Origin of the sequence: Chitinophaga dinghuensis (assembly GCF_003259435.1) — a bacterium.
In the GTDB taxonomy this organism is placed as follows: Bacteria; Bacteroidota; Bacteroidia; order Chitinophagales; family Chitinophagaceae; genus Chitinophaga; species Chitinophaga dinghuensis.
Map to the genome: position 1 here is coordinate 1 of NZ_QLMA01000004.1, position 461373 is coordinate 461373.

General features: G+C 45.1%; 335 protein-coding genes, 2 tRNA genes and 1 pseudogene (1 of these 338 only partly in view). 154 read left to right on the plus strand and 184 right to left on the minus strand.

Annotated features, from left to right (window positions below; all coding sequences use genetic code 11):
* Together CLV59_RS29435 and CLV59_RS12300 are read right to left on the minus strand one after the other, a co-directional pair.
* Nucleotides 1-138, minus strand: a 138-nt coding sequence (locus CLV59_RS29435) for a transposase (RefSeq protein WP_146616177.1), incomplete at its 3' end; no start/stop codon positions are given.
* Between the two features lie 83 nt (nucleotides 139-221).
* Nucleotides 222-3503, minus strand: a complete 3282-nt coding sequence (locus CLV59_RS12300; RefSeq protein WP_170137723.1) for a TonB-dependent receptor — start codon at nucleotides 3501-3503, stop codon at nucleotides 222-224.
* 461 nt (nucleotides 3504-3964) lie between these two features.
* Here CLV59_RS12300 and CLV59_RS12305 point away from each other — a divergent pair, with 461 nt between their 5' ends.
* Nucleotides 3965-5167 carry a bifunctional 3,4-dihydroxy-2-butanone-4-phosphate synthase/GTP cyclohydrolase II gene (locus tag CLV59_RS12305; RefSeq protein WP_111592349.1) on the plus strand — a complete coding sequence of 401 codons (1203 nt, stop codon included), beginning with the start codon at nucleotides 3965-3967 and terminating at the stop codon, nucleotides 5165-5167.
* A gap of 59 nt (nucleotides 5168-5226) precedes the next feature.
* Here CLV59_RS12305 and CLV59_RS12310 read toward each other — a convergent pair whose 3' ends face one another.
* Nucleotides 5227-10023: a translocation/assembly module TamB domain-containing protein gene (locus CLV59_RS12310; RefSeq protein ID WP_146616178.1), complete on the minus strand. Its 4797-nt coding sequence runs from the start codon at nucleotides 10021-10023 to the stop codon at nucleotides 5227-5229.
* A gap of 123 nt (nucleotides 10024-10146) precedes the next feature.
* Between CLV59_RS12310 and CLV59_RS12315 the strand changes: the two genes are divergently transcribed.
* The gene (locus tag CLV59_RS12315) at nucleotides 10147-11223 is read left to right on the plus strand and encodes an isoaspartyl peptidase/L-asparaginase family protein (protein ID WP_245950860.1); all 1077 of its coding nucleotides are present in this window, start codon (nucleotides 10147-10149) and stop codon (nucleotides 11221-11223) included.
* Nucleotides 11224-11554: 331 nt separating this feature from the next.
* Here the strand turns inward: CLV59_RS12315 and CLV59_RS29110 are convergent, their stop codons facing one another.
* On the minus strand, nucleotides 11555-11722 hold the full coding sequence (locus CLV59_RS29110) for a hypothetical protein (protein ID WP_211323835.1): 168 nt from the start codon (nucleotides 11720-11722) through the stop codon (nucleotides 11555-11557).
* Nucleotides 11723-11951: 229 nt separating this feature from the next.
* Here CLV59_RS29110 and CLV59_RS12320 point away from each other — a divergent pair, with 229 nt between their 5' ends.
* The 4 genes from CLV59_RS12320 to CLV59_RS12335 are packed head-to-tail and all read left to right on the plus strand — an operon-like array spanning nucleotide 11952 to nucleotide 18317.
* The gene (locus CLV59_RS12320; RefSeq protein WP_111592351.1) at nucleotides 11952-15104 is read left to right on the plus strand and encodes a SusC/RagA family TonB-linked outer membrane protein; all 3153 of its coding nucleotides are present in this window, start codon (nucleotides 11952-11954) and stop codon (nucleotides 15102-15104) included.
* Between the two features lie 18 nt (nucleotides 15105-15122).
* Entirely contained in the window at nucleotides 15123-16616 is a 1494-nt protein-coding gene (locus tag CLV59_RS12325; protein ID WP_111592352.1) for a RagB/SusD family nutrient uptake outer membrane protein, read from the plus strand.
* 24 nt (nucleotides 16617-16640) lie between these two features.
* On the plus strand, nucleotides 16641-17336 hold the full coding sequence (locus tag CLV59_RS12330) for a fasciclin domain-containing protein (RefSeq protein WP_111592353.1): 696 nt from the start codon (nucleotides 16641-16643) through the stop codon (nucleotides 17334-17336).
* A gap of 6 nt (nucleotides 17337-17342) precedes the next feature.
* Complete coding sequence (locus CLV59_RS12335) at nucleotides 17343-18317, plus strand: DUF5007 domain-containing protein (protein WP_111592354.1); 975 nt, start codon at nucleotides 17343-17345, stop codon at nucleotides 18315-18317.
* A 59-nt stretch (nucleotides 18318-18376) separates the two neighbouring features.
* On the opposite strand, the gene CLV59_RS12340 is transcribed toward CLV59_RS12335, so the two are convergent.
* The 5 genes from CLV59_RS12340 to ggt are packed head-to-tail and all read right to left on the minus strand — an operon-like array spanning nucleotide 18377 to nucleotide 23004.
* On the minus strand, nucleotides 18377-19225 hold the full coding sequence (locus tag CLV59_RS12340) for a TraB/GumN family protein (RefSeq protein WP_111592355.1): 849 nt from the start codon (nucleotides 19223-19225) through the stop codon (nucleotides 18377-18379).
* Nucleotides 19226-19228: 3 nt separating this feature from the next.
* Nucleotides 19229-20290, minus strand: coding sequence for an aminotransferase class I/II-fold pyridoxal phosphate-dependent enzyme (locus CLV59_RS12345; RefSeq protein ID WP_111592356.1), 1062 nt, complete (start codon nucleotides 20288-20290; stop codon nucleotides 19229-19231).
* Nucleotides 20291-20311: 21 nt separating this feature from the next.
* Nucleotides 20312-20746 carry a hypothetical protein gene (locus CLV59_RS12350; protein WP_111592357.1) on the minus strand — a complete coding sequence of 145 codons (435 nt, stop codon included), beginning with the start codon at nucleotides 20744-20746 and terminating at the stop codon, nucleotides 20312-20314.
* A 1-nt stretch (nucleotide 20747) separates the two neighbouring features.
* Complete coding sequence (locus tag CLV59_RS12355; protein WP_111592358.1) at nucleotides 20748-21278, minus strand: DUF1572 family protein; 531 nt, start codon at nucleotides 21276-21278, stop codon at nucleotides 20748-20750.
* A 19-nt stretch (nucleotides 21279-21297) separates the two neighbouring features.
* Nucleotides 21298-23004, minus strand: coding sequence for a gamma-glutamyltransferase (gene ggt / locus CLV59_RS12360; RefSeq protein WP_111592359.1), 1707 nt, complete (start codon nucleotides 23002-23004; stop codon nucleotides 21298-21300).
* Nucleotides 23005-23090: 86 nt separating this feature from the next.
* Between ggt and CLV59_RS12365 the strand changes: the two genes are divergently transcribed.
* Nucleotides 23091-25607 carry a M14 family metallopeptidase gene (locus CLV59_RS12365; RefSeq protein ID WP_111592360.1) on the plus strand — a complete coding sequence of 839 codons (2517 nt, stop codon included), beginning with the start codon at nucleotides 23091-23093 and terminating at the stop codon, nucleotides 25605-25607.
* A 74-nt stretch (nucleotides 25608-25681) separates the two neighbouring features.
* Here the strand turns inward: CLV59_RS12365 and CLV59_RS12370 are convergent, their stop codons facing one another.
* From CLV59_RS12370 to CLV59_RS12435, 14 genes are all read right to left on the minus strand, one after another.
* Entirely contained in the window at nucleotides 25682-26290 is a 609-nt protein-coding gene (locus tag CLV59_RS12370) for a redoxin family protein (RefSeq protein WP_111592361.1), read from the minus strand.
* A 179-nt stretch (nucleotides 26291-26469) separates the two neighbouring features.
* Complete coding sequence (locus CLV59_RS12375) at nucleotides 26470-30087, minus strand: M43 family zinc metalloprotease (RefSeq protein WP_170137724.1); 3618 nt, start codon at nucleotides 30085-30087, stop codon at nucleotides 26470-26472.
* Nucleotides 30088-30190: 103 nt separating this feature from the next.
* Entirely contained in the window at nucleotides 30191-31162 is a 972-nt protein-coding gene (locus tag CLV59_RS12380; RefSeq protein ID WP_170137725.1) for a YihY/virulence factor BrkB family protein, read from the minus strand.
* A gap of 27 nt (nucleotides 31163-31189) precedes the next feature.
* Complete coding sequence (gene mltG / locus CLV59_RS12385; RefSeq protein WP_111592364.1) at nucleotides 31190-32239, minus strand: endolytic transglycosylase MltG; 1050 nt, start codon at nucleotides 32237-32239, stop codon at nucleotides 31190-31192.
* Nucleotides 32240-32307: 68 nt separating this feature from the next.
* Nucleotides 32308-32679, minus strand: a complete 372-nt coding sequence (secG, locus tag CLV59_RS12390; protein ID WP_111592365.1) for a preprotein translocase subunit SecG — start codon at nucleotides 32677-32679, stop codon at nucleotides 32308-32310.
* A gap of 18 nt (nucleotides 32680-32697) precedes the next feature.
* On the minus strand, nucleotides 32698-33837 hold the full coding sequence (locus tag CLV59_RS12395; protein ID WP_111592366.1) for a hypothetical protein: 1140 nt from the start codon (nucleotides 33835-33837) through the stop codon (nucleotides 32698-32700).
* A gap of 54 nt (nucleotides 33838-33891) precedes the next feature.
* Nucleotides 33892-34413 (minus strand): LPS assembly lipoprotein LptE, encoded by a 522-nt coding sequence (gene lptE / locus CLV59_RS12400; protein ID WP_111592367.1) that lies wholly within the window; start codon nucleotides 34411-34413, stop codon nucleotides 33892-33894.
* Between the two features lie 16 nt (nucleotides 34414-34429).
* The gene (locus CLV59_RS12405) at nucleotides 34430-35674 is read right to left on the minus strand and encodes a sigma-54 interaction domain-containing protein (protein WP_111592368.1); all 1245 of its coding nucleotides are present in this window, start codon (nucleotides 35672-35674) and stop codon (nucleotides 34430-34432) included.
* A gap of 6 nt (nucleotides 35675-35680) precedes the next feature.
* On the minus strand, nucleotides 35681-36034 hold the full coding sequence (locus CLV59_RS12410; RefSeq protein ID WP_111592369.1) for a HepT-like ribonuclease domain-containing protein: 354 nt from the start codon (nucleotides 36032-36034) through the stop codon (nucleotides 35681-35683).
* Nucleotides 36024-36335 carry a nucleotidyltransferase family protein gene (locus CLV59_RS12415; RefSeq protein WP_111592370.1) on the minus strand — a complete coding sequence of 104 codons (312 nt, stop codon included), beginning with the start codon at nucleotides 36333-36335 and terminating at the stop codon, nucleotides 36024-36026. Before CLV59_RS12415 ends, CLV59_RS12410 begins: the two co-directional genes overlap by 11 nt.
* Nucleotides 36336-36353: 18 nt before the next feature.
* The gene (gene miaB, locus CLV59_RS12420; protein WP_111592371.1) at nucleotides 36354-37766 is read right to left on the minus strand and encodes a tRNA (N6-isopentenyl adenosine(37)-C2)-methylthiotransferase MiaB; all 1413 of its coding nucleotides are present in this window, start codon (nucleotides 37764-37766) and stop codon (nucleotides 36354-36356) included.
* A gap of 141 nt (nucleotides 37767-37907) precedes the next feature.
* Entirely contained in the window at nucleotides 37908-38408 is a 501-nt protein-coding gene (locus tag CLV59_RS12425; protein WP_111592372.1) for a hypothetical protein, read from the minus strand.
* Nucleotides 38409-38432: 24 nt separating this feature from the next.
* Entirely contained in the window at nucleotides 38433-39212 is a 780-nt protein-coding gene (locus CLV59_RS12430; RefSeq protein WP_111592373.1) for a (Fe-S)-binding protein, read from the minus strand.
* Nucleotides 39213-39228: 16 nt separating this feature from the next.
* Nucleotides 39229-40551 carry a (Fe-S)-binding protein gene (locus tag CLV59_RS12435; RefSeq protein WP_111592374.1) on the minus strand — a complete coding sequence of 441 codons (1323 nt, stop codon included), beginning with the start codon at nucleotides 40549-40551 and terminating at the stop codon, nucleotides 39229-39231.
* A 78-nt stretch (nucleotides 40552-40629) separates the two neighbouring features.
* Here CLV59_RS12435 and CLV59_RS12440 point away from each other — a divergent pair, with 78 nt between their 5' ends.
* The gene (locus CLV59_RS12440) at nucleotides 40630-41124 is read left to right on the plus strand and encodes a phosphoribosyltransferase family protein (protein WP_111592375.1); all 495 of its coding nucleotides are present in this window, start codon (nucleotides 40630-40632) and stop codon (nucleotides 41122-41124) included.
* 65 nt (nucleotides 41125-41189) lie between these two features.
* Here the strand turns inward: CLV59_RS12440 and CLV59_RS12445 are convergent, their stop codons facing one another.
* Together CLV59_RS12445 and CLV59_RS12450 are read right to left on the minus strand one after the other, a co-directional pair.
* On the minus strand, nucleotides 41190-42128 hold the full coding sequence (locus tag CLV59_RS12445; RefSeq protein WP_111592376.1) for a DUF2279 domain-containing protein: 939 nt from the start codon (nucleotides 42126-42128) through the stop codon (nucleotides 41190-41192).
* Nucleotides 42129-42182: 54 nt separating this feature from the next.
* Nucleotides 42183-43907 (minus strand): phospho-sugar mutase, encoded by a 1725-nt coding sequence (locus tag CLV59_RS12450; RefSeq protein WP_111592900.1) that lies wholly within the window; start codon nucleotides 43905-43907, stop codon nucleotides 42183-42185.
* Between the two features lie 127 nt (nucleotides 43908-44034).
* Between CLV59_RS12450 and CLV59_RS12455 the strand changes: the two genes are divergently transcribed.
* Entirely contained in the window at nucleotides 44035-44688 is a 654-nt protein-coding gene (locus CLV59_RS12455; RefSeq protein WP_111592377.1) for a protein-L-isoaspartate(D-aspartate) O-methyltransferase, read from the plus strand.
* A gap of 40 nt (nucleotides 44689-44728) precedes the next feature.
* On the opposite strand, the gene CLV59_RS12460 is transcribed toward CLV59_RS12455, so the two are convergent.
* The 5 genes from CLV59_RS12460 to CLV59_RS12480 all read right to left on the minus strand — a co-directional run bounded on the left by CLV59_RS12460 (nucleotide 44729) and on the right by CLV59_RS12480 (nucleotide 51001).
* Nucleotides 44729-47209 (minus strand): outer membrane beta-barrel protein, encoded by a 2481-nt coding sequence (locus CLV59_RS12460; RefSeq protein ID WP_111592378.1) that lies wholly within the window; start codon nucleotides 47207-47209, stop codon nucleotides 44729-44731.
* Between the two features lie 171 nt (nucleotides 47210-47380).
* Nucleotides 47381-49966, minus strand: a complete 2586-nt coding sequence (locus CLV59_RS12465) for an outer membrane beta-barrel family protein (RefSeq protein WP_111592379.1) — start codon at nucleotides 49964-49966, stop codon at nucleotides 47381-47383.
* Nucleotides 49967-50210: 244 nt separating this feature from the next.
* Nucleotides 50211-50762, minus strand: a complete 552-nt coding sequence (locus CLV59_RS12470; RefSeq protein WP_111592380.1) for a DUF445 family protein — start codon at nucleotides 50760-50762, stop codon at nucleotides 50211-50213.
* Nucleotides 50763-50835: 73 nt separating this feature from the next.
* Nucleotides 50836-50912 (minus strand) — tRNA-His (locus CLV59_RS12475).
* A 12-nt stretch (nucleotides 50913-50924) separates the two neighbouring features.
* Nucleotides 50925-51001: transfer RNA gene (locus tag CLV59_RS12480), tRNA-His, on the minus strand.
* A gap of 400 nt (nucleotides 51002-51401) precedes the next feature.
* Between CLV59_RS12480 and CLV59_RS12485 the strand changes: the two genes are divergently transcribed.
* Nucleotides 51402-52607, plus strand: a complete 1206-nt coding sequence (locus CLV59_RS12485; protein ID WP_111592381.1) for a hypothetical protein — start codon at nucleotides 51402-51404, stop codon at nucleotides 52605-52607.
* Between the two features lie 77 nt (nucleotides 52608-52684).
* Nucleotides 52685-53230, plus strand: a complete 546-nt coding sequence (locus CLV59_RS12490; protein WP_111592382.1) for a hypothetical protein — start codon at nucleotides 52685-52687, stop codon at nucleotides 53228-53230.
* On the opposite strand, the gene CLV59_RS12495 is transcribed toward CLV59_RS12490, so the two are convergent.
* The gene (locus tag CLV59_RS12495; RefSeq protein ID WP_170137726.1) at nucleotides 53227-54258 is read right to left on the minus strand and encodes a lipase family protein; all 1032 of its coding nucleotides are present in this window, start codon (nucleotides 54256-54258) and stop codon (nucleotides 53227-53229) included. The genes CLV59_RS12490 and CLV59_RS12495 overlap by 4 nt on opposite strands.
* Nucleotides 54259-54468: 210 nt before the next feature.
* Between CLV59_RS12495 and aspA the strand changes: the two genes are divergently transcribed.
* The 4 genes from aspA to CLV59_RS12515 are packed head-to-tail and all read left to right on the plus strand — an operon-like array spanning nucleotide 54469 to nucleotide 59609.
* A complete protein-coding gene (gene aspA / locus CLV59_RS12500; protein WP_111592384.1) occupies nucleotides 54469-55872 on the plus strand; it encodes an aspartate ammonia-lyase in 1404 nt (467 codons plus the stop codon).
* A 17-nt stretch (nucleotides 55873-55889) separates the two neighbouring features.
* Entirely contained in the window at nucleotides 55890-57032 is a 1143-nt protein-coding gene (locus CLV59_RS12505) for a type II asparaginase (RefSeq protein ID WP_211323837.1), read from the plus strand.
* Between the two features lie 43 nt (nucleotides 57033-57075).
* On the plus strand, nucleotides 57076-58416 hold the full coding sequence (locus CLV59_RS12510) for an anaerobic C4-dicarboxylate transporter family protein (RefSeq protein ID WP_111592385.1): 1341 nt from the start codon (nucleotides 57076-57078) through the stop codon (nucleotides 58414-58416).
* A gap of 32 nt (nucleotides 58417-58448) precedes the next feature.
* Nucleotides 58449-59609 (plus strand): porin, encoded by a 1161-nt coding sequence (locus CLV59_RS12515; protein ID WP_111592386.1) that lies wholly within the window; start codon nucleotides 58449-58451, stop codon nucleotides 59607-59609.
* Between the two features lie 108 nt (nucleotides 59610-59717).
* On the opposite strand, the gene CLV59_RS12520 is transcribed toward CLV59_RS12515, so the two are convergent.
* Entirely contained in the window at nucleotides 59718-62135 is a 2418-nt protein-coding gene (locus CLV59_RS12520; protein ID WP_111592387.1) for an MG2 domain-containing protein, read from the minus strand.
* A 123-nt stretch (nucleotides 62136-62258) separates the two neighbouring features.
* On the opposite strand from CLV59_RS12520, the gene CLV59_RS12525 reads away from it, so the two are divergent.
* Nucleotides 62259-63491, plus strand: a complete 1233-nt coding sequence (locus CLV59_RS12525; RefSeq protein ID WP_111592388.1) for a BaiN/RdsA family NAD(P)/FAD-dependent oxidoreductase — start codon at nucleotides 62259-62261, stop codon at nucleotides 63489-63491.
* A gap of 65 nt (nucleotides 63492-63556) precedes the next feature.
* On the opposite strand, the gene CLV59_RS12530 is transcribed toward CLV59_RS12525, so the two are convergent.
* The 3 genes from CLV59_RS12530 to CLV59_RS12540 form a co-directional block, all read right to left on the minus strand.
* Nucleotides 63557-65077 (minus strand): RagB/SusD family nutrient uptake outer membrane protein, encoded by a 1521-nt coding sequence (locus CLV59_RS12530; RefSeq protein ID WP_111592389.1) that lies wholly within the window; start codon nucleotides 65075-65077, stop codon nucleotides 63557-63559.
* Between the two features lie 15 nt (nucleotides 65078-65092).
* The gene (locus tag CLV59_RS12535) at nucleotides 65093-68467 is read right to left on the minus strand and encodes a SusC/RagA family TonB-linked outer membrane protein (protein ID WP_170137727.1); all 3375 of its coding nucleotides are present in this window, start codon (nucleotides 68465-68467) and stop codon (nucleotides 65093-65095) included.
* 93 nt (nucleotides 68468-68560) lie between these two features.
* On the minus strand, nucleotides 68561-69796 hold the full coding sequence (locus CLV59_RS12540; protein WP_146616179.1) for a FecR family protein: 1236 nt from the start codon (nucleotides 69794-69796) through the stop codon (nucleotides 68561-68563).
* Between the two features lie 171 nt (nucleotides 69797-69967).
* Here CLV59_RS12540 and CLV59_RS12545 point away from each other — a divergent pair, with 171 nt between their 5' ends.
* Complete coding sequence (locus CLV59_RS12545; RefSeq protein WP_111592392.1) at nucleotides 69968-70567, plus strand: RNA polymerase sigma-70 factor; 600 nt, start codon at nucleotides 69968-69970, stop codon at nucleotides 70565-70567.
* 91 nt (nucleotides 70568-70658) lie between these two features.
* On the opposite strand, the gene CLV59_RS12550 is transcribed toward CLV59_RS12545, so the two are convergent.
* From CLV59_RS12550 to folK, 6 genes are all read right to left on the minus strand, one after another.
* Nucleotides 70659-73145, minus strand: coding sequence for a zinc-dependent metalloprotease (locus tag CLV59_RS12550; protein ID WP_111592393.1), 2487 nt, complete (start codon nucleotides 73143-73145; stop codon nucleotides 70659-70661).
* A 76-nt stretch (nucleotides 73146-73221) separates the two neighbouring features.
* Nucleotides 73222-74010 (minus strand): sterol desaturase family protein, encoded by a 789-nt coding sequence (locus tag CLV59_RS12555; RefSeq protein ID WP_211323839.1) that lies wholly within the window; start codon nucleotides 74008-74010, stop codon nucleotides 73222-73224.
* A 23-nt stretch (nucleotides 74011-74033) separates the two neighbouring features.
* Nucleotides 74034-76487 (minus strand): zinc-dependent metalloprotease, encoded by a 2454-nt coding sequence (locus CLV59_RS12560; RefSeq protein ID WP_170137728.1) that lies wholly within the window; start codon nucleotides 76485-76487, stop codon nucleotides 74034-74036.
* Nucleotides 76488-76515: 28 nt separating this feature from the next.
* The gene (locus tag CLV59_RS28905) at nucleotides 76516-77154 is read right to left on the minus strand and encodes a hypothetical protein (protein WP_170137729.1); all 639 of its coding nucleotides are present in this window, start codon (nucleotides 77152-77154) and stop codon (nucleotides 76516-76518) included.
* Between the two features lie 160 nt (nucleotides 77155-77314).
* Nucleotides 77315-77944: a deoxynucleoside kinase gene (locus CLV59_RS12565; RefSeq protein ID WP_111592395.1), complete on the minus strand. Its 630-nt coding sequence runs from the start codon at nucleotides 77942-77944 to the stop codon at nucleotides 77315-77317.
* Nucleotides 77945-77954: 10 nt separating this feature from the next.
* The gene (gene folK / locus CLV59_RS12570) at nucleotides 77955-78434 is read right to left on the minus strand and encodes a 2-amino-4-hydroxy-6-hydroxymethyldihydropteridine diphosphokinase (RefSeq protein WP_111592396.1); all 480 of its coding nucleotides are present in this window, start codon (nucleotides 78432-78434) and stop codon (nucleotides 77955-77957) included.
* A gap of 84 nt (nucleotides 78435-78518) precedes the next feature.
* Between folK and sppA the strand changes: the two genes are divergently transcribed.
* The 5 genes from sppA to CLV59_RS12595 all read left to right on the plus strand — a co-directional run bounded on the left by sppA (nucleotide 78519) and on the right by CLV59_RS12595 (nucleotide 83199).
* Nucleotides 78519-80273, plus strand: a complete 1755-nt coding sequence (gene sppA, locus CLV59_RS12575) for a signal peptide peptidase SppA (protein ID WP_111592397.1) — start codon at nucleotides 78519-78521, stop codon at nucleotides 80271-80273.
* A gap of 105 nt (nucleotides 80274-80378) precedes the next feature.
* A complete protein-coding gene (locus tag CLV59_RS12580; protein WP_111592398.1) occupies nucleotides 80379-81485 on the plus strand; it encodes an ABC transporter permease in 1107 nt (368 codons plus the stop codon).
* A 39-nt stretch (nucleotides 81486-81524) separates the two neighbouring features.
* Nucleotides 81525-82058 carry an SRPBCC family protein gene (locus tag CLV59_RS12585; RefSeq protein WP_111592399.1) on the plus strand — a complete coding sequence of 178 codons (534 nt, stop codon included), beginning with the start codon at nucleotides 81525-81527 and terminating at the stop codon, nucleotides 82056-82058.
* A 6-nt stretch (nucleotides 82059-82064) separates the two neighbouring features.
* Nucleotides 82065-82598: an SRPBCC family protein gene (locus CLV59_RS12590; RefSeq protein ID WP_111592400.1), complete on the plus strand. Its 534-nt coding sequence runs from the start codon at nucleotides 82065-82067 to the stop codon at nucleotides 82596-82598.
* Between the two features lie 106 nt (nucleotides 82599-82704).
* Nucleotides 82705-83199, plus strand: coding sequence for a DUF2911 domain-containing protein (locus CLV59_RS12595; RefSeq protein ID WP_111592401.1), 495 nt, complete (start codon nucleotides 82705-82707; stop codon nucleotides 83197-83199).
* Between the two features lie 76 nt (nucleotides 83200-83275).
* On the opposite strand, the gene CLV59_RS12600 is transcribed toward CLV59_RS12595, so the two are convergent.
* The 11 genes from CLV59_RS12600 to CLV59_RS12650 form a co-directional block, all read right to left on the minus strand.
* Nucleotides 83276-84421 (minus strand): TlpA disulfide reductase family protein, encoded by a 1146-nt coding sequence (locus CLV59_RS12600; protein ID WP_111592402.1) that lies wholly within the window; start codon nucleotides 84419-84421, stop codon nucleotides 83276-83278.
* 21 nt (nucleotides 84422-84442) lie between these two features.
* Nucleotides 84443-85882 (minus strand): RagB/SusD family nutrient uptake outer membrane protein, encoded by a 1440-nt coding sequence (locus CLV59_RS12605; RefSeq protein ID WP_170137730.1) that lies wholly within the window; start codon nucleotides 85880-85882, stop codon nucleotides 84443-84445.
* An 18-nt stretch (nucleotides 85883-85900) separates the two neighbouring features.
* Complete coding sequence (locus tag CLV59_RS12610) at nucleotides 85901-89461, minus strand: SusC/RagA family TonB-linked outer membrane protein (RefSeq protein WP_111592404.1); 3561 nt, start codon at nucleotides 89459-89461, stop codon at nucleotides 85901-85903.
* 25 nt (nucleotides 89462-89486) lie between these two features.
* The gene (locus CLV59_RS12615) at nucleotides 89487-90548 is read right to left on the minus strand and encodes a FecR family protein (protein ID WP_111592405.1); all 1062 of its coding nucleotides are present in this window, start codon (nucleotides 90546-90548) and stop codon (nucleotides 89487-89489) included.
* A 64-nt stretch (nucleotides 90549-90612) separates the two neighbouring features.
* Nucleotides 90613-91236, minus strand: a complete 624-nt coding sequence (locus CLV59_RS12620) for an RNA polymerase sigma factor (protein ID WP_111592406.1) — start codon at nucleotides 91234-91236, stop codon at nucleotides 90613-90615.
* A gap of 233 nt (nucleotides 91237-91469) precedes the next feature.
* A complete protein-coding gene (gene bioA, locus CLV59_RS12625) occupies nucleotides 91470-92747 on the minus strand; it encodes an adenosylmethionine--8-amino-7-oxononanoate transaminase (RefSeq protein WP_111592407.1) in 1278 nt (425 codons plus the stop codon).
* A gap of 62 nt (nucleotides 92748-92809) precedes the next feature.
* Nucleotides 92810-95359: an ATP-binding protein gene (locus CLV59_RS12630; RefSeq protein ID WP_111592408.1), complete on the minus strand. Its 2550-nt coding sequence runs from the start codon at nucleotides 95357-95359 to the stop codon at nucleotides 92810-92812.
* A gap of 284 nt (nucleotides 95360-95643) precedes the next feature.
* Nucleotides 95644-97593: an LTA synthase family protein gene (locus CLV59_RS12635; protein WP_111592409.1), complete on the minus strand. Its 1950-nt coding sequence runs from the start codon at nucleotides 97591-97593 to the stop codon at nucleotides 95644-95646.
* Between the two features lie 58 nt (nucleotides 97594-97651).
* Nucleotides 97652-99616: a TonB-dependent receptor plug domain-containing protein gene (locus CLV59_RS12640; protein ID WP_146616181.1), complete on the minus strand. Its 1965-nt coding sequence runs from the start codon at nucleotides 99614-99616 to the stop codon at nucleotides 97652-97654.
* A gap of 64 nt (nucleotides 99617-99680) precedes the next feature.
* The gene (locus tag CLV59_RS12645) at nucleotides 99681-100949 is read right to left on the minus strand and encodes a sensor histidine kinase (protein ID WP_146616182.1); all 1269 of its coding nucleotides are present in this window, start codon (nucleotides 100947-100949) and stop codon (nucleotides 99681-99683) included.
* Between the two features lie 13 nt (nucleotides 100950-100962).
* Entirely contained in the window at nucleotides 100963-101634 is a 672-nt protein-coding gene (locus CLV59_RS12650; RefSeq protein ID WP_111592412.1) for a response regulator transcription factor, read from the minus strand.
* 187 nt (nucleotides 101635-101821) lie between these two features.
* Here CLV59_RS12650 and CLV59_RS12655 point away from each other — a divergent pair, with 187 nt between their 5' ends.
* Nucleotides 101822-102598, plus strand: a complete 777-nt coding sequence (locus CLV59_RS12655) for a patatin-like phospholipase family protein (protein WP_111592413.1) — start codon at nucleotides 101822-101824, stop codon at nucleotides 102596-102598.
* Between the two features lie 80 nt (nucleotides 102599-102678).
* Here the strand turns inward: CLV59_RS12655 and CLV59_RS12660 are convergent, their stop codons facing one another.
* From CLV59_RS12660 to CLV59_RS28910, 3 genes are all read right to left on the minus strand, one after another.
* Nucleotides 102679-104214, minus strand: coding sequence for a sulfatase family protein (locus CLV59_RS12660; protein ID WP_111592414.1), 1536 nt, complete (start codon nucleotides 104212-104214; stop codon nucleotides 102679-102681).
* Between the two features lie 84 nt (nucleotides 104215-104298).
* Nucleotides 104299-104868, minus strand: coding sequence for an NADAR family protein (locus CLV59_RS12665; RefSeq protein ID WP_111592415.1), 570 nt, complete (start codon nucleotides 104866-104868; stop codon nucleotides 104299-104301).
* A gap of 27 nt (nucleotides 104869-104895) precedes the next feature.
* Entirely contained in the window at nucleotides 104896-105066 is a 171-nt protein-coding gene (locus CLV59_RS28910) for a hypothetical protein (protein WP_170137731.1), read from the minus strand.
* A gap of 233 nt (nucleotides 105067-105299) precedes the next feature.
* Between CLV59_RS28910 and CLV59_RS12670 the strand changes: the two genes are divergently transcribed.
* Together CLV59_RS12670 and CLV59_RS12675 are read left to right on the plus strand one after the other, a co-directional pair.
* Nucleotides 105300-105707, plus strand: coding sequence for a hypothetical protein (locus CLV59_RS12670; protein WP_111592416.1), 408 nt, complete (start codon nucleotides 105300-105302; stop codon nucleotides 105705-105707).
* Between the two features lie 229 nt (nucleotides 105708-105936).
* Nucleotides 105937-106698 (plus strand): response regulator transcription factor, encoded by a 762-nt coding sequence (locus CLV59_RS12675; protein ID WP_170137732.1) that lies wholly within the window; start codon nucleotides 105937-105939, stop codon nucleotides 106696-106698.
* Nucleotides 106699-106751: 53 nt separating this feature from the next.
* On the opposite strand, the gene CLV59_RS12680 is transcribed toward CLV59_RS12675, so the two are convergent.
* From CLV59_RS12680 to CLV59_RS12690, 3 genes are all read right to left on the minus strand, one after another.
* Nucleotides 106752-108395, minus strand: coding sequence for a SusD/RagB family nutrient-binding outer membrane lipoprotein (locus CLV59_RS12680; RefSeq protein WP_111592418.1), 1644 nt, complete (start codon nucleotides 108393-108395; stop codon nucleotides 106752-106754).
* A 12-nt stretch (nucleotides 108396-108407) separates the two neighbouring features.
* On the minus strand, nucleotides 108408-111503 hold the full coding sequence (locus tag CLV59_RS12685) for a SusC/RagA family TonB-linked outer membrane protein (protein ID WP_111592419.1): 3096 nt from the start codon (nucleotides 111501-111503) through the stop codon (nucleotides 108408-108410).
* A 401-nt stretch (nucleotides 111504-111904) separates the two neighbouring features.
* Entirely contained in the window at nucleotides 111905-114343 is a 2439-nt protein-coding gene (locus CLV59_RS12690; protein ID WP_111592420.1) for a bifunctional YncE family protein/alkaline phosphatase family protein, read from the minus strand.
* A 196-nt stretch (nucleotides 114344-114539) separates the two neighbouring features.
* On the opposite strand from CLV59_RS12690, the gene CLV59_RS12695 reads away from it, so the two are divergent.
* Nucleotides 114540-115574: a pectinesterase family protein gene (locus CLV59_RS12695; protein WP_111592421.1), complete on the plus strand. Its 1035-nt coding sequence runs from the start codon at nucleotides 114540-114542 to the stop codon at nucleotides 115572-115574.
* A gap of 246 nt (nucleotides 115575-115820) precedes the next feature.
* Here the strand turns inward: CLV59_RS12695 and CLV59_RS12700 are convergent, their stop codons facing one another.
* Together CLV59_RS12700 and CLV59_RS12705 are read right to left on the minus strand one after the other, a co-directional pair.
* The gene (locus CLV59_RS12700) at nucleotides 115821-116288 is read right to left on the minus strand and encodes an energy transducer TonB (protein ID WP_146616183.1); all 468 of its coding nucleotides are present in this window, start codon (nucleotides 116286-116288) and stop codon (nucleotides 115821-115823) included.
* Nucleotides 116248-116982: a hypothetical protein gene (locus tag CLV59_RS12705; protein ID WP_146616184.1), complete on the minus strand. Its 735-nt coding sequence runs from the start codon at nucleotides 116980-116982 to the stop codon at nucleotides 116248-116250. The genes CLV59_RS12700 and CLV59_RS12705 overlap by 41 nt, the downstream gene beginning before the upstream one ends.
* 132 nt (nucleotides 116983-117114) lie before the next feature.
* Here CLV59_RS12705 and CLV59_RS12710 point away from each other — a divergent pair, with 132 nt between their 5' ends.
* Together CLV59_RS12710 and CLV59_RS12715 are read left to right on the plus strand one after the other, a co-directional pair.
* Nucleotides 117115-119403, plus strand: a complete 2289-nt coding sequence (locus CLV59_RS12710) for a WG repeat-containing protein (protein ID WP_170137733.1) — start codon at nucleotides 117115-117117, stop codon at nucleotides 119401-119403.
* Nucleotides 119396-121675: a WG repeat-containing protein gene (locus CLV59_RS12715; protein ID WP_111592425.1), complete on the plus strand. Its 2280-nt coding sequence runs from the start codon at nucleotides 119396-119398 to the stop codon at nucleotides 121673-121675. Before CLV59_RS12710 ends, CLV59_RS12715 begins: the two co-directional genes overlap by 8 nt.
* 65 nt (nucleotides 121676-121740) lie before the next feature.
* Here CLV59_RS12715 and CLV59_RS12720 read toward each other — a convergent pair whose 3' ends face one another.
* A complete protein-coding gene (locus CLV59_RS12720) occupies nucleotides 121741-123981 on the minus strand; it encodes a glycosyl hydrolase family 95 catalytic domain-containing protein (protein WP_111592426.1) in 2241 nt (746 codons plus the stop codon).
* A gap of 82 nt (nucleotides 123982-124063) precedes the next feature.
* Between CLV59_RS12720 and CLV59_RS12725 the strand changes: the two genes are divergently transcribed.
* The 5 genes from CLV59_RS12725 to CLV59_RS12745 all read left to right on the plus strand — a co-directional run bounded on the left by CLV59_RS12725 (nucleotide 124064) and on the right by CLV59_RS12745 (nucleotide 132164).
* A complete protein-coding gene (locus tag CLV59_RS12725) occupies nucleotides 124064-124651 on the plus strand; it encodes an RNA polymerase sigma factor (protein ID WP_111592427.1) in 588 nt (195 codons plus the stop codon).
* A 97-nt stretch (nucleotides 124652-124748) separates the two neighbouring features.
* Nucleotides 124749-125903: a FecR family protein gene (locus CLV59_RS12730; protein ID WP_111592428.1), complete on the plus strand. Its 1155-nt coding sequence runs from the start codon at nucleotides 124749-124751 to the stop codon at nucleotides 125901-125903.
* A 94-nt stretch (nucleotides 125904-125997) separates the two neighbouring features.
* A complete protein-coding gene (locus CLV59_RS12735) occupies nucleotides 125998-129582 on the plus strand; it encodes a SusC/RagA family TonB-linked outer membrane protein (protein WP_111592429.1) in 3585 nt (1194 codons plus the stop codon).
* Between the two features lie 10 nt (nucleotides 129583-129592).
* The gene (locus CLV59_RS12740; RefSeq protein ID WP_111592430.1) at nucleotides 129593-130942 is read left to right on the plus strand and encodes a RagB/SusD family nutrient uptake outer membrane protein; all 1350 of its coding nucleotides are present in this window, start codon (nucleotides 129593-129595) and stop codon (nucleotides 130940-130942) included.
* 10 nt (nucleotides 130943-130952) lie between these two features.
* Nucleotides 130953-132164, plus strand: coding sequence for a thioredoxin-like domain-containing protein (locus CLV59_RS12745; RefSeq protein WP_111592431.1), 1212 nt, complete (start codon nucleotides 130953-130955; stop codon nucleotides 132162-132164).
* Nucleotides 132165-132288: 124 nt separating this feature from the next.
* Here the strand turns inward: CLV59_RS12745 and CLV59_RS12750 are convergent, their stop codons facing one another.
* The 4 genes from CLV59_RS12750 to CLV59_RS12765 all read right to left on the minus strand — a co-directional run bounded on the left by CLV59_RS12750 (nucleotide 132289) and on the right by CLV59_RS12765 (nucleotide 139048).
* The gene (locus tag CLV59_RS12750; protein ID WP_170137734.1) at nucleotides 132289-133719 is read right to left on the minus strand and encodes a RagB/SusD family nutrient uptake outer membrane protein; all 1431 of its coding nucleotides are present in this window, start codon (nucleotides 133717-133719) and stop codon (nucleotides 132289-132291) included.
* A gap of 11 nt (nucleotides 133720-133730) precedes the next feature.
* Nucleotides 133731-136796: a SusC/RagA family TonB-linked outer membrane protein gene (locus tag CLV59_RS12755; RefSeq protein WP_111592433.1), complete on the minus strand. Its 3066-nt coding sequence runs from the start codon at nucleotides 136794-136796 to the stop codon at nucleotides 133731-133733.
* Nucleotides 136797-137005: 209 nt separating this feature from the next.
* Nucleotides 137006-138355 (minus strand): sensor histidine kinase, encoded by a 1350-nt coding sequence (locus tag CLV59_RS12760; RefSeq protein WP_111592434.1) that lies wholly within the window; start codon nucleotides 138353-138355, stop codon nucleotides 137006-137008.
* Between the two features lie 18 nt (nucleotides 138356-138373).
* Nucleotides 138374-139048, minus strand: coding sequence for a response regulator transcription factor (locus CLV59_RS12765; protein WP_111592435.1), 675 nt, complete (start codon nucleotides 139046-139048; stop codon nucleotides 138374-138376).
* A 387-nt stretch (nucleotides 139049-139435) separates the two neighbouring features.
* Between CLV59_RS12765 and CLV59_RS12770 the strand changes: the two genes are divergently transcribed.
* Both CLV59_RS12770 and CLV59_RS12775 read left to right on the plus strand, forming a co-directional pair.
* Nucleotides 139436-143374 carry a Pls/PosA family non-ribosomal peptide synthetase gene (locus CLV59_RS12770; protein ID WP_111592436.1) on the plus strand — a complete coding sequence of 1313 codons (3939 nt, stop codon included), beginning with the start codon at nucleotides 139436-139438 and terminating at the stop codon, nucleotides 143372-143374.
* Nucleotides 143371-143898: a GNAT family N-acetyltransferase gene (locus CLV59_RS12775; protein WP_111592437.1), complete on the plus strand. Its 528-nt coding sequence runs from the start codon at nucleotides 143371-143373 to the stop codon at nucleotides 143896-143898. Before CLV59_RS12770 ends, CLV59_RS12775 begins: the two co-directional genes overlap by 4 nt.
* A 30-nt stretch (nucleotides 143899-143928) precedes the next feature.
* Here CLV59_RS12775 and CLV59_RS12780 read toward each other — a convergent pair whose 3' ends face one another.
* From CLV59_RS12780 to CLV59_RS12790, 3 genes are all read right to left on the minus strand, one after another.
* Entirely contained in the window at nucleotides 143929-144684 is a 756-nt protein-coding gene (locus tag CLV59_RS12780) for a hypothetical protein (protein ID WP_111592438.1), read from the minus strand.
* 346 nt (nucleotides 144685-145030) lie between these two features.
* Nucleotides 145031-145774, minus strand: coding sequence for a hypothetical protein (locus tag CLV59_RS12785; RefSeq protein ID WP_111592439.1), 744 nt, complete (start codon nucleotides 145772-145774; stop codon nucleotides 145031-145033).
* Between the two features lie 58 nt (nucleotides 145775-145832).
* Nucleotides 145833-146813, minus strand: a complete 981-nt coding sequence (locus tag CLV59_RS12790) for a glycosyltransferase family 61 protein (RefSeq protein WP_111592440.1) — start codon at nucleotides 146811-146813, stop codon at nucleotides 145833-145835.
* 518 nt (nucleotides 146814-147331) lie between these two features.
* Between CLV59_RS12790 and CLV59_RS12795 the strand changes: the two genes are divergently transcribed.
* Genes CLV59_RS12795 through CLV59_RS12820 form a run of 6 tightly spaced genes read left to right on the plus strand, consistent with a single transcriptional unit; the run spans nucleotide 147332 to nucleotide 165784 of the window.
* Nucleotides 147332-150724 (plus strand): DUF6603 domain-containing protein, encoded by a 3393-nt coding sequence (locus tag CLV59_RS12795; RefSeq protein WP_111592441.1) that lies wholly within the window; start codon nucleotides 147332-147334, stop codon nucleotides 150722-150724.
* Nucleotides 150725-150731: 7 nt separating this feature from the next.
* On the plus strand, nucleotides 150732-154046 hold the full coding sequence (locus CLV59_RS12800; RefSeq protein ID WP_111592442.1) for a hypothetical protein: 3315 nt from the start codon (nucleotides 150732-150734) through the stop codon (nucleotides 154044-154046).
* Nucleotides 154047-154078: 32 nt separating this feature from the next.
* A complete protein-coding gene (locus CLV59_RS12805; RefSeq protein ID WP_111592443.1) occupies nucleotides 154079-160558 on the plus strand; it encodes a hypothetical protein in 6480 nt (2159 codons plus the stop codon).
* Between the two features lie 6 nt (nucleotides 160559-160564).
* Nucleotides 160565-162442, plus strand: coding sequence for a hypothetical protein (locus tag CLV59_RS12810; protein WP_111592444.1), 1878 nt, complete (start codon nucleotides 160565-160567; stop codon nucleotides 162440-162442).
* A gap of 21 nt (nucleotides 162443-162463) precedes the next feature.
* Nucleotides 162464-163954, plus strand: a complete 1491-nt coding sequence (locus tag CLV59_RS12815) for a chymotrypsin family serine protease (protein WP_111592445.1) — start codon at nucleotides 162464-162466, stop codon at nucleotides 163952-163954.
* A gap of 15 nt (nucleotides 163955-163969) precedes the next feature.
* Complete coding sequence (locus CLV59_RS12820) at nucleotides 163970-165784, plus strand: PKD domain-containing protein (RefSeq protein WP_111592446.1); 1815 nt, start codon at nucleotides 163970-163972, stop codon at nucleotides 165782-165784.
* A 2-nt stretch (nucleotides 165785-165786) separates the two neighbouring features.
* Here CLV59_RS12820 and CLV59_RS12825 read toward each other — a convergent pair whose 3' ends face one another.
* The 5 genes from CLV59_RS12825 to CLV59_RS12845 form a co-directional block, all read right to left on the minus strand.
* Nucleotides 165787-166485, minus strand: a complete 699-nt coding sequence (locus CLV59_RS12825; RefSeq protein ID WP_111592447.1) for a hypothetical protein — start codon at nucleotides 166483-166485, stop codon at nucleotides 165787-165789.
* A 466-nt stretch (nucleotides 166486-166951) separates the two neighbouring features.
* Entirely contained in the window at nucleotides 166952-167590 is a 639-nt protein-coding gene (locus CLV59_RS12830; RefSeq protein ID WP_111592448.1) for a hypothetical protein, read from the minus strand.
* Nucleotides 167591-167593: 3 nt separating this feature from the next.
* On the minus strand, nucleotides 167594-170371 hold the full coding sequence (locus tag CLV59_RS12835) for a TonB-dependent receptor (RefSeq protein WP_111592449.1): 2778 nt from the start codon (nucleotides 170369-170371) through the stop codon (nucleotides 167594-167596).
* A gap of 92 nt (nucleotides 170372-170463) precedes the next feature.
* Nucleotides 170464-171156 (minus strand): response regulator transcription factor, encoded by a 693-nt coding sequence (locus CLV59_RS12840; protein WP_111592450.1) that lies wholly within the window; start codon nucleotides 171154-171156, stop codon nucleotides 170464-170466.
* Complete coding sequence (locus tag CLV59_RS12845; protein WP_111592451.1) at nucleotides 171153-172586, minus strand: sensor histidine kinase; 1434 nt, start codon at nucleotides 172584-172586, stop codon at nucleotides 171153-171155. Before CLV59_RS12845 ends, CLV59_RS12840 begins: the two co-directional genes overlap by 4 nt.
* A gap of 199 nt (nucleotides 172587-172785) precedes the next feature.
* Here CLV59_RS12845 and CLV59_RS12850 point away from each other — a divergent pair, with 199 nt between their 5' ends.
* Nucleotides 172786-173808, plus strand: a complete 1023-nt coding sequence (locus CLV59_RS12850; protein ID WP_111592452.1) for a phosphotransferase — start codon at nucleotides 172786-172788, stop codon at nucleotides 173806-173808.
* A 234-nt stretch (nucleotides 173809-174042) separates the two neighbouring features.
* Complete coding sequence (locus CLV59_RS12855; RefSeq protein ID WP_111592453.1) at nucleotides 174043-175707, plus strand: ArnT family glycosyltransferase; 1665 nt, start codon at nucleotides 174043-174045, stop codon at nucleotides 175705-175707.
* Between the two features lie 87 nt (nucleotides 175708-175794).
* Here the strand turns inward: CLV59_RS12855 and CLV59_RS12860 are convergent, their stop codons facing one another.
* Nucleotides 175795-176691 (minus strand): 2OG-Fe(II) oxygenase, encoded by an 897-nt coding sequence (locus tag CLV59_RS12860; protein WP_111592454.1) that lies wholly within the window; start codon nucleotides 176689-176691, stop codon nucleotides 175795-175797.
* Between the two features lie 317 nt (nucleotides 176692-177008).
* On the opposite strand from CLV59_RS12860, the gene CLV59_RS12865 reads away from it, so the two are divergent.
* The gene (locus tag CLV59_RS12865) at nucleotides 177009-180029 is read left to right on the plus strand and encodes a DEAD/DEAH box helicase (protein WP_111592455.1); all 3021 of its coding nucleotides are present in this window, start codon (nucleotides 177009-177011) and stop codon (nucleotides 180027-180029) included.
* Between the two features lie 68 nt (nucleotides 180030-180097).
* Here CLV59_RS12865 and CLV59_RS12870 read toward each other — a convergent pair whose 3' ends face one another.
* From CLV59_RS12870 to CLV59_RS12885, 4 genes are all read right to left on the minus strand, one after another.
* Nucleotides 180098-180577 carry a hypothetical protein gene (locus CLV59_RS12870; protein ID WP_111592456.1) on the minus strand — a complete coding sequence of 160 codons (480 nt, stop codon included), beginning with the start codon at nucleotides 180575-180577 and terminating at the stop codon, nucleotides 180098-180100.
* A 10-nt stretch (nucleotides 180578-180587) separates the two neighbouring features.
* On the minus strand, nucleotides 180588-181673 hold the full coding sequence (locus CLV59_RS12875; protein ID WP_111592457.1) for an AI-2E family transporter: 1086 nt from the start codon (nucleotides 181671-181673) through the stop codon (nucleotides 180588-180590).
* A 52-nt stretch (nucleotides 181674-181725) separates the two neighbouring features.
* Nucleotides 181726-182091 carry a DUF2200 domain-containing protein gene (locus tag CLV59_RS12880; RefSeq protein ID WP_111592458.1) on the minus strand — a complete coding sequence of 122 codons (366 nt, stop codon included), beginning with the start codon at nucleotides 182089-182091 and terminating at the stop codon, nucleotides 181726-181728.
* A 70-nt stretch (nucleotides 182092-182161) separates the two neighbouring features.
* On the minus strand, nucleotides 182162-182575 hold the full coding sequence (locus CLV59_RS12885; protein ID WP_111592459.1) for a VOC family protein: 414 nt from the start codon (nucleotides 182573-182575) through the stop codon (nucleotides 182162-182164).
* 133 nt (nucleotides 182576-182708) lie between these two features.
* Between CLV59_RS12885 and CLV59_RS12890 the strand changes: the two genes are divergently transcribed.
* The 3 genes from CLV59_RS12890 (at nucleotide 182709) to fusA (ending at nucleotide 186263) form a co-directional block, all read left to right on the plus strand.
* Complete coding sequence (locus CLV59_RS12890) at nucleotides 182709-183095, plus strand: DUF2750 domain-containing protein (RefSeq protein WP_111592460.1); 387 nt, start codon at nucleotides 182709-182711, stop codon at nucleotides 183093-183095.
* A gap of 31 nt (nucleotides 183096-183126) precedes the next feature.
* Entirely contained in the window at nucleotides 183127-183654 is a 528-nt protein-coding gene (locus CLV59_RS12895) for a hypothetical protein (RefSeq protein WP_146616185.1), read from the plus strand.
* A gap of 572 nt (nucleotides 183655-184226) precedes the next feature.
* Nucleotides 184227-186263: an elongation factor G gene (fusA, locus tag CLV59_RS12900; protein ID WP_111592462.1), complete on the plus strand. Its 2037-nt coding sequence runs from the start codon at nucleotides 184227-184229 to the stop codon at nucleotides 186261-186263.
* On the opposite strand, the gene CLV59_RS28770 is transcribed toward fusA, so the two are convergent.
* The gene (locus CLV59_RS28770; protein ID WP_146616186.1) at nucleotides 186180-186434 is read right to left on the minus strand and encodes a hypothetical protein; all 255 of its coding nucleotides are present in this window, start codon (nucleotides 186432-186434) and stop codon (nucleotides 186180-186182) included. The genes fusA and CLV59_RS28770 overlap by 84 nt on opposite strands.
* Before the next feature lie 14 nt (nucleotides 186435-186448).
* Here CLV59_RS28770 and CLV59_RS12905 point away from each other — a divergent pair, with 14 nt between their 5' ends.
* The 3 genes from CLV59_RS12905 to CLV59_RS12915 all read left to right on the plus strand — a co-directional run bounded on the left by CLV59_RS12905 (nucleotide 186449) and on the right by CLV59_RS12915 (nucleotide 189333).
* Nucleotides 186449-187426, plus strand: coding sequence for a phosphatidylinositol-specific phospholipase C (locus CLV59_RS12905; protein WP_111592463.1), 978 nt, complete (start codon nucleotides 186449-186451; stop codon nucleotides 187424-187426).
* A 111-nt stretch (nucleotides 187427-187537) separates the two neighbouring features.
* Nucleotides 187538-188764 (plus strand): glycoside hydrolase family 27 protein, encoded by a 1227-nt coding sequence (locus tag CLV59_RS12910; RefSeq protein ID WP_211323842.1) that lies wholly within the window; start codon nucleotides 187538-187540, stop codon nucleotides 188762-188764.
* A 146-nt stretch (nucleotides 188765-188910) separates the two neighbouring features.
* A complete protein-coding gene (locus CLV59_RS12915) occupies nucleotides 188911-189333 on the plus strand; it encodes a winged helix-turn-helix transcriptional regulator (protein WP_111592465.1) in 423 nt (140 codons plus the stop codon).
* Here CLV59_RS12915 and CLV59_RS12920 read toward each other — a convergent pair.
* Nucleotides 189330-190424, minus strand: a complete 1095-nt coding sequence (locus CLV59_RS12920; protein WP_111592466.1) for a hypothetical protein — start codon at nucleotides 190422-190424, stop codon at nucleotides 189330-189332. The two genes, CLV59_RS12915 and CLV59_RS12920, sit on opposite strands and share 4 nt — an antisense overlap.
* A gap of 154 nt (nucleotides 190425-190578) precedes the next feature.
* On the opposite strand from CLV59_RS12920, the gene CLV59_RS12925 reads away from it, so the two are divergent.
* Nucleotides 190579-190980 carry a DUF5856 family protein gene (locus CLV59_RS12925; RefSeq protein ID WP_111592467.1) on the plus strand — a complete coding sequence of 134 codons (402 nt, stop codon included), beginning with the start codon at nucleotides 190579-190581 and terminating at the stop codon, nucleotides 190978-190980.
* Nucleotides 190981-191037: 57 nt separating this feature from the next.
* Here CLV59_RS12925 and CLV59_RS12930 read toward each other — a convergent pair whose 3' ends face one another.
* The 11 genes from CLV59_RS12930 to CLV59_RS12980 form a co-directional block, all read right to left on the minus strand.
* Nucleotides 191038-192201 (minus strand): hypothetical protein, encoded by a 1164-nt coding sequence (locus tag CLV59_RS12930; protein ID WP_111592468.1) that lies wholly within the window; start codon nucleotides 192199-192201, stop codon nucleotides 191038-191040.
* 69 nt (nucleotides 192202-192270) lie between these two features.
* Nucleotides 192271-192999: a polysaccharide deacetylase family protein gene (locus CLV59_RS12935; RefSeq protein WP_111592469.1), complete on the minus strand. Its 729-nt coding sequence runs from the start codon at nucleotides 192997-192999 to the stop codon at nucleotides 192271-192273.
* A 12-nt stretch (nucleotides 193000-193011) separates the two neighbouring features.
* Nucleotides 193012-194070 (minus strand): hypothetical protein, encoded by a 1059-nt coding sequence (locus CLV59_RS12940; RefSeq protein WP_111592470.1) that lies wholly within the window; start codon nucleotides 194068-194070, stop codon nucleotides 193012-193014.
* A 238-nt stretch (nucleotides 194071-194308) separates the two neighbouring features.
* Nucleotides 194309-195322 (minus strand): zinc-dependent alcohol dehydrogenase family protein, encoded by a 1014-nt coding sequence (locus CLV59_RS12945; protein ID WP_245950861.1) that lies wholly within the window; start codon nucleotides 195320-195322, stop codon nucleotides 194309-194311.
* 99 nt (nucleotides 195323-195421) lie between these two features.
* Nucleotides 195422-196507, minus strand: coding sequence for a lysylphosphatidylglycerol synthase transmembrane domain-containing protein (locus CLV59_RS12950; protein WP_111592471.1), 1086 nt, complete (start codon nucleotides 196505-196507; stop codon nucleotides 195422-195424).
* 72 nt (nucleotides 196508-196579) lie between these two features.
* Complete coding sequence (locus CLV59_RS12955; RefSeq protein ID WP_111592472.1) at nucleotides 196580-197461, minus strand: YybH family protein; 882 nt, start codon at nucleotides 197459-197461, stop codon at nucleotides 196580-196582.
* Between the two features lie 150 nt (nucleotides 197462-197611).
* Nucleotides 197612-199972 (minus strand): ABC transporter permease, encoded by a 2361-nt coding sequence (locus CLV59_RS12960; protein ID WP_111592473.1) that lies wholly within the window; start codon nucleotides 199970-199972, stop codon nucleotides 197612-197614.
* Nucleotides 199973-200246: 274 nt separating this feature from the next.
* Nucleotides 200247-200684, minus strand: coding sequence for a YqgE/AlgH family protein (locus CLV59_RS12965; protein ID WP_111592474.1), 438 nt, complete (start codon nucleotides 200682-200684; stop codon nucleotides 200247-200249).
* 54 nt (nucleotides 200685-200738) lie between these two features.
* Nucleotides 200739-201713 (minus strand): methylenetetrahydrofolate reductase, encoded by a 975-nt coding sequence (locus CLV59_RS12970; RefSeq protein ID WP_111592475.1) that lies wholly within the window; start codon nucleotides 201711-201713, stop codon nucleotides 200739-200741.
* Between the two features lie 206 nt (nucleotides 201714-201919).
* On the minus strand, nucleotides 201920-202495 hold the full coding sequence (locus CLV59_RS12975) for an SMI1/KNR4 family protein (protein ID WP_111592476.1): 576 nt from the start codon (nucleotides 202493-202495) through the stop codon (nucleotides 201920-201922).
* A gap of 38 nt (nucleotides 202496-202533) precedes the next feature.
* The gene (locus CLV59_RS12980; protein WP_111592477.1) at nucleotides 202534-203007 is read right to left on the minus strand and encodes a DUF4268 domain-containing protein; all 474 of its coding nucleotides are present in this window, start codon (nucleotides 203005-203007) and stop codon (nucleotides 202534-202536) included.
* 127 nt (nucleotides 203008-203134) lie between these two features.
* Here CLV59_RS12980 and CLV59_RS12985 point away from each other — a divergent pair, with 127 nt between their 5' ends.
* Nucleotides 203135-204106, plus strand: coding sequence for a hypothetical protein (locus CLV59_RS12985; RefSeq protein WP_111592478.1), 972 nt, complete (start codon nucleotides 203135-203137; stop codon nucleotides 204104-204106).
* Between the two features lie 71 nt (nucleotides 204107-204177).
* Here CLV59_RS12985 and CLV59_RS12990 read toward each other — a convergent pair whose 3' ends face one another.
* A complete protein-coding gene (locus CLV59_RS12990) occupies nucleotides 204178-204705 on the minus strand; it encodes an SMI1/KNR4 family protein (protein WP_111592479.1) in 528 nt (175 codons plus the stop codon).
* Between the two features lie 54 nt (nucleotides 204706-204759).
* Nucleotides 204760-204957: a hypothetical protein gene (locus CLV59_RS12995; RefSeq protein WP_111592480.1), complete on the minus strand. Its 198-nt coding sequence runs from the start codon at nucleotides 204955-204957 to the stop codon at nucleotides 204760-204762.
* Between the two features lie 100 nt (nucleotides 204958-205057).
* On the opposite strand from CLV59_RS12995, the gene CLV59_RS13000 reads away from it, so the two are divergent.
* The 4 genes from CLV59_RS13000 (at nucleotide 205058) to CLV59_RS13015 (ending at nucleotide 208889) form a co-directional block, all read left to right on the plus strand.
* Nucleotides 205058-205990 (plus strand): GlxA family transcriptional regulator, encoded by a 933-nt coding sequence (locus tag CLV59_RS13000; RefSeq protein WP_111592481.1) that lies wholly within the window; start codon nucleotides 205058-205060, stop codon nucleotides 205988-205990.
* Nucleotides 205991-206055: 65 nt separating this feature from the next.
* Nucleotides 206056-206820 (plus strand): DJ-1/PfpI family protein, encoded by a 765-nt coding sequence (locus tag CLV59_RS13005; RefSeq protein ID WP_111592482.1) that lies wholly within the window; start codon nucleotides 206056-206058, stop codon nucleotides 206818-206820.
* Between the two features lie 75 nt (nucleotides 206821-206895).
* Nucleotides 206896-208086 carry a Wadjet anti-phage system protein JetD domain-containing protein gene (locus CLV59_RS13010; protein WP_111592483.1) on the plus strand — a complete coding sequence of 397 codons (1191 nt, stop codon included), beginning with the start codon at nucleotides 206896-206898 and terminating at the stop codon, nucleotides 208084-208086.
* A 149-nt stretch (nucleotides 208087-208235) separates the two neighbouring features.
* Nucleotides 208236-208889: a hypothetical protein gene (locus CLV59_RS13015; RefSeq protein ID WP_111592484.1), complete on the plus strand. Its 654-nt coding sequence runs from the start codon at nucleotides 208236-208238 to the stop codon at nucleotides 208887-208889.
* An 84-nt stretch (nucleotides 208890-208973) separates the two neighbouring features.
* Here the strand turns inward: CLV59_RS13015 and CLV59_RS13020 are convergent, their stop codons facing one another.
* Nucleotides 208974-209999 (minus strand): DUF7638 domain-containing protein, encoded by a 1026-nt coding sequence (locus CLV59_RS13020; protein ID WP_111592485.1) that lies wholly within the window; start codon nucleotides 209997-209999, stop codon nucleotides 208974-208976.
* Between the two features lie 69 nt (nucleotides 210000-210068).
* On the opposite strand from CLV59_RS13020, the gene CLV59_RS13025 reads away from it, so the two are divergent.
* Nucleotides 210069-211013, plus strand: coding sequence for an alpha/beta hydrolase (locus CLV59_RS13025; protein WP_170137736.1), 945 nt, complete (start codon nucleotides 210069-210071; stop codon nucleotides 211011-211013).
* Here CLV59_RS13025 and CLV59_RS13030 read toward each other — a convergent pair.
* The 4 genes from CLV59_RS13030 to CLV59_RS13045 form a co-directional block, all read right to left on the minus strand.
* On the minus strand, nucleotides 210988-211734 hold the full coding sequence (locus CLV59_RS13030; RefSeq protein ID WP_111592487.1) for a 4'-phosphopantetheinyl transferase family protein: 747 nt from the start codon (nucleotides 211732-211734) through the stop codon (nucleotides 210988-210990). The two genes, CLV59_RS13025 and CLV59_RS13030, sit on opposite strands and share 26 nt — an antisense overlap.
* A 10-nt stretch (nucleotides 211735-211744) precedes the next feature.
* Nucleotides 211745-212155: a DUF1801 domain-containing protein gene (locus CLV59_RS13035; protein ID WP_111592488.1), complete on the minus strand. Its 411-nt coding sequence runs from the start codon at nucleotides 212153-212155 to the stop codon at nucleotides 211745-211747.
* Between the two features lie 48 nt (nucleotides 212156-212203).
* Nucleotides 212204-212668: a hypothetical protein gene (locus tag CLV59_RS13040; protein WP_111592489.1), complete on the minus strand. Its 465-nt coding sequence runs from the start codon at nucleotides 212666-212668 to the stop codon at nucleotides 212204-212206.
* A gap of 83 nt (nucleotides 212669-212751) precedes the next feature.
* Nucleotides 212752-213135 carry a hypothetical protein gene (locus tag CLV59_RS13045; protein ID WP_111592490.1) on the minus strand — a complete coding sequence of 128 codons (384 nt, stop codon included), beginning with the start codon at nucleotides 213133-213135 and terminating at the stop codon, nucleotides 212752-212754.
* Nucleotides 213136-213210: 75 nt separating this feature from the next.
* On the opposite strand from CLV59_RS13045, the gene CLV59_RS13050 reads away from it, so the two are divergent.
* The gene (locus CLV59_RS13050; RefSeq protein ID WP_111592491.1) at nucleotides 213211-214188 is read left to right on the plus strand and encodes a helix-turn-helix transcriptional regulator; all 978 of its coding nucleotides are present in this window, start codon (nucleotides 213211-213213) and stop codon (nucleotides 214186-214188) included.
* 98 nt (nucleotides 214189-214286) lie between these two features.
* Here the strand turns inward: CLV59_RS13050 and CLV59_RS13055 are convergent, their stop codons facing one another.
* From CLV59_RS13055 to CLV59_RS13080, 5 genes are all read right to left on the minus strand, one after another.
* On the minus strand, nucleotides 214287-215192 hold the full coding sequence (locus tag CLV59_RS13055) for an SRPBCC domain-containing protein (RefSeq protein ID WP_111592492.1): 906 nt from the start codon (nucleotides 215190-215192) through the stop codon (nucleotides 214287-214289).
* 143 nt (nucleotides 215193-215335) lie between these two features.
* Entirely contained in the window at nucleotides 215336-216568 is a 1233-nt protein-coding gene (locus tag CLV59_RS13060) for a PepSY-associated TM helix domain-containing protein (RefSeq protein WP_111592493.1), read from the minus strand.
* 110 nt (nucleotides 216569-216678) lie between these two features.
* Nucleotides 216679-219090, minus strand: a complete 2412-nt coding sequence (locus CLV59_RS13065) for a TonB-dependent receptor (RefSeq protein ID WP_245950862.1) — start codon at nucleotides 219088-219090, stop codon at nucleotides 216679-216681.
* A 412-nt stretch (nucleotides 219091-219502) separates the two neighbouring features.
* Nucleotides 219503-219949 (minus strand): GNAT family N-acetyltransferase, encoded by a 447-nt coding sequence (locus tag CLV59_RS13070; RefSeq protein WP_111592495.1) that lies wholly within the window; start codon nucleotides 219947-219949, stop codon nucleotides 219503-219505.
* Between the two features lie 294 nt (nucleotides 219950-220243).
* On the minus strand, nucleotides 220244-221194 hold the full coding sequence (locus tag CLV59_RS13080) for a glycosyltransferase family 2 protein (protein WP_245950863.1): 951 nt from the start codon (nucleotides 221192-221194) through the stop codon (nucleotides 220244-220246).
* Nucleotides 221195-221237: 43 nt separating this feature from the next.
* Here CLV59_RS13080 and CLV59_RS13085 point away from each other — a divergent pair, with 43 nt between their 5' ends.
* Nucleotides 221238-223514, plus strand: a complete 2277-nt coding sequence (locus tag CLV59_RS13085; protein ID WP_170137737.1) for an alpha-L-rhamnosidase — start codon at nucleotides 221238-221240, stop codon at nucleotides 223512-223514.
* Here the strand turns inward: CLV59_RS13085 and CLV59_RS13090 are convergent.
* A complete protein-coding gene (locus CLV59_RS13090) occupies nucleotides 223504-225030 on the minus strand; it encodes a hypothetical protein (protein WP_111592498.1) in 1527 nt (508 codons plus the stop codon). The two genes, CLV59_RS13085 and CLV59_RS13090, sit on opposite strands and share 11 nt — an antisense overlap.
* A 229-nt stretch (nucleotides 225031-225259) precedes the next feature.
* Between CLV59_RS13090 and CLV59_RS13095 the strand changes: the two genes are divergently transcribed.
* Both CLV59_RS13095 and CLV59_RS13100 read left to right on the plus strand, forming a co-directional pair.
* Nucleotides 225260-226420, plus strand: coding sequence for an iron-containing alcohol dehydrogenase (locus tag CLV59_RS13095; RefSeq protein WP_111592499.1), 1161 nt, complete (start codon nucleotides 225260-225262; stop codon nucleotides 226418-226420).
* 104 nt (nucleotides 226421-226524) lie between these two features.
* Complete coding sequence (locus CLV59_RS13100) at nucleotides 226525-227292, plus strand: DUF1269 domain-containing protein (protein ID WP_111592500.1); 768 nt, start codon at nucleotides 226525-226527, stop codon at nucleotides 227290-227292.
* 54 nt (nucleotides 227293-227346) lie between these two features.
* Here the strand turns inward: CLV59_RS13100 and CLV59_RS13105 are convergent, their stop codons facing one another.
* A complete protein-coding gene (locus CLV59_RS13105; protein ID WP_111592501.1) occupies nucleotides 227347-228471 on the minus strand; it encodes a lactonase family protein in 1125 nt (374 codons plus the stop codon).
* 112 nt (nucleotides 228472-228583) lie between these two features.
* Here CLV59_RS13105 and CLV59_RS13110 point away from each other — a divergent pair, with 112 nt between their 5' ends.
* Both CLV59_RS13110 and CLV59_RS13115 read left to right on the plus strand, forming a co-directional pair.
* The gene (locus tag CLV59_RS13110; protein WP_111592502.1) at nucleotides 228584-229054 is read left to right on the plus strand and encodes a peroxiredoxin; all 471 of its coding nucleotides are present in this window, start codon (nucleotides 228584-228586) and stop codon (nucleotides 229052-229054) included.
* Nucleotides 229055-229061: 7 nt separating this feature from the next.
* On the plus strand, nucleotides 229062-229580 hold the full coding sequence (locus tag CLV59_RS13115) for a DsbA family protein (RefSeq protein ID WP_111592503.1): 519 nt from the start codon (nucleotides 229062-229064) through the stop codon (nucleotides 229578-229580).
* Here CLV59_RS13115 and CLV59_RS13120 read toward each other — a convergent pair.
* The 3 genes from CLV59_RS13120 to CLV59_RS13130 are packed head-to-tail and all read right to left on the minus strand — an operon-like array spanning nucleotide 229566 to nucleotide 231740.
* Entirely contained in the window at nucleotides 229566-230630 is a 1065-nt protein-coding gene (locus CLV59_RS13120; protein WP_111592504.1) for a DNA polymerase beta superfamily protein, read from the minus strand. The genes CLV59_RS13115 and CLV59_RS13120 overlap by 15 nt on opposite strands.
* Entirely contained in the window at nucleotides 230627-231382 is a 756-nt protein-coding gene (locus tag CLV59_RS13125) for a nucleotidyltransferase domain-containing protein (protein ID WP_111592505.1), read from the minus strand. The genes CLV59_RS13120 and CLV59_RS13125 overlap by 4 nt, the downstream gene beginning before the upstream one ends.
* Before the next feature lie 7 nt (nucleotides 231383-231389).
* On the minus strand, nucleotides 231390-231740 hold the full coding sequence (locus tag CLV59_RS13130; RefSeq protein WP_111592506.1) for a cupin domain-containing protein: 351 nt from the start codon (nucleotides 231738-231740) through the stop codon (nucleotides 231390-231392).
* Nucleotides 231741-231810: 70 nt separating this feature from the next.
* Between CLV59_RS13130 and CLV59_RS13135 the strand changes: the two genes are divergently transcribed.
* Complete coding sequence (locus CLV59_RS13135) at nucleotides 231811-232782, plus strand: 3-keto-disaccharide hydrolase (protein ID WP_111592905.1); 972 nt, start codon at nucleotides 231811-231813, stop codon at nucleotides 232780-232782.
* A gap of 108 nt (nucleotides 232783-232890) precedes the next feature.
* Here the strand turns inward: CLV59_RS13135 and CLV59_RS13140 are convergent, their stop codons facing one another.
* The 6 genes from CLV59_RS13140 to CLV59_RS13165 all read right to left on the minus strand — a co-directional run bounded on the left by CLV59_RS13140 (nucleotide 232891) and on the right by CLV59_RS13165 (nucleotide 239324).
* The gene (locus CLV59_RS13140) at nucleotides 232891-233409 is read right to left on the minus strand and encodes a GNAT family N-acetyltransferase (protein ID WP_111592507.1); all 519 of its coding nucleotides are present in this window, start codon (nucleotides 233407-233409) and stop codon (nucleotides 232891-232893) included.
* Between the two features lie 958 nt (nucleotides 233410-234367).
* Nucleotides 234368-235015, minus strand: coding sequence for a hypothetical protein (locus tag CLV59_RS13145; RefSeq protein WP_111592508.1), 648 nt, complete (start codon nucleotides 235013-235015; stop codon nucleotides 234368-234370).
* A gap of 6 nt (nucleotides 235016-235021) precedes the next feature.
* The gene (locus CLV59_RS13150; RefSeq protein ID WP_111592509.1) at nucleotides 235022-235528 is read right to left on the minus strand and encodes an RNA polymerase sigma factor; all 507 of its coding nucleotides are present in this window, start codon (nucleotides 235526-235528) and stop codon (nucleotides 235022-235024) included.
* 260 nt (nucleotides 235529-235788) lie between these two features.
* Nucleotides 235789-236769, minus strand: coding sequence for a hypothetical protein (locus CLV59_RS13155; protein WP_111592510.1), 981 nt, complete (start codon nucleotides 236767-236769; stop codon nucleotides 235789-235791).
* Nucleotides 236770-236974: 205 nt separating this feature from the next.
* Nucleotides 236975-237961, minus strand: a complete 987-nt coding sequence (locus tag CLV59_RS13160) for a hypothetical protein (RefSeq protein WP_111592511.1) — start codon at nucleotides 237959-237961, stop codon at nucleotides 236975-236977.
* 166 nt (nucleotides 237962-238127) lie between these two features.
* Nucleotides 238128-239324 (minus strand): serine hydrolase domain-containing protein, encoded by a 1197-nt coding sequence (locus CLV59_RS13165; protein WP_111592906.1) that lies wholly within the window; start codon nucleotides 239322-239324, stop codon nucleotides 238128-238130.
* 210 nt (nucleotides 239325-239534) lie between these two features.
* Between CLV59_RS13165 and CLV59_RS13170 the strand changes: the two genes are divergently transcribed.
* From CLV59_RS13170 to CLV59_RS13195, 6 genes are all read left to right on the plus strand, one after another.
* Nucleotides 239535-239888 carry a hypothetical protein gene (locus tag CLV59_RS13170; RefSeq protein WP_111592512.1) on the plus strand — a complete coding sequence of 118 codons (354 nt, stop codon included), beginning with the start codon at nucleotides 239535-239537 and terminating at the stop codon, nucleotides 239886-239888.
* Nucleotides 239889-239954: 66 nt separating this feature from the next.
* Nucleotides 239955-241052 carry a Gfo/Idh/MocA family protein gene (locus CLV59_RS13175; RefSeq protein WP_111592513.1) on the plus strand — a complete coding sequence of 366 codons (1098 nt, stop codon included), beginning with the start codon at nucleotides 239955-239957 and terminating at the stop codon, nucleotides 241050-241052.
* A 377-nt stretch (nucleotides 241053-241429) separates the two neighbouring features.
* Nucleotides 241430-242317: an MBL fold metallo-hydrolase gene (locus CLV59_RS13180; RefSeq protein WP_111592514.1), complete on the plus strand. Its 888-nt coding sequence runs from the start codon at nucleotides 241430-241432 to the stop codon at nucleotides 242315-242317.
* 123 nt (nucleotides 242318-242440) lie between these two features.
* Entirely contained in the window at nucleotides 242441-244024 is a 1584-nt protein-coding gene (locus CLV59_RS13185; RefSeq protein WP_111592515.1) for a DHA2 family efflux MFS transporter permease subunit, read from the plus strand.
* A 39-nt stretch (nucleotides 244025-244063) separates the two neighbouring features.
* On the plus strand, nucleotides 244064-244513 hold the full coding sequence (locus tag CLV59_RS13190) for a MarR family winged helix-turn-helix transcriptional regulator (RefSeq protein ID WP_111592516.1): 450 nt from the start codon (nucleotides 244064-244066) through the stop codon (nucleotides 244511-244513).
* 11 nt (nucleotides 244514-244524) lie between these two features.
* Nucleotides 244525-245361 carry an adenine nucleotide alpha hydrolase family protein gene (locus CLV59_RS13195; protein WP_111592517.1) on the plus strand — a complete coding sequence of 279 codons (837 nt, stop codon included), beginning with the start codon at nucleotides 244525-244527 and terminating at the stop codon, nucleotides 245359-245361.
* Nucleotides 245362-245896: 535 nt separating this feature from the next.
* Here CLV59_RS13195 and CLV59_RS13200 read toward each other — a convergent pair.
* On the minus strand, nucleotides 245897-246163 hold the full coding sequence (locus CLV59_RS13200; RefSeq protein WP_111592518.1) for a hypothetical protein: 267 nt from the start codon (nucleotides 246161-246163) through the stop codon (nucleotides 245897-245899).
* Nucleotides 246164-246569: 406 nt separating this feature from the next.
* On the opposite strand from CLV59_RS13200, the gene CLV59_RS13205 reads away from it, so the two are divergent.
* Complete coding sequence (locus tag CLV59_RS13205) at nucleotides 246570-247415, plus strand: SDR family oxidoreductase (RefSeq protein ID WP_146616188.1); 846 nt, start codon at nucleotides 246570-246572, stop codon at nucleotides 247413-247415.
* Between the two features lie 57 nt (nucleotides 247416-247472).
* On the opposite strand, the gene def is transcribed toward CLV59_RS13205, so the two are convergent.
* Nucleotides 247473-247964, minus strand: coding sequence for a peptide deformylase (gene def / locus CLV59_RS13210; RefSeq protein ID WP_170137738.1), 492 nt, complete (start codon nucleotides 247962-247964; stop codon nucleotides 247473-247475).
* Between the two features lie 87 nt (nucleotides 247965-248051).
* On the opposite strand from def, the gene CLV59_RS13215 reads away from it, so the two are divergent.
* Together CLV59_RS13215 and CLV59_RS13220 are read left to right on the plus strand one after the other, a co-directional pair.
* On the plus strand, nucleotides 248052-248885 hold the full coding sequence (locus tag CLV59_RS13215) for a helix-turn-helix domain-containing protein (protein WP_111592907.1): 834 nt from the start codon (nucleotides 248052-248054) through the stop codon (nucleotides 248883-248885).
* A 74-nt stretch (nucleotides 248886-248959) separates the two neighbouring features.
* Entirely contained in the window at nucleotides 248960-249910 is a 951-nt protein-coding gene (locus CLV59_RS13220) for a hypothetical protein (RefSeq protein ID WP_111592521.1), read from the plus strand.
* Nucleotides 249911-250005: 95 nt separating this feature from the next.
* Here CLV59_RS13220 and CLV59_RS13225 read toward each other — a convergent pair whose 3' ends face one another.
* Entirely contained in the window at nucleotides 250006-250599 is a 594-nt protein-coding gene (locus CLV59_RS13225) for a porin family protein (protein WP_111592522.1), read from the minus strand.
* 165 nt (nucleotides 250600-250764) lie between these two features.
* Between CLV59_RS13225 and CLV59_RS13230 the strand changes: the two genes are divergently transcribed.
* Nucleotides 250765-251616 (plus strand): NAD(P)-dependent oxidoreductase, encoded by an 852-nt coding sequence (locus CLV59_RS13230; RefSeq protein ID WP_111592908.1) that lies wholly within the window; start codon nucleotides 250765-250767, stop codon nucleotides 251614-251616.
* 41 nt (nucleotides 251617-251657) lie between these two features.
* Entirely contained in the window at nucleotides 251658-253253 is a 1596-nt protein-coding gene (locus CLV59_RS13235) for a Na+/H+ antiporter (RefSeq protein WP_111592523.1), read from the plus strand.
* On the opposite strand, the gene CLV59_RS13240 is transcribed toward CLV59_RS13235, so the two are convergent.
* From CLV59_RS13240 to CLV59_RS13260, 5 genes are all read right to left on the minus strand, one after another.
* Nucleotides 253254-255887 carry an alpha-L-rhamnosidase gene (locus tag CLV59_RS13240; protein ID WP_111592524.1) on the minus strand — a complete coding sequence of 878 codons (2634 nt, stop codon included), beginning with the start codon at nucleotides 255885-255887 and terminating at the stop codon, nucleotides 253254-253256.
* Nucleotides 255888-255956: 69 nt separating this feature from the next.
* Entirely contained in the window at nucleotides 255957-256661 is a 705-nt protein-coding gene (locus tag CLV59_RS13245) for a hypothetical protein (protein ID WP_111592525.1), read from the minus strand.
* A gap of 61 nt (nucleotides 256662-256722) precedes the next feature.
* Nucleotides 256723-257283, minus strand: a complete 561-nt coding sequence (locus CLV59_RS13250; protein WP_170137739.1) for a PAS domain S-box protein — start codon at nucleotides 257281-257283, stop codon at nucleotides 256723-256725.
* A gap of 262 nt (nucleotides 257284-257545) precedes the next feature.
* Complete coding sequence (locus CLV59_RS13255; protein ID WP_111592527.1) at nucleotides 257546-259501, minus strand: alpha/beta hydrolase family protein; 1956 nt, start codon at nucleotides 259499-259501, stop codon at nucleotides 257546-257548.
* Nucleotides 259502-260245: 744 nt separating this feature from the next.
* Nucleotides 260246-262897: an outer membrane beta-barrel protein gene (locus CLV59_RS13260; protein WP_111592528.1), complete on the minus strand. Its 2652-nt coding sequence runs from the start codon at nucleotides 262895-262897 to the stop codon at nucleotides 260246-260248.
* Nucleotides 262898-264843: 1946 nt separating this feature from the next.
* Here CLV59_RS13260 and CLV59_RS29440 point away from each other — a divergent pair.
* On the plus strand, nucleotides 264844-264966 hold the full coding sequence (locus CLV59_RS29440; protein WP_111592532.1) for an integrase core domain-containing protein: 123 nt from the start codon (nucleotides 264844-264846) through the stop codon (nucleotides 264964-264966).
* A gap of 269 nt (nucleotides 264967-265235) precedes the next feature.
* On the opposite strand, the gene CLV59_RS13285 is transcribed toward CLV59_RS29440, so the two are convergent.
* Together CLV59_RS13285 and CLV59_RS13290 are read right to left on the minus strand one after the other, a co-directional pair.
* Nucleotides 265236-265478 (minus strand): hypothetical protein, encoded by a 243-nt coding sequence (locus CLV59_RS13285; protein ID WP_111592533.1) that lies wholly within the window; start codon nucleotides 265476-265478, stop codon nucleotides 265236-265238.
* A 115-nt stretch (nucleotides 265479-265593) separates the two neighbouring features.
* Entirely contained in the window at nucleotides 265594-268260 is a 2667-nt protein-coding gene (locus CLV59_RS13290; RefSeq protein WP_111592534.1) for a protein kinase domain-containing protein, read from the minus strand.
* Nucleotides 268261-268495: 235 nt separating this feature from the next.
* Here CLV59_RS13290 and CLV59_RS29445 point away from each other — a divergent pair.
* Together CLV59_RS29445 and CLV59_RS29450 are read left to right on the plus strand one after the other, a co-directional pair.
* Nucleotides 268496-269576 (plus strand): annotated as a pseudogene (locus CLV59_RS29445) (IS3 family transposase).
* Between the two features lie 114 nt (nucleotides 269577-269690).
* Complete coding sequence (locus CLV59_RS29450; RefSeq protein WP_394336932.1) at nucleotides 269691-269861, plus strand: integrase core domain-containing protein; 171 nt, start codon at nucleotides 269691-269693, stop codon at nucleotides 269859-269861.
* A gap of 425 nt (nucleotides 269862-270286) precedes the next feature.
* Here CLV59_RS29450 and CLV59_RS28780 read toward each other — a convergent pair whose 3' ends face one another.
* Both CLV59_RS28780 and CLV59_RS13305 read right to left on the minus strand, forming a co-directional pair.
* A complete protein-coding gene (locus CLV59_RS28780) occupies nucleotides 270287-270526 on the minus strand; it encodes a hypothetical protein (protein WP_146616189.1) in 240 nt (79 codons plus the stop codon).
* A gap of 11 nt (nucleotides 270527-270537) precedes the next feature.
* The gene (locus tag CLV59_RS13305; protein ID WP_111592536.1) at nucleotides 270538-273252 is read right to left on the minus strand and encodes an alpha/beta hydrolase family protein; all 2715 of its coding nucleotides are present in this window, start codon (nucleotides 273250-273252) and stop codon (nucleotides 270538-270540) included.
* 340 nt (nucleotides 273253-273592) lie between these two features.
* Here CLV59_RS13305 and CLV59_RS13310 point away from each other — a divergent pair, with 340 nt between their 5' ends.
* From CLV59_RS13310 to CLV59_RS13335, 6 genes are all read left to right on the plus strand, one after another.
* Complete coding sequence (locus CLV59_RS13310; RefSeq protein WP_111592537.1) at nucleotides 273593-276694, plus strand: SusC/RagA family TonB-linked outer membrane protein; 3102 nt, start codon at nucleotides 273593-273595, stop codon at nucleotides 276692-276694.
* 10 nt (nucleotides 276695-276704) lie between these two features.
* Complete coding sequence (locus tag CLV59_RS13315) at nucleotides 276705-278153, plus strand: RagB/SusD family nutrient uptake outer membrane protein (protein ID WP_111592538.1); 1449 nt, start codon at nucleotides 276705-276707, stop codon at nucleotides 278151-278153.
* A gap of 192 nt (nucleotides 278154-278345) precedes the next feature.
* Nucleotides 278346-280847 carry a glycoside hydrolase family 2 protein gene (locus CLV59_RS13320; RefSeq protein WP_170137741.1) on the plus strand — a complete coding sequence of 834 codons (2502 nt, stop codon included), beginning with the start codon at nucleotides 278346-278348 and terminating at the stop codon, nucleotides 280845-280847.
* A 972-nt stretch (nucleotides 280848-281819) separates the two neighbouring features.
* Nucleotides 281820-282110, plus strand: a complete 291-nt coding sequence (locus tag CLV59_RS13325) for a hypothetical protein (protein WP_111592540.1) — start codon at nucleotides 281820-281822, stop codon at nucleotides 282108-282110.
* Between the two features lie 1059 nt (nucleotides 282111-283169).
* A complete protein-coding gene (locus CLV59_RS13330) occupies nucleotides 283170-283964 on the plus strand; it encodes a helix-turn-helix domain-containing protein (protein WP_111592541.1) in 795 nt (264 codons plus the stop codon).
* Nucleotides 283965-284216: 252 nt separating this feature from the next.
* Nucleotides 284217-284714 (plus strand): anthrone oxygenase family protein, encoded by a 498-nt coding sequence (locus CLV59_RS13335; RefSeq protein ID WP_211323844.1) that lies wholly within the window; start codon nucleotides 284217-284219, stop codon nucleotides 284712-284714.
* 2 nt (nucleotides 284715-284716) lie between these two features.
* Here the strand turns inward: CLV59_RS13335 and CLV59_RS13340 are convergent, their stop codons facing one another.
* Entirely contained in the window at nucleotides 284717-285703 is a 987-nt protein-coding gene (locus CLV59_RS13340) for a GlxA family transcriptional regulator (protein WP_111592543.1), read from the minus strand.
* A 111-nt stretch (nucleotides 285704-285814) separates the two neighbouring features.
* Here CLV59_RS13340 and CLV59_RS13345 point away from each other — a divergent pair, with 111 nt between their 5' ends.
* The 4 genes from CLV59_RS13345 (at nucleotide 285815) to gap (ending at nucleotide 289626) form a co-directional block, all read left to right on the plus strand.
* Nucleotides 285815-286402: a dihydrofolate reductase family protein gene (locus tag CLV59_RS13345; protein ID WP_170137742.1), complete on the plus strand. Its 588-nt coding sequence runs from the start codon at nucleotides 285815-285817 to the stop codon at nucleotides 286400-286402.
* 58 nt (nucleotides 286403-286460) lie between these two features.
* Entirely contained in the window at nucleotides 286461-287525 is a 1065-nt protein-coding gene (locus CLV59_RS13350; RefSeq protein ID WP_111592545.1) for a serine hydrolase domain-containing protein, read from the plus strand.
* Nucleotides 287526-287616: 91 nt separating this feature from the next.
* Complete coding sequence (locus CLV59_RS13355; RefSeq protein ID WP_111592546.1) at nucleotides 287617-288618, plus strand: GlxA family transcriptional regulator; 1002 nt, start codon at nucleotides 287617-287619, stop codon at nucleotides 288616-288618.
* 27 nt (nucleotides 288619-288645) lie between these two features.
* Nucleotides 288646-289626, plus strand: coding sequence for a type I glyceraldehyde-3-phosphate dehydrogenase (gap, locus tag CLV59_RS13360; RefSeq protein ID WP_111592547.1), 981 nt, complete (start codon nucleotides 288646-288648; stop codon nucleotides 289624-289626).
* Here the strand turns inward: gap and CLV59_RS13365 are convergent.
* Entirely contained in the window at nucleotides 289621-290166 is a 546-nt protein-coding gene (locus CLV59_RS13365; protein ID WP_111592548.1) for a hypothetical protein, read from the minus strand. The genes gap and CLV59_RS13365 overlap by 6 nt on opposite strands.
* Nucleotides 290167-290487: 321 nt before the next feature.
* On the opposite strand from CLV59_RS13365, the gene CLV59_RS13370 reads away from it, so the two are divergent.
* The 5 genes from CLV59_RS13370 (at nucleotide 290488) to CLV59_RS13390 (ending at nucleotide 297587) form a co-directional block, all read left to right on the plus strand.
* Nucleotides 290488-291369 carry a hypothetical protein gene (locus tag CLV59_RS13370; RefSeq protein WP_146616191.1) on the plus strand — a complete coding sequence of 294 codons (882 nt, stop codon included), beginning with the start codon at nucleotides 290488-290490 and terminating at the stop codon, nucleotides 291367-291369.
* Between the two features lie 114 nt (nucleotides 291370-291483).
* Nucleotides 291484-292368 carry a LytTR family DNA-binding domain-containing protein gene (locus tag CLV59_RS13375; protein ID WP_111592550.1) on the plus strand — a complete coding sequence of 295 codons (885 nt, stop codon included), beginning with the start codon at nucleotides 291484-291486 and terminating at the stop codon, nucleotides 292366-292368.
* Nucleotides 292369-292479: 111 nt separating this feature from the next.
* A complete protein-coding gene (locus CLV59_RS13380; RefSeq protein ID WP_111592551.1) occupies nucleotides 292480-295224 on the plus strand; it encodes a TonB-dependent receptor in 2745 nt (914 codons plus the stop codon).
* Between the two features lie 23 nt (nucleotides 295225-295247).
* Nucleotides 295248-296522 (plus strand): parallel beta-helix domain-containing protein, encoded by a 1275-nt coding sequence (locus tag CLV59_RS13385; protein ID WP_111592552.1) that lies wholly within the window; start codon nucleotides 295248-295250, stop codon nucleotides 296520-296522.
* 12 nt (nucleotides 296523-296534) lie between these two features.
* Complete coding sequence (locus CLV59_RS13390; RefSeq protein WP_111592553.1) at nucleotides 296535-297587, plus strand: SO2930 family diheme c-type cytochrome; 1053 nt, start codon at nucleotides 296535-296537, stop codon at nucleotides 297585-297587.
* Nucleotides 297588-298318: 731 nt separating this feature from the next.
* On the opposite strand, the gene CLV59_RS13400 is transcribed toward CLV59_RS13390, so the two are convergent.
* Nucleotides 298319-298933: a hypothetical protein gene (locus tag CLV59_RS13400; protein ID WP_146616192.1), complete on the minus strand. Its 615-nt coding sequence runs from the start codon at nucleotides 298931-298933 to the stop codon at nucleotides 298319-298321.
* Between the two features lie 95 nt (nucleotides 298934-299028).
* On the opposite strand from CLV59_RS13400, the gene CLV59_RS13405 reads away from it, so the two are divergent.
* Together CLV59_RS13405 and CLV59_RS13410 are read left to right on the plus strand one after the other, a co-directional pair.
* Entirely contained in the window at nucleotides 299029-300360 is a 1332-nt protein-coding gene (locus tag CLV59_RS13405; RefSeq protein WP_262511900.1) for a DEAD/DEAH box helicase, read from the plus strand.
* A 120-nt stretch (nucleotides 300361-300480) separates the two neighbouring features.
* On the plus strand, nucleotides 300481-301122 hold the full coding sequence (locus CLV59_RS13410) for a hypothetical protein (RefSeq protein ID WP_111592557.1): 642 nt from the start codon (nucleotides 300481-300483) through the stop codon (nucleotides 301120-301122).
* Nucleotides 301123-301242: 120 nt separating this feature from the next.
* On the opposite strand, the gene pepE is transcribed toward CLV59_RS13410, so the two are convergent.
* Nucleotides 301243-301950, minus strand: coding sequence for a dipeptidase PepE (gene pepE, locus CLV59_RS13415; protein ID WP_111592558.1), 708 nt, complete (start codon nucleotides 301948-301950; stop codon nucleotides 301243-301245).
* 683 nt (nucleotides 301951-302633) lie between these two features.
* Between pepE and CLV59_RS13420 the strand changes: the two genes are divergently transcribed.
* The 13 genes from CLV59_RS13420 to CLV59_RS13480 all read left to right on the plus strand — a co-directional run bounded on the left by CLV59_RS13420 (nucleotide 302634) and on the right by CLV59_RS13480 (nucleotide 323373).
* Complete coding sequence (locus CLV59_RS13420; RefSeq protein WP_111592559.1) at nucleotides 302634-305663, plus strand: SusC/RagA family TonB-linked outer membrane protein; 3030 nt, start codon at nucleotides 302634-302636, stop codon at nucleotides 305661-305663.
* Nucleotides 305664-305684: 21 nt separating this feature from the next.
* On the plus strand, nucleotides 305685-307220 hold the full coding sequence (locus tag CLV59_RS13425) for a RagB/SusD family nutrient uptake outer membrane protein (protein ID WP_211323846.1): 1536 nt from the start codon (nucleotides 305685-305687) through the stop codon (nucleotides 307218-307220).
* 9 nt (nucleotides 307221-307229) lie between these two features.
* Nucleotides 307230-307898, plus strand: coding sequence for a fasciclin domain-containing protein (locus CLV59_RS13430; RefSeq protein WP_111592560.1), 669 nt, complete (start codon nucleotides 307230-307232; stop codon nucleotides 307896-307898).
* Nucleotides 307899-307931: 33 nt separating this feature from the next.
* Entirely contained in the window at nucleotides 307932-308966 is a 1035-nt protein-coding gene (locus tag CLV59_RS13435) for a DUF5007 domain-containing protein (protein WP_111592561.1), read from the plus strand.
* A 51-nt stretch (nucleotides 308967-309017) separates the two neighbouring features.
* Complete coding sequence (locus CLV59_RS13440) at nucleotides 309018-312194, plus strand: SusC/RagA family TonB-linked outer membrane protein (protein WP_111592562.1); 3177 nt, start codon at nucleotides 309018-309020, stop codon at nucleotides 312192-312194.
* A gap of 35 nt (nucleotides 312195-312229) precedes the next feature.
* Nucleotides 312230-313738 carry a RagB/SusD family nutrient uptake outer membrane protein gene (locus CLV59_RS13445; RefSeq protein WP_111592563.1) on the plus strand — a complete coding sequence of 503 codons (1509 nt, stop codon included), beginning with the start codon at nucleotides 312230-312232 and terminating at the stop codon, nucleotides 313736-313738.
* 19 nt (nucleotides 313739-313757) lie between these two features.
* Nucleotides 313758-314468 (plus strand): fasciclin domain-containing protein, encoded by a 711-nt coding sequence (locus tag CLV59_RS13450; RefSeq protein WP_170137743.1) that lies wholly within the window; start codon nucleotides 313758-313760, stop codon nucleotides 314466-314468.
* Nucleotides 314469-314487: 19 nt separating this feature from the next.
* Entirely contained in the window at nucleotides 314488-316128 is a 1641-nt protein-coding gene (locus CLV59_RS13455; RefSeq protein ID WP_111592565.1) for a DUF5008 domain-containing protein, read from the plus strand.
* 28 nt (nucleotides 316129-316156) lie between these two features.
* Nucleotides 316157-317902, plus strand: a complete 1746-nt coding sequence (locus tag CLV59_RS13460) for an alkaline phosphatase family protein (protein ID WP_111592566.1) — start codon at nucleotides 316157-316159, stop codon at nucleotides 317900-317902.
* Between the two features lie 29 nt (nucleotides 317903-317931).
* Complete coding sequence (locus CLV59_RS13465; protein ID WP_111592567.1) at nucleotides 317932-319404, plus strand: M60 family metallopeptidase; 1473 nt, start codon at nucleotides 317932-317934, stop codon at nucleotides 319402-319404.
* A gap of 32 nt (nucleotides 319405-319436) precedes the next feature.
* Nucleotides 319437-321113 (plus strand): LamG-like jellyroll fold domain-containing protein, encoded by a 1677-nt coding sequence (locus CLV59_RS13470; protein WP_170137744.1) that lies wholly within the window; start codon nucleotides 319437-319439, stop codon nucleotides 321111-321113.
* A gap of 30 nt (nucleotides 321114-321143) precedes the next feature.
* Nucleotides 321144-322886, plus strand: coding sequence for a DUF4983 domain-containing protein (locus tag CLV59_RS13475; protein ID WP_111592569.1), 1743 nt, complete (start codon nucleotides 321144-321146; stop codon nucleotides 322884-322886).
* Between the two features lie 112 nt (nucleotides 322887-322998).
* Complete coding sequence (locus tag CLV59_RS13480) at nucleotides 322999-323373, plus strand: hypothetical protein (RefSeq protein WP_146616193.1); 375 nt, start codon at nucleotides 322999-323001, stop codon at nucleotides 323371-323373.
* Nucleotides 323374-323526: 153 nt separating this feature from the next.
* Here the strand turns inward: CLV59_RS13480 and CLV59_RS13485 are convergent, their stop codons facing one another.
* The 7 genes from CLV59_RS13485 to CLV59_RS13515 all read right to left on the minus strand — a co-directional run bounded on the left by CLV59_RS13485 (nucleotide 323527) and on the right by CLV59_RS13515 (nucleotide 331294).
* Nucleotides 323527-323838: a nucleotidyltransferase family protein gene (locus CLV59_RS13485; RefSeq protein ID WP_111592571.1), complete on the minus strand. Its 312-nt coding sequence runs from the start codon at nucleotides 323836-323838 to the stop codon at nucleotides 323527-323529.
* On the minus strand, nucleotides 323835-325826 hold the full coding sequence (locus tag CLV59_RS13490) for a DUF4132 domain-containing protein (RefSeq protein ID WP_111592572.1): 1992 nt from the start codon (nucleotides 325824-325826) through the stop codon (nucleotides 323835-323837). The genes CLV59_RS13485 and CLV59_RS13490 overlap by 4 nt, the downstream gene beginning before the upstream one ends.
* Before the next feature lie 232 nt (nucleotides 325827-326058).
* Nucleotides 326059-326574, minus strand: coding sequence for a DUF4402 domain-containing protein (locus CLV59_RS13495; protein ID WP_111592573.1), 516 nt, complete (start codon nucleotides 326572-326574; stop codon nucleotides 326059-326061).
* A gap of 33 nt (nucleotides 326575-326607) precedes the next feature.
* On the minus strand, nucleotides 326608-329280 hold the full coding sequence (locus CLV59_RS13500; RefSeq protein WP_111592574.1) for a carboxypeptidase-like regulatory domain-containing protein: 2673 nt from the start codon (nucleotides 329278-329280) through the stop codon (nucleotides 326608-326610).
* 35 nt (nucleotides 329281-329315) lie between these two features.
* On the minus strand, nucleotides 329316-329789 hold the full coding sequence (locus CLV59_RS13505; protein ID WP_170137745.1) for a DUF4402 domain-containing protein: 474 nt from the start codon (nucleotides 329787-329789) through the stop codon (nucleotides 329316-329318).
* Nucleotides 329790-329818: 29 nt separating this feature from the next.
* Nucleotides 329819-330616 carry a fimbrial biogenesis chaperone gene (locus tag CLV59_RS13510; protein WP_146616194.1) on the minus strand — a complete coding sequence of 266 codons (798 nt, stop codon included), beginning with the start codon at nucleotides 330614-330616 and terminating at the stop codon, nucleotides 329819-329821.
* Nucleotides 330617-330784: 168 nt separating this feature from the next.
* Nucleotides 330785-331294: a DUF4402 domain-containing protein gene (locus CLV59_RS13515; RefSeq protein WP_111592577.1), complete on the minus strand. Its 510-nt coding sequence runs from the start codon at nucleotides 331292-331294 to the stop codon at nucleotides 330785-330787.
* Nucleotides 331295-332223: 929 nt separating this feature from the next.
* On the opposite strand from CLV59_RS13515, the gene CLV59_RS13520 reads away from it, so the two are divergent.
* Entirely contained in the window at nucleotides 332224-332724 is a 501-nt protein-coding gene (locus CLV59_RS13520) for a hypothetical protein (RefSeq protein ID WP_111592578.1), read from the plus strand.
* Nucleotides 332725-332905: 181 nt separating this feature from the next.
* A complete protein-coding gene (locus tag CLV59_RS13525) occupies nucleotides 332906-334060 on the plus strand; it encodes an aldose epimerase family protein (RefSeq protein WP_111592579.1) in 1155 nt (384 codons plus the stop codon).
* 326 nt (nucleotides 334061-334386) lie between these two features.
* On the opposite strand, the gene CLV59_RS13535 is transcribed toward CLV59_RS13525, so the two are convergent.
* Entirely contained in the window at nucleotides 334387-335007 is a 621-nt protein-coding gene (locus CLV59_RS13535) for a DUF4159 domain-containing protein (RefSeq protein ID WP_111592910.1), read from the minus strand.
* Between the two features lie 206 nt (nucleotides 335008-335213).
* Here CLV59_RS13535 and CLV59_RS13540 point away from each other — a divergent pair, with 206 nt between their 5' ends.
* From CLV59_RS13540 to CLV59_RS13580, 9 genes are all read left to right on the plus strand, one after another.
* The gene (locus tag CLV59_RS13540) at nucleotides 335214-336215 is read left to right on the plus strand and encodes an AAA family ATPase (protein ID WP_111592581.1); all 1002 of its coding nucleotides are present in this window, start codon (nucleotides 335214-335216) and stop codon (nucleotides 336213-336215) included.
* Nucleotides 336216-336219: 4 nt separating this feature from the next.
* Complete coding sequence (locus CLV59_RS13545; protein ID WP_170137746.1) at nucleotides 336220-337107, plus strand: DUF58 domain-containing protein; 888 nt, start codon at nucleotides 336220-336222, stop codon at nucleotides 337105-337107.
* 1 nt (nucleotide 337108) lies between these two features.
* Complete coding sequence (locus CLV59_RS13550; RefSeq protein ID WP_111592583.1) at nucleotides 337109-338437, plus strand: BatA domain-containing protein; 1329 nt, start codon at nucleotides 337109-337111, stop codon at nucleotides 338435-338437.
* Nucleotides 338430-340538 carry a DUF4175 family protein gene (locus tag CLV59_RS13555; protein ID WP_111592584.1) on the plus strand — a complete coding sequence of 703 codons (2109 nt, stop codon included), beginning with the start codon at nucleotides 338430-338432 and terminating at the stop codon, nucleotides 340536-340538. The genes CLV59_RS13550 and CLV59_RS13555 overlap by 8 nt, the downstream gene beginning before the upstream one ends.
* Nucleotides 340535-341923, plus strand: coding sequence for a hypothetical protein (locus tag CLV59_RS13560; protein WP_111592585.1), 1389 nt, complete (start codon nucleotides 340535-340537; stop codon nucleotides 341921-341923). Before CLV59_RS13555 ends, CLV59_RS13560 begins: the two co-directional genes overlap by 4 nt.
* Before the next feature lie 158 nt (nucleotides 341924-342081).
* Nucleotides 342082-343716 (plus strand): TldD/PmbA family protein, encoded by a 1635-nt coding sequence (locus CLV59_RS13565; protein ID WP_211323848.1) that lies wholly within the window; start codon nucleotides 342082-342084, stop codon nucleotides 343714-343716.
* Nucleotides 343717-343725: 9 nt separating this feature from the next.
* Nucleotides 343726-345060 carry a TldD/PmbA family protein gene (locus CLV59_RS13570; protein ID WP_111592586.1) on the plus strand — a complete coding sequence of 445 codons (1335 nt, stop codon included), beginning with the start codon at nucleotides 343726-343728 and terminating at the stop codon, nucleotides 345058-345060.
* 44 nt (nucleotides 345061-345104) lie between these two features.
* On the plus strand, nucleotides 345105-346739 hold the full coding sequence (locus CLV59_RS13575; RefSeq protein ID WP_111592587.1) for a TldD/PmbA family protein: 1635 nt from the start codon (nucleotides 345105-345107) through the stop codon (nucleotides 346737-346739).
* 2 nt (nucleotides 346740-346741) lie between these two features.
* Nucleotides 346742-348079 carry a TldD/PmbA family protein gene (locus CLV59_RS13580; RefSeq protein ID WP_111592588.1) on the plus strand — a complete coding sequence of 446 codons (1338 nt, stop codon included), beginning with the start codon at nucleotides 346742-346744 and terminating at the stop codon, nucleotides 348077-348079.
* 844 nt (nucleotides 348080-348923) lie between these two features.
* On the opposite strand, the gene CLV59_RS13590 is transcribed toward CLV59_RS13580, so the two are convergent.
* A complete protein-coding gene (locus CLV59_RS13590) occupies nucleotides 348924-349343 on the minus strand; it encodes a hypothetical protein (RefSeq protein ID WP_245950864.1) in 420 nt (139 codons plus the stop codon).
* 89 nt (nucleotides 349344-349432) lie between these two features.
* Here CLV59_RS13590 and CLV59_RS13595 point away from each other — a divergent pair, with 89 nt between their 5' ends.
* The gene (locus CLV59_RS13595) at nucleotides 349433-350275 is read left to right on the plus strand and encodes an alpha/beta hydrolase (protein WP_111592590.1); all 843 of its coding nucleotides are present in this window, start codon (nucleotides 349433-349435) and stop codon (nucleotides 350273-350275) included.
* Nucleotides 350276-350315: 40 nt separating this feature from the next.
* Here CLV59_RS13595 and CLV59_RS13600 read toward each other — a convergent pair whose 3' ends face one another.
* Nucleotides 350316-351032 (minus strand): 3-ketoacyl-ACP reductase, encoded by a 717-nt coding sequence (locus CLV59_RS13600; protein ID WP_211323850.1) that lies wholly within the window; start codon nucleotides 351030-351032, stop codon nucleotides 350316-350318.
* 86 nt (nucleotides 351033-351118) lie between these two features.
* Here CLV59_RS13600 and CLV59_RS13605 point away from each other — a divergent pair, with 86 nt between their 5' ends.
* Nucleotides 351119-351988, plus strand: coding sequence for an aldose 1-epimerase family protein (locus tag CLV59_RS13605; RefSeq protein WP_111592592.1), 870 nt, complete (start codon nucleotides 351119-351121; stop codon nucleotides 351986-351988).
* A gap of 153 nt (nucleotides 351989-352141) precedes the next feature.
* Here CLV59_RS13605 and CLV59_RS13610 read toward each other — a convergent pair whose 3' ends face one another.
* From CLV59_RS13610 to CLV59_RS13660, 11 genes are all read right to left on the minus strand, one after another.
* Nucleotides 352142-352657: an outer membrane beta-barrel protein gene (locus tag CLV59_RS13610; RefSeq protein WP_111592593.1), complete on the minus strand. Its 516-nt coding sequence runs from the start codon at nucleotides 352655-352657 to the stop codon at nucleotides 352142-352144.
* Nucleotides 352658-352723: 66 nt separating this feature from the next.
* Nucleotides 352724-355822 (minus strand): efflux RND transporter permease subunit, encoded by a 3099-nt coding sequence (locus CLV59_RS13615; protein ID WP_111592594.1) that lies wholly within the window; start codon nucleotides 355820-355822, stop codon nucleotides 352724-352726.
* Between the two features lie 11 nt (nucleotides 355823-355833).
* Nucleotides 355834-356871, minus strand: a complete 1038-nt coding sequence (locus CLV59_RS13620; RefSeq protein ID WP_111592595.1) for an efflux RND transporter periplasmic adaptor subunit — start codon at nucleotides 356869-356871, stop codon at nucleotides 355834-355836.
* Between the two features lie 14 nt (nucleotides 356872-356885).
* Nucleotides 356886-358250, minus strand: coding sequence for a TolC family protein (locus CLV59_RS13625; protein WP_111592596.1), 1365 nt, complete (start codon nucleotides 358248-358250; stop codon nucleotides 356886-356888).
* A 126-nt stretch (nucleotides 358251-358376) separates the two neighbouring features.
* On the minus strand, nucleotides 358377-358991 hold the full coding sequence (locus CLV59_RS13630) for a TetR/AcrR family transcriptional regulator (protein WP_111592597.1): 615 nt from the start codon (nucleotides 358989-358991) through the stop codon (nucleotides 358377-358379).
* Nucleotides 358992-359180: 189 nt separating this feature from the next.
* Nucleotides 359181-361424: a DUF4838 domain-containing protein gene (locus CLV59_RS13635; protein ID WP_111592598.1), complete on the minus strand. Its 2244-nt coding sequence runs from the start codon at nucleotides 361422-361424 to the stop codon at nucleotides 359181-359183.
* 11 nt (nucleotides 361425-361435) lie between these two features.
* The gene (locus tag CLV59_RS13640; RefSeq protein WP_211323851.1) at nucleotides 361436-364303 is read right to left on the minus strand and encodes a tetratricopeptide repeat protein; all 2868 of its coding nucleotides are present in this window, start codon (nucleotides 364301-364303) and stop codon (nucleotides 361436-361438) included.
* 19 nt (nucleotides 364304-364322) lie between these two features.
* Entirely contained in the window at nucleotides 364323-365807 is a 1485-nt protein-coding gene (locus CLV59_RS13645; RefSeq protein WP_111592600.1) for a glycosyltransferase family 2 protein, read from the minus strand.
* A gap of 17 nt (nucleotides 365808-365824) precedes the next feature.
* Nucleotides 365825-367264 carry a glycosyltransferase family 2 protein gene (locus tag CLV59_RS13650; RefSeq protein ID WP_111592601.1) on the minus strand — a complete coding sequence of 480 codons (1440 nt, stop codon included), beginning with the start codon at nucleotides 367262-367264 and terminating at the stop codon, nucleotides 365825-365827.
* Nucleotides 367264-368415: a HEAT repeat domain-containing protein gene (locus CLV59_RS13655; RefSeq protein ID WP_111592602.1), complete on the minus strand. Its 1152-nt coding sequence runs from the start codon at nucleotides 368413-368415 to the stop codon at nucleotides 367264-367266. Before CLV59_RS13655 ends, CLV59_RS13650 begins: the two co-directional genes overlap by 1 nt.
* Before the next feature lie 10 nt (nucleotides 368416-368425).
* Entirely contained in the window at nucleotides 368426-368800 is a 375-nt protein-coding gene (locus tag CLV59_RS13660; protein WP_111592603.1) for a response regulator, read from the minus strand.
* 356 nt (nucleotides 368801-369156) lie between these two features.
* Here CLV59_RS13660 and CLV59_RS13665 point away from each other — a divergent pair, with 356 nt between their 5' ends.
* Genes CLV59_RS13665 through CLV59_RS13680 form a run of 4 tightly spaced genes read left to right on the plus strand, consistent with a single transcriptional unit; the run spans nucleotide 369157 to nucleotide 375064 of the window.
* Nucleotides 369157-372546 carry a response regulator gene (locus CLV59_RS13665; RefSeq protein ID WP_111592604.1) on the plus strand — a complete coding sequence of 1130 codons (3390 nt, stop codon included), beginning with the start codon at nucleotides 369157-369159 and terminating at the stop codon, nucleotides 372544-372546.
* A 7-nt stretch (nucleotides 372547-372553) separates the two neighbouring features.
* Complete coding sequence (locus CLV59_RS13670; RefSeq protein WP_111592605.1) at nucleotides 372554-373375, plus strand: CheR family methyltransferase; 822 nt, start codon at nucleotides 372554-372556, stop codon at nucleotides 373373-373375.
* A 3-nt stretch (nucleotides 373376-373378) separates the two neighbouring features.
* The gene (locus CLV59_RS13675) at nucleotides 373379-373954 is read left to right on the plus strand and encodes a chemotaxis protein CheB (RefSeq protein WP_111592606.1); all 576 of its coding nucleotides are present in this window, start codon (nucleotides 373379-373381) and stop codon (nucleotides 373952-373954) included.
* Between the two features lie 12 nt (nucleotides 373955-373966).
* A complete protein-coding gene (locus CLV59_RS13680) occupies nucleotides 373967-375064 on the plus strand; it encodes a hybrid sensor histidine kinase/response regulator (RefSeq protein WP_111592607.1) in 1098 nt (365 codons plus the stop codon).
* Here CLV59_RS13680 and CLV59_RS13685 read toward each other — a convergent pair.
* A complete protein-coding gene (locus CLV59_RS13685) occupies nucleotides 375061-375912 on the minus strand; it encodes a hypothetical protein (RefSeq protein ID WP_111592608.1) in 852 nt (283 codons plus the stop codon). The two genes, CLV59_RS13680 and CLV59_RS13685, sit on opposite strands and share 4 nt — an antisense overlap.
* 27 nt (nucleotides 375913-375939) lie before the next feature.
* Entirely contained in the window at nucleotides 375940-376740 is an 801-nt protein-coding gene (locus CLV59_RS13690) for an alpha/beta fold hydrolase (RefSeq protein WP_245950865.1), read from the minus strand.
* A 205-nt stretch (nucleotides 376741-376945) separates the two neighbouring features.
* On the opposite strand from CLV59_RS13690, the gene CLV59_RS13695 reads away from it, so the two are divergent.
* Nucleotides 376946-377590 (plus strand): HAD family hydrolase, encoded by a 645-nt coding sequence (locus tag CLV59_RS13695; RefSeq protein WP_111592913.1) that lies wholly within the window; start codon nucleotides 376946-376948, stop codon nucleotides 377588-377590.
* Between the two features lie 297 nt (nucleotides 377591-377887).
* Here CLV59_RS13695 and CLV59_RS13700 read toward each other — a convergent pair whose 3' ends face one another.
* The 11 genes from CLV59_RS13700 to CLV59_RS13750 form a co-directional block, all read right to left on the minus strand.
* Nucleotides 377888-379732, minus strand: a complete 1845-nt coding sequence (locus CLV59_RS13700) for an alkaline phosphatase (protein WP_111592610.1) — start codon at nucleotides 379730-379732, stop codon at nucleotides 377888-377890.
* A gap of 85 nt (nucleotides 379733-379817) precedes the next feature.
* The gene (locus CLV59_RS13705; protein ID WP_111592611.1) at nucleotides 379818-381332 is read right to left on the minus strand and encodes a RagB/SusD family nutrient uptake outer membrane protein; all 1515 of its coding nucleotides are present in this window, start codon (nucleotides 381330-381332) and stop codon (nucleotides 379818-379820) included.
* A gap of 18 nt (nucleotides 381333-381350) precedes the next feature.
* On the minus strand, nucleotides 381351-384749 hold the full coding sequence (locus CLV59_RS13710) for a TonB-dependent receptor (RefSeq protein ID WP_111592612.1): 3399 nt from the start codon (nucleotides 384747-384749) through the stop codon (nucleotides 381351-381353).
* A gap of 30 nt (nucleotides 384750-384779) precedes the next feature.
* Complete coding sequence (locus tag CLV59_RS13715) at nucleotides 384780-385715, minus strand: FecR family protein (protein ID WP_111592613.1); 936 nt, start codon at nucleotides 385713-385715, stop codon at nucleotides 384780-384782.
* Between the two features lie 193 nt (nucleotides 385716-385908).
* On the minus strand, nucleotides 385909-386460 hold the full coding sequence (locus tag CLV59_RS13720) for an RNA polymerase sigma factor (RefSeq protein WP_111592614.1): 552 nt from the start codon (nucleotides 386458-386460) through the stop codon (nucleotides 385909-385911).
* Nucleotides 386461-386543: 83 nt separating this feature from the next.
* A complete protein-coding gene (locus CLV59_RS13725) occupies nucleotides 386544-387116 on the minus strand; it encodes an RBBP9/YdeN family alpha/beta hydrolase (protein WP_111592615.1) in 573 nt (190 codons plus the stop codon).
* Between the two features lie 170 nt (nucleotides 387117-387286).
* On the minus strand, nucleotides 387287-388045 hold the full coding sequence (locus CLV59_RS13730; RefSeq protein ID WP_111592616.1) for a hypothetical protein: 759 nt from the start codon (nucleotides 388043-388045) through the stop codon (nucleotides 387287-387289).
* Nucleotides 388046-388069: 24 nt separating this feature from the next.
* Nucleotides 388070-389626 (minus strand): RagB/SusD family nutrient uptake outer membrane protein, encoded by a 1557-nt coding sequence (locus tag CLV59_RS13735; protein WP_111592617.1) that lies wholly within the window; start codon nucleotides 389624-389626, stop codon nucleotides 388070-388072.
* An 11-nt stretch (nucleotides 389627-389637) separates the two neighbouring features.
* Nucleotides 389638-392763, minus strand: a complete 3126-nt coding sequence (locus CLV59_RS13740) for a SusC/RagA family TonB-linked outer membrane protein (protein WP_111592618.1) — start codon at nucleotides 392761-392763, stop codon at nucleotides 389638-389640.
* Between the two features lie 62 nt (nucleotides 392764-392825).
* Nucleotides 392826-395669, minus strand: a complete 2844-nt coding sequence (locus tag CLV59_RS13745) for a TIM-barrel domain-containing protein (RefSeq protein ID WP_111592619.1) — start codon at nucleotides 395667-395669, stop codon at nucleotides 392826-392828.
* A 182-nt stretch (nucleotides 395670-395851) separates the two neighbouring features.
* Nucleotides 395852-399925 (minus strand): hybrid sensor histidine kinase/response regulator transcription factor, encoded by a 4074-nt coding sequence (locus tag CLV59_RS13750; RefSeq protein ID WP_111592620.1) that lies wholly within the window; start codon nucleotides 399923-399925, stop codon nucleotides 395852-395854.
* Nucleotides 399926-401214: 1289 nt separating this feature from the next.
* Between CLV59_RS13750 and CLV59_RS13755 the strand changes: the two genes are divergently transcribed.
* A complete protein-coding gene (locus CLV59_RS13755; RefSeq protein WP_146616195.1) occupies nucleotides 401215-402036 on the plus strand; it encodes a DUF4350 domain-containing protein in 822 nt (273 codons plus the stop codon).
* Here CLV59_RS13755 and queG read toward each other — a convergent pair whose 3' ends face one another.
* On the minus strand, nucleotides 402037-402957 hold the full coding sequence (gene queG / locus CLV59_RS13760) for a tRNA epoxyqueuosine(34) reductase QueG (RefSeq protein WP_111592622.1): 921 nt from the start codon (nucleotides 402955-402957) through the stop codon (nucleotides 402037-402039).
* A gap of 102 nt (nucleotides 402958-403059) precedes the next feature.
* Between queG and CLV59_RS13765 the strand changes: the two genes are divergently transcribed.
* The gene (locus tag CLV59_RS13765; protein ID WP_111592623.1) at nucleotides 403060-405084 is read left to right on the plus strand and encodes a DUF3857 domain-containing protein; all 2025 of its coding nucleotides are present in this window, start codon (nucleotides 403060-403062) and stop codon (nucleotides 405082-405084) included.
* A 2-nt stretch (nucleotides 405085-405086) separates the two neighbouring features.
* Complete coding sequence (locus CLV59_RS13770) at nucleotides 405087-406997, plus strand: DUF3857 domain-containing protein (protein WP_111592624.1); 1911 nt, start codon at nucleotides 405087-405089, stop codon at nucleotides 406995-406997.
* A gap of 85 nt (nucleotides 406998-407082) precedes the next feature.
* Here CLV59_RS13770 and CLV59_RS13775 read toward each other — a convergent pair whose 3' ends face one another.
* The gene (locus tag CLV59_RS13775; protein ID WP_111592625.1) at nucleotides 407083-408369 is read right to left on the minus strand and encodes an OmpA family protein; all 1287 of its coding nucleotides are present in this window, start codon (nucleotides 408367-408369) and stop codon (nucleotides 407083-407085) included.
* Nucleotides 408370-408745: 376 nt separating this feature from the next.
* Here CLV59_RS13775 and CLV59_RS13780 point away from each other — a divergent pair, with 376 nt between their 5' ends.
* From CLV59_RS13780 to CLV59_RS13795, 4 genes are read left to right on the plus strand one after another with little or no spacing between them, the layout of a single operon-like run.
* Entirely contained in the window at nucleotides 408746-409957 is a 1212-nt protein-coding gene (locus CLV59_RS13780; RefSeq protein ID WP_211323853.1) for a hypothetical protein, read from the plus strand.
* A gap of 13 nt (nucleotides 409958-409970) precedes the next feature.
* Nucleotides 409971-411170, plus strand: coding sequence for a quaternary amine ABC transporter ATP-binding protein (locus CLV59_RS13785; RefSeq protein WP_245950866.1), 1200 nt, complete (start codon nucleotides 409971-409973; stop codon nucleotides 411168-411170).
* 19 nt (nucleotides 411171-411189) lie between these two features.
* Complete coding sequence (locus CLV59_RS13790) at nucleotides 411190-412023, plus strand: ABC transporter permease (protein ID WP_111592626.1); 834 nt, start codon at nucleotides 411190-411192, stop codon at nucleotides 412021-412023.
* A gap of 33 nt (nucleotides 412024-412056) precedes the next feature.
* Entirely contained in the window at nucleotides 412057-412890 is an 834-nt protein-coding gene (locus tag CLV59_RS13795; protein WP_211323855.1) for a glycine betaine ABC transporter substrate-binding protein, read from the plus strand.
* 70 nt (nucleotides 412891-412960) lie between these two features.
* On the opposite strand, the gene CLV59_RS13800 is transcribed toward CLV59_RS13795, so the two are convergent.
* Nucleotides 412961-415243: a PDZ domain-containing protein gene (locus CLV59_RS13800; protein ID WP_170137747.1), complete on the minus strand. Its 2283-nt coding sequence runs from the start codon at nucleotides 415241-415243 to the stop codon at nucleotides 412961-412963.
* Between the two features lie 200 nt (nucleotides 415244-415443).
* Between CLV59_RS13800 and clpB the strand changes: the two genes are divergently transcribed.
* Complete coding sequence (gene clpB / locus CLV59_RS13805; protein WP_111592629.1) at nucleotides 415444-418044, plus strand: ATP-dependent chaperone ClpB; 2601 nt, start codon at nucleotides 415444-415446, stop codon at nucleotides 418042-418044.
* A 111-nt stretch (nucleotides 418045-418155) separates the two neighbouring features.
* The gene (locus CLV59_RS13810) at nucleotides 418156-418635 is read left to right on the plus strand and encodes a nucleoside deaminase (protein ID WP_111592630.1); all 480 of its coding nucleotides are present in this window, start codon (nucleotides 418156-418158) and stop codon (nucleotides 418633-418635) included.
* A gap of 18 nt (nucleotides 418636-418653) precedes the next feature.
* Here the strand turns inward: CLV59_RS13810 and CLV59_RS13815 are convergent, their stop codons facing one another.
* The 4 genes from CLV59_RS13815 to CLV59_RS13830 form a co-directional block, all read right to left on the minus strand.
* Entirely contained in the window at nucleotides 418654-419013 is a 360-nt protein-coding gene (locus CLV59_RS13815) for an anti-sigma factor family protein (protein ID WP_111592631.1), read from the minus strand.
* Nucleotides 419014-419028: 15 nt separating this feature from the next.
* Nucleotides 419029-419610, minus strand: a complete 582-nt coding sequence (locus CLV59_RS13820; protein WP_111592632.1) for an RNA polymerase sigma factor — start codon at nucleotides 419608-419610, stop codon at nucleotides 419029-419031.
* 184 nt (nucleotides 419611-419794) lie between these two features.
* Complete coding sequence (locus CLV59_RS13825) at nucleotides 419795-420961, minus strand: zf-HC2 domain-containing protein (protein WP_111592633.1); 1167 nt, start codon at nucleotides 420959-420961, stop codon at nucleotides 419795-419797.
* Nucleotides 420951-421526 carry an RNA polymerase sigma factor gene (locus tag CLV59_RS13830; protein WP_111592634.1) on the minus strand — a complete coding sequence of 192 codons (576 nt, stop codon included), beginning with the start codon at nucleotides 421524-421526 and terminating at the stop codon, nucleotides 420951-420953. The genes CLV59_RS13825 and CLV59_RS13830 overlap by 11 nt, the downstream gene beginning before the upstream one ends.
* 95 nt (nucleotides 421527-421621) lie before the next feature.
* Here CLV59_RS13830 and CLV59_RS13835 point away from each other — a divergent pair, with 95 nt between their 5' ends.
* Nucleotides 421622-422392, plus strand: coding sequence for a C40 family peptidase (locus CLV59_RS13835; protein WP_111592635.1), 771 nt, complete (start codon nucleotides 421622-421624; stop codon nucleotides 422390-422392).
* Between the two features lie 84 nt (nucleotides 422393-422476).
* Here CLV59_RS13835 and CLV59_RS13840 read toward each other — a convergent pair whose 3' ends face one another.
* The 4 genes from CLV59_RS13840 to purE form a co-directional block, all read right to left on the minus strand.
* On the minus strand, nucleotides 422477-423016 hold the full coding sequence (locus CLV59_RS13840) for an inorganic diphosphatase (protein ID WP_211323857.1): 540 nt from the start codon (nucleotides 423014-423016) through the stop codon (nucleotides 422477-422479).
* A gap of 165 nt (nucleotides 423017-423181) precedes the next feature.
* On the minus strand, nucleotides 423182-423676 hold the full coding sequence (locus tag CLV59_RS13845) for a nuclear transport factor 2 family protein (RefSeq protein WP_111592637.1): 495 nt from the start codon (nucleotides 423674-423676) through the stop codon (nucleotides 423182-423184).
* A gap of 143 nt (nucleotides 423677-423819) precedes the next feature.
* On the minus strand, nucleotides 423820-424773 hold the full coding sequence (locus CLV59_RS13850) for a PhoH family protein (protein ID WP_111592638.1): 954 nt from the start codon (nucleotides 424771-424773) through the stop codon (nucleotides 423820-423822).
* 95 nt (nucleotides 424774-424868) lie between these two features.
* Nucleotides 424869-425324 (minus strand): 5-(carboxyamino)imidazole ribonucleotide mutase, encoded by a 456-nt coding sequence (gene purE / locus CLV59_RS13855; RefSeq protein WP_111592916.1) that lies wholly within the window; start codon nucleotides 425322-425324, stop codon nucleotides 424869-424871.
* A gap of 263 nt (nucleotides 425325-425587) precedes the next feature.
* On the opposite strand from purE, the gene CLV59_RS13860 reads away from it, so the two are divergent.
* Both CLV59_RS13860 and CLV59_RS13865 read left to right on the plus strand, forming a co-directional pair.
* A complete protein-coding gene (locus CLV59_RS13860) occupies nucleotides 425588-428236 on the plus strand; it encodes a PAS domain-containing sensor histidine kinase (protein ID WP_111592639.1) in 2649 nt (882 codons plus the stop codon).
* A 9-nt stretch (nucleotides 428237-428245) separates the two neighbouring features.
* Complete coding sequence (locus tag CLV59_RS13865; protein WP_111592640.1) at nucleotides 428246-428635, plus strand: response regulator; 390 nt, start codon at nucleotides 428246-428248, stop codon at nucleotides 428633-428635.
* Here CLV59_RS13865 and rpe read toward each other — a convergent pair.
* From rpe to thrA, 5 genes are all read right to left on the minus strand, one after another.
* On the minus strand, nucleotides 428621-429304 hold the full coding sequence (gene rpe / locus CLV59_RS13870; protein ID WP_245950867.1) for a ribulose-phosphate 3-epimerase: 684 nt from the start codon (nucleotides 429302-429304) through the stop codon (nucleotides 428621-428623). The two genes, CLV59_RS13865 and rpe, sit on opposite strands and share 15 nt — an antisense overlap.
* 34 nt (nucleotides 429305-429338) lie before the next feature.
* A complete protein-coding gene (locus tag CLV59_RS13875; protein ID WP_111592642.1) occupies nucleotides 429339-430352 on the minus strand; it encodes a tetratricopeptide repeat protein in 1014 nt (337 codons plus the stop codon).
* An 11-nt stretch (nucleotides 430353-430363) separates the two neighbouring features.
* On the minus strand, nucleotides 430364-431689 hold the full coding sequence (gene thrC, locus CLV59_RS13880; RefSeq protein WP_111592643.1) for a threonine synthase: 1326 nt from the start codon (nucleotides 431687-431689) through the stop codon (nucleotides 430364-430366).
* Nucleotides 431690-431708: 19 nt separating this feature from the next.
* A complete protein-coding gene (locus CLV59_RS13885) occupies nucleotides 431709-432635 on the minus strand; it encodes a homoserine kinase (protein WP_111592917.1) in 927 nt (308 codons plus the stop codon).
* 64 nt (nucleotides 432636-432699) lie between these two features.
* A complete protein-coding gene (gene thrA / locus CLV59_RS13890; protein ID WP_111592644.1) occupies nucleotides 432700-435141 on the minus strand; it encodes a bifunctional aspartate kinase/homoserine dehydrogenase I in 2442 nt (813 codons plus the stop codon).
* A gap of 868 nt (nucleotides 435142-436009) precedes the next feature.
* On the opposite strand from thrA, the gene CLV59_RS13900 reads away from it, so the two are divergent.
* Nucleotides 436010-437167, plus strand: coding sequence for a homogentisate 1,2-dioxygenase (locus tag CLV59_RS13900; RefSeq protein ID WP_111592646.1), 1158 nt, complete (start codon nucleotides 436010-436012; stop codon nucleotides 437165-437167).
* A gap of 94 nt (nucleotides 437168-437261) precedes the next feature.
* On the plus strand, nucleotides 437262-438392 hold the full coding sequence (hppD, locus tag CLV59_RS13905; protein ID WP_111592647.1) for a 4-hydroxyphenylpyruvate dioxygenase: 1131 nt from the start codon (nucleotides 437262-437264) through the stop codon (nucleotides 438390-438392).
* Between the two features lie 126 nt (nucleotides 438393-438518).
* Here the strand turns inward: hppD and CLV59_RS13910 are convergent, their stop codons facing one another.
* The gene (locus tag CLV59_RS13910; RefSeq protein ID WP_111592648.1) at nucleotides 438519-439208 is read right to left on the minus strand and encodes a VIT1/CCC1 transporter family protein; all 690 of its coding nucleotides are present in this window, start codon (nucleotides 439206-439208) and stop codon (nucleotides 438519-438521) included.
* Between the two features lie 355 nt (nucleotides 439209-439563).
* Between CLV59_RS13910 and CLV59_RS13915 the strand changes: the two genes are divergently transcribed.
* The 14 genes from CLV59_RS13915 to CLV59_RS13985 all read left to right on the plus strand — a co-directional run bounded on the left by CLV59_RS13915 (nucleotide 439564) and on the right by CLV59_RS13985 (nucleotide 458172).
* A complete protein-coding gene (locus CLV59_RS13915; RefSeq protein WP_111592649.1) occupies nucleotides 439564-440376 on the plus strand; it encodes a hypothetical protein in 813 nt (270 codons plus the stop codon).
* Nucleotides 440377-440645: 269 nt separating this feature from the next.
* Nucleotides 440646-441395 (plus strand): L,D-transpeptidase family protein, encoded by a 750-nt coding sequence (locus CLV59_RS13925; RefSeq protein ID WP_111592651.1) that lies wholly within the window; start codon nucleotides 440646-440648, stop codon nucleotides 441393-441395.
* 154 nt (nucleotides 441396-441549) lie between these two features.
* The gene (locus tag CLV59_RS13930) at nucleotides 441550-442125 is read left to right on the plus strand and encodes a gluconate 2-dehydrogenase subunit 3 family protein (RefSeq protein WP_111592652.1); all 576 of its coding nucleotides are present in this window, start codon (nucleotides 441550-441552) and stop codon (nucleotides 442123-442125) included.
* 89 nt (nucleotides 442126-442214) lie between these two features.
* Nucleotides 442215-443915 (plus strand): GMC oxidoreductase, encoded by a 1701-nt coding sequence (locus tag CLV59_RS13935; RefSeq protein ID WP_111592653.1) that lies wholly within the window; start codon nucleotides 442215-442217, stop codon nucleotides 443913-443915.
* 11 nt (nucleotides 443916-443926) lie between these two features.
* The gene (locus CLV59_RS13940; protein WP_111592654.1) at nucleotides 443927-445624 is read left to right on the plus strand and encodes a GMC oxidoreductase; all 1698 of its coding nucleotides are present in this window, start codon (nucleotides 443927-443929) and stop codon (nucleotides 445622-445624) included.
* 78 nt (nucleotides 445625-445702) lie between these two features.
* A complete protein-coding gene (locus tag CLV59_RS13945) occupies nucleotides 445703-446284 on the plus strand; it encodes an RNA polymerase sigma factor (protein ID WP_170137748.1) in 582 nt (193 codons plus the stop codon).
* Nucleotides 446285-446430: 146 nt separating this feature from the next.
* Complete coding sequence (locus CLV59_RS13950) at nucleotides 446431-447597, plus strand: FecR family protein (RefSeq protein ID WP_111592656.1); 1167 nt, start codon at nucleotides 446431-446433, stop codon at nucleotides 447595-447597.
* 292 nt (nucleotides 447598-447889) lie between these two features.
* On the plus strand, nucleotides 447890-451213 hold the full coding sequence (locus tag CLV59_RS13955) for a SusC/RagA family TonB-linked outer membrane protein (RefSeq protein ID WP_170137749.1): 3324 nt from the start codon (nucleotides 447890-447892) through the stop codon (nucleotides 451211-451213).
* A 10-nt stretch (nucleotides 451214-451223) separates the two neighbouring features.
* Nucleotides 451224-452798 carry a RagB/SusD family nutrient uptake outer membrane protein gene (locus tag CLV59_RS13960; protein WP_111592658.1) on the plus strand — a complete coding sequence of 525 codons (1575 nt, stop codon included), beginning with the start codon at nucleotides 451224-451226 and terminating at the stop codon, nucleotides 452796-452798.
* Between the two features lie 35 nt (nucleotides 452799-452833).
* Nucleotides 452834-454342, plus strand: a complete 1509-nt coding sequence (locus CLV59_RS13965; RefSeq protein ID WP_111592659.1) for a redoxin domain-containing protein — start codon at nucleotides 452834-452836, stop codon at nucleotides 454340-454342.
* 133 nt (nucleotides 454343-454475) lie between these two features.
* The gene (locus CLV59_RS13970; protein ID WP_111592660.1) at nucleotides 454476-456293 is read left to right on the plus strand and encodes a glycoside hydrolase family 35 protein; all 1818 of its coding nucleotides are present in this window, start codon (nucleotides 454476-454478) and stop codon (nucleotides 456291-456293) included.
* A 141-nt stretch (nucleotides 456294-456434) separates the two neighbouring features.
* Nucleotides 456435-457034, plus strand: coding sequence for a TetR/AcrR family transcriptional regulator (locus CLV59_RS13975; RefSeq protein WP_111592661.1), 600 nt, complete (start codon nucleotides 456435-456437; stop codon nucleotides 457032-457034).
* A gap of 117 nt (nucleotides 457035-457151) precedes the next feature.
* Nucleotides 457152-457637: a DUF2938 domain-containing protein gene (locus CLV59_RS13980; protein WP_111592662.1), complete on the plus strand. Its 486-nt coding sequence runs from the start codon at nucleotides 457152-457154 to the stop codon at nucleotides 457635-457637.
* A 91-nt stretch (nucleotides 457638-457728) separates the two neighbouring features.
* Nucleotides 457729-458172, plus strand: coding sequence for a CBS domain-containing protein (locus CLV59_RS13985; protein WP_111592663.1), 444 nt, complete (start codon nucleotides 457729-457731; stop codon nucleotides 458170-458172).
* Nucleotides 458173-458235: 63 nt separating this feature from the next.
* On the opposite strand, the gene CLV59_RS13990 is transcribed toward CLV59_RS13985, so the two are convergent.
* The 3 genes from CLV59_RS13990 to CLV59_RS14000 all read right to left on the minus strand — a co-directional run.
* Entirely contained in the window at nucleotides 458236-460674 is a 2439-nt protein-coding gene (locus tag CLV59_RS13990; RefSeq protein ID WP_111592664.1) for an outer membrane beta-barrel protein, read from the minus strand.
* 51 nt (nucleotides 460675-460725) lie between these two features.
* Nucleotides 460726-460974 carry a hypothetical protein gene (locus CLV59_RS13995; protein ID WP_146616196.1) on the minus strand — a complete coding sequence of 83 codons (249 nt, stop codon included), beginning with the start codon at nucleotides 460972-460974 and terminating at the stop codon, nucleotides 460726-460728.
* A gap of 79 nt (nucleotides 460975-461053) precedes the next feature.
* Nucleotides 461054-461373 carry the end of an aspartate kinase gene (locus CLV59_RS14000; RefSeq protein WP_111592666.1) on the minus strand. The gene runs 949 nt beyond the window's last position, so the window shows 320 of its 1269 coding nt (coding positions 950-1269); its start codon lies off the right edge, out of view — the gene reads right to left on this strand; its stop codon occupies nucleotides 461054-461056.

A 461373-nucleotide genomic window follows, 5' to 3' on the forward strand; every position in this document is an offset into this window, starting at 1 on the left:
ATAGTAATCCCACCATTTTAATAGTAATGAAGGGCTTATGTCCAGGTCATCCGATGTGGACATAATGCTCTGACCCTTTTCCACTAGTCTGATTGCTTTTACCTTAAAGGCAAAACTGTGTTTCTTTCTTGCACTCATAAAAATGCCCCCAAAAGTGTCTAAACTTTTGGGGGCACTTCAGATTTTGATACAGCCTCTTTTTTATGAGATGTAGATGAATCTTAGAAAGAATATCTCAGACCCAGTTGCATACCCCAAGTGCTCAGGTTGGAAATATTATCCTGGTAAGCATTGTTTACGAGGGTACCACCGATGTTAGCCATTTGGTAGTTAACAGTACCATTTGCGTTTACACCTTTACTAACCAGAGGGTTGTTGAGGGTAGTCTGTTGTCTTACGCCCCAGTTTTTGCTCAGGAGGTTAGGCAGGTTCAGCATATCCACGCTGAATTGCAGGGTATGACGGGTACCGCCTTTGGTAGTCAGGTAGAAGTCCTGCAGGAAGCGGGCATCCAGTCTGTTGTACCAAGGAAGAACAGCGCCATTTCTTGCAGCGTATTCGCCTTTGTGTTTTTTCAGGTATTTGCTGCTGTTGATGAACTGATCGTAAGCAGCCTGTTGGTCAGCAACAGTGAATACTTTTTGATCTGGTTTACCAGCATTGTAAGTGTACTGAGAGAAGTTCACTTCAGCGCCAGTTTTGTAGATGTACATCAGGTCAGCAGAGCTGTTACCGTCGCCGTTGATATCACCATTCACTACGTAGCTGATGGTAGACAGGTTAGAACCTTCGTAGAACAGAGACAGGGTAGAAGCGAAGTGCTTAGCATACTCTTTTCTGTAAGAAACGTTTGCAACTACACGGTGAGGCATAGCGTACTGGGAAGGTCCGAGTTCCAGGGAGTTGGAAGTACCCACGTTAGGGTTAGACTGCCAGATAGAAGCTGCCTGGTTACCTGGGTTACCAGTAACGTCTTTAGCGTTAGTGTAAGTATAAGCTACGGAACCATACAGACCGTTAGAGAAGGTTTTGCTCAATTGACCGGTGAAGGACATAGAGTAACCTTTGCTGGTGTTCTCCATGATCACAACAGTAGTCTGGCCTTTATTCAGGTATTTATCTGACTGGTTAGCCAGGATACCGTACCAAGGACGATCGTCGCCGCCGGCAGCCAGTTCTTTGGTTGGAGCCAGCAGGTTCGGGTTACGCATAATTACCGCGTTGATGTCTTTGGTGAACATCGCTTCGAAAGTAGCAGTGAAACCGCCGCCCAGGGCTTTATCGATACCTACGTTAGATCTCCAAACCTGAGGGAATTTGAATTTAGGATCCACCAGGGTGAAACCTGAAGGAGCAACAGGAGAAGGAGAAGTAGGGAATTTGCTCAGGTAAGCGCTTGCATTTGGATTGAAAGTGATTCCAGCCAGATCAGCAGCTTTGTTCAGTACCACCTGGTTTTGATACATACCGGAGTTGGTAGGCATGTTGGTCAGGTATACGAAAGGAATTTTACCAGTGAAGATACCAGTACCACCACGAACGATCAGGGATTTATCACCCAGTACATCCCATCTGAAACCAACTCTTGGAGACAGCAGCAGTTTGCTGTTAGGCCATTTACCGGTAGAGAAGTGAGTCATGTTACCGTCTTTGTCAGGGAAAGACAGTGCAGTGATAGCTGGGTTTTCCAGCGGCTGTGAAGGGTAGATTGGCAGGTCAGCGCGTAAACCAACTGTCAGTTTGAAGTTTGGTCTAACGTTCCACTCATCCTGTACATAAGCACCCAGCTGACCGATTTTCAGGTTAGCAGAGTAGATGGCAGAATCGCCAGGTACCAGGGTGTAAGTATTTGCGTAGAAAGCAGGAGCAGCATTGTTCATGAAGTCAGCCAGGGTATTATAGATATAATAGCTAGCAGAACCAGGCATGAACATGTTACCTAATTTCTGGTATTCGTAAGAGATACCAGCAGTGAAGGTATGATCGCCTTTATACAGGGTGAAGTTATCCGTAACGTTGAAGATGTTGTTTACAACATCGTTGTTGCGGGTGAAAGGATCGCTACCAAAGCTGATATAGTTTTTACCGGTACCATCCATGATATCTACAGTTGGGAACACATCGCCCATAGAGAAACGGGTATCCTGGTTCTTAGTGTAGGTAATGATGAACTGGTTTGACATTCTGTTAGAGAATGCAGAGTTTAATTCCAAGCTACCGGATTTAACCCAGTGGTTAGTACCGTAGTTAGAATTAGAGAAAGCCATAGACTGGTTGCTGAAACGGTTGTTTGGCAGACGGGAGATACCTGAAGCGCCACCACCAATTACAAATGCGTTACCGGTAGTAGAGTTAGGAATCGAGCTACCATTCAACATGCTGTTGTCAGAACCTTTAAAGTCAGAATATTTCAGCGTCAGTTTGTGGATGCTGTTGATATTCCAGTCAACTTTAGCGAGGATCTTATGGTTTTTGGTTTCGAACGCAGGGAAGTTAGTGTAAGTACCTGGGTTGTAACCGTATTTGCTGATCAGGTAGTCAGACAGTTTCTTCAGAGAATCTGCAGGAGTAGCTGACATGTTTGCCGGACGAGTACCAGTAAAACCAGTAGGAGTAGGCTGCCAGGTAATACCAGGAGCAGAAGATTTCTCATACTCACCGCTTACGAAGAAGAACAATTTATTCTTAATGATGGCGCCGCCGAGGGTACCACCGAAGATTTTGTTTTCGCTCTTAGGCAGGGTCAGGGTATTGTCGTGAACTTTAGTACCGTTGAAGCTCTGGTCACGATAGTAACCATAAACGCTACCATGGAAATCGTTAGTACCGCTTTTAGTAACAGCATTAATACCAGCGCCAGTAAAACCTGATTGTCTTACATCATAAGGAGCGATATTAACAGAGATTTGATCATAAGCATCCAGGGAAATAGGAGATGCACCACCACCTGGAGTAGGGTCACTGTTCAGACCAAAGTTATTGTTCAGGTTAGCACCATCCACTTGCAGGTTGTTCAGACGACCATCGCGGCCACCGAAACCGTTACCATTTGCCTGAGGAGTGAGGCGGGTAAAGTCAGTGATGTTTCTTGTAACGGTAGGGAGTGTTTGTAACTGACGAAGACCTACTACAGTACTAGCGCCGGTTTTGTTTTGGTTGAAGCTTGCAGCTTTGCTACCTACTACGTTAACTGTTTTTAATTCTTTACCAGAAGTCATCGTTTGGTTGATAACAAATGGTTCACCCAGGTTCAGGCTGATGCCTTCGAGGGTAACTGATGTGAAACCGATGAAAGATATTTCTACCTTGTAAGGGCCGCCAATACGCATGCCCGGAATGGTATAGTTACCATCGGTTCTGGTAACTGTACCGTACACTGTTCCAGAAGGAATATGTGTAGCTTTTACAGTGGCGCCGATCAATCCTTCGCCCTTGTCATCCTTAATCCTACCTGTCACACTTGAAGTCGTAACCTGACCAAAGCTGACAAAGGCAAGAAGCATTAAAGAAAATGTTAATAATAATTTTCTTAATCCCATGATTTGAGAATTTTGATTCATGGCGCAAAGATGCGCAACTTTTATGGTTAAATTTTAACTCTGTATTAACAAATTGTTAAGAGCCTTGTTGAAAACTTAAAGGGGGCAAAAAAAATTTGAAGCTTTTTATTAAAAGCTTTAATCCTATTACGTTTACCAAAGAATAATGCTAAAATTTCGCGGCTGTCAAATTTACCTTATTGTTAATAACTGGAACCGCCGTCAGCACTGAACTTTACCCCGGATAAGTTTGTTTACGGTAACTTATTTTAATTCAAAGAAATATATGTTAAATTGATAGTGCGTAATTAACATTGCGACAACAGAATCTTAACATAGCAACCGAGATACGATGGCTCAGTTTTCCATACTTAATTGTCGTAACTTTGCGCCATTCAATTATTACTAGACCGAAGGACTTTTTTATGTTAGATACAATAGAAGCTGCAATAGAAGATATAAAAAACGGAAAGCTGGTAATTGTAGTGGACGATGAGGACCGCGAAAATGAGGGAGATTTCATCACCGCCGCCCGCAACGTAACTCCTGAAATCATCAACTTTATGAGCATCCATGGCCGCGGCCTCATATGCGCTCCCCTTGTGGAAGAACGCTGTGAAGAACTGGGCCTCGACCTGATGGTAAGGGATAATACCGCTCTTCACCAAACACCTTTTACCGTTTCTGTAGATCTGCTCGGACATGGTTGCACCACCGGCATTTCTGCACATGACAGGGCCAAAACCATCCAGGCATTGATCGATCCGGCTACCAAAGCGGAAGATCTCGGTAAACCCGGTCATATCTTCCCCCTCAAAGCCAGATCAGGTGGCGTACTCCGCCGCTCCGGCCACACCGAAGCTGCCATTGACCTGGCACGCCTCGCTGGTATGGAACCCGCTGGCGTTCTCGTGGAAATCATGAACGAAGACGGTACCATGGCCCGCCTTCCGGAACTCCGCGAAATCGCCACCAAATTCGATATGAAACTGATCTCCATAAAAGATCTGATTTCTTATCTCCTCAATAAGGAAACCCTTATTGAAGAAGGCGTTAGCGTACAAATGCCTACCAAATATGGTAACTTCGAACTGATCGCCTTCAAACAGGTGAACACCGGCGAAATCCATATGGCACTGAAAAAAGGAGAATGGGAAAAAGGCGAACCAGTACTGGTACGCGTACACTCTTCCTGTGTAACCGGCGATATCCTGCACTCGCTTCGTTGCGATTGTGGCGAACAACTGGCCGCCGCTATGAAAATGGTGGAAAAAGAAGGCAAAGGCCTCATCCTGTATATGAACCAGGAAGGTCGTGGCATCGGCCTCATGAACAAACTGAAAGCATACAAACTCCAGGAAGAAGGCCGCGATACCGTAGAAGCCAACCTGGAACTCGGCTTCCAAATGGATGAACGCGATTATGGCGTAGGCGCTCAAATCCTCCGTCATCTGAACATCTGCAAACTCCGCCTTATCACCAACAACCCTCGCAAACGCGCTGGCCTCCTTGGTTACGGACTGGAAGTAGTAGAGAACGTTCCGATCGAAATACATCCCAACCCACACAACGAGAATTACCTCCGTACAAAAAGAGATAAACTCGGACATGAAATCCTGAAAGGATAATTGTTCATACCATATTATATAAGGAGGGGCCGTGTCGTTCGACACGGCCCCTCCTTATTTTATTTATCATCGGAAGATTTCTTCGTACTATCCTCATGTTGCGATGGGGGAGGCGCCAGCTGTATCACGCTACTATCCGGAAGATGACGGGAACTATCCGGCCGCTGCCTGTTGCGCACAGTCTTATTACGATTGAATAACTCGAGGAACCGGTCATACTCTCTCACATAGGATATACCCAGACCAGATTTCGTACGGTTGTTCAGGTTATACACGTCATAATCAGACTTACTGAAGGCATTGATACGGAAACGACCATCCGGCGTCAGTAAGTATTCGATGCGGAAGTCGCCCGCAAAACGGTTGGAGCTGGCCGAAGTGGCGGTTTTACCCCAATCGTAATCTCCGCCTGCATATAAGCGGAAACGATTATTAAATAAGGTACTGGTAACGCCGGCACTTACCTGGTTACGATCCACAGAGGAGTTATCCGGTAATCCGCCAACGTTGTACGCGCGATAGTTCACATTGATACCGATGCCGCTTCCTTTAAGCAAAGCGCCGGTAATATTATTAAGGATCGCGGAGGCTTGTGCCGAAATAGCCTGCCCCACACTGTTTTTACCGGTGATACCCACGTTGGCGCCACCGCCGGCATCATCTGGCAGGAACTGGTTGGCAATGAGCAATCCGTATATCTGAAGGAGGGCCTTGTTCTGGTCGTTATTGATTTCTTTCAGTTTAGCCGCAACACCGCTTTCATAAGACATGGTGCCTACCTCCGGTAATTCAATAGAGTAGGTAATATCCGGCTTCATGAGGGCGCCGCGCAGATTAATCAATACATCCACTTTCTCCTGACGGGTAGCGAGTTTATCGTTCGCCGCGAGGGTGGCTGCCTGACCGACCAGGTTGTACAAGCTCACTTTAGGGAGAGAGTACTTGGCGGTGATATTCATCTTGGCCTCCCGTGGGTCGCCATTCCAGCTGATACTACTGTTTTTCTCGATATCGAATTTCCAGCTTGTAACACGTTGGAAGGTGAAATTATAGGAACCATTACTGATTTCATAGTTACCAAACATGTTGAAATCACCGTCAGTATTGGCTATGATCTGGAGATTACCTGTTCCGTTGGCAGAAATGATGTCTCCCGTTGTAGCATCCAGAATCACATCAATCTGTGCATCCGGATTGGCCGCGATATCCAGTTTTACAGTAAGTTTGGTATTGTCTTTCTTCTTCTTGTTTTCTTTTATTTCAGTACCGTAGGTCTTGAAAGTAATGTATTCGTACTTGCCGATATCTTTACTATCGGATATAGGGAGATAGAAATGCGTTCCGCGGATAGGCCTTGCCAGCACATGCAGTTGCAGATCATTCAGCGGGCCGGAGAAATATACCTTTCCATCTGCGATCACATCTCCATAGAAGAGGTCATTATCATGCGCAGTAGTATTTAGGAAAAGGAATTTCCGTCCGGTTACGTCAAAGTCGAAATTGAGTTTATCGAAGTGATCATGACTGATATACCCGTTGGCGGTGCCTTTAGTATTATATTTATCAATTACAGTGAAGCTACCGAATTCAATTAGGTTGTCGTCTACATTCACATTCAGCTTAGGAATACGGTAACGGGTACCCAGATAATCCACGGTTACGCCTACTGTATCCAGCGCCAGTTTTCCCACTACGGAAGGGAGGTCGGTGGTACCGGTGATGTTCAAGCTACCAGAGACGGAACCGGTAAGATCATGTACATAGCCCGCCAGGTATTTATTCATCAGGTTGATGTTAGCGCCCCCCATATTGATAACGGCATCAATTCCTTTATCCGTTTTGGAAGTGCCCACACGGCCCTGGGTCATGAAGTTCATACCAGTATTATCTGATTGCAATGAGAAATTCACTACGCCGGTATGTTGCAGATAGCCGCCTTCCAGGGTTACTAATCCAATGGAGTCATTGTCTATCCGCAAATCGCGGGTACGCAAAGAGGCATTGATATCCAGGTTCTGGGTGGGATCGGATATATTAATAGTACCATCCGTAACGCCTTCTATCCGGGTCGAAACGAGTTGACTAGGGATTACATCTGCGAGGTTCAGGTTTTTCAGGGTGATAATAAACCTGGATTCGTCCGGATTAAATTCGTTTGTTTCTACCGTGATACTTTGATCATTGCGGGTTACGCGCAAATTCTTCACCGTCAGAAAATGCTTGCTCCAATAGATTTCATTTCCTGGCGTAACATTCCACTGGCGTTCATTGACCGTAAATGCACTGTTGAGGAAGTGTATTCTTACCCCTTCTTGTACGGTGATCACGCGGGCATAAAAGCCATCCAGACTGCTCGTGTCTTCCGCCTGCATATCCATCTTGATATAGGAAGTATCATTGGCGGAAGATGCCATTATCAGTGGGTTCTGTAACACCACATTGGTACCATTCAGCAGTTTACTCACGGTGCTGCTGAGATTCACTTTATGGGCGTCTCCTGCTCCCTTGATTTGCAGGTCCTGGATAGAATAACCCAGGAAGCTGGCTTCTGGAACTTGTACATTCAGTGCCAGGTTGCCGGAAGCGGTATTGAGAGAACCTTCTACGATGGAGTTATCGAACCCGGTAACTGCTTTGGTAAAGCCTCTGATGAGTTTCGCGATATTGCCAAATTCGAAATGGAACTGGAAATCTTCCCGGATATTACTATTCACCGGCGCTTTGAAATAGCTGGGATAGTAGCGATATAACAGGAACTGGAAAGCATCCGGGAGTTCAAGAAAACTGTATTTCCCTTTCACATAGCCGTCTACTTCACTACCATTGATGAGAAGGGTTTTCTGATCGTTATCGGTGTGCGCGCTGATGGCGAGGGAATCGAATTCCAGGCGACTCTTATCCTTAAACAGAGATACGTCGTACATTCTGGCTACCCCTTCGAAGTTATCGATGTTACTACCCGCGAAGTTTAAGTCTAGCTTGGCTTGCAGGGTAATAGAATCATTTACGAGATGTAACGCTTTAAGATCACTTTTCCGGATTTCGGAGTTGAATTTAAATACTGGTAATGCCTCGTTGAAGTCGATCGTACCGGAGAAATCCATATCCAGGTTGGGATCATTGGCGGTTAGTGCGCCATTGAAGAATTTCCGGTTCATTTCTCCTTTGGTACGGATGTTCTGGTATTTGTAACCATAGAGGGAAATACTCTGTACATCGGCATCCAGGGAGGCTTTGAGCGTTCTGAAGTTAAAGCCGGCTCCGTTTACGCGGGCATTCAGGGTCGTTTCCTGAAGGTCGCTGATACTGAGAAGGCTACCCAGATCGAAATTATTGGTGGTCAGACTACCGGAATATACCGGCACATCACGGTTGGTTTTGAAGTTCAGATCGGACGTCACTTGTCCGAGATTCGTCTGGAACTGGCCATAGGCCACAAAGTCGTTGATGAATCCAGTATAGCTTCCTTTAAAACGAATATTGGTAAGGCGGTCTATACGTACATTGGAGGCTACATCTTTCACAATGGGCATGATCTGCATGACATCTGCGCCGGTGGTGACAAGATCGTCTGTATGGAAGTCGATATAAGTTTCATTGATATCCGGAAGGCCGCGCATTTCCAGGGAGCCTTTCAATCGCGTAGTATTGCCGGCTTCCAGTTCCACATCTGAGGCTTTCAGGTTGCTGACCGGGCCGCGTGCATTCCCATTGATGGTGATTTCCTTTTTCCAGGAGGAAAGGGGCGGCGCGAAGTAGGCGATATCATCGGAAGATACTTTGCAATTTTTGAAATTGGCCCGCATATATACCAGGTCGATATAATCGCTCATATCGTCAAAGTCGCTGTACTGCATGGTATAGTAGTCTCCGATATGACTACGGTTGGTCTCCAGATCGAGGTGGGAGAACTCCATCTCTACGGGCGACATTTTAAACCTGCTGGTCAGTTTTTTTACTTCAAAGCCGCTACGTTCGCGGGTGGAGAATGTCAGGTCTCCGATGATGCTGTCTTTGAAGATGCTGGTATTGGTGAGTGACAGGTTGATATTACCGAAGCGGATATGATGCGGTGCAAAATAGCCATCTTCTATTTTCGTAGAGTCTTCAGGGTTATCCACCCCGAATAGTCCATTTTTGATAGTGAGTTCTTTTACCAGCAGTTTCCAGTTAGCGCCATTCCAGCGAAGTTGAGTGCTATCGTATGTAACGGGCGTATTCACGCGTGGCCGTCTTTTACGGAGCGGAGAGGAGCTGTAGCTGCTGAGGATAAAGCTGGGTTGGTCCAGGGAAATTTCCTGGATATCGATATTATGTTTTTTGAGGTCCAGGTTTTTGGCATCCAGGTAAATCCGTTTGGCATAACCGCGCATATCTTCGCCCACCCATTGATCGATTTGATTGATGCGGATGTTGCGGAGGTCGATTTTTTTGAGATCCAGGGAGATGCCGCTCTGCTGTTTACGGTTAGTACTGGGAGGTGCAGTACCGAATGCATCTGAGATAAACGCATAGTTCCAAACAGAATCATTGCGGGGACGGAGCAGGTTTACCTGTGCATTTTCCAGTCCTACGAATTTGATCACGGGTTTATCCTGGAAGAAGAACCAGTCTGTAATCCTTAACTGTAGCTTACCAGCATAGAGGAGTGTATCTTTATGCTGATCTTCAATAAGCGCGCCTTCCAAGTCCAGGCTGTTGAAAAGCCGGATATTCACATGTTTGATTTCCACCCTTGTTTTCAATTGTTCGGATAATCTGTTGGTAGCTTCATGTACCAGGAAATTCTGGACAGCAGGAATGTTTACCAATATTCCGATCAATATGATGAGGCCCAACAAACACAGTAGAATCACCGATAATATTTTCCGTATTTTTTTCAGGCGGCTAAGTTTATCCGGCAAAAATAATTAATAGTTGCTATCAGCATGCAGCAAGAAGCAGAAATATCTTCTATTTTTATACCAAAAGTTCATAAAATGTTAAAGCGACTGATATTACCGTTTGCAGCGCTGGTGATGGGTTCCCGGCCATCCAAGGCTGCTGTGGGGATGGACAGGGATTCTGTAGCACAGAAACCACATTATGTGATGGCCATTCATGGTGGTGCGGGAACCATATTGAAATCCCAGATGACGCCTGAAAAGGAAGCGGCTTATAAGGCCGGACTCACCAAAGCATTGGAGGCAGGTTATGCAGTACTGAAATCAGGGGGAAGCAGTTTGGATGCTGTGGAAGCGGCCGTGAAAGTGATGGAAGATAATCCCCTCTTCAATGCGGGCAAAGGCGCTGTATTTACGAATGAAGGCCGGAATGAAATGGATGCGGCCATTATGAATGGTAAAACATTGCAGGCAGGCGCCGTTGCGGGAGTGACGGTGGTGAAGAATCCTATTACTGCCGCCAGGGCGGTGATGGATAAATCCCAGCATGTGCTGATGTTTGGTCCTGGCGCTGAGAAGTTCGCAAAGCAGGCAGGATGTGAAATCGTAGACCCGAGTTATTTTTATACAGAAGACAGATGGAAAGCGTTGCAGAAAGTACGTGCAGCCGATTCTACTAAAATGCAGCTGGACCACGATTCCACGCTGCAGAAAAAATCTTCCTCTCTGCTGGGAATAGAAAATAAGGATCATAAATTCGGTACAGTAGGAGCGGTAGCAGTAGATAAACAAGGCAATCTGGCTGCGGCAACATCTACCGGCGGTATGACCAACAAGAAATTCGGCAGGGTAGGAGACAGTCCTATCATCGGTGCTGGGACTTACGCTAATAATGCCACCTGCGCTATTTCCTGTACAGGATGGGGCGAATATTTCATCCGTTTGGTAGTGGCCAAAACTGTCAGTGATCTGATGGAGTACAAGAATTTGAGCGTAACAGATGCCGCATCGGAGCTGATCATGAAGCAGGTGCCTAAGTTAGGCGGCGATGGAGGACTCATTGCTATTGATAAAGACGGTAACGTGGCGATGCCTTTCAATACCGCAGGTATGTATCGCGGCACCGTTACTGCCGATGGTAAAATTGAAGTGGAAATTTATAAGGATAAATAAATGCATGGGGGCTGACTGAAAGTAGACGTCAGCCTCTTTTTTATTATAATACCTCTGTCATACTTCTGTCACAAACTTGTCAACTGCTATTATACTGCTATTGTTTGTAATATCTTGTTATAGTAAAGAACCAAAATCGCATAAACGTAACAGCACTACCTGAATCGAACCCGCCCTGTTTGTGTGCTCCCGCTGTACCGTTAAGCCAAAAACTAAATACATCGTCGTCAACCAAGATCGCCAACAAGCATTTTATTTTCAGCTCTTGTTTAGTTCATTAGTCGTAGAGATCATCGCCGAATTGTTAGAAATGCTTTGCTAAATCGATTTTTTAAATTAAAACCAGGAGGTACGCATCTTCAAGTTTAATTTTTTTATTGAATAATGAAAAAGCCGTACTGCCATGTACGTAGATCATCATTACATTTATCAACCAGGAAATCCACTCATCATGCATTCCGTTTATTTCTACCGGGGCTGCCATGGCAGCTAGTTTCATGTAATCCGGATGAGGCGCCGGCCATGTAATGCCGTGCTCGCCTGCTGCTATTAAACCGCAGTTATGCTACTGTGGCAGGCACTGTCATGCCCTTACCTGAACGCCGGAAGCCTTGCCTCCATTTACCCTTCTTTCTCAAAAAGAGAAAGTTCAGACCACGGATAACCGCTGGTAATGGGGATTCCATGCCTATAAGGTATCCGCCAATTCTCACCACAAACCAACATCTATGTCAAAGAAAATTTTGTACTTGCTAATCCTGCTATGTTGCTCGTTGAGCATCTATGCACAGCAGGTGAAGGTGACCGGAACCGTCAGGGACGAAAACGGTCAGCCTATTCCAGGGGCTACTATCCTGGAGAAAGGTACCCAGAACGGTACCACCACCACGCCTAACGGAACCTTCTCCCTCACCCTGAAAGGCGCCGGAAATATACTCGTCGTTACTTTCGTAGGCTACGCGCCCAAAGAACTGAAAGTAGGAGATAAAACCAATTTTCAGGTAAGCATGGCGCCAGATGCCAAATCCCTGAAAGATGTGGTAGTCATCGGTTACCAGGAAGTATCCCGCAGAAAAAACACGGCTTCCATCTCCAGTGTGAAAGGGGATGCGATCAAAGACTTACCCGCACCCAGCTTCGACATGCTCCTCCAGGGCCGCGTAACAGGTGTGAACGTTCAGAACTCCTCCGGAGAACCAGGCGTACGTAATACTGTGGTGGTAAGAGGAAACAGCTCTGTGCTCCGCGGCTACGATGAAGCCCGCGCTTTAAGCTCTCCGCTCTACGTAATCGATGGGGTACCCGCATCTACAGACGATATCAGCGTTCTCTCCTACGGTCAGGGTACTGGTACCAATATGCTGGCAGGCCTCAACCCCAACGATATCGAATCCATCGACGTACTGAAAGATGCTTCTGCGGCGGCTATCTATGGCTCCAGAGGTTCCAACGGCGTTATCATCGTTAAAACAAGAAAAGCAAAAATTGGTAAACCCCAGTTCAACTTCAGCACGTACATGGGATATTCCCAGCAACGTAAACTGACCGAACTGGTTACAGGGGCAGAAGAAAGAAGACAAAAACTCTGGGTGCTGGGCCTCTACAATCAATGGGCTGATAATAAATATCTCCCTCAGATGCTGACAGACAGCCTTAATCCGGCCTTTAATAATGCAACCGACTGGCAGTCGCTCTTCTATCAGACAGGTAAGATCAACAACTATGATGTGTCTATGTCTGGTGGTAGCGAAGCGGTGAATTACCGCATCAGTCTGGGTCACTACCGCGAAGAAGGTATCCTGAAAAATACCGGCTTTAAAAGATATAGCGTACTCGCTAATATCAGTTCCCAGATCACTCCCAAACTGACGAACAGCACTATCATCAAAATATATCGTACCGACAGGCCACGTTCTCTGAAAGACCGTACTGGCGGTAACTTTGCCTTCAACAGCTACGAGCTGCCTACTTCTTTCTATAAACTCACAGATGCCGGCAAACAGTTCCTGATCGGCAACGGTCAGAATACAGATAAGAATATCAACAACAGTATGCAGCTGAGTACGATCTTCAATTATAGTATCCGACCTAACCTGAATTTTAATACCACCGTTTCCTACGAGACCTCCAATTCCAGCAGGAACTACTACGTACCTGCGGTGGTGCGCTCTAACGGCTACGGCTACGCGTCTTCCTTTGCTGATAAATCAGAACACTTTACGGTATATAACACCCTCGAATACACGAAGAAGCTAGGACAGCATACCTTCAATATGATTGGCGGGCAGAACCTGGAGTATAATTCCTATCGCAATACCTACGCGGCAGCGGATTTCATCGCAAACGACTATGTGAATGTGGTAACAGTGGCGAATAAAAGCTTCAGCAGCGCCAGCTCCGGATTCCAGGAAAGCGGCCTTCAGAGCCTTTTCGTACGTATGAACTATGATTTTAAAGGCAGATACCTGCTCTCCGGTGTATTCAATGCAGACGCATCTTCGAAATTCGGAGCGCATAATCGCTGGGGTTATTTCCCATCCGTTTCTGCAGGCTGGATACTCAGTGACGAACCTTTTATGAAAGGTACTGCCAACTGGTTAAATATGCTGAAAATCCGCGGTAGCTGGGGTATTACCGGTTCGCAGCCGGAAGAAAACTACCTGGGATACAACACGTACGCAGTGAACAATGCGAATTTCACAGACACCGTGTCTACCTATAACGGCGGTTCGGTGATTACTCCTAACTACCATAACGGTATCGCGCAGCGTAATCTCTCCTGGGAACAAAGTATCCAAAGCAATATCGGATTGGAAGCCTCTCTGCTGAAAGATCGTATCAAAGTGACGATGGACGCTTATTCCCGCGGTACCAGCAGAGGATTTTTTGAATACAAACTGCCGGTATACAGCGGCTATGATCTCGCTAAAACAAATGCGATCGGTATCCGCAACTCCGGTCTGGAACTGATGATCAATACCCGCAACCTCGCGCCTACCAGTAAGGTGCAATGGTTTACAGATTTCAACATCTCCTACAACAAGAACGTAATTACGAGTCTCCCCAATGGCGGACGTAGCCTTATCATACCTTATAACGGTGGCGCATATGGGTTCGATTACCTGCTCACTGTAGGTAAACCGGCCAACCAGATGTTCGTATTCCAATACGGAGGCGTGTATGCATCCGACTCAGACGTACCATTCAACAAACTGACAGGTAAACCACTGCAAAACTTTGTGGGCACGGATTACAAAGGCGGAGATCCTATCCTGATTGACCAGGTGGGCAACTACTACATTAAAGAACCAATGGACCAGATTGTGGGTGGAGATCCCAACCCTAAAGTAACCGGAGGTCTGAATAACGCTATCAGCTATAAAGGCTTTACTGTAGGCTTCTTCTTTACATTCACCGTAGGTCGTCAGATCCTGAATTCGTATATGCTTCGTCGTTATGCCAACCTCTTTGATGCCAGCGGCGACGGCGGAGAATGGAAACTGGCACAAGGCGCCCTCTTTGATCTGACAAAAGTTAACTTCTGGAAAAAACAAGGCGATCACGCAGATATTCCTTCGCTTTCCCTCGTTTCTTCTAACCGCGACTACCACTATACCTGGCTGGATAAAAGCTCTATGTATATTGAAGATGGTAGCTACTGCCGACTGAAAAACCTGAGCCTGAACTACAGCTTTGGCCCTAATGTGCTGAAGAGACTGAAGGTATCACGTTTACGCATATACGGCGTAATGGATAATGTGTTCACTATTCAACGTTCCAACGTACCAGATGTGGAAGCTGTAAATGCTTATGGCGTATATGATGGAGATGGTTATCCTATTCCTCGGAAATTTACGCTGGGTCTTGATTTCGGATTTTAACCATTTAAACAACCAGACATGAAAAGGATCATTCTATATATATTGCTCATCGCCCTTTGCCAGGTTTCCTGCAAACAGGTACTGGAGCTTAGTCCTAAGGAAACGCCGAGTAGCAACGTCTACTGGCAGAGTGAAAACGATGCGCTGGCAGCCACATTGGGCGCCTATGCGTTGCTGCGTGACGCCCTCACGGATAACAACCGCTACTATGTGTACGGCGATGTGCCTTCTAAAGCTTTCCATATCACCTATAACTCCGATTATGCCATTCAGCAGCTGATTGCCGGCTCTTATGACGGGGTATATTACGGCTATATAGATAATTTACAGGACTGGACGAAGTTCTACAAGGTGATTGCACAAACCAATCTTCTGATCAAACGACTGCCCACGATGGATTCGAAAAATTTCAAACTGGCAGATCGTAAGAATTATTTCCTGGGAGAAGCGCTGTACCTGAGAGCGTTTACTTATTTCTATATTTCAAGAGTATGGGGAGACGTACCCCTGGTAACTGCTGCCGTTGAAGACGTAACGGAGGCAAAACAATATGGTAGGGAAGCACAAGCCAAAGTACTGGCACAATGTATCGCAGACCTGGAACAAGCTAAAACGCTGATTCCGTCAGTAACAGAATCTCCTTCTGATAAAGGAATTCGTGCAAGTCTTGCTACAGTGCTCGCATTGGAAGCGCATATCTACGCCTGGATGGGCAACTACCAGAAATGCGAAGAAATGACCAGAGATATCGTCAATAATCCTGGTCAGTTCAACCTGGCCTTTATTACGGATTCTGCTCAGTTCCAACGTATCTCTATCGGTCGTACTTCAGAGAGCATTTTTGAAATCAGTATTAACTACGATCAGAACGAAGGCGCACAACAAGGCATCGGAGAACGTACGCTGTACAGTCCTTTCCTGGCTACGCGCATCGCAAGTGGAGAGAACGTTCCGTGGACTTTGGAAACAGAAACCCTCAATAAAATTTATGATATCTACGGCGATGATACCACTGATCTCCGCTATAAATCATGGTACTATCAGGTGCGCGGAGATCATCCTATGCTGAAGAAATACGCGAATGTGATTTATAAAGATGGCGAGGTAAAGAAGAATCCCCGTTTCTCCAACAATATCATCATCTTCCGTTTATCCGATATCATGTTACTGCGCGCAGAAGCGCTATACAAAACAGGAAATGAAGCAGGCGCACGTATACTGGTGGATAGAATCCGTGCCAGAGCCGGTACTACGCCAAGTGATCCGGATATAACTGGCGATGATTTCCTGGAATTCCTGGTATATGAAGAAATAAGAGAACTCTATGCGGAAGGACATATGTACTATGACCTGATACGCAATGATATGCTGGCAGAATTCAATGATGTATTTGATGGCGCACTGGAGAAAGGAAGCGCTAATTACGGACGTCAGTACTGGCCTATCAACAGGGATCTCTTCAAGGATAACCCTTATATGAAGCAAACACCTTACTGGAGCGGTAGATTATAGTCATCCACCTGAAAAAAATTATGTATGAAAAAGTTGATTCAATATACCTGCCTGCTAGCATTATCTATTATCCTGCTACAGGCTTGCAAGAAAGATAATTACATTGTGGGAGGCAGTCTGCATAACCCAAAATATAACGGCACTACCTACGAATACTTGCATACCAATCGGCTGTTTGATACCCTGTTAATTGTGATCGACAAACTGGGTATGAAAGACGAAATCAATGCGAATAATACGACCTTCTTCGCACCTACGAATTATTGTTTCAATAACTATGTGAAACAGATTGTGCAGGAAAGAAAGCGCATCCAGCAAAATGATGAAAACCTGGTTGTAAACTTCAATGACTTAGATCTGAATTCCCTGCGGGATTCTATCCGGGCCTATATTTTCCCTGGAAGAATTGTGCTGGACTCATTAGATAAGAATGGCAAAATGATCACTGCTATGGATGGGGAACAGCGACTGGTGCGTTCCATTGAAGATCCATCTGTAAATGTTGGAGGTACTAATTTTACAGATCTTCCCAAATACCTGTTCCTGACCAAAATCTATGGCACAAGAGATCCGGATAACCTGGATAGTCTGAAACTGATTCCGGATAGTCAGAAAGATGAGACGTCCATCATTCAAACCTCTGGTATTATCACCAATAATGGGGTATTGCATGTAATGAGTAACTATCACATTCTCACTTTTGCCAAACTTCCTAAATAGTTCACTATGAAAATTTGTAAATATATATCGCTGTTCCTGTTGCTGATAGCCGCATTTTCCGGCTGCACCAAGGTAACGCCAGGTTATATCAGTGATGAAATTCGTTATGTAGACGACACCTTCCGCGTACCTAAAGGAACCTACTATTCTGCCGACTGGCGTTCATTCCAGGCAGATGGTTCCAGTTATCCGCTCAGTGTAAAACTGCTGGAAATAAGGGATCTGGCCACAGGTAAGATCGCCACACAGTTCGCTGATTCGCAGAATATCTGGGTATTCAATGAACTGTTTAATCCGGATACAGATACCACCGTGGAACTGCTGAATAAGAAACGTACGAAGCAAAGAGTATTGCCTATTCAGCTCATGGAAAAATCGGGGCAATTAACCCTCAATGAAGGCACATTGAATATTCCTGACGGGAATTACACTTTTGATATCAGTGTCTCCAATGAAAGAGGTACTAAGACTTTCAAGAACATCTCTACGATTCAATTGTATCTGGAACAGTTCCAGGATCAGGGAAAGGGTTGTGCATGGTTTAAAGACAATACCACCACCAGCGGCGATATGGGATCTCCTACCATGACCTGTTCCAAAGTCTCTGATGATGGTTATCGGGTGATTGTAAGAATTACAGATAAAGCCGGAAACCCTTTTAATCCGAAGGCTGGCGAGTTGATTCAGCGTGGCGACAGGCCGTTGTTTGAGAGTTATGCCCGTTTCCATCCGGTACAATACACGGATACGACGATGATATGTGATTATGAGGTAACGCCATTCCCAATGAAGGAGGTGCCGGGATATGGTTATCTGATGTATTATCGAATCCCTAGTCAGTTTGTAACAATTGATCCGGGAACCGCGCCTACCAATGATCAGGTCTATAGTGTAAATCCGCGGTTTGCATTTCGTTTACTCGTACCCGGTACATATATGGTTAACATCAAGCTACCGAAGGTACTTAGAAAGACAAGGTAAATGGTGAGAATAAATATTTGCAAGGGAGATGACCAGTTCATCTCCCTGCAAATATGTTTTTATTTCACCGGTTCTACAGTGTAGCCTTGTTTACGTAAAAGTTTTATTACGCCTTCTTCTCCACCCAGGTGTCCTGCACCAAATGCAAAGAAGGTACTGCCTTTGGACGCTGCGTCCGCAATTACAGGAATCCAGTTTTTATTACGATTGTATAATAATATCGTTGCATAATCTGCAAAAGAGGACTCGCCGAGTGCATAGTCAAAGATCTTATCCACGTCGCCACTGGCATAGTATTTCTTCGTTTGTTCATCCCTGATACGCGCTGCTTCCGGATCTTTGATATCTTTTATAATGTCAGCCATTTGAATACTGTCTGGGATGATATCAAATATTTTGAGTTGTGTTTCCAGACTTTCCAATCCGGCTACTGGCTTATTCGCGGCCTTCGCCATCTCGATAAATTCCTGTTCTACGCCTGTTGGCGGGCAGGACATATGATGTACCATCAGGAGACTGATGAGCACCAGAGGTTTGAAATGAATCAGCTGTGTTGCATCCATATGGAAGGAGTCGCGGATGTAAGTAGAGAACACCTGGAAGTCGCTGGCAGACATTGCTTTGCGGAGATCGTTTTCTGGTTTGGGCGCCAGCATCTGCTGCATGTTTGCTGCAAACTTAGGATCTGCCATATTCATCTCCAGGTATAGTGTGGAGGCATTGGCAAAGGCTTGTTTGGCTGCAGGAGAAATATTGATTTCATCCTTACAAAGCAAGTGATAGGTGCCATATAACCAGGATGGCTGTTTGAGGCCCTTACCGGATATTTTCCACAAGAGGGAAGATTCCTGTGCCTGGCTGCCCAATGTGGTAAAAAGGACAAGGGTAAAGAGTAAGATTTTTTTCATGGACTAAGAATGACGTTGATAGAATTCAATTAAAAACTGACGTAATATTTGTAAGTCCTTCGGCAAATGCAGTGCCGAAATGATCGCTCTGTGTACTGGCGCATGATGTGGCAGTGGATACGGAAAACTGGAAATAATGAGATCTCTTTCTGCCAGATAATCCGCCAGTGAAGGGCTGTGATCGTATTGTGGGAATATGAATATCGGGAGATCCGGATGCTGCTGACAGGGAACGCCTTCCAACAGGTGTCGGGTGGTTTGCATATTCAATTTCAGGTGCTGTAGTTGCTGTTGGATCAGTGCCCCGGATTGCAGCCATGCGAAGGCATTGGCTGGCATCAGCGGGGTGCTTGCTGTAAAGTAGGGCGTACGCTTCAATGCAGCAATATCCGCAGCAGTACCGGTGATCACGCCGCCTTCCGTACTGTAAGCCTTCGCCAGCGAGCTGGTGACCAGGTAACGTACATAATCAGTGCCTGGCACAGCATGGATACTGCCTTTTCCATCCGGCCCCAATATGCCGAAACCATGCGAATCATCCAAAACAACCAATACCTGCCGGTTCAGTTGTTGCAGCCAGTCGAAGTTGAATACAACGCCTGCAATGGGATGAACCGTGTCTGACACAATTACAAAAGTATGATCCGGGTGACTGTTTACTTTTTCAATGGTTTGTGCTTCCCATTCCCTACGGTCTTCTGTTGGCAATGCAGGGAGATCATGCCATATCGCCGGATGCGTACCTGGCGCATAGAGCAGCTGGCCGCAGTTGGCGGCGTAATGAATGGCTGCCTGGCCAGATAAATAACCGGAAGAAAAAAGTACGGCTGCCTGCTGGTCCATCATGGTGGCCAGGGCATGTTCCATTTCTTCGTATATGCTTAAACGTATGTTGCTAACGCGGGATGCGGGGAATAAAGAGCCATATTGCTGGATACCCTCTGTGAGAGCGGATTTGAAAACAGGGTGCTGATGTAATCCCAGATAGGAGAAGCCGGAAAAAAAGAGGCAGCTTCTCCCATCAATGACTACCGTTCTGCCAGGGGTGAGATCGGTGTGAAGCATAGGAATTATTTATGAAGACGACTAGTCCTTTTTCGTGCAGAGGATAAAATGATAATCGCCTGATACTACTTTCATATCGAAGTGATCATCATCCAACCGGTCTACTGTTACGAGGTTTTCTGCATTGCGATCCCCATTGGAAGCGGTGACAGAAATAACCTTACCGTTGCTGAGCAACTGGTATTTGCCGGAATCCGGTTTGTTATCGATCGTAGCAACGAATACATTGTTATCCAGGAACTGGTAGTATACATTGCTGTAATAGCCATCCTTTAAGTCGCGCGCCTGTGTGATCTGGGTCAGATTGTAAGGATCTCCTTTGGGCACCTTTACATCATACACCCGCCATTTTTTATGCAGGAGGAGTTCGTTTGTCTTTCCGGTATTGCATGCCTGCAAAGCGATGGCAGCGAATATAACTGGAAAGACTACACGTAATAAACTGATTGTTTTCATATTATCGGGAACCGAATTTTGCTTTATTGAAGGCTTCAGACTGACCTTTTGGAATAGAGAGGCTATCCCATTGGTCTTTCAGTATCATCTTACCAAGATAAACTATCTGTCCCACATGGTAGGGAATATGTGCCAGCTGGCGGTTGATAGCGTCCACTACACTGTGTGGTTCGTTGCGGATGAGTACTGTCTTTTCCAGGTCTTCTGGCGTAAGTGAGGCCAGGGTATCCATTAAACATTTCCAACCTTCTTCCCAGAGTGCCTGAATGGCTTCTTTACTCAGGGTATCGTTTTCGAATTCCTCGTCGCGGTGGCGATTGGGTTTCTCTCCGTCAGTGGTGAGGAAGTCTGTCCAGCGGGAGAGCATATTACCACGCAAATGTTTCACGATGTGGGTAATGCTGTTGGGTTCTCCTTCCGGCTGCCAGTGCAGTTGTTCTGCATTCAGGCGGGAAATGGTTTTGCCACCCAGTTCTTTGTAAGTGAGAAAGCGTTGTTGAACGCTGGTCAGATATACAGATGCTAATGACATAATATAATTAGTTTTTAGATTAATAACCTGCGGCGCTGTCGTCGCCACGTTTGTCTGCTGCTGCCTCCAGTTTTTTGGAGCTGAGGTTTTTACGGATCAGTTCTGTTCTGCCGATAGGGCCTCTTTTTACCACTTTGTATCCCATCGCTTCCAGTGCTTGAATGCTGGCTTCATTGAAGCCCGTTTCCACGTATACCACATCCGGGAGCCATTGGTGATGGAATTTTGGTTTATTCACAGCATCTTCCGGAGAAAGGCCGAATTCCAGTGAATTTAACAGCGTTTGAAAAACGGAGGTGATGATCGTGGAGCCGCCTGGAGTTCCCAGGGAATATATCGGCGTATTGTTTTGTAAAACGATCGTAGGCGTCATGCTGGAGAGCATCCTTTTGCCTGGCGCAATGGCATTGGCTTCGGTGCCTACGAGGCCGTACATATTAGGTACGCCTGGTTTTACGCTAAAATCATCCATCTCATTATTCAGGAGGAAACCTGCTTTACCAACTACCGTACGGGAACCGTAGTGGCCGTTGAGGGTAGTGGTAACTGCTACTGCATTTCCTTCTTTATCCATAATGCTCAAATGGGTTGTTTGTTCGCTTTCTTTGATCAGTCCGGCTTTGGTCTGATCGCTGTTGCCTGCTTTCCCTGGTTGATAATCTGCCATTCTTTGTTTCAGATAAGCAGGTTGTAACAGTTTGCTTACCGGTACTTTTACAAAATCCGGATCGCCGAGAAACTCAGCCCTGTCGGCGTACGCGCGTCTCTCTACCTCCACCATCAGTTGCATGGCTTCGGGCGATTGAAAGCCCCATTTTCCGATGGGGTAGTTTTCCACCATCATCATCATTTGTTGTAAACATATACCGCCGGAAGAGGGCAGGGGCATGGTTACAATTGTTTTTCCTTTATACTGAAAAGTGAGCGCAGTTCTTTCTTTAGCGGTATAGTTTTTCAGATCGGCCAGTGTCATGATCCCGTGGCCACGCTGCATTTCCGCTACGATTTTATCTGCTGTTTCACCTTCATAAAAACCTGCCATACCTTTTTCTTGCACGAGGCGAAGGGTGTGCGCCAGTTCTGGCTGTACCAGCGTATCCCCAGCTTTCCAGGGAATATCTTTCACAAATGCAGTGGGGGCAGTATTGAGTTTCAGGAATTCATTCCTGGTATCATTGAGATTTTTCGCTTCCTGTGCAGTGATGACATATCCCTTTTCTGCCAGTTGAATGGCGGGATCTATCAGTTTGCTGAAGGGGAGCTTCCCATATTTATGCGAAGCAAATAAACCAGCAATGGTGCCAGGTACGCCGGCAGCGAGGTGTCCATCCAGGCTAAGCTGTGTAATGGGATTTCCTGCACTGTCCAGGTACATATCGCGGGTCGCTTTTGCGGGAGCGGTTTCACGATAGTCGATGGTAATGTTTTTACCGTTTTTCAGGTGGGCTACCAGGAATCCGCCACCGCCGATATTTCCGGCGCCAGGGTATACTACCGCCAATGCTAACTGTGTGGCGATGGCAGCATCTACGGCATTACCTCCCTGCTGCAATATGAGCACACCAGCCTGACTGGCCAGCGGATGGGCAGAAACAACTGCGCCATTAGGGACAGTAATATTTTTTTCGGTGGTATAGTCGTAAGGGTGAAGTTGATATCCCGGTTGTTGGGCGCATGCACTCAGCAATCCGCCAATGGCTACTCCAAATATTAAAAGAAAACGCATGGAAAAAACTCTTTTAACTAAATTAGTATTACCAGCGAATTTCAGGAAATTTACTCTACTTTGCCGGATAATTTATTCCTTTTTCTATGCGTAAATATATATTGCTGGCACTCACGATAGTTGGCTTTCTGCCTGCCATGGCGCAGGCGCCTACACCGGATGCCTTTCTGGGGTATACGCTCGGAACGCGCTTTACGCCCTCTTACCGCGTAGCGGAGTATTTCCGCGCGGTAGCCGCCAGTGTGAAAAATGTAAAAGTCGAACAGTATGGCACTACCTATGAAGGTCGCCCGCTGATTACCGCAGTGATAGCCTCCCCGGAGAACTTCGCCCGCCTGGAGCAAATCCGTAATAACAGTCTGGATGCTGCATCCGCCAAAGGCAATATGCCGGCAGATCAACCGGTGATTGTCTGGCTCAGTTACAATGTTCATGGTAATGAGGCTGTATCAACAGAAGCAGCCATGAAAACCCTGTACGAACTGACGAATAACGGTAATGCACAAACGCAGGAATGGCTTAAAAATGTGGTCGTTATCATGGACCCTTGTCTCAATCCGGACGGACATGACAGGTATGTGAATTTTTATAATGCTAACAGGAGCCTGAAACCTAATGTGGACCGTTATAGCCGCGAGCATAATGAACCATGGCCTGGCGGCCGACCCAATCACTACTATTTTGACCTGAACCGGGACTGGGCATGGCAGTCGCAGCAAGAATCGCAGCAACGCCTTGCCAGATACAACAAATGGATGCCGCAGGTACACGTAGATTTCCATGAACAGGAAATCGATGCGCCTTATTATTTCGCGCCTGCCGCAGAACCTTTCCATGATGCCATCACACCCTGGCAGCGGGAACTCCAGGTAATGATCGGAAAAAACAACGCTAAATACTTTGACCGCGAAGGTTGGTTATACTTCACCAAAGAAAGATTTGATCTTTTCTATCCCAGTTACGGCGATACCTATCCCATGTATAATGGCGCACTGGGTATGACCTTCGAACAGGGAGGTAGTGGAAGAGCCGGCGTTGCAGTACTGAAGCAGGATGGAGATACGCTCACGCTTACAGACCGTATCGCCCACCACTTTGCAACCGGTTTGTCTACCATTGAAGTAGCAGCCACCAATGCAGCGAAAATAAACCAGGAATACGCGCGTTTCTTCCATGATGCTAAAACAAACCCACAGGGCGTTTACAAAAGCTATGTCGTGAAAGCTGCCGGAAATACAGAAAAGCTGAATAACTTGGCAGACCTGCTCCGCAAGAACAATATCAGCTTCGGTTATGGCGCTACAGTAGGCGCTGCCAGCGGATTTAACTACTTCAACGGCAAAACGGAAAACTTTAGCATCGATAAAGAAGACCTCGTCATTAGTGCCTACCAGCCACATTCTACTATGTTGCGGGTATTGTTTGAACCCGTGTCTCACTTAAGCGATTCTGTAACATACGATATTACCGCATGGGCATTACCGTATGCATATGGGTTACCGTCTTATGCTGTCAGAACAGGGCTTACCGCGGCAGCCGACTCTCCGCAGGTGAAGAATAATAAAGTATTGGCTGCTCAGCAACCCTATGCCTACCTGGCAAAATGGAATAGTATCCGCGATGCCCGTTTCCTCTCCGCATTGCTGCAACGAAATGTAAAAGTGCGTTTCAGCGAAACGCCGTTCACCGCAGCAGGTAAGGATTTCCCAGCAGGTACGCTGATCATAACCCGTAATGGAAATACCGTTAATTTATCCGACTTCGATAATTATGTCACCACACAAGCCAATAAATTCCGCATCTCCCTGGATGCAGTCAGCACCGGCTTCGTAGAAAAAGGAACCGACTTCGGCTCCGATAAAATTCGTTTTATCAAAGCGCCAAAAGTAGTGATGCTTGCAGGAGATAATGTATCCTCTCTGGGCCTGGGCGAAGTATGGCACTTCTTTGAACAGCAACTGGATTATCCAATCAGTATTGTCAATGAAAGAAATGTGAATGAGGTAGATTGGCAGGATGTGGATGTATTGATTTTACCAGATGGCGACTACGCTGCACTGAATGATAAAGCTACTGCTGAAACACTGAAGAACTGGGTGAAAAAAGGTGGTAAACTGATTGCCATGGAAAATGCGGCAGCCCAACTATCGGAGCTCGAATGGGGCGTGCACATGAAGAAAGAAGAAGGTAAACAGGAACCAGGTAAAACAGCTGCCTACAGTGAATTGAAAGCATATGCCAATCGTGAAAGAGAAAGCGTGAAACAGTTTATTCCAGGCGCTATTTATCGTGTGGATATGGACACTACTCATCCGCTGGCATTCGGTTATAGCAGCAAATATTATACGCTGAAACAAGATGCCCGTTTATATGATTTCTTCGAAGATGATGGTTGGAATGTAGGGGTGATGAAACGCGATAATTACCTCAGCGGTTTCGTAGGTACAGCCACCATGCAGCGTTTGAAGGATGGAGTGATATTCGGTGTGAAAGACAGTGGACGCGGTAGTATTGTGATAATGGCAGATAATCCATTGTTCAGATCTTTCTGGGAAAATGGTAAACTGCTCTTTGCTAACGCCGTATTCTTTGTAGGCCAATAAATTTGGCCAGATATACACAGGAAAAAGCCGCGATCTCTAAGAGGTCGCGGCTTTTTTTAAGAAAATTATCTTAGCTACATTTTACGTTTAATATTACATCCCAGCGCGCTGGAAGTAGCCACGGCAACATTTTTTCCTGCCAGCATTTCCGTAATGGCATTGTGCAGTAACTTGTTTTTTACCGCTTCCGCATTCCCCGGACTATCATCAATGGCCCCTTTATACACGAGTTTCCCGGTTTTGTCAAAGAGGAAACATTCCGGTGTGTGATTGGCATCAAATGCATCGGCCATTTCTGCATTGCGATCTACGAGATAGTAGTAAGGCAGTTTACGCTGTGCCGCATATTCCTTCATGGCAGCCAGCGATTCCCCGGCATTACGTCCTGCTTCATTTGAATTAATCATCACTACGCCTACACGGTTATTATGGGCCGTTTCACAGATGCTTTGCAGCCGCTGTTCATTGCGCAGCATGTAAGGACATTGATTGGCAACAAAGATCACCAGCAATCCAGCGTTGCTTTTGGCGGCATTAAGAGAAACTTCCTTACCGGAAATATCGGTGAGACGCGTGTCGGCTTTAGGGATGGTTGCGCCCAATTCGAGGGATGCTTCATTCGCAGGAAGGAATGAAGAAAACAGTAAGGTACAGACAGACAAATATAGTGCGGACTTAATCATAAAAACTATTTTCAGGTCCAACAAAAAGTGGTTAAATGTGACATAAATCATCAGAAAGATAGGTCAAAAAACGATCCCTTTCACATCCTAACACTTAAATCAACTTTACAAGCTGATAACCAATAATTAGCTGTTTCCCGACTTGCGGAAAACAGCCCAATATCTTATCCAGCCAATGACTAGCGTAATAACAAGAAGCTCCCTTTAATCAGCTCTGAAGTACCATCCATATATTCCAATAATGCCATATAAACATAAGTGTCCAGGTTGCCGGTATGGCCGTTTATTTTCCCGTCCCAACCGAAAGATTTATCGTTTGCCGGAATATTGAATCGTTCGAACACCTTGTTACCCATACGATTAAATATGGTGAAGCTTTTTACAACCCGGATATCGCTGGAACCGATGACATAGAAAATATCATTTTTCCCGTCTCCATTTGGCGAGAAAGCGGTAGGCATGATACTGCGGGGCAGGGTGGAGGTGAGTATCGTAGCATCTGCAGAAGCCGTGCAATAGTAGCTGTTCGTAATGGTCACCTGGTATTTCATGCTGGAACGAACGGTGGCTATAGGATTCGGACAATTATTGCAGGAAAGGCCTTCTGAAGGCGTCCAGGTCCAGGAGGTAGCAGCATCTCCTTGTACCTGCGTGCGCAGCGGCACCTGTGCAGGACGTAATAAGTTAGCAGTTACCGGCGATAATTGCAAACTAAATGGAATATATCCAACATTGCCTGTATTATTATCCGCCGCTGTTTCGGGTAGGATGGCCTTGTAATTTCCATTGTCGTCTGTACTGCCATCGCTGTTGATCACTGCAAGAATACCATGCCCTTTTTCAGGGGCAGGAATAGTGTGCGTGTATACGTGACAGTTACCTTCTTGTCTTACCGTAGTATAGAATACGCTGCCCAGTCTTTTGCCGGTTCCATCATCATAAAATGTAACTGGAATCTTCGACATTACGCTGTCATAGCCATTGTGCATGCAGATATTAAATGCTACCACTACTTCGCCTTCTTTGTAACAATGCGCTTCTTTTAATTCGACAGTAAAGTCGGGCGCAAAGATTTTAATATGAGCGGTATCATACAAAGTACAACCGTAATTATTTGTTAGCTGCAACCTGATGTCATCGCTGTTTTTCATCTCTACAATCGGATTATCGCAGGTAGGGCAGGTCATGTTATAGGTTTTCGCAGTAGACCATGTTGACTGGTAAGGCTTTTCCAGTGTGGTATTGAATCGAAGGTCAAACCTGTCTTTACGGTAAACCGTTGTATCAGTCGGCACAACCTGGAGTACTGGCGGCGTATATTCAGTATCGTGTTCATTATTGGTATAATCGCTTTCCAGCAGGCCACTTTGAATGGTATAGGCTATTTTGCCGCCGGTGTTCACGGTTGCGAAAACCTTTCCACTCGCGGGTGTACCGATAAAATGTTCATAGTGTTCGCAGGCGTTGGCGCTATAGGAACTGGTGATAAAATCTGTGCCTAGCTGCATGGCGCCTGGTTGTGCGGGATCAGCATCATAGAAACGTACTATCAGTCCTGGTGGAATATTGCCGGCAATAAAATTGTTGCATAGCTGGAAATCCACGTGCAGCCTGTTGTTGCTGGCACAGATGAGATGTTGAATTTGCACTGTATAATCATCCGCAACAGGAATATGAATGGTGGCCGTGGCACTGTCATAACAGCCGAGTTGTGAGTAGGCCGTGATTTGGCGGGTAGTCACCGTATCCTTGCGGTAAGGAGCCGTATAGGTTGGGGAGACACAGTTACTGCAACTAAGATCGTCTACTGGCGTCCAGGTAGCGGTGGTTATTGTACCATTTTTGCCTGCTGCTGTTAATACTGCTGTGGTAAGCGGTTGTAAGGTCAGGTCAGTAATATCCAGCACCGGCGTAAAGCGGAAGTTGCGTTTAACAGCGATATTATTATTGTAGTTAGACTCCACTACATCGGTATTCGGTAATGCCAGCGGAAGCGTGGTGCCGTTGTCGTTAATTACTGCAAAGATCGAATCCAGGTTGCCCATTTGCACATTGGCCACCGTAGTAAATACAGGTGTGCTGCACTTTCCAGGAAGATCTGCTGGGAGTGGATATAAATCGCCCAGCAGCTTAGCTCCTGGCTGTCGCGGATCTTTATCGTAGAAGGCCACCGTGGTTCCTTTAGGAATGGTTTTATATCCTCTGTTGGCCGCATATAAACTCACCCGCAGTTGATTCTGCTGAAAACATTCTGCTTTGGTTAAGTAAAGAACTGCATCTGGCGTAGGATCGTCTACCGTAACATGCAAGGTTTCTGAAGCATCTGTACAAGCGCCGTCTGTAGCGATCAGGCGGATATTATAAATTCCCGGGTCGAGGAAGGTATAGGTCAGATCTACATCTGTGCTGATCACCTGTTCTGCCATGCCTTGATCATTACTCATCAGCCACTGATAAGAGGTTGCATTTCTGGAGCGATTAGTGAAAACAATTTTATCCAGTTCTATTCCTTGTTTGGACGCTATTTTCCGCTTATCGGGCGTGAATCTGGCTACTACACCGCAGCCTACTTCCACCACATCAGTGCTGATGGAGGTGCAGCCGCCGTTGCTGGCCAGTAAAGTGATTTTATAATTACGTTTATCCGTAACAGTTAGTGTAAGATCGGTTGTTGTAGCTGTAGGCAGGTCGTCTACCAGCCATTGGAAGGTGGCAGTACCAGTAGTGGTATTGGTGAAAGTGATCAGATTGCCTTGCAGCGGGTAATCGATATCACGGGTGAAAGCCGCGATAGCAGTAGGTATACAAGGGGGATTGCAGACAGTACTGTTGATCATCAGGGGCAGACTGCTATTGATAAAATTATGCATGCGGTCTGCCTGACCCTGGGTAAATCCGAGGATACAACCGGTGCCCTGGCCATAGTCCATGAAATTATCCGGGAGATCCGGCACGTCTACACTAAAACCAGAGAGGGTGTCTGTACTGCAGGAATTCTGTGGCGCAGCGCAGGAGTAGCCGCCGGTAATGGTTTTTTCCGGAGGCGTGTCGCACACTTTATCGCCATCTACGGTGCAATCATCATTCTTGCAATCCATATTGCCGAAGGTATGCAGGAGGCTGAGATAATGGCCCATTTCGTGGGCTACGAGATCCACGCCGAGGCCGGCTACAACGATGTCTCCCCCTGCGCTGGCATATCCGCCCATTTTAAGTCGCGTCCATTCTCCGCATTCAAACAACTGCATGAACTCCGATTTAATATCCGTCACTACCCAGATATTGATATAGCGGTTGCCGTCCCAACGTCCGAGGGCGGTGATTTTATCTCCTTCCAGATCGTTGTCGAAGTCTGTCAGATAGGACTTCACGCGGGTAATGCCACTGGAGATACTCCCATCCGGGGCGGTTTGGGCCAGACAGAATTGTATACCTGTATTGGTTCTGCCTCCGGTAAATGCACCGGTGGCGGAATAGGCTTCATTCAGATCTTTGATCGCTTTTATGACGGCGGCATCGGTGATGCTGGCTGGGTTTTCATTGATGATATGCACGACTACCGGTAAGGTAACGGTACCGGTAGCACGAAATCCGGCTCTTTGCCGGGCAAGTATCGCTTTGTCCTGGAATTGCTCCCTGGAAAGAAATTGTGGATTGGTACGCCATTTATCCAGCATTACATTTGTACCGCATGGCCGGATAGCTGCTGTCAGCTGGGCTTTAGCAATAGGAGATATACAGGTGAATAGTATGGCAATAAGTATTACAAACAGGTTTTTCCCTTTACAGATTTGCATTTTCCAGGATTTGGTTGTTGGCATTCCGTGTCACAGACACAGCCCCAAAATTACTGGAAACATCTGTTAAAAAAACAATATTTGATTAGGAGCGGAAAAATTATCATGTAGCAGGGACTGGCTGGGGAGTCCGGCTGGCGTTTTCCTTTCGGAATTCGCTGAGATATCGGATACTCGCGTTCAGTTCAAATCCTACCAGGAGGAAGAAAGAGTTAAAGAACACCCAGAGCATGAGGATCAGGATGGTACCGATAGAGCCATAGATTTTGTTGTAGTTGCCGAAATTATTCACAAAATAGGAGAATCCTATTGTCACGAGCATCATACCACAGGTAGCCACAGTAGCGCCGGCCGTGATGAAATGCCATTTTTTGGCAGTAGCAGGACCAAAGCGATACAATACCGAGTTAACGGAGTACAGCAACATGATGATGATGATCCAGCGGGAAATATCGATGATATTTTTCACGAAGGGACTGGTGATATTCAGCCAGTTAAAGATGGTGCGCAGGGTGGCGCCCTGTGCGATCATCAGACCAACAGTAATCAGGAGAATGATACCGAGAAGGCCGGTCAGTTGTAAGGCAATGAGCCTGTTCTGCCACCATTTGCGTTTATGGAAGCCGGAGCGTTCCATTTTATTAAAGGAACGGAGTATACCCATTACGCCGTTGGAGGAATAGAAAAATCCCATCAGGAAGGCGACAGACAATAATCCGTTGCGGTGCGTATGAAGGAAGTCATGGATCATTTCCCTTACAATCATATAGGTATTGTAGTTAGGGGTGAGATCCTGGGCCAGGTCATACAGGGTAGGTTCGATATTCTTCAGCGGCACAAAGGGTACCAATGTAAACAGGAAGATAAAGAACGGAGGAATGGCCAACAGGAAGTTAAAAGAGATGGCGCGGGCGCGGTCGCCCAGGCCACGGTTTTTAACTTCCTGTCCGAAATATTTCAGCACATCATACAATGGCAGTCCTTCAAACCCTGGTAAGATCAATGTTTTAGTACGTTCTACCAGTTGTCTGTAAGGTTTCGATCTGAATATTAAGTTTTCAGGTTTAAATGCCAAGATGATATATGTTGTAGTCAGTAATGATTAATATCCGCGTTTATTGAGTTCTGCCTGGTATTTTCTGGCATTTTCAAGGTGTTCTGCATAAGTGGCTGCGAATGCATGATACCCGGAAAAATCAGCTCTGGCGCAAAAATACAGATAATCTGTTTCCGGTGTATTCAGTACTGCCGTGATTGATTTTTCAGACGGCGTACAGATAGGGCCGGGAGGCAGACCTTCATAGCGGTAGGTATTATAGGGAGAATCGAATTGGGTATGGCCTTCGCGGATTCTTTTCAGGCCGAAATCCTGTAGTGCAAATTTCACGGTAGGATCGGCCTGGAGGCGCATACCTTTACGGTACCGATTCAGGTAAACACTGGATACCAGTGGTTTTTCGTCGTTTTTATTCGTTTCTTCTTCCACAATAGAGGCCAGGATGGTGACCTGTATTGGTGTCAGGCCGAGCGCTTTGGCTTTAGCCTTGCGTTCATCTGTCCAGAAATTATCCATGGCCTTTTCCAGTTTCCTGAAAGCGGCATCGGCGCTGGTATTCCAGTAAAATTCGTAGGTATTGGGTACGACTGCGCACATCACGGTGTTGGTATCCAGGCCGAACTGACGCAGGTATACCTGATCTTTCAGCATGGCGCGGAGGGTAGTGGAATCAGCTTCCAGGTTAGTGGATACTTTATGTACGAAGTCTTCTTTGGTACGCAGTTTATTGATCACCAGGGTAACAGGGGACTGTTTCCCGGAGCGGAGCATTTTCACGATGTCGAAGTTGCTCATTCCGTGGGTGATTTTATACCTACCGGCTTTCACTTTGGAAGGGTAGCCCAGTTCCTTTGCTAACCAGTTAAAGCTCCCGGCATTGCGGATGATACCTTGTTGCTGGAGGCCATCTACCACATCATTGTAAGTGCTTCCGGTGTGAATATAGAAGTATTTATTATCCCCGAAGGCGCGGGTATTGGGTCCGAATACTCTGTAACTGACATAGACCAGCGCACCTGCTGCGAGGCATCCGATGATGAGCAGACTTCTTTTCAGGAGCGTGGATTTTCCGGCGGATTGCTTCTTTTTTGCCATAGATAGTAATGGTAACAAAAAACCTCGCTTTTAACGGCGAGGTTTACTAATATATTATTCGAATAATATTATTTGGAAGGAGCTGGAGGCGTATTAGGCTGACCTTGTGGAGCTTGCTGAGCAGGAGCTGGAGCAGGCTGGGTCATTGGCTGATTACCAACGCTCTTTTCAATAGCTGTTTTTTCCAGTGTCTGGGAACCAGCTTTAGCGCCAGTACCACCGATAAAGAAAGGAGCTGTAAGGCAGAGAACAGCGATAACTGCTGCCAGTACCCAGGTACCTTTTTCAAGCACATCCGTAGTCTGACGTACGCCAATCACCTGATTACCAATACCTCCAAAAGAACCGGATAAACCGCCACCTTTAGGGTTCTGGATCAGAACGAAAAAGCCCAGTAACACACAGGCCAGGATAATCAGGATACCAAAAACTATCAACATAGAAACGACTGTTTATATTTATTTTTTGTCTGTTAGTGACTTTAAGTCTTTTATCTTTTGCGCAAAATAAGCGTTTTTGTCGGGATTAAGCAAACTTAATTTTTGATATATCTGAATAGCATTCTGGTACTGCTGTTGGCGTACCCAGATTTCTGCCAATGTTTCAGATACGATGTCTGTATCCACCCGAATGGAATCCAACGCCATTTTCTCTACTGTTTCAGATACTTCCGGCTCTTCTTCCTCTTCATATAATCGGTGCAGTTGCTGCTGATACCAGTCTTTACTGGTTTTTCCAACGAAATTGTCCTTCATCTGGCGTAGCCAGGAGGTAAAACTTTTCATTTCGGCTTCTCCCTGCGCACTTAGTTCATCTGCATGTTCCGGATCTTTCAGGCGTTTATATGCAAAATAATCATCGGTGTAAAGTGGTTGAAATACTAATTCTGTTGCTTCTTCTGTCGGAATCTCCAATGGGAATATTTTAATAGGCTCGGGAGACACGGCTGTGGCTTCCGGCGTTGTTGTTGTTTCAAAATTGTTTAGGTCTGCCTGTGGGAGCGCCGCATTTTCCATTGCTGGCTCCTGCACGGTAACAGGCGTTGTTGTTTCCTCTGTGGCGTTATTCTGCGTTGCTTCCAGGTGTACCGTAGGGTCCAGAATGGCCATGTCTGCAGCTACTTCTTCCGCTATCTGATCTGTTACGGCATCCTGCTGTAAATGAACAGTTGGATCCAGGATTTCCAGTTCCTGTGTTTCTTCTTCAGCAGTAGGCATAGCATATGCTGGCGGCGCTGCTGCGACTGGCGGTTCGCTGTTACTAGTAGCTGTTTCTTCGGCGGCGCTTACAGGAACGGCTGTGGCTTCCGGAAGCGTGTCGGCAGGAATAACTGGCGCAATCCGTTCTTCCACCTGCATTAATACTGCTTCGGCAGTAACGAACTGATAGAAATGGTGTGCCTGGTGGCTGTACATACTGCCGGTTTTGACGGCGGGACTATTTAAATCTTCATTACGACTATAATCCTTCTTTGCCAGCAGCACGCGGGCTGTTGCGAAGTATGGATATTCGGTCACCAGCTTGTTTAAAGCGGTTTCGTCTACCTGGTGTAGATGAGGTACATGAAAGATATGCTCAATAATCCTGTTTGGTGTCATACCTGCTAATGTAATAAAAATCCGAAATGTATCAGTCGTTGCTACGGAAATAGATTACCAGTTGGCAAAGGCCCGGTTAAAGATATCGTCCGTGATATTCGGAATGATTTCCCGGTCCAGCAAGCCATTTTCTACGCTACTCGCGAGGGCGGTGGCATCGAAGTCGGCACTACGAGAGAAGGATTGGGTAAATCCTTTTTTATCGCCTACACGTTTGAGAAATATTACGTTCACGGTAACGGTGAGCCTTGATCTGGATGATTTATCCACGTTGGTTACAGCGGCATTCGAATAGGTGTAACCGGTGATGGTAGCTCTGAATTCATAATCTGCTCTCGGTTCTGTTTCGGCTACTTGTACCAGTTTGGTTTGTCCCTGAATCTTATCGCGCAGTTTTTGTGTCAGGCGTTGGCCCAGTGTTGGGTTGTTGATCGGCGCCCTGTTTTCAAAGAAACGCACGTTCACGGTTTTAGCTTCCTGGTCTATACTCGCACCGCTGGCGGAGTATTTAACAGAGCAGCCGCTCAATATGGCGCATACTCCAAGTGCCAGGAGTATTGGGAATAATTTCCTCATGTATTGATGAATTATTTTATTCAGCGATGTTATATTCTTTCAGTTTCCTATAGAGGGTTCTTTCAGAAATCCCCAGATCCAAAGCAGCATCTTTACGTTTGCCCTTGTGTTTTTTCAGGGCTTTTACGATGAGTTCCTTCTCTTTGTCGGCGATAGAAAGCGTTTCCTCTACTTCTTCGTGGTGGTCGATTTTATTATCCTGTATAATGATAGGCTGCGTATTACCGATGGTAGGCGCCTGTGGTGCAATATCTGTTGCAGTGGCAGGGTAGCTGTGTAATACGTGGGTATCGGCAGGATGGAAATCGTGATTATGTGCGATGCTCGGATTTTGCAGAATATCGAAGAACATTTTCTTCAGTTCTGTCACATCTTTCTTCATATCGAAGAAAAGTTTGTACAGGATATCTCTTTCGCTGGCAAAGTCGCCTCCTGTATGTGGCTGTGGCGCTGCCAGCATGGGCAGTCTGTTTACTTCCAGGTGTTCTGGCAGGAAGCGTTTCAGATCATGTCCCGTTACGAGTTTATCTGTAGAGAGTACAGAAATCTGCTCGGCAATATTTTTCAGTTCTCTGACATTACCTCTCCATGGATAGTTGACGAGCGCATTACGAGCTTCATCATCCAACTGGATGGAAGGGGTTTTATATTTTTCGGAGAAGTCGACCGAGAATTTACGGAAGAGTAAAGGAATATCTTCTTTTCTGTCGCGCAGTGCAGGTACGCGGATAGGCACCGTATTGAGCCTGTAGTAGAGGTCTTCTCTGAATTTACCTTGTTGGGTACGTTCCAGGAGGTCTCTGTTGGTAGCGGCAATTACGCGGACATCTGTTTTCTGTACTTTGGAGGAACCTACGCGGATATATTCGCCGGTTTCCAGTACGCGTAAGAGTCGCGCCTGTGTTCCCAGCGGCATTTCCCCGATTTCATCGAGGAAGATGGTACCGCCGTTTACGGTTTCAAAGTAACCTTTACGGTTATCTACTGCACCGGTAAAGGAGCCTTTTTCGTGTCCGAACAGTTCGGAGTCGATGGTGCCTTCCGGAATAGCGCCGCAGTTGACCGCAATAAACGGATTGTGTTTGCGGGCGCTTAACGCGTGGATGATCTGCGAGAATACTTCCTTACCAACGCCGCTCTCTCCGTTTATCAGCACAGTGAGATCGGTATTGGCTACCTGTACAGCCACCTGCAGCGCGTAATTTAGCGCCGGGCTATTGCCGATAATGCCAAACCTGTTTTTAATAGCCTGTATATCCATTTTTCGTTAAGCCGGTTTAGAATTGTTTAATATACTTTCTGCCTCTTTTTTAAGCACCGGAAGATGATTAACTACAATATCCCACAGAATTCTATAGTTAATACCATCATAGTCATGTACGATGATATTCCTGGTCGCTTTAATTCTTTGTGCTTCAGTTATGGGAAGTGTTGAATCCAATTTTAAGGCTTTAGTAACTGCTTCTCCAATAACCTGAAGTTCTCTTTCAACAGCACTAGTCAATAATCTGGATGAAACAAAAGCGTCAAAATCTGTTTCGAATTTGGTGAACTCATGTATGGCATTGATTGAATCAATGATATCATACATGAATTTTGCTACAGATTTATTATCCTTCATACACGAGGATTTTGTCCTTATTTATTGCATCAATAAAATATGGGTTTCTGAGGTAGTCTTTGGCAATCAGATCTATTTTTTTTTGCAGGATTTTCTCCAGTGATGATTTGAAATCGAAGAAATTCTCTGCATATTGATCTGTTGGGATTTCTTTTTCCTTAAAGGAGTACAGAAGGTCAATATCACTGTTGGAGCGCATATTGTCTCTGGCCGCTGATCCAATGAGGAAGAGGTCTCTTACATGATGGCTGTCACAGGTATTCCTGATGGCTGCCAGGTGTGCAATAATGATATTATTCATATACTCAAGTTAAGGGAATTACTTTACCGCTACTCCTCTCAATGTTCCGGAGGTACAGCTTTCCACTTTCACCATAACATAATCTCCTTTCTGATAGTTTTCTTTAGGGAATACTATCACTTTATTTTGATCGTTTCTGCCGAACAGTTCATCTGCAGAGCGTTTGGAGGTACCTTCCACCAGTACTTTAAAGGTGCGGCCCACTTCCCGCTGCATACCTGCCAGGGAATTCTGGCGGTGCAGTTCTACTACTTCGGCTAATCTTCTTTTCTTCACATCTTCTGGAATATCATCCTGGTAACGACGTGCTGCCAGGGTTCCCGGACGTTCGGAATAAAAGTACATATATGCCAGGTCATAGCGAACAAATCGCATCATGTCCATAGTATCCTGATGATCTTCTTCTGTTTCTGTACAGAAACCGGTAATGATATCTGTTGAAAGACCGCAATCAGGCAGTATTTCACGGATACGCTCTACCTTTTTCATATACCACTCACGGGTATACGTACGGTTCATCAACTGAAGAATACGGGTGCTGCCACTTTGTACTGGGAGGTGTATATAGTTACAGATATTTTCGTACTTCGCCATTACGTGGAGTACCTCGTCTGTAATGTCTTTCGGATGAGAGGTGCTGAAACGTACGCGCAGTAAAGGATGGAGTAAGGCTACTTTTTCCAGTAACTGAGCGAATGTAACGGTTTCATCACCGGAATCGCTGGTCCAGTAGTAGGAGTCCACGTTTTGACCGAGCAGGGTTACTTCGCGGTAGCCATTATCAAACAGCTCCTGCGCTTCCCGTACAATGGAATAAGCGTCTCTGCTTCTCTCACGGCCACGGGTAAACGGAACTACGCAGAAGGTACACATATTATTGCACCCCCGCATAATAGATACGAAACTGGTCACACCGTTGTTATCGAGTCTTACCGGACTGATATCTCCATATGTTTCTTCTCTGCTCAATAATACGTTTACTGATTTCTGGCCTCCATTGGCTTCTGCAATGAGAGCAGGTAAACTGCGATAAGCATCCGGACCTACCACCAGGTCAACCAGTTTTTCTTCGTCCAGCAGTTTGCCTTTCAGTCGTTCTGCCATGCAGCCCAGGATACCCACTAACAGCCCGGGATTCGCTTTCTTGGCGCTCTTGAACTCCGTGAGTCTTTTGCGAACGGTTTGTTCCGCTTTTTCACGGATGGAACACGTATTTACAAGGATAAGGCTGGCTTCTTCCAAATTGCGGGTAGCGCCAAATCCTTCGTCATTTAAGATGGATGCCACGATCTCACTATCGTTGAAGTTCATCGCGCAGCCGTAACTTTCTATATAAAATTTCTTGCTATATGTATTGGAATGGTTGGCAGCAGGTGAGAAGGCTTCCCCCTGTCTACTTTCATCATGCACTTTGGTGTTCTGATCCAGCATTTCCTTTCTCAAATTTAGGATGGCAAAAATAAGGAATAAAAGTTAAAAATGCCATTATGTCATTTTGAGCAACGAGCTTAAAATGAAAACCCCTTCCGATAGGCGGAAGGGGTTAAAAATTAGTTGGTATGGCATTGAAAGTTATGCCTTTACGCCCAGTTTAGCGGCCAGCCAGCTTTCTTTCAGCGGAATGAGCCATTTAGTATCCAGGTCGGCTTTATTCAGGACCGTATTATTCAGATACAGGGTATTTTCGTCGATATAGCCTTTTTCCAGGGCGTAAGGGACCTGGGCCAAAGGCAGCAGCTGTACCTTATCTTTTACGATAAAGCCCAGTAGGAGTCGATCGAAAAGGTTGACCTCGTATTGTTTTTCCAGACTTTTGATGATCCTTACGGAGCTATCGGTACTGCAACCGCTCACTACCGTTTCGGTTTCATCTGCAATCAGAATAATTACATGGTTCATCACTACGCCGCCCCATCCTTTAACGGGGTCGCCGTGTGCATTCCATTGCGCCGTAAACTGGTGCAGTTGTTCGTTGATCTCCAGTACTTCCTGTTCGTTGAATGGTCGATTGCTCTGATATATCCAAACCCTGGAAGAAGGAGAAAATCCCTCAGGGAAATTAATCTTGTCCATACTGCAAAATTAGGTAATTCGTGATTATTTCATGCTGTCGGCGATGATTTCGGCCAGGTCCAGTACCTGTACGGAATCTTCTTTGCCGGCTTCTTTTACGCCATCGGTGAGCATGGTCATACAGAAAGGGCAGTTGGAGGCCACCACAGCGGCGCCAGTTTCCACCGCCTCGCGGCCACGCTCAAAATTCACGCGGTCGGCGCCTTTTTCCTCTTCCTTGAACATCTGTGCACCACCGGCGCCACAGCAAAGACCTTTACTGCGACAGCGTTTCATCTCTATTAACTCGGCATCCAGGATTTCCAGGACTTTACGGGGCGCTTCATAAATATTATTCGCCCTGCCCAGATAGCAGGAATCATGATAAGTGATTTTCTTACCCTTGAAGCTGCCGCCTTCTTTCAGGCGGATCTTGCCCTGGTCTATCAGTTGCTGCAAGTAAGTGGTATGATGAATCACTTCATAAGTACCGCCCAGTGCAGGGTATTCATTTTTTATGGTATTGAAGCAATGGGGACAGGTGGTTACTATCTTTTTTACTTCATACATATTCAATACCTGGATATTGCTTTGCGCCATCATCTGGAAGATGAATTCATTCCCAGCGCGGCGGGCCGGATCGCCGGTGCAGCTTTCTTCTCTTCCCAGCACGGCAAATTTTACTCCTACCTTATCCAGTATAGTGGCAAATGCTTTGGTAATCTTCTGGGTACGCTGATCAAAGCTGCTTGCACATCCCACCCAGAATAATACTTCCGGAGTTTCGCCATTCGCGGCATATTCTGCCATTGTCTTTATATGCATCCTGATATTTTTAAAATTAACTATTCATTTCCTGGATCCATTGCTCACGGTCGTCCGGACCGAATTTCCATGGCGCCATATTATTTTCAATATTGCTGAACATGCCCGTCCATTCTGTCGGTGCGCTGGATTCTTCCATCACCAGGTAGCGGCGGAGTTGCAGGATAATATCGAGAGGACTGATACTCACCGGACATTCTTCCACGCAAGCGTTACAGGTGGTGCAGGCGCGCAGTTCTTCCTCTGTGATGTAAGTACGCAGCAGCGTTTTACCATCCTCCTGGAAACTGCCGTTAGCCTTGATATTCAGCCCTACTTCCGTTACGCGGTCGCGGGTATCCATCATGATTTTACGGGGAGACAACAGTTTTCCGGTCTGGTTGGCCGGACAAGCAGCAGAGCAGCGTCCGCACTCGGTACAGCTATACGCATCCAATAAGTTTTTCCAGGTAAGATCCTGTACGTCCTTCGCTCCAAATTTTGGAATCACGTCGGAAGCGGGAGCATCAGCGGCCAGTTCCGGCTGCAACATCAGTTTAACCTCATGCTGGATCGCAGGCATGTTTTCCATTTCTCCCTTTGGCTCCAGGCTGGCATAATAGGCATTGGGAAATGCCAGCATAATATGCAGGTGCTTGGAATAGGGGAGATAGTTGAGGAAAGCCAGTACGCCGAGGATATGCAACCACCAACAACCGCGTTCAATACCGATTACAGTGCCATCAGACATGCCATTGAACAGGGAAACGAAATTACTGCTGATCCAGAAGGAGCCAGTAGCCACATAATGTTCTGCGCCGCGGGCCTGGAGGTTCTGATCCGCCGCATTCATAGTGAGAAACAGGCACATTAATACGATTTCGGTAATAAGGATATAATTGGCGTCGGAACGTGGCCATCCGTCCAGATCATGACTGGCGAATCGTTTCAGTTTGATGATATTCCTGCGGATGAGGAAAATGGCGCAACCCAGGATTACCAGCACCGCCAGTATTTCGAAAAGTCCTATCAGTACAGGGTAAAGACTCCCCAATACGGATACGAATAAACGATGCTGCCCCAGAATACCATCCAGGATGATCTCCAGGATTTCCAGGTTAATGATGACAAAGCCGGCATACACGAAGAAGTGCAATACCGCCACCAAGGGGTTACGGAACATTTTCTTCTGGCCGAAAGCCAGTAACAGCACGTTTTTCCAGCGTTGATCCGGATGATCCGAAAGATCCGTATCCCGCCCCAGCAGGATGTTCTTCCTGATCTGGCGCACCTGTAGGGAGAACAGGTAAACGGCTATCCCAAAGGCAATTACAAATAACAACTCTTGTACAATTCGCATTATTTCAGATTTGACTCCCTAATTTATGTTTTTTTTCGTTCGTAGAACGCAGATGGGTATTTTCACTATTTTTGATGCATGGAAAAGAATGTAATTCTTACACAGGATATCATACAAAAGAAACTGGAGCGCATCGCTTACGAAATATATGAACACAACAGCGATGGCGAAGAAATCATCCTGGCTGGTATCTGGGAACGTGGGCTGAATGTGGCCCGTAAAATTGCAGATATACTGCAGCAGATTTCTCCGTTGAAACCCCGTATTATTGAATTACGCCTGGATAAACAGAATCCGGCAGCGGTAACTGTTTCTGAAGAGGTTGACTTTAACGGCAAGGTGGTAGTGGTGGTAGACGATGTCGCCAATTCCGGACGTACCATGTTGTATGCGCTCAAGCCTTTACTGTCTTATCTTCCGTTGAAAATTCAGACTGCTGTGCTGGTGGACAGAAGACATAAATCTTTTCCGCTGTCAGTGGATTTTGTAGGATTTTCACTGGCGACCACCCTTCAGGAAAATGTAGTGGTGGAAACTGCAGGCAATGAAATCGTGTCTGCCTACTTACAATAATTTTCAAGAAATTACTTCCAATAGATCCGGTTGCGAACAGTGACCGGATTTTTTATTGTACCCAGCTAGAAATAGATGGGATGCAGGAAAAGTCGGCCTTTACTATCGATCTCCAATGTGGGGGCGGGGAATTTCAGCATGTTCAATAGTTGGAACATCACTTTTACTCCTTTTCGTTTCGTACGGATACGGGTGAAATCTACATCCGGGGAAAGATAGAACTGACGAATGCGGCCCATATGCGTATAGTCGTAACGTTTACCGTTATCGTCGTCCCACCAGTTGACCGTACCGCCAAACATATTATCGGCGCCATAACCTACAGAGATGTTCAGCCATCGCGGAAGGTTGCTGTTGGGGGCGAAGGAGCGGAGGTTGACAGATAACCAGTAGGTTTGAGCATTATAATCTTTCAGGATTCGCTCCAGGAAACGGGTTCCAAACAGCTGATTGGTTTTGTCTTTCAATACCGGATCATCATATCTGCCGGGGTGTGCGCTGAATTTAATCTGGATACGTTGTTCATTCCAGGCCAGTTCCTGACTGATCAGCATGGCCGATCCAATCGCATTAGCGCCCATATCGCCCCAGGAGAAGCCCCATTCGCTGGAATAGCCATCCAGCACTTCTATAACTGATTGGTAGGCAAGGCCGCTTAATCCGCCGATCCATATTTGTTTTTTTCGGGGAAGTCCGGACCAACGCCACATTTCCCGGCTATACTTTCCAATAAAATACGCACTGAAGATATGGCCCATTTTATCCATCTGGTTCCATTCATTCATATCATTGAAGAAGTGGAAATTGCTTCTTGGATAGTCTTTATACCAGGCGGCATTGAGAGCGATCAGACTGGTACCATACATGGCTGCGGTAGCGCCGCTGAGAATGGCTACCCTTCTGGGGATGGTCGTATCAGGAATGGTAGTAAAGGGAATTTTTTCCTGAGCGTAGCTGTATTGCAGTACGATGAGAATAGGTAATATACACAGGATTTTCTTCATACTGCAATGAAAAACCGCAGCCCGTGAGGGGCTGCGGTGGAAAAGGTTATTCGGTTATTTCAGTTGCATGTCTGAAATGATGCCGTTTATTTTTGCTTCCAGTTCAGCGGTTACTTTATCGTAATCGTCCACACTTTGCAGGGTGGTGTTTACGCTGAAATAGAATTTAATTTTAGGTTCTGTACCGGAAGGGCGGGCAGAAATTTTACTGCCATCGGCCAGTACGAACTGCAATACGTTGGATTTAGGCAGGTCTATCGGTTTGATTTCGCCTGTTTTGATATCCTTGATTTGTTGCAGTTGATAATCATACAGCATTACTACTGGAGAACCGTTGATGGCAGCAGGAGGATTTTCTCTGTAGCCGCGCATCATTTCCGCGATTTCTTCTGCGCCTCTCATTCCTTTCTTGGTAATGGAGATCAGTGATTCCAGATAGTAACCGTATTTAATATAAATGCTGATCAGTTGCTCGAAGAGGGTTTTACCCTTGCTGCGTGCAACAGCCGCCATTTCACAGATCATTGCTACCGCAGACACGGCATCTTTATCCCGTATTCTGTCGCCGATCATAGTACCATAAGATTCTTCACCGCCACAGATGAATTTTTCTGCAGGTTCTTTGCGGCGGATCAGGTCTGCGATCCATTTGAAGCCGGTGAGTACATTATAGCAGGTTACATTATTCTGTGCAGCGAATACATCGATCAGGTCGGAGGTTACCACTGTTTTGCAGACGAAATCTCCTGGCTGGGCGAGGCCTTTTTCTTTACGGCCTTCGATGATATAGTTGAACAGCAGGGCTGCGGTCTGGTTACCATTCACCAGAATCCATTTGCCATGGAGGTCTTTAACGGCAATGCCTACACGGTCAGCGTCGGGGTCTGTACCGAGGAGGATATCCGCGTCCAGTTCCTGGGCTTTCTTCAGGCCAAGGCTCATTGCCTCTGCCTCTTCCGGGTTAGGATATACCACAGTAGGGAAGTTGCCGTCAGGAGTGGCTTGCTCTTCCACGATGTTTACATTGGTAAAGCCATAGCGTTTAAGAATTTCAGGCACCATGGTGATACCGGTACCGTGAATAGGCGTATAGACGATTTTCAGATCATGCTGTTGTTTGCAGATCTCCGGGTTGATACTCAGGGTCTGGAGTTCCTGCAGGTATGCTTCATCCACGTCTTTGCCGATAATGGTAATATTGGCTTCGCCACCAGTCCATTTCACTTCATCCGGAGAAGTGATTTTCTCTACTTCACGGATTACATTTTTATCATGAGGAGGCACCAGTTGAGCGCCATCGTTCCAGTATGCTTTATAACCGTTGTACTCCCTTGGGTTATGAGACGCAGTACATACCACACCGCCCTGGCATTGCAGGTGACGGATAGTGAAAGACAGCTCCGGGGTAGGGCGGAGGCTTTCAAACAGGTATACTTTGATGCCATTGGCAGCGAAAACGTTGGCAGCTGTTTCCGCAAAGAAACGGGAATTGTTACGGCTATCGTGTGCCAGGGCTACTTTAATCTCTCCTTCAAAGCTCTGCTTCAGGTAGTTGGCAAACCCTTGGGTAGCCATTCCAACAGTATATTTATTCATTCGGTTGGTACCTACGCCCATTACGCCACGGAGGCCACCAGTACCGAATTCCAGGTTACGGTAAAACGCTTCAGTGAGTTCATCAGGGTGCTCAGCCTCCATTTTCTTAATGGCAGCAACGGTTTCCGCATCGTAGTTACCGTTGAGCCATTGGGCTACTTTGTTTTGAATATTAATATCCATGGTCATCAGTTTTTTTATGGACCAGGAGGTCCAAATGGAGTGTAAAGTAAAAATAAAAAAACCAATGTGTGAAATTTCCAATTCGGGATTTCATTGAAAATCCCAGGTATTGGTTAATTTTGTGATTATGAGGCGGTATGAAGATACTTACAAACAAAAAGGACTACGCAGACAATTAGTTGATAGTATCCGTCAGAAGGGAATAACAGATGAAAATGTCCTGGCGGCTATCGGCAATATCCCAAGGCATTTCTTTCTTGATACGGCTTTTGAGAGTATTGCCTATGAAGACCGTGCCTTTCCTATCGGTGAGGGACAAACGATTTCCCAGCCTTATACGGTTGCTTACCAATCACAACTGCTGGAAATCAAACCTTATGAAAAAGTCCTTGAAATAGGTACGGGAAGTGCCTATCAAGCCTGTGTGCTCGCTGAACTCAAAGCGAATGTCTTTACTATCGAACGGCAGAAAAAGCTGTTTGAATTGGTAAAACAGTTTCAGTTCAAGTCAAAATACCCTAATCTTCGCTTTTTCTATGGCGATGGCTATGAAGGCCTGTCTTCCTATGCTCCTTTCGATAAAATCCTCGTCACTGCTGCCGCTCCGCAGATCCCGGAAAAATTACTGCAGCAACTGAAAATCGGAGGAAAAATGGTGATCCCTGTTGGCGGCCAAGACGTGCAACGTATGCTGCGGATTACCAAAGTAAGCGACACTGAATTCGATCAGGAGCTGTTCGACAACTTCACCTTCGTTCCCATGCTCGCGGGCAAAAGATAACTGCCTGCCCACATATTTTACATGCCGGCAGGCAGCGATTTTATAATCTGCCTCTTTCTGCATTAGGCTTGGGTGCCTCTTCCTGCGGTTTTTCCTCTTCGTCGTCCTGACGCTTTTTCTTCTTGAAAAGGTTCGGGTCCATTTTACCAAAGCGGTAACGGACATTCAGGCGAACGAAGCGGGTAGCGCGTTTGCGGTCGTAGTCCTGTATGAAAGTAGGCGTTACATAGTGACTGTTGTATTGCTGCGTGTTCAGCAAATCGGAGACGTTCACCGCCACTACCAGTCGGTTGTTTTTGAGGAACTCCTTGCGTATACCCAGGTCTATTCCATTCATGGCTTTAAAGGTTCCCTGCGGTTGGATGCGCGGCGAACGATAATGCCCACTCAGTTCTACATTAAAACGTTGCGGCAGTCGGAACTGCATATTGCCACTCAGGCCATAGGTGAAGTTCTCGTTCTGAATGGTGGCGCCACTCATCTTATTGTATTCCAGGTTTAGATTGGAATTGAACTTCCACCATTTGAAAATTTTCCAGCTATAGGAGAAATTGGCGCCCATATTCTGACTGGTGGCAATGTTCATCGGGCGGGTGGTAGTCACGCCACTGAGCGTATCCAGCGTACTTATTCTGTCAATATTATCATTCGTCTGCGCATAATAAATACCCGTGCTCAGGTAATTATTTGTTTTCGGATACCAGGCAGAATAGTTCATTTCAAACTTATGCGTCAGCGCAGAACGCAGGTCCGGGTTCCCGGTGCGGATATTCTGCGGATCTGAGTTGTTGATATACGGCAGTAACTGATCAAAGTTCGGCCGGTCTATCCTGGTGGAATAGTTGAACACCAGGTTCTGGTTCTGATTGGCCGGCAGATTATATTTGAGGAATACGCTTGGGAAAATATTAAAGAAAGATCTGTTTACACGGGAATCTTTGGTAAAAGAATAACCACGGAGATACGATTGCTCTGCCCTCGCACCTACCTGGTAGCCCAGGTTGCCTATCGCATTGGCAAAGTTTAAATAGCCAGCATAGACGTCTTCTTCATATTTATACTTATTGCTGAGCGACATACTCTGTATAAAGGCCAGGCTGTCTTTATTATACAACATTGCTATATAATCATTCTCTATACTACGCATCGTCCCTTTCACGCCGGTTTCCAGCTTTCCCTTCTTACCCATCGGGGAAGTATAGTCTGACTGCAGGTTCCAGAACTTGTTATTATTACCGCTGGTATTTTGCTGATTGCCGGTGCGATAAGCCGTGTCTGCATTATGATAAAAATAATTACTCAGATACTGGCTGTTGCTGCTACTACCGTTATCACTGTAGCTGACGTATGCCGTCAGTTCCTGGTTGGGCTTTTTGTAGGTACGTTTGTAACTCAGACTGGTATTGTTATTATTGTTGTTATAGTGGCTGGTATTGGCTCTGATACCACTGGATAATAGTTGGTATTTATCGTCCAGGTTGTTGAGATCAATGTTTTCATTGTTGCCACCAAAGCTGTAATTCAGGCCTTGTGCGATGGTAAAGGTATTCCGATCGTTCAGGTAGTAATCAAATCCGAATCGACCGCCATTATTACCATTGTGGTTATTATTCACACTACGTTGAGTGAAATACTTGGTGCTGCTGGTATCCGCGACCAGATTTTCTCTGTTGCTGAACCCACTTCCGTTGAGGTCTTCGTATCTCCCGTTATAATTACCGAAAAAATTGAATCGTCTCAAACGCAGGCTGGCATTAGCGCTTCCGTTTAATTGTCCTCTGGTAGCGGCGCCTGCATTGAACATTACATTATAACCGATCGCTTTATCTTTCTTTAATACGATGTTGATAATACCGCCCCCGCCTTGCGCTTCAAACTTGGCGGAAGGGTTATTGATCACTTCCACGCGATCGATACTTTCCGCTGGAATCATTTGCAGCGCTGTTTTAGCATCGCCGAAGGGAGAAGGTTTGCCGTCTACATAAATAGTGACGCTTTTACCGCGTAATGTTACGTTATCGTCTATGTCTACATCTACGCTGGGAATATTCTTCAGTATATCCGTGCCCGTGCCTCCTTCTGCGTTGATCATATCGCCGGCATCAAATACCTGGCGGTCTATCTGCATAGAGAAAGAGGGCTTTTCTGCTTTGATTTCCACGGTACTCAATTCCTTGCCGGAGCGGTGCAGGTGCAGCGTTCCAACGAAAGCGCCTTTTCCTTCCACAACTTTAAATGCTTTCTCCAGTTTGTCGTACCCCATAAATGTGACACGCAATACATAGATGCCGGGGTTGATATTATTAAAATTAAAATTCCCGCTGGCATTGGTATACATGCCAGTTATTACGGATGAGTCGGTACTGTTGAGCACTACTACTGAAGCCATTTCCACGGGTTTGGTGGTAGTGATATCTACCACTTTTCCGGTGACTTTCGGCGGGGCAGTTTGCTGCGTTTGTGCATTAGCGTTATACAGCATACATAATGTAGCAATCAACAGGGACAGGTTTTTTCGCATGCAAGGGTACTTATACTAGCTTTTCGAATATTGGTTTGATGGTATAAAACTAATAGGAGTAGTGTTAAATAGTGTTTGTATGTGATGAGCGGCAATCAAAAAATGATAGCCGGCGTCGCGCTATAGAAGCGCTTTGCCGGCTATTGGTTGCATCCATCCTCTTTAATAATATTAGTAACCCTGCATATCCATTTGGTTATCGTTGCTATCAGGGCGTTGTTTCTTTTTCTTGAATAGATTTGAATCGAATTTACCGAAGCGATAACTGAAGTTCAGTTTGAATATTCTGGATTCGCGCTTGCGGATATAATCCTGTGCAAATGCGTAGGTGACTTGATTCAGCTCATACTGGCGTGTGTTGAAGATGTCTGAAACACTGAGCGTAACAGATGCCGCTTTGTTTTTCAGGAAATCTTTTCTCACCGCTACATCCACCATGCTAAAGCCTTTGATGGTACCTTGTGCAGAAGTAGGAATCATCATCATTCCACCTCCTCCGCCGCCACGGCCGCCGCCTCCGCCACCATTGCCACTGTTAGGCAGTGCCACTGTAGGCGCCTGGTAGGTTGCATTCACTTGTAAAGTGAAATTGGCCGGCAGTTTTGTTTCGGAATTAATTTTACCCAGCCAGCTGAAACCGCTGTTGTTAAAGGTATGCTGGCCATCGTTTACCTGGAGATCTGTTTGATACAGGTTAACGTTGGTGGTGATATCCCAGCCACGTACAATCTGATTTTTCATGGTCAGCTCAGCGCCATAGGAATTACTTCTGTTGGCGTTGGTATACTGCGTCAGCAGGGTGTCCTGGCCGATTGGCGTACTGATAGTGGTAATGAGATTATTCGTATTTCTGAAGTAAATGCTTCCTAAGAAATTACTGTTTTTCCAGTTCTTCACGTAGGAGAACTCCAGGCTGTTGGTATATTCCGGCTTCAGGTTTGGATTCCCTTCGCGTTGGTTTTGCGGATCGCTGTAATCGCGGTAAGGTATCAGCTGGAAGAAGTTCGGACGATTTACTCTCCTGGAATAGTTCAGTTGCAGTTCCTGTTCTTTCTTCAGTTTCTGGGAAAGGAATACGCTGGGAAAGAAGCCAGGAGTAGCTTTGGTCGGTTTATAGATGACGCCCTGGTTTTCTCCGCTGTAAATATATTGTTCTACACGCAAGCCTGCCTGGTAGCCGAAATTGCCGATGGTATTGGCGAAGTTGGCATATCCCGCATATATTCTTTCTTTGTAACTGTAGTCGGTAGACAGTGAATCCACATGTGGGAATGTATTCGTTAACGTATCCTGATTGTATACGTCATATCTGCTGCTATAATCTCTGATAGTGGCTTTCACACCGAGTTCCAGTTTACCGTTTTTACCAATTGGATTGGTGTAATCGGATTGCATGGTGATGAAAGTCGTTCTGCCGTCGGTGGTGTTGTTTTGTCTTACAGACTGTCCAAGCGGATCGTTGGCGGCATCCAGCGCTTGTGTAATATAATCGCCATTGCGACTGTTATTACTTCTGTTATAGTTCAGGTCTGCGGTTAATTCCTGATTTTGTTTGGCGAATGTATGTCGATAGTTCAGTGCCGACGTATAGTTACGGAAGCTCATCTTGCTATCGTTCTGGCGATCGTTTTTGCCGGTTACATTCTTTTTCGCATCGGCGAAAGTACTGAGCAGATCTTCATGGGTTTTGAAATCGCCGCCACCAACGCTTTGTGTGAAGGAGATGGTATTTCTGTTATCCAGATAGTAATCTAAACCGGCGCGTCCGAATTGGAAGAGCGGTTTACTGAGACTGTTACTATGTTGGGTCAGGTAGTTGGTATCGCCTTTGGAGCCGCCGAAGTTGGTGCGGTAGGTATTACCATCGCCCCATGTTTGGTTGGCGTTCACATTATAGTTGGCGAAGACGTTTATTTTTCCCTGGCGTACCGCAATGTTGCCGCCGCCATTGTATTTGTTGTTGTTGCCGATACCCGCCTGAATAGCGCCGTTGAAGCCTGCTTTTTTATTCTTCTTAAGTACGATGTTCAGGATACCGGACATGCCTTCCGCATCATATTTTGCAGAGGGGTTGGTAACGAGTTCAATGCTTTCAATGGCATCTGCAGGAATCTGATCCAACGTAAGGGTAGACGGTTTACCGTCCACGAAGATGTTCGGAGAGGCATTACGAACCGTTACATTCCCGTCCAGGTCTACGTTTACAGAAGGTACGCTTTTAAGCACATCTTGTGCGGTACCGCCGACGCTGGTGAGATTGCGGTCTACATTAAATACTTTTTTATCTATACCCATTTGGAAGGCACTTTTCTGGCCGGTGACTTCCACGCTGTTCAGCATTTTTACATTGGGTTCCAGTTTGATATTGCCGAGATCCTGATCTGTTGTCTGACCAGTGATGGTCACTTTTTTCATGAGGGTAACATATCCCATGAAATTAATTCTGATGAGGAACTGACCGAAAGGAAGGTTTTCCAGGTTGAATTCACCATTTGGTTTGGTGAGCATACCGGTAACAACCGAAGAGTCTTTTTGTCTGAGTAAAGCCACAGACGCATATTCGACGGGTTTGTTCGTTTTTGCGTCCAGGAGTTTTCCATAGACATGGCCGATTTGCGGCATATTGGGTCTTTGTCCCTGGGTACGTCCTTGTCCCTGTTGTTGGGGAGCAGGCGATTTAGCGTTATTGGGCGCCTGCGCATATGAATTAACCTGCCACAACATGATACCAGCAACGATTGCATAGCATTTTCTCATCCTAAGCGTATTTAAATCCAGTTTATTTCGGAGTAAGACAAAACTATCCGGATATCGTTATGAATGGCGGGATATTGTGATGAGCGGAATTTTTAGAGGGGAATCGTGGGAAAAGCGGAGTCAGAAGGTCTTAACAGTAGTTAACAATCTTATGGGGTTAACAGCAGTTAACAGTCAGCAAAGATTCGTCCTGTACGGTGTTGGTACCGCAGGTGTATTTCAGGGAGACGCGTAGTCCTCGGAATTAAGCCGCTATCAAAGCGATGATCAGGGAGATGATACCGATGATAAGACCGGAGATCGCGCCTAAAAATTTGAAAGCTTTCAGTTCTTTTCCCAGGAATTGTTGAACAGCATTTGACATTTGTTCGTCGGTGGTGGTACGGATTTTCTCGCTGACAATTTTTTCCAGGTCCAGGTCTTTTTCTACGTTATCGAGATATTGACCGATCATTTTAGGAAAGAGGGAGTCCAGTTCGTTGACGAGGTGTGATTTGATTTGGTTCACGGTGCTGTCGCCGATGAACATGGAAAGTACGGGCATTGCTTTGGGGAGTCTGTCGCGCAGGAAACTGTCCAGGTGTTCTTCCACGACGGGGATGATGTTTTTGATTTTATCCGGGTCGGTGAGTTTCTGGCGGATGAGGGCGAAGGAGAATTGTTTACCGGCGAGGTTTCCCAGCTCAGTGGCTAATTGTTCTCTGCGTTTGGGTAATTGGCGGAGCAGGATTTGGATGGCTACAGTATTGATCAGCCAGCCAGCGATGGCCGCGATGAAGGGTAATGTATATAACATGAAGAGATAATCTGTTTAAGGGTGGTAAAGATATAAAAGAAAAAGGCTTCCAAGAGGAAGCCTTTTAACTTTGTGGGGTGAATGAAGGGTTTCGAACCCTCGACCCTCAGAACCACAATCTGATGCTCTAACCAACTGAGCTACATCCACCGTTTTAATAAGTGGGGTGATTGAAGGGTTTCGAACCCTCGACCCTCAGAACCACAATCTGATGCTCTAACCAACTGAGCTACAACCACCATTTGTCCTTTCCAACGGGGCTTTTCACCTGTGTGAGTAACCTTTTTCCGTTGTTGGGAGTGCAAAGATAAGAGAAAGTATTCTGAAATTCCAAATAGATGTTAAAATTTTTTTTCAGCAACTTATAAATTAGAATAAAATCAGATTTGGATTGTCTTCCAGGAAGATGTTTTCAGCTCGCTAAAATATTGACAAATTAGGACGATTTACTCATCATTTTCCGCTTCAAAAATCGTAATTTTCTGTTTATCTTTGCGGACTTTCCCATTTCATTCCCGTTTATTGTAAACTGTTGATAATCAATTCTTTGATAAAATGACAGGTGTGTAGAATTACCCTGCGTATTCGTTTGTGCGCAGTAGTTAACCAAGGCATTTAATTTTTAATTGTATATATATTATGGATCAGCTTAAACTGAAACTACAGGAGTACTATCAGCGTTATCAGCAGTTGGACCGTAAGGTTAAACCTGGAAACGAGGTGGACAGTAATGACGACGTGCAGGATATGGAAAATGATATTCTGTCTCAGTTCGGATTGCCCACTTCCCGGCGATTTGTGCAGATTCTGCACGACTTCGTACACCACAGCCCGGTGAACGAGCAGCTGCTGGATTATGTTAGTCGTAAGCTGAGATCTGCTGCCAGGAAATATCTTTTGTCGCCGGTTGTGTCCGACATAGATCTGCTGGAGAGCGCTCGTGAACAAAAAAGAAGTCCTTATGATGTTCTCCCGGAATTAGGCTACCCGGCGCATGAATATGCCATCTTCCTTATAGGTGAATTGTTTTATCGCCGCAATATTCCTGCTACAGATATCCTGGATGAACTGAAACAAATGCAGCATTTCGATGGCTGGAACGATCTGAGCCTGCTCAGCAAAATGAATAATTACACCAGCAACGAATTATATGCGCGGATGAAGAAACACGGACTTCGATTTGTGGATGACTATATCCAGCACAGTCGCCGTCAGGAAACCAGCAGGCTGGTGAATAAAAGACCGACGCCGGTAGAAGAGGGGTATAAACCTAATTATCGCACCATTACCAAGGTACAGGTGGAAGATATCATCTTTGATGAGAATACGTCTCCCAGCCTCTTTGGTAAGATCAAAAGCGGCAGAAACTACACCCGTATCACGATTAGTCTGGAATTCTCTGAATTAAATCAGATCCTGATGAGCAGCGATGACTTGGGTGTGGAAATCAGCAACCATATCAAGAAACGACTGGCTAATCCGACTCCGGAGAAACCAATGGTGATCGACATTAAAGCGGAATTCGGTACCGTACTGAAACTGGACAACTGTTACCTGGAAGTCTATAAACCTCAGCACAGAGAAGGCAATAAGTGGGTAGAGGATAAAGATAATTTCTACTTTGTAGATAAAATCCTCACCAAGAAAGAATTTGAAAAACGTGCGAAAGAAGAAGAGGTAAAACATAAGATCCAGGAATGTCTGGAGCTCATTGGCGGTTCCTATGTGTACTATCAGCGTTTACGTCGTTTAGGCATTACCGATGATGAGGCCAAACTCCGTGCAGGATTGCAGGATGAACTGTTGTTCAAACTGTCTTACTTCCTTAATAAGGTAAAAGAATAGCTGCAGTAAAAAACTTTTTCCTGTAAAATCCCGGCATCACGCCGGGATTTTTTTATGTTTGGACAAAAAACTAACTCATGGAAGAACTAACCCTGGGAATCGGCAGCAGAGTACAGCATGCTCACTATGGACCCGGCGTCATCATTGGCCTCAGATACGCCCAATATCAGGTTACCTTCATGGATCATGGCATTAAACTGATAGATAAGACAGATCCCCTGTTTGAAGCGCTGGTAGCTGAAAACGTGACCACAGAAGTAGAAACCTTATCCGAAGTGGAAACATCATTATTGAAAATCCTGCGCCTGTGGGGAGGTACTTCGGAAGTAGTGCCATTGGGCGACAGATGGAAGAATGGCACCATGATTTTACAGCCTGGCGACGGCACGCTGAAAGCCAAGGAGCTGCCTATTGATACCTTCTTTCATAAGATTGTGATGTTACGGGATCGCCTGCGTGTACTGGAGCAAAATATCAACAGTCACAAAGTATTGTCGGATGAAGAGAAAATTAATCTCCAGCAATATATCACCCGTATTTATGGTTCGCTGACAACCTTCAATGTATTGTTTCGTGACAAGGAACATTGGTTTGTAGGCGAGAAAGGCGGCAGCAGCGATTAAGGCTGTGCCGGCGTATCATATATCTGTTGCGTCAGCCACAGATAAGGTTTTAACATATGATGGGTGAATATATTCTTACCATCGAAAGGAAATTTTTCATCGTATCCGTTTACCGGATATAGTATAACCGGGGTACCGGCGGTAGCATAACTGTGGCGCTGTGCAAATGTTGGCGGCTGGTATCCTGGTAAAACTGTGCGAACTTTTTTGGATAACATTTTTCCCAGTACCCGTTGTAATCTGCGGCTGGCGCGTTTGGACGGCCTGTCTAGCCGACCATACAAATAACTCAACGCTACTCTTGCGGCCCATTTCTGTTCTTTTAAAGCGCTCTTGATATCTGTAAATGGGTTGACAGTCGTGAAGTCGCGCGTAGTTTGCACGGAGAAAGGCGTTTCCGGTACCCAGTCTCTCGCATTTACCACTCTTAATCCCCATCCATTTCGGGTAATATAATCGTAGTCGTATACGTAATTCAGATTGCCTGGTTTCGGAGCGCCACTGCTAATAGTTTTGAAGACAATATCTTTTGGAATGTCTTCTCTGTACGCAAGGTAGGAGCGAACCAGAAATGCAATCACGCCACCTTGACTATGTCCCATGATAATGAATTCGTGTATCCCTTTCCGGTAGCAGTCTTTAATTTTGTCTGCAATGTCCGGACCCATTGATGCCAGGCCAATCATCCATCCTGCGTGTACGTAGGCTTGCGGATCGTTGGAGAGTTTATAATCAAAGCGGGTGCTGTCGTTTAATTGAAAGTGGCCAGTGGCGGGTATCATACCGGCATAAAAATTTTCCATCCAGGAAACGGCGGTGCCGTTGGTGCCGCGAATATGGATAATGGCTACATCGTCGTTGCGGAGCCAGAGATCCCATCTGTTCTTCATACCTACTTCCGGAGAACGATATACCATTTGACAGTTTTCCGGATAAGGCGTAACTGCTTTCGTCCATGGCGAGTCCCCGGAGCGGTCAATAATGGCCAGCATCTGCTTATATTCAGCCGCATTAAAATAAGGATGCAAATGTTGGGCTGTTAACTGTTTTACAGCAAAAGTAAAAATCAGAAAACATATAACAGAAATACGGTATAGCATAGAATTCTACTAAAAATATCGGGTTTGTTCGTTGAAGATAAATTAAATAATCGCTGTTTCCTTCAGATCTCTCAAACAATTTCTTACACTGTATTGTTGTAAAACCATTTACCTTCCTGTTTTAAATCTTTAAACGATATGTCAAAGAGAATCGAACATGATTTCCTTGGTGAAATGGAAATCCCACAGGATGTTTACTATGGTATCCAAACCATGAGAGCCCTTGAAAACTTTCATATCACAGGTATTCCATTGAAAGTGGAACCCTTGTTCGTACAGTCGCTGGGGTATGTGAAGAAGGCTGCAGCTATGGCTAACCGCGATCTGGGAGTGCTGGATAAAAATATTGCTGAATATATTATTAAAGCGAGCGATCGTGTTATCAACGGGGAGTTTGATGGTCAGTTCCTGAGCGATCTGATTCAGGGAGGCGCTGGTACATCTGTGAATATGAATGCCAATGAGGTGATTGCTAACGTGGCATTGGAAATGATGGGACATAAGAAAGGAGAGTATCAGTTCTGTCATCCCAACAACCATGTGAACTGTTCACAATCTACCAACGATGCGTATCCTACCGCATTTCGTATTGCGCTGATCAATAAACTGACTGGATATAAAGAAGAGCTGAGCCAGCTGGCAGACGCGTTTGCAGCCAAAGGCGAAGAGTTCCGCGACGTATTGAAGATGGGACGTACCCAGTTGCAGGATGCAGTACCTATGAGTTTGGGCGATGAATTCAAAGCTTTTGCTACTAACCTCGGAGAAGAGTCTCCAAGAGTGGAAGACAGTAAGCGTTTGATTTCAGAGATCAACATGGGAGCAACTGCTATCGGAACTGGTGTGAATGCGCCTAAAGGATATTCTGATCTGGTAACAAAATATCTGCGTGAAGTAACCGGGCTGGATCTCTCTCTGGCAGCGGATCTGATTGAGGCTACCTACGATGCCGGCGCATATGTGCAATTATCAGGTGTGCTGAAACGTACTGCCGTTAAAGTATCCAAAATATGTAATGATTTAAGGTTATTATCTTCTGGTCCTCGTGCTGGATTGAATGAAATCAATCTGCCTCCTATGCAGCCAGGATCTTCTATCATGCCGGGTAAGGTGAATCCGGTGATTCCTGAAGTAGTGAATCAAACTGCTTTCTATGTAATTGGCGCTGACCTTACTGTTACGCTGGCAGCGGAAGCAGGGCAGTTACAATTGAATGTGATGGAACCAGTGTTGTCTTTCGCATTGTTTACTTCTATTTCCTATATGTCTAACGCATGTCGTACCCTGCGTGAAAAATGCGTGAGAGGTATTACTGCTAATGCAGAACATTGCCGTCAGATGGTGATGAACAGTATCGGTATTGTAACGCAGCTGAACCCTGTGATTGGTTACGAAAAGTCCGCTAGTATTGCCCGTGAGGCCCTGGAAACAGGTAAATCCGTTCATGATATTGCAGTGAAAGAGAAACAATATATCACCCAGGAAAAATGGGATGAGATTTTCACGTTCGATAACCTGATCAGACCTCAATTTATCAAATAACAAAACCCCGTTTAAGTATGTTACGTTCTTCTATTTTCGTTTATGGCTTACTGTTAGCCTGCACTGCGGTGCAGTTACATCCGATGGATGCGCAGGCACAAAAGAAAAAGAATCAACGGGCAGAAATAACGCAGGAAGCAGCTACTGCTACAAGATCCGCACGCGATAAGAACTTGCCAAATATTGTAATTTTAGCTACCGGAGGTACTATTGCCGGCGCAGGCACATCCAGTGTCAGCGCCGGTTATACAGCCGGAAAGCTGCCTATTGAAGATCTGCTGAATGCCGTTCCGGAAGCGAAGAAAGTAGCTAATCTGGATGGAGAGCAGGTCGCTTCTGTAGGGAGTCAGGCGATGACGGACAGCGTATGGCTGAAGCTGGCCAAACGTGTCAACCAGTTATTGGAAAGGAGTGATGTAGATGGTATTGTCATCACCCATGGTACTGATACACAAGGTGAAACGGCTTTCTTCCTGGACCTCACAGTTAAATCCAATAAACCGGTCGTATTGGTGGGGGCGATGCGCTCCGCCACCGCTATCTCCGCTGACGGACCCAAAAATTTATATGATGCCATTGTAGTGGCATCCAACAAATCCTCTATAGGCAGAGGCGTACTGGTGGCTATGAACGAAGAAATTTTTTCGGGCAGGGATGTCACCAAAATGAATACGACCAGCACTGCTACATTTCAGGCCCCAAATACCGGACCTTTAGGTTATATTTATGACGGAAAAGTATCCTGGTATCATTCCGTATTGCGTAAACACACGACGCAATCCGTGTTTGATGTGATGCATGTAGATGAATTACCAAAGGTGGATATCCTGTATGGTTACTCCAATCCTGATCCCACGTTGATGGATTGCCTCATGAATAATGGTACCAAAGGTATTATCATTGCAGGCGTAGGAAATGGAAATCTCTATCCTACTGTGGAAAAGAAAGTGAAAGAGGCTACCGCCAAAGGAATAGTAGTGGTGAGAGCTTCCCGTGCTGTCAGCGGCCGCGTTACGTTGAATGGAGAAACAGACGACAAGGCGCTGGGCACTATTGTATCTGATGATCTGAATCCTGAAAAAGCGCGCGTACTGCTGCAACTGGCGCTGTTGAAAACTTCGAATCCCGCGCAGATACAGGAATACTTTTTTGAATACTAGTGTTTCGTTCCGTATCTAATTTTACCGTATATACTTGACAGTTATGATCTGGATTCAGTTTGCTATCCTGTTGGTGGCTATTTTGATTGGTGCGCGCATGAAGGGAATCGGTTTGGGAGTAATGGGAATGGTGGCGCTTTTACTGTTTGTTTTTGTGTTCCGTATGCAACCAGCGGACCCTCCGATTGACGTAATGCTGATCATTTTATCAGTAGTGACTACTGCCGCCACTTTACAGGCTGCTGGCGGGATGGACTTCCTGGTGCGACTGGCAGAGAAAGTATTGCGGAGCAAACCGTCTCTTATCGTGCTGATAGGGCCACTCACCACTTTCGTGTTTTCCGTTTTTGCAGGAACTGCACATATCACTTATTCTTTATTACCCATCATTGCGGAGGTATCTACCAAAAAGCGGATACGCCCGGAGAGAGCGCTGAGTATCTCTGTAATCGCGTCTCACCTGGCGGTAACAGCCAGTCCTATTTCTGCTGCCACAGCCGCATTAGTAGGTATTCTGGGAGGAGCTATTTCCCTGCCTCAGGTCGTGATGGTAAGCATTCCGGCGGCTTTGGTAGGCATTCTTGCAGGAGTAGCCGTTTGCTGGAAAAAAGGGAAAGATCTGGACAAAGACCCCGTTTTCCTGGAAAAAATGAAAGATCCGGAGTTTGCGAAAAGTATAGACACGGATACATCTGGTAGCAGAGCCCCTTTGTTACCTGGCGCCAAAACATCTGTTATTATATTCGGCCTGGCAGTATTGATGATTGTATTGGTGGGAGCCTTCCCCAATCTGTTACCATCCTTCGAACCAGGACATCCTAATCTCGCTATCAATAAACTCGGTAATATCAAGATGGCAGCAATGATTGAGCTGATCATGCTGGGCGCTGCCGCGGGTATTATGTTGATTTGTAAAACCTCTACAGCAGCCGTTGCCAAAGCCAGTCTCTTTACTGCCGGCGCATCTGCGGTGATCTCTATTTTTGGAGTGGTGTGGATGAGCGCTACGTTCATGCAAACCAATCAGGGCGTGATAGAAGCTGCACTTGGCAACATGGTAAGGTCTGCTCCATGGACATTTGCCATTGCTATTTTCCTGTTGAGTATCCTGCTTTTCAGCCAGGCTGCCACTACCCAGGCACTGATGCCATTAGGGCTTTCGCTGGGTATTGTTCCGCCGCATTTGGTGGCTATGTTTCATGGCTCCAATGGCGACTTCGTTCTTCCCGGATATCCTACATTGCTGGCGGCCATCAACTTTGACCGTACAGGCAGTACACATATCGGTAAATTCCTAGTTAATCACAGCTTTATGATACCGGGCCTTGTTGCGGTAGGCGTAGCCGTTGCCGCAGGCTTCTTTTTCGCGGGCATACTGCTGTAGCGCCATATTTATGTAACCATAATCTAACTTCCATGCGTACACGTTACTGGCTAATGTGTGTACTATTGCTGTGCTGTTTCACTGCGAAATCACAGCAGCAGGAACACCCCGACACGATCTACAAACCCTTGATTTCATTGCCCAAATCGTATTTGTTGGATAACATTGACCTAATAGCCAATATGCGTTTTGCAGGACAAAACCGTTTTGTAAATGGTACTTATACAGGGTCCAGTTTCGTAAATGAACAGTTTCGGCTGGAGATCAAAGGAAAAGTAACGGATAAGCTATATTTCAGGTTCCGTGATCGTTATACCAGGAATCCGGAAACGCAATCGGTAGACAATATCAGCAGATCCACAGATCTGGCGTACCTGCGCTTTGACCCCAATGAACATTGGAAGATCTATGCCGGTAAGCTTTGTGCCGATTGGGGCGGTTATGAATTTGATGCAAATCCGATCGATATTTATGAGTATTCTGATATGATTGAGTTTGCAGATAACTTTCTCTCCGGCGCCGGTGTGGGCTATTTACCCAACAAACAGCATGAGTTTACAGTCCAGTTGCTGAATAGTCGTACCAAAACTTTTCATGAATTATATGATACTATTCCCGGTATCAATGAAGCAAAATTTCCATTTGCAGCAGTGGCCAACTGGCGCGGTAGTTTCTGGGAAGGTAAGTTCCAGACGATATGGTCTTATAGTATCTTCAAAGAGGCCACACATCAGTATATGAATTACTTCGCATTTGGTAATCAGTTACAGCTGAAAGGATTTCGTTTGCAATACGATTTTAAACTGAGTCTGGAAAACCTGGACAGGAAGCTGATTGTTTCGGGTATAGTACATAATGGCCCCGCCAAGCAGGGTGTGAGATATGTTACCCATTGGGTGAGCGCAGATGTAAAGGTCAGTAGGATTGTACATTTAGCCTTCCAGGGTATGGTCGATTTTGCATGTTGGGATGGCAATCCTGATCCCAATGCTGATAAAAGATTGCGCGTAGCCTGGGGGTATGTCCCCGGAGTGGAGGTTTACCCGTTAAAATCCGTTAATCTGAAAGTGTATGCTAATATGGTAGGTAGGGTTTACAGGTATACCGATTACGCCAAGGCCGCCTTTGGGCAGACCAATGGCGATAACTTCCGTTTTTCAGTAGGCATTGTGACACCGCTTACGGTATTATAATGCAGGATCAATAAAAGCAGTAAGGGCTGAACAGTATCTGTTCAGCCCTTACTATTTTTAATATACTTTGCGCCTTTGCGGCTTTTTCTTTGCGTCCTTCGCGAGCAACTAGAACTCTTGTTCCAGGTGGCCTACAGTGCCGTCTTCGGCCATACCTTCTACCACTACTCTGAATTTCTTGGTGAAATCGTTGTTATAGAATTCCACTTTTGCAGTATGGGTGAGGGTATCGATGGCTACGTTGGCATTCCAGTAGAGGGTGAGGCGTTTATCAGGCAGTGAATGCACTTCTTTTTTCACGCTGTAATCCGGAGAATAGAACTGTTTCACTACGCTGTAACCTGCTTTTTTATAGAGTTCAAAACCACGAACACTAGGATCGTTCACCGGGGTATTGTCGCCTCCTTTTTTCGTATATACAGCGATGGCGCCGTTAGCGCCGCCCATACCCATAAACGGAGGACGGATTACTTTCACCATAGCGATATCTGTTACTGGCAGGTTGGCCAGCATAGAGATATCAGACTGCATTTCGTTGAGGTATAAACCAGGTGCGCCACCGCGCCAGCTAAGGGTTGGATTATTGATATCTCCGGTGATCTGGAGGCCGGCTACTTTGGACTGCAGATATTGGAAGATGTTCATCGCGATAGGTGTTTCCTTGGTCAGGTCGAAGGTCATGCCATCTCCGCCAGCAAACAATCCGGATACATATCTTTTCTCGGTAGATTCAGCAGGCGCTTGTTTTTTCGCGTTTACGTTTACTTCTTTCAGATAGACCGTTTTATTATTGATCGCTCTGTTCACTTTATTGCTTTCGGCGGCGTTAGCGAGGAATGCTTTCAGGGCGGCATTGTCTACTGCTGGCGGCACGCGCAGTGGGAAAGGAATTTTGATGAGAGAAGGTTTCTCAAAGAAGTGATTGGTAAATTTCACGCTTACATCCTTGCTCTTTTTCACGTTATCATTACCCTGATAGTAGATATAGGCCGTATCCGGGAAGATCATGCCGGAGATATGGAATTCCCCTTTATCATCTACTGGCGCCTGTGCAAACATGCTGGAGCTATCGGCTGGTACTTTGATGATCATGTCTATCCGGCCATTGGTGAGTGGACGGCCGGTACCGGCGGTTGCTTTACCATCCATGGAGAGCCCTTGTTCGTAAGGATATTTTATCTGTGGATAATCATTGCTGAGGATTTTCTCCCAGCTGAAACGCGTCCAGCCGTTGGTGAGCATTACCAGATCCAGGGCCTGTAAGGTGGATGTAGAATCGTTCCGGAAATACCAGGCAGGGTTGTATACAAACCCTTTGATATCGGAGGTCAGCAGCAGGTTGGAAATGATATTGTTGACATTTTTGGTTTCTACCGGTACAGCTTCTGCATCTGTAACCGCTACAGAGATACTGGTGCTGATGGTGTCTGGAAGTCTTAATACCAGGGAGTTCTTAGTACGAGGCTCCGGATGGATATCAGATTCCAGTACGTCCATTTGCAGCAGATCATTTTTATGTACGAATACCAAACGCTGGGAGATAGGCAGACCGCTCTTTGTAAAGAGGGTGAGCTGTAAAATGCCTGAAGGAATACCATTGGTAGGAATAAATCCGCTAATGCGGCCATCGGCTACATCCAGGTTCGCTTTATAGACCATTTGCTGATTCATCTGGGCGAAAATCAGCAGTTCATTCAGACTGGTATCGTTGTTAGGGCCAGCAACTGCCTGATAGAAGATCCTGGAGCCTTTATTATAGACTTTCAGGGTCATGCCTTTGGTTTGTGCGGCAGGGAGGGCAAGGGTTTTTGTTTGTCCTTTTGCGCTTTTAATCACGGCCTGATAGGTTTCTGCGGCATCGGGAGTGAATTCGATGCTACCCATCCCATCATGAATAGATTTAATATTTCCTACCTGGGCGCCTTTGCTGTTTTTGACAGTTCCGGTTACTTCGATAGGGTATCCGTTTTGATCAATCGCTTTGTAGGCTACCACGCCAGGTTGTCCGGCAATGAGGTTACCGCCTTCCGCAAAGAACTGTATGGAGAAGTCTTGTGCAAGGGAATCGGCTTCTAATCCGCCTTTTTTGGCAGGATCAAAGATTTCTATTGTTTTGGTGAAAAAGAAAGCCGGATCGAAGTTGTTCATCCATGCGGTATAGGCCCGAATCTGGTACTGTCCTGGTTTTTGTGTTTCAGGAAGTTCAAATTCGCCGGGAGACATACCGCCGCCACCTGCGAACAATTTCTTCTGTACAATATTATTATTCTTGTCCAGCAGTTCTACGTACAGATTGGTGGCATTTACAGAGGGAAGTCCTTGCAGGGTGATGTAAGCCCTGAACCAGATGGTTTCTCCAGCCGCATAGTAGTCTTTATCCATATGGAGGTAGACTTTCTCCTGCGGGTTGCGTTGACTGAATTGCGCCAGTGCTTTAACGATTCTATCCGACCAGTCGGGCGGTGGCATAAAAGCCACTGCAGATACAATTCCTGTCAGCAGCGCCAGTGGAAGTTTCCATTTCATGGTTGTTATTTTATCTACAAATTACTAATTACTATTAATTGTCCTATAGGGGCCTTAAAAATAGCAATCTTCAAAAGATTAAAGTTAATATTGCGCGAAATACTGAAAAATTAACAAGATTTAATGAGTTCCAAACATAAACGACTGGTAGTAGCCGGTGGCGGAGCGGCCGGATTTTTTTGCGCGGTGAATGCTGCACAGATGAATCCTGACCTGGAAGTATGGCTGCTGGAGAAGACCGGCAAGCTGCTCTCCAAGGTGAAAGTGAGTGGGGGCGGCAGATGCAATGTTACCCATAATGCGCCGGATATAACGTATATGTCTAAACGATATCCGCGGGGAGGGAATTTTGTGAAGAAGGCATTCGGGCATTTTTTTGTACCGGATACCATTAGCTGGTATGGGGACAGAGGCGTGAAACTGAAGGCGGAAGCTGATGGACGAATGTTCCCGGTAACAGATGATTCGCAGACTATTATAGATTGCCTGTTGCGGGAAGCGGACAAGTATCTCGTTAATATCAAAACTAATACGGAAGTTCTTTCCCTGGACCGTCAGGCGGATGGGCGCTGGAAGCTGTTGTTAAATCAGGGAGGTCCTGTAGTGGCGGATTATGTATGTGTGGCTGCCGGCGGTTATGCGCAGGCTGGGAAGTTCCATTGGTTGGAAACTACAGGACATACGATAGTTCCGCCTGCGCCGAGTTTGTTTACGTTTAATATGCCTGGCAATCCGATTACGTCCCTGATGGGCGTGGCTTCGGAGGCGGCAGTGAAAATTGCAGGTACCAAATTACAGCAACAAGGGCCGCTGCTGATTACCCATTGGGGTATGAGTGGGCCGGCTATACTTCGATTGTCTGCCTGGGGAGCCAGAGAGTTGCAGGATATACAGTATACTTTTACTGCGGTGGTAAACTGGCTGCCAAGCTATAATGAGAATAGCCTGCGGGAAGACTGGCAGTCTCTCCGACATGAATTAGGTAAACAAAAAATACATACCCGCAATCCGTTTCAGCTGCCACAAAGATTATGGCAATTCCTGTTACAGCAGGCAGGTATTGGCGAAGATTTAAGATGGGCAGACGTGCCTGCGAAAGACCAGAACCGTCTCATGAAGTTACTGGTGAGTATGGAGTTTCCGGTGAAAGGCAAAACTACTTTTAAAGAGGAGTTTGTGACCTGCGGCGGCATACAGCTCAGTGAAATAGATCCTAACACGATGGAGAGCAGGCTGGCGCCCGGACTGTTTTTTGCAGGAGAAGTGATGGACGTAGATGGAATCACTGGAGGCTTTAACTTCCAGCATGCATGGAGCAGCGGGTTCATTGCTGCTACGACTATTGCGGGCAGATAATAATATTGTATCAAAAGCAAAGGCTGGACGTTGACTACGTCCAGCCTTTGCTTTTATATTTTGTATTACCAGGTATAACCCGGGTTTTGTTTTAGCATCGGATCATTTTGTATTTCCAGTGGAGGGATAAATAACAACAGGTTATTATCCGACCAGGGTTGTTTTTCTTTGATAGCGCTCAACACGGTAGTGGCTTTGTTGGTACGTTTCAGATCGAACCAGCGGTGGCCCCATTCGGCGAACAATTCAATTTGTCTTTCATGTGCGATCGCTGTCAGTAAGGCTTCTTTGGAAGAAGCGGCAGTAGCTGGTAATCCTGCACGGGAACGAATAGCATTCAGATCGGAGGCTGCGCCGGCCACATCGCCGAGTTGAGCCTGGGCTTCTGCGCGGATCAGGTATTGTTCTGCCAGTCGGAATACGGTATAGTATGGGTGGGCGTCTGTGCCGTCCGGATTCGCCTGCACGTATTTACGGGCAAAGCGATATTCGATACCATTCCATGGGGCCACAGCTGGCGCTCTCAGGCTGTCAGTCCATTTATTGAATCGTTGGTCGCCAGGTTCAAAGGCCTGTGTTAAATGGTCAGACAGGATGTAGGTAGGGATGATGAACAACTGCACGGATTCGAAATTTGCAGGGTCCGTGAAGAACTCCTGTGATGCCTCGTCCAGCATGGATATGCTCAGTGCTGGCATTAGATTCATACTTTCCGGTATATGAAAGCTTTGTCCATTTTTCATATCGTACAATAACTGCCAGATAGCTTCCTTACTGTTTGGTTCGAAAGCATTTTCCAGTGTCGTCAGGCTGAATTGTCCGCTACTGATTAGTTTATCTGCTGTTGCGGCGGCCTCCTGCCATTGTTGACGGTAGAGGTAAACCCTTGCCAGCAGCGCGATAGCGGCATATCGGTTAGGACGTACTTTTTCTCCGTTTGTTACAGCATAATTATCTGGCAACAATTCGATGGCTGCTTTCAGATCATCGAGGATGATTTGGTATACTTTATCGATTGGCTGGCGTGGTTGTTTGCCTTCTATGAGTACGTTGGTACTCATAGGTGTGGGAATATCTCCATAAAAGTTCGTCAGATAGAACAAGGCAAAAGCCCTTGCCAGCCTGCTTTCCCCGATGGCCTGTTTTTTAATGCTATCTGTAATTGCCGGGGAGGTGGCGCCAGCGATGCCTTCCAGAATGGCATTAGCCGCATAGATCACTTTATATGGATAACTCCACAGGTCGGGCCCTGGCTTGGGATTGGAGAGCAGGAGTTTGTTAGTATAGAACTGGTAGTCTTCCGGTATGGTGGTTCCCATGGAAGGAACCAGTTCATCTGCCATCATTCCGGCATAGCAGGTGGTGCTGCCGTTGCTGAAAGTGGGTTCTCCGGTATTTTTCATCATGAGAAAATAGAGTCCGGAAACTGCGGCATTTACTTTATCAGGAGAATTAAAAACATTTTTGTTATCGATGGTATCGATTGGAGGATTGATGTCGACCATTTTTTTGCATGCACTGGCCAGACAGCCAATGCTGAGCAGTAGAGCGGGTATTATTTTACTTTTATAATGTGGCAATCGCATGATGAGTACATTTAATTAGAATGAAACATTACAGCCTAATGTAACGGTGCGCAGTGAAGGCGCCATTTCATAAGACTCCGGATCTACGCCGGCTTTATAGTTGGTAATAAGCCAGAGATTATTGGCGGTCAGGTTGAATGCAAATGACTGCATATGCGCCTTTCTGGCCATGCTGGCGGGCATTGTCCAGGATAAGCGCAGATTATTTAACCGGAAAGTGTTGATCATTTTATAGTTGCGATCCGAGCCCCAGAAGTTTGTACTCTCTTGAGAAGGCACCGCCGTCAGAGGTGGGAGGAGTGCATTGGGATTTTCCGGAGTCCAGCGGTTTTCATATTGCCATAAGGTCATATTATTGATGGAAGAGCCATCGTACATATAACCAATTTTCTGGTAGGCGCGTTTAAAGGTGAATGTTGGATTCAGGCTCCAGTTTTTGTATCGGAAAGTAGTGTAAAAACCTCCGCTGAATTTAGGATTCATATCGAGGAAAACCACCCTGTCATCATCCGCCGTACCTGGAGCAACACTGCTGTTGGTATTGATTTTTCCATCTTTATTGGCATCATAGTAAATACCTTTTCCGGTAGCAGGGTCGCTGCCGAGGTAGTGATAGAGCGCCAGATTGTTCAGGGATTCGCCTATACGATAAAGAGATGCATAGGGGGATTCCATCAGGTTGGGATAAGATATGAGTTTGTTACGTTGAAAGTTAATATTGAACCCGATGTTCCAGCTAAAGTCTTTCTTTTGAATAGCAGTAGCATCTACCATAAAGTCCCATCCCGAGTTTTGCACATTGGCAGCCGAATTGGCGGTTACTGTAGTGAAGCCGGTGAAGGAGGCCAGCGGATAGCCCAGTAGCTGGTTATCACAACGGTCTAAGTAACGGTCTGCCGTCAAAGTTATTTTATTCCATAAACCCAGTTCCAGCGCAACTTCTGACTTCTTATTCGTTTGCCAGTGAAACTGATCATTTGCGGCGAGCATTGTCATCAATGGTGCGACATCATTGTATTTCATCGTACTGTTGGTACCGTTCAATGTTTCGATAACGTAACCCCATTGTGAGAGGTATTGATAGTCGCCCACGCCATCGCTGCCAGTGAGACCGTAGCTGCCTCTGAGTTTGAGGAAGGTGAATGCTTTTGGCAACAATTTTTCTGCCCATTTTTCTTCCGAGATAATCCAGCCTGCACCTGCTGACCAGAAGTTGCCAAACCGTTTACCAGGGCCGAATCGGCTACTGCCATCTCTTCTGCCGCTGAGACTGACCATATATTTCTCTGAGAGTGTATAGTCTGCGCTGGCGAATAATCCCACGTATTTGTATTGTCCCATTTTGTTGGAACCACTAACTGTAGGCGCTGCTTCCAGCAGATTTATCAGGTCGTCGTTGGCATAACCGCTACCGGTAATTAATGAGCTTTTGGTGCGATTGGCCTGATAGGTACCGCCGGCAACCATTGTCAACACGCCATTTCCAACAGATTCATTCCATACGAGTTTGGGTTCCACGCTGATGGTCGACATCTGCGTAGTGCCATAAGAGTGAGTACCATAAACCTGGGTAGGCTGGTATATTGATTTAGGCTCCAGGGAAGAGAAAGGGGTTACCCGTTCGCTATTGTTGAGCGACATACTGTATCCTATTTGGGTAGAGAACTCGAGTCCTTTTAGTAAGGTATAACCAGCGTTAAAGGATGCATTGATACGATCGCCTCCACTTGTAACGGGTTGCAGGTATCCGCTGAAAGGAAAGGTGAGGCCCACTTTGCGGTATGCCAGATAGTTCAGTTTACCCAGGCTGTCGAACGGATCGGGAGCCATTGGAGGAATAACAGGATTATTGGCAGTACCATTGATTTGTCCGTTGGAGTTATTCATATAAATGAAGCTGACCCCGGATCTGAAACGGTTGTTGAGCGAGTGGTTATTCAGGTTCACTAAGAAGCTGGTGGATTGGGCTACGCCTGCGTTGAGCGTAATGTCCTGCTGCCGGGTATAGTTGGCGGAGATAACATAGGATATCTGCGAACTTCCTCCGGTCAGTTGTGGATTTACTGTGGTGTATAAACCAGCCTTGCCATACATGAACTTACTCCAGTCTGTATAACGGGTAGAGTCCATTAAGAATAGCTCCGGCGCATATCCTGGCCTGCCGGGAACATTCGTAGGCGTTAGTCCGCTATTGGCATAGGCTTCTCTACGCATGGCGCGGAATTGTTCCGTATTCAGGAAGGTTTGTTTTTTTATCACATTTTTCACGCCCTGAGAAAGGTTCAGTGAAAATTTAGTAATACCTGTTTTTGCTTTTTTAGTAGTGATGAGGATGACGCCGTTTGCACCGCGACTACCATAAATAGCGGTGGCGCCGGCATCTTTCAGTACTTCGATGGATTCAATATCATTAGGACTCAGGCCAAACATAGGATTGAGGCCTACTTCAAGCCCGGACTGATCCAGGCCGTTGGAGATGATATTTGTAGTTCCGTTAAAAGCCCGGAGTCGTATATCATTGGATGACGGAAAGTCCATCACTGTTTGTGGTACGCCATCTATTACAAACAGGGGATCTGAAGATACTCTTTGATTGATGGCATTTCTTCCGCGAATTTCTATTTTCATAGGAGATCCCGGAGAATTATTTGCCATGGTAATTTGAAGGCCAGGTACTCTTCCTTCCAGAGCCAGGAGAGGGTTTTGAATGGGAAGATCCTGTATGTCTTTACCGGAAACAGTAACGATATTGCTGGTGTTGAAACGTTTGCTGGTAACGCCATAGGCTTTAACTACTACTTTGTCCAGCTGGTTTTCTGCCGCTTTCAGGAAGACGTTCATCTCTGTATTCATGATCACTTCCTTGTATTGTTCGTAGCCTACATAGCTGATCTGGAGCTGTTCTCCCAGTAATACTCCTTTTAGTTCATATTCGCCCTTACTATTCGTGAGGGTCGTTTTTTTAGTATAGGAGGTAGACACGGATGCATTTTCCAGGACGCCTGCGTTGGCGCTATATATTCTGCCTTTTACAGTAATACTGACACTGTCTTTAATCGACTTCGGTACTTTTTCCTGGTCTGTTTTTTTGGCGTTGGTATTGACAGAAACCACTTTATCAGTTACCTGGTAATTGAATGGCGTACGATCGAAGATTTGTTGTAAAGCAGTAGTGACAGGTACATCTTTCAGGTCTACACTGATTTGTTGTTCTTTCTCCCGCAGATCTTTAGGATAGACGAAATAGTAGCCGGTTTGTTTTTCCACTTCCTTACACACTTTTTCCAGTGGTAGTCTGTTGGCCGACAAGGTCACCCGCTGTGCGTACAGGGAGCTGGCTGGCAGCAAGGCTGCGAGCAATAAATAGCGCATACGGTTGGTAGTTCGCATAGTGGTTCTTTTCAGCACCCGTTGGTGGGGTGATGTTAAATCATACAATTTTTGCATGTAACTAAACGGAGTTTAGATTGTTGGTTGATCACATCAGGGAGTTACTTTCACTGTTCTTCCAGAAACCGTGAAATGTACCCATCCGGTAGATTCAAGTACTTTTAATACATCTGATAATTTCATGTTGCGGGGAATTCTCCCTACAAACTTCTGTTGAATATGTCCTTCATATATTATATCCACATCATACCAGCGGGATATCTGCCGCATGATATCGTGGATGTCTGCATCCTGCAGGGAGAACAGGCCGTCTTTCCAGGCGGTAACCCCGTTGAGGTCTGCTGGCTGCACCGTAATCGGCGACGAATTTTCGTATAGTAGTGCCTGTTGGCCCGGATGCAATAATGTCTGGTGCGCATCATCGGCTACTCTTACTTTTCCGTTCACCAGCGTAGTGGTGTTGGAAGGTTCATCTTCATAGGCATTGATGTTGAATTCCGTACCCAGTACTTCAATATCCATGGCGCGACTACCGATCACTTTCACGTGGAAGGGTTGGCGGGCAGAGGGAGCAACGTCGAAATAGGCTTCCCCACTGAGTTCTACCGTTCTGTTGTTGCCGCTGAAAGCCGTCGGATATCTTAAAGAAGAAGCGGCATTCAGCCATACTTGGGTACCATCCGGTAAGATGACCTGGAATTGTCCGCCTTTAGGCGTGGTGATTTTATTGAATACAGCTTCGGTAGTTGTATTGGATGCTACAGGATGGTAGGAAACAATACCGTTACTGCCTTTCATGACTACTGCCGCTTGTTGCTGAGCGAGTGTGCCTTTGCCGGCGCTATCCAGTTCTATGATGCTGCCATCTTCCAGTTGAAGGATCGCTTTGTTGCTTCCAGGCTGTGTCTCGCTTTCATAGCGGGCTGCCATGGGGGCAACCGCTTTTTTCTGATGATGCAACCACCAGGTACCAGTGCCAATCAAAAGAACAGCTGCAGCAGCGGCAGCCATCCAGTAGCGCCGAATATCATAAATGGCGGAAGATATTTTTGCTGGCGCGTGCGCGTGGATACGGCCCCAGACATCCTGTAGCGCGGCTGCTTCATCCGTGTGGTACAGGGATTGGAGGGACTGCTCTATAGAAGGCCAGTCTGTCATGGTTGCATAGGCAATGCGACTTTCTTCCGGCTGGTTGGCCAGCCATTGTTCCAGTTCCTGTGCTTCTGCAATAGTAAGGACTCCCTGTAACCGGCGGAAAAACAGGCCGGCTATATGCTGCATAGTATCGATGCTGCGCTGATCTTGATGGGATAGTGGTGGTATTGGCAAGACTATCTTTTTATATGAAACACCTAGCCATGCACTTTGAACTAGTCGGTAAGAAAATATTTTTATTTTTTTCTGTAGAGAGAATATGCTTGCAGTTTTGCAGTTATTTATATAGTTTAGGCCGTTTGTTACGGCGCCTATGGCCACCTGTCAGCCAATTCTAATCGCTTAATGGATAATCAGGATTTTTTGGAGACGATCATTCCGGCATTCCGGCAAGGAGATGCACATGCCTTTGAAGCCTTTTTTAAAGCGCATTATAAGCCGCTTGTATTCTTTGCGGAACAGTTACTGGAAAATGCAGGAGAAGCAGAAGATATTGTAAAGGATAGCTATGTGAAGCTGTGGCATAAGCATGCCGACTTCGATCATCCTAAGAGTATTAAAGGATTTTTATATACTACTACCCGTAATGCCTGTCTGAATCACCTGCGCCATGAGAAGGTAAAAGACCATTACCAGCGGGAGATGATATACCTGGATGATCAGCGGGGAGAAGAGAAGATATTGCAGCAGATGATTCATTCAGAGTTGCTGGCATCTATTTACAGAGAGATAGAGAAATTACCGGAAAAACGCCAGCAGGTATTCCGTATGATTTTTTTTGAAGGGATGAAGAATGATGAAATCGCGGAGCAGTTGGGAATATCTGTATTTACAGTGAAAGAGCACAGGGCGAAGGCGTTGGCACAGTTGCGGCTTCGTTTCACGGATGAGCAGCTGATGTTGTTTTTTCTCATGGGGAGTTCCTGGTTATTACATAAATCCTGATACAATAAAAAAAGCCCCGTGGATATAGATCCACGGGGAGAGCGCTTCATAGGTAGTAATTGAGGTAACTTTTGCTTATGAGAAATTGTTCTTATAAATTTTTGGCCAGCAGTTGAATCTTTTCCTCCATGGCAACGAGATGCGCTTTGGTAATGGCATCTGCCGCATGAGGAATGGCTTGCCTGATCATACTGGCTAATGTTCTGATTTCTGCGCTGGCAATAGAAGAGGCTTCTGATTCGCTGATTTCCACTTTCACTTCCCGGGTAATTTTGTACAAAGCGCCCAGATAAGTTTTCTGCATATTTCGATGGAACGCGTCTACCTTAACCTGACCATTTTTCAGATCAGACCAGATGCCTTTGCGCAGCATATCCATATACTCTTCTACGCCCAGGGTTTTACCCGTGCCAAACCGGCGTTCCAGCATCATTACATAGTTAATGCGTTTTGCATCCAGCAGGCTGTTGAGTGAATTGATCTGCATCAATTCCACTGGTTTGTTGCCCATAGGATTATCTACGAGGTCAGTGATTTTAGTATCCAGTAACCAGGTGGGCGTGTTGAATAATTCATTGTTGAAAAAGTTGATGGCTGCGATCTGTTTTTCTTTTGGAACTACCGTGTATGCGGGCAGATCGTCTCCATCTTTGCGAATGGTGTAATTCACCGCCGCGATGTTTTTTACCACATGTACGATATAACGATAATACTGTTGCATTACGTTTTCATACATGCTCTTTAACGCCTCATAGTGGCCATCTTCTTCATGTGTCCATGTTTTCAGGTTGGCCATTACACGTTTCAGATTTTTGATACCGTAGCTGCTCGCTTTGGCTGCATCATCGCCCAGATCCTCGGTTTGACAGCGAGGGTCGAGGGTGCGTGTCTCCCCATCGCCAAACCACAGGCGATTGTTGGCCGCTAAACGCTCTGTTACCAGCTTACGCATGATTTTACGGTCATCCTCTTCTGTTTTTGCGCCGATCTGTTTGTAGCCAAATTCGATGGCCCATCTATCGTATTCGCCTATACGAGGAAATAGTAATTCCTGTGGAATATGGTCTTCTGGCTGCGCCACATAGTTGAAACGCGCATAGTCCATGATACTGGCGGTATGACCATGTTTGCGGAGATAACTGATATTACGCAGGCTATCTACCGGCGTCTGGCTGCTGCTCCCAAAGTTATGACGAAGGCCTAGCGTATGGCCTACTTCATGGCTGGACACAAAGCGGATCAGTTGCCCCATCAACTCTTCATCGAATTTTGGGAAGCGTGCTTTAGGATCATTCGGTCCTGCCTGCACCATGTACCAGTCGTGTACCAGTTCCATTACATTGTGGTACCATCCGATGTGTGTTTGAATAATTTCACCGCTGCGGGGATCGTGGGTGTTAGGACCATATGCATTGGCTACTTCAGAAGCGAAGTAATTGATGAAAGAATAACGTACGTCTTCCATATTCATACTCGAATCATTCTCTGGCCATTCTTTTGCCACGATGGCATTTTTGAAGCCTGCTTGTTCAAATGCAGCCTGCCAGTCGTTCACGCCTTGAATAAGGTATTTCCGCCACTGCTTTGGCGTTGCAGGATCGATGTATAGTACGATGGGTTTTACAGGTTCCACGAGTTCTCCGCGGTTGTAACGTTCTCTGTCTTCCGGCTTGGGTTCCAGTCTCCATCGGTTGATAAACTCGCGGGGTTCTACTTTTTGTTGTGCATCGCCATAGGCGGTGTAGGAATTTGCGAAGAATCCAACACGGTCATCCACTAATCTGCGCTGCATGGGCGTTTCCGGTAACGCAATAAAAGAGGTATTGGTAACCAATGTCACCGGACGGGCAGGCACGGGCGCCTGGAAGATTTGTGCCACTGGTTTGGTAAGACCATTTTTCGAAATGGCAATTTCGATATTTTCCGGGAATGCCAGTATGGACTGTACATCCAGGTCTTTCATAGTTTTTACTTCCAGCGCTTTTTTCAGGGCCTGGTGGCCTTCTCCTGCATTGACGAAAGTATTCGGATCGCGGAGGAATTTGCTTACATCAATCACATAAGACGCCGAATCTTTGCCATAGGCTTTGATAGGGAAGCTGGCAATGACCGCATTCAGATTCGATTGTGTTACTGCGCGGTAAATAGCATTGGTGGAATCAGCATCGCTGATAACCAGGTTTAAGCGTACCCGGATGGTTTCGTTAGGACCTTTTTCGAAGATAATGGTCGTATTATCGATTTCTTCTCCTGGATAAACGCCAATTCCGCCAGGGGACTGCTTCACACGATTCACTACCAGGATATCTCTTGACAACAGCTTTTCCGGTATCTCAAAGAAGATGCTATCCATTTCTTTGGTGCGGTGTATGGTAAACAGGCCGGCTTGTGTGATCAGATTACTTTTAATCACTGCACTGTAGGGCTGTACGCCATTTTTATTGGGCGCGGCAACAGGCTTTGCTGGCGTGGCCGGCGTAGCAGCGGCAGCGGTTTGTTTTGTCTTTTTGTTTCCACCTTTGAACACGGCACAGGAGGCCATTACAGTTACAAGTGGTATATAAGCATAACGTTTCATCAATGAATACTAAATGATTTTTTAAAATTAAATTCTGGCGCAGATGCGGTATTCTCACTATAACACGCTGTGGCGGTTATTGAACTAGTGATGTGTCAGATTTTCCAAATCTCTTTTCCTGTATCTGATCATATACTTTTACATAGTCAGGATTTTCCGTTTTCATAATACGGTCCCATACCCGGAAATACAGGCTATAATTGCCTTTGAACTTCGCGTGATGCAGATTGTGATAAGTAGATGTATTGATAATTTCGAAGAGATACGATTTTCTCAGGCCCTTGGGCATGATCTCATATCCCAGATGTCCGTATACATTAATGATCAGAGAAGATAAGGAGAAGAGCATGACAGATAGTGGGTGTAATGGCATGATGAATACCAGCACCAGTACTATTGCCCCTTCTGCAGCGGCTTCCAGCACATGAAAGGAGTAGGCTGACCAGGGAGAAGGATTCGTGGATTTATGATGCAGGAGATGTGTCCATTTGAACAAGCGCTCACTGTGCAGTGCCCGGTGCATCCAATAGAAATAGGTATCATGTACCACCAACGACAGGATAATACTCAGTGGTATCCACCAGAGCGGGTATGCATTCAGATCCATGTAGATGAACGTATACGGTTTCACTACAGGGGAGAAGGCCAGGATGGCCATGCCTGCTATCACCAGACTGGAAACAGAGGAATGGAATACTTCCCTGGCGAAGTCCTGGTGTTTTGCGGCTCTATTTTGTATTTTGTTGTTGAATAGTCTTGCTGCCAGTAGCTTATATACCACTATGAAAGCCATACCGGCGATAATATAGTATCGAAGCATTGTAAAGGCAGACTCGTACAAAAAGTATTTCAGTAATTCCTTCATTGTTTGGCGTTTATTCGTCCACGTTATTGATGGGCAGATAGTCGTTCTATTCTTTCGGCCAGGTCGTGCAGATGCATGCTGGTAAGGTTGTCTGCCGCTGCGGGAATTGCTTTGCGGATCATGTCGGTGATGAGAGTGATTTCATCGGCGGCAATGGTGATCGCATCTGTTTCGTTAACACCTCGTTCTTCATCCATCGCGATGGTGAACAGTCCGCCTACATAGGCTTTCTGCATATTGCGGTGATAGGCGTCTATTTTTACAACATTGTTTTGCAGGTCGGCCCAGACAGTTTTCCGGATGGTGGCCAGTACTTCAGGAATTGTTATCGTACGATCTTCTCCAAATTGTTTGGCTGTTCTCAACAACCGCATAAAGAAAGGAGGATTGAAAACGGTATTGACAGATTTTATCTGCATGTCTTCCACATAGTCGATAGTATAGGGTAGCATGCATTTATTGAGGAAGGTGCTATCTACTAACCAGGTGGGAGTAGTAAAGAGTTCTCTGTTGATATATTCCAGGGCTTCGAGTTGTTTTTCTTTGGGCAGTGGTATAAATGCCGGCGCGTCGCTGCCATTGGAAGGGAGCTGATATTGTATGCCGCCAATACTCATGGATACCTGTTGCAGGTAAGCTAAGAACTGACCGAGTAGCCGATCGTATATTCTACGGAGGTTTTCTGCTGTATGTCCTTCTTCGTAAGACCAATTTTCCATTTCCGCCATTACTCTTTTAAGGTTTTTGATCCCAAGGGCATTTGCGCGGGCATTGTTATCTCCGAGGTCTTCTGTCTGGCATCTGGGGTCCATTACGGGGCGGTCTTCCGACTCGCCATCGCCGAACCACAGGCGGTTATTGGCGGCCAGTCGTTGAGTGGCCAGTTTGCTCATTATTTTGCTGTCTGCCACTGGCGTGCGAGCGCCAGTTAGTTTATAGCCCCATTCAATCGCCCATTTATCATAGTCATTTACTCTCGGATAGAGGAGTGCTGCGGGGATGCTATCTTCTGGTTGTGCCACGTAGTTAAAGCGTGCATAGTCCATGATGCTGGCGGTATGTCCGTTTTTTTGGAGGTAGGAGATGCTGCGGAGACTATCTACCGGCGTCTGGCTGCTGCTCCCGAAATTATGACGTAATCCCAGTGTGTGGCCTACTTCGTGACTGGATACAAAACGAATTAACTGCCCCATGAGCGCCTCATCGAAGTGTGCGACGCGGGCACGGGGATCATTGGGCCCTGCTTGTATCAGGTACCAATCGTGCAGGAGGTCCATGATATTATGATACCAGATAATATTCGTTTGAATGATCTCACCGCTGCGAGGGTCGTGGGTATTGGGGCCGTATGCATTGGCTATTTCGGAGGGAGCATATCTCAATACGGAATAGCGGACATCTTCCAGGTTCATAGCGGAATCGCCTTCCGGCCATTCTTTACCTGTGATGGCATTTTTGAATCCTGCCTGTTCGAAGGCTGGCCGCCAGTCATTAATACCTTGTATCAGGTAAGGGCGCCACTGTTTTGGCGTAGCGGGATCGATGTATATCACAATAGGTTTTGCTGGTTCTACCAGCTCGCCTTTTTCGTATCTGGCACGGTCTGCCGGTTTGGGCTCCAGCCTCCAGCGGTTGATAAATTGTCGTTTCTTTACCGCCTGCTGGTCGTCTGCATATTCCATATAACTATCTGCAAAATACCCGACCCTTGGGTCAAAGAAACGTTGCTGCATGGGCACTTCCGGCAATGCAATAAAAGAAGTGTTTGTTTCCAGCGATGCAGGTACCGGCGTTTTGCTGTACAATGTTTTATCGGCAGTACCATTTTTACTGATGGCAATTTCCACGTTGGCAGGATAGGTACGTATATCCGTTACCGTGTGTTCCTTCATGGCAGCTACCGTCAAAAATTTATTGATATCACCTTCTGCCTCATTGACGAAGCTGCCGGGATCTTTCAGGATGGCCGTTACGTCTACTACATAGCTGGCATTGTTTTTACCATAGGCCCGGATGGGCAGTGTGGCAATTATGCCGTTGATATTGGAGGCTTTCACTGCGCGGTAGATAGCGCTGGCGGTATCGGCCAGACTTGTCTGGTAGCGCAGTTTCAGCAGAATGGTTTCATTCGGGCCTTTTTCGAAAGTGATGGTGCGGTTGCATAGTTCCTCGCCGGAGTACATTTTGACGCCGCTGCTTACTTTTCGAATGCGATTGATGGCGAGGATGTCTCTGCCTATCAGGTGTTCATCTATTTCGAAGAGGATGGTATCTTTTTCCGGTGTGCTATGAACGGTAAAAAGTCCCTGTTGGGTAATCATCTCTTTTGTTACCACGCTGGCAAAGGGTTTCACACCGTTTTTGTTGGCGGGTGTTTCCGGAATGGCAGTGGTGGCAGTCTTTTTATTTCCGCTTTTAGAAACGGCGCAGGAGGCCAGTATCATTGCCAGCGGAATATAAGCATATCGATTCTTCACGGAGTTGAGATTGATGGTGGATATTATATTAGCGGAAGCAGTGTTGGACCTGTATATCCTGCAATGTGGATCGTTCTGCGGTCTTGATGGCAGGCAGTTGCACGAAGACGCTATCGTTCGTAAAACGTGCGGTGGCTGTCTGAATGCCTGGTATCTGCTGAAGGATATTCGTGTATTCGTTGAGTCTGGCCGTAGCGGCATCGTCCCAGATAAACACTACCGGAAAAGATTTGCCGGCGGCGTTGACGATGAAATCAGAGGATCGCGTATGCTGGCCGGTGCTGCGTAAGTCGATCAGAACGCCTGTTTGCAAGGATGCCCACTGTTTGATGAAAGAAGTTGCCAAGGGTCGGTATTGTTCTACGAGGGTAATGGCTTTCTCATCGGCGGCAGCATCTCTTAATGCGACGGCCGTGAATTTAACTTTCTGTTCTTCTATTTCCAGCGTGACCGTAGTGGTGGTAAAGGGAAATATGCCGGCTGACAGGTTATCTACAGGAATATCCTCTCCCAGATTGAGGATATGATTATCGGGTAGTTGACTTCTGTCTGGCATATCATGGCCGCCGGGAGCCTTTTTCCGGGATTCGGTACAACTAAACAGGATGGTACTGCAAAGCAGTAGGCAAGCCCATTTTAGCATTTTTTTATTCGTTCTGAACAGCATGATAAATAAATCTAGTGCTGATAGAACACGTCATGAAGGGGAATGAACTAGTGGGGAACGAAAAAAGTTAGCGGGCGTAAATTACACGAATGACGATTGTATTTAATGTGTTGGGAGATAAAAACGGCCTGCTTATTTATGAGAGCAGGCCGTTTTAAGATTATAGTTTCAGGTAATTGATACCTGGTTCATATTCTTCATCCAGTGCTTTGACTAGTTTGTTGAAATCGTCCGGATTGCGGAGGAAATCCATCTTCGTCGTATCTACCATGAGCGTACGTATGGGATGCTGTTTGATGTATTGCATGTACATATCGTGTACATTCAGGAGGTAAGCATCCGGGATGGACTGTTCGTAGGAACGGTTTCTTTTTTTGATATTTTGTTGGAGTTGCGTTACTGGCGCATTGAGGTAGATCAGGAGTTCCGGCTGTACCAGTTGTGGATTGATGATATCGAACAGTTTCTGGTAGAGGGAGTATTCTTCTTCCGGCAGATTGATTTTTGCGAAGAGCAGGCTTTTGATAAACAGGTAATCAGAGATGATCACATCGCTGAAGAGGTCTTGCGACTGTAGCATATCCTTGAGTTGTTTATAGCGTTCGGCCATAAAGAACAGTTCCAGCGGGAATGCGTATTGTTGGGGACTTTTGTAAAACAGTGGCAGGAACGGATTATCGGCAAATTCCTCCAGGATAAGTTTGGAGGAAAAATGTTTGGCCAACATATTGGCCAGAGTGGTTTTGCCTGCTCCGATGTTACCTTCTATCGTAATAAATTTATAGCGCATGAATCTTCTTTTAGAGTTTGTAAGCCGGCAATTTATCCGGGGAAACGGCCAGTAGTTGGCTGATAGTTTGTTGCAGCACTGGATGTATGAACCCGGGAATAATTTCTTCCAGCGGCTTTAGTACAAAGTTACGCAGTTGCATGCGCGGATGTGGAATTTTAAGTTCTGGTAGGGAGATGACATCTGCATTAAAGAATATCATGTCTATATCGATCACCCGGGAACCCCATTTTTCCTGGCGCACCCGACCAATGTTGCGTTCAATCTCCAGCAGACATTGGAGCAGGGCAGGAGCATCCAGTTCGGTTTGGACTTCCAGCCCCTGGTTTAAATAGTCCGGCTGATCTGTGACGCCCCAGGGCGCTGTTTGGTACAGGGCAGATTTTTTCGTGACCTGGCCGGCCTTTTCTCCGATCAGCTGAACGGCTTTTTCCAGGCTTAATCTGGGGTCTCCCAGATTACCACCTATAAGTAATATTGCTGTATTCATGTATATTTCGAGCCCCAAAAGTAGCTATATTCCGTATTTTTGAAAAAATGTATCTTTCCATTCTGTTTCATTTAACTCTTTAACATGCGTTTCTTCAAAGTATTTTTCGCCGCATTTCTGGCGCTGATCGTATTCACCGGGATAGGATTCATCATCCTGTTGGTAATGATCGGCAGAGCCATGACTCCAGAAAAAGTAACCCTGTCCCCGAATAGTGTGCTTGTTCTTGAAACAAGCCAGGCCTATATGGAGCAAGAGCTGGTTAATCCGCTGTCAGCATTCCTGGGAGATAATGCCCCGAATGTTCCGGGTCTTTATCAGACCGTCCGTTTGATCGAAAATGCAGCGGATGATGATAATATTAAAGGTATTTATCTGAAAGTAAATGGTAACAGTAGCGGATTTGCCACCAATGAAGAGCTCCGCACTGCCCTGAAGAAATTCCGCCAGTCGGGTAAATTCGTATATGCATACGGGGAAGTGATGGGCCAGCAGGAATTTTATCTCGCGACAGCGGCAGATAAAGTATACCTCAACCCAAAAGGAGGTATTGACTTCAACGGTTTCTCCAGCCAGATCATGTTCTTGAAAGGTACCTTAGACAGACTGGAAATCAAACCAGAGATCTTCTATTGCGGTAAATTTAAGAGCGCTACAGAGCCACTGCGTGAAACCCAGATGACAGATGCAAACAAAGCCCAGACTACCCAATTCCTGGGAGAACTGTATGGTAACTTCCTCACAGGCATCGCTGCCAGTCGCAAACTGGATACGGCCACTTTGCACCAATATGCCAATGAGGCGATGATCCAGGAACCTGGCGATGCGCTGAAATACAAACTGGTAGATGGTTTGAAATATGATGATGAAGTACAGTCTGAAATCAAAGGCCGCCTGAATATCAAAGGCGATGAAAAAATTAATTATGTAACGCTTTCCAAATATAATTCTGCCACCAACCTCAGTAATGGTAGCAGCGATAATAAAATTGCGCTGGTATATGCACAGGGGGATATTGTAAGCGGAGATTCTGAAAAGGAAAATACCATTGCCAGCGACAATTACATCCGTGATATCCGCAAGGCAAGAGAAGATAAGAATGTAAAAGCCATTGTATTACGTGTGAATTCAGGTGGCGGTAGCGCACTGGCATCTGAAGTGATCTGGAGAGAGTTGTCGCTCGCACGTAAATCTAAGCCTGTCATCGTTTCTATGGGAGATTATGCTGCTTCCGGCGGATATTATATCTCCTGTATGGCCGACAGTATCTTCGCAGAACCTAATACCCTGACTGGTTCTATCGGCGTATTTGGCGTGATGTTCAATATGCAGGATTTCTTCAAAAATAAGCTGGGCGTAACTTTTGACGGTGTGAAAACCGCACAGTATGCCGATTTAGGCACTATGGGACGTCCTATGACAGATGCTGAGAAACGACTGATTCAGAATGGCGTTGACAGCACTTACTCCACCTTTAAAGGGAGAGTGGTAGCTGGCAGAAAACTGAATCCTGTCATCGTGGACAGCATTGCGCAAGGCCACGTATGGAGCGGTATTCAAGCTGTGAAACTGGGACTGGTAGATCGTATTGGCGGTATCGATGATGCCCTGGCATCTGCCGCTAAGATGGCGAAACTTTCCAACTACCGCCTGGCGGAGTATCCGGAAGGAAAGCCTTCTCTCAGCAGAGCGCTGAAAACAGTGAGCAATAACGTAAGAGCGCAAATGGTGAAAAAAGAACTGGGCGATACTTATGATACCTGGGAACAGGTGAAGAAAGTAAAGGAAATGCATGGTCAGATACAAACCCGCATGCCTTTCGAGTATAAAATTTATTGATATTAGCCGACTTCGGTATATGAATTGGGAATTACGCTGATAATAGATGCGTAATTCCCAATTCTTTTTATGTAGTTTTACGCGATTTTTTAAAACGCAGATCAGATGAATGGAGCTAAGTACAGTCAGTGGAGAGCAATGATGGCCATTACCAAGGGTAGTTTAAGGGCTACTTTCAGAAGTCCTTCTTCCGTGGTGTTCAGTCTGGCCTTTCCGCTGGTATTTATCCTCGTATTTGGATTTATCGGGAACAGTACTGTTTCTGTTAAAGTGGGCGTAGATCGCCATACAGACATCAATACCGAGTATTTTAAGATGTTGTCCGCCAATAAAACCCTGAAGCTCATTACAGATGAGAGCGAGGCAGAAATGGCGGAGAACCTGAAGAAAGGGAACCTGGTGGCTATTATGAATATTGATTATCAGCCCAGTGCCGATAGCGCATCTTCCTACAAAATTCATGTCAAAACCTCTACCGCCACGGATGTCAATAAAAGAGGGATACTGATGGCAGCGCTGAAAGGCGTTACCGGTCAACTGGACAATCAGGCATATCCTCGTCCTTCAGTGGCCACTATTGTACCGGAAGTGGTGCCTGGGCGTATCTATAAGACGATCGACTTTATTCTGCCTGGTCAGCTGGGCTTTGCGTTGATGAGTGGCGCCGTATTTACCACTGCCTTCCTGTTCTTCGGATTAAGACAGACATTGGTGTTAAAGCGTTTCTTTGCGACGCCCATTTCCCGCATGAACATCGTGTTGGCTGAATCTTTCAGCAGAACGATCTTTCAGTTGATCAGTTCCGTCGTAATCATTGGACTGGGCCATTTTGCTTTTGGATTTACCCTTGTCAATGGTTTTGTTACCTTCCTGGAAATGCTGGCCTTATCAGCATTTGGCCTGATTGTATTCCTGGGTTTCGGTTTCATTGTCAGCGGTATAGCTAAAAATGAAAGTACTATTCCTTTATTCGCTAATATTATCACCATGCCGCAGTTCCTGCTGGCAGGTACCTTTTTCCCCATTGACTCTTTTCCTGGCTGGTTACAACCGATATGCCGGCTAATGCCACTGACTTACCTGGCAGATGCCTTGCGTGAAGTGGCTTATGAAGGCAAACACCTTTGGAATGTAGGTTTGGACCTGGGCGTACTGGCAATCTGGGGTATTGTCGTATATGTGGTAGCCGTTAAAGTATTCAGGTGGGAGTAAGCCTAGCTTTTATTAGCTTTGCTAAATAAAACCCGTCTAATGCAAGCCTTTTTCATTATCCTGGGCGCACTGATCGTTCTGATCCTTGGGCTGTTTATTTTCAGCCTGGTACTGTCGCCGACAGTAAAGGTGGAGCGTTCCCTGTTGATTCCAGGCACTGCCGGCACTATTTTTCCCTATGTGAACATTTTAAAGAATTGGGAGTTATGGTCTCCATGGAAGGAACTGGATCCAAACATGAGAATCACCTATGGCGAAAAAGATAGTGGCGCTGGCGCTGGTTACAGCTGGGAAAGCAAGAACCGGAATGTTGGTAAGGGCAGTATGGTGATTACCATTTCCCGGGAAGACCAGTACATCGCTACCGAAACAGATTTCATGAATATGGGAATTGCTAAAGGTTACTTCCGCTTTGAGCCTTCTATGGGAGGAACGCTGGTAACCTGGGGTATGGTGACCAATATGGGGCAGCACCCGGTACGTAAGCTGATGGGCCTGATGATGGATAAATGGGTGGGAAATGATTTTGAAAAGGGACTCCGTAACCTCTCCAAATTAGTAGCAAAACAATAGACAGATATGAAATTTATTAAATTAGGAATTATCAGTGTCATCGTATTTGGCACGCTGATATTCCTGGGTTCCCTGTTACTGCCCAGCACAGCAGTGGTGGAGCGTACAGGCGTTATCCATGCTCCTATTGATACCATATATAAGCATATAGGGGATCTGAAGGCATGGGAACCCTGGAATCCCTGGTTTAAGCCCGATTCTACGGCCACAGTTACCTTCTCTCAGACAACAGTGGGTACAGGCGCATGGTATAGCTGGGAAGGCAAAATAAGCAGCGGAAAAGTGACTATTATTGATAGCGATCCTTTGAAAGGGATTCACTATTCCATGGATGTTAAGAATATGCGTCCGGTAGATGCCGGTATTGAGTTGAAACCTACCGCAGATGGGAAAGCTACCGCTATCTTCTGGCATATGCAAACGCATCTGGGCCTGCTGCCTTGGTGGAAATTGCGCGGTTTTATGGCGGATAAGATCTTCGGACCAGCCATGGATCAGGGTTTGACCAAGCTTAGCCGGATCTGTGAAGGGAAGGACTAAGTAACTGGTGGAGTTATTTTGCCATTGGTCCAGATTAACAGTTAGGTGTTCATATTAAGTTCTAAATTGATACATCCTCTTATTCTAACCAATAACTCAATTCAACATGAAACAATTCATTATGGCAACCTTCTTCGTTGCCACAGCTGCAGTAGCATTCGGTCAGCAAAAGGATAGAAAAAGTCCGCATGTTACTGCTGAAGGAAAAGGTATAAAAGTTGTTTACGGCCAGCCTTCTAAAAAAGGCAGAGAAATCTTCGGCAAACTGGAACCATTCGGCAAAGTATGGCGTACAGGTGCTGATGAAGCAACCGAAATTACTTTCGATAAAGATGTCACCTTCGGCGGACAAAAAGTGAAAAAAGGTACTTATACCCTGTTTTCCATTCCTGATGCTAAAACCTGGACCGTTATCCTGAATGCCAAACTGGGACAGTGGGGCGCTTATGATTACGAGAAAGTGAAAGACCAGGACGTAGTATCCGTAAAAGTGCCACGTGAGGAATTGAAAACTCCTGTGGAAAAACTGACGTTCACTTTACCTGGTAATGCAGTAGTGTTTGAGTGGGATGATACGAAAGTATCCGTACCAGTGAAATAAGTAAGCAAATTAATTAGCAGAAAGGCTGTCTCTACTTAGTAAAGACAGCCTTTATACATTATGTGGAACATGGTTACTACTTAATATGTTCCTGTAACTTCTTCAGCAACTCTTCCCCACGTATATTCTTCGCAATGATCACACCTTTAGGGTCCAGCAGCAGGTTCTGTGGCACTGCCGTGACACCATAATCTTTTGCTACTACATTACCCCATCCTTGCAGATCGCTTACATGTATCCATGGTAGCTGATCATCCTTGATGGCTTTTTCCCAGGCATCTTTTTTATTATCCAGGGAGATGGCAATGATTTCAAAATTACTTCCTTTTAAAGCTTCATATGCATGGCGCACATTAGGGTTTTCTGCTCTGCAAGGACCACACCAGCTGGCCCAGAAATCAACCAGTACATATTTGCCACGTAATGAGGAGAGCGCAACCTCTTTACCATTTACATCTGGCAGCTTGAACTCGGGCGCAACTTTTCCAATACCTGTTTTACGGGCAATTTCAATTTTGGCCGTCAGTTCTTTTCCTTTTTCAGAGTTTTTGAATTTGGCGTCCATCTTTTCAAATTGAGGCCCAAAGGTATCAGGATTAATGATGGAGCTCTTTTCCAGCAATAAGGTCCAGGCTACAAACGAGGCAGGGTGTGTGTCCTGGTAGGTTTGTTTTATCTTGCTAACCTGATTGTAGTAAGGCATTAAAATAGATCTCAATGAATCTGATTTGGCTTTATCGTTCTCTATCAATGCATATTTATATGCGGTAAAAGGAGTTGCATATTGCTGTACTATTGGTAAGTACAATGCCCTTAATTCCTCATTGTCTTTTTGTACGGCGCCTCCTTTAATAATAGCAGATTCCATATTATTGGTACCCTTGATAGTGGTAGTTCCTTTTTCCAGGAAGAACTCCTGTTCATCTGCAAAGAGGAGTTTTTTTATGGAGAAGGAGCCGTCATCATCAATAGGTTTTAAGCTGATAGTTGCCTGCACTGGCCCATCTACTTTACCTTTTATTTGAAAAATACCATTGTGCGTAACGGTAGAATCTAAATAGTGTTCTTTTTTGATTTTGTAAGAGACAAATACTTTTTTTTCTGCTGTTAGCTGGGTCAATTTACCATTTATGACATAGGGCTGTTGTTGCGCCATTAGCGGACAGGCAGCCAGCATGGCGGCTGCAAGTATTACCGTGTTTTTAGTAGTAGTTTGTTTCATCTTTTATTATTAAAGTGTTTTTTAAGGATTATCCTGCATGTTAGGGTTCTGATTCAATATTTTGGCGGGTATGCGTAGCACCATTCGCTCTGGTGTTAGCGTGAATGTTTCAGTACCATAGGTATGGGTATAGGTAACATTCTTAAAGAGTGGATCATTTGATAGCCTGCGCATATCAAACCATCTCAGGCCAGTACCCGCATATTCTCTTTTTCTTTCGTCAATAATGAATTTAATCAGCATGTCAGCATCGCTGATATTCACTGCTGCGATGGTCGCAGGCATGCGTGACTGGCGGAATGTCTGTATATCATTAATTGCTCCGGACAGATCTCCGGTCCTCGCTTTGCACTCGGCCAGCATGAGGAACAATCCTGTCATATCGGCGCCATAGTTTACTGAATATGGAGCGGTTCTGGAGAAATATGGAAGTTCGCTGACTCCACTCATAAAAGTTCGGTTATAGAAGAATTTTAATCGTTGATCGGCAGGGTCAAATAATGCCATGGTGGCGGGACTGATACCGCAGGTGTTACTGAATACGTAATCGAGCAGTATTACCTGTTTGAGGTAAATCACCTCATCACTTTGTTGCAGTGTGGGGTAGCTGCTGGCCCCAAAAGCAGGCAATGCCGGGTTATACCACTCGCTCATTTTGGTATTGTAGTTAAACAACTGCAATGTGATACTACTGTTTTTAGTGTAGTCCATTGATTTCACCAGCGCGCCTTTTGCATCTTCATATTTCGCCATGTAGAGGTATACCTGGCCAAGAATATAATAGCCTGCCGCCTTGCCCATTCTGAGCCTGTTCTGGGTTTGGTCAGGAAGGTCATTAACGGATTCGAGTATTTCACGCAGTACGAAATCATAAATTTCCTGCACAGTGGAGCGCCTGAAATTTGTTTGTGTAACATCTGCTACTGTTACGAGCGGAACAGCAGGATCTGTAGCGGATGTGGCAGGGTTATAAGGCTTCCCGAAGTAATTTGCCAGCATAAAATGCATGTATGCCCGGCCAATTCTGGCTTCTGCCAATATCGCCTTCTTTTTGGTGATGGCAGTATCTGGTGTGGCCATCACATTATTAGCAATCAGATTATAGTTGTAAATCTGCGAGTAAAATGCGCCCCACTCAGGCGCATCATCGGAGGGTAAGTATAACTGTGCATCCCATTTATAACCATTGATGGCTTTCATGCCAAGTTGTTCGAGGTACACGGGTGAAGCAATGTAATCATCCCCCATAGCCACGGACGCAGTGACAACACCAGTGGAGGTTTCAGAGCCATCAGCATTTTTTCGTGTGCCACTGAGGTTAATGAGGTTAGTATTGTTCATCAACCCATTATACTGTGCCAGCGTAGAAGGGGTATCTTTCCCTTTGGGAACGATGTCCAGGAATTTATTGCAGGAACTGATGAAACCAGCCACCACAAAGATATATAGCGTCTTTTTCATGAATAACATTTTAAGCGATTACTTTAATCTTACGTTTAGTCCAATAGTATAGAATGGTTTCATAGCTAGTGTACGTGTGCCTTGTACCAGGTTATAATATTCCGGATCGATATCATCTTTATTCATCTTCCAGAGCATTACATTATTCAACTGCACATAAAAGCGACAGCTTTCCATACCTGCCTTTCCTGCAACAGCGGCTGGCAGATGATATCCGATGGTGAAATCGCGGAGTTTGACGTAATCGGCTCTTTCAATGTTATTCAGCGCGTAGCGATAGAAGTTGGTATTGCGGTCGTTTACATTGGTAATAAGCGGAATGTAACCCGGGATATCGGTAAATGCTTCATCACCGGGTTGTTTCCAGCGATTGGCGAAGGATTCCTGTAAATTAGCTGAAAGGCGTCCGGAATAGAACCTGTTAACGTCTTTGCGCATGTAGAAGCCGAAGTTGTAAACTACCAGGCAGGAGAGATCAAATTGACCATAGCGGAAGGTATTGGTCATGCCTCCGTACCATTTTGGTTGCGTGCTTCCTGCGAATGAAATATCTTCTGGCTTGGCATCTGACATTTTAACAACGGTTTTTCCGCCTGCAGTAAGGATTTGCGGATTGCCCTGATTATTCAATCCCACATAATTGAAACCAAAGATGCTGTAGGCAGGATATCCTTCTACAAACCAGCTGTTGGGCTTATCATCAATGGTGAGGGCCTGGAAGCGGCTAAGCTGTACCACCTTATTTATATTTAAGCCCAGGGTAAGTAAAGTATTCCAGGAAAATTTGTCTCCCGAAATATTCTTACTATTTACTTGCAGGTCAAAACCTTTGTTGGTCATTTTACCGAGATTGCCATACACGGCATACCAACCTGTAGTTGCATCTACATTCTGTTGCCCTAATAAATTGGTAGTCGTTTTATTGTATATATCCAATGAGCCGTTGATACGTTGGTTCAGTATCTCGAAATCGATACCGGCATTGAGTGTGTGCGTTGCTTCCCAGGTCAGCATTTTATTGCCTGGCGAAAGAGGCGTGTATTGTGCGCCCATGCCGTTGAACAGAGAGCTGGAAGTTGCCATGATGATATCTCTGGTGCTGCCATCGCCTGGTTTGGGAGCGTTTCCACCCAACCCGTATGTAAGGCGAACATTCAGGCGACTGATCTGCGATACCTGGAAGAAAGGTTCATTGCTCAGTAACCATCCTGCACCAACAGACCATATGGGCTTGTACTGCTGACTTCTTTCCGTACCAAACAGATTGGATTGGTCCATTCTGACGCTACTGTTCAGGTTATACTTTCGATTAAATGTATAGGCGCCATTACCATATAATGAAAAGTAACGGTCTTCCAATTCTGCATATTTATAGGTACTGGAATTAAATGTGCTGGAAGTCGGCGTGCTGGTTCCAATCACTGGTTTCTTAACGCCGTTTAAAGTGAGGGAGTATTCATCATACAATTGGTAAGTGTTTGTCTGGAAATCAAATCCTCTCTTGAAACTGTTTTCGTTCATTTGCTTGTTGGCCCGTACTTCACTACCCACCAGCATATTCAACTGATGTTTTTCATTTCGCCAGTGATTGTCGTACATCAATTGGTTTCTTACTGTCCAGCTGGTATTTTGATTATTGACGGTTTTATAAAAACCGCCACTGGATGGGAGATAGTAAACCGGCATCCCTTGAGGAGTGGTAGCGGCAACGGTGTAATGCGCCAGTTCCGAACGAACCGCATAGGATTGCTGATCGTTGTAGCTGAATCCTTTGGAATTGATCAACTGATATTGTCCGCGGCCTTCATAGGTCAATCCCTTTACTAGTTTGATATTCAGACCACCGTTCAAGCGCACAGAGGATACCGTCACTTTATTGTTGCTATTGTGGGCGGCATCATCCAGCGGGTTGTAATCCAGGTTTAACTTACTTTGTTTCTCTGCATTTTCCCGGAAAGGCTGGTAAAACTTAATGCTGCTATGGGAGAGCGTATTCCCATTCTGATCGCGGAACATCATATATGGCAGGTAGGTATTCAGATCCGGAAGATTACTGATGACGAACTGCCTGGAACTTTCCTGTGAAACGTTGGTGGTGATATCCGCTTTTATGGATTTATTAATTTGGAAATCCTGGCGCAGGTTGATCCCAAAGCGTTGCAGGGAAGATTTATCATTGTTTTGTTGGTTGGTATATGCGAAGGAACCATAATAGGAATGGAAGTTGCCGCCGCCGGTGAAACTTAGGCTATGGTTGCTGAGCATTCCAGGTTGCAATAATTCTTTTTCTATTTGTCCCCGGTTATTTAGGGAGGCCAGGGAGTCCAGACTTTTATTCGCCATTGCCTGGTCGATAATTCCGCGGTTTAAATTATACAGAATGGTCTCATGCGGATATACCACAGGTTCCAGGTTTCCTGCTGCTGGGGTGGTTACTTTATTCCAGGTATGGACAGTGGGATTGAAGGTTTCTTTTGCCGCATCCACAAATTGTCTGCTGTTCATCATGTGCAAATAATTGTAATCGGGCAATCCTTTGAAGGAAAGGAATCCATCATAGCTGACCTTCATACTGCGATTGGTGAACTTTCCCTTTTTTGTGGTAACCACCACTACTCCGTTTGCTGCTCTGGCGCCCCAAATAGACGCAGCGGTGGCATCTTTAAGGAAAGTAATACTTTCCACATCATTGGGATTTACCAGGCTGGTCAAATTTTCCAGCTCCATAGGAACCCCATCTACTACGAAGAGCGGGGCTCTGTTGCCATTTACGCTGGTAGCTCCGCGAATGAGGAACTTATCAGCTTTTGCACTGTTATTGACCGCAAAGCCAGGAACCAATCCTTCCAGCCGGTCCACCACATTCATGCTGCCGGATTTAGATTGCAGCATAGCCCCGTCCACTTTCGTAAAGGAGCCGGCGCTTCTTTCTCTGGAAATCGTCTGATAGCCGGTAACAACCACCTGTTGTAATGCCTGTACATTAGGCTCCAACACCACCGTCAGTGCATCTTTTCCATTGACTACCACCTTTTTTGATTCAAAGCCAATGCTGCTGAAAACAAGCGTAACCAGCTGCTTGTCGGATTCAAGTGTGAACTCTCCTGATTCGTTGGTAATACATCCCTTACTGGTACCCAGGATCATCACGTTTACACCGGGAACAGGACTCCCGTTATTATCCTTTACCTTTCCTCTGATGGTAAAAGCGGGTGTGTTTTGGGAAATAATAACGAGGTTATTATCACTTAATTTAAAATCGAGCCCCGTATGCTCGAAGGCTACTTGTAGTATCTCCTGTAAAGAGCCGCCAGTAATGTTTACAGAGGTAAGCATACCGGAGGGGATGATGTTGCTGCTATATACAAAACGGTAGCTCGACTGCTTCTCAATGGCGGAGAATAATGTAGTTACGGCCACATTATCCAGATGAACAGATAATCTTTGCTGTTGCGTTTTTGCTGACGACAGCAATTGCATCGCAAGAAGAGGAATCAATAAACAGCTCATTTTGAAATTGCTGACAATACTCTTTTTGCCGAAAGACCTGATAGCCTTTCGGGTTGGAAATAGACTCATAAAATGGTTGGTTAATTGTTCATGACTATTGGTTGATATAAATCTTGTTACCGATTATACTGTACTGAAATGCAAGGCTTGACTGCATGGCTTTCAGCGCCTGTTCCAGTGTTTCATGCTCGAAAGAGGCAGTATAGCGGTATGTATTTGCAATGGTTGGATCTACCTCGATCGTGACGCCATACCATCGTTCCATTAATTTAGCGGCATCAGCTAACGTCTGATTGTCGATGTACAGCCGGTTATGCACCCATGACACCTCATTGATTTCATGGTTATTCTGTGTGGTATCCAGTTTTACTATGGTAGTGGTATGTGTTGCAATTGCTGTTAGTGCTGGCTCCGTGGTGGATACAACTAGTTTATCGTTGGGAGACAGCAGTACTTTTTGATGGTTGGTTCCGGGAACCGCCACGAGGATACGGCCGCTGATCAGTGAGGCTGTGGCGTGGTTATCTTCCGGATATGCCTTCAGGTTAAAGCTGGTACCTAATACTTTTACCTCCATAATACCTGCATGAATAATGGCTGGTATGGCGGGATTGGCGACTATGTTAAAAAAGGCTTCTCCGCTGAGTTGCATTTGCCGGTTGGCAGTGCTGAAGCCCTGTTCAAGGGTTAGTCGACTGTCTCCATTTAGAGTGACGGTACTGCCGTCGGGAAGCTGGAAACTTTTTCGTTCGCCGGCTTTACTGATAAAGATTTGCTTTGCAGCCGTAGCTGGATGCCTTTGCCACCAGAAAAAGGCCAGGGTAATAAGCACCAGCATAGAGGCTGCAACTGCTAAATGGCGGGTATAGCGGAATATAGCGTTGGATGTAATAGGAATGGTCTTCTCTTGTAAGTGCGCATCAAAGGATTGGGTGAACTGATGGCGAAAATTCCTGAAGTCTTTCTGGGTAATATTTCCATTCAGCAGGAAGTATATTTCTTTTGCCTGTCGGACATATTTAGCCCTGCCTGGATTTTCACGGGTCCATTGCTCCCAGAAGGTTACAGCTACAGGATCTATCCCTTTGCAATAGTTGCAAAAGGAATCGTTCTGAAGAAAATCTTCTGTTTCATAAGTGAGAAATGATGGCGGCATATCAAGTCGTTTCTATATAGAGAGGCGACTTTCCTGCTTTTACTATAAAAAAGGAAACTTTTTTTTAACTGTATAAAACGGCCAGCAGGGCAATGATAAGCGGGAGGTGATTTGGATTGCCTTCGGTACCTGGCGGATAGAGTTCTTCTCGGAGAATTTTGAGTCCGTCATGTATTATGTTATAGGCGGTTCGTTTAGTGATGCCAGCCTGGATAGCTATTTCTTCATAGCTCAGATCGTCGAAGTATTTCATTTTCAGCAGTTCTTTCTGCCGAGGGGTTAATTTATCAAATGCCGCTTTCAGCTTGGAGATTTGATCTGCGCGCGTTTGGTTTTCAATCAGTAGCTGCTCATAGGAAACTTCGCTGGCATCTTCATTGACGGTATAAGTCAGATGATTGCGTTCCCGCAGTTTGCTGGCTTCTTGCTCTGCCAGTAATTTCCGGCGCACGCAGGTCAGCAGATAGGAGCGCACATTTTCAACTTCCGGTAGGGTATGGCGTTTATCCCACAATTCGATAAGTACCTGGGTAATGCATTCGTGTACCTGTTCTTTGCTGGCGGTAAACTTGCTACCATAGTTCAGTAATCCCAGAAAATGATTGTCGTACAACAATAGCAAAGCCTTTTCATTTCCGGCTTTAAGTTGTAACCAGGCATCATCTGTATGTCTGTTCCCAGATAGCATAAGCGCCAAAAATAGAAAAAACCACTGAGCAACAGAAATAATCTGTACCAGCGTTTATGGAAATCAGGTCATTATAGGGAGACAATAGTCTGCTACGCCAGCAGCTGTTGTTCGATGGCGAAAATCCATGATGGAAATTATTAATATTATTTATGGTGTTCCGGGGCAGTGGATATTACTTTATAGTAGAGGCAGTGAGGAGTATATCATTCCCCTCACTGCAGGACTGTACGTTATAGTTGTTGTAATAGTTCGCGAACAGCATTGTATACTTCTTCCAGTTGCGCATCTGTGATGCAGTAGGGAGGAAGTACGTATAGCGTATTGCCAAGGGGGCGGAGCATGACTCTTCTTTCCCGGAAAAACTGGTGCAGGAAGGCGGCGATATTATTCGTATAGCCATCAGCGTTAGTGGTGATCAGATCAAAAGCGATGATAGTGCCTTGTAATCTAGGATTCTTCACTTTGTCCGACAGCTGGAGTTCTTTCAGAAAAGCCTGGTGTGCCTGATGGATACGTTCTCTGTTTGCGGCGCAGGCAGGATCTGTGAAGATATCCAGGCTGGCAAGGGCCACGGAGCAGGCTAGTGGGTTTGCGGTGAAGGAGTGGCCATGGAACAGCGTTTTTAGTTTGTCGTTGCTGAGAAATGCGTCATAGATCTGGCTGGTGCAGGTGGTGACGCCTAATGCCATGCTACCGCCGGTAAGTCCTTTAGACAGACAGATCATGTCTGGGGTGGTATGGCAGTTTTCCATGGCGAAGTTTTTCCCTGTTCTGCCGAAGCCGGTCATTACTTCATCTGCGATGAGCAGGATTTGGTTTGTTTTGCACCAATGGAGGAGTTGATCCAGTGGTTCGGCCTCGTACATCAGCATGCCGCCGGCGCCTTGTATCAGTGGCTCAAAAATGAAGGCCGCGATAGTGGCGGGGTCCAGTTCATTTATCTGGGAGATGATGTCGTTGGTGTTATCGGTAGTAGGGAGGTCCAGGAAATGTACTTCGAAGAGTAGTTCATCGAAGACGCGGGTGAATACGCTACGTCCGCTGACGCTCATTGCACCGAAGGTATCGCCATGGTAGGCATTTTTAAAGGCGAGGAATTTAGTGCGGCGTTGGCCTTTATTATCCCAGTATTGGAGGGCCATTTTCAGCGCTACTTCTACGGCTGTGGAGCCGTTGTCGGAGTAGAATACGCGGCGTTGTCCTTCCGGCAGGAGGGGGAGTATTCGTTCTGCCAGTTCTACAGCCGGCGGGTGGGTGTAACCCGAGAAAATAATATGTTGTAGCTGGAAGGCTTGCTTGGAGAGCATTTCCGCGATATGCGGATGTGCATGACCGTGAATATTTACCCACCAGCTGCTGGTAGCATCTATGTAGCTGTTGTTTTGATCGTCAAATAGGAGGGCTCCTTCACCGCGTGTGATGGCAATGGGAGCGGGCGCTGTCTGCATCTGTGTATACGGATGCCAGATAACCTGCTGGTCGCGCGCCGATAATGACAATTGTTGCATAACCTTTGCGTTGAATGAGCAGCGAAGGTACAACAACCATCATAATGGTTGGTTTTTGATATTTATTCGTAATATTTCGAGAGTGTTTTGTAGAGATCCAGTGCTGCATATGGTTTTGGCAGTACGTCTTTCACATGGAGAATGGATAGTTTATCTGCTACATCGGGCATGATATCCGCGGTGAGTACAACTATGAAGGCATCTGGCTGAATCATTTTGATGTGAGGGATGGCTTCGTAACCGTTCATTTCCGGCATGTGTAAGTCCAGGATGATACCGTCAAACTTTTGCTCTTTTAATCGTTCCAGGGCTTGTTTGCCGTTGGTGGCGGTGGTTAATTTCGCGCCTGATTTTTTGAGTTGTAGTTCGATGATGCGTACATTGATGACATTATCTTCTACGATGAGCAGGTTCATATCCTGGAGGAAGCCTGCCGGATATTGCTGCGGTTTATTTTGTTGAGGGTGGATAACCGGAATATCGAAGCCGATAGAGAATTTGAAGGCAGAACCTTTTCCTGGCGTACTGTCCACCGATATGTGTCCTCTTTGTATCTCCACCAGTTTGCGGGTGATGGCGAGGCCGAGCCCTGTACCGCCATGGCGGCGGGTGGTGGCTGCTTCTGCCTGCACAAATGTTTCGAATACTTTGTCTTGCATTTCCGGCGCGATACCGATGCCGGTATCTCTTACGGTGAAGCCTATATGTGTTCTGTTGCCATGGTGTTCTTCCTGGTGTACTTCAATACATACAGATCCGGAGGGAGTGAATTTTATGGCGTTATTGATTAGGTTATTGAGGATTTGCCCGAGGCGAACGGGATCTCCCATGATATGATGAGGCAGGTCGTGATCCAGGGCTGTAAACAGTTTGATGCCTTTGGCTTTTGCCAGTGGCTGATAGTTGTTGGCAATACCGCAGATCAGGTTGGGCAATTGAATAGGAATATGTTCCAGCTCAATTTTGCCTGCTTCAATTTTACTGAAGTCGAGGATATCATTGATTAATCCCAGTAGGTGATTGGCAGAGAATTGGAGGCTTTCGATTACTTCGGTATTTTCAGGTAGCTGGTTTTCTTCCAGGATGCCGGAAATACCGATAATAGCGTTGAGGGGCGTACGTATTTCATGACTCATTACAGAGAGAAATTCGCTGCGTGCGGCGGCGGCTTTTTCAGCGTTCTCTTTTGCTTTCACGAGTTCCAGTTCAGATACTTTCTGGTTGGTGATATCCATAATGATACCGCGGAAATGAGAGACCTGGCCGTTGGTAAATACAGGCATACCCACTGTTTTTACCCAGCAGGGAGTGCCTTTGGCAGATATATGTCTTAGCTCCAGGCAGTAAGATTTCTGATGTTCCAGCAGGTTGGTGAATGCTTCCGTGAATATGGGCTTGTCTTCCGGATGATAAAAAGACGCTGCTACTTCCAGGGATACCGGAAAATCGTAAGGTACTTCCCGCAGGTCATAGACTTGTTTTGTCCAGAAGAGTTCAGCGGTATTGGTGTTGAATTCCCAGCCGCCAATGGCGCCCATTTGCTGACTGATATTCAGGAGGTGATTGTTTCTTTCCAGATCGGCTTTCGTCTGCCGGAAACGAATTTCATCTTCTCTGCGTTTGGTAATATTCTTAATCATAATGAGAACGCGCTTCTGACCGGGAATGGTGCTTTTGATGAGCGACATTTTCATATTATACCAGTTATGAATGGCCTGGCGTATATCCCGGTATTCATATTCCTGTGAAGCGCCTGTTTGGAGGAGTTCATCGGCGAATTTTTCAAAAATCGCGGCATGTTCGCCCATGGTTTCTGCGAGATTGCGGCCAATGACCTGATCTTTAGGGCGGAAGAGCAGACTTTCATTATTACACCATACGCGGGTAAAGACTTTCTCCTCATTCATTTCCAGCACTATATCGTCCAGTGTAGCGATGAGGGCATCTATATCGGATCGCATCATTTGATTAGAGAGTTCTTCTTTGATGCGTTCTTTTTCCTGCATACTGGTGTATAACATCAGGCCATAGCTCTGGATCAGCGGCTGCAGCATATCGAAGAGGCCGGGGGAATAACCGCCAGGTTTGTTGCCGAGGCCAATTACCGCAATGAGCCTGCGATCATATAATACAGGTATGCCAATAAAGGATTGCAGCGGCGGTAGTTCGGCAGGATAGCAAACCATGTGCTCATCCGGTAATGGATTATTGCTGATGAGAGGTAATTCGTTTTTGATGATCTGACGGGAGAGTGCATCCATTTGCATAAAGCGGAGACCATTATCCTGTTCGCTGCCGTGACGGCGTTTCATTTCCTGTAACCAATCCGGTCGCGTGACTGCCTGTAACTGCAGGGTAGGTACCTGATTTATACCAGGAACTACTTCGCCAATAAATCCGGTATTACTGCCGGTAATGTCTAACAGATTTTCTAAAAAACTTTCATGCGTATACCTGGAATTTTTGTTGCGGGCCATGGTCTGATGCATATGGCATAACATGCCCATAATCCTGGATAGCTGGTCGAGTTTCTCATGAAGTGAAGGTATATCCGTAATACCTTCTTCTATAGCTGCTTGAGGCAGCAATACAGGTAGAGTTGTGGCCAGCATGTGCGATTAGGTTTTAGTTGTAAAGCGAACAGGTTTTCGTTGGAATTGTCAATTTTTTGGAATCGTCAAGTTTTGCTACGCTATGTCCGGCATGGATTATGACCGTGTAAATGTGTCTCTCTCTGGAAAAGTCAGGGGAATAAATTTACTAAAAATACAATTCCAGCCAAGTTATTTTTTCGCACAGTAAATGTGCAGATCATGTGAAGATCCTGTGCATAAGAAAGGGTGGGGTAACATGTATTTAGCGGGCAGCAGCGCGACTACTGCCCGCGGGTAAAGTATTACTTGCGCATGCCTCCGTTTTTGAAGAGGGTGTATGCGGACTGGTAATTCGCTACTGCTTTTTTCAACAGGCTGCTATCCATTGCAGTGGACTGTAAATCGCCACTACCGGGCTTCACGACAAAAGATTGCGCCTTTTGCTGGGGACTGAGAATAATTAATTTCCCAGGTTCCAGATAACCCAGCAATTGATAAGTACTGATCATCGCTCTGGGTTGATAAGCGGAATCCAGCACATTCTTGCCATACAAGTTGCTGTCGTAGTTCCAGTGAAGGAGTCCTAATAATGTGGGGTAAATGTCCAACTGTGAACACATCGCGGAAATTTCCTGTGGCGCCTGACCTGGTACATTATACACCATGCATGGAATATGGTATTTGTTGACTTCAATTTCATTCTTACCGGCACTGCTGGCGCAATGATCTGCTACAAATACGATTACCGTATTTTTGAACCAGGGCTTGTCCTTTATCTGACGGAGGAATGCGCCGATGGCATAATCCGTATACTTTACAGCGCCATCTCTTCCGGTATGGGAAGGAATATCGATTTTGCCATCAGGATAAGTGAATGGGCGATGGTTGGATACCGTCATCACGAAATCAAAGAAAGGTTTGCCGGCGGCATATTTTTCATCCGCATTCCGGATTACTGCGGAATAGATATCTTCATCACAAACGCCCCAGGCATTTTCAAATTGTACTTCGCTGTCTTTGAAGTTAGTACGTTTGGTAGGGAAATTATCGCCTACCAGTCGGTGACGCAAACGGTCGTGTATATCAAATCCGTTATTTCCGAAGAACTGGTTCATGTTATCGAAGTAACCATCGCCGCCATAGAAGAAGGTACGGTCGTAGCCAGCTTTTTCGAAGATGGTACTGAGACTGAATAGTCCTTCATTGTTTTTCCTTCTCACAATGCTCTGGCCCGGAGTAGGGGGAACGGCCAGCGTTAGCGCTTCCATGCCACGTACGGTGCGGGTGCCGGTAGCATACAGATTGGTGAAGAGAATACTTTCTTTAGCGATACTATCCAGCACCGGTGTGATATTACGTCCGGAGCCAAAACGGGCCATGAAATCGGCGCTGAAGCTTTCAATGGTGACCATGATCACGTTCGGCCGGGAGGTAGTGGCGGTATCTGAAATATGTCTGTAAATACTGCTGCCGTTTTCCAGGAAACTGCTGTTACCTGCTTGCAGCAAGGCACGCATCTCCCGAAACACTGCATTATTATCCTCCATCAGATAATACTTGTCATATGGCAGTTCATTATTTACGAAAGCAGATACGAAACTATAGATACCCGCTTTTGAAAGTTCTTGTTGGTAGCGGTTTTTACCAGTTTCTGCCCAGCTGTTGCTGATCAGGAGGAGATGTGCAGCTATTGCGCCCACCATAAATACTGTCAGCAACAGTCGCTTACCGAAAGGGGTGTACGACTGAAAGCTGGCTTTGAACATCCCTCTGCGGGCTGCCAGCCAGGTTATCCCGCCTGTTGCCAGCAAAACGCCGCCAATCAATAATGGCAGGGGATAAGACTGATTGATATTACTTATTACTTCATATGTATACAGCAGGTAATCTACGGCGATGAAGTCGAACCGGGCGGCATATTCCCCCCAGAAAGTAAATTCAGCAAAAAAAGAGAAAATGGTAATCAGTACTGCGAGGAAAAATCCGAAATAGGTAAAGATCCTGTTGAACAGGGTGTTGTTTAACTTTTGCGGCAGTATCAGCAGGTAAATGGCATAAGCCAGGGTAAAAAATAAGGCAACTCCCAGGTCAAACACGAAGCCTTTCACAAAAAGGCTGATAATACCACCAAAGGTAAGACCGGCATCGGGAAAGGACCAAAGCAAGAGTGCACAGCGGACTAGCGTCGAAAGCGTCAGGTATAAAAGGATATAACCAAATTGAACGCTGTAACGGTTTAATGTTGGCTTCATTAAAATAATGTTAAGCCGCGAAGGTACACTCTTGCTTTATAAAACTGACTTTTTTTTTCTAAAGGTCAAACTTAACGGAGAAATTCACTACTCTGCCGTCTATCGGGCCCCACAAAGGCTGGAAGGTAGGGTTGGAAATGCTACCACTCCACAGCGGCGCATTTTTACCCTGGCGGGCATCGAAGAGGTTTTCTCCGTTCAGTACCAGCGTTACGTGATCGCCTATTTTCCGGGAGATCATGGCTGCCCAGAACCAGTAGTTCGGAGCTTTCTCATTATTATAGAGGTATTGGCTGCCAATCCAGCTGTTTTCTATCCCAAAACGCCATTTGTCCTCGATGGTATATGCCAGGGTGCTGGCAAATTTATCTTGCGGCGCGAACGGAACATTGGTTTTAGCGGCGTCTGTATAACGGGAAATAGTATGGTTGTAACCCAGGTAGAGTTCAACATGGTTCCATTCCATGCGAACGTAAGTATCGGTACCCAGGCTATTCACCGCATACGGTTGATTTTCCAGTCGCACCTTGGTAGGATCTGTCATGTCCTGTACAGGAAGAATTGGATCAGTGATATGGGTGTAGTAGAAAGCCTGGTTCAGTGTCAGTTCCAGTTCTCCGATATTGGTACGGTAGTTACCATCGAAGTTGATACCAGTACTGCGTTCGGATTTCACATTGGCGCCGAGGGGCAGCAGGTAGCGGTATCCGATAGTTTGCGTTTGTGTGGTGAAGATAGCGGGAGATTTATAACCGGTACCGGCGCTGAGTCGGATAGACAAGTCGTCTGTAGGTTTGTACATGAGGGCGAGTCGCGGTAACACATACCATCCGAAAACGTTGTGGTGATCGGCGCGCAGGCCTGCTTCTGCCAGCCATTTATCGGAAATATGGAATCCATCCTGTACGAAAGCGCCAATGGTCTGATAGTTATAATTGCCGATGGTGGAGCTGTCGCCATGACCGCGCTGATAGTTTTCGGTATTATTGTTCAGACCGAAAACCATATCATTACGGCCGGCTTTTTTATTATAGGAGGCTTCTGCGTAGGTGTTTACTTGTCGGCCATCCAGTACGAAAGGTCCTTCAGTGCTGGTCAGGTTATAGAAGCTGCCATTGCCTTTAACGGTGAGCGTACCGCCGCCCAGATTGCGTTGTGTGTATTGGAGGTCTACGCTGTTACGATTACTGTTATTAATTTCCGTATAGGTGTGTACGTTATCTGCGTGGTGATCAAGTACCTGCATGTCGCCGCCCTCTCTTTTTTCGAAAGTGCCGGTGTAACCAGCCTGGATGGTGCTGTTGGGATTCAGGTACCAGAAGAATCTTGGATGAACGATATACTGGCGTACGCGGGGTACGTCGGAGAAGCCGTCATTGTTTACATCCACGGGGTTTTGAGAGGTCAGGCCGCCGAAGAAGGTCATGCCGAATTTGCCCCATTTTTGTGCGTAATAGGCATTGAAGTTCTTCTCTTTCAGCGTGGTACCGTTGGCGAGTAAGGTCAGTTCCGGTTTGTTGGTAGGCGTTTTGGAGATGAAGTTAATCATCCCTGCGATGGCGCCACCGCCATAGAGAGTGGAAACAGATCCTTTGATGATTTCTATCTGCTTCAGGTCCAGCGGCGGAATGGCAAGGACGCCGAAGTTCCCGCTAAGGCCTTCATATAATGGCAGTCCGTCGCGGAGCAGTTGGGTGTACTTACCATCCAGGCCTTGCATACGAATGGCATTGTTGCCACTTACTGCGGAGGTGTTTTGAATATGTATAACGGAGAGGTCGCCCAGAATACTGGCCACATTACCGGGTTTAATACTGGCTTCTTCGATCATTTCCTCTTTGCCCAGTACTTCTACTTTCATGGGCAGATTTTCAATGCGACTATTATTACGTGTAGACGAGATCGTTACACCTTCGAGTTCTTTTACGGAGGAGATGGTGTCTTTTTTGGGAGCAGTGGTGTCCTGCTGTGCTACGGCGGACAAACTGATGCATAAAACAGCAGCTGTGGTCAGAAATTTCATAAACTGATAGATTAATTCCAATACAAAGGAACATATTGATTTTGGAGTAAATCTGTACTCTGCTTTAAGAATTTGTAGTAACCGTAAAAGTATGAAAAGGCGATTGATAATGATAGCTGATGTTCAGGCTGGAAGAATCTGTGATTTTTTTGCAGATAGCCAGTCCTAAACCATTGGAGGCGCCGCCATGGGAGACCTCTTGTTTTTTGAATCGTTGGAAGCGTCCGGCAGGGGGGATTTCCGGATGATCGCTGGTATTGGTGATCATTAAAGTAGTGGCGGTAAGGCTTACCCGAATACTTCCGCCATGGGTATTGTATTTGATGGCATTTCCCAGCAGATTGCTGACAAGTATATCTGCCAGGGCAGGATGTAACTGCCAGCTGGCGGGTTGAATGGTCTGCTCTACAGCGAGCTGTTTTTCTGCCATCAGCTCATCGAAAAGTTGCAGGTATTTTTCAGTAACTGCCGCCATGTCTGTGCGCTCTGTAAAATGAAATTGCTGATTTTCGATTTTGGCGAGCAGTAACAGGTTGTGGTTGAGTCTGGACAAGCGTTGCAGCTCATCGGAGCTTTGGGTGATGGCTTTCAGTTGTTCTTCTGAAAGCGTATCATCTTGCAGTAGTAGTTCCAGTTTACCTTGAACGATGGCGAGAGGCGTTTGCATTTCATGGGCCGCATCTTCCGTGAGTTCTTTCATGGTAGTGTAGTCCTGCGCAATGCGGGTGCTCATGTTATTGAGGGCATCGTTCAGTTGATTGAATTCATGCACATTCGTTTGCTCGAACTGGGGCATATCCAATTTGCTGAGTTGCAGATGGCGGATTTTCTCCAGTGAAATGTGGAAAGGTTTCCAGACATTCCTGCTGATGATGAAGTTAAAAAGAATAGCGAAGAAGAGCAGACCGGCGAAAGCGATCAGCATTACATGAATAATATTTTTAAGGAGGTCGTCTTTTTCGATTTGAGATTTGCGCATAACCAGCAGGTAGTTTTGGCCATGGAAGCTGATTACCTGGGAGAGTTCCCGGAAAGGCGCATAGGAATTTTCCGGTTCCTGGAAGATGCGTACCCCTTTGAGTTTTGGTTTTTTCTGAACAGGAGCGGTGGTGGGAGTGAGGGAAAATTCCGGTGTTTTCAGCAGTAGTACGGCATTGTCGACTTTCGCCGTGTCGAGGTAGCGCATCCACTGGATTTTATCGTTTACCAGTTCTTCGTCGGTTTCGTGTCTGATTTCCTTATCGAATTTTTTGAAAAGGTATCCTGCACCGATGGCAAAGATCGGCAGCATGATAACAAGAAAATAAAGTGTGGACCTGGTAAGAAGCTTCATGATATTATTCCGGTTAACCGAAGCGGTATCCTGCACCGTAAACAGTTTTGATATAATCTTCTCCGCCTGCTTCCAGCATTTTTTTGCGGAGGTTTTTTATGTGTGTGTAGATAAAATCGTAAGATCCTGCCTGATCGTAGGAATCGCCCCAGAGGTGACCTGCGAGGGCTGATTTTGTGATGACGCGATGTTGATTGGCAATTAAATACAGCAATAATTGGTATTCTTTGCCGGTCAGGGTAATGGAACGCTCGTTAATGAAAACGGTTTTGGACGTGGGTTTGATGGTAATTTCATTGAAATTGATACTGGTATTGCCATCAAAGTTTTTCCGTCGGAGGAGCGCATTGATACGGGCGTTGAGTTCGGAAAGGTGGAATGGTTTGGTGAGATAGTCATCTGCCCCTAATTCCAATCCTTGCAATTTATCTTCCAGGGAATCCTTTGCGGATATGATAATGATACCAGCCCGGGAACTCATATGTTTCAGTTCCTTGACTACTTCGAGGCCGCTGCCGAAAGGCAATGTGATATCGGCGACTATACAGTCGTATTCAAATTCGTTTACTTTATGGATCGCTTCCCGGAAATCCGCCGCTACTTCGCAGACATATCCCTGTCGTTCGAGATATTGCTGGATAGCAGTTCTGAGCGCTGGTTCATCTTCAATTATAAGCAGTTTCATGGAGTAAAAGTAGGGATAATTCCTAAAGGAATTCTGTAGCTGGGATGGTTTCTCGCAAAGGCGCGGAGAAAAGGGAAAGGCGCAGAAGATAGGGTTAAATGTGTCTTGCTAAATATTAAATTAATATTTTAAATAATTTATAGGGAGACACGATTCATTTTCTGCCGCTGTTTTATATCTTAGTTCAATGGACGTGCAAAAGAACAGTCAGGCCCAACAAAGAGCCTTTGTATTATCTGGCGGAGGAGCCCGTGGATACGCTCATCTGGGAGTAATGAAAGCCTATGAAGAGTATGGCGTCTCTCCATCGGCGATTTCCGCTACCAGTGCGGGATCTATAGCGGCGGCCTTTATGGCAGACGGATATACTACCGATGAAGTGCGACAATTATTTAAGGAGTTCAAGATAGGTTTGTCTATGCAGTGGAAGAACTGGAAAGCCGGTTTTCTTTCTTTGAAAAAGCTGGAGCAGGTATTGCATCAAACTTTGCGGCATCAGACATTCGAATCGCTGGAGATGCCTTTGTATATCACTGCAACGAATTTCATCACTGGTGAACAAATGATTTTTAGCCAGGGAGATATTATTCCCGCGGTGCTGGCAGCATCTTCTGTGCCTATGTTGTTTCCGCCGGTAGAACTGGGCGGTGTGCAGTATGTGGATGGCGGATTGTCCAGCAATCTGCCTATAGAGCCGTTGGTAGGAAAATATACCGATATTATTGGCGTACATGTGAATCCATTGACGCCTTACAGTAAGGCCAGTGGATTTCTTTTCAACCTGGAGCGCACGTTACATTTGGCTATCCGGGAATCGGTGATGAAAAACCGCTTGTTATGCCAGGAGTTTATTGAGCCGGAGGGATTGGGACAGTTTGGAATGTTTGATTTCGGCAAGTTTGATGATATCTATAAATCGGGACTGGATTATACCCGCGAATTTCTTGCTCGCAAAGACGCTTAAGAAAATGCAAAGGCGCAAAGGAATTTGATTTGAATCTTATTCCTTTGCGCCTGTATGTTTATTTTATTACTGCTTTGGGTCTATTTTCTGGTGGCTTTCTCCGCAATTACTTCCGCCAGTTTATCCGCCATGGCTTTGGTTCTGGCTGGATCTTTCTCTGCCAGGTTTGTTTTCTCGAAAGCGTCATTTTTTACGTTATAGAGTTGAGGCGCTGGATCGTTTCCTAATTCTATATTCACGTCTGTAGCCACTTTCCTACCTTTTGACGGCGTGATGTATTTATAATCTCCTTCCAGGATTGACAGTGGACCGCCTTGGGTAACCAGGTAAGGGCGACTCGCCATGGATTTGCCGAGGAGTTGGTTCAGCATATCGAAGCTGTCTGGCGCATCCTCGTTGGCGATGGTTTGTCCGGTCAGGTGTGCAAAGGAGGCGAAGAAATCGATTTGTCCTATGAGCGCGTTGCTGGTAGTGGCTTTCTTGATTCCTGCAGGCCATTTAACGATGAGTGGTACTCTGGCGCCGGCTTCGAAGGAACTGTATTTACCACCGCGGAGTGGGCCGCCTGGTTTGTGGTTGCCTACGAGTTCTACTGCCTGGTCGAGGTAGCCATCATTCAGTACGGGGCCGTTATCGCTGCTGAATATGATCATGGTATTTTTGGTGAGGCCGAGGCTATCCAATGCATGGGTGATCTGGCCTACGGTCCAGTCGAGTTGCAGGATAGCGTCTCCGCGTAATCCCATACCACTTTTGCCGCGGAACATACTGTTCGGATATCTGGGAACATGGATATCTCCGCTGGCGAAGTAAATAAAGAAGGGCTGTTGTTTGTTGCGGCCTATGAAATCGATCGCTTTCTGGGTGATGATTCCTGCGATATTTTCATCTTTCCATCTGGCGCTGTTGCCGCCAGACATCCAGCCGATTCTGCTGATGCTGTCCACAATTGTTTGATCATGGCCCTGGTGAGGGTCTGTGCGCATGCGGAGTTTTTCCGGATTTTCTTTACCGGTAGGATCGTTTCCTACTTTATGGGAATAGCTAACGGTGATTGGATCGTTTTGGTCCAGGTTAACCACGTTGTGGTTTTCTACGAATACGCATGGAACGCGGTCCAGGGTGGCAGGCATGATGAAGGAGTAGTTGAAACCTACTTCCAGCGGGCCTGGTTTCAGGTCTTTGTTCCAGTCGATCGTCTGGCCGGGAGTGCCGATGCCGAGGTGCCATTTACCGATGACCGCAGTTTGGTAACCTGCGTCCTGGAGCATGGCGGGCATTGTTTTATGATCGGTGGGGATGATGAGTGAAGCGTCGCCGGGGGCGATGCCGGTGTTTTTTTGTCGCCATGGATATCTGCCGGTGAGTAGTCCATAACGGGAAGGCGTACACGTAGCAGAGGTAGCGTAGCCGTTGGTGAAGCGGACCCCTTGTTTGGCGAGTTTATCGATATTCGGCGTTTTGATGCGGTTCATGCCATAGCAGCTCACATCGCCGTAACCCAGGTCATCTGCGTAGATGATGATGATATTGGGTTTTTGCTGTGCTGCCAGGCGCGAATGCGCGGCCAGGAAGGAGCCGCAAAGGGCTGCCATTGCAAAGAGTTTCATTTTCATTGTTCTAAATCTTAACCTGTCTGCAATTTAATAACCCTGGGGGCGAATGTCAAGCCGTTTATGGAATAAATCTACTGCCGGGTGTTAACCGGCAGTGTGGGAGTATCCTTTTTCCATCAGGAGGGAGCGGGCATCCATGAGGGCGAAGCCCAGGAGGTTTTGGCCTTTCCATTTTTCCGGTTGTTCTGCATGGGGATGGGAGGCGTCCATGCCGATTCCCCAGATCGCATCGTTGGGACTGGCTTCTACCAGTACACGGTTGCCTGTATTCAGGAGGAAGTCCAGCAGCGCTGGGTTTTGTCCGAATTTATGGATGTTGCCATCTCTGACGATAGCGGGTGCATGTTGGTTCCAGGTAGCGGGATCGAAGTTGGTTACCTCGCGGCCTAATTGTTTGGCGGCGGCGGGGGATGTGGCTACCAGGATTTTTTGCAAAGTAGTCTGGTCATTGAACAGCCGGGCTTTTCCGGCCATCATCCAATGTTCGGCGGTAGGGTATTGAATACCATCTACTGTAAATAGACTGGGAAACCACTGGCTGAAACAACTTTTATCAGTGGCGGTGTCGGATTTGGGCGTGTGGCCCCAGAAGCTGAGGAATTTGTATTTCTTACCCTGCCGCATGTTTTGGATTAACAATGTTTTTGTGAGCATATAAAAAATTATAGGGGAGCAAAGATCTTAAAAAAACAGGAAAATCAGTATATGGCAGATGTTGCCAGTAATTTTTCCCAGCGCTTTTAAGAAGAGTCTGACAGTCATGAATATGGTTTTGCCTGGAAAAATGGTGAACATGTTACAGTGGTTATGTTGTTGTTGACGGATGACCTGGCCGTATATTGTATGCTTCATGCAACAAATTTCAGCGGGCCTGCTGACAACCTTGTGTCAGTAGGCTTTGGCTGGTTGTAAAAATATTTTCTCCGAGAAAAATCGTTTTAGTCGAAATGGCTGTTGCTGCGGGATTGCGCGGGAAAAAAGGGTGTTTACACGGTTGCGTAACATGGAAAATGATGGGAAATTGTGAGAGGATAAAAATCGAATGGACAACCAGTCTTACAAAACCACACTGAAAATCGCAGAATGTGAATATTCGTATTTTCCTGGCAGCAAATCCGTCTGAGTTCCGGCATCGTTTGGAGCGGGATCTGTCGTGCTGCAGTGGATTTGAGCTGTATTGTTCCGGAACGGGAATATCCGACATCCTACCTGGTATTAGTCGCAAGTATGATATTATTTTGGTGGACAGCCAACTATTCTATGTTATCTCTGGGAGTGTGGTGGGGAATGCCTATGAATTAATTGCCCACGTACGAAGAACTAGTACTATAGTGCCAATTGTTATGTTAGGAGATGGGGCTGTATTGGCGGACAGGATTCGTGCGTTGGCGGAAGGGAGTGATGATTTCCTGGATTGGGAGGTGGCAACGGAGGAGTTGGAGTATAGGATCAATAATTGGGTAAAGCGGGCGCGGAATCAGCAAATAGCATAGCTGTTTAACAGGTGAGTATGGGTTATCGTTGATGCCTATACGTATACATGTATGCATGCATGAAGTGCGGAGTTATACATGCATGCATTCTTTTCTAAGACAGGATTTCTAACTATTTTGATGTAATCATGTTAATCTGCATTAAGAATAAGTGATGTGATTATAATTGTTAGTTTCTTTGGGTCAAATTTTTAAAAGGAATTTTAATCCTATGAACAAAAAACCCAAAATGAAACGCAGCATACTATGGGCAGACGATGATATAATCTGGTCTGGCATGGTGAAGCAGGTCTTTGAGCAGGAGTATGGATATCTGATACATTGGGCATACACTATTAAAGAAGCATTGGAGTTATTTCAGAAACAGGCGGTTGATTTGTGCATACTGGATGTATACATGCCTTCAGGAGGGAGTAACAAGCTGGATAGAACTGGTCTGGATTTGGGGCAGTGGATACGGGTGAAAGATGAGTACATTCCTATTATTCATTTAAGTGGCAGTATAACAGAGGAAGATGTGATGGAAGGATATAAGGGAGGGTGCGATTATTACCTAGGAAAGGGCATGATAGATCTGGAGGAGTTGCATATCCGGATTGGAAGGATATTAAAGCACTGTGACTCGCAGGAGGCAAAGAAATTGGAATATCCGTTAGGTAAGGATACTTACGATATCCGGAAGGGGCAGTTGATATATCAGGATCATCCTCCGCATACGATCACCGGGAAGCAAGGGGCTATATTTCAGTTGCTGGCCCGGTATTTTCAGAAGTATGTGCCTGTTGAAAGAATATTGGAAGAAGTATGGGGTAGTGTGGAAGTGGGCAGGAGGTCATTGCATGTGTTGATCCGGAAATTGCGGATAAAGTTGCGAAAGCGGGGTGTGTTTATGATCCGGGGAGACAGAAAGAAGGGATATGCGTTGTTGTATGATAGTCCGGTGAAACGGGCCCAGGATAAGGGAGGAATCATTATTGGCAGTCAGCGTTGATTCATAAAAAAAGCGGGGTACCTGAATGGGTACCCCGCCGTTGTTTTAGTACATTATGGTTTATCCCACCATACTGGCTCAGTGATGTATTCCAGTTTGGAGGCGTTTGGATCTGCTTTCAGCAATTGCGCTGCGTTGTAATTGATTTCGTAGCTGGCCATAGCGAATCTTCTAGGCCAATCGGTCGCATTTGGATAGCATAATGTATACAAGTGTGCCGGGCGTTTGAAGCCTTTATAAATGCCGGTGATCTCATTGTAGTTACCGCCGTTGTCTGCACAATAGTTATTGCGGCGCATGTCTGCAAAGTTTTCCGGAGAGAAGCTCATCGCGATGTATTTCTGAATCATGATATGACTGAGGGTCAGGGAAGCAGGGTCCTGTACCACAGAAGTACTGTTCAGGTATGCATCCACTTTGGCGGCAGGCACTCTCAGTAGGTTCATATGGGAACGGATACCTGCTTTGTAAGCGGCGAGCGCCTCTACAGCCTTACCTTGACGGAATTGCACTTCTGCTTCAATGAAACGCATTTCTGCATTCGTCAGCAGCAGGCCCTGTCCACCGCGGCGGGTATACCAGGAACCGGTAGATACAATGCGCTGGGCTGGCGTAGGTGAGTAAGGATTTACGAGCAATGGGATATAAATAGAATCCGGATTTTTATTGAAGCTGTTGTTAGCGCTATTGTAAACCGCATTGCCGATCCCTTTTGTAACTGCAGGATTGGTCATATCCATACCGGTGGTACGTCTCCAACCAGTATCTGTTTGCATCCGGGGAACGATGGTATCAATACGAGGGTCCAGCATATTGTTTGCGCCGGTAGGAGCGCCGGTATATGCATTGCTCAGGTAGTCGATATATAATTTAGTGAACCGTCCGACGGAGTTGGTCGCGATGTTAGTATACTGTATCGAAGCTTTGGAATCATCTGTAACAATAGGGCCTTCATCGACATACTGCACAATGGTGCTCTGGTCATCAGAGATAGGCGCCTTCGCTAATAAATCCAGTACCGCTTGCGCATTAAAGCTGGATTTTTTTGTACTGTGAAGGAGGAAACGCGCTTTCAGACCATAGGCCAGGCGTATCCATTTATCGGTAGAACCGTTATTGAGTACATCTGCTTTCGCAAGGGCAGGCGCAGCAGGGCCTTGTTGTTTTTGCAGATTGGCAATACCCTCATCCAGGAGTGCGAGGACTTTTCCCTGAATATATTCTCCATCATCAAACTTGGGTGTGAAGATGGATGGATTACCAAATTCGTCATAGGGCATGATACCATATAGGTCGGAGATGGTACCGAAGCCCCATGCTTTGATAATTTGTCCTACGCCGATATAATGCCAGGCTTCTACTTTTTTAGCCGCAGTAAAATATGCATCCAGGTTGCTGGCGGTATATACATACCAGGATTGCCAGGGCCAGTTGGATGTACTAGCATTGGAATACCAGCGGGTCAGATCATAGTTGTTACCAGCGGACCCGGTTACAGCAATCTGTTGTGTCATCAATGCGGTTCTTGTACCTGCACTTTCGTACGTATCTGCGAATCCTCTGATGATGGCTGGAAGACGTTGGTCTGCCGTAGGCACATCAATAGTTGGATTATTTGGATTTTTATTGACGTCCAGCCATTTCTTACAGGAAGTGAAGGCAACGGACATACCTAATATGATGAATATTTTTTTCATGATTCCGAGGGTTTAGAATTTAACATTTAATCCAATCGCAACTCCTTTAGTGGCAGGAACCCCTGCATAGTCTACACCTACGGAGCCGGAGCCCACTACGCCAGCGCCAGCGGCACTTACTTCAGGGTCCATGCCTCTGTAGTTGGTGAACAGCAGCAGGTTGTTGCCAGATAAGGTAACTGAAGCGCCTTTCAACCATGGCGTACGTGCCAGAGAGGCAGCAGGCAGGGCATAGGAGAGGGACAGGGAACGCAGACGCAGCCAGTTTACGGTCTGGATGAAGTTTTCTGCATTCTTGGTATAGATATTACGGTAATAGTCTTCCGTAGCTACTACTGTTTTGGTTACATTTTCATATTTCCCTGTAGAAGAATTCAACGCAACTCCGCTGAAAGTAATATTGCTACCGCGATTCATGGTAACCTCGCTCAGACCATTTACGGTCATCAGCCATTCAGTTCCATTGTAAACATCGCCACCTACGCGGAAGTCCCAGAGCATAGACAGGTTGAAGTTTTTATAGGAAATACTGTTATTCAGACCACCTAATAATTTAGGTTCCCTGTTACCCACTGGTAAGGTCATGAGTGAAGTTGGCGCTGGATAACCGGTAGTAGGATTCAGGATCAAATTGCCTTTATCATCTGTTTGATATTTGGAACCGCTCAGGCCCATGAAGAGACCCTGATTAAAGGAAGCCGCTTTGGCAGGACCTACCTGTACATCTGTTACATACAGTATAGCGATACCGCCTGGTAATTCTTTTACCTGGCCTCTGTTGTGGGAGAGGTTCAGCGCTACGTCCCAGTTGATCGTTTTGTTTCTTACCGGGTTACCGCTGATGGTGAGCTCGAAACCTTTGTTTTCAATCACACCTGCGTTTACAGAGCGGAGAATATAGCCGGTAGCGTTACTTACCCTTGGAGACAGGATCTGATCCACGCTTTTGTTATTATACCAGGTAAAGTCGAAGCCTATACGATTTCTGAGGAAACGCATTTCAGTACCGAATTCATAAGAATTGGTATGTTCGGGTTTCAGGTTCGGGTTACCGAGGGTATAAGCGTTGCGGAAACCGCCGCCGATGATCTGTAATGGAGGATCTACGTAGGTATTGGTAGCATATGGGTCTGTGTCTTTACCTACGCTGGCCCATGAAGCGCGTACTTTACCAAAGGACAGCAGATTACTCTTCGGCAGTAGCTCTGTAAAGACAAAGCTTCCGCTAAAGGAAGGATAGAAGAAGGAGCGGTACTCAATTGGGAGTGTGGAACTCCAGTCGTTACGGCCCGTAGCGGTCAGGTAGAGGAGATTTTTATAAGCTACTCTTAACTCGCTGTAAACGCCCATCAGTCTTTTCTGGCTCCAGAAATCCTGCATGTACTTATTCTTTACATCGCCATTATTCAGCGATACAAAGTTTGGAACGGTAAAGTTCTCTACTCTTGCAGAGAGGGATTTATTGTAATAATCTTCTGTGTTATGGCCCACGAGGAGGTTCAGATCAAAGTCTTTCACCTGCTTGTGGAAGTTCAGCATCAGGTTGCCGCTCACGAAGTTGAAACGTTTATTTGTTTCGGAGTACATTCCTTTCTGCCATTTTACCGCAACGGAAGAACCCGGACTAATCAAGCTGTTGAAAGTAGTCTGATAGTTATCAACACCCAGTCGGTAGGTTGCATCCAGCCAGTTGGTAATTTTTACATTGGCGTAGATGTTACCGAGGATACGGGTGGTTTTATCTTTCTGTGGATTTTTATTGACAGTCCAGTAAGCGTTATCGATATCGTTTTCAGGATTTACAGCTGGAACGAGGCGGCGTTGGGAACCGTCCGGGTTTTGCCAGTTCTTCATGTTATCGCTGATGGGCCAGGTGAGGATGCTTTCCAGGTAGCCATGACCGCCGGAACCCCAAAGACCGGTACCAGTCAATGTTTTCTGGGTTTCGCTTGCTGCATAGGTAGCATTTACGCCGAAGGTAAAACGACCGATTTGTTGTTCGCCATTGAAGCGTACGGAAGTACGGTTATAGGCGGTGGTTGGAACGATACCTGTTTGATCCAGGTTAGAACCAGAGAGGAGGAATTTGCTGGTTTTAGTACCGCCGCTCACATTGAAGCTGTTATCGAAAGAGCGTGCAGTCTGGAAGAAATCGCGCAGGTTATTATATACTTGTTCGCCTGGTTTAACCTCGTCTCCCCAGGATAAGGCGCTGTTAGGATTGTAGGTACCATTGAGGTAACTGCCTTGTTTGTATTTGTTTTGCACTTTAGGCAGTCTGTTGACCCAGTTGGTGGTATATCTCGGTGTAACCGATGCCGTTACTGTACCTTCCACCCCTTTTTTAGTGGTGATCACGATAGCGCCGGCGGCGGCAGAGAGGCCATACAATGCAGCAGCAGCGGGGCCTTTCAGAACAGAGATGGACTCAATATCTTCCGGGTTAATATCCATTGCGCGGTTGCTATTGGTAGTAGAGATGTTCACAGAACCGTCGAAGGAACTGTTATCTCCCTGACCGGTACTGTTGTTCATAGGTACTCCATCGATGACAAACAGTGGCTGGTTATTACGTTCCAGGGAAGTACCGCCACGGATGATGATAGAGGCAGAAGAACCTGGAGCGCCGCCAGCATTGGTGATATTTACACCGGCTACTTTACCGTTTAAAGAGTTCACCAGGTTGGCATCTTTGTTTTTCATCAGCTCTTCAGATTTGATATCCTGTACAGAATAACCCAGTGCTTTCTTTTCTTTTTTGATACCCATTGCAGTTACCACTACTTCGTTGAGGCCTGTTTGGGTAGATTTCATCACCACATTCAATCTTGGGGTTGTAATATTATCTACCAGAAAGCTTTGGGTGAGATAGCCGATAAAGGAGAACTCGATCGTTTGGCCTGGAGAGGCTTTGATGGTATAATCGCCATGCACATTTGTGCTGGTATTTGTATTATTTTCCCGGATGCGTATGGTTACGCCAGGTAAAAGCTCATTGTCACTTGAAATGACAGTGCCGGAGATTATCTTTTGCTGTGCTTGGGAGAAGCTGGGCAACAAAAGTGCTATTAACGAGAGCATCGTTAATAACCTGAGTTTGTTTCTCATGTTAAACGTTTTAGAAAATGATGATAATCCTTGGTTGACGAGTTAAATATTGATTACTGTTTAGTTATTAAGGAGCATAGTTTTTTTGTCTACATGCACGGTTTAGATCTACATACTGGAATACGACGTGAAATTACAGTTGGCATCAGCACAGCAGATTAGTCTACTAAGATATATGCAAATACAAGAATTTTCAAGTAAGTTTTTAAATTTTTTGTTTTTCTAGGGGCGATTGCAGAGAAATTTTTTTATTTGTTTAAAAAGTAGGTCCTAACGGTGGCATATAAACGAAAAAATCCTCCAGATGTTGGAGGATTTTTAAAATTATGAATAATGTTGATTTGTTAGTGATTGAATGTTAGTTCTTTTGAAAGGCCAGCTTTTAGTAACGCCTATTTTAATCAATCATCTTCATCTTTTTTCTTCTTCTCCAATATCACAAATGCACTTCGTTTAGGCGCTGGCATTACAGATGCTTCTCCTTTAACCGCTTTCCAAATAATTTCATTCAGTTCCAGATCTGGTGCGGCATCTTCTTTGGAAAAGTTGAAGGCTGCAGATTTCTTACTGCTTTCATTGTCTGCCACATTGCGGAGATTCAGATCTATCAGCGCTGGTTTAACAGTGTAAGGCGTGAAATCTGGCGTAGCAGTGAAGCACTCAAACAGTGGGACTGCTGCGGCATCATACTGACTCATAGGAGGTAGTCCGAGGATCAGCTCCATGGTGCGAAGGAATCCGGAAGTAGAGTACATTGTACTTACCACCGCCTTGCGTTTTACGTAAGGGCCGATAACAAAAGCAGGTGAACGGTGTGCATCTATATGATCAGGGCCGTTTTGCGCATCATCTTCCAGGATGAAGACCACCGACTCTTTCCAGATGGGACTATGTGACAGGTGATCCAGTAGTCTGCCTACGGCTAAATCATTATCTGCCACCGCAGAGCGGGGAGCAATCTTTCCTTTACGCTGACCGCTGGTATGATCGTTGGAAATACGGATAGTACTGAATTGTGGCACTGCATTGATGGCCAGCAGGGAATCGAAATCATGTTGCCATGCATCTGTACGAACCTGATCAGGAATATCCATGTCGAACCCAGGAGAGTAGGGAGACATATGTCCCTCCAGCGTTTTCAATTGCGCTTTATTATAAGAGCCGAACTCTCCATAGCTGCGGAAACTTACGCCTGCACGCTTACAGTAATCCCAGATGAATCCATCTTTAGGGTAAGTAGCCGGGCGTCCGCCTTCATAGTTGGTGGTACCGCCACGATTACCATAACTGGTAGGCCAGGTTTTTTCCACAACGTCTGTAGCATAAGCGGCCATGCTCCAGTTATGACCATCCGCGCTTACTTCTGCATCTACATAAAAGTTGTCCAGCAATACATACTCTTCTGCAAATGCGTGGTGGTTCGGCGTTACGCCTCTTCCAAACAAGGTGAGAGAAGAATCGCCATTACCTTGTGGCAGATCGCCCAGTACCTGATCGTAGGTACGGTTTTCTTTGATGATATAGAAAACATGTTTGATAGGAGATACGTCACCCTGTTTGCGAGGGATGGGATTACCAGCTTCCCCATCTGCGAGCAAAGCTTTTTTATCGGAGAATGGCGTATTGGCATACACCATTTTCGTATAGGCTTTCAGTTGAGTTTCTGTTGGCGCATCAATAAACGACAAGGTTCCTTTGAAAAGCCCTGCAATATATTGCAGTCGGTTATTGGCAGTACTTCCTGTATGAATGCCACTGTTGTCCAGGATGCTGATGGGCTGCGGCCCCTGCGGGTTTGGTAAGCTGGTGTTACCTTTTCCGTTTGATACCAGGATTTTGTTGCCCAGTACTTTCACGTTAGTCGGATACCATCCAACCGGAATGAAGCCCATACTCTGGCTCTTACCAGGTTTGGATACATCAAATACGGCGAGGCAGTTATTATCTGCATTGGCGATATACAATACCTTTTCGTTGTTGCTCAGGGCCAGACCATTGGTGGTAGAGCCGCTCAGCTGCGTAGAATAAAGCGTGGTACCGATGGTTTCCAGTACTTTCCCATTGCTGGTATTGATCACGGAAACCGTGTTATCATTGGCATTGGCCACATACAGGGTACGTCCTTTCTTATCCAACAGCAGTTCATTCGGGTGATTGCCCACTTCAATGTATTGTAACACTTCGTAGTTGGAAGTAGATACTATCGCAACCGTGTTACTACCCCAGATGGAGATATACAGCTTGGATTCATCGGGAGAGAGTACGCAACTGTAGGCCATATCCGGCAGTTGGAGCCGGTGCAGGGTTTTAGCGGAAACAGGGTCCAGCACATAGAGGGCGCTGTCTTCTTTCGTCACCGTATATACACGGGTGTTAGCTCTGTTTACTGCTATGCCGGCAGGACTAATTTTCTGTTTAGGCCATGGCTTACCCATAACGATGGTATCTTTCCGGGTAAATTTTCCATCCTTGATATGGAAATCGATAATCCAGTTATCGTTTGCGCCGGAAGCGTACAAATGTTTTTCATCGCGACTAAAAGCGAGGCCGTACCAGGCTTTCCCGACGATGCTGCTGTCGATGATTTGCTCCGTTTTAGGATCGATCAGTTGTACAGATTGCGTGCTTTGGCCGTTGTTAGTAACGGCGAGGTATTTCCCGGAGGAGCTGAGCTGCATATTGAGCGGCAGATCGCCCAATTGAATGGAATGGCCGGCAGGACTTAGTTTCCAGCCGTTTGGCAGCAAGATCTGATTGGTAGACGACTGCGGACCAGGCAGCTGCGCATAGGTAGTCATGCTCAGCAGGGATAATGAAAAAAGTATACTTATTGGTTTCATAATCAGTTGGTGTGTTGTGAACCTGACGGCGAAAGTAGAAATGCCCGTGTAAATGGTGTATTAAATGATTGTTACTAAATCAATGCCCAGCTGTCTGCATCCCTGAAAATAATCATTTTTTCTTCAACTTTTCTTGCCGCTGCAATTCTTTCAGATCTTTTACTATCTTGTTTTTCCAAGCAAATAATGACACGTTATGAATACCAGGCAATTACTGCTGCGAAATCGAATAATTGTAATCTTAACAATTATTATTTTTTCCTGCTGTGCCTTACGGGCACAGACCGCCAATCCTAATCAGTACAAATATGTGTTTACTGTAGCCAAAGACGGATCGGGGGAGTTCAGGTATATACAGGATGCGATTGATGCGATGCGGGTATATCCGCTGATGCCCATTACCTTGTATATCAAAAACGGCGTATACAACGAGAAGATAGAACTACCGGCCACCAATACAGACGTCCGTTTCATAGGAGAGAGTGCAGATAGTACCATCATTACTTTTAATGATTATTCCGGCAGAGGTAAGCTGACTACCTTCACCAGTTATACGGCTAAAATTTCCGGGAACCGTTTTGTGGCGGAGAATATTACGTTCGCGAACAGTGCCGGACCAGTAGGCCAGGCAGTGGCTTTGTTTGTGGACGCCGACAGAGCGGTGTTTCGTAACTGTCGTTTCCTGGGAAATCAGGATACTATTTTTACCGGTGGGGAGACAGCCAGGCAGCTGTTCGTCGGTTGTTACATAGAGGGAACCACCGATTTCATCTTTGGGCCGGCTACTGCCTTGTTTCGGGAGTGCACGATTCACTGTAAGGCAAATTCGTATATCACTGCTGCCAGCACCACAGCAGGGAAAGCATTTGGGTATGTGTTTATGGATTGTAAGATAACAGCCGCCCCGGACGTCAGTGCCGTATATTTGGGAAGGCCCTGGAGATCCTATGCACAAACGGCCTTTCTGCGATGTGAACTACCCGCTTGTATTGTGGCGAAAGGCTGGAATAACTGGGGCAATCCTGCTAATGAACAAACCGTTTTTTATGCAGAGTATAGCAACACCGGCCCTGGCAGCAGTATGGATGGCCGTCCGTCCTGGATTCGCAGACTGACAAACAAACAGGCCGCAGGCTTTACACAACAGCAAATCTTCACTCTGACTAGCGATGATAAATGGTTTGAGACTTCCTCCATTCAGGGGTTTATTTGGCCAGCAAAAAGTAAGTAACATTATGGCCAAATGAATATCCAGAAAACGAAGTGATACAGCATCCATAATATCAATATGGTTACTACGGGAATGGTTATATGTTGAAATGACCGGGCCCGGGCTGATTGGTTTGCGTGTTCATTGTTACGTAACATCCAGTAAATCCAATGAAGTAATATACTGAAGCATATTGCTGGAATCAGTAGTACCGGCAAGAGTATCCAAAAGAGAATATTAAAAATAAATTCCAGCATAGAGTGCATATTATTCCTGAGGACAAATTCTTAATGGCATAAACATTTTTACATTTACCTTTTTGCCATTACATTTGCCCGGAGTCCACGCAGGCATTGCGTTTAACACACGTAATACTTCTTTTTCCATGATGGTATATTCTTCCGGTCGTTTGTTCAAAATACGCGTGTAGCAAACAACTCCGTGTGCATTGATAATATATGCTAACTGGAAACTTCCCTGCCAGTAATCATCTTCCATCTTGTAATGAATGTTTCGCATCAGGTAGATGTTTAATGCCTGTTCTCCTCCAGGGAATACTGGAGGAACTTCCGGCAACGTAGTCACCTTTGCCTTCATGAGGCTGTCATAAGTGTTTTCGCATTGATTGGACCTGGCAGATTTTTGAGCGCTGGCAATTATACTAAACAAGAGTCCGGAGATAATCATGAGTAGTTTAATGTGTTCCTGGCTGCGACTTTCCCTTTCTGTCTTCATAATATTCGTTATATACAGTTTCCGGATGTTCCCCTGCCAGCCCATAAAACTTCTTACGGCCATCTGTGAAAGCTATCCCGATACCAGTAACTTTATAGGGGAGACAAGCCTCTTTGTCGGGAGTGAAATCTGTTTGTGGCCATACTACCAACAGGATTTGCGTGCTATCGGCTATTTCTGCACGTAAATTCATCATGCCGGGACTTACTGCGTAACTACGGTTTTTCCATGAAAACTGCATCAAATGTAAACCCAGACGTGGCAATACTTCTCTTAGAGGAAGACCTAGCAGACTGTCATTGACCTGCCTTCCAGTTATATAATGATCGCTTCTTCTTCGTAATATGAAAGCAGAGTCCATATTCACTTTTACGATAGGTTGGTAGTAATCGTTTGTCCTGACATTAGCATTATATAATTCTGTGAAATAGCCGTCTTTCGTACAGTAAACATTATAACGGATTTGTTGCTTTCGACCACAGACCATAAATTCCCCATTGTTGTTGGAATAGAAAGTATCTTTCTTGCTTACCTGCAAGCTATCATATTTGAAGGGAAACACTAGTATCATGGCACTATCTACTGGCTGGCTTTTTTCATCTATCACGCGGCCGCTGAAATAGAGCGAGGTTGTTTGTCCGTAAGACGAACTAAAAACACAGCTGCAGAGGGTGAAGCACAACAGGTATTTCATAGTAACAAGGGATTTCATTTTTAAATATACATGGAATCTCTATTGAAAACTTGTTCATTCCCGATTTTGATCCCATATTTGTAGTTCACAATCCCATATTTTTACGGTTTAACCATGAAATGCCTAAAGTTTATGACTCCATTGCTGTTCCCGGTTATTGTTGCCCACGGCCAGCAGATTACAGAGGCGGAATACCTCGGAAAATTCGACGGACTCTTTGCTCCGGTAAAAATCAATTCACAACCGCAGTTTCTCCATAAATCCGGATTGGTACTGATAGATAAAATCGAGACCCAGGGCTATTATGGAACGGTAGTAGGTGTTAAACACAATGCCTACGGCGCTATCAATAATGCGGGTAAAGTGATTGCCCCCTTCCAGTTTGATGAAGTGCATATTCAGGAAGAAAATAATGAGAATAATCCAGAGAAAAATTATTGCTTCGTAATTACCAAGTTAAATGGAAAATACGGCGCTGTAGACACGCTGGGTAATGTACTCTGTCCTCAGGAATATGATGAAATAGACCGGCTGAATGGCCACCTGATGAAAGTGCGTAAAGGCGATCATTGGGGTTGGGTAGATATTAAAACAGGTAAGTTACTACAGGAGCCGGTCTATGATGAGGTAGACGACAGTTATGTAACTGCTTATGTCAGCATTAGAAAAGGCGGAAAAGTAGGACTGGCAAAGGATGACGGAACTATTTTTGTTCCCGCAGAGTATAAGTGGTTCGAATATCTCGGTTATGACGACTATAGTTACTTCGGCTACCAGTTGGGGGAAAAAATAGGTATCATGGATGGCCAGGGCAGGAAGATAACCCCAGCAATTTATACGAGGATAAAAAGAGGCCCTGTGCCCGGCACTTTCGCGGTAATGCAAAATGGGAAAGTTGGTTTTACCGATGGCAGCGGAACAACGGTGGTAGCCCCCCAATACACAGAAGCGCATCCTTATGGAGATGTCATGCTCGTCAGAAAAGGGAAAGTTGGGGTGCTGGACAAACAACTTAAAGAGATTATCCCTCCTGTTTATGATGAAATACAGCTATATAATGGCGTTGGTCAGTTCCTGACGGAATCAGTGTCGTTTGAGACTAAATGGGCTATAATGATGACGCCCGCATTCCTGATCGCGCGCAAAGGTACCCTGTACAATATCTTTGATGTTTCCGGTAAGAAGTTGCTGCCGGAAGATTACACGAAAATTACTCCGCTGAACTACAGAGGGCAACAGTTATTAATCGTGCATACCCTGCAGGGTAAACATGCCCTGCTGAGAATGGACGGTACTGTCATCCTGGCTTCAGGGGCCGATGATATCGCGGAAGGGTATGGATCAGAGTATACTTATTCAGATGATGCCGCAGGCCCCGACAAAGATAATTTCGTGGCAGTGGTCAAAGGGAAACGTATCGGCCTTTACAATATCAAATCTGGAAAGGAAATACTGCCAGCACGCTATACTGGTATCTCCTGGCAGAATTCCAATCTGCTCACCCTGCGCAAAGATCCGGACAGCAGTGGCGTTGCCAATGCCCAGGGTAAGATAATTTGCAAGCTGTCACAATATGGATTCTATACCCCAGTAGATACTAACCGAATCGTTGTCATTAATTATCCTGGCAATGGCAGTAGGGAGACAAAACTCATCGATCTTGCCGGGAATACATTATACGTCAATTCCAAATGGGAATTTCGCGAAATGCAATACTCCAAAATGTTAGTGCCGGAGAAGAACAGAAAATATAACATCTCCTATAACAACGGCCTGCTGAAGGTTTGGGGCGAGAACAGAGATAATCTCTTTCTGGATACAAACGGAAAAGAGGTTGTTTTCGATGAGTTCTTGTTCGTGGGCGATTTCTGTAATGGCCTCGCGCTGGCATCCAGAAAAGGTGCAAATGGAAATGAACTGTTAGGTATTATTAACCTGAAAAAAGAAGTGGTCTATCCACTTACTGCAACGGATATGCATACCATGGAAGGCGATCTGATTCAGGTAGACCAGGATTCGCTGCGTGGCGTAATCAGACAGGATGGGAGTGTATTCATTCCCGTTAAGTATACCAGTATAGATAAGTTTTATGATCTGCCTTTCTATAAAGTAGGGATGGGTAATCACTACGGCGTACTCGACTCTCTCGGCCACGAAATCATTCCTACTGTATATAACGATATTACCTATAATAAATCGGCCACCCTGTTTGAAGTACAACGGGATGATAAGTACGGATTACTGGACAGAAATGGTAAAACAATCATTCCCGTCATCTACGATGAAATGGAGACGAATGGCGGATATCAGGAAGATATATTCCCTGTTCTCGTAAAGAAAGATAACAAATATATATACCTGGATGAACAGGGCAAAGCATTGCCTTTCCGCTCCGATAAATTGAAAGGATATAATGACTAAGTATATACGTTTTTTACCAATTTTATTGCTGCTAGGCGCCAGCCTTGTTGCCAGTGCGCAGAAAGCTTCTGTATTTGTGAACGGACTGGCGCGCATGCAGAACGGAACCCAGTATTGGTATATTAATAAGGCAGGACAAAAAGTATTTGACCGCGTTATAGGCAGCTATCATCCGATTGACAGCATTACAGGAACAAGATTGGAAGACGAAGGCTCTTTGATGTTACTTGTGCGTTCCCAGGGGAAATTCGGAATATGGAATGCACAACGCCAATGGGTGATCCCTCCGGTGTATGATTCTATCGAATTAAAATGGAAATCTTATCTCTCGCTGAAACAACATCAAAAAAGAACATTCGCCGATACTTACGGACATCTGCTGTTACCCCTGCAATTTGAAGAGGTAGGCATACTGGATGGCGATTATTTTGATGTGAAGTCCAATGGCAAATGGGGTATTTATAGTAATAAGGCGCAAAAGCTTGTAGTATCAGCTAATTATGAGGGTTTCGATTATTGCGGCGGCTGCGGTTCCGCATCCAACTATGTATTTGCAAAGAAGAATGGTAAATGGGGAATCATCAATTACCGCAACGAAACCTTACTGCCTTTTGAATACAACCACGAACACTACGGCATGCGCAGTGATAACTGGATCAAAAGCCTTTCTAAGAATGATGTTCCCATGGTCATCAATCTGCAACAAAAGAAGGTTTACAGCAGTCCGGAATACACAGACATGGATGTATTGGATAACGGTTTGCTGAAAGTCAAACGCAATGGTTACTATGGCCTGATTGGAGAAGATGGTCAACAAGTGGCGGACTTTATCTACGATAATATCGAATATCCTTATGAAGAGGGGAGTTATGGTCCATATGTGGCTGTCACTAAAAATAAGAAAACAGGAATACTGGATGACCGCGGACGTGTTATCCTGGCGCCAGAATACAGTGGCAGCATCACCTGTTTTGCAGATTGCTTCATTGTACCGGTGAATGGTAACTATCGTTTATTGGATAGTGCCGGGCAGCGCTTATTGGATAAGGATTATAATAAAATCACCGGATTTATAGCCGGCCCGCATAGCAGTACCACAAGCCCTCTTTTTATCCTGAAACAACAGGCATTATACGGCTTTTATAATCCTGTCAGTAAGAAGACCGTAGCCCCGGCATTTTTTGATATTGCTGCCGATGATACCGGCGATTTTTTACTCGTAGAATATCAACAGAGAAAAGGGTTATACAGTACCGACGGAACTGAGCTCATACCAATGGGCTACAAAGAGTACGGACAACTTTCCGGCTCTGTGTATGTAGTCAGTCAGAACAATCTCAAAGGATTATATGATGTAAAACAACAGCGGCAAATATTACCGACGGAGTACACCGCAATACGGGAGCTGGAAGGAGATTCCAACCTGGTATTACTGATTGGGAAAGATAAAATAGGGGAAGATAAGTATGGCCTCTGCAATATGCAGGGAAATCTCCTGTTGCCGCCGGGTTACAATGATATTATCAGTTTGGGAGATGGTATGTGTCTGCTGAAAACAGGACTGGATGATACCGCACATTACAGTTTATTCGATCCCGTTAGAAAGCAATTGACAGCATTACCCTATAGCTTTATCAGTCCAGGCCATATCCCGGATCAATTGATGGCCGCCAGTGGCGACAAAGTTGGCCTCATCAATATGCGGGGAGATACCGTCATTCCTTTTGAATACCGTTTTATGCGTTCCTTGTTATCCGGCGAATACATTGTTATAAAGCAGGAAGGTGAACGTTATAAATACGGTTATGCAGACAGCACCGGGAAGTTAATAGTACCCGCTATTTATGATTATGATGAAATCAGTTTCCGGGAGTTCGGCACTAAGGCATTACTCCTGCAAAAAGCAGATCCAAATACTGGGTATATCCGACTGGGATTAGCCAGTATGAAGGGACTTATAATGCTCCCCGCCAACAATGACCTGGTGATGGAAGGTAAACCCGGACCAGGATTTCTGGCGAAACAAGGCGATAAATTCATTGTACTGAATGAGGAAGGAAGGCCACTAACTGCGGTGAAATATGAAGATGTAATGTTGCAGGAAGTGCCCGGTTATGGCGCTACTACCTTGAAGTACAGCTATCCGGTGATGTGTAAGATAAACAATACCGCCTATCAGTATCTTACATTAGAGGGAAAGATACTCCCCATCAAAGTAACCGGAGTCATTTCATTTTTCCCGGATTACGATACTGAATTTCCTGAATTATAAAGCAACTGTATAAAAGAAGGGCCTGACGTCTCAGACGTCAGGCCCTTCTTTTTGATAACATATTTTTATCCAGGATATATTGTTATTTCATTTTTCCCTGGTTCGAAGGAAAGGAGACCATTTTTCAATTCGTATTTAAGTGGACTTCCTTTAAACTGTACTCCCCGAAAAGGCCATTGGATATAGATTTTACCAGATTGCTGTCCGGAAATTTTCACCTGGTTCAGCAGACCATTTTTCCTTGCTGCGGATATGGTCCATCCGGATTCCGTGCGAAGATGCTCGAAGGAGAGGTTTCTCCAGGAAGCAGGAACTGCCGGAAACAACGTGATAATGTTTTCATTTGTTTGCAGCAGCATTTCATGGATACCTTGTGCAAAAGCAAAGTTTCCTTCCAGCGTAAACGGATTATAGGTGAACCCTGAATACTGTCCTTTCTTTTGATCGCCGTTTAGATGGAAACTGTTCATTCCAACGAAGTTGGAAGCGAATTTCCGTAGCATAACGGCTGCGCTGTCGCCATTCCCTGTTTGTCCATAGAGATTAGCTGCCCAGCTGAAAGAATAACCTACCCATTCCCTGGTTCCTTTTTTCTCCAACCATGCAAGGGATCTGTCTATAATGGATTTGTCTTCCGGATGAGAATAGGATAATACCTTCAGCGGATATATTGCCATAAGATGGCTATGATGGCGATGGGAGTGTACTAAATCCTGTCCTGGCGCTATTGTAAGGCCGGTACTATCTGTATTGAAAGCGGGATATTTTTGTAGTTCTGCCAGGATAGCGGCATTTGACTGCCCACATGCTGCGGTGATGGCTGCATATTTTTCAAAGAAGAATCTTACCAAAGATAAATCGTAGTTCGTGAATTGAGGGAACCAGGCGGAGATATCGTTGTCATTGAATTCAGGAGCGGAGCTGAGTGGGTGTTTATATTTCTTACTAACAGGATCGGTTATACGAATACCACGGAGGTATGTCGCTACGGCATCGAACCAGGGCTTGCAACGGGTGAGCAGGAATTGTTTATCGCCGGTATATTTCCATTGCCAGTAGAAGTGCTGGGACAGCCATGCTGCGGTAGTTGGACTCATAGAATATTGAATCCAGCCACCCATGGGTTTTCCGGAGATGGTATTTACTCCGGGTACGTTGAGTCCTTCTACGCCAAAGTATTGTTTGGTCCAGCGTTTACTTTCAGCTTGCGTATTCCAGAGCCAGTTGGTGAACCCGGCAGTAAGATCTGTATGATTGGCCGTATAGCCGGGCCAGTAGCTCAATTCGGTGTTCAGGTCGTGGTGGAAATCTCCTTTCCATGGCGGAAGCTTGCCATTGTCGGCAGTCCATACCGCCTGAAGAGAGATGGGCGGCGTATTATTCCGGGCCACACAGCCGAATTTGTACATGTCCAGGTAATATTGTTTTTCCAGTAAGGTATCTGGGATATGAATAGCAGAACGATTCCAGAAATTTTTCCACCAACCTGTATGCTCCGACCAGGATTTGTGTAGGAAATTATCCGTTAGCAGGGGAGCAGTGGCGGTTTTAGAATTAGAGATCATCCAAACGCCTATGAGTTTATTGCCGGGCAGATGTTTCCAGGATACCAGTACTTCATAGTATTTCCCGGCGTAGGTGGGTTGGTGATAGACCAGCAGATTGGGCTGAGATTTCAAGGCGCCTTTTGCGTAGCCTAAGCGTTGGAGGCTCTGGCCTTCTACCGAGTTCACCGGGCCGGCATGATCAGGACTTGTATACTCCGGCATTCTGATCGCAGGAACGAAAGCGGAGGGAATATTGTCTCCCGTAAAAATGCCGTACGACTGACTGGCATGTACGTATGTGGTAAAGGTACTTCCATTGGAGAACCTGATCGTATTTGAAGCGGTAGTTATATTCAACTCGTTAGATACAACTTTTCCCAAAGTGGAAATATCGAATTCGATAGCGGCGCCGGGAATTTTGGTAGGCGCGGGATTGGCTTCATATGGCTCGTCGCCGAGGGCTTGCACGGTATCGTATTGACGTAGTTGTACCTGTTTGGTCACCCAGGAAAAGGTAAGTCGATCGATTCCGGGCATAGGGCGATCATCCCATAGATCTGCCCGGTCAAGGGAAAGTCGGAGGTATTGCTTGTTTTGCCAAACAAGCGCGCCCACCATACCATTCCCTAAAGGCATGGCATCGTACCAATTGGTAGCCAGGTGATCAAATTGAAGGTGATGCGTGGGCAGTTGCTGTGCTATAGCGCCTATGGGCAAGCTATAGAGGAGTGCCAGCAGGGCATGCCTTTTTAGTTTCATTGTTCGCGATTTAGAAGGTGGAAGTTGGAACAAAATAGGTAAAAAAAGAGATTTACCTGTAATTTTTACTATTTTTAGCCGAATGCAATCACCATCACATTCCGAAAGAGCACTGTTGCAACTGGTTTCCGAGGGAAACGAGCAGGCCTTTTCTGCGCTGGTGAAACAATATCGAAGTAATATTTTTACCACCGCCTTGCAGTTGCTGCATCAGCGGCAGTTGGCAGAGGAAGTATTACAGGATGTTTTCCTGAAAGTATGGTTACAACGTGCGGAGTTGCGGGAAGTGGAGAATTTTCCTGCATGGTTACATACAGTGGCCAGGAATACCATTTACACGGCTTTCAAGCGTTCGCTGAAAGATAAAATGTTGCCGGTAGGAGATGCGGAAGAACATCTGGATGCGGGTTACAACACGGCAGACCCTTTGCTGGAAAAGGAATATAATACATTATTACATACAGCTATAGAAAGATTGCCGGCCCGGCAGCAGGAAACGTATCGTCTGATGAAGCTACAGGGCTTAAAAAGGAACGAAGTGGCTGCACTACTTGGTGTCTCCCCGGAAACAGTAAAATATAACCTGGACGAAGCCAGCAAAAAGGTGCGGGCATATTGCCTGGCACAACTGCCACTAGGCGCTTTACTACTCCTCCTGAATATCCGCTAAAATTTTTTTTCAATCATCCCCCCCAAAGCATATTGTTTAAGAGACAATATAATTACCGGCATTTAGTGTGCTGATATATTACCATTTTTTAATAGCAATGCGAGCGGATATCTTATTTCAAAAAGTACTGGACAATACTGCTACCGAAGAGGAGCGGAAGGAACTGTATCGTATGATGGAGATGCCGCTGGGCGCCCAGGCAGTACATACGCAAATAGATCTGTTGCTGGCGGCCGACAAAGATCTCCAGGATATCAGCGACGCTGAGATGGAATCCATGTTGCATGCGATTTATGCCGCTGAACCGCCGGTAAAGAAAAAACTTACACCAACCATTCTCCGTATAGGCGCCTGGGCAGCGGCAGCAGCAGCGGTTTTGTTGATGCTAACCTTGTCGCCAATATGGAAAACTGAAAAGTCGGTCTTGCCTGGAATACCGGAGATGCCCGTGCTGCCAGGTGGAAACATGGCGGTATTAACGTTGGCAAATGGTCAGCAGGTGATATTAGACAGCGCGGGTCAGCAACATATCGCGCAACAGCAGACGATGCTGGTACAACAGCGTGGGCAACTTATATACCAACAACAGGGTAATACTGCTGCCAGTGGTTATAATACCTTAACGACTCCTCGTGGCGGACAGTTCAAAGTGGTATTGCCAGATGGTACTACCGTTTGGCTGAATGCCGCTTCCAGTCTGCGCTATCCGCTGGCATTCGGGAAAAAGGAGCGTACGGTGGAAGTAACCGGCGAAGCTTATTTCGAAGTGGCAGGAGCTGCGAATACGCCGTTTAAAGTGAAGACTGCCGGGGATCAAACCATTGAAGTATTAGGAACCGCCTTTAACGTCAACGCCTATACGGATGAAACAACCATACAAACAACGCTTGTCAGTGGCGCCATAGCGGTGAATGACGGAGAAGAACGTCGTCAGTTGCAACCAGGGCAGGCAGCCGTAACACATATAGGTAAACATGGAATTGAACTGATACCACATCCTGAAATAGCACAAGTGACCGCCTGGAAAAATGGCGTATTTGATTTTAATAGAGTGCCGCTGAAAGCCGTTATGCTACAGCTTTCCAGATGGTATAATATAGAAGTAACCTATGCAGATCATGTGCCGGACATCACCTTCTGGGGACGTATGGACCGGAATCTGCCACTAGCCGATGTATTGCTGATATTGGAGAAATCAGAAGTACACTTTAAAATCGAGAGCAATGGAACGAAGTTAATCGTCATGCCTTAATTTTTTAAATGACAGTCATCTAAATAAAGCTGGGATAGTAAGGCCAACTATCCTGGGCCAATTATTTCTGTAAAATCAACCAAACGCCGCTACCATGAAGTTTAAAAAGGTCTTGCTAACACTTACGCTGGCACTGCTGTTTGCAGCGGTCCACGCACAGACCGTCACCATGAAGGTAACGAATACGCCATTGGAGAAAGTATTCACCGACGTAGAGACGCAAACAGGTTTTAATATCGTTGCCAACTACGATATTATCAGATCTGCCAAACCGGTTACCGCTTCGGCCACCAGTATGCCTTTGGAGAAATTCCTGGCGATGGTGTTGAAAGAGCAGCAACTGGATTTTTTTATTCGCAGTAAAACGATTACGATTACACGTAAACCAGTCAGTAACCAGAAAATAAATACAACGCCTGCGGCGGAAATGGCCATGGTTTCCGGCGTGGTGACGGATTCTGCTGGTCGTCCGCTTCCTGGCGCTACAGTAGCTGTTCAGGGGAAAGGCGGAAATGTACCCGCTGATGCAGACGGCCGCTTTCAGGTGAAAGCAGTAACAGGAGATCAGTTACTGATTTCATTTGTAGGCTACAACCCGGTGCAGCTGAAAGTAGCAGATGCTTCTACGCTGATTTATGTTGTACTGCGTCCTGCAGTTTCGCAGCTGAACGAATATGTGGTGGAAGTGAATACAGGGTATCAAAAGCTGAAAAAAACGCAGTTGACAGGAGCTTTCGCAGTACTGGACCGTAAGTCCTATTTGCAGAGTGTACCCGTTACCGGTAATATCGTGGAGAACATGGAAGGACGCATTGCAGGATTGATGCTTAAAACCAATCAAAGCAATAACTACGATCCTTCCAATACCAGTCCCTTTACTATCCGCGGTGTGTCTACCTTTCAGGCGATCAAGAAACCATTGATCGTACTGAACGGATATCCTACAGAGATTAATATTGATGCGCTGAATCCTTATGATATAGAATCGATTACCGTGTTGAAAGATGCCGCTGCTGCCGCAATTTATGGCGTTCGTGCATCCAATGGCGTTATCGTGATCAATACCCGTAAAGGAACGAATTCCAAACCGCAGTTCCATCTGAACGTTGCTTATACCTACCGGCCCAAGCCAGATTTCAACAAGTTAGGCCTGGCTAAAGGAAAATCCTTCGTGGACTTCGAAATGGCATATGCCAGAGATTATTACATCGCCAGTGGAATGGATAAAGATTATTTCGATATGGTAAACGGCACTTATACGCCCGTTTTCAGTATCGCGGACGATCTGTATTATGGTCGTATCACACAGGCGGAGGCCGACAAGCAATTGCAGCCTTATATCGATTACGATAATACAGCGGATTATAAACGCCTGTTTATGCAAAATCAGCAATTCCGTACAGTGGATTTCAGCATGAACGGAGGCGCAGATAAATCCAATTATTTCCTGGGAGTGAACAGAGTGGATAATATGCGCAGTAGTAAATATTCCGATTTTGGAAAGACGACCTTCAACTACAAAGGGGCATATGATTTTATGAAAATATTCACCCTGGATGTGCAGAGTATATACGCACATATGAAGGATGAATCAGTACCTGTACCAGACTATACTTCTTTCCGCCCATATCAGCATTTTCGCGATGCTTCCGGGAATGCACTGCGTACTTATCTGAATCCCTGGAATGATGCATATTTCGGCTTCGATAGCCAATGGGGTACTATAAGTCCTGAACGCAATGCCGCTAACCAGGCTATGGGCTTATATGATGGATACTATTATCCTTACCAGGAAATGTTTGAATCCAAGAACACCATTCAAAGTGATATCTTCCGTTTACAAGGTAATGTGCGTGCTAAGATAACGCCTGCACTGCATTTTGAACTAGGCGGAGTATATGAGAAAGAGTTGGGTACCACTACCAACTACGCTTCTGAAAATGCTTATCAGACAAGGCTGATGTTGAATTATTATGCCGACAGAGACCCACTAACGGATAAGCCTATATTTCGTTTTCCACAAGGAGGCGTAAATAAAACCACTGAACGGCAAACCACTACTTATACTGCCAGGGCGCAGCTTACTTATAATAAAATGTTTGGCGATCTGCATGATGTATCTTTGCTCGCAGGTACAGAAGTGCGCCGACTCACCACCAACTCCAGACTGAACACTACTTTCGGATACGATAATAATACGTTGTCCATGAAGCCCGCTGATCTGAGTCTGATCGGCAACAGAATGATTTTCCCTGCCTATGCGGATGAACTGGCACAGTTCGGAAGTTACCTGGACGACTATACGTCGTTTTCAGATTTCTTTCATGAATCTTATTATGATGATCGTTTCGTATCGTGGTATGCCAATGGCGCGTATACGTATGATAACAGGTATAGTATCACCGGTAGTTTGCGTATAGACCAGTCTAATTTATTCGGATCGGACCCTAAGTTCCGCTATACGCCTTTATGGTCCACCGGTTTCAGCTGGAATGCACAGAATGAGGCGTTTCTGCGGGATGCTACCTGGTTGAATGAATTGAAACTGCGATTATCAGCCGGTTACAATGGAAATATTATCAAACTGAGTGGCCCGTATACCATTCTTGCGCCGAGTCTGAATAACTATATACCGAATGCTACCATCGGTTATGCTGTGAGTACGCTCAGCAACAATCAGCTGCGTTGGGAGAAAACATTGAATTATAATATTGGAGTAGATATGGCGGTTTTAGAGAGACGCGTGTCTGCCAGTATCGATTATTACATCAAACGTGGGCAGGATATTTTTTCCAGCTTGCAAGTAGATCCTACCAAGGGTTTTAACAATGCGTTACTGAATAATGCCACTATAGAAAACAGAGGGTTAGATATCGCTGTAAATACGGTGAATGTAAAATCCGGCAACTTCAAATGGCAAACGCAAATTACCGGTTCCTTCAACAATAGTAAGGTATTACAGGTAGCAAACCAGTACGCAGGATCGAATAATTTTACGAGGGTGACTTATCCTTCGAATGTAGTGGGATATCCCATCAGTGCTGTATTGGCGCATAATTACCTGGGACTGAATGAATATGGACAACCAACTGTAAAGGGAGACGATGGTAAACCATTGGTATTATCCTTTACGCCGCTACAGGATGTGTCTTTCTCTAATCTGCGTTACATGGGAGTAAACGATCCCCGTTATGCGCTGGGGTTGAATAACCAGTTTACGGTGCATGATTTCAGTTTGAATTTTCTGCTCATGTATTATGGCGGTAATATCGCCAGGATAACGCCTCCGTCTATTTATAGCGATCGCCCGCTGAGTGGAATTGAAAACTACTGGAAGCAACCTGGAGATGAACAACATACCGACATTCCTGGATTTTCTGCTCCTTACGGCGATCCTGGCTATTTCACTACCAGAACAGGTTATGAGTATGCCGCTAAGTTTTTCCGCAAAATGGATTTCATCGCGTTGCGAAATGTGACGCTCACCTGGGATGTGAATCCTAAGCTGGCAAAGAAAGTACATCTCATTCAGCCTAAACTGATCTTACAGGTACAGAATCCTTATAAGTATGTTTTCAGCGGTAATGATGTAGATCCGGAAACGCTCGACTATACCTCTGGTCGCCGTGGTTTGCCGGTAGTGCCTTCCTATACCGTTTCATTGAATTTAAACTTCTAAAATCAGCAGTATGAGAAAATATTATGCAGCGTCTCTGATAGCCTTGTCCCTGCTGGGTGTTTCCTGTAACCGTTTCCTGGACGTAAAACCGAAAGGAGTTATTATTGCCAGTAACATCAATGATTTTGACGCATTGCTCAACAGTGCGGATCTGATAAATAATTCCAGCCTGGTGAATCCTATGATGGTGACAGATGATATCGTAGATGTCACCTTTAATCCATCTAATCAACAGTCGGCCTCCGGCAATGTATACTTCTGGCATCCTTATATCAATGCCTCCGCACAGAGTCCGAGTATCTGGATTGATTACTACAATGCCATTGTGAACATGAATGTGATCACGGAAGGCGTGATGCAGGCTACCAGCGGAACGGAGCAGAAGAAAAAGCAACTCTATGCAGAAGCGCTGGTGTCAAAGGCTTTCAGTTACTATCAATTACTGACATTCTTCTCGCCGGGATATGGCAAAGGCACGGCGCATCAGGTATATGGCGTACCATATATGACTTCTACAGATATCAGTCAGCCTACGCCAGCGCGTCCATTGCTGGATGATAATCTGAAACTGATTATTGCAGATTTGAAGCGGGCAGTGACAGATTTAGAGTATGTAACGCCCAACAATACACGTGCAGGGAAATCAGCCGCATATGCCTTACTGTCGCGCTATTACCTGTATATGCAGGAATATCAGCTGGCAATGGATTATGCAGATTCTGTGATGAAGGACGAACGTTTATATCTGTTGGATTATAATAATTATCTCAAGACGCCATTACCTAATACTACTGTGAGTCCGGAGGAAATATATGTGCGTTACACCAATAATCAAACCTACCGATATTCCGCGGATTTATTGCAGCAATATGATACGGCGACGGACCTACGAATCCGGTTGTTTGCGAAGCGTAACACCACTGGAGACACCCGTATTCTGTCATTCAATAATTTCTTGTCGTATAACCCTAACCGTGGTATTACCTATGCAGAAATACTGTTGAATAAAGCAGAATGCCTGGCGAGATTAGGCGATACCGATGCCGCATTGGATATAGTGAATACCATCAGGGAGATGCGTTTCAAACCAAAGGATCTGCAACGCTTATCAGCGAATACAGCAGCCGAGGCGTTGACCCTGGTATTGGTTGAGCGCAGGAGAGAGCTGGCCATGAAAGGAGCGCGTTGGGGCGATATGAAGAGGCTCAACCAGGAAGGACGTATGCCGGCCGTTAATCGTGTAGCCGCCGACGGTATAACGGTACTGGGTACACTGAAACCAGGTAGTCTGCAATATACTTTCCAGATTCCCTTGCAGGTGCAGGCTTTTAACAAAGACATGCCATTAAATCAACAATAATTTCTGAGAGATGATGAAGCAATCTATATTATTTTTATCCGCTGCATTACTTGTCGGTAGTGCCAGCGCACAGAAGACCTATCGTATACAGGGATCTGTTCCCGGTGCAAAAGATGGCTTGAAAGTCTATCTGACAGACGATTTTCAACAAGGGAAAGGCGGCCTTCATGATTCTGCTACCATTAAAAATGAGCAGTTTGAATTGAAAGGAAAGGCCGCCTGGGGTTTTAGCAGACATGTTTCCTTAATGGTGGATAAGAACCCTGGCGTTCCCCGCGACCGAAAGATGGTACGCTTTTTCATGGGAGATGAACAGGTGAAAGTCGAGTGTTGTATGGACAGTTTACCGGGCTATTATTACAATACCGGCGGACGTATGGAGAATGTGATCATCACAGGCTCCAAAGACCAGGAAATCTATCAGCGCTTCCGGGAGCAGGTGAAAGCACTGAGACAGAAGAACAGCGAGCTATACGATGCTTATCTGAAGGAGTATCATATTCCTGCTGCAGATGGAACGTTTAATACGGCGCGTGGAATAGAATTGTCCAGAGAATTAGAAAAGACAAGGCAGGAGCTGCACAGGCAACGGATGGAATTTATGAAAGCGCATAAGTCTTCTGTTGTATCCGCCTATTTAGCGGTAGAAATCCTCGGTAGTACGAATTCGCGGTTTACTGCAGCCGAGATAGATGCGATAGCAGCGATTCCTGCGGCTTCCTTGGCAAATTCCACCATCATGAAAGAGGTAAAGAAAATGGCTGCCACTGCAAAAATCACTGCGAAAGGCAAATCCTATATCGATATTCCTTTGATGGATAAATCCGGTAAAACGGTGCAGCTCTCTAGTTTGATAAAACCCGGACAGTACAATATGCTGGAGTTCTGGGCTTCCTGGTGTGGTCCGTGCAGAGCGGAAATTCCACATTTAAGAGAGCTGTCTAAAACAGTTAGTGACAAGGATTTTAATATCATCAGCATTTCTATTGACGAGCGTAAGGCGGATTGGGAGAAGGCCATGAAAGAAGAACACATGGAATGGACGCAGGCATGTGATCCTAAAGGCTGGGACGGTCCTGTGGCACAGCGTTACAAAGTGCAGGGTGTTCCATTTTCCATCATCCTGGACCCTGCTGGTAAAATAGTGGCCAGTGAAGTGCGGGGAGCAGAGCTGGATCTGGTAATGAAGAATTTGCTGGGAGATAAAATCACGGCATTTTAAGGAGTGATAGTATGAAATGCAACAGGGGCCCCCTTTTTAAGCCCCTGTTGTTTTATTTCAAGTCAGTAGAAACTGTCCTGGTTACCGTTTGTTGTATGTCCTATTTTTCCGTAATCACTCTTTACTACCAACCGTTATTGTTAGGTCTTATGTTCGGATTGCTGAGTATTTCTGCCTGTGGTAAGGGCAGGTAATAATACAGCGTACCTGGGTTTAACGACAGCTGGCCATCCGGGCCCGTGTCTCCCGCTAGCCTGTTTACCGGTAATCCCCAGCGTTTCAGGTCAAAGAACCGATGTCCTTCATAAGGTAACTCCAGGTATCTTTCTGCTTGTATAGCCGTTTTCAGCGATGCCGCATCTGTGAATGTTTCTGGCGTATATCCTTCAATTCGTGTAGCCCTTAACGTATTTAATTGTTCCGCTGCTTCTGCTATCCGACCCAGATTGGCATAGGCTTCTGCGCGGATCAGGTACATTTCTCCCGCACGAAATACTTTGACATCATTTCTGTTGGCGGCGCCATCTTCTCCGGCATACTTCGCGATTACATCTGGTAATTGCCCATCTGCGGCAAGTTCCGGATCATGATCGAAGTAGGCATCATAACGGATATCGTTTTCCTGGTCGTAGGCACGGAGTAACTTTTGTGCAGGAGCAAAGTAAACAATCCCCAGCTCTGCATTCTTCCAGATATCTCCCGGACGTAATGGGCTCTGATTGGTACGTTTCAGTTTAAAGATGACTTCTGCATTGTTTTTATCTGTCCATATGCCCGGGAATTCCTTTCTGTCGGCCAGTTTGGTGTCCGTCATGGCTTTATCTGCATTTTGCAGGGCGGAAGTCCAGTTGTTGGTATATAGGGAGACGCGGGCTTGTAGCGCATACATGGCCCCCTTGGTCATACGGGTGATATCGGTCGACTCCTCGCTGTTTTCCAGCGCTGTTGTCAGGTCCTGTTCCAGTGCGGTGAAGAAGGCCGCTACCTTTGGCCTGGAAGGTTTCGCGTTGATATCGCTGCTGGTTACATAAGGTACTGCATATGCTTCGGGGTTATAGACGCCCGTGCTGCCATACATTCTGTATAACTCGAAATGTTCAAACGCCCTGATGGCCAGCAGTTCGCTTTGCAGGTGAATTTTCTGCTGTTCTTCCTCTTTATTTAGTGTAGGCGTTTGCGGTAGTCCTTCCAGTATTCTGTTTACCCGATTGATCACCTGATAGGCATTCGTCCATGGGGCAATTATCTCCGGATCATACCCGGTAAACGACCAACGGAAGAGATTTTGGGCAGACCCGTTTACACCGGCATTCTTGGTCCCTATCATACATTCGTCCGCAGTTACAGCGCCTATGCGTAAGGTGTATTCAGGTTGCCAGCCGGCGTAAACGCCCAGTACTGCCCGGTTTACAGTGGTCATTGACTTGAAGATATCTTCTCCGTCTACCTGATCGGTAGGTTTAATATCCAGCATTTTATTGCAGGAAGAATGGAAGACAGGTAGAGACGCCAGACATAAGATGAATGACCAGTTTCTTATAGTAGTGTATTTCATTTTTTCCAGTATTAGAAGGTTACATTTATTCCGCCGGTGATAATCCGGGGCATAGGATATTCGTACTGCGCGATGTCGTTCGCATCTTCCGGATCGAAGCCTTTCCATTTCATAATAGAGAAGAGGTTCTGGCCGGAGGCAAATACTTTCAGGTTTCTGATAGCTCCTTTGGTGACGCCATCTACGGGTATGTTATAACCGACAGTGATGTTACGTAACTTGATGTAATCCGCGCTGGTGATGTCTCTGCTGGTGAAGTAGGTAGCATACTGTGCACCTGGATATTGACTGATGTCGCCTGGTTTCTGCCAGATGTTCAGCATATCTTTTGACTGGCTGTATCTTCTGTATGCAGCGCTGCCGGAGTGCGCATAAAGGTCCGGATAATTGAGTCTGGACATACCATGAATGAAGCTCACCAGGGTAGACAGTTCAAATCTTTTCAGTCGCACACTGATGGTAGCTCCGCCGATCAATGGTGGATCGTAGGTGGCTTTCATCGGAACGGCATCATCCGGGTTATAGATATTGGTTTCTTTACCGTCTTTGTCGAGGTATACAGGAGCGCCTGTTTGTGGATCTACCCCTTTCCATCTTACAGCATAGAAGCTGCCCAGCGGTTTGCCCACCATGTTCATGGTGGCTTCGTCTGCGAACACTTGCTCTTCGCCGCCGAGGCTGAGGATTTTATTTTTGTTGTAGGCCAGATTTACACCTAATGTGAGGGTGAAATCTTTTTGTTTGATAGCATCTCCTTCCAGCATGAGTTCCACGCCTCGGTTTCTCACTTTACCGGAGTTGGTGGCAAGCGTGGCAAACCCGGTGGTGAGAGAAAGGTTACGATTCACAAATAATCCCTGTGTAACGCGATTGTAGAAATCAATCTCACCGCGGATTCTGTTATGCAGGAATCCGAATTCCAGACCTGCATCGCTGATGCGGTTCATCTCCCAGTTATAGGCCGGATTACCTGGGGTTATGGGCACAAGTGTTTTGTTACCGTTGTAATCTGCGGAAGCATATAAGGTACGGAAGCCATAGTCGCTGGTAAACCCGCCTGCGTTTCCGGTGAGACCGTAGCTGGCGCGCAAACGGAGCGTACTGAACAATTGTTGTCCTTTCATGAATTTCTCTGCGAGTACATTCCAGTTGCCGCCGAATGCGTAGAACAGTTTGTAACGGTTTTCAGCAGGTACCTGTGAAGAGCCGTCTCTGCGCAGACTGGCAGTAAACGTATAACGGTCGTCGTAGGAATAGCGGAACAGCGCTATCTGTGAGATGAGCAGGCGGTTCGGCGTCGTTTGTCCGAATACGTTAGGGATGAAATTGTTGTCGCCTGTACCGGGAGTGATGCCGGAAGGAGTATTAGGTAATTCTGCTACCAGGCCGTAGCCGGTGAAACCGAAACCGCCGCCGGTGATTTTGTTGATCTCTGCCAGCAAGTTGGCTTCGATTTCATGTTTATGATTCCACTGTTTGTTGTAGCGTAATCCGCCGGTTCCTACCAAACCGAGTCGGGTATTGAGTCCTCGCTGATAGGAGCCCTGGTTGCCATTGCTGACCAGTTTACCATACCAGGAATCGGGATTCAGGTATTCAGTCGTATTATTCTGTTGAAAATCCATACCTACCGTACCTGTTAACTGTAATTCCTTCGTAAGCTCTACTACTTCATTGAAAGAGATAACGCTTTTGATCTGGTTATCTTTTTTCAGACTGTTGGCATAAGCGTCCAGGGCGTTGGCGCCATAGTTGCCTACGCCGGGCTTCCCGAAAGGCGATTCATATGGCAGCGCGTAATACAGGGCAGCAATGGGATTTTTCTCTGTGATACCGCCGCCGCCAACAGCAGCGCCACCTTCTTCCGCCACGCCTTCATCCTGGATGTATTTCACGGTGGCAGTGGAAATGCCAAGATTTAAAGTAGACTTAAACCTGCCGCTACGGTTTTGGATATTGGCGCGCAGACTGTATCTCTCTAAACCTGAATTCAAAGCAATACCTTCCTGGTTGAAATAGGAGCCAGAGAGATAGAATACTGTTTTATCATTACCTCCGGATATATTCAGAGAGTGCGATTGTGTACGACCTTGTCTTAATAATTGTTTTCTCCAGTCTGTGTTGATGGTACGAAGACTATCCAGGTATTGGTTACCGAAGGCATAGTCTTGGTCCGTTTTAGGCATTTCTACCCCATTCACAATTTTATTGGGATTTTTGGAAGAATAAGCCCAGCCTGGAAGGGTAGGGTCCTGCAGGATTTCTTCAAATTGAAGGCGTTGATTGGTATTCATCATATCCCATTTGGAGCTGTTTAATGCAGAGATACCAAACTGATTGCGGTAGTTCACCCGCACTTTACCATCTGCGTAGGCTTTCCCTTTTTTAGTGGTGATAACAATTACGCCGTTAGCCGCTCTGGAACCGTATTGAGCAGTGGCGGCTGCATCTTTTAATACATGTATGGTTTCAAAATCTTCCGGATTGAGTGCTGCGAAGGAATTGTTGGCAACAGGAACGCCGTCCACTACAAACAGCGGATTAACATCGCCGTTGATAGAGCCTAAGCCACGGATAGATACCCTTCCGGCTTCGCCTGGTTGTCCTGTAGGCGTACCTACATAGAGCCCTGGCGCTCTTCCCTGTAACATCACGTCGAAAGAGGCGACGGGCGCTTGTGTGGTGACATTGGCAGGAACGCTGGTAATAGCGCCGGTAGTTCTGGATTTACTTTGTTGGGTATATCCTGTGATCACGACGCCGGAAAGCGCCTGTGATACCGGCGATAAGTTAATATTCAGCTGTTGTGTGCCGGCCTGGATGGCTACCGATTGTTCGCTATAGCCCATGAACGTAAATAATACCTGTTTGGCCACGGCTGGTAGCTGAAGGTTGAATTTTCCATCAGCGTCTGTGACAACGCCAGCGCTGGTTCCTGGAATAGCTACAGATACTCCGGGCAATGGTTGCCCATTGAGAGAGTCGGTCACTGTACCCTGTAATATGCGGTGCTGTGCAGCTACTTTGTCTGATAGCATCAGCAGGGTACTGAGTAAGAGTGTAAAGTAAAATTTCATAAGAAATAATGAGTGTTATGCGTAAGCAGATAGGCTGTTGAATACGGAGGCAAAACTAGTAGGGGGGTATAAAAGCGATATTAAATACGATCCTGTAAACCGTTAGAAAGTCATTAAGAAATTCTAATGCGGCGGTTACTATCCATAAAAAAACTCCCGCAAGAATGCGGGAGTCATAGGTTATTCGGACATTAAAGGACTGTATGTAACTATTGTTGAAATGTCAGATGAAAGGCAGTTCCCTGGCCTACTTCGGAGAATATTTCGATCTTGCCGTTGTGCAGGCGTACGATTTTTTCTGTCAGAGAGAGGCCGATGCCATGACCATCGAAACCTTTTGCATGGGGGCTTCGATAGAAAGGAAGAAATATTTTGTGTAGTTCTTCCGGAGGAATGCCAATCCCTCTGTCAATGATTTTTATGATTAATGCAGATTCTTTTTTCACGAGATCACAGGTGACCATTTTCCCATTGGAGAATTTAATGGCGTTCTTCACCACATTGCTGAGTGCGATGAATAGCAGATGGCGGTGTCCTTGCATCATCACGCTGCCAGGCAGATGGCCGGTATGGAAATTCAGGTTCATCTGATAGCGGCCATGTTGTCCGCATTCTTCGGCCACTTCCCAGAGTAATTCATCCATGGGAATACGTTGCAGATCATTGTAGTCCATATTGGCTTGTGCCAGTTCCAGTAAGCTGCCGATAATACCATTGAGTCGATCGGATTCTTCTATGATATTCCGAAGCGCCCGTTTGTAATCGTTGGTCTGGCGATCGTCCAGCAAGGTTATTTCGGCCTCTCCCAGGATGGAAGTAATGGGAGTACGTAGTTCATGGGATGCATTGGCAATGAACACTCGCTGGGCTTCGAAAGACTGTTCCAGATGTTCCAGTAGTTGGTTAATGGTGGTGGATAGCTGGGAGAGTTCATCTTTTCTGCCGGAGCGAACTTTCAGGCGTTTATCCAGGCTGGAAGCCCGGATGGACTGCACATTAGCAATAATATGATTGATCGGCATCAGGGCAATATGGGCAAAGAGCCGGCCAATGATATAGGTGATGATGAGTGCAGCCAGGTAGGCGAAAGTCATGATCCATGCGAGCCGCTGCATGTTTTCAATGCCCGCAGCATCCACTGCTGACGCCACTACCAGGAAGTTGCCGGAGTTATCTGCATAATAGATACCGCATACTTGTTGATTGCCCTGGCTGAACCGGAGTTTCCTGTTGCGTACAATATCATGGAGCAGGTCTTTGTTCCAGCGCACCGTGTCTTCCTTTATAAATACCGGATCGAATTGGTCATTATAAATGCGGATGACTTCCTGGTTCAGGGAGCGGGGATATTTTTTCAATACATTTTTAAAGCTTTCTTCGGAGAGGTTATCCTCAGCCAGGTAGAATTGCGCTACCGTCATGGCTCTGTCTTCCAGCTTATCATAAAAGCTGATACGCCTGTTTCTTTCCACTAAGGAGTAGATGCCGAACAGCAATAGTAGCAGTAATCCCGCGAAGAGAACTGTAAATTGAAGTGCCAGCCTGGTTTTAACTTTCATCTTTTTCGCTTTAAAATATTATCGGTCTCTCATTACATAGCCTACGCCAATGACTGTATGAATGAGTGGAAATTCGAATCCTTTGTCAATTTTTGAGCGGAGATAGTTAACATAAACATCGATAAAGTTGGTCCCTCTGTTGAAATTAATGCCCCATACGGCTTCTGCCAGGTAGGTTCTGGACAGGACGCGGTTTTTATTGGTCATCAGCACTTCCAGCAGGGCAAACTCTTTTACGGTAAGGGTAATATCTTTGCCGGCACGGGTAACAGCGCGATTGAAGCAGTTCAGCTCCAGGTCGGCCACCTGGTATACGGCACTGGGGCTAACTACATTCCCTCTTCTGTGGAGGGCGTGTACCCGGGCAATCAGTTCATCAAAATGAAAGGGTTTGGGAAGATAGTCGTCTGCACCGCTTTCAAAACCCTGCACTTTTTCCCTGACGGTACCGAGAGCCGTCAGCATGAGAACCGGCAGTCCTTTTTTCATGGTTTTGATCATGCGGCAAACTTCCAGTCCTGACAGGGAGGGGAGTTGCCTGTCCAGTATCACCACGTCGAAGTCCTGCTGCATGGCTGCCTGGTATCCGTTTTGTCCATCATATGCTACTGTAATAATATGGTGGAAAGCTTCCAGTCCTTTCCTGATAAATGCTGCTACTTTAGGTTCGTCCTCTATTAATAGAATGTTCATAGCTCAAATCTGGCCCTAAAAGTAGGACGGAGAGGAGGCTGGAAAATCAGCATTAAAGGATTCTAATTTGAGATGAGAGAGATTTAATTTCCGTATAATCTCATTCTAATTCTGCACATTTGCAGAGAAAAGGACATTTTTTAAGGAGATTATAAGCCCATAGCATATTTCAGGGCAGTATTTTTGCTTCGCAACCTTTATTTCCAAAACCGACATGAACAGAATGTTAAGCAAGCAGGATGCAAGATGCCCTATGGCGCCATGCCTTATTCCAGAAAATGTACTTAAATTAGAAGTAACATATTGTTGTTGGCACCTATCAACATCTGTACAGCATAACCATAACAAATACGCGTTTACTGAATCAATCTTTTCGGGCAGCAAATTATGAATGACCTTAGCATAGTAATAGGACCCCAGCGGCCGGATTTACTTCATCATGAAACACTGGCGGACATGTTTGCGCATGCGGTAAAACAGCATGCACATCATACGGCCCTGATATTCCAACAACAAACCTTTACCTACAAGCAGCTGGATCACTGGAGTGATGCTATTGCGGCCAAATTGCAGGCCCTGGGCATCGGAGCGGGAAGCATTGTAGGGATTTGGTGGCCACGTGGCCCGGAATTACATGCCGCCATTATCGGTATTATTAAGGCAGGTGCAGGATATGTGCCATTGGATAGGGAGATGCCGGCCGAACGGGTGGAAGGCGTACTGACAGAAGTAAAGGCTGCCGCCTGCTTCAGCCAGGAGTCGCTCCAGTTGGATGCCGCCATCCTGAGTGTACCGCCGTTTCCGGATGTCAACGATCATTTCGTCCTGAAACCGGGCCCACAGCCGGAAAATATTGCCTATGTGCTGTATACCTCCGGAAGTACAGGTAAACCGAAGGGCATACCTATCATGCATAAACAGATCTGCCATCTGATCCGTTCAGAGCAGACTGTGCTGAATATTAAAAGTACAGATAAGGTATATCAGGGATTCTCCGTATCGTTCGATATGTGGTGTGAAGAGACCTGGCTCAGTTATTTCGTGGGCGCCACGCTGTGGGTAGCGGATGCTACCACTGCCAAAGCCATCGATGAACTGAGTGATACCCTCCGTAAAGAGAAAATTACTGTATTACATGCCGTCCCTAGTTTACTGGCCATCATGGAAGACAACATTCCTTCCATTCGTCTGGTGAACGCCGGTGGAGAGGCTTGTACGCCGCAGGTACTTGCCCGTTGGGGAATGCCTCCACGGGAATTTTATAACAGTTACGGCCCTACGGAAACGACCGTTAGTGCCACTTTTGCCCATCTCCGCCCAGGAGATGCCATCACGATCGGCCATCCATTACCGAATTATAATATGGCCGTAGTGGATGAAAAACTGAATATTCTTCCCCTGGGAGAACGCGGAGAACTCATCATCACCGGTCCAGGCGTTGGAACAGGATATGTGGACCGCCCGGATCTGACCCAGGAGAAATTCGTGGATAAACCCTCTTCGCTGGATGCCATTCCTGGCGACAGAGTCTATAAAACCGGCGATGCCGCTATCATCCTTCCGGATGGCAGTATCGACTTCCAGGGACGCCTCGATGACCAGATCAAACTACGCGGATACCGTATTGAACTGGGCGAAATAGAAAATAAACTCCATGATATCCCAGGTATTGTGGCTGCCGCAGTAGCGGTAAGAAAAGATGGTAATGACCAGGATCAACTGGTAGGATATGTGGTTAGGGAAGACAATAGCACGGTAACGGAAGCGGATATGCGACAGGAACTATCCCGCACGCTCCCTACGTATATGGTTCCCGGTGTGGTCATGATCCTGGAAGATATGCCCCGCCTGCCAAGCGGAAAGATCAATCGTAAAGCATTACCGGTACCGCCGGCATTCACGCAGGTGGAATCAGCCGCCTCGGTAGATGCCAATGCTCCGGTAGCCGACCGTATGATGGCCGTTTTAACGAAAGTATTTCCGGATAAGCAACTGACCCTCCAGGAAGATTTCTTTACAGACCTCGGCGGTCACTCGCTGCTGGCGGCTGTATTTGTATCCCGTCTTCGTCGTGAGGCAAACATCCCGCAGGCATCGCTGAAAGACATCTACATACATCGCCCTCTTCAGGCACTGGCAGATACCTGGGCTAGCCAGGACTCCAGCGGAAAAGAGAAAACGCATACATTTAATAAAGTACCCTGGTATCGTCATGCGATTTGCTGGATAGCACAGACAGTCACCCTGCTGGCTATCTATGGCCTGTTTGCCATGCAGATTTATTTCCCTTACCTGGGTTATTATTATACAGAACAGGCAACAGGTAAACTCAGCTACGCCATCATGACGGCACTGGGTATGTTCTGTTTGCTGCCAGCCGTATTTACCATCCTGATAATTTCCGTTAAATGGTTGGTGATAGGGAGAATGAAAGAAGGAGATTACCCGCTCTGGGGAACTTACTATTTCCGTTGGTGGCTGGTGAAAACCATACAAAGGCTTATGCCTGCCCAATTCCTGAACGGTACGCCGCTATATGCTAAATACCTGCAGTTCCTTGGCGTGGATATCGCTTCCGATGCCCAGTTAGGTACTATCACGATTGGTGCAGAAGATCTGGTAACCATTGGGAAAGACGCGAGTCTTAGCTCCCAGACAGTGATCAATAATGCCTGGGTAGAAGACGGTATGCTGAAACTGCGCCGCGTGCACCTCGGCGACCATGCTTATGTAGGTAGCAGTGCCGTCATTGCCGGAGATGCCCGTATAGAAGACTGGGGCGAACTGAAGGATCTCAGTTATCTGCCAGCAGGTAAAATAATTGGCGTAGGAGAAGTATGGCAAGGTAGCCCTGCTCAGTTGAAGGAAACAAAATCCATCGACGAGTTGCCGCAACCCTTGCTGGTATCCAGGGCCAAACGCATTAAATACAGCATGATCTTCTCGCTGTTTTTGCTGGTGTTTCCATTTACGGTGTTATTACCGCTGTTGCCGACCATTATCACCCTGAATAATATGGATAATGCCGCTCCGGATTATAACTTTAATTATATGGTCATCACGCCGTTGCTGGCATTGGTATATATCCTGTTATTCACTGCGCAGACCGTAGTGCTTACCCGATTACTGCAATGGGGTATCAAACCGGGAACATATCCTATTTACAGCGGTTTCTACGTGCGTAAATGGTTTGCGGATCAAATGATGGCCTTATCCCTGATTGTAATCCATCCGATATTCGCTACGATCTATGTAAGTAGCTTATTCCGGGCACTGGGCGCTAAAATCGGGAAACGAACAGAAGTGAGTACTGCCAGCAGCGTTACCCATCCATTGCTGGAAATCGGCGATGGCGCATTCGTTGCAGATGCAGTAACCCTGGGAGAATCAGATGTGCGTGCACAACAGTTAACGCTGGAAAAAACAACCATTCATAATAACAGCTTTGTAGGGAATAGCGCCTTGATTCCGCAGGGTTATACCTTGCCGGAAAACATGCTGATTGGCGTTTTATCTACGCCGCCTTCGAAAGTGCAACTGGAAAGTAACGATGCCCGTGATTGGTTTGGATCTCCTGCCATTGCGCTTCCTCGCAGACAGGAAAGTCGTTTCTTTCCGCCGGAACTCACTACCCATCCAGGTTTGTTCAGGAAGATCGCGAGAGGGCTGGTAGAATTCGTTCGTATTCTTATCCCGGAAACAGTAGTAATTTGTTGTTCTATTCTCTTTATTGCATACGCTCATGATCTGGTAACAGAAAAATCTGTAGGACAAATCCTCCTGCAATTCCCTTTCTATTACCTGTTCTTCCTGGGATTGCCGGCATTCCTCTTTACAGTATTCATGAAGTGGATTTTGTGTGGCCGTTATCATGCCCGTCAGGACCCGATGTGGACTTCCAATGTATGGCGGAGCGAAGGGGTGACTTCTACTTACGAAGCTTTGTCTGTCCCATTCCTGTTGGAATACCTGAAAGGGACGCCATGGTTACCGGTATTATTGCGTTTCCTTGGCGTGAAAACCGGATACAGGGTATTCATGTTCACTACCGATATCACAGAATTTGACATGGTGGAAATCGGAACTGATGCTGCTTTGAATGAGGACAGTGGTCCGCAGACACACCTTTTCGAAGACCGTGTGATGAAGGTAGGCGATATTAAAATTGGTAAACGTAGCAGTATTGGCGCACGTACCATTATCTTGTATGATAGCGAGGTAGGAGATGATGTGAATCTCTCCCCATTATCACTGGTAATGAAAGGCGAAAAACTGCAACCGGGTACCAGCTGGACAGGAAGTCCTATTAAACCAGACTACGAATGATAACTTATACGCATATACGAATTGCAACGCATTATGCTGTAATGGCTGAACTGATGCGTGGGCTGCATATCTCGGAGAAGGAGTTCTTCCCTGGTACCGCCAATTGGGATGATATAGCCGCTCATTATATGCAGCATGTAATTGATATGCAGGACGAATGTGATGGCGCTTGTATCCTTGCCCAGAGCGGCGATACGGCGGTTGGATTCATATTCGGTTACCTCGAGTCTCCCGACGACAGTCGTATAGAAGATTATACTGGAGATACCCTTTATGTATCCGATGGTTATGTTATGCCGGCGTATCGCCGGCATGGCATTTACCGGGCCATGAATGAGTTGCTGGAAGCGCATTATGTCAATAAAGGCGTGCGCCGGATAGTGAGGTATACCCTTACAAACAACAATCGTATGCAGACATTCCTGGAATCGAAAGATTATACGGCAGTGCGATTGGTATATGAAAAATGGCTGTCGCCTGATGGCAAACAAATCGTTCCTGTATGGGAAAATAAAAAAGATTAGTATGCTACCAGGAGCCCCAATCTAATAGCATTAATCTCTGTAATTTTTTTTACAAATAATACAAAGTTCGCCAAATACAAAACATAGCCCGCCATAGGTAATCATGTTGTTGATATTGTCGATATATGGTTTATAATACATGATATTATGTTCCGCGATCAGGTAATTGCAGACGGCTACCTCAAAAATCATGTTACGATTAGTACCTAGAATAAATAATTCATCGGCGGATAGTACTGCTTTCTCATCTTCGTCCATTAACTTGTTTGTCAGGTCCCACATCACATCATTCTGGTCATACAATTCATCCACTTCTTTATCTAAGTTATTATACTCTTCCTCTGAAATAGCGTCCAGTAAAGTTTTATAAATAAGTCGAATGCAATCGCCGGTGACAGCGTTTTCTCCACCATGGACTACTTCTTCTGTAGCGCACCACAGATAAATATCTCTTCTGCGTGCAAGATGAAAATTATGTCTTTCGAAGCCGATGTATTGCCTTGCTCCCCATGGATTGGTAAAGGGGAATCTGAAATTCCAGTTGGTAGGTACTGTCTTTACTATTTCTTTCCATGTATGGTAATCTGCTGTTGCCTCTAGGATGCTGTCATATTCCAGAAAGGTAGCCGGTATATTAAAGTTACAGTCGGCATATACATTGGACATCGTTTCCTTAGCCAGTTGAAAATTGTAGGTAGCAGCATCATAGGCTTTGGATTTAGCTTCATTAAAATATTGTAATAGTTTAGGATAGTTGATATCTGCTACAGTTAATTTGAGTTGCATAGTAGGGCTGGTAAATTTTTTCTGAATTGTTTAATTGATGTAAATATATTGTTTTTTGTTAATTTATTTGTTCCAATGTATCGGTTAAACGATTGATATCTACGGTAATATTCACGTGAAAGGTATCGCCGGTATTAGCGAGGTAGTAGTATCGATGACGAAGAGCGGATGCCCCTTACAAACAACAATCGTATGCAGACATTCCTGGAATCGAAAGATTATACGGCAGTGCGATTGGTATATGAAAAATGGCTGTCGCCTGATGGCAAAAAAATCGTTCCGGTATGGGAAAATAAAAAAGGCTAGTATGCTACCAGTAACCCCAATCTGGTAGCATTATTCGTTGTTATTTTTTACAAATAATACAAAGTTCTCCAAATACAAAACATAGTCCGCCATAGGTAATCATGTTGTTGATATTGTCGATATAGGGTTTATAATACATGATATTATGTTCCGCGATCAGGTAATTGCAGACGGCTACCTCAAAAATCATGTTACGATTAGTACCTAGAATGAATAATTCATCGGCAGATACAGCTGCTTGCTCATCCTCGTCCATTAACTTGTCTGCCAAGTCCCACATCACATCATTCTGGTCATACAAATCCCTCACTTCTTTATTAAAGTTATTATACTCTTCCTTTGAAATAGGGTCCAGTAAAGTTTTATAAATAAGTCGAATACAATCGCCGGTGACAGCGTTTTCTCCACCGTGGACTACTTCTTCTGTAGCGTTCCACAGATAAATATCTCTTCTGCGTGCAAGATGAAAATTATCTCTTTCGAAGCCGATGTATTGCCTTGCTCCCCATGGATTGGTAAAGGGGAATCTGAAATTCCAATTGGTAGGTACTGTCTTTACTATTTCTTTCCATGTATGGTAATCTGCTGTTGCCTCCAGGATGCTGTCATATTCCAGAAAAGTAGCGGGTATCTCAAAGTTGCAGTCGGCATATACATTGGACATCGTTTCCTTAGCCAGTTGAAAATTGTAAGTAGCAGCATCGTAGGCTTTGGATTTAGCTTCATTAAGATACTGTAATAGTTTAGGATAGTTGATATCTGCTACAGTTAACTTGAGTTGCATAGTAGGGCTGGTAAATTTTTTCTGAATTGTTTAATCGATGTAAATATATTGTTTTTTGTTAATTTATTTGTTCCAATGTATCGGTTAAACGATCGATATCTACGGTAATATTCACGTGAAAGGTATCGGCGGTATCGCCGGTATTAGCGAGGTAGTAGTATCGATGACGAAGAGCGGATGCGAGCGAGAAGAAACAATTGTTGTGTGTGTCGCCGGCATTGCGGAGTTCCAGTATTTGTGCGCCTGCTGGCATGAACAGCATATTTGTAAGTCCTGCGCCATGTAGTCCGATTAATACCTTGGATTGTTGCATTAAGGCAATTTGATCGGAGAAATGGTAGTCTTCAAAGCAATGAATTTCATAACCATATTTTTGAAGAACGCTGATTACTGCTGTTTCATTGGTGATAGTTCGTCTGTTGGCTTTTTGGCGACTGACATATATTTTTCTTGTAGCTGGTGAATTATTATTCGTAATGAATTTCTCTTGTAGTCGTTGAATGATTGTTTCGTTATAATTTCCGGTGGCGGCGGTATGTGCGGGTATGATTAGTTCTTTTACCAGCAATCGTTTGCGGGGATTGTAATAGTATGCTTTGATATTTAAAACTTGCAGCGAAGCTTGAATGTATGGTATTTGTTGATACCTGGCGGGAAGTAGTACCGGGGAGACATCCGTCTTTTCTTCCACTACTGTTAATCTGGTCAGTGCGTCTGTCAGCCAGTGAAAATATGCTGCGCTCCATTCATCTGTTATCCATATTCCCCGGTCAATTACCTTGGGCGGTTGGAGGAACCAGCTTAATTTTTTCCACTGGGAAAATGCAGAGAAAGGGAGGATATGGGAAAAGGAGTGGAGGAAGGTAAATTTAGCGGTATGGAAGATATGATCTTTCAGGATATTGATGTTGTGAAAGGTATATGCGTGTGGTGCATGGGCCTGATAGGTAAGCGCCTTTTCAAATAGCTGTATATCATTTTGCCGGAGGTTAATAGGTAAATTCCTGGTGATTAACGGAGGGGTAGTACGTTTTATCATAGAAATGGAAATATTTGATAAATATACTTAGGAATTCAAAGTAATCGGCGTACTACTACCTGGAAAACAGGTTGCGGTTTTTACGGTTTTTCTTACTAGATAAGAAGGTATACTGTTGTCGGTTTGCATTTAGATAGATATAGTGATGCCGTTGTAATCTTGTGCAGTATTGTGTTTGGTGCGTTTTTTAACGGAGTGGGTTACCGCTTGTCCGGCAGAATTTTCTTTCGTGTAAAAAGTGGCCCAGGTATTTGTTGGAAATAAAAAATAAAGTAATTTTAGTATTCAGATTCTTACGACTATACCGACAGCAAGTTAATCCCCTGACAATTGACGGTATTTAAAATGTGCGAGCGATAGATTAATACTGAAACGAAACCCGGCTGAGGAGAGATCACAGCATTTATGCAAACAGCACTTGTCCTCCAGTACGCGTAGCTAACCTCAAAGGCCTTCCTATAGTGCTTTTGAAAATTCACAGACAAAATTATTGTAGTTCACCTTAATTCGGATTTGCAATGGGCAACAATACCGGAACGGTGGAGGCATTTGTTGTGCGTATAGCGCAAATACTTCACCCTTTGGTATATGAATGTCGGCCTGATCGTGCGGGAAAATTCCTGCAGGAGATCGGCATTTATATACCTGTCACTCAACTCAACGCCATATTAGATACGATCGGTCCTATAGGTAGCAAGGCGGATCTGTTAATAGAGGCTGCCTGTGCCATCATAGACGATGTCAGGGATGGTCAGTATACAGATGTGCTGGATGATGGCAAGAAGGCCGTATCCCTGGTGGAAGAGCTGATTAAAGCAGTTAATAAGCTGAAGGATACTATAAAGGTGTTGAATGTTATTACACCTGCAGAGGCGGACCAATTATTGCAACGCATTTTTAACCGGTTGATGGTTCGTTATATGGAGCGGATACCGGGTATGGTGGAGATGATGAAGTTGTTGGATGTTATCCGCATATTTCCTCAGAATCAGGATGGATCTAATCCGAACCTCCCTCCATATAGTTTGTATGAAATAAACTTTGGCGTTATTGGGGATTGGATAGGAGATAGTAAAGGACAGTTCAGGAAATTATATAAATGGGGAGATGCGGATTTTGATGCAAAGCGCCTCTTCGCCAGACTGGAAGAATTGTTGCTGGCCTTTGATATGCCGGCCTTCTACGACGACGCGCTGCCGGAAGCTGTTTTAGGTTTGTCTGTTGCCTCTGCTACAGTTGATAAGCGGAATGGAACGCCTGGTATTAAAGTAGATCTCTCCTGGCCAGCGCCGTCTTTCGTGCATGAATGGGGCAGTTCCGCATGGAAGAATCGTTTTGAGCTAGGCATGGCCATGCCAATGTCGGCGGCAGTGAGCATCGTTCCTGGCGGTAAGATTGAAATCATGCCACCGGTGGCTAGTCCTGCAATAAATGGCAGTATAAAATATACGCTTACCGGTAAAAAGGCGGCGCCGTTTGTACTATTTGCGGTACCTGGTGGCTCACGGCTACAGCTAGACGAAATAGAAGTGGTATTGGGCGCTGCGCTGAACTGGAAACCAGAGACAGGCAAGGCGGACGGTCAATTTGCCTTTGAGGCCTCTTTGAAAGGCTGTAAAATTATCATCCATGCGGCCAATGCGGATTCCTTTTTACAATCGCTGCTACCGGCCCTTCACGCGGAAATTGATTTTGACTTAAAGATAGGCTGGTCGGCCCAAACGGGATTCTACATAGCAGGTAGTAGTGCGCTTGAAATAAACCTTCCCGTTAAAAAAACAATAGGACCAGTAGCCATAGAAGGACTGAGTGTTTCGCTCAAACCAAATGATAAAACCCTGCCGCTCCTGGTAGGCGCAAATATTACGGGTCAGTTAGGACCAATTACCATTTCCATACAAGATATAGGCGCATCTGCCACCTTAGACTTTAAAAAAGCAGGGAGCCTTGGTTTTGCTCAAATAGACGTCGGGTTCAAACCTCCTAAGGGCGTGGGTTTACAAATAGATGCCGGTATGATAAAAGGCGGCGGATTCCTGCAGTTGGATGTGGAGAAAGGGGAATACGTGGGTGCAATGGATTTGTCTGTCAACAACACGATACAGGTAGCTGCTATTGGTATTATCAATACGAAGCTTCCAGGAGGGGAAAAGGGCTTCTCGCTGCTTATCATTATCTCTGCTGCATTTCAGCCAGGGATAGCGTTGGGAATGGGCTTCTTTTTAGGCGGATTGGGAGGTATGCTGGGAATTCATCGTACTATTCATGTGCCGGCATTACTGGAAGGAGCAGCCAATAATTCTATCTCCAATATTCTCTTCCCTACCAATATTGTAAAGAATATAAACACGCTTTTACCACAGGTAAAAACATTGTTCCCGGTGCAGAAAGATCAGTTCTTTGTAGGACTGATGGCAAGGATCACCTGGGGCGTACCCACCTTGTTACGGATAGATTTCGGGATTGCCGTTGAATTTCCTAGTCCTGTACGCATGGTGATATTGGGTGTGCTGAAAGTAGCGTTGCCGAGTGAAGATAAAGCGTTATTGAAATTACAGGTGAATTTCGCGGGGGCTATTGATTTCGACAGAAAATACCTGGCTTTCGATGCAGCTTTGGTAAATAGTAAACTATTGTCTTTTGCATTGGAAGGACAGATGGCGCTGCGATTGAGTTGGGGAAATAATAAGGCGTTCCTGTTATCAGCCGGAGGTTTTCATCCGGCTTTCAAACCGCCTGCTGAGCTGAAGGTGCCTTCACTGAAACGTATTACGCTCACTGTTTATCAGAAAAATCCTTACCTGGTACTCAGCTCCTATTTTGCAATTACTTCCAATACCGTTCAGCTAGGCGCTAAAATTGATTTCAAGTATAATATTTCGAAGTTCAGCATCGTCGGGTTCATGTCCTTCGATGTGTTGTTCCAGTTTTCTCCATTCTATTTTGAGTCCCGTATTGCGGCAGGGCTGGCGGTTAAATGTGGAAAGTCAACCATCATGTCGCTCAGCCTGGATTTCTTGTTGTCGGGGCCTGCGCCATGGAATGCACGCGGAACGGCGAAGTTCTCCATCCTGTTCATTTCCGTAAAGGTAAAATTCAATGTGACCTGGGAGGAAGCGAAAAAAGTAATGCCACCAAGTATAGCGGTAATGCCGGCATTAGTGGCAGCTTTGGAACTGCCATCCAACTGGACAGCGGAAGCACCTGCAGCACGCCCGTCTTTGGTAACCATTGGGAAACTCAATACGGCGCCAGGAGAAATTATTCTCCAGCCTTATGGTACGCTGAAAATATCTCAGACTGTACTGCCATTGAATGTAGTCATATCCCAGTTTGGAAATGGTATTCCATCGGATGTAAAACAGGTAAAGATCACAGACCTCTCCATCGGAAATAAATCTATTTCAATGGATACCGTTAATGACCTCTTTGCGCCAGCTAATTTCAGGAAGATGTCGGATGCTGATAAGCTGAAAGCGGCTTCTTTCTCTATGGAAACATCGGGCGTAAAATTCACGGATACCAGCAGTGGGCTGAATGCAAATTATGCCTGTAACCACGATTCCAATTTGAATATTACTGTTTCTGATAACGATGCCCCCGCGTCTCCACAATCCTATGCTATTTCACAGAATACCCATCGGAGTATGACAAAGGGTGGGGCTATAGGAAAATCGCCGTTATCGGCCCTCTATAGTCAGCAGCAATTGGAGAACAGTGTCGCTACTGTTAAAGAGGAAACATTTGTGCTAATGAACAACAATAGCCGGGCTGCCTATACATCCGCTGCATTCCAGGGTGGTAGCAGGATACAGGCGGAAGATGCGCTCGCCACTTTACTGACGGCAAATCCTGGATTAAAAGGTCTGGTGAGCGTAGTGCCTGCCTATACTTTAACACAGTTAAACTAACAACAACATGAGTAATGTTCCTTCATATGGTTTTCTTCCGTGGGCACGCAAAGGGATTGCTGCCCGCCTGGATGAACAGGATACATTAAGTCTTGCTACAGCTCCTTCCGTTGAACGGGCCAATATTTCCGCGAATCTCGAACTGGAAATGAAAGACTTGAAGGATGGTACCTATAAAAAGAATATCAACAAACAGGTGAAAGTAATAGGTCCCGGCGATGTGCTGGGATTTAACCAGCAAGTAGTGCTGCGCACAGCTCCTGTTGTCGGAGATACTTCTTTTGCTTCCAATTACCTGCCGTTTATTGAATTTTATGAAGAGGATTTTCCGTGGAGATACACGCCTGCGAAACACAATACTCCCACTTTGAATAATACGGTGGTGTATCAGAAGACACGTCTTCGGCCATGGCTGACATTAATAGTCCTAGAGGAAAGCGAGTATGCTATATATCCTGCCGCAAATGGCGGACTACCTTATATTTCATTGAGTGCTGCCGTAATTGATAATGGATTTCCGCATCAGAACGATATATGGGCATTTGCACATGTGCAGGTCAATGACCCCATAGCTGCTACCACAGAAACAGATATCAATACCGAATTAAATAAGGATGTAAATAAGGACCCCGATGTAGCATTGAGCCGACTCCTGTCTTCCAGGAAATTACAGGCGGATAAATCTTATTCCGCCTTTGTGATTCCCTCATTTGAAACAGGAAGACTGGCAGGGCTGGGACTTGCCACCACAGGCGTTAATGCGCAGCAGGCAGCATGGAATAAGAAAGGGGCTCCACTATCGACACGACGTCCATATCATTTCCCGGTTTATTATCAATGGCATTTCCGTACCGGAAACGCCGGATCTTTTGCCAGTATCGCCTCGGCTATGCAGCGTGTGATTATAGGAAATGACTTGATGCGTATGCCTATGGATATTAGTGATCCGGGATTTGGGCTGAAGAGAGTCCCGGATGGCTACGAAACAATTGATCTGGACGTAGCATTGGCTCCTGTTGGCCATGAACCAACCGCATGGCCCAGAGTGGATGGAGCACAACCGGGAGGGGTAAATGGGGCAGACTTACAACAGATTACCAAGTTACAGAACCTGTTAAATTATTCCTCCGATCTTTCACAGAATAAGTTCCTGGTACAAACCTATAACAACCCATTTTATAACGGCAATTTAGGAGACGATCCTATTTTGGTTCCACCTATTTATGGGGTATGGCATAGCATGATTCAACGTTTGGATCAAACCAGTCCGGTATGGGTACAACAACTTAACCTGGACTATCGGTATCGTGCCGCTGCGGGGCTGGGGGCGGCCATTGTACAACAGAACCAGGAAGAATTCATGCATCGTGCATGGTTACAGATTAACACCGTGAATGAGGCTAATAAGAAGATGCAGGAAGGTAAACTGGCAGGATCTGTTAATCAATCGCTTGCCAAAAAACATATTGTTACGGCAGGTAATGACATCACGGTAGTGATGACGGGCGCAGTACAACACCTGGTCAAAGATGGTACTGTAACAGTACAGAAGAGTATTACTGACAGCCGGGTACCCAATGCTATCAGGTCCGGGACCTTCAGAAGAATAACAAGACCAGGCAACCGGTTGAATAAATGGATGGAGAAGCAGTCTGCACAAGGGGGAAATCGAGTGGCTGCAGGCGTGGGAACAGTTCTTGACAGAAGAGCTGCGGTAAAGAATTTTAATGCGGATAGTACGGCATCGAATGCACTCAGGGCAGCGGATCTGAAAGCTGCGCCAGCAAGCGCGCTTACGGCATCAAAAGTGGCAGTGTCAATAGCAGATGCCAGTACCTACTTTTACAAGGATTTTAAGAATAGCCAGAAAAAACTACTGATCCTGGGAATCAGAGATACGGTAGCGCAAAATAAACAAGCTTATCCCGATGATATCAGAAGATACATCTATGCCTACCCTGACAGCAGGCTCTCAAAGCAGGACAGAGACGTCATCGAGGGAAATGTGGCCAAATTATATGGATTCCCGTGGAAGGCAGATAGTAATGGAGATATTCTGGTTACCGTAGCGGATGATACCTTCAAAGCCTTATTTGACGATGGTGCAGAAGCCAAAAGGTTTGAAACAGTAGTGCTTAAAAATAGTAAACCGCTGAACCCGGCGCAAATTAAGCCGATTGTACTGGATCTTCAGATGCAGGATATGGCTGATGCGGCTATCGCCTTTACCAATAAGGTTAATAACAGCACAGAATGGGTGAATGAAGCAGGAGGGATGTCTAACGCCGACAGCGTAGGACAGCGCATACTCAATCAGCTGAAGCCCGCAGAAGTAATGGCAAAAAAGCTGGCATCTACCATTACTGTCAATGGAGTGCAGCTGAAGGATTTGCAGGAGATCATGGCCTATCCAACTTTCGAAGAGCCTGTGTATAAATACTTGCTGGAGCTTTCCCGTGATTATATTCTTCCCAACCTGGATAAAATACCTAACAATGCAATTTCTCTGATTGGTACTAATCAGTCGTTCGTAGAGGCCTTCCTGGCAGGTATGAACCATGAAATGGCCAGAGAACTCTTGTGGAGAGAATATCCCACCGATCAGCGCGGCTCCTATTTCAGACAGTTCTGGGGCGTTGCAGATAATATCCAGCTGGCTGGTGAAACGCCACAATCAAAAGAAGCGAAGAAAGATATTATCCCTATGCACCAGTGGAAGAGCTTTTTAGGAAATCATCGTTCTAAGAATGCGGCTGGCTTCCTCGTGTTGGTGATAAGAGGGGAGTTGCTGAGAAAGTATCCCAATACCATGATTTATGCACAACGCGCCAAGTATAATGCCGCTGCTCCCTGGAATGCCCGACAACTGACATCTACCGACACCGTGAATGATACCAGGTTTCCCATTTTTAAAGCCGATATAGGCGATGATGTTACCCTATTAGGGTTTGAGCTGGGGATTGAAGAAGCAAAAGGAATGAAGGTGCCTGTGGGGGTAACCAATACGACTAATTACCAACCTGGTTGGTTCTTCATCCTTAAAGAAAGGCCAGGGCAGGTGCAGTTTGGCATCAATGATATGGATCTCCAAAAACCGCCAGCTGTGCCTGTTGTATTGAGCCAACTGTGTTGGGAGCACCTGGTGAAACTACCCGCAGATCTGAAGAGCTATCATCTCACCTTTATGTCAGATCCGCCGGTTGCTATTCAGCAGTCGCCAGGCCAGCCTCAGTGGAACAGCAATGCAGCAGATCTTGCCGCTATTCTGTTTCGTGATCCGGCATTGTTTGCCCGCCACGCCTCCGAAATGTTACCAGCATAAAATTAATACGACTATCAACAAACTGTTGCAACATGGCAAATGATAATGCCCGTATATTAGATTCCATAAAAACCAGTGTAAGACAAAAGACTACTGGTATCCCCTTTTTCTTAATGCCGGTGCGGATAGAGACCCGTTTCATGGAGAGAACATTTACCACTGCCTCCATGAATACCACCGCCGTGCAAGATGCACTACTCTCGCTCGTAGCGATTGATCGGGAGCTGCAAACAAGTACGCCTGCTCCAGGCATCAACCATCCTAAGACGGTGGATGCACTGGCCGCTGCATGTAGTATTACCTTGAACGACATTCCAGCTGTCACTTCCCAGGAGAAATCCCAGCTGTTGGAAATTTACAAAGCAATAGCACAAAATATAGTGCCGTCAAAAGAAGGGAATAAAAACACGCATCCGGACAGCAAAACAGGCCAGTTAAGACCAATGGACTTGCTGGAACAGACGATCCAGAATATCAAAGTGGAGAATCCTGTTAAAATTGATAATCCGCTGATAGCGGAACAGGAAAAACTGGTAGCTGCATTGGAGAACATCACAAAGGGACCTCGATATATTCCTTACTATAATTTCAAAAATAAGAAAGCGCTATATACTTATGTACGTAAGCTAATCGATAAAACAGGTAGATTCTTTGATGCTGCTCCCGACAAAGTAGTGAAAATGAAACGCATCGAGAAAACACAGGTCTCGCAGCTCAAAGAGCAGCACGGACGAATGAATGATGCACTGGCCAAGCTGCTAAATGCGGTGGCGGATATTCATGAAGATAAGAATTGGAAGGCGTTTTCATCCGACTTCACGGCAACAGCTGTTTCTTCCTTAAAACAGCAATCCAGGAATTTTGAAAAAGAATCAATGGCGGCTATTGAACAACTGCCCAATGATTCCATGATGAAAGCGCATGAAGTCTTCTTCCATGGTATCAAAATTTTGATGAAGGTCAATAAATTCAATGCAGAAAAAAGTACCGGATATGATGCCGTCAAAAAGTACAAGAAATATGTAGGCCCTCTGTTCCAAACATTATCCAAATCTATTGGATCAGAAATAGAGGAATCCAGACCTGGACAATATCAAAAATTACAGGAACTCTTTGCCTTATTGGATAAGGCCTTTGCGCTCTCCCGGCAAAAGGTAGCAACATTCAAAACACAAAATAAAGCACAGGAATTCGGGATACAGACTACTTTAAATTTCCACGACAATATATCTGAAAGTATTATTCAGCCGCTTGTACAGCTGCAGTCATTCGCAATGGCCGCCGCAGCAGCTACCACTGTTGTAAAAAAACAGCTTTGCGTTCGCATTTATCCGGATGATATTTTCCTGCATACACATGAACTGTTATTAACACAGACAGAAGTAGACACTGGAAAATCATTCTGGATGGATTATTATCGTGCAAACGGAGATGTAACTCAGGAGAAAATCGCCTGGAAAACCTTGTGCGTGGCGGCAGGCGCAAACCGGGCCTCCTGGATAGCTCGACAAATGGACCCCAGAGGGATCGCTGCCAATAACGTCTACGTGCAAACGACGATTGAAAACAGAATGCAGGTGGTAAGTGATACTATTGATGCCTGTTATCGTAAAATGTATACGGATTATTATGCTTTCCCGGATTCGGCGGCATCTCTTGATGCAATGAAACAAAATGGGACACTGGACAATCTAATCCTAAACCTCCCTCCTGTGGCGCAATTGATGCGCTATGCCTATAACTCGCTGAGTGGTCGCACAAAGATTATCCTACAGCAGAACCTGGATGGCATGCAGCAGATGATCGGCAGTTTGCAAAGTCGTATTAGTACGTTTACGCCGGCAGAAAGAACCTATTTTGACGTGCATATCACTAAACTGGAACAGGTTCGTGTAAACGTAGTAGCGGTAAGTAACAGGTGGAATGCTATTGCAAACCTGGATGCTTACGCCTTTTACAGAGATGTGGTCCCTAATTTACTGACATTCCCTGCTGTAACTACCAAAACCCAGCAATGGACGCAGGCGCCTACTTCCAAGGTATTGCCGCCGAGGTTTGTAGTGGTAACTTATTCTGGTACACAGGTAACTCATGCTGTTCCCGGAAATATTGTCACACCCAATATACAGTTGGGGCTGGATCCAGGGAAATTTGATAATGCGGAACTGTTTAAACTGGATGAGCAAAAGAACCTGGTAGTAGACCCCGGTATTAAATGGATGACCGATTATGAAACCGCAGAAGCAGCAGGGATGGCTGTCTCCATAGATCTATCAGATGCTGAATGGGAAATGGGAATCGATAAAGTGGTGGTAGTAGGTGTGACGGATGCTGATAGCGTTAATGGAAAAAATCTCCTGGAGGAATTACTGACCAATCATACGTATAGTCAGGATGGCATGGCCTTCCTCAAACCAGGTACTCCCACGAATAATACCACGCAGCGCAAGAGTGCTTTTGCACCTGGGGATCAGGATGATCAGCGCTTTGATATAGAAATTAAACAACAACGCTTCAACGCCGGCCAAGCAGATCAGGCGTTAAAGGCCGATGGCAGCTTTTTTAGCAACTTGCTTGGCATTAACAGTGAGGTGGTGCAACGCATCAATAATGCCACGCAAACAGAAACCGGACCTGCGTTTATAATGAACCGGGCCTTATGGAATGGTACCCTAGGACATTACATGGAAGAAATGTTGGATAACATATTCAACTATGACAACATTCGCAGAGCAGAGGAGTTCTTCACACAACATGTAACCGCCAGGGGAATAATTCCTGCCGTGAGAATAGGGGCACAACCGTATGGTATCATCACCACGACTGCCTTTTCCAAATGGACCCTACTGGATCAGCTGAGTCCATTGAGTCGTACAGACCTCGGCAGTGCGGTGAAACCTTGGGGTGTATCGGATACTGCGCTGAATAACAAATTGCAGAACCGATTTGAATACCGACTACTGGGCTTCCTGAAAATGTTGCACGATATCTTCACAGATATCAGGAATAAGCGGGTGATGCATGCAGGAAATCTTCAGTCCGGCGACCCTCAACAACGTTTTATGAAGATGTTGGGCCTCCACGCCAACTCCCTGGAATATTTTTACCGGTATAGCATAAACGTAGCCAAAGGGCCTATCTCTGGGAATCATTCCTTCGAAATGAATTTTAAAGCAACCGACTTATTCGGTCCGCATAAAATGTTTTCCACCTTTAAAGACCAGATGAAAGGAGGTGTTTATTATCCTTCTTTCTATTTTGAAGACGAAAATCAACCTGGTACTTCGGATCCTTATAAACTGACTGATATACAGTATACCCGGCTAAAACAGCAGTTCGAAGACTCCAGGTTGTTTATGACCAGGCAGGTGAGCAGTTCCTACAACACAAAAGGTGTGCTAGTGGATGCCGCCGCCGCTACGGATACCGCATTGTTATCCATAGCACCAGGACTTAGCACCGATTATATTTCCTGGTTGCTCGCTAATACGCCGGCTACCATATTTGGGAATAATGAATTTGTCAATGCGCCGAAATTGCCTTCCCAAAATTTATGCTTCCTCTTATTACGACAGTCATTGTTACAGGCTACGCAAACAGTTGCCTTGAATATGTTGCAATACAGCGGTTTGATACGGGAAGATTTTCGGAAAAAAGTGGGCAATTCCAAGATTTACTTTAATACTTCCAGTCAGACACCTGTACTCACCAAGTGGAATTACCTCTTTAATACGATCGATAAACTGGCGGATACAGGCGCTCTCTGTGCGCCATACAAGGATACCGCTTTTTATAAGGATCTGCTCCGACTGAAACTGGTAATGGGCGATTATATACAGACGAATATCGGAGCCCATACCGGTTACTGGAATGCAGGCCATCAACCGTTTATCGATAAACTGAATGATGTGAGAAATGCTGTCAGTCGATTGAAGGATATCCCTGTAAGAAAACTGGAGCAACTGATGGCGGAGCATCTCGACTTATGTACCTATCGCCTGGATGCCTGGATGCTGGGATTGGTGAAGAAGAAAATGGAAGAGCGAAGAGTTAAAAATCCATCTGGTATTTATCTGGGAGCATTTGGTTACGTGGAAGGACTGAAAAGAGAAAAAAAGACATTGTTTACCGATAGTACGCGTTTAGCGCCTTTCCAGTTGCAGACAGGAAAGCCGGTGTATCAGGATCTGCTGAATCAAGGCGCTATCCATGCTCCATCTTTGAATCATGCCATTGCAGCAGCAGTGCTTAGAAATGCTTATAAAAGCAATGATGGATCATCAGAGGAGACACGGAACCGGTTGGCCGTAAATCTTTCCTCCGCAAGAATCAGGATGGCGCTGCAACTGGCAGAAGGAATACGCAATGGTCTGTCTATGGGAGCATTGTTAGGCTTCCGCCTGGAGCGCGGCTTTCATGAGGCATACCAGACAGCCGAACTGGATCGTTTAATTCAGCCGCTACGAAAGGCCTATCCACTAGTGCAGCAAGTACAGGTAATAGCAGGAGATAAAGGACCTGCATATGCCAGTCAGGTGATAAACGGAGATGATTTGCTGAAAGATGTATATGCGGCAGTGCAATGGCAGGCAGTCGCCATGAATACTGCCAGTAGCAAGACCTTGGGGCAACTGCTTAAAACCCCCGGCTATACTAATCTTCCGGCAAAAATAAAGACGATCATCAATACCACTATTCCCAATGCACCCAATAGTATATTCGATGCCGTTATAGATGAAATAGATAAAATCGCAGATGCCTTTGATGCCCTGGGAGACCTTGCCATATCAGAAAGCGTCTATCAGATGGTACAAGGCAATCATGTAAGGGCCGCAGCTATGATGGATGCATTGGCCGCTGGAAAGAGTATTCCTGATCCCCAGATAATTGATACACCGAGAACTGGAACTGTAGTCACACAGCGGATGGTACTAAATCTGGAGCCTAAGACCAAAGGTACACAGGCTCCTGGCTGGACAGGATTACAAAGTGTTAAATACCTGGCAGAACCATCGCTGAATTATTGGATGGGAACCATTACCGGCCCCGCGTCTGCCTATAAATATATTATCCAGGCTGTAAACGAGGATAATAGTATTTCCCAGGTTGATTTTTCGTTGGAAACATTAGGATGGCAACCGATCGATCTGTTCACCATGCAAGGCGATGAACATGAGTTATCCAATATACTCCTGACCTATTATCGGTTGGCTAATCCTACACAATCCGGCAATGTTTCTATAGATATCGTTTCCCGGAAGGAGGATTGGAGCGAACAAGTGAACACGGTGGCAGACCTTTTTCTTACCATTGCTCATGTCCGTAAACTATTGGCAAATGCAAAAATGCTGGGAGCCAATGACCTCCAAGTTACCGATAACTCCTTGTCGGATGACAATCCTGGCGCAATCCGCGACATGGAATTACAAGAAAGAGTGCAGGGCGCTTTAGCTGCCTTACAGTTGTTTAATGAGCAGCTAACAGGCATTCCTGCACTTGCCGCTATCCTGAATGGAACCACATCGCTGGAAGAAACGATCATTACCACTCCCGTGTACAATCAGTTGATGGCACTCATGAAAGCAGCGTTGTCGCTGGGCGTTCCTCAGGCAATGGCCTGGAAGTACGATCCCGCCGCACCCGTGGAAACCCAGTACCGTTCTGCTGTGCAATATGTACTGAATCTGTATGGCCAAACCAAGGAAAGAGCCGCGAATGCTACTACCATTTTCAATACAATAGATAGTAAGCTGCCAGTGAAAGATAAAACAGATAAACTGTTGGAAATCGCGAAAGTGGTACTGGGCAATAACTTTATCATTATTCCCACCTTTGATATGTTGGATACCGCCATTTCCACACAGCTTCATCTGCCGGCGGATAAGAAAATTACCAGGAATGGCGACAATATGATGATGGATAACTGGATGCTGCAACTTGGTAAAGTTCGGGGAAAGGTCCATGAACTTTGCCGGTTCATGCAGCATACAGATCTCTTTGATGGCCCAACTACCTCCGTATATCCGGTACAGTTACCCTATAGTGATCAGGATTACTGGTTGGGGGTAGAATATCCTTCCACTTTTGAACCCGCCGGAGATAAGCTTTCCCTCATTCTTTTGCAGGAGAAGCTGCTGTTTACTACCGGCGTTAAGGCAGGACTACTACTGGATGAATGGATAGAGATTATTCCTGGCAGAGAAGAAACTACTGGCGTATCCTTCCATTATAATCAACCCAATGCAATGCCGCCGCAATCCGTGTTGCTGGTACATTCCCCGCAGCTGAGCAACTCATGGGAGTGGGATGATCTGGTGAGCGCTGTGATAGATACAGTGGAACTGGCTAAGAACAGGGCGGTTGAACCAGATGATCTGGAGACTTCCATGCTCAGTCATGTATTGCCAACCATTATTTCTGAAGTAGTGCCGCCACGTGAGAAAGCGGGCAATAAGGCATTTGGTGGTAAACCTACTATGGACTTTTCCGAAAATCAGCCAGTTACAAAATAATTTATCATGGAAAATCAACGACCCAATAGTTTTTCTTGTGAGCCATTCAGATCATGGAACCGGCTGGAATCGCGTCCGCGTGCCGCAGAATTTGATAAGGCATTGGAATTTGGCGTTTATGATGCATTGTGGATGCTGACGCGTCAGTGGCAGTTTGGTGAACTGAAAGGGGAGGATGCAGGATCTGCCATCTACTCTAAAATATGTTTGCAGTCTACCGAAATAAGCCGGTTTAAAACAGCGAATGGCCCCGTACAGCAAATGGTAACAGATATGCCGCTGGAATCTGTTATTGAAGATACCCCAGTGACCTTATTGTGGAAAGACAAGTTGCAGGCGGCATACTATTTTTTGAATTGCCTTGATCGTGCAGCCGCTGCAAATAATGTAGCAGCATATAATCGTAGCGCCTATCGGAAAGCGGCAAAGAATGCCTATAAAATCCCGGCAGTTTCCGGGATTGCGGAAAATGCATCCAGGAACGAAATTATAGCAGGTTCGGCGCAACTGGCAGATGAGGAGCTGGTAGCCGTTATTCAGGCTAATAGTAGTCGCTACTTCGATGGATATGCACTCTACATGGAAGCGGTGAATAATTTGTCTTCCGCCGTCGTAAAAATTGCAAAGGGGAATCCGACAGGAGGGAACAACCAGTTTATTGAACAGGCATTGCAGACTTATGTCAACTGGTTTTCACAGACCTACAAAGGACAATTACAGCCTTCAACCCCATCAGCATGGGCCCCTCGTCAAATGGAGTATCAGTTTGCATGCGCCCTACCTGATAGCAAAGGGAGTAATACGATTCTGACCGCGTCTGAATACAGCTCCGGAGACCTGGAATGGTACAGTATGGATGTGGATCGAACAACGAATATCGCGGGTTTAAGCGGCGCCGCTACTCCAGAGGAAGCGGGTAAAATCAAAACGGTATTACAAACGGTCATCCCGCAGCCGGCCACCTTTGCAGGTGCGCCCAATGCAAGGCTCTGGCAGTTTGAAGATGGAAATATAGACCTTGGAAATATTCAGGCAGATGCGACCGATATCTCCAAGGTCATCTTTACAGAATATGCATTGCTGTATAATACAGACTGGATGGTCGCCCCTATGCCTGTAAAAACGGGCACCTTATCAGAAATAAAAGGGATTGTGGTCACTGATGTTTTTGGAGAACAAACATTCGTACAACCCGCTCTACAGGGAGAAACGGGTAACTGGAGAGCATGGGGCATGTATAATCTCACGGTAGCAGGCCCGAACAATAATTTGCCGGCAGATACCAGGCTATTACTGGCGCCAGCCACCGTTAAAACAATGGAAAGTACGCCGGTAGAGGAAGTGCATTTTGTCCGCGATGAAATGAGTAATCACGTTTGGGCGGTGGAAGTGCAGTTACCCGGACAGCTAGGCAATTCCCTGGACGGACATGCCTATACAAAAAATGTACAGCGCCTGTTAGCCACCTTTGACCCGCCAGCTCCGGTGGAATCGGCTCCGGAAAATGCGTTGTATCAGTATAAGCTGGGCAATACCGTTCCACATAACTGGATACCGTTTGTACCGGTGCACTTGCCTGGTAATATGCGCCAGGTACAGCTGCAACGCGCTTCCATGCCTTTGTTGCTGAAAAATGAATATTCCCATGTGCGTCCACGAACAAAGTTACTGCGATATGGATTGAATGACATGAATGAACAGCAAACCCCTTATTTCATTCATGAGGAGGAAGTGCCTCGCGCCGGCGTAAAATTACAGGCCACCTATCAGCGCACAAGATGGTATAACGGAAAGATCATAAACTGGTACGGTATCAGTAAATCCACTGGTAGAGGAGAAGGTTCCAGCGGTTTGAAATATGATCAGATAACGAGATTAAAATAATTACCCTAAAAATTGTTATTGATGAATACGCAAGTTGGAAATATCATACCCTATTTTGATGAAAGAAAAAGGCCTTTGATGGGAGGTCTAATGGTCAGCTCCGATGACATGATGGGAACCCTGGGGTGCTTTGCCCGTCGAAAGAGCGATGACGCGTTAGTATTGTTGTCGAACTATCATGTGTTACATGCGAAGAGTGGCACAGAAATTTATCAGCCTAAAGAAACCTCCTGTAGTTGTCTGGAGAATAATAAGGTGGCCATTTATGGAGACGGTGGAGATATCTCCACCAATTATAATACGATGGATGCGGCCTATGCCGTCATACAGTTGCCTGCTGATGATGCCAGTGCAGCTAAAATTGAGAATAAGGTACGCGAACTCGGTTATTTTAAATCTGAAAATGGTAAAGATGTATTTGTGCCTGGAATGGGATATATCAAAGGAACTGCAAAAGTGCAGCCTGGCGATAAGGTAAGAAAAGTGGGCATAGTTACCGGCCTTACCCAAGGTACTGTGCGAAAAATTGATGCAGTAATCGGAGTAACAGGAACAGATGGACAGCCCAATCGCCAGTACATACAGATGATTACCATTTACCCTGATCCACCTTACCTCAAATTTAGTGAACATGGAGATTCCGGTGCTGTAATAGTAAATAACAAGAATGAAGTGGTGGGCGTACTAATGTCCAGTAAGAACAAGGGACTTATTAATGGGGATACGCCCCATTCCGCGGCATGTCATATACATACAGTGCTGAATAAACTGGGGTTAAATATATTTAGTGCGCCAGAAGCGAAAATAACAGCAACCACGCCTGTTTCCGGCCCGGCGCCATTGATGATCACCCTTGATAGTAGTTCTTCACAATTGGGAAATGCACCTATTATCGATTACCTGTGGACAGTAACTGTAAAAGGAAATATGGCTGTTACAGACACCTTCAAAACCCCTTCTATCCAATATAGTTTTAATACCGTTGGTAAGCATACTATTGTTTTGGATATACTGGATGCTAACCATCAATCATCCTCCGCGGCGATCGAGGTGGAGGTAACAGTGGCCGGGAGTTCCTCTTCTTTTGCAGTGGAGGTGCGGGAGAACGAACAACTGTTGATGGGAAGCGAGCCACTGAGCGATTTCCTGCAATTGCTGAAAACATCAGAGAAGGGTAAAGATGCAATTGAGTTCATCCACACTTTTCAAACAGAAATATTTCAATTGTTAAGAAAAAACAGGAAAGTACAGCTCGTCTGGTATCGTAAATCAGGACCTAAATTCATGGCTGCAATGGTGAAAGGGCTTTATAATCCAAATGAAAGGCTGGTAAAAGAGATAGACGGTTTGACATTACAAAGCCTCCTCCTGCAAATGGTGGCGGTGTTGGAAGAGGAAGGGAGTACTGGTCTGAAAGAGGCCATCAGTAAGCATCGGTTGACAGTCTATAACCTCTTGCATGATCACAACACAGCGAAATCAATTTTTGAAGCTATGAGCATCTCTCAATAATTTAATTACTCCGTTATGGAAAATAGTATTTCACATGAAATGGAGCTGGTACAAGCGCAATTACCAGCCCTTTGTAAATTGCTGGAGAATAATCCCAACGTATTGTATGTGGGAGTTGATAGTAAACGCGTCAATGGAGAATTCACCACTACTCCGGCATTAGTCGTATATGTAAAGAAGAAAATGCCAATCGATCAATTATCGGTCAGTGAACAAATCCCTGGTTTGATAAATGGTGTTCTTACAGATGTATCTGAACCACATAAATGCAGTGTGATCTCTAACTGGTCAGAACTAAAGCCAGTAAAAGGAGGTATTGGAATTCAAACTAAAATAGTTATTATGGACTCAAAGAATCATAATAATAAGAAGCCAGTTCCCAGGGGGACACTTGGGTGCTTAGTAATCTCCAATAAGACGAAAGAAATAATGGGACTCACGAATCATCATGTAGTAAATTTTGCAGAGGAAGTAAAGGAAAATACAAAGGTGGCTAAACTTGGTGTTGACAGTTGCGAAGATGAAGAGATTGGTTATACTTGGATCTCAAAAGTGGGACCCCGTGACGAAAATGAACCTAGAGGATTAATGGATGCAGCCTTGATAAAGTTGGCTGTACCTAAGAGTGGGAGTAATGTTTTACCAAAGAATACCATACAAGGACTGGGCAACTATGTTTGGGAAAATGGATCTCCTGTCTTTAAACCAGGTGATGAAGAGTTAAAAGGATCTTCACAACCGATTTTTGGTATAGGCTCAGACGGTATATATTATAAAAATATAGAGAGAGGGAAAAAGGTGAGGAAAGTTGGACACAAAACCGGTTTTACAAATGGTACGGTCATGGCAGTTGATATGCTTGCGGACCCACATGAGCCGAATGGTGTTCAACGTTATTATAAGCATATTATGGCCATCCAGGCCGATATGACAACTGGCAAATATTTTTCTGAAGAAGGAGATTCTGGTTCTGTAATCGTTAATGACCAAAATGAGGTGGTAGGATTGCTATTTGCTGCCGAATTAAGTTCTCCGTCGGATCGCAAGCCTTATTCTTATGCCACCCATATTCAGCAGGTACTGCTGGCATTTGATATTTCCATTTACCAGCCTCCCAAAGCTGTTATTAATATGGATGTAGATCATCAAAATTCGAAACGTATTACTTTTGATGCAAGCCCGTCTGAGAATGGTTCCGGCGAAATTATCGCCTATCTCTGGCGTACCGGTGAATTTGATAGCAATGGAGACGAAATTCTGAATACCAGCATGACTTTCGACCATACATATGCAGACGCCGGTACCTATAAGGTTTCATTAAGTGTGGTAAGTGCTGATCATATTAGTAACCTTGCCGCTGCAGCAGTTACTATTACCAAACAGTCCGTCTCTGGAAGAACGCAATATACTACCGCTGTTGAGAAAATCGAACATACAGCTACCGAACCACTAAATGTTTGGATGAATGAACTGAAACAGTCTCCAAAAGGAACGAAAGTGGCCGATTTTATCCAAACCCATCAAAATGAAATTCGAACGCTGATCCATCATAACAGAAGAGTAATGGTGGCTTGGCAACGAAAATTGGGGCCTTACTTTTTAAAAGAATGGTATCGGGCATTGTCCAGCCCCGAGCAACCTCTTATCAAAGAAATCAATGGCGTTTCTATACTAAGCTTACTGGAAACAACGACACTTATACTTGAAGAAACTGGCAGCCCGGCATTACAAAATGATATCAGAAAGTATAGACTGGATCTATTAAACACAGTTGAAACTTTTGAAACGTTACAACAATTAAAAGATAGTTTGCTGAAGAGTGCAGACTGAATTTACAAAAACGCTCGTCTTACATATTCCACAATAGCCGTCGCTATCTCCGGAATATCGCCATGATCAAAGTACAACTCATGTGCATATCCGGGAAGATAATGCAGGGAATGATCGTAATAAGAAAGCAAATTTTCTACGAAAGCCTCCGCCTCTCCGGCCTGCAATAGTTCGTTGAGCAGCATCATTTGTTGGGGAGACACGCGTTTTTCCAGTTGCTGTAATGCCGCTGATAATAGCGGAACAGGTATGTTACCATACGTATCCAGTATATGCTGGATGCGTATGGTTTTAGGTATGTAGATACGTATCGTAAATGCAGTTGCTATCTGTTGGCATAACCAATCAGGAATTTTGCATTTTCCGATGAACGGGGCTTCCTGTTCCAGGAATATTAATGGCGCTTGCAGATGCTTATCCCAACATTGCTGCACTGCGGCCTCAAATTGTTGTTGTGATGGTTGCGTATTGTTGGGAGACGTGCTGCTGGTAGGAGAGTGGTCTGATGATAATGCTTCCTGAGAAGGCTGCGAATCTTTTTGGGAGGCATAAAAATGTAATTGCCCAAATGCAGATCCCCGGTGATTAGCAAGGGTTTCGAGATCTATGGCCGGATAAAAGTGATCGTTGATAAAACGAATAATAGCCGACTTACCACTACCTGTGGAGCCGGCTATTACAATTACTTTTGGAAGGGGCATTAATGGAATAAGTAAAATTTTAACGTTCCTTAGAAAGAATGTATGTTCTGTTATTCACTTTCATTTTCTGCGGTTTGATCCGCTTACTCATTACCGGCTACTTGTAAAAGACTCATTATTCTTCTTTATCTGAACGGGGCATCCTCACTTTAGTTCAAAACTAACATCGTACATACGCTTTGGTCTACTTACGATGTAAAGATACATTCGATATCTGGATCTGCCAATTTTTATTGACTTTTTTTAGATATTTTTTTCGTCATGATAATTTCGTTAAATGTAGTGTGGTAAAGGCTTTTTGCGACATTTCGTAGATGCGTGAACGATGCTAAAAATCAATCATTTTTATTAGCTGATTTTATGCTTTATAAATGCGGTTTATTATGTAGAATCCCCCTCTTTTTTATAAATGAAAAAAGCCTGACAGATAATTCGTGTCAGGCTTTTACTTCATTACTATTTCACTTTACTTCTTAACAATCTGTACATCCGCAGGTTTCGTTACCTCCTGTATATTAACCGGAGTATAATTCACATTGGTAACTACTGCACTCAACTTCTTACTCTCTATGCATAATACCAAACCCTTATCCACAAAGAGTCCCATAGGACCTGCTGTTAATGGTAAGTCATCCGTAACCCATAACGTCAATACACCCATGTTTTTGCTTTTGAATAATACTTCCCGACATTTAAACCCGAAAATCTCTTTTGTCTGCGTACCATTTTCAAAAGAATTCTTTGTTTCCTGGATCACCAATGTCTTTTTACCATCCTGATCCTTCAATGACCAAGCCTGGTTACCCTCCGTGTAAACAGCCACCTGTCCCTCGTTTGCGGCGATCTTTATTTTTGCGCCTTCATCGGATGTTACTTCTTCCTGGTCTTTGCGTACTAAAAGCGATTTATTACCGTTGAAACTAAGTACTTCTTTCGTCACTACTTTCTCTGGTACCAGATCCTTATATTTCAACTGATCAGGCTTCATGGATGCATGTACATTCACCGTTACTTCATAGGTGATAATACCTTGAGATTTATCCTGCCCAATAGCAGTGGTGGCCGAAACGCCGGCGATTGCCAGCAGGAAGATGAGCTTTTTCATATGTTAGTGTTTAGTTTTTGATGATGGAAAATGTCTGAATTTATAAATAGCACTGATCAGGAAATACCTTCCTAATGCATTGTTTTTTCTATCCTCGATATAGCCGTTACCGTTAATGCGATTGATGCTGGTATTTCGGTTAAGCAGATCGCGGGCCTCTGCACGCAGAGAGAAAGATTTACCAATACCTTTGGTAATAGCTGCGTTCAGCAACAGAATAGTATTGTTATATCCTGCTGCCATTCCCAATGAGCTGAAGCCATCTGTACTGGCTTCTAATGTGGTATTTGCAGGTAAGGAGACAATGGATTCAAGACCGTAAAGCAACAACCAGTTTTGTTCCGGTAATAACGGCGATCCCGTGAAACTCCGCTTATTCCAGGATGCGCTGCCTCGGGCGGACAGATTGATATTATCTCCCAGGTAATAGTTCAACTGCATGTCGGGCGTAATAGTTACAGTGCGATTGGTATTTGCCAGACCGTTGGTATAAGTAGTGCGGGTACTGTAAGCGGTGCTAATCCCTGCGGAGAAAGAGGAGCCATTGTTGTTAATACTCATGCTCTTCCCGGCTGAGAGCGCAACATTAAAATTCCCACCGACATTCACTGGTATAATCCGTTGTTTCCCGCTGGATGAAACAATCGCAATACTGTCCGTAATATCTTTGTTGAAATAAGAGAAATCGCCATTCACAAAGAAACCCTGACCATTTAACCGAAAGGAATTATACGAGAGATTTAGCCGCTGCATTTTTTTCTGTTGCAGCAATGGGTTTCCTTGGCGGATATAAAGCGGATCACTGTTATCTTCGAGCGGTTGCAGATCGGTTACTGATGGAGCGGTTGTTTCCATTCTGTAACGCAGACTCAACTTGGCATATTTGTCCGGTTTCCACTCAGCATAAGCCTCCGGTAGTAATGCATTGTAATTGGCATTTACATGGTAACCTTTGAAATCGGAATTCCCTTTGATATAATATTGCTGCCACCCTGTCCCCAACGTATATAAGAACCGTTTGTAATTTCCTGCCAGTAAGAGTTTGCTTGTGTATTGCCAGGAGTTGGCATCATACCGATCGCTTAACAACTGATCCGGCTCATTATAATGATCTGGCATACCGCGATTGAATACTAACCGGTCGTATTTTCCCTGACTCAAGTAAAACTGTTGCCCTGCCTGAAGACTAAGTCCACGAGAGAGCGGTTCTGTATACAATACATTTGTATTCAGACTATACACGGTGGCTTTATCTTCCCGCTTTTGATCTATATTTTCCTGGTATTGACCGCCGGGAAGATTGTAGAAATTACTGGTGGATGTATTATAAGTCTCGCCATTATTTCGATAGTATCCGGGTTTTGCTTCCAGTAAAATAGTGCGTCCTGGCTGTGCAAATCTGTGCCGTAGTAAAAAGTTGGTGTTGAACAATTGTTGCTGACTATTACCGTTACTGAATTGTGTACCCTCATTCAGCAAAGTTTTTCCATCGGCGGTGAACGATTGATAACGACGATCCTGTTGATTGGTGTTGGCGCTGAAATTTATATTCGGCATAATTTTGAGAGACGTGTGTGCACTGAATTTGATATCTCCACTGAGGTCTACCCGATGATTGGTGAAATTGCTGCGGGTATTGCCCGTCTGATTGTAGTTATAGGCTGTATCTGGCAGGCGATATTGCCGGGCGTAATCGTAAGTATTGCTGGAGTGATTGTCGTTGAAGAAGTAGCTGCTCCTTAGTTTGAGATTATTCCAGTCATTGTTGAAATTGAGTCCACCAAATTTAGTATCTGTTAGTCCCACAGGACGGGCAATCTCCGCGATAGCGCCTTGATTCCCTTCAATCCTGACGCCCTTCATACGCGATAACTCTGATAACGCAGCAGGCGGCAGATTTTTGAGCATTTCCTTGTCCTGCATAATTAACTTCAGCAGTTCAGAGGCATTGAAGCCAGATTTGTTGACATTGTTTGCCTTCAGCAATGCCGACAGCTGCATGTCTCCCATAAAGCTATTGACATTGACACCGCCTTCATAACGGTTGTCTGTGCCAACGCCGGCACTGGCATTCCCAAAGGAGCCTCGTTTTCTGTTCTTTTTAGTAACGAGATTGATGGTCTTGGTTTGTTGTCCATCGGCTATACCAGTGAATTCCGCCGTTTCGCTTTGTTTATCGAGTACTTGTATTTTATCGATCATGTCGGCGGGCAGGTTACGGGTAGCGATGGTGGGATCGCTGCCGAAGAATTCCTTTCCATCTACCAGGATCTTTTGCACTTCTTTTCCTTGCGCCTTGATAGTGCCATCGCGATCTACGTTTACGCCGGGCAGTTTGCGCAGTAAGTCCTCTACAACCGCATTGTCTTTTGTTTTGAATTTATTGGCATTATACTCCAGCGTATCGCCTTTCATGCGGACTGCAGGAACATTATCTGTGATGTTAACTTCTTTCAGCATCATTCCCGGAACAAGGGCAATACTGTCTGGCCAGGAACCAGGAATGATCACGGCTAAATGTTTATCCTGGTAACCAAGACTATGAATGTTCAATTCATATTTGCCGTTGGAAAGGCCGGTTAGCGCAACTTTCCCTTCCTGATTGCTGATGCCTGTACGAATGATGGCGGTGTCTCCGGCGCGATGCAGTTGAATGGTGGCGCCATGTAAAGGGTGTTTATTACTGTCATCGTAGATAACAGTTTGCAAGGATTGTTGTGCAATTCCAATGGTCGGAATGAACAGGCATGGAAAGAAAATGGCTGATCTCCACTTTATCATAGCGATTTGCGTTTGTCTGTAGCAAAGCTATGGTGGCTTATTTCGGGAATGGGTTAATGAAACTGGATATAGTCTTAATGAATGTTAAAATTTCATATGATGAGTTTATAGCCTCTTGCCCGAACATTGATGATCTGGATATTTTCGTCCAGTTGCAGGTATTTACGGAGTCTGGTGATGTATACATCGAGGTTACGGGAATTGAAGAAGCTGTCGTCTCCCCATAAATCCAATAAGATATCTTTTCTGGCGGTGATATTGTTTTGGTTATCTGCCAGCATTTTAAGTATCTCGGCTTCCCTTTGAGAGAGGCGTTGGTCGCCGTTATTATGTTGCAAAAGTTGCCGGTCAAAGTCGAATACATAATTCCCAATACGCAGGTGGTTGGCATGGAGCGGCTGTTCTTTGGGCCCCATCGTTCTTTTCAGCAAAGCGTGTATGCGCAGTATCAGTTCTTCCATACTGAATGGCTTCTTGATATAATCGTCTGCGCCGGCATGGAAACCTTTTATCACGTCCTGTATTTCTCCTTTGGCAGTGAGGAACAGTAGCGGGGTTTTACTATCGGTGGCCCTTATTTCCTGTACCAGCGTGATACCATCTTTTTTAGGCATCATGATATCTACCACACAAACATCCGGCTTGTAATTGCGGTATAACGCTAACCCCTGTACGCCGTTGTATGCTTTCATCACTTCAAATCCTTTCATTTCCAGGGTTTCGGCCACGACCCCGGCTAATACTTCCTCATCTTCTATCAGCAATAATCGTATAGGTTGACTCATGATTTTTTCAATTGAATAGTAAATGTCGTGCCTTTTCCGGGAGTACTTTCCGCTTGGATGGAGCCATTTAGCCTTTCTACCAGCTTTCTTACCTGACTGAGGCCTAGTCCATGCCCTTTCACTTCGTGGATATTGCCTTGCGGTACGCGATAGAATTTATCGAAGATATAAGGCAAATGGTGTTTATCTATTCCGATGCCTTTATCAATTATATAAAAAGTATACTGTTGCTGATCTTCTCTAACCTGTAACAGTACTGGTTTTTCGGCGGTCGTCGTGTATTTGATGGCGTTATCCAGCAGATTGGAAAAAATCGTTTTTAGCGTGTCTGGGTATGACTCCAGGCGATCGTTTTGAATTTGTATGTCTAACGTGATTTGTACGCCAGGCAGACCTGTGAACCGGGTGATGAAGGACTGGAGAAATGTGGGTAAGACTATTTCTTCTTTTGTTTCAGCGAATTCCTCCTGGCCATGTTCCAGTTTGGTCATCGACATGATATTCTCTATGAGTCCTTGTAGTTTATGAATTTCATCTTGTCCCAGGCGTAAGTATCTTTCTGTTTTTTCCGCATCGTTCATACCTCCGAAAGAGAGCAATGCCTCATTGGTGGCTCTGAGAATGGCTACGGGCGTTTTCAGTTCATGGGTGATATTACTGATGAAATCATTTTTCATCTCTTCCAGGCGTTTTTGTCGGATGATGATGCGCCAGAGAATCCAGATGCAGCCGATGATCAGCAAAACCAGGAAAAAGGAGAGGAGGATAGGCCAGAGGATCTTTACCAGGAGGAGGTTACTGACGTTTTCAAATTGTGCCGTGAGAAGAATGGTTCTACCCTGTCTGACAACCGGAATCGCCACATAGCCTGCCGGATATTCCATTACAAGGTCGCCCAGAGAGCCGGATATGCGGAAGGGCAGGGTAATTTGCCTGCTTTCCAGTTCTTTTTTATAATTTTTGGCTAGTCTGGCAGTATCTATCTCTATAAGGTCGGACATGGCCAGTACATTGGCCAGGAGCCGGGTATAATCAACATTGCTGCCTTCTGTCTTAATTTCTTTTTCTAGTACGGCATTGCTGTCTTTGTCTATTCCTTTGTTGGAAAAAGAGGAGATAACGCGGATACCTGACTGATGGCCGGTGGCTTTCAGCAGGGAGTCGACCATGCCTTTGTCCTCATTTTTGAATCGTATGCTGCTGCTTAGTTTTATCCTACCGCTGCTGTCTTTTTTCCCGCCGGGATTGATTTGCTTCACAGATTCTACCAATGTGAGGTCATGGGCTTTTTGCAGGGCGTCTGTGGCCACCTGTGCAAAGCTTTTCTCCTGGCTGACATAGGAGGTGCGGAGCCAGTACAATTGGAATGTCAGTACGCACAGTGCCGTGGGTACTACAATCCACCAAATACGCCTGATTAGTTTATCCATGTAACAAATGTAACAGATTCATCAGAGGGTCCAAAGCAATATTAACATTCATTAACACTTTTGCAGGATCGGTTAACAGTTCGCGGGGAAGTAGACAAGTTAATGTTCCTTTTGCATCTCCCTTTGCAAGCTTAACCTAATGATCACCTCTGCCTTCCCTGAATTTTCACTACCTTGAGCTATATTCAACGAACATACCATGCTTTCTACTATTTACGAATATATCCCTGTATCGAAAAAAATACCGTTACAAACCGCCATTCAGCAAACGATCACTGAACCTGTGACTGCCGTGAAACTATTGACCGGCGGACTTTCCGATGCCACTGTATTTCTGATTACAACAGAGAGCCGAGATTATCTGCTAAAGCTAATTCCTGATCATGTCGACAAAAAAGGCCTGACAGAAAAATATCAACTCGCAGTAGGGGCGGGAGTGGCTCCCGGCTCTTACTACATGGATGATGCAATGGGGCTTTATATCACGGATTTTGTACGCAATCAACCGACACATACCGTCTTTTCCCCAACACAAACGGTCACGGAACTTAGTAGCCGTATCCGTGCTTTGCACCAGGCAGGACTCCCTGCCGACGCCAGGAAAACGGATGTAACCAAGATATTTGATCAAACTTTTTCATGGTATGCAGACAACGGTTTTCTGACCGGAACTGTCAAAGAAAATACCTTACTCCAATACGAACATATCAAAGCGGTTTACCCCTGGAATGATAGTGCTGCCGTATTCTGTCACAATGATCTCAACCCGCGTAACGTACTTTGTGATGGACAACGACTTTGGATGGTAGACTGGGATACTTCCGGAGTAAGCGACAGGTTCGTTGATCTCAGCATCGCTGCTATTTTCTTTGCTCCAATTGGGGAGCTGGAAGCATCCTTCCTTCATGCTTATTTCGAAGGCGATCCGTCTGCGGAACAACTGGCAAGGTTTAAAGTCCTGAAACAGTTATGCCGACTCGTATATGCATCCAAATTCCTGCAATTAGCCATGCAACAACAACCTGCAGATACGGAGTATAATCTGGACCCGAATGAAACTGACCTGCCAACAGTAGGGCAGCAGTTAAGAAGCGGCAGTTTGTCGATGGATACGCCTCAGGGACTATGGCTGTACGGAAAGGCTATGCTGAATGAAGCGCTGACCCGCATCAATGAAGATAGCTTCCAGGAATACCTGGATTGTTTGAAACAACAGCATTAATTTACATAAACAACGGCTGCCGCTAGCCTTAGACCAGCGCTTAAAGTATTGGCAATTATTTCCTGTATTGCAACTTTTAGCGCGGGTACAGGTTGGGGCAGCAGTTTTGTGCAGCTAGTTACACGAGTGGAACCAGACATTGTTATGGTAGGTATGCCTAACTGATATATTGATTTGCAAATGAGATGATATGCCCCTATATTTGTTTAATACATCCATTTACATAAGGGCAATATGCGTACAACCAAATTATCGAATATCCTATTGTTGGTAGTGATTGCAGCGCTTTTTTTCATTCCTTTTCTGGGTCGGGTTCATTTGTTTGATTGGGATGAGATCAACTTTGCAGAATGTTCCAGGGAAATGCTGAAACTGGACGATTATACCAGAATTTACGTCAATTTCAAACCCTTTTGGGAAAAACCACCAATGTTCTTCTGGATGCAGAGCGTGTCCATGAAAATATTTGGTATCAATGAATTTGCAGCGCGCCTTCCCAATGCGATCTGCGGTATCGTTACCCTGGTAGTCCTCTTCCTTTGTGGGTCAAAACTGTATGACAAAAAGTTCGGAATCTTGTGGGCGCTGGCTTTCGGTGGCTCCTTGTTCCCTAATATGTATTTCAAATCCGGCATCATCGATCCCTGGTTTAATCTGTTCATCTTTCTGTCTTTGTACTTTTTTATCCTATACCACTGGAAGCGAAATGGACTTCAAACAGAAGGACTACCTAAAAAACCGGTGTACTATGCTGTTTGGTCCGGGGTCTTCATGGGGCTCGCCATTCTCACTAAAGGACAGGTGGCCTTAATGGTATTCCTACTAGTATTAGGTAGCTACTTTGTCTATAACAAGTTCAGGATCTTTTTTGGCTGGGGACATGCCCTGTTGTTTTTAGTAGTCACCGCACTGGTGACGCTATCCTGGTACGGATACGAAACCGCAAAGAACGGCCCCTGGTTTATTACAGAGTTCCTGAAATACCAGTACCGTCTGTTTACCACTCACGATGCAGGCCAGGCGGGATTCTTCGGGTATCATTTCATCGTATTACTCATCGGATGTTTTCCGGCTTCTCTGTTCGCGATCCCCGCTTTCTTTAAAGGACGCTATACCAGTAAAGCTGATAAAGACTTTAAAATCTGGATGCTGCTGTTATTCTGGGTGGTCACTATCTTATTCACTATTGTACAGTCACGCATTATTCACTATTCCTCCATGGCCTGGTTCCCTATTACTTTCCTCGCCGCCTATTCCTTCTATAAATGGGACAGAAAGGAAATGGAGTACAAGAAATATGTAGGCGTATTGACGACAGTACTCGGTGGAATTATTGCCTTGGTAATACTGGCTGTGGCAGTGATAGCCCTTAATATTAAACAATTGATTCCTTATGTACACGATACTTTCGCCCAGGCTAATATGGCTGCTGATGTTAAGTGGAACGGATGGGAAGGAATAGTAGGCATCTTGCTGGTAGTCACTATTGTTGTAGGATTATGGCAGTTAAAAAAACAAGCCTACCTGAAGGCAGCTACTACTTATTTTGTTGGTACTGGCCTCGTAATTTTCCTGGCAGCGGCCATTATCGTTCCCAAAGTGGAAAAATACTCACAAGCAGCCGCCATCGAGTTTTTTGAGCAAAGACAAGGAGAAGATTGCTATGTTACCACATTAGGCTACTGGAGTTATGGCCCATTCTTCTATACGCACAAAGAAAAACCAGAGAATCAGCAATCTTATGATGAAGAATGGCTGCTGACAGGCAATATTGATAAACCCGTTTACTTTGTAACCAAAGTGGATAGGGTAGACAACTATAAAAAATACAACTTATTAAAAGAACTGTATCGTAAAAATGGATTTGTGTTCCTGAAACGAGAACTGTTATCCAAGTAAATACAGTACTGCTGAAAAGTAAAGTATAAAAGGCGTTGGAGTAGATTCCAACGCCTTTTATATTTTCTATTTCCAATGAATATACTGTTACTTTTTTCTGGAGAAGAACCGTAATACTTTACTCACGATTTTATCGTTGGAGCCAAGCATCCCTTTGATCTCCGTGTAAACCGCCACCATAGTATTGTCCAGCTTTACCATGAATTTCTTCCGACCTTCTCCTGGGCGTACCATATAATGCGTAGCTCTGCGGAAAGGCTGACTTTCCTCTGTGTAATAATACAATGCGATGGATCTTCTGTGCTTGTCCTCAGGACAGGTAGTGGGTTCCGGATGTCCATGGTAGGAGTCCGCATCTGTATTGAAAATAACACAGCGATTAAAGATCGGCAATACTTTCTTTTCGCATGCCTGCATTTTGGTATCCCAGAGCTCCAACTTACCACCCCATTCTTCTTCCCAGCCATGGTTGAGATAGACGAGTACGTTTACTCGCCTTTGCCAATGCCGATGGTGAGGATGTACGGTGAAATCTGCATGAATATTCAGATAGCCTCCGCGCTTGGACTGATGAATACCGCCTCCTTCCAGAAGATCGTCTTTCATGAGGCCCTTGATACCTGTTAATGTGCTGAGAAACTCGAGGAATTCTGGTGAATTCAGTTCATTAATGGTGCGCTTTATGGTAGTAGGTAGCCGATCAACGTTGTTTAATCCTGCCTTGTTTTCATTGTAATGAACATAATTGATCCAGCCATCGCCTTCATTCAATTGATCGAATTCCCGGGTGCACTCATGCAAAACAGCAGGATTCAGGAAGTTCTCTAATACAATATGCGGATATGGACTGGCTCCCTGGTAATCGCCGCTAAGCGTGGAGAGCTGAGCATTCCAATGATCATAGTCGAATAACTGATTGTTTTCAACTGTTTCCGTGATAGCTTGCTCTTTTTCAGTGAAAGAGCTTTGGTTTCCAAAAGACATATGATAAAGTATAAGTATTTATCAGTTCGAACACTCTTGGCCTCAGAATTTGCCTGAACTTGAAGTCACTTATCCCCGATGATTTTCTAAGGAGTTTTGAGGTAAGAATAAATATACCAATTTTTATGGTCTCATTTATAGGTTATTATCCGCTTAACAGGTGCTTAACCTTTTTATCATATTCGAGGCCTTAATAAGGATCACATACGATATGTAATATGTTGAATATTTATAATTCGTATTTCTTGATGAACCCCGGCCAACTTTGTATATTTGACGCTGATCTGTATTCTATCAACCCTCATCGCTGAAGAACTATGAAGCTCAATACCTGGCTTGCTTACTGGAAGAAAAGTTTAATGGATGCCCTTTCCATTGATATCGATATCGAGAAATTAAAATATTTTGAACTCGAACATTTCCATATACACTCTACAGAAATCCTACAAACCGACCTTGTAAATAAACTGATTGATGCAGAGGAACAACGGGTTAACAAAAAGAAAGGAGTCTCCATCAGGGACAGTGAGAACTGGACTACCCTGGAAAGTGCAATAGTACTCATCGCACCCTTCAAATTGATGCCATTGCCGGAACGTACGATCTTCCTGAGAGATAAAAAATCAAAATTTCCCTTTTGGTATTATGCCAGACTTAACCGCAATGGCACACTCAGTTTACCGGAAGACTTTTTCCCCCTTTTTCAAAGAAAGTACCTGGAACCATTGGCCGATGAAAAAACGGAATTCATTTTTAGTACGGTAGAAAAAGTAGATGCAGCAGCAGCTACAGGAAAAGAAGCCTACAGGAATTTCACAGACTATATTCAATACATTGAAAACGTATTTAAGCTAGTCGTAGATCAAACGATTGAAAATTACGTAACGGAGGGTTTTGCCACAGTGACCAACGGCTTAATACTCCTGCCTGATGAGGAGATGGCTGCTGCCATCAGTATCATTGAATTGTATGAGAAAATATTAAAGAGAGACAAGATCCCCTCTCTGCTGACAGACTTCATTACGCTTAATAATGATGTCAGTCGCGCACCTGTCTCTGTAGATAAACTCATATCTGCCAATCATCTGCATATGGGACAAATGGGATTCAACTTCCCGCTGTCCATCTCCCAACGGAAAAGTCTTTATACCTTCCTCGGCGCTGAGGATAAAGTATTCGCCGTTAATGGTCCTCCAGGTACCGGAAAAACAACCTTGTTGCAAAGTATAGTGGCCAATATGATGGTGGAAAGCGCTATTAAAGGACAAGACCCTGCCATTATACTCGCATGCTCCACCAATAACCAGGCAGTTACCAATATCATAGAGAGCTTCTCCAAGTCAAATACCCAACCAGGGCCGCTCCAGGGAAGATGGTTGCCGGAAGTAAACGGCTATGCAACATACCTCCCTGCTGCCAGTAAAACACCCACTGAGCTAAAAGATATCAACTATAAGAAATTAAGTGGGGAAGGCATTTTCAGTAAACTGGAACAGCCCGATTATTTATATACGGCAAAAAATTATTTTCTGGAGAAGGGTCACGCCTATTTTTCCTCACCATTGCTGGATATCCAGGCGATCGTCGAAAAATTGCAACAAAGACTATCAACCCTCCAAACATCGCTGCAACAAGCCTCCACAATATGGGAAGCATATCAATCTGTAGCAATAGATTTTAATGCATCCTACTGCCACGCATATACGGAGCAATCAGACTACTATTCTGAAGGAATGTTGACAGAAACTGCCTTTGGAAGAGATCTTACCGCACTTTCTTCCCTGGAAAAGGAAGTAGTATCTTATTTCCGGAATGAATCTGTTTTCCGGAAACTGGGCTGCTTTCTGCATATTCCGGCATCCTGGAGGAAACGCGCATCGGAACTACGTATTGTATTGCGCGATTCTCTGATTCCTACTCCAACCGACTTTTCCTATGTTCAACAGGACATTTTAGAGAAGATTGACCAGAAAATAAACTTCGCCAAACATGCTGTCAAAATAATAAAGGAATGGAATCGCTGGAAAGCCACACATGCCATTAAAGGCAATCCTCCTGCAAACGAAACAGCGTATTGGGAAAAAGAATCGTTCAAAATAATGGGATTAAGAAACAATGACAGGACCGCCTCCAGCCCGAATTGTTTTTATGATGAACTGGATGTTTCGGTGAGACACGAAGCATTCCAACTGGCGCTCCACTATTGGGAAGGGAGATGGCTCCTGAAGTTGGAAGAAGACCTGAACACGGATATTTTTACTGGAAACAATGAAGAAAAAGCAAAGAACAGATGGTTGCGCCAGGCCATGATTACCCCATGCTTTGTTAGTACCTTTTATATGTCGCCCAAGTTTTTCAATTCTTCCCGGTTCCTGCAAAAATCGGATAGAGGAGTCCCCTTATTTGATAACGTTCCGTTGTATGGATTTATAGACTTATTAATTGTAGATGAAGCAGGACAAGTAGCGCCGGAAGTAGGAATCGCTACATTCGCATTGGCCAGACGAGCAGTGGTAGTAGGCGATGTGAAACAAATTGAACCCGTTTGGAATATCACCCCCAAAATGGATGTGGGGAATCTGAAGAAGGGTGGTCTAATTCGCGATTATAATGACCTTGTTTACGAAAAGGTTTTCGATCCGAAGGGCTTTCTGGCCTCCACCGGAAGTATTATGAAAATGGCCCAGAATGCATGCTGTTACCAGGAAGAAGGACTGGCCGAAAAAGGGGTATTGCTGGTGGAGCATCGCCGTTGCTATGATGAAATTATCAACTACTGCAATGAACTGGCATATAATGGCCTGCTAAAGCCGCTAAAAGGGAAAAGTATTCCGGATAACCCTTTCCCGCCCATGTTTTGCATACATGTGGAAGGGAATTCCAACACTTCCAGCAGCAGTAGGTATAATATGCAGGAAGTAACGGCTATCACTGACTGGTTAATCGCCAACCGGCAGAAAATTGAACAGAAGTATGGGCGCCTGGAACAGGCGGTTGGGATCATTACGCCATTTGTTGGACAGAAGAATAATCTGATCTATGCTTTAAAGGAGGCGGGATTTGATACCTCCATCCTGAAATTAGGGACTGTACATGCATTGCAGGGGGCAGAACGCCCTATCATCCTCTTTTCCATGGTATACGGGAAAGGTGATGCCGGCACCATGTTTTTTGACCGGGATAATAAGCCAAATATGCTCAATGTAGCCGTATCCAGAGCACAAGACAGCTTTATCGTATTTGCCAATACGGCTATATTCAACAAACAGCAAAGAACCCCTTCGGGTATTTTATCCAATCATGTAAAATTTATAACGGAGAGACACTTGCCCAACTAATGGAGCAACTGTCTGCAGCCTGCAGGTATGTCATCTGCAGGCTGATTACTGCTACCGGAGCAACCCCGCTAATTTATCTCCAGTTGATTCACCATTCTGATATATTCATACTGCAGGTCATCATGCAGACTATCTATTGCCTTTACTGATTTCTTCAGCAGCTGCATGTATATGTTCTGGATCTGGGTATTCCGGCTGCTCACCATATGGGAGTCCTTCATTTTCTGGCATATGTACAACAGCAGTTCCGCTTCTGTCTCCTTATCGCCTACATAGCGTATATACTTGTTAGTTAGTCGGATAGTTTTTCTCAACCTCTTCTTAGCCAGGTAGGATTTATCCCGGTCTATTTCGTTAAACGCCTCATCAATTTCCTCTTTGACAGCGTTTACATAGGCAGGAAGATCATCCGCTTCGAAGAGGAGATAGGTGAGCAGCTCTTTGTTGTCGGCCTTGAATTTCGCCAGTCGCAAACATAAGGCCATCAAACTGGCCGGTGGTAAGGTTTGTAATTCTTTCTTGATATCGCTGATAGATGCGGATTTCATGCACACTCAATTATTCTCCTGTTTGGGGTTCGCTTTTCCCTGCCAACCAGGAATTAAATACGGTATAAAATACAGCCATGATAATGGCGCCTTTGAAAATTCCTGTAAATCCCCACGCCGCCAAACCTCCTACTACACCCAGGAATAATACAAGAAACGGCAATTTACCACTTTTCGCTATCAATAAAGGTTTTAGAATAGCTTCTCCTATCTGTAAGCCGACGCCATAGATGACGAGGAATAAGGTAGTACCGGGATGCCCTTGCGTAGCCATCCAGATCATTATCGGAATCCATATCACCAGCGGACCTATCTGGATTAACACCACAAAGAAAACCAATGCTGATAATCCCAATGCAAACGGCACCCCACCAATAACAAATCCAATCCACGATACAATTCCTGTAATAAATGCAGTACCCATCACCCCAATAGATACTCCTTTAACAGCCATGATAGTGGCTTCCAATAGTTCCTGTCCATCCTTTTTACCTAGCAAATGCTGAATGGTGGACCGAACCGGCCTCACCGCATTTTCTCCTCCCACCAGAAAGAAGGCAGAGATGATAATCCCGATTATCAACTGCAACGCGGCGCCAATCACTTCAATGCCACTACTGAGTACATATCGGATCACTACGCCGGCTTGCCGCTCGTGCCCTGATATCGCAGTGTGTGGGTTGGGGTTTTCCCGCAGGCTCTGCCAATAGGAGTTAATATCCGGACCTAAATATGGAATATTGATTAGCCAGGGCGGTAAAGTAGGTAGCCCATTTTGGCGGGTATCATTGATCCAGTCAACGATTTCACGCATGTGCGCGCTGATGGCACTGATAATGTAGGTGACGGGAAGGGCAATGACTGCAACAATAATAATCGTATAAAAAACTGCCACCAGTTTGCGCCGTCCTCCCATCTTCACTACCATTCTCTCAAAAAAGGAATGGAAAGACACCGAGAATATCAGTGCAAAAGTGAGTACTCCAAAAAAGATATGCAATACCTTATAAAGCGCTATCAATAAGCCCAATAACAATAGCAATACCAGAACGGTTTCGATGAGATTCCTGGACCCCCGGCGAAAGTACACATTCATACGCGGTATAATTCTGTGGTATGAATTTACGACTTATCTCTGATTGCTAACGTTACACAGTTCTTAATATCTTCTCCATTTTTCTGCCCTTGGCCAGCTCATCTACCAGCTTGTCCAGGTACCGCACCTGCTGCATGAGCGGATTTTCAATCTCCTCCACCCGAACCCCGCAAATAGTACCAGTAATCAGATGGACATTGGGATGTAATGTGGCCTGCTGGAAGAACGTTTGAAAAGTCGCCTTCTCCTGGATAAGCGCATCCAGTTGCTTTTCGTCAAAACCCGTCAGCCACTGAATAACCTGGTCTAACTCCTCCTTGGTTCTACCTTTCTTTTCTACCTTGGCCAGATAAGATGGATATACAGATCCGAAAGTCATTTTCGCAACACGTTCAATTTGTTTTTCATCAGTATTCATACTAACTAAATTAACAATTTATCCTTTTGCAGGGAACAAATTCCCATCAACAAGAGATCCATGATGGACATTACAGGAATGCTCCTTTATTATTTTCATTGGGCTGTAATAAATCCCACCTGTTGCCGTATAAATCTTCAAATACTGCAACTGTGCCATAAACCTCTTCTCTCGGCGGTCTGAGGAAGCTAATATGTTTGTGGAGCATATCGTTATAATCCCGCCAGAAATCATCTGTGAACAAAAAGAGAAATACCCTGCCACCTGCCTGATTGCCAATACTGGCCATCTGCGCTTCATCAGTTGCCTTGGCAAGTAGAAGACAGCATTCGCCTGCTCCTGGCGGAGCTACTAATACCCACCTCTTATCAGCGGTTAATGTTGTATCTTCTACTAGTCGGAAGTTTAGTTTTTCTGTATAAAATTGTATAGCTTCATCATAATCTTTTACAATTAAAGCTATATGCCCGATTCTTTGTTTCATATGCCGCTAGAGGTTAGTGTTAATGAAGATAAAATAATAAATTTATGCTATTGTATCTCTGGTGCATCATATCAAGCCAACATGCAAATAGAATGGTTGTTAGGTAAGATAGGCTTAATGAAATAATACATCTATGAAGAAAATTTCACAGCAAGAACTAGAAAAAGTGATGGCCCTGCCTCCATTCGACAGGTACAAATATACCGTCAAATGGATCGCCGACGGAGAAGTAATATTTATCCTGGAGAATAATGCTGCACTGGCTATGGGACAACTAGATGAACATAAGGTAATACCCATTTGGTCTGCCGCCGAATATGCAGCATTATCTAAAAGTGGAGACTGGTCTGATTTTGAAGTAAAATCAATCTCCCTGGAAGCGTTCGAAAATACGTATATACCTATCATCGCTGAAAATAACTACCTCCTGGATGTATTCCCATTAGGCGATAAATCAGGATTCGTTGTAACGCTGGGCGAGTTTCTGCGCGATTTAGATGATGAACTGAGTAACTACTGATAGCCATACTGTCTTACATTCAATAATGACTATGAATAAACCTGTATTTAAGAACATCCTGCTCATCGCAGCTGCGATCCTTACGTTGGTGTTGGTTAAAGTGGTGGTAAGATTCGCAAACCCAAAAGATAGAGCAATGGCTGCCAATAACCGGGTATCTCAAGCTGCATACAGCTTTCAGGAAACACAGGCTCAATGGAAAGCACTGGAAAAATACATTCAGGAAGCCGAAGAAAAAATGATAAGCATGGGGATTAATCCTGATTCTATCCATACCCCCGATCGGCAAAGCTTTGTAACCCTTAAAGATCATATACAGTTATATCATATCGTCAGTGATACGCTCTGCATTGAACTGTCCGACTATATACAAAAGAAAGACGCCAAAAATATTGGCGTATATATTTCCCGGTTACTTCATAATGATTCAATAGCGGTCATCCGGGTCATGAACAAAGATGCTTCCATACAAGATATGTGGACAGATTCGCACGGATACCCAATTGATGTACAGTTTACCAAACGATATTATGACCTCCATCAAAAAGGGCTCCGTTGAATAATGGACGCAACCTGGCAACCATTATTTTTAATCGTTTCATAGTAGGGATAAATTGACTATTGATCATTCACAAAAAGACTAATTCCTTACACCTCACCAAGTAGAAAAGTTGGAAGGCCGCGTACTACGTGTCTCCCTACAAAATTTGTTTTTGATATATTTTATTTATAAATTTGTATCCTCATTTATACTACTATGTATACAAACATCACATATCGTACAGCGCGTAACGCAAGTACTGTCATCAGGGCAGTAATTGCAAGTACCTGTATCGTCTTAATTTAAGACGGGGAGCAGCCTTGCACCCAGATATGATTGATAAATACTCCCCATTCCTTTTCCTTTCATGGTGAAATTGATGACCTTGCTAACGCATGGAGTATTACTGCTGTATCCCCTTATTATTCAATCCAATTGTTTACATCATTTTATTAATAGCAATATGCGCCTGAACATCAAAACTTTGATCATCGTAATTACCAGAATAGTCCGGTAACAGGATAGCATTTGCTTATAACAAAGGGCCTCCGTTACCAAACGCGAGGCCCTTTTTTTATCAATAACTTCATATGAAACGTTTATCTCTAAATAGGAATATAGGAATAATGGCCCATGTCGATGCCGGTAAAACTACTGTCACTGAAAGAATGCTGTATTACACCGGACTTACACATAAAATGGGAAGTGTAGACGAAGGAAATACCGTAATGGACAGCGATCCGCAAGAAGAGAAACGTGGTATTACCATCTCTTCCGCGGCCATCACTACCTACTGGAAGGACCATCAGATCAATATCATTGATACTCCCGGACACGTGGATTTCACTGCCGAAGTGGAACGCTCTCTGCGCATACTCGACGGCGGTATCGTGGTTTTCTGCGCCAAATCAGGCGTACAGCCACAGTCGGAAACAGTATGGCGGCAAGCAGATAAATACGGCGTTCCAAGAATTATTCTCATTAATAAAATGGATAGACAAGGGGCCGACTTTAACCGCGTGCTGAAAGAGGTACGCGACGTACTGCATACCAATGCAGTGCCTGTTCAGTTACCTATTGGCGCGGAAGATAATTTCAGCGGTATCATAGACCTGATCAACATGCAGGCCGAGGTTTGGAATAGCGAAGATGGTAAACAATATGATATCGTGGAGATACCTGCCCACCTGCTACAGGATGCTCTCCAGGCACGGCAACATTTACTGGAAGAACTATCCCTGCTGGATGAACAGATCTTCGAAAAATATACGGAAGATCCGCTGCAAATAACAGCAGATGATTTGTATCGCGCTATCAGAAAGTCTACTTTAAACAGTACTCTAACGCCGGTACTGGCTGCTGCGGCATACCGGAATAAAGGTGTGCAACCATTGCTGGACGCCGTAGTTGCCTATCTGCCTGCGCCGGAAGATATCAAAACCATCCATGTGATGGAGCCTGAGCAGGAACTGACAGTAGATACCGAAAGTCCGCTGACAGCCCTGGCCTTTAAAATCATGACTGATGAATTCGCAGGTAAATTAACGCTCGTCAGAGTATATACCGGCATACTTCGTACAGGCGATACCGTATGGAACAGCCGAACCGGTAAACGAATGAGAGTAAGTCGCTTGCTACGCATCATGTCCGATAAATTTGAACAGGTGGAAAGCATCGAAGCCGGCGATATAGGCGCAGTGGTAGGTATGAAAGATGTTCGTACCGGCGACACGCTGTCCGAAGGCAACCAGCCTCTACTCTTGGAACAGATTAGCTTCCCGGAACCAATGATCGGTTATGCCATCGAACCGAAATTGACGAAAGATACCAACAAGCTGGGAGAGGTACTTGCCAGACTCCTGGACGAAGATCCTACCTTACAAGTGAGTGTGGATGAGGTATCCGGACAAACAATTCTCAAAGGAATGGGAGAACTGCATCTGGAAGTGGTGATGGAAAAAATGGCGACGCACTATCAACTGGAAGTCAATAAAGGACAACCGCAGATTGCTTATAAAGAGCTGTTTACCACCACGGTTACTCATAAAGAAGTGTACAAAAAACAAAATGGTGGTTCCGGTAATTTTGCAGCCATCGAATTTGAAATCGGTCCCCGTGAAGACGGCCAGTCAGGGCTCGAATTCGTGAACTCGATCAGTGGCGGGGCTATCCCTAAGGAATTCATTCCTGCGGTCCAGAAAGGCTTTGAATCTGCCATGAAAACAGGCATCCTCGCAGGATACCCTATGCAATCTATGCGGGTACGCCTGGTAGATGGAAGTATACATGATAAGGATTCCCATGCATTGGATTTTGAACACGTTGCACTATTAGGTTTCAGACATATTGCACAACAGGCGCATCCCAAACTACTGGAACCCATCATGGATGTGGAAGTTACTTTGCCGGAAGAATATACCGGCGTCATCACCGGCGATCTGAACAGAAGACGCGGTATCATCCGACACATGGAAATGAAAGGAAATACCCAGGTGATTAAAGCAGAAGTGCCTCTGGCTGAACTATTTGGCTATGTGACCACTTTAAGAACGCTCTCCTCCGGAAGAGCCGCTGCCGCAATAACCTTCTCCGGTTACCAGGTAGCGCCGGCAAGCGTAGTCGTTTAATGTATCAACAGGAATACCCGGTGGTTCCTGCTCATTGGAACCACCATACAAGGAAAGGATTGATTGCTCAGCAGTCAGTCCTTTCCTTTTTATACTGCTCCATTTTTTCAGCGGTAATGTTATGTCTGTGTTAAGGGTAGTTACACGAAACTTTTCATGTGACTTATTCATATAAATCCTATTATATGAAAAGAACTCCCTTATTTTTCCCATTGGGATTAGCCCTCGTTGCTATGTCTTTCGCAGGATGTAAGAAAGACGAGGTTTCCTTGCAACCGCTGCCTACAGCCAAAACCGCTGCGATCGCAGGTAATGTTAACCTGGCGGCAGTTAGTCTCACTGGCTGGATGACACAGTTATCCGATAACCTGTCTGTATCGGCTATTTCTATCCCTGGAACGCATGATTCAGGGGCCCGCTTTGAACCTATCGGCGGAACGGCCAAATGTCAGAACCTCACGATTGCAGAGCAGTTAAATGCGGGTGTACGTTTCCTGGATATCAGGTGCCGTCACATCGACAATGCCTTTGCCATTCATCATGGTTCTATCTATCAGAACATGAATTTTGATGACGTATTGAATGCGGTGATCTCTTTCCTGAACAGCAATCCCGGCGAAACTGTCATCATGAGCGTAAAGGAAGAATACGATGCTTCCAATACCTCGCGTTCCTTTGAGGCTACCTTCGATACCTATGTACAGAAAAATCCTTCTAAATGGTACCTCGATGCCACTATTCCTACCCTGGGCCAGGTAAGAGGTAAGATCGTATTATTGAGAAGATTCGGCGCAGCTGCCACCCCTAAAGGTATTGCCGCTACTAACTGGGCAGATAATACCACCTTCTCTATCAGTAACCCAGGCGCAAATCTGCGCGTACAAGATCAGTACCAGGTACCAGACAACAATGTAAAATGGACTAACCTGAACAACCTGTTCACAGAAGCTAAGAACGGCGATCAAAGCGTACTGTATGTAAACTTCGCCAGTGGCTACAAACCATTGATCTTCGGTATTCCAAGCATCACTTCTGTTTCAGATAACATTAATCCTAAACTGGATACCTATTTTGGTACGAGTAGCCATGCCCGTTATGGCGTTATTCCAATGGATTTTGTAACGGCCGACAGAGCGACCAAAATTCTGAACACTAATTTCTAATCTTTTCTACTGCATTCCCTGGTCAATCATGGGCCGGGGAATGCTCCTGATTTCCTGTTATAAATCCTTCCAAACTATTGCTATATTTAATCCCTTAAAAAAACAGGAACAGTGAAATTACTTAAAACCGCTTTGATAGCGTGCTCCACGTTTATTTGTCAGATAGCAGCTGCACAACAATATTCTTCATGGGATTCCCTCGCCCTGACGCCGCCGATGGGCTGGAACAGCTGGAACTTTTTCGAAGGAAAAGTAAGTGAAAAAGTCATTATGGACATGGCTGATGCCATGGTGTCCAACGGTATGAAAGCCGCCGGATATCAATATCTTGTTATTGACGATTACTGGGTAGGTGGCCGCGACAGAGAAAACAAGTTATTCCCGGATACACAACGGTTCCCACATGGTATGAAATACCTGGCGGATTATGTACATAGCAAAGGATTAAAAATTGGTATTTATTCCGACGCGGCTACGCTCACCTGCGGTGGCGTCACCGGGAGCTACAATTTTGAAGATCTCGATGCCAAAACTTTCGCCTCCTGGGGAATAGACTATCTGAAATATGATTACTGCAATGCGCCGGAAGATGTCAACACCGCTTTCTGTCGCTATTACAAAATGGGAGAGGCGTTAAAGCATTCCGGCAGACCTATCGTATACGCTATCTGCGAATGGGGACAGCGCAAACCCTGGCTCTGGGCAAAAGCGGCAGGCGGGCACCTGTGGAGAACCACCTGGGATAGTCGCGATATCTGGGAATCAAAAAATAAAGATCTCACCGGTATCATGGATATATTCAATCAACAGGAAGGTCTGGCTAATTATGCTGGCCCTGGTGGCTGGAACGATCCGGACTTGTTAATGGTTGGACTATATGGCAAAGGTTCCTCTTCTTCCGTAAACGGACGTTTTAAAGGCTGTAATTTCACGGAATACCGTACTCACTTTGCATTATGGTGTATGCTGGATGCGCCGCTGATGTTGAACCTGGATCTCACAAAAATGGAGGCCGATAACCTGAGGTTATTGACAAACAAATACCTCATCGGCATCAACCAGGATGAATTGGGCAAACAAGCCACCACCATACTGCGTAAAGGAGATATACAGGTACTGTCTAAACCGCTTAAAAACGGTGGCATCGCGATTTGTGTATTCAACAGATCAGATAAACCTGCGACCGTAAACTACCAGATCAAAAAAGACCTGAATATATGGCAACCAGTGAATGCCTTTGATGTATGGAAAGAGAAAGAAACCCGCAAGGCAGTTACCCTGGAAAGTAAACTGGAAGGGCACGACTGTGCAGTATATATCTTATCAAAGGCCGACTAGATAATTATCCACTAAAATATATGCAATTAAAAAAATGGCTCCTGAAATAGGGAGCCATTTTTGTTATACCGGGCCATAAAGAATGCAGTAGATAATATTTACCTTCAGTTTATTCTCTTAACTTAGAATTCGTAAACGGATTTAACATGCCCTCAAATGAAATGCTTGCCGGAGGTCCGGTGCAACATGTACTACAGTTTATCGGTGGAAAATGGCAGATGAGCATTCTTTGGCATCTGCGTACCGGAAAGCTGCGATTTAATGCGATAAAGGAGGCGTTGCCGGGCCTAAGTGAGAAAGTCCTGACTGCCAACCTTAAATTCTTCGAGGAGAAAGGTATCATCCAAAAACAGATCTTCGCAACCATGCCTCCCAAAACAGAATACTCGCTCACCCCAGAGGGCCTGACCCTAATGCCCGTCATCGAAAAAATTCTCTTATGGGGGTATACGCATCTACATGAAAAAAATATATCCAGTGATACTTTATTTACGCCGAACACTACATTAGAAGATCTGCCAATAAAATATGACCTGCCCGCCAAAACCGGCGATAACCTGTTTATTTAACCCAGTTGAAATACCTGCACTTCTTTTCCGTTTGTCTTCAACATCAGGCCAGTGGCCACATCATAATGATCAATCTGGATAGATTTATCCTGAAGTAATACATGGCCGGATGTGGAAATGATTACTACGCCCAGTTCTGCCGAGTAGACCACAAATGCGCCCAAATGATTATTGTATCTCATTTCAGCAGCTACAATGTTTATACCGTGCACGCCTATACGCTTACTCAGTTTCGCTTCATTGCCTGCCATTTCAAATAATTGGATTTCGTAATAGTCTTTTTCATATGCGATCTTATCCTCCTCATCCTTCTCTGATTCTTCCGTAAAGCAATGGCAAGTGATGGCAACTGTCTGATCGTCTACCCAACACATTGCCCGATAGCTGTGGTCCATCACTGCTACATGGATCTCCTTTATACGGCTGTTCTGAATGAAATCTTCTATGTCGTATACATTATAACATCCGAAAGAACCCCATACCCAGCCATTGCTAAGAAAATACTTCCCATTCGGAGAAACCGACAATGCCCCAAAGAAGTAATCGTATGGCCTGGGCCATGGCAGCTTGTTATTGTCTTCATGTGTTTTGTAGAATTCCAGGTGCTTTTCTTCTGCATCTTCTGTAATCAGCGATTTAGCGGCAGTTAATAGCTGTCGGGTATCCAGATTCATGATTTGTAGATGATTCCAGGCTTTGCTGTAAATGATATGCGGTATTCCTTCCGGATTCCTAAACAGCGCGATAGGAAAGGAGGTAATATTAGCATGATAATCTTCCCGGTGCAGATGCAACGCAGAATAGTTACCCGGATAATGAATATAACCATGGGTCTTGAAATCGTTTACCACTACGGTAATCTCATCCAATGTATAGACGGCGCTGGTTGCAGCAGGATCAAACCCGCCATCCGTATAACTGAAATAATCTTGAATAGTAAAGGAAGACAGCCAGCGCTCGTTCCTGAAATCATACCTGCAAACCTGGCCAGTCTTTAAGAGGAAAACCAACTCGTTACTGTTGGCGATTCCAGCTGCTGAAATATCTTGTTCACTATGTACGGTTTTATGATAGATGGAATTTATTTTCATAGGGATTCGTCTTATTTTTTTCAAATATAATCAGGTTTTTAATTCTTTGTTTAATCATGTCGGAGGCCGCTATGGTACTGCATAAACGAACAAATATGGCATGATACCTGTTTCAAAAAGAAAGTATTATTCACGCGCAGAAAAACATATTTTTATGAGTACACATACAGTTAAGGAGGTAAAGAAATCCACAGAGGTTTCTGTAGGTGAGTTTCTTGGAATAATGTTCTCATTCAATAGCAGTCTGAAGCTTTTGCATTGGGATGTACAGGGGAAAGGAAGCTATGCCGCGCATATTGCATTGGACCAGGCCATTCATGATATGAGGAAAGTTACAGATCGCCTGGTAGAGACCACCATTGCTGCTCAGGGAGAAATGGAAATCATTATTCCTGAAACCAGACGCCCCAAAGAAGCAATCGCTTATATAGAGGGCTTCTACACTGTGGTGGATGCTAAACGCGACCTCTTCCACGAGCAGTTTAGTCAATCCATTATAGACGATTATCAGGAAGCTATTAAGCAACTGTTATTCCGATTGAAACGCCTGCAATAAAAAATATTTGAACCCCTGAGACTGCCCTGGAATGCAATATTTCAGGGCAATGCCATTTTATGTAAGCCTGGCCTCCCGGATCAGTTGTATCGTTTTCTCTTTTACATTCCTGGTAGCTGTAGCATACTCCAGTAGGGATTGCCCATTTTCATTTCTTAAGCTACCCAGTTTACGTTTATGCGTTTTTAAAAATGGCGCCAGCAGATATACTTCATTTCTCCGTACAAGCTCAAAGATGATATCGGGAATATCCTGTATTATTATGGCAGTTAACCAGTGAGGCCCTTGTGAAAAATAGGTTTTGAATGTTTTCCTGCCGGTAGTTGTACCGGAAAAATTATTGATCATGGCTTTCAATGCGTCCGGAGTGAGGTATTTTTTCCATGAATGTAGAAAAGGTTGCAACAACTCATGTTCATATGGAAAGAACAGCGGAAGCCATGGAGCCTTTTGCTGACCCAAATCCCAGGCTAAGGTACCGATATCCCACCACCAGCGTTCCCGACTCCATTCATTATATGGGATAAAACCTAGGCTCGCCATGGCCATACTCACTTTATCATGGAAAGGAGCAACGGCTGTATAGTCGCCATACCCGTTCCCATACAAACAGGTAAACAAAACATACGGATCAAATTGACTGTATTTTTCGGCTACTGCTGTTGGTGTTTCGATGAGCCAGTAAAAGATCTTGTAGCAAGCCTGATAATGTTCCTGCGTATTAACGCCGTTGCTGCTATCGCTCAATCCCCATGAGAGAAAAACGAGGATCAACTCCAGCGCAGTACATCCGCCATTCCCTACATATGCCTTCTGATGATAGATGGCTGCATCTGCAATAATGGACAAACGAATAATCTCTACAACAAAAGGTAAATCTGCTATGTCTTTCACTGCCGGAATATCCTGGATCAAGTCCGCAAGGTTATAGCCTTCCAGCTCTGGCTGATCCAGCGTGCTGGCAGATGCCCCCTGTAGATATAATTGTTGCAGCTGTCCGAGGATAGCCCGGATATCAGGCTTCTCTACGCTTTGAAAATATTTGAAAAGTGATTCTTCAAAAATATGAACTACCTGCTGGTCCAGTATGGCAGCGGTTTTGGCGTCCAGGGTTTTTCTAATACTTGCCCAGGCGGCCTTTTCTTTTTCGAGGTTTTTCTGTTCTCTTTCCAGTTCCTGTTTGGCCTGGATAAGAGTAGATATGGAAAATGTGACAATCATTGGGTTAATAAAGCTAATTGTATGTTTACATAAATACAAATATAGACGATTTAAACTTTGATTAACCATCTATTCCCCCATAAATACGGCCATCTTACGCTGTAATGCAGGACCCGATAAACGTCCGTCCACCATCATTCTGGGAATGGTGTATAAGCCATTGCGCCGGGGGGCGCCCAGTTGAAAGGCCGCTTTGTAGCCGCTGCTTTTCAGGTGACTGATCATCGTATCATTCCATTCTCCATAAGGATAGGCAAAGTACAGTACCGGTTTTCCAATTATCTTTTCCAGCTGTTGTTTGGGAGCATCCAGTTCTTTTTTCCAATCCATTTTTCCGGAAGGGCGCAGAAAAGGGTGGTCCCAGGTATGTGCGGCAATCACATGGCCGCGGTCGGAGAGTAGTTTCACTTGTGCTGCTGTCAGGTAACCATGTTTTCCTAAGGGGATCGTCATTACAAAGAAAACGCCTCTGAAACCATAATGACGAAGAAGAGAATCGGCTATAGAGAAATGCTCCTCGTGTGAGTCGTCAAAGGTAATCATGAATGTTTTGGGAGACACGTGTCTCCCTGACTGCATATATTTCACCAGATCATCCGGCAGCATCGTGTGATAGCCGCTATCGGCGAGGGATTTTAACTGTGCATTTAACTGATCCCTGGTAATATGCATTATATTACTCTTGACGCCATTCCCCAGATGTATGTTATGATAACAGAGAATGGGTATAAGCGTTTGTGCATGGCTGTTAGTACAAATAGAAAAACAGGCTATCAGTAAAATGAGAACGTTTTTCATTTGCTATAGTTTTTACTGATACTGAATATAGACGGGTTGTGGAAATAATTCCAGCACTTCGGCCGGTTCCATCAGATGGCCGCCATAATCAATATCATTCTTATAAAATAATTTGAATCCTGTGAACTGGACTGGTTGCCCGGCAATCCAGTACTGATAAGAGCCTTTCTTCTTCGCCACGCCGCCGAATCCATCCATATCCATGACCACCTGAACCGTTGGGAGAGGCTTTATATTCTTGTAATTAGTTACCATGCCTTCCGTAAAACGATGTACCACCAATATTTTCGGGCTCAGATGATTTGTTTGCACCAATGTATCCAGCCAATTGATGGCGTAGTTAATGTCTGCTGCATCCATTGTACCGATGGTGGTGCAGGGCGGCCTGCGGTTTTTCATGGAATATTCCGGATCTATTCCCACATGTACATTCGGAAGTAACAGGTACTTTTTTAGTAAGGGCAGTTCTTCCTGTACAGAACTCCATCCTGGCTGAATATCCAGGAAAACCAACGCTTGGGCGCTATCTGCCAGTTGCAGTACCTTTTCTATTTCGCTGCCGGGCATCCGTAACCGGTATTTCCCGTCTTTGCCGGGATTAGACTGAGCGGTAACTGCAATATAGTGCAGGGCGGGTATGACCGGCAGGGTGCTGTCTGCCAACTGCCATTTCTCTACTTCTGCTGTTAATTGTGCCAGCATACTGTCTGCCGGCTTCCTTCCAAGTATACCCATTTGTGGCGTGTACAAATTACCGTAGAAGGCAACAATCCGGTGATAAGGGAGCAGCGCTCCCTGTAGTGGATATTCCGCTTTAACCGGCCACTTATTGTTGGGTTGTTCATGCGCTAAATGCAGTAAAAGCGCATTGTATCTAGCCGTATCCTGTACCATACTGGTGTCTTTACTGACGCCAGCGACAGGGGGAGATGGAGGCGTTTTGGGGTATTGAACCAATTCAGTCGGTGTCTTTTTTGAAGAACGGATAAGAATCGTCTTAACAATAACATAGGTTATTAGCAAGACAGCAGCAACGATGAATATCCTCCAGATGAATTTATTCCTGTTCATTTTGTAGCTTGATTATTTTCCAGCGCGACTTACAATCCCCTCCTGATAAACAGGGTGATGGAATGTCCCCGAAGGCCTAACATTAGATTTTCTTCTTGGGGATCGAACACCTTTCCTCCTAACAGTTGAGCATGTTTATTGGTTTTAGAATTGTCAATCTTACAGTGACAAAAGTGGCGCTGCATGGGCAACAATTCCTGAATATCACCAGGATCGTTTGGTATTATTGGGCGAATAATCACATTACCAGCACCGCGGCTCCGCTGAAAGCGCCATTTCGCAGGGCTGTTAAAGCTTCGTTGGCAGCAGATAAGGGAAAACACTGTACTTTGGTCATAACTGGTATTTGAGGCGCAATCTCAAATAACCGACGACCATCTTCCCTGGTGAGATTGGCCACTGAACGGATACTACGTTCCTGCCAGAGTGCACTGTATTTAAACCCTGGTATATCGCTCATATGAATACCGCCACAAATGACAGCTCCTCCTTTGTCCAGATGAGAAAGCGCTATCGGTACCAAAGATCCGTCTGGCGCAAAAATAATAGCAGCATCCAACAGTATGGGCGGCGCGACAAGAGAACTGCCTGCCCAGACGGCGCCCATCTCCATCGCAAATAATTCTCCTTTCCCATCATGAGGTTTTGTAAATGCATAGATCGATTTATACTGATAATGGGCAATTTGTGTAATAATATGCGCTGCTGCGCCAAATCCATATATTCCAATATTAATGGCATGTTCCGGCAGCATATGCCAGCATCTGTATCCAATCAGTCCTGCGCATAGCATGGGTGCGCCGCCAGGATCGGCATACATAGCAGGAAGATCAATGCAGAAATCTTCCCAGGCCACCAGGTACTCTGCATAGCCGCCGTTTACAGTATATCCCGTGAATAGTGCATGCTCACAGAGGTTTTCCTGCCCTTGTGTGCAATATTTGCAATGCCCACAAGTATGTGCCAGCCAGGGTATGCCCACCATCCGACCCGTAGTCATCTTTTTAACGCCCGGACCAGTCAATACTACTTCGCCTATCACTTCATGCCCAGGTATTAACGGTAACATGGAAGTGGGCAGCTCGCCATCCACGATATGCAAATCTGTTCTGCATATGCCGCAGGCTATTACCTTGATTAATACCTGCCCCGTACCCGGAACCGGTGTAGGCAATGTTTTCAGCGCCAAAGGTTGCCGAAGTTGATCCAGCACCATTGCCTGCATGGTATTGGGAATTGCAATGGAACTCATAGAAAACAGGTTTATGATATAATAACACCAATCTGAAATAAACAGTTTCAAACTAAACATAGGTTCAGTTTGATTGGAGGATATGTTCAGCAATTCATTTTAACTTGAAGCTACCTCCGCTGAGGCATCATTTTCCTCCTCCCTATCAGAATATGCCATTGCATATTTCCTTTGTTCACTCCGGAAAAGTATAAAACCGACTGGCATCGGTAACCAGAAAGAAAGCAGCCTGTATATTAGGGTAACCACTATTGATGTGCCAAGGGGGATGCCGAGACTATGAAGAAAGAACACCATACTGCTTTCATAAAGAATCAGTGCTCCGGGAGATACGGGTAAAATGGAAATAATTCTGGTACATAAAAATGCCAGCAAAACGATGAACCCTTGAATGGAATAACCTAGTCCGCGAAATAGTGCATATACGGTAAAACTATCCGCGAAGATCATCAGTAACTGAAATAATATAGCAGTTATAATGTGCTTTTTCGGCTGTTTTTGAATAACACTTCCATGAATACCAGTTTGCAGGAAACTGCCGGATAATTTTTCACGGATAAATTTTATACGGCTTATCCGGCGGTAGATGCCAGCAAGGAATTTTTTTCTTCCTACCATCAGCATACCTATACTGAGCAGGAGAAAAATTCCTATTCCGGCAGCCAACGTAATAGGAATGATATGTGGCGTTGCACGCACGAAAAGAAAGAAACCAATCAGCGAGCCGATGATCAATATTTCCAAAGCGGCATAATAACAAAGCATTTCAATAATGATCAGTGCAAGTATATCCGTAACAGGAATATTGAATCGCTTAAGAAATCTGAATATAAATGTATTGCCACTAATACCCCCACTGGGTACAGTTTGATTAAAAAACAGGGAGATGACAGTCGCTTTGATTAACTCGCCCAATCTGGGCATTGAATGGGCCGGATATTCCTTTAATAATGCATGGTACACCAATGCGGCGAATAGATAGGTGAGTAATTGGGAGCAGATAGCTATCGCCAGCCAGCGGATTTCCACTTTCTCCAACAACTGCAGATCCTTCTTTATCTCAGGGAAGAAATAAATGATAAGCAGCACCGCGAACACCATGAAAACGCATGTCCATATCCAATAAGAAGACCTGATATGTTTACCAGTAGAGGGCGACTTCGGATGGTGGGGAAGAACAGACATTTTCGTATATGTTTGCCCTCATGAAATTACGAAATACGCATGGAACCAACCTGGATGGGTATGCTTAGGTACTTAATCATGTACAACCATCTGTCGGAATAACTTATAATCGCCATTGGCGGCCTTCTTCCAGATATTGATGCTTTTCCCGTTTACGCTGCCAAATTGCCCATGTACATGGTAGTATCCATTGACAATGACATACATTCCCAGGTCCAGCAGACTGGAAATATTAATAGTAACAGTATCTTTTTTTACTGCCGGATTTTCATGCGCGATATAATAGTCATTGATGGCAATTTTTCCCATCATCATATCCTCATAATAAGGCATGTAAATGGCATCTTCTGTGTATAGATCCGCCATAGCGGCTCCGTTTCCGGAATATACATGCTGCTCAAACAGGTGATTCTTTTCGTATAGCCGGTCCAGTACTTTTCCTTTAGGGGGTGTCGGTATTCCTTTCGGAGAGATATTGAGTTTCGGCAGTACGGCTCTTGAAATATCCGTTACGGAGCCTTGAATCTGCGCAATCAGTAAGGGATGATCCGGCTTCGATATATCCCATACATGCAGGTATTTTGTACGGTATTGATAAGGCTGATTTCTACGATACAACACGGTAGCAGAAGCGTGCCCAATCTCTACCAGGTAACCATTTAATACCTGGATATCTTTAATCTCATGACTGCAGTTACTCAGTGTTACGGAATCGAGCCAGGAGCGGACGTATGTTTCGATATTGGGTTTCCCATAGGCGGCGCCGTTATATTCCGGCATCAATACGGCTTTATTGCTATAATAACGCATGATGCCAGGAATGTCCCGGGTAGCCCAGGCATTATCCAGCTCTTCTTCCACTCTATGAAGCAGGGAACGATATACGGTGTCCTGTTGGGCACAGACAATGGCGGTATGCAATATTAGTCCTATCGTTATGACCAGGTAGCGCATAGGAGGCTTTTTTGCGTTATGGGTCTGACAGCAAATTAAAGTAAAATTCAATGACCCCGAGACGCAGTATGTTAAATATTGGCAAAATATAGGCGTAAGCGCTAGTGAGCCTCCAAAGGTTACTGGGTAATATAAGGAATGCGGTAATGCCTACTCGGTCTTCAAACTCTTTGCAGGGTTGGTCATGGCCGCTTTGATAGCCTGAGAGCTGACGGTCAGCAAGGCTATTAACACCGCCAGGGTACCTGCTGTTATGAATATCCAAATACTCGGATTAATCCGGTAGTAAAAGTCCTGTAACCATCTGTTACTCATCCAGTAGGCCAGGGGAGAAGCAATGAATACGGCAATGATCACCAATTGTATAAAGTCTTTCGACAATAACACGGTAATATTTGCTGCGGAGGCCCCTAATACTTTACGAATCCCGATTTCTTTGAAACGACTTTCTGCCATGAATGCAGCGAGTCCAAATAACCCCAGACAGGAAATGAAAATGGTGAGTCCTGCGAAAAGGCCAGCCAACTTAGCCGTCAGATTTTCGTTGCCAAATTTGGCCGCATATGCATCCTGCGAAAACTTATATTCCAACGGATAGGCAGGGTTATATTTTTTAAATACCTGCTCCATGCCTGTAATGTCTGCTACGAGCGACTTCCCGGCATTCAACTTAATAAGTATAGTGCCCGTTCCGTTCTTAGGCCCTTTGATCACAATAGGATGCACCGGCATATAAGGCGATTCCTGTATGAAATCCTCAATGACGCCTACAATGTGAAACCGATCCGGATCATCGTAAATCTCTTTGCCAATGGGATCTTCAAAACCCATGAGTTTTGCGGCGCTCTCATTGATCAGGCAGGCAGTGGAATCGGTGGGATAGGTCTTCAAATCAATATCTCGCCCACTGATTAACCTCATCCCTGCCGTTTTTACTAAATCGCCTTCTTCCGTAAAGCGATTGATTTGTACTTGCATGCCTGCCGGTTTCCCCGGCCAGCTCAGACTCAGGCCATAAGCCCAGTTTTCAGAGAGGGGCGACAGCACCTTCGCGACGGAAGTAGCATACCCGGAAGCAATCAGTTCCTGCTTGATTAATTGGAAATTTTTATCCATCTCATCATTCAGGTATACATGTACAAGGTTATTCATGTCCAGCCCGGTTTTCCGCGCTTTGCCATATTGTATTTGTCGTGTAACAATGATGGTACAAATAATCAACACGATGGCAAAGGAGAATTGTAACACCACCAACACTCTGCGTGGCGTAATCAGGGTATTTCCAATCTTATTGAGCCCTTTCAGTACGGCCAGTGGCTTGAATGCCGAAAGGTAAAATGCCGGATAGCTACCTGCCAGTAAACCTGTAAGAAGAATAAAACCAGCCGCTGACAGCCAGCTGTTAATATCGGTGTAGGCAATATGTAACTGTTTGCCCGTAAGGGTATTGAAATAAGGTAAGGCGATCACCACGATCAGCCATGCAAACAATCCTGCAATACAGGCCAGCAGCAAGGATTCTGTCAGGAACTGCAAAATGAGTGCCCCCTTCGCTGCGCCTATGGCCTTCCTGACACCTACTTCTTTCGCACGTTTGTTACTGCGTGCAGTAGCCAGGTTCATAAAATTAATGCAGGCAATCAGCAGAATGAATACCGCCACCAGAAAAAAGGTGCGCACCGTGGTAATACGTCCGCCAATAGCTACGCCGTTTTCGAAATGATCATATAAACGGGTACGACTAAACGGATATAGAAATTCTTCTGTCTTGCCATCGACGGAATGTTGCGCTACGATGTGTTTTATTTTATTACTGGTCACCGCGGCATCCATATTGGGCCGCAGTAATACGAAGGTGGAAATAGAAAAATTGGTCCAGTCTTTATCGATGTTTCCGGCCATTACTTCCCGGTCGTAAGAAATCAGGTAATCGATATAGCTGAATTGGGTATTATCCGGAAGATCCTGTAACACTCCTGATACCGTATAACCCTCTTGGCCGATGCTAACTACCTGACCAATGGGATTTTCATTTTTAAAAAGTTTTTTTGCCAGTCTCTCTGCAAGAACAATGGAACTTGGGTCTTTCAATACCGTCTTGCTGTTGCCGGTTAAAAGCGGGAAGGAGAACATGGCGAGGAAATCCTGATCCACCACCGCTCCGTTGGATAGGAGTTTGACCTCCTGATGCGGTAATGCCAGCAGGTTGCGGGTCCATCGTACACGCGTGACTCCCTCCACTTCCGGAAAGTCTGTTTTCAGGGTAGGCGCCATTATTTCCGGCGTCATGGTCATGGAGCGGATCTTACCAGCGATACTGTCGTTGGACCAGACCTGGTACAGCCGGTCTGCATGTTGGTGAAACCGATCGTAACTGGTTTCATGCTGTACCCAAAGCAGGATAAGAATAGCGCTGGCCATACCAATGGCTAGTCCGCCGATATTAATCGACGAAAAACCTTTATTACGGAAAAGGTTGCGTATTGCGATGCTAAAGTAGTTCCTGAACATGCTATTGAATGCCACGAAAAAAGTGCCATCCCTGATGGGTAGTTGACCCTTAGTAGTTTATAGAATTTTAGCGGCGCCAAGTGTCCGTTTTCGGTACATTCGGTTGTACGTTGCCGGACGACTGTACGAAAATCTCTGATGACACTTTTGCGTGTTGTAACGGGGTATGGCGGGTACGACTGCACCTTTCCCTGAACGCACCTGAGAGGAGGCTACCATACGGAGGGACACGCGTCGGAAGATATCCGGATAATGATGAATGAATAGGATAGACTTATCCGAAGATTTCTCCTGTCGTAACAACCCAGCTACCAGCCTGGATTTCATCTTCCAGTTGGTCATCATCCCAGCCACAGTAGCCAATAAAGATGCGTATATCCTTTTCCGTTATTATTCCTGTATTAATCAGTACCATAGCGGTTTTAAAATCGCCTCCGAGATAGATATTACCTTTTACATACTCTCCGTCGGAAATAAGGTCCGGACGTTGATGTAGGAAGAAGAGATGTTCCTGATCTACAGGCCCGCCTTCGTAAATCGGGAAAGGAATACTGGTACTGAATTCGGCCAGCTCGTTGATGTTACGGGAAAACCGCTTGTTGACAATGAAGCCCATGGCGCCCTTTTCATTGTATTCAGTAATGAAAAGGAGTGCATCGTCAAAAATGGAGTTGTCCTGCTCCGTGCTATGCAAAAAAATACCGGCGTTCATACGCCGGTAAAATTAGGATAAACAGCGGAGCTGTTGAAATATTATTATAGCTAACTATGCCGGGATGACCGCACTGTTTGCAGTTTTGCTCGTTTTAGAAACGCCTTTGGTCAGTGCCAGTACATTCGTCAGTAATTCCTGCGCGGCATCGATTTCTTCCTTTTTAATAGAAACGCTTTCGATGTTGAAGCCTACAGGGATTTGTTTTGCCTGTGCATAATTCAGAATTTCTTCTGCGATATGAGTACAGGTATCGAGGGATGACTGTAAGATATCTTTCGCATGTCGGAGGTCATTATATAACCACTTTGGTACTTCAATCCCCAGCCATTCCATGAATTGCAGCGTTTTCAGCGAACCGCAAGGCGCCAGCGTGAAGATGATCGGGGCTACCGTATTCCCAACTTCTTTGGAATGATAGTAGTAATCAGACAGTAAATTCTTAGTGTCATGCAGATTGTAAACACATTGTGATACAAAGAAGCTACAGCCCTGGCTCATTTTATTGAAGATGCGCAGGTGCTCATCGCCTTTTTTCTGATGACGCTCCGGAATGGTAACGCCGCCCAGCATCAGGCGCGGATGTTGTTCCTGACGGAGTTGATAAGCATCAGCGAGACTGAAATTAGTAGCCGCTACCTGCTGATTGGAGGAGGCGCCCACAAAAACCGCATATTCCAGATCTTGGTTCCGTTGCAGCCAGGCGGAGAAATCAGCATGATTCAGGTTGGCGATACTCTTATAGATGATCTTCGGAACAGACAGCTCGTCCAGATAGCTTTTGCCATACTGATCGGGCGCTATGGTAGGAATAAAGGAAAATGTTCTTTCCTTTTCTGTTCTCAGAGATTCATCCTGAATATCATATAAGATAAGACCGTCAATGTCCAGGTTTTTAAGTCGCTCTACCTGATTATAGGCAATTGCCGATACTCGCTCCGGTTCCGTAGTGATTTTAGGAGGAGTAAGGCTGTAAAATACCATCCCAGAGTCTCCTGCCAGTAATCTGGCGCTTAATTTATCGTTCATGCTGGTTTTCGCTTAAAAAGTAGAGTTTTGTACTTTTTTTTGATAAAAGTATAGAATATATTACTGAAATGCAAATTTCCTTGTCATTTCAGTAGAATAATGTAACAAGGAAAGTAGGCCTATGGTTTTTCAGGAAGAGGTAGAAAAGAAAAAGTCCTGCCGCCGGTATGGCCACAGGACTATATTTCAGAATTTTTAGGGAGACGTTATTCCTCTTCCGTGATGAACTCGTAATCTTTTTCGATAAGTTGCTGGAGGTATTCGTCAAAGCTGTTTGCAATCACTTCGTAGTTATCGGGATCATGGAGGTAACGGATTACCTGTCCGGCAATGCCTCCTTCAGCAGGGGAGAAGTCAATATACAGTTTGGAGGTACCGCCATTATTGATACAGTCGGAAAAGCAGAGCCATTCGCTCATTAATAGGTTAGGGTCTATACCTGGGCCTACCAGCTCTTCATCTGTTTCTCCGTATATATCGATGATACTGGAGTCAAATCTGGGTACTTCGATGATTTGTTCTACTGATTTCAGGTAGTATGGATATTCGAATACATCGGAGCCGAGGATGGCCACATTAATTTTGTGGTCGCCATATTGTTGCCAGTAAGTTCCGTTTATCTGGGCGAGGAGTTGGAGCAGGGTATCCGGAGTTTGCGGGTATTTGGCTTTCAGCTGTGCCAGTTGCGCTTCAGACGCGCCGGTAGCATAGGATAAATCCTCGCTGTCTTCTTCCTGGAGCCGCTCTTTGAGTCCTTTTACATATTGTTCTGCAAGCGTCATACAATTAATTTTTTATCGGGTTAAGAAAATGGTAGCTGTTATCTGGCGGCCAGCAGTGCTTCGAAACTGTATTTGGCCATGCTCCAATATTCATCCAGTGCGATGATCCTGGGTTTGAAAAATGAAATAATCATGGGCCAGTCTTCCTGGCGCATCACATTCACGCCAGTGATTTTTTTACTGATTTTACAGACAGTTCTGCCATATTCATCTGTGGCGTCCAGTTCCCATTCCCAGTCTGTTTCTTCCAGCGAGGCTTCGAGAATGCTGCGTTGCTGTTCGAATTGCAGGTAGAAATCTTCCTGCAGCACGATATCTTTATGGAAGAGAACTATGGCTACTATTGCGGTATCATAGTCTGCATCCAGTTTGAAACTGATGCCAGGTATACCTGTTTTGTAGTTAGACCAGCTAATGATATCGCCATCTGCAGAGAGCACTGGTTTCATGTATTTACCGAATGCTGTCCAGAATGCTTGTTTTTGTTTAGATGCTTCCTCTTTTGTATACATACTCCACTTGTTACACGTATCAAAGGTAATCAGGCCAGACTGCTGTGCAAAATTTTCGGTGGCGAGGGTTGGCTGTCTTCCTGAAATTTAATTAGCTTTGGTTGACTTCACCAAATCCTGTATGCTAATGGGTAGATTCTTTCTGTATTTCTGGCTGGTCTTCATTGCTTACTTCGTTTTTGTTCATCCGGCAATCATCTACTATAATACAAATTATGGTGAGGATGTAAGTGGCAGATCAGAAGTATCTGTCATGATTTGTTTGGCTTTGAGTGTGTTGATGTGGGGTGCGGCGTTTCTGGTTTCGTTGTGGTATATCTACAAATACACTTTTCAGGCCAGGAAGAACCTGAATCGGTTAGCGACCAACGGTACTCCATTAAAGGCTAAGATTATGTCCGTTAAACCGCTGAAAGGTCCGAATGAAAAGGAGTTGAAGCTGGCTGTGAAAAATCTGCAGGGGGAAGAGGTGACCTACAAAATGGGAATTAATGATTCCAGACCTTATGAGAACAGATTTGAAACGGGCAAGCATCTGACGTTGCGCATCGATCCTGCTTTCCGCGGGTTTCCATATGTAGTGGTTGAAGGTTCTTTTGGCCACGTAAATTACCGCTTGTATGCCGTCTGGTTGTTATTCTTATCTGGCGTAGCCTATTATTTCTATTTCGCTTATCAAACAGAGAGCAAAGGCGATGGATGGCGTTTTCTTGTTTTCAGTCATCCATTAATTATCTCTGCACTGGTACTGTTATCCTTTGGACTTATTTTTTATTTGGTCGTTGTAAAAATAATATGGAAACTACTTTTCAAAGGTACGGATGGTAAGGATGCGCTGAAACTCAAATTCCTGGGTGCAAAGACCATCGCGAAAATAGTACGCATTGCTCAAACGGGCGTCTACATCAACGAGCAACCAGAAGTGAAATATGACATTTCCTTTCAGGATAAACGAGGAACGACCCATCAGGCTTCCGTCAAGAAAATTATACAATTGATAGATATAGGAGATGCAAAGCCCACTGAAAAAGAAATCTTCTACCTGCCGGAAGACCCTTCCCTCGTGGGATTTTCGGAAGATATTAACGATCATGAATAAACGTAAATGCCTATACCTATGACCACGCAAACGAGGCTGGATTGGGCTGCCAATAAATTAATTTACTGCTCTTACGGATTCGAAGGAAATGGGGTGAGTGACTGGATAAATGTTTCGAAATCTTTTGCTAGCAACGTCTTTTGGAAATTCCATTCCTGATCCATGTACACTACTGCTGGCTCGCCGGCGGGGCCACATGTGGAATAATCTAGCATCACTAAGGCATGACCGCCAAACCCTGTAGTACCAAAGTAAATGCCTGTATCCGGATAACCCCATTCCTGCATCCAGAATTTACTACCATAGTATCCGCCAAGAGAATAACGCATGGTATGTCCAATACTCATTATGCCGGTTATGTCAAGTCCACCAGAAGTTTGATCCTGAGCAGGAATTATGTTTATACTATTGTAGCTTAAAATTCCTCCATTATGAGATTGCATAAGCGCTATATAAGCTGCCGGTAATTTGTATCCCAGTTCTTTTTCAATGGCGGCAATCTCATCAGCAGTAGGGGTTGGCCCAATATAATTGGTAACAGAATGATCGCAATCATCCCAGATAACGCTGGTGTCAAAGTTGCTAAAGTAAGTAGTCATAGGTATTTGAACAGTTATTAAGGTAGTGAAAGTCTGGTTTAGTCATTAACTTTTTTATTCCTTCATTTTCTTCCACCACATACCTACTGCCCATATCACACAAATTCCAAAGAGGATAAACAGCGGCACATAAAAGCGACTGAAAAATTCATGAAAATAAGCGCCTACGATAACGTATATACTGGCGATGCAAAGTTTTAAGGGAATGAACTCTGCATTGGTCCAGGTAGTTTTTCTTTTGAAAAAGTTCATGGTATGCTGTTTTAGGGTATCTACTCAAAGGTACGCTTTTTAAATGTCCAGTGAGACCGCCAGCGCTCTCTGTTTCAGTCGCCTTTAGTATCTTCGTTCTATGGGTACCCGACGCGTCATTTTCCTCTTATTCGACAGTGTACACCTGCTGGATCTGGCAGGGGCAGTCACCGTTTTTTATGAATCCGGTTGCTGCGGCCATCCCTATGAGTTGAAATATGTGTCGCCCTACCGGCAGCCGGTATCCTCGGCGGGACTCATGTTCACCCAGGTAGATCCCCTGGAATCTGTACAGGTGGAACCGGAAGATATCCTCATCGTTGCGGGTATGGACCTTACCAAATGGGACAGAGCCGACGACGGTAAATGGGTACCATGGCTGCAGACGGCGGCCCGTGCAGGCGCTACCATCTGTTCTGTTTGTACGGCGGCATTCGCCCTCGCTGCGGCAGGACTCCTCCATGGCAGAAATTGTACTACCCATTGGGCCTATACGAAAAAATTACAGGCCGATTATCCGGATCTGCAGGTACAGGAGAACCGACTCTTCGTAAAAAGTGACCGTATCTATACGAGTGCCGGTATCTCCACCGGCATTGATCTGGCGCTTTTCCTCGTAGAAGAAGACCATGGACCAGATTTTGCCTGCACCGTGGCGAAAGACATGGTCATCTATATACGCCGGGACGGCGAAGCCTCCCAGCAAAGCGTATATCTTCAGTACCGGCAACATATCAATCATCAGGTACACCAGGTGCAGGACTACATCGCCAAACACCTGCATGAAAAACTGAGTCTGACTGCCCTGGCTACGCTGGTCTATTCCTCACCCCGCAACCTCACCCGCTTATTCAAGGCGGAAACAGGCGTGACCATTGGCCAGTACATTCGTGACCTCCGTGAGGAAAAGGCCCGCCAGTTGCTGAAAGAGGATCATAAGGCCAGCTGGATCGCGAAGACCTGTGGGATCAGCGACATCAGGCTGCTAAGAACCCTCGCCCGAAAAGAAGGCGTGGCGCTGAATATGGCCTGATTATCCTCCTCTTTGGCCGGATTTATACCAGTCGCTCTACTAGCTTTGACACATAAATCACTTATATGAAATATTTGATCATGTGGTTGCTGTTGCTACCCCTACTCGCTACAGCACAGCAATCCGCTCCAGATTATGTTTGTCCGCCCTGTGGAAGCTGCGACTCCATTACTTACCACCAACCCGGCATATGCCCGCATTGCGGCATGCAGTTGATCAGTAAGACTAATGCCCAGCAAACGCCTCCACCAACGATCTGCTTTTTACTCTACGATGGCGTGGAGGTACTGGACTTCGCCGGCCCCATGGAAGTCTTTTCCTATGCGGGTTTCAAAGTCTTTACTGTGGCGAAAACAAAAGCGCCTGTTACCTCTCAGCGTATTTTGAAAATAAATCCGGACTATAGTATTCAGGATGCTCCTCCCGCCGATTATTTTGCCGTCTTTGGTGGCGATGATGAAGTGGCGGGAAAAGATCCTGAAATTATCAAGTGGATAAAGCAACGAGATGCCAGCACAAAAGGATACTTTTCTGTGTGTACCGGCGCTTTTATCCTCGCAAATGCAGGCCTGTTGGATCATCTGACAGTTACCACTTTTCATAAAAGCATTAAGCATTTACAAAACATGTTGCCTAATGCAACCGTATTGGATAACGTACGCTATGTAGACAATGGTCGGATAATCACCACTGCGGGCATCTCAGCAGGTATAGATGGGGCCCTGCACCTGGTTGCGCGAATGTATGGCCAGGAGGCTGCCCTTAAAATTGCAAAGCAAATGGAATACGATAAGTATGTACCGGAACAGGGTTTGGTAATAAAACACTAAATTGTATATGTACTTGAAAAGCAGCCTTGATTTCAAGGCTGCTTTTTTTATGTGTATTCTTACAAACCCGGAAGCATGTTCAAAACATATGAGGAGCTAAGAAAGAAAGTTAAAAATGAATGGAATCCCTTACTACGAAGCTATCTTTCAGGAGAGGAGATGTTCCCGGTAGAAATGAAAACGGGTTCCGCTACAGTGGCGGATTACAAGCATCAGTTGGCCGTGATTGACGAAAACATTACCTCTTTATTGAGTCATTCTAAGAATGTAAAAGGCAAGGGCTATCTGCTTACTCTGACAAAGAGAGATTTTAAAGACCGTATGATAGCGCCAAGAACAGAACCTGTACTCGCCATTTGGGAAACAACAGAAGATCTGATCTATACCCTGGAAAAAGAAAAGGAATGGAAGCGTTTTGTAGGTAATGTGGCGCTGATCCGTGAGGTGCTGCCGGCATTAGAGTCCTGGATGATGGAAAATTGTAAGGAGTTAACGGTAGCTAACCGGCCATGGGCAGGACTTCTGGATGTGTGCAACTATTTCCTCCGCCATCCGCGTCCGAATGTTTTTTCGAGGGAAGTACCTCATCTGCAAGACACGAAGTTTATGGAGAATCATGAATCAATCCTTCGGTCTTTGCTGGACTTCCTGATACCAGAACATATTCGTGACAGTACCGCTTCCAAACTGGAGAAAAGATATTATCTGCGTTACTCGGAAAAAATGGTTCATCTGCGTTCATTGGATAAGTCAGTGAAATCAAAAGATGGGTTTGATGAGAAACAAGTACCCACTGCTTCCTTCATTGAAAATCCATGTTACGAAAACACCGTGTTGATACTCGAAAATCAAAAGTGCCTGGAATCCTTGCCAGAACTGCCTTCTACGTTGGCCGTAAAGAGATATGGCGGGGTTGATGTGAAGTTTTTCAAAGAAGTTCCCTGGTTGAAAGACAAGCGGATTTTTTATTGGGGCGACATTGATGAACATGGCTTTCAAATCTTACATAACCTGCGGACTTATGGCCTGGATGTGACTAGTGTTATGATGGACCTGCAAACATACATGACCTTTAAAGAACATGCGGTATCGGGGGAGAGGGTGGAGGCTACTTCCATGGTCACACTGACAAAAGAGGAAGCAGCTATGCTGGAATACCTGCAATGTCACCGGGAAGAGAACCGCCTTGAACAAGAGAAAATACGCCATAGTTATACGTTAGAAAAGTTTAAAAGTATATACGTTAAAACATCTTTGTTGATATAGGTATTTTGAGGCGATTGATGTTTTGCTGATCAAAAAGACATACCTTGTCAGCCCAATATCTTTACTATTCCTCTATGAAAATGCAGCACGCGCTGTTGCTGTGTATGGCATTAATAATAAATGCCTGTGGCAACGCACCCCAAAAAATAATGACAGGAATTCAGTTTCCTGATAGTCTCCAATTCATCCTTGATAAGTTGGACTATTTGCCGGACAGTTCAGTGTCCACCTCTTACAATATGTATATCCTGGCGAAAGTCCCCTGGGAGAAAGGTCATATTGCTACCTGTCTGGAATCTTCTGATGAACGGTCTTTCTGTTGGATACTCCGTAAATCAACGAATGGCTGGCAGGTACTGGATACTATCAGCGATTGGGATGTGGTGAATCTTAAAAAGGAAGACATCAATGGAGACGGTATGAAAGACCTAATTCTATGCGGTGCGCCCACTATGCACGGCAATATAAGACATCTGCCCATGCTCGCTCATGCCGATGGCAGCCTAAATCTACTCCGTAACGGCAGCGAGGGATTTAATCTCCACTATGATGCTGCCAGCAAGAAACTCCGCTCATTCAGTATTGGCGGCATTTACACGACTATCTTTAAGGAAGAATATGTTTGGGAGGAAGACGCGATGGTACTCGTAAGAGGCGTCCGTTTCACGCCGCCACAAGATATGCTCCATTCCGAAGATCCCACTGTAGAATTCTATCACATGAATGGACATACTACCGTGGTAGATTCCACGATCACCAACAAACATGCGGAGGAAATCTATTATAACGCTTTCTGGAATTAATTGTCAGGTATATTTATGTTCCTACATTTCGGCGTCGTGTATGCTGGATGCGAAACCCCGCACTTTCATGCGGGGGCATTCAATTTATTGCTCGCTCTTAGGCTTGGGAATAGATATGCCAGGTAATTGTTCTCCCCGGTTTTTAGCTACCTGATAATGAGACCAGCCGCGAATTTCGTCTTCTCCATAAATAATCATTCTGACCTCAATATCTTTCACGTCCATATCTCCTACATACATACGTTCATGTTCAGGAATAGCTTCGTATGCCTGTTTCAATGATTCTTTCAGTTGTTCTGTAGGGTTTTTCCGGTAGTCCTCCAGGATTCGCCGACATTTATCCACCAGGTCTTCTGCGCCATTCATGACCATAAATGAGTTGGTAAATTCTTTGAGTTTTTCGGTAGCGGGTTCGCCATCTCCTTCCGTAGCAACGAAAGATCCTAATCCCCATATATGCACACGCACTCCGGGAGGGAGCTCCGTGAGAATTCTTTGTTGCTCCATCAGCTTAGCTAACTCCGGGAAAGTATAACTTCTTGTTTGGGGCAGATGAGTGATAGAGAGATGACCGTCCGGGTAAATGGAAAGCTGTGCCAGGTACAACTGCTCATTATCTTCCCGGAAGAAGATGTTGAAACTATCGCCACTGGCTCTTTTGGGAGAGTAAGCAGATGGTTCGGAAATATAGTAAGGCTTTGGATTAGGAATCGGGAATTTGGCATAATTTACATTTCCTTTTTTTATAGTGGTACTACCATAGCAACTTTTCAGGTTCTCCATGGCAGGATTCAATTGCCGGACAAGCGCATGCACAAATTCATAATAGGTCTGAGGTGTAAATTCCCACTGTCCCTGCTCAATTTTCCATTGCCCCAAACTATGAATATGGATGTATTGGCCATCTGGTATGGAGGTTACGACCCATTGCTTGTCCAGTTTCTGCTGAAACAGTTCCAGGTCAACGGTATCCCAGCAGTAGATTAATCCGTCGCTGTAGACCTGTATATCGGTGAAGTAATAAGAGCCGTTACGGATAATGCCGGGAATAGAGAGGCCATCAATGGTTTCTTTGCGACTAATAGTAGTTAGGTTATCGAAGTTTGTCATGCTGGAAATAGATTTCAAATGGATGCTATAGTGATGTACCTTGCAAAGATAAATCGAATTACTTATTCCATGCGTTTCCTGCTATTGTTGCTCCTGCCTGTCATGAGCTTTGCCCAGTCGTTGCCTAGTCATGCTTACGGCGATAAACGACATCCTCCCGTTATTTTCTTGCATGGTGGTCCGGGTAGTAACTCGATCAATTTCGAAAGTACAACGGCGCAGTTATTAGCGGATCAGGGTTTTTATGTCATCACTTACGACAGAAGAGGAGAGGGCCGTGCGTCCGGAATGGCAGCACAGTATACTTTCCAGCAAAGCTTTGACGACCTTAACGCCATCATGAGGGAATATCATCTCCCTAAAGCCACTGTTATTGGATTTAGTTTCGGTGGTATAGTGGCAACTTTGTTTGCCGACAAATATCCGGAGAAGGTGCAATCATTAGTACTGGTAAGCGCTTTGGTAGATGTGCAGGCAACTTACAGTACTATCATTGAAAGTTGTTCCGATATCTACAGGAAGAGGAAAGATAGTGCCGGCTTACAGGACCTGGCGGCGCTGCAAAAACTGGACAGAGGTTCTCAGGAATTCAGAAGAGGATGTTTCCGACAGGCTTCCAGGAACGGATTCTTCGCGACTCCTCACCGGGATTCCGCTGCAGTTGAAATTTATAAAAGATTAGACACAGATACGCTATACCAGCAGTATGCCGCCAAAAGTAACGATGCTCCAGTAAGTGGTTTCTGGCAAAATGAGCATTATTCGATGATCAATAATATCCCTGTTTTACAACGTCTGAAAAAATCCGGTATGCCGATTTTCGCCATCTATGGCAAGGACGATGGATTGTTTTCCGTTAAACAAATAGCAGAACTGGAACGGATTACAGGAGCGAAAAATGCGAGGTTGGCATACTTTGATCATGCCGCACATTACCTGTATAATGATCAGCAGCAATCCTTTCTGCATGCATTTTCTTTATGGAAGGCTAAGGGTGGTTTGACAGCGAGATAAATTGTTGTTGTAAAATACGGATATCGGTATGTGTGTTTTTAGGTAAGACCAATGTACAGATATCGGTATCCGAAAAGAAAGACCAGGCTTTGTATTGAGAAAAATGTTTGAACGTTGTTTCGGTGAGACCGCCAGTTGTCTGTATGGCGTCTGTCTCCAGGATCTCAAAACCGGCGGTTAATCCTGTCTTTAATACTTTAGAAAGGGCTTCTTTTACGGTCCATAAGAGCGTATATCCGTTTACGGTAGATAAACCTGCTGCTCGCAGCAGGTTTTTTTCTGCCGGCATGATGGCTACATCCAGCGCCTCCATATTGTCCTGGCGAATGGTTTCGAAATCAATGGCCATAGGATGCGCTTCCGGAAAGGCAATGGCCATACCCAGGTTATTACTGTGGGTGATACTTACTTGTACTTGCTGAATCTGCGGATGCGATACAATGGGAAATTCAAAGATGCCCCGGTTAATTTGAATAGCCTGAAGATCAGTAATAGTATGGAGTGCAGCTACTGCATGTTTGGCGGTGAGTCGGCCGAGCAGGTAGCTGATTTTCCTGTTTTCTGAGGGAAATTGCCGATAAATCGCCAATTCGGAGGGGTGTAGAAATCCCAGTTGTTGTTCCAGTGCGGCAAGATCCGCTTTCATCATGCTGTATGCAGCATTGAATTGCTGATGCTGACGATGTAAAGCGAGGGTTCCGGTATAATGAAGCAGATGCAAGTCTATGAATTTATGTTTTAATAACCTGTTTCAGCCAGTTTTTGACGATTTGTTGCAGGTCGGCCTTATGTGCGTCTACCTCTTTTATACTGGCAAATTTGATCATTCTTCTGCCATCGGCATAGGCGCCTTCCAGTAGTCCGCTGGTATCGGTGATGCTGGCTCCGTTGGGGAATACCAACAGGATATATTCTTTCTTATGGACATTAAACACTACCATGTCTCGCTGGTAGGTTTTGGCGTCGAAGGCGGGCATCTCCCCAGTAAAATAAAAACTCAGGGAGTTCCATTTTATTTGTTCTCCGATTTCAGGCGAGGCCTTTAGTAAGATGGTCCTTAAGGCTTCTACCACCTCTTTCAGCGGATGTTCCAGGTGAGCCAGGTAGGTTGAAGGATCAGTAAATTTATGCTTGTCCGTCATACTTACGAATTTAAAAAATAATTGTCTGACGGACTACGAAATTATTTATCAGAAAGGACGTAGGTAGGGTCTGCTGGTGAGCGGCGAAAATGCCCACGGAATGCTGAAGAACATAATCACAAATGCAATCGTGTACCAGATGGCCAGCGTTTTAAACCGTTCTTTGTCTGTAGAACGACGCTTGGATTTATAAGCGCCTATGGTAAGGAGAATAATACCTGTGAGCATCATAGAACTATGTTCCAATCCGAAGAACCGTATCTCCCGTAACTTTACCGCATTTCCAAAATTCTGCAGGAAATAGAGTACGACAGGACTGATAAAATACAGCGCAATGCCTATCATGCCTTGTACATGTGAAACCGCGGTGGTAAGGGTGCGAATCAATTTGTTTTGAGGGGTGAAAGTCCGGCTTTGGAGCCATCCGCGCCAGGTAGTGAAAAGTGAAACAACCATGGCTATTACCACCAGCCAGCGTACCAGGGAATGCAGTGCCAGTAAAAATGCGTACATGAAAACCTTTTTTAGGCTTCAAATGTAAATAAAACTGCACCAAAGATTTCGCCCGTTTTAACCCCTGGTGCAGATTTTATCACTTAATGGCTGGCCTGCTGAATAGCCACCCGTAAGAATTTGTATTGCAAAATCGCCATCATGGCCACCCAGGCGGCTACTGCGCCGGTAGCTACATAGCCGATGGTGGTTAGCCCGAATAATCCTTCTGTAATAATCAGCGCGCTTCCAATAACCCAGGTGACATCTCCGGCAATGATGAGTCGTACCATGGATGTTTGCGGCTTTCTGGCGGTAATGCCTACAAAAGTGGCAAAAACGATGAGAAATGCGCCTACTGCGATATACGGCCAGTTGATAGTTGTACCGAACAGGTTAGATATAAAGCCAGGAAGGATGACCATTAGAATACCAGTTGCTCCTGAGCTGATTGCGTTTACCATTAATACTTTTTTCAGTGTTTCCATATCATTTAATTTTTAACAAAACTAGTTTGTTGGCTACCTTTAAAATTGATATTTTACGACAAAATTGTTTTTGGTATGTCTTCCCTTATTTTAGCTGCCCATATCAAGCCATTTATTGATTTTGCGGCGCTCACCTTTGCAGAGCGGGATCAGTCGGTCGTTACAGCATTGCAGGCGGATTTCAGTCGCCTCCAGGCAGACCAGGACATGGTGCCGGTAGCTTACCTCTACGAGGTGCTGGCCCGCATAGATGCGATTACGCAGGAAGAACTACTCGGTATCAGAGTAGCGGGCTTTATGCAGTTGAGTGCCCTGGGATTGATTTACCAGATATCGCTGCAGGCAGCGACCATAGAGGAAGGTATATTCTACCTGCAACACTTTGTAGCGGCCACTTTACCTTTTATAGAAATGAAGGTGGATAGTCAGGGAACACATCATCGTATATCCCTGCACGTTAATAATAAGGAAGATAGTGGCAACCGTTTTCTGCTGGAAGCCTTGCTGTCTATTGTAGCAAAGGAATTGCAAATGATGAGTGCGGGGCCTTTGCAGTATAGGATTCATTCGCCGGCATGGAACGAATCTTATCCGGAAGATTTCTGCCAGGATAAAATATATGCTATCACGTTCTCGGATATACGCTTACAGGCGGCCATCGGCAAGTATAGCCGACTGCAACTGGATTTCCTGGTGCCGCAGTATCTGAAGATGATCGAAGGATTGAAACAGGAGATGGGTTTTATCAATAAAGTGAAAATTGCCGCGCTGCAAATGGCAACGCCGGCCTTACCGGAACTAAAAACGGTGGCCGACGGATTCAATATGACCACCCGTACTTTCCAGCGTGCGCTGGCAAAAGAACAGGTGACCTTCCGCCAACTGACAGATGATCTGAATAAAGACCTGGCGCTGATGTTACTGCGACATAATCAATATTCCGTGGCGGATGTAGGCTATCTGCTGGGATATGCTGAGCCGGCAGCTTTTCAGCATAGTTTTAAGAAATGGTATGGCAGTACGCCGAATACGATTCGGAAACAGTTAGTATAAGCGGTATTTCTCGCAAAGCGCGCAAAGAATAAATCCAGGAATGATCGGAGATGGATCAGGCCGCAAAGAATGCTTTATCGGCTGCCTCTCCGGGCTAATTATTTTTCATTCAGGCGCTGAATAAGTGCCAGTGTAGTATTCCAGTAAAAATTGAAATGAAGTAAGGATACTTCTGATACAAATCCTGTTTGCCTGAACGTGAGCGGTGTCATATAGGAAGATCCGGTTTGTAGTTGAAACTGGATTACCGAGTAATTTTCCGGCGTATCTGCTACTGCTGTGAGAGAGCTCCACCAGGTATATTCCAATAATGTGGGTGGTTTTATTTGTTGTATACTGCCTTTATTGAGGAATGGGAGTCCGTGTATATGACCTTCCAGCCTGATTTCACTTCCTTTTTCCCAGTTAGAGGTCAATTGGGCATCTATATCGGGCATCCATAAACGAATTAATGCAGGGTTGGTGAGAGAGTCCCAGACTTTAGCGGGGGAGGCGCGAATGGTGATGTGTTTGTGGAGGAAATAGGGCGCAGGGTTTAGTGTAACCGTTGCGGTTATACCAGCGCGTAACAATGCCGCTGTGCAACTGTCTATGCGGTGGCGTCCGCCGGAGGTCAGTATTCCATCGGCTTTCACTTTTATGGCATTTAATTCCGGAAGCGATAATTGCAGGGCCGTCTTAATGCCTTGTAAAGTCCTGGAATGATGGAGTAATGCCGGATCTATTATTAGCTGGTATATTTGAAATTCCTCTTCATAAATCTCCTGCATTTGATCCTGTGAGTATGCAGAATAGGTGGTCCAGACTTCGCCGGTTAGTTTGGAAATAAAGTAAGGAGAATTACCTGCCAGTATGTACATGACATCGCCCGTTTCGAGATATTGGCGGGTGTTGTAGTTAAATACCCAGGCATAGGGTAGCTCGGTGGTACTGGATATAACGATATCCGGGGAGTCTTTTAGCTGCAGTGCTACAATGTTTCTGGCTTGTTCGTAAGAAACCATGGATATTCCCTCCTTTCAGTTGGTTTGGGCCGATAGCAATAATATAAAATTATTTGCAGGCAGTCATGGGAAATGGGATTAAAGGAAAATCCTTTGCAGCCTTTAAAACAAAAAACTCGCAGCCTAGGCTGCGAGTTTTTTGTTTATGCTGTTACACTTTCTTGCAAAGGTGTTTTTGCGGGTGCTTTCTTTTTCTTTTTGCGGGTTCTGTTGATCCACATGAGGGTACCGGTAGTTGGGAAAATGGCTCCCATCAGTGCGATCATCAGCCAGAGTATTTTAGTGGGCGTGCCATAGAGGGCGCCGGTATGTATTGGTTTAATGAGACTTTTAACCTGCTGATTTAACTGACGTTCCGCAAAGGTTTGGGAAGACACGATGTTACCTGCATGTTGGTCTACATAATACGTGGTGGTGGCTACTTCTATGTTGGCGTTCTTAGGCAGTGCATTGACTACGAATGTAGCGGCGCTGTCTTTCGGAGCGGCTACGGTATAGAAGAAGGCAGTAGGATCCGCTTTTTGGACAGCTGTTACGGCTGTTTCAAAGGAGATTACCTGGTTGGCATCTGCAACAACTGGCGCGCTGTTAGGCATAGTAGCCTGTTTGGTACCGCCAATAGGCGCATAGAAAGCATTACTGAACCACTGGAAAGACCATGTCAGTCCGGTGAATGCAATAATGAATAAGAAAATACTGGTATAGAAGCCCAGCACCACGTGCAGGTCATTGTTGACGCGTTTCCAGTTGCCATCCCATTTGATTTTGAGGCGTTGTTGGAGGATATTCTTGGTTTTAGGTATCCAGAGAATAATTCCTGTGATAAGGATGAAGAGGAAAATGAAGGTACTGGAACCGATGATTACTTTACCGGTATCGCCGGAGAGGAGCCAGCGGTGCAGGGAGAATATTTTATAATAGAAAGTGTTCTGATAGCTGTACAGTTCAATAACCTGACCGGTATAAGGGTTTACAAATGCAGTACGTCCTTTTTCTTTCTTTTTAGGCGCTTCTTTTCCTGGTTTGTCCCCTTTGGCTTTCTCTTGTTTCTCTGCTCTTTCGCCTTTTCCTTCCTTTCCTTCTTTCCCTTCTTTTTTCTTTCCTTCTTCAAAGAGTACTTGCACGGTCCTGTTAGGATCTGCGAACACCTGTATGCGGGCGATTTTAGCCTTTGGTACTACTTGTTGCACGCGGGCGGCCAGCGTATCCAGTGGGAGGCGGTTGCCGGCGGGCGTTACGAAGTAGCGGTCATGGTTCAGTGCCTGGGTGATATCTGTTTCAAAGACAAGCATAGCGCCTGTCAGGCAGCTGATGGTAATGATCAAACCTGCGGCCAAACCAAGATACAGATGAATACGTCTGAAGAAAATTTTCATATAGGAATCTGTGATAAAAAAAGCTTTTTTACGAATAATCTTTTAATCAAAAATACATTTGCGGCGAGCTTCGCCGCAAATGTATCATTTTAAGTGTGTGTTAAGAATTTTTAGAATCTGTACGAAACGGTACCTACAAACTGGGTAGGAGGAATCGGATTGATGCTGTAATTCTCATGCACGTAGTAGTTATATGTGTTGGTCAGGTTAGATACTTTGGCCATTACACTGATCTTTTTGATCGTGTATCCGGCAGAAATATCCAGGGTAGAGAAGCCAGGAACAGAGATTAATCTGTTGGCTGCGATCTGACCTTTACTATCTGTAGTGTTGTTCCAGCCTGCATAGCGTTGACCTATGTAGTAGAAGCCTGCGCCGAATTTCAGTCCTTTCAGTTTGGATTCCTGGATGGTGTAGAAAATGCTGGCGTTGGCAGTATGATTTGGGTTACCTACCAGGCGTTCGCCTTTAACAGAACCGTTGTTAGCCGGAGCGTTATCGATGGTCATGTTGTTGTAGCTGTAACCTGCGATTACATCCATTCCTTTAATTGGGTGGCCGGCGATATCCAGTTCCACGCCCTGGCTGAGGGTTCCGCCAATCAGCGCTTTGAAAGCGGAGTTGTTGTTTTGTTTGCCGGTAGAATCGAATGGAGCTGTTTGTGCATAGTTGTTATTCTTAATACGGTAAGCTGTTACGTTAACAGACAGTAAGCCGTCGAAGAAATCGTTTTTCACGCCAGCTTCCACTTGTTCGATGATAGATGCTGGTAATGGGTTACCATAAATATCGTTGCCGGTGTTAGGCGTAAAGGAGCTGGTATAGCTGGCAAAGAGCGCCGTATTGGGTCTTGGTTTGTAGACGATACCCAGTTTAGGAGAGAATGCGTTATCGTATCTGCCTCTGGTAGTCGTTTTAGAACCGTTGATGAAATTATAGGTAACCGGCGATTCTGTTTGCAGATAAGAGAAACGAACGCCTGCCAGTACTTTAACTTTCTCAGAAATGCTGATCAGGTCCTGTACATAGATACCTACTCTGTTGATAGGAGAAACAGTCACCGCTTTGAGGGTATCTGTTGGGATATAAGTGGCTCTTGGGAAAGCATTTGGATTGTATACATTGATTTTGTCATAGTATACGGTGCTGCCGGAAGTTTTATACTGCGTACTGATACCATAGGAATTGTAGTTACCGGAATAGTATCTGTCTGCATCTGCACCAGCAAGGATCGTATGTTCGATACGGCCGGTTTTTACTTTACCCGTAAAATCGACTTGAGCAGAGTAGTAATCTTCGTTGTTGGCATTGCGGCCCAGTGGGCGTTCCCAGGTACTGTCAGCTTTTGCCTGAATTCTTTCAATAGCAAAGTAATCGCGCTGATATTTAGAGTAGGATACCAGTGCGCTCAGGTTCCAGTTGTTGCTGATTTGGTGTCTGAGATTAGCAGAAGCAGTAGTTTGTTGGGTATGTGCATACTGCCATGGTGCGCCATAGAAAGTATTGCGTGGTACTTTGATGATGGCAGTATCTGCGATAGAACCGATACCGAAATCAGGCGTGAAATCATGTTTCAGGTAATCGCCTTGCACCAGGAGTTCTGTGCGTTTGCCTAATTTGAAAAGAAAAGAGGGGTTTACATAATATCTTTTAGAATGTACCTGATCGCGATAGCTGTCGGCTGTTTCGAAGGTACCATTCACACGAAAGGCAACATTTTGAGACAGTGGTCCGTATACGTCAAAAGCTGGTTTGAACAAGCCAAAGCTACCTGCACGGAGGTTTACTTCTCCGCCCCAGTTGAATTTAGGTTGTTTGGTGACCATGTTCATTACCGCGCCCGGAGCCACGTTACCGTAAAGGATAGCAGCGCTACCTTTCAGTACTTCCACGCGTTCGAGGGAACTCATTTCCGGCATAGCGCCTGGATTGATACGAGCGCCGTTTTTAAAGGTATTGGTAGAAGAGAACTGATAACCGCGGGAGTTAAAGCTTTCCTGGGTACCAGCACGGGTAGAAGCCATATAGATACCGTTCACGTTTTTCACTACATCGCTGAGGCGCTGTGCCTGTTGCTCTTCAATTACTTTATGTCCAACTACAGTTACTGCCTGTGGCAAGTCCATATTGGCAATAGGTAATTTACCAATATTTACCTGGCGTTTGTTGATGGTATTACCGCGTTTGCCGTCTACCACTACTTCGTTGAGCTGACTGGCAGAAGCTTCGAGGGAACCATTGAACTCAACGGTTTTCTCTGCTACTACGTCTACTTCTTTATATAATGTCTTAGTGCCGGTATAAGAAATAATCAGGGTGTAATGACCTTGTTTGATATTTTTAAGATGGAAAGTACCATCTTCATTCGTGAGCGTACCCTTTCTGGTATCTTTTAATCCAATAGTCACATATGGAGCCGGTTGACCATCTGAAGAAGTGATGGTTCCTTTAATAGCGCCTGTCTGTCCGAATGCTGTAATACTCAGTAAAATAAAACTCAGAAATAGGTATATCTGTTTCAAACCTGTTAATTTTTTTGCAAAGTAACGACAGGTTAAGAGGCTGATGAAGACGAATCGGGAAAAGTTGATTCGTTCCTAAATGGAGTTTTCCCGATCTCTGCCAGGAAGGAAAATAAGTTAAAAAGTATGAATAATTGCTAATATAAATTGATTTTCAATGAAATATGATGATTGAAAAATAATAATTTATTTAGAAAGACACGTGTCTCCCTAAATTTTCCGTTTACGCAAAGCGGAAAAATTGAACGAATCGGGAAAATTTGCCAGATGGAACTGGGGCCAAACGAAGTAAACTGCTCGACTGATCGTTCCAGCCTCACCAGGCAGGAACGTCAAAAATCGGAAAAGGAAATGAAGCCACAGCCTTCATTTCCTTTTCCGATAAAGTTTCTTATTTATTAATATTATTTAATTACAATTCATAGTCATAATGAATTACACGCAGTGGTTTGCCACCGGTAGCATTGTAGAAACGCATCGCTTCGGTGTCGCCTTCCACCGCCTGCACAAAGAATTCCGTGAATTTTCCTTTTTTGCAATAGTCTTTCAGGCTGTCCAGCAGTAGTCTGCCTATTCCTTGTCTTTGCGCATCAGGACTAACGCCCAGATCATACAAATACAATTCTGCCGTCTCTTCATAATAGGAAGGCAGTACATAAGCGGTGAGGCCACCCAATACTTTTCCGTTTTCGTCGCGGGCAGCCATTACAAGGAAATCTTTGTTGGAAAGCAGTTTGTCCAGGTAAGAGTTGGCAGGCAACTCAAAATCTTCCATCTCAAATACTGCCTCAAAAATATGCAGCAGATCAATCATTGCCGGAATATCGGCAGACGTAAGGCGTGAAATAGATACAGGCATTGTATTAATTATTCTAGCTTATAGAGATACTTCCAGTTTATCGTCAGCAATATTACAACTATGATTGAATGTAATAAAATTATTAAAGGAGTTCCCTATCCGGGAACAAGCTCATATAAAGATTCGGGAAACGGAAAGTCAGGTAACAGGATAATATACCCTGGCACAAATAAGCAGGCAAGTCCGAAGGAATTGAGTAAAATCGGGGGTTTCCATTTATTTTTAATAAATCTACAGGTTGCGGCAATCGGCAACGTAATGTATCAGGGTATGCTTTTGGTACTTGATAATTTTCTACTTTGACGAATGCTCAGAATGCTGTTTGTTCAGTACTTTCAGCTGGGCTTCATGTAACTCATTAACATCCAGCGGCCCCTTATGCTTATTGGCGAATTTATTCGGGGTAATGCCTGCAAACAGTTTGAATTTAGCGATGCCCAGCTTCTGCAGGAAATATTTGAAACTTACCTGTAATACGCCCATGCCGTAAATACTGCTACGACGGAAATTGATAGAGGAGGCTTCGCTGAAATAGCGGGTAGGACAGGTAATTTCAGCGATTTCAAAACCGCTGTAGAAAATCTGTGCTACTAGTTCATTATCGAATACAAAATCTTCCGAATCGTTTTCAAATGGGATCGCTTCCAGGACACTGCGGTGATACGCCCTGTAGCCGGTATGATATTCAGACAGTTTTTGGCGCATGAGTAGATTTTGGGTAACCGTCAGCAGTCGGTTAAAGAAGTATTTATATAAGGGCATACCGCCTTTCAGCGCGCCCATACCGAGGATGCGACTGCCAAACACCACTGGATATACGCCATTAGCAATTAGTGTAGCCATAGGCGTTACCAGTTGTGGCGTATACTGATAATCAGGATGTAACATAATGATAATATCGGCGCCCAGTTCCAGTGCCTTTTGGTAGCAGGATTTCTGATTGCCGCCATAACCACGATTTTTTTCGTGACTTATAATATAATGAATACCAATATTTCTGGCTACAGCAACGGTATTGTCCTTACTGCAGTCGTCCACCAGAATGATATCATCCACCACATTGCGATCAATTTCCTCATAGGTAATTTGCAATGTTTTATCCGCATTATAAGCAGGTAGTACCACTACCACTTTCTGGCCGTTGATCATAGTTACCGGTTTTATATCTAAATTTAATGCAGCCTGCTGCAGCAGCGATTCGGTGGAAAAATTTCCGGGCGTTAACATCGGGTTAAGCTTCTCCATTTTTGAAATAGGTAATATGCAGGTATCAATTCCTTTTCATATTATGAAACTTTTCATTATTTCATGGGTGTTATTGCTAATGGTTGGTATTAGGGAGACACGTGCGCAGTCGCCCGAATGGAGCCGCCAGGCACAGTGGATAGTGCCCGGTTTTGCAGAAGATACCCTGCTGCGTCCCAGCCCTATCTATCGGAAAATATTCACGCTGCATAAACCAGTACAATCTGCTGTTTTGTATATTTCTGCTCATGGCGTTTTTGAAGCGTTTATGGGTAACCGTAAGATCGGCGAGGAATATTTCGCGCCAGGATGGACCAGCTATGATACCCGGCTTCAATATCGGCAGTACGATATCAAACCCTATCTCCAATCCGGAAAAAATGATTTACAGGTAATCGTAGGGGAAGGCTGGTACAGAGGCGCTTTCGGGGGATTGATGCAAAAGAATAATTATGGCAGCGATCCGGGAATTATTGCCATGGCAGACATACGCTTCACCGACGGCAGTAGCATTCGCTTGTATACAGATAGCTCCTGGCAATCCACTACCGGCCCGGTTTTACACGCGGATATATACGGCGGCATGCTGTACAATGCCAACATCCAACCCGGCAACTGGCAACCAGTTACCGTAGCTACCTTCTCAAAAGACATACTGGTACCCACTGTTGGCGATGGCGTGAAAAAACAGGAACGTATTCCTGCTGTCCGGGTATTTACCGCGCCCAACGGGGATCAGCTGGTAGATTTCGGCCAGAACCTGGCCGGGTGGGTGTCTTTCCGCGTGAAAGGAAAAAAGAATGATACCATCCGCATCAGCCATGCAGAAGTATTGGACAAAAACGGCAACTTCTATACCGGCAATCTGCGTGAAGCAACGGCTACGGACACGTATATACTAAAAGGCAACAGCGTGGAATCTTTTGAACCGATGTTCACCTGGCACGGCTTCCGTTACATCAAAGTTGAAGGATGCAAACCGCTGAAAGAAAATTTTACTGCCATCGCGTTATATACTGCTATGCAGCCCACCGGCAGCTTCAGCTGCTCAGATCCCGGAATCAACCAACTCCAGCAAAATATCTCCTGGAGCCTGAAAGGCAACTTCCTGGATATACCTACCGATTGCCCGCAAAGAAGCGAACGACTCGGATGGACCGGCGATGCACAAGTGTTTTTCAGAACGGCCGCATTCAATTTTAATGTGCGCGATTTCTACGCCAAATGGCTGCAAGACCTTCGCGCTGATCAAAGACCTAACGGTTCCGTACCTACGATTATTCCATGGATCTACCGAAACCTGCAACCACCCCGTAAAAACGGCGTGGCCGGATGGAGCGATGCCGCTACCATCGTGCCATGGCAAATGTACCAGGTATATGGCGATACGGCTATCCTAACACAACAATATGCCAGCATGAAAGCCTGGGTAGATCATATTCAGGGCGCCAGTACAGACGGACTCTGGACCGTCAACGGTTATGGCGACTGGCTTGCACCTGGAGACTCCACTTCGCTGCCTTTTATTGATCAGTGCTTCTGGGCATATAGTACCCAACTGTTGATTAACACCGCAGCCATCCTCGGCCATCAGGATGATGTACAACATTATACCTCCATGCTACAACAGGTGAAATCCAGCTTCCTGCAGCATTACATGAAGCCGGAAGGATACACCATGCCCAATACCCAAACCTCTTATGTACTGGCACTGGAACTACAAATGCTGCCAGACAGTATAAAGCCACTGGCAGCCAAACGCCTGGATGAACTAGTGAAAGCGAATAATAATCACCTGGCTACTGGCTTCCTGGGAACGCCATGGTTACTGCATGCACTCAGCAATAACGGGTACGTACACACGGCCTATGACCTGCTAAAACAAGATACCTGGCCTTCCTGGCTCTACCCTGTGAAAATGGGCGCTACTACTATTTGGGAGAAATGGAATGCCATCCTGCCGGATAGTAATGTGCAAGCTACTTCCTATAATCATTATGCTTATGGGGCCGTTGGCGACTGGCTTTACAGGGTAGTAGGCGGCATAGATGCAGCCGCGTCTGCCTACAAAAAAATAAATATTCATCCTATCCCCGGCGGTGGAATAACCTGGGTAAAATGTAGCTATATCAGCCCATACGGAAAGATTGTTTCCAATTGGCAACTAGAGGGAGAACACATTAAAATGCAAGTGGAGATTCCCAATGGCGCTACCGCTACTATCTACGTTCCCGGAAAAGGCGCGATGGAAGTAAAAGCGGGGAAATATAACCTCGAAGGAAATATCTCCCCGCAGGAAAATAAGCTCTCTAAGCGTTAGCTGCTGCGGGTTTGTCTTCCGAAGGCGACAGCTCATTTATATGTAAACAAAATAACACCATAATAATCATCGGTATAAACTGGTAACGCAATACCACTGGCGTAGCAAATACGCTAAAACCGAAATTGATAATGACAAAGAAGATAGCTAACCAAACACCAGCGAAGGATACATAACTTCCGCTGGTTTTTTTTCTGCCGGTAAACAGGAATATGACAGATACTGCAAAGTAGAAGTTCAGCGCGGCAAATAACCATTTATATAAGTTGCCTATCAGATCAAAAACGTAGGTAGGCGGAACCTTATATACAGCAGGACTTTCCAGCTGAAACCATTTTTGCGGCGATGCCCACATTTCTTTCATACCCAGGTTGTAATTAGTGAATTTTTCCAAATGTGGACTGAAATAAGTTTTTGTATTCAGCCACATATAATAGCGCATAAAAGAGAATGGATATTTCTTAATAAGATATTTACCATAGGCATTATATACGGGAGACACGGTTCCCCATGACTTAAACATATCCTTTGCAGTTGGATGTTCTCCCCATTTGTGATTGATAATCAGGTAAGGCTTCAGAATGGCATTAGGCATTTTGATAAAATACGTTCCTGGTAATTCCGCCAGATCCTTATCCGTAGGCGCTATCTTGGTAAAGAATATCTTTGCATAACGATCCAGCTTTCGCATCTCCGGAGGAAGTTGCGTACTATCCACCTGTATATGACCATACATGTAAAGGGCATTGTTGGCAATCTGCCACCCCCCGAACACAGAGAATTCAGCAGTACCCGTGATAGCCTTCGTTTGCTGCTGAGTATAGGAAATAAATGGAAGAATAAATACCCATGGAAGTATGATCCCCATTAATTTCGCCGGTAGTTTATAATGAGCAAATGGTATAGCCAGTAACGCCACCAATGGATAATAAATAGCCGTATAGCGTATGGTAAAAGCTACTCCAATCAATATTCCCTGTATCAGCAAATAAGACAGCTTCGGACGACGGAACATCCAGAGATATTGCATGAATATAATCATACTGATAGATAGGAATAATGTATCACTCAATACGCAGTTAGAGAGGTACAACAGCGCAGGATTCACTATCAGAAAAATAAAGAATATCGTACTGTTAACAGGACGTAACTGCAATAGGTAGGAGGCAGAGAAAAATACATACAGCAATGTTGCCTGCAAAATCAGATATTGTACTGCAATAAGGAAAACATGTGATGGCGACATCCAATGAATAAATGCAATAAAATAGGAATATCCTATCGGCCATAAATTTACTTTCAGATGTTCCAGATTGGAGTCTATATAACTGCTGGAGTCTGAAATAAAATCAGGAAAGGGATACAACATTTTGAACAGAACGAACTGTACTATCGTCAGTATGATGGCTGCAAACAGGAATTTCCTGTTTCGGGGTTGCTGGAATACAAATTGCCGAAAAGGAACGGATTCCCGGTCGAGCAGCGGTTGTTGGCAAAATAAACTGATAAGGTTCATATTTTGATAGTTTGAGTTGTCGGCAGGGGTCTTCTAAATATCTGGCTTATGGGTGCTATAGGAATACAGTGAAGGATAATTGTCTGCCTGCTGTCAGAAATACTGTGGACAAAACAAGCAGGGGCCTATATTTGTGATACAGGTCACATTCCTGCAACTGTAACAGTTGGAACTTTGTTTATTATATAGATATAGAAATCTGCTATTTATTTAATTTAAAGACCTCCTCATGTTAAATTTTGAATTATATAACCCTACCAGCCTGGTCTTTGGCAAGGGTCAGATCGCAAAGCTCACAACGCTGGTACCCGCCGACGCTAAAATTCTGCTGCTCTATGGCGGCGGAAGTATCTTTAAAAATGGCGTGTATGATCAGGTGACAGCCGCATTGGCCGGATTTGATATTACAGAGTTTGGCGGTGTGGAACCCAATCCGCACTACGAAACATTAATGAAAGCAGTCCATATTATCCGGGAAAAAGGACTGAACTTCATCCTGGCTGTAGGCGGAGGTTCCGTTATCGATGGCGCTAAGTTTGTATCTGCTGCGGTGAAATTCGAAGGAAATCCCATTGATATCCTGCAAAAACAAATACGTATAGTGGATAACGTTGTTCCATTTGCATCGGTACTCACGCTTCCTGCTACTGGTAGTGAAATGAACTCCAGTTCTGTTATCACTATCAAAAGCACCCACGAAAAACTCTCCTTCGGCGGACGAGGCTTATTCCCGGTGTTCAGCATTTGTGATCCGGAGGTGATTACCTCTCTTCCTAAGCGACAATTGCAGAATGGAGTGATCGATGCCTACACGCATGTGATGGAACAATATCTTACTTATCCTGCCGGCGCTATGCTACAGGACCGCTTTGCAGAAAGCATCCTGCAAACGTTGGTAGAAGTAGGACCTGGCGTGGTGGATAACCCGAGCGACTATACGCTGGCGGCCAATTTCATGTGGAGCTGTACCATGGCCTTAAACGGCCTTATCCAGAAAGGAGTACCAACAGACTGGGTAACGCATATGATTGGTCATGAACTCACTGCATTGTACGATATTGATCATGCCCGTACCCTCGCTATCATCGGACCAAACCTCTATAAGGTAATGTTCGAGACCAAGAAAGAGAAACTGGCACAATACGGACGCAGAGTATGGAACATCCAGGGAGATGACACCGATGAAGTGGCACATAAAGCCATCGATGCTACCATTGAATTCTTCTCTAAAATGGGCATGAATATGCAACTTTCTTCCTATACAACAGAATATGCGAAAACCGCTGATTTCATTGAAAAGCGTTTCACAGAAAGAGGTTGGATAGCCATGGGAGAAAGAAAGAACATCACGCCAGACAAGGTGCGCCAGATCGTAGAATTAAGTTATTAAGGTAATAGTTATTCAATAAAAAAGCATCCTGCATACATTAGCAGGATGCTTTTTTATTGAAACAAATAGAGGCGTTTCCTTGTTTTTGAAGGAAAACGTATATAATGACAAACCTTATCATCGCTTCCTTCCCTAAAGAGGCACAAGCAATCGCCGCCTTCAAGAAACTGGATGAACTGGAATCTATCGGAGACCTGACCGTCTATGAAAGTGTAATGGTGCAGAAAAACGATAAGGGAGAACCTGTTGTAATACAAACAGATAAAACGACGGAAGGGGTGCGTACACTTTCCGGTATGGCATTGGGTAGTCTGGTCGGCGCTTTTGCTGGTCCGGTAGGTATCCTGGCAGGAATGCTGATAGGTACGGTAAGCGGTGCGGTATGGGAGTCGCACTACTATCACTTTGCGGAAGATTTCAGCGCTAAAGTAGCCGCGTCTCTCCAACCTGGCCATATTGCGCTGATAGCTGAAATTGATGAGGACAATGAAGTGTTCGCAGATTCTTATATTAAAAGTCTGGGTGGTACCCTCATCCGGAAAGATGTGGATTACGAATATGAAAAATTTGCAGATGAACAACTGGAAGCTTTAGATGAGCAGATTGCCGCTGATCGTGCCAAAATGCGTATTGCCAGTGCAACAGAAAAGTCGAAGATTGAACAGGAAATTGCTGCCTTAAAAGAAAAACGCAGACAACATATTGCAACAAGAAAAGAAAGTAGTAAGACAACCACCGGTCGGACAGCAGCTACCCTGAGAGAGTATAAAGTATCCCGGTTAAAAAGTCGCATTGAACTTTACAGGAGAAGAATAGCTTCCCTGGAAGATGAATTGCAAGGACTGGCAACAGAAGCCGCTAAAGCGATGTAGAAAATTATTGCGGGACGGAGTGCGCCACTCCGTCCCGTTTTTTATAGTCAGTTGTTACTTTATCCATTGTATACAAACCGGACTGCCAACTGTAATGCTGTCGCCAGTAGGCGTTAATAAGCCCTTCTTCTTGTTTACCTTGAATACTACCACATTGTTGCTCGCCTGATTAGCTACCAGCAGGAAGTTTCCGCTAGGATCGAAATTGAAGTTCCTTGGCATCACGCCGAGTGTAGACTGAAAACCTACCAGTTTCAATTTACCGTTATGCCTATTGCGTTTGAAGATGGCCAGTGAATTGGCATCTCCGCGATTGGAGGCATACAGGAATTTACCATCCGGAGAAATATGAATATCTGCGGAACCTATAGCGCCTTTATAATTTTTCGGATGTGTGCTGATGGATTGAACCGTATGGAACCAGCCATTTGCAAAATTGTATACGATTACTTCTCCTGTCAGTTCTGTAATCAGATAGGCATAATTGCCGCTGGCATCAAATGTCAGGTGGCGGGGGCCGCTTCCTGGCTTAACAGGCACAAAAGCGGGGTTACCAAGTGATAACGCGCCGGTTTCACTGTTAAATTTATACACCATGATCTTATCTATCCCCAGATCATTAATCATGAGATAGTTTCCATCCGGCGAGAACACCGCTGCATGGGCATGCGCTTTTTCCTGCCTGGCTTTGTTGGGGCCTGTACCTTCGTGGTGTACTTCCTGTACCGGGATATCAATATCTCCGTCCGCAGTGATAGGATATACAACCGCATTGCCTGTTCCATAATTGGCCACTGCTATGAATTTCCCATTCTTGCTAATGGAAACATAACAAGGGTATTCTCCTCCGGAAGGTACCTCCGCGATTAAAGACAGTTCTCCGCTGGTACTGTCAAATTTGAAGGAGGATACATCGCCTGGGCCATCATTTTCATTTACAGCGTACACATGCTGCTGATCAGCAGCCACGGCCAGGTAGGAAGGGTTAGTCGTCTTCACCTGACTAACCGGTTTCATCTTCCCGGTATTGCTGTCAAACGAGTAGACATGAATGCCTTTACTCATACCGTTGTTGGTGTAAGTACCAATCAGTAAATAGGGATGCTGGGCTAAAATAGAGGCTACAGGCAATAATATGAGTGCAGCCAAGGTGAGGGTGCTGCTTATAATTCTTTTCATCAAGCAAAAACTGTTAAATATCCACCAAGTTTAGTGAAAAAAGTCTTAAGAACAAAAGCCAGTATCATCTGTTTTAACAGAATATACAGTGTCACCATTTAAAGTAAAGTGTATGATCCTTCCAACTAACACGCCAGCACCGGATTTTGCGTTATATGCCACCCCGGATAAACAGGTGAAACTTTCTGATTTCCGTGGCAAAAAAGTGATTTTAGCATTTTATCCTGCAGACTGGAGTCCGGTATGCTCGGATCAGCTGGCCGTATATAATGAATCCCTGAAGCTTTTTCAAGCCGCCAACGCACAGCTATTGGGCATTTCCGTGGATAGCAAATGGAGTCATAAAGCCTTCTCTGAAGATCGTCATTTTCAGTTTCCTTTGCTGGCGGATTTTGAGCCCAAGGGCGCAGTCGCAAAATTATATGGCATATATGACGAAAAAGAGGGCCTGGCGCAACGAGCATTATTTGTGCTTGATGAAGATGGCATCGTACAGTGGAGCTATCTCTCCCCCATAGACGTAAACCCAGGTGCAGATGGAATCCTGGATGCACTGGATACTTTAAACAATGTAATCAGCTAATCTATATATGGCGCATCTCAAGAACCCCGTTACCCAAAATGATCATAGCACAGGAAACCCCCAATCCGGCAGAATCCTTGTTGAGTATGGAGATTATCAGTGCAGTCACTGTGGAATAGCCTTCCCGCTTATTCGTAAATTATTACGACAATATGGAGATGACCTGCTCTTTGTATTCCGAAATTTCCCATTGCAGGAATCGCATCCGGCAGCAGTAATAGCTGCGTTGGCGGCGGAGGCTGCGGCGCTTCAAGGTAAGTTCTGGGAGATGCATGATATTCTTTATGAAAACCAGGCGGAATTAAGTGCGGATAATATCCTGGGATTTGCTGCCACTTTACATTTGGATATGTCCAGGTTTTCGCAGGACTGGCGCAGTCAGCAACTGCTGGACAGAGTGGAGCGAGACCTGGAAGGAGGCCTTCGCAGCGGTGTCAATGGAACGCCCACCTTCTTCCTGAACGGTGAGCGTTACAATGATTATGACGAAACGTATCAGTCGCTCGCTATGTTAATGGAGGCGTGACGCGCCGTAGAAATCCGATCTGATACTGACCAATATTTCTTCTGCTTTGGCGACGTCAGGCGCTGGAGGCAGTCCAGACGCGGCATAGAGCGCTTCCATGCCATCCAGTTTTTCCTGCACCATATCCATCAATGCGGCATACTCAAATTCGCCATTGCGAATACGCAGTAATAGTTCTCTGTCTTCCCGATGAACCCGTACTTCATGGTAACGGGCTATTTCTTCTGCCATACTGAGCAATCGGAAAGTGTGCATCATGTTTTTAGCGTCATAGCTTTTCCCATGCGCAAGCGTGCCCTGATAACGGGATTCATTGCGGTTTTCCACCCATTGCCAATATTCCAGGTATTCCCTGCAATAGACAGAATAGGCGTCTTTGTTGAACGTCATCACTGCCAATGGCGTTACTCCTTTCGGAATGGAACTGAGTTGAACATCATTTGCTTGTTCGCCGGATACAATTCCCCGTAGCTGCGGATGATGGTAGATCAGGTAGCCATCGCGGAAGTTAGGCAGGGCGGTGAGGCCGCATGCCTCTTGTGGAAAGCCTTGCTGTTGGAGCCATTGCGACAATGGCAGCGTACCATTGTTATGTACCACGAAGCAAAAATCCGTCACCAGTTTCCTCGTCTCCTCAAATTTTTTATTGATTTTCTTATTCAGTCCGGATGCCTTTTTAATCTGCGCTTTGGCGTATCCGGCGAAGGTTTCCATACATAGCTGCGATAGAAAATCTGCTGGCTTAATACGATCCATCAATGGATGTCGGAATAACACTGCATGGGCAGGTGTATTCAATAATTCCAGGATATTCGGGTTATTCTTGCAGAGTAATTCTATTAATCTTCCGATTTCAAAAAAGACTTCATCATTCGAGCTATTATTTACCTGCGGCGTATAGTGCAGGCCGTAGAATTCCTTTTCCGGCAAGATGAAGACGCCCTTCAGATCCGTATCTGAGGTTGCTATGGCCAGATTATATGCATGGCTGCCGCTGATAGTTTTCAGCAGCAGTTGCCCAGGTGATTGCATTAATGCTTCAAAGGTCATGCGCGTATAAATTTCCGGAATACTTCATCGAGTTGGTCTGCCTCCTGATATGCGGAGGGAATAGCATTGGCCAGTGGCATATACTTTTCAAGTACTTCCGGAATCCATTGTTGAAGGAAAGGAACCGGTGGAATCAGCGTTTTCTCGTCCGCAGTTTTTTTCTGTTCCAGCAGTTGATCTATCGCTTTGTTCCAGGTACTATCGGTAACGAGCGTACGTAATTGATGGAAATCCATCGGCGGAACTGTTTTGCGGTCGATGATCCACATACCAGCGAGGATAGGCCGCAGCGCATAGAAGTACTTTTTCAGTCTGACTTCCGGATCTTGCAGGTTTTGCTGAAAGGTATTGTTGGTCATAGAGAAATAATGATGACAGCCGGCCCGGTGGGAGTAGTAGTCATTCATCATACCGCGCAATGTATTTGCAAAGGCGGTCTCCTCTTTATATATAATGCCCGACTGTAGCCACTCGTACAGGGGACTGTTAGAGCTCATGAACAGGCGCAAGGCTTTACGCAGGTCCCAGCCGTTGATATCGAGGACTTCATTTACAGGGATATCGATGACATCTTTTCTGTCCCGGATGCTGAGGTAATTATTTTCAGGTTGTGCATAGATAAACCGCACATCAAAATCACTGTCCGGTGAAGCGAAGCCCCAGGCTCTGCTGCCTGATTCAATCGCCATCAGTATGCGGACATTCTTTTCCGCCTCAATTGCGGCCAGTTTTTCCAGGATGATTGTTCTCATTGTTGGGTTATTGGGTCAGGAAATCCTCACGGTGAGGACTAAACGTATCTATCAGTACGCCGGCTTCCAGGCAGGTGCAGCCATGCATTACATTGGAAGGCATATAGCAGCCGTCGCCGGCGCGAATAATCCGGGTTTCATTACCGATGGTGAATTCAAAGGCTCCACTTTCCACATAGGTCACTTGTGTATGCGGATGTTGATGCATGGTACCTATGGCGCCCTGTTCGAATTTTACTTTTACGAGCATTACCCTGTCATCGTAGCCATATATTTTACGCTGCAGGCCTGGTGCAGTGGATTCCCAGGGGATATCGGCGCCAGTCTGGAAGATCGGACTTTCTACTTTTGTACTCATTGGACTGATTTCATTTGCCGTAAAAATATAAATAAATAAACATTATATTGTTCGGATCTAAATGGAACTTATGCGCAAAAAATTACTTTTATTCGGACTGGGCTGTTTACTGGTATCAGGCTCCGGCAGGGCATTTGCCGGAACGCCAATGGTAACGGCTACACAACCGGCTGTTGATGCAAAAGAGTTAATCGGCCGTTGGGATATTACAGTGGATGAAGAGGGGAACCAGTTGCCTTCCTGGCTGGAAGTGAAGTTGAGCGGTTTTAAAACACTGGTAGGATATTTCGTTGGTACTTCCGGCAGTGCCCGGCCAGTAGCCAAAGTGAATTTTGATAATGGGAAATTCAGTTTTACTATCCCGCCGCAGTGGGAGAGTGGTAGCCAGGATTTTGTCATAGAAGGAAATGTGGCTGGAGATGCCATCACCGGCACTATTACTACCAGCGAAGGAAAGAAATACAGTTATAAAGGAGTACGTGCTCCTATGTTGCGGAGAGACAAGGCGCCTAAATGGGGTAAACCGGAGAATCTCTTCAATGGTAAAGATTTGAGTGGTTGGAAAGCGACTGGCAAAAACCAATGGGAAGTGATAAATGGGGTACTTACCAGTGCGCATTCGGGTTCAAATCTGGTATCAGAAAAGACTTTCGGCGATTTCAAACTACATGTGGAGTTTCGTTACCAGCAGGGAAGTAACAGCGGTGTCTATCTCAGAGGGCGATATGAAACACAGATTGAAGACAGTCCCAAAGGCGCGCATCCTTCTTCTGTTTTGTTCAGCGGCATTTATGGGTTCTTAACGCCAAGCGATATTGAGGCATTAGGTCCGAATCAATGGCAGTCGTACGATATTACCTTGATTGGAAGAATGGTAACTGTGGTGGTGAATGGTAAGACAGTGATTAATAACCAGGAGATTCCGGGTATTACAGGTGGCGCATTGGATAGTAATGAAGGGGAGCCTGGGCCTATTTATTTCCAGGGGGATCACGGCCCGATTGAGTTCAGGAAGGTAGTGATTACGCCTGCACTTCCTTAGTGGCCAGCGTTTCCCTGTTTTTGGATCAGAATATTATCCATGAAAGCAGGGAATGAAAGATATGATACCGGGAGATATCTGCCTGTCTGGCGGCTATTTCCCGGTTTTTTATTGGGGTATGTTGTCTTCGGGTGCGAGGATGGTCTGGTAAAGGAAAAGCCTTTCTGTGTCGCGGGTGAATTCATGTACGAAGGAGAGGCCTAATTTTTCCAGTAGTTTGATGGAACGGGTATTTTCTGGTAGGGTGGTAGCATAAAGAATTGGGTGTTTACTGGCGATGGTAAGCAGACGGATTACCTCACTGGCGGCTTCGAAGGCGTATCCGCTGCCGCTATGCTGTGGAAGGAAGGCGAATCCAATATCCTGGTGGGGTAGATAAGGGCGCTGAATGAGGCTCACGATGCCCATTGGGTTGTTGTCTGATTTCAGTCGCACTACAAAATACCTTACATCCGGGTTAGAGAGAATGCGGGTGATATAGGTGTCTGCGTCTGTCAGATTTCGGACATAACGTTCACCTATAAACGTTTTCCAGCCTTTTGTATTGAGTAATTCCAGAATGAAGGGAGCATCAGTTGTTTTTAATGCGGTAAGGAGCAAACGGTTTGTTTCAACAGGCAAGTTCATACTGCAGAGATAGATAAAATTATGGTTCTAAGTTAGGAATTCCACGGTGCTATATTGCAAAAGCCGCAGCAGTCATTGTTGTAGCTTGATAAGTAAGGAATACTCAGCAATCAACAGTTTTTAATTTTTTAAAAATACTTAATTACTAGCATACTCCCCCGTTTATTGGGACTTTATTCCTTCTTATGTGTAGCAGAAGCTTTTCCCATTTGCATTTGACTAAACGAAAGCCTATTTTGGCTCATATTTCTATTCTCATAAGCAAAACTGGAAACTAGTGCCTCCCATCCTCTATGGGAGGCTATAATGATAGGGGACTGCAAGACTATACCTACTTATTTACCTACATATTGAAATGGTTATTATATGATAAGCGATTATATTTTATCCTTTCGCGAGATTTCGCGCTTCACATCCCATCCATTTTACTTTCTTAGCTGTAAGGTTATTTTTATATAAGTTAGGGATTTTGTTGGAATTTATTTAATGGGCGGAAATAACTGAGTGGAAGGTCATATGTCTCCCGACCTGCTTCGCCTTATATACACATGGACGCATCTGCTCATTGACTCATCTCTATTTCTCTTGTATAGTTTACGCTGCTATTACTTATCATTATCATGTGCAGTAAAAGGCGATTAAGGAATTTATTCATTCCCAGGACATGACTGAGTGGATGGTGATATATCTTCCATCTCCATCTCCGCATCATCATCAGATCATAATATCATCATCATATCATTACCACATCATTACCACATCAATCCCACATCATCATCCTATCATTAGCGCACCGGCAGTACTTTATCACATCATTACCTTATTGCATCATTACCTCATCATCGGCAACTACCATCCACCATCCACTCCAGTTTCCCGTTTCTATTTCCAATATTCCTGTATTCCAGTATTCCAGTGTTCCAGCATTCCATTATTCCATTATCACATCATTCTCCTCTTACTCTGACTTATAATCCTCAATCTTGTCGATCATATCCATGGCTTTTATCATGGGTGTCCATTCTTTTCCTCTGAACAATAATTTAAACCACTTTTGATCCCTATGGTCTATCCGAATATTTACAAAGAGCCAGATAGCGAGGCCTGTAAAAAGCCCTGTTGCCAGGATTTGGAAGATAATCGCTGGAAGTCCATTTTCTACGAAGAGCTGCCGGGAAAGGAAGAAGGTAGTCCACAGCGGAAGCTGCAACCATGACAGGCGGGCTACCCAAAGGGTGGAAGACAGTAGCCTGGCCAGTCTTTCCTGGGTAGCTAATATGGGATCATCCATATTGACTTGCTGTATTAATACTAGTTGATATAAATAAATGCCGATTGCTATACTGGTAATTGCCGATTGCAGCAGTGCTGATACCAGGAAAAATAAACTGGCATGTGACCAGAGATGTATCAGCAAATAATCAACTCCCAGGCACCATAGTATTCCTATCACCACTGCCAATACCTTCCCTGGTTTCATGGAAGCCAGCAATGATTGCACTTTCAGCCCGGTGATATCCCTGGTAAGTTGTTTGTTCAGCTGTAGGTTGGCCTCCAGCTGCTGGCTATAGTTTTTCCAGAGATCTAATATTTCTGTGTTTTCCATTTTCGTTTACTTGTTGTGGGTGGTAAAATGTAGTTTCATCGACTGTTTAATCCTGCTCAGCTTTGTGGCAACATTGGTAGTGGTCAACGCCATGATATCCGAAATCTCCTGGTAACTATGCCCGTCCAGGTGGAGTAAAAGCAAAGCCCTGTCCAATTCAGACACCTGGGCAATAAATCCATATAACATCGCTACCCGCTCCGATTGCAATTCCTCCCCGGAAGAAACCGCAGGCAGCTCTAATAACTCCTCCGCATATGGCACATCCAATATCCTTCGCCGATACTCCTGCCGATATGCCGATATCGCCACATTCAACGCTATCCGGTATATCCAGGTAGAATAGCGATACTGATGATCATAAGTATCAAACGACCGCCATAGCTGATAAGTGATCTCCTGCGCCAGATCTTTCCGGTCAGAAGGATTCGGACAGTATGCATGTACAATCTTATAGATAATGCCCTTATGCTGCTGGATCACCTCCAGAAATAATTCCGATTTGTCTGCCATATTTGTCTGTATCAAAACAGGATTTAAATGTAAAAAATCAGTCAGGCCTGCTGATATTATATTATTCGCAAAAGGGAGGAAAAAATCACAAGAAGAAGAAAAAAAATATCAGATTGATAATGACAGGATTATATCTCCTGGAAAGTCAATGATAGCTGATGTTCTGCTAATATATAGCAATATCTGCTCTCTCAAATAGAAAAGTCCCCCAGGAAACCCTGAAGGACTCTACTTTATAACCGATTGTCAATTAGTATTCTCTATCTTATAACTACTGTCGTATCCTGCCTCCAGGAATTTTCAGAGATGGAAATACCTAATGGCACGCCACTGTTGGGAGCAGTAATACTAATAGTAGTCAACGTATTGCGCTTTGGACGCAAAGTAATACTTCCTAAGTTCTGAATGGTCCCATTGGTACGCAGCAACCGCAGACTTACCGGTAAATCGCGCCAGAGATTATCGCCATAGGTATAATCGTGGGCCGTGTAAGTAAATGCACGGTTAGCAAGATTACTTACTGGTATCGTCTTAGGAGCTGCCATGTAACCATAATCCACCAAAAGACTGCCATCGCTGAAATTTTCCGGTTTGAATCGAATACCATAGGTGAAACGCTTCAATGGAATGGTCAGCGTGGACTCCGTCAGGTATCCCTGGTATTGTCCATAATAGGTATCCAATTCTGAATAGATACTCTCCTCATAGCCATATGCACTGGTGGCTACCCTAAAAAAGGTTAAGGTGTCCAGGAAGGCGTAAAATACCTGATTAGGCCCGGTGCTGTCGGTATACAGCCTATTGCCAATGGATCTGTTCAAGGGAGTACCCGGAAGAAAACGAGTATTGGTAAGGCTGTCTGTTATTTCAAATAATCCCAGCCCACTACCTTTTTTGATAGCTGCCACCCGGATCGTAAAAAACGGTCCTTTAGGAAGATTCAATGTTAGAGAGTCCAGAGAGGTGAAAATCCCCTGTGCATATGGATTAAAATTACCCCAGCGCACATCCACTGCATAAATAGTGCTGTCCGGATTAATACGCGCATTAACGGCCTGACGACCCAGTGGGGATGCCTCCGCTTGTAAATCGCCACTCAACTTTAATTTGACATTTACCATTTCTCCGGACCATCCAGGATTCGTCTTTCCCGGCGCAGGTGCGGAATCATTTTTCTTACATGCATACAGTACAGATATTAGGATCAGGGAACCTAACACCAAAAATCGAGGTGTTTTCATATTTATTTCGGGTTTAAAAAAGAGAGAATTTGGTTACAAACAAATACGTTGACAAACGGTATAGTTTTACAAAAATAGGGTAGAAGAGCCGAACCCCGAGCTTCCCGGAAATGAATATTTTATGCTAGACAAATTAAAGAAAAAAGTCCTTCCATGTTTCCGGGAAGGACTTTGTATTATAACCAATTGTCAAATTGTTGCTACATTATCGTACTACAATGGTGGTATCAAAATTCCAGTTGTTTTCTGAAATGGAAATACCCAAAGGAATACCATTATTAGGCGCCGTAACGCTCAGTGTAGTCATCGTGTTGCGCGCAGGATAAATCGTTACATTGCCAATGTTTTGAATATTTCCATTGGAACGCTGCCATTTCAGACGTACCGGCAATCCATACTGAAGATTACTGCTAAACGTGAACTCATGGGCGGTATAGGTGAAAAACGTATCCGCCAGATTTTTAATTTCCAATGTTTTACTCGCGGCATAATAGTCGTAATCCACCAATAACTTACCATCCGTGAAGTTCTGTGGTTTGAAACGGATACCATAAGTTAAACGTTTCAAAGGAATAGTAATACTGGTCGCCTGACTGTCTTGCGGGGCTCCCTGATAAGTACCATAGTAAGTATCCAATTCTGAATATTTCTTCATTTCATAACCATAATTTGTTGCTACTACGAAGTTGGAAAGAGTATCCAGGAAACCATACTGTAACGCATAAGGACCTACGCTGTCTGTAGACATACGATCGGTAATATAACGATCCAATCCCGGACCAGACAGAAAACGGCCATAACCCATAGGACCATCTGATTCATATAAGCCCAGACTGCTACCTTTTTTAATAGCTGCTACCCTGATCTTAAAGAACGCGCCTTTGGGAAGATTCAAATTGATAGAATCAATAGAAGTGAATAAGCCCTGTGCATATGGCTTATAATCACTCCAACGTACATCTACGGCATAAATAGTATTCTCAGGTGTAGTACGTGCATTACTCGCCTGTCGGCCCAAAGGAGATGCTTCCACCTGCAAATCTCCGCTGAACTTCAGTTTGACATTCATCGTCTCTCCAGACCATTTGTTGTTAGCATTTTCAGGTACAGGAGCGTTGTCATTTTTTTTACATGCATACAAAACCGACATCAGGACCAATGATCCCAACACCAGTGCTTTAGGTGTTTTCATAATTTATTCGGATTTTAAAAGAAAAGAGAAATTGGTTACAAACAAGACTGATTAACAATACAATTTAACGGGGTCAAAAATAGGAAGGATTATCTGAACGAAGTTGATTTATTTGCAGCTAGACAAAATTAAAACGGCCATATGTATTTTCATATGACCGTTAGCGTTATTTCTCAGGAATTGCTTCCAGTAGTTTACCTATCATCTCCCCAATTGCTTTACTTTCAATCCATCGTACAACGGCCACCAGGTTATGTTCTGGGTCCACATAGATAATGTTGGCGCCATTGCCTATATGAATATATGAAGATACAGGCGCCTTCGCCGCCAGTTTATGATCGGTATTTAAAAACCAGTTCATATAGCCGTAACCGTTATTAGCAGCAGTAGGAGTAAGCGATTGTTTTACCCATTGCTCAGACAGCAACCTGCTTCCATTCCATACGCCCCTGTTCAGCGTTAAAAGGCCGAATCTCCCCATATCATATGTATTGATGTACATCCCGCCACCATAGTGACCGCCGCCACTGACCGACTGCACAGGCTGTCCGTCCAGCACTATCCATGCATTGTGATATCCCATCCAACGCCAGGTAGAGGAGGCGCCGATAGGCTCCATAATATACTGCTGCAATACCTGTGGCAACGGTTTACGCCAAACATTAGTGGCGGCCAAAGCCAGCGCATTTACACGCGTATCATTGTATTTCCATACTGCTCCTGGTGCATGACGTGGCCGCGTTTTCCAGGCATTGAAATTACTGTCCGGCCGATCCGCCCAATCTGGTTTTCCCCACAGCGTTCCTTCCCAGTCGCTCGTCTGACGCAACATCACATCCCAGGTCAACTGACGGTTATGCGCAGATGCAAACGGGGTGATGATTTCTGTAGGCTGTCCCGGATGATAGACCTCCACAGGAGGCATGTATTGCGCTACGGTATCATATACGCTTCGTATCAAACCCTTATCCACGGCCACCCCTACCACTGCTGAAAGGAAACTTTTCGTCACGCTGTTGGTGATATCCACCCGCGATGGCTGCCCCCATTCCGCAATTATATATCCTTTGTAAATGATGATGCCACTAGGATCTGCACGATCTATCAATGCGCCAACAGGCTCGCTGTAAGGCTCTTTACCAAAAGATTGCCACTGTGCCGAATCCATATTCCTGCTCTGCCTGGATTCATTCTTAATAGCAAACTGGATGGCGGCATCCAGCTTGTCCGACCGCAGGCCCAATGCCGCTGGCGTTCGATGCTCCCAGTTGTCCCGGGGAGGGAAATAAGTTTTAGAAGATGTTTGCTGTGCCTGTGTGGCGCCAGTTGCCAGTAATAATGCAGCGATCAGAATTTGTTTCATGAAGATAAAAATAGCAGTTTGCAGGAATGAAAACAAGGGAGATGAATTATCTTTCCCCCAGAATTTTTCTAACGAGCTATGAACCAAATTTACATTACAGAAACTTTTAAGTTGCCCAAGTGGAGACAGATATGTGCTATAATAACATTGTTGTTGTGTGGAGGGGCATGTCTAATTACAATCTGGCAGTCGCTCGAAAATCCCAAGGTTTTGATAGCTACTGCTATATTGCTATTGGTTATTGTATCCATCTATGTTTACATTCGGACCCGATTGGAACTGTCAGATCAGGAGATCATGTATTTTGATGGGATGAAACCCGTGTATGTAAAATGGAGTAATGTTGTAGCAATAGATATGAAAATGAAAGGTAAGTATTCGGAGCTGGAGGTTTTTGTTTATTACGATAACAGAAGATTTACACTGGATGCTACTCATTTTGGGAAGAAACAACTGAAAAGAATATTAGAGTTACTGGAGATGAAAGTCGATCAGTCCCTGTTTTCGCCGTCCTATCAACAACTGCGTGCGGAAAGACTGCCCCGTTCCGTAGCCAGCAAATAATATGACACAGGCATTGTGGTTGTGTTAAATTATTTGTATTTTAATCGCAACCATCAATTCCACCTTATGAACTCACGTCGTCGTTTTCTGCAAAAAATGGCTATCACTGCGGCGGGCCTCCCTTTGCTGCGTTTTCAATCGCTCGCCGGTAACTTCCGCAGAGATGAACCTGTTTTACGCGTTGCCATGATGGGCCTCGGCGGCTACGCCAATCGCGTAGCAGATGCCATGAAAGCCTGTACCAAAGCCAAGATTGTAGGTGCTATCAGCGGAACACCCACAAAGTTATCCGACTGGCAACAACGTTTCGGAATTCCCGTTAAGAACTGTTATAACTACGAAAATTTCGATCAGATAAAGCACAACCCGGATATTGATGTCGTGTATATCACGACGCCCAATGCGTTGCATCATAGCCAGGTGCTGCGTGTAGCCGCTGCCGGTAAACATGTTATCTGTGAAAAGCCTATGGCCCTTAATGCAAAAGAAGGACAGGAAATGGTAGACGCCTGCCGGAAAGCGGGCGTACAGCTGCTTGTAGGCTACCGTATGCACTTCGAGCCGAAAACGCTGGCTATAACGGAAATGCGTAAACGAAATGAATTCGGTAAAATCATGTTCTTTCAGGGGCAATGCGGTTTTCGTATAGGCGATCCTACGCAATGGCGACTGAATAAGGAACTCGCCGGCGGCGGATCTATCATGGACATCGGTATTTATGCGATTAATGGCGCACGGTATATGGTGGGAGAGGAGCCTGTCTGGATCACCGCTCAGGAAATTAAGACAGATCCTGTGAAGTTCAAACCCGGCGTGGATGAGACTATCCAGTTCCAAATGGGATTCCCCAGCGGAGCCATTGCTTCCTGCCTGTCTACCTATAACATGAACTACCTGGATCGTTTCTACCTGAACGGCGAAAAAGGATTTGCAGAACTGCAACCCTCCACCGGTTACGGTCCTATTAAAGGCAGAACTAACCAAGGCGAGCTTACCCAGCCGCATGTAACGCACCAGACCGTACAAATGGAGGAAATGGCAGATATCCTGTTAAGAGGGAAAAAGCCCGCTATCCCTGTGGATGGGGCAGAAGGCGTGCGGGACCTGAAAATTATTGACGCCATTTATGCCGCAGTCCGCAGCGGTAAAAGGGAAATGCTGTAAAAAAACCGGCTATAACGCTGCCGGTGGGCGACTCACTTGCTGGAGCGATTACAAACCAAGGGATGGACTACCGCAAAGGTCATTATGGATATGCCCGTGAAGGTGGCTGCCTCCTGTAGCTGGAAATGCGGGAAAATGGCTACATCTATCCATGACCTTGATCCGCATTAGCTATACGGTAAGATCCTGCTCGCACATGTAAACTGGTTACTTTGAGCATTTACCTATATAACCATTGAAGAGAAGAAATGTTTTGGTTAGTACTGCTGACTTTGTGGCATATACATCAGACCGCTGAAAGATACCAACTACGTATAGCCTTCAGGGTTATCACTGAAAATGGTATCTTTGGCTTCTGAAGATCTAACTGCTACCTCATGAAATGGACTATTTCCGCATACAGCACGGCTTTGTTTGCAACCTGGTATTTTGTAGAAGAACTGGGCGTATTATTCGATGCCGGCGATGGACTTACCTCCGCCTTATTGCAGAAAAGCCGTAAGATCAATCATGTATTTATCTCACATGCCGACAGAGATCACCTCACTGGCCTCTTACAATTAAATCAACTGAACGCCCGGCCTGGCTTTCCTATTATTTATTATCCCCGCGATAGTCGCTCTTTCCCTGCTATGGCGGAGTTTCTCCAGCGCTTTGATCCGCATACCTCCGGTATTCAATGGAAGCCAGTGGCGCCCGGAGATGAAATCTGGCTGAATGAACACCTGGTAGTAGTGCCTGTCAGAAATGAACATGTGGATGCCCCGCCAGACGTTATCCGTAGCCTGAGCTATCAACTGGTAGAAGTAAAACAAAAGATTAAACCCGAACTAATCGCACTTCCTCCGCAAGAGATTAGACGTATAATCCTGGAACAAGGCAAAGAAAATACAACGATGGAGGTGAGACGCACGCTACTCGGCTATTCCGGCGATACGCCCGTCGATGATCCGGAACGCTGGAATCATACGGATATCCTCATCCATGAAGCCACTTTCATTAGCAGCGAAGGAGATATTCCCCATAAAGGATACAAGAATAAACATAGTCGCCTCGAGGAAGTAATGGAGATGGTCAGTAAATTAGATATAAAACAACTCATCCTCGGACATTTCTCCACCCGCTATGACCAGGAGCAGATAGATGGAAGCATACGCTCCTTATGCCGCAAATACGGCATTCGTATACCGGTTTATCGCGTGCTCCCCGGCGCTACCATGTGGGATATCCTGAACAGTGCCCCCGTGAACGCCTCGCTTTTATAGCGACTCGTGTCTCCCGAAATAATATATAAAATATTGATATTTAATTAAATAAGGAATTTATAAATAAATAGTTTGAATTCAAACAGTTTTATTTCTAACTTTGTGTGGTAATCAGAACAAGCTATGCAACAGGAGCTACCCTCGCTAGTAGAGTATGGACCACGGAGAGCAATTATCACTATTACCGCTGTCGTATGTGCCTTACTGGAAATAATTGATACCACCATTGTAAACGTTGCCCTCCCGGATATGAGAGGGAGCCTCGGCGCTACACTCAATGAAGTAAGCTGGGTGATCACCGCTTATTCGCTCGCTAACGTGATCATCGTACCATTGACCAGTTGGTTGTCGCAACAATTTGGCCGCCGTAATTATTTCGCGGCCTCTGTCATCATCTTTACCATATGCTCCTTTCTTTGTGGTAATGCCACCAACATCTGGGAGCTGGTAGTATTCCGATTTATGCAGGGACTCGGTGGCGGCGCATTGCTGGTAACATCCCAAACCATTATCACAGAAAGCTGGCCTACGGAGAAACGCGCTACTGCACAAGCGATTTATACGTTGGGCGTAATTGTGGGACCTACTCTCGGTCCTCCATTGGGCGGTTACATCATCGATAATTTTTCCTGGCCTTATATTTTTTATATCAATATCCCTGTAGGTATTGTGGCCACTTTGCTGACCTTACAGTTTGTTCGCAGTCCGCAGTATGAACAGAAACGCAGCGCCTCACAGGTAGACTGGCTGGGCATCTTCCTGTTGGCAGTGGGTATTGGCTCTTTGCAGTTTGTACTGGAAAAAGGACAGGAAGAAGACTGGTTTAGCAGTGGAATGATAATTATCTTGTCTGTAATCGCAGTTTTTGGTATCTTCTTCTTCATTTGGAGACAATGGGTATATGAATATCCTGTCGTGGAATTAAGGGTGTTACGAAACGGAAATCTTCGTATAGGCGTGATACTTTCTTTTATCATGGGATTCGGCCTCTTTGGATCTACGTTTGTGATACCATTATATACCCAATCCTTACTCGGGTGGACCGCCCAGCAATCAGGGATGTTGCAGTTGCCCAGTACTATATTCGTAGCGGTGATGATGCCCGTGGTAGCCATTCTGATTCAGAAAGGCGTACCACAGAAATACCTGATCGCCATCGGTATGAGCGTGTTCTTTATTTATAGTTATATGTCGTATAAGGTGTTGGGGCCAGACACGTCTTCGGCGGACTTCTTCTGGGTATTAATTATTCGCGGATTCGGACTTGGATTATTATCGGTTCCCGTGAGTACCATGTCGTTGTCCACACTGAAAGGTAAGGAAATCGGGCAGGGAGCGGCCTTCTCCGGAATGATGCGCCAATTAGGCGGCGCTTTCGGGGTGGCATTGATATCTACGTTCGTGACCCGTCAGACGGACTATCACCGCAGTACCCTGGTGGATCACCTGGATGTCAATAATCCGGATGTGATGAACCGGATATCGCAGACGGCCGCCAGTATGCATGCCAAAGGATTTGATATCGGTACTGCCCAGCAGAAAGCCTACGCACTGATGGATGCCAGTGTCATGAAACAAGCCACCATTCTCTCTTACATGGATGTATTTCTCTGGGTAGGGGTGATGTTCCTGGTTTGTGTTCCTTTTGTATTGCTCTTTGTAAAGACTTCCAGGAACAAGGTAAATATGGCGGATGCGGCACATTAAATTACCCGGCATCCTGCCGAATGCAATATCTTTGTTAATATGGAACCTATATTGAATAAAGTAGATCTGGCGCGGGAATTAGGCCGGGAAACAGCAGAGTTAAGGAATGAATTACGACAGTTTCTACAGAAGAAAATTAAAGAAAGCAATTGGGACATCAGTTTTGAACTGCTGGAAATCCTTGGCCTGCTCTATAAAAGAGACGGCATGATTCAGCAGGAAATTGCAGATATCCTGATAAAAGATAAATCCAGTGTCACTTACCTGATCACTAATCTGGTAAAAAGAGACCTGGTGGAAAGAACGGAAGACCAGACCGACCGACGCAATAAACAGATCTTCCTGAAGGCAAAAGGTCGTGAGTTGATACAACAGCTGGGCCCCTGGGTGGAAGAACTGTATACCAAAGCCACACAGGGTATTCCTGTGGAGAATATCGCGTTGGCACTGGCTATAGCCCGAAAAATGAACGAAAATCTGAAGTTATAATATTTGATAAGATGAGAACATTACTGATACCTGTAGACGCCAATACCACCTATCTGACACTGATCGACTATGCTGCAGCATGGGTGAAAAAGTATGAATACCAGCGAGTGGTGCTGTTGCAGTCGCTCTATGAGAATGTTTTCAGTACCATGGCCATGTCGGCCGATTTTGTAGCGGTTCATCCGGATAATATTTCCCAGCACAGGGAAAATGTGATGTGGAAACTGAACGACCTGGCACAAGCTCTCCAGAGAATAGTAGGCGCCTCCGTGGAAGTAACCATGGCCTGGAGCGAATTACCCTTACTCCGCGCCATTATGGATGCTATCCACACAGAAAATCCCCAGTTAGTAATGCTGGAGAACAAAAATTCAGACGACATCATCAGTACTTCGCTGATAGCCATCGCCAAGGCCAGTCCTGTAAGGGTGCTGGTGGTGCCCGCTGGCATGGCTTATCAGCCTGTTGAGAAAGCCATGATACCAGTGGATTTCAAAGCCCTGCAAACACTGGATAAAATCAAACACTTCCAACATACGCCGCTCTGGGTACCTTCAGAACTGGTCATATTGAATGTAGACCCGCAACAACACTACCAACATCCCACCGAAGAGTTTAATACAGCCATGGAAAAGCTGAAATCGTATCTGCATAAATATAATTTCCATGTAGAATTCCGGGATGATGAAGATATCATCAGCGGGATTGTTGACTACGCACACAATGGCAGCATCCAGCTGATTGTGGCTTTACCAGGCAAACACAGTTTCCTGTATACTCTGACACATAAAAGTATTTCTGAAGGAATTTATAAAGCAGCGCAGCTGCCAGTGATGATTTTGAAGTAAGACTGTTTTGGGGGAACAATGGATGAAATTCATCATGTTCCAAAGTCCTCGGTTTTTGAGGGAATTTTCTCGGACGTATTATGTCATCATTATTAATAAAAGAATAGGGATAGTCATAGGCGTATTTCGTAGAGTCATTAGCGTTACACAAATGTAATGGCTTCCAATAGGTTACGGACCCGGAAAAACACCTTTTCACATACGTGAAAAACACCCCTGTCTCTAGATAAGTCATTTGAGAGCTCAAAATATGGACGTCTGCGACGTCCATATTTTGAGCTCGTTTTTTTAGTTGTACCGGCCCGCCGGGCCGGTACAACAGGCCGTTGGGAAGTTTCCATCCTGAGTCGCGCAATTCCATGTTGTATCCCTATTGTCGTGTCCAAACAGGAGGAATCATAGGTTGTCCCTGCCTGCCGGGCCGGTACAACAGGCCGTTGGGAAGTTTCCATCCTGAGTCGCGCAATTCCATGTTGTATCCCTATTGTCCTGTCCAAATAGGAGGAATAATAGGTTATCCCTGCCTGTCGGACCGTTACAACAGGCCGTTGGGAAGTTCCATCCTGAGTCGCGCAATTCCATGTTGTATCCCTGTTGTCGTGTCCAAATAGGAGGAATAATAGGTTATCCCTGCCTGTCGGGCCGTTACAATAGGCCGCTGTACAATTCCATCCTGAGTCGCGCAATTCCATGTTGTATCCCTATTGTCGTGTCCAAACAGGAGGAATAATAGGTTGTCCCTGCCCAGCGGGCCGGTACAATAGGCCGTTGGGAAGTTCCATCCTGAGTTGCGCAATTCCATGTTGTATCGCTGTTGTTGTATCCAAACAGGAGGAATAATAGGTTATCCCTGCCCGCTGGGCCGTTACAACAAGCTGCCGTGCAATTCCATGCTGTATCCTTGTTGTCGTGTCCAAATAGGAGGAATCATAGGTTATCCCTGCCCGCTGGGCCGTTACAACAAGCTGCCGTGCAATTCCATCCTGCTTACTTGCAGTCCTTACCCGAACACCAGGGAGTCACGCAATTCAATCATGTCCCCCTGTTGTCCCTGCCCAACGGGCAGGGACAACAAAAAAACCAAACTCAAAGGAATGAGGTCGAAGACCTCATTCCTTTGAGTTTAAAAAAAATACTCTTTTTTACACCTGTCGGTTTTGTTCTATTTTCCCCCTGTACCCACTATTACCTTTGATAAAAAAAAGAACATGATAGCAATTACAGGCGCTACCGGCAACCTGGGCCGGGCCACCATACAGCATTTACTGAAATCAGTTGCTCCTGAAAATATTACGGCTGTTGTCCGTGATCCTTCCAAACTGGAAGCTGTTCCCGGCATGCAGGTGAAGTTGGCCGACTATGACGATTATAATTCTTTGGTCGAAGCTTTCCGTGGCGCAGATACGCTGTTACAGATTTCCAGCGCTTCCTATGGCGACCATGCTGCTATGCAGGAAGAGCAGGTCGTGAAAGCCGCTGCTGCCGCCGGCATACAACACCTCGTATATACCAGTACTCTGCAACCTGCTGCCATCGCCATTTTCGACGCCGGACGATCCTGCTACAAGACAGAAGTGAACATTCGCAACAGCGGCATGAACTACACTATTTTCCGTAACAGTATGTACCTGGAAACAATCCCATTATTCATCGGCGAAGCCATGGAAACAGGACAGATACGCTATCCTGGCGGAGAAGGCGCCATTAGCTTTGTAGGCAGAGATGATATTGCCGCCGCCCTGGCCAAAGTACTGACTGCTCCAGCACAAGGTGGCCGCAGCTTCAATATTACCGGAGACCGTGCTTATTCATTCGGCGACATCGCCCGCATCCTGGGCGAAGAAAGAGGCCTGGCCGCTTCTTATACCAATATCTCAGATGAAGAATTCAGACAGGAGTTGGAAGCATTTGGTATGCCTCCGGTGGCAGTCGATTTCTACAGCAGCATGGCGGCGAGTATCCGCAACCGTGAATTCAGCATGACAGATATGACCTGGCAACAATTCCTGGACAAACCTACCCTGGACGTACGGGCTTTCCTGGGCGGAAATTGATTCCGGGAATCACCAGTTCCTGTGTGGGCGCACAGGAACTGGTGGTTAGGTTATTCCCTACATTTTATCGATGTAGAGGATGCCATCCAGATGATCCATTTCATGCTGAATCATCCGGGCAGTAAAACCCGCATACGTTTTTTCCTGTTCGCGGAAACGCGCATCCAGATAACGAATGGTGATCTGCCACGGACGTACTACCTGGCCAGATTTACCTGGAATACTCAGACATCCCTCCAGGTCGGTGGCAGTAGTATCCGACTGATAAATAATTTCCGGGTTGATAAATACTTCTCTGATTCCCTTGTTATCCGGAAACTGTTCCAACCTTTCGGCGCCTCGTACCTGTTGCCAGGTGGAGATACTGTCTGCTACAAATAGGCGGATAGGGATGTTCACCTGTGGCGCTGCGAGTCCGCAGCCATGAGCGGCATACATGCTATCCCACATATTATGAATCAGTTTATGTAACTGAGGATAGTTCCTTTGAACGGCTATTGCTGGCTGGCGAAGGATTTCCGCCGGATATTGTACAATGGGAAGGCGCATTTTTTCTGTGAAGATCTGTTGCTGTCTGCTTTTACAATGGGATAAATTAGACAAAAATTGCATGGCCCGGATAAGTACCTTTGTACGATGCCACTGACTTTGTTCCAGATGATTCATGCTGCCGCTTCCCGTCATGGGGGCCGTATGCTGCCTGTATCTGCCGCTGCCGGCCATTTGGTGGCAGGCATGTACCTGGTACCCCTGGCTGCTGGGAAGTCGCTCCCCCTTTGCGCTGACGGATTCCCTGCATTGGCGGTGGCTTTACATCTCCCTACAACTATACTCATCAGACATCAGCAAAAAACATATCCAGTGGACAGTGCCTGGTGTTGCAGTCCACTGTTACAAGCCGCTGAAATGGATGTCTCTGGGGAAGATGGACTGTTATTGGTGATCCGATTTTATCCTTCGGCATTTGCGCAGTTATCCCGAAAGTCTATGCAAGAGATGCGGCAAACGCCTGTATGGCGGCCGGAAGAGATATGGGGAGACGACATAACCGCCGTGCTGCACGCGCTCAGAGAGCTTCCATCAGTGCATGCAAAATGCGAGTGCCTGGAACATTGGGCCATGGCTCAAAAGATCATTCCGCCGAATCCATTGGTAGATGATATGATGTGGCAGGTGATAACGGGAGACGACATTCCGGAAGTCAAGTCCTTTACTGGTACGCTCGGAAGAAGTTACAAATGGCTGGAAAGAAATTTTAACCGCTATACTGGCCTTGCGCCGAAAGAATTTATCTGTCAGCAACGCTTCGTCAAAGCTTGCGTATCCTTGTCATTAGCCGCGCGTCCTGATTACCTCGCTTTGGCGATGGATCATGGTTACTGCGATCAACAGCATCTCTCCCGGGAGTTCCGCCGTTTTGCGGGAATCAGCCCTCGTGTTTTTCACCAAAAAAATAGTAGTAATTTTTAGGAAACTTTAATCTCTTGGTATTGAAAAAAATCACACTTTTGCACCTCGATTGCTAGTGTCTTAATTTTTATTCCATGAGGTTCCTGATACCTTTCCTGACTGGCGTAATGGTGGCCGCCAGTAGCTATGCCCAGACAGATGTAGTGCTGAAGAAGAAAACAGTAGGCGATTCTGTGCTGACGAATAACCGCGAAATAATTTTGCCGGAGCCTTTCAATGGCCAGAAAGCCATGTTGGCACTCTTTCCCGGTCGATATTATAATCTTACCCGAACTTATAAAAATGAGATGGTCAACTGGTCATGTCCTACCTGTAAGGCAAAGCCGTACGAGGATGTGAATGAAGATGGCGGCGGTCCTTTCCCTTATAAACAAGGTGTGGCCACTCGCCTGATGAATATCATGGATTTCAAGGACTTCACTGGTATGCAGTATAAGGTGATCAGCTTTAACCACTCTGAGTTTGATGAAGATGGTATGCAGACTTCCCGCTTCACTGGCGGTTTGCTTGGTCTCGCCAAATTTGTACTCACAGACGGCGGTTGGAAACTGCGTATGTATACCCCTGCCATCAAGGCTTACGGGGCATTCAGTCAGTGTCCTACGCCTAAACCACTGCTGATTGGGCAGGATCAATATGCCTTTATCCTCCGTCATTCCAATGGCCCTGGCGGTGGCCCTTTCTTTACCACCCTTTACCTGATTGCCGGTATGAACGGCAACTACCAGGAAGTAATGGCAGCCTACGGCGTTGAAAAAAGCGGCGGCGATAACGAAGATGGACATTTCAGTACCTGGACCAGCGAGTATAGCGTTCCGGCCAGCGATAAAAAATATTTCCGCGATATCATCATCACCTGGAAAGGCACTTACCACACCGACGACCTTGAGCCATTGCCTGCAGAGGTAACCAAGCTGATTAAAAAAGGTAAGAAAACCGGTAAGTTCACACTGGTGCAAAGATTCGTGTATAAAGGCAGTAAAGGATATGAGCTGCAACCTGCCCCACAGGTAACCGTGAATTAAGGTTCACGCAAAGGTCGCAGAGAAAGCGCAAAGGCGCAAAGGAATAATATTTCCTTTGCGCCTTTGCGCTTTTCCTTTGTGTCCTTGCGAGCAACCTAACGGATATCTACGCCCATACCCACTTGTATTTGCTGCGTTTTCCAGCTGTAACGATCATCTATGCCATTAATATTCGTCAGTCCCTGCACAAACCGGCCATAGAAGTGTACCGGCTTCACATTCACGGTAACTCCGCCTACGACGCTGAGATTATTCCGTTTGAAAGCATCTCTGTTGTACATGAGTAAGCTCTCGTTGCTGTAAAAGAGAAAGCTATATTCTGGTCCGACATTAATCGTAAAGCGACTGTTGATATTGTATTTCAGCAAAAGCGGAATACTGACGTAGTTTAATTTGATATGACTACTTCCGTCTCGGTTATAATCATTGACATATTTTTCGCTGAAATCGTCATCACGGGTGCTGTAGGCCTGGGTGTAGAGTAATTCCGGCTGAAAGCCAAACTTCTTGTTGAAATCCCATCCGCCAAACAGTCCCAGCTGTACGCCAGGCGTATAGCCAGGTTTGATACCTTCGCCAGTAACTTTGTAAAGATTGAGATCCGCTTTGGCGCCAAAGTGAAATGTCTGTCCATGAGCAAAGATCCAGCCGCTCATCAAAAACAGGGACGTGAGTATTTTCTTATACATAAGAAAGTTGTTTTAACGGGTATTAAGGACGCAAGCTTAATAACTGTTCCCCAGTATCCCGAACAGAAATAGACAAGCCGGGTGATTTTGGCCATCATTACAGAAAATCTCTCGTCCGGTTTTTTGTTATCTTTATTTGACAAAAGCGATAATAAACATATAACTATGATAGCATTTTTAGGAATGGGCCTTTTGGGTTCCAATTTTGTAAAGGCATTAAGAAAGCGGAATGAGGCAGTACAGGTATGGAATCGTACCGCTTCTAGAGCGAAAGCCCTCGAAGCGGATGGTGCGGTAGCTTTTGAAAATGTAGCCGATGCGGTGCGTGGCGCAGAAAGGGTACATATCGTGGTGAAAGATGACGCCGCCGTAGATGAAGTACTGGCAGCAGCATTACCAGGACTTCAACCTGGCGCCATCATTATCGATCATACCACTACCTCCAAAGAAGGCGCTATTGCCAGAACAGCCGCCTGGAAAGAAAAAGGCTTTACGTATATGCATGTTCCCGTATTCATGGGGCCTGCCAATGCGTTGGATAGTACCGGTTATATGTTAACTTCCGGAGATCAGGCACTGATTCAGAAAATGCAGCCAGTACTCGCGGCTATGACGGGGAAAGTTCTGAACCTGGGATCGGAAGTAGGCCGTGGCGCTGCATTGAAGCTGATCGGAAATCTCTTCCTCGTGACATTCACCGCCGGATTGGTAGATACCTTTGCACTGGCGAAATCCATGGATGTGCCTGTAGAGGCAATTTCCGACCTGTTTAAAGAATGGAGTCCTGCCAATGCATTACCATTACGTATCCAGCGTATGACTGCGGGAGACTACAGCAAACCATCCTGGGAACTCAACATGGCCAGAAAAGATACCCAGCTGTTTATGAACGAAGCCGATAAGGCAGGCGTTTCACTGAGCATCATCCCGGCTATTGCCGCACTGATGGACCAGTGGATTGAAAAAGGTCATGGTAATGAAGACTGGACGGTAATCGGGAGTGCGAATGTAAAATAAGCATCGACAATACTTACATCCATACTGCAAAGCAGCCCCATATGTTAGCAACCTTTATTCAGCATATACTGCTCGTCATCATTATTCTGTTTTTGAGTATGCTGGCAGGACAGCTGAAAATTGCGTATCCTGTTGTGCTTTGCCTGGCAGGATTAGTGTTAAGTACGGTGCATGTACTTCCGACTATCGCGATCAACCCCGAAATGATCCTTCTGATATTCATGCCGCCTCTCTTATACGAGGCGGCATGGTATACCTCCTGGAAAGATCTATGGCGATGGCGAAGAGTGATCCTCAGCTTTGCCTTTCTCATTGTTATTATGACTGCCGGCGTGGTAGCATTGGTATCTACCGCAATCATCCCCGGTTTCACCCTGGCATTAGGCTTTCTGCTGGGGGGCATCGTGTCTCCCCCTGATGCTGTTTCTGCTACCAGTATCCTCAAATATGTAAAGGTCCCAAAAGCAATTGCGAGTATCCTGGAAGGGGAAAGCCTTATGAACGATGCCAGCAGCTTGATTGTAGTCCGATTCGCCCTGCTGGCGATAACCACTGGCCAGTTTGTGTTTTCCCAGGCGGCGGTGAGTTTTGTGATCGTGATTGTAATGGGCGTATTGATTGGGTTACTGATAGCGCTGGTTTATTACACGGTTCACCGATGGCTGCCCACGACTACGCAGGTGGATATCGTACTTACCCTCACAGCGCCTTATGTGATGTACATTACGGCGGAAACCTTTCATGGTTCCGGTGTGCTGGCGGTAGTGGCCGGAGGACTCTTTCTATCTGCCCGCAGTCACAAGTTTCTTTCTAATCGTAGTCGTATAGCCGGCGCCGATGTATGGGCTACCCTTGGATTTATTTTGAACGGACTCGTATTCATGCTGATAGGACTGGAACTACCGGTCATCATCAAGGAACTGGGTACCAGCAGCGTTTGGGAGGCTATTAAATATGGCCTGATCATCACTTTGGTACTGATTGTAGGCAGAATATTATCGACTTTAGGAACCTCCGTCTTCACCACCTTTATCAGTAGATACATCAGAACTGCTAATAGTCGGCCTGGCTGGAAAGGCCCGCTGATCATCGGCTGGGCGGGTATGAGAGGCGTAGTGTCGCTGGCAGCAGCGTTATCCATTCCGGTGTATATGGATAACAAAGGTCATCTGTTCCCGCAACGTAATCTCATCCTCTTCATTACTTTCACCGTCATCCTGCTGACATTGGTGATACAAGGACTCACACTGCCAACCCTCATCCGATGGATTAACCCGCCGGATGATGATCATGCGCTGCCCAAAGTAGACCAGGAAAGAAAGGTCCGGAAGAAATTATTACATGAAAGCATGCGTTTCCTGGATGAAGAGCATCAGGAAGCGCTGGCCTCCAATAGTGCCGTAAAGAAAATGCGGGAAGAACTGGAAGAATTGCATCTCCTTACCAGCGGCAAAGAAGGTACAAAGGAAGAGAAGGAAGAATATCTCACGATATCCCTCCGACTAATCGATTATCAACGGGAAGTGCTGAATGACTTAAATAAAGACTACGCCACTGATCATGAAGTCATTCGCAAGTTCCATGAACTCCTGGATGTAGAGGAAGAAAAACTCCGCTTGCAATTTGATATCGGCTGATTACCTCGTGGGCATGCGCAGTAAATATGTTACTGGTCCGGGTTCCCTGATCTCAATAGTTTTATACTGGGCGCCTTTTCCCAGGAATTTCCCATCCACATAAACATTTTCTTTATCGTTGGCCTGCGTGACAAAAGTGGCGCTGGTATTGGCTGGTATCGCAATCGTTACTTCCATACCTATACCCACTCTTCTCCATTTCACGGATACATGGCCATAAGGCGTATGGTGACTGGCTTTTACGCTATCCAGTTCAGTCGTGAATCCGGGCTGGATAATCATATGCTTAAAACCAGGCTGACTTTCATCTGGCCGGATACCTGCCAGGTGTTTATACATCCATGCGCCGATTTCTCCAAACATAATATGGTTGCGGGAGAGATCAGATTTCGCCTGGATAGGCCAGTTTTCGTATAGGGTGGTGGCGCCGTTTGTAATCCACCAACCCCAGGAGGGCTCTTTGTGGGCGCTGGCGAGTTGCACCGCCAAATCATGATAGCCGTTTTCACTGAGTGCATTCAGGATGGTTTTGGTCCCCAGTAGGCCTACGTCCAGCTGGTTATGATCCTTTTTTACCCGTTTGGCCAGTGCTGCGGCTATTTTGCCGACCAGCGAGTCTGGGGCCAGTTTCCAATACAGGGCAACAGATTGTTCCGTCTGGTAGCCCTGATCATATATGCCAGTGCGTGAGTCCAGGTATTGCCGGTTAAATGCATCCCGGATAAATTGTGCCAGTTGACTGTACTTTTCATAGTCAGTGGTGTGGCCCAGTAATCTCGCCGCTTTGGCGAGTATACAGACATCTGTATAGTAATAGGCCGTAGAGGTGAAGGGCACCGGCGTTTTGGATTTCACGGGCACCCAATCGCCCAGTCCCCAGGAGCAGAGGCCATCCGGACTTCTGGAGGTGATCTGATCTACATATCGTTTGATGGCGGGATAACAGCGACCCAGCGCAGTGGTGTCTCCATAATACAGATAAAGATTCCAGGGGATAATCGCGATGGTGCTGGTCCAGTCGGGCCCATTGCCCCATTCATATCCCCAGCCGCCGGTGGGCATTATAGATGGAAAAACGCCATTGGCCTGTTGTTCGTCCAGGTGGTCGTTCATCCATTTTTCGTAGACGGTAATGCCATCAAAATTATACAGGCCTGTTTCTGAAGCGATATGCGCATCTCCTGTCCATCCGTTTTTCTCTCGCTGTGGGCAGTCGGTCGGATAGCCGTACAGGTTAGAGAGATACGAATTATTCGTGGCTTCCCAGATGAGATTGAGCAGGGAGTTGGAAGTAGAGAGATGGCCGGCTGTCGGTACCGCACTATGCATACGTATGCCATGCAGACTTCCTTGTGTAAGCTGTAAAGGCTTGCTGCTGGTCACTTCTACGTATTGAAAACCTTTGTAGTTAAAGTGAGGCGTAAAGGTATGCGGCCCTTTCCCATCCAGGATATAGATATCTGTTTGGAAGGGGTCCGAATTATCTTTGGGTCGGTAGTGTACATCGATGTTGGATTGATCCACATGTCCATCTGGGTATAATTGCTCTCCGTGTTTTAGGCGGACAACTGTGCCGGCAGTGCCATCCAGCGTGATGCGGCTCATGCCCGCGATATTTTGTCCCAGGCTGAAAACCCAGTTAGTATCGCTGAAAGTACGTATAGTGGTGGCCGGTAGTATACTATCTGCCGTAATGGGTACCATTGTCTGCGATGTGATGACAGTTGCCGGCGCCATTCTGGTCTGGGCATTGGTCCATTGCTGATCGTTGAATCCGGGGGCATCCCAGCCGTGTTGGGCCAGGCGTAAGTCCTGGTGTTCGCCGGTATAGATGCTGTTGAAAGTAATTTCGCCGGTAGCTGTTTTCCAGTCTGGGCCGGAGGTAATGATGGATTGGGAGCCATCGCTGAAGGTGAGGTGGAGTTCCATGCAGAATGCCGGGCGATTGCGCCAGGGAGCCTTATCGAAATTCCATACAGCGGTGGATTGCAGGTTATACCAGCCATTGCCCAGTATCACTCCGATGACGTTTTCTTTTTCCTGTAAATCTTTGGTGACATCATAGGCGATGTACAGGAGTCGTTTATCGAACCTGGTGAACATGGGGTCCAGGAGGTGATTACCGATTTTATGACCATTGATATGGAGTTCATAGAGTCCGGCTGCGCTGATATAGGCGCGTGCGCTGGAAATTTTTTTAGGGGAGACGAATGATTTTCTGAACAGGGGCGCTGCTTTAAAATCGATGGGATGGTGATCGCTGATCCATTGCCCTTTCCAGTTGCGGGCATCCATCCTACCTGTTTCGAAGCTGCTGTGGGCGGCTGGGGTATTCTGCGAGGCAGATACCTGCCATTGGTATGCCGTGAATGGTTGCAGGGCCGGACCGTTGTATACGATCCGGTTATCTGGCGTACGGATGCTCCATACCAGGCTGTCCTGATAATATAGTTGAACGGTGAAACTATTGCTGGTAGCGCCTTCCCAGGAGAGCCTCGGATGTGGATTATCGATGCCCAGTGGCTGGGAGAGGTATTCGCAACGGAGGTTGGTAACGGCGGGCTGCTGTGCCTGGGCGATCAAAGCCCAACAGCCTGCAGTTAAAGCAGCGAGAAATTTACGAACGTGGAACATGTTCTTAGGTTGATGATCTGTGGTTAAGATAATCAACAAACTTCACTGCCGGAAATAAAATGGATGAGATTACTGGGCGTACCAGCGAAAATCATTTTGTCCGTTGCCGATGAATTGCAGCACCCATACCCCACATTCTTTGGCTTTGCTGATGGCTTCTTTATCCGCATGCATACAAATGTATATGGGTTGGAAGTAGAGGTGCCCGAATTCTGGTGTGGCATGCCGTAGTTGTTCCTCGAATTTCGGAAGCAGGGAGAGGTGATTCATTTCGAAATGATGTACCAGTGTGCCTACGAACAGTTCGGTGGTATTATAGGCGAGCATGTCCAGTTCCAGGGAGATACCTAGTCCGGAAGTGCGATAGAATTTCTGAAAGGAGGTAAAGGCATTGTGTTCTTCTCTCAGATAATCTGTCAGGTATTCTACTGCTTTGAGGGATGCAAATTCTCTCCAGTGGGTGGTGAAAATGCCCAGTGTTTTATTGGTATCTGCCTCATAGTCATGCAGGACGTTGCGGAGTGTGTCTACAGCTTCCTGGAATTCCATTGCATGGGACAGATTGGTGAGCATGGACTCATAGTATTTACTGTTGACAGGCAGTGCGTTCAGTCCTGCGTCCATTTGTACGACGAGGTGGTGGCATTCCGACTGTAGGTAGGTTTGCCACTGGTGCATGACGGTCACATGTTCGCTATGTAGTTGATGGATAGATTCAAGTATCTGGCTAAATCCCTGGAGTTGTGGGATAAATACTTCTGAAACCTTACGCATGGTTATTTTAGTGAAGGGCCCTGCACGAAGACAGGGCCTGGTTAAAAGAAATAAGTGAAAATTAATCCTCTTTCAGTGGCACTATGTTTACAATAGCCTGAAACAAGGTGTTGTTGTTGGGTTGTTCCATCAGACTTATGAAAGCCAGCAGCCTAACGGTTCTGCCATCTTTTGTTTTGATGTCCATGAAAGGTCTGACAATCGGCATGACGTCGTCCAACCAGGAGGTGACTACGTTATGTAGCCATTCTTGCAGGAATTCGGAGCACATGAAAGTCCATGATTTCCCAACCACTTCTTTGAATTTATAGCCGCATATGCGTCGCATTTCACGGTTCATGTAGGAAAACTTCAGGTCTTTGTCTACAAAGAAGACGCCTACTTCCGGAGGGGCATCTTGCTCATCTTCGATGAGGTCTTTGTATTGCGTAATAATTTTTTCCACGCGGGCGCCAGCCCTTTTGTACAAAACATAGATTAAAATTGCATTCAATGAAACCAGGAGTGCGACTATCCAAAGCAGTTCCTGTGATTTAATTACCTGGTACAGGCAAAATACTACAATGGATACGAGCACAGCAATAAGGATAGATTTGCGTACCGAATTTTTTCGTTTTGTCATTGGATATAGTTTTGTGGGTTTAACAAACATTTTAATAATAACAGTATACAGACACATGTCCTAATCTGATTTATCCTAATCTCAGCACGAGGGGGCGGCGTGCGGACCGGATAACATTTGTTGGTAATGGTTGATCTGTACTGTCTGATTATTGAGATACATTTTCTCAACAGAATAAATATCCGAAGGAAATTTGAATTTAGATGTCAATTATTAGTTATGCATTAGTTAATCTCATGTCATTAACATCTGATAAAGGTTTCTACTCCTGTTGTGAAAGCCATGTTGGTGGCTGTTTTCCTTGTAAATAATAGTCGAAAAACTGCATCATTTTAGTGCTAAAATCAAGGGCGGAGGGGCCTGTCAAAGCATGATTGCCATCGTTGTACTGGAGTAGCCAGGCAGGTTTGTGGAGTCGTCTTAAACCCAGAAAAAAAGAGAGGATATTATTGAAGGGGCAGGTGCCATCATTGGTGGTATGCATCAGCAGTAGGGGCGTATTCATGTGATTGGCCGCGTAGATGGGGGAGTTGTGGATATATTGTTCCGGCATCTCCCATGGGGTGGCCTTCATCCGAAATTGCCCATTTTCAAATTCGTCCTGTTTGGTCATACCATTCCAGATGATAGAATTATAGGCCGTCATCCAATCGCCCAACCCGGATGCAGAGCAGGCCGCCGCAAACTTATCCGAATGCGTTACCAGGTAATTGAGTTGCATAGCCCCCCAGCTACAGCCCTGAATACCCATATGCTTGCCATCTACATAAGGTAGCTTTTCCAGATATTCCGCGGCCCCAATTACGGCATCGTAGGCGCCTTGCATAGGATTCCCCGGTTGATAGTAGATATCCGGCGTAAACACCAGGTAACCGTTACGGGTATAGCTCGGAATATTGATATTACAGCCATTGGTCAGCGGTTCCAGCGGCAGATAGCTGTTGAGTCCATCCGACTTACGCTCATAGATATGCACAATAACAGGATATTTCCGGGAGCTGTCGAAGTTCCAGGGTTTATACAGGATACCTTGTCGTACCTGCCCATCAAGAGCGGTAAACTGTTGTAAGGAAGCGGTATAGTTACTATCTGATGGGGTGAAGGTAAGTTGACGGAAGGTTTTGAAGTTAGTGGTGGAGAAGAGGTTGGGAGGGAGGGTAGCTGTTTGTCTCCTTACAATAAAGCTATCCGAGTTCTTATCCTTCCTGGGTGTGTAATTGCTGCCATCAGGAACATATGGATTATTCATGATATCGTATTGTACATCCCCCATCGTGAGTACTTCCGGATCATTTCCCTTTTCGTTTTTGATCAGAAAGAAGCCATTTTGTTTATTGTCGGTATTGAAAGCGTTTAGCACCAATGGAAACGATATCACCCTTTGGGGTGATTCATTCTGAAACTCCTGGACATGGAAGAGTATATGATGCCGGGCGCCGTAGCCATTGGTGAGGTTTTTAGGAGGGATTTTTCCGGTAGGGTCCACGGACCATAGATCATAGGAGTCGTAGAGGTAGACGCGGGTGCTGGAGGCATTCCAGCCGGCGATACCGCGAGGGGAGGAGAATAGATCGTCTCGGTACAACCAATGGAGTTGAGTGTGCATAGCTGTGGAAAGAGCCGTCCTCTTTCCGGTAAGGACTTCATAGCTGTACCAGGTCTTGTTTTCAAAGAAGAGGATATATTGCGCATTGGGGGAGATGCCGCCGGTGGCAGTAGCACCCTTCACTACTGCGGGCAGATCCAGGGTATCCTGTTTAAGTGTTTGCACATCCATCAACACCAGGATTGGTGTAAGGGCAATAGTAGTCCGGTAGATGATTATTGTAGGAGTAGTGAAGAGTAACCTGGCCTGGATATCGCCCACTGGAATTTCAACGCCTGTTCTTAAATCTATCAGGAAGGTATTAGTTGATGGTGCATGCTGTTCCTCATTAGCTACCCAGATTTTCAGGTGCTCCTTTTTGCCGATACTTGGATCACTCTCTGTCATGAAATAAGCGAAAGGGAGGCCTGTTAGCATTCGTACCAGGCGTTTATGTGTCCAGTTGGCTTTCAGTAATTTAGGAACTCCTGCATGCTGCGCCCATAGTTCGTTCCCTTTGGTGAAGACACTCCAGCCACTGATCGTATCCGATCTCAGATCCTGCTGGCTATGAGCTATCAGCTGTGATAGTAGCAACAAAGCAAGGAGTAGGGCGCGGAAGAATGAGGGCATAGATGTGGCAGAATGGTTACATAGACAATATAGGGATTGGGGGTGAAGTGGGAGTGCGGTAGAGGGAGTATAATAACTTGTAGGGAGAAAGCTTCTCCTTACAAGTTATTATACTGATGGTTGAAAAATTGGGAGAATTTGGCTGATTCTGTTTGCTGATTTGTTGACTAAGAGGATGTTATAAGTCTTTGAAAAGGACCGTTATCGTCGTGCAAGGATCGCACTTTATTGTTGTTGCAAGAGTAGCAGTAGCAAATTGTCCATTGTTGAATGTTGTAAGAGAATATACAGTTAAACAACACCTGAATGGAGGATCTGTTATGTCTTGTAAATAAAGGAAATGCATGTGTCTTGCTGCTGATGCCATTGTTACAGCGACTAATGAAATGACAAAGGAAATAGCTAATAACAGTTTTGCATTTTTCATAGTTCTTATTGTTTAAAAGTTCGGAGAATGAGTATAGGATGGAGAATTTAAAAACCCTTTTGAGATGTTTGAATTGTGATAATAGTTCGGGTATTTAAGGTTGTGTAAAAAATGGATTATTTGTTTGACTACTTGGTTCCTCTAAGCAGCATTTGCCATGATGATAAGATGCATCATACATTTAAAAAAAATGTCTTGGTATAAATGCAACAGCCAGGATCAATGAATCTTACAGTTGGTTCTATGATGTAAATATACAACCACCTGCTGAAATTGTAAGTGCAATGGCGTAGATAGAGGTAAGAGAGGAGATAGGGTTATTTAAAATAGTACGAAAAGCTTAGAAGGAAGAACCGCTGCATTGTTAGGTTCCTGGCGTCCTCTATGTAGTTAACCCCTATAGTTCTTGAAATACTGGTGTTTTTATTTAATAAATCGAACCCTTGTAATTTGATGGCAGCTTTTCCTTTCATGATTTGCTTACTGATAAAACTGTTCCATAGGTCAATAGGCTGATTAAATCCTGCACCTAGACCAGCATAGATAATACGACTATAGCGCATTCCAATGGAAAATTTAAGAGGCAAATTTAGCTGATAGTCTAGGCTGAAATTATACATAGTGTTATAAGTCCTGATAGTGCTATCCAATTCATAGGAAGATTCCATGTAGTTGGCGCCGAAACCAGCATTTATTTCCAATAATTTTCCTTTTGTATAGTTTAGTCCAATATTTCCGGCAGTATTATAGGTTTTGTTAATACTGGAGGTAGCATTGATTATGAAAGGAGTGGTAGATACCCCGGAGTTGCCATTTAGGTTAACTTTGAATTTCTTTTTGAAGAAATACTCAGTGACATTAAATCTCCCCATGAAATTATTGGTACCATTCATGTTTATTGGAATAGCTATCTGTCTGCCAAGCGAATCATATTGTACACTATTGATGATTTTATCTTTACTGACAGCATATTCCAGTCCTCCGCTTATTACAAATAAACTTTTAGGATTGAAATGACTGAATGAAAGACTATATCTGTTATTTACAGAATTTTGTAGGTTGGGGTTCCCGCTGATTACCTGAAGCGGATTTTGAATGTTGGGTACGGATATTAATTGGATGGGAAAAACAGGTGTCATGTATGAATTGGTGGAAAAGATAAGTCTTGTACCAGGATTGAAATTGTAGGTTATATCTAGCTGAGGAAAAAAAATACTCTTATTGTTTCTAACTACTGATGTATCATTAAGCCGGATTTTTTGTGATATCATTGACCAGTTGGCGAAACTACGGATATCCCATTTGTTTTGTTTAATTACAAATCCAACCGCCATTGCATTGTTTAGGTTATCTCCACTCCAGCGGTAGCTTAATGTATCTATAGGCAAATAAGTGTTATTTCCATTGATATCTTTTAGTATAGAGTATAAATTGTTGTCCGATTGGGTATTTTGTAAGGTAGTCCCTGATGCACCTATAAATAATACGCTTTTACTAATATTATATTCCAATGCCGTGTAAAGAGATATCATTTTATTCTGTACAGGATTGGGATTCCAGTTATTATTAGATGATAGGGTTTTAATAGAATCGGAGTCCTGTTGGGTATACAGTGATTGGAAATAAGTATTATTCTTCTCTGGAGCATAACCTAAAGTCAAGTCGGTGGAGAAGAATCCTTTTTTTTCTTTTAATAGATGCCTATAAGTGGCATTATAAGACCAGCTCTGGTTTTTATTGTTTGAATGGTTTTCAGATATACCATTCAAAGTCGTATTTGTATCGCTGAATAGAGTGAGGAAAGAAGAATTGCTTTTATTTTTTGTAAGACCATAATTGAAAGATATTTTTTGTATCAAAAAGTTCAACGTATCGAGCTCTTTTTCAAACTTTACATCTGCTTTGAAATTCGTATTTGATTGATTAGAACTGGTTTGTTGATTCATAGAAGTGGGGGACGTCGAATTAATATATTGCCGATCAATGATACTGCTATTTTCGGTTTGCGTTTGTTGAAAATAGGCACTGGCAGTGAGCCTACTTTTACGTATTTTTTTTGTAGAAAAGTTGAATCCAATGTCTGTTGTTGTAGTTATCCCATTGGAGGAGGACCGATTTTCATTGATGTTATTAATATTATTTCTACTACCTATTAGTGACATTTGATCAGAGTTGCCAAATCTATTGAATGTAAATCCGGACGTATATTTACTATCGTTGCCAATGCCTATCGACACTTGTCCGATGATTTTATTTTTTTTATCTGCTTTAATTGTGAGGTTCAATACTTTCTCCTGGGTCCCTTTTGTAAGGTCGTCTCCTTGTTGGGATCCATCTTTATCTCTTCTGACAATTTGAATTTTATCAATCAGATCAGCATTTAAGTTTTTCAGTGCTAGACTGGTGTTGCCACCAAAGTATTCTTGTCCCTCAATCGTGATCCTGGAAATGGCCTCATCATTATATTTTAAGGTGCCGTCCGGCATGACAGTTAACCCAGGTATCTTTGTCAATAGATCTTTCAACATCGCATTGTCTTGTGTTTGGAATCTAGCGGCATTAAATTCTGTTGTGTCTCTGGTTACTTTAGCTTTTATAACCTGTCCACTTACCTGTACTTCATCTAGGTTAATGATGAGCTTAGACATATAAACATTGCCAATATTCCATATTGTATCTTTTTGTGTGTAAGTCGCTTTTAAGCGGGTGTTTCTATAATTGTCCTTAAACAGGAGAATTCCTGCTATGGATTTACTCGCTTTAATAGAAAAAAAACCAAGTTTGTTTGTGGTAGCAATATCAGATGATTGGGTATTACCACCGAGTAGCATCACCTGTACACCAGTCAATGGTTGTCTAGATACGGAGTCGTATACTTGTCCAATAATGGTAAGTTTGACTTCATTTTGAGTGAATGCTGAAGTTGAATAAAATAGTAATGTGGTGGCTAACAGAAAAATAGTTCTCATCTGGCAGGCTTATTTCATAAACAATATATTAATTGTTAGTGCGATGAGAGGGCGGTGGAAAAATTGGGGTTGGGGGATTGGGCTGAAGGAAAAGTTATTTAATTTTATGTATTCATTTTCCATTACAGAGATTCGTATTTCTGTAATGGAAAATGAATACATAAAATTGGAGTATTTATGACCTACTGGTATTTTGTTCTACTAGATAAATTACAAAGCCTTGTAAAGAGTCAACTGCTCTGGGCATGATATCGTTAGTGGTTGCGTTGATGCAAAAGTAACAGTATAAACTGGTCCAACTGGAGCTGTAGTCAGAGAAAATATGGTCAGCTGGCATATGCTTTGAGCGTCGTTAACATAGACACGGCTAGTATGTTTTGCGAAAGAAGCAAGAGCTCCTGCGAATATTGCTATGATGCCGGAAAATAGTAGTAATAATTTTGTTAGTTTCATGATTTTTTGTTTTTACGATTACTATATTATTTGTTAGTGTTTTCTCAATATCTTCAAATTTTGGGGATAGAAGATAACAAGGTTATTGAAAAAGTTCATGATTTATTTTATGTATGCTGTACTGTTTTAGAAAGTGCTCATTACTGGGTATGTAAAACGATATCCTAATTATTTGCACTACAAATTTATTTAGCTATTTACTTCATGTCCTTGCAAAAGTTTCGCATTATTATCTGATTTTTTACCAGTTATAGTATGCTTCTGGTTTTTAAAGGCCCTTATAAAGAGTCAATAAGTTAGGGCATGAAATTAATGTAGCCTGTGTGGATGCGTAAGTAACAGTCACAGACTGTGAATTGGGAGAGGTAGTTAGTGTATGAATAATCAATACACAATGTCTGACTTCATCATTGACATAAATAATTTGAGCGTGCCTCAGTTTAGAAGCTAGTGCACCAGCAGTAGTGGACACAAAACCCAAGCAAATCAGTAATGTTTTGGATGTTTTCATGCTAATTCATGCTTTTTGATTAAAAAGCTAAATTTGAGATTATTTTCCCCTATTTAATTGTAGTAATGGTGGGGGAAAATCACCAGATCTACAAATCCGGTTGGATGTTATTATATTTCTTGATTATTAAAGGATTAAATCTTTAAAGGGTTGTGTCGCATAATTCTGTTAATGTATTGGAGTCGATGATGAAGTAGTATTGTTTATTGGATTCGAATAATTGTGTCGAGATGTACATTTCTGAATGCTACAATTGTATATGAAAATAAATAAAACTACTGCAACAAGAATGGTAGTTTTTATTTTCTAGGCATTTAGGATGTATCAAAGAGTTGGAGGAAGAGAATGCCGGACTTAAAGATATTGTAGCCAATTTGACGCTCGAAAAAGATGCCGTCAGGACTGTAATAGAAAAAGTTCGGCGGCCTGATGACAAATGACAAGAAGTTGCATAATTGGTGCAGGAGAAAGTGAGTGAGCAGTCAGGACTGCAAGATGGTTGGCTTACCTCGTTCTTCATTCCGTTATAAACAGCAATTTAAATATGAGAGTCCTTTGATGGATGCTTTGGATGACCTAGTCAAGAAACATTCTTCTATCGGTTTCTGGAAAGGCTGTCATGTTTAAGGCATAAGGGCCATTTATGGAATCATAAACGGCTCTCCGGGTTTATATACAATTAAAATTGCATATTATAGGTGAGGTCAAGCGAAGATTACCTGAACGGATAAGACAGCCGCTCATTGTTCCCAATTCCATAAATGAGCCCTGGAGCATGGATTTCATGACAGATAGCTTGGTTGATGGAGGACATTTTCGGTTATTGAATGTCATTGATGATTACAATCGGGAGTCGCTGTGGATTGAAATGGATACTTTTTACCAAGCCTTAGAGTTATTAGAGTATTGGATATGATAGTCGAAATGCAGGGAAATCATTAAAAATGAGAGTGGATAATGGCCCCTAGTTTATCAGCCATCATTGCAAAAGTGGTGCAATATCCAGTTACAATTTATACAACCAGGTAAACCAGTTCAAAACGCCTTTATTGAGCGGAATAACTGCTCTTTAAGGAGATTGCTGCTTGATGCCTATGGATTATAGCTGAAGAGTAGAAGCAGTACTATAATAGCTCCAGGATTTACTAGGCACTTGGATTTGTTCCTCCTCTGGAGTTCGGCAAAGAAATTTGATGTCGAAATTATTTAAAACTCTAATCCCTACAGGATCAAAATATAGGTAAGCTTACACGACAAGGGCAGTAAGATTGATATTTTCTCGCTGATAGTAGTAAGGATAAAAAGGAAGCTCTCTTATTAGAGAGCTTCCTTTTGCCTTGACAAAAGATTGTCGGCACCTTACTTTAGCTATGATTACAGACTCTTATAAAAAGTCAGTTGATCAGGGCAAGAAGCATCAATTGGCTGAGTAGAAGCAAAAGTGGTTGTAATTGGTGCACCAACTACTGATGTAGTAACAGAAAAAACTGTGAGTTTACAGTTACGTTGAGCATCATTAATGTAAAGTACATTTGTATGTTTTGCAGTTGATGCTAAAGCACCAGCAACTAATGATACCAGACCGGCACCAACGAGTAAGAATTTTGCTGTTTTCATAATTTTAATTGCTTTTTAGTTAAAAAGCTAAATTTAAGATGATTTCCCCCTATTTATTATCATGCAGTATGGGAAGAGGGAATTGCCCCAGTCTGCATATCCGGATAAGTTGAAATTATTTTGAATCAAAGACGGTATCGAATGTATCAGAAATACTATGAAATCTTTTCAAAAACGATAAAATTCCCATGTTACCAGACATGTAATCTGCGGAAGTGGATCGCGTGATATCATTATGCCAATATGTTATATCTGCTGAGTATTCAATGCGGATTAACATAATATAGAGTAGTATTTCCTCTGCCTTTTTATAATAATGTTCCTTAGCGAAGGATTTAAATGCATCTAAGTATGTATGCCCGGCTCCCGCTAGACCACTCCCGTAAGTAAGGTTATTCTTTAAATATTTAATGAAGGGAGTGTTTAATAAATCTTCTGCGAAATCTTGATATTTTTTATCATGGTAACAGTCATATGCCTTTATGAATGTTTGAGCGATACCGAAAGATCCATATATGAATGAAGCATCTCTAAAGTATACTTTTTTATAGTTCATTAAATGATCTAAACTTTTTTTAATTGAGCTGTCTAGATCCTTGGAATTGTCATTATTCCTGCACCTTATTAAGAAGTAAGTAATACCGGCGGCCCCCATTCCCCAGTTTAAATCATTAATTGTGAAATGGTTGAGGAAACATTTGTTTTTCCTCCATGTACCGTCCCTGCTTTGTGATTTTGTAAGTTCCCTGACAATTTTTTTAAGTTCATCGTCAACATCTTTGAATGATAGAGTATTCTGTAAGAAAAGTAGAAATATTCCCTTTCCTGCAGTTCCTTCCCAAATATTATTCTCATAGTTTGGGGCATGAATCAGTTGTCTAAGTATTGCCTTGTTTTCTTCGGTTAGGGTAATAAATTGGTATTTGATTGCTTGACAAATTGCTATTCCAATACCGTAATACCCATTCATTAGGTTGTTGCCTACTGGTTGTTCATTTGATAGATATGAAATTAAGTACGAAATATTTCTGTTTATTATAGTTTTTATTATGTCCGGTTTAATTGTGACTGATGACATAATTTGAATTAGCATTGTCGTGCTGCCTGATATTCCTGTATGGAATCCTACTAACTTTCGTCTAGAGAAGTTGGCTTGTATTTCCTTGTCTCTTGTGTTAACTGTGGATTCAAGTATTCCTTCATTATTAATAAAGGCACTGCTGGCTATAGAATTAATATTACTCTGAACTATATTTTCAAGGTCAGATTTCTCATAGTGGTAGTATAATTCGCGCTGATGGATATTCAATAGAGATTGGCAATTTCTGTTTACAATTTCTATAATCCTATCAATATGCGGACGATCTGTTTTTTCTTTTGAAAAGCAAAGAGATATTAAATATGCAATTTCTTCATTTGGAATCAAATTTTTCAACTTCTTATAATTAGTTGCTGGATTTCCCGGATCGAAATAGGATGGGTATATTCCAGTGAACAACATAATCATGGATGCGCCTAGCGAAAAAATATCCTCCGAGTATTCTGGAGTATAGTTATTGATGTCGGATACTATTGGTGCAGAATAACCAATTGTTACGCCTGTATATGGATGACGTAATGGACTATCATTACTCAAATCAAAGCTAAGTCCAAAATCGATTAATATTATTTTTTTATCTTTTCTTAGTATGAAATTGGCCAATGATATATCTCTGTGAATGACTCCGCATAAATGTAATGAGCGAATAATATCCAATATTTGTAATGCAATATTTAGTATTAGTTTTCTCTTTTCTAGATTTAGTTTTATCCATCCACCCAGAGGTTGAATATTACCTATGAGATCTGTTATCTTTACTCCATCAATGTATTCCATTACAAAATGAGTTGCCTGTTGGTCTGAAACTAAATCATAGGCTTTAGGGGCAATATTTAATCTTTCTATTTTTTTATGAATATAATATTGGAATGAAATATTGTCTGCGCTGTCATTGTTGTATAAATTGATGAGATCGTTCTTATTGCCAGATTTTATAATGCATTTTTTGGGAATCCACCACTCCTGAAAGTATATACCATTGAAAACATTGCCCTTAATGTCCTTTTTTAATGTATTAGTAATGACGGCACGATTTCCAACTGTTTTATTAAAATTATTACTTGTATTTAAAAGGGATTTGTCAAATGGCCACTGAATACTTTTGTTCAATTTATATGGGCTCTTTACTGGGCAATAGGTCAAACTTCCATCTGTATTTATTCCCCATGTTTTTTCTCTACCATCATCAGAAGGCATTTTTATTACAGAATGGTATTCGTGTTTTATGAATATATTATTTATCAGATGTTGCGCTGTAGGTATTTTGGGATATCGTATAGGTGGATTTATTTGCATAATAATATTAAATATATTTACAGCGTTTTTGTCATTGTTCGGATAGATGTTTATTACTACATTGAATTGCTCTATCCCAAGGTATCCCATTAAGATCTGTGTGAGAGCTTGATGGTTTATTGGAATCTCTACAGCGGCATTAAGTTTAGCGATTAAAGGAATGAATTCTCGCAAGTATTTTGATGCCTCGATAATAGACACACTAAGTGATATAATCCATCCCTTTTGATGTTTTTTTTCTCCAATTAATAGGTAGGGGTGAGCAAAAATGTAATTAATATTTAGATCCTCCAGATAAATATGGAAACTCTCATTGAAATCATTAATGGATAATGTGTCGGTATTAACGTTATTCGTCGTGTTATTATCAGATTTTCCTTTTTCCATTTAGATATCTAATTGTGATAATGGTTTGAGATCTATTAGAATTCAACCAATATGAACTATTGATTTCCTTCTAAGTTAAAATTAGATCTTAGCTCTGCAATGCGCACGCAGTTGGCTAATTTTTTTCTGAAATTGTGTATTGCTAAATTTCAGTTTGATAGACTATGTAAGCTTGTAAGGTTCCCCGAAAATGGTCCGGTGAGATTAGAGAAAAATCTCTAACTTAAATATCATTATGAAAAAAGCACGATTCACTGAGAACCAGATTATCTCCATTCTAAAGAAACAAGCATCAGGTATTTCCATTAAGGATCTTTCCAATAATAAATAGTGTCAGCGAAGCTACTATTTATTATTGGAAAGCAAGGTAGGTAGGAATGGATGTCAATGAGTTGAAACGGATGAAGGAATTGGAGGAAGAGAATACCAGACTTAAACGCATTGTAGTCAATTTGACGCTCGAAAATGATTCCGTCAGGACAGTTCTGAAAAAAAAAAAGTTCGGCGGCCTGACGACAAATGACAAGGAGTAGCGTTATTGGTGCAGGAGAAAGTGAGTATGCGGAAGGCCTGTAGGCTGGTAGGCATACCTCATACTTCATTCCGTGATAACCGACAGTTTAAAGATGATAATTCTTTGATGGATGCTTTGGAAGACCTTGTGAAGAAACATTCTTCTATCGGTTTCTGGAAATGCAATCACCGTTTGAGGCGAAAGGTCCATTTATGGAATCACAAACGACTCTACTGGGTCTATAAGTTATTAAAATTGAATATTAGACGTAAGGTCAAGCGAAGATTACCTGAACGGGTAGAACGGCCGCTGATTTTTCCCAATACCATAAATGAGTCCATGGAGCATGGATTTCATGACAGATAGCCTGGTTAATGGGAGACGTTTTCGGTTATTGAATATCATTGATGATTACAATCGGGAGTCGCTGTGGATTGAAATAGACACTTCATTGCCAAGTCTTAGAGTTATTAGGGTATTGGAAATGATAATTGAAATGCGAGGGAATCCATTAAAAATAGGAGTGGGTAATGGCCCAGAGTTTATCAGCAATCAGTTGCAACAGTGGTGTCACGACAGAAATATCCAGTTACAGTTGATAAAGCCAGGTAAACCAGTGCAAAACGCCTTTATTGAACGGAATAAGGGCTCTTTAAGGAGAGGGATGCTAGACGCTTATCATTTTTTCACGTTAGCAGAAGTACGGATTATGGCTGAAGAGTGGAGGCAGGACTATAATAGCTCCAGACCTCATCAAGCATTTGGATTTGTTCCTCCTCTGAAGTTCGGCAAAGAAATTTGATATCGAAATTATTCAAAACTCTAATCCCTGATGGATCCAAATATAGGTAAGCTTACACCTCCACCACAATAGGAACGAATAATGGACAAGAGCTCACTTCAGTATTTTTTAACAATGGTGTACCGGAAATTGCCTCATACTGCCATACATTCAACCGGCCAACCAATGCAGAATGGCTATATTGAAAGATTTAATCGTCTTTACAGAGAGAAAGTATTAGATGCTTATATATTTGAAGGCCTTCAACAGGTTAGAGAGCTGACCTATCTGTTTCTGGACGAATGAATATCCCCACGAATGTATGAATAGAAAATGAAGCTACAGAAATCCGAAAAACTCCAATTAATCGCTGTTACCCTAAATGGGGTACTTACAAGACAGGCAAACCGACGCGGAATGCTTTTATTGAGTGGACGGATGGAAGGCTGCACAGAGGATTTTTGAATACATCTTTTTAGCAGATTAAATTGATGGTAGGTTATGGTTGAAGAATGGTAACGGGATTATAATATGGAGAGCATTCATAAGTCACTCGGATACCGGTCGCCATTAAGGTAATCCCAAAAACAGCTCGAAGCCAGAATTTATAATCCTTAGTGATCAAGGTTTATGCAAAATTTACAGATCTTGATTGTCCACTTAATCATAATGCCCTCAAAAGTGCTTAGTTCCTTGAGGGCATTAATAAGTTGTTTTTATGATAAATACGGCTAATTATATCCTGTACAATATTCGACACAAGAGTCAGTAGTAACAGATCGAGCTATTTCATATGGTTGGCCTAATTCAAAAACTGTTGTAGTTAGGAATAATAAAGTAGAAATAGTACAAGATCCTCCGTGAATAAGAGGTCGGTAGAACAAAGAGACTCCTTTGGCTTTTGAGGCAATTGCTCCTCCTATTATTGAGATAAAACCTAATGCTAGGAGTAGTATTTTAGCTTTTTTCATTTGTAGTGATTTTACTTAGTGGAAGAATTTTTGGTTTCGTAAGAGTTTTTGGTTATGACGCTCAATGTTTTCTTCGAAATCCAATCTGGTGCCTCTTTATTCATAAGGAAATAATCGAAGAACTGTCGCATTCTATTTGAAAAATCTGTGGCAGCTGTTCCACGTACCCCGTGTGAGTATTCTGTGTATTCGAGCAACCATACTTTTTTCCCCAAAACACGTAGTGCATTATAGAACTCTTTTGCATCTTCAAATCCTAAAGTTGCATCTTTTGTAGTGTGCATTATTAATACGGAGGCGTTGATTTTATCAGCATACATAATTGCTGAGTTTTTTATATAAATTTCTGGGGCCTCCCAGAGTGTTTTTCCCATCCTGATTTGTCCTCTGATAAATGCGCCCAAAAGTGGATATCCCATTGCTGAAGAGTTAAACCCACTTATGAGATTTCCCCTTGCGGATGCGATGCATGCGGCCTTAATTGAAGGGATTTGAGTAATTACAAATTCTGAAGTAATGCCACCCCAACTTGCACCTTGAATCCCTAATTTAGAAGTGTCTATATACTGTCGTTGGGAAAGTTTAGTTATGGCAGATTTAACCGTTTCAGTTGCCCCTACTAATGAGGCACCGACAGGGGTATACATATCTGGGCAAAAGACGAGATATCCGTTACTTGCATATGTTGGAATATCGAGATCACTTCCTCCCTGCAGTTCCTTGGGACGTAATGGTGCATTCAATCCATCCGATGAATTCTCATAACTATAGAATATTAATGGATATTTTTTGGAGGAGTCAAAATTTTCAGGTTTGAATAAAATCCCTTGATTTATTTTTCCATTTGGGAGAGTCCAGTTAATAAGTTCAGAAGTTATCCAGTTATATTTTTTTGTAGGATTGAGAGTGGATACTTGTATTAATTGATTAAAGTCTTTTGTGTAATACAAATTGAAGGGTTCGTTTGTGGAGCCTTTTACAATTAAATATGCCTCTGTATTTTCTGCTTTTACAGGAACTGGAACACTTAGGTGATCGTTCATTATTATAGGTCTTGTTGTAATGTAATCTGAACCACTATACAGTTCCTTTGGTTCTTTTTCTTTTCCTTTGGATAATTCATAGAATCCAGCTTTTTTAGTTATTGTGTTGAATCCAGTTATATATCTCAATTGATTCCATTGTAATATTTTGTATTCGCCTTGAATGAACTTAAATTCTATTTTATTTTTATTTCCATAGCCTCCTGTTATATTAGTTGGATTGAATTTATTGTCAGTATGAATCATCCAAATATCATATTTATCACTAATGTATATGGTGTCGAAATTAGGGCTTTGACCTAATAGTTTGTATTTTAAAATTGGTTGATCTTCTTGAATAGAATCTGTTTTGAATTTACCGTTGGCCGTCGAAAGATCCATTACTGGTTGGTTCGATTTAGAATCTAAGTTATAGACAAATAATTTATTATAGTCATTGGAGAAGTAGGCTATTTTATTTAATGTATTGGATGTTTTTGCAATGTTAATAAACGGTATTTTGGTGTCATATGTTTCTCCTGTAGTTGTGTTGGTAATATAAATATTGTGTGGAGTTCCCTGTATCTCATTTTTTCCCATGTCGCCATTTTCCAGATTTGCACTAAGTATTAACCATTTTGAATTTGACGCGATAATAAAAGATGTATCGCTTTGGAGCCGAGTTAACTTTCCGGTATAAGTATTTAGCACCCACCTGGATGTTGTCGGCTGAAGTGGGGTTTGATGGTTTTTAGGTGTGAGTTTATTATCCTGATAACTCCAGATTATTAATGGAGTAGTTTTGTTGATTGAGTAGGAGAACTGTTGTTGTTCTACAAGGTCTATATTTAAGCAACTGTCATTTTCAGTCAGGTTTAATGTCCATTTTGATAGGTCGGTTCTAATAGGTAAATCTTCAGATGTTAATAGTGTTTTATATATAGTGTCAAAGCTACCAATCTCAGATACTATGCCTCCATTTATTTTTTTGCTAGCTATAGTAAAAATTTTATGGTTTATGGGGGACTGGACTGCTTTTGATATGGAAATTATTGAGTCGCCTAAACTTGTTATTTCCTTTATTTTCATAGTTGATAACTGTAAGCTGGAGATTTTATTTTCAGATAATAGTAGGATTGCATCATTTCCATATTCAATGGGATACATTTGATCAATGTCCTTAAATTCGAATTTTTCTCCAGTAAGTTTGTTTATGAGAATAAGTGATTTGCTTCTAGATGATATAGCTATCCATTTGGGTTTAGAATTCCAAGTATTATGATTGATTAATGAAATAGATTTAATGTTAGGAATAGATTTTGATTCTCGTGATCCCAAGTTTACAATATGAAGACTATCATGTTGTCCAAGTATGTAGCAAATGGATTTTTTTCCAACGCTGGCGAATATCGGTATCCCAGCATCAATAAATGTTCTCTTCCAGCTCGAATCGATGTTTTGTAATACTAGAGTTTTATGGTTCTTGGGGAGATTTTCTATTTTGTATGCTATGAATTTACCATCTTGATTTATATATGCAGGACCAGGACTCAAAAAATACCAATCATCGTAGGTTATTTCATTTATTGCAGGTTTGTCTTGTGCATTACCTTTTATGCAAAGGATTAAGAACAAGAATAATGTTAGGATGGAAGTATTTCTTTTGACGGCAATTGAATATCTTATTATTTTCCGCAGTTGCATTTTATATGATTATTTAAAAGTAATGATGAAAAAATCAACTCAAGTTATTTTATAGTGATATGATTTTTTGTTATGCGGATGTTATTCCACTAAGCCTTGATTATTGCTTCTTCTTCCTTTTGCTTATTTAAGATAGAATAAACTTCTGCAATTGGATCGCACACGACTTACATTTTGATTATTTAATGGAGCAACATTTTCCTGATTGTTTTTTTTAGTTATGCATCTGTTAATTATGTAGTACTGGTTAAGTGGTTTTACGCTTATCCTATTAATAAAGGAAGCTAGTAAAATAATTTCTTAAAGAGGTTTAATAATATGTGTTTTAAAATAAAGCATAATGAATAGAATATCAATCTATTTTGGAGTAATTCTACTGTGTTCAATATTGCTCCCATTCAAAGTGTTTAGTTATACATTGATGGAATTTCCTAACGATACTATCAAAACTGCCAAGTTGAAGGGTCGGATTATGGATGAACATGGCAACTTTTTGCCAGGAGTAACTGTATCTGTAAAAGGAACAAAACTTGGGACCACATCTGATAATCAAGGCAATTTTTATTTTAAATCGATAAATGAATCAGCAATACTAGTTTTTAGTTACATTGGTTATAAAACGGAGCTCCTCTCTGTTCCAACCACTGGGATGATGTTGGTACAAATGGTTCCAGCCCCTAATCAATTGGATGAAACTGTCGTAATGGCTTACGGGACCACTACCAAACGGTTTAGTACTAGTGATATTGGCACCGTAAGAGCCGAGGCAATTTCAAAGCAACCTGTCACAAATCCTCTTTTGGCTTTACAAGGCCGAGTGCCGGGAATGGTAATCACACAATCTACTGGTATGGCTAATAGTGGAGTGAGAGTAACTATTCAAGGAGTAACCAGTATATCTCTTTCCACAAGTAACGATCCACTCTATGTTATAGATGGTATTCCTTATACCTCTCAATTATTACCGAATAAAGGTGGGATTCTTGGAGGGTCTGGTACTATTACTTCTGTAACTAGCCCTGCTGGAAATCCGCTTAGTTTCATTTCGCCAAATGATATTGAAAGAATTGATGTGTTAAAGGATGCAGATGCAACCGCCATTTATGGGTCTCGGGCCGCAAACGGGGCTATATTAATAACGACGAAGAAAGGAAAGGCAGGCAGAATGTCTGTTGATTTGACAGCATCTACAGGATTCTCTAAAGTTACACGGTTTCAACATCTATTAGATACAAAACAGTACTTAGCAATTAGAAATGAAGGATTTAAGAACTTTGGTCTATCCCCAAGTAATGATCCATCTAATACCAATTATGCACCAGATCTAACCTTTTGGGATACTACAAGGTATACCAATTGGCAACGTGAATTGTTAGGTGCAACACCGCAATTTTCAACAGTACAAGGGGCTGTAAGTGGCGGAACAGATAATGTGAAATACCTCATTTCTGGAACTTACAATTATCAGAGCAGTTTCTTTAAGTCTGCTTATGGTAATAATAGTGATAGAAAGGGGAGCGGTCATTTATCATTGTCAGTAGCGTCTCCCAATAATAAATTTCATACTGAGGTGTCAGTCAGTTATATGTATGATGCAAATAAGTTGCCAAATACTGATAGAACTTCTGATATTACAATGCTACCACCCAATGCACCTCCTCTATATGATTCTACTGGCAATTTAAACTATATGATGACAACCGCAGGAATGGTCACCTTTCAAAACCCGCTTAGAAATATGTATACGGGATATTCCTCTGCCACATCAAATTTGCTAACTAACCTTCAAATTGGGTATGAGGTGTTGCCGGGGTTAGTTGTAAAATCTGTTATGGGATACAACAATATGGTTACAAATGAATATACATTTTATACATCTTTAAGCGTAGCTCCGGATAACAGAATTTATGTTAAACCTGCTGCTACTTCTGCTACTTATAGAATTAGTAATTGGAATATTGAGCCACAAGTTACTTATAGAAGCAGTGTATGGATTGGTGTTTTGGATGCAGTATTAGGTACTAGTATTCAGCAGGCTAATAACAGTAATATTCTTCTCAATGGTACTAATTTTAGTTTTGATAATGCGGTATGGGATATTCAGCAAGCAACATCTATGCTGGTTACAGATGGGATGAGTGTTTATAAGTACAATGCAGGATTTTTGCGGTTGAATTATAATATAAAAGATAAGTATTTAATTAATCTCTCAGGAAGGAGAGACGGTAGCTCTAGGTTTGGTAGCAATAATCGATTTCACAATTTTGGATCTATTGGTGTAGGATGGATAATGTCAGAAGAGGAGTGGTTTAAGAAGAATTTGAATTTTATAAACTTTCTTAAGCTTAGAGCTAGCTATGGTACAACGGGAAATGATCAAATTGGGAATTATACATTTTTGAATTTGTATACTAAATATGGAGTTGCGGTACCTTATCAAGGTGTTATTGGATTGGCAACCTCCGGCTTACCAAATCCGTATCTGGAATGGGAAGAAACACGAAAACTGTCTGTTGGTATTGATTTAGCAACTTGGAAAAATAGGTTGCTAGCAAATATATCCTATAACAGAAATAGATCCAGTAATCAGATTGTTTCCTATGATGTTCCTGCTACTACTGGAACATTCAGTTTATCTAGAAATTTTCCTGGATTAATTCAAAATACATCCTTGGAAGTATCAATTACCTCCGTTAATGTTAAACAGAAAAACTGGACGTGGAATTCTAGTTTGAATTTCACATTCCCAGATAATAAGCTTGTAAGATTTGATAATATCCAAAATTCGACTTATGCTAATAAGTATCAGGTAGGGAGCCCTATCACAGTTGCTAAAGTCTTCCGATTTGCGGATGTGAATAAAGAAACTGGCATTAGCGAGTTTTACGCAAAGGATGGAACATTGACATCTTCCCCCAAAACTAACGTTGATGATACTAAGTTTATTAATATAGCGCCCACTTTTTATGGTGGAATTAATAACTCAGTAACATATAAGAATTTTTCGTTGGATTTTTTCATTCAGTATACCAAGCAAGTTGGTCCAGATGGTGCATTAATTGGAGGCGCCCAACAGCTACCGGGTAACCTTGGAAACCTTACCACAGATATTCTCAACAGGTGGCAAAAGAAAGGGGATGCTACAGATATTCAAAAAGTGGCTAGTGCCAGCCAAGTAGCACTTCCTTGGGTTTATACGCTTACATCAGATCTTGTTTATACAGATGCGTCATTTCTTCGACTAAAGAATGTAAGTATTGCCTATAAGTTACCATCAAATATTTTGTCCAAAATACATATGACAAATGCCCGAGTCTTTTGCCAAGGACAGAATATATTCACAATTACAAAGTATAAAGGATTCAATCCAGAGTTTCCAAGTCTAACTGTTACTTTGCCACCATTAACTACAATTATTTTTGGTGCTCAAATGACATTCTAAAAATTAAAGTATGAATATTTTATCTTTGGGATTCCTCCAAGTTGGCTTTAGAAAACTCATATTCTTTAGTCTAGTGTCAATATTGTTGATGTCATGTAAGAAATTAGTAGAAGTGTCAGCACCAAGTACGAGCTTTAATGCAGATAATGTTTATGGTTCGGATGGCACTGCTATTTCTGTTTTAACTGGCGTGTATACCTCGATGAGTAATGGTAGTTTAACAATTCCAGGTGAAATGCGTACGTTGGATTTGTTTGCATCGATTTATATCGATGATGTGATTTTTCAACAAGCATTGAGTACCAATCAAGGGTATATTGATTTTTATATAAATAACTTAAGTAGTGCAGTGAATGGTGGACAATACTGGACTGTTGCTTACAGATATATTTTTACGTGTAATCAAGCATATGAGCAATTAACCGCTTCAAAGACTATTACTCCATCGATCAAGTTGCAATTACTGGGGGAGTCTCGATTTTTTAGAGCGTTTAATTACTATTATCTTGTTAATCTTTATGGAGATATTCCGTGGGTATCAACAACTGATTTTGTGGTGAATTCCAGGATTGCAAAAACGCCTCAACAGACAATTCTAAATAATATTATTTCTGATTTAGTTGAAGCGAAGAATGATTTAAGTACTAAATATTTAGATGGAAGTCTATTGAATGTAGTAAGTACTCGATATCGATTGACTACATATGCAGCATCTGCATTATTGACGAAGGTCTATTTGATGCAAAAATCTTGGGATAAAGCAGAGTCTGAGGCAAGTACTTTGATTGGAAATAGCCAAACATTTTCCTTAGAGAGTTTCGCTAATGTTTTTTTGGCAACAAGTAACGAGGCCATATGGCAATTGCAATCCGTTTCCAGTACGCAATGGACTCCAAATGGGCCATTATTTATTTTACCTACATCTGGCCCTAGTTCTACTAATCCTTTTTTCCTTACATCTTCCTTTCTTAACACATTTGAATCAAATGACTTAAGGAAAAAGAATTGGATTAACTCCGTAACTGCACAAGGAAAATCATATTTTTTCCCTTTTAAGTATAAAGCAAAGTCGGGTACGCCTGCACCTACAGAGTCATACACCTTTTTTAGATTGGCAGATGTTATATTAAATAGGGCGGAAGCTAGAGCGCAGCAGGGTAAACTTGACCTGGCCTTAGCGGATTTAAATTTAGTTAGAGCCCGTGCAGGGTTACCCAATGTTACAGGCGTCAATCAGAACGAATTACTAGATACCATCTTGCATGAAAGACGAGTAGAAATGTTTACAGAGGGCGGTTCTAGGTTCTTTGATCTGAAGAGATTTAATAAAATAGACCAAGTAATGCCGGCAATAAGTGCTGGTAAAGGCGGAACATGGGCCTCTTATAAATCTTTGTTTCCAATTTCCTCTGTCGAAGTGGCTAGAAATACGCTACTTACCCAAAATCCTGGATACTAAGTTTAATCATTATAATAGATTGTCAAAATGTTGAGAAATTCCTTAATAACCATTTTATTGCTATCAACAGGAGTAAGATCCTTTTCCCAGGATAAGTTGACAGACAATAGGATAGCGTCTGCTACTTTAAAAACAAGCTGGGGAGCAAAAGTAACAGCGAACAATTGTTGGCGGGAGTATCCGCGACCAACTATGCAACGTAGCAATTGGTCTAATCTTAACGGATATTGGACGTATAGTATCACAGATAGTGAAGCTACAACCATGGGGGCTTCACAAGGCCAAATTTTGGTGCCATTTCCAATTGAATCGCAATTGTCCGGCGTTCAACGATCTTTAGGACCCAAGGAGGCGCTCTGGTATAAAACCCAGTTTGATGTAAATAAGCTGAAATCCAGTGAACGTTGTCTCCTTAATTTCGGAGCGGTGGATTGGAAAGCAGAAGTATTTGTCAATGGTAAACCTGTTGGGGCGCATGTTGGAGGATATGACAACTTTTTCCTGGATATTACAGATGCTCTTAAACAAGAACAAAGAAATGTGTTGGAGGTAAAAGTTACGGACCCTACGGACCGGGGAATCAATCCTCATGGAAAGCAAGTGCTCAACCCAGGAAACATATTTTATACACCTAGCAGTGGCATCTGGCAAACAGTTTGGCTCGAAAATGTGCCACAGGATAGAATTGAAGGGCTGAAAATTACTCCCGATATAGATAAACAACAAGTGACAGTTGCTGTAAGAGGAATAAATACTTCCGGAAATGATAATGTAGAATTGATTATCAAAAAGGATGGAAAAGAAGTGACCAAAGTAAGCGGACCAATGAATGTGCCATTAATTGCAAAGATGAAGAATGCTGCCTTATGGTCTCCTGAAACGCCCATATTGTATGATGTCGTTGTTAAATTAAAATCGAAAGCGGGTATAACCGACGAAGTAAGTAGTTATTTTGGAATGAGAAAGGTTTCCGTTGGCGAAGATGCAGCAGGTCATAAACGGATTTTCCTCAATAACAAGTATCTGTTTAACCTGGGAGTATTAGATCAAGGCTTCTGGCCTGATGGTTTAATGACGCCCCCCAGTGATGAAGCCATACAGTTTGACCTGCAGGCGATGAAGGCAATGGGCTTTAATACTGTTCGTAAACATATTAAGGTAGAGCCGGAAAGATGGTACTATTATGCAGATAAATTAGGCATGTTGGTGTGGCAGGATTTTGTAAATCCTCCAAATGCTTTGCCAGAAGGTTCAAAACCGGAGTTCGAAAGAGAGGTAAAAGCAACAATGGATCAATTGTATAACCATCCATCTGTAGTAACCTGGGTGTTGTTCAACGAACGCTGGGGGGCTTACGATCAGAAGAGGCTTACCAGTTGGGTAAAACAATATGATCCTACCAGATTGGTAAATGGTCATTCTGGTGAACTATTGTATGTAAATGATAGATTGCGTGCACCTTCTACTGAACCCTGGATTGAAAGTGATATAGCTGATATTCATGCCTATCCTTATCCTCGTAAGATTGATAACGATTTTGGGAAAATTCAGGTGCTAGGAGAGTTTGGAGGTGTAACCGTTAGTACGCCAGGGCATCAGTGGAATGATTTGGATACATGGGGCTATACTACTCAATCGCCGGAAGCATTCATTAAAGTTTACAGAGGAATGCTAGATAGTCTGAAATCCCTGGAGAAAATGGGATTGAGTGCAGCTATCTATACCCAACCGTTTGATGTAGAAACGGAGGAGAATGGTGTGGTTACATATGACAGAGCGGTCATCAAAATGCCATTTGATACGATGAGTAAGATTAATTCTCTGTTGGTCCTTGGCAACCTCAATGGTGAAAAATCAACATTATTAGCTAGTCTGAAAAATATAGACGTGCATGATAATGATAATCGTTATGAAGAGTATTTAACACAATTTAGAAATGGAAATCATGATTCTGCGTTTGTGAGAAGACTCATTTTAATGGCTATGAGGAAGAATGATAAACAGCCTATTAATGATTTGAGTGCCGCTTATTTGAAGAATCTGAAATCACCGGATTCTTACGCGAATCTGATGTTTATACTCAATTTTACTAATAGTTCGGATAATCCGGGATTCGCCTTCCTGACAAGAGATAGTGCTATTGCTAAAGATGTAGTTGGGGCATTTCGTTATAAAGGAATGGTGCGTAAATTTATTTCCGCCGAAATAATTAACCCTGCTTTGAAGAAAGGTGGACAAGTAGATTGGGAAGCTATTCATCAAACGGTAGTGCAGAAGTATGGGGAGGATGGAGGTGAATATGTTTGGGGAAAGGCAATGACTTATTCAATTGATCATAAGTCCTGGTCTAAAATGGGAGAGTATTATAAGAAGTACTATAAAACGGCGTTACCACATAGCGAATACCATATCAATAATGTAAGCTGGATGGTATTTGAAAATGTAGATGATACTTCCATCCTACGATTTGCGCTGACTGCCGTTAAGTATAATATGGAGAATTTCAGCGATGGGGGAGCGGATCTGGATACATACGCCAATATCTACTATCGTTTAGGAGAGAAAGAAGAGGCATTGAAATGGGAAAGAAAGGCATTGGAGAAGAGTCCTCACGATGAGGAGATAAAAGCTGCTCTTCGCAAAATGGAGCAAGGCCTCCCTACTTGGCCTACTCCAGACTCAACAAAAAACTAGTTCTTGAGAATAAAATATTTGGCCATTCCGCGATGTACAAGAGAATGGTCAATGTAGGGAAAGGATTAGGATTCTTCCTGATCCCGTTTTAAAACTTTAATAATAACAATTGACATAGAATGCACCGGGATTCTTCCCGGTGCAGGTTTTAAGAAAGTTGGAATGGTGTGGTGGTTTGTTCTTTGATTTATGGAGTGGTATGGTTAGTCATCCTGATGTGATAATTAAATTATCACGATGATAATTCTGTTATCATGATAGTGTTTTGGTGATACTGTGAATCCTGATCTGATAAGGGTTTTATCAAGTTTTTAAAGTGTGTATTTGTGTTGAAAAAATATTTTTTTAGTGAATTGCTTGTTGGTATTACGTTTGAAAAATTTTATGAAAAAAAACGAAATTTATTTTGTGTGTAATGATCTTTGTATGTAAATCTTTAATTAATTTTGGTGCATAGCGCAGATAAATACTAAAAAGATTACATCTAGATCGTATTATGAAGTGGGAGCCGGAATTCTTTCCGGTTCCATTTTAAAAAGAGATGTCACCGTTATCGGGTGTGAAGTTGGTAGATGGCATTCCACAACTAAATGCAGGGGTGTATTTAGATTTCGGCTCCGTGAGAATAGTCTACCATTTTAAACAATAAAAATTTCCATAGTCTCATTCGAGTGAATGAGGCAAGCATTACTGAATCTGTACGGAACGGGGATTCTTCCCCGTCCCTTTTTTTCAGACAAGTGTGGTGTAGGGTATGGGTTCAGCTGCTGGATTAAATATATTTTATACCCCCAAAAGAGGTGAGTCTTGATGCCCCTCTACAAAGTACTTTAAATGTGGATTATAAGTATTTTGACTTGATCACAGGCGCCAGGATTCTTCCTGGTTCATTATTACGAAAAAGTTCAACCAATATATTTTGATACCCAAAGATTCTAATTAATATCATTTCCATATTAAAAATTATACTTTATGAAGAAGGTAATTTTGTGTGAGCGTAAGCTTATAGATATGTTCCTGGAATGTGAGGCAGGTCGGCCGGCGAGTGAATTGCTTGGTATCCTGGGAATTGATAGTGAGCTGGTGTCACGCATAAAAGATAACCCTAAGACAGCCGAGAATCAACAGATAAAAGCTTTCAGGGAATGGGTAGAGAAGATTTATCATTCAGAAGAATTGTACGACGAAGCGAATATGGAGTTCAATATCAACGAGAATATACTCTGGATTATGATGCCTCCATTTGATGATAGAGTTAATTAGTAGTTTGGTATGTATGATGAAAATAAATATTTCAAAAAAGTAGCGTTTTTTGAAGTACGATTTTAAAGAGACATCGTCTTAGCATTATATAAGGTTCATTGACATATTGGAAACAGTCGATAGTAATACAGTAATTATTGATGAAATAACGGTAACGGCTATATGAAATTAAACAGTCGTTTGTGTGTTAGATCAATAGATCTGTAAGTTTGATTGTCTGAATGGTAATAGCAGGTACATGCCTGCTAAGATGTGAACTGATTTTTTTCCATCGCATATCTCCTTATTGTATGACAATAAGTGCCACCATAGGTGCCTACAAGGTATCAGCCATTTGAGGACACAACTATGATTTTTGAGTCACTGTGTAGTGCGTATACCCTCGTCTAGGTATGTGGCTGCGCAAACTTTCTTCATAGTTGAATATACAGGAGATGTCTATCTTCTGTCCATTTTGTGAAAGTTAAACTATCATAGAAGTTAAAAAAACAGCTAACTATTGTTTGGTTGATTGGCTGAATGCATTTAAATTATTTAAAGCAGTCAGTACAGGGCCCCGAAAGGGGCCTCCCTTTCCAGGGATAGTGATTGTTTATGACTTGTGTTATCTACCTTATTCTGCACCTACGCATTACTGGCAGATTTTAAGTTTTAATGGGTTCACACTTCTTCTTCTGATTCGGGGTTGCAGACAGAGTTCTTCCGATGCATCCTTCAGTAAGATCGTAAACGGTGAGGTTGTCAGTTTACCCCGAGGAGGAAGGACTACCCAGCCAGCATAAAAGGATTCAAGCTGGTTAAGGCCTCCATAGTTGAGGGATAGGAGGTCGATTAACTACTCAAATCAAAAGGCAGGTTTCTTCGGAAGCCTGTCCTTTTTAATAGCTATATGTTGTAACATTATTTTTTCTGCATAATAGTTTCCGTCTCTGATGAAATGTTATCACCCTAAACTTAGTTAAACGTGGGTATGTCCATCGTACCCAATGAAGGGTAGAGGCGGGAAGTCTTTCCTGCCTGAATTTAATTTTTTGTACATTTATCAAAAGAACCCTCATCATGGATTTTCAGCATATTGTTCCACCCGCGTATCTGCAACCTTACGTACGCTACTTCTGGGCACTCAGCAGCAGCACCGTAGCAGATACTCCGAAAACATTTAAAACAATTGCTGACGGTTCGCCAGGCCTCATCTTCCAACACTCAGATAAAGGCCACTTCGAACAATTCGGTAAACAACTCGCCACCGTATTCTTATACGGCCAGGCAACCACCTTTACCGAAATCATCTCTCCGGCATCGTTTCAGACCATAGGCGTCTACTTCCATCCACACGCCCTCAAAAGCGTGTTCGGACTCAACGCCCAGGACCTCACAGACGGCTGCATGGAAATCTCCGGTCAACTACCGGAACAACTACTGAACGCTACCAATACACAGCAACAGATTGATATCTTAGCTGCGTATCTCTATAAAAATATTCTATTACACCAGGGCCTTACTGATGCCGCACTCTATCATGCACTACAACGCATAACCAACAGTGCCGGCAACATCTCCCTAAAAACAATACTGGATGAACTCCAAATGTCGGAACGAAGCTTCGAAAGAAAATTCCTCCAACATATAGGTATGACCCCTAAGCTGTTTGCCCGGATATGCCGATTCCAGGCCTCCTTAAATCAGCTCAGAAATAACCAGTTCACCCGCCTGTCTGATATCGCATTCGAACAAGAATACGCCGATCAGTCACACTTTATCCGCGCTTTCAAAGAATTCGCCGGTACCGCTCCACTGAAGTACCAACGCCAATCCATAGAAATCGTAGAGAACTTTCCAGAACTAATAAAGTAATTCCAACATATGCTGCATCATCGGTCGGGACTATAGCCCCGCACGAATAATGCATCCGCGATCCGCGGAAAAGAAGGGTTAACAAACATGAAACGAAAAGGCGGGATTCCTCCCGCGTTGGTTATTCCGTCTGTACATGGAACAGACATTTTCACGAATGCTGTTCCTGTACAGAATTTTTTTTCTCCCCACTTGTCGGAATTGTTCTATTTCCGATCTTTCCACTACTTTACTTTTGCATAAAACAATCACATGAAAAAAACATCATCCATGATTATCCTTATCATCACCGTTTGTTTCACCGGATTGATGGCCGGCCTGTTCTATAGTTGGTCCGTTTCCGTTATACCCGGCCTGGCCAAACTCAATGACGAACAATTCCTCGCCGCCTTCCAAGCCATGAACCGCGCCATTCTCAACCCACTCTTCCTCTGCGTATTTACCGGCAATATCCTCCTGCTAGCCATCGCTACCTGGCAACAATTTCACCACGAAGGATACCGTTACATGATGCTGACATCCGCATTATATATGATAGGCGTGTTCGGCATCACCGCTTTCGGAAATGTGCCGCTAAATGATACACTCGATAAATTTGATCTGGTAAACGCCAGTAAAGACGCAATAAAAGATATGAGAATGGACTTCGAAGGACTCTGGGTTAAACTACACACGATCCGCACCATCGCTGCCGTGCTGGCATTCATCTGCGGCCTGATAGGCTTATACCAGGCCGCCAATGAAAATTAAATTTATACTGCTACTGCAGCTGATTTGTTGTACTTATTCCGATATTCAATAGGAGACAAACCCGTCACTTTCCGGAAAATAGTTCTGAATGCCTTGATATCCGCATAGCCAACATCATACATCACCTCACTGATATTTTTCCGGCTGCTTTCAAAACTTTTCTTGGCCACCTCCATCTTTACACGCTGTATATACTCGGTAACAGTATTGCTGGTGGCCTTCTTAAACCTCCGCTCCAAACTACGACGACCCAATGCCAGCATATTCGCCAGCTGATCCACCGTTACGCGATCCTGGAAGTTCTGCTCAATAAATTCCTGCGCCTTCTTCACCGGCTCATCTTCATGCGATTTCTGCCCCTGGAACATAATGAAAGGAGATTGACTATCCTTATCAATATCTATCATGAACGTCTTCGCAATGACAATGGCAATATCCCTGTTCGTGTATTTTTCCACCAGATATAATACCAGGTTCAGATAAGAATACGCGCCGCCACTGGTGTAGATGCCGTCTTCCTCTGTCATAATCTTCTCATCCACTACTTCCACATTCGGATACATTTCCTGCAAATCATTCGCCGCCGCCCAATGCGTAGCTGCACGCTTCCCATCCAGCAAACCTGTGCCTGCCAGGAAAAACGCGCCAATACAGAAACTGATAATCTCTGCGCCATTCGCATACTGCTCTTTAATCCAGGGAATAAAATCCGCATTCAAACGTAATGCCTCCCGCGGGTCCTGGTGCATGGCAGGAATAACAATCATATCGGTTTTTTGCACATCCTGCATCAAGAGATCAGGCTGGATAGTAAATAAACCATTACGCTGCGTAGAAGCATTGGAAATACCCACAAGATGTACGTCAAATATAGGTTCGCGACCCATACGCCTTAAGATGGTGTTCACCTCTGTGAGAATATGCCAGGTGCCTTCAATGTTAGAAAGACTGCTGGCGCCAAATGGGATCAGGATGGATACGTGTTTCATAGGCTAAAGTTAGGTAAAAAAATTGTCGGGATCAACCTCCAAAATTGTCGCATTCTCAACCCAATTGCCTGTTGTAACATGTTTACCTTTGTACCGATTAATAGCAGTCGCATGAGAAAAGTTGTAGCGCAGGCGTTTGTAACCCTGGATGGCTTTACCGCTGGTCCCAACGGTGAAACCGACTGGCAGTTGCATGGCTTCAGTGAAGAGATGGGCGAGTATATCTATGAAACCTATGAGGAGGCAGACCTCCTGTTACTAGGAAAATATACCTACCTCCAGTTTGAAGCCTACTGGCAACATCAATCCAATAACCCGGAAGCCGATCGCATGAATAATACCGCAAAGATCGTTTGCTCTACTACCTTGCCATCAGCCAACTGGTCCAATACCATTCTCGTCAAATCCAATGTGGCAGCAGAAATACGGGCATTAAAAAACAAACCCGGTAAGAATATGATGATCGTTGGCAGCGTCGGACTGATGCAAAGTTTAGCCCAACAAGATCTCATCGATGAATACCGCTTTCTCACTTACCCCGTGTTCCTCGGCGCAGGCAGACGTTTGCTGGATAATATCAGGGAGACGCGACAACTGGAATTAATGTATTCCCGCATATTCACCAATGGCGTAATGCTGACCATTTACAGGCCTTCACAACGTATATGCCTATACGAATATTTAGCAGCCGTAAAATAAATTTTTAGGGAGATAACAACATCCCGATTTTTCCGCACCTTTGCGCAACAGCCATTTTATGAAACTTCTGATTGCCTTACTCCTCCTGGTTTCCACGGGAACCTATGCCCAACGCCATAGCAATTTCGCAGACAGTATCCGCCAACATTATAACATTCCTGAACTGGCATATGCCGTAGTTTGCGATACCGGTGTTATGGAGACACAGATCTTCGGTACAAAAAAAATAAACTCCCATCTACCAGCTGCGCCCAGCGATCGGTTTCGCATTGGCAGCAATACCAAAGCCATTACATCCTTACTCATCGCGCAGCAAATACAAGCTGGCCGACTTACCTGGAATACGCCCTTCTTTGCTATTTTTCCGGAGCTGAAAGCGAAAAGCAAACCCTGTTATTACGACATGACTGTCGCGGATCTGCTGAGTTTTCGCAATCCCCTCATGCCTTATTCTTATGGCAACGAAGAACCCCGTAAAAATCAATTCCCTGGGACGCCATCGCAACAGCGAATGCAGTTTGCCGCCTGGTTGCTGCAACAGCCTCCCAATACCTCCACCGGCGAACTGAAATACTCAAACGCAGGATATGTACTGGCAGGCGCCCTCCTGGAGAAAATCTCCGGGCATACCTACGAAGAACTTCTGCAAAACCTCAATACCTCCCTCAGTATCCACCTGCAAACTGGAAGTCCTAACGAAAAAGACTCCACCCAAACCTGGGGACACAACGATCACCTTCAACCAGAGGCCAGCGCTGAAAACTATAAGCTCAACTGGCTGATGGCTGCAGGAAATGTCAATACTAACTTATCCGACTATACGATATTATTATCCCAGCAATTAAAAGCCTTTAAAGGCGCCAGTCCACTCCTGGATAGCGCCACGGTAAACTTCCTCCACTTTGGTCGCCATACCTTTGCCATGGGATGGTTCTGGGAGGTCAACAAACAAGGACATCAAGTGTCCTCCAATACTGGCAATCCCGGTACCTTCATTACCAGGGTGGTGATGATCCCTGCCGTAAACCGTGCCTATGTAGTATTTACCAATTACCAGGAAGATAAAGTATACGAAGGAGTTAATGCCCTGATCACCAGATTACAATCATATTATGGGGAATAGTTATGTCTGATTTGGCAGAAACTGTATAGTTTTTGTCATTGCAGACAAGGGCTGAGTTGTCTACTTTTGAGGTAGCAAACGACCCAAACCCATGACTCATAAAAGCAAACTGGTTGTAATCGCTGTATTGCCTGGCAGCAGGCTGCTTACCCTCGCCGGTCCGGTAGATGTTTTCTCTTTTGCGATCAATGCATTGCGGGATATGCATGGAGAAGACTATACCTCCTATGAAATGCAGATCGTCACTGCCACTCCGGAAACAGCAGTGCAGCTAAACAGTCCGCTGAATGTGGTAGTACATGGCAGTATCTATGATATTCATCAACCGATAGATACGCTGATCGTCGTGGGGTGGGGATTGCCAGCAGGTGAACCCGTGTCTTCCAGATTTTATCAATGGCTGCAACAGCAAGCCAGCAGTATCAGGAGGGTAGCGGCTATTTGTGTAGGCTCTTTTGTCCTGGCAAGGGCAGGACTCCTCCATAACAAGCGGGCCACTACTCATTGGGAGGTCTATGATCGCCTGCGGGAACAGTTTCCTGATGTCATCGTAGACACTACCCCTTTCTTTATCAAAGACGGAAACATATATACCGCCGGAGGCGTCACTTCAGGTATGGATCTCGCACTGGCTATGGTGGAAGAAGACTATGGCCGGGAAGTGGCCCTCAGGGTGGCACGTAAACTGGTTATCCACCTGAAACGCCCGGGGAATCAAAAACAGTTCGGCGGACTACTACCCACCTACGAAGTGAGCAGCCCTTTGTTATTACAGCTTCGGCCCTGGCTACTGGAACACATACACGAAGATTTGTCTGTAGAGAAGCTGGCAGAAAAAGTGCATATGAGCGCCCGCAATTTTGCCCGTGTATTCCTCAAAGAAACAGGCATGACGCCAGCGAAATTTATTGAAAAATTTCGAGTGGAACTGGCCCGCAATTACCTGGAAAACAGTCCGCTCTCTCTGGAGGAAATCGCGCTGAAATGCGGACTTGGAGGACTCGTATCTATGCGCCGGGTATTTCTTCGTCACCTGGAAATATCTCCTGGTACTTATCGGTCTACATTTCGTTCCGCCTTATTACCGGAATAATCTATTCATCAGATAAATCAAAAGATCATGAAAATTGCAATCAATGGCTTCGGACGTATTGGAAGAATGACCATGAGGGCACTCCTGCAGCAACCTGGCGCAGAAGTAGTTGCCATCAACGATCTGACGGATGCCCACACCCTTGCCCACCTTTTTAAATTTGATTCTTCACACGGTAAATTCAACGGTACTGTTAGCGCAGAAGACGGCTACCTGGTCATTAATAATAAACGCATCCGGTTGTTGAATGAGCGGGAGCCGGAACGTCTGCCCTGGAAAGAGCTGGGCGTATATGCTGTTATCGAGTCTACCGGCAGGTTCACTGCAAAAGATAAAGCGGTTGCACATATCGTTGCAGGCGCGAAGAAAGTACTGATTACGGCGCCGGCAACGGGCGGCGTTAAAACCATCGTGGATGGTGTCAACAATCATCTGATTAGTCCGGAAGATGAAATCATTTCTTCTGCCTCCTGTACCACCAACTGTATTGCTCCTGTATTGCATGTACTGGACAAAGCCTATGGTATTGAATCCGGCTATATGACCACCATCCATGCTTTCACCATGGATCAGATGTTGCAGGATGGTCCGCATAAGGATTTGCGTCGGGCGAGGGCTGCCACGCAATCGATCATCCCTACTACCACTGGCGCAGCCAAAGCAATAGGAGATGTACTACCAGGATTGAAAGGTCGCCTCGATGGTTTCTCTTACAGGGTGCCTGTGATAGATGGTTCCATTGCAGAACTGACAGTGAACCTACGTCAGACCGTCACTGCTGAAACTATTAATCAGTTGCTCCGGCAGCATGCTTCAACAGACTTGCAAGGCATTATGGAGTATGGTACGGAGCCGCTGGTTTCTGTTGATATTATTGGGAATACGCATTCAGCGATTGTAGATAGTTTGTTGACTACTGTGATTGGGAATACCGCCAGGGTAGTGGCGTGGTATGATAATGAAGTGGGGATTTCCAATAGGTTGGCGTCTTTGGTGACTACATTATAGTAATGCGGATGATTTGATAGTGATGCGGATATTTTTGGGTCTCCCAATCTGCCAGCTTCGCTGCCAGATTGGGAGACCCTTTTTTCTTCCGGCCAGTCGGCCGGTTGCTGCGCATGGCGTAATGCGAATATTTTTTGGTTTCACAATCCGCCAGCTTCGCTGCCAGATTGTGAAACCCTTTTTTATTCCGGCCTGTCGGCCGGATGCTGCACATGGCATAATGCGGATGTTTTTGGTCTCCCAATCTGCCAGCTTCGCTGCCAAATTGGGAGACCCTTTATTATTCCGGCCTGTCGGCCGGTTGCTGCGCACGGCATAATGCGGATATTTTGGGGTTTCACAATCCGCCAGCTTCGCTGCCAGATTGTGAGACCCTTTTTTATTCCGGCCTGTCGGCCGGTTGCTGCGCATGGCATAATGCGAATATTTTTTGGTTTCACAATCCGCCAGCTTCGCTGCCAGATTGTGAAACCCTTTTTTATTCCGGCCTGTCGGCCGGATGCTGCACATGGCATAATGCGGATATTTTTGGTCTCCCAATCCGCCAGCTTCGCTGTCAGATTTTGATCCCCTTTTTATTCCGGCCTGTCGGCCGGGTGCTGCGCACAATCAACACCTATGGAAATGCAAACCTTATGTACGGTTATAAATCCGCTGCATTTTTCCCGGCCCGTGAAGTTCCGCCCGCCAGGGCGGAACTTCACTATAAAACTCAACTCAACACCGAAGGTGTTGAGTTCACATCCACTCCCAAACAAACACAAACACCCCCAAAACCCATACATATGAAATATGATATATTTTAAAGTTATTACTATATATTTGCATATCACATACGTACCGAAAAACCGTACTAATACCATGAAGATACTTTCCCGATACCTGATAGTAATACTGGCAGTATTTTGCTTTGGCTGTAGCGCAGAAATGGCAAGAGACGGCAGTTTCAACCTGAGCCCTAACCAAAACCAGAATGCCAGCGGCTCGCTGAAAGGAACCAACAACGATTGTTTAGCAACCGCCATCACCGGTACTTTCCAAACCAATACTGCCCAGAATGGCAGTAACTACGTGATTGCGAATGTAAACGTAACCGTACCTGGTATGTACAGCATCAGCACAGATGTGCAGAACGGCGTGAAATTCTCCGCCTCCGGCGTATTTGCCAGCACTGGTATTCAACAAGTGCGACTGGTACCAAGCGGTACTTTCGCCAATGCAGTTGCTACAAATTATACCTTGACATACGGCAGTTCTTCCTGCCCGCTGGCTATCACCGTAACAGAAGGCACAGGAACCGGTACGCCAGGTACAGACCCAGGAACAGGAAATCCTGGTACAGGTAATGGCGCATCAGGTAGCTGGACAATTACAGTGGATGGCAAAACATATACTGGTACAGATGCCACGCTCACAGATCGTCATTTGATGAACCTGGCGGGATTTGCCGGAACAAACAGTCAGGTAATGGTGGTCTTTGTGCTGAAATATGGTAACGGCGGTATTCTCCCTGCTACCTACACTACCAGCGATGATCCAATGTCTCAATTCTCCGTGACTAACCTCACCACTACGAACATGGACTATCTGACTACTAAAACCAGCGTAGGCGCATTAACTAATTTTGCGATCAAGTCGATCACCAATGGTGTGGCTAAAATCACTATCTCCGGTAAAACAATCGACATGGCTACCAATAAAGCAGTAGTCATCAGCGGAGAAATTACAGCGCCACTGGAATAAGACCAATACATCATATTATTATAGCAACCCGGATCAAATACGATCCGGGTTTTCTTTTTCCTGCAATCCGATTACAAGTATTTTGATTATCTTAATTGTAAATCTTCCTATGTTATGAAAACTTTGGGTATATCAGCTAAAAATGGACCCATAGGCGGCTGGCTGTTCCAGCGTTTTACCTTGCTGGATAATCGCAGCAACCGGATCGCCCTGATTCTTTTTTGCGCGGTATTCTCTTTCTTTTTCATGGACATTTTCCTGCCCTTTAATATTAATACCTGGTACGAGGGAATGAATCTCTCCCTGTTTACCATCCTGGGTATTTTCACTCTCTGTGGCACTTTGGCACTCGGCACTTCACAATTCCTGCTCTTCCGCCTGAAATGGAGAAAACAGATTTCCCACATGGGATATTTAGGGTGGATTGCGATGGAAGTAATATTAATCGGAGCCGTGGTAACCATCGTCAATGCGGCGATTAATCCAGGTATTTTCCTGACCTTCTCCGAATTTTGTTCCACCCTGCCATATATCGCTTTGATTATTTCCATTCCTTATTCGCTGTCATTGCTATGGTTTCATACACGCAGCAAAGTGGAGGAGGTCCGCCAGTTGGAACAGCATCTCACTACAACAGATATAAAAGATACCACCGTACATATCCGGGACGAACATGATAAGGCCGTTCTTTCCCTGCTCCCGGAAAAACTCCTCCTGGTAAAAGCAGAAGATAACTATGTACACGTTTTCTACCTGGCGGGAAATACCATGAAAAAAGAATTGATCCGGACCTCCCTGAAAAAGGTGGAATCGGAAATTGCTGCATTTGGATTTAACCGTAGCCACCGATCCTATATCGTGAACTTATCGAGGGTGGTGCTGTTCCGTAAACAAAACAAAGGGCATTTCGTATACCTGGAAGGGTTAGACGATATGGAGGTGCCGGTATCCGGATCTTACCTGGCATTCTTCGCCGAACGATTTTCTCCGGCCTGCTAATAATTCACCCCGCCTGCTGGCAATTTCGCCCCAAACCCACTGCAGTAAGCACTTCGCCTGTTGCTTTTTGATTAATATCGCCCTAGTGCCAAAATCAAAAAACAACTCCCCATGTTTAAAACTGTACAGTGGATTACAATGATGTTGCTCTTCAGCATACCGCTGATGGCGCAACAGGTTATTACCGGTACGGTCCGCAACCGCGATACCAAAGAACCGGTACCTGCCGTCTCGGTGACCATGAAAGATGGACCTAATGGCGACTATACCAACGATCAGGGACATTTCCGTTTTTCTACCCGCAAACAATATCCCATCACCCTTATTTTCACCTGTATCGGTTTTGAATCCCAAACCATGGAATTGAAAAGTCCGGGCGCCATCCAGGTGACCCTGACACCCGCTTCCGTACTCGGTAAGGAAGTCGTGGTTTCCGCCAGCAGGAATATCCAAAAGAAAATTGAATCTCCCGTTACAATCGAACGTATAGGTAACCGCGATATCATCAACTCGCCCCAACCCAGTTATTATAATATGTTGCAAGGCCTCAAAGGCGTTGACATCACCACCAGCAGTCTCACTTTCACGACCGTTACCACCCGCGGATTCAATACCAGCGGTAATACCAATTTCACACAGATTGTAGATGGTATGGACAACCAGGCGCCCGGACTAAACTTCGCTTTAGGCGCTGCTATCGGACTAACGGAGCTGGATGTAGATAACCTGGAACTGTTGTCCGGCGCTTCCTCCGCGCTATACGGTTCCCGTGGCCTCAACGGTACCATGGTCATGACAGGGAAAGATCCTTTTAAATACCAGGGACTTAGTTTACAAGTGACACAAGGCGTAAATCACATTCAAAAAGGAAAATCCAACGATCCACTAGGCCCTTCTCCCTATTATGACTATACCTTACGCTGGGCAAAGAAGATCAACGACCGCTTTGCCTTTAAGGTGAATCTGCAGTATATCCAGGCGAAAGACTGGATTGCTGCGGATACCACCAATACCAATAGTCTGGGCTCCCGCTACACCGATCCGAATTACAACGGCGTAAATTTATATGGTAGCAAGACGTCGGTAGACATCAATCCCTTCCTGGAAGGCGCCCTCGCCATGAATCCGGACCTGGGCCCATTAATTACGCCCTTGCTGGATACCAGCCACTATGTTGCCAGAACAGGGTATCCGGAATATCAATATCTCAGCAGCGACGCTAAGTTGTTCAAAGCAAATGCGGAACTCCGCTATAAAATAAAACCTGGACTGGAAGCCATTGGTAGCGCTACCTATGCAAAAGGTAATGCGGTCTACAGCAATGATACCCGCTATGCGCTCACTGGCTATTACCTCACGCAATATCGCCTGGAACTGAAAGCGCAACATTGGTTCGTAAGGGCATATACCACGCAGGAAAACTCTGGTAGAACGGTGATTGCCAGTCCTACTGCACAGTTGATCAACGAAGCCTGGAAGCCCAGCTACGACGCTAATTCCGGAGATGGCTGGTATCCGCAGTATACCGGCGCACTGCTGGAAGCAATGGCAGGAGGACAGAGTTATGAGTCGGCCAGCTGGACAGCCCGTCAGTTTGCCGATCAGGGCCGCCCTGCTGCCGGCAGCGCCCTGTTTAATCATCTGAAAGACAGTATTGCTGGCATGCCTACTTCCCAGGGCGGTACGCTCTTCCTGGATAAGAGCCGACTTTACAATGCAGAAGCGCAATATAATTTCGGACACCTGTTCAAATTCGCGGAAATCATTGCCGGACTGAATTACCGTTTATATAAACTGGATTCTAAGGGCACACTTTTCCCGGATAACAATGGTCCGATAAATGTAGCGGAATACAGCGCTTATGCGCAGGCCACCAAGAAAGTGATACATAATAAACTTAGTCTGAGTGCGGCTTTCCGTTATGATAAAAATACCCTCTTCGAAAAGCCCCGCGTTACTACCCGTACATCTGGGGTATTGGAACTGGCGAAAGAAAGCTTCCTGCGTTTCTCTTATCAGAATGCCTATAGTTTTCCTTCTAATATCCAGGCGCTGCAATCCACGCCTATTGACTACAACAGCTTTGCTTCCGGCGGATCTACCCGATTGCTGAATGGCGTATATCAATTTGATAAGTTTCAGCCATATACGCTGGAAAGTGTGCAGAAATATCAGCAATCAGGCAATGCGGATTCACTGGTGAAATTCCAGCCTAAAGATATCATGCCTCAGTCCGTAGATGCGTTCGAGTTAGGATGGTCTTCCTTGATTGGAGGGAAGGTGCTGGTGGATGTGCTGGGATATTATTCTACCTGGAAAAACTTTATAGGTTATGTGAACGTGGCGAATACGCCTGGCACCAATGATGTTACTGCCTTCAAAAATCACAACACCTATGTGCAGTATAACATCGCCTATAACGGGGCCGAAACAGTGAATACGTATGGATATGCCGCCAGTATCGGCGTGGATCTCTCGAAAAACTTTATGGCAAAATTCAATTTCTCCTCCGACTTCCTAAAGAATAGAAATAATAGTCAGATCAACAATTTCAATACGCCGAATTATAAATTCAATATCGATTTTGGCAATGACGGTTTTGGGAAGAAGCAACGGTATTCGTTCAATACCACCTTCCGTTACCGCCCTGCTTACTTCTACCAGATTGGTTTTGCCAGCGGAACAGTGAATGCCTCTGCTGTGCTGGATGCACAGATCAGTTATAAATTGCTGCAGGCTCATTCCAAAATTAAACTGGGTGCAACGAATCTAACGAATACCTATTACCGTACTGGTTTTGGAAGTCCTGCCATTGGCGCTATGTACTATGTTTCCTTTGCTTATAATGTTTTTTGATAACCCGATAAAAATCGAACAATATGTATAAATGCAGATTACTTTTCCTGGGACTGGCAGTACTTCTTGTACATGCCTGTAAACAGGCGGCTGTGGACAATCACGGCTATGTCCGCGAATTAAGTTTTGGGCCTGGCGATGAGTCTAAGATTATCGAAGCCATGCTGTCTATGAAAGATAGCACGATGTTGGAACTGAAAGCAGGCACTTACAAATTTGATAATCTCAGTCTGGCCCAGTTGAAACATATTTATATCAAAGGGGCCGGGGCAGAGAAAACGATCCTGGACTTCTCCGCGCAAAGTCAGGGTGGAGAAGGAATGCGTGTCACTGATGTAAAAGGCTTCAAGATAGAAGGCGTCACATTGCAGGACTCCAAAGGAGATCTGATTAAAATTAATAAATGTGAAGATGTAACGGTATCGAATCTACGTGCCATCTGGTCTAAATCGGACAGTACTTCAGGCGGATATGCTATTTATCCCGTGATGTGTAAACGAGTATTGATAGAAAACTGTTATGCACAGGGCGCTTCCGACGCTGGTATTTATGTAGGTCAAACAGACAGCGCCATCGTTCGCTCTTGTAAAGCCTTTAAGAATGTAGCAGGTTGTGAAATTGAGAATACCAGTCATGCGCAGGTATATGATAATGAATTCTGGGGTAATACCGCTGGTTTTCTTGTATTCGACCTGCCTGATCTGAGTAAGCGCGGCGGTTTTGTGGATGCATACAACAACTATATGCACGACAATAACGAAGTTAATTTTGCAAAATCCGGCAGCTTCGGCAACACCTGGGGAGTGGGTAATGCCGCACCTGGCAGCGGGGTGATTGTGTTAGCAGCGTCAGATGTCAACCTGCATCACAACAAAATTATCAATAACAATTCCACTGCGATTGCTGTCGTTTCCGGATTTTTAATTGATGAGAAAGCAGGGGAGAAGATGAATGATCACTATTTCCCTATCCCTCGCAATATTCATATTCACGATAATGAAATGCAGGTGGCCGATAGTTTTCCGCCGGCGGTATACACCCATCATATGGGAAAGGTACTAGTGGCCATAGAACAACAACTGAATGCACAAGATCCGTCCAGAGGAAAGGCGCGACTACCTTACATTACCTGGGATGGGATTACCACCAATATCCTGACAAAAGGAACTGGTGTGAATCCGGATTCTATCTGCGTACAGCAAAAACAGAACAATTTATTTGTAAATGCCGATGGTCTGAGAATAGGAAAACCAGGATGGCATCCAACTACCGATGTAACACCGTTTCAGTGTAAATAATATTGCTTGCTTATGAGGAAAATATGTGTGGCGGCGCTTTTCATGTTAGTGTGCTATTGTTGCAGTCAGTCTGTGAAAGCGCCGGCTCGTGCGCCGTTTGAATTTAAAGATCTGTTGTCCGACTATCAATTCTTTGAAGGTTCGCTGAAACAGCTCCATCCACGCAGCGGGGTAACTGGCTATCAGCTGGCAACCCCGTTGTTTACAGACTATTCCGTAAAGGATCGTTTTATTGTATTGCCGAAAGACAGCTTCCTAACCTATACCAGTGGCGGACTGCCGATTTTCCCGGATTCGACTTTTATTGTGAAGAATTTCGCATATAATAATGTCAATCACGAGAAAATTATGATTGAGACGCGGATACTCTTTAAAGATCCGTATGATCATGGCTGGAAGGTCATGAACTATTTGTGGAATGATGCCCAAACGGATGCCAGTCGCTGGATTGCGGGCAAACGTATTCCCATCACTTTCCTGGACGATCAGGGGCAGCAGCATTCCACGCTGTACCAGATGCCGAATACCAATGACTGCAAACGTTGTCATATCAACAACAGTGTGCTGACGCCTATTGGTCCTAAAATCCGTAATCTGAACTGGACGCCGCCAGGAACCGAGGGTAATCAGTTACAGCGTTGGGCTGCAGCGGGTATCCTTCATCAATTGCCGGACCTGGCGCAAGTAAACAAACTGCCGGTATGGACGGATAGTGTCCATTTCAGTGTGAGTGATCGGGCGCGTGCATACCTGGATGTAAACTGTGCGCATTGTCATATCAAAGGAGGAGATGCCTATAATACGGGGCTTTTCCTGGATTTTGAAAGTACCGCCAGTGCGCCGGGAGTGTATAAATCGCCTGTATCGGCAGGAGGAGGAGCGGGAGGACTGGATTATGATATTGTTCCGGGAGACGCGGGTTCAAGTATCCTTGCTTATCGTATGAATAGCGTGGAGCCGGGAGTCGCGATGCCAGAGCTGGCCAGAACAGTGATTCACAAAGAAGGCGTGGCACTCATCACTAAATGGATCAATGAAATGCCGAAAGCAAAAAAAGATAAATAAGTACTATTTATCCCGAACCACTGATTAAAAAGCAGATAAAGAACACTGCTGCTGGGTATCAGATCCGCCAACAAAATAAATCTCTGTTCCGATCTGCCGGTCCACAAATAAAACAGGATTTATCCCGGGCTTACAGATCCGCCAATGAAACAAAAAATACAGATCAAACATTTGTCTTGATTTGCCGGTCCACCAATAAAACAAGATTTATCCTGGGCTTGCAGATCCGCCAATGAAACAAAAAAATAGATCAAACATTTGTCCTGATCTGTGGATTCACCAACAAAACAGGATTTATCCTGGGCTTGCAGATCCGCCAATGAAACAAAAAAATAGATCAAACATTTGTCCTGATCTGTGGATTCACCAACAAAACAGGATTTATCCTGGGCTTGCAGATCCGCCAATGAAACAAAAAATACAGATCAAACATTTATCCTGATCTGCGGATTCACCAACAAAACAGGATTTATCTGGGGCTTGCAGATCCGCCAATGAAACAAAAAATAGATCAAACATTTGTCCTGATCTGTGGATTCACCAACAAAGCAGGATTTATCCGGGGCTTGCAGATCCGCAAATGGAACAAAAAATTCAGATCCTCCAACAAAACGCCATTTATCCCGGCCCGTTGTTCCTGCCCGTCAGGGCAGGAACAACAAAAAAATAAAACGAAGAAGTCCGGTCGAAACCGCAGGTTTCGACCGGACTTCTTCGTTAAAAAAAATAAATTAATTAAACTTCACTTCCACTTTTTTCTGCGCAAAATCCTCATCATTCACATCCTCCTCCCAACGATAAATCTTCCCATTTTCCTTAAAAACCCTCGCCTGCATAGCAGAATCCGTAATAGGATCGCATGCGGTAGGCACTAGCAAAGGCGAAAACAGTTGTTTCCATTCGTTATTAGGAGCCAGATACCAGGTAGTACAGCTAAAAGTACACCCATGCAGCGGCTCATTAAACACAGTGATATCATCTTTCCCATCGCCGTTCAGGTCGCCCTCATTGACGATGTAGATAGCGCCCCAGAAAGTAGGTAATGCCGGAATACCGGATTGGGAATTAAAGCTAACGGCATATTTATCCTGGGCATCCTCAGGAGCTTCGGTATTGGAGGCCGGTGTTAGGATAGAGATCATGGCGGTATCTTCCTGGCTTTTGCCGGAGAAGTGGCCGCTAATCGTATCATGTGGTGTAGACTCGGAATCAGAAGGGACAATTGACTCTTTAAATACGAGGGAATCGGGTGCTTGTATCAGGCTGTCGGCCGCCTTGTCGGCAGGCGTGGGCGCGGAATGGCAGGCACTCATCAATAAAGCGGCAATCGGTAAAAACTTTTTCATAGCGGGCTAAAATAAATAATGTATTCGGCTTCACAAAAAATCCGCTGGACCTCCGACAGGGGTCAGACCGGGTCTTTCCCTGAAATAACCTACCTTTGCGGCAAATGCAAAAAGATCATATTCCGGCAATACTTGCCAACCTGAAGATAGACGCGCTGAATGATATGCAGCTGGCATCCCTGGAGGCCAACAAGCATCATCATGACGTAATATTATTGTCCGCTACCGGTTCCGGGAAAACGCTGGCTTTCCTGTTACCTGTACTGGAACGCCTCCATGTCACCAAAAAAACGACCCAGGCCCTGATCGTAGTGCCTTCCCGTGAGCTGGCATTGCAGATAGAGAAAGTATTCCGCCAGATGGGTACGGGATATAAAATTACAGCCTGCTATGGCGGTCACCTTCGTGAAACAGAAGAAAATAACCTGATTGAAGCCCCTGCAGTGATTGTAGGTACTCCAGGCCGGCTCGGAGACCACATCCGCAGAGGAAATATTACGGTAGATACTATCGAAACCCTCGTCCTGGACGAATTCGATAAAACGCTGGAACTGGGATTCCAGGAAGAAGTATCCTTCATTGTGGAGTCATTGCCCAATGTAAAACGCCGTCAGCTGACTTCCGCCACCGAAGCGGTGGAAATACCGGAATTCATTAAGCTGGAGAAACCAGAGAAACTGAACTTCCTGCCGGAAGATGGCGCTCCTACAGAACGCCTGACCATCAAACAGGTACTCTCTCCGGAAAATGACAAGGTAGAAACCTTATTCCGCCTGATCTGCCATCTCGGCAACCGCTCTACCATTGTATTCTGTAATCACAGGGAATCTGTAGAACGTACCAGTGCCATGCTCTCTGAAAAAGGTATCCTGAATACTTTTTATCACGGCGCCATGGAGCAGCGGGATCGCGATAGCGCACTTTGCAAGTTCAGAAACGGAACAGTGAATGTACTCGTGACCACCGATCTGGCGGCACGCGGACTGGATATTCCACATATCCGTTATATTATTCATTTCCACCTTCCTCATACAGAAGACAGTTTCGTACACCGTAACGGACGTACGGCCCGTATGGAAGCCAGCGGTACCGCCATCGTTATCCTGTCTCCGGATGAAAAGCTGATGCCATATGTACCTGCGGATATCGAAACCATCACCCTGCCAGAGAAAGCAGTACTGCCGGAAAAGCCAAAATGGGTGACCTTATTCATTGCCGCCGGTAAAAAAGATAAAGTAAATAAGATTGATATCGTAGGTTTCCTTTCCAACAAAGGGAAACTGAAAAAAGAAGATATTGGCCTGATTGAAGTGAAAGACTTCTTCGCCTTCGTTGCCGTGGTACGCTCCAAAGTTGGGCATACACTGGAAATGATCAAGCAGGAGAAGATCAAAGGAAAGAAAGTGAAAATCGATCTGGCGAGATAATAAAAAAAGCAATTGGGCTCAACAGCCCATCGCGTGAAGCGCGAAGCCTAAAAGGGATGCCGGTACCGGCATCCCTTTTGCAAATAATACTACGTTAATAATCAATTAGACCCGATACCTATGAATACTGCTATCCAAACCTTTCTCTCCAGGCAACTGGAGGAAAACAAATCAGCTTTCCTGGCTATATCAGACCTACACCCATTGCTGGAACCATTCAAAGGAGCAGTGCAGTCTCTTTCCTATGAAGAAAGTGTGGGCGCGTTTGCTGCTGAACTGGAAGAAAACATTCAAAACTGGTGGACAAATCCGGAAAAAACTAATGTGAACACGGAGCTGCATGCCATTTTATTTGAGTACAATGATATGCTCAATGCGTCTGAAATAGCGGATGCATATGGAATAAATAAAATCGCATCTCCCCTTGGTTTTCAAGTGGAGCCTTATGATAGTATTGGTAGCTTTGATTTTGCAGAAGGTTTTTATGCGGTGCCAGGCATTACCCTGAAATGCTTCGACCCACTGCAAAAACTATCCAGCGATGAGGTGGATGAAGATGAATATGAAGATATAGAAGTGTATTTTCTGGATGGATATGAAGAGTTGATGAATGTGTACATGTATAACGCCTATCTGGCTTTACATAAAGCATTGCAGCATTTATATGAGCAGGGCAAGCTGGATGGAATCAGGAAGGCAACTCCTTTCTGTTTTTTAATAGGAGAGCATGATACGGAGATACAGCCCTTGTTTATTATTTAGTCATTTATAAATAAAATTACCTGAATGAGTATACGAAAAAGGCAATACAATTAATGTATTGCCTTTTTAAATATATTTCCTTTGCGTCCTTTGCTTCTTTGCGTCCTTTGCGAGAAACAACTATCCCAGATGTTCCAGCGTACTTCCGCTCTCCACTTCATACGGCGCTTTCCCTGCTTCAAAGATCCGCGCAGTCAGTTTTCCACGCAGTGTAATAGTATTTCCTTCTACGTGTAACCAACTACCTTCGCGCAGGCCTACTACTGGCGTAATGTTCTGCGTATGGAATTCCTTGATACGCGTTTCGCGGGTTTCTCCCATATGTTGGCTCCCTTCAATTGGATCAAGATAATGTGGATTAATATTGAATGGTACCAGACCGGTAGTTTCAAAACTGGAAGGATAAACGATCGGCATATCATTGGTGGTTTGCATGGTGAGACCACCGATATTCGTGCCGGCACTGCATCCCATATACGGCGTACCTTTCTCCACTACGCTACGCACCTGCTGCATCAATCCTTTTTCATGCAATGTTTTTACCAGCAGGAAAGTATTTCCTCCGCCGGTGAAAATGCCTTCTGCATTCTCCAGCGCTGCTACCGGGTTATCGAATGTATGTAAGCCCCGTACAGTAATCCCTAACTCTTTGAAGCCATCCGCTGCACGAAGGGTATAGTCATCATGTGAAATGCCACCCGGACGAGCATACGGTATAAAGATCACTTCCTTTACGCCGGTGAATAAAGTCTTCATAGCCGGCTTCAGATAAGCCAGGTATTCTTCTCCAAATAATGTGGAGGTGCTCGCCAATACAATCTGTTTCATCGAAAAAATTTTCACGAAGGTAAGTACCCTGCCAGAATTTATCATCATATTCCTACACGTTGCATGTTGTCTGACATATTATCTGTCATGATTGTGTCGCATATCGCAGTAAAATAGGAGACGAATGAAAATTGATTGTCATAGATTTTTCACATTTCATAACGGGACTATAAGGTATAATGTACGCTTAATATATTGTGTTAAGATCGAGTGCTGTAAGTGAACAATGATAGTTATCAACCAAAGAAAAATTTCGTCGTAGCCTTAATCAGGATCATGTAAGAATCCCTGTGTGAACTCCGCCTGTAGCGGGTCTCCAACGTTAATTCCGTGAGCTGTATGAAAAAGTGCCTTATAATTGTTTAGTGCTTCGCTGAACAATCCCTGTATGAACACGTGAATACACGTTAATTTATTTGCTATTGTCTGGCAGCTGCTTTAAATGCTTGCTGCAGGAGAGTCATGTATTTATCTAACTAAAATAATTGAACAATGAAGCAATGCTACATTTCCAAAATGGAGCCGTGTGCCCGTGTGTCACGATGGTACATCCATTCCTTTTCCAAATCCGACAAGTAAACATATAGCTGAATAACAGCGGTATTCCGCTTGTGCACAGGTATTGCAAAATGCCTGAATGGAATGCTGCTGCCTAAACGAATCACTTTAAACCATTTTTAGCAATGAGAGATCATCAATCCATGTGGTTGGCTGACAAAAAGCGTCGCTGGGGGCAATCGCTGCTGGTAGCTTGCTGTACCCTGAATGCCGCCCTGTGTGCAGGTCCGCAGCAATCAATGGCCACGGCCCGCTATCTCCCGCTACCTTCCAGGGATACTGTACCTGCTGTAAGTAAGGATTCCTTACCTGATCAGGATACCACCGTTATCAGTGAAAATGATGTGGTAAAAGTTTTTAACAGAAGACACGTACCATCCGTTTTTAAAAATAATGATACCCTGAATGTCCGACAGACGGCTGTCTACCCATATACCAGCCTGCAACAAATGATGAAAGGAAACATCAGGGGAATATATGTGCAGGAACCAAGCGGAGAGCCAGGTACAGAACAATTTATGTACATCCGCGGTCTGTCCATGCCACTACTCTCCAAACAAGATGTATATCAGGTACAACCACTGATTTGTATCAACGGCATTCCACTGGTACAAGATAATTCCATCGTCTTTGATATCCAGGCCAATGATAAGAACCGGCTGGGACCCGCTACCAATATGCTTTCGGTTGTAAACCTGGATAATGTGCAGTCGGTAGAGGTATATAAAGATGCCGTTGCCATCAGCCTTTTTGGCCCCCGCGGTGCTAACGGCGTGATCAACATCCTCACGAAAGCGCCGGCATTCGGCAAACGTAAAATCAGTATCAACAGCTATTTTGGCGTTAATCTCTACGATCCTGTTTTTACTACTAATGGCCAGGCAGAAAACAGAATACGTAAACCGTACTACGCGAAATACGCTACAACGGCAGACTCACTAAGCTTCCCGCCTTATCTCCGCGATTCGTCGAATGCGGCGTATTATGGCCATGCCGACTGGGTAGATCTCTATTTCAGAAATACCACCAGTCACAGTATTAACGCCAGTATTTCCGGCGGTTCAGAAAGAGCAAACTTCCGCTTCTTCGGCGATAAAACCACTGCCAATGGTATCGCAGACAATACGCAGCTGAATAAGTACAACGCGAACTTCACGGTGAATATGTCCCCCAAACCATGGCTCATGGGCTCCGCTATGATCAACGCCACCCGCATGGACAGAAAGCGTAATACCAGTATGGAAGACAGATATCTTGAAACGGGCTATGTTCCTGATATCACCAGCCCGCTGGCGCCTAATAAAGAAGCGTATGGACTCTATCTCCGCGAACTGGCAAAAGGCTTCGATAAAAATTTTGTCAACAGCATCCAGGGTAGCTTCTCACTGATGTTCGTATACAAACAATGGAGATATACCAGTCGCCTCCTGTTCGACTACAACGAAAGCAACCGCGATCTGTTCTATCCTTCCACTCTGATGGACGGAGCAAGCTATGTATCTAATTACTTCGGCAATAACCAACGCCTGGGATTCCAAAATACGCTGGATTATATCTGGAAACCTTCTACACAGCATAGTTTCAGCTTTGAAGTAGGTCATAGCTATCAGACAGACATCAACAGATATAATTATCTCCGTTCCTATAATGGTATCAGTGATCGTGTAAAAGTAAATGTGATCGATGGTAATGATAACAACCTCTATTTCGCCAATCAGCTGACCTATCGCTTTATCGATGGGATGAAGCAGCGACTGATATCTTACCACGGCAATGTAAAATATGACTACAGTAATATTCTGCGTCTCTCTGCTACGCTTCGCAGCGATGGTTCTTCCCTGATTTCTCCGGCTAACAGATGGCTGTTCTCCGGCGCTATCGGAGCGGAATGGTATCTGAAAAATCATTTGTTACCTGGGGCAGATGCCATCAGCGATCTGACAGCCCACGCCAGTTGGGGCCGCGTAGGACGTATGCCCGGCGATGAACGATTTGGCGCAGGTCCGCAATATAAAGTGGATATGGGCTGGACAGGCAATATCAACACGGCGTCTTATGCAGGTTTCGCAGGACTCTCAAGACCTTATTCCTATGGTTGGGTAGGGGAGAACATTCCATGGTCTACCACCGATATCCTCACCATTGGTGCTGATCTTGCGTTGTTCAACTCACGTATACGCGTAAACGCAGATTACTATTCTAAAAATGACCGTAACCTCCTCATCATGCTTCCTGCGGTAGCAGAGTCAGGTTATGTAGGTACTTATCAGAATGGTATGATGGTGAATAACAGCGGACTGGAAGCTTCTCTGGCACTGGATGTGGTTCGTAAAGGCGCTTTCACCTGGACGCCATCTGTCACTGCTGCATATAATATCAATACACTGAAAACGCTTCCTGGTGGCGCGAAGTCGCTCACCATTGGCGACCGTCATTTTGAAGTAGGTAAAGCGGTGGATATGTTCTGGCTCTATCAGAACCAGGGAATCTACAACAGCAATTCCGAAATTCCTACAGACGCCAAAACCGGCGCACCATTGACTTTCAAAGGATCGCCTTTCCACGTGGGCGATGCTAAATGGAAAGATAATAACGGCGATTTCATCATCGATGACAAGGATAAAGTACTCATGGCGCACAGCATGCCAGTATTTACCGGGAATTTCACCAACACCTTGAAATACGGTAGCCTGGATCTGTCGTTTACTTTCTACTTCGCAGCAGGCCAATCAGTACTGAACAGCAAAACTGCTACAAGACTTGATTTCGCCAACCACGATGGACAAACAGATATCGGTTCCGTAAAAGATATTACCTACTGGCAGCAGAATGAAAAAATGAAGGATTATCCCCTGTATAATCCCTGGAGCGCCACTATTCCTTTCCGTGCAGACCAGGACCTCTTCCTGGAGAAAGCCACTTTCGTGAAACTGAGAACCGTTAGCCTGGGCTATGATCTGGGTACCACGAAGTTCATGAAAAGGATGGTGCCAACGCTGACCCGCTGTTACCTCTATGCAACAGCAAATAATATCCTCACCTTCAGCGGTTACACCGGTGGAGATCCGGAACTGACCTACTACAACGGCTATGATAACGGGTATGCCATCCCTATCCCGAAAACGTACACCGTAGGACTCAAACTGGATTTATAATCAACAGCTATCTACTTCCGTATGAATAAAATATTTCGTTCTCTAACAAAAGCAGCGCTGGCAGTGATAGGTATCAGTCTCGCTATGTCCTGCAATAAATCGCTGGACTTGCAGTCGACCCGACTCGTGAGTGAGAAAGACTACTGGTCCAGTGTGGAAAATGCCCGTAGTGCGCTGATGGGCGTGTACGGTCTGTCCAGGGCTGCGCTTACAGACAATGCGGCTTTCTGGATGTATGGCGAATTTCGCAAAGGGGAATTTACGGCCGTTACCCGTACTGATCTGAAAGCGATTGTCAACAATGAGTTGAATGTATCGCTTCCGATGTTGCAGGGATTGAAAAGCTGGCGCAGATTCTATGCTGCTATTAATGCGGCCAATCTGTTTATTGAGCGTTCCGGAGATATCGTAAAAAAAGACGCGTATTACTCTGCCAGCATCAACAAACTGGATATTGCGCAGGCCCGTGCAATGAGGGCTTTCCTCTATTTTTATATGGTGCGTATCTGGGGAGATGTACCATTGGTAGTGTCTTCCTTTGATGGTAAGTTCCCGCAGCTAGCGCGTACGCCGCAAAATGAAGTACTGGCCTTCGCAGAAAAAGAACTCATAGAAGCCGCAAAAGGATTGCCGATGATTTATCGCTCTTCCGATCCTATTCTTGGGGGTAACTATTATAACAAAGGTTATGAATTCTGGAAAGGAAGTCTGGTCAATAAGATCAGCGCATATGCTGTATTGGCGCATATTGCCGCATGGCAACAACGCTATGCAGACGTGATGACCTACACGCAGTTTATTCTCGATAATTATAAAACTGCCGATATCAGTTTCACCAACAGCACGGAGCTCCTCTGTCGCAGCGACAGCGGATTTTTCTATCGCATGGGCCCTAGCCAGATACTCAATTTCTCTTTCGATTACAATAACGGCGAAGGTATCCTCGCAGGTCACCTGGAAGACTATACGCTGGCCAAACCTATTACCAGCAAACTGATGCCGGACCTCTTTGTGCCGAAAGACTCTATCATCGGGCTCTTTACCTGGAATGCAGATGAGCGCTTCAGTATAGACCTCACCACCGGGTATCCAAAAACAGAAAACTATTTCGTGAATTATAACACGAATACCCCTGTTTTCAGCAAGATCAAAGTCATACAGGATGGTAAGCTGGACAAAGGTACTTTCCGCATGTTCAACGCCACTATGATGTTTAGTCGCATGGAAGAAATAGCCCTGTTGCGTGCAGAAGCTGCTTTTGTTACCAATGATATGACAGAAGCTACCAGCTGGTTACGTCAGGTAATGGTGAGCAGAGGAATTCCTTCTCCGATATATACCGGCATGGACCTCCTGGATGAAATTTTCAGAGAGAGAAGAAGAGAGCTGATGGGAGAGGGTTGGCGTTGGTATGATCAGATCCGTTATGCAAGGCTTCGTCCTGGCAAAAGCTCGCTGACGCCTTTGCTCCAGAATGGCGGCATTTACTGGCCGCTCGCTGATGATGTGCTGGCCGCAAATCCTAAGCTGGTTCAAAATTCTTACTGGAATAAATAAATCCTTGCCATGCAGAAAAAAGTAAAAATATCAGAAAGAATTGCCTTGTTGCTGCTGGCGGTAGTGTTGATGGCCAGTTGTCAGAAAGATGGCGGTTATCTCAACTACGAAAAACAACCGCCACAGATAGACGCTAACGTATACGACTATCTGCAAAGTAAAAAAGGCGTCTACGATTCTATGTTAGTGGTGGTAGACAGAGTAGGGCTGAAACGTATTCTCAGCAATACCCGCGTAACCGTCTTCGCTATTACCAATTCCAGCTTCACAGCGGCTGTTCGTAACCTGAACATCCTGCGGAGCAAACAAGGGAAAAACCCATTGTATCTCGCTACCCTGGACGACAGAAATCTGGACACGTTGCTTTGTCGCTATATCGTGCCGGGATTTTATCCAACAGATAGCTTGGCGCAATACCCTGACGGCTATACGACCGCTTCCCTCAAATACAATGGTGGCGCCAATATGCAGCTATATACAGAATCTGCTTCCGGTATGGCCGGCGGCGGACCTAAGTACGTCATCTTCAGCGATACCAAAGGCTCCTTCTACATCAATAAATGGGTGCGCGCCAACACGATTTCCATGGATACTTACCTGCGGAATGGAGTGATACATGTACTCAGCGGAGATCATGAATTCGGCTTTAGTGAATTTATCAACCGATTCAATAACTAATCCTATTGCGGACAGCTTTTAAATGATAGTAAAATGAAAAGATTATTACTGGTGTTGTTGACAATGGGAGGAATATCCGGATGTGTGAAAATACCTGCCGACGCGGATTACCTGAGTCAGGGCGCAGGCTACACGCAAACGGTTTTTCAACCTATACTCGGCAGAACTTCCATCATGCCGCAGGATGCGTTTGCCACCATTTTTAATGCGGATAATTCCACGCTGCCACTCACTTTCAAAATGAGCAAAGTGCGGGATGCAGAAACCGGCGATACCGTAGACTTGTTTAATAAAACATTTGATGTACTGGTATGGAAACAACCTTATACCGGATTGGAGAAAACGAGGGAAGAACTGGAGAAGAAACGTGCGATTGAAAAACACCGCTTGTTTGAAGTGAGGGAGCATTCCGGGCAATTAGTGATGTGGACGCCTGTTGATAAGGCCTACCTCAATGCCGTGAAAGTACAGCCTTCCAAAGGTTATAATTTCGATATTGAAGTGTCCAATTCCGGAGGGTCGAAAATCATCCGGAATATGCAACTCAAACCGATGCGCCCACAGCCTTACTGGCCTAATAATATTGATCAGGTAACAGGGAACGCATACGGTACGCTCAATCCAACCATCCTGTATAATATGAAGAGCTATAAGGATAACACCTTCCTCTCTTCGAGTGACTGCCAGATGGTATTCTACAAAGATCCGGAAAGTAAGGAGAATACCCTCACTTTCGAGTTCCGCGATTCGTCCTATCAACCGATAGACCCTAAAATGTTCAACATCACACAATGGGACAGAGTTTGCCACCACTTCGGCGATCCTGTATTCACGCCTGAAAACGTGACTTACCAGGTGGCTTATCCTATACCGCTGGCGGGTATTACCACGCAATACACCATCGATAACGGGCTGGCTGCAAAAGTGCAGTTTGGATTTAGTCGCATCGGTGCTGGCGGAATCCGCCAGGACGCCTACATCGGCACCTTGTTGAATATCTATGAGCCAGGCGCCTGGAAAATTATCTTCTGGTTCTACAGGGATAACCCTGACTTCCGGAATAATTAACCGGTACAGTGAATAGTGAAATTAAATTATCAATGATAAAATCAAACCTTAATGTATAAGTCTGAATTTATACCAGGGAAGATAAAAAAACTCATCTCCGCCATACTGCTGTTTTGGTGTGTTGGTGCAACAGCACAGGGGCAGACAGTTACTGTCAGAGGTTTTGTGTATGAAAAAGGAGCGAATACCGGTGTGCCTGGCGTTCCTATCCTGGTGGGCAAACCGCCGAAAGGAGTGGGTACAACGGGCGCAGATGGTAGCTTCTCCATTAGCGTTCGTGAAGGAGACGAACTGACTTTTCAGTCGCTCGGATATAACCCGGCAAAAGTGAAAGCCAGAACGGGTGAAGTCATTCGTGTATACCTGACAGTTAAAGAAAACAAACTGAGTGAACAGGTGGTAATCGGTTACCAGCGTAAGTCCAGGGAAACCGTTACTGGTTCCACTGTGCTGATCAGTGGTAAAGAACTGCAGAATGCGCCTGTTGCCAACGTAATGGAACTGTTGCAGGGTAAGGTGGCGGGTCTGAATATCCAGAACAACACCGGTGCGCCGGGTTATGCTGGTACTATCCAGATGCGTGGCGTTTCTACCCTCAGTATCTCCGGTTCCGGCGATAACGCTTTCCTCACGCCTACCTCTCCGCTGTATGTAATTGATGGGGTGCCGGTAGATCCAAACTCCAATTACGAATATGGCTTTAATCAGGCTGGTCCGGGTCTGAACCCACTTTCCCTTATTCCGCAGGAAGATATCGAAAGCGTGCAGGTACTGAAAGATGCCCAGGCCACTGCATTGTATGGCTCCAGAGGCGCTTACGGGGTAATTCTCATCAATACAAAACGCGGTAAATCGAAAGTGCCTATTGTATCTTATACAGGCAACTTCTTTGTGAGCATTCCTCCGTCCTTACGCAAGGTAATTGGTGGTAACGGCGAACGTCGTCTCCGTATCAACCAGATCATGAACTATACGGACTCTATTAATTACGCTAAAGAACTGGTGAACAGTACGCCTTTCCTCGCCGATTCATTGAATCCGTATTATAATAATAGCACCGACTGGCAAGGTATTTTTTACAAATACACATACAATACTACCCATAACCTCAGCGTATCCGGTGGGGACGATCGCTTCAACTATAAAGTGAATCTGGGGTATTACAATGAGAAAGGGATTCTGAAAAATACAGATTTCAACAGGTATAACCTCAATACCAATATGCAATACCGCCCTACGCCGCGATTGAAAGTATACGCTGCCATTCAGGCTGCCCTGGGACAAAACAGCAAGGGGAGTGGAAATGGTATCACACAATCGGATGTAGGAAAAGGCGGTAATCAATCTTCCCTCTTGCCGGCGCCATCTTTCTATTCTGCCTCTGCGAATGCGATTGCAGCATTGAGAAATGAAAACGTCAATAAGACGAATAACATCACCACTAATATCGATGTGGATTATGAACTGATGACAGGGCTTCATGCTACCACTAACTTCAGTTACAATTATACCGGTGAAACAGAGGACAACTTTATCCCTGCTGCCATCAATAATAACTTCGACCAGGTAATGGCTTATAACGGCCGCCGTCACGTATTGTATAACCGCAGCGCAGTGAACTATTTCAAGTCGTTCAATGAAAAGCATAACATCATGCTGAACGTCTTCACGGAGTTGCGTAAGTCTGGTGGACAAGCCAGCAGAATGCGTCTCACAGGAACCGCCAGCGATCAGTTGCATGGGCCTGTAGGCTCCGGTCCTTCCAATAGCAGCGGGGGCGTACTGGACAATGCCATCGATGAACGCGAAGTAGCTGTTGCCTCCAGTTTCTCTTATAACTACATGACGAAATACCTGATAGACCTCTCTTTCCGAAGAGATGCTTCTTCTAAACTGGGACGCACTACGCCTTATTCCAACAATCCTTCTGTTGGTCTGAGATGGAACTTCAATAAGGAAAATTTCCTGAAAGAAAAGACCTGGCTGGATTATGGCGCGTTGCGTTTCACCTGGGGTAGAAACGTAATCCCACAAGGTTCCATCTTTGATGCCTATGGCGTCTATGACGACCGCAATGGTGGCCGTTATAACGACAAGCCTATGAGTGGTATCGATTACCAGTGGTTACCTAATAACCATTTACGCGCACTCTCTACCACACAATACAATGGCGGTCTGGATCTTGGCTTCTTGAATGGTAAGTTGAACATGATGTTCGATGCTTATGCCAGATATGTAGATCATACGTTGATAGATGTGAAGCTCCCTAGCAGCAGCGGTTTCCAAATGACGAAGAGCGATGAGTCGGGCCTGGTGAACCTCGGATTCGAGTGGGATTTCACTTACCGCCCACTGCCTAAAACCAGTAAGCTCCAATGGACCCTCGGATTCAATGGCGCGCTGAACAAGGAATTCATCCGTTATCTGCCTAATGGCGCGAGAGAGATGATGACCTACGATACCACCAACAGACAGAATATCCTCAGACGCGTAGGTCGTAACGCCTATACGAACGTGCTGCTGAATACGAAAGGCGCTTATGCAGGTCCGGATGCGGTACAGGTAGATCCTGCCACAGGCCGCCCGATTCTGGTACTGAACTACCAGGGAGATCAATACTGGCTAGGACGTCAGGGTGATCCTATCTGGACAGACCTTAACGGAGATTATCTGATCAATAACAACGACTACATCTACGCAGGTAATTCGCAACCATTGTTTACAGGCGGTTTTACCTCTTATCTGTCATACGGCGCATGGTCGCTGAATATCACAGGTTCGTATACCCTTGTACGTTCTATTCTGAATAACGCCGTACAGGCAAGGTTCGCAGGGTATTCAAATCCTACCAATCCAAATGTGGCAATGGTGCCATTGGATGGATACGATTACTGGACGAAAACAGGCGATAAATCCACCTATCCTAATCCATACGATTATCTGAGAGCAGGGCAGGTAAGACCTTATCGGGTGGATCAGACACTGTTTGAAGAAGATGGTTCTTACTGGAAGATTCAGACTATCACCCTCGCCTATACGATTCCGCGCGACAGAACCATTCGCTGGGGTATCACTTCCTGCAGAACCTATGCAACGTTTACCAACCCTTTCATCTTCTCAAAATACAGTGGACCTAACCCGGAAGCGGTATCCGCATTGGGAAGAGATCAGGCGGATGGATATCCAGTGCGTAAAACAGTGACGCTTGGCTTAAACGTTCAGTTCTAATTAACCTTAATCAATCAAGCAATTAAACCTGATATATGAAGCGTTTAATCATTGGAATAGCCATGGCGGCGATGCTCTGCACCAGCCAGACAGGCTGTAAGAAATTCCTGGACGCGGAAAGTCCTATCAAGGAATCCGGCGCCAGCTTCTGGAAAACGCGCGACGATGTAGAGCGGTTTACCAATAATATGTATGGAGAAATCGCGGACGTATTGCTGACAAACTCCTTCTTCCTCGCGGCAGAATTCCGTTGCGGCGTCTATCGCCAGTCTGCGAAATCAGTTTCTGCCTGGAAGACACGATACTATTTCGATTACCTGGTGTTCAATAATCTACGGGCACTGATGATCCATGACTATTGGAATGGCTTCTTCCATTTCGATAATATTCCTAAATGGGATGGATACTTCAAAGTGATACAGTCTGCCGGAATCCTGCAAGACCGCGTCATGGGAATATCTAATACCGAACTATCGGAGACGGATAAACGTCGTTACAAAGCGGAGGCCGTATGGGTAAGATGTTTTCTCTATTTCCTGATGGTGAGATTGTATGGAGATGTACCCTACTACAAAGATCCGTATTTCGATCAGATCATCGGCAGAACCAAGTTTACGGACGTGCTCAACTCCTGCATCGTAGATCTCGACAAGGTGAAAGATGATTTACCCTGGGCTTATTCCAACTCTAAAATGAAAGCGGTACGCCCTAGTCGCGGTGCAGCCATCGACCTGATGATGCACATGAATATGTGGAATGCTGGCTTCGACGAGGCTAATAAGGAGAAATACTACAAGGCTACTGTGCAGTTAGGAAAAGAACTCCTGGAAATGAATAGTGGCGCTTACCGCCTGTTGACCATCTCTGAATTCAAAACGCTCTTCAGAGGAGGAAGCGAAGAAGGTCTCTTTGAGCTGACACAGAACGTCAATTATGGGGAAGTACGCGGACTCGGGTATCAGTATCTCAACGATAACGTACTGGAACATGGAGCTGGCAGCGGTTACGCCTATGTAACGCTGGTAGCAAACAGTATGAAAAAAATGTATCCGCTGGGAGTAGCCGATAAACGCAGAGATGCATGGTTTGATATCAACACCATGTACACTGGCGGCAACCTGGTGGAGTTCCGCAAATTCGCTGCCAATGCAGGTAGTAACATCGCTTTTGATGGTAACCTCATCGTATTCCGACTGGCAGATGCGATCCTGCTGGCGGCAGAAGCCAATGCGGAACTGACAGGGAATGAGCCGGAAGCAATCCGTCTGCTGAACCTCATACGTGCAAGAGCGGAAACGCCCCTCTACACAGGAGGAAATGGCGATGAGCTGAAAGACGCCATCTTCTGGGAACGCGCTAAAGAACTGATGGGAGAAGGACATGCCTATTACGATCTCGTACGTACGCACCGTATCCTGAACTCGGAATACTGCTCTGCACCTATTAGCCAGTCGGCCTTCATGCGTGGCGCCTGGACCTGGCCTATTCATGAAAGCGCACTGGTAAATAATCCTTTAATGACACTGAACGAATACTGGCGTTAAACCTATAAAGCAGATGACTATGAAAAAACAAATCCTGCCATTTTTGATCGGTTTAGCAGCAGTGGTGTTGCTGTTAAGCTCCTGTAAGAAAGATTATTACCAGGATACCGGTCTGGCCAAAGGTCAGTTTAACGGTACTATTATGGAGTATTTGCAGGCACGTCCTGATTACTTCACCAAACTGGTACAAGTGATAAAAATTGCCAAACTGGATGATGCATTGAGCAAAGAACAACTCACCTTCTTTGCGCCAGGAGATGCATCTATCGACAGTACCATACATGAAGTGAACCTGATGCTCTACCTCCAGGGAAAAGATACCATCAAAGCGGTGACTGATGTGCCTGCGCCAGTATGGAGAGAGATGTTAGGCAAATATATTTTCAAGGGGAAATTTAAGCTGAATGATATTCCACAGGTAGATTTCAGTCTGTTCAAAACTTACCCTGGCGTATATATGAAATGCTATGACGATTTCATTATGCATGTAGGCGTAGTGTATAACGATGAGGGTTCCGCGAAATATGTAGGTTACAGACAATTATTTCTCTCTTATTCCGACGCCCCGGATCAGCAGAGCGCTCCTTTCTACAGGGCTCCGGTGGCTTCTGTGAACATCGAGCCTACCAACGGAGTGGTACATGCCTTGCAAACCAAACCTCACCGATTCGGATTTTCTACCGGTAATTTCTTTGACCGCTGTGTTTTCTATGGTATAGGAGGCAAATGAGTTCCCATAAACTAAGATCATGAAAATATCATTACTGTATTATATAGCTTTTGTTTCTCTGATAGCAGGCCTGGCATCAGGTTGCAAGAAGGGAAATGATAAATACTTTCCGGACCCCTATGCCGGAGGAAAAGCGCCGTTAGGTATCTTGTTCAGTGATGCGCTGCCTACTCCTAATATTGGCGGTCCTGGCGAGAAAGTGACTTACATGGTGAAAGGGCTGTTGCCATATAAAGACACCATGCATTTCTTCCTGAATGGCGAGCCTGCTGTCGTTGCGGGCGTGACAGATTCCACCCTGACAATCATCGTTCCCGCTACTGCCAGCTCTGGTACAGGATGGGTGTCTATCGGCAACCAGATTTTTCCATCCCCCTTATTCCGTGTAAGCGGTAAGGTGAAAATGGATAATACCTTCAAAGCCGGTACCGGCACGGATGGTACTATCTACCAATTGATCCCTACTTCAGATAACCGTTTCCTGCTGACAGGCAACTTCCGGCTGTATAACAGTAATGGCCAGGGTAACTGGCTGAATGGTATTGCAAAGATTGAGAAGCACGGACAGTTTGTAACAGATATGACGACGGATTCCGCTGCCGGAAGAAACGGTTCTCTCTTATCTGCCGCCGAATTGAGCGATGGCCGTTTTCTCCTGACAGGCAATTTCTCTACCTTCGGTTATAAAAAGAACCTCCAGAATATAGCCAGGGTTAATGCCTTCGGCAAAATAGATACGGTGGTGCAAACGGTTATTCCGGATGAATCCAGCTATAATCCTGATGGCGGTGGCCCGGATTTGTCGGAAGTCAATTCCAGAGATACTGTTTCTGCTTTTAATGGCGGTACTTTATCATCAGCCCGCAGAGTATTCGTCATGAATGGAAAAGCCTACTTCTTAGGCGCTATGGGCAGATATACGCAAACCTTCTACCTGGGTAGTACCCGTACCACCAAAGTGCTGGATTACCGCACTGTCAACACCGTGATGAGAACCGATCTGGATGGTAACCTGGATTCCAGTTATCACTATGATTTGTCGCAGCACGTTGGATACGATGGCGCAGATGGAGGTGTTAACGATGGTTTGCTGATGCCAGATGGAAAGATGATTGTGATCGGATTCTTTGCAAAATTTGATAAGACGCCGGTAGGAAATATTGTCCGACTGGATGCTAACGGAAAAGTAGATCCTTCCTTCAACAGCGGGATCGGCGCGGATGGAAGAATTTCTTCCATTACTTACAATCCTTCCACACAGAAAATTCTCATTACAGGAGATTTTAAAACCTACAAAGGTCAAAGCTGTAATGGCGTGATGTTATTAAATGCAGACGGTTCGCCGGTGACAGGGTTTACTACGGAGACCTTCAGTGGTGGTAGTCCTAATTACGCATTGCAGCTGAAAAACGGATTGATTGTAGTATCCGGTTCATTCATCAAATTCGGTAGCCGCACCCGAAACGGTATGCTGGTACTGAATGCAGATGGTACGCTGGCCGGCGCCTATAATAATACCGGCGCGCTCAACGGCGGAGTAATGGGAATGCTCGAAACTACTTCTGCTGAAGGCGAAACCGCAGTGATCATCTATGGCAGTATTCGTTCATTCGATAACGTGAACGTCGGTAATATTTTTAGAATAGTGCTGGCTAAATAATATTCTATCTCACTACAATTTATATAGTATGAAAAAGATCATTTCACTGCTGGGACTTGCTACTGTCTTTGCTTTTACAGCATGCAACAAGGCAAAAACAGATATGATCAGTGGTACAGACTACAAAAATAATCCTGGCGTTTCCAATGCTAAGAAGAAAGTCCTGTACCTCGTGATAGATGGCATGCGCGGCAGTACGGTTCGCTCCATGCAAACGCCCGTGCTCTGGGGAATGCGCGATAGCGCTATCTATACATGGGCCGGTATCTCCGATGTTTCCGGTACCAATGGCGCCAACTGGGCCGCTATGCTGACAGGCGTAATGGGCGCAAAGAACGGCGTTATCAGCGACGACTATACGAAAGCTAACCTGAACGCCTATCCGATTTTTACCAAACGGTTGAAAGATGCGGGTCTGATTAGTCGCAGTGCCGCTTTCTGCTCGTCGCAGGAACTGAGCCAGAACCTGATCGGTAATAATATGGATGTCAATAAAGTACTTCCAACCGATAATGAAGTGAAAACTTCCGTATTGACAGAACTGGCCACCGATGCGGCAGAAGTGGTATTCGCAGAATTCGGAGACGTAGAGAAAACCGGTAAACAATATGGTTATGATGAATCCGTACCGGAATATGCATCGGCGGTAAAGAATGCAGATCAGAATATAGGAGAGATCGTATCTGCACTGCGCAGCCGTAAGACTTACAGTAGCGAAGATTGGCTGGTGATCGTCACTTCCAACAAGGGAGGTTCATGGCCTGTTGCCGCTGGAGACGATGACGGTACTGTTTTCAGTGTGCCATTATATAACTCTTTCACCTTCTTCTATAATCCTCGTTTCGTTTCCGCGCCAATCGCCAGACCCGAAAAAGTACGTGTACCATACGAGGGTAAGGCGGTAAGGGTGTATGGAGACCCGAAGACCGCAGGGGCCTATGTGCGCGCTGAATGTAACGATGCAGGCGCATTTAATATGAATGGTCGCAATATGACTTTCGAGTGCAAACTGAAAATGCTAAAGAACGCTTCCGGAAATTATAGTTACTCTTATCCTCCTTTCTTTGGTAAGTGTAATGGCAGAACAGGCACTACTGGCGGCTGGGCCTTCTTCAGAAGTGGTAATGCCATCTCTTATTACGTGGCAGATGGCGCCGTTAAATCAGAAAAATCTTCCCAGGATCTGGCAGATGGTAACTGGCATTCCATTACCGGTACCATCATTGTAAGCGGCGCAAATGTAAATACCGCCATGTATATTGACGGCGTACAGGTTACTTCAGACGCTATTCAGAATGCAAAGATGGCGGGTATTACGGCTACCGCCAATACCATCATCGGCCCGTTCCCGGAAGTATTCACCACCACCTGGCTGAATGCCTACATTACCGATGTACGCATCTTCAATGTAGCCTTACCTGCTACTGTGATCAAAACATGGGCGGAGAGAACGACAATTTCTCCTTCACACCCTTACTATGCTAATCTCATCGGCTACTGGACCTGTATGGACGGCAGCGGTAACAAGTTTGTGGATAAAACCCCGAATAAAAGGGATTTTAACCTGATAGGCAACTTTGCCTGGGATGCCTTTGCAGACCAGAGCGGATACCTCTATCCGGCCATCCCCAACTTTGAAAGATATGTGCCGAATCCGGTAGATATTCCTATGGTTATCCTCAACTGGATGAAACTACCTGTCAACCTGGATTGGCAACTGGATGCGAAAGCCTGGCCCGCCACTTTCCGTGATTTCCCTGTGGTAACCAGGTAACCGTGTCTCACCAACAAAATCAAGTACACATGAAATTAGCAATCATAAAACCTTTAACCGGAATATTACTGCTGGGAACTATCCTCGCCGCATGTACGAAAAAATATTCCATCGAAGATGGCTACGATAAACCGCTCCGCCCAGATACCACTGGCGTCGGACTCATTGATACGAATATGAATCGTATCGATAGTAGCGGGTTCCCGGATGCCCGCAAATTTCCCGGATTAGTATCAGTAGCGGAACCGCGACTGATGAACGCTTCCGTGACACTGGACCTGAACTATAAACTGGTATCTCCGCAACTTCGTATAGCCGCCCCTCCGGGAAACTGGTTCAGTACTGGCTTCTACGCAGGCCCAGGCGAACTGGTGAAAGTGGAAATCCCTCAGGGCACCGAAGGTATGACCGTGCAAATCGGCGCTCATACCGATAATATCAATGGTAAAATGCCACAACTGCGTGCAGGCGTCATCGTTACCAGACAAACAGTATTGCCTGGTACCAACTATATCCGTAACATCTACGGAGGCCCCATTTACCTGATACCTACGGGCCCCGCCAATAAACAGGTAACGGTGAAGTTCAGCAATGTGTGTAAGTCGCCCGACTTCATCCTCGGCCAATCCACCGACGCTGCCTGGAAAGAAGAACTGAAACACTCACAAGTGCCCGTGGTAGAACTGCGAGGCAAACGTTTTATCATCACCATGTATCGCAAAGTATTGCTCGGGCTCCTGGATAAATTCAATGCAGAAGCAGTGATGGGCAAATGGGATGAAGTAATTGAAAAAGACTATAACGAATGGTACGGGCTCTCCGATAATCCGGCCGATCCTATTGACCAGGCGCCAGGTACCCCGCATCGCTTTGTATTGGATGTACAGATTTCACTGGGTAGCGGTCATAGTGGTTATCCATGCATGGCTTACCTGGATTGGCATTCCGACTTCCTCGATACCGCCATGATCAATAGCGGCGCCAGTTGGGGCCCTTGCCATGAAATAGGTCACAACCACCAGATGATTACCACCTGGAGCTGGAGCGGGGCAGATGCGCTTACCGAAACCTCCAACAACCTGTTCGTATTCAAAATCGCCAACAGGTTCGGTCGTAAACCCCCACGCATATACGATATGGATCAGAACTTCGTACAGCCGGCATTGGACTTCGCCAAGAAAGATACTGCCAGCGGTAAATCATTCAGTACGGTTACAGACGTATTCCAGCGCCTGATACCATTTGTACAACTATATCAGCGGTACGGCTACGACATGATGGGCTATGTCTGCAAAGAAGCCCGCCACGCAGAACGTATTACCTACATCGATGTGGTGAAAAAGGATTTCTTCTATGTCAGTGCCAGCAAATATGCCCAGGTAGATCTGTATCCCTTTTTTAAATTCTGGGGAATCAACGTTTCTCCTACTGCCAGAGGAACCGTATTGGCACTGGGATTGCCCGTGCTGAAAGAACAGTTATGGCTGAAGGATATCCGCTAGTAGTTACATGCTTCATTTCAAAAACTGAATCAATGAAAAAAATCAGATATATCCTGTCATTTGCCGCTGTTACCGCCATGATGGCGGCTTGCTCCAAAATTGGGGAAGTGCCGAGCGACAAAGCAGACAAACCTAAATTCACCGATAAAAGTAAAGTGCTGGTCATCGTGGTGGAAGGTCTTGCCGGACAACAACTGAAAACCGTCAATCCACCGGTACTCGCAGATATGATGAACCATAGCACTTTTAGCTATGATACGCAGGCAGATACCATTACTACAGATGGCGCATCCCTGGCTAGTATTTACACCGGGGTGCCCAACAGTAAAAATGAAATCAGAGATAGCTCCCTGAAACCCGCTTCCACCAGCGGCGCCAGGTATGCGCCTTTTTTAACTTTGCTCAAGAAAGCAGGCAAAAGAACAATGCGTACCATTTCTGTTACTGGCTGGGAAGCTGTAAATAATACTCTGCTGGCAGATGCTTCTGTGAAAATTACCACAAAAGATGATGACGCTACAGTAAGAGATTCTGCGGTGAACAGGTTGAAAACAGATAGCCTGGATGTGATGTTCACACAGTTTAACGGTATCAATAAAGCGGGGAAAGGCTTTGGCTACTACGCTTATGTACCGGAATATGCCAATGCTATTAAAACAGTAGATGGCTATGTAGGCGATTTACTGAATGCGATTAAAGCGAGACCCGATTACGCCAGTGAAAACTGGCTGATAGTGGTGCAGTCCACACATGGTGGTATTGGAAAGATTTATGGCGGCGACAGCGAAAGCGAGATGAATAGTTTCTCGCTCTACTACTGCCCGGATCTGTTCCGTTACCAGGTGAACCAGGCTCCGTCTATCCGTTCCAGTATTAAATTTGCAGACCAGGGCGCTAATGCAGTAAATGCGGTACTGAATGATCCTGCTGCCTATAATATCGGCGCACCTACAGCTACTGCCCAGTATACTGTGGAGTGTAAAGTGAAAACACCAAAAGGTAGTAGTCCTACCTATCCTGGTTTTCTCTCTAAGCGAGCCAATTTTAGCCCTGGAAATGCCGGCTGGACTTTCTTCCAGGAAAATGCCTACTGGCAGATTAACTTCAGTGGTACCGGCGCTACCGGTAATATGCAGGCAAAAGGAGATAACATCAATGATGGCAACTGGCATCACCTGACAGCAGTATTTGCCACCAAGGCCAATAACCAGCGCGTATGCTCTACCTATACAGATGGTAAATACAACAACCAGGTAAACGTTACCAGCTATGGTAACCTGAATACAACCGCTCCGCTTACACTGGGCTTCATTCCTGGTTCTGTCAATACCCCGGTTACTATTTACATGTCCGATATTCGTGTCTGGGCCGATACCCTCACAGCAGATGTAATCTCTAAATATAGCTGTACCAACAAACTGGATGCAAGCCATCCTAATTTCTCCAAACTGGTTGGCTGGTGGCCAATGAATGAGAACAAAGGCAATATCCTTCGCAATGCGGCAGCAACTGCGGCTGGGAAAGACTTTGTGGTGAATGGCGCATATTCCTGGGAAGCCATGAACTATGTATTCCCATGTATTGCCAGCGTCGACAGACAGAATGCCCCATTGAATACAGATCTCTTTTACCAGATTGCCTATTGGATGAATCTGGATTTGAATCCTGACTGGGAGATTAATGGTCGGCTGTGGTTGAAATTCTTTTAACGTGTTTTCTCATTCTTAAATGAATGCATTATGCAGAAATTATTAACAGGATATATCAAATGCGGAGTGATAGTAGCTGCCATGGCAGGACTGGTGGGCATGTCCGCATGTACAAAAGAGCAGGTCAAACTGGTACATTACGATACAGATACCAGCGGGCAGCTCATGGGAAATGCCGCTCTGAAACAACGTAAGGTGTTACTGATCGGTATTGATGGAGCAGTAGCCTCTCTGGTAGAAAGCATCAAACCTCCTGTCATTACAGGACTTTTACCACAAAGCGTATATACGTTTTCCGGTATGAACGATTCTGTCAATACCGCCGGCGCTACCTGGTCTACCTTGATGACGGGGCAAACCAGCGTTGCGCACAAAATTGTAGACAGTACGCTCATTCCACGATCAGTAGAAGGAAGCCATGATGCGATCAAGTATTATAACAGCATTCTTTATTTTATTAAAGATGATAACAATAGCGCGAAAATCACTAGCATCACTCAGTGGGCGGATCTGAACTACTTCGCGATGAATTCCGCAGATAAGCTGATTAACGTTAAAAACACCGATGGCGATAAAGGAGTACAGGATGCCGCCATTAAGGAGTTGAATACCGCCAGCCCGGATGTGCTGATCGTGAATTTCAACAGTCCTTCTTTGGCAGGTATCAAATCCGGCTTTGCAGATAATGCCGACTATCGCCAAGCCATCACCAATGTAGATACCTATATCGGGGAACTGCTGAAAGCGGTAAAGGCCAGGAAAAATGCGGCGAAGGAAGAATGGCTGGTTATTATCCAGAATACCACCGGCGGCTATCTGAACAGGGTAGGAGGCGGTTCCCGCTCTGAGAGAGACAATATGACCATCTACTATAGTCCCATTATTACTCCTGGCCGCTTTGACGGCCCTACTTATCACGATCTGGGTATTCGCTATACCGGCGGCGCTTCCAATTATATCCGTGCGGAGAATAATGATGGAGGACTTTACAATCCTGCTGATGGCGAAATGACCATAGAAGCAAAAGTACGTTTCAATAAGGGGCCGCGTGGCAACTATACCTATAGCTACCCGCCTTTCCTGAGTAAAATCGATTCCCTGGATGGAACCGTTAATGGCTGGGGCTTTTACCGCGATGGTACAGATATCGCATTCGCATTCCAGGACGGTGTAAATGCCAATGAAGTAAGGCCCGGCGTTAAAATCTCCGATGGCGCATTCCATTCCATCATTGCCACGCTGAAGCATACGTATGATGCCACTAACGGGCACGTATATACTGCCAGTGTATTCATTGACGGTACAGCGAAGAATACTGCCACCATCAAGAAGGGAGAAGCCAGAATTGAATCCGGTAGTCCGTTGGTAATAGGTTATCGTCCGGTTATCTACAATGATAACAATGAAATAGATATGTACCTGACAGACCTGCGTATCTGGAACGTGGTACTCCCGGATGATATCATTCTGAAGTATAACAAAACATATGTAATAGACAACACTCATCCGTACTACAGTAAGCTGATCGGAGACTGGAGAGGGAATGATCATAGCGGGAATGTACTGCATGATTACAGTCCTTCTAAGAAAGACTTTACAGTGACCGGTAAATATACATGGGACGCGCTTGGGATAGTGACTCAGCCCAATATCCCGGCTGCTCCATGTAATAAAGATGTAGCCTCCTCTGTACTCGGATGGTTCGGTATTACCTTACCCACTTCCACTATGCCGCCGGGCGTAAACTGGATCAAGGTGGTTGGTACAAAATAGTAGCATAGCAAATAAGTCGCAGCAGCACTGATCCCAAAAAAATAAGAGGGCGTCTCCCGCTGAAATGGAGACGCTCTTTTATCTATATTTTATCACCATAACCCACTTAACAATGAAAAAAATTGTAATGACCCTGATGCTGGTGGCATCTTGCGCGCTCTTTGCCAACGCATCTGTAAAAACGACGCCTGTTCTTTTGGAGAATCCTCCTTATCCGTACCTGATTTACTATTACGATGCGCCGTTCGACTGGACCTGCCAGCTGGTATACGTCTACAGATCCGATACCAAGGACCTGGTAGAACTTTATGCAGTAAACCCTGTAACGCAGCAACGTACCTACATGGAGCATAATGTCATCATCAACAACGCGACTAAGACATTCTCCCTGTATGTAGATAATACAGACTCGGGTAATCAATATGTAACGGGTACTTTTTCCAGTACTACTGGCGGTGGTAGCACTACCTGGGGCCCGGCGTTATAATAAGGATTAGTTCAACGAATAATCAAAAAAAGAGGCTGTCTCATAAATAACTTTTACCCATTTTTATTTGGGTACCTGATGGAAAAGATTTTCGTTTAAACGATTCTCAAGCCCATCAAGGTAGTTATGAGACAGCCTCTTTTTAAGAATATTTCATTCCGGGTAAATCCTCACCTGGTAAAGTCCCAGGTACTTTATGAAGGTGGCGCCGCGGATTTCTTTCTTTAATATTAAATCAATTTCACAATTCAATATTTCCTGCAGTCCTATCCAGATATGCAATAATCTTCGCGGTTCTTCTACACCCGTCAGCGGAAGTAGATCCATCCATAGGTCAATATCACTTTCCCCCGGTCTGAATCTTCCGTCAATGACCGATCCGAAGGCGTACAGTTCACCGATGGCATGGCTTTCACAAAAGGCTCTTACAGCCGGTAATTTATCTTTTAACTGTGCGTGCATCATAGGTCGGAAGGACGGATGTCAGGAAGTATCTCTTTATCAGTTATCTCATTATCTGTCGCCAGTATACTTGCTTTACTAAGAATCACTGTGAGCATTAAATCTCCCTCGTCCGGCAAGTACTGGGTAGCGCTTCTTTCTGTTAAATTAGGACGAATCCCTATATATCTGTCTGTCTTTGAATTATAAGCAAGGCCAATACTCAGGTGAATCTTATATGATGCCAGGCGTCCTGTTACATATAAATACTCGCCCTCTAGCTTGCAACGATCTCCAAAGGCCAGAGATGGCAGTAACATTTGCAGGATATCTCTTCTTACGGCAGCAATGGGCGACAATTTCCGCTTTGCGTACTGATTATAGTAATTCCGTGTTTGCTCCATTACCTCGGCTACTTGTATGTATTCTCCTCCGATGGTCGATACACTTACGATCATATCGATATCCCGCATAATTTCGGAAAATGCTACTGGCGGTATTTCCTGAATGGGAAGTTCTCTTTTGTTTCGTTCAAAATGAATGATACCGGTAACTTGCAGAAACCTACCATCCACTTTCTCATCTATCAATTGATCGGCGATTTGGAAATAAGCACTTAGATTATAAGCGGGCAGTATGAAAGAGGAATCTTTATGTTTAAAGCTCCCGGTAGACCATCCACGCATTTTACAGAGGGCCTCATACTGTTTTTGTTTTACTATATGTCCTTCAAAAAGCTCCGTCCATTTGTCATCATTTTCATTTGCCCTGTATACTTCGCGGAATGCCTGCCGAAAAGGCTGCTTCAACTGATGGTCTATGCAGTACCTTCGCCAGTCTTCCGTTGCTTCGGAGCTGGCAGTTACAGGATGCCACAACCGGACAGTTGTCTCCTTATCTTCTGCCCATTCTACATTTTCTCCATTAAGATTTACAAAACCTCCTTGTTGGTAAATGGCACTGGTGGCGCGGTTTCCGTTGGTGAATTCCCAGATCAGCAATTTTCCTATTGCACCTGTAAACGGATGCGAGATATAATAGGGCTCCCATTCTTCAAACTTCCACTCACGATTATGACGATAGATTTCTTCTACCCTGTTTTTCTGTAAGGTGTACTGTGTACTGATTTTTTTCAGCTCCTGCCTGATAGGCTTGAATTTAGTCGTTAGCTCTTTCTGTACGGCTGACGGTACTTTCACGGCGGGTCTGCCATTTTCCAAAATCACGATTTCAGTGGGGCCCGTTTTTAATAAATCGATCCCCATCATATATCCACCCTCTTTCACCATTAGCTGATGCCGATGATTGAAATTCAATTCCGGTACGAATTGCTCTTTTGTCTTTTCAGCACCGCCGGTTTTATTTCCTTTCTCACCAAACTTCGCAACAGCTGTATCTATGGCTTTTTTATATGTTTTGTGCTTAATAAAGTCGCGTACAGCCATTAATCGCGGTACTGCAAAGGTTGGATCTTCCTTGCTGTAAATGTACAGGATATCCATACTTACTTCAGGGGAAAACTTCATAATGGCATCCATCACATTGAAAAATACTTCATTTTTCAGTATCGTGTTAGTATGGATGACACCGCGCAGAATCCGGCCTCCCAAGGTATAAAAGTAATAGTATCCATCGTGGGAATACAACGGGTTTTCTTTGGTGTACATATAATCTCCGTCTAACACCTTTTTTACCCATTCCGGACGTTGATTTTGCACAATTTTTTCCATCCTGGACGTTAAAAAAAGCTCTTGTTTACTGTGTTTGCCCTGTTTTCCCCAGTAATCATCCAGTTCGTTAGTTGCTTCATGTATCTTACTTAATCTTGTTGTTAACCAGTTGGCAGTAAGATCAATATAATTTTCATGACCGATTTCTTCCAGTAAGACGGCTGCTTTCTCATACCATTCTTTGGAAGGACGAAGTTTATGATTGTCTAGAGATAGGAATAAGGTGAACAAGTCTTCCCAGGCTTGCCCAGCGGGTAAAGGGAAATCATGAATGGTTCTCATTAGGGTAAAATAATAAAGTCAATAATTTTACTCAATATGGCATATTTATAGGAGAATTTGATGTTAAGTGATTACTTTATTCAAGATTGTTTTAAATGGGGAGAAGGGGAGACGAAAGATGAAATAAACACTTACCTTCTTCCGGTTGCAGATTCAAATACAAAACTAAAGGGCACCTCAATAGAAATTGAGATGCCTTTTATTACTCCGACACAATCGCTAGGATGCTATTTCAATTATAATTTACAGTCACAGGAAATGGAGTAAGACTGGTATACGTTCCTGGTGCCTGGTTCATGGCTACATTCAGTGTAGCGCCTACATTCAGGGCAATCTGACCGCTTGTAATGACGGCGCTTCCTGATGGGAAGCTGGTAAAGTTAGTAGCCCACATCACTTGTGCGCCATTAATTAATACGAATGGGATTGTTGGTAGTGTAATGGCAAAAGAATAACCATCTTCACCTGTAACATCAAATACAGCAGGTGTTGAGATGCCGTGGTTGGCCAGTACAGCTACACCACCAGTAGTTGTACGCATACCCGATGGGGATAATTTCAATGTTCCGTTGCCAGTACCTGATGGTCCGAGGGTACCGAAATTCATGTCAACTGTTTTAGTAATTGCGATGGGAGTAATAAGTCCCGCAGCTGCATTTGCGGAGGCATTACCTGAAGTCTGTGCAACCGCATTACCTGCAGCAATCGCCAGAAATGCAACCATTAATGATAGGAGCTTTTTCTTCATGGAGAATTGAATTTTAAGTGATTAAAAAAAGAGTTAGTGTTTTTCCTGGGTGAATTCTGAGGATTTTGTATTAATATCTTTTGTAGGTGTATTCCGTGTTGCTTCACCATCCAGTGAAGTGAGTATAAATGACAATCCGTCTGCCACATCACCTTCTATACTACGTTTTATCTTAATGGTCAACGTAGCAGGTGTTGCCTTCATGTTGAGACGTTTTAGTTGTACTGTATCCACGCTAACGGTATAAATTCCTGGTGATAATCCCAAATAAGTGAAGTAGCCGTCCCCTTCTGAGAGTACGGATGCTACTTGTTTGGAGGCTGCATTAAATACATTTACTTTAATTCTGCTTTGCCCTTGTTCATTATTGTTTTTTATCGTGCCAGCCACTTCTCCCATTACATTGATAGGAATTTCTACCAACTTAAACTGATTGGGAAGGGCCTGTACATTGAAAGTGGGATTTTTAATTTTCCAGGAGATAGAATTAAGGCCATCCGGATTGACAGAAATGGTGTAGGTTTTATAGGGTTCCAGGTTAAATATCCGGAACAAGGTATCTTCCGGTTCATATTTTGGAATCCCTCCATATATTTGAGGTACTACTCCGTCTACTTTGGGTTCTCCGGGATCTTTTTGTCCATTTCCATTGAGGTCCAGGAAAGCCTGTACAACAAGTTGTGCTCTCCCCACGCTGCTCATGTTGTTTGCCGATAGGTAATTACTGTTTTTGTCGAACAAAAAGCTACCGCCTGCAGATTGTGAGACGGAAGACCTTCCACCGGAAATATTGGTACTAAAGCCCGTTTTGGCGAAGGAAAGATCGTAGCGCAGCATTATTCCCGTGGTAATCTGTTTATCAAAAACATCCCTTTCAAATGTTAGGCGAATGAATCCGCGGCCCACCAGTGGTTTTTCCAGTTCTATTTTTGCACTGGTAATCTGATTTCTATCATAAGCGTATTGGATTCGGGGAGTAAAGAACATCTTTCTGAACAGATGGTATGTTTGCGAAATATTAGTATAGGCCAATGTTTTATACCCTTCTCTAATACTGCAGAAAGTAGTTAGGTTCGCATTAACATGCCCTATATTTCCGGAGCAGATCCATTCTGTTGTGGTAAACTTAATGGGTGGTATATCGCGCTTAAATTCACCTAATCCTTGCTGTGTGGGCATTGTAATATTATCTATTGTAAGTTTGGATAGTATAGAAAAGCGCTCTCTTCTGATCGGCACCAGGAAAGAGGCTTTACGTTCTTCCTGATAGTTATATATCACTGCTTGTTGATCTTTTTGATAACGCTGGTACATCAGTTCTATTTCTATATCTGATCTGGATCTCCAGAAGAGAGATGTTTTCGATCTCACTTGCCAGGCGTATTCACTACTGAGTATCACATTCCCAAATAATCTCCAGGATGCATTTAAAAAAGGGATGGCATTACCGTTAGGCACAGCCGATAGATATTCCACTCCACCTCCAATTGTAAATTTCTGTGTAAGTCCATAATGCAACCTTGCAGATGCAAAGCGGCTATTAACAGAGTCCAGTTCTATACCTCCTGTCAGTGAATAGTCGAATTTCTTAGCGGGAAGCAAGTTAAAGGGTACGGTAATATCTTTTTGGTGGGAGCGTTCTTCTCCCCAAGGCCCATAAAATCGGAGCAGCATTCTGGTATTGCCATATAGAATGGGAACGTTGAAACTATAAAACCCGGAAGCATCTGCTTGTTGGTAGTCAAACAACACATCATTAATATAGAGTTCTACTTTCCATCCTGGTTCGGTAAAATCGGTCAGATGATAAGTGCCGAAAGTAGTTCTGTTAAATGTAGGCGTATTGGAAATCTGTATACCAGCTAATGGAAACAGGACAGAAGCGATGGTAGGGGTATAGACTCTTCCAGCGATCACCTGCCTTACAACCGGATTATCATTATTGGCGTAGCGCCAGGTGAATTGTTGATTACGGATATCAAATTGCCGGCTATTGGTATAGTTTATCAGCATATTGGTTTCGCCACCGGCTACTGTTCCTCCGAGGGCTAAGTTAAGGGCCAGGTTATTTTCGCCTTGTTGTTGCTGTGTCGCATTGATGGACCAGTCGGCTACTGTGATATTACATCCTACAAATTTTCTGCCGATGGTACTATCCACTTTGACGACACCTTTTAGTCGGTTGATTCTATCCCGAACCATTTGTTGTCTCATTTCTTTGATTACCGGGAGATCTAATTGAGTGGTCAGATCAATGCATAGGTCTCTGAATTTGAACTCGCAGTTCAGTCCGAATATTTTCCCCCAGTGGCAAGCTTTCAGATAAAATCCGGAAGCATTGCTGATCAGGTCTTGTGCTGTAAGGTCTGTTCTCTTTTCCCTGTACATAATATGACCTGTTTTATCGATCAAAAATATATCCTGTTGATTCATGAGAAACCCAGATAGGGTGTCTTGGTGATCAGACAGGGTATTCTTAATTTTCAGGAAATTAAAAACTTCGGACATAGATAGATAAACTTCCTGGTTCCGAATGATAACAGGTATATCCATTAGTCCGATTTCTTTCGATCTCAATGTCACACTTACTTCGTCGTCTTCCATTGGTTGTTGCGCATAGCAAGATTTGGAAACTCCTGTTATGATTAGTGTCAGGAAGATCAGACTCCATAGCACTGCAATACCTTTATGAAATGGGCCTTTCACTGGTTGTTTTGATTACCGTTTCTATCAATAAGGGGTTATTCTCCTGCTAAAAAAGTAATGAATAACTGGCCATCATATTTTCCAGCCGGTAAGCTTCCTGCACCAGAAACATTCAGGGTCGCTCCAATACTGATGCTGGTCCTGGTTTGCCGGGTTATAAAGGGAGTAGCGGGGTCCGTTCCATTCAGTCGTAGTGTCATGGTATTACCGTTATTTCCTCTTAACAGACTTTTAGTTTCCAGAAGAGTCACTTTAGTACCAATGGGAGCCTCCATTTCAATAATGATGGGGCTTCCGATGATACCTTTACCAATTGGGATAATATCACCGGTCACGATGAAATGATCTGCCGGTGATATTGAAATAGTTCCTCCGGCGGGGCCTATGCAAAAAGTCCCAAAACTTAGGGACTGCATCGTTGTAAGTGAAACCTGGGCCTTTGCCGGAAGGCAATGCGACATTAACAGCATACTGTTGATAACTGATAAAATCGCAAGTTTATTTTTCATATAGATTATCATAGATAACCTGTTATTATTCATTTCAAGACAAGTTCCTGTTTAGCAATGGCGCCAGGGGATTTTCCACCAGATGATTCATAATTCACTTCCAATCTACCCTGGTGATAATCTATTTTTGCAGAAGGTGCCAGGTCTATCCTGACTTTTCTTCTGTTCAAAGGCGTATATACGGCCACACCTTTAATGGCTGCAGCGCGGGTTTTTTGTCCGGTTGCTGAAATGTAATCTATCGTCAGGTCGCCGTAAACAGACATATTTCCTTTTCTGTTCAGGAACATCACAGCCTGAGGCTTCACTGGATCTATGAAATCAATGCCTACATCTGAAATGGTAGCAGTGGTAGAATCTTCTCCTATCCGGATAATAACCGGAATTGTGATACCAAAAACCGGGACAAGTTTCACGGATACACTGGTAGTATCTGTAATGGTTTCTTTCTCTCCAGCGGCTACAGGAAGAGGTACTGAGCGAAAATAAATATGGGAGCGATATTCACCCGGAGGCAGGTTACCTGAATTGATCACTTGTAATTTTACTGCTTGTGATTCTTTGGGAGCAATGGTGATAGTACGAGGGAATACACGCAGGTAATTACTGGCAAAATTTTGACCGGAATCAGGGCGTTCAATGTTTTCAAAAGTGCCATCTTCATTCATTTTGATCTGTATAAAAGAAATCAGGTAAGTGGCAGTATCTTTTCCGGTGTTGGCGAGGCCGAGGTCCTGGGCTCTTTTAGAGCCATCAAATACAACTCGTTTGGGGTAGATCATCAGATCTCCCTGTGCCTTTACAATGTCTGCTGCAACCAAGAACATGAGCAACCAGACTACAATGAATGAAACAACATATCTATGTTGCAGAAAAAAAAGCTGCTTTGTTAAAAGCGCTGAATATTTCATCGTCTAAGCTTTTAATAACATGATATAGAGAAACCAGGGGAACTTGCGCAACGCGCAAGCCCCTGGTTTTACTGATACAGCTGATTAATTATAGTTTACAGTAACATTGAATGGAGTTGCAGTGGTGTAGTTACCTGGGGCAATGTTAGCAGTCACTTCCAGAGTAGCACCTACATTAAGTGTTTGTACACCGCCGGTCAGCAGACCAGTACCACTAGGATTACTAGTGAAATTGTCTACAACGATAGTGTTGCCACCATTAGCCAGTGATACGCTTGCTGGCAGAGAAATAGCATAAGTATAACCAGGTTCTCCGGCAACATTGAAAGAAGCTGCGGATACAGTACCAGTTCCTGGTAACTGAGTTGCGCCACCGCCAAAAGTGCGGGAACCATCGGTACCCAGTACTACGGTACCAGCAGCAGAAGAAGGAGCCACCAGACCGAAGTTCATGTGTGTAGCGGTAGTAATTGTCAGAGGAGTTACAACATAAGCTGTAGCGTTAGCAGTCGCAGTCGCAGAAACTTGTGCAGACGCTTTCATTGAAAATAACGCAAATGCAACAACAGTCATTGATAGAATCGCTCTTTTCATGGATTTGGATTTAATTTAAAAATGAATAAATAATAAAAACATGGGAATGAGTAGGTCACTGTCTCGAAGAGACATGACAGAGTGGTGCATGCAAACAATAGCTCAATACAGAGACCTATGGAAGCCATAAGTTCCCAGTAAATACAAACAATTCCTTACATATTCAATTGGGGAATACAGGTCTATAGCAAGACACATGACAATCGAGGAATGGTTTTTCAGCTATCATCTTTTATTAAAGAGTTGTTTTAATCATGATGCTTTAGTTCAGAATTTTGAGGGTGTTAAAAATTTCTTGGGGGTGTTTAATAATTCACATCACTAAAATCAAATAAGCAGTTCGAAGTTAAAGAAGAAATTTATATATCCAATTTTTTTTTAGTCAAATTGATAAAAAAAATATCAATTTGAAAATTTTATACTGCTGTAATTAAGTGCTGTGGCTGATTTTATAGTAAATTAATAATTTCGGAATCCTATCTATGTGATAAAATAGATTGTAAATGGTGTACTATGCCTCCATAAGACGCATATACGAAAATACTTGTTTAGACATGATATTGCTTGGTGGCAAGTGAAGTGGATTATTTTCGTATATACGTTTAGGTTATACATTGATGGCTTTTAGAATTAGATTACCACTGCGTTTTAGCAATATACTGTTTTGAAAAAAAGAGAAATAGGTTAATTGCTTGCAGCGCTTAATGCTCCAAGAGTGTAGGTTGCTTTTGGAGAAGCAGTCAGTTAATGCAACAGGGAAATATGCTCCATCTATTGCTGCCGCCGAATTAGATGACGATCACAATCCCTCGGGCTTTGATAAAATAGATAGTGAAAAAATTGAGCAAACATAATAGCGCCTACTTGTATATATAAGTTCATTTACATATATTGGTAAAGTCATTTAAGTGACTAACCACCCATTTTATATGAGAACATTTACAATTTTTATATTTCTGTTAGGTTGCTCCCTATACAGTACAGCACAGAAATCCCCCGCTGAAAACGAGTATGACAAGATAGTCCGGATACTTAGCGCCCGTTCTAATGACAATGATACTTTGGGGAAGTCCCTGTTTTATACTATCATGGTGAAAACGGGAAAAACAACGGAGGTGGTGTTTTCAGGTAACTATTACTTTGCAGATAGTACTGCCAGGAAAAAAGAATTAGCGAAGTTGAATTGGGCTTTATTTGGTAAAGGGCCTAATGGATGTTATATCATTCCCGTCTATTATCTGAAGCGTTCCTATGATGATACAGTAGAATTTGATGCAAAAGGAGGAATCATTGAAGGGCATCCGGCCAGTGGTACTTATTGGTCCGATTTTCAACAGGTACAGACTTTGCCTGCGGTGTTTATCACGAAGTATAATGGCCCCAAGAAAGCGCCAGTATTTGTTGATAAAAGTGGTCTAAAACAGCTATAAGGTAATTTATAAAGGAGAATGGCGTTCCATAAACAGGGGGGCGGTCATTCTCGTTTTACTGGAACTGCTACAATATCAGACTAACATATGATTAACAATGAAGCAGGACAGTACAGTTTGCGTTTAAAAGTATATTCACGATATTTAGTTATTGTTTTCTCACAAAATAATTAAATACGTTATGGAATTGAACTACAAGGGTCTCTCCACCCTTTTGATTTCCAGCGCGTTGCTGGCCTCCTGTCATAATAATGCGACCCCCGGGCAGGCGGAAAAAGAAACTAAAAAAGATACAATGACGGCTACACAACAGGCACATGTCTACGGAGAATCCGATGGGCAGCAGGTAATGCAGTACACCCTGAAAAATAGTAATGGTATGCAGGTGAAAATCCTCAACTATGGAGGTATTATCACAGATATCATTACGCCTGATAAAAAGGGCAATATGGGTAACGTGGTGTTATCTTATGATACCTTGGCTGGCTACCAGCAAAATGGGCAACCATATTTCGGCGCCCTCATCGGCAGATATGCCAACAGGATTGCCAATGCTAAATTCAAACTGGATGGCAAGGAATACGCCCTCGCTGCTAATGATCATGGCAATACCTTGCACGGCGGTATGAAAGGCTTCGATAAAGTGGTGTGGAATGCTACCCCAGCGGGAGATAGCGCTCTGCAACTGGTCTATAACAGTAAAGATGGGGAAGAAGGTTATCCCGGTAACCTGACCGCTACCGTAATTTATACGCTGACGCCAGATAATGCCCTTCGTATCTCTTATAAAGCAACGACGGACAAGCCTACCCCCGTCAACCTGACCAATCACGCTTACTTCAATCTTTCCGCAGGCCAGGACAGCACCATTCTGAATCATGAACTGTCGCTCAAAGCCAGCAAATACACGCCTGTAAATGATAAACTCATCCCTACCGGCCAGTTGGCGTCTGTAAAAGGCACCCCGATGGATTTCACCGCCCCTAAGGCTGTAGGTAAAGACATCGCCTCCGTGAAAGGTGGCTTCGACCACAACTGGGTACTCGATAAGAAAAATGGCGACCTCGAAACAGTAGCCACTCTCTACGATCCTAATTCCGGTCGTTTCATGGAAGTAGCTACCACCGAACCTGGTATCCAGTTCTATTCCGGCAACTTCCTGGATGGTACCCTCCAACATACAGATCACGGTAAAAAATATCCGCAACATGGCGCGCTCTGCCTCGAAGCTCAACACTTCCCAGATTCTCCCAATGAAACGGATTTCCCTAACGTAATTCTGAAACCTGGAGATACCTATTCACAAACTACCGTATATAAGTTCTCTGTAAAATAATATTGGGTTACAACCCTGCGCATCCGCAGTCAGCATAAAACGCCGGCTGCATTTTCCGCCGCGCGCACACCCGCTGTGATAACGGAACTACCGCATTTTCAGCAACCCTGCGCACAACCATTCGCTGCATTTTCCGCCGTGCGCATACCCGCTGTGATAACGGAACTACCGCATTTACAGCAGCCCTGCGCACAACCATTCGCTGCATTTTCAGCCATGCGCAGCACCCGCCCGTCAGGGCGGAACCAACCCCGAGATCAAAATCTGACATCGAAGATGTCAGATTTTGATCTCAATAATATCCGCGTGAGCAATTACCAAGCAACTCACTGCAACGCATACACGACAATATTCACCCCAAACTTAGTATTATCCTCCGCCAAAAATCGCTTATTCCTAAAATCATAATCCCACTCACACCCATAGTCTTTATTACTATACAGCACACCAATCCGCCCATTAACAGTAATCGCCTTCAGGTACTCATGCACCAAATCATCCCCCCAGCCATTTAACTCAAAGGAAGTATTCGGAGGCCCCTTCTCAAACTGAAAAAAGGAACGGTAAATAGGATGCGTATTAGGAATCTTCTTCATAGCCGCAGGCCCAAACAAAGCAGTCATCTGCGTTTCAAAAGATCGGGCAAACAGCCCGTCTATATCATGATTGCAGTCATCCACAAACACAAACCCGCCATGCTGTACATACTGCTTGAAATTCGCCGCCTCCTGCTTATCAAATTGCACAAGCTTATGCCCACTCAGATAGCAAAACGGATATTGAAAAATCTCCGGACTACCGAGGTCTATCACCTTCTCCTGCATCGTAACAGGAATAGTGGTATACTCTATCAGCGAATTAAGAATATTGGAAGGCATACGCTGATCCGTATCCCAGTCGCCCGATTTATATCGCAGTCGTACGAATGTAAAAGTTTTTCCCTGCATGAATTTTGGCTTGTTGTATCCTGCAACCCGGAAGTTATCAAAATAAAAAGAGGAATCAAAAATCATTGCAGATTTCTATCTTATTAGAAAAAAACAGAAGGTAATTGGTATGAACTGGTGCATTTAATGATGACCGGTTATTATTTTAAACCTATTGTTGTTACTTTAGTGTTCATACACAACCACTTTCTTCGCTAAACGATGGTATGATGCTTAATGAGAAATTGTTGCAGGAACTGCTGCAAAAGCTTCCTGTTCTCCGACAGGAAATCAAAAAAGTAATTGTAGGTCAGGAAACAGTACTGGACGAGGTATTGGTAACAATGCTCGCCGGTGGTCACTGTTTACTGGAAGGTGTGCCCGGACTGGCCAAGACCTTGCTGGTTCGTACCCTCGCACAAGCCCTGGACCTGCCTTTCCGCCGTATTCAGTTCACCCCGGACCTGATGCCCACGGATATCATCGGCACGGAAGTCCTGGAAGAAGATCACAGCACAGGAAAACGATTCTTTAAATTCAATAAAGGACCTCTCTTTGCCAATCTCATCCTGGCAGATGAAATAAACCGTACGCCGCCCAAAACACAATCTGCTTTACTGGAAGCGATGCAGGAGTTTGAGGTTACCTACGCAGGACAAACCTACCCGCTGGATAAACCTTTCTTTATCCTCGCTACTCAAAATCCAATTGAGCAATCTGGTACCTATCCACTGCCGGAAGCGCAATTGGACAGGTTCCTCCTATATATCCGGATCGGTTATCCCGGAGAACAGGAGGAAACAGCAATCCTCGCAGGTACCACCGGTAGCCGTAAAACAAATGTGCAACCCGTCCTCAATGCCTCAGATATCATCCAGCTCCAGCAGCTGGTTCGTGATGTTGCCATCGATCCGGAATTGATCGGTTATGTAAGCCGGCTGGTAAGAGCCACCCGCCCTATGACCACACATGTCAATGAGGTGAAAGAATGGGTGAGATGGGGCGCCGGTCCCCGGGCCGGTCAGGCGCTGATCCTTACCGCTAAAGCTTTTGCCTTGCTCAATGGGCGCTTTGCCGTTACCATGGAGGATATCAAAGTGATGGCATTGCCTGTGCTCCGTCATCGGGTACTGATGAACTTCAAGGCGGAAGCCGAAGGCATTCTGCCAGATGATGTTACCAATATGCTGCTGCAAAAAATTTCCAGAACCGCAACCGTGCTTTCTTAACTTCATGAGCAAACTCCTGACACCTAAGACCATTCTTGCTATCAAGGATCTGCCACTGGCAGCTAAAGCCATTGTAGATGGCTTCCTGACAGGTATGCATGCCAGCAGAATGAAAGGAGTGGGACTGGAATTCAGCCAGTACAGAAGCTATCAGCCAAGCGATGATCTGCGGTGGCTGGATTGGAAAATGTATGCGCGGTCCGACAGATACTATGTCCGTCAGTCGGAAATAGAAACCAGTATTGATATACAACTGATCGTAGATGGGAGTAACTCCATGCAGCATACAGAAGACGGCGTTTCCAAAATGGACTATGCCCGCTATCTGGCGGCCGCATTGGGCTACCTGTCGCATTTGCAAGGAGATGCTACCGGCCTCGCAGTGATGCAGTCGGCCGGAATGATATCGCTGACAGCCCGCAGAGAAGCGCAACATATGGCCCGCTTTTACTACCAGCTGGAACAATTGCAGCCAGGAGGACGATTTGGCGAAGCACACCAACCACATCTGATGTTCTCCGGTCCGCATACCCGAAAGCTGATCATCTTTATCTCTGATTTCTATGAACAGCAGGAAGAAATGTTCAAATTACTGGAATCTATGGCGGCAATGGGCCACGAAGTACTGACCTTTCATCTGGCCGGCAACCACGAAATGCAGGCACAATTCGGTGGCTATCAGGCAGTGGAAGACCTGGAGACCGGAGAAATACTGCAACTGGATGGTAAGGTAGACACGGATACTTATGCAGCTGCCTGGCGGAATTTTACAACCCGCATCAGCAACCGCCTAATGGAAAAACAAATCCACTATAAATTATTATCGCTACAGGAGCCCCTGGATACTGCCCTCCGGGATGTGCTGCTACAGCGTGCTAAAATGAGAAGATAACTTGCTACACCTGCTGCAACCCATATGGCTGTTGTTGACTGCCGGCATCGCGGTGCCGGTTATCCTGCATCTGTGGAATCGTAAGCCTGGCCGTATTCTTAAAATAGGAAGTATACAACTGCTGAAATCAGCTACGGTAAGGCATGCACGAAGTCTACGTATCTCTGAACTATTATTGCTCTTGCTACGTTGCCTGCTAATTATTCTGACAGCCTTACTGCTGGCGCATCCCCTGTGGGAAAATAATTTCAGCCGCGAACACAGAGGATGGATAATTTTGGAAGACGACGCCTATCCGCACTTCAAAAAAACAATCGACTCCCTGGTGGAATCTGGTTGCGATATACATCGCTTTCATACCAACTTCCCCCGGGTGAATATACGACACCTGCCTTCCGGCGATACCAGCACCATCGGTTACTGGCAATTATTGAAGGAACTGGAAACCCTTGTCCCTGCTGATTTTCCGCTGCACGTATTTTCGCAAGCAACATATAACAGATTTCAGGGAGACAAACCTTCCCTGCACCTCCGCATTAACTGGCAGGTATATACGAAAGATACCACGCTTACCTGGAATCACTACCGCTACAGTATTAGCCATGACAGCAGCCTTCAAATAAAAGGACATGCCAATGCCCACGGCATCTGGTACGCATCAGATCGTGTAGGCGTTAGCGATAGTAGCAACACCACTGTGATCATTTATACCGATAAATACCAGCAAGACGCTGCTTTCCTGCTGGCAGGCCTCCAGGCAGTACAACAATATACGGGCAGTAACCTTCAAATAAAATCCGTCCGCAATTTGGCAGAAATAGATACCATGGCAAGCTGGATCTGCTGGTTGTCAGACAATCCTGTTCCTGCCATCAGGGGAGGAGCCCGGATACTGAAATATGCTACTGGTAAAGAAGTGCCTACCGATGCAGTTTTGGGAGACATCAGACTCTTCAAACGCATTCCGTACTCGCAGCAAAACGATAGCATACTGCAAAGCGACAGCTACGGGTCTCCCGTAATAACTACTAACGGCAAAGTATACACGCTTTATACCCATTTGCACCCGGAATGGACCAACCTTACCTGGAACGGCCACTTCCCGGAACTGCTCCTGGAGGCGCTGTTTCCTGTTCCTGATGCCGGCATCCACGATGTGCGGGCACTGGATGGAAAACAATTGCGAACTCCCGCGCCTACTTCAGGCAACACGTTTAAACCCGTTATCACCACGGATCTTAGTGATGCCTGTTGGATAATGTTATTCCTCATCTTTGCGCTGGAAAGATTCCTGGCCCTGCGCAGCAAAAAAGCACCGGCCAATGGATAAGCAAAGAGGAAGACAACGGATTGAAATGATCAGAGGGAGATGGATCTCCTTCCGCATCATGGCCATTGAATTACAATCGGCCACTGTGGCCTTAATAGGCTATTTCCTGTGGGGGATGCCCGGACTATGGGCCGGACTCGCATACATGCTCCTCTTTGGAGCCTACTTCCTTCGGAAACTACCTACTAAAGCAGAAGTAACCATCTGGCTGAACCAGGAATTCCCCGAATTGGAAGACAGTACTGGTATCCTGCTGAAACAAGAAGCAGACTGGAACCTACTGGAACAGTTGCAAGCTGCGAAAATTACACCGCGACTGGAACTACTAAAACTGCCGCTGTCATTCTACAAATCGGTCTGGTATACTATCCTCTTTGGCATCATTGGAATAATCCTATGCGTAGTGATACAAATCAGAAGAGGTAATGATATCGTCAGTACAGCGCCCACTTTCCCTACAACGCTGACTGAAAAGGTGATTCCGGGTATTCAAAAAGTAAATATCACAATAGTTCCGCCGGCCTATACGGGATTGGCTACACGTAGTCAGGCATCCTTCCATATCACGACGGAAGATAGTTCGGAAGTGCGCTGGGAAATACATACGCATGCTGTTCCGGGTAGCATTATCTTGCAATTCAGCGACAGTACGCAATTGCGCATGATACCGGATAGTAGCGGTACCACCTGGCATGTGGCTAAACGCATCACCCATACTGGTTTTTATCAGGTGAAAATGGATAGTATCTTATCCGGCTTCTATCAACTCCAGCTAATTCCTGATCAGCCGCCGCTGATCAAAGTAAGCAGCCCTGCCCCTAATACCACGATTGATTTTGGCCGTCCTCCATTGGTGAATATCCACGCGCAGTTGTCGGATGATTATGGCCTGAAATCGGCCGCCATTGTGGCAACTATCGCCAGTGGAAGCGGAGAAGCAGTGAAATTCAAGGAGCAGCAATTTGCTTTCGATCAGGGCCTGCCCGATCATCCAAAACTGTTGAATGCCTCCAAAACATTGAACCTGGCCAATTTGGGCATGAAACCAAGAGATGAATTGTATTTTCATATAGCCGTTACCGATACCCGACAGCAACAAACGCTCTCGGATGTTTATATCGTTACTTTGCCAGATACCGCTGCCTTGTTCAGTTTGGATGGGATGGTAAATGCGGTGAATATTAAACCGGAATATTTCCGTAGTCAGCGACAAATCATCCTGGAAACAGAAGCGCTGATACATGATAAGGACAGTCTGGGTACTACCCGTTTCAACAGCAAAAGCAATGAACTGGGTACTGATCAGAAACTACTCCGTTTACGCTACGGCAAATTCCTCGGTGAAGAATCTGAATCTAATGTGGGTGATCCCCGGGTGGAAGACCATGATCACGATCACGGCGACCATGACCATCAAACAGAGAATGGGGCCGATTTCGGCAACGCCGCCAAGATATTGGATGAGTTCACCGATAAACATGATAATGCAGAAGATGCCACTTTCTTCGATCCGGAAATTAAGAAACAACTGAAGGCTACCCTCACAGAAATGTGGAAGGCAGAATTGCAATTACGTCTGTATAAGCCGCAGGAGGCCCTTCCATATGAGTATAAAGCATTACGGTTACTAAAAGATTTACAGCAAAAATCCAGGGCCTTTGTGCCTAAAACAGGTACCAAAACAACGCCGCTCAAACCAGAGAAAAGACTAACCGGTGAGCAGGATAAAATCAGTCCGGCTGTCATGAAACAAATCAGGGACTATAATGATCCTGATGCCGTGATTCGTGCAGGCATTGCCGTATTAGACGGCCACGTGTCTCCCGAACAATTAACCAACAACAATAATGCTACTGTTTTACGCCAGTCGTTGGCCAGACTTACCACCGCAGCTTCCCGTGAGCCTGGTAAATACCTGAATGCAATGGCGGCCCTGCAACGTATTGTACAAGGGCAGTTCAAACATACAGATCCGGTACTGGCGCAACAGGGATTGTGGAAACTCCTGTCGCCCGCTGTAATGCCGCAACCGGCACAGCAACAACCAGGATTGCTGCAGGATTATTATTTCAGAAATATTAAAAAGACAGCCAACCCATGAGCCAGTATCGTACATACATCATTGCCGCTGTAGGTGCTTTGCTACTGCTATGGTTACTCTGGCAGGAATACAGACGTACAAATAAACGTTTCCTTACGGGCCGCATACTGGTAAGTATACTGGCGGTGGTAAGTCTCGCAATGCTAGGAATATCCCTGCATTCAGCAGAAAAGGAGGAGGAGCAGACGCCTGTACCTCCAAGCGCAGCTATCGTTGCTCCACCGCGTTTCCTCGCTTGCAACTGGGAACGGCATCTGGGATACTTACAGCCGGTACATTTTACAGGGCGTTATCATAATACAACGTCATCGACTATACGAATTCATCTGTCTTTTGCCGGAGAAACGCTGGATAGTATTACCATTCCTGCAAGTAAGGATACTACTTTCCGACTGCAAACGGTTCCGCCATTTCTGGGAACAGGGCTGCTAAAAGTAATGGCTCTTGCAGGAAAAGATACCCTCAGTACCGCGCCTGTTCCTGTGGAAGTCGCTCCCGTACAACCTTTACGGGTACTCTTTGTAGCGGCTAGTCCGGATGTAGAAAACAGGTTTCTGGCCGACTGGCTCTCCAGTCAGGGAATGGCGGTAGCCATGCGCAGCCAGGTGGCCGCCAGGCAATATAGTACCCGCTTTGATAATATGAGCAATGTGTCACTGGATGCGTTGACAACAGGCTTGCTGGATAAATTTGATGTAGTAGTGGCCGACAGGCAGGCCCTTACAGCCACAGAGAAGGCCACGCTGACGGAGTATATGCAGCATCATGATATCGGGCTGTTATTACATCCCGATAGTAACACAGTGGTGCCGCAAATCGCAGGAGAAGTGCTGTTAAAAGATAGTATGGGTAAACCTTCGGCAGTGATGCACCACCGGAGTATGGGAAAAGTACTGGAGTGGGGGAACAACAGTACCTATACCTGGCAGCTCAGCGGCGATTCCATGCGTTACCGCCGGTTCTGGAGTACCTTGCTCAGTGCTGCTGCCCGAAGTATGGAGCCTAAGACTACCATCACGCTTGCCCCCGCTTTTGCGGCTGTGAATAATGAAGTGACTATTACTTTAAGAAATACAGGACCATTATTGGATACAGTAGTAAATGTAGGGGAGACACGCTTGCCGCTGGCCCAACATCCTTTACTCCCGGCCGAATGGCGAACTACCTGGTGGCCAGGGAAAAATGGATGGCAGCTGTTGAAATACCAAAACATCGCCATAAACGAATACATTTTCGGGCCGGATGAATGGCCGGAATTACAACGTAAACGCTCTGTGGTGGCAGATAAGGCCGCAGAGTCGTCACTTGCCGCTCCTGCCTCCTGGTGGTGGGCAATAGCTTTTCTGGCAGCCTGTATTATCCTTTGGATAGAAAAGAAATTGTGATCAACGGTTATAAAAAACAGATAAAAAAAATTAGCTTAGGCGACGATAGAAATATATAGGTTTTTGTATTGCATGAGTAATCACACACAGGTGTTATGTCTGGTGGTACAGGCCTGTGAACCAACGAAATCTAAATCTAACCAAATCAACAGAACCGCTTGAAACGTAAAGACTTTATCCAGCTCTCTGCTATGGGACTGGGTGCCCTCGCCCTGCCGAAGTTCGCTTTCGGCAATCCTGTTGATCCATCACGTTTTTTGAATGATGGAATCGATGTGAAAGTAAAGAAACAGCTGGCCGATGTTGCGCTGAATGCAGCCAAAGCGAAAGGCGCCACCTATGCGGATGTACGCATCGGCAGGTACCTGAACCAGTTTGTCACTACCCGCGAAACGCGCGTGCAGAACATTGCCAACACAGAATCTTTCGGTGTAGGCATACGCGTCATCGCGAATGGTTGCTGGGGCTTTGCCGCTACCAACAACGTGACAAAAGAAGAAGTAGCTAAAGCCGCAGAACGCGCCGTAGCCGTAGCGAAAGCTAACAGCAAGGTAAAAGCAGAACCAGTACAACTCGCTCCCCAACAGGGTTATGGCGAAGTTAGCTGGAAAACGCCTATCGAAATTAATACCTTTACCGTTCCGGTAAAAGATAAGGTAGACCTGCTGCTCTCTGTCAATGATGCTGCCCTCAAAGGAGGCGTTAACTTCGTGAACTCCGCCATCCTGGCCATCAATGAACAGAAATATTTCGCGTCTACAGATGGTTCGTATATCGATCAGGATATACACCGCCTGTTCCCGACTTTCAACGTTACCAAAATAGATCGCGCCAGCGGTAAATTCGAAACCCGTAAATCCCTCGGTAACCCTGTGGGAATGGGCTATGAATACCTCTCCGCAAGACCCCAGGATAAAGTAACGGGGATCATTACACGTTACCGCGACAGATACGATATGCTGGAAGATGTCAGGAATGCAGCGATCGATGTAGAACAAAAACTGAAAGCGCCCTCCGTGCAACCAGGTAAATATGATCTCATCCTCGATCCTTCACATCTCTGGCTGACCATCCACGAATCTGTGGCGCACCCTACAGAACTGGACCGCGTACTGGGCTATGAAGCCAACTATGCAGGTACCAGCTTCCTGACGCTGGACAAATGGAAATCCGGCAAATTCAATTTCGGTAGTAAACTGGTCAACGTAGTAGCCGATAAACTGCAACCTGGCTCCCTCGGCGCCGTAGGTTATGACGATGAAGGCGTACAATGCGGTCAGTGGGATCTCATCAAAGATGGCGTACTGGTAAATTATCAGGCCATCCGCGATCAGGCACATATCATCGGACTGAAACACTCACAAGGATGCTGCTACGCACAAAGCTGGGCAGACGTTCAGTTCCAGCGTATGCCGAACGTTTCCCTCCAGCCAGGTAAAGATCCCCTGAGCGTGGATGATATGATCAAAAATGTAGAAAAAGGTATCTACATCATCGGCGACGGCTCCTTCAGTATCGACCAGCAACGTTATAACTTCCAGTTCGGCGGACAAGTATTCTACGAGATCAAAAACGGTAAAATCGCCGGTATGATCAAAGACGTAGCCTACCAGGCCAATACCCAGGAATTCTGGAACAGTTGCGCCGCTATCGCAGATAAAAGCGATTACAGACTGGGTGGCGCGTTCAACGATGGTAAAGGACAACCAGGACAATCCAACGCGGTTTCCCACGGTAGTTCCACCACCCGATTCAATGGCGTAAATGTTATTAACACTGCACGAAAAATCTAACGGACAACAATGGCAATTTTAAATAAAGAAGCAGCGAAAGCACTGATGCAAAAAGTGCTCTCTTTCTCTAAAGCGGATGAATGCGAAGTCAATCTCCGCGGGTCAGACGGCGGAAATATCCGCTATGCCCGAAATGCAATCTCCACAGCTGGCGATATTAGCACCCTTACCCTCAGCGTGACCTCTTCTTTCGGTAAACGCTCCGGAACAGCCACCATCAACGAATTTACAGATGATGCGCTGAAACGTGTCGTTCAACGTGCAGAAGAACTGGCGAAACTGGCGCCGGAAAATCCTGAGTATATGCCGCTGAATGGCCCGGCAGATTTCAAGGACGCACCTACCTTCATAGAGGCCACCGCGAAAATTACGCCGGATGACCGTGCAGAGGCAGTAGCAAAAAGTATCAACGTAGCGAAAGAAGCAAAACTGGAAGCGGCAGGATTCATCGAGAATAATACCAGCTTCGATGCCATCATGAACTCTAAAGGCTTGTTTGCTTACGATACAGATACCAATGTTGTATTTACAATCACTACCCGCAATGCCGCCGGCACCGGTTCTGGTTTTGCAGCAAGAGGTTTCAATGACGTACGTAAACTGGACACCGATGCGGCTACCCGTATCGCAGCCATGAAAGCTAATAGCAGCGCAGATGCGAAAGCTATCGAACCGGGGAAATATACCGTTATCCTGGAACCGGTAGCAGCTACCTATATGCTGGAGAATATGTTCCGCGGACTCGATGCACGTAGTGCAGACGAAGGTCGTAGCTTTATGAGCAAACCCGGTGGCGGCAATCGTATTGGCGAACAACTGATGGATGAGAAAGTAACGATTTATTCCGACCCGTACCATCCTGACCTCCCCGCATCTACCTGGAACCGTGATGGACTGCCAGTCAACAAAACTACCTGGATTGATAAAGGTATGGTGAAAAACCTGGCCTATTCTCGGTTCTGGGCACAGAAGAAAGGCGTACAGGCTGTTTCAATGCCTACCAATATTATCATGGAAGGCGGCAGCGCTTCCCTCGAAGAACTGATTAAATCCACTGAAAAAGGTATCCTCGTTTCCCGCCTCTGGTATATCCGCATGGTAGACCAACAAACCCTGTTGCTCACCGGCCTCACCCGCGACGGAACTTTCTATATCGAAAATGGTAAAATTAAACATCCTATTAAAAATCTCCGGTTCAATGAAAGCCCGGTGATCATGCTGAACAACGTGGAAGCATTAGGTAAGACGGAAAGAAGTATCAGTATTGAATCCTACCGGAGTTACCTCATTCCGCCAATGAAGATACGTGACTTTACCTTCACGTCCCTGTCGGATGCTGTGTAACATAATGACTGCTCATTCGTCGTCATTCACATAAATGTTTACCCATGAAAAGAAGAGATTTTCTACATCTCACAGGCATGGGGATAGGAGCGGGACTGTTATCCCAAATACCCCTCGTAGGGAAAGCTATCCCCCTTGAAACCCCTTGGTATTCGGTGGATGTGGCCAAAAAGAAGGAAATGGCCGACATCGCCCTCAATGCCGCGCGCAGTAAAGGCGCCACCTATACGGATGTTCGTATAGGCAGATATCTGAATCAATATGTAATCACGCGGGAAGACAAAGTAGAGAATGTAGTCAACACGGAATCCTTTGGTATCGGTATCCGCGTATTGGCCAATGGCTGCTGGGGCTTCGCCAGCACCGACAATCTCACCAAAGACGGTATCGCCAAAGCTGCCGCGCTGGCAGTGGCTATCGCAAAGGAGAATTCCCGTATCATGACTACCCCGGTAGAACTGGCCCCACAAAAGGGTTACGGGGAAGTAAGCTGGAAAGCGCCTATCAAACGCAACGCGTTCGAAGTGCCTATCAAGGAAAAAGCCGACCTGCTCCTTTCTGTCAATGATGCTGCAATGAAGGGCGGCGCCAACTACATCGGCTCCTTCCTCTTCCTCGTCAATGAACAGAAGTATTTCGCCAGCTCAGACGGTTCCTATATCGATCAGGATATACACCGTATCTGGCCTACTTTCCGCATTACAAAAATCGATGCTGCCACCGGCAAATTCGAAACCAGAGCGGCCCTCAGCGCCCCAAGAGGAATGGGTTACGAATACCTCATGCCTGATGAGTCTGAGAAAATCCATGGCGTCACTACGTTGTATCGTAACCGTTATGACATGTTGGAAGACGCCCGTCAGGGTGCTGCACAGGTACAACAGAAAATGAAGGCGAAGTCTGTAGAACCAGGAAAATACGACCTGATTCTGGACCCTTCCCATCTCTGGCTCACTATTCACGAATCTGTAGGTCACCCTACTGAACTGGATCGCGTGCTGGGATATGAAGCCAACTTCGCTGGTACCAGCTTCCTGACACTCGATAAATGGGAATCAAAGAAATTCAATTTCGGCAGCCCAATCGTCAATATCAAAGCGGATAAAAGACAACCGGGTTCCCTCGGCGCTGTTGGTTATGACGATGAAGGAGTAGCCACCCAGGAATGGGACCTCATCAAAGACGGCACACTGGTGAACTACCAGGCTATCCGCGATCAGGCACATATCATCGGGCTGGATCACTCCCAGGGCTGCTGCTACTCTCAAAGCTGGAACGACGTGCAGTTCCAACGTATGCCAAATATCTCCCTGCAACCAGGCAAACAGCAACTGACGCCTGCAGAGATGATTAAAAATGTCGAAAAAGGTATCTTCATAGTAGGAGACGGCTCCTTCTCCATCGATCAGCAACGGTATAATTTCCAGTTTGGTGGCCAGATGTTTTATGAGATTAAGAACGGACAAATAGTAGGCATGCTGAAAGATGTAGCCTACCAGAGCAATACGCAGGAGTTCTGGAATTCCTGCAAGGCCATTGCTGATCAGCGCGACTACCGCCTCGGTGGCTCCTTCTTCGACGGAAAAGGACAACCAGAACAGGTAAGCGCAGTATCACACGGCTCTTCCACCGCCCGTTTTAATGGAGTAAACGTTATTAACACAGCCAGAAAAATTTAATTATGCCTATTCTTACAAGAGAAGAAGCGCAGGCATTATTGAAAAAAGTGCTTGCCTACTCAAAAGCGGATCAATGCGAAGTAAGCGTATACGGCAGCGATAGCGGTAATATCCGTTATGCCCGTAACGCCGTTTCTACCAGCGGAGGTAATCTCTTCAGTCAGCTGGCAGTATCTTCTGCCTTCGGAAAACGTCAGGGAATAGCCACCATCAATGAGTTTGATGACGCTTCCCTGGAAAAGGTAGTACGCCGTTCTGAGGAACTGGCGAAACTTGCCCCGGAAAACCCGGAATTTATGCCTTATTTGGGCCCGCAGCAGTATGGACCTTCCGGTGCAGGATTCGTCCAGGAAACGGCCGCTATTGACCCAAAAAAGCGTACTGACCTGGTGGCTGCCAGCCTGGATGTTTCCAGACGCAACGATCTCATCGCTGCGGGATTCCTGGAAAACACCACCGCTTTCAGTGCCATGATGAACTCCAACGGACTCTTTGCGTATAACACCAGTACCGGCGGGAAATTCAACGTAACGCTCCGTACGCAGGATGGTACTGGCTCCGGCTATGTCAGCAAAGGCTTTACGGATGTATCCAAACTGGATGTAACGTCCGCTACTACCATTGCTGCAAAGAAAGCCGCTGGCTCCAAAGGGGCGAAAGCGCTGGAACCCGGAAAGTATACCGTAATCCTGGAACCTGCTGCAGCAGCCGTATTGCTGGAACAGATCTTCTTCAATATGGATGCCCGCAGTGCCGATGAAGGGCGCAGCTTCCTCAGTAAACCAGGCGGTAAAACCAAAGTAGGAGAGAAGCTGGTAGACGATCGCGTTACCATCTACTCCGATCCATGGAACCCTGAACTGCCTACATCTCCCTATAACGGCGATGGCAGACCTCAGTCGAAAATCACCTGGATCGATAAAGGTGTGATCAGTAACGTCTATTATTCCCGCTACTGGGCCGATAAACAGAAGGCCAAACCAGTTCCTTCCCCGGATGGCGCCATTATGATCGGTGGCTCCAAAACCCTGGATGAACTGATTAAGTCTACTGAAAAAGGTATCCTGGTAACCCGTCTTTGGTACATCCGCGAGGTAGACCCGCAAACCCTGCTGTTTACAGGCCTTACCCGCGACGGAACTTTCTATATCGAAAATGGTGAAATCAAATATCCCGTTAAAAACTTCCGCTTCAATGAGAGCCCGATTATCATGCTCAATAACCTGGAAGAACTGGGGATCTCTGAACGTACCGTCAGTGGCGAATCCGGCGCTGAAATGCTCCTGCCGCCAATGAAAATACGCGACTTTACTTTTACCTCCCTTTCAGACGCTGTATAACAACGTCTCACTAAAAGAAAAACAAAAATCTCCTTTTTGTAGTCCCTGCCGAGCGGTAGGGACTACAAAAATACTATCACAAAGTCCGTTCAAACGCTTCCTCCTGTAACCCTTGCCATCCGCCAATGTGCGCAGAAAAATAGTCATCTCAATACCGCCTCAATACTTCCTCTGTAACTGCCCAGCATCCGTTGTGGACACAAAAAAACACAATCGTAACATCCTCAAAACGTTCCTACTGTAACCCTTTCTGCGCGTGCCTTTGTGCATACAAAAAATGCCATCGTCCCGGCTGCCCAAACGCTTCCTTCTGTCATCCTTCCTATCCGCCAATGTGCGCACAAAAAACGCATCTCAATACCGCCCCAATACTTCCTCTGTAACTGCCCAGCTGCCGTTGTGCAAACAAAAAAACACAATCGTAACATCCTCAAAACGTTCCTCCTGTAACCCTTTCTGTGCGTGGCTTTGCGCATACAAATACGCCACTGTCCCGGCTGCTCAAACGTTTCCTCCTGTAACCCTTGCCATTTGCCAATGTGTAAACAAAAAACATCGTACAGGCCGCCTAAACGTTTCCTTTGTAATGCTGACTTGCTTACTTTATACACACAAAAAAACAATCGTAACACCCGCAAAACGCTCCTTCTTAAATCCTACCCAGCCGCCACTGTGTACAAAAACACCATCGTCAAGGCATCAAAAATCTTCCACATAAAACAGAATCCTAAATGCCCGGCTGTAGCCCCTGCCCGCAGGGCAGGGGCTACGAATAAAAACAAAAACCGGAATTGACGTCGCAGACGTCAATTCCGGTTTTTGCCAAAATAATATGCAGGAATAACTATTCCTCAATCATTTCCGACTCCTCCTCCTTATGCCTCGGCTGATACCACAAATAATAAAAAGCCAATATCAAAATCCCCGACACAAAAGGAATCAAAGCCAAATGTTTGAACGTCATCTCCCCATAAATCACCATAGCATCAAAATGAAAAAACTCACTAATCATCCAATACGAGTTAGCGCTAATCCATAAGCTGATAGCCACATTATGACACAACTCCGCCACATACTGGCGTGTACGCCACGCAATCACCAGGGAAATAATCAGGGTAGGAAAGATCATGGCTATACCCAACGGCTTCCAGATCATACACCAGGCCACATCCTTCAGCAGCCAGAAAACAATATGCAAGTTTTCCATTTTCCGATAGCGCAACGGAATGGTATACACAGGAGCGGTAGTCCTCTCTTTGATCATGTTGGTTGAATTACAGATTTTGGGCTTAAAGATATTCTTTATCTTCGTTTTCTGCCAGAACTTATTCCTCAACATCAATCGAACATCCTATGATGGCAAACGAATTCTATTGGTCTACCCGTAATACCCGCTTCCATGGCATACAATGGACGCCCCCGGCTTTTTCGTATGTAATGATTATTGTGCACGGCATCGGCGAACATATCGCCCGATATGATCATGTAGCCACCTATTTTACTGAAAAAGGCTATGCGGTCATTGGTATCGATCATTACGGACATGGCGCTAGCGACGGCCTCCGTGGCGCGTCCAAAGGTTTTGAGTTCACCTTCGATTACCTGGCGGACTTCCTCCAACATGTACAAGACACTTTTCGTAAACCGATAGTCATGTATGGGCATAGTATGGGAGGGGGCATACTAACCGGATTTTTGTTGAAGAGACAACCGGATATCGAGGCGGCAGTCATCTCTGCTCCGGCCCTGATCGTGGCCCGCCGGCCAGGTCTGCTGCTGCGGGGAATCCTATACCTGGGCGCTAAACTATTCCCTGATCTTCGTATTAGTCAGGGCGTGGATATAAATAAAATATCACATGATCCGGCAGCAGTAGAGAAGTTCAAAGCAGATCCGCTGAGGCACGACAGGATGAGCCTGCGCCTGGCTGCAGATATGGTGCGAAACGGACAATGGTGCCTCCGCCATGCAAAAGAGCTGAAAGTACCTGCGCTGCTGATTCATGGCAACGCCGATGCGCTAACAGCCGTGGAAGGTTCCCGCAAATTTGCGGACAGTGCGCCACCAGCGCTGATTACCTACAAGGAATGGAATGGCAGTTATCACGAACTCCATAACGAACCGAACAGCAAAGACGTACTGTTCTTTATCAATAAATGGCTGACCCATCATACCGAAATAACAATGGTTGGTTAGCTATGCTAACCAACCATTGAAAATAAACTATTGAAAATAATTACGGATTGGTAGACCACAGTCCGGCAGATTTAACCACCACCCGACGATTCAGTTTCAGCTGTGCCACCACAAATTCGGCCAGGTCTTCCGGTTGCATTACCTTATCAGGATTACCATCTGTCAGTTGCAGTTCCTTCGCCATGTCGGTGGCAATGGTGCTAGGCGTCAACGCGCTCACCCGGATATTGTGCTTGCGTACTTCCAGCATCAGCGATTCTGTCATACCCAGCAATCCGAATTTAGAAGCGCTGTAAGCACTGGTAAGCGGTGCGCCACGCTGCCCGGCAGTGGAAGAAATATTGATGATATCCCCGGATTTTCTTTCTATCATGGAAGGTAATACCGTACGGGTTACATAAAATGCGCCCAACAGATTTACCTGGATGATCTCCTCCCACTGAGCAGGACTCAGTTCCATGAAACTGCCAAAAGCAGCAATACCAGCATTGTTAATCAGTATATCAATAGGGCCCAGTTCGGAAGTCAGACTCGCAATAGCATTTTCCACCTCTTCCAAATTACCCACGTTTGCAGTAGCAACAGCGGCTTTCACACCATGTTTACGCACTGCTGCAGCCACTTCTTCCAATGTGGATGCTGTACGGCCCATCAACGCAACATCTACTCCCTCTATCGCCAGCGCCAATGCGATTGCCTTTCCAATTCCTTTGCCAGCGCCTGTTATCAGGGCTTTTTTTCCTTTTAATGACTCCATAATGCTTAATTTAGCTGTTTCAGATTTCTCTGGAATGATTGCAATTTACAGATTATCTTCGCTACAAAATATTAAATTACTGTGTCATGATACGGCTTTCCAATGAAAAACTCACCGTTGATATTGCAGAGAAAGGCGCAGAACTGCAAAGCATCAAACGCAACGACAATAGCCTGGAATATATGTGGAGCGGAGATCCCGCTTTCTGGGGTAAAAAAAGTCCAGTCCTGTTTCCTATAGTAGGCGGACTAAAAAACAATAGCTACCATTATAACGGTCAGGAATATACGCTTGGTCGCCACGGATTCGCCAGGGATATGAATTTTACCGTAGTGGAACAAGGTCCTGATAACGTGTTGTTCTCACTGGTGGCTACAGAAGAGACCCTGAAAGTTTATCCTTTCCATTTTATCTTTAGTATCCGCTATGTACTGACAGATACAAAAATCACTGTCAGCTATCATGTGAAAAATACCGGTAATGAAATGATGTATTTTTCCGTAGGAGCACATCCCGCTTTCAAAGTGCCGGTAGCAGAGGGCTCTTCATTTACCGATTACTATCTTCATTTCAGTCATACGGAGAATGCAGGCAGATGGCCCCTCTCAGAAAAAGGGCTGATAGAAATGGAGCCGACGCCACTATTGAACAATACGCAAAAACTGCCATTGGAGAAATCATTATTTTATGAAGACGCGTTGGTCTTTAAACACCTCGCCTCCAATCAGATCAGCATTAAGAGCGATCTCACTTCCTACGGCGTTACCGTTCAATTCGACGACTTCCCTTATATGGGCATCTGGTCCGCTAAAGACGCCAACTTCGTTTGTATAGAACCCTGGTGCGGTATCGCAGATAACGTATACACTACCAGCGAACTGGCAGCAAAAGAAGGTATCAATGCCCTTCATCCGGGCCAGCTGTTCGACAGATCCTGGTCTGTTACCGTACAATAATAACAACCAAACATAGAAAGATTGTAAAAACAACGAAGGAGCGGACATCAGTCCGCTCCTTCGTGTATATATTCCTGTTAGAATAATTATTGTCGCGCCAGCAAATGACCTATTTATTGTGCCTTTGCCTGCTTTGCGTCTTTGCGAGAAAAACTAGAAGTTATATCCTGCTTTTAATCCCCAGAATGCTTGGGTACCGTCTTTAAACCAAGCCTCATATTTACCTTCCACATCCAGCCCCAGTAAACGGATACCAATACCCGGAGCTACCAGTGCACCTACGCCGTTGTTATAGTCGCCAGTGAATTGGGCAGTACCGCCTTCCACTTTCGCATACAAGATAGAGAACAACTTGTAACGAAGCCCCAAACGGATAGGAATCACTTTGGCAGAAGGAACATCGTACGGATTACCGCCATTGTTAATGGTTTTACCCCCGAAATACATAAAGCCGATAGACCCTACTGCGGTAAGCCCTGCCACCAGTTTGATATCTGCACCAAGACCAATACCATAACCGGTTTTGTGGGTGTTGCTGAAATCTCCTGTTGGAAAACCTGCTTCTACAAAAGGACCGATGCTAAATCTCTTTAACTGTGCCTGCGACGATTGTGCGCTAACGCATATGATCAGCAGAAAGGCAGCCAGTGCCTGGAAGACTTTTTTCATAAGATCTATTTTTCAAAGGATTTGGTTGTTATGTAAATGTAAGGAATCCTTTGAAAACCACAATAATTATGCCTCTTCCAGTACTGCTACTTTCTCCGTATATACTTTACCGGGAGTCGGCTCCGGCGCCTGGATCTTCGGAGGCATCAGCTTATACACTACAGGCGTAACAATCCTGGATAACAGCGTAGAACTAATGAGCCCTCCGATCAATACAATTGCCAAAGGAGATATCAACGGATTGGTGGAAATAGCGATTGGTATCAAACCGCCAATTGCCGTGAGGGAAGTCAGCACAATAGGCAGGAATCTCACCTCGCCAGCCTCTCTGATCGCGTCTTCCAGACTACGTCCCTGCGTGCGCAATTGATTGGTGAAATCTACCAGCAATATGGTATTTTTCACTTCTATTCCTGCCAGGGCTATCAATCCGATGATCGCCACAAAAGATAAGGTATTACCTGTTATCCAAAGGGCAATCGCCGCGCCCACAATCCCCAACGGTATTACAGAAAGTACAATCAGCGTGCTTTTGAATGTTTTGAATTCCAGGATCAATACCGCCACAAACAGGAATACAGTAACGATGATGATGGTCATGAATCCACCGAAAGAATCTTTCCGACTTTCCACTTCACCACCCATTTCATAACTGTATCCGGCTGGCAGATGCTGTGCATTCATTTGCTTAATGACGTCGTTGATGATTTTATCTGCGAGATAACCCTTTTGCACAAACGCCGTTACTGCTACCATCCTGTTTTTCTCCTGGTGACGAATAGTCAGCGGCCCCGTTTCCATCTCCAGCGTGGCTACCTGCGACAAAGGAACAGCTACGCCCTGGGCATTGTTTACAAACAAATCCCGAAATACGTCCAGCGTAGGCTTGCCCGTTTTCTGACGCGTTAAGAGAATGTCATAATCGTTATCATTTACATCGTTGTATTTACCAAGATTGATACCGCTTACTGCCAGTCGCACCGCCCGATCTATATTGACAGTTGGAATACCTAATTGCTGGGCTTTTTCCCTGTCGATCTTCACGCGGATATCTGTTTTCAGATTGCTCACGGGGTTATTGATGTAAATTGTCCCAGGCATCTTTTCCAGCAGCTTCTCTGCATTGGCAGCCAAGGTGCGTAAGGTATCCAGGTTATCTCCGAAGATGCGTATTTCTACAGGAGCCGCTACAGGAGGGCCTTGTTCAAAATTCTTTACCTCGATTTTTGCGCCAGGATAAGGCGTCCACTGATGGCGTAATTTTTCTATCAGCGCCAGCTTTGCAGCGGGACTGGTATGCGGATCTAGTTGTACGAACAACTGGGCATAGTCGCTGTGTTCATTTTCCGGAATCTCGTTGTAATAAATGCGAGGATTACCTTTACCAATATTGCTGGCAACATATTTAACTGCTTGCTCTTTTTGCAAGACCGTTTCCAGTTGTCGTGCAATACTGTCGGTATACGCTAGATTACTCTGTGGTGGCGCGATCACATTCACCAGGAACTGTGGTTTTTCAGAAGCCGGGAACAGACTGAATCCAATAGCTTTGAATACAACCAAAGCGCCGCCGAAAATCGCTAATGATACTATGATCGTGATTACCGGACGATGTAACGCTTTGTCCAGCAAACGGGCATAGCTACCATGAATGATGCGTTTCAGTGCACGCATGAAAATATTACCTTCCGGATTTTGATGTTCCTTCAGCAATTTGCTGGCAAGGAATGGAATGATAGTGAGAGACACGGCCATGGAAGCCAATACGCTGAATATAACGGCCAGCGGGAGTCCTCGTATAAAATCGCCGGCGCCTTCCGGCATGAATACAATCGGCATAAAGGCTATGATCAATGTAGCCGTACAACCAATTACTGCCAGACCTATCTGGGAGGTGGCTTTCAGGGTGGCTTCCATTCTGCTGTGGCCTTCCAGCATCCATCGTTCAATATTTTCAATCACCACAATGCTGTCATCTACCAATAAACCCAATGCTACTACCAATCCTACAATACTGAGCTGGTTCAGGTTATAGCCAAACAACTGTAATAGCACAATACCAATAGAAAGGGATAATGGAATGGAGATCATCACGATAATAGCCGGGCGCTGTCCCAGTGGCAGTAAGGTGATGGCTACCAGTAGGATGGCAATCAGGAAATCCTTACCGAGTCCTGCCAGCCTGTTGTTTACCGCGTCTGCCTGATTGAAGTACAACGCCAGATCGATATTAGCAGGTAATGTTTTGCGGAAGGCCTCCACTACAGGTTTGAACGCCACTTCTGTTTTACTGATATTCTCTCCTGGTTTCTGCGCCGCGGAAACTACAATACAACGATGTCCGTTGAGGCGCACAAAATATTTCTCATCATCAAATCCGTAATAAACATTCGCAATATCTTTCAGGAAGATATTTTTCCCATTGGCCGCAGCAACAATCGTATTGCCGATGCCGGCAAGGTCCTGGTAGTTGCCGCTGGTCTTGATATTGAACGCTTTTTCTCCCGCATCAATACTTCCACCGGGGATATTGGCCATTTCACTTTGTACCGACTGCATCACGAGGCCAATAGGAATATGCAGCTGAGCCATTTTGTCCAGTTGTAATTCCACACGTACCTGTTGATCCGGTATCCCGTGTATTTTAACATTCTTCAGGGCAGGCACTTTTTCCAGGCTTTCCTGGAATTTCTCTGCATAGAAGCGAAGCTGGTCGCGGGAAGCGTTCTCTGATATCAATGCGGCCTGTAAGATGTTTACATCCGATGGCTCGCTCTTTAATACTTCAATACTGAAGATATCAGGAGGAAGGTCTTTCTTTTTGTTATTGACCTCTCTGACCAGTTCCTGGTATTTCTGTTCCACATTGGAACTATACTTGTATTCCACCCGGATAGTGGCTACGCCATCGCTGATATTGGTGCGCAAGCGTTTGATGTTTTCCAGGCTATATATTTCTTTCTCGAGGGGATTGATCACCAGGTCCTCCATATCTTTCGGACTGGTTCCCGGATATACCACAACCACCGTGTATTGTGGCGCTTTCATCTCGGGATCTTCCGAGCGCGGCATATTCATGATGGTACTGATGCCCAGCACAATGATCATGATGAATATTACCAGGGTAAACTGGTAATTCTTGACAGCATAATTGGATATTTTCATGAGAGCAGCGATTATTGGATGATGCGGATAGGAGATTGATCTTTCAGATAGGCGCTACCGGAAATAATCAGTTTGGCAGCATTCCCGATACCACCGCTGATCAGCACCTGGTCTTTTTCCATACCGGCAATGGTAACGGGTACTTTCTGTGCAGTCTTATTATCGTTGGTGACGAATACAAACCCACTGCTGCCGTTGCCATCCAGTAATGCGCCATATGGGATGCGCCAGATGCCGGAGGTATCGGCAGCAGCTGTCTGAATACTACAACGGCCAAACATGCCGGCAGCAATGGCTGCGGGCTTATCTCCGCTGAGTTGTACATCTATGATGAAGGTGCCGCTTTGAGGGTCTATACCTTCTGATTTACGTGTAACCGTTCCCGGTAACTGGAGCGACTGTACCTCTATACTGGCTTTATTGCCTGTTTTTACACTGGCCCATTCTTTATCGCTCACGCCTATACGAAGTATCCAATGCGCAGTACGGGCGCCGTTCGTTTGTAATACAGGCGCGCCGGCATTGATCAACTGACCGGTATTGGCGAGCTTGTGCAGCACATAACCATCTTGTGTAGCGTGAATCGTAGAGTAGGTGAGATTAAAACGGGCAGAAGATAATTGCTGTGCCGCGAGTTCCTGAGCAGTTTTACTGTTCTGTAACTGCTCCAGTGTAGCCACACTGTCGTTATACAGGTTCTGCGTACGCTGGAAATCCCGCTGTGCCTTCTCATAGGCCAGGGTGGCCTGTTGCACCTGCGCATTGATTTCCGTCAGGTTCAAAGTAGCAAGCAGTTGTCCTTTATGGACCGCATCGCCTTCTTTAACGAAAATATTATTGATGATACCGCCGGTTTTGAAAGAGAGATACACCTCGTCATCTGTGGTGAACTGCCCGGAAGCGTGGATCGTCTGTGCGCCCTGATGTTGTTCCAGCGCCATGGTTTTTACCGGAATGATGTTGGTGCTGTCTGTTTTGGAAGACTCCGTTTTACTACCACAGGAGGCCATTACAACAGAGAAAGCTATTAAGATGGGAAGACGTTTCATGGTAATCAGATTTTTTATTTGTTGATATCAATGTTGTAAGAAGCCTGTGCTCTTTCTACAGCTGCGAAGGCGGTTTGAACGCCGGCTTGCGTAACGGCGGTCTGCAATCTGGCTTGTGTCAGCTGATTTTGTGCATCCAGTAATTCGAGATATAACAGCTGTCCTTCTTTGTATACTTTCAGTTGATCGCGATAATACCTTTCTGCAAAATCGAGTTGGGTTTTGGCGGCGCTGAAATTACGTATAGCCGTGGCGTAGTTGTTGCGGGCCTGCTGTAATTGCAACTGTAACTGATCCTGTGTCTGTGATGCGGCGATATTGATAGCGGCTACATTCGTTTCTGCCTGACGGATGCGGTATTTACTTTTATGAAAAGTAAACAGGTTCCATTCCAGGTTGAAGCCAAACATATAATAGCGGGTGGTATTATCGAATTTGGTAGGAGCTCCCTGAGAGCCCAGGTCCAGGAAGGTGCTGAGTTTAGGAATGATATAGGCACGCTGTAATTTGGTATTCAGCTCATAGGCGCTGATCGCATGCTTATATTGTTGTAATTCCTCCCGGTTGTTGATATCCCCATATGCGAGGGCGCCGCTTGCAGGCTGGGAGAGGAGTGTGCTGTCCAGTGTAATGCTGTCTCCCAAATTCCTGTTTAGCAGAAAATTGAAATAAGCCTTTGCATTTTCCCGGACATTTTCTGCCTGGTTAATTGCTGCATCCGTTTTTTCTTTCTCCGTTTTTGAGCGATACAATGCGGTGTTGTTCCGAATACCATTACGTACCATGCTTTCATTGATACGAATGTTTTCATTGATGAGTCCCAGCGCGCTGTTATAAATAGCTACCGCTTGAACAGACTGATAATACTGGTAGTAAGCGGTTTTTACATCTTGTACCAGTTGTCGTTTGTAGACATTCTCCGCCGCTTGTTGCTGACTGATTTGTTCCTTTTTGATCTGTTGGTTGTAATAGATTTCCGCATTGATCAAAGGCATGCTGGTACGCACTTTCGCATCCAGGAAATTATCCGGGTTGAGTTGGAAGTTTTGATTGGCCAGCATGGGAAAATGACTGCCCGTTAATTGGTTCAGAGAGCCATAAACAGGATTCAGCAGATCTCCCAACGGTAGATCAATGGTACGTCCGCCCTGTGATTTAATGTAGCTGGCGAGAAAGGTAACATCAGGGCCGAATAGACTTTTCGCTTCTTTCAATGCGTAGAGGGCTTTGTCCAGCTGCATATGCTGTTCCTTCAGGCCTTTGTTACTGTTGAATGCCTGTTGGATGTAATCATCGAGTACCGTTTGTTGGGCTTGTACCGCTATGGTACTGGTTATGAACCCAATTAACAATGCTCCTTTTGTGAAGAATGTGAACATAATAAACAGTGTTTATTACTAGTGTTAAAAAAAATAGCGCATGGTGATGGCTATTATCAATGTTGATATACTAAACGGTGTTCAATTGCCTTGTTAAAAAAAAGCCCGGAGGCTTTTTACTATTATTTAGGCTTTAATAGTGTTTACATAGTGTTGGACGCAGGAGCGTACAAATGCTGGCAGCGCTAGGACATCCAGCTGGGCTATTTTTATCCGACAGCGGAGATTCAGGCTGATGAACCCATGTACAAAGGCCCATACACTCAAAGTAGCTGTCATCGGATCTTCAAAGCGAACCAGCTTTTTCTCTACACATTCAGTCATGATATCCCTCAGATAACTGAAAGCTTCCAGTCCGTTCTTCCATTCTTCATCTTCTTCCACACTGTTCATGGGCGCTTTAATGATGAACATAAGATCATACAACTCCTGGTATTCCTGGGAAAAGTCGAAATAGGCCAGGGCCAGTTGCTCCACGCGTTCCAGCGGATCTGCAGCGGTGATTTTTGCTTTAAAATAGGCCGCCAGCTTACCAAAAGCTTCCGCCTGTACATCATAAAGCAATTCATCCTTATCTTTGTAGTAAAGGTAAATCGTAGCAGGACTGTATTCTATCTTGTCAGCAATATTCCGGATGGATACCTTTTCATATCCCTCCGCAACAAACATGTCAATTGCTGCATCTACAATACGACGCCGCATCTCTGCCTTCTCTCGCTCTTTACGTTCTGTAATGCCCATTGAAAAAGTTTACACTGCAAATATACTGAACAGTGTTTATTTTATCCAAATATATTTTCAAATATTTCTTACAAAGTACAAAAAGAAGCAAAGGCTCAACTGATTATATATTAAATAATCAATCGAGCCTTTGACATAAATATTATTAATCTTAGCGTCTTTGCGCCTTCTTAGCGCCTTTGCGAGCAATTATTCCACTACAATCTCATCGCAGCAGGTAGCCGGCAATTTACTGCCCGCATCCCTCCAGGAAGGAATCGCAGCTAATCGCTGGCCGGTTACCCGGATATACCTGGCCGTACCGCTAACAGGAAACTGGTAATGCATGATCTGTGCAGTATAGTCTTCTTCCGGAGCCGGAATATTTTTAACGCCTACTTCCTTGTAATGACTACCATCTGCGGATACTTCAATACGGATCTTTCCGGGCAGATAGATATTATGCCTGGGATCTTGCAGAAAGTTTAAACTGATTTGTTTGACCGACTTGCTGCTGCCCATATCCACTGTAGCTACCAGGTCTTTGCCATAAGTGAACAGCCAGTTGTAACTGAAATCCGTATTGCCGAAAAGTCCGTCTGTCAGGGTTTTTTCTTTCATGGGACTGTATTCCGGCGTATAAGGGTTCGCAAGCGTTACGGGCGCTTTAAATGCCAGGCCGCCTATCCATTTCTGGTTAAATAGTTTATTCCATTCCTGGAGATATGCATCCGGAGAAGCCCCATCTTCGGATAATTCCTTCACAACGGCCATCTTACAGAGATTCGTGAATCGTTGCACGCGGTTAGGCCATTTCGGATTTACCGAGTAGCCGTTGCCGTTAGGAACCAGGTAACCGAATTTTTCAGTACCATAAGCGCGCGACTGTTGCAGCACGGTATATTCCAGCGGTAATCTCGCTTTCAGTACCCTGCGCAGCAATACAGAATCATTCTCTGCTGCGGCTTCTGCTTTATCCAGTAAAGCGGAATATTGATCAATTAACGTTGGGGAGAGGTAGTCCTTTCCACTGTAAATAGGACTTCCGTAAATATCCAGTACGGCCTTCGTTTGTGCCACAGCGGCTATCAGCGCTTTTACATACTGCTGCATATAAGGCGCTGCATTTTTGTAATAGCTCTTCATGAAATCGTCTGTGACAGCGGCCGGATCGGCCTGCGGATTCCACAATAATGCTGCCTGCAGATAACTGTTGTATTCTGCCGCATCACCGTAGGTATCGCCGCTACCCTGTGAAAAGACTCCCTTTACATGGTGCGCGGAAAAATAACGCATATTAGCGGCTACGTTGTTGTAATCCGGAAACGGGCAGAGGTAATTAGTAAACTGCGTTGTATAATCCCAGATAAACAAGTTGCCGGTACTGTTTTCCCAATCCTGCAAGTTTTTCCGGAAGCCTGCTGCCGAAGGAGCTGTTTCCAGCGGCGTCTGGCGGTATGCATCAATGGTACTGAGCAGGATGTAGACATTGCTGGCGGGCTTTGTTTTGGAAGGGGCTTTGCTCGTATAACCGTAAGCGAGCGTCGTGAATCGCTGCTCCGGAAACTGCGCTGCCACTTTATTTACAAAACGAATCAATGATCCTGCCTGACTTCCTTCTTCTGCATCTGCTTTTTTACACAACTCACAGGTACAAGCACCAGCGCCATCCATAGGGGAGATAGACCAGTACATGGCATCCGGGTTATCTGCAATTGCTTTCTTAAAATAGGCAACTGTCAGATTGAAAACCTCTTCATTGCTCAGACATAACTGTAATGGCTGACGGCTGCCATTCACCATAGAATAGTATTCCGGGTGACTGTCAAAATATGTTTTGGGAGGAATAATCTTGAAGAATGAATGTCCCCATAATCCCCATAAATCTTCAAAACGCTGTAAGCCATGCCACTCCAGGTATTCCGGATCTGTAGAAGCAGGATAATAGCTTTCCCGGTAGATAAACGCCGGTTCCTGTAAATCCTTCATGTTGCCAGGAATGCGTATATCCTTGGAGGTAGGAATCAATTTCTGTAAGCCAGACATTTTCCGGCAGTGGAGGTAAGTATCAAGGAGATGATATGCGCCATAGACTACTCCTTTCCCTGATCCGCCCCGAATGTAAACAGACTGGTCTGCCGTTCCGTTAAAAAAGCCATCATCCTTAATTTTTTCCGGACCTGTTGTTGCGCGGGTATTGCCTACATAAATGGCCAGATTGCCTTTATAACTGGTTTCCGTCATAATAGGCAGCCGGGCGCCGGATATCTGCTGGATATAATCCTGGAGAATACCCGCCGCTTTATTTTCCGCTTTCGTGGGCGTAGCCGGCGTGACAATGGTATACTGGCTCCGGCCTCCGGAGACGAGTGACAGATCGCCACCTGCATGGGAGCAACCAGTGCTTCCCCACATCAAAATGCTGAGCAATATACTGTTCATTGTTCTGGTCATTGTAAGGTCAGTTAAAATTTACGCATCAACACGAAGTACAGATCATACTGATTATAGTACTGCTGATCCGATATCTTCGAATTGATCCACGTGCCATATACGCCGAGTGTAGTACGATATTTCAATACCATCTGATAGCCGGCAGCAACACTTCTGGTCAATAAACCTGCCAATTCTGGATAGTTAATTAACCGGCTGCGATCATCCGGAGACGTTCCCAGTCCGCCAATCAGCGATAAAAAGTTCTGATGTTGCGCATCCGTATAATACCTGGTGGTCAGATTGAACGCAGTATATGTTTTAGGGCTTTCGCTGATGAAATATGCACGGAAGTTAACCCAGAAATCGCCAAATGGTTTAGCAATGGAAGCCACGGCGGAATAATTAGTGATACTATCCACTTTAAGATACCTTGCGCCAATTTCAGCTTCAACACTATGCGGGAAGGTATAGAACAATGAATAGGCTGCCCGGTAATTCGGGAATACTATATTGTTGGAATACGTAAACAATCCATAACTATAAGCTTTTTTGGAATGCACATAATACAACTCTGCCTCTGCCTGTAATCCGTTTCCTGTTTGTCTGCCTGCATAATCCAATCTGAAGGCATAGGAACCGCCCCGCTTCATAAACCTTCTATACTCTACGGTAGCAATGTTATACTTATTGGAGGTATAATCATATGTGGAGTTCAGGTAGTATAAAGCAAACTGATTGCGCATGGTTTTACTATGCAGCAGATCATAATAATCCCTGTTGGCAGCAGTAGGATATTTTTTCGCCAGCGTATCAGCGGCGGCCGCTGCTGCGGTATAATCCTTCTTGTTTTCCAGTGTTACCGCACGTTTCAACAGAAAGCTTTCATTGTCCGGATAATAGCGCAATGCCTGGTTGGTATATGCCAGTGCGCTATCATAACGTTGCTGACCATTGAGCAGGTTGATGGTGGATTGTAATGCCAGCGAATCCTTGTTGTTGATGGCTAATACTTTTCCATATGCGGCAATGGCGCTGTCTGGTTGTTGCCTGCGCTGGTAATCTGATCCTGCGGCCATCAGCGCTGTCGTATAGGCGTTACGGTACTTTACGGTGTATGGATAACGTTCCATCAGTCCGGCACTAATTTGCGCTGCTTCATCGTAACGGCCTGCATCCTGTAAAGCGCCTGCTTTTTTCAGCAGCAGGTCTTTATCGTTTGGATAATATGCCAACGCTTTATCGGCGTAATAGAGGGCGCTGTCTGTCTGGTTGGTACCGCTCTGCATATTGATCATATAATCCAATGCATCGCGGTTATCTGGTTGTACGGCAAGAACTGCCTGCAGTTGTTCTTTTGCCAGATCAAGCTCTTCTGCCTTCATCAGATTGCGCGCGGTGGTCAGTCGCAGATCCACCAGGGAGCCTTTCAGACTTTCGCTGCCAGGGTGAGTGGCCGACAGTCCTGTCAATATCTTCGCAGCGCCTTCATAATTGCCCATCGCTTCCAGAATGGTCGCTTTCTTCAGCAGAAAGTTCTCATTGGAAGGGTAGTAGGAGAGCGCTTCGTCAGCGGCTTTCAGGGCCGAGTTATTGTCCTTGATACGGATATAAGTGTTGATAGTGAGTCCCAGCAGACTCGTGTCTCTCGGACTAAATTTCAAACCTTGTCGGAAAGAGGCTAATGCCAGGTCATATTGTTCATCCTGCGCATATTGTTTGCCAGCAGCAGATTCCAGGGTTACCAGCCGGTCCCGCATATCTGCATTGGGAGCGCGCTGATAAAGAATTTCTCCGATGGCTGCCGCTGCGCTGTATTTATGATCTGCTTCCAGGATATCCATTTTCATCCCCAGCAAACGGGTGTCATTGGGCGTCCCTTTCAGGCCGCGGTTGATCCATGCCAATGCTTCGATGTAAGCGCCTCTGGCCATACTATAACCGATAACTTTATCCAGCGCTTCTCTGTTGCCTGGATTTTTTTCCAGTATGGAAACGTATAATGAATAAGGATCGGTTTGAGTATAATACGCCGCCGCTTCCATACGCAGCGGGGTTTCCAGGCTGCGTGCTTTGGCATCGTTCGGATATTTGCGGTAGATTTCCTGCAGCAAGGTTAAGGCATCTGCATATTGATGCATTTCCTGCAGGATGCCCAGCTTACGCATCAGCAGATCGTAGTTGCCTGGCTGACTGGCCAGCCCCATATTTACTGATTCCAGTGCAGAGGTAAGGTTACCATTCTGCAATTGAGCGCCTACGTTTGCTTCGCGGGCTTCTTTATTTTTTGGATCGATGACCAGTACTTTATCAAAACTCTTGCGCGCCATTTCCGGGTTGCCATTCTTCTGCTGATAATATCCGGTATACAGATAGTGATCAATATAAGCCTGGCGGGTGGTGGAGTCTTCCGGGAATTTATCCATGACATCTTCAGCGAGTGCATCAGCACGGTATTGTTTGTGTTGCGCATCAAGAATAGTCAGCTTTTTCAGCAGGAATTCTTTGTTATTGGGAAAGTTCACCAGCGCTTCATCCGCGTAGCATTCTGCTTCCGGATAATGTCCTGTGGTCATTTCGGTATTGATACCGTAATAGTATGCATCCTTGTATTTTGGATTTTTCTGCAACACCCTACGGACGTATTTCCTGGAAAGATCGTACTGTTTGGTGAGCATGTATAGTCGCGCCAGCAACAGTTCTGTGTCAATATAATCCGATTGTGCATCCAGTGCCTTATAGGCGAGTTCAATCGCCTTGTCATAGTGTTGCAGATTAGTTTCCTTCACTGCATCCGAGTAATACGATTCCGCATTAGTCTTTCGCTGTTTCAATATCTGTCCCTGTGCTTCCATCGCAAAGCATAACAGCACTACCGGAATTACATATTTATAAGACATTGTCATCAAATTCGTTGTTTTAGGTTGTTTGTTTTGGTCTGAAGCCCTGGCGTTGCATATTCCCCCAGCTGGTTTTCTTTCCGATCAGGAAGTAGAAATATCCTCTCAAAGCAAAGAAGACAATCAGCGGATGATAGAAAATGGGTTCCAGCAAAGCCATCAGGGACAGTCCTACTACTTCTCTCGCCGTTCGGTAATATGGATAGGTGAGCTGATCCCAGCAGATCGCCAAAGTGGTAATCATGATGGAATACAGGTAGATGAATATCAGTAAGATCTTGGCATACTCCCAGTTCACCTGGTTAGTGAGAATGAGATAGATGTAAAAGATAATACCGAGTGCCTCCACGATGGGGGCCAGAAATTCAAAGAAGAGACTGTACGGCAGTACAATCATGCCCAGTCGTTTATACCGGGGATTGAAAATCAGATTTCTGTGAATGGTCACAATTTCTGCCAGACCGCGGCCCCAGCGGGTACGCTGTCTGCTGAAGATTTTCATATTCGGTGGCCCCTCTGTCCAGCATTGGGTAGTGGGGATATAGCGAATGGAATATTTCAGTTTATTGTCCAGCATATAACCGCACATACGCGTCACGATATCCATGTCTTCTGCGAACGACTGATGATCATATCCGCCGGCTTTAATGGCTACATCTTTATCGAATAATCCTAATCCGCCGGAAACGTTTGGCACTGCATTGATCATACTCCAGCCCATTTTACCCAGCACATAGGCACGGATATATTCCATTTCCTGGAACCTGGGCAGGTAGCGGGATGGCGGTCTTTCTCTCACCATCACACCTTCGTCTACTTCGCTGGAATTCACAATACGCAGGGTAGCGCCGGAGGCGATAACGCGCATACTATCTTCTTCCACATGAACGAAGCCGCATTCAGGGCAGGGCTCGCCTACTTCTTTTGTTTGCTGCTGTTGTTCCGCCATGAATGGGTGAATCATACGCAGCAGCGTATCTTTCTCCAGGATACAATCCACGTCTGTACAGAGGAAGTAAGGGAAAGCGGCGGCATTGATACCTGCATTGGAGGCATCGGCTTTACTTTTCCCGTTCACTTTATCAATCACCAACAGCTTTTCATAGGCGATATTGGTGGATTTGAATATCCTTTTCACCGGGCGGGTGATAATTCTTTCATTATAGGCGAATTCAACTTCTACCAGTTGAAATTCATGGATGAGTTTTTCCAGTGTATCATCCGTACTGCCATCGTTGACGATGATTACTTCAAACTTGGTATAGTTGAGTGTCAGCAGGGAACGAACATTGGAGATGATAGTAACGCCTTCATTGAAAGCGGGTGCGATTACGGATATACCAGGTGTAAGTGGCGAATCCAGCAGCAGGGAGTAGTCGGTGAAGCGGCTGCGCTTCTTGAACAGCCGTACGCCGATATTACTCAGGATCGCAAGTACTGCGTATACGAGTATCATGGCAAGGCCATATACGAAAACGATATTTTGAAAAATTACTCCGACCATTGTTTAATATTTGGTAATTAGACCTTGGCTGCCGCCTTCTTAAAGCCCTGACGTTGCATATTTCCCCAGGTACTACGTTTTCCGGTTAGATAGTAAAAATAACCGCGTAAGGAAAAGATAGTAATCAGCGGATGATACAACAGGAACTCCAGGAAAGGCATCAGGCATAAGGACAATACTTCTCTGACTGTTTTATAGTAGCGGAAACTCAACTGATCCCATAAGATGGCCAATGTAGAAATCATCACCGCGTACGTATACACGAAGATGAGCAACATGATGGCATATGGCCAGTTGATATAACCGGAAACGGCCAGGATAATATATACGATGATCCCTGAGATTTCTATTAGTGGCGCTAGTAACTCAAAGAAGAAATTATAGGGAAATACAATCATGCCGAAACGGCCATAGCGCGGACGCAGAAATACCCGGAAATGCGAACGGATAAGCTGTGCAAGTCCTCGTGCCCAGCGGGTTCGCTGTCTGCCAAAGATTTGCAGGGTAGCAGGTCCTTCCGTCCAGCAAAGCGTACGGGGAATATAGCGTACGGCGTAATCGATTCTGTTGTCTTTACAGAAAATAGCCATCCTCGTCAGCAACTCCATGTCTTCTCCAAACGAACTGTGATCGTAACCGCCGCATTTGATGGCAATCTCTTTGTCAAAGAGTCCGAGTCCACCAGAAACATTGGGTACGCAGTTCAGATAGCTCCATCCCATTTTACCCAACACAAAAGAGCGGATATATTCCACTTCCTGGAAGCGGGGGAGGAGTTTTTTGGGCGGGCGCATACGCGTCATAACGCCTTCATCGAACTCGCTGGAGTTGGCAATACGGAGGGTAGCGCCAATGGCGATCAGTCTTTTCTTTCCTTCCTGGAGGATGGGTTTGATCAGCTCCAGCAGGGTATCCTTATGCAGTACGCAATCTACGTCTGTGCAAAGGAAGTAATTGAAGGAAGCGATGTTAATGCCTGCATTGGTGGCGTCTGCCTTACTCTTACCATTCACTTTATCGATCACCACAAGGTTGGAGTAGGCGAGATCCCGGGATTTGAAAATCTGTCGTACTGGCTGGGTCCTGATTTTTTCATTATAGGCAAAATCTACTGCCACCATATCAAATTCCTGGATCAGTTGTTCCAGGGTATTATCGGTACTACCATCGTTGATGATAACGATTTCGAAGCGGGGATAATTGATAGTGAGGAGAGACCTGACATTGGCGATAATGGTCAGCCCTTCATTAAATGCGGGCGCCAGGATGGTAATACCGGGCGCCAGCTGTGAGCCGGCCAGTGCATCCAGTTGTTGCTGGGAGGTACGGCTCAGGTATTTCCGGATGGCCACCAATGAAAGAATGGCCAACAGGGCGTATACGAGAATTAACACCAACCCATATACGAAGATAGTAGACTCATAGAACCTAAGTATCGCGTCTGTGATGGTATTCATTAATACTTGATTAGGGGGTTCATACAGTGTTTAAGAATGAGGAGATCCTGGCCGGTTGTTGTGGCCAGCAGTTCCTCCATTACTTCACGGGCTCTTCCGCTGTTGCGGGCAATAGAACGGGCCGCCGCCTTACGCAAATCAAATTCTGTTGCATGCGTGAATTCATTGCGCAGGAAGTCCACATATTTTCCGCTATTGGTACGACCCAATGCTTTCAAGATTTCGACCTGACAAAACATGGGTTGCGTATTATACAGTTGAACGAGTTTATCTTCCGCTTCTTTCACTCTCAGTTTACCTAATGCGTTAATCGCATCTCCACGCAGATAGTGATCCCTGTTGTCCAGCAGTTTGATAATAGCCGGAACAGCGGCAATCTGGTTGTAATGTACTACCAGCTTCAAACAGAAAGCGATGACGCTCTTGTTGGTGGAGTAGGTAATCCATCTGGCGAAGTTCGGAATGGCAATGTCCTCTGTGGTAGTGATAATACGAAAGAGTTCCACCTGGTCCCAAGGGAGCAGAGGATCTGTTACCGAATCAAAGAATTTGAATGGCTCGTTTTTACTGAGTTTGATGTAGGCTTGTCTGGCAGCGGCTCTCAACTCCCGGTTACGGCTATTGGCCAATGGTAATAAGGTTACGTCGGAAATAGGGAGTTCCAGACTAACATACTCCGAAAGGGCGCGTACCTTGTTATCCCATCTGGGCGATTTCAATCTGCGTGCCGCATCCTTGTCCAAATCCAGTTGCAAATAGAGATTGCGGAGCAATGCGCCAGCGTTCCCTTTCACATTACTGCGGAAGTGAATAATACGCTCTGTCATCGCCACTCTTGCCCAGCGTTTTTGCAGGGGCAACGATTCAAACGGCGCTAACGGAAGATCAATTTTCGATGGATGCACATCCTGAGGAATATCAGGATTGGCCAGTATTTCATTGATCAGCAGATCATCTATCTTAGGCAACAGCTTTTGCAGCTGCTTGGTCCTTCTGTATGAGCGGTATCGGGAACGTAGTATGACCAGGTATGCAATCACTGTAGCAGAGACTGCAATTACGATAAACACCATGGCTATTTGAATAGCCAGTGGCGCGTTAAAATAAAAGTACCTGATCTCCTGCCAGATGTCGGAAAAAGTTGTGTTCAATGTTCTGAATTTATCTCTTCATTAATAGACGCTTTACGCGAATTATCAGTTCTGCAGGAATGATCGGCTTCTTGAGAAAGTCGTCCACACCCAGCTTAAAGCCTTCCATAATCATATCTTCATTGCCTGCATTCGACACAATGATTACTGGAATTGGCTTTTCACGATCATGGCTTTTTACTTTGCTCAAGATCTCAAATCCATTCGCGTAGGGCATCATGATATCCGTAATGATCAGATCATACTGGTAGTTGTTCGCTTCCAGTTTCTGCATGGCTTCCTTACCGTTCACAGCAATGTCCACCTGGTATTCAGGTTCAGGCAAGATGCGGGAAATAATCTTTGGCATTACCTCATCATCCTCTACTAACAAAATTTTACTCATTGTGGCTTTTTTAACCGGAGATAACAAACGATATATATGCTTGTTCACTTCCGGTAGTTTCAGAATCGGATTAATATTCGGCAGGTACTTTCAGGGATAGTATGAAAACTAAAATTGGTTGTTTCAAAAGAGAAATGATAAAACTTATTATTTGTATATATGTTAGTATATACGATCAAGAGCTGACCAGCGTTTCACTGACAAACCGCTTTTTTCCAGGGAAGAGTTAAATACACATGGTATATCCGTTGAATATGAGCAACTTTTGATATTTTAATCGAAATTATAGAATATTCCTGAATTGCCTATCTTTCTACTCGGAAATAATTCATTTTTATATATCGAAGATAGTTAATATGAAGATCTCACTGGTAAATAGGTTGTACATCGGTTTCGCGCTGGTAGTGATTTTGGTGGTCCTCGGCGGATATCTCACGCTGAGATCCTTCCAGCAACAGAAGGCGGAATCCCGTTGGGTACAACATACCTACAAAGTGCTGAATCAACTGGAACGTGTGAACCGCCTGGTGCTCGACATGGCGGCTGCCCGTCGTGGCTTCAGAGGTACTTTCGAGAGAAGATTTCTTCAGCCCTACGAAGTAGACCTTCCCAAAATAGGCCCTGCCATTACCGTTCTTCGTACCCTCGTTTCCGATAACGCCCACGAAGAACGTTTAGTAGATACCCTGGAAAACAATATCAATGAAGTGCTCAGTTTCTGGAATACCAATGATCATCGTATCTGGAAACAGACCTTCGAAGAAAATGCACATATAACAGATCAGGAAGTAGGCCTGCTGAATGATATCCGCTCCATTATCATCGTGATACGCAATGAGGAACAACGACTACTCATCGCCCGCGAAGCGGAAAATGAAAGCTCGGCAGCCAGGTCAAAGAGCATCCTCATTTGGAATAACATATTTATCCTCGCCGTCGGTTTTGTATTGATAATCATCACTTACCGGGAGTTCAAAAGAAGGCTGCTGGTACAGCAATCCTTAAACCATAAGCTGGACGAGGTCGTGGAACTCAATAATCAGGCCAACCAACGTAACTGGAAACTGGTAGGATTAGATCAACTCAACTCCAGCCTGCAGGGAATCATCGATGTAAAGCAGCTGGCCGAGAAGTGCCTGAGAGAATTAGTAACGTACGGACAATTCGCTGCCGGGGCATTTTATACACTGGATGAGAAAAATCATCAACTACGTTTAGCCGCTGCCGTTGCTATGCCCGCTAATACGCCCACCAGTCTCGCCATTGGAGAAGGACTGTTAGGACAAACAGCACTGGAGAAAGAAATTCGCATCTACTCCGATCTGCCGGAAGATTACTGGAAGATTAAATCTGCTGCCGGCTATGGAAACCCTAAGCAACTGTTATTGATTCCGCTTCGGATGGACAGCGAACTAACCGGTATCATTGAACTGGCTTCTTTCAAAGAGGTAGCCACCGTACAGCTGGAATTACTGCAAACGCAGTCCAGCGACATCGCTGTGGCGCTGAACGCTGCCATGAGCAGGGAAAAAGTATTGGAGCTGCTGCAACAAGTACAGGAACAAAGAGAGGTCTTGTTGAACCAACAGGAAGAATTGCGTCAGTCCAATGATGAATTGAGTCGCCAATCAGAAGTACTCCAGGCATCCGAAGAAGAATTACGCGTACAAGAAGAGGAACTGCGGCAAGTGAATGCGGAAATGCTGGTGAAAAATAAAGCCCTGGAAATGGCCAGAGAAGCCCTTTCCGTAAAAGCTGCTGAACTGGAAGCCAGCAGTCGATATAAATCTGATTTCCTCGCCAACATGTCGCATGAACTGAGAACGCCCCTGAACAGCGTGCTCATTCTTGCGAAAATGCTGGAAGAAAATAAAGACCAGAACCTGACCCGCCGCCAGATTGAATATGCCGGTATCATCCATAAATCAGGCTCGGATCTGCTACGCCTGATCAATGATATCCTGGACCTTTCCAAAATCGAAGCAGGGAAAGTGGATCTTCATATTGAAAATGCGTCGGTAGCTAGTATACAACAGGATGTATATGATCTGTTCCATATCGTAGCGCAACAGAAAAATATCCGCTTCATTGAAAAGATAGGCCTGGATGTGCCAGCCTTCATTCATACAGATCGCCAGCGCCTGGAACAAGTTATCCGTAACCTGCTGTCCAACGCATTTAAATTTACCCCGGAGAAAGGGACCGTCAGTATCATCTGGGAAATGGAGGGCGATCAAATTCGTGTAACCGTTGCCGATAGTGGCCTGGGAATTCCGGAGGATAAACAACAATTGATATTCGAAGCCTTCCAGCAAGCTGATGGCTCTACCAGCCGCCGCTTCGGCGGTACCGGGCTTGGACTGTCTATCTCCCGCCAGATTATGTTGCTCCTTCAGGGACAAATTCTCCTGGATAGCAGTTCAGACGAAGGCAGTAGCTTCTCTATTATTTTCCCTGCAAATATCGATACGTCTGTAGCCGCCCGTAAAGCGCTCAGAAATATAAACGCCATCACTGCTCCTGTATTGTCGCCTGTTACACCGGAAGACGATCGTGGTAATATCTCCGGAAAAGATAAACTGATCCTCATTATTGAAGATGAAACCTGGTTTGCAGATACGCTCCGCGATGTAGCCAGAAGAAAAGGATTCAAAACAATACTTGCCCACAACGGCCAGGATGGACTTACATTGGCAAGGCAATATAAACCGGTGGCTATCATACTGGATATGAACCTCCCGGTAATTGATGGCGAAAGCATTCTCAAAATCATCCGTAGCACAGATGAACTTAAAGAAACGCTGGTGCATGTCGTCTCCGCAGCTGAAATTTCTGCTAATACAGCCAGTAACATCAACGGCTATACGCAGAAGCCGCTGCAACAACCGGATCTGGACCAGATATTCCTGGATATCGGCCAACAGCTGCATTCCCGGCTGAAAAAAGTATTGCTGATTGCCGCAGGTCCGTTGGCGCAAGATCCGGAAATCCGTTTCAAAACGGAACAACGAAATATGGAAACCTGGTATGATCAGGTGGCTTCCATCGCAGATGCAAAAGAATACCTTGCCGCCAGCAATTACGATGGCGTTATCATAGAACTGGGCCACGATATGGAACTTGCCATGGGCAATCTGCAACAACTGGCAACATTAACAGCCGGTAGTTCCACACCCATCATTGCTTATCTGGACAAAGACATCAGTATGGCGGAAGAAGCGCAATTGAAAAAATATGCGGCTGCTATTGTCAGAAGTTCCGCTTTGGCCACAGACCGACTCCTGGATGAGCTGGAACTCTTCCTATATAAACTGGAAAAAGTGGAGCCTGGTAAACTGGAAACGATGAAGGATATCCAGGATATGGAGAACATCCTGGAAGGAAAAATCATACTGCTGGTAGACGACGATATGCGCAATGTATTCTCCATCAGTGCGCTGCTGGAAAGTCATGGTGTGAATGTACTCGCTGCCGCTGATGGCCAGGAAGCATTGGATATGCTGGATGAACATCCGGACACCAATCTTGTTTTAATGGATATTATGATGCCAGGTATGAATGGGTATGATGCCATGATTAATATTCGTAAGGATAAACGTTTTTCTCAGTTGCCCATTATCGCGCTCACAGCCAAAGCGATGGCGGAGGACAGACAGAGAACAATAGAGGCAGGGGCTTCAGACTATATTACCAAACCTGTAGACGGGATCAAACTGCTTTCATTAATCCGCGTATGGTTGTCGTAATAATTTTATGATAGAAGAAATCAGCAATACGGAACTTCAGGAGTTAATCTCGATTATCCAGCAGCAATATGGCTACGATTTCAGCGATTATGCCAAAGCATCTCTGAAACGCCGCTTTATCCGGTTTATGGGGCATGCACAACTAGGCCGGTTGCAGGATTTAAAGTTGCAGCTACTTACAGATCCGGATTTTTTTAAGCGGATGGTGGAGTATATTACGGTGAATGTCACGGAGATGTTCCGGGATCCCCAGTTTTATCAGTTGCTGCGCGACGACGTGCTTCCCAGACTCGCTACCTATCCCATTATCAAAATCTGGCATGCTGGCTGTGCCACCGGCGAAGAGGTCTATTCAATGGCCATTATGCTGCAGGAGGCCGGGTTACTGGAAAGAAGTCGTATATACGCTACCGATATGAACGCGGCCAATCTCGAGAAGGCAAACACCGGTATAGTACCTATGCGCTGGATGAAAGATTATACCCATAATTATATACAATCCGGCGGATTGCATGATTTTTCCGACTACTATACCGCCCGTTATGATGCTGCCATCATCAATCCGGGACTGCGTAGGAATATTATTTTCTTTCAACATAATCTGGTGACGGATCATGTTTTTAACGAATTTCAACTCATCTGTTGCAGGAATGTATTTATTTACTTTAACCGGACACTGCAGGAAAGAGTGGTAACGCTTTTCTACGACAGCCTGGCGCCAAGAGGATATCTTGCCCTGGGAATGAAAGAATCATTGTTATTTAGCAAAGAGAGAAAGAAATTTGAGGTGATAAATGGTCCGAATAAAATTTTCAGGCGTAAATTTTAGTGCTTGCAATCATCAACCAGATTTGATATTATCGCAATTGGAGGATCTGCCGGAAGCTTGGCGGTAGTAGCGCGACTACTTAAGTCGCTTCCAGGGGAGATGAATATCCCGGTGGTGCTCATCATGCACCGGCTGAAAAATGTCAGTAGCGAGTTAAATCGGTTACTGGCTTTTGGCAGGCCCATTCAGGAGCCGGAAGATAAACAGCGAATGGAATCAGGACATATATACCTGGCGCCGCAAAATTATCACCTGTTACTGGAATCGGATGGTACTTTTTCCCTGGATTACTCAGAGCTGGTGCATTATAGCAGACCAGCCATCGATGAAAGTTTTTTCAGCATTGCAGACGCATACGGACAACGTGCATTGGGTATCTTACTGAGTGGCGCCAGTGCAGATGGTGCAGAAGGACTGGCTCGAATAGTGAAGAGCGGAGGCATCGGTATCGTGCAAGACCCTGCAGAAGCGGAGTTTAGAATAATGCCACAGGCCGCAATAGATCTGTCTGCCAAAATCAACATCATGACAACGGATGAAATCATAACTTACATCCGTACGCAATACCATACCAAGTAAATCGAGAATGAAATGACGGAACCTTCCAAAAAAATTACCATCTTACTCGTGGATGATAAGCAGGAAAACCTGCTGTCGCTGGAAGATATGCTACAATCGACCAACAGGATTTTCCTCAAAGCTTCATCAGGCAATGAGGCCCTGAAACAGGCCCTGAAACACAATGATATTGGTCTCATTATGTTGGACGTACAAATGGGAGATATGGACGGTTACGAGGTAGCGCGTCTCCTTAAAACCAATCCCCGTACAAAAGACATTTCCATCATCTTCGTAACGGCCATCAACAAAGAAGAGCAGTATGTCCTCAAAGGTTTCAAGGAAGGAGCAGTGGATTACCTCTCTAAACCTCTGGACGTAGATATCTGCCGAGCCAAAGTGAATGTATTTGAGAAATTATACTACTATCAGAATGACCTGAAAGTAGCCCTCCAGGAAAAGGAGAAAATCAATAAACAACTGGAGCGCTTCATGTATGTTGTGGCGCATGACCTGAAATCTCCGCTCAACGGGGCTATCGGCCTGCTTACCCTCATTGCCGACGATGAGCGGATCAAAAAAGAGCCAGACCTGAATGAATACATGGACATCGTCCTGAATGCCACCAACCACCTCACCGGTATGATTACCAGCGTGCTGGATTATACCCTGAAAAACGATGAAGAGACTCTCAAAGAAGAGGTGGATGTAAAGCAGTTACTCCAGCAATTAACGCTGTTGCTGTTCCTGCCTAAAACTGTGCAGGTACACTATGATACGGATATGCCTGTCTTATTTACTAACCGACTGAAATTGCAACAGGTATTTCAGAACCTGATTGCCAATGCCATCAAACACAATGATAAGGAGAGGGTGGAAATCCATCTGGGAGGCCAGGATTCAGCACGGGAGGATTTCTACGAATTCTATGTAGAGGATAACGGGCCTGGTATTGCATCCAGGGATACGGATCGAATTTTCCGCCTGTTTGAAAAAGGAGACGGCGGTACCGGAAGTGGTATCGGCCTGAATATTTTTAAAATGCTGGTGGAGGAACAGGGCGGAAAGGTTTGGGTAGACTCCAAACCCGGTGAAGGCAGCCGTTTCTATTTTCAGTGGAGCAGGAACTAACCTTGCTTTTTCTCAAATATCCATAATCTACCACTGACCTGCTGGCTCAACACCGGCAAGCAGGTTACGTTATAGCTCATCTCTTCCGGAGAGGCGAACTTCCATTCCCAGGAGGTAATGCTATTTTGTTGCGAAGAAAAGAGTCGCATTGCTTCCTGGTAAATCTCTGCTGCATTGGTGGTTTTGCTGCGCAGTTGCAGCATGGCATCGGATAGAATGGCTGGCAGCTGTTCTCCGGGGCCGGAAAGATGCAATAGTTCGGCCGCAGGTTGGTTTACCCAACCGGAAAAACCGTCGTTGTTAATGAAAATAAGGGCATGTGGAATGGTATGCATAATAGCTGCATACCTGGAAGCCACTTTCTGAAAGTGTTGCTGCTGCTGGGAATAAGTAAGGATTTCTTTCAGGCGGAGGCGGATGGTTTCCACACATTCCTGGAAAGAGTTATTGAAAGTCATCGGTTCACTCCAGCCCATGAGAATAATACTGTTCGTAGGTTCAGTGGCTAAGGGGATGATGATCGCCGATGAGAATGCCTGCAGCAGGTCTTTCAATGCATGACCTGCAGTAGGGATAGATTGCCAGTAAATGGTTTTGAAACCGTTGCTATAGAGTAGTTTTCTGATAGGTTCCGGGTCCAGCACCATGTCGTCCAGATAGGTAGGGGAGGCGTTCTTTACCCTGGCAGTAGATTCATCTTCAAATTCTATCTGCAACGTGATATTTGTCTGAAATAAATTCTTCAGCAGGTTGATGCTGAAGGTCAGAAAGGAGGAAATATGTTTGTCCTTGTCCCATCTGCTTGTCTGATTAATAAAACTTAGCGCTTTACTTTCCCAACTAGTCACACTTTTAGGTTGAAGGATGAATAAAATCTATAAAAAGGACTGCATGCCGCTGATGACTTCCTCTGGCGCGCTGATTTGCGGGAAATGCCCGGTGGTATATACTTTCACCCTTGTGCTGTAAGGGATATTGCTTTCCAGATAATCGCTGACTGCTGCCGGAACGGCGATATCGTCGGCGGTTTGTAGTATCAGTACAGGAATATTTACATTTTTAAGTACATGTCTGTGATCCAGTTGGAATATAGACCTTGCTACTGCTACTGCAATATCAGCCCTAATGGCTTGCAGGGAGTTGGCAAAAGCTGCGGATAATTCCGGCCGGCCTGGCTGGTTCATAGCCATGGTGGCGAAACCGGCGGCCCATGCATGGAAATTACTTTCCATAGCGTCGTAGAAGCCGTTCAGTGCTGGCTGATCAAAACCGCCAATATAATCCAGGGATGGATCGTCCAGGTAGCGGGGACTGGAGCCAATCATGACCAGTCGTTCAAAGATCCCCGGATGACGCAAGCTGGCCAGTAAGCCAATCATGCCGCTCACACTATGCCCCACATAGATGATATCTTTCAAGTTCAGGGCAGCTATCAATTCTGTCAGATCTGTCACATAGCCGTCTATAGTGGCGTAGCGATGAAAACTGAATGCATTGATATCCGACATTCCTCCGCCAACATTATCGTACAACACGATTTTGAAATCGCTTGCAAAAGCTGGTATAATATATTGAAAACAGGTCTGGTCAAGACCGAATCCGTGTCCGAAAATCAACGTCTTTGGGGATTCCAGGTTTCCAACGATATGTATATTATGCTTTTGGAATATATCCATCATGATTATTTTACAGGGTATCAGGTTTTCCTCAGGTATCAAATATAAATAATAAACGCTTACCTTGCGCCCGAAAAAAAACCGCGCCTGTTGCAGCAGACACGGTCAAATGGATCATACAATTTCTTGTATGCATTTAGTTAACACTAAAATCAGTCCTAATATACATTTTTTTATTGTAGAACGAAACCGTTATCACAGAAAGATGGCATTTATTTTTGACATGAACGGTACCATGATCGACGACATGGCGTTTCACCTGGAAGGCTGGTATAATAAGCTGAATGAGCTGGGAGCTGGGCTGACCAAGGAAGAAGTACGGTCCCATATGTACGGGAAAAATGAGGAATTGCTGGAGAGAATCTTCGGAAAAGGCCATTTTACCACTGAACAAATGGCTACCTATGCCCGTCAGAAGGAGGAAATCTATCAGGCAGCCTTCCTGCCGCATCTGCAATTGATAGCAGGATTACCCACATTCCTGGAAAAAGCTGCTGCCAGCCATATTCCCATGGCCCTCGGCACTGCTGCAGACAAATTCAATGTGGATTATGTACTGGATAACCTGAATATCCGCCACTATTTCCAGGCAATCGTGGGTGCGGAAGATGTAAGCTCCAGTAAGCCCGACCCGGAAGTATTCCTGAAAGCCGCAACTGCACTGGGCGTGGCGCCAGAAACCTGCATCGTGTTTGAAGACGCGCCTAAAGGAGTTGAAGCAGCCGCCAATGCAGGTATGAAAGCAGTCGTAATCACCACGATGCATACCCGTAGCGAGTTTGATCAATATGATAATATAATTGCATTTATCGCGGACTACAACGACCCGGTACTGCAAACGCTCGTATAGTATATTTTTTCTCGCAAAGAGCGAGTAAATAAGCTCGCAAAGCAGCAAAAGCAGCAATGCAGCAAAGACATACGTTTGCTGTTTTAAGCTCGCAAAGCAGCAAAAGCAGCAAAACAGCAAAGACATACGTTTGCGGTTTAAGCTCGCAAAGCGGCATGAGTAGCAAAGCAGCAAAGACATACGTTTGTCGTTAATTCAATAATTAATAACAAAACGTGAATTAGTATTTAATACAATTACTATATAATCCTTTGCTGCATTGCTGCTTATGCTGCTTTGCGAGAAAAAAAACAAACGCTACTTCCCGCTCATCCGGAAACACTCCAGTATCTTACTGTAAATAGTATTGTTTTCGTACACCCCTCTGAAAAGCTGGGAATTAGGCCCGTAAGCAAATACCATAACGGGAATGCCTGTATGATCATTGGTGGCAAAATGACCCCGTAGCCAACCCTGACTGATATCTCCGTCCATGAGGGCCAGTCCGCTGGTTTCATGATCTGCCGTCACGATAATGGTGGTTTGTTTGTCTTTGTCTGCAAACGCCATCGCCTCGCCAATAGCATCATCAAAATCCAGCATTTCCCGCACCAGGTAATCCAGATTATTGAAATGACCGCCATGATCTATTCTGGACCCCTCTACCATCAGGAAGAAGCCCTTGCCGCCAGCATTCAGTTGCTGTAACGCTTTTTTCAGGGATTGCTTCAGATAATCTCCACGACCTTGCTGCATGGAGTTCACCACTTTATTACTCAATATTACCAGGGTACGATTGCCTGTGAGCGGGTTCCACTGCAACTGATCGGTGATCAGTATACCTTTGGCAGCCAGGGAATCTCTCCATCGCGCAGCAGTTTCCTGCTCCAACTCTTCTTTTCCTCCGCCCACAGCCAGCGATAGCTTGCTGTCGGCCAGCTGGTGAAAGAGGGTGCGACTACTATCCCTGTCTTCCGTATGGCCATAGAAGGCAGCAGGGGTAGCGCCAGTAATCTCTTCGGTGACCAGTACGCCACTGCGGATACCGGCAGGCGCAAGGATTTCGGGGAGCACGGGAATGGCGACATAAGTATTATCCATCCCAATTTCCCGGTTATTCGTTTTTTTACCACTGCCCATAGCAGTGCCACCAGCAGCACTATCGGTATGGTAGTTATCGGACGATTGCGTTTTGGACAAGCCTAATTGCTTCATCCGGAAGATATTCAGATCTCCTTTGTTGGCGGTATAGCCGGCATACATTTGTGCCAGACCAGTACCATCGCCAATGAAAAGGATCACATTTTTCGATTTAATATTTGTGGCGTCACTGACGTAAGTAGGCGTATACACCGGATGCACAGGCAGATTGCCCGTGTAATTCATGGTAGTATGGTTCATCACATTATATATCTCTGCCGGATGATCTGTGCCAATGATATCCACACCCAGGTCCATCAGCTTGTACCAGGCACTCCTGGTATCCGGGGCGCCCCAGAATCGGAAGTTAAACCCTCGTTCATGGACTTTGTCTACCACCTGTTTTACTGCCTTAAACTCAGCAGGGGTAAGGGTTCCTTTCCCATTCCATTTTGAATATTTTTCAAAATCTACACTCAGCATGGCTATTCTTTTAGCCGCAGCAGGCGTGTAAGTGCTGTCTGGCCGGCCATCGAACCAAAACATGTTATCGTAGGCAGACCAGGTATTCATATCTGGGAGGTTCCCAGATAACACGATACGCACCGCATTGGGATACTGCGTACGGTCAAAGTAATGATGATACGGCTGCAGTAATTGCTGTAATGCCTTGATAGTTGGAACAGCGTCTGTTTTCACATCTATCAGTAGTTGCATCGGTTCATTGCCCGGATATGGTTTGTCGTTATTGAGAGAGAACTGTCTGATAACCGGTTTGATATAAAGCGCTTCCAGTGTACGTTCTGGCTTGATATCTTTTTCGTCATGGGCTACATAGAGGATTCCGTCTTTCAGGTGTATGTCTGCTTCAATAGAGCCGAAGCGTAAAGAGGCAGCTTCATAGAAAGGCATGCTGCGCTCATAGTCGTTGTGAGAGTGTACCTGCGCCATCGTATACACTTTCGTTTGTGCGTTCAGGTGAGTAGCGAGCAGGCAGATCGGAATAAGCAAAGTTTTTTTCACTGATATCTTATTAAGAAATGACCCCTTACCGGGAGCTGGTGTACAGCTATTGGTAAGGGGTCAGGGTTATAAAAAGGAGGCAGTATTACCAGCCTTGGTTCTGTTGGATTTTACCACCGCTGGCGTCAATTTCGCGCTGTGGTACCGGCCATACGTTGTGTACATCCGGATTGAATTTGCGGGCAGGCCAGATTACTTTTGTAGGATCATATCCATGCAAAGGTTTAGCATAGGCAGCCTGTGCATCACCCCATCTTACCAGGTCGTGGTGACGGTCGGCCCATTCGCCAGCCAGCTCCATTCTTCTTTCGTGTTTCAGGTCTGTCATCGTAGCGCCTGAAATAGGGTTCAGTCCTGCGCGTTTGCGAATCAGGTTGATTTCAGCATCTGCATTCTTACCCTGCATCAGTTTAGCTTCCGCTTTGATCAGAATTACCTCTGCATAACGCAGTAATGGAGGATTCAGCGCAGTGGTAGGATGGTCGCCACTAGGACTCAGATAAGTACCGATAGGTTTATCATAGCCAAATGGTTCCATGTACTTGCGGAACTGATAGCCACTGGTACTGTTGGTGGTGCTATAAGTTTTCATAGCGCCGAAATATTTGAACTGATCTCCTGGTTGCAGAATAGTAGCTGCTTTACGAAGATCTCCTGATTCATATTCATCTACCAGCTCTCTCGTTGGCATGTAATAACCCCAGCCATTGTAAGCGCCCCAGCCGGTCAGTTCCAGCATTACGCCTGGCAGGATACTGCCCCAGCCGCTGGTACCAGCAGCAGTGCTGTACGCAGACCAGATATATTCAGATGTCCAGTTGTTAGCAATAGTGAATACATCTGCGAAGTTAGGCAGCAGCGCATGTTTGCCACTCAGGATAACAGAATCTGCATAGCTTTCTGCATTGGCATAATCCTTTTTATAGAGATATGTTTTTGCCAGATATGCCAGGGCAGCCGTTCTGTGAGCATGACCATAATCTGCCGGTTTATAGGTATCAAAGTTTGGCAGCAGGGAAGCGGCACGCTTCAGATCAGAGACTACTGAATCGTAGTTCACATTTACGTTGGCCGCTCTTGGTACTACCGCGCCAGGAGTAGGCGTGTATTTGTTAACGATAGGTATGCCTGCACGATCATTACCATAGTTATAAGCCAGTTGATAGTACATCAGTCCGCTCAGGAAATAAGCTTCACCAAGATAACGATTTTTCAGACTCTCATCCATCTTGATGGCTGGTACGTTCCTTAAGATATCGTTGGCACGTTTGATAACGATATAACGTAAAGACCATTGACCTTCTGTATAGCTACCACCAATAAACGAAGAGTTGAAGTTCTTGATGTTTTCGGCTTCCGGTTTACCACGACCTACCACCATGTCATCGCTGGCATCAATGAACCAGAAAACGCCGCGTCCATAGAAGTTTTCATCATCAAATGGTTCGTACATGGCATTTACGCCACTGATAGCGTCTTTGGATGTTTGCCAGAAATTACCGAGAGAAGGAGAGCCTTCCGGCGCTACATCCAGCTTTTTATTGCAGGCAGTGAAGCTGAGTCCTGCCAGTATGGAGAAAGCGTATATTGTCTTTTTCATAATAATGTCTGCTTAATTTTAGAAATTCAGATTCAGACCAGCGATAAATCCTCTTGCCTGTGGATAGCGACCGAGATCGATACCATAGGTGTCAGTACCTACTTCAGGGTCCATGCCACTATATTTGGTAAAGGTGAACAGGTTGTTACCGGTTACGAATACACGTAATTTGTTGATGTGGTAACGTTCAGTCAGCTTATCAGGCAGGGTATAACCCAGGGTGATATTTTTGATACGCATGTAAGAACCATTTTCCAGGTACCAATCTGAGGTAGTACCGAAGTTTCCGTTAGGATCAGAGATAGATACTCTTGGAATATTGGTATTGGTGTTCGTCGGCGTCCATGCATTCTTAACATCTGCCAGCAGGTTGTAACCCTGGCTGGTTACCATTGGAGCAAGACCGGTGTATTTCAGGGCATTGAAGATTTTATTGCCTTGTACGCCTTGCAGGAAGATGTTGATGTCAAACCCTTTATAACTTCCGTTGAAAGAGAAGCCATAGGTAAATTTAGGGAACGGAGTACCCATAAACTGACGGTCGGAGTTATTGATTTTACCATCGTTGTTGGCATCAATGAACTTCAGATCGCCAGGTTTTGCATTTGGCTGAATCTTGTTAACTGTACCGGTTTTAGGATCTGTCCAGGTATAGTCGTCAATTTCTTTCTGAGACTGGAAGATGCCGGCTGTTTTAACCAGGTAATAGGAGTACAGCGGCTGTCCTTCCTGAATACGAATAGGTGTGATGGAACTGCGGATATTGATATTAGAAGTATTGAGTACCTGATCGCCGAGGCCCAGACTTAACAGCTTATTGTTTACAGTGGCGAGGTTAGCGCTCACGCTGTATTGGAATTCGCTGCCTTGTTTGCTGTTGAAGGTAATACCCAGTTCAATACCATTATCTCTTACATCGCCCACGTTCATCCAGGTACCGTTAGGAACGCCATCCGTACTTAATGGTGGCTTCTGACGCAGCATCTTGATGGTATTCTTGATGTAGTAATCAGCTACGAGGTAAATTCTGTTGTCGAGTAAACCCAGATCCAGCCCAATATTGGTTTGTTTGGATTCAGCCCAGGTCAGATTTGGATTGGCCAGCGCCGTTTCTGCATATCCGTTGGAAACAGTTGGCGTAACGCCGAAATAGCTGGTTTTTTTATCCAGTAATGGATTTACCGCACCTACAGGTAATGAACCGAGGTTACCCAGCAAACCATTGCTGGCGCGGAGTTTCAGGTAAGAGAGGGTTTTGCCGGCAACGATATCTTTCATGAATCCTTCGTTAGACAGTACCCATCCTGCGGAAACAGAATAGTAGTTCTGATAACGGTTCTGCGGAGCAACAAGACTGCTACCATCACGTCTGCCTACAACAGACAACAGGTACTTTGCTTTATAGTCATAGTTCAAACGCGCGAAGAAAGACTCAATAGCTTGTTTGTCTCTGCCACCGAGGAATCCCAGTGGATCAACAGCAGCGCCATTTTGTGGATAGCGGAAAGCAGGTCTTTCATCGTTGAAGTTATTCACGAGCAGACTGAAATAATCCCGCTGAATTTGCTGGTAGCTGTAACCGCCAATTGCATTGAAATGATGATCATGCAGTTGTTTATCGTAGGTAAGCGTTTGTTCTGCCAGTACATCGTTGGTATTGCTGTTGGAGAGATACAGGTTATTGAAGTCGAATATCTTACCAATTTCCAGCACACGGGAAGTAAATGATTTGGTGTTATCAAACACCTTGTTGATGGCCAGGTTGGACTTGAAAGTCAGGTTAGCAGGGAGTTTTACTTCCACATATGGATTGATGAGGAGGTAGCTCTTTGGATTTTTGCTATCCAGACGTTGCAGGTAAGCCACTGGGTTGATCACATCGCCGTAAGCGCCTGCAAACTTCACCGGAAGGCCGCTGAAAGAACCATCTGGCTGATAAGGCGTAACGCTAGGTGTGTAATACAAAGCGGTTAAGATGGCGCCGGTATAGGCACTGGTGGTATTTGCGCCGTTACCATTAGAGTAAGCGTAAGAGAGGTTTTCACCGATCTTCAGCCATGGAGTCACCTGGTGGTCTGTGTTCAGACGGAAATTATATCTTTCGTTGAAGGTGTTTAACAGAATACCTTCTTGCTTGCGATAACCAAAGCCCATGAAGTATCTGGATTTATCATTACCACCATTCAGGTCCACATTGTATTCCTGCAGTTGCGCACGACGGGTGATGGCTTTCATCCAGTCGGTACGGGTTACATTACCATCGGGGTTTTGGGTTGGATCGTAGGCCGGGTTGCGGGTAACGCCTGCGTTGTCGTACGCCTGGTTCATTACATTGTTGAACTCAGCCGCATCGAGTACTTTCAGGGTTTTATATACTTGTTGTACGCCGAATTTTGCATCTGCGTTTACACTCATTCTGCCGGATTTACCTTTCTTGGTAGTGATCAGGATTACGCCACCAGAAGCTCTTGCGCCGTAAATGGCTGCAGCTGCATCTTTCAGCACAGTAATCGTTTCGATGTCGGCAGGATTAATCAATCCATTATAGATAGAACCATCTACAACATACAATGGATTCTCACCATTGATACCACCTGTACCACGGATATATACTTTAGGAGGAGAGGTAGGATCGCCGCCCTGGTTTTGTACCACTACGCCAGGTGCTTTACCCTGCATTGCTTCTTCCACACTGTTCACAGAACGGGAGTTAAGTTTGTCCAGTTTTACATCAGTGATAGCGGAAGAGATTTTAGTACGACTCTGAGAACCATAACCAACAACGAGTACCTGGCCCAGTTCGCGACTGTTTGTTGTCATTACCACCTGGAGGGGAGCGCCGTTGTAGGCAACTTCGGCTGTTTTATAACCTACCATGCTAACCGTCAGGATCACTTCTCCATCTGCGGATGCATTGATGGCAAAACGTCCGCTGGCATCAGTGATAGCGCCTTTGCTGGTACCTTTCACCAATACCACAGCGCCTGGCAGTGGTCCGTTAGCATCTGTAACGGTACCGGTTATCTTTTTTTCCTGTTGCAGGGAATTGTCGGCCCCAGCCTGATTTGCAGAGAAGATAACGATGGTTTGCTGACGCTCTTCATATTTCAGACCGGTGCTGCTCAGCAGGTCGGAAAGGATAGCGGCAACTGTTTCATTTTTCCAGGAATGCGGCGCTACATGTACAGTGGATAATGCACGCTGGTCATAAGAAATCCTGACACCAGCCTTCTTTTCCAAAGAGGCAATGGCTTGTGTAAGCGTGCCGTTTTTCACTTCCATGCCTGGTACTACGTTCTGTAACGCCTGGCTGAATGCCGAAAAGCTTTCAGTGAAAGGGATGGCGGCCAGCAATAGCATTAGCACAGGCTTTACCCTTTTAGGATGTTTGAGGTGATGACGCAATGATGGTTGCATAGTGTATTTTGTTAAATATGAATTGTCTGTTTATTGAATGGAATAATTTTTATGATCTGTAGTATGGAAATGCAGTTTTGGTGAGATGCTGATTTTGGAGATGATATCCAGTTTGTTCTGCAACGTCATTGCTTTGCTGAAATTGATGTTCAATCGGCATCGGGATATATCTGTTTCGCTATGGAATTGAATACCATAGTAGTTTTCCAGCTCCCAGAGTACTTGTTGCAGGGATACGTCGCTGAGTACAATTTCTCCGGTGGTCCAGCTGCTGATAGTAGTACTGTCTGTTTTGCTGTAAATAGCTTTCTCTGGTGTGATGAGTAATTGTTCGGTGGCATGGAGTACGCCCAGTACCTGTTTATTATCTGTTACCTGTACTTTACCGGTGGCCACGGCTACTCTCGCCGGCTGCCCTGTAATACTGGTAACGGAGAAGGCTGTACCGAGTACGTCTACACGCAGTTGCCCTGCCTCCACGAGGAAAGGATGCCGGCTATCCTGATGTACATCGAAATAGGCCTGCCCATATACTTTCACGGAGCGGTCGTGTTGATTGAAATTGCTGGCATATTCCAGGGTACTGGCAGCGTTTAGCCATACCAGTGAGCCATCTGGAAGCTGCACTTTTTTTACTTCCCTGAGTCCGGTACTGATTTTATTCCAGGCCAAAGTTTCCGTTTTCCGGGATGCCTGCTGATACTGCCAGTAAGAGAAGGCCAGTACCGGCAAAATAGCGGCGGCTGCCACCCAGCGTTTCCATTTATATAATGGTTTTACATTGTCAGCGTGAATATGTTTCAGCAATGTCTGCTTCACAGATTCCTGCATCTCCGGTGGAAGTGCTGCTGATGGCGTGGCGGCATGCATCTTGTCCATCCAGGCCATGAGTAATACAACTTCTTCCACGCTGCATTTACCCGCTCTATATTTGGCTATTAGCTGATATATGGCATTTTTTTCCAATAGTAAATCGATTTAGCTTTCTGCGCTGTTTAAAATGGTTTTTATAACTATATGTCACACGACACGAAGCGAATAACTATTGCTACGTCCGGCTTAACAATTTGGTAATACAGGTATAGGGAAGTAAAGGACAAAGAGATATCCGGCCCTTACTGACGTGTAAAGGCATTGGCAATGTGCAGTGGCTGTCTTCCTACAAGAGGAACGAGGCGATAGACCCTTTCAGCATCACTTTCAGTCTTTTGTTAGCGGTATTCAACTGGTTGCGTACAGTTTGCTCGGAGGCGCCCAGTGCAGCCGCAATCTCCGCGACACTCTGGTATTCGAATCTGCTCATATAAAATACCTGCCGTATCCTGGGCGGCAGTTCATTCAGATGTTGCATCAGCTCTTCATACATCTGTTTATAATACAGCTGGTCAGTACTGTTGGAGGTATGCTCCTGTAGTAACTGGGCAAAGCTGTGCTCATGTTTACTGCGTATATCTTCTTTACGCAGGGCATTGAGTATACGGAGGCGCAGGAGAAATAACAGGAAGGCTTTTATTTCCTGTGGCACTGGCAAAGCTTCTCGTTTCTCCCATAATTCGAGGAAGAAGTTCTGTAATACATCCTTGGCCATGGCATCATCATGTAAGATGCTACAGGCATAGTGCATCAGCATGTTCCAGTGTTCCTGGAAAATCTGCTCAAATGCATTGGTATCGCCCTTCTGAAATCGTTCCCACATCAGTGTTTCTGGCATACTGTCCTTGACAAGTGAAAGTAAATACTTAAAGTTGGATGTGCAGGGCCAAAGGTAAGATGTATGTTACCTTGCCATGGATGTCACTGGTTTATCTTTGTGTTAATTGTTTCGGGAATGGCCAGCTTGCCCGTCAAATCCTGCAACAACTGCAGGCCGTTATGCCATTCGCCCAATTTGGAATCTGCATTGATATGACCGGCTGCTCCCAGGTTGATAAAACGACTCCCCCAGGATGCGGCAAAATAGGTGGCCCTGTCCAACGTACAATATTCATCGTTGGTGCTGCCTACCAAAATACTTCTGAAAGGTAATCTTGCATTGGGGACGGGCTCAAATCCGGCGGCTGTTTTGGGGAAATGGGACCCATGCGGATCTGCCGGGGCTACCAGCAAAGCGCCTGCAATCGTGCGCTTGGTTTGCTGTGCCCAATGGGCTACTGCCAGGCAGGCAAGACTATGCGCTGCAATGACTACACCCGGACCAGCAGCGGCTACTTCCCGTTCTATATGCATGACCCAGGCAGTGCATACAGGGGCATCCCAGGAGGATTGCTCTATTCTTTTAGTGGCAGGAACAAGCTGTTCCCACAGTGTTTGCCAGTGTGCAGGACCTGAATTACCCAGGCCTGGCGCAGTCAGAACCTTAATCTCCATAGTCAGATATGCTGGTTTGATAGGAAAGATAATAAATATCCCGGCAAAAAAAATAGCCGGTGTTCAACAACACCGGCAACAGGTAACAACCAAAACAGCATATTTACGTATACTGTAGACTTTTGTAATAAACCTGCCCTTTCACCGGGCAGGTTTCTCGTGGTGGAATTTTAAAATGAAAAACCCTTTCGCTTGAAATGCCAGAACTTCCTCCAGCCATCTCCCTGCTGAACAACGGACAATTCATCCGCCGTCAGCTTTAATATATTGTAAGTGGTCTTCTCTCCATTGGAGATATCGGATCCATTAATTTTTAAGGTCATATTCACGGGATCAAAGGTGAAAGAGGCATTGGTGTTTTTTCCGCCATGCAATAACTGATAGTTCAGTCCCTTGTCCAGGTTAAAGGTCATTTCATCATTAACGACGCCATAACCGGTCATTTCGGCCATACTGGGCACCCACCAGGTAGGCGTAGGGGAATCGCCGGGACCTACGCCGAAATAACTGTTATCCGGCGCATCAAAAGCCCATACCCATGTTTTGCCGGCTGCTCCATTGGTAAGGAGTTGCCAGTAAGGACTGGCGAAAAATTTAGGATCATTCTGGCTGACAGTCACCTTCACCGAATCGCATTTGGGAATAGCGCCAGCATATCCGTAATATTTGATATAGAAATCTCCTGCAAAAGGCATAATCACTACGGCATCCTTTTGATTAGTACCGCCAAATACATAATCCCAGTAAGGAATAACGCCTTTGGTATTGCTTTTCAGGGTTACTTCATTATCATAGCCCTGCGTTTGTGTAACGGAGAACTGTAGTTGAATACCTTCTGTACCAGAAGGAGCAACGCTTTTTTCATAGGGCTCACAGGCATGCATACACGTTGCTGCGAGGGCCAGTATATAAAGAGGAAAACGTTTCATGATAACAGGTTTTAAGATCAGCAATTACCAGCCGGTATTTTGTGTTAACGTACCATTGCTAAGATTGATCTGCGTTTCTGGTATCGCCAGCAAGCCTTTGGTTTCGCTTCTGAAACTAATGTTGAAAGCGGGATTGGAAGAGGTATTGTCGATCGCCAGCTTGGCCGCCGGAATACCCTGACGCAACAAATCCCAGTAACGATGCCCTTCCAATGCCAGTTCATACCGTCTTTCATTCCAGATTTGATTGATACCGGTCAGGGCTATACGATGCAACTGATCCTGGAAGGCACGGTCGCGTACCTGATCGTAGTACGACTGCGCCCGGGCATTGTCTGTGCCCAGGTTCAGCTCTGCGCCCATCAGTAGCACATCCGCAAAGCGAATGACTACATAATTATCGTAGTTGTCCCATTGAAAATTACCTCCCAGATCTTCTGGTTTCTTATCGCTGACAGGCGTATATTTTTTGGTGAAATAGCCGGTATACTGCGCCTGATCTCCCAACGTATATTCACTGCCGTAACCTTCCTCTTCTATGGAAATGATACTGGCATTCCGACGCGTATCGCCGGGGGCATAAGCATTATACAATGCAGGGTTAACGGTTTGCGCCCCCCAGCCTTTGTAGTATGGCCCCAGTACCTGACTGCGAATACCAATCATCACCTGCACGCGGTTACCATTGTTCTGATTCTGATCGCCCAATCCCAGGTAAGTATACTGAATGGTGAATACGCCTTCCTGGTTATTTTGTCCTGCATATTCGTTTGTGTTGGCACTGGCCCGGAAAAGGTTATTGAACTTGGGAACCAGCCCATGTCCGCTATTAGCGATCACGTCTTCAATAGCGGCAATCGCGTCTCCTTTGGTACATGTATTCCCAATACTTTGTTTGCCATAGTAACCGGTATAATATAGGAAGACACGTCCCAACAGTGCTTCTGCGGCCCATTTGGTGGCACGCCCATACTGCCCGCTGGGAATGGAACTGAATTTCACCGCAGGTAAGGTATTCGCGGCTGCCTTCAGATCGCTGGCAATCTGATCATATACGCTGTCCGGCTTTGCCTGCGGGATATAGTAGTTGCCAGGTTCCAATGGCTGCGTAATCAGTGGCACATTACCAAACATGCGCACCAGATCGAAATAGTAATAGGCACGGAGGAATTTCGCTTCTGCGATATACCTGCTTTTGGAAGCGGTATCTCCTTTGAAATCCACTTTTTCAATCTGCTGCAATAAAATATTACAACGATAGATAGCAGTATAGTATTTACTCCAGGCTGCGGCATTCAGGTCGTTCATGGGCTGACATTTATCCCATTGCTGCAACCCATTATCGGCATTCCCGCCACCGCCAAAAGCATCGTCGGAAGCGATTTCGGAGGTTAACAGGATATTGCCGTAACCGTCCATGTTTAACATACTGTATGCGGATACCAATGCCTGATAGGCATCAGTAGGCGTTTTGTAAAATTCTTCTATGGTCTTCCTGTCTTTCGGATATGTTTCCAGGAAACCCTTGCCACAGGAAGCGAGCATCCCGCCAGCAATAAATATGAAGAGCAGTTTTTTCATGATGATCGCTTTTAAAATTTAACATTTAATCCTACCAGCAACGTTCTTGCCTGCGGGTAATAACCCAGATCTGTTCCGGATGACCATGGATCAATTCCATAACCCACTTCCGGATCTAGTCCGTTGTAATGCGTGAAGGTGAAGAGATTGAGTCCGGATACGTACAAGCGTACCTGTCCGAGACTGCTATGCTTGAGCAGACTATGTTTCAGGTCATATCCCAGGTTCACACTTTTAATACGCATAAACGCGCCGTTGCGAATAAAGAGATCGGAAAACTTTGTATAGTTACCGTTGGCCTCATCGCCGAGGGTTACCCTTGGTGTACTGTTGGAAGTGCCTTCTCCATGCCAGCGATTAAAGATGGCGGTATTGTAATTGTTATAGAAACGATCATAAGAACGGGTGCCATCCACGATCTTATTACCTCCCACACCACTCAGTAAGATGGAGAGATCAAACCCTTTATATTCCGCATTCAGATTAATACCATAAGTATTCGTAGGCAAAGGACTTCCCAGATTTGTTTTGTCTTTTGCATCTATTGCGCCATCACCATTCAGGTCCACAAAGCGTACATCTCCCGGTACTGCATTCGGCTGTATTTTCTTACCATCTTTGTTCGTGTAATTATCGATCTCCTGCTGATTCTGGAAGATGCCAGATGTTTTCAGTCCGTAGAAATAACCCATTGGGAACCCATTCTGCGCACGGTAGTATTCATCCATATTGGAAGACAATACGCCATTGTAAGAAGGATGGAGAACGCCTTCATTATTTGGAATATTGGTCACCCTGTTTTTGTTGAAGGTGATATTGCCGCCTACGCCTATACGTAGATCGCCAAATTTGTGAGAGTAGTTGATGGCCAGTTCCACACCGGTATTACGCACGCTTCCTCCATTGATGGTAGGCGCGCCGGTTCCGGCCAGTTGTGGGATTGGAGCTGTTACCAGCCAGTCCTTCGCAATTTTCTGATACCAGTCGATAGTAATGTTGAAGTCTTTAAACACAGTAGCATCAAAACCGATGTCTGTTTGTTCGCTGCGTTCCCATCTCAAATCAGGATTGGCAATAATATCCGGAGATGCGCCAATAGCCTTTTCATTATTGAAATAATAACTGCGATATAAACTGGAAACGGTGGCCATGTATGCAAAATTGCGAATACGGTCGTTCCCGTTTTGTCCCCATCCACCGCGGATCTTCAGGAAGTTCAGCCAGTCAGACTTTAAGAAATGCTCATTGGATGCAACCCAGCCAACAGAGAATCCGGGAAATACGCCATAACGATTATTAGCGCCAAACCGGGTGGACCCATCCCTGCGCAAAGTGGCTGTCAGCATATATTTCTCATCGAAATTGTACAACACACGCCCGAAGTAGGATTGTAATCTGTTGCCATCCTGCATACCAAAAACTTTCCGGAGCGAATCGTTTGTACCATTGCTGAGTAAGGCATGTGCGAGATCTGGTATAAGGAGATCGCCAGTGCTTCCGCCTACATTGAAACCATCAAAGAGTAGGGCGGTAGTACCTACCATTACATTGATATTGTTTTTACCAAACTGACGCTGATAGCTCAATGTATTATCCCAGTTCCATTTCAGGTTACGATACATACCCTGACTGGCAGAGGAATGCGTATTGCTGTTATTGCTGGCAAGATCATATACGGGGATAAAGCTGTTATTGTAAACATAGGAGAGATCAATCCCGAAATCTGTACGGAATACCAACCCTGGTATAATGCTCGCATCCATGTACACATCGCCGAGAATACGATCGGTGATGGTACGATTATTCTGCGTATAGTCAAGAATACCGATAGGATTCACTTCATCCGCTGCCATAGGGGATTTGCCATAGTTTCCTGAACTGTCCCGCAACTGCATTACAGGACTGGCATTGAGTAAACCGCGAATAGAGTTATTATAAATATTGCCAGTTCCAATGCCAGCCTGGCGCATATGTGCATAGGTAAGGTTTTCACCCGCTTTGATTCTGTCTTCCCAGATTTTATGTTCGGAATTAATACGGAAAGAAGTTCTTTCAAAGAAGGATCTTCCGGCAATACCCATAATCCCTTGTTGTCCCATATAGGAAAGGGATGCGGAGTAAATAGATGTATTATTTCCGCCATTAAGACCTATGCTGTATTGTTGAATAGGCGCGTTTTTCAAGGTGGCGGACTTCTGCCAGTCGGTACCTTCTCCCAGCTTGGAAATGGCGTCCAGTGAGAAAATCGGCGTCTTGCCACTATTGATACTTGCTTCATTCATGATGGCGGCATATTGCTGCGCATTCAGCAAAGAGGCTTTCCTGGCGGGATTCTGTACGCCATAGGAAGCATCGAAGGTAACGGCTGTTTTACCTTCTTTCCCTTTCTTAGTGGTGATGAGTACCACGCCATTTGCGGCACGTGTACCATAAATGGCAGTGGAAGCGGCATCTTTCAAAATATCCAGCGAAGCGATATCCGAAGGATTCAGATAATTGATATCATCGGCGGGAAAGCCATCTACGATGTACAGGGGTCTGCTATCGCCATTGGTACCTATACCGCGGATAACGATCTTCAATGCATCGCCGGGCTGTCCGGAATTAGAGGTCACCTGCACACCAGGCGCTTGCCCTTGCAGCGAGGATTCCACGCTGATACTGTGGTTTTGTATCAGCTCTGTATTACCTAAATGTACCGTAGCACCGGTGACTACTTTTTTCTTTTGTGCGCCGTAACCTACTACGATCAGTTCATTCAGACCGGTGGCGGAGGAACTGAGGCGTATAACGGCGCCGGCTATATTTTTTGCAGGTATTTCCTGGCGGGCATATCCCACCAGTGAAATCACTAAAATATCACCAGGTTGTGCATCGAGGGAGAAACTGCCATCAGGGCTGGTAACAACGCCCCTGGTAGTTCCTTTTACTACTATATTCACACCTGGTAAGGGATCGCCATTGGCGGCATCTACGACTTTTCCGGTGATGTTTTGACGGAAATAAGAATTGCCAGCAATAGGGAAGGAGGTAGCGTGCAACAGTGGAGGAGCAGTCAGTATGAGACTGCAAAATGCCACTGTACATAGCAGATACTGCCGGGGCCGGGTATTGCTGTGGATGTACCAGATTTTCATGTTTAACGTGTTTTATAAGGCTGGGTGATGTATTATCGTTTGTGATAAAAAATGGATCTGGGTCAGATGGCCCTGATCGTTTTTTCTATTCCATTATATGTTGTCAGTTCATTACCGGATGGCTGATCCGGGGCAGCAGGATGTTGCCGATCTACGAATATGATCCTGAAATAACGTTGCTCCAGCATACCAGGGAAGCTGCCTTCCCGGGCCCCTATCTGCAAGGTTTTGCCGGCCTCATTCCAGGTAAATCTTATCCTGCTATATGCGCCACGTTCGTAGCCATAGTTAATATTTTCATCTTCATATAATTCGAAGGAAGCATCTTTACCAGTATACACGTAGATGTTCAGCGTATCGGGTTTTCTCTCTGCGGTATACTGCAATACCGGGCCTACAGGCAGAATGCTTCCTGCTTTCACATACAGCGGCATGCGGGATAAAGGGGCCGTTGCAGTAATATGCTGGCCGGACGACAGGTATTTTCCAGTGTAGAAATCATACCAGCCGTCGCCCTTAGGCAGATACAGTTCTCTGCTCCTGGCTTTATTGACCGTGACAGGGTTCACGAGCAACGCGTCTCCAAACATAAACTGGTCGCGGATCTTATACACTGCGCTGTCATATCCAAAATCCATCGGTAATCCCCGCATAATGGTATAATCCTGATGATATACATTGCCTGCCAGTGAATAGATATAAGGCAGTAAGCGATAACGCAACTGATCGTAATACAACATAGTATTGAATGCCTCGCTGCCTTCCGGGGCTATATTGAACATCTCCCGATAAGGATACTGTCCATGCGAACGGAAAAGCGGACAAAACGCGCCATACTGGAACCAGCGGGTATTCAATTCCCTCCATTCCTGTAAGGCGGGACCCACCGGATTAGGACGATCGTATTTATCTTCCACAAAGAATCCGCCGATATCGGTAGTCCAGTATGGTAGGCCAGACATGCTATAATTGAGTCCTGCAGGTATCTGCCGGGCCATTTCCTCGAAAGTGGCCGCTATATCTCCACTCCAGGAAGCCGCGCCATAACGCTGTATGCCGGCATATGCAGAACGTGTCAGAATGAAGACGCGTTGATCCGGTTTGACGCTGCGTTGCCCTTCATACACACCGCGGGCATTCTCCAAAGAATAAGTATTGAAATATTGTGCGGCGGGCCCGATGGCCGTAGGGTCCATCAGTTTCTTGCGCGCAGCAATAGTAGCATTGCTGAGAATATCTGGCTCTGTAGCATCTAACCACCACGCATCTACGCCTTTGCTGAATAATTTTTCATTTAATAACTGCCAGAATAATTGGCGGGCATTTGGATTAAATGCATCATAAAAGGTAGATATATAGCCCTTCCCAATCCAGTCGCGCTGCTGATTCAGGATATTCTGCTTGTATAACCAATGCTGTTGATCGAACAGTTGATAGTTAGGAATACCTTCATAAAACTTAGGCCAGACGGATATCATAAACTGTGTATGATAATCCTGATGTAGTCGTTGGATCATACCTGCCGCATCGGGGAAGCGACTAAGATCAAATTCCTGACTGCCCCAGGCATTTTCTTTCCAGTAGCTCCAATCCAGTACGATATTATCCAATGGAATCTTTTTCTTGCGGAAATCGGCTACTGTTTGCTCAATCTCAGCCTGGGTTTTATACCTTTCCCTGCTTTGCCAGAAACCTAATGCCCATTGCGGAGGCATTGTTGCCTTGCCGGTTATTTGTCGGTATCCGCTGATCACTTCATCCATAGTGCTGCCGCCCATGAAGTAATAATCCAGTTTTTCTCCCGCTTCAGATGTGAATACAGCTTTGCCGTCGTAAGCGGCCGGAGTAGGGGAGAGCAGGTTAATAGATAGGAAAGACTGTGTAGTTTCCGGAATCCATTCTATCCTAACGGGAACGGCTATTCCTTTTTGCATAGGCAGCTTAAACTGGGAAGGACCCGGGTTCCAGCTTTCTCTCCATTTGTCCAGTACCAGTTTCCCATTCATCCAGATTTTCAAATACCCGGACGACTGTACGAAAAATTTATAATCTCCATTTTGGTCGCCGCTTAACTTGCCTTCCCAGGTAATTTTCCCTTGAGCCAGGGGAAACGATTTAGGTAGCTTATCCAGGTCTTCCAGGAACTCATAATTAATGGTGCTGTCTATTTGTTTCAATAGTACCTTACCATTGGTTTTGTTGGCATAGGTGGCGCTTAGTCCGCCACTATGGCCGTCTTTGGACTCCAGGTGCAAGGCATTCAAAGGCTTCCTGGTGCTGGGATCTCCGAATTTGGTAATAGAATAGTTATCCCAAAGGATACCGTATTTGTCGGTTGATAATAAAAAAGGGATGGCTGCAATTGAATTGTATTGGGTGAGATCTACGTCTTCTCCGTAATAATTCATCAGGCCCGTCTGATGCTGGCCAAGGCCATAGAGTGCTGCCCGGGGATTTACCTGGAAAATCTGCTGGATACCATACAACTGCTTACCATTGATATTTACCGGGCTAAATTTCCTGCCCCCATCCGGGTTTTCGGATACAATGATCTTCCCGGAGGGATATCGGTATATAATCTGGCCGGTAGTTTTGTTGACAGCTACCTGCAATGATTTGGTGCTCAGGATATAAGTGTCCTTATCTTCACTGTATTCCCAGGGAGTGGCGGGCGATTTCGTTTCCACAGCCATCAGACTTGGCGTACTACTGATCGTTTCATCAGGAGATGCTGTGACATGAATAATTTTCTCATTGACAACCTGTAGTCTTAACCGGGAGGTACCGTGGCTGGCATTCTTATCCAGTTTAATCAGAAGGCCATCGCTCAGTTTCTCTACTTCTCCGGCTCGGCACCAGGAAGTAAAGCATGTTAATAAAACAATCGGAAGGGTCCTTTTTATCATAATAAGTGGAATTTTTTTCGTTGGCCTGTGCTTCATAACGATGGGAACAAAAATAAAAGGGACCGTGCAGAACCAGGGGTAGGATCTGTTTCAGATTACGGGTCCAAATGTTAAGCAGGGAAGTTTTTTAATGGAGGTGGCGAGGGGCGGAAATGATAAGACACGGGCCACCATGGCCTGTTTTACTTCTTTTTGCCGTATACGGAAGGAAGTTCGTTAAATTCCATTTTAAAGTAACGGGTGAAATACTTCGGGTTATTAAAACCGACTTCATATGCCACCTCGGCTACTGTTAACTGACTTTTTTCCAGCAGTTGAGCAGCTCGTTTCAATCGAATGCTACGGATAAATTCCAAAGGCGGTTTGCCCGTAATGGCCAGTATTTTTTTGTAGGCAGACACGCGGCTCATGAACAGGGCACGACTCAAATCTTCCACGGAGAAATCCGGGTCAGAGATATTTTTTTCCACGATTTCGACTGCCTGCCGGATGAATTGCTCGTCTGCGGAGGAAATAGCCACTTCGCTGGGATGGGCGTCAAAATGTTCCCGGAAGGTCTTTTTAAGGGATTGTTGCTGTGCAATGATATTCCGGATCTTGGACAGCAACATTTCAAAGTTGAAGGGTTTGGTCACATAGTCTGTGGCGCCGGTTTCCAGTGCCTCCAGTTGCTGGGCATCAGCTGCTCTCGCAGTCAGTAGTACTACAGGGAGGTGGCTGGTTCTGGGGTTTTGCCTGATTTTGCGACATAGTTCCAGTCCATCCATTTCCGGCATCGCAATATCGCTGACAATCACCTGTGGCTGGAGCTGTGATAACAGCTTCCAGGCAACGAGGCCGTTTTCGGCTTCTATGATTTGAAAATACTGGCCCAGATTGTCTTTCAGGTAGAAGCGGAAATCCTCATTATCTTCCACCAAAAGCACCTGTGGCAGATTTTTAGTCACGGGGACAGGTGTTGCTGCCACTTGTACTGCACCATTGCTTACTTCGGTGGTAATTTCTCCCGGCACTGCGGCGGTTGTTTGTACTGGTAACGTCACGGTGAAGCAGCTACCCATTTCCGGAGCGCTGTCTACCTGTATACTACCTTTGTGCAGCTTTACAAATTCCTTGGTAATACTTAATCCTATCCCGCTGCCCTGGTTCATCACTGAGCCAGGCACATCATGCTGGAAGAACCGGCCGAAAATATGTTCCTGCTTTTCCAGCGGAATGCCAATGCCCGTATCTCTGACGGCTATTTGCAAAACGCTGTTTTCTGCATCATGCTGGAGATCTACCGCAATTTTGCCGTCTTCCGGCGTAAATTTAAAAGCATTGGAGAGCAGGTTGAAAAGGATCTTCTCAATTTTATCGCTGTCGTACAGCATGTAGAGCGATTGCACATTACTGCTATAGTGCAGTTGTATATGCTTCTTTTCAGAGAGATCAGAGAATGACCAGGTCAGTTCTTTGATGTAGGCAGCAATATCGCCTTCGCTGGGATGTAATTTTATTTGTTCTACTTCCATTTTACGGAAGTCGAGCAGCTGATTGACGAGGTTGAGTAATCTTCTCGCATTGCGTTGCATGAGTTGCAGCTGTCCTTTCAGCAGTTGATCAGATCCTTGTCCAATAAGTCTTTCCAGGGGTGTGATGATCAAACTCAGTGGCGTTCTGAATTCATGACTAACGTTGGTGAAGAAACGAATTTTCATGGCGTCCAGTTCATGCATCCGTTCCGCTTCCCGCATTTGTTCTGCTACCCTGAATTTCAGTCGTTCCCGTTCCAGGATAATGCGTCTGGCAAGTAGTAATGCTGCCGCGATCAGTAAGATATACAACAGGAATGCGGGCCATGTTTTCCAGAAGGGGGGCAGAATTCGTATATGCAAGGCCGTGCCTGTATCGTTCCAGATGCCGTCATTATTGGAGGCTTTCACCCGGAAGATGTAATCGCCTGGGTCCAGGTTGGTGAAAGTGGCCATACGTTGCGTGCTGTCGGTATACAACCAGTTTTTGTTGAAACCTTCCAGCATGTAGGCGTAGCGGTTTTTTTCCGGGTGGAAATAGTTCAGTGAAGCGAATGAAATGGAGAACATATTCTGGTCGTGCCGCAGGGTGATGGCATTGGTTTGTGGCATCGCTTTATCCAGAATAGTCCTTCCTTGTAGCTGCTGACCGGGTTCTATCCGCTGATTGAAGACTTGTAGTTCGGTCAGCACCACTGGCGGAATGTTGCGGTTTAAGAGAATGTTGTCTGGATAAAATAAATTAAAACCATTGCCACCACCGAAGATAAGCTCTCCTTTGGCAGTTTTCAAGGCTGCATTTTCATTGAATTCTTTGCCTTGAAGTCCGTCAGATTCATCATAATTCTTGAAATGAAATCCATTGGTTCCATGGGAGGTATACATGTTGGAAAGTCCGTTGGGAGTGCTCAGCCACAGTGTTTGACGGTTATCTTCCAGTATATTGAGGACGGTATTGTTGGGTAATCCATCTTCCTGACGGTAGGTCTGGAACAGACCGGTTTTAGGGAGATACATGTCTAGTCCGTCACGGGTGCCAATCCATATATTGGCATGTGTGTCTTCAAAAATGCACACGACATTGTTGTGGCTCAAAGTCCCTTCCTTCGCAGGATTGCTGGTAAATCTGGATACGGTTCCTTTAGCGGGATTGTACATGGTGAGGCCTTCGCTGCCACCAATCCAGATATTACCTTTTTTATCTTCCAGTAGAGCGGCTACATATCTGGATTTGAATAGGTCGTCCATGCGGCGGAACTTGCCTGTAGCGGGATTCAATGTGTTCAATCCACCGGCTAATGTACCTATCCACAATTGTTGTCTGCTATCTTCCATTATTTCCCAGACGCTGTTATCACTGATGCTGGCGGGGTCTCCGGGTATATGCTTGTAATGTGCAAAACCGTTGCCAGTGAAGCGATCCAGTCCTCCGAAATAAGTGCCTGCCCATAGTTGTCCTTTGTGGTCCATACAAAGGCTCACCACCACATTGCCTGAAATGCTGTTGGGGTTGGCGGGATCATGTTTGTATTGTCGGAAGGTGTTGTTGTTACGGTCATAGTAAATCAAACCGCCACCGTTGGTACCAATCCATAGGTTGCCTTTGGCATCTTCTATAAAACGGTTTACATCATCAAAGGGGAGGCTGTTGTGGTTGTATGATTGAAACTGATATAAGGGAAATTTGACCATGTTTTCGTGGTAGAAATTCAATCCTTTTTTATAGGTGCCAATCCATATAATACCGGTATTATCGCGATACAGCGTAGTGATGCTGTTCTGGCTGATACTCCTGTAGTCATCTGGGATATTTTCGATATACTGAACTGTATGGTGGAATTTATGGAGGATGTTGATGCCGCCGTGATCTGTTCCAATCCATACTTCGCCGGGATTTCCGGGAACGATACCGCGTACAATATTATTATTGAGGGCAATGCCGCTGGAGGTTTGATGGAAATGTGTCCATTTGTTGGTGGCCGTTTCATAGTACCAGGCGCCGTTATCGGCCTTGTCTTCGTATAGCCAGATATCTCCTTCATTGTCGGCACATAGCGTAAAGCTGCTGCTGTCGGCCCTTTGGAGCTGCTGGTTACGTTTAGTAATCTGCCAGTTTTTTCCATCCATTTTTTCCAGGACACCGTTGGTATGTATGATCCAGTAGTTTCCTTTTTTATCGGCGATTATATCGCTCACTTTATTGGTGGCGATAGTGGTTGTATCATTTTCGCGATGAAGGAGATGTCGGGTAGGAGAGGAGTTACTGGTAATATAAATGCCATTGGAGGGATGGAGAAAGAAGAAGTATTGTTGGTCTCGGAATATGTTGCGGACGGTTTTTCCAGGAATTCCGAGCGGCTCCAACATTTTTTCCGGATGATGATCAAATCGGTTGGTAGCGGGGTCGAAGATGTCGATACCATTGCGGGTAAAGAGCCATAGGTGGCCTCCTGGGCCTGGTTGTATTTTCTCTATAGTATTTTCGGTAAGGGAAGACGTGTCTCTGGCATCATGCTGAAAGCTTTTGAATTGATAACCATCATAGCGGTTTAATCCTGATACAGTGCCTATCCACATAAATCCGCTGCTATCCTTAAAAAAGCAGTTTACCTGGTTATTCAGCAGTCCCTGGTTAATATCTACATGACTAAATTGGTAGCGCAGCGTTTGTGCATGCAAGTGATATTGCACACATAGCAGGATAACAGTGATAATAAACTTAAGGGCACTCCTTCTCCTCATGGATACTCTGCTTTGGTTGACATTTCGTAGAGGCAATATAGGAATTTTTTAGCCTTTTGAATAGGCCATGAAACATGATGGCAATGCAACGATGTAGGGTAGGAATGGTGGCCGTATGGGTTATTTCAAACCAGGATTATTTTGTGGCAGCTGTTAGTCCGCTTTGTCCCCAACAAACCCCAATCAATTTCCTCCGCTCATCTCAACCGCACATGCAGCTTTGTCCCTAACAAAACCCAATCAATTTCCCCCGCTCATCCCAACCGCATACATGCAGCTTTGTCCCCAACAATACCTAATCAATTTCTCCCGCCCCGTCCCTAGCCGCATACAGGCAGCTTTGTCCCCAACAAAACCTAATCAATTTCTCCGCCCGTCCCTAGCTGCATACTGGCGGCTTTGTGCACCACAATCCCCAATCAATTTCTCCGCCCGTCCCTAGCCGCATACAGGCAGCTTTGTCCCCAACAAAACCTAATCAATTTCTCCGCCCGTCCCTAGCTGCATACAGGCGGCTTTGTGCACCACAATCCCCAATCAATTTCCTCTGCTCATCTCCAACGGCATATAGGCAGCTTTGTCCCTAACAATCCCCAATCAATTTCCCCCTCTCATCCCAACCGCCTACAGGCAGCCTTGTCCCCAACAAACCCCAATCAATTTACCGCGCTCATCTCCAACTGCATACAGGCAGCTTTGTCCCCAACAATACCTAATCAATTTCCTCCGCTCATCCCAACCGCCTACAGGCAGCCTTGTCCCCAACAAAACCTAATCAATTTCTCCGCCCGTCCCTAGCCGCATACAGGCAGCTTTGTCCCCAACAATACCTAATCAATTTCTCCGCCCATCCCTAGCCGCATACAGGCAGCTTTGTCCCCAACAAAAACTAATCAATTTCTCCGCCCGTCCCTAGCTGCCTACAGGTAGCTTTGTCCCCAACAAAAACTAATCAATTTCTCCCGCCCCGTCCCCAGCCGCCGTCAGGCGGCTGGGGACTTGAAAAAAAAACTCCACTATTAAAGTAAAATCTCAAAAAAAATTATCTGCTAATACTTGACAATAGATTTAGCATCCCCTACATTTGTAATACGGCTTCCATCAAAGCCGCACTCCCTCTAAACCAGATATATCATTTTTCTATATAAAGATTTTATGGACCTGAGTGCCCATAACGTGGAATTTTAGCAATAAAGGTCGAATTCTTTCGACCTTTCTCATTTTATCCCCTCCAGCATTATAATTTCTCAAAAATTATTACTAGTTTTTTGCCCAATTTGGAAACTATTATGCCACGTTATTCTCTTTTATGCCGCGGAATCCTGTCCGTTTTCCTGACAGGAATGCTTAGTCCGGTTTTTGCGCAAAGTGCGCCAGCAAAGGATGTCAGGGTTACCCTTGACTATTGGTACAATCATGAATTTAAAAAAGATAAAGCGGGGAATACCATTCGCTGGCATTACACCTGGGAAGAACAGGAAAATGGCGGCTTCTCCATCTGGGGCCATATCTTCGACTCCCTGGGAGTAAAAAGGGATACGCTGGCAGCGGCTCCTACTGCCACCAATCTACAAAATACAGATGTCTACATCATCGTAGACCCCGATACCGAACAGGAATCGCCTGCGCCTAATTATATGAACAGCAAAGATGCGGATGTGATTTATAACTGGGTAAAAGCCGGCGGGGTACTGGTATTGATGGAAAATGATTCTCTGAATGCGGAGTTTACCCATTTTAACACGTTAGCGGAAAAATTCGGTATTCACTTTAATGGCGATAGCCGCAACCGCGTACAGGGCCGCAACTACGAGCAGGGAGCGCTGATGATCCCACCTCGCCACGAGATCTTCCCGAATGTTAAAAAAGTATATATTAAGGAATTGTCCACTATGACGCTGAAAGCGCCTGCCAAAGCCGTTTATAAAGATGGTAACTATGTGATAATGGCAGTGGCCAAAGTAGGCAAGGGTACTGTATTCGCGGTTGGAGACCCTTGGTTCTATAATGAATACACAGATGGAAAACGCCTGACGCCAGATTATCAGAACTATGGCGCTGCCGCAGATCTCTCTGCATGGCTGATCAAACAGGTAAAGAAAAAGAAATAATTATTCTCCCAGGTTCAAAAACTGGAGATTTCTCCTGATTCCCGCATATTTACTGCGTTTCAGGGGAGAATGACGGAAGATGGCTTTGAATGCTTCTTCCGTCATTTCCTCCCAGTCGTTGGTCGTAAAATCAAGAATAGCAGGGATCGGCGTGAATGCCGTTTCATTATTGGCCTTCGCAAAACGATTCCAGGGACATACATCCTGACAGGTATCACAGCCAAACATCCAGTTGTCAAAAGACCCTTTCATCTTCTCGGGTATCAACTGATCCTTCAGTTCAATAGTGAAATAGGAAATACAGCGACTCCCATCAACCACTCCCGGCGCTACCAGCGCGCCTGTAGGACAGGCATCCAGGCACCGGGTACAAGTACCGCAATAATCGCCCACCGGGCCATCATACTCCAGCGGAATATCTGTTATCAATGTAGCAATGAAGAAGAACGAACCGGATTGCTTATTGATAATATTTCCGTTTTTACCAATCCATCCAAGTCCGCCCCTGCGCGCCCAGCTTCGTTCCAGTACCGGCGCAGAATCCACAAATCCCCGCCCCTGTATCTGCCCAATCCGCTCCTGCATGCGTGCCAACATCTCCTTTAATCGTGCCCGGATTACCTCGTGATAGTCCTGCCCATACGCATACTTGGAAACTTTGGGAGCGTCTTCCCGCTGACGTTCCGCAGGAAAATAGTTGTATAAAAGTGTGATGACAGACTTTGCGCCATCTACCAGTTTTCGGGGATCTATCCGCTTGTCAAAGTGATTCTCCATGTATTGCATAGAGCCATGCATCCCTTTTTTCAACCACTGCTCCAGCCTGCGCGCATCGTCGTCCAGCTGCGTTGCTTCTGAAATGCCGCAGTAGTCAAATCCCAGTTCCCTGGCAAGCTCTTTTATGAATCTGGTATGTTCCACGCCGCAAAATTACAATAAGTCCCCGGGAATACCCTGAAATAGGAGAATTGCAGAAAATTATATCTTCACCGCAATTTAATTAAGCCCTGTATCTGAAACATTATGCGCTATAATTCTGTCGTGCTGGCATTTTTTACCCTGACCAGCTGTTTGTTCTCTACTGTCCTGTATGCCCAGGATGGTGCAAAAATGAAATTCGGCAAAGTTTCCAAAGAAGAATTTAATCTCAGTTCCGCCAAAGACACCGGCGCTCATGCGATCATTATTTCTGAAATTGGCAGCTCCGCCTTTGAAACCAATGGCTCCTCCCTGGCCGTTGTCTATAAGGTACACAAACGCTATAAGATCGTAGACAAATCAGGATACGATTACGCGAATGTAAAGGTCAACCTGTTTAAAGGAAATACCAATAATACCCAGGAAGAGATCAGCAAGATCAAAGCTTCAGCCTATAACCTGGAGAATGGTGAAATCAAGGAAACTAAATTGGAAAGTAAGGATATCTATACCGAACAGACCATCAAAAATTATGTTACCAAGAAATTTGCCATCCCTGGCGTAAAAGAAGGTACCATCATTGAATACAGTTATACGGTAACCTCTCCATTCTGGACGAGTCTCCCGTCATGGACTTACCAACATTCCATACCCACTCTTTGGAGTGAATATACTGTGTCCATCCCAGACTTCCTCCGCTTTGTGCAGCTGGGTACAGGTTTTGAACCTTACGTGGAGAAAACCAGGAACACCAGTCATACCGTTTTCAGCTTCCGATATGAGCCATATGGCGCTACCGGTCAATCTGAAAATGTGAGCCTTAGCTCGGAAATTACCCACTTCCGCTGGGCGGCGAAAGACTTACCAGCTATCAGAGATGAAAAGTTCATTACCACTACTGATAACTATGTTAACAGAATAGAGTTTCAGCTGGCTTCCTATAAGTTCGGAGAAGTGGCCAAGGATACAAAAAATACCTGGCCTAAACTGATGGAAGATCTGAATAAAGATGAAGACTTCGGCGCCGCAATGGGCAAGAATGGCAACTTCATGGATAATATCACCGATGAGCTCATCAAAGGCGCTACTTCCGATCAGGAAAAAGCAGCCAGAATATTCAACTGGGTAAAAACAAATGTGATATGTAATGATTCGCGTGGTATCTGGACTTCCCAGCGTCTGAAAACTACCCTCACCAGCAAGAAAGGAGGCGTTTCTGATATCAACTTGCTCTTAGTAGGTTTGCTGCGCCGCGCTAAACTGGATGCATTCCCGATTATCCTCAGTACAAGAGAACACGGATATGTTTCCTATTATCCATTGCTCAGTCGCTTCAACTATGTAATCGCGGCAGTGCGACTGGAAGATAATGTTGTCACCCTCGACGCCACCGATCCATTACTCGGATTTGGTAAACTGCTGCCATCCTGCTATAACGGCGATGCGAGAATTGTAGATGAATTAGGTAGCAACTTTGTTATCTCTGCGGATTCGCTCCACGAAGCGGAAATGACCAGCGTATCATTCGATAAATTCGAGAAAGGCGCATTCCACGGTACCTTCCAACAGCGTCCAACCTATCTGCAATCCTATAATATTCGCAAAGAAATCCAAAGCAAAAAGAAAGAAGGGTTCTTCGAACGAATCGGTAAATCTTTCAATGGCGAGGTGGAAATCAGCAATGGACAAGTAAATGATCTGGATAGTCTCAATGATGCGATTATGGTGTCCTATGATTTCAAAATGAAAGGTGGTGAAGATGATGATGTCATCTATCTTAATCCATTCGTCGGCAGTGCGTATAAAGAGAATATCTTCAAAGCGGCAGAACGTAAGTACCCTGTGGAAATGAATGCCGTATACGATGAAATGTACTCGCTCAACTTCCAAATACCAGAAGGATATGTAGTCGATGAACTGCCGAAATCCTCCATTGTAAAGTTCAACGAGACGGAAGGTATATTCCAATACCTGATCCAGGCAACGGAAGATCGCGTACAAATGCGTTGCCGTATCCAGTTAAAGAAAGCCACTTTCGAGCCGGAAGATTATCCTTCCCTCCGTGATTTCTGGGGTATGATCGTGAAAAAACAGGCAGAACAAATAGTGCTGAAAAAGAAAAAAGCATAACCTTGAAAAGTCTTAAAATATTATTCGGTATACTCTGCTGCTGGCAACTCCCATTGCTGGCTGCAGAGCCATTTTATCCTGCATCCGCTATTCCTGAAGGGCTGAAGAAAAATGCACACAGCATTATGCGCCTGAATGAGACGACCTATCGTGTTGTTGATAGCAAGGAAATCAGGGCGGTCCAACATCAGGTCATCACCATCCTCGATAAATCAGGCGATAACCGTAGCACGCTCACAGAGTCTTACGATAAACTGCGGGAAATCCGTAGTATCTCCGGCGCCTATTACGATGATAAAGGTAATCAGGTAAAACGCCTCCGCCAGAGCGATATCGCAGATGTTGCAGGTGCTGGTGGAACGGAACTCATTACCGATTCCAGAGTGAAATTCCATGAATTTACCGGTTTCGGATATCCGTATACGATAGAGTATACTGTGGAATATAAATTGAACAGCGCATACTTCCTGCGTATGTTCCTGCCACAGGAAATACAGACAGAAGCCGTAGAAAAAGCAGTGGTGAATATTGTGATGCCTGCCTCATTGCAGTTGCAATATAAGATGATGCAAACCACAGTATCGCCTGTTATCGCCGATACAAAAGAAGGAAAAAGCTACACCTGGACATTCGCCAATCTGCCTGCCATCAAGAAAGAGGCATTGGCAGTGTCGTTGTTCAACAGAGTTCCTTCTGTACTGCTGGCTGCCAGCGAATTTGACTATGGTCCGTTTCATGGTAAGTCGGGCTCCTGGCAGGACCTTGGTAACTTCTTTTATCGTATTAACGCGGGTAGAGATGTATTGCCGGATAATATGAAGACGAAAGTCCACCAGCTTACCGACCATCTTTCTACGTCACAGGAAAAAATTGCAGCCCTCTATAGATATCTGCAAAAAAATTTCCGATATATCAGTATCCAGTTGGGAATTGGAGGCTATCAAACCATCGATGCACAAACCACTGCAAAAACAGGATATGGCGATTGTAAAGCCCTTTCCAATATTATGTGTGCAATGCTAAAGGAAGTAGGCATCGCCGCAAATAGTGTCCTGGTGCAAGGTTCAGATGAACCGCGCGTTTTTCCGGAAGATTTTGCGGCCGATTGGTTCAACCATGTCATCGTTTGTGTTCCTGGTAAAAAAGATACTACCTGGTTGGAATGTACCAGTACATCTCTGCCAGCCGGCTATCTGAGCAGCTTTACGGGCAACAGGGCAGTGGTAGTATTGGATTCGCTGCACAGTAAACTGACACATACGCCATATTATGGCCAGAAAGAGAACCGCAGAAGCTCCGTAGTGAATGCAGTGATAGACGAAACCGGGAATATGAAGATAAAGTCGGAAATCCGCTCTACTGGCATGTTACAGGATGATCTCTCTTCCATGGTTAATAATGCCAGCAAACAAAAACAACTGGAAATATTACGCTCCGGCCTGGACTTCTCCAATTATGATGTAAATGCTTACGAAACCAGTGAAGACAAAAAGATCCTGCCTACTTTAACAGAGCAATTGGATATCACTGCCAGCAATTATGCCACTGTAACAGGCAAACGCATGTTCCTGCTGCCAAATGTAATGAGCCGGTATGGTACCAAACTGGAGGAAGACACCGCACGTATTTCCCCGGTAGCATTCCCGATGGCATATACTAAAACAGATACAGTAAATATCGCCATCCCCGCAGGATATAAGGTAGAATCTCAACCTAAACCACAAGTACTGACCAGTAAATATGGCTCCTTCACGACTACACTCAGTGTAAACGGGAATACCATTACGTATATACGAAAATTGGACATCACGGGTGGAACATACCCTGTAGCGGAATACAATGATATCCTGAATTTCACCAACACCATTTATAAATCGGATCGTAACCGGTTAGTGTTGGTGAAGGAACAGTAAAAATCAGCTTTACAAATACAAGAAAAGGCGCCGGATCTGCATTTCCGGGCGCCTTTTCCTTTTGATATGGGTTGATATGGCTGTATTATTTTTCTCTCACACTGATGCTGATATGTCTGTCTTTCTTCCTTTCTGCATCTGGCGCATCTGCCGCCGCTTTCGCAAATTCAGATCCATAACCTTCTGCTCCCTCTAATTGAGCTGCATTCGTATTGAGCTTCTTGAGGGCTGTTACAACAGCATCTGCGCGTTCTTGGGAGAGTTTTTTATTTGCGGCAGCATCTCCGGTTTTATCCGTATATCCGCCTATCTTAATTTTTGTTTTAGGGAATGCTTTCAGTATAGCCCCAATGTTGCTTACCTGCTGCATACTTTCTTCTGTCAGTTCAGCGCTGCCTGTTTTGAAATTGAGGTTATCAAAATCAAACCATACGTCTTTACCGGCTGCTTTGCTGTTGTCTTTCAGGAAGGTCACCAGTTGATCTTCAATACCGCCTTTATAGGCATTGAGTACAGTGCCATCCGGTAAAGTTACCTGGATACTTTCTCTGGCAACTTCAGGAGCGGCCATTGGAGTAGCAGTACCAGCAGAATCAGCGAGCTGATTAGTGGTTACGCTGTCTACTACTGTTTCTCCACCCTTATTGCCGCCACAACCGCGCATTAAATACCAAAGAAGGATAATAGCGACCAGAATTAGCAGGAGAGACCAAATCCATTTGCCACCGCCACCGCCAGCTTGTTTTACGGTATTTACGGTAGAGGTAGCTGCGTTGCCAACTGTATGTCCCAGTCCGCTGGCCATACTGCCCAGTTTGGAACCTAATTCTCCCAGTCCGCCCAAACCCAGTAATCCTGCCAGATTCAAACCGCCAGGAATGGCGCCCACAATTTTATCTTTCTGAGAATTTAGGAAAGACGCGAATCCTCCCGCATTCAAATTGTTTTGCATAGCATACTGCCCCACTGTACCCAGTGTAGCCGGCGCCGTAGCTTGTAACAGCGTGTCGGCAGATGACTCTTTAATACCCGCATAAGAGGAAATCATAGAGGTGATACCAGCAGCTTTGTCGCCAAACAGCGTCTTTAAAAAGCCAGCCCCTTTGGTCAACAGACCGCCTGCTCCACCTTGTAATGCTGCACCAATACTGGATGGAGACGCCTCCGATGCAGCTCCTTTCACCATATTCAGGAGCCCACCTGCATCGCCACTGCTCTCTGTCTTGTGCAGCAATCCAGTCAAAACAGTTGGAACAACCGCGGATATCGCTTTCTGAATCCCTTCTTCACTCTCGCCTAATTTGGAGGCGGCCTGACTGATTACGTTACCGCTGAATAGATTTCGTACACTCTCTAGTAAGTCGAATGACATAATTTAAGGGTTTTATGATGAAGAAAAAATTTCGGGGTAAAATGTCATCTTTTTCTGACAGCCTATATGTAGCCCATGGTCCGTTTAGCATCACTATAACAATGCTTTCCCCGCCCTTGTTCACATTTTTTTAAGAAATCGTTTGGCTTCCTGTCCTTTTTTTTGTATCTTCGCTGTGCTTTATTGCATTTTTAGACTGTTTAAAGTGCCTTCCGAGCACGCTCATTACGATAGAACAGTCAATATTTATTGGTATTGATCACTTGTCGGACCACATCGTGTCCGGTTTCATTTCCGAATAACTGTTTCAGTGCAGTTCCTGCACAGGGATTCCTGTGTCGCAGAGGAAAACGATCAGCATAAACATATTAGAACTATGACTGCTATGATTGAAGAATCATGGATGGTTAGGACCTCCTATGCCATTACATCAACTGTTGCCAACCGTATTCGAAAAGAATGGAAAATTATTTGCTGCTGCCTGTTCCTTTTCTTTCCAATGATAACTAACGGTCAGGATAGTACGAAAATAAACGATAAACCGAAACTCCATATCGGAGGGGCATTGCGATTCAATTACAACAACTCCTCCTGGAAAAAAGAACAAGTGAAAAGAGGAGGCGATTTCGGATACGATATGTTTCGCATCAACGCAGATGCCGCATGGAAACAATTATCACTCCATGCTGAATACCGCTTTTATTCAAAAGATTTCGGCGGCGGTATGCTCAAAGAAGGCTATGTAACCTGGCACTTCAACGATAGTACCCGCCTGGATATCGGCCTGACGCAAGTGCCCTTCGGAAATATCACCTACAATTCCCATAGCTGGTTCTTTAACCTGCCATACTATGTGGGAAAAGAAGATGATTATGATATGGGAATCAAATTCGAAAGAAAAGCACGACACTGGAAATATCAGCTGGCCTTCTTCAAAAACGCAGAGGAACTGAACTTCGGCGATAAAACTGCCATCGATCCCGGCCGCTATTCCTACGATGTGGCAGGTAGAAATAAAGAGGTAAACCAGGGAAATGCACGCGTAGAATACCTGTTGGAAAATAATAGTAGCATAGGCGCATCCCTGATGGCTGGCGGATTATACAATATCCCCTCCGGAGAAATGGGCAGTCATTACGCTGAGGCAGTGCATGCAAACCTGAACTGGAAACGATGGAATTTAAAACTACAGTCACTCTATTACCAATATAACGTAAACGACTCAACGCAGTTTAAAAATGCCATTGATATGGCGGCCTATGGCGCCTCCTATCAGGTGGCTGCAAAAGCGTTTATACATACTGCCTCCCTGGCATATACGCTCCCTGTAAAATGGGGGCCTGTCAGCACCCTGACCTTCTATAACGATTATTCACTGATGGATAAAACCATTTCCGGATTTGAAAATACGCAGATGAATGTGCTGGGATGTATGGTGACAGCAGGTCCTGTCTTTACTTATATCGATTGGGCCGCCGGTAAAAACCATCCATGGCTCGGCCCCGTTTGGGACGATGCGCTGGCTTCCGGTACGCCAGGGGAAAAATGGCATAGCCGGTTTAATATCAATATCGGTTACTATTTCTAACAAAAATAAACGAATGATGATACCTAAACTTAAAATAGAAAATATTACACTGATCTTCGGACGCGATCGGGAAAAGGCTTTAAACATGCTCCATGAAGGAGCCAGTAAAGCGGAAATCCTCGCGGAAACAGGATGCACAGTAGGTGTGAAGGAGGCTTCATTTGACATCCAACCCGGTGAATTCTTTGTTATCATGGGCCTCTCCGGAAGTGGAAAATCCAGTCTCCTCAGATGTTTGAACCGACTGATAGAACCAACTTCCGGAAACATCTTCCTCAATGATACTAACATCACTACGCTCAACGATAAGGAACTCCAACAAATCCGTCGTAAAGAGATCAGTATGGTGTTCCAGCAATTCGGACTGCTCCCGCATCGTACCGTGATGGAGAATGTCGCATTCGGACTGGAATTACAAGGCGTTCCCGTAGCAGAAAGAAACGAGAAAGCCGCAAAAGTAATTGAACTCGTTGGCCTCAAAGGCTATGAACAACAACTGCCTTCTGGCCTCTCCGGTGGTATGCAACAACGTGTAGGCCTGGCCAGAGCCCTCGCCAACGATCCGGAAGTACTGCTGATGGATGAGGCTTTCTCCGCACTGGACCCACTGATTCGCACCCAAATGCAGGATGAACTGATGGACCTCCAGGAGAAAATGCATAAAACAATCGTCTTCATTACCCACGACCTGGATGAGGCTATCCGATTAGGAGACCGCATCGCGATCATGAAAGATGGAGAAGTGATACAAGTAGGCACGCCGGAGGAAATCCTCACTACGCCAGCAACAGAATATGTGTCTTCCTTCGTGGAAAAAGTGGATCGGAAAGCTGTTATCACCGCTTCTTCTCTCATGGATACCAAGCCTGTTACCGCCATTTTCAGAAAAGATGGCCCTGAAGGAAGTCTCCGTAAAATGCGTTCCACCGGCCTCAACATACTGCCGGCTGTCACGATAGATAAACATTTTCTAGGCTTCGTATACCTCCATGAAGTACTCGAAGTAAAACGACGCGGGGATAAAACCATCGAAGCCGTGATCCATCGGGAAGTTCCCGTGGCCTACCCGGATACGACGGTAGAACAAATGCTGCCGTTTATCGCAGAAACCGATAAACCAGTTGCTGTAGTGCACCCTGAAACCAACAAACTGTTGGGACTTATTTCACAGACTGCCCTGATCATCGAAACAACAGGGAGTCAGACTTTATAACCCTTACGACTAAACGAATATGATTAAAATAGGAAAATATATAGAACATTTCATCAATTGGCTGACACTGCATTTCGGACCTTTCTTTAAATCCGTTAAACACATAGTGGAAGCCATGGTAAACGCTGTGCAGTGGGTACTTGGTATCATGCCATGGTACGTGCTCATCCTACTGCTGGCCATATTTGCATGGCGAAGAGCAGGATGGTCCGCAGGCGTATTCACATTACTCGGATTAGGCCTGATCTACGGTATGGGCTACTGGCCGCAAACCATGGAAACACTGGCACTTATTTTAGTGTCTGCATGTATCGCCCTCTTAATTGGCATACCATTTGGCATTTGGGCTGCCAGAAATAATATGGTAGGCAAAATATTACGCCCTATCCTGGATTTCATGCAAACCATGCCCGCGTTTGTGTACCTGATTCCAGCAGTACTGTTCTTCGGACTGGGTAAAGTGCCTGGCGTATTTGCCACGATCATCTTTGCCATGCCGCCAGCAGTGCGACTCACCACTTTAGGCATCCAACAGGTTCCGAAAGACATTGTGGAGGCTACGCGTTCATTTGGCGCAACATCTACGCAACTGTTGCTGAAAGTGGAACTGCCCCTGGCAATGCCTACCATCCTGGCTGGTGTGAACCAGACCATCATGATGGCATTATCTATGGTGGTAATTGCGGCCATGATTGCTGCCGGTGGACTCGGAGAAATCGTGTTGAAAGGTATCACCCAACTGAAAATAGGTGTCGGCTTCGAAGGCGGTATCGCCGTGGTGATCCTGGCAATTATCCTGGATCGTATTACACAGTCTTTCGGGAAAAAAAGAATGAAAAAAACCAGTAATTAATATAACGAGGAAAACATGATGATGAGAAAAACAATGTTAGCAATACTGGCGGTGCTACTGATAGCTGTTTCCGCCTGTCAGAACAATAGTTCCGGCGATAAGAAAATTACCATCGCTTATGTCAACTGGGCGGAAGGTATCGCCATGACGCAACTGGCTAAAAATGTGCTGGAGAAAAAAGGTTATGCCGTAACGCTCAAGAATGCGGACGTAGCGCCGGTTTTCGCAGCAGTAGCAGGTGGCGACGCAGATGTATTCCTGGATACCTGGATGCCTGTTACCCACAAAACTTACATGGAAAATTTTGGTGAAAAAATCACCGTACTCAATACAAACTTTGAAGGCGCAAAAATCGGCCTCGTAGTACCAGACTATGTAGATGCGAAAAGCATTGCCGACCTGGAAAAGGAAAAAGCAAAATTCGATGGTAAAGTGGTAGGCATTGATGCCGGCGCCGGTATCATGACGAAAGCAGAAGACGCCATTCATGAATACGGACTGGATTATAAATTACAATCTTCCAGCGAAGCGGCCATGCTGGCAACGTTGAAGAAAAGCATTGCAGAAAAGCAACCCATCGTTATCACCGGCTGGCAGCCGCATTTCATGTTCACGGAATATAAACTGCGATTCCTGGAAGACCCGAAGAAAGTATTCGGCGATACAGAGAAAATCCTGACCATCGCGAATAATGAGTTTACAGTCCGTGATACGGTAGCTGTGAATTTCTTCCGCAAATTCAAACTGACAGACACCCAACTGAATTCCCTGCTGGGCGAAGTAGCCAAAGCAGATGGTAACGAAGAAAAAGGTGTACGCAACTGGATGTCCGAAAATCAGGAGTTAATCCAATCCTGGTTACATTAAAGATATAAGCTCCATTAATACCCCACAATAAAAAATGCGCCAATCGGCGCATTTTTTATTGTAATCCCATTTACAAGGTAATGGCTCGCTGGCCGCGGAATACCGTGAGTTTGCTATTGGAATTTATCTGATCAACAACTGCTTTTAATTCATTCAGTTGCGTAATCTTCTTATTCCCAACCTGTAATATCACATCTCCATCTTTCAGTCCAAATGCAGGCTGCGGCGCCTTGACCACCAGTACGCCTTCATTATCCGGCATACCTGTCGCAGAACGCTCTCCTAATGTTTCTATATTTTTGAAGGTGCCGTTTTTCCAATCCCAAGAGATAGTTTGTTCAGTGGTCGCAATGGTTAACTCAGGAAATACCGGCTGCTGCGCAATTTTCTTCAGTCTGGCAGCGGTAACGCCAAACTGATGCTGATCAAAATTGCGGAAACCTGTTCTTAATGCAGCCTGGGAATTCACATGGTAATCTCCTTTCCCTGGATTACTGAACTGTGGATCGCCGTAACTAGAATTTCTGTCTGTAAATATCTGTGCGACATTTAAACTCGTCAGATCAGGGAAATAGTTGTGATCGATCTCTTTTCCCCAGTAGTGGATGCCAATCGGCTGATAGCCCGTCATCACAATATTATGGACAAATACATCCCCGCTGTTTTTAAACCATACATGCGGATGAAAAGAGTTATTGATGATGATATTATTGGATACCTTGCGATTAAACCCTTCCCGTAGTTTCAGGCCCCCATGCAAACAAACATTGCTGTAAATCTCGTAATTGGAAGATCCATCATCCAGATCAATATCCCAGCCATGATCACAACGAAAACGATTGTAACGGAGAATCGTTGGGGAGACAGCATCCTGTCCAACCAACCAGGGATACAAGGCGGCCAGGCTGTCCATTTCTTTGCGGTCGGGATACCACCAGCGATCTCTGCCCCATGAATTAAAAGAGCCATGATCGCCTGTTTCCAGGACCGTATTAAACACGTCGTTGTATTCAATGATATGCCCGCCCCAGGTACCTTCATTCACATTAATTCCCGATCTGGGCAGATTGTAAATGCTGTTATGACGCACCAGAATGTTGGCCGACATAGAGATCTGCACCCCAGCTACCTGCTTTTCAATTTGGCCAATATCGTGTATCAGGTTGTCGATAGCTGCACAGGAATCCGGATAATGGCTGTTTTTAGGCCCTCTAGCGGTGTCTATGCTGCTGAAGTCCTGCCGTTGGCCGTATTCAAATAGGGGAGACCTTACGGCATCCGGATTGCCAACAAAGCATATGCCGTTGCCCCCGATGTCATGGATGTAGTTGTCAGAAATCGTGTCTCTCCGGTTATAATTGCTTAAAAACACCGCATTTCCGCCATTATTATTGAAATCGCAGTTCTTTACAGCGCAATTCCTCGTACCATCCATTAGAATGACGCCACCCCGGTAAATAGCCCAGTCGCTTCGCAGCAGTGGTTCACGTGTATCCATAAACGTAGCGGCACATTGGGTAAATCGTATATCCTTCACCGTGAAGTTCTTCACCGGATGTGCGGCATTGCCTTTCAGGACAATCAGTTCTTTATGCCGGGAAACCACAACAGCGGCCCCTTTCAGATTCGTTCCGGGCGCCGGTTTATAATACAGGTACTTGTTTGCTTTGTCATAAAACCATTCCTGGGCAGTATCCAGCTCTTCCTGGATATTCTCCACAAAGCGAATACTTTTATGCATACCCATCTGCCGGTTATTTTGGTAGCCGCCCTCCAGTTGTAAGGTACTGTCTGCATTCACGCCGGTGATACGATAATGATAACCGCCCCATTCCGCTCTGTGCAAAGCATGAATGTATCCGCCTTCCGGATGCTTCCAGCTGGCTACCCGCTCTTTGCTGATGGCATCGGCGGCGGCGCCATGGTAATGCCTGGCAGTGGCGTCGTAATTAGGATATCTCGCTCTTACCTGCTGCTGCCCATCAATATATAACTGATCAAATTCATAAGGAACATCCACCGCTGCCCGAAATATGCCATTTTTCCAGGTTTCCCAGTTAGGCTGGATCTTTTGACCTCCACTGATTACCGTCTTGCCGGCGGCCCCCTCTAATACCGTATAACCTTTGCCGTTAGTCATACTGGCAGTAATTACAATCGTACTGTCCAGGTACCAGGCGCCCGGCTTACACTGCAATAACAGGTTGCAATCCGGATATTTTGACCTGTAACGCTGAATAACTGGCCCCACTTCACCGGGAGTAACTGCCAGTTTGAAAGTTTGTCCCTGGACAGGACAAAAATGCATCACTAACGCACACGCACAAACGATAAAATACAAGTGTCTCTTCATAATCATTCTTATGTGGCGAATATAATATAGGTGAATGATGCAATATGATGCAAATTTAGCAGTGACTGTTACTATTTTCTGCTAAAACTGCAGATCATTTAGCAATAAACTGTCAAAATTGCCGATTGGAAAACATTGGTTTACGCTTTGTTGTTAGAAAGACACGTTTGATGACACAAAAAAGGAGAAAACATTAACTTATGAATCTTAATAATTTCACTATTAAATCGCAGGAAATACTGCAACAGGCGCAACAACTGGCGTTCAACCATCAGAACCAGGCCATAGAAACAGGGCATATTCTCAAAGCCCTGTTGGACGACCAGGACAGCCCGATTGAATACTTACTGAAGAAGAATGATGTAAACACCACCTTCCTCAATAGTAAACTCAACGAACAGTTGCAAAAATATCCCCGCATGGCCGGTGGGGAAGGCGGGCAAATGCTCAGTCGCGATGCCAATACCGCTATGCTCCGCGCTGGCGCCGCTATAAAAGAATTTAAAGACGAGTTTGTCAGCGTTGAACACCTGTTACTGGGAATACTCGGTGGCAGCGACGATTCCGCCAAACTGCTCAAAGATGCCGGCCTCACAGAGAAAGGTCTGAAAACCGCCATCAAAGAACTACGTAAAGGAGAAACAGTGAACTCCCAATCTGGCGGTTCACAATATAATACGCTCCAGAAATACGCTAAAAACCTGAACGAACTGGCCCGCGAAGGTAAGCTCGATCCGGTAATCGGCAGAGATGAGGAAATCCGCAGAACCCTGCATATCCTTTCCCGCCGGTCTAAAAACAACCCAATCCTGGTGGGAGAACCAGGCGTTGGTAAAACCGCTATCGTAGAAGGACTGGCCCATCGGATTATCAACGGCGACGTGCCCGAAAATCTGAAATCAAAAATCATCTATGCACTCGATATGGGCGCATTGATGGCCGGTGCTAAATACCGCGGCGAGTTTGAAGAGCGACTCAAAGGCGTAGTGAAGGAAGTAGCGGAAAGCGATGGGGAAATTATTCTCTTCATTGATGAAATTCATACCCTCATTGGTGCAGGCGCTATGGAAGGTGCAATGGATGCAGCAAACATCCTGAAACCAGCACTGGCCCGCGGTGAACTCCGTGCTATCGGCGCTACCACCCTCAACGAATACCAGAAATATTTCGAAAAAGATAAAGCCCTGGAACGTAGGTTCCAGAAAGTAATGGTGGATGAACCCAGCGTGGAAGACGCTATTTCTATCCTCCGCGGACTGAAAGAAAAATATGAAAGTCACCACCATGTACTGATCAAAGACGAAGCCATCATTGCGGCGGTAGAATTGTCTCACCGCTATATCACCGATCGCTTCCTGCCCGACAAAGCCATTGACCTGATCGATGAAAGCGCCGCTAAACTGCGCCTGGAAATGAACTCGATGCCGGAAGAACTGGATGAACTGGAACGCAGAATACGTCAGCTGGAAATCGAAAGAGAAGCGATCAAAAGAGAAAATGATGAAGATAAACTGAGCGAACTAGCCGCAGAAATCTCCCGCCTCAGCGATGAACGTAATACCTTCAAAGCAAAATGGCAGGCAGAAAAAGAAGTGGTAGATAAAATCCAGAACGCTAAATCAGCCATAGAAAACCTGAAACTGGAAGCAGAACAGGCAGAACGTAACGGCGACTTCGGTCGGGTAGCGGAAATTCGCTATGGTAAAGTAAAAGAACAAGAGAAATTAGTGGCGGATCTTACCCTGGAACTGGAAGAACTTTCCGCTAACCATAAACGCATGCTCAAAGAAGAAGTGGATGCGGAAGATATCGCGGAAAACGTTGCGAAAGCAACCGGTATCCCGGTGTCAAAAATGATGCAGAGCGAAAAAGATAAACTGCTTCACCTGGAAGATGAACTCCATCAGAGAGTAGTGGGCCAGGAAGAAGCCATCATCGCCGTATCTGACGCCATTCGCCGCAGCCGCGCCGGACTCCAGGACCCACGTCGTCCTATCGGTTCCTTTATCTTCCTCGGTACTACCGGCGTAGGTAAAACGGAACTGGCGAAAGCCCTCGCGGAATACCTCTTCGATGATGAAACCATGATGACCCGCATCGACATGAGTGAATACCAGGAGAAACACAGTGTGAGCCGACTGGTAGGAGCGCCTCCGGGATACGTTGGTTACGATGAAGGCGGTCAGCTGACAGAAGCCGTAAGACGTAAACCTTACTCTGTGGTATTGTTGGATGAAATCGAAAAAGCGCATCCGGATACCTTTAACATTCTGCTGCAAGTATTAGATGATGGCCGTCTGACAGACAACAAAGGCCGCGTGGTGAACTTCAAAAACACCATCATCATTATGACCAGCAACATGGGTAGCCAGGTGATACAGGAAAACTTCGAAAACATTGACGACAGTAACCGGGAACAAATCGTAGATAAAACCAAGGAAGAAGTAATGGCCTTGCTGAAAGTTACGATCCGCCCTGAGTTCTTAAATCGTGTGGATGAAGTGATTATGTTCCAGCCATTGTTGAGGGAAGAAATAAAAGGAATTATTAACATACAATTACAACAACTGAAGGATATGGTGGCGAAAAGTGGCATGATATTGGAATTTTCTGATTATGCGCTTGAGTTCCTCGCTGTACAAGGTTACGACCCGCAGTTTGGAGCCCGTCCGCTGAAACGCCTTATCCAGAAGGAAATTATCAATCTGCTTAGTAAGAAAATTCTGGCAGGTGATATAGACAAAACCAAACCGGTTTTAATCGATGTGTTTGATGGCGTTGTTGTAATCAGAAATAACTAAGTCTATAAGCAATTCTAAATACGACGATACATAGTTTACGATAAGCCCCGCGATTCCTCGCGGGGTTTTCTTTTTTATTGAGTAAATTAGTAGGGATCAAATAACCAGTATATGATAGGAGAAAGAGAAAAAAGATTCATGCAGTATGCAGTAGCCCTTTCTGCAAAAGGAATGAAAACCGGTGATGGCGGTCCTTTCGGATCTATTGTTGTCAGAGGGGATGAAATAGTAGGAGAGGGATGGAATCAGGTGCTTTGTAACAATGATCCTACCGCACATGCAGAAGTGATGGCTATCCGCGATGCCTGTAATAAACTGCAAACTTTCCAGTTGAATGACTGTGAGATTTATACCTCCTGCGAACCATGCCCTATGTGCCTGGGCGCTATCTATTGGGCAAGACCTGCCCGGGTGTATTTCGCCAATACCCGCGAGGATGCGGCAGCGATCGATTTCGATGATTCTTTTATCTATGATGAAATTAATCGGCCTATGGATGCCCGGAAAATACCGATGATACATATGCCGGATGCCTCCGCCTTACATGTGTTCGAAGAGTGGAAACATAAAGAGAACAGAACGCTGTACTAGTACAGCGCTGTTTCCCTGTTACTTGGGATGCGTATAAAAATGATATCCCCAGAACAACGCCAGTACAATACATATTATCACCAGCACTATAACGGTGAGGTATATATTATAATTATCCGGCCTTCTGCTCTTTCTGTATTTCTTATGCAGCTTTTTCAGCAGGTCCCATTTCATTTCCCGAACCATTGCAGGGATCTTTTCTTTATCCTGAATGGCGGAAAGTCCTTCCAGCGCTTCACTGCACAACTCACAGTCGGCCAGATGCATCTCCACTTCATGCTGCTCTTCAGGCGTCAGTCTTCCCTGAACATAGTCCAGTAACTGTTGCTGTGAAGGGCAACCTGTTGTGACAAATATATCTTTGAAATGCTCGTTCATATCACTTGATGCAAATTAACTCTTGTTTGCGCGTTGTTGTTTTTCCAGTATTATTTTCAAGTTTCGTTTGCCATTCTGTATATGGCTCTTCACCTGCATCAGGTTATATCCTGTCTGATCGGCAATCTGCTGGTAAGACATTTTCTGCAAATAGAATAGTTCCACACAGATGCGCTGTTCTTCATTCAGCGTTGCCATGGCCTGCTGCATGTTTTCCAGCATAAGGTCTTTTTCCTGATGCTTTCGCTTATCTTCTTCTTCCACAGTGATACTACCCATCGTCTGGTCAGAAATCTCTTCCTTATACTTCATATGATTCTGCCGGATTTGCATCAGGCAGTAATTCTTCGCCACCTGGTATATCCAGGCCCGAAAGTACTGGACTTCGTGCTTGTTTACCTCGGATAATACTTTTAGGAATATCTGTTGTACCGCATCTTTCGCATCTTCTTCGTTCTTCAGGTATTTCATACACATACCCAGTAACAATAAAGCATAGCGATCAAAGAGCACGCCTATCCACTCGCTGTGGCTGTCAGCTTTATACCGTTGAAGTAATTCCTGGTCTGTTAGTTTTTGTATTTCTGGATTGTTCACAGGCTTTAAAATGGAATGCTGCTTCTAAGATGCAGCATATGGCAAAATTCCATAAAGTCCATCTAAAATAAAAATAATAAGATAGGAGAGATTATATTTTATTTTCTGCATTTAACAAAAGGAATGGCTGACAGCATCGCTGTCAGCCCTTCCTTTTGTTAAATGCGGTATTGATAAGTTGTTGTTACATCGTATCCAATGCTTGCTGGGCCGCAGTTTTCAAGCTCCCATCCATCTTCACCACTTCCTTAAACATTCTTCTGGCTTTTCCCATTTGCCCTTTACTGCGATAACAGATGGCCAGTTGATAGCGCGCCATCTCCACATATTTTCCGTTTCCATTCGCCTCAATACGCCTGTATCTGTCCATGGCCTCGTTAATGCTTCCCTGCTGTTGCAGCTGCATGGCGGCTTTATAAAGATTTTCATCGCTGTTTGTCAATGCTGGCGCATCTTTTTTAGGCTCCTCTTTTTTCACCGGATCAGAGGGTGGAGCTGCCTGTGCTTTGGCGGCATTGGCCTGTTTTTCTGCGGCCTCCCGATCCTGCTCTTCTTTCTCCGCCGCTGCGGCAGCTTTCTTCAGGCTGTCCTGTTTCTTTGCTTCTGCAGTAGCTGCCTGTACTTTAGCAAGACTATCCGCTCTCGCTTTTTTCTTGGCGGCACGTTCTAACGCCAGTTGTTTGAGCTTTACCGAATCTACTTTTACCGGCGCAGGCGCTGGTTTGGTGGGTGGAATAGCAGTGGTATTGGCCGTAGGAATAGGCGTTGCGGGCGCAGGATTGGGCGCAGGAGCAGGCGCCGACTGATGCGCAGGGGTGGCATGGTTGGCCGCAATAATCGGTTGAGCAGCCACTGGCTTTTCCCCGTTGTCCACCTGAGTGGCAGCGGTAGTGGTAGTATCTTTTGTTTCAGGAACAGGTGCTACAGAAGAAACCATGAGTCGCGGCATGGTAGGGGCATTGCGCATATGTCCTTTCAACACATAGACGCCACTTACCCCCAGTACGCCGAAGGCGATCAGCCAGAAGTATACCAGGAGGTTCTCTTTGGTTCTTTCCTTACGGGTATACTGTGCCACTTTCTGCACATGGGATACTGGCAATATACTTTGTTGAATATATCGTTGCAGTTTGCCGGTGAGATCGTTGTATTGATCGGTATTGGATTCTTTCTCAAGCGCCTGGATAGCTTCAAAACAGAGGTCACAGTCGGCCAGATGCTGTTCCACAAGATGTTTCTCTACATCCGTTAGTCTGCCTTCCAGATAGCGGGGGAGCTGATCTTTGCTAAGGCAGCGGATTCCAGAGAAAATCTTGATTACCTTGTCGTTATGGGACGAATTATTTAACATGGGACTGATTAATGTAAAGCTTTGCCAGTTTGTTTTTCGCCGCTTTCAGCTGGTGACGGACTTTGTCGCGGTTCCAGCCTCTGGAGGCTGTCAAATCAGCAAATGTTTTCTGTTCTATATAAAATTCCTGCAGGATTTCCCTGTCTTCTTCCGGAAGTCGTTGTAATGCCTGTTCCAGTCGTACGATGAGCTCCTGGCGATCAATGGTATTGGTGCTGGCTTTCTCCACTATATTTTCTATGTGAAGGAAATCCCGTACTTCTCTGGAAGGGTAGAAGGGGAGGATTTTTTCCTGCTTTGCCATGTATCCGCGCTGTATATGAAGCATCCATTCGTTGGCTTTATAAATGGATTGGGTTCTTAAACTGGCGCTCAGTCGCTGTAATAAGCCTGGAAAAACTACGTTGGGGTCGAGGCTGGGATTCTTATGCAACTGTGGCAGCGTAATGGCCACTAACAGGTGACTGTATCTATCCATCAATACGCCTTCTGCCTCCCGGTCTTTGAGTTTTCTGGTCCGGGATATTAGTTCTTTGTCCGATAAACTGGTTAACTGCTGGTGCATAAACTATATATTTTATATTTACGTATTAAATCGGAAAAAGTTCACTGCGGTAACAAGATTAACTAGGGATTATAAAACGGACTTATACAATTCATATGCCATATGCAGTAGTTACTGTGCCTGTTGCGCCATTGCGCATGGAAGCGGCACATAGAAGCGAAATGATTTCCCAGCTCCTCTGGGGCGAATGCGTTGAAATATTGACATCTGCGCCGGGAGGATGGGTACAGGTGAAGAACCAATACGACGATTATACGGGCTGGGCTACCGAGAACCATTTGCAGCTGGTGGATGAGGAATTTTATCAGCAACCGGCTACCGCTTACCTGCCAGACTGGGTAAATACCGTCCAGTTGAATGGAGCGCCTATGCAGGTCCCTTTTGGCTGCCTGGTAAAAGGGAATAAGTCCTCCGCCCAATGGGGGGATTTTGCCGTGCATATTACTGGTAATTTCGGGGAGACAACCGTTCCCGCCGCCAACATGCCCTCACTAATCCTTGAAGCAGCCATGAAATACCTGAATACGGCTTATTTATGGGGTGGGCGCTCGGTGTTTGGAGTGGATTGTTCCGGATTAACGCAGAATGTCTACAAATTGGTGGGAATTCCGCTCTTAAGGGATGCCTATCAGCAGGCCACTCAGGGAAATACGGTGGATTTCCTTCAGGAAGCCCAATTAGGGGATCTGGCATTCTTTGACAATGAGGCGGGCCGGATTACGCATGTGGGAATATTACTGAACGACCATGAGATCCTCCATGCATCCGGGAAGGTACGGATCGATCCTATCGATAACCAGGGTATCACCAACAGCGATACAGGCTTGCGTACACACCAACTGCGAATTATTAAACGATTGCTGTAGGAGAGATACGTGTCTCCCTGAAATACATAAAAAAACCGTCTCTACTGAGCAGAGACGGTTTTTTGTTTTAAACAGTGGCTGGAATTAGCTCTGTTTGAATATTTTACGGTAATCTTCAAAGCTTTGTTTGATGATTTCTTCCGCTTTTGCTTTATTCTGGAATTCTTCCACTTTCACTGTTTTTCTTTCCAGTGTTTTGTATTCTTCAAAGAAATGACGCATTTCTTCAATGAAGTGAGGAGGTAATTCAGAAATATCATTGATGTGGTTAACGCTCATATCGTTAGCAGCAACCGCGATGATTTTATCGTCTGCTTCGCCACCGTCGATCATTTGCATAACACCGATCACTTTCGCTTCGATGATACACATAGGCACACAGTCTACCTGAGATAATACCAGGATATCCAGTGGATCATGATCGTCGCAATATGACTGAGGAATAAAACCATAGTTAGCAGGATAATAAACGGAAGAATACAGTACTCTGTCCAGTTTCAGTAATCCGCTCTCTTTATCCAGTTCGTATTTGGCACGGCATCCCTTTGGAATCTCAATAATGGCATTCACGATGTGTGGAACTTCATTTCCGGGACTCACACTATGCCAGGGATTTGTCATCATAATCGATCTTTCTTTACTTTTTAGTTTATAGTTCAATGCAAGCTTAAGGCAGTCAAAAGGAATTTCTGCCCGCAGCAGCTAATTGCGTGGCAAAATTACGTAACTCGACGTTAATAGCTAAATTATTATTATCCCGGCGGTTACGAAGGGCCGGAATGTAGGCTATTACTGGACCGGAGGTGCAGCGGCACCAGGGGCGTCAGTGGTATCGGCAGGCATGAGCCCGGTAGAATCCAGGGCATTTCCTCCCTGTGGTGATGAATAATTCGGAATAATGCTTTCGAATGTCAGGGATATTTTCCATTGGCCGCTTTCCTTTACCAGTTGTAAGATCTCTTCCTGATTGGCGGAAGAGTTTAATATGGTAACGGAGGCCTGGTCTCCTGCATCGTTTTCTTCCGTCTTTACTACCGTGATCTGGGCTTTTTTAATTTTTTCTCTTTCGGCTTCACTACGACGTGCGTCGAAGAAGGAATAAAGCTGTATTACCTGTTGGGATTCTTTTGTGGCGTAATCCCTGGCCTTGTCAAAGTTCGAATCCTGGATGGCGTGCATAAAGGCTAATGCCACTTCATCAGGGGTAGCCTTCTTTTTACAGCTGCTTAGCAGCAAGGTTGGTATCACTGCCAGTAGTAACAGGATTCGACGAATATTGGTCATGCGGTGGATAAATTATTAATATATCACTAACAAAAATAGGGTTAAACAATCAAATCTGCAAAGTTCCGTCATTATTCCGTCATCACACAACTAAAAAGGGCTGACTAAAAAGTCATCTGACTTTTAGCCAGCCCCGCATTGAATTAATCTTTATTAGCCTCGTAAGCCCTGATAATGGCTTTTACGAGCCTATGCCTTACTACGTCTTCTTCATCCAGCTCCAGGTACCCGATACCATCGATATTGCGAAGGATGCGGGTTGCCTTTTCCAGGCCCGACTTCTGATTTTTAGGCAGGTCGATCTGGGTGAGGTCGCCGGTGATGATTGCTTTGGCAGAAGCGCCAATACGCGTCAGGAACATTTTAATTTGCAGATCTGTCGCATTTTGTGCCTCATCCAGGATAATAAAGGAATTATCCAGGGTACGGCCACGCATATACGCCAGGGGTGCAATCTCGATAATACGGTTGGCCATATAATAGCTCAGCTTTTCAGCTGGGATCATATCGTCCAGCGCATCATAGAGAGGGCGCAGGTAAGGGTCAATCTTCTCTTTCAGATCTCCCGGCAGGAAACCCAGGCTCTCGCCGGCTTCCACTGCAGGACGCGTAAGAATGATCTTCTTGATCGCCTTGTTTTTCAGCGCTCGCACTGCCAGCGCTACTGCGGTATAGGTTTTACCAGTACCAGCCGGACCAATAGCGAAAATGATGTCGTTCTTGTCTGCAAGATGCACCATTTTCTTCTGATTCGCCGTGCGGGCCCTGACAGTTCGGCCATTAGGGCCAAATACCAGTACCTCATTGGGGTTACGGTCACTGAAATTATCGATACCTGTACCCTCCTCATCCCCAAGGATTTGTTCGAAATAGTTCTCGGTAAGATTGCCGTTTCGCTCCAGATATTTCACGATCTGGCCAATCTTTTCCTCCGCTGTTGCTACCTCTTCCGGTGAGCCGCTCAGCTTTAGCTGGGTTCCTCTGGACAGGATCTTCAACAATGGGAACTTTTTCTTTAGTAAATCCAGTTTTCCGTTGTTGACACCGAAAAACTCTATGGGATTAATACTATCTAAGTTGATAATAGATTCAGTCAATGATCTTTAGATTTTAATTGTCCAGGAATGTCGGTTTTCAAACCGAATATATTTAATTCTTACGCAACCTGGATAGCAATCTTGTTAAGCTAACACTAAATTCTATAACCGTTCTGCTTAAACGCTTCAACTTTTGCAGCAACAGCCGGAATACTCAGTGCCAGGATACGTGCAGCCAGTACAGCAGCATTGCGTGCGCCAGCTTTACCTACTGCCAGTGTTCCTACCGGTAAACCTGCAGGCATCTGTACAATTGAATACAAAGCGTCAACGCCACCTGGTAAACCACCTTCCAAAGGTACTCCCAGTACTGGCAATGAAGTGTAAGCAGAAACCACGCCTGGTAAAGCAGCAGCCATACCCGCAGCAGCAATTACTGCACCAAAACCTTTCTCCTGGGCTGTAATGCACAGTTCTCTAACCTTGTCAGGATTACGGTGTGCAGATGCAACGATCATGTCGCTCTCAATACCGAAAAACTGTAAATACTTCTGAGATTCTTCCATTACTGGTTTGTCACTCTCAGAACCCATGATAATCAAAACTTTCATATAACTGGTTTTATAGATTTTTTTCCTGGGCACGAAGATATAACCCGTTTGACTATTTCTGCAAATCGAAAAATCCACAAATCGTGGATAAACATTTAAACACTACCCCAATTTCCCGCTTCCATACTGGATAAAATCACGTCTGAACTAAATTGCCGGCAACAAACATTTTCCCTACATTTATGGAATTTAAAAGATTTTTTCCCGGATTATAGCTATTTTGGTCCTTTGCAGACCACAACGATATTAAGTTACGCTATCATATGAACATAGCTATGCTGGATCAACATTACCGGCATCTACAACACCTGGAAGCCGCGATTAATGCCTGCTCACTATCAGTTTCAGTGAATGCAGACGGTACAATCGCTTCTGTGAACAGTTTGATGTTGATTGCACTTCAGCTACCCGCATCAGCCATAGAAGGCCAACACTTTGAAACAATCCTGCTTCCGGCCAATCGGGAACAGTGGGACAATATTTGCCTGAAAATTAAGGAAGGACTAGCAGTACGCGAACAAATAGGTTTCCTCATCAACGGTATCAGACCCCTCTGGATCGAAGCAGGCTTCAGCCCTGTAATGGCCGAAAATGGCGCTATGGAACAATTCCTCATTATCGGCCTGGACATCACGGAACGTAAACAGTCAGAGCTCCGCATCCAGGAAGATGAAAAATATTTCCGCCAGATACTAGAAAACTTGCCCATTGGTCTCCAGCAATTCTCTACGGAAGGCCTCAGCATGGAAATGAACAGCCGCCAACGCGAAATATGGGGACAAGACCACCCTTTCCTCCGCAACCCGGATTATAACTGGTTACAAGACCCGCTATATCGTATCAACGGCCTGTCAAAACTCTTTGAAGACGTTCGCGAAGGCCGCGATACCCTGAAAAGAGAAGTCCTGCTCAACTACTCAGAGAAAAATTACGATGGCATCACCCGCATTTATCCTGTATACTTTGAAGCGACGATCTTCCCAGTAGTGGACAAGCTGTCCAATATGACCAATATCTTCCTCATCCTGGACGATATCACAGAAAAGAAACTCGCCGAAATCAGTCTCCAGAAAAGCGAACGCCTCCTCGACAATATCATCGAAAACTTACCAATCGGCTATATCCAGTTTGATAACTTCGGCTTTATCCGCCGTATCAATCAAACCCAACGCAATTTCTTTAATTCGCCACATCCCGCTGCACGCCGTCAGTTCAACGTAATGAATGATGAGTTTGCCAACCTGTTCGAACTGGACGATCTCTTCCAACAGGCATTACATGAAAACAGAGCGCTGCGCGTAGAGAAAAAAGTAGATTTCACTAAAGATGAACGATGGACCTCCATCGGCCGCGAAGTATTCCTGGACCTGACTGTATTCCCTGTCGTAAATCCGGTAGACAAAGAACTCATTGTAGTAGCCCTGGTAAATGATATCACAGATAAGAAAACACAGGAACTGGAAAATATCAAAAACCAGGAATTCCTCTTACAGACAGGTCAAATAGGTAAAATCGGCGGTTGGGAACTGGAAGTAACCACCGGTAATATCCGATGGTCGGACCAGGCCTGCCGTATCCACGGTTGTAGCGCACAAGTAGCTATTTCACTGGAAGATGTGTTGTCTTTCTATACTATTGAATCAAAACTATTACTCAGTCATCATATCGACCTCTGTATCCGCACAGGCAAACCATTTGATGTGCAACTTACGATTGCGTTGCAAGACAGTACCACCAGGCGTATCCGTTATATCGGACAGTCGGATGCCGTTTCCGATCAACCGCAACGACTCTACGGGGTAGTGCAGGATATCACTGAACAATCCGCCATCCGCGAAGCGCTCAGCAGAAATACAGAGCTGATGCGCCTCTTCTTCGATACGATGGATATGGGGTACGTGGCCATGGAACCAGATGGCCAACTCAACTTCCTCAACCAGAAGGCGGAAAAAATGATCGGCCGCAAGGCACTGACAGGCAGCAATATCTTCGAAGTATTCCCGAAATTAAGCGGAACAGTATTCTACGCGCGTTTACAGGAATGCATCCGGCATAATACCTCGCAGTCGTTCGGCATCTACTTCCCGCTGCAAGACAAATGGTATGATTTCCTGCTGACACCCATGCAGGACGGCGGTATTTCCGTATTCATCCGGGATATCACCGAAAGCCGGAAAATGCAGAAGGAACTGCGCAAAGCCAATGAACAACTCTCCAATCTCAATAAAAACCTGCTGAACCAAAATAAGCAGCTGGAAGATTTCGCACATATCACTTCGCATAACCTGCGCGCGCCTATTGCGAACCTCAAAGCGCTCATGCAGATGCATAACGAAGCCGCTTCCTACCAGGAACGGGAACTCTATCTGGGTATGCTCCATGAGGTCATCAAGAAAATTGATGAAACCCTCAACGACCTGGTAGAAGTAATCCAGATCCGCAAGGATGTAAATGTAGAGAAGGAAAAACTCTTCTTTGCAGACAGGTTACAGAAAGTAAAGGATATTCTCCTGGTAGATATTGAAACCAGTCATATCCGCATTACGGCAGATTTTGAAAAGGCGCCGTCCCTGGAATATTCCAAAGTGTATCTCGACAGTATCCTCCAGAACTTCATCACAAACGCCATCCGTTATCGCTCGCCGGAACGTACTCCGGCAGTTCACCTGCAAACCTGGTTGGAAAACGATAACATTTTTATGACGGTGGAAGATAACGGCGTAGGGATCGATATGGAGCGTTTTGGAAACAAACTTTTCGGCTTCAGAAAGACGTTTCACAAGAATAAAGATGCAAAGGGAATAGGCCTGTTTATTACCAAAACACAGGTGGAAGCAATGGGCGGAAGCATCAAGGCAGAAAGTAAGCCAGGTCAGGGAACAAAATTTATTATTACTTTTAGGCCTGAATAATATGCTTATATGAACCTGATCAATATGATTTTTATTGTGGATGATGACCCTATTCACCAGCAGATCGCCAAAATTATGATTGAGCGACAGGGTATAAGCAACAATATTCGTGTATTCTCTGATGCCCAGGAAGTACTGGACTATTTCAGAGAAAACACGAATGTGGCAGACGCCCTTCCGGATTTGATCCTATTGGATTTGAATATGCCGGTAATGGATGGTTGGGAGTTCCTGGATGAATATGCAGGATTCCAAACATCTTTGCCGAAACAGGTGAAGATATTTGTTCTAACTTCCAGTATAGATGAGAAAGACAAAGAACGTGTACGTAGTTATAAGTTTGTAAGTGGTTATCTTACCAAGCCTCTGTCAAAGGAAATTATATCACATCTTTCCTAAACCTGCCATAGCCGCGGATTTTAGTCCGCTGATTGTCTGTTCGGGATTCTCTGATGCAAATACAGCACTTCCAGCTACCAATACATTTGCGCCTGCTTGAATAAGTTGGCCGGCATTTTCTGCGCTGATACCGCCATCTACCTCAATGAGGGCATGCCCGTTATTGTCGTTGATCAGCTGGCGTAGCTGCGCAATCTTGTGGTAAGTTTGTTCAATGAAGGTTTGTCCGCCAAAACCCGGATTCACACTCATAATCAGTACCAGGTCCAGGTCGCGGATCACGTTTTCCAGCAATCCTACCGGCGTATGTGGATTCAGGGCCACACCAGCTTTCATACCCAGGTGTTTAATTTGCTGGATATTTCTATGCAGATGAGGACAGGCTTCATAATGTACGGTGAGTATATCCGCGCCCGCATTTTTGAAGGCTTCGGCATATTTCTCCGGCTCTTCAATCATCAAATGCACATCGCAGATTTTATTGGTGGCTTTTCTGATCTGTGAAATGACCGGCAGGCCGAAACTGATATTCGGTACAAATCGTCCGTCCATCACATCCAGGTGAAACCAATCGGCCTCACTACGGTTGAGCATATCCGCTTCTTTTCCCAGTTCCAGGAAATTCGCTGCCAACAGAGATGGCGCAATTAATACAGGTTTTTTTTCCAAAGGCATTTATTTTGTTCTCTGTAAAAGTAAGTAATTACTTGCTCAGTCGCTTGATGGCTTCTTTCGCTTCTTTATAGTCCTTCCTGAAGGAAGATGCTTTGATATAATCTTCCAGCGCCATATCCTTTTTACCCAACTGCTCCTGGCTCAGCGCCCGTTGATAATAGGCCAAAGCGTCTGTAGGGGCTGTTTTAACTGCCATGTTGTAAAAAGTATAGGCGTCTTTCCAGTTTTTATTATTTCGGTAGATATCACCCAACGCCATGTACGGGGCTTCATAGCCTGGATCGGAGACGACACATTTGCGGTAGGAGGCTATTGCGGCATCCTGTTGCTGCATCTGTTCCTGGAACCGGCCTGCATAATACATAGGTTCCGCATTGGTGGAGTCTAACTTCCATGCCTGTACGTAATATTGCAAGGCATCGGGATGCCGTTGCGTACTGAGCAGGTCCGCCAGTTCCATCAGGGCGTCGTACTCCGGATGGTCTCCGGCTACTGTCATTGCCTGACGGAGATATCGGATAGTAGCAACGGTATCCTTATGGTCCACTGCTATCCTGGCTTTCAGGTAGAAGGCCTGATCCGCGCCTTCGCCGGATTTGGGCAGGAGGTCAGCGAGACTGTCGGCACTGGCATATTGTTTCATTTCCACCATAGCGGTGGCCAGCTTGTATTGTAGGAAAGGGTAATTGGGGGAGGTTTGCAGCGCTCTGGTGAACAGCTGCGCAGCAGTAGCGTGATTACCCGCTACCAGTGCCGCTTCTCCGGCGCAAGCCCAGTAATCTGTATTAGAGGAATCCAGTTTGGCTGCCTGTTCAAAATCTTTCAATGCCATATCCGGATGCGTATTGAAGAGCAGCAGGCCACGACGGTAAAATAACGCGTGTTGCTGTGGAAATTGTTGCAGGGAATCGGTAACAGCTCGAACGATATCACTATACAAAACGGAATCGGCAGATGCAGCCTGGTGCTGGTTGGCTGGCTGCGACGAATGATTGCAGGCGCCCACTGCCAGCCCCAGGACAAGGATAGTTAGTTTTCTCATACAGCGCCAAGTTAATGGCTTAATTCTGAATTCCGAAATTCTAAATGCATTAAAGTCTTCTTTACCACCTGGTAATCAGCCGCCACCACAATGGAAGATTTTTCCTTACCGTATAACGACATCACTTTGGATGGAGTATGAATGTCGTCCCGGATATTTTTGGGAGCAGTGTCCTCAAACTTCACCGGGTGTGCTGTTTCCAGGAATACGCCGGTGATATCCGGATCTTCCGCCAGGTACTTTTGCAAACCCAGGTAGCCAACTGCTCCGTGCGGATCTAGCATGTAATGCGATTCTTTCCACACTCTTTCCATGACGCGGGCGGTTTCTTTATCATTGAAACTATAGGAACTCATACTGGCAGCGAGTTGTGGGAAGTTCTTGCCGTACAACTCCAGTATGCGGACAAAGTTACTCGGGTCCGCCACGTCCATAGCATTTGATAAAGTAGGTACAGCGCGTCCTGGTTCATATTTGCCGCTTTGCATAAAGCGGGGAATAGTATCATTGACATTCGTGGCTGCAATGAAATGCGCTACTGGCAATCCAATAGCTGCGGCCATCATGCCCGCACAGATATTTCCAAAGTTGCCGCTGGGTACAGAGAATACAATATTCGGATGCGCCGCTTTCATCTGTTTGTATGCGATGAAGTAGTAGAACATCTGCGGCAGCCAACGGGCAACGTTGATAGAGTTTGCTGAAGTCAACGGGCGTTTGGCCTGTAATTCCTGATCCAGGAATGCTGTTTTAACAATGCGCTGGCAATCGTCGAAGGTACCTAATACTTCCAGTGCCTGGATATTGCCGCCCAGACTAGTCAGCTGTTTTTCCTGGAGGGTGCTGACCATTCGGGAAGGGTAGAGGATCACTACTTCCACACCGGGCACATTATAGAAACCACTGGCCACCGCAGCGCCTGTATCGCCGGAAGTGGCTACCAGTACAGTTACTGGTTTCTTCGCGTTGCGTCGGAAGTGTCCCAGGCAGCCTGCCATAAAACGGGCGCCTACATCTTTAAATGCGAGGGTAGGGCCGTGGAAAAGTTCCAGCGCATAGGAAGCGCGGGAAACCTTTTGAATGGGAAAGGGAAAGTGTAATGTTGCAGCTACTATCTCCCGTAATTTATCTTCAGGTATTTCATCTCCCACAAATGCTTTAATCACCTGATAGCCTATTTCCTGATCGCTGTATTGATGGATGTTTTCCAGGAAAGCGGCATCCAGCTGGGGAATGGTTTCCGGGAAATACAAACCTTTATCCGGGGCCATGCCTTCTGTCACTGCTGTTTCAAAGGATACTTTATATTCCGGATTGTGCAAGCTATAGTATTGCATAATGCATTCATTAAATTAGTTAGTCAATCACTTTTACTCCCGCAGTGTTGATTTGGGAAACATATATTTTATAATCTACGCCCAGTGGAGCATACACTTTATCCATCATCTCCGCTACATTGCGGGCGTTGGCTTCTCCTTTACTCAGCATAAATACAGAAGGTCCGGAACCGCTGATTCCTCCGCCCAGTGCGCCTGCTTCTTTACATTTTATTTTCAGTTCATGGAAAGCAGGTATCAGGATGCTGCGAACGGGTTCTACGATCACGTCTTCCAGGGAGCGACTGATCAGCTCATAATCTTCCTGGAAGAGGCCTGCCACCAGTGCGCCTACGTTGCCCCATTGGCGGATCGCGTCTGTCATGAGGACTTTTTGTTTCAGAATTTCTCTGGCATCGGAGGTTTTTACTTCTATTTGTGGATGTATTACCGTTACCCATAGTTCAGCAGGAGAGTGGAGGGTAATAATATCCAGTGGCCGATAACTGCGCACCATTGTGAAACCGCCCAGTATGGCTGGCGCCACGTTGTCGGCATGCGCAGATCCGGAGGCCAGTCTTTCCCCTTCCATGGCGAAGCGTACGAGTTGCTTTCGCGTGAAAGGTTCGCCCAGCAGGTGATTAACACCTACTACCGCACCGGCACTGCTGGCGGCGCTGGAGCCAATGCCGCTGCCGGGATGTATATGTTTGAAGATTTCTATTTCGATACCGGTATCCGGTTGATCGTATTTTTGTAGCAGGGCTTGTACTGCCACGCCGGCAACATTTTTGGCGGGGTCCAATGGCAGCTCTGCGCCATGTACAGCCGTAATGCGGATGCCGGGTTCCTTGCTCCTGCGCAGAATCATTTCATCGCCGGGCGCGTCCATGGCCAGTCCTATTACATCAAAGCCGCAGGCAACATTCGCAACAGTGCCGGGAGCAAATACTTTAATACAATCCATATAATTCATTTAATGCTTGAAATTTAGGAACGGTGAATGCAGTCAGAAGGATAACGAAGATGAATTATCGCGCGCTTCTGATGATGTCAGCAAATATGCCCGAGGCGGTCACGTCTGCGCCAGCGCCTGCTCCTTTCACGATCAGTGGCTGTTCACGATATCTGCTGGTGGTATATAAAACGATGTTATCTTTTCCTTCCAGGTTATAGAACGGATGATCAGGCGACACGCATTGGAGTCCTACAGAAGCTTTTCCTTCTTCATAACGGGCTACGAATTTAAGTCGCTTCCCTGCAGCCACTGCGTTACTGAGTAATTGCCCGAAATGAGGAGCGTGTACATCCAGTTGTTCGTAGAAGTCCGCCACAGAAGGGGCATTCAGGCATTCATCCGGCAAAAACAGATTGTTGGTGATATCATTCATTTCCATTTTTGCACCGCTTTCTCTTGCCAGAATGAGGATTTTACGCATAACATCCACACCGCTGAGATCTATGCGTGGATCTGGTTCTGTGTATCCTTCATCTTGTGCGGCCTGCACTACATTTCGGAAGCTCGCGCCATTCACAAAATGGTTGAAAACAAAATTCAGACTGCCGCTCAAAACCGCTTCAATACTATGTATGCGGTCGCCGCTACGGATCAGATCATTTAGTGTATTGATGACCGGTAGTCCGGCTCCTACGTTTGTTTCAAACAGGAAGGAGGCATTGTAACTACGTGCCAGTTCTTTCAGTTGTTTGTAATAGTGGTAGTCAGACGAACAGGCAATCTTGTTACAGGTTACCACAGAAATACCATGCTGGAGAAACTCATGGTAGGTTTTCGCTACCTCTCCGCTGGCGGTATTATCAACAAATACGCTGTTGCGAAGGTTGAGTGATTTTATTCTTTCGATAAACTGCTTCATATCGCTGGCATCGCCCTGTGGGAGCTGTTCCCGCCAGTCGCTCAGTTTAATACCGTATTCGCTGAACAGCATATTTTTGCTGTTGGCCACGCCGGCTACACGAATCTGTAAGCCCAGTTCTTCCTGTAGGTAGGCCTGTTGTTGTTGCAGTTGTTCCAGTAATTTACTGCCCACATTGCCTACTCCTGCGATGAAGAGGTTTACTTGTTTCAGGGGTTTCTCAAAGAAAGCCTCATGTATCAGGTTCAGCGCTTTTTTCACATCGCTTTTATTGATGACAGTAGAGATATTCTTTTCTGTTGAACCCTGTGCGATGGCACGGATGTTCACCCCATTACGACCCAGGGTGGCGAATAGTTTACCGCTGGTGCCGTGATGGTTTTTCATTTTGTCGCCCACCACAGCCACAATGCAGAGGTCTTTTTCCACGATGAGCGGATCTATTTTCTTCTCGTGTATTTCTTGTGCGAACTCTTCGTCTACAGTGGTTTTGGCGCGGAGCATATCGCTCTCGTGTATGCCCACGGTAATAGAGTGTTCAGAAGAACTTTGGGTGATCAGGATAACGTTGATGCGTTCCCGTAAGAGCGCTTCGAAAAGTCGTTTTGAGAAGCCTGGAATCCCTACCATGCCGCTACCTTCCAATGTGAGCAGGGCAATATGTTGTATGCCGGAGATACCTGTTACCGGGAAATTGCGTTCAGTGCTGTCTTGTATGAGGGTACCGTGATCTTCCGGTGCAAAGGTATTTTTGATCCATACTGGTATTCGTTTATCCATGACCGGTTGGATGGTAGGTGGGTAGATGACTTTCGCTCCGAAGTGCGATAGTTCCATTGCTTCTTCGTAGGAGATATGGGAGATGGGAATGGCCTGACTAACCATTCTTGGATCTGCGGTCATCATACCGCTGACGTCTGTCCAGATGTCGAGTACGCTGGCATTTACCGCGGCAGCGATGATGGCGGCGGTGTAATCAGATCCGCCTCTGCCGAGGGTAGTGGTTTCGCCATCAGGGGAGGACGCGACAAAGCCGGGAAAAACGGTGTAATCTGCGTTGGAGGCTTCCTGCCAGGCATTTATATTATGATTGGTGCCAACGAAATTTACGGCGGCATGACCAAAGGTATTGTCTGTTACAATGAGTTCGCGACTGTCTTTACAGGTGGCGTTGAGGCCTTCCTGTTTCAGTTTTTCCGCTACGATATAGCAGGAGATGAGTTCTCCGTAGCTCATGATTTTGTCCAGGGAGCGGGCGCTGAGTTCTCCTACCTGAAATATGCCATCGCAGAGGTTTTCCAGCGCGTTGAGTTTCTTTTTCAGCTGACTGATCTGACCACTTTGTGCAGTGATGGGGAACAACTCACGGATGGCGGTGAGGTGACGTTGTTCAATTTCCTGTAGTACTGATTTATAATCTTCTTTGCCAGCGCCTGCGAGTTGGCCGCAACTGATGAGTTTATCGGTCACACCACCCATTGCGGAAACCACGATGGCATACTTTCCAGCCGGTTTATGTTGTTTCAGTATCTGGCAAACCTGTTCTATTGCTTTGGAGCTACCAACGGATGTACCGCCGAATTTTAAAACTTGCATATTAAATAAAGTTTATACGTAGAAATAGTCCGATCCTTCCGGTTGTATACCACTTTCTCAGTGGTCATTGGATGATATGTGAAATTTAACCCCGCACTGGGGTTGTAATAATTGTGGACGTGATAATAGTGCTCATGCATTCCCGTTGGGAGGTGGGAGTGAAGGAGAGATGATATGTAAATTTCTGTAGCACTATTACTGTTTTGTGACGATTGTGTTACAAAAGTCTATCTTTTCGCCTGTAAATAAAAGTGCAGTCTGGATATTTATGAAAATTTCAATTGAAGCCTTATTTTTTGAAAATATTTCTTTTAAATGGCTTTGATTTTGAAAATTGTAATGATTAATTGCTGTATTGATGTAAGTTTTATACCTGCTTGCTCTTCTGGTGAATGTATTTTATTCATAATTCAATGACAATACAGTGACATTGCATAGTGTTTGGGAACGAATTCAGCCAAAGAATTTGTCATCTAAGGAAAAAATTGGATTAATATAAAATATCATTAACTTTAGCTGGTAAAATCAAAAGAACTGCATTGCCGGAATTATTAAAATATACTTCCAATAGTCAGCTTCGCTACTATTTTCTCATGGCCACCCTCGCCATGGATTCGGCTATTGCATAATACTTGTCTATCACCTGTAAAAACAGGCTTTCCGTTATTTATTGGCGTAACTTTGTAGCAGCTTTTAATTCTACTGCTTCCCAGTTCATACTTTTTCCAGCTGCAGCTCCTTGTGGGTCTGCCGGCTGCGAGCAGCAACCCGGTAAATTTCTTCGCCTGTAGACTGGCACTTATCACAACAGCATTTATTTTTTCGGATACATACACCAAAACAATCCTATTCATTCAATATTCCAGTTATGCCACATTATCATAAACTTGGACAAATTCCGCACAAACGTCATACGCAGTTCCGTAAGCCGGATGGCGGATTGTACTCGGAGCAGCTGTTCTCAACGGAAGGCTTTTCTTCCCACTCTACCTTGTTGTATCATTGTCATCCGCCTACCGAAATTGTGAAAGTAGATGAGCCCTACAGCGTGGCGCCAAAAGTGGCAGAAGAGAAAATGCTGAAACATCGCAGCTTCCAGGGATTTAATATTCAGCCGGAAGACGACTTCCTGAAGAGCCGGAAAGCGGTGCTCGTCAACAACGATCTGCATATCGTACTGGCCGCTCCCCGTCAGAGCATGTCTGATTACTTCTACAAAAATGCCGATGCCGATGAAATGATATTCATCCATGAGGGTACAGGTACACTGAAAACCCAATACGGACAACTGAAATTCGGTTATGGTGATTATCTGGTCATTCCAAGAGGGACCATTTATCAGATCCATTTTGATACGCCGGACAACAGACTCTTCATCGTAGAATCGTTTAGTCCTATCCGTTATCCGAAGCGTTATCTCTCTAAATATGGCCAGTTACTGGAACATTCACCCTACTGCGAAAGAGATATCCGCCAACCGGAAAACCTGGAAACAATTGACCAGGACGGCGACTTTGTGATCAATATCAAGAAGAAAGGAGTGATGTATCCTATTCACTACAAACATCATCCATTTGATGTAGTAGGCTGGGATGGTTGCGAGTATCCATTCGCGTTCTCTATCCACGATTTTGAACCCATCACCGGCAGAGTACATCAGCCGCCTCCAGTGCATCAAACCTTTGAAGGAACCAATTTCGTAGTATGTTCTTTCTGTCCTCGTTTGTTCGACTATCATCCGCAAGCCATTCCTGCGCCTTACAATCATAGTAATATTGATAGCGACGAGGTATTATATTATGTAGATGGCGACTTCATGAGCCGTAAACATGTTACCAGAGGTATGATTACCCTGCACCCCGCCGGTATTCCGCATGGCCCGCATCCAGGCGCCGTAGAAAAGAGTATCGGAGCTAAAGAAACTAAAGAACTGGCCGTAATGGTAGACACCTTTCATCCATTGCAGATCACTGAAGCTGCATTGGGTATTGAGGATGGCTCCTATGTTATGAGCTGGGCAGAATAATACAAAACCAACCGGATTACAACAAAATTTCAGAAGGTTACAACAACATCTCAGAAGGTTACAACAAAATCTTAAAACCACTTAATTGAAAGTTATGGAAACAGCTACAGTAAACACTTCCAACAAAACAGGTCAGCAGGATTTTCTGCCGCTCAACGGAACTGATTATGTAGAATTTTATGTAGGCAATGCCAAACAGGCTGCTCACTATTATAAAACAGCATTCGGTTTTCAGTCTGTCGCTTATGCAGGCCCTGAAACTGGCGTCAGAGACCGCGTGTCTTACGTACTGGTGCAAAATAAACTGCGCTTTGTGCTGACTTCCCCACTGCATCCGGATAATCCGATTGCTGAGCATATCAATCAACATGGCGATGGCGTTAAAGTACTGGCGCTGTGGGTAGATGATGCCCGCGCTGCTTTCGAAGAAACTGTGAAACGCGGCGGTAAACCATATATGGAGCCAGTAGTCGAAAAAGATGAGTTCGGAGAAGTAGTACGTAGTGGAATTCATACGTATGGAGACACGGTTCATATTTTCGTAGAGCGTAAAAATTACAACGGCGCGTTTCTTCCTGGCTATAAAGAATGGAAATCTGCCTATAACCCTACTGATACCGGTCTTCAATATGTAGACCATTGCGTAGGTAACGTAGGTTGGAACCAGATGAACACCTGGGTTACCTTCTATGAAGAAGTGATGGGCTTTAAAAACCTCATTTCCTTCGATGATAATGATATTTCCACTGAATATTCCGCACTCATGAGTAAAGTAATGAGTAATGGTAACGGTCGCGTGAAATTCCCTATCAACGAACCCGCAGAAGGTAAGAAGAAATCCCAGATTGAAGAATACCTGGATTTCTACAACGGCGCCGGCGTACAACATGTGGCTATCGCTACCAACGATATCGTGAAAACGGTAGACGAACTTCAGGCCCGAGGCGTAGAATTCCTGACAGTTCCTTCTTCTTACTATGAAACATTATTGGAAAGAGTAGGTAAAATTGACGAGGAAATTGCACCACTGCAACGTCTGGGTATCCTGGTAGACAGAGATGACGAAGGTTATCTGCTGCAAATCTTCACCAAACCTATCCAGGATCGTCCTACGGTGTTCTTTGAAATTATCCAGCGTAAAGGCGCTCAGTCTTTCGGAAAGGGTAACTTCAAAGCATTGTTTGAATCTATTGAAAGAGAACAGGCCCTCCGCGGTAACCTGTAAATTGAAGCTATATTAAAAGGAAGAGATGGACGTCAGCGACGTCCATCTCTTCCTTTTTTTGTGGTTGCTGGCGTACCAAAACAACAGCCAAGGGCATTCAGTGCTTTGTTGTGTTCCTGGTATTGTTTATCCGCCTATCAGGCGCGCTATACCAAATGCGCATCCTGCTGCAATGGTGCCTATAACAGCTACACGAATTCCTCCCAGTACAGGATTTAACCCAGTAAGTCGGCTTTTAAAATACCCGAATACAAAGAGGCAGATAATCGTAATGAGAGCGGAGATTTTGAGTCCTTCCAATCCGCTGCCGACAAAGAAATACGGTGATAATGGGATTAATCCTCCAATGATATAGGAGATCCCGATGTTGAGGGCGCTTTTGGTGGCTCTGCGGGCATCTGGCTTTTCAAGGCCCAGCTCGTATTTCATCATGAAATCGGCCCAGCGGTCTTTGTCTGTAATCAGCTCTGCCGCCGCCTGTTGTTGAAGTTCCCTGCTCAGACCCAGTTCTGCAAAGAAGAATTCCACTTCTTCCCGTTCTTTTTCCGGTACGGTTTCTATCTCCTCATATTCTCTTTTTAATTCGCTGTTGTAATGGTCTTGTTCCGTTTTTCCTGCCAGGTATCCTCCCAGTCCCATAGCGATGGAGCCTGCAGCAATTTCTGCGAGACCGGCTATCACGATAAGGTTGACATCCTTCACGGCCCCGCTGAGGCCGGCTGCCAGTGCAAAGGGAACGGTGAGTCCGTCGGACATACCGATGACAATATCGCGGAGCAGTTCGGACCCTGTAAAATGTTTTTCCTGATGTGTCATATAATGTAGCGATTTGAAATACTGAAGCTGGGAAATAGTAGCACAAAAGTAAATGTACCCCTTTAAATATTAATAAAGATTAATGCAACAAATATGCATTTTTATTGCATGTGTACTTCGGGGTCCTGCCATTTTACCGCAGTAGGTGGTGAAAGAAATTTAAATCATAAGTAGATGATATACAGTGATTTGTAAAGGTATTATTGATTTAACGAAATTATATTGCAGTGGCTAAATCCGTAAGAAGTTGGTTTTCGTAAATGCTGTGCCGACTGTGGCCAACTTACTTGAGTATTCTTACCGGAGTAATTTAAATTATTTATTTTCGTAATATTTTAATCTAAACGACGCACCTATGCACAACGCAAACATTACCCGTAGGGTAAGCCATGTCCTTTTGCTGGCAGGTTTGGGCCTGACCACTGCATTTACTACCATTCCAGGAGAGCCGGAACCGACTTATCTGCACAAAATCATTGCAGGTGGGAGTCGTACTACACTGGAGTACAACACCGACAAAACCGTTAACAAGCTGGTACAGGTGTACAAAGGAGAAAGTGGAGAGTACCAGGAAGTGATTGTACCGGTATATGAAAATGGCCGTCTGGTGAAGACCATGTCTACCGACAATACTGCCTCTGCTGCAACAGACCTGAACACAAGTCTGGAATATGCCGCTGGTGGCCAGGTACAGCGTATTTCTTATTACCGAGACAATGCCGTATATGCGTATGATTCACTCGCATATGGTGACGGTGGTCATCTGGTGGCGCGTTATCAGTTTGCTAAACAGCCGGGTAAAAATGCCTGGGAAAACAGCGGCTATCAAGCGTTTACCTGGGACGGACAGGGAAATATCATCCGCCAGGATAACTTTGGAAAACAGCCAGGGTACTCTAAGTTTGTGAATGTTTCCAGTATTAGTTACCGTTACGACGATAAATTAAATCCAAGACAGCAGCAAGGGCTGGCATGGATGCTGGAATTGCAACCTGCCTACCTTTCCGCACACAATGTAATTGGTGAAACCCTTGTCAGCAACCATTCTTCCAGACCAGTGACCAGCACCTGCGTGTATTCTTATACAGGAGGAAAATTCCCGCTGAAAGCCACTTATACTACCGATGCAGATCCAGGAATTGTTAAAATGGAGTTTACAAGGTTGTAAGTACACGGACAATAACTTAACTTTACATGCAATATAATTTGTAATTGTTTCGTTGTCTATGAGTATACAGACGCTGTTTGGGGTATTGTTTTTGTTAGGAGGGATTTTTCAGGCATTCACGGCCATATTGATTTATCTGGGACACAAGAGCTATATTTTAAGAATCATGAGTAAAAAAGTAGCGATGGTATTTCATTGCGTACTTGCCTTTTTCTTATTTTTCCTGGCATATATAAACCTGGTTTAACTTTAAAATTTTGTTGAAAAGTATGAAGCGACTTTTAGTACTCGCACTGATGTTGTTGGCAGGGGGCGCCGTTTTTGCCCAGCAATCTTTTCTTGAGAACCAGAAAATGTATCCTAAAGTAGGAGAGGCTTTCCGTCAGAAAGAGGAATTGTTAAAGAAAGAATTTGAAAAGAAAGGGTTGACTTATCCTGCTAAATATATCTTCATCCGCTCCTTTAAACTGGACAGCGAAATGGAGATCTGGGTGAAAAATAACCCACAGGATACCTTCCGTCTCTTTAAATCATACCGGGTATGCACCCTCTCCGGAAAAATGGGACCTAAACGCCGTGAAGGCGACCGCCAGGTTCCGGAAGGATTTTATTATATCAACGACTTTAATCCTAACAGTAACTATCATCTCTCCCTGGGTATCAACTATCCCAACTTTTCCGATCGCATTCTCAGCGATCCTAAAAAGCCGGGCAACGAGATCTATATCCATGGTAACTGCATTACAGTAGGCTGTATTCCTTTAACCGATGAATTCATCGACGAAGTATACATCCTCGCCGTAAACGCAAAAAATGCCGGTCAGGACTTCATACCAGTGCATGTATTCCCGATTAAATTCGGTAACAGCCGCTCTGTAGATTATCTGAACACCATTCCCGTAACAGATAGCATCAGTCGTCCTTTCTGGGCAGACCTCCGCCATGCATATGATTATTTCGAAAAACACCATAAGCTGCCGGTAGTAATGATCGATGACAAAGGAAGATATACCATGTAGTATCGCCTTCCTGCACTGAATATTCTTATTAGGAAAGGTCCCGCTCACAGCGGGACCTTTCCTTTTTTAATGCCTGAAAACGGTTCATCCATGTTAATTTGGATTTTAGGTTATTTTTTTTAAACTTACCGTTCGGTCAAATCAAATCCTTATTATGCATAGAAGAGACGCAATCAGGAATGTGGCGATTTTGTTGGGTACTGCCATTTCCGCTTCCACGTTATCAGCTCTAGAAGGCTGCACAGGTTCCGCTCCAAAGAATTACGATCTTCACACGCCACAAACGAAAACCTTGGTGGCCGAAGTTGCGGAAACAATTATTCCAACCACCGATACCCCTGGCGCAAAAGCGGGCAAGGTAGACGAATTCATCATCACCATGATGAATGACTGCTATAAAAAAGCAGACCAGGACATCTTCCTCGATGGCCTGAAAAAAATTGATGAAGCCAGCAAAAAGAAATTCAGCAAAGTTTTTCTGGAGCTGACTCCTGAACAACGCACCGAAATCCTCACCGAAATCGATAAAGAACGCGTTGCCTACAATAAAAGGGAAAATAAGAAAGATGGGGATCCTGCCCATTACTTCCAGTTCATGAAAGATCTCACCCTGGTCGGTTACTTTAGCTCCGAACCCGGTGCTACCCAAGCCCTGCGCTATGTTAGGGTACCAGGTAAATATGACGGCTGCGTACCTTACAAAAAAGGTGACAAGGCCTGGGCTTCCTAAGTCCGGATTGCTATTCATAACTGTTGATGTCAGTTCTGTCCGTCCTCCGGACAACTGATGCTTTCTTGTTCTCCTAAATATTGCCGACAATGAATCTAAATACTAAAGCGCAGGAACAAAATACTTATGACGCTATTGTCATAGGCTCTGGTGTAAGCGGTGGCTGGGCTGCCAAAGAATTAACTGAAAAAGGCCTGAAAGTGCTCATGCTGGATCGTGGTAAACAACTGGAACACGTGAAGGATTATGATACCGCCATGAAAGATCCCTGGGAATTCCCACACAGAGGTAAAATAACCCAGGAACAAAGAGAAAGCCATCCTAAGCTGAGCCGCGATTACCCTTACTCTGAACACAACGAAAAATTCTGGATCAACGATTCCCAGAGTCCTTATAACGAAGTAAAAAGATTTGACTGGTACCGCCCGGATATCGTAGGCGGTAAATCCATCATGTGGGGCCGTCAGTCATACCGCTGGAGTGATCTCGATTTCGAAGCCAACCTGAAAGATGGCATTGCTGTAGACTGGCCTATCCGCTATAAGGATCTTGCGCCATGGTATGATTACGTTGAGAAATTTGCTGGTATCAGCGGTTCCCGCGAAGGCTTACCACAGCTCCCGGACGGTCAGTTCATGCCAGCAATGCCTATGAACTGCGTTGAAATAGATGTGAAAAAAAGCATCGAATCTAAATACAAAGGCCGTATCATGACAATGGGCCGTGTGGCGAATATCACCGAACCGCTGCCTGGCCGTGAGAAATGCCAGTTCCGTAACCTCTGTAGCCGCGGATGTCCTTTCGGCGCTTACTTCAGCACACAGTCATCCACACTGCCTGCAGCCATGGCTACCGGTAACCTGACGCTCCGTCCTGACTCCATCGTAAACTCTATCATCTACGATGAGAAAAAAGGAAAAGCAACCGGCGTGCGCGTGATCGACAAGCACTCCAAACAAATGGTGGAATTCTATGCGAAAATCATCTTCGTAAACGGTTCTACTTTAGGTACCACCTTCGTATTAATGAACTCTACTTCCAACCGTTTCCCAACTGGTTTAGGTAACGACAGCGGCGTACTGGGTAAATACCTGATGGATCACCATTTCCGTACAGGCGCTTCCGGTACTGCGGAAGGATACGACGATAAATATATTTTCGGTCGCCGTGCCAACGGTATCTATATCCCACGTTATCGCAACGTAGGTAGCGATAAACGCGACTATCTCCGTGGCTTTGGCTACCAGGGCGGCGCCAGCCGTGGCGCTCTGTGGAGCAAAGGTATTGCGGAAATTGGCGTAGGTAAAGACTTCAAGGATTCCCTGGTAGAACCTGGCAACTGGTCCATGGGACTGGGAGGATTCGGAGAATGTCTGCCTTACGAAGATAACATGGTAACCCTGGACCACTCCGTGAAAGATGCATGGGGCCAACCTGTTCTCAAATTCGATGCGGAATTCAAAGAGAATGAGAAGAAAATGCGCGTAGACATGATGAATGACGCCGCAGAAATGCTGGAAGCAGCAGGAATGAAGAACGTGAAGACATACGACAACGGATCTTATCCAGGTATGGCGATTCATGAAATGGGTACCGCCCGCATGGGACGTGATCCTAAAACTTCTATCCTCAACGGCTATAACCAAATGCATGCTGTTCCCAACGTATTCGTTACCGATGGCGCCAGCATGACCTCCGCAGCCTGCGTGAATCCTTCACTGACTTACATGGCAATGACAGCGCGCGCAGTTGACTATGCCGTGAAAGAAATGAAGAAAGGAAATATCTAAAAACTGTAAGTATGAACCTGAATATAAAAGCGACCAAAGAAAATACCTACGATGCCATCGTGGTAGGCTCTGGTATCAGCGGTGGATGGGCTGCCAAGGAATTGTGCGAAAAAGGCCTGAAAACGCTGGTGCTGGAAAGAGGTCGTAATGTAGAGCATATCAAGGATTATACAACCGCTATGATGGACCCATGGGAGTTTCCTCACCGGTTGCATCATACCAACGAGATGCGCGAAAAACACCCCATTCAGAGCCGCTGCTACGCCTTCGATGAGGCTACCCAACAGTTTTGGGTGAACGACAAAGAAAACCCCTACAATGAAGTAAAGCCGTTCAACTGGCTCCGCGGATATCAGGTAGGCGGCCGCTCCCTCATGTGGGGTCGTCAGGTGTATCGTTGGAGCGATCTCGATTTTGAAGCCAATGCAAAAGATGGCCATGGCGTTGACTGGCCTATCCGTTATAAAGACATTGCTCCCTGGTATGAGTATGTAGAACGTTTTATCGGTGTGAGCGGACAGGCAGAAGGCCTGCCACAGCTCCCGGACGGTATCTTCATGCCTGCCATGGAAATGAATTGTCTGGAAAAACATGTGGCGGCAAGAATCAAAGAACAATACAAAGACCGTATTATTACTATTGGTCGTGTAGCCCATGTTACAGAGAAGCATAATGGTCGTGGTCCTTGCCAGTACAGAAATCTCTGTGCCCGCGGATGCCCTTATACCGGTTATTTCAGCAGCAATGGCGTAACATTGCCTGCCGCTGCCGCTACCGGCAACCTCACGCTGCGTCCGGATTCTATCGTGCTGGAAGTACTGTACGATAAAGATACCGCTAAAGCTACCGGTGTGCGTGTAATGGATGCACATACCAAACAGACCGTAGAATATTACGCCAATATCGTTTTCCTGAATGGTTCTACTTTAGGTACCACCTGGATTATGATGAATTCTGTTTCAGACCGTTTTCCTAATGGATTTGGTAATGATAGCGGACAACTTGGCCATAATCTCATGGATCACCACTTTGGCGTGGGCGCAGGCGGAGAATTCGACGGCTTTGAAGATCAATATACCAGTGCTGGCCGCAGACCAAATGGTATTTACATTCCGCGCTTCCGTAACGTTAACGCAAGTACGATGCAGAAGGACTATGTACGTGGCTTTGGCTACCAAGGCGGAGCAGGTAGAGGACGTGGCATCGGTAATGAAGGTATCGGCGTAGCCCTGAAAGAATCGCAGACCATTCCTGGAAAATGGGGAATGGGAATTGGTTCATGGGGAGAACATCTTCCTTACTTCGAGAATAAGGTAACCCTGAATAAGGAGAAGAAAGATGTGAACGGATTACCGACCTTGGATATCGACTGCGAATTCAAAGAGAATGAACTCGCCATGCGTAAGGATATGCAACAATCTGCCATTGAAATGCTGGAAAAAGCAGGACTGAAAAATGTGCATGGTTATGACGGCGCGCCTCCTCCAGGCCACTGTATCCACGAAATGGGTACTGCTCGTATGGGTCGCGATCCTAAAACCTCTGTACTGAATGGTTTCAACCAGGTACATGCTGCTAAGAATGTCTTTATTACGGATGGGGCCTGTATGGCTTCTTCTTCTTGTGTAAATCCAAGTATCACTTATATGGCACTCACGGCCAGAGCCTGTGACCATGCTGTATCTGAGCTGAAGAAAGGAAATATCTAATACACACTAAATAAAAATAAAACAGGCCGGTAACTTTTACCGGCCTGTTTTATTTTTTACATTTACAGCAGATCAACGGTGGAATTATTGGACAGCAACAGGTTTCATATCGACGCAACGATACTTGTCAACATATCAGAAGGCAATGAAGAGGCATTCCGGCAATTATTCTTTGCTGTGCTTCCATGGCTGACTCCCTACGTACGGAAAGTGATAAAAGATCCGGACAGCGTGGAAGAAGTGATACAGGAAACATTTATTCGGATATGGATTAGTCGCGATAAATTACCCGGCATTGAAAACCCCAAAGCCTGGATTATGCGCGTAGCCAGCAACGAATGCTTCACCTGGTTCCATAAACAGGCCGCTGCCCGCATGACCACCTCTCTCCCGGATTCGCTGCCGGAAGCTGCCGTCAACCAGGTAGAAGAAGTGGTGGCCAGCAGAGAAACATTACACCTCATCAAAGAAGCCGTAGATCATCTGCCGCCACAACGCCGTAAAATATATCTGATGAGCCGGGAACAAGGACTCAAAACCCAGGAAATTGCGGATAAACTGCAGTTATCGCAGAGTTATGTGAAAAATACATTGAGCGCCGCACTGAATAATATCCGGGAATTCCTCCAGGCAGCCGGCAAATCAATTCCTTTCTTGTAGGAATAAAAGCTGGCAGGGCGACTTTCATCTCCCGAAAAATATTTTTTTCAACAGATGGGTACCATCTCTCTTTTTTCCATTCTTACTTATATACCACTGCCTCGCAGTGTGCCTGTAATTCTAAATACTACGTTTGAAAACCAATTATGGAAGCGCGAATATTCTTTTTAATTAAAAAGAGCCAGGATGCTGTGCTCACGGAAGCAGAAGAAAAAGAACTACATACGTTCTTTTTAAATGAAGCCAACCGCGAAGCCTTCCTTCTGGAAATGCAGCAAAATACAGATGCCTTAACCGAAGATTTCGTGGAAAGGGAGAGATGGGAACCGGTATTGCAGAAAGTATTGAATGCAGATAATCGCACTAACAGTACAGTAATACCAATGCATACTGCCAGGGAGACAAATATCCGGATATGGCGGAGATACGCGGCGGCTGCAGCCATTATTGCTATGATAACTGGCGCATGGTTTTATAAACAGGGCCAACAGCAACGCATACTTCCAAAATCGGCCATGATAGCGCCCGGCAGTAATAAATCCATCCTGCGTTTGAGCAACGGAAAAACAATCGTGTTGTCCGATGCCGATAACGGAGTGGTTTCCAAACAAGGCAATATGAGTATTGTGAAGCTGGATAGTGGACTATTGGCCTTTAACGGAACAGGAAATACGAATGAGACAACTGTTAATACACTGAGCACACCAAAGGGCGGACAATATTGTGTGATCCTCCCGGACGGTACGAAAGTATGGATGAATGCCGCCAGTGAACTCAGTTTTCCATCTGCTTTTAATGGTAGAGAGAGAAGTGTAACACTTACCGGTGAAGCCTATTTCGAAGTGACAGGTACGGCCGATCGTCCGTTTATAGTGAACACCAGAAACCAGCAGGTACAGGTATTGGGAACCAGCTTTAATATCAACGCCTACGACAACGAACCGATGATCAGTACTACGCTGATCACTGGGAAAGTAAAAGTAAGCGCAGGTAATAAGTCGGCGGTACTACTCCCGGGAGAACAGCTGCAGCATAACAGCAGCAGCTGGCAAATCCTGCGAAATCCCGATACCGACGCCGTGATGGCCTGGAAAAATGGTTATTTCTCATTCAGCAATGCGGATATAAATACTGTCATGAAACAACTGGAAAGATGGTATGATATCAAAGTCGTTATTGCTACAAAAAATAAATCACATCAGTTCGTAGGGGAAATACCGAGGAACCTAACATTAGATAAAGCAATGGAAATATTAAAACAAAGCGGTATAACATATACTATTCAGGAAAGAACAGTGACCATCACCGACTAAGAGTTAATACAGCAACAGCATAACGATAGTTCAACAACCAATTCTCTAAATCTTACACCAACCAAAATACTAACAAGCAGAAACCAACTACCTATCATCATGAAAAAAAACAGCACCTAAAAAAACAAAAACAGAAGTGGTTGCAACACTTCTGTTCATTTATTCGGGTTCGTCGATAACCATCCGACCAAGAACGCTTATCTCTTCACCCTAACACAACAAATTTATGCAATTAACAGATTGCTACAGGCATTTTTTTGCCCGTTCCCTACTTAAAAAAACGATGCTCATTATGAAGATCAATTTCTTCCTGATCCTGGTAATGTGTTTGCATGTGAGCGCTAAAAGTCTATCACAGGATATATCCATATCCGTCAAAGAGGCGCCCCTGGAAGAGGTGCTTGCCAACATCAAAAAGCAAAGCAATTACCATTTCTTCTATGATGCACAGCAGCTGAAAACAGCGCTGCCAGTAACTTCTATGGTACAGAAAACCACGCTGAAGAAAGCGATGGAGGCGGTCATGAAAGATCAGCCACTGACCTGGTACATAGATGAAGAACATAAATTGGTAACGATTGGTCGTCCGCCTGCCAACACTGTATTCGCAGTACCTGTTGTAAATGGGGGAATCAATGGTATCGTGACAGACGAAAAAAATAAGCCTATTCCCGGCGCTACTGTTAGCATCAAGCCTTTCAACAAAGGAATGGCTACCAATGAAGATGGTAAATTTTACTTCCCTAATTTACCTCCCGGCGAATACCAGGTAACCGTTACATTCATAGGTTATAATACCTACAAGACCAATGTACGGGTGAATGGTAGTGCCGTAACCATCACCGTTCCGCTGAAACCAGGACTTACAGAGCTTAACGCCTCCGTGATAGTAGGTTATGGTACCACCACCAAACGGGTACAAACAGAGTCCATGGCCTCCATTAAATCAGAAGAGCTGACACAAAACCATGCCAGCGCCTCTGTGTCGGACATGCTGGCCGGTCGCTTACCAGGACTCTATTCCATTAAATCGGGAGGCGCTCCGGGAGCAGGAACTACTTTGTTTGTCCGTGGCCTCAGTACCTTCAATAACTCTGCTCCATTAGTGGTCATTGATGGTATCCCGGACAGGAAACTGGATGACCTGAATGCAGCAGACATCGAAACAATATCTGTATTGAAAGATGCATCTGCGATTTCTGTATATGGCGCCCGTGCGGCAAATGGCGTAATCCTGGTGACCACGAAGAAAGGTAGTCTCGGTAAATCAAATATCGCTTTTACTGCCAACTTAATCAATCAACGTCCTACACAGTATTATAAGCAAATGAATTCTTATCAGTATGCATCCTTGTACAACGAAGCGCTGAAAAATGAGAATGCTTATAACCCCGCTTTAGGCGTAGGTTTTAGTGATGATGCCTTACAGAAATTTAAAGATGGTTCTGATCCGGATCATTATCCAAACACCAACTGGATAGACCAGGTACTCGCAAAATCGATCTGGCAGAAAAACTATAACCTGTCTGTTTCCGGCGGATCTGATAAAGTACGTTACTACCTTTCCGGTGGCTATGTGAAGAATGATGGTATGATAAACGTAGAAGGTTACAAACGGTATAACCTCCGAAGTAACCTGGATGCAAGAATCACCCGTGATCTGAAAGTAACGCTGAACCTGATGGGAGCCTTCAACAACACAAACGGAGAAGCCGTTTATGGTACAGAGTATGTGATCAAGAACCTGTACAGTACGCCGCCTACCCGTGTGAACCAGTTCACCAATGGTACCTATGCTAATGTGCCGGAACAACGAGGTAACACCTATCTGCAATCTATTGGTAAGTCGGGCTATTATTTTAATAATGGCAATGTTTTCAATTCCATGGTGAACTTGCAGTATGATGTGCCATTTATCAAAGGGTTATCGGTGAAAGGAAATGCGGCATTTGATAAACTCTACACTTTCGCAAAACGCTTTGCTACGCCATATGATATGTACAGCATCAATGCGGCAGGCGCCTATACGAAAGTAGCTGCTTATCCTACAGATCCTTTCCTGCGCGAGTATTTCACGCAGAGCTACAGCACCACCCTGGAAGGTGGTCTGGCATATGATAACAGATTCGGCAGACATCAGCTTTCCGGTACGCTGTTGTATACGCAGACGAATTCAAAGATCGACAACTTCGATACGCAGCGCAGTGGATTTATATCTTCCAGCTTATCTGAACTCGGATTGGGAGATCCTACGAGAGTAACCAACGGAGGAACAGCCTCACAATCCGCCAGGAGAGGCATGGTTGGTAGAGTGAGCTATAACTATGATACACGCTATCTGTTCCAGTTCAATTTCCGTTATGACGGTTCAGATATCTTCCCACCGGATCATCGTTTTGGATTTTTCCCATCTTTCTCCGCTGGTTGGGTGATATCTGATGAACCTTTCATGCAAAGTATTGCAGACAAGATCAGTTTCCTGAAGCTGCGTGCATCCTGGGGGCAGTTAGGTAACGATCGCGTAAATCCTTACCAGTTCCTCACTACGTACGCTCTTAGTACTACTGGCGGTTATACGTTGGGCGGAGCTTCTCCTGTATTCTATCAGACGCTTCAGCCAAATGTACTGGCCAATCCGCTGTTTACCTGGGAACGTGCCAATATTTCCAACGCAGGTCTGGAATTACACCTCAAGCGCGATGTGCTGACATTGGAAGCAGATTATTTTTATAAACGCACCAAAGATATCCTGGCGCCGCCGGCTGCTCAGGTGCCCGCTGTGATTGGGATTGGCCTGCCTTCTACCAACGATGGTATCGTAGATAGCAGGGGGCTGGAACTAAACCTGACGCATAGAATGAAGGTCGGTAAGTTTAGTTACTATGTCTCTCCAAATGTAAGTTTCGCAAAGAACAAAGTAATTCACTATCCTGAATCGCAAAGTATTCCTGACTGGCAGAAAGTAAGCGGAAAATCTATCGGTTATTACAATAATAGCGTAGGTCAGAATGGCCTGGGTTACGTATCTGATGGCTTGTATCAATCTGATGCAGATGTGGCGAAAGGCCCAACACCACTGTATCCGAATGTCAAAGCAGGGGATATCCGTTATAAGGATATTGATGGCGATGGTAAGATTACCACCGCAGACCGTGTACTGATTGGCGCCGATCTGTTCCCTAAAATTCAGTATGGCGTTAGCTTCGGCGCTAAGTATGAAGGACTGGAGCTAAATGTACTCATGCAGGGAGCCGGCAATGTAAAAGGTTATGCCTATATCAATCTGCCTGCATCCACACAGAAACTGGACAGATGGACACCGGATAACCCGAATGCTTCTTTCCCGCGCCTTTGGTATAATAACCAGAATAATCAGCAGGTATCAGACTTCTGGTTGAGAAACACCGCATTCCTGCGGGTGAAAAACATCGAGCTGGCATATTCTTTACCAGCATATATGCTGCGGCCTATTCATGCGAACTTACTGCGTGTATTCGTGTCGGCTAATAATGCATTCACGTTCACCCATTTCAAGTTATTTGATCCTGAAAGTGCAGGACAGGTGCGTGATCCGCTGATGAAATCGTATACCGCTGGTCTTACTTTGCAATTCTAATCTAACTGCTATGAAAAAAATTCTTGCCTATATAACGGGAACGCTTATACTTGGTGCGGTCGCCTGTAACAAGGACGCACTGAACAATGGGCCGTTGAACCTTTACAGCGATAGCAATATCTGGAAAGACAGCTCCCTCATTAGCCGCGTGGTACTGCAATCTTATTCAGGTATTCATGCGATCTACGACGATGCCGGAAGCTGGCTGCCAATGGATATTACAGACGAAGGAAAATCCGCCAGGGCTTTTCTCAGCTCCAACCTGGTGAACACCGGGCAGTACGCCGCTGCCAACGGTATCTATACCGATGTATGGACGAATGTCTACACCAACGTGAGGAACTGTAATAACGTAATGGAACATTTATCCGTTATGCCGCTCGGGGATGCCACTAAACAGCGCATTAAGGGCGAAATGCTGTTCCTGCGCGCACTCCATTACATGGATCTCTATTCCGTTTTTGGTCGCTTTCCTATCATCACAAAGGTACTGACCTTACAGGATGACCTGACCATGGCCCGTGGTACCGATGATGAGTGCGTGAAATTTATGTTAGACGACCTTACACAAGCAGCTGCATTGCTGCCTGCGTCCTATTCCAAAGCAGAAGCAGGCCGCGCTACCAAATATGCGGCAATGGCCATGAAATGCAGGCTGCTGCTCAATCATAAAGAATACCAGGCTGCTTCCGACGTAGCAAAAGAAATCATCGACAAAGGCGGTTACAGCCTGTTTCCTGATTATGGCGCCATGTTCTTCCCTGAAAATGACGATAACAAAGAAGTTATCTTTAACAAGGAATATGGTAGCGATCAGAATGGAACGCCCCATGTACTGGATCTCTATGATAACTCCACTTTCTTTACGGGTTTCAGTAGTTTGATTGATTGCCCTACCCAGAATATGGTGGATCAGTACCTGATGACAGACGGCTTGCCCTGGAACCAATCGCCCCTGTTTGATCCGGCGCATCCTTATGCTAACAGAGATGCCCGTTTACACGCCAGTATTATATATGATGGCACCGACTGGCTGAACCAGACAATGGATCTGAAGTTGGGCTCCAAGTATAATCCATCTACTTATAGTACCGCCATTACAGGGTATATGTTGCGTAAATTCCTGAACCCACGCTACGTTTTCAATGGTAGTAATACCAATTACCAAAACTGTATTATGATGCGTTTAGGAGAGATATATCTCAACTATGCAGAATGTCAACTGAAATTAAATAATCCCGAGGAAGCAAGAACCTATATCAATTTCTTGCGTCAGCGTGCAGGCATGCCTGTTATACAACCAGGGCAACTTACCTGGGATATCTATGTGCGGGAACGTACAGTGGAACTGGCATTCGAAGGACAGCGTTTCAATGATATCCGTCGTTGGGGAACAGGAGTAACGATGATTGGCGCTGCTATTACAGCGGTGCAGATCACAGAAACAAATGGGGTAAGAAGTTACAAAACAGTGCCATTGGAACAACGCTACTGGCATGATAAAATGTATTATTTCCCGATACCGCAAGCCCAACTGCAGAAATATCCTGCTGGCAAGGTGCCGGAACAAAATCCAGGCTGGTAATTCGTTAAAAAATATTCATCCTAAAAAATTCAGTTATGAAATTGTATTCAAGAAATACTGCCATGGCAATGGCTTTCATGGCCATCCCAGGTATAGCTGCCGCACAGAAGACAGACCAGAAAAAGGTGGATAGTCTGGTGGCAGTTATCAATAATAATCCGGAGAACATTGAAGCCATTGATGCGTTTAATCGCTCTACTGGCCGGGATACAACGTTGCGTGCCAATCAATTCAGAACCTGGTTGCAAAAATACCCGGAATCTGCTGGTATCAACTATGGTATGGGCACTTTCTATACCCATCAGGAAAGTCCTGCAGCCAGGCCATATCTGCTGAAAGCGGTTTCCATCAATCCCAAGCTGGCAGTGGCTTATGCTGAACTGGCCATAGATGCGGAAAGATGGGGCGAGTTTGATAAAGCATCCGCATTCAAAGGGAAAGCTTATGAAGCAAATCCGGAGAGTCCTGATTATCTTTTCAGCTACATGTATGGTTTCGAAAGCAAGGACCCTGCAAAATGGGCAGCCATGCTGAAAGAGCTGAGAACCAAATTCCCGCAGAGCGATCGTGGCGCGCAGGCGATGTACTGGAAAGCATTACGTACTGCTGATCGGAAAGAGAAAGTAGCGATTTATGAAGATATGCATCAGCATTATCCGATAAATAAATCCAACTGGGGAGCCTATGGTATGAGTGATTACTTTGATGTACTGCTCGCCGATAATCCTGCGAAAGCAGCTGCACTGGCTGGAGAACTGGCCGCTACTCCAGGAATAGAAGCATCAACGAAGGATGATTTTACCAAGAATAAAGTGTTGGCGGAGCAACTGATACAAGCAGAAAAACTGCTGAAAGCAGGTAAGGCGAATGAGGCTTCTGCATTGCTGAACAAAGTAAATGCAAGACGCTGGGGCCCTACCATCAGTATTGTAGCCCTCGCGAAAGCTAAAGCGGCTGCGGCAGTGAGTCCGCAACAGGCATACGATACCCTGCTGAAATACTATCTCAAAGAGCCAGCACGTGCCATGAAAGACCCACTGTATAAGTACGGTCGTCAGATTGGTAAATCGGATGATGCGATCTTGACTGATATCAAAGCTAAGCTGCTGGCTAGTTCCAAACCTGCTATCTTTTCTTTCGACGCCTATCTGGAATCCGGTAAGAAAACCATGCAGGATTACAAAGGGAAAGTGGTATTGCTGACTTTCTGGTTCCCTGGCTGCGGGCCTTGCAGAGGAGAGTTCCCTCACTTCGAAGAAGTGCTGCAGCATTTCGACAGAACCCAGGTGAATTATGTGGGCGTAAACATCATGGCGGATCAGGATGAATATGTGATTCCGTTTGTGAAGTCCAGCAAATATACTTTCACGCCGCTGAAAGATAAAGAAGCAGATCGTACCAACCTGCCTGTCAGAGGAGCTCCCAGCAACTTCCTGATAGACCAGAACGGAAAAATTATCTTCTCTGGTTTCATGATTCAAACTCCGGAAGCACAACTGATGTTGCAGGATATGATCAACCTCTTATTAGATAAGAAAGCATAAACCGCTAAATTTTCTCTGAAAAATAAAGCAAAACGGGATTGATGTCGCATCCATCAATCCCGTTTTGCTTTATTTAATAAAAACTGTATTTTGGACACTTAATAAATCCTAACATCAACAACCACTTAGAGCAATGAAAAAAGTGATTTTGAGCGGCATGCTGGCACTATCCTGCTGGATGGGGCAGCAAGTGCAGGCACAAAGCAAACATACCTTCCAACTGGATAAAACAGCGTTTCTGCTGGACGGAAAGCCTTACCAGATCATCAGCGGAGAAATGCATCCTGCCCGTATTCCTCATGAATATTGGCGTCATCGTATTCAGATGGCGAAAGCAATGGGCTGTAATACCATTGCAGCATATGTATTCTGGAATTACCATGAACAGGAAAAAGGGAAGTTTGACTTTACCACCACTAATCACAACATTGCGGAGTTTATCAAAATAGCACAGTCGGAAGGCATGTGGGTGATGCTACGCCCTGGGCCTTATGTATGTGCGGAGTGGGAGTTTGGCGGATTGCCTCCTTATCTGTTGCAAACGCCTGATATCAAAGTGCGTTGCATGGATCCCCGCTACATGGAAAACGTAAAACGTTATGTGGATGCCCTGGCTGCTGAAGTGAAACCATTGCTGGTCACCAATGGTGGACCTATAGTGATGGTACAGATAGAAAACGAATACGGTAGCTACGGTAACGATAAGGATTACCTATATGCGCTCCGGGATATGTGGGTGAAAAATGGCATTAATGTTCCTTTCTATACCGCCGATGGCGCTACGCCATTCATGCTGGAAGCCGGATCTGTTGCCGGTGCGGCAATCGGGCTGGATTCAGGTTCTTCTGAAGAAGATTTTGCACAAGCTAAAAAACAGAATCCGAATGTACCTAGCTTCAGCAGCGAATCTTATCCGGGTTGGCTTACGCATTGGGGCGAAAAATGGCAACGTCCGGGAATTGATGGTATCGAGAAGGAAGTAAAATTCCTGATGGATACGAAGCGTTCTTTTAACCTTTATGTGATTCATGGCGGAACCAACTTCGGTTATACTGCCGGCGCAAATTCGGGCGGTAAAGGGTATGAACCGGATGTAACCAGCTACGACTATGATGCGCCTATCAATGAACAGGGCGATACCACCGCGAAATATATGGCATTGCGTAAGCTGATAGGATCGTATCTCCCTAAAGGCAAAAAATTACCAGCCATCCCTGCGGCAATACCCACCACTACTTTCCCGGAAGTAACGCTGCAGCCATTCACAACGGTATGGGAACACTTACCAGCAGCTGTGAAAATGCCGCAACCAGTGTCATTTGAAGCATTAGGCCAGGATTATGGATTTATGCTTTACAGAACAAAACTGATAGGTCATAAAAGCGGTAAACTCACCATCAAGGATCTGCATGATTATGCGACCATTTTCCTGAACGGTAAATATGTAGGTAAGCTGGATCGCCGACTGGGAGAGAAAACCATCGAACTGCCGAAATCAGATGTGCAGGACCCGGTATTGGAAATTCTCGTGGAAGGCATGGGCCGTATCAATTTCGCCGATGCGATCATCGACCGCAAAGGTATTACGGACAGAGTGGTCCTGAATGGTATGACCTTGATGAATTGGGAAATCTTCGGTCTGCCGATGAATGAGCAATTCGTACAACAGTTGTCGGCTTCCTCCACTACCGCCGATAGCCGCGAAGGAAAATTCTTCCGCGCTACCTTCCAGTTGCCAGAAGCAAAAGATACTTACATTGATATGTCGGCCTTCAGTAAAGGTATTGTATGGGTGAATGGTCATAACCTGGGTCGTTACTGGGAAATTGGTCCGCAGAAACGCCTGTATTGCCCGGCTCCATGGCTGAAGAAAGGAGACAACCAGATCGTGGTATTCGATCTGCATCAGCAAACCGCTGCTCCGGTAAAGGGTATGAAAACATTAGAATAATTTTTTAGAGAGACAATATCCTAACTGTCCCTGCAGCCGCTCACGCTGCAGGGATTTTTTTTTGTTGCCATTAATCCGGAATTGATTCGTAGATTTGCCGAACAGTGTTCGGTAGTAAAACACTATTAGAAAAAAATTCTTATGGGTAGCAAGGAGAGAATAGCCAGAGAGAAGGCGCAGGTCCGAAAAGATATCCTGGACGCCGCGCTGGAAATCATCACGGAAGAAGGCTGTCAGGCGCTGAGTATGCGTAAAATTGCGGACCGTATTGAGTATGCAGTAGCCTCTATTTATGAATACTTTGCCAACAAGGATAGCATTCTGGCAGAATTGACAGGGCAGGGGTATACCTTATTGTCTAACGGTTTGCGCAAAGCGGCAGCGGGGCAGAAGGCGCCGTATGCCAAGCTGGAAGCCATGTGGCTGGCCTATTGGCAATTCGCTAACAAGCAGGAAGAGCTGTACAAACTGATGTATGGCATTCAAACTAGCTGCCCGAAACCGGAAGTCGCAGTGGAAAATGCAACACTGCCACAACAGCTCTTCCAGGAAGCCATTGCGGTGGTCCTCCATGCAAAAGATCCTGAAAGTAAAACTGTTCGCGATACCTATTTCTCGCTCTGGGCAATGGTACACGGACTGGCAGCTATCAATATTACCAACGACAAGCTAAGTAAAGACATGAACCTGCGCATTCTGAAAAATGCACTCGGGGCCATCGTTCGTAACCAAGTATCCTGATGTTGTAAATACAGCGCGCCGTCCCCTCTTAGCCAGGAGCCGGCGCTTTTTTTTTCTTAATTTCCGAACACTGTTCGGAAATCTTTTCACTGTTCGGAATTATAAATACGATTTAATATGGAGATCATCTTAAAAACAATCCTCACCGGCATCGGCGCTACAATCATAATGGACATCTGGGCCTGGCTGCTTCGTAAACTGTTTAAGGTACAAGGACTTAACTACGCTTTCCTCGGACGATGGATAGGACATCTCTTTAAAGGGAAGTTTAACCATCATCCCATCATGGCTTCAGAACCGATTCCCGGCGAGCTGGCCCTCGGATGGATGGCCCATTATGGCATCGGCATTACCTTCTCCATACTCCTGGTAATGCTCTGGGGGCCCGAATGGCTGGCGTCTCCCCAGATCCTCCCGGCATTAATCATAGGCATTGGCACTACCGTAGCACCGTTCTTCCTGATGCAACCCGCCATGGGAATGGGAATAGCCGCTGCCCGTACCCCCAAACCCGCTATCGCCCGCCTTAAAAGCCTGATGACCCACACCATATATGGGATAGGTCTGTATCTGGCGGCACAACTATTGACCTTTTTGCCTTAATAAACGCCAGGAAATGGTGCTTTTCAATATCAGCAAAATATGTTATCTTAGGAAAGAGTCGGTTTTTCATTTCTAATCAAATAGGCTTACCATGGGAACAGTACGCAACATCCTGGAGGCCAAGGGTCACGCAGTCTATGCTATTCGTCCAGACAAAACCGTTTATGAAGCTATTCAAATGCTCGTAGAACATAATGTTGGAGCATTAACGGTTGTCGATGAAAATGACAATTTCCTTGGAATATTCTCCGAACGCGATTATGCCCGACGTGTTATCCTCAAGGGCAGATCCTCCAAAGAAACAGCTATTAGCGAAATTATGACAGAACATCCCATCACAGTTACGGAAGATACCTCTATTGAAGACTGTATGGTGAAAATGACCGATAAACATATCCGTCATCTTCCTGTTGTGAACGCACAACAGCGGCTCATTGGTCTGGTCTCTATCGGCGATGTCGTGAAATACATCATCGATGACCAGAAATACATCATTACCAGTCTGGAAGGTTACATCAATGGAAGTCGTACCTGATTAATCAAAAAGGGCCGGTTGCTCCTGCGAACAACCAGCCCTTTTAACTGATGATGACGGAAATCAACCAGCGCGTTTGCTCTCTGCGCTGGCGCCAGTCTGCCGGTCACGAGCGGCTTTAATGGAGTTATTGCCGAATTTATAACTGAAATAGATACTGTAACTTCTGTATTGCCAGATATTGTAAATATTCATATCCAGGTTGGCATACTGTGCACGGCCCCTGAAATACTGCGGATGTAACAGGTTATTACAATTCAGCTTAATCGTCGCTTTCTTGTCCAGGAAGCTTTTCTGAATACCCAGATTCATATTATACTGCGGATCTCCTTTGAATATACCGAAGATAAAAGGTGACTGGTAAAAACCGGTTACTTCCACTTTATAGTCTTTCGGCAGCGTGATGGTCTGCGTGGTATTCACATTGTAATCCCAGATAGAACGGGTTTGCAGCGGTCCTGTACCAGCTTGCACCAGGTAACTGGTGTAACCAGCATTCAGATTGTTATCCATATGCCACCATTTAGTTGGATCAAATGGCGCGGTAACAGATAAATTCAGGTGATCGGCATGATCAAAGTTGAGATCCCTGCTGATAGTCACTTTAGTGGCATCGTCCTGATCCAGAAACTCTTCCATTATTTGCTTGGTACGGCTATAGTTCAAGGTGAAGATGTATTTATCTTTCAACACATAACTGAACTCTGTGGAAGTAGTATATTGTGGCTTCAGATAAGGATTCCCTTGGCGATAGGTATAACGATCCAGGTAGTACACAAATGGATTCAGCTGGTTATATTCCGGACGGTCTATACGACGGGTATAGGCAAGACTGATTTTATTCTTATCGTTCAGCTTCTGCTCTACAGAGATATTCGGGAAGAAATTCAAGTATTTATTTTCTACCGTGCTATCCATGGTATGAGATATCCCTTTTGAATTAGTATACTCAAAACGGCCGCCTACTGCGAAACTGGTGGATTTGATTGCCTTTCTGTAAGTGGCATAGGCTGCATACACATTTTCATTGTAATCAAATTCATCACTCTGTGACTGCGCTCTCACATATTTGCCATTTTGCAGAGAATCTGCCTGCATAATGTTGTTGATAGAAGCCAATCCCACCTTAGCGCCGGCTTCCAGTTTTCCCTGCTTACCCAAAGGCCAGGTGAGATCAGCTTTCAGACTCTTGATAATGATTTGTGCAGACGCGTTGTTCTGTACTCCGTTCATATTCCTGAACTGGCCGCTGTGATTATCCAGCATGCTATCGTTCAGCGTCATGTTACGAACATTGTGAAAGTTGGCATAGTCAGCGTCTACACTAATTTCTTTGCCGGAAGTATCCAGTACTCCCTTATAGTTCAGATTGACGGCGATATTGTCAAAGTGATTGTTGTTAGTGGTGAAAGAAGACAGTATTGAGTCCGGACGTTGTCCTGGTCTGAAAAGTGGGGTGGTACTGGGAATGGTAGATTTGAAAGCATTAGAATAGCCATTCACCAGCACGCCCACTGTATGTTTGTCGGTCAGGAAGTAATCCAAGCCAACTTTATAACTTCTGTCCGTAAATTTTCCCCGTTGTGAAATAGTCTGGGTGAGCATAGAGGTATCGCCTGCATCACGGAAAGTCCGTTTGAACTCTCTGTCTATATGATTCCTGTACTGACCCAGATTTCCATTACCATAAAGGTTGAATTTTTCTGTTCTCCAGTTGAAATTAGCACCGCCATTGGCACTTGGATAATAGGCCTGCGTGAGGGTGCCATTAACAGAACCGTTGATGCCGGTCAGTTTTCCTTTTTTAGTTTTTATGTTGATGATACCTCCGGTACCGGCAGCATCATATTTGGAAGGAGGAGTGGTCATCAGTTCTATCTGGCCAATATTCTCTGCTGGCGTGGTTTTGAGCAGGTTGGTCAACTGTTCTCCACTCAGGTAGGTGAGCTTACCATCTATCATTACCTGTACCGATTTACCTTGCAGAATAACGTTTTCGTTATTGTCGAGTACTACGCCCGGCGCTTTGCGAAGCAGGTCCAGTGCGGAGTTACCGGCAGCAGTAGGACTGCTTTCCACGTTCAGAACAGTTTTGCCGGGTTCTCTTTCTATATAAGGCTTTTGTGCCGTAACGTTTACGCCTTGCAGGGTTTTGGAAAGCGGCGCCAGTACGATACTGTCTATAGAAATTTTTTTATGGGCGGCATCAATGGTGAAATCCGGGGTATAAGCAGTGGTGAAGCCCATTTGTGAAGCCTGAAGGAAGTATTGACCTTCCGGAATATTTTGGAATGCGCAGGCGCCATTTTCCGTACTTAATTCGCCTTTTACCAGAACAGAGTCCTTTACTTGCCTTAACAATACACTGGCAAATGGCAGCGGTTTTCCCGCTTTATCAATGATTTTTATACTTATTTGTCCGGTAACGGCGGAAGATTTTTGGGCATGGGAGGTCATCATAAGGAGCAATAGCATCCCCAATGCCAACATGAACTTTTTCATACTATCGAAGCAGTTATAATTCTCTTAGCAAAAACTCAGGTGAGCAACCTGTTATTGAAAATCTTGAGTGAAAATGCTACGCAACAAAACCTTAAAATCTGTGTCTCTGGTTTCCGTCTTGAGATGGGTAATATTGGTAGGGCAGTCGGTACCAACAGATGGAGCATGGATACTGCTGGCACTGATTAAATCGAAAGGAAGTACTCCGGGGGCAACGTTCGACCTGTGGCTTGCCCACATTTTCCCCCCGCAGGCCACGGCCATCATACCAGCAATATATAACAGAGCAACTTTTTTCATACCTCGTTTTTTTATAAAGACGCACGGGTATAAAAAAAGTTGCACATTCATTTTAAAATAATTTTGGCAGAAGATAACTTTATTTCTTCCACAACCGCTGAATCGTAGCAGGAGAGCGCTGTTCCAGCAGAATAGGATGCCCGGAACTAAGCTCTTCCAACAGTCCGTCATGATAATAACGCACAGTCAGCAACTCCAGCCCTTCGTTGTAATTGATCTTGAAATCGTTATGTAATGTTTTAATCAGGAGTTCTATTTTTTCCGGATTATGATCTATACAGCAGGAGAAGCTGATCGCCCCGTTTTGCATCAGGTTGATCTTGATTTTCAAACCATGGAAGATCTCATAGATGTCGCTGATCTTCGCCTCGGTAATAAAGGAGTAATCCTTAGACGTTA

What these genes read in the sequence shown, in the direction of transcription:
- CLV59_RS12805 (WP_111592443.1), top strand. Translation starts at nt 154,079, where the DNA reads ATGGCAAATGATAATGCCCGTATATTAGATTCCATAAAAACCAGTGTA.
- sppA (WP_111592397.1), top strand. Translation starts at nt 78,519, where the DNA reads ATGCGTTTCTTCAAAGTATTTTTCGCCGCATTTCTGGCGCTGATCGTA.
- CLV59_RS13610 (WP_111592593.1), bottom strand. Translation starts at nt 352,657, where the DNA reads ATGAAAAAAGTCTTCCAGGCACTGGCTGCCTTTCTGCTGATCATATGC.
- CLV59_RS13135 (WP_111592905.1), top strand. Translation starts at nt 231,811, where the DNA reads ATGCGCAAAAAATTACTTTTATTCGGACTGGGCTGTTTACTGGTATCA.
- CLV59_RS13555 (WP_111592584.1), top strand. Translation starts at nt 338,430, where the DNA reads ATGGATAAGCAAAGAGGAAGACAACGGATTGAAATGATCAGAGGGAGA.
- CLV59_RS13070 (WP_111592495.1), bottom strand. Translation starts at nt 219,949, where the DNA reads ATGCCTGTATCTATTTCACGCCTTACGTCTGCCGATATTCCGGCAATG.
- CLV59_RS13515 (WP_111592577.1), bottom strand. Translation starts at nt 331,294, where the DNA reads ATGAAAAGAGCGATTCTATCAATGACTGTTGTTGCATTTGCGTTATTT.
- CLV59_RS12865 (WP_111592455.1), top strand. Translation starts at nt 177,009, where the DNA reads ATGAAGCTCAATACCTGGCTTGCTTACTGGAAGAAAAGTTTAATGGAT.
- CLV59_RS13340 (WP_111592543.1), bottom strand. Translation starts at nt 285,703, where the DNA reads ATGAAACACGTATCCATCCTGATCCCATTTGGCGCCAGCAGTCTTTCT.
- CLV59_RS12825 (WP_111592447.1), bottom strand. Translation starts at nt 166,485, where the DNA reads ATGCCCCTTCCAAAAGTAATTGTAATAGCCGGCTCCACAGGTAGTGGT.
- CLV59_RS12620 (WP_111592406.1), bottom strand. Translation starts at nt 91,236, where the DNA reads ATGCTATCTGGGAACAGACATACAGATGATGCCTGGTTACAACTTAAA.
- CLV59_RS13940 (WP_111592654.1), top strand. Translation starts at nt 443,927, where the DNA reads ATGAACCTGAATATAAAAGCGACCAAAGAAAATACCTACGATGCCATC.
- CLV59_RS13005 (WP_111592482.1), top strand. Translation starts at nt 206,056, where the DNA reads ATGAAATATTTGATCATGTGGTTGCTGTTGCTACCCCTACTCGCTACA.
- CLV59_RS13255 (WP_111592527.1), bottom strand. Translation starts at nt 259,501, where the DNA reads ATGCCCTCATTCTTCCGCGCCCTACTCCTTGCTTTGTTGCTACTATCA.
- CLV59_RS12490 (WP_111592382.1), top strand. Translation starts at nt 52,685, where the DNA reads ATGGAAGAACTAACCCTGGGAATCGGCAGCAGAGTACAGCATGCTCAC.
- CLV59_RS13985 (WP_111592663.1), top strand. Translation starts at nt 457,729, where the DNA reads ATGGGAACAGTACGCAACATCCTGGAGGCCAAGGGTCACGCAGTCTAT.
- CLV59_RS12365 (WP_111592360.1), top strand. Translation starts at nt 23,091, where the DNA reads ATGCGTAAATATATATTGCTGGCACTCACGATAGTTGGCTTTCTGCCT.
- folK (WP_111592396.1), bottom strand. Translation starts at nt 78,434, where the DNA reads ATGAATACAGCAATATTACTTATAGGTGGTAATCTGGGAGACCCCAGA.
- CLV59_RS13650 (WP_111592601.1), bottom strand. Translation starts at nt 367,264, where the DNA reads ATGAATACCATCACAGACGCGATACTTAGGTTCTATGAGTCTACTATC.
- CLV59_RS12375 (WP_170137724.1), bottom strand. Translation starts at nt 30,087, where the DNA reads ATGCAAATCTGTAAAGGGAAAAACCTGTTTGTAATACTTATTGCCATA.
- CLV59_RS12535 (WP_170137727.1), bottom strand. Translation starts at nt 68,467, where the DNA reads ATGCGAACTACCAACCGTATGCGCTATTTATTGCTCGCAGCCTTGCTG.
- CLV59_RS13195 (WP_111592517.1), top strand. Translation starts at nt 244,525, where the DNA reads ATGAGAACATTACTGATACCTGTAGACGCCAATACCACCTATCTGACA.
- CLV59_RS13625 (WP_111592596.1), bottom strand. Translation starts at nt 358,250, where the DNA reads ATGTTCACATTCTTCACAAAAGGAGCATTGTTAATTGGGTTCATAACC.
- CLV59_RS12305 (WP_111592349.1), top strand. Translation starts at nt 3,965, where the DNA reads ATGTTAGATACAATAGAAGCTGCAATAGAAGATATAAAAAACGGAAAG.
- CLV59_RS13330 (WP_111592541.1), top strand. Translation starts at nt 283,170, where the DNA reads ATGGATTTTCAGCATATTGTTCCACCCGCGTATCTGCAACCTTACGTA.
- CLV59_RS13560 (WP_111592585.1), top strand. Translation starts at nt 340,535, where the DNA reads ATGAGCCAGTATCGTACATACATCATTGCCGCTGTAGGTGCTTTGCTA.
- CLV59_RS13740 (WP_111592618.1), bottom strand. Translation starts at nt 392,763, where the DNA reads ATGAAAATCTGGTACATCCACAGCAATACCCGGCCCCGGCAGTATCTG.
- CLV59_RS13050 (WP_111592491.1), top strand. Translation starts at nt 213,211, where the DNA reads ATGTCTTCCCTTATTTTAGCTGCCCATATCAAGCCATTTATTGATTTT.
- CLV59_RS12730 (WP_111592428.1), top strand. Translation starts at nt 124,749, where the DNA reads ATGCGAGCGGATATCTTATTTCAAAAAGTACTGGACAATACTGCTACC.
- CLV59_RS12430 (WP_111592373.1), bottom strand. Translation starts at nt 39,212, where the DNA reads ATGCATATAAAGACAATGGCAGAATATGCCGCGAATGGCGAAACTCCG.
- CLV59_RS13155 (WP_111592510.1), bottom strand. Translation starts at nt 236,769, where the DNA reads ATGAAAACACCTCGATTTTTGGTGTTAGGTTCCCTGATCCTAATATCT.
- CLV59_RS13165 (WP_111592906.1), bottom strand. Translation starts at nt 239,324, where the DNA reads ATGAAACAAATTCTGATCGCTGCATTATTACTGGCAACTGGCGCCACA.
- CLV59_RS13705 (WP_111592611.1), bottom strand. Translation starts at nt 381,332, where the DNA reads ATGAAAAAGACAATATACGCTTTCTCCATACTGGCAGGACTCAGCTTC.
- CLV59_RS13605 (WP_111592592.1), top strand. Translation starts at nt 351,119, where the DNA reads ATGATACGGCTTTCCAATGAAAAACTCACCGTTGATATTGCAGAGAAA.
- CLV59_RS12955 (WP_111592472.1), bottom strand. Translation starts at nt 197,461, where the DNA reads ATGCGCTACCTGGTCATAACGATAGGACTAATATTGCATACCGCCATT.
- CLV59_RS12705 (WP_146616184.1), bottom strand. Translation starts at nt 116,982, where the DNA reads ATGAAATACCTGTTGTGCTTCACCCTCTGCAGCTGTGTTTTTAGTTCG.
- thrC (WP_111592643.1), bottom strand. Translation starts at nt 431,689, where the DNA reads ATGCAATACTATAGCTTGCACAATCCGGAATATAAAGTATCCTTTGAA.
- CLV59_RS12940 (WP_111592470.1), bottom strand. Translation starts at nt 194,070, where the DNA reads ATGAACAGGAATAAATTCATCTGGAGGATATTCATCGTTGCTGCTGTC.
- CLV59_RS13230 (WP_111592908.1), top strand. Translation starts at nt 250,765, where the DNA reads ATGATAGCATTTTTAGGAATGGGCCTTTTGGGTTCCAATTTTGTAAAG.
- CLV59_RS12735 (WP_111592429.1), top strand. Translation starts at nt 125,998, where the DNA reads ATGAAGTTTAAAAAGGTCTTGCTAACACTTACGCTGGCACTGCTGTTT.
- CLV59_RS13630 (WP_111592597.1), bottom strand. Translation starts at nt 358,991, where the DNA reads ATGGGCATTACAGAACGTAAAGAGCGAGAGAAGGCAGAGATGCGGCGT.
- CLV59_RS12605 (WP_170137730.1), bottom strand. Translation starts at nt 85,882, where the DNA reads ATGAAAAAGACGCTATATATCTTTGTGGTGGCTGGTTTCATCAGTTCC.
- purE (WP_111592916.1), bottom strand. Translation starts at nt 425,324, where the DNA reads ATGAAAGTTTTGATTATCATGGGTTCTGAGAGTGACAAACCAGTAATG.
- CLV59_RS12450 (WP_111592900.1), bottom strand. Translation starts at nt 43,907, where the DNA reads ATGGATATTAATATTCAAAACAAAGTAGCCCAATGGCTCAACGGTAAC.
- bioA (WP_111592407.1), bottom strand. Translation starts at nt 92,747, where the DNA reads ATGCAACAATTGTCATTATCGGCGCGCGACCAGCAGGTTATCTGGCAT.
- CLV59_RS12925 (WP_111592467.1), top strand. Translation starts at nt 190,579, where the DNA reads ATGAGTACACATACAGTTAAGGAGGTAAAGAAATCCACAGAGGTTTCT.
- CLV59_RS13590 (WP_245950864.1), bottom strand. Translation starts at nt 349,343, where the DNA reads ATGATCAAAGAGAGGACTACCGCTCCTGTGTATACCATTCCGTTGCGC.
- hppD (WP_111592647.1), top strand. Translation starts at nt 437,262, where the DNA reads ATGGAAACAGCTACAGTAAACACTTCCAACAAAACAGGTCAGCAGGAT.
- CLV59_RS28770 (WP_146616186.1), bottom strand. Translation starts at nt 186,434, where the DNA reads ATGAATAAGTCACATGAAAAGTTTCGTGTAACTACCCTTAACACAGAC.
- CLV59_RS12320 (WP_111592351.1), top strand. Translation starts at nt 11,952, where the DNA reads ATGTCAAAGAAAATTTTGTACTTGCTAATCCTGCTATGTTGCTCGTTG.
- CLV59_RS13025 (WP_170137736.1), top strand. Translation starts at nt 210,069, where the DNA reads ATGCGTTTCCTGCTATTGTTGCTCCTGCCTGTCATGAGCTTTGCCCAG.
- CLV59_RS13190 (WP_111592516.1), top strand. Translation starts at nt 244,064, where the DNA reads ATGGAACCTATATTGAATAAAGTAGATCTGGCGCGGGAATTAGGCCGG.
- CLV59_RS13640 (WP_211323851.1), bottom strand. Translation starts at nt 364,303, where the DNA reads ATGTCTTATAAATATGTAATTCCGGTAGTGCTGTTATGCTTTGCGATG.
- CLV59_RS13840 (WP_211323857.1), bottom strand. Translation starts at nt 423,016, where the DNA reads ATGATGACAAATCCCTGGCATAGTGTGAGTCCCGGAAATGAAGTTCCA.
- CLV59_RS12515 (WP_111592386.1), top strand. Translation starts at nt 58,449, where the DNA reads ATGCGTACACGTTACTGGCTAATGTGTGTACTATTGCTGTGCTGTTTC.
- CLV59_RS13835 (WP_111592635.1), top strand. Translation starts at nt 421,622, where the DNA reads ATGCCATATGCAGTAGTTACTGTGCCTGTTGCGCCATTGCGCATGGAA.
- CLV59_RS13695 (WP_111592913.1), top strand. Translation starts at nt 376,946, where the DNA reads ATGGCATTTATTTTTGACATGAACGGTACCATGATCGACGACATGGCG.
- CLV59_RS12445 (WP_111592376.1), bottom strand. Translation starts at nt 42,128, where the DNA reads ATGAAGAAAATCCTGTGTATATTACCTATTCTCATCGTACTGCAATAC.
- CLV59_RS13720 (WP_111592614.1), bottom strand. Translation starts at nt 386,460, where the DNA reads ATGCCAGAAACACTGATGTGGGAACGATTTCAGAAGGGCGATACCAAT.
- CLV59_RS13505 (WP_170137745.1), bottom strand. Translation starts at nt 329,789, where the DNA reads ATGAAAAATAAACTTGCGATTTTATCAGTTATCAACAGTATGCTGTTA.
- CLV59_RS12460 (WP_111592378.1), bottom strand. Translation starts at nt 47,209, where the DNA reads ATGCGAAAAAACCTGTCCCTGTTGATTGCTACATTATGTATGCTGTAT.
- CLV59_RS13995 (WP_146616196.1), bottom strand. Translation starts at nt 460,974, where the DNA reads ATGAAAAAAGTTGCTCTGTTATATATTGCTGGTATGATGGCCGTGGCC.
- CLV59_RS12615 (WP_111592405.1), bottom strand. Translation starts at nt 90,548, where the DNA reads ATGCCGCCATCATTTCTCACTTATGAAACAGAAGATTTTCTTCAGAAC.
- CLV59_RS12995 (WP_111592480.1), bottom strand. Translation starts at nt 204,957, where the DNA reads ATGAACTTTTTCAAAAGAAAAACTACCTGGACCAATGCAGAGTTCATT.
- CLV59_RS13015 (WP_111592484.1), top strand. Translation starts at nt 208,236, where the DNA reads ATGACAGGAATTCAGTTTCCTGATAGTCTCCAATTCATCCTTGATAAG.
- CLV59_RS12585 (WP_111592399.1), top strand. Translation starts at nt 81,525, where the DNA reads ATGCAAGCCTTTTTCATTATCCTGGGCGCACTGATCGTTCTGATCCTT.
- CLV59_RS12970 (WP_111592475.1), bottom strand. Translation starts at nt 201,713, where the DNA reads ATGAACGATAAATTAAGCGCCAGATTACTGGCAGGAGACTCTGGGATG.
- CLV59_RS13180 (WP_111592514.1), top strand. Translation starts at nt 241,430, where the DNA reads ATGAAATGGACTATTTCCGCATACAGCACGGCTTTGTTTGCAACCTGG.
- CLV59_RS12780 (WP_111592438.1), bottom strand. Translation starts at nt 144,684, where the DNA reads ATGCAACTCAAATTAACTGTAGCAGATATCAACTATCCTAAACTATTA.
- secG (WP_111592365.1), bottom strand. Translation starts at nt 32,679, where the DNA reads ATGTTGATAGTTTTTGGTATCCTGATTATCCTGGCCTGTGTGTTACTG.
- CLV59_RS29450 (WP_394336932.1), top strand. Translation starts at nt 269,691, where the DNA reads ATGGTGTACCGGAAATTGCCTCATACTGCCATACATTCAACCGGCCAA.
- CLV59_RS13400 (WP_146616192.1), bottom strand. Translation starts at nt 298,933, where the DNA reads ATGAAAAAGTTTTTACCGATTGCCGCTTTATTGATGAGTGCCTGCCAT.
- CLV59_RS29110 (WP_211323835.1), bottom strand. Translation starts at nt 11,722, where the DNA reads ATGAAACTAGCTGCCATGGCAGCCCCGGTAGAAATAAACGGAATGCAT.
- CLV59_RS13595 (WP_111592590.1), top strand. Translation starts at nt 349,433, where the DNA reads ATGATGGCAAACGAATTCTATTGGTCTACCCGTAATACCCGCTTCCAT.
- CLV59_RS12960 (WP_111592473.1), bottom strand. Translation starts at nt 199,972, where the DNA reads ATGTTCAGGAACTACTTTAGCATCGCAATACGCAACCTTTTCCGTAAT.
- CLV59_RS12645 (WP_146616182.1), bottom strand. Translation starts at nt 100,949, where the DNA reads ATGAAGCTTCTTACCAGGTCCACACTTTATTTTCTTGTTATCATGCTG.
- CLV59_RS12470 (WP_111592380.1), bottom strand. Translation starts at nt 50,762, where the DNA reads ATGTTATATACATTACCCTTCATCGCGGCCATCGCTGGCTGGCTGATC.
- CLV59_RS12720 (WP_111592426.1), bottom strand. Translation starts at nt 123,981, where the DNA reads ATGAAACTAAAAAGGCATGCCCTGCTGGCACTCCTCTATAGCTTGCCC.
- CLV59_RS13580 (WP_111592588.1), top strand. Translation starts at nt 346,742, where the DNA reads ATGCCTATTCTTACAAGAGAAGAAGCGCAGGCATTATTGAAAAAAGTG.
- CLV59_RS13865 (WP_111592640.1), top strand. Translation starts at nt 428,246, where the DNA reads ATGAACCTGATCAATATGATTTTTATTGTGGATGATGACCCTATTCAC.
- CLV59_RS12525 (WP_111592388.1), top strand. Translation starts at nt 62,259, where the DNA reads ATGAGTTCCAAACATAAACGACTGGTAGTAGCCGGTGGCGGAGCGGCC.
- CLV59_RS13115 (WP_111592503.1), top strand. Translation starts at nt 229,062, where the DNA reads ATGGCGCATCTCAAGAACCCCGTTACCCAAAATGATCATAGCACAGGA.
- CLV59_RS12755 (WP_111592433.1), bottom strand. Translation starts at nt 136,796, where the DNA reads ATGAAATTTTACTTTACACTCTTACTCAGTACCCTGCTGATGCTATCA.
- CLV59_RS12750 (WP_170137734.1), bottom strand. Translation starts at nt 133,719, where the DNA reads ATGAAATACACTACTATAAGAAACTGGTCATTCATCTTATGTCTGGCG.
- CLV59_RS13425 (WP_211323846.1), top strand. Translation starts at nt 305,685, where the DNA reads ATGAATAAAATATTTCGTTCTCTAACAAAAGCAGCGCTGGCAGTGATA.
- CLV59_RS13775 (WP_111592625.1), bottom strand. Translation starts at nt 408,369, where the DNA reads ATGTCATTCGACTTACTAGAGAGTGTACGAAATCTATTCAGCGGTAAC.
- CLV59_RS12895 (WP_146616185.1), top strand. Translation starts at nt 183,127, where the DNA reads ATGAATAAACCTGTATTTAAGAACATCCTGCTCATCGCAGCTGCGATC.
- CLV59_RS12760 (WP_111592434.1), bottom strand. Translation starts at nt 138,355, where the DNA reads ATGAAAGTTAAAACCAGGCTGGCACTTCAATTTACAGTTCTCTTCGCG.
- CLV59_RS13335 (WP_211323844.1), top strand. Translation starts at nt 284,217, where the DNA reads ATGAAAAAAACATCATCCATGATTATCCTTATCATCACCGTTTGTTTC.
- CLV59_RS12505 (WP_211323837.1), top strand. Translation starts at nt 55,890, where the DNA reads ATGTTACGTTCTTCTATTTTCGTTTATGGCTTACTGTTAGCCTGCACT.
- CLV59_RS13370 (WP_146616191.1), top strand. Translation starts at nt 290,488, where the DNA reads ATGAAGATACTTTCCCGATACCTGATAGTAATACTGGCAGTATTTTGC.
- CLV59_RS13130 (WP_111592506.1), bottom strand. Translation starts at nt 231,740, where the DNA reads ATGAGTACAAAAGTAGAAAGTCCGATCTTCCAGACTGGCGCCGATATC.
- CLV59_RS13520 (WP_111592578.1), top strand. Translation starts at nt 332,224, where the DNA reads ATGAGAACATTTACAATTTTTATATTTCTGTTAGGTTGCTCCCTATAC.
- CLV59_RS13710 (WP_111592612.1), bottom strand. Translation starts at nt 384,749, where the DNA reads ATGCAACCATCATTGCGTCATCACCTCAAACATCCTAAAAGGGTAAAG.
- CLV59_RS13900 (WP_111592646.1), top strand. Translation starts at nt 436,010, where the DNA reads ATGCCACATTATCATAAACTTGGACAAATTCCGCACAAACGTCATACG.
- CLV59_RS13790 (WP_111592626.1), top strand. Translation starts at nt 411,190, where the DNA reads ATGATTAAAATAGGAAAATATATAGAACATTTCATCAATTGGCTGACA.
- CLV59_RS12340 (WP_111592355.1), bottom strand. Translation starts at nt 19,225, where the DNA reads ATGAAAAAAATCTTACTCTTTACCCTTGTCCTTTTTACCACATTGGGC.
- CLV59_RS12465 (WP_111592379.1), bottom strand. Translation starts at nt 49,966, where the DNA reads ATGAGAAAATGCTATGCAATCGTTGCTGGTATCATGTTGTGGCAGGTT.
- CLV59_RS13020 (WP_111592485.1), bottom strand. Translation starts at nt 209,999, where the DNA reads ATGACAAACTTCGATAACCTAACTACTATTAGTCGCAAAGAAACCATT.
- CLV59_RS13990 (WP_111592664.1), bottom strand. Translation starts at nt 460,674, where the DNA reads ATGAAAAAGTTCATGTTGGCATTGGGGATGCTATTGCTCCTTATGATG.
- CLV59_RS13290 (WP_111592534.1), bottom strand. Translation starts at nt 268,260, where the DNA reads ATGGAAAAAGGAAAATCTGATAATAACACGACGAATAACGTTAATACC.
- CLV59_RS12550 (WP_111592393.1), bottom strand. Translation starts at nt 73,145, where the DNA reads ATGAAACGTTATGCTTATATACCACTTGTAACTGTAATGGCCTCCTGT.
- CLV59_RS13765 (WP_111592623.1), top strand. Translation starts at nt 403,060, where the DNA reads ATGCGCTATAATTCTGTCGTGCTGGCATTTTTTACCCTGACCAGCTGT.
- CLV59_RS13040 (WP_111592489.1), bottom strand. Translation starts at nt 212,668, where the DNA reads ATGTACGCATTTTTACTGGCACTGCATTCCCTGGTACGCTGGCTGGTG.
- CLV59_RS13665 (WP_111592604.1), top strand. Translation starts at nt 369,157, where the DNA reads ATGAAGATCTCACTGGTAAATAGGTTGTACATCGGTTTCGCGCTGGTA.
- CLV59_RS13260 (WP_111592528.1), bottom strand. Translation starts at nt 262,897, where the DNA reads ATGAGAACTATTTTTCTGTTAGCCACCACATTACTATTTTATTCAACT.
- CLV59_RS12405 (WP_111592368.1), bottom strand. Translation starts at nt 35,674, where the DNA reads ATGGATATACAGGCTATTAAAAACAGGTTTGGCATTATCGGCAATAGC.
- CLV59_RS12725 (WP_111592427.1), top strand. Translation starts at nt 124,064, where the DNA reads ATGCAATCACCATCACATTCCGAAAGAGCACTGTTGCAACTGGTTTCC.
- CLV59_RS12885 (WP_111592459.1), bottom strand. Translation starts at nt 182,575, where the DNA reads ATGAAACAAAGAATCGGGCATATAGCTTTAATTGTAAAAGATTATGAT.
- CLV59_RS12880 (WP_111592458.1), bottom strand. Translation starts at nt 182,091, where the DNA reads ATGAATACTGATGAAAAACAAATTGAACGTGTTGCGAAAATGACTTTC.
- ggt (WP_111592359.1), bottom strand. Translation starts at nt 23,004, where the DNA reads ATGCGTTTTCTTTTAATATTTGGAGTAGCCATTGGCGGATTGCTGAGT.
- CLV59_RS13455 (WP_111592565.1), top strand. Translation starts at nt 314,488, where the DNA reads ATGAAAATATCATTACTGTATTATATAGCTTTTGTTTCTCTGATAGCA.
- CLV59_RS12685 (WP_111592419.1), bottom strand. Translation starts at nt 111,503, where the DNA reads ATGAGAAACAAACTCAGGTTATTAACGATGCTCTCGTTAATAGCACTT.
- CLV59_RS12700 (WP_146616183.1), bottom strand. Translation starts at nt 116,288, where the DNA reads ATGAAGACAGAAAGGGAAAGTCGCAGCCAGGAACACATTAAACTACTC.
- CLV59_RS13220 (WP_111592521.1), top strand. Translation starts at nt 248,960, where the DNA reads ATGAGGTTCCTGATACCTTTCCTGACTGGCGTAATGGTGGCCGCCAGT.
- CLV59_RS13495 (WP_111592573.1), bottom strand. Translation starts at nt 326,574, where the DNA reads ATGAAGAAAAAGCTCCTATCATTAATGGTTGCATTTCTGGCGATTGCT.
- CLV59_RS13095 (WP_111592499.1), top strand. Translation starts at nt 225,260, where the DNA reads ATGTTAAATTTTGAATTATATAACCCTACCAGCCTGGTCTTTGGCAAG.
- CLV59_RS13205 (WP_146616188.1), top strand. Translation starts at nt 246,570, where the DNA reads ATGATAGCAATTACAGGCGCTACCGGCAACCTGGGCCGGGCCACCATA.
- CLV59_RS12595 (WP_111592401.1), top strand. Translation starts at nt 82,705, where the DNA reads ATGAAACAATTCATTATGGCAACCTTCTTCGTTGCCACAGCTGCAGTA.
- CLV59_RS12415 (WP_111592370.1), bottom strand. Translation starts at nt 36,335, where the DNA reads ATGAATAATATCATTATTGCACACCTGGCAGCCATCAGGAATACCTGT.
- CLV59_RS13815 (WP_111592631.1), bottom strand. Translation starts at nt 419,013, where the DNA reads ATGAACGAGCATTTCAAAGATATATTTGTCACAACAGGTTGCCCTTCA.
- CLV59_RS12965 (WP_111592474.1), bottom strand. Translation starts at nt 200,684, where the DNA reads ATGAACGCCGGTATTTTTTTGCATAGCACGGAGCAGGACAACTCCATT.
- CLV59_RS13055 (WP_111592492.1), bottom strand. Translation starts at nt 215,192, where the DNA reads ATGGTTTCTTACGAACAAGCCAGAAACATTGTAGCACTGCAGCTAAAA.
- miaB (WP_111592371.1), bottom strand. Translation starts at nt 37,766, where the DNA reads ATGCTGGATCAGAACACCAAAGTGCATGATGAAAGTAGACAGGGGGAA.
- CLV59_RS13780 (WP_211323853.1), top strand. Translation starts at nt 408,746, where the DNA reads ATGACTGCTATGATTGAAGAATCATGGATGGTTAGGACCTCCTATGCC.
- CLV59_RS12920 (WP_111592466.1), bottom strand. Translation starts at nt 190,424, where the DNA reads ATGAAAATAAATTCCATCTATCATAAAACCGTACATAGTGAACAAGAT.
- CLV59_RS12770 (WP_111592436.1), top strand. Translation starts at nt 139,436, where the DNA reads ATGAATGACCTTAGCATAGTAATAGGACCCCAGCGGCCGGATTTACTT.
- CLV59_RS13860 (WP_111592639.1), top strand. Translation starts at nt 425,588, where the DNA reads ATGAACATAGCTATGCTGGATCAACATTACCGGCATCTACAACACCTG.
- CLV59_RS13105 (WP_111592501.1), bottom strand. Translation starts at nt 228,471, where the DNA reads ATGAAAAGAATTATAAGCAGCACCCTCACCTTGGCTGCACTCATATTA.
- CLV59_RS13875 (WP_111592642.1), bottom strand. Translation starts at nt 430,352, where the DNA reads ATGAGAAAACTAACTATCCTTGTCCTGGGGCTGGCAGTGGGCGCCTGC.
- CLV59_RS13935 (WP_111592653.1), top strand. Translation starts at nt 442,215, where the DNA reads ATGAATCTAAATACTAAAGCGCAGGAACAAAATACTTATGACGCTATT.
- CLV59_RS13690 (WP_245950865.1), bottom strand. Translation starts at nt 376,740, where the DNA reads ATGGATATATTCCAAAAGCATAATATACATATCGTTGGAAACCTGGAA.
- CLV59_RS12695 (WP_111592421.1), top strand. Translation starts at nt 114,540, where the DNA reads ATGAATACCAGGCAATTACTGCTGCGAAATCGAATAATTGTAATCTTA.
- CLV59_RS13160 (WP_111592511.1), bottom strand. Translation starts at nt 237,961, where the DNA reads ATGAAAACACCTAAAGCACTGGTGTTGGGATCATTGGTCCTGATGTCG.
- CLV59_RS28780 (WP_146616189.1), bottom strand. Translation starts at nt 270,526, where the DNA reads ATGAAAAAAGCTAAAATACTACTCCTAGCATTAGGTTTTATCTCAATA.
- CLV59_RS13915 (WP_111592649.1), top strand. Translation starts at nt 439,564, where the DNA reads ATGCACAACGCAAACATTACCCGTAGGGTAAGCCATGTCCTTTTGCTG.
- CLV59_RS13755 (WP_146616195.1), top strand. Translation starts at nt 401,215, where the DNA reads ATGCCACGTTATTCTCTTTTATGCCGCGGAATCCTGTCCGTTTTCCTG.
- CLV59_RS12510 (WP_111592385.1), top strand. Translation starts at nt 57,076, where the DNA reads ATGATCTGGATTCAGTTTGCTATCCTGTTGGTGGCTATTTTGATTGGT.
- CLV59_RS12330 (WP_111592353.1), top strand. Translation starts at nt 16,641, where the DNA reads ATGAAAAAGTTGATTCAATATACCTGCCTGCTAGCATTATCTATTATC.
- CLV59_RS13235 (WP_111592523.1), top strand. Translation starts at nt 251,658, where the DNA reads ATGTTAGCAACCTTTATTCAGCATATACTGCTCGTCATCATTATTCTG.
- CLV59_RS13250 (WP_170137739.1), bottom strand. Translation starts at nt 257,283, where the DNA reads ATGACAAAACGAAAAAATTCGGTACGCAAATCTATCCTTATTGCTGTG.
- CLV59_RS13145 (WP_111592508.1), bottom strand. Translation starts at nt 235,015, where the DNA reads ATGGAAAACACAGAAATATTAGATCTCTGGAAAAACTATAGCCAGCAG.
- CLV59_RS12440 (WP_111592375.1), top strand. Translation starts at nt 40,630, where the DNA reads ATGGAAAAGAATGTAATTCTTACACAGGATATCATACAAAAGAAACTG.
- CLV59_RS13215 (WP_111592907.1), top strand. Translation starts at nt 248,052, where the DNA reads ATGCCACTGACTTTGTTCCAGATGATTCATGCTGCCGCTTCCCGTCAT.
- CLV59_RS13185 (WP_111592515.1), top strand. Translation starts at nt 242,441, where the DNA reads ATGCAACAGGAGCTACCCTCGCTAGTAGAGTATGGACCACGGAGAGCA.
- CLV59_RS13785 (WP_245950866.1), top strand. Translation starts at nt 409,971, where the DNA reads ATGATGATACCTAAACTTAAAATAGAAAATATTACACTGATCTTCGGA.
- CLV59_RS12600 (WP_111592402.1), bottom strand. Translation starts at nt 84,421, where the DNA reads ATGAAACAAACTACTACTAAAAACACGGTAATACTTGCAGCCGCCATG.
- CLV59_RS13120 (WP_111592504.1), bottom strand. Translation starts at nt 230,630, where the DNA reads ATGACCTTTGAAGCATTAATGCAATCACCTGGGCAACTGCTGCTGAAA.
- CLV59_RS13440 (WP_111592562.1), top strand. Translation starts at nt 309,018, where the DNA reads ATGTATAAGTCTGAATTTATACCAGGGAAGATAAAAAAACTCATCTCC.
- CLV59_RS13305 (WP_111592536.1), bottom strand. Translation starts at nt 273,252, where the DNA reads ATGCAACTGCGGAAAATAATAAGATATTCAATTGCCGTCAAAAGAAAT.
- CLV59_RS13960 (WP_111592658.1), top strand. Translation starts at nt 451,224, where the DNA reads ATGAAAAAAATTCTTGCCTATATAACGGGAACGCTTATACTTGGTGCG.
- CLV59_RS12945 (WP_245950861.1), bottom strand. Translation starts at nt 195,322, where the DNA reads ATGAGTTCCATTGCAATTCCCAATACCATGCAGGCAATGGTGCTGGAT.
- CLV59_RS13620 (WP_111592595.1), bottom strand. Translation starts at nt 356,871, where the DNA reads ATGAAACGTCTTCCCATCTTAATAGCTTTCTCTGTTGTAATGGCCTCC.
- CLV59_RS13635 (WP_111592598.1), bottom strand. Translation starts at nt 361,424, where the DNA reads ATGACCAGAACAATGAACAGTATATTGCTCAGCATTTTGATGTGGGGA.
- CLV59_RS12640 (WP_146616181.1), bottom strand. Translation starts at nt 99,616, where the DNA reads ATGAAATTTCTGACCACAGCTGCTGTTTTATGCATCAGTTTGTCCGCC.
- CLV59_RS13310 (WP_111592537.1), top strand. Translation starts at nt 273,593, where the DNA reads ATGAATAGAATATCAATCTATTTTGGAGTAATTCTACTGTGTTCAATA.
- CLV59_RS13080 (WP_245950863.1), bottom strand. Translation starts at nt 221,194, where the DNA reads ATGGAGAAGCTTAACCCGATGTTAACGCCCGGAAATTTTTCCACCGAA.
- CLV59_RS12845 (WP_111592451.1), bottom strand. Translation starts at nt 172,586, where the DNA reads ATGGATAAACTAATCAGGCGTATTTGGTGGATTGTAGTACCCACGGCA.
- CLV59_RS12370 (WP_111592361.1), bottom strand. Translation starts at nt 26,290, where the DNA reads ATGATTAAGTCCGCACTATATTTGTCTGTCTGTACCTTACTGTTTTCT.
- CLV59_RS12875 (WP_111592457.1), bottom strand. Translation starts at nt 181,673, where the DNA reads ATGAATGTGTACTTTCGCCGGGGGTCCAGGAATCTCATCGAAACCGTT.
- CLV59_RS12835 (WP_111592449.1), bottom strand. Translation starts at nt 170,371, where the DNA reads ATGATAAAGTGGAGATCAGCCATTTTCTTTCCATGCCTGTTCATTCCG.
- CLV59_RS13735 (WP_111592617.1), bottom strand. Translation starts at nt 389,626, where the DNA reads ATGAAAAAACTGCTCTTCATATTTATTGCTGGCGGGATGCTCGCTTCC.
- CLV59_RS13670 (WP_111592605.1), top strand. Translation starts at nt 372,554, where the DNA reads ATGATAGAAGAAATCAGCAATACGGAACTTCAGGAGTTAATCTCGATT.
- CLV59_RS12850 (WP_111592452.1), top strand. Translation starts at nt 172,786, where the DNA reads ATGCTTTCTACTATTTACGAATATATCCCTGTATCGAAAAAAATACCG.
- CLV59_RS13795 (WP_211323855.1), top strand. Translation starts at nt 412,057, where the DNA reads ATGTTAGCAATACTGGCGGTGCTACTGATAGCTGTTTCCGCCTGTCAG.
- CLV59_RS13545 (WP_170137746.1), top strand. Translation starts at nt 336,220, where the DNA reads ATGAGCAAACTCCTGACACCTAAGACCATTCTTGCTATCAAGGATCTG.
- CLV59_RS13465 (WP_111592567.1), top strand. Translation starts at nt 317,932, where the DNA reads ATGAAATTAGCAATCATAAAACCTTTAACCGGAATATTACTGCTGGGA.
- CLV59_RS12840 (WP_111592450.1), bottom strand. Translation starts at nt 171,156, where the DNA reads ATGAGTCAACCTATACGATTATTGCTGATAGAAGATGAGGAAGTATTA.
- def (WP_170137738.1), bottom strand. Translation starts at nt 247,964, where the DNA reads ATGCGCCTTCCCATTGTACAATATCCGGCGGAAATCCTTCGCCAGCCA.
- CLV59_RS13380 (WP_111592551.1), top strand. Translation starts at nt 292,480, where the DNA reads ATGTTTAAAACTGTACAGTGGATTACAATGATGTTGCTCTTCAGCATA.
- CLV59_RS13010 (WP_111592483.1), top strand. Translation starts at nt 206,896, where the DNA reads ATGTTCAAAACATATGAGGAGCTAAGAAAGAAAGTTAAAAATGAATGG.
- CLV59_RS12765 (WP_111592435.1), bottom strand. Translation starts at nt 139,048, where the DNA reads ATGAACATTCTATTAATAGAGGACGAACCTAAAGTAGCAGCATTTATC.
- CLV59_RS12545 (WP_111592392.1), top strand. Translation starts at nt 69,968, where the DNA reads ATGGATAATCAGGATTTTTTGGAGACGATCATTCCGGCATTCCGGCAA.
- CLV59_RS13315 (WP_111592538.1), top strand. Translation starts at nt 276,705, where the DNA reads ATGAATATTTTATCTTTGGGATTCCTCCAAGTTGGCTTTAGAAAACTC.
- pepE (WP_111592558.1), bottom strand. Translation starts at nt 301,950, where the DNA reads ATGAAACAGATTGTATTGGCGAGCACCTCCACATTATTTGGAGAAGAA.
- CLV59_RS13060 (WP_111592493.1), bottom strand. Translation starts at nt 216,568, where the DNA reads ATGAAAATTTTCTTCAGACGTATTCATCTGTATCTTGGTTTGGCCGCA.
- CLV59_RS13570 (WP_111592586.1), top strand. Translation starts at nt 343,726, where the DNA reads ATGGCAATTTTAAATAAAGAAGCAGCGAAAGCACTGATGCAAAAAGTG.
- CLV59_RS13035 (WP_111592488.1), bottom strand. Translation starts at nt 212,155, where the DNA reads ATGACGGACAAGCATAAATTTACTGATCCTTCAACCTACCTGGCTCAC.
- CLV59_RS12680 (WP_111592418.1), bottom strand. Translation starts at nt 108,395, where the DNA reads ATGAAAAAAATATTCATCATATTAGGTATGTCCGTTGCCTTCACTTCC.
- CLV59_RS12855 (WP_111592453.1), top strand. Translation starts at nt 174,043, where the DNA reads ATGCGTACAACCAAATTATCGAATATCCTATTGTTGGTAGTGATTGCA.
- CLV59_RS12630 (WP_111592408.1), bottom strand. Translation starts at nt 95,359, where the DNA reads ATGCTGGCCACAACTCTACCTGTATTGCTGCCTCAAGCAGCTATAGAA.
- CLV59_RS13975 (WP_111592661.1), top strand. Translation starts at nt 456,435, where the DNA reads ATGGGTAGCAAGGAGAGAATAGCCAGAGAGAAGGCGCAGGTCCGAAAA.
- CLV59_RS12345 (WP_111592356.1), bottom strand. Translation starts at nt 20,290, where the DNA reads ATGCTTCACACCGATCTCACCCCTGGCAGAACGGTAGTCATTGATGGG.
- CLV59_RS12860 (WP_111592454.1), bottom strand. Translation starts at nt 176,691, where the DNA reads ATGTCTTTTGGAAACCAAAGCTCTTTCACTGAAAAAGAGCAAGCTATC.
- CLV59_RS12715 (WP_111592425.1), top strand. Translation starts at nt 119,396, where the DNA reads ATGACTAAGTATATACGTTTTTTACCAATTTTATTGCTGCTAGGCGCC.
- CLV59_RS13660 (WP_111592603.1), bottom strand. Translation starts at nt 368,800, where the DNA reads ATGAGTAAAATTTTGTTAGTAGAGGATGATGAGGTAATGCCAAAGATT.
- CLV59_RS12775 (WP_111592437.1), top strand. Translation starts at nt 143,371, where the DNA reads ATGATAACTTATACGCATATACGAATTGCAACGCATTATGCTGTAATG.
- CLV59_RS12610 (WP_111592404.1), bottom strand. Translation starts at nt 89,461, where the DNA reads ATGAGTCTATTTCCAACCCGAAAGGCTATCAGGTCTTTCGGCAAAAAG.
- CLV59_RS12635 (WP_111592409.1), bottom strand. Translation starts at nt 97,593, where the DNA reads ATGAAGCCAACATTAAACCGTTACAGCGTTCAATTTGGTTATATCCTT.
- CLV59_RS13385 (WP_111592552.1), top strand. Translation starts at nt 295,248, where the DNA reads ATGTATAAATGCAGATTACTTTTCCTGGGACTGGCAGTACTTCTTGTA.
- CLV59_RS13410 (WP_111592557.1), top strand. Translation starts at nt 300,481, where the DNA reads ATGAATACTGCTATCCAAACCTTTCTCTCCAGGCAACTGGAGGAAAAC.
- CLV59_RS13325 (WP_111592540.1), top strand. Translation starts at nt 281,820, where the DNA reads ATGAAGAAGGTAATTTTGTGTGAGCGTAAGCTTATAGATATGTTCCTG.
- CLV59_RS12915 (WP_111592465.1), top strand. Translation starts at nt 188,911, where the DNA reads ATGCCCTCAAATGAAATGCTTGCCGGAGGTCCGGTGCAACATGTACTA.
- CLV59_RS13845 (WP_111592637.1), bottom strand. Translation starts at nt 423,676, where the DNA reads ATGACCAATATTCGTCGAATCCTGTTACTACTGGCAGTGATACCAACC.
- CLV59_RS12790 (WP_111592440.1), bottom strand. Translation starts at nt 146,813, where the DNA reads ATGATAAAACGTACTACCCCTCCGTTAATCACCAGGAATTTACCTATT.
- CLV59_RS12710 (WP_170137733.1), top strand. Translation starts at nt 117,115, where the DNA reads ATGACTCCATTGCTGTTCCCGGTTATTGTTGCCCACGGCCAGCAGATT.
- CLV59_RS12315 (WP_245950860.1), top strand. Translation starts at nt 10,147, where the DNA reads ATGTTAAAGCGACTGATATTACCGTTTGCAGCGCTGGTGATGGGTTCC.
- CLV59_RS13925 (WP_111592651.1), top strand. Translation starts at nt 440,646, where the DNA reads ATGAAGCGACTTTTAGTACTCGCACTGATGTTGTTGGCAGGGGGCGCC.
- CLV59_RS13745 (WP_111592619.1), bottom strand. Translation starts at nt 395,669, where the DNA reads ATGATAAAAAGGACCCTTCCGATTGTTTTATTAACATGCTTTACTTCC.
- CLV59_RS12655 (WP_111592413.1), top strand. Translation starts at nt 101,822, where the DNA reads ATGGACGTGCAAAAGAACAGTCAGGCCCAACAAAGAGCCTTTGTATTA.
- CLV59_RS13825 (WP_111592633.1), bottom strand. Translation starts at nt 420,961, where the DNA reads ATGTTAAATAATTCGTCCCATAACGACAAGGTAATCAAGATTTTCTCT.
- CLV59_RS12300 (WP_170137723.1), bottom strand. Translation starts at nt 3,503, where the DNA reads ATGCTTCTTGCCTTTGTCAGCTTTGGTCAGGTTACGACTTCAAGTGTG.
- CLV59_RS13470 (WP_170137744.1), top strand. Translation starts at nt 319,437, where the DNA reads ATGAAAAAAATCAGATATATCCTGTCATTTGCCGCTGTTACCGCCATG.
- CLV59_RS12580 (WP_111592398.1), top strand. Translation starts at nt 80,379, where the DNA reads ATGAATGGAGCTAAGTACAGTCAGTGGAGAGCAATGATGGCCATTACC.
- CLV59_RS13435 (WP_111592561.1), top strand. Translation starts at nt 307,932, where the DNA reads ATGAAAAGATTATTACTGGTGTTGTTGACAATGGGAGGAATATCCGGA.
- CLV59_RS13345 (WP_170137742.1), top strand. Translation starts at nt 285,815, where the DNA reads ATGAGAAAAGTTGTAGCGCAGGCGTTTGTAACCCTGGATGGCTTTACC.
- clpB (WP_111592629.1), top strand. Translation starts at nt 415,444, where the DNA reads ATGAATCTTAATAATTTCACTATTAAATCGCAGGAAATACTGCAACAG.
- CLV59_RS13575 (WP_111592587.1), top strand. Translation starts at nt 345,105, where the DNA reads ATGAAAAGAAGAGATTTTCTACATCTCACAGGCATGGGGATAGGAGCG.
- CLV59_RS13475 (WP_111592569.1), top strand. Translation starts at nt 321,144, where the DNA reads ATGCAGAAATTATTAACAGGATATATCAAATGCGGAGTGATAGTAGCT.
- CLV59_RS12530 (WP_111592389.1), bottom strand. Translation starts at nt 65,077, where the DNA reads ATGCGATTGCCACATTATAAAAGTAAAATAATACCCGCTCTACTGCTC.
- CLV59_RS13100 (WP_111592500.1), top strand. Translation starts at nt 226,525, where the DNA reads ATGACAAACCTTATCATCGCTTCCTTCCCTAAAGAGGCACAAGCAATC.
- CLV59_RS28905 (WP_170137729.1), bottom strand. Translation starts at nt 77,154, where the DNA reads ATGCTGTTCAGAACGAATAAAAAAATGCTAAAATGGGCTTGCCTACTG.
- CLV59_RS13955 (WP_170137749.1), top strand. Translation starts at nt 447,890, where the DNA reads ATGAAGATCAATTTCTTCCTGATCCTGGTAATGTGTTTGCATGTGAGC.
- CLV59_RS13445 (WP_111592563.1), top strand. Translation starts at nt 312,230, where the DNA reads ATGAAGCGTTTAATCATTGGAATAGCCATGGCGGCGATGCTCTGCACC.
- CLV59_RS12905 (WP_111592463.1), top strand. Translation starts at nt 186,449, where the DNA reads ATGAAAAGAACTCCCTTATTTTTCCCATTGGGATTAGCCCTCGTTGCT.
- CLV59_RS12590 (WP_111592400.1), top strand. Translation starts at nt 82,065, where the DNA reads ATGAAATTTATTAAATTAGGAATTATCAGTGTCATCGTATTTGGCACG.
- CLV59_RS12820 (WP_111592446.1), top strand. Translation starts at nt 163,970, where the DNA reads ATGGAAAATAGTATTTCACATGAAATGGAGCTGGTACAAGCGCAATTA.
- CLV59_RS12795 (WP_111592441.1), top strand. Translation starts at nt 147,332, where the DNA reads ATGGGCAACAATACCGGAACGGTGGAGGCATTTGTTGTGCGTATAGCG.
- CLV59_RS13350 (WP_111592545.1), top strand. Translation starts at nt 286,461, where the DNA reads ATGAAACTTCTGATTGCCTTACTCCTCCTGGTTTCCACGGGAACCTAT.
- CLV59_RS28910 (WP_170137731.1), bottom strand. Translation starts at nt 105,066, where the DNA reads ATGAAGCATACAATATACGGCCAGGTCATCCGTCAACAACAACATAAC.
- CLV59_RS13535 (WP_111592910.1), bottom strand. Translation starts at nt 335,007, where the DNA reads ATGCAGGGAAAAACTTTTACATTCGTACGACTGCGATATAAATCGGGC.
- gap (WP_111592547.1), top strand. Translation starts at nt 288,646, where the DNA reads ATGAAAATTGCAATCAATGGCTTCGGACGTATTGGAAGAATGACCATG.
- CLV59_RS12410 (WP_111592369.1), bottom strand. Translation starts at nt 36,034, where the DNA reads ATGAAGGATAATAAATCTGTAGCAAAATTCATGTATGATATCATTGAT.
- CLV59_RS13480 (WP_146616193.1), top strand. Translation starts at nt 322,999, where the DNA reads ATGAAAAAAATTGTAATGACCCTGATGCTGGTGGCATCTTGCGCGCTC.
- CLV59_RS13600 (WP_211323850.1), bottom strand. Translation starts at nt 351,032, where the DNA reads ATGGAGTCATTAAAAGGAAAAAAAGCCCTGATAACAGGCGCTGGCAAA.
- CLV59_RS12325 (WP_111592352.1), top strand. Translation starts at nt 15,123, where the DNA reads ATGAAAAGGATCATTCTATATATATTGCTCATCGCCCTTTGCCAGGTT.
- CLV59_RS12935 (WP_111592469.1), bottom strand. Translation starts at nt 192,999, where the DNA reads ATGAAAAACGTTCTCATTTTACTGATAGCCTGTTTTTCTATTTGTACT.
- CLV59_RS13355 (WP_111592546.1), top strand. Translation starts at nt 287,617, where the DNA reads ATGACTCATAAAAGCAAACTGGTTGTAATCGCTGTATTGCCTGGCAGC.
- CLV59_RS12650 (WP_111592412.1), bottom strand. Translation starts at nt 101,634, where the DNA reads ATGAAACTGCTTATAATTGAAGATGAACCAGCGCTCAGAACTGCTATC.
- CLV59_RS13140 (WP_111592507.1), bottom strand. Translation starts at nt 233,409, where the DNA reads ATGAACTTGCCTGTTGAAACAAACCGTTTGCTCCTTACCGCATTAAAA.
- fusA (WP_111592462.1), top strand. Translation starts at nt 184,227, where the DNA reads ATGAAACGTTTATCTCTAAATAGGAATATAGGAATAATGGCCCATGTC.
- CLV59_RS12675 (WP_170137732.1), top strand. Translation starts at nt 105,937, where the DNA reads ATGAAACGCAGCATACTATGGGCAGACGATGATATAATCTGGTCTGGC.
- CLV59_RS12870 (WP_111592456.1), bottom strand. Translation starts at nt 180,577, where the DNA reads ATGAAATCCGCATCTATCAGCGATATCAAGAAAGAATTACAAACCTTA.
- CLV59_RS13420 (WP_111592559.1), top strand. Translation starts at nt 302,634, where the DNA reads ATGAGAGATCATCAATCCATGTGGTTGGCTGACAAAAAGCGTCGCTGG.
- aspA (WP_111592384.1), top strand. Translation starts at nt 54,469, where the DNA reads ATGTCAAAGAGAATCGAACATGATTTCCTTGGTGAAATGGAAATCCCA.
- CLV59_RS13540 (WP_111592581.1), top strand. Translation starts at nt 335,214, where the DNA reads ATGATGCTTAATGAGAAATTGTTGCAGGAACTGCTGCAAAAGCTTCCT.
- CLV59_RS13800 (WP_170137747.1), bottom strand. Translation starts at nt 415,243, where the DNA reads ATGAAGAGACACTTGTATTTTATCGTTTGTGCGTGTGCGTTAGTGATG.
- CLV59_RS12990 (WP_111592479.1), bottom strand. Translation starts at nt 204,705, where the DNA reads ATGACTACTTACTTTAGCAACTTTGACACCAGCGTTATCTGGGATGAT.
- CLV59_RS13510 (WP_146616194.1), bottom strand. Translation starts at nt 330,616, where the DNA reads ATGTTCTTGGTTGCAGCAGACATTGTAAAGGCACAGGGAGATCTGATG.
- CLV59_RS12335 (WP_111592354.1), top strand. Translation starts at nt 17,343, where the DNA reads ATGAAAATTTGTAAATATATATCGCTGTTCCTGTTGCTGATAGCCGCA.
- CLV59_RS12565 (WP_111592395.1), bottom strand. Translation starts at nt 77,944, where the DNA reads ATGCGCTATAAATTTATTACGATAGAAGGTAACATCGGAGCAGGCAAA.
- CLV59_RS12985 (WP_111592478.1), top strand. Translation starts at nt 203,135, where the DNA reads ATGGGTAGATTCTTTCTGTATTTCTGGCTGGTCTTCATTGCTTACTTC.
- CLV59_RS12355 (WP_111592358.1), bottom strand. Translation starts at nt 21,278, where the DNA reads ATGTCATTAGCATCTGTATATCTGACCAGCGTTCAACAACGCTTTCTC.
- CLV59_RS12660 (WP_111592414.1), bottom strand. Translation starts at nt 104,214, where the DNA reads ATGAAAATGAAACTCTTTGCAATGGCAGCCCTTTGCGGCTCCTTCCTG.
- CLV59_RS13910 (WP_111592648.1), bottom strand. Translation starts at nt 439,208, where the DNA reads ATGACACATCAGGAAAAACATTTTACAGGGTCCGAACTGCTCCGCGAT.
- CLV59_RS12395 (WP_111592366.1), bottom strand. Translation starts at nt 33,837, where the DNA reads ATGACACCAAACAGGATTATTGAGCATATCTTTCATGTACCTCATCTA.
- CLV59_RS12740 (WP_111592430.1), top strand. Translation starts at nt 129,593, where the DNA reads ATGAGAAAATATTATGCAGCGTCTCTGATAGCCTTGTCCCTGCTGGGT.
- CLV59_RS13285 (WP_111592533.1), bottom strand. Translation starts at nt 265,478, where the DNA reads ATGAAAACAGCAAAATTCTTACTCGTTGGTGCCGGTCTGGTATCATTA.
- CLV59_RS12425 (WP_111592372.1), bottom strand. Translation starts at nt 38,408, where the DNA reads ATGGACAAGATTAATTTCCCTGAGGGATTTTCTCCTTCTTCCAGGGTT.
- CLV59_RS13110 (WP_111592502.1), top strand. Translation starts at nt 228,584, where the DNA reads ATGATCCTTCCAACTAACACGCCAGCACCGGATTTTGCGTTATATGCC.
- CLV59_RS13525 (WP_111592579.1), top strand. Translation starts at nt 332,906, where the DNA reads ATGGAATTGAACTACAAGGGTCTCTCCACCCTTTTGATTTCCAGCGCG.
- CLV59_RS13240 (WP_111592524.1), bottom strand. Translation starts at nt 255,887, where the DNA reads ATGTTCCACGTTCGTAAATTTCTCGCTGCTTTAACTGCAGGCTGTTGG.
- CLV59_RS12980 (WP_111592477.1), bottom strand. Translation starts at nt 203,007, where the DNA reads ATGTATACAAAAGAGGAAGCATCTAAACAAAAACAAGCATTCTGGACA.
- thrA (WP_111592644.1), bottom strand. Translation starts at nt 435,141, where the DNA reads ATGCAAGTTTTAAAATTCGGCGGTACATCCGTTGGTAGCTCCAAAGCA.
- CLV59_RS13320 (WP_170137741.1), top strand. Translation starts at nt 278,346, where the DNA reads ATGCAACGTAGCAATTGGTCTAATCTTAACGGATATTGGACGTATAGT.
- CLV59_RS13730 (WP_111592616.1), bottom strand. Translation starts at nt 388,045, where the DNA reads ATGAAACGTTTTCCTCTTTATATACTGGCCCTCGCAGCAACGTGTATG.
- CLV59_RS13150 (WP_111592509.1), bottom strand. Translation starts at nt 235,528, where the DNA reads ATGGCAGACAAATCGGAATTATTTCTGGAGGTGATCCAGCAGCATAAG.
- CLV59_RS12455 (WP_111592377.1), top strand. Translation starts at nt 44,035, where the DNA reads ATGAGGCGGTATGAAGATACTTACAAACAAAAAGGACTACGCAGACAA.
- CLV59_RS12890 (WP_111592460.1), top strand. Translation starts at nt 182,709, where the DNA reads ATGAAGAAAATTTCACAGCAAGAACTAGAAAAAGTGATGGCCCTGCCT.
- CLV59_RS13090 (WP_111592498.1), bottom strand. Translation starts at nt 225,030, where the DNA reads ATGAACCTTATCAGTTTATTTTGCCAACAACCGCTGCTCGACCGGGAA.
- CLV59_RS13000 (WP_111592481.1), top strand. Translation starts at nt 205,058, where the DNA reads ATGGGTACCCGACGCGTCATTTTCCTCTTATTCGACAGTGTACACCTG.
- CLV59_RS13680 (WP_111592607.1), top strand. Translation starts at nt 373,967, where the DNA reads ATGACGGAACCTTCCAAAAAAATTACCATCTTACTCGTGGATGATAAG.
- CLV59_RS13175 (WP_111592513.1), top strand. Translation starts at nt 239,955, where the DNA reads ATGAACTCACGTCGTCGTTTTCTGCAAAAAATGGCTATCACTGCGGCG.
- CLV59_RS13200 (WP_111592518.1), bottom strand. Translation starts at nt 246,163, where the DNA reads ATGGAATTGCGCAACTCAGGATGGAACTTCCCAACGGCCTATTGTACC.
- CLV59_RS13965 (WP_111592659.1), top strand. Translation starts at nt 452,834, where the DNA reads ATGAAATTGTATTCAAGAAATACTGCCATGGCAATGGCTTTCATGGCC.
- CLV59_RS12350 (WP_111592357.1), bottom strand. Translation starts at nt 20,746, where the DNA reads ATGAAAACAATCAGTTTATTACGTGTAGTCTTTCCAGTTATATTCGCT.
- CLV59_RS13980 (WP_111592662.1), top strand. Translation starts at nt 457,152, where the DNA reads ATGGAGATCATCTTAAAAACAATCCTCACCGGCATCGGCGCTACAATC.
- CLV59_RS12520 (WP_111592387.1), bottom strand. Translation starts at nt 62,135, where the DNA reads ATGAAATGGAAACTTCCACTGGCGCTGCTGACAGGAATTGTATCTGCA.
- CLV59_RS12810 (WP_111592444.1), top strand. Translation starts at nt 160,565, where the DNA reads ATGGAAAATCAACGACCCAATAGTTTTTCTTGTGAGCCATTCAGATCA.
- CLV59_RS13950 (WP_111592656.1), top strand. Translation starts at nt 446,431, where the DNA reads ATGGAAGCGCGAATATTCTTTTTAATTAAAAAGAGCCAGGATGCTGTG.
- CLV59_RS12435 (WP_111592374.1), bottom strand. Translation starts at nt 40,551, where the DNA reads ATGCGAATTGTACAAGAGTTGTTATTTGTAATTGCCTTTGGGATAGCC.
- CLV59_RS12975 (WP_111592476.1), bottom strand. Translation starts at nt 202,495, where the DNA reads ATGACGCTTGCAGAACAATATGTAAAAGGACTCAAAGAGCGGCTCCAG.
- CLV59_RS13450 (WP_170137743.1), top strand. Translation starts at nt 313,758, where the DNA reads ATGAAAAAACAAATCCTGCCATTTTTGATCGGTTTAGCAGCAGTGGTG.
- CLV59_RS13885 (WP_111592917.1), bottom strand. Translation starts at nt 432,635, where the DNA reads ATGGATTGTATTAAAGTATTTGCTCCCGGCACTGTTGCGAATGTTGCC.
- CLV59_RS13810 (WP_111592630.1), top strand. Translation starts at nt 418,156, where the DNA reads ATGATAGGAGAAAGAGAAAAAAGATTCATGCAGTATGCAGTAGCCCTT.
- CLV59_RS12800 (WP_111592442.1), top strand. Translation starts at nt 150,732, where the DNA reads ATGAGTAATGTTCCTTCATATGGTTTTCTTCCGTGGGCACGCAAAGGG.
- CLV59_RS13245 (WP_111592525.1), bottom strand. Translation starts at nt 256,661, where the DNA reads ATGCGTAAGGTTTCAGAAGTATTTATCCCACAACTCCAGGGATTTAGC.
- CLV59_RS13045 (WP_111592490.1), bottom strand. Translation starts at nt 213,135, where the DNA reads ATGGAAACACTGAAAAAAGTATTAATGGTAAACGCAATCAGCTCAGGA.
- CLV59_RS12815 (WP_111592445.1), top strand. Translation starts at nt 162,464, where the DNA reads ATGAATACGCAAGTTGGAAATATCATACCCTATTTTGATGAAAGAAAA.
- CLV59_RS13085 (WP_170137737.1), top strand. Translation starts at nt 221,238, where the DNA reads ATGAAACTTTTCATTATTTCATGGGTGTTATTGCTAATGGTTGGTATT.
- CLV59_RS13375 (WP_111592550.1), top strand. Translation starts at nt 291,484, where the DNA reads ATGAAAACTTTGGGTATATCAGCTAAAAATGGACCCATAGGCGGCTGG.
- CLV59_RS12485 (WP_111592381.1), top strand. Translation starts at nt 51,402, where the DNA reads ATGGATCAGCTTAAACTGAAACTACAGGAGTACTATCAGCGTTATCAG.
- mltG (WP_111592364.1), bottom strand. Translation starts at nt 32,239, where the DNA reads ATGGCAAAAAAGAAGCAATCCGCCGGAAAATCCACGCTCCTGAAAAGA.
- CLV59_RS13485 (WP_111592571.1), bottom strand. Translation starts at nt 323,838, where the DNA reads ATGATGCACGCACAGTTAAAAGATAAATTACCGGCTGTAAGAGCCTTT.
- CLV59_RS13490 (WP_111592572.1), bottom strand. Translation starts at nt 325,826, where the DNA reads ATGAGAACCATTCATGATTTCCCTTTACCCGCTGGGCAAGCCTGGGAA.
- CLV59_RS12950 (WP_111592471.1), bottom strand. Translation starts at nt 196,507, where the DNA reads ATGTCTGTTCTTCCCCACCATCCGAAGTCGCCCTCTACTGGTAAACAT.
- CLV59_RS13830 (WP_111592634.1), bottom strand. Translation starts at nt 421,526, where the DNA reads ATGCACCAGCAGTTAACCAGTTTATCGGACAAAGAACTAATATCCCGG.
- CLV59_RS12555 (WP_211323839.1), bottom strand. Translation starts at nt 74,010, where the DNA reads ATGAAGGAATTACTGAAATACTTTTTGTACGAGTCTGCCTTTACAATG.
- CLV59_RS12745 (WP_111592431.1), top strand. Translation starts at nt 130,953, where the DNA reads ATGATGAAGCAATCTATATTATTTTTATCCGCTGCATTACTTGTCGGT.
- CLV59_RS13430 (WP_111592560.1), top strand. Translation starts at nt 307,230, where the DNA reads ATGCAGAAAAAAGTAAAAATATCAGAAAGAATTGCCTTGTTGCTGCTG.
- lptE (WP_111592367.1), bottom strand. Translation starts at nt 34,413, where the DNA reads ATGAGGAAATTATTCCCAATACTCCTGGCACTTGGAGTATGCGCCATA.
- CLV59_RS12785 (WP_111592439.1), bottom strand. Translation starts at nt 145,774, where the DNA reads ATGCAACTCAAGTTAACTGTAGCAGATATCAACTATCCTAAACTATTA.
- CLV59_RS13125 (WP_111592505.1), bottom strand. Translation starts at nt 231,382, where the DNA reads ATGAGAACAATCATCCTGGAAAAACTGGCCGCAATTGAGGCGGAAAAG.
- CLV59_RS12665 (WP_111592415.1), bottom strand. Translation starts at nt 104,868, where the DNA reads ATGCTCACAAAAACATTGTTAATCCAAAACATGCGGCAGGGTAAGAAA.
- CLV59_RS13970 (WP_111592660.1), top strand. Translation starts at nt 454,476, where the DNA reads ATGAAAAAAGTGATTTTGAGCGGCATGCTGGCACTATCCTGCTGGATG.
- CLV59_RS13930 (WP_111592652.1), top strand. Translation starts at nt 441,550, where the DNA reads ATGCATAGAAGAGACGCAATCAGGAATGTGGCGATTTTGTTGGGTACT.
- CLV59_RS13390 (WP_111592553.1), top strand. Translation starts at nt 296,535, where the DNA reads ATGAGGAAAATATGTGTGGCGGCGCTTTTCATGTTAGTGTGCTATTGT.
- CLV59_RS12830 (WP_111592448.1), bottom strand. Translation starts at nt 167,590, where the DNA reads ATGAAAAAGCTCATCTTCCTGCTGGCAATCGCCGGCGTTTCGGCCACC.
- CLV59_RS12690 (WP_111592420.1), bottom strand. Translation starts at nt 114,343, where the DNA reads ATGAAACCAATAAGTATACTTTTTTCATTATCCCTGCTGAGCATGACT.
- CLV59_RS12930 (WP_111592468.1), bottom strand. Translation starts at nt 192,201, where the DNA reads ATGATTGTCACATTTTCCATATCTACTCTTATCCAGGCCAAACAGGAA.
- CLV59_RS13750 (WP_111592620.1), bottom strand. Translation starts at nt 399,925, where the DNA reads ATGAGGAGAAGGAGTGCCCTTAAGTTTATTATCACTGTTATCCTGCTA.
- CLV59_RS13225 (WP_111592522.1), bottom strand. Translation starts at nt 250,599, where the DNA reads ATGTATAAGAAAATACTCACGTCCCTGTTTTTGATGAGCGGCTGGATC.
- CLV59_RS13460 (WP_111592566.1), top strand. Translation starts at nt 316,157, where the DNA reads ATGAAAAAGATCATTTCACTGCTGGGACTTGCTACTGTCTTTGCTTTT.
- CLV59_RS13645 (WP_111592600.1), bottom strand. Translation starts at nt 365,807, where the DNA reads ATGGTCGGAGTAATTTTTCAAAATATCGTTTTCGTATATGGCCTTGCC.
- CLV59_RS13615 (WP_111592594.1), bottom strand. Translation starts at nt 355,822, where the DNA reads ATGAAAATATCCAATTATGCTGTCAAGAATTACCAGTTTACCCTGGTA.
- CLV59_RS13725 (WP_111592615.1), bottom strand. Translation starts at nt 387,116, where the DNA reads ATGGAGATTAAGGTTCTGACTGCGCCAGGCCTGGGTAATTCAGGTCCT.